The organism is Mesorhizobium sp. M2A.F.Ca.ET.046.03.2.1, from assembly GCF_003952425.1.
Classification (GTDB): Bacteria; Pseudomonadota; Alphaproteobacteria; order Rhizobiales; family Rhizobiaceae; genus Mesorhizobium.
This window is the reverse complement of the sequence record NZ_CP034449.1, coordinates 5,126,965-5,582,555: the sequence shown is the minus strand read 5'-3', so window position 1 is coordinate 5,582,555 and position 455,591 is coordinate 5,126,965. Positions and strand designations below refer to the sequence as shown.

Here is a 455,591-nt window from a genome sequence, read left to right as displayed (position 1 = left end):
GGTTGAGCACGCCGGCGAGGAATTTCTCGGCGACCGGCGTCAACCGGTTCGGGCCGGCCGCGAAGGCAGGCTTGCCGTCCTGCCACAGGCTGACATGGTGGTGCGCGCCGCAGGCGCTTTCCTTGCCGGGCGGCTGGAAGCGCGTCATGAAGGTGGCGACCAGCCCACGCTCGGCGCACAGCTCGCGCAGATGCAGCTTGGCGCGCATCGCGGCATCCGCCGCCGCCAGGGCGCTCTTCGGCGTCAGCGCATATTCATACATGCCGTAGCCATATTCGGTGACCAGCGATGCGACGCCGATGTCGATGCTCTTCATGCGCGTGATGAACTCGGCGGCGAAATCCTGGTACTCGCCGCTGCGCACGAGGTCGTAGTTGATCAGTGAATGGCCCCACGGCTTCAGCTCGCGATAGCGGCCGGCGCGCATCAGATCGTGGTCGGCGTGGAAAATGCCGAACTCGTATTCGAGGGCGAATTTCGGCTCGTAGCCGAGCGCCCGCGCGCGCTCCTCGACACGGGCGAGGACGTTGCGCGGATCGTAGGCGCAAGGCGCGCCGTCGAGCATGTAGGAGCGCGTGATGGCGGAAGCGAATTTCGGCTTCCAGCCATGCTGCACCACCGTGTCCGGGTCGATGATGCCCTTGATGTTGGGAAAGCCGTTCTCCTCATTGGCGCTTGGCGACGCGAAGGCGACGTCGCCCATCGGCTGGCCGTCGCCATGGGTGACGCAATAGAGGATGGCATTGATCGATTCGCCCGAGGTCGAGAGCTTCAGCGGCGCGATCTTGGAGCGCACTACGCCCGACGTATCGACCGTATGCACCTCGACGAACTCGACGCCGCGCGATGCGAGCTCGGCCTGCAACGCTTCGAGCTTCGGCGCATACGCCGCCACCCTGTCCTCAAATTCCACGTTCAACCCTCCACCAGGAAATGACGACGCTATCTGTCATTGCGCCGGAAAAGAAGCGACACAAGCTCATCGAGCTCATGCCGGCCGCTGATGCCGCTTGGCCGGAACGCCATGCAAAGCACGATGACCACGCCGAGCGCCACGCCCGACAGTCCAAGCAGCTGCGGCATTTGGATACCCGCGACGCTCACGCCGGACTCGATGCTGCGGATGAATTCCAGCCCGATCGAAAGCACGATGACGCCGGTCACCGCCCCGGTCACCGTCGCCATGCCGCCAAGGATCAGCATCGCCAGCGTGTTGAAGATCATCTGGAAGTAGAAAAGTTTCGGGCTGATCGTGCCGGCGAAATAGGCATAGAGCACGCCGGCAAGGCCGCAGATCAGCGCCGACAGCACCCATGACATCAGCCGCAGCTTTTTCGCATCGATGCCGAGTGCCGCGGCAGCCTGCGGGCTCTGCGCGCTGGCTCGCAGCTGCAGGCCCCAGCGGCTGTCCTTGAACAGCCGCGCCGCCACGATCGCCAGCACCGCGAAGACCAGCATCCAGGGCAGGCCGACGACTTTCGGAATGCCGAAGAAAGCCTGGTTGCCCTTGAACAGGTCGGTCCAGTTGAGGAACACCGAATGGACGATGATCAGCAGCGCCAGGCTGACAATGGTCGCGGCGACCCCCGACAGCCGGCTGATCACCTTGCCGCTGACCAGCGCCACGATGCCGACGACCAAAAGCGCGATGAGCGCCGACGAAACCGGGTCGAGCTCCAGCGTCGCAAAACCGAACGGCGCGTTGGGGATCGACAGCTTCTTCATGGCAAGCGGCGTCGACAGGATGGCGACGCCATAGGCGCCGAGCCCGACAAAGGCGCTGTGGCCGAGATTGGCGATGTTGGAATTGCCCATGAACACCTGCAGCCCGACCACCACGATCAGGTTCACGAAGGCGCCGAGCGCCAGGAAGGTGTAGTAGGTCGGCGCGAAATTCAGCACCAGGAGGCCGATCAACAGCACCGGCAGCGCGGTAACCAGCCCGCCGACCAGCGAGCGGACAACCGCATTGCCGGGCTGCGCTGTGCCCACCGGAGCCGCCATCTGTTCGACTGCTTGCGACAATTCAGAGCCTGCCATGTCAGATTTCCTTGTCGCCGAGTTCGATACGCTGGCCGAGCAGGCCTTCCGGGCGGTAGACGAGCAACGCGACGATGATCGCGTAGGTGAGCGCATCCCTGAAGCCCGCATATTCCTGCGGCAGCGCGACAAGCAGGCCGACTTCGATGAAGCCGAGCAGCATGCCGCCGACCGCCGCACCCGGCAGCGAGCCGAAGCCCCCGATGACGCAGGCAACGAAGGCCTTCAGCACCAGGCCGAAGCCGAGATCAGGCGAGACGCTGCCGCGCCGCGCCAGGATGAAGACGGCGGCGATGCCCGCCAGCGCGCCGGAAATCGCAAACGCCGTGGCAATCACTCGGTTTGCCTTGATCCCCATCAGCCGCACCGTGGCGAAGTCGCGCGAGGCGGCGCGGATGGCGAGGCCAAGCGTCGAGCGGTTGAGGAAGAGCACCAGCGCCAGGATGGTCAGACCCGACACGATCAGCTCCATCACCTGCAGCGAGGAGACAGCGAAGGGCCCGAAGAACCACATCTGGTTCAAGCCGTTGAGGACCGAGACCGACTGCGGCTTGGGAGAGATCAGAAGCATGAAAAGGTTCTGCACCACGATCGAGACACCGAAGGCGGTGAGCAGCCCGGTCGTGGTCGGCGCGTAGCGCACCGGCCGGAAGGCAAAGCGCTCGAACACGACCGCCGCTAGCGCCGCCATGCCGACGGCGAGCAGCACCGCGACGAAGGGCGAGGTCAGACCGAGCGCGGCAGCCAGGAACACGCTGTAGGCCGAGACGCCGATGATCTCGCCATGCGCGAAATTGACCAGCCCCATGATCGAGAAGACGACGGCGAGCCCCAGCGCCACCAGCGAATATTCCGCGCCGAAGGCGAGCGCATTGAGGAGTTGCTGCAAGGCGTAATCCATCGCCGCCTACCCGCCGATATAAAGGTTGAAGAGGCCGTGCTCGTCGGCGAGCCTGGCCGGCGGTCCGTCATAGCGCAGCGTGCCCGAGCTCACGACATAGACGCGGTCGGCAAAGCGCAGCGCCTGCCTGGCGTTCTGCTCGACCACCAGCAGCGTCAGCCCTTGCGCCTTGAGCTCACCGATAAAATCGAAGATGCGCGCCACGATTTTGGGCGCAAGCCCCAGCGACGGCTCGTCGAGCAGCAACAGCTTCGGCCGCGACATCAGCGACCGGGCGATCGCCAGCATCTGCTGCTCGCCGCCCGAAAGCGTGCCCGCCGCCTGGCCGTAGCGCTCGGAAAGCACCGGGAACAGCGACAGGAACCGCTCGATGTCCTGGCGCACCCCGGCAGGGTCGCGCCGTGTCGCCGCCCCCAGCCGCAGGTTCTCGCCGACGCTGAGATTGGCAAAGATGTGCCGGCCTTCCGGCGTCGAGGTCAGGCCGGCGCGGATGCGGTCCTCGGTGCGGACATGCGAGATGTCCTTGCCGTCAAGCACGATACGCCCCGAAGCCGGCGTGACCAGCCCGGTCAGCGCGTTGATGGTCGAGCTCTTGCCGGCGCCGTTGGGTCCGAGCAGGGCGACCAGCTCGCCCTGCCCGACTTCCAACGACAGCTCGCGCACCGCCATGACGGCGCCATAGCGCACGACAAGCTTCTCGACCTTTAGCACGTCCTCCCGCCCCGCTTAGTTCAGTGCCGGAACGAAGGTCGGCGGCGTGTCGGTGATCAGCACCCGCTTGCCGTCGGCAAAGCCCATCACCGGAACGGCCTTCACCGGATAGCCCTTCTTCTCGGCAAAGGAGATCGTCGGCGCTGTGGTGCCCGGATAACCGCCGGGAGCGCGGATCGCTTCGCGCAAGGCGGCGGGGTCGACGGTGCCGGCCTTCTTCGCCGCTTCATAGCTGATCTGCACCATGTCGGCGCCGAGCGCGTCGAAGATGCCGTTGATCTTGTAGCCATCGGCCTTGCACTGGGCGAGGAATTTGTCGATCGGGCCGTCGACGCCGGTCGCGCCATGGGTCGCGAACATCACCTTTTCCAGCGACTTCGGATCGCCGACGGTGCCTTCCAGCGACTTGTCGTCGAAAGCGTCGCAGCCGGCCACCCAGCCATCATAGCCGTTGGCGCGCAATTGCCGGATCAGGATGCCGACATCGGGCAGCACGGCGCAGATATGGATGGCGTCCGGCTTCTGCGGCAGCGCCTTGATCGAGGCGATCTGCGGCGACCAGTCGGTGGTGCCGTAGGAATAGTTGAACTTGCCGACCACCTTGCCGCCGAGATGCTCGAACACCTCGCCGAACCACTCCGGCAGCTTCTCCGAGTAGGAACCGGCATCGGGCGACACCATCAGCGCCACGGTCCGCGCGCCCTTGCCGTAAAGCGCGTTGGCGGTGGCTGAGGCGTTGATCGGATCGGGCACCGCCCCGGCGATGAAATTGTCGAGCCCGGCCTGCTGCATTTCGAGCTGCGTGTTCGGCGCCGAGAACACGGTGGCGCCATAGGGCTGAGCGGTCTGCGCCATCGGGATCAGCGCATCCGGGAACGGCACGCCGGTGATGACCTGCGCGCCGGCATCGAGGAATTTCTGGCCGAGCGAGACCGAAAGCTGCGGATCGGACCGGTTGTCCTCGATCATCAGCTCGACCTTGGGCTCGTTGGCGCCCGCAGCCTTGTTCAGCCTGTCGGCCATGCAGTGCGCGCCTTCCGCCTCGCTATAGGGCGCGTAGGCGCCGGTCATGGCGACCGCAAGGCCGATCTTGAGATCCGCCGCGCCCGCATGCCCTGCCTGCAGCAGCCCAGCGGTCAGCACCGCTGCTCCCAGCAAAATCTTTTCCATTCTACCCCTCCTTCCTCTCATTGTGGTTGTTCTTCCGGCCCTCAGGCCGTCTCCGACTGCCCGACATAGACCTCGATGACGCGCGGATCGCGCCACACATCTTCCGTCTCGCCCGAGGCGATCACCTGTCCCTGGTCCATCACGCACAGCCGGTCGCAGAGCCGGTTGATGAAGCGCAGATCGTGATCGATGACGATGGTCGCGCAGCCGATATCGCGGCGAATGGCCTCGATCGCCATCGCCAGCGTCTCCGACTCGGCCTCGTTGAGGCCGGCGGCCGGCTCATCGAGCAGAAGGAGCGACGGCCCCAGCGCCAGTGCGCGGGCGATCTCGAGCCGGCGCTGGCTGCCATAGGGCAGCGTGCCGGCCGGACTGTCGGCGAAACTTGCCAGCTCATATTGCTGCAGCAGCTGATCGACGCCGATCTGCTTGGCGGCATCGGGGCGTACGGCGCGGCAGGTGATACGCGCGACCTCGACGTTCTGGCGAACGGTCAGATCCTTGAACAGCCTGATGGTCTGGAAGGTGCGGCCTACCCCTGCCCGCGCGCAATGCTCCGGGCCGCGGCCAGTGATCTCCTCGCCCGCCAGGCGCACGCTGCCGCTGTCCGGCTTGAGCACGCCGGAGATGGCGTTGACGAGCGTCGACTTGCCTGCGCCGTTCGGACCGATGAGGCCGAGGATCTCGCCGGCCTCGCAGGTCAGCGAGGCGTTGCGCAACGCCTGCACGCCGCCGAATGTCTTGCTGACTGCCTCAACCGACAGCATCGGTCATTTCTCCCATTCCGGCCGCTGGCTGTTCTCCTGTCGGCCGGTCAAAAGGATGCTAGTCTCCCGACTTTTCCAGAACAAGTATTTTTTTCCATTTTAGAAAAATTCTTGAGTGGGGGCCGGGACCGTCGGTCAGGCGCCTGTTCCCGGCGGCAGCCCGTCGCGCGGCACCGTATTCGACATCAGCATGATGACGGGCTCGTCGCCAAGCGCGACATAAGCGTGCTGCATCTCGCCGTCGAACAGGATGCTGTCGCCTGGCTGCAGCACCGTCGGGTCGTAATGGAGCGTGTGCAGCTGCAGGCTGCCGCTCAGCACATGGATGAACTCCTCACCCGAATGGCTGCGCCAGCCGCCGTTTTCCTCAAAACTTCTGGCGCGCAGCGTGACGCGCCAGAAAATGTTGGTCTTATCGCGGAAATCGCTGCACAAGACCTCGAATTCCATGGCGTTGCCTTCATGCAGAATGCCGCTGCCGGCGCGCGTGATCGAGCGGCGCGCCTGCGGTCCGGGCTTCGGGCTGAACAGGAAGGAGGCCACCGGCACGTGCAGCACGCCGGCGATCATCAGCGCGATGTCGACGGTCAGCCTGGCCTTGCCGTTCTCCAGCTTCGAGAGCTGCGAAACGGAAAGGCCGGAGCGCTCGCTGAGGTCGCGCAAGGTGATGTTCTGCTGCTTGCGCGCGTCCCGGATCTTGCTGCCCACATTGCCTTGCATCGTCCACGCCCTTGGCCGTCGTTTCCAATTTGACAAGCTCTAGAGCAATTCCAGGAAAAGTGTGAGCGGTTTTCCGTCCGGAATTGCGTAAAAACAATGAGATAGAGCGGTTCGCCGTTTCCGTGAAACGGTGAAACGCTCTAGCGGCCCGCCATTTGAGCGTCCAGCCTTTAGACGGCTACGGCTGATTGCGGCCACAGGGACATCGCGACGGTGGCAAAGGCATTTTCAAGAAGGCGGCTGACGCGTTCGAACGTTTCCGGATCGGCAAGCAGGTCGTTGCGGACCTCGAGATAGAGGCAGGGCCGGCCCTGCTGCAGCCCATGCCAGTTCAGCGTGTAGCCCACGGCCTGGCGCCAATCATAGGGTTCGTTGTCACCAATCCTGAAGCTTGCTTCCGCGCCCTGTGCGCCCAGCGTTTTCAGCACTGAATTGACGAAGGGCGACTGTTCCCGCCACAGCACGCCGATATCGACATTGCGCTTCACCCCGCCCATCACCGGCGTGAAGGAGTGCACCGAGATCAGCGCGCGCCTGCCGGCGGCGACTTCGATGATCGCCCGTTCGACCGGCGCCCAGGCGACAAGCTTGCGCAGCCTTGCATCAGTGGCATCGACCGCCAGATTGCCCGGCACCGGGATGCCACCGAGGTCCGGCCGCATGAAATCCCACTCATCGGCGGGGCGGTTATAGTCGAGGAACAGCCGCGAATAGCGCGCGATCACGGCCGGCGCGCGCAACGTTCGCGAGAGCCGCCGCGTCAGCGCATCGACACCGATATCGACCGCGAAATGCGTGCCCAGATAGGGCTCCGCCAAGCCAAGGTCGCGCCACGGCGCCGGCACGACATTGCCGGCATGCTCGGCGATCAGGAGATAGGGGCTGGTCGCGTCCGGCAGCAACCGTTCCACGCCGGCCGCTGCAAGCGCCGCGACGGCCGCATCGCCCAGCTTTTCAAGGTCCCGCACGACCGGATGTCCTTGGCGCTCAGGCGATGACGGAGCGGACATGGTACGCCTTCGCCGCCGTCGCCTCGATCAGGCCGGCGCGTCCATTGGTGCGTCCGAGACCGGAATTCTTGATGCCGCCCCAGGGCAGATAGAGGTCCGCGTGGTCGCAGCGGTTGAGATAGACCGTGCCGGCCTCGACCTCGTCGAGCAAGGCCACGCCGCGCTCGACATCGCGCGTCCAGATAGAGGCGCTAAGGCCGTAGTCGCTGTCGTTCATCAGCCGGATCGCCTCGTCGTCGCCGCCGACCGCCTGGACGCAGGCCACCGGCCCGAACAGTTCGTCGCGCATGATCTGCATGCTGTGATCGACGCCGGTCAGCACCTCCGGCGCGACATAGGCGGTTCCGAGGCTTGCCGCCTTGAGGGCGCCATCCCGCGGCATCAGGCGCTTCGCCCCTGCTCGCACCGCGCTTTCGGTGAGGCCGCGGATGGTGTCGGCGGCAACCCCACGCACCACCGGGCCGACCATCGGCTTTTCGCCGATTGGATGGCCGATCGACCATTTCGCCGTCTCGGCGACCAGCGCCTCGACGAAACGGTCATGAATCAGGCGATCGACATAGATGCGCTCGACCGAGCAGCAGGACTGGCCGGCGTTGGAATAAGTACCTTCGGCGATCAGCGGAACAGCCGCTTCGAGGTCGGCGTCGGAGCGCACATAGGTCGGATCCTTGCCGCCGAGTTCCAGATGCACCTGGGTGAAGGTGCCGGCCGCTGCCGCATGCACGCGCCGGCCGCCATTGACCGAGCCGATGAAATTGACGGCGTTGAAGACGCCGGAAGCGATCAGCCGCTCGGCGTCCGGATGGTCAAGATGCAGGCTCTGGAACACGCCTTCTGGTCCGCCGGCCGCGCGGAAAGCCTCCTCGGCAAGCTCCGCGATCAACGGCGTCTGCGGCGAATGCTTGAAGATCACCACATTGCCTGCCGCAAGAGGCGACGTGACCAGGTAGCCGAGCATGGCGGTCGGATAGTTCCAGGCGCAGATCGACAGATGCAGACCGCCGGCCATCGGCTTGGCGTAGCGGCGGATGTTCTCATCCGAGGGATACGGCATGTCGGCCAAGGTCTCCGGGGCAGCGCCTGCAAGCAGTTCGCCGATCAGGGCCAAGCGGGGCGTCTCGTCGGCCTGCCACAAGGGCCTGCCGATCTGCCACGCCACCGCTTCGGCAAGCGGGGCGGCGCGCGCCTTCATCTCCTCGCCGAAGCGCAGAAGGATCGCCAGGCGCTCGGCCAGCGGCGTGCGCCGCCAGCCCGGCAACGCTGCGCGAGCCCGGGCGACCGCGGCCTCGATCACGGCGCCGTCGGCATAGTTTCGCGTGGCGTAGATCGAGCCGTCGACAGGAGAGGTCACCGAGAAGGTCCGCGCGCCGGAATGCAGGTTCATGGTCTTGGAATCCACTCAAAAGGAAAGCCGTCAATCGCGGCACGATATCGCGATTTTCCATTTTGGCAAATTTTTTCGAATACGGCTTGATGGAATTTTTATCCGCCCCTATTGTCCCGCCATCGCGCCTTGGCGCCAACATCAAGAGGGGTGACGGATGGTCGTCTTTGATTTCACCGGCAGGCATGCGGTGGTGGCCGGCGCGGGCGGAGGCATGGGCGAGGCTATCGCGCTTGCGTTGCTCGATGCCGGCGCTTCCGTCACCGCCATCGACGTGAAAACACGTCCGGCCTCGCTTGCCGGTTATGACGATCGCCTGACCTTCGCGAAGGGCGACCTGACCGACGCCGCCTTCGTCGAACAGATCATCGGCGCCGCCGGCCGCGAGCGCGGCGGCATCGATTATCTGGCCAATGTCGCCGGCGTGCTGTGGTTCGGCCGCGACAAGTCGGCGCTCGACATGGATCTCGGCGTCTGGGACGACGTCTTCAACATCAACCTGAAGTCCTTCGTGCACACGGCGCGCGCCGTCGTTCCCCACATGCGCGCCGGCGGGCGCGGCGGCGCCATGGTGCATTTCTCGACCATCCAGTGGTATCGCGGCGACCCCAACCCGCAGGACGCCTACCAGGCCTCGAAGGCCGGCGTGTGCGCGCTGTCCAAGTCGCTCGCCATGCAGCTTGCGAGCGAGCGCATCCGTTCGAATGCCATCTGCCCCGGCATGGCGCTGACGCCGCTGCAGGCGCGCTGGGACACCGAGGAAAAACGCGCCGCCGTTGCGAACTATGCGCCGCTTGGCCGCATCGGCACGCCGCAGGACATGGCCAATGCCGCGCTCTTCCTGCTCTCCGACGCCGCGAGCTACATCACCGGCATCGAACTCGCCGTCGATGGCGGCCTGCTGATGCGGATGTAAGCGCCTGGCGACCGTCGAATGGCGGCGTCAGGCAGCAACGGCCGTCCCCTGGATCGCCCTGCCCCAGTCGAGCAGCGGCTTGGCGCGAAGCGTGAAGTCGACGAGATCGTCGACCAGCGCCGGCGAATGGATCGTCGCCGGATCGATGTCGTGCCGGACCACGAAATGCCGGTTGCGCACCGCTTGGGTGAGATCCTCGTCGCCAACGTCTTCGAAGCCGCGCGGCGCCCGCTTCAGGCGGTCTTCCGCATCGAGTTCCAGCCCGGCCTTCTTGAGCGATGAAACCATGGCGCGGAACGCGGACGGCTTGGTGACGATCGCCTTGCGCATCGCCTGCAGCAGTTCAGGCGCTGGCTGCCACCAGGCAACGCCGGCGAAGCAGCGCTCGAGCCCGATATGCACATAGAAGACGCCCTGCTCCATCTTGGTGCCGTCGGGCGACAGGATCGCTGAGAGATGCCGGTTATAGGGCCGCTTGTCCTTTGAGAAGCGCACGTCGCGATTGATGCGGAACAGCGACCTCTTGCGGTCACCGCGCAGCCCGAGCTTGGCTGCTTCGAAGCGCGTGGTGAGCGTCTCGACCAGATCGCAGAACGGTCCGTGCAGCTCGCTGTCGAAGAGGTCGCGGTTCTCCTGGAACCATTCGCGGCTCTGATGGAAATCGAGCGCCTTGAGGAACGGGATGGCCTTCGGCCCAAATCCCTTGAACGCGCCAGTCATCAGCCAGCCCTGCCGATGCGCTGCAGCCAGGTGTCCTCGTCGATCACCTCGATGCCGAGCTCGCTTGCAACTTTCAGCTTCGAGCCGGCGCCGGGCCCCGCCACCACCAGGTCGGTCTTGGCCGAAACCGAGCCAGCCACCTTGGCGCCGAGCCGCTCGGCCATCGCCTTGGCCTCGGAGCGCGTCATCTTTTCCAGCGTGCCGGTGAACACCACCGTCTTGCCGGAGACTTCGCTGCCGGCCGAGATTTCCATGACATAAGGCTTGGGGTGGACCTGCGCGAGCAAGGCATCCAGCACGTCGTCGTTGCGCTCATTGCCGAAAAAGTCGCGCAACGCGTTGATCACCGTGTCGCCGATGCCGTTGATCGACGGGAAGACGCTGTGCGGATCCTCCGCCTTTGCCGTCTCCTTGCCGACGCGGATCAGCTCCTCGATGGTCGAGAACTGGCGGGCAAGCACGGCCGCCGTCGTCTCGCCGATATGGCGGATGCCGAGCGCGAAGATGAAGCGGTCGAGCTCGGGCTCGCGGCGAGCGTCGATGGCGGCGAAGAGCTTGTCGAGGCCTTCATAGTTGCGCTCCTCGACGCTGCGCACATTCTTGCGCGTCTTGCCCGAGGCTTCCTCGCGCAGCCGCGCCTGCTCCTCGCGCCGCTCGGCCAGCGCCTTGGTGACGGCCGGGCGGCGACCCTTCAGCGTGAAGATGTCAGCCGCCGTCTTCACCAGTCCCGCATTGAAGAAGAGGTCGATGTTTTCCGCGCCGAGGCCCTCAATATCCATAGCGCCGCGCGATACGAAATGGCGAAGCCCTTCCACGGCCTGGGCGGCGCAGATCAGCTCACCGGTGCAGCGCCGGCGCGAATCCTCCTTGCCGGTCTTTTCGTTGATCTCGCGCGTCGCCGGCGAGCCGCAGACCGGGCAGGTATGCGGAAATTCGTAAGGCACAGCATTGGCCGGCCGCTTGTCGATGACGACGCTGACGATCTGCGGGATGACGTCCCCTGCCCGCTGGATGACCACCGTGTCGCCGATGCGCACGTCGATGCCGTCGCGGATCGGCTGGCCGTTGCTGTCGAAGCCCTTGATGTAGTCTTCATTGTGCAGCGTGACGTTCTCGACCACCACGCCGCCGACGGTCACCGGCGCCAGCCGTGCCACGGGCGCCAGCGTGCCGGTGCGGCCGACCTGGATGTCGATCTTCTCGACCGTCGTCATCGCCTGCTCGGCCGGGAACTTGTGGGCGACGGCCCAGCGCGGCTCGCCGGTGACGAAGCCCCAGCGGCGCTGCAACTCAAGCTGGTCGACCTTATAGACCACGCCGTCAATGTCGTAGCCGAGCGAGGAACGCTGCTCCTCGATCCGGTGGTAATGCGCAATGAGCTCGTCGATCGACCTCGCCCGCACCATCAGCGGGCTGACCTTGAATCCCCACTCCTTGAACTTCTGCACGGAATCGTACTGCGTCGGAGCCGGATCTGCTGTCGTATAGCCCCAGGCATAGGCGAAGAATTTGAGGTTGCGGCTGGCGGTGATCGACGGGTCCTTCTGGCGCAGCGATCCGGCCGCCGTGTTGCGCGGATTGACGTAATCCTGGCCGCCTGTAGCCGCCGAGCGCTGCTTCAGCGCCTCGAATTCGGCATAGGTCATATAAACCTCGCCGCGGATTTCGATGACCTCCGGCCAGCCCGAGCCCTGCAGCTTCTTCGGGATGTCGGCAATGGTCTTCAGATTGGCGGTGATGTCCTCGCCGACCGCGCCGTCGCCCCGAGTCGCGCCCTGCACGAACACGCCGTTCTCGTAGCGCAGCGAGGCCGACAGGCCGTCGATCTTCGGCTCGGCGGTGAAGGCGATGTCGAGGTCCTTGTCGCGGTCGAAGAAGCGCCTTCCGCGTTCGATGAAATCGGCGACATCCTGGTCGGTATAGGCCTTGGCAAGGCTGAGCATCGGCACCGCGTGACGAACCTTGGCAAAGCCCTCCGCCGGTGGCGCGCCGACCCGGCGCGACGGCGAATCCTCGCGCACCAGATCGGGAAAGCGCTCTTCGATGGCGAGGTTGCGCCGTGCCAGCGCGTCATATTCGGCGTCCGAGATCGTCGGCGCGTCCTCGGCGTGATAGCGCCGGTCGTGCTCGGCGATCTCCGCCGCGAGCCGCTTCAGCTCCTCCGTGGCCTCGCCCTCGCTCAGCGATTCGACTGGTTTTTCCGACATGAAACGCGGTCCTCGAATTATGGCGGGCCACTATAAATCAGGATTCGCCGCGAGGGAGTCGGATTGCGCAAAAATCATTGCTGAACAGCAAGATGCAGCCATCTGCTGACTCAACCTGCAGGCTGGGGGAACCCAGCTCCAAGGATGTGTTGAGATTCAGGTCAGGCCGAGTCGAGAAGGGGTGGCTTCCCGAGAAACGGAGCGGAGCGTACTTGAAGTACGCACCGGAAGCGCAGGAAACCGCCGTTCGCAGACCGGCCTCACCTGAATATCAGCACAGCCTAGGCCGCGGCCGTATTCTCGCGCAGCAACCTCTCCGCAGCGGCGCGCGCTTCGTCGGTGATGACGGCGCCGGCCAGCATGCGCGCGATCTCCTCCTGGCGCGCGGCGCGGTCCATTTCGGCGATGCCGGTGGCGACACGGTCCTTGCCGCCGGATTTGGAGATCAGGAAATGCGTCGCGGCGCGTGCCGCAACCTGCGGCGCATGCGTGACCGAAAGCACTTGCACGCGCTTCGACAGCCGCGCCAGCCGCTGGCCGATGGCATCGGCCACGGCGCCGCCGACGCCGGTGTCGATTTCGTCGAAAACCAGGGTGGGCGCCGAGCCGCGATCAGCGAGCGCCACCTTCAGTGCCAAAAGAAACCGCGAGAGCTCGCCGCCGGAGGCGACCTTCATCATCGGCCCCGGCCTGGTGCCTGGATTGGTCCGCACCCAGAACTCGACCTGGTCGATGCCTTCTTCCATGCGGCTTTCGGCATCGCTTCCCATCTCGACGATGAACTCGGCCCGTTCGAGCTTCAGCGCCGGCAGTTCCGCCATCACCGCCTTGGTCAGGCCCGATGCCGCCGCCTGGCGCAGCGAGGAAAGCTGCGCCGCCGAAATATCGTAGGCCTCGCGCGCCGCGGCGGCCTGCTTTTCCAGCGCATGCAACCGCTCCTCGCCGGCATCGAGATCGGCAAGATCGGCCACCATCGTGTCGCGCAGTTGCGCCAGATCGTCCACCGCGACATTGTGCTTGCGCGAGGCGGCGCGCAGCGCGAAAAGCCGCTCCTCCGCCTTCTCCAGGCGTTGCGGATCATATTCGGTGGCGCGAAGCGCAGCTTCCACGCCGGATTGCGCGGCATCGAGCGAGATCATCGCCTCGTCCAGCGATTTCACCACGTCGTCGAGCAGGCCCGGCGCTTCGCCCGCCTTGCGCTGCAGCCGGCGCAATAGGCTGGCAAGCTGCGGTAAGGGCGAGGATGGTCCCGACAACACATCCTGCGCGTCGTGGATTTCGGCGGCGATCTTCTCGACCCGCATCATCTGCGCGCGCAGTTCGGCAAGCTCCGTCTCCTCGCCCGGCTGCGGATCGAGTTTCGCGAGCTCGGCCACGGAAGCGCGCAGATAATCGGCCTCGCGCGCCGCCGCCTCGACCTTGGCGCGATGCCGCGAAAGCTCCTGCTCGCAGTTTCGCCAGTAGCGCCAGGCTTCGCCCGTGCCGTGCACGGCGCCCAGATGGCCGCCGAAACTGTCGAGCAATTCGCGATGCGCGCCGGGATCGACCAGCGCGCGCTCGTCATGCTGGCCATGAATCTCGACCAGCGCGCGGCCGACATCGCGCATCAGCGTGACGCTGGACGGCTGGTCGTTGACGAAGACGCGGGTGCGGCCGTCGCCGGTCTGCACGCGGCGCAGGATGATATCGCCGTCATCCTCGATGTCGTTTTCGGCTAGCAGCGCGCGCGCCGGATGGTTGCGCGGCACGTCGAACACCGCGATGACCTGGCCTTGCGCGGCGCCATGGCGCACGAGCGAGGCGTCGCCTCGCGCGCCGAGCGCCAGCGACAAGGCATCGAGCAGGATGGATTTGCCGGCGCCGGTTTCGCCCGTCAGCACCGAAAGCCCAGGCAGGAAGTCGATGTCCAGCTTCTCGATCAGGACGATATCGCGGATCGACAGTCTGGACAGCATCGCAAGCTTCAGGCGCCGGTGATCAGCTTCCCGGCCTTAGAGATCCACGATCCGGCATTCTCGCGCGGCTCAAGCCCGTTGCTCTGCAGGAGCTTGTAGGAATCCTTGTACCACTGGCTGTCCGGATAGTTGGTGCCGAGCACCGCCGCGGCCGTCTGCGCTTCCGAGGTCAAGCCCATGGCATAATAGGACTCGGTCAGGCGCGCGAGCGCCTCCTCGACATGGCGGGTGTTGGAATAGGTCTCGACCACGGTGCGGAAGCGCTTCACGGCGGCGATGTATTCGCGGCGTTCGAGATAATAGCGGCCGACCTGCATCTCCTTGCCGGCAAGCTGGTCGTTGGCGAAACGGATCTTGTCCTTGGCGTCGGGGACATATTCGGAATTCGGCCAGCGCGTCACCAGATCCTGCATGGTCTGGATGGTCTGACGCGCCTCCTTCTGATCCTGGGTGACGTCCTTGATCTGCCGGTAATAGCTCAGGCCGATGATGTACTGCGCGTAAGCGGCGTCGTCGGTAGACGGATAAAGCGTCAGGTAGCGCTTCGCGGTGCCGATCGCCTCGTCATAATTGCCGGCGCGATAGTCGGCGAAAGCCCCCATCACCATCGATTTGCGAGCGAATTCCGAATAGGGATGCTGGCGGTCGACCGCATCGAACTTCTTGCTCGCCTCGTCGAGGCGGCCGGCATTCATATTGGCCAGGCCCTGGTTGTAGAGGACGTCGGCCGGCTCGGTCTGATCGACATAGGTCGCCAGGTTGACGTCCTTCTCGGAGGACATGCAGGCCGAAAGAATAAGCGCGGGAGCAACCACCGACAGCGCCAGCAAAACACGCCGACGCGGCGTTACCGATTGACCAACTCGCGAAAAAAACATGTTTGGATTCCGCCCCTTCGGCGTCGTTTCGGTCCGGGCCGAAGCCATAAACCATTATCCCCTTGCCCGGCAACGCTATGTCCGGCCAATCGCACATTTTTGTGGCGGCCTGGCTCAGCGACCGAGGTTGTGCAATTTCAGCGATTCGTGATGCAATCGCGCAACACAACCTGACTACAACGCCAGAAAACGGTTAAAAATCAGATCACCCAGGGTGCGTAGACCGGCCGGCTGACGGCAATCATCTCGGCGACGCGGCCGCGCTCGCGGCGCCGGGTCTCGACGATCTCGAAGGCCGTGTGGTCGGAAAGCAGCCGGCGCAACGCGGACGCGTTCATCCGGTGGCCGCCGCGATAGGAGCGGAAACAGCCGATGAAGCGCGCGCCGGCCAGCGCCAGATCGCCCATGGCATCGAGCGTCTTGTGGCGGGCGAACTCATTGGGATAGCGCAACCCGCCGACATTGATGACGCGGTTGTCGTCGCCGATAACCAGCGAGTTTTCGAGCGACGAGCCGAGCGCGTAGCCGGCGGCCCAAAGCCTCTCGACATCCTTCATGAAGCCGAAGGTGCGGGCACGCGCGATGTCGCGGCGGAAGATGTCGGGGTTGATATCGGAGGCGAATTGCTGGCGGCCGATGGCCGGGCTTTCGAAATCGATCTCGACCTCGAACCGCGTGCCGTCATAGGGGCGGAATTCCGCCCAGGACGCGCCGGCTTCCACGCGCACCGGCTTGACGACGCGGATATAGCGGCGCTTCACTGCCAGCGTCTCGATACCCGCCTGGTCGAAGGCTTCGACGAACGCCATGGCGCTGCCGTCGAGTATCGGAACTTCCGAGCCGTCGATCTCGATGATGAGATTGTCGATGCCGAGGCCGAACACCGTCGCCATCAGATGCTCGACGGTGCCGATATGTGCGCCGGCCGGATCGCCAAGCATGGTGCAAAGATCGGTGGCCCCGACTTCCGCAACCAGGGCGCGGAGCTCACGGGTTTCGCCGCCGTTCGAAAGATGGAAGACAATACCCGTATCGGCGTCGGCCGGCAGGAAATGAACGGTGACGGTCTTGCCGCTATGGACGCCGATGCCAGTCAGCGTCGCGCGCGATTTCACTGTGGTCTGATAGTCGTGCAAGAGTAACCCCATACGCCCAAATGCCTGCGTCCGCTCCATCGGCCTTGGGTATCTTGCAGCCAGTTGAACGGTCTGGCGCTCGCATCGAATGCGGCAAAATAAGCAAGAGCTGCGGCTCTGTGTGATCGGCAGGCAGGGCTACTCCCCGAATCCCGGCAAACCGACTTTAGTCCGAGCGGAAGATAATGGCCCGCCCTGGAGACTCCAAATCACGGTTTCTTACCCCGTGTAACCACGGGATCGTGTTAAAAATAGATCGTAAGCGATTGTTTTTAATATATTTTGCAAAAGCAACGGGCAGACGATTTCTCGTCTGCCTGTTAACAACCGTTATATATCGTTACGATCGGCGGTGCGCCGTATCGCTCAGTTGGCCTGGCGGCGCAGGAAGGCCGGGATTTCCAGCTGATCATCTTCCTGGACCGTGCGGGCCTGCGGTGTCAGCCGGCCCTGGTCGTCGAGCTGGCCGCGGCGCGGCGCGTAGAGCGCAGGATCCTGGCTGGCGAGGCGGCGCATCTCGGGCGCTGCCTGGCGCAGCTTCGGTTCGCGCGGCTGCGCCGGCTGGAGCCGGGCCGGCTCTTCCTCGCGGCGGGTCAGGCCGTTGGTCAGCCGCTTGATCAGCCCCATCGGACCGCTGTTCTCATGGTCCGCCGGGCGGGTCTTGGCTTCGACCTCAGCCCTCACCACCGGCGGGAAATCCTCCACGCGCGGCATACGCTGCGGAGCGGCGGCCACCGGCTGCGGCATCTCGCGCTGCGGCGCGGGCTGCTGCATGACCTGCGGCTGCATCACCGGCTGAGGCTGCGGTTGCGGCTGGGCTGGCGGAGCCTGGAAGATCTTGCTCTGCGGCCGGAAGTCGTCGATCGGCGCGGGGCGCGGCTGCGCCATGGCGGCTGCGTTTGCCTCGGCAAGCTGGATCGCCTCGGCGACCGGGTCGACCGCGCGCGGCTCGTAGGCCTGCGGCTGGACCGGAGCGGGGCGGATTTCGGCGACCGGAGCCGCCGCCGGGCGAGCGGCCGGCTTCTGCGGCGCGCGGATCGAGATCGGCGCCGCGGCGATTTCGGCGGCCGACTTGTCGATGCCGGTGGCGACGACCGACACGCGGATCACGCCTTCCAGCTCCTCGTCGAAGGTGGCGCCCAGGATAATGTTGGCGTCCTGGTCGACCTCCTCGCGGATGCGGGTCGCGGCCTCGTCCACCTCGAACAGCGTGAGGTCGCGGCCGCCGGTGATCGAGATCAGCAGGCCCTTGGCGCCCTTCATTGAGGTCTCGTCGAGCAGCGGGTTGGCGATCGCGGCTTCGGCAGCGGCCATCGCGCGCCCTTCGCCCGAAGCTTCGCCGGTGCCCATCATCGCCTTACCCATCTCGCGCATCACCGAACGGACGTCGGCGAAGTCGAGATTGATCAGGCCTTCCTTGACCATCAGGTCGGTGATGCAGGCGACGCCCGAGTAGAGCACCTGGTCGGCCATGGCGAAGGCATCGGCGAAGGTGGTCTTGTCATTGGCCAGCCGGAACAGGTTCTGGTTGGGGATGACGATCAGGGTATCGACGCATTTCTGCAGCTCCTCGATGCCCATGTCGGCCGTCTTCATGCGGCGCTGGCCCTCGAAGTGGAACGGCTTGGTGACGACGCCGACGGTGAGGATGCCCTTCTCGCGCGCCGCGCGGGCAACGACGGGAGCGGCGCCCGTGCCGGTGCCGCCGCCCATGCCGGCGGTGACGAAGCACATATGCGTGTTGGACAGATGATCGATGATCTCGTCGATGCACTCTTCCGCCGCCGCGCGGCCGACTTCCGGCTGAGAGCCGGCGCCGAGGCCCTCGGTGACATGCGCGCCAAGTTGGATCAGCCGCTCAGCCTTCGACATGGTCAGCGCCTGTGCGTCGGTGTTGGCCACCACGAACTCGACGCCGCGCAAGCCGGCGGTGATCATATTGTTGACGGCATTGCCGCCGCCGCCGCCGACACCGAACACGGTGATGCGGGGCTTGAGCTCGGTGATGTCCGGCTTTTGCAGATTGATGGTCATTGTCTCCGTCCTTTGCCTTTCCCGCCGCCTCGCCGCTGCGGCCGCCTATGGGGCTGTCCCCGTCAAATTAAAAACTGTCTCTCAACCACTGACTCATGCGATGCAGTCTTCCGCCCGTTCCGGTCATCCTGAAACCGGAAAGTCCTTTCGCCGAATGGCTCTCGAAGCTCGCCATCTGCGGGTAGATCATCAATCCGACCGGGGTCGAGAACGCCGGTCCCTTGGCCGCCTCCGGCAGGCCCGCCACGCCGAGCGGACGGCCGATGCGCACATTGCGCCCGAGAATGCGGCGCGCCGCTTCCGGCAGGCCGGCGAGCTGGCTGGCGCCTCCGGTGAGCACGACGCGTTTTCCCACGGCATTGCCGTAGCCGGACTTGTTCAGCCGGTCGCGCAAAAGCTCGAGCGTCTCGTCGATGCGCGCACGGATGATGCGCGTCATCACCGAGCGCGGTATCTGCGACGGCACATCGCCCTCCTCGCCGATCGGCTGGATCGAGACGAGGTCGCGGTCGTCGGCGCTTCCGGGCAGCGCCGAGCCATGCATCACCTTCAGCCGCTCCGCGGCGTCGAGCGAAGTCGACAGGCCCTTGGCCATGTCGAGCGTCACATGGTTGCCGCCGATGGCGATGGCGTCGCCATGGATGAACTTGCCTTCCGAGAAGACCGAGATGGTCGTCGTGCCGCCGCCCATATCGATGCAGGCGGCGCCCATTTCGAGTTCGTCGTCGACCAGCGAGGCAAGCCCGCTGGCATAGGGCGTCGCCACCATGCGCTCGACCGACAGATGCGAGCGGTTGATGCAAAGCTCGAGATTGCGCATCGGCGCCGCATCGCCCGTCAGCACATGCATGTCGACGCCGAGCGCATCGCCGACCATGCCGCGCGGGTCGCGCATGCCGCGCTCGCCGTCGAGCGAGAAGCCGACGGGCAGCGAATGGATCACTTCGCGCTCGGCCCTCAGCGCCTGCTTGGCGCCGGCGGCGAGCACGCGCTTGATGTCGACTTCCTCGACCTGATGACCACCGAGATTGATCGTCGCCGAAAAGGCTTCGCTCTTCAGCCGGCCCGCCGTCATGTTGACGATGAGGGAATCGACCGTGAGCCCGGCCATGCGCTCGGCGGCGTCGACGGCAAGCCGGATGGCATGCTCGGCGCGATCGAGGTCCACCACGACGCCGGACTTCACGCCCTGCGATTTCTGGTGGCCGATGCCGATCACCTGGATACGATGCGAGCGTCCGCGCAGAAGCTTGCCGTCCTCGTTCGGCTTGAGCTTCGCAACCACGCAGCAAACCTTGCTGGAACCGACGTCGAGCACCGTGAGTATGCCCGACCGGCGCGAAGAAGCGTCACCGCCGCCGCCAAGCCAGCTCATATCTTCGTCCCCGTCTTGCGCTTGGCCGGGTTCTTCGGCTTGTCGCTGAGCGCGGCTTCGCGCTGCGTGGCCGCCTCCGGCGAAAGCTCCACGACCAGCCGGTCGGGGAGCCGCATGTCGACGGCGGCGATGTCGCGCGTCAAAAGCCCGTTGTCGTGGTCGATCTTGACGAGTTCGGCGATCGCCCGGTCCTCGTCGTCTTCCGGCAGCTTGATCGTGATGCCGTTCTCAAGCCTCATGTCCCAGCGGCGCTCGCCGACACGGATATAACCTTTGACCCGCGCCGCAAGCTCGGGATAGCGCTTGATCTTGTCGAGGAAGGCCGGCGCCATGGCCGGCGCGCCGCTACCGATGATCAGCGGCAGCAGCGCCTGCTTGCCGCCCGAGAACGGCGCGATCACCTCGCCGGACCGCTCGATCACCGAAACCGATGTACCCTGCTGCCAGAGCGCAAAGGGCTCGCGCTCCTCGATGCGCACTTCCAGCGTATGAGGGTAGATCTTGCGGACCGCCGCGCCCTCGACCCAAGGCAGCGTCGCGATGCGCTCGCGCGCGGCCTCGGCATCGAAGCCGATCAGCGATGTCCAGCCGTCGAGGCCGAGCCGGTCGAGCACGTCGATCTCGGACGTCTGACGATTGCCGACCACCTTGATCTGGTCGACGGCAAAGCCGGTGCGGGCAGTGATGCCCTGCACGACGCTGTCGGAGTAGCCGCCAAGAAAAGCGCCATAGGCGCTGCTCGACGCGATGAGCGCGGCGGAAAGGATCGCCGCCGAAAAGCGCGGCGCCTCATACTCGCCGCCGCACAGGCGCGCCAGCACGCGCACCGGCCGGCGAAGCTGGCGCGGCAAGACGAAACGGTCGAATGACAGCGGCACGCCGAACAGCGCGGGACCAGCCGCGTTGCCGCCATTACCCTGTCCCCACCTCAACGCAGACACGAAGCGTCCTCCACCATCCAACTCAACAAATCGCCGAACGAGTGTCCCGCTTGCGCGGCGATTTCGGGCACCAGAGACGTCGGCGTCATGCCCGGCTGAGTGTTGACCTCGAGCCAGACAACCTCGCCGTTTTCGGAGTGACGGTCGTCGTAACGGAAATCCGATCGGGAGACGCCCCGGCAACCAATGGCAAGATGAGCCTTGAGGGCCAGTGTCTGTATTTTTTGGTAAATATTCGGTGAAATTTTAGCAGGGATTTCGTGTTTTGATCCGCCCGGCACGTATTTTGAGTCGTAGTCGTAGAAGGAATGCCCGGTCGGAATGATCTCGCAGACGCCGAGCGCCACGTCGCCCATCACCGCGCAGGTCAATTCGCGCCCATGGATGTAGCGCTCGACCATGACGGTCTCGCCATATTGCCACTCGGTCGAGCCGATCACCTGCGGCGGATGCGACTGCCCTTCATGCACGATGACGACGCCGAAGCTCGATCCCTCATTGACCGGCTTGACCACGTAAGGCGGCTTCATCGGATGCGCATCCTTGACGGCGAAGCGATTGACCACCTTGGATTCCGCGACCGGAATGCCGGCCGCCTTGGCAACCTTCTTGGCCTGCTCCTTGTTCATGGCCAGCGCCGAAGCGAGCACGCCCGAATGAGTGTAGGGAATTGCGAGATATTCGAGAATTCCCTGGATGGTGCCGTCCTCGCCGAACGGGCCATGCAGCGCGTTGAAGGCGACGTCGGGCTTGAGCTCGGCAAGCACCGATCCAACATCGCGCGAAACATCGACGCGGGTGACCTGATAGCCTTCAGTCTCGAGCGCATCAGCACACGCCTTCCCCGAGGACAGAGACACGGGCCGCTCCGAGGAGAATCCACCGAGGAGAACAGCCACATGCTTCTTCTTCATTTCCCGTCATCCCCTCTCACGCCGGGCCTGCAACCGATATTCCCGCACCGCATTCCCGAGCATTGAGTCCGAGTCTTCCGGCAGGTTGCCCCCCCAGACGGAAAACGCGGCTGAACGCGTCGAACGACTCAAATCAGGAAACGCTTCAGGGCAGAGAATCAGAGAGTTGATTCGCTGGCAAGTGCCTATGATTCCGAGAGATTCACTTTCCGCGAAAACAGCCGAGAAAAGTGTGTTGTTGAGTCTTTGCAGCAACGGTTGAGGCCGCCGCGAAGCACCGAAGTTCAAGTAGTACTTGAACTTAACGAGTTCGCTGAGGTGCGTTGAGATTCAGGTCAGGCCGAGCCGGAGTCGAAGACGGGCGCGAAGCGACCAAACAAGGTGGCATCCGAGAACCGGAGCGGAGCGTACTAAAGTACGCGCAGGAAGCCGCCGTTTGCAGGCCGGCCTCACCTGAATATCAACGCACCTCAAAGGAGTTGCCCGAGAAACTCCTGCACCTCATGACCGGGCCGGAAATTGCCGAGGCGCTTGATCTCCCAGTGCAGCCGGATGCCGGAATTCTCGAGCACGCGCGCGCGCACCGTCTCGCCAAGATATTCGAGGTCATAGCCGGTCGCGGTGCCGGTGTTGATCATGAAGTTGCAATGCATCGGCGACATCTGCGCGCCGCCGATCATCAGCCCGCGGCAGCCGGCCTTGTCGATCTCCTTCCAGGCCGAGGTGCCTTCCGGATTCTTGAAGGTAGAGCCGCCGGTTTTCTCGCGGATCGGCTGCACCGTATCGCGATGGTTCTGCACGGCATCCATCGCCGCCTTGATCGCCGCCTTGTCTTCCGGAAACCCTTCGAAGATGGCTGAGGTGAAGATCAGTCCGGCGGGCGCGGACGAGTGGCGGTAGGCATAACCCATATCGGCATTGCTGAGCGTGTGGAGATTGCCCTTGCGATCCAGCGCCGTCACCTCCACCACGCGCTCCCGCGTCTCCACACCGTTGGCGCCCGCATTCATCCTGAGCGCGCCGCCAATGGCGCCGGGGATGCCATGGTAGAAATGGAAGCCGCCGATGCCGGCTTCACACGCCACGGCGGCGACACGCTTGTCAGGGGTTGCAGCACCCGCCTTGATCGTGGTCGGTCCGGTGGCCTCGGCCTCGCCAAAGCCCTTGGCCGAGAGCCTGACGACGAAACCGGGAATGCCGCCGTCGCGCACCAGGAGATTCGAGCCGACGCCGACCACCATGACCGGCACCTCTTCCGGCACGGCGCGCAGGAAGGCGGCGAGATCTTCCTCGTCGGCCGGCTGGAACAGCGCCTCCGCCAGGCCGCCGGCGCGGAACCAGGTGATCTTGTCCATCTCGGCGTTCGGCGTGATGCGGCCGCGCAGGCCCGAAAGCTTGTCGCCGAGCTTGTCGATGAGATCCTGGCCGCGCATCATGAGGGCGTCCCGCCAAGTTCCTTGGGCAGCGCGTAAGCCCATTGCGTTATGTTGCCGGCGCCGAGGAAGACGACGAAATCGCCGGGCTTGGCGAGCTCGCGAATGGCTGGGGCGATCGCCGCCGGGCCATCGATATAGCGCGCGTCGCGATGGCCGCCAGAACGGATGCGCGCAACCAGCGCATCCGAGGTCACGCCTTCGATAGGCTCCTCGCCTGCCGCATAGACCGGCGCGACCATCACCGTATCCGCGTCGTTGAAGCAGACGGAGAATTCGTTGAACAGATCGTGCAGCCTGGTGAAGCGATGCGGTTGCGCGATGGCAATCACGCGCCCTTTGGTGGCGCTGCGCGCAGCCTTCAGCACTGCCGCGATCTCCACCGGATGATGGCCGTAATCGTCGAACACCTCGACACCGTTCCACGAGCCGGTGTGTGTGAAGCGCCGCTTGACGCCGGCGAAGGACGACAGACCTTTCTTGATCGCGTCATCCGACAGGCCGAGCTCGTGCGCGACCGCGATCGCCGCCGTCGCGTTGGAGACGTTGTGCTTGCCGGGCATAGGCAGGCGCAGGCCGGTTATCGTCGCGGTGCCGCGCCCCTTGCGGTCGCGGATCAAGACGTCGAACTCCGAGATCGCGCCCAGCATGCGATGGTTGGTGAAGCGAACATCGGCCTGCGCGTTCTCGCCATAGGTGATGACGCGGCGGTCCTCGATGCGGCCGACCAGCGCCTGCACCTCCGGATGATCGGTGCACATCACGCCGAAGCCGTAGAACGGCACGTTCTCGACGAACTGGCGGAAGGCCTCGCGCACCTTGTCGAAGCTGCCATAATGGTCGAGATGCTCAGGATCGATATTGGTGACGACGGCGATGTCGGCCGGCAGTTTCAGGAAGGTGCCGTCGCTCTCATCCGCCTCGACCACCATCCACTCGCCGTCGCCCATGCGCGCATTGGTGCCGTAGGCGTTGATGATGCCGCCGTTGATGACGGTCGGATCGAGCCCGCCGGCCTCGAGCAGCGTCGCCACCATCGAGGTGGTCGTCGTCTTGCCATGCGTGCCGCCGATGGCGACCGCCTGGCGAAAGCGCATCAATTCGGCCAGCATCTCGGCCCGGCGCACGATCGGAAGCAACTTCTCCCGCGCAGCCCTCAGTTCCGGGTTGGATTTCTTGATCGCGGTCGAAACGACGACGACTTCGGCATCGCCGAGATTCTCGGCCTTGTGGCCGACGAAGCATTCGATGCCCTTGTCGCGCAACCGCTGCACATTGGCGCCGTCGGCCTGGTCGGAACCCTGCACCTTATAGCCGAGATTGTGCAGCACCTCGGCGATGCCACTCATGCCGATGCCGCCGATGCCGATGAAATGCACAAGGCCGATCGTCTGCGGCATCTTCATGCGCGCGTCCTCCTATAGTCCGAAACCGTTTTGCCGGACGCAATAGCCTCTGTCAGATCGGCGAGCAACCGCGCCGCGTTCGGTTTCCCGGCCGAACGGGCTGCGGCGGCCATGGCCGCCAGCCGGTCCGGGTCCTGCATCAGCCCGCCGATCAGCTGCGCAATCCGTTCGGCCGACAGCGTCGACTGCGGATGGAGCTCGGCGCCGCCGGCTGCGGCAAGGGCCGCGGCATTCGCCGCCTGATCGTGGTCGAGCGCGTGCGGATAAGGAACCAGCAGCGCCGGCCGGCCGATGACCGCGATCTCCGAAACCGTGGAGGCGCCGGAGCGCGACATCACCAGATGCGCCGCCGCCATGCGCGCCGCCATGTCGGTAAAGAAGGGCGAGACCTGGACGTCGACGCCGAGCTCGGCATAAGCCGCCTTCACCCGCGCCACATCCTCCGCGCGCGCCTGCTGCGTGATCACCAGGCGCTTGCGCAGGTCTTGCGGCAACAGCGCGACCGCCGCCGGAACCGCATCGGAAAAGAACTGCGCGCCCTGGCTGCCGCCGAACACCAGCAGGCGGAACGGCTCGCCTTCGTTCGATGCCGCATAGGGCGTCTTCGCTGCCTCGAGCACCTGCGGCCTCACCGGATTGCCGGTGGTCACCGTCTTTGCGCCGTCGGCGCTCGCGCCTTCCGGCAGGAAGCCGCCGGCAATCGCGTCGACGCGGCCGGCAAGCGCCTTGTTGGCACGACCCATGACGGCGTTCTGCTCGTGGATCAGCGTCGGCACCTTGCGCCTTGTCGCCGCATAGAGCGGCGGCAGCGTCGGATAGCCGCCGAAGCCGACGACCGCCTCCGGCTTGATCCGGGCGATGATCCGGCTTGCTTCGCGCACGCCCTGCCAGATCTTCCAGAACGCCGAGACCACGGCGACCGGATTTTTCGAGCCCAGCGTCGCCGACGGGACCGCATGGATGTCGGCGGCGGGAAACTGTCCGGAATAGCGCTCGGCGCGCCGGTCGGTGGCAAGATGCACCTTCCAGCCGCGTTCGATCAGCTCATGCGCGAGCGCCTCGGCCGGAAACAGGTGTCCGCCCGTTCCGCCGGCTGCAAGCAGGATGACTCCCTTCGCCATCCCGCCTCATTCCGCCGGGATTGCGCGCTGCGCGAGGACGAAGCCCATCTGCTTGCGCTTTTCCGGACGCTTGCGCGTCAATGCCAGCACCATGCCCATCGAGACGGCGATGGCGATCTGCGAGGAGCCGCCATAGGAGATGAAGGGCAGCGTCATGCCCTTGGCGGGCATCAGCTGCAGGTTGACGCACATGTTGATTGCCGACTGCAAGCCGAAGATGGTGACGAGACCGCCCACCGCGTAGCGGGTGAAATCGTCATGCTCCTTGAGCGCGATGCTCAGGCCGCGCAGCACGATGAAGGCGAAGATCGACATGATGAAGAAGCACATGATCAGGCCGAATTCCTCGCCCGCGACCGAGAACACGAAGTCGGTATGAGCATCCGGAACAATGCGCTTGACGGTTCCCTCACCCGGCCCAACGCCGAACCAGCTGCCGTTAATCAGCGCCTCGCGGCCCATATCGACCTGAAACGTATCGCCCTCGCCGGTCAGGAACTTGTTGATGCGCAAGGCAACGTGCGGGAACACCGTATAAGCGGCGAACAGGCCACTCGCACCGGTGATGCCGAGGGCTATGATCCACAGCCACGGCAGGCCGGCCATGAAGAACATAACGCCCCAGGTGCCGGTGACCAGCATGGTCTGGCCAAGATCGGGCTGGGCGACCAGAAGAGAAACCACGAGGACCAGAAGCAGGAGGGCGAACAGATTGCCGGGGATGTCGAGCTGGCGCTTATGCTCGGCAAACAGCCAGGCGCAGATGATGACGAAGGCCGGCTTCAGGAACTCGGACGGCTGGATGGACAGGCCGGCCAGCGACACCCAACGCCGCGCGCCCTTCACCTCGACACCGACGTAGAGCACTGCCACCATCAGCACCAGCATGACACAGATCAGCACCAGCGACATGCGCCTTATCTGCCTCGCCTGCAGGAAGGAGACCGCCAGCATCACGGCGAGCGCCGGGATGGTGAAGATGATCTGCCTGGTGGCGAAGTGAAAGCTGCTGAGGCCGATGCGTTCGGCCACCGCTGGGCTGGCGGCAAAGGACAACACGATACCCAGTCCCATCAGCGACAGGAACGCCGCCAGGAACCAGCGATCGATGGTCCACCACCAGGTGGCGACAGGACTTTTGTCGAGACGGCTTTGCATCAAAGTGGCCCTCCGATGGGTTTGACACCATCAATAGCAGTCGCAGCTTGCCTGAAGGCTTCGCCGCGAACTTCGAAATTCTTGAACTGGTCGAAACTGGCGCAGGCCGGCGAAAGCAGCACCACGGCCTCGCCGCCGGCGTCGCTCGCCGCGTCATGGGCGGCATGCTCGACCGCCGCCGCCAGCGTTCCCGATATCTCGTAGGGCACGGCTTCGCCGAGCGTCGCCGCGAAGGCGGGCGCCGCCTCGCCGATCAGATAGGCCTTGGCGATGCGCGGGAAGAAGCCGCGCAACGGCTCGATGCCGCCTTCCTTGGGCAGGCCGCCGGCAATCCAGTAGATGCGGCTGGGGAAGCTTGACAGCGCGGGAGCAGCCGCGTCGGCATTGGTCGCCTTGGAATCGTTGACGAACAGCACATGGCCCTTGCGGCCGACCTGTTCCATGCGGTGCGCCAGCCCGGGAAAGCTTTCGAGCCCTGCCTGGATTTCGCCGAGCTCGAGCCCGACCTTGAGGCAGGCAACGACGGCGGCCAGCGCATTCTGCGCATTATGCTGGCCACGCAGCGAGCCGATGCCCTCGAGGAAGGCGACGCGGCTGTAGCGGCCATGCACGGCTTCCATCAGATTGGTGCCGTCGGCGAAATAGCCGTCGGTCAAAGGCAGGCGCTTGGAAATGCGGGTGACCTGCCGCCCTGCCCGCTCCAGCCGGTCGGCGATCTGGGCGCCCCAGGAATCGTCGACGCCGACGATCGCGGTGTCTGAGCCGGCGACCAGCCTTTCCTTGATCGAGGCGTAATGCGCCATCGTGCCGTGCCGGTCGAGATGATCGGGCGTCAGGTTGAGCAGGATGCCGGCGGTGGGGTTGATCGAGGGCGCGAGGTCGATCTGGTAGGAGGAGCACTCCACCACATAGTGCCGCTTCGGTTCGGGCGGATCGAGCGTCATGATGGCGCGGCCGATATTACCGCCCATCTGCGTGTCGCGTCCCGCCGACTTCAATATATGCGCCGTCAGCGCCGTCGTCGTCGATTTGCCGTTGGTGCCGGTGATCGCGATGAAGGGTGCCGCCGGCGCGCGGGCGATGCGCTCGCGGCAGAACAGCTCGATATCGCCGATCACCTCGACGCCGGCGCCGCGCGCCAGCTCCACCGTCCAATGCGGCTTCGGATGCGTCAGCGGCACCCCTGGCGACAGCACGAAGGCGGCGAAGCGCGGCCAATCGGCGGCGCGCAGATCGCCCGTCGCGATGCCCGCGGCCGCTGCCTTGGCGACACTTTCAGGATTGTCGTCCCAGGCCAGCACCTCGGCACCGCCCGCGATCAGCGCATGCGCGGTGGCAATCCCCGAGCCGCCGAGCCCGAAGAGCGAAACGCGTTTGCCTGAGAAGGAAGCGGCGGGGATCAAGCGGGCTGGTCCTATCTGAGCTTGAGGGTGGAGAGGCCGACCAGCGCCAGGATGACGGCGATGATCCAGAAGCGGATCACCACCTGGCTTTCGGTCCAGCCGAGCTTTTCGAAATGGTGATGGATCGGCGCCATCAGGAAGACGCGCTTGCCGGTCATCTTGAAATAGCCGACCTGGATGATGACCGAGAAGATCTCGACCACGAACAGGCCGCCGACAATGACCAGCACGATCTCGTGCTTGGTGGCGACGGCGATGGTGCCGATCAGGCCGCCCATCGCCAGCGAGCCGGTGTCGCCCATGAAGATCGCGGCCGGCGGGGCATTGAACCAGAGGAAGCCGAGGCCGGCGCCGATCACCGCGCCGAGCACGACGGCGAGCTCGCCGGTGCCGGGAACGAAATGGATCTGCAGATATTCGGCGAAGACCGCGTTGCCCGAGAGATAGGCGATGACGCCGAAAGACGCCGCCGCGATCATGATCGGCACGATCGCCAGGCCGTCGAGACCGTCGGTCAGATTGACCGCATTGCCGGCGCCGACGATGACGAAGCAGGAGAACGGCACGAAGAACCAGCCGAGGTTGATCAGGAACTCCTTGGCGAAAGGGAAGGTCAGGGACGACGAGAAAGGCGCCTGGCCATTATGCATGATCACCCAGGCGGCGATGGCCGCGATGACGAATTCGATCGCCAGCCTCGCCTTGCCGGAGAAGCCCAGATGCGACTGCTTGGTGACCTTGAGATAGTCGTCGTAGAAGCCGATCGAGCCGAAGCCGACGGTGACCAGCAGCACAACCCAGACATAGATCGAGGATAGATTCGCCCATAAGAGCGACGAGCCGATGATGCCGGACAGGGTCATCAGCCCGCCCATGGTCGGTGTTCCAGCCTTCTTGAAATGCGTCTGCGGGCCGTCGGCGCGGATCGGCTGGCCCTTGCCTTGCCGCAGGCGCAGCGAATTGATGATCGTCGGCCCGAAGATGAAGACGATCAGCGCCGAGGTGATCAGCGCGCCGCCGGTGCGGAAGGTGATGTAGCGGAAGACGTTGAAGAACGAGATCTTGTCCGCGAAATCGACGAGCAGTGTGAACATGGTCCTTCCGTCCCCCGGAGCCGACCTCAAGTCGGTTCAATGTTTGTGGCTTCCGCCGGAAATTTGCCGAGCAATGCCTCGACCAGCTTTGAAAAGCCGATGCCTTTCGACGATTTGACCATCACCACGTCGCCGGGCCTGAGCGCAGCGATCACGATCGGCTTCAGTTCCTCGACGCCTGCCCGGTGCTCGGTCTGGACATCGGCCGGCAAAACCTCGGCCAGCGCCTGCATTTCCGGCCCGCCGAGAAAGACATTGCGCGTGCCTGTGCCGACGATCAGTTCGGCCAGCGCCGCATGGAGCTTCGCCGAATGGCCGCCAAGCTCCAGCATGTCACCCAGCACCGCGATGCGCCGGCCCTCCCCCGAGACGGGCGTAGCGTTGAGCAGCGCCATCGCCGCCGCCATCGACGCCGGATTGGCGTTGTAGCTCTCGTCGATCAGCGTGATCGGTCCATTTGGATGGCGCAGGACATGGCGCCGGCCACGCCCGCGTTCGGGCGACAGGTCGGCAAGCGCCGCCGCAACCTTGTCGAGATCGGCGCCGACGAGCTTGGCAGCACCCAGCACGGCCAATACATTCTGCACCATGTGGCGACCGGGAGCCCCGACACGCGCTGCAACATCCTGCTTGCCGATTTTGGCGGTGATGTCTGAGTGATCGGCGTAGAGCTCGCAGCCGGTCAGCCGGAAGGTTGAACGGGCATTCTCGCCGAAGCCGAAGACGTGCTCGACGCCGGCCTCCTTCGCCATCTTCTCAAGCAGCTTCCAGCGCTGGTCGTCACGATTGAGCAGCGCGGCGCCGTCGGGCTCCAAGCCCTCGAAGATCTCCGCCTTCGCCCTGGCGATCTCGTCCAGATTCTTGAAGAAGCCGAGATGGGCGGCGGCAATCATCGTCACGATGGCGACATGCGGCCTGACCATCCTGACCAGCGGCCTGATCTCGCCGGAATGGTTCATGCCGATCTCGAAGATCGCGAAGTCGCAGTCCTGCGGCATACGCGCCAGCGTCAGCGGCACGCCCCAATGATTGTTGAACGACTGCGCCGAGGCGTGCACCTTGCCGACCGCCGACAGCACATGGCGCAGCGCTTCTTTGGTGGTTGTCTTGCCGGCCGAGCCGGTGACCGCGATGATCCGGGCCTTCGAGCGGGCGCGGGCCGCCACACCGAGCTTCTCAAGGGCCGCAAGCACGTCCTGCACGACGATCATCGGCGCCGTCAGCCGGCCGAGCGAGGGCAGCTTGCCCTCGGCGACGACCAGCACGGCCGCTCCGGCCTTGACCGCGGCTGTCGCGAAATCATGGCCGTCCATCGCCTCGCCCTTGATGGCGAAGAAGGCGTTTCCCGGCTCCAGGCTGCGGCTGTCGATCGAAATACCGGTGATGCCCTCCGGCAGCGAGCCGATGGGCCTGCCTTCCATGGCTTCGACCAGCGCTTCCGACGTCCACAGCAGGTTCATGCGGCGCGCTCCTTCAGCGCATCGCGCACTTCCTCGTGGTCGGAGAAGTGGAAGGTCTGAGCGCCGATGGTCTGGCCTTCCTCATGCCCCTTGCCGGCGACGATAAGCGTATCGCCGGCGCGCAGCATCGCCACCGCCTCATGGATCGCCTTGCGGCGGTCGCCGATCTCGATGGCGCCGGGCGCCGCGGCGAGGATGGCCGCGCGGATGGTCTCGGGCACTTCCGTGCGCGGATTGTCGTCGGTGACGATGACGATGTCGGCGAGCCGCGTCGCGATCTCGCCCATGATCGGCCTTTTTCCCCGATCGCGGTCACCGCCGCAGCCGAACACCACGATGACGCGGCCCGTGGTGAAAGGTCGGACCGAGGTCAGCACGTTCTCCAGCGCGTCGGGCTTGTGGGCATAGTCGACATAGACAGGAGCGCCAGCGGCGGTGGCGCCGACGAGGTCGAGCCGGCCAGGCGCACCCTTCAATTTTTCCAGGGCGGCCAAAGCTTTATCCACCGGCGTTCCAGTCGCGATGGCAAGCCCCGCCGAGACCAGCGCGTTGGCGATCTGGAAATCGCCGGCCAAAGGCAGGTCGATCTCGTAGAGCACGGCGTCGGCCACGACCTCGGCGCGCTGGCGATGGCGCTCATGCTCCACCCGCTTCAGCGTCAGGAAATCGCCATGGCGGCCGACGGTCAGGACATTGAGACCCGCCGCCTTTGCGGCTTTGATCGTCGGCTCCGACCACGGGTCGTCGGCAAAGACGATCGCGGGCGCGCCCTTCGGCAGCAGCGTGTCGAACAGGCGCAGCTTGGCGCGGTGATAATCATCGACCGTCGGATGGTAGTCCATGTGGTCGCGACCGAGATTGGTGAAGGCGCCGGCCGCGAGCTTCACGCCGTCGAGACGACGCTGGTCGAGGCCGTGGCTCGAGGCTTCCATCGAGGCATGGGTCACGCCGGCATCCGCCAGTTCCTTGAGCAACCGGTGCAGCGCCACCGGGTCGGGCGTGGTCAGCGAGCCATATTCGTTGCGGCCGGGCGCCACCACACCGGTCGTGCCGATCGAGGCGGCGGCAAAGCCAGCCTGCTCCCAGATCTGGCGGGTGAAGGCGGCGACGGATGTCTTGCCGGCGGTGCCGGTGACGGCGACCATGTTCTCAGGCTGGCGGCCGAAGAAGCGGGCGGCGGCGAGCGCCAGCGCATGGCGCGGATCATCGACGGCAAGAACCGGGATCGACAGGCCGGAAACCGCCGCGCCCTTGCCTGTGACGATTGCGGCGGCACCCCGGCTGGCGGCATCGGCGGCATAGGCAGAGCCATCGGCCTTGCTGCCGGCAAGCGCAAAGAAGACGACGCCGGTCTTGACCGCGCGGGAATCGGAGGAAAGTCCGGTAACCTCCAGATCGCGGGAAGCTGTTCCCTCGACAGGCAGGATACCGGCTAGATCTTTTAGATGCATTGAGTCCCGTTCACTGCAACAAAATAGCGCGCAGTTGCCGGCGCGCCCCAAGAATCACTGATAGGAAACCAGCGTTGCACCATTTTCATGGCTGAAATCTGGCTTCACGCCAAGCATGGCCGCCGAGCGCCTGATAATATTGCCGGCGATAACCCCAGCATTGTTGGCGGCGACGTCCGTCATCCCGGGCTTTTCCGGATGCGGAGCGTCGGCGATCGTGAACACCAGAAATTGCGGATCGTCCATCGGGAAGGCGGCGACGAAGGTGTTGAAATTCAACTCCTTGGAGTAGCGGCCGTTGATGACCTTCTCGGCCGTTCCGGTCTTGCCGCCAACCCGGTAGCCGGGGGCCCTGGCGTTCCTGGCCGAGCCCTTCTCGGCATTGAGCGTATAGAGATAGCGCATGCCTTCGACCGTCTTGTCGCTGACCACTTTCTTGGCCACCGCCATCGCCTCCTGTTCGCTGCGGACCAGGAATGTCGGCTGGATCAGATAGCCCTGCATCAGCGCCGCGCAGCCGACGGCGGCTTGCAGCGGCGTCGTCGACACGCCATGGCCGAAGGCGATGGTGAACGAGTTGACCTGTTTCCAGACCTTGGGCTCGGTCGGGCGCGCGACCTCCGGCAGCTCGGTCTGCATCCTGTCGAGAATGCCGAGGCGGTGCAGGAATTCGCGGTGCCCCTCGATGCCGACAAGCTCTGCCTCCCTGGCCGAGCCGATGTTGGACGAATAGAGGAACACCTCCGGCAGCGACAGCACGCGGTTCTTGCCGTGGAAATCGTGAATGGCCTGATGGCCGACCCGGATCGGATGCGACGCGTCGAAGCGGCTGTTCATCGTCGCCTTGCCGGAATCGAGCGCCATCGCCGAGGTGAAGCTCTTGAAGGTCGAGCCCATCTCGTAGAGGCCCGCCGACATGCGGTTCAGCCGGTCCTTGTCCTGGGCATTGTACGGATTGTTCGGGTCGAAGTCCGGCACCGAGGCCATCGCCATCACTTCGCCCGTCTTGATGTTCAGCACGACGGCGCCGGCGCCCATGGCGCGATAGCGCTCCAGCCCGGCGGCGATCTCGTCGCGCACCACATGCTGGACGCGCAGATCAATCGAAAGCCTGACCGGCTTGAGGTCCTTGGCTATGGCAAGGCCCGACGCCTGCAGGTCGCTCAGCCCCTGCTCGTCGATATACTTCTCCATGCCGGAGATGCCCTGGTTGTCGATATTGGTCAGGCCGACGATATAGGACGAGGTCTCGCCGCTCGGATAGAAGCGGCGCTTTTCGGTGCGGAAGCCGAGGCCGGGAACGCCCAGCGCCATGATGTCGGCCTGCTGCTTCGGCGTCAGCTGGCGCTGCAGCCAGACGAAGCCGGCGCCGCTCTTGAGCTTGCGGTAGGTCTGCTCGTAGTCGATCTCCGGCAGCACGGTCGACAATTTCTCGATCGCTTCGTCGGCATCGACGATGCGCCGCGGCTCGGCAAACAGCGACGCGGTCTTGATGTCGGTCGCCAGCACTTCGCCGTTGCGGTCGACGATATCGGGACGCGACGCGGTGACCCTGCTCTGCGGGCCGTCGGACAGGTCCGGATTCTGCAGGCCGAGATAGACAAGCCTGCCGGCAATCGTGGAATAGAGGGTGAAGAACACCGCCATCGTCATGACGATGCGGGTCCTGGCCTTGCCGCCCGTTGCCTTGCGCGCGGCGTCGACGACGATTGAGCCGTCCTCGACGGTCTTCTTCCGGCGTTTCAGCAGGTCGCCGATCCTTGGAAGCCCGCTGATCATTGCACCGTGCTCCCCGTGACGACGGGGTCCTTGTCGTCCCCAGGTCCATTGCCGGAACTGTCGGCCATGCCGCCAAGCCGCTGAGAGGAAAGGTCCTCGATGGTCAGCGGTTTCACCGGAATGTCGTCAAGGCCACCGATCTGGCGTGCGCCGACCGGTTCGAGGCCCAGCTGGCTCTTGTAGACGTCGGCAAGCTTCTGCAGCCGCGACGGCTGGGTAAGCAGGCTCCAATCCGCCTTGAGAAGATCGATCGTGTCTTCCTCGTAGCGGATCTGCGCCTGGATCTTCTGCACGGACGCCAGTTGCTCCTCGGCCTCGCGCTTGGTCTTGTAGGTCAGGGCCGCGGCCGAGACCATGACGGCGATCAGGACTATGTCGCTGGTACGAAACACGTGCTCACCTCTCTCCCGGCCGTTCGACGGCGGGAAGCTTTGGAAGGCCGAAAATCGAAAAATCGCCCGCACGCGCCGGGGCATCTGTGCGGATCGCAGCGCGCAGCCTGGCCGAGCGCGCTCGCGGGTTGGCCGCTATCTCGGCCTCCCCCGGCGTCACGCCGCCGCCAGCTTTACGGAAAGTCGCGGCGCGCTGCGGCGCGTCGGGCATGTGTCGCGAGCCGCTGGCGGCTTCGGAACGGTCGGCGATGAAGCGCTTGACGATACGGTCTTCCAGGGAATGGAAGGTCACCACGGCAAGTCGGCCGCCTGGCTTCAGCGCCCGCTCGGCCGCCAGCAGCGCCCTTGCAAGCTCGCCAAGCTCGTCATTGACGAAGATGCGCAACGCCTGGAAGACGCGCGTGGCCGGATGGATCTTGTCCTTGGGTCCGCGTCCGATATGCGTTTCGATGGCGTCGGCGAGATCGAGCGTGCGCTCGAACAGTCTCTTCTCGCGCCGGCTCTCGATCATGCGTGCGATGCGGCCTGCATGGCGCTCCTCGCCGAGAAAGCCGAAGATGCGGGCAAGATCGCCGGCCTTGAAGGTGTTGACGACGTCGGCGGCGGAAAGCCCCGACTGCGCCATGCGCATGTCGAGCGGCCCATCGGCGCGAAAGGAAAAGCCGCGCTCCGCCTGGTCGAGCTGCATGGAGGAAACACCGATGTCGAGCACCACGCCGTCGGCGTCCTCGACATGTTCGTCCAGCGTCGAGAACGGCGCCTGGACAAGCCTCAGCCGGCCGCCGGCCTGCCGCTCCAGCGCCTTGCCCGCCGCGATTGCGTCCGGGTCGCGGTCGATGGCAATGACGGAGGCGCCGCGATCGAGGATGGCGCTGGTGTAGCCGCCGGCACCGAATGTCCCGTCGACGATCGTCTCGCCGGCCTGCGGTGCAAGCGCGTCGAGCACCTCGGCAAGGAGGACCGGAATGTGGCGGGCCGGTCCGCCAACGGCGTGAGGATCATCGCCGTGGCCAGCCATCATTCCGATCGCTCCCCGGGATTCGTCCCCTGCCGAAGCTGCAAAAGCCTGGCGCGCGCCTGCGCCCCATAGGCGGAAAGCCGTCCCGGCTCCCAGATCTGAAAGAAATTGCCGCGGCCGACAAAGGCCACCTCGTTCGAGATGCCCGTATGCTCGCGGATGAAGTCGCTCATGGTGATGCGGCCATCCTGATCGAGCTTCAGGAACGTCCCGTCGCCATGGCAGAAGAACGACATATCGTCCGCCGTCTGCAGAAAGGGATCCTCCAGCGCGATCCGCTGCTCGTAGCGGTCGAGCAGGTCGAGTCCGCCGACATCCATGGCCGCCAGGTCCAGGCAGCGCAGCGCGTAAAGCTCCGAATAGCCGCGTTTCTGAACCACCGCACGGAAATGCGCCGGAACGGAGACCCGCCCCTTCGCATCGATCCTGTTTACCGCGTTTGACAGAAATCGGTCCAATGAACGCTACAGCCGCTTCCGCCGCCGCACCCCTTCCCATGTTGTTCTCCGCGCCCTCGCCGCACTCGCGGCAAATCGCTTCATTCACCGGGGCGAAAACCGGCAAACGCGCAGCCGCCGCGGCTGCCCGATTGGCGTACGCTTCACCCTGACGCGGAACGAAAGCTTGATGATGTGAACGGGATATCATGGGGTACTATGGGCGTCAACGGGAACAGGCATCACAAACACGCGCATCACAACCACAAAGCGCAGGCTGAAGGCACGTCTCGTCTTTATCCTCCATTAAGCCTAACGAAGCGTTTAGAGCCCTCTGGCCAAAAGGACGCTGCTTGCCGCAAACAGCCGGCACGCATAGCGTCTCTGGCAATTTCTATTCAGCCGAAGGGATGAAGCCTGATGTCCAAGAAAGCGAAGTCCCGCGCCGCGGCGCTTGCCCATTTGCGCAGCCGCGATTTCGCCAAGGGCGACCCGATCCCGCTGCCGCTGACCATGGCATCGATCTTCCACACGCCGGGCGCAGAGGTCGGCTTCGATCAGTATGGCCGCTACGACAATCCGACCTGGCGCGCCGTCGAGCACGCGCTTGGCCACCTCGAAGGCGCGCAGTGCGTCGCCTTCCCGTCCGGAATGGGCGCAATCTCGTCGGTGTTTTTCGCGCTGCTGAAATCAGGCGACCGCGTGCTTCTGCCGTCAGACGGCTATCACGCCACGCGCGCCATGGCCGAGCGCTTTCTCAATCCCCTCGGCATTGCCTGCGACACCAGGCCGACGCCAACCTTCCTCGACGGCGGCTTCGATGGTTACCGGCTGGTTTTTGCCGAGACGCCGTCCAATCCCCGGCTGGACATCTGCGATATCACAGCGGTGGCCGAAGCCGTTCACAGGCAGGATGGGCTGCTGGTCGTCGACAACACGACGATGACGTCCTTCGGCCAGCGTCCGCTGGACCTCGGCGCCGACATCGTCGTCTCCGCCGACACAAAGGCGGTGAACGGTCATTCCGATGTGCTTTTCGGCCATGTCGCGAGCCGCGATGCCGACATCATCGCCAAGGTGACCGACTGGCGCAGCCTGGTCGGCGGCATCCCCGGTCCCTTCGAGGCCTGGCTTGTGCATCGCGGGCTGGAAACGCTGGAGGTGCGTTTCGACCGGATGTGCTCCTCGGCCGAAACGATCGCAATGAAGATGAGAACCCATCGCGCGGTCGGCGGCCTGCGCTATCCCGGCCTCGAGGGCGATGCCTCGCACAATCTGGCGCGCGCCCAGATGGATCGCTTTGGCTTCCTGATCTCGTTCGAACTGGCCTCGGAACAGAAGGCCGAGGCGTTCATCGACAATTGCGCGCTGATTGAATCGGCGACTTCCTTCGGTGGCGTGCACACCTCGGCCGAACGGCGCTCGAAGCGCGGCGACGCCGTGCCGCCCGGCTTCGTGCGCCTGTCGATCGGCTGCGAGCCGGTCGAGGAGCTTTGGCAGGCGATCGAGGCGTCGTTGGACAAAGTCGCCAGTTGAGCGGACAACGACACGCATCAAAACAAAGACTTAAGCGCGTCGCCTGAATCAGTTTCAACGCGACGCGCTTTAGGGTCCCATATCCTCTGTCTCGATCCTTCGCCGGCCATGCAACACGCGCAGGATTTCGATCGCATCGTCGCCAATTCGATAGAACGTAAGGTACTGCCCGACAACAAGGTGGCGAATGCCCGGCAGGATGTCGTCGCGCGGTGCGCCGATCGGGGATGGAGGGTTAGCAAGTCCCATCGCCGCTGAAGAGTTTCCACAAAACGGATTGCGGCATTAGGATTGTAGGCGGCGATATAGTCGCCGATAGCTTCGAGGTCGACCAGTGCCTGTGGAAGCAGGCGGTACTTCACTCGTCAGCGCCTTTGGCTTCCGCCATCTTCGAATATCTGGCGCGCAATCGCTCCATTAAGGGGGGACCGTCCAGCGCCGGTCCGCTATCGATCCCCTCCTGCACCAATTCCCGCAACTCCTCCACGGTGTAGCCGAGCAGGTCGCGGCGCTCCTTCCACTGCCTGAGCGCATCGCGGATCACCTCGCTCGCGGAAGCATATTCGCCCGCGGCGACCACATCGTCGACTGCCTGCGCCAGTTCCGGCGAAAGCGTGATGCTACGTTTATCGACCTGGCCCATGACGTGCTCCTGTCCTTTCTTGGAAGGTACGATTTAATCGCACCGGCTTCAAGAACACGTTTGGCAGCATTGGGAGGTTGTATTGCAGGACCCTTGAATCAGAAGACCCGCTCATCGGCCTAACCTTCTGATCCCGTTCAGCTATCGTTACGAGAAAAAATGCCAGCTGGCCTGTAAGCCGGGTTCTGTATGGCCCTCGCCTTGCGACGAGAACGTGGCGGCCATTCATCTCGGGCGCATGTTGCCATGCGCCTCACGCAACCAACCCGGACGGTGGGCCGGAAACAGCCCTCGAAGGTTTCCCCTCGCACCGCCCCTATTCGGTTTTGCTCCCGGTGGGGTTTGCCCTGCCGCTCCTGTTGCCAGTCGCGCGGTGGGCTCTTACCCCACCCTTTCACCCTTGCCGCGGCAATGCCGCGGCGGTTTGCTTTCTGTGGCACTTTCCCTGGGGTCGCCCCCGCCGGCCGTTAGCCGGCACCGTGTCTCCATGGAGCCCGGACTTTCCTCACCCGCAACCTTTCGGCTCCCGCGGGTGCGGCCGCCCGGCCAGCTGGCAAGCGCGTATAAAGGGATTCCCGGCTGAAAACGCAAACGAAAAAGCGCCTCGCCCCAAATGCGCGGCGGTTTGGGGCAACGACGTGCATAAAGCGCGCGTTGCACAAATCCGCCGCGCTGCATAGCGTCAGGCCGGCGAGCCCAGCGCCACCATCTGCACCTTCACCTTGCTGCAATAGGCGGCGGAGACCGGGTTCATCCGCGTCGCTCCGTGGCCGGCATTGTATTTCAGGATCGTGCCGCAGGTGGTGCCGCCGCCAAGGTCCCGCGCCATGGCGAGATACTTCATGCCGTATTTGATGTTGGTGTCGGGATCGAACAATCCCTTGGCCGAACCGGTATAACCCATCATGCGGGCCGTCGCCGGCTTGATCTGCATCAGGCCGATCTCGCCGGCGCCGCCGACCATGTTCGGCCGATAGTTGCTTTCGATCTTGATGACGGCCTTGGCTAGCGACACCGGCACGCCATAGCTCGCGGCATAGCGGGCGATGATCGCCGAATACTGGCCTTCGCCGGCGGCAGCGGGCGTCGCCACGGCGATCTTGCCGGGTTTAATCGAGGCCGTCGTGGTGAGATCGACAGCCTTTCTGCCGCGCTTGGCGCGTTTGGCCGTCGATTTTGTCACCCGGGTTGCGGCGGCCTTCTGAACCCTTGCCGGAGCAGCCCGCGCGGTTTTTGCCGTCTTGATGCTCGAGCCTGCCTTTGGCGTTACGGCTGCGAGGCCGTTGTCCGCCCTGGGGCTCAGCGGGGCACTGTTGGCCTGGTTGAAGGCAAAACTTATCACTCCGGCAGCAACGGCTGCCGCTACAACGGTCAATTTTTGCATGTAGTCCTGTTCTGTTAGAGCTGCACGAAGAACTTCGCACAGTTAGGTCAACTCAACATCGGGTGCCTGGGGGGATAGACGCCCGACAACTTGCGGAAGGGGCATTTGCAGGCGGAATTGGCGGCAATGAAGGCGGCGCAATTCACTTTGAGTGACAGATTGTAATTTAAGGATCCCGACGCGACTTTTTGACGGGAGTTGCCTTTACGGAAGCCAGGAGCCTCTGCAGTGTGCGGATCGTCGAATTGTCCGCCACGCCGTCGACCAGCCGCCGGCGGAAATGTAACTGGAAGGCCGCCACCACGATTTCCGTCCGCCGGTCATAGTCACCCGATATCTCGACACCGTAGCCATAGAGCGCCAGCATCGATTGCAGTGCTTCAACGTCGGCGCCGGCATCGCCGGCCTTCAGTGCAGCGCCCGCCTTTATCGGCGCCGCCGGCACGAGATGTCCGATACCGGCCGCGAACAGCGTCTTCCAGGGAAATTTCTCGCCCGGATCGACCTTGCGGCCCGGCGCCACGTCCGAATGGGCGAGCACCCTTGCCGCGGGAATGGAATGGCGTTCCGCGATACCCGCGCACAACTCGATCACGGCGCCGATCTGCCGCCGCGGGAAGGCCTTGTAGCCCAGCATGTGCCCGGGATTGACGATCTCGATGCCGACCGAGCAGGAGTTGATGTCGGTTCGCCCGAGCCAGGAACTCTGGCCGGCATGCCAGGCGCGATCGCTCTCGCGCACCATTTGCACGATACGACCGTCCTCATGAACGAGGTAGTGCGAAGACACCTCGCTCGCCGGGTCGCACAGCCACGCCTCGGCGCCGGCGCCGCTTGCCATACCGGTATAGTGCAGCACGATCATGTCGGGCCGAAGCGTCTCGCGGCGCGGGCCGAAATTGGGCGAGACCCGAACCTCCGCCTCTGGATGGTCGGGCAGAAAACCGCTCATGCGTGCCTGAGGCCCCGCTCGATCCTCTCATAGGCGGCGTTGATCGCGGCGACCCTGGTCGTGGCGATCTTGATGAATTCCTGCGGCAAGCCGCGCGCGATAAGCCGGTCGGGATGATTGTCCGAGATCAGCTTGCGATAGCGTTTCCTGATCTCCTCGAACGGCCTGCCCCGCTCGATCCCCAGGACGACATAGGGATCGGCGGCGCCAAGATCGACGTGCCTGGACAGGATCGCCTCGTAATGCGCCTCGTCGATCTGAAAAATCTCCGCGATCCGATGCAGGAATTGCCCTTCCTGCTCGTGGATGAGGCCATCCGCCTTGGCGATGTGGAACAACCCGTCGAGTATGTCTTCCAGCATCATGCAGTTTGCATGGCCGGAGCCGCAAAGCTGCGCCATGCGCTGGGCATAGGTCTCGAATCCGGCGACATCCTGCTTGGCGATATCGTAAAGCCGCGCCACGTTGCGTGTCTCGCTCGGCGGCACCTCGAAGATTTCCTGGAAGGCGCGCACCTCGTCCTGGGTGACGATGCCGTCTGCCTTGGCCATCTTGGCGGAGAGCGCGATCATGGCCACCGAGAAGGCAACGCGCCGGCGCAGGTCCGGATCGCCGGAAAACACGGTACGCACGGCTTCGACGACATCCGCGACGCCCGAGGACGCCGACGACGAAACACGAGCGATGAAGTCGCCAAGGCGGTCCCAAATCGACATGCCGGCTTCATAGAGCGAACCGGGCGGTTCTATCAAGCCTGGACAATGCCGCAGGTGATGGGCGACCTTCGGGATCGGTGGAGCAAAAGGAAAGCCGGCATTGCCGGCCTTCCTTGAATTTATGTGGTCGGATCTTACTGCGCAGGCGCGGCAGGAGCCGGATTTGTTGCCGGAGCCGGTTCAGCGGGCTTCGAAGCGTCGGGCGAAGCAGGCTTCATCGGCTGCTCGTTGGCCGGCGGATTGGTGCTCTGGGTGGTGGTATTGTCGGTGCCACTGTCGCTGCAAGCCGCGACCCCCAGCAGGGCGAGCGCCGAAACAGACGCCAAGATGAGCTTCTTCATGGTATGTCTCCTTCAACAGACGCTCACGTTTCGGTGAGCGGTCGCAGGGGAAATGCATCAGCAGGCTCGACGGTTTCGTAACGTTGCATTTCGATATGTAACATCAACTTGCAATTGCTGGCGGGGAAATCCCGAACTAACAGAACATGCGCACGAAGACATGAGTGGACAAGCAGAATGCCGGCAGCCGCGGAAACACGGAAATGGGATTTTTGGATCGACCGCGGCGGCACCTTCACCGACATCATCGGCCGTGATCCGCAGGGCCGGCTGCACCCTCGAAAACTCCTGTCCGAGAATCCCGAGGCTTATGCGGACGCAGCCATCCAGGGCATCCGCGACCTGTTGGGTCTGAAGGCCGGCGCCGCCATTTCCGCCGACGCGATCGGCGACGTCAAAATGGGCACCACCGTTGCCACCAATGCGCTGCTCGAGCGCAAGGGCGACCGTGTGCTGCTGCTCATCAGCAAGGGTTTTCGCGACGCTTTGCGCATCGCTTACCAGGCAAGGCCGGATATCTTCGCCAAGGAGATCATCCTGCCCGAGCAGCTCTACGAGCGGGTGATCGAGGTCGACGAACGCGTGCGCGCCGATGGCTGCGTCGAGCGTCTGCTCGACATCGCCGCCTGCCGCCCGGCGATCGAGCAGGCCAGGGCCGATGGCATCGACGCGGTCGCCATCGTCTTCATGCATGCCTGGAAATACCCGGATCACGAAAAAGCCGTGGCAAAAGTCTGCCGCAAGATCGGCTTCAGCCAGATTTCAGTCAGCCACGAGGTCTCGCCGCTGATCAAGCTGGTCGGCCGCGGCGACACCACCGTGGTCGACGCCTACCTGTCGCCGATCCTGTCGCGCTATGTGCAGCGTGTAGCGGGCGAGTTGGGCGCCGGGCCGCGGCTGATGTTCATGATGTCGTCGGGCGGCCTCACCGCCGCCGATATGTTCCAGGGCAAGGACGCGCTGCTTTCCGGCCCGGCCGGCGGGGTCGTCGGCATGGTCGAGACGGCGAAGCTCGCTGGCTTCGAAAAAGTCATCGGCTTCGATATGGGCGGCACCTCGACCGACGTTGCCCATTATGACGGCGAATATGAGCGCGCCTTCGATACCGAGGTCGCCGGCGTGCGCATCCGCGCGCCGATGATGCGCATCCACACGGTCGCCGCCGGCGGCGGCTCGATCCTGCATTACGAGGCGGGACGCTTCCGCGTCGGCCCGGATTCGGCCGGCGCCAATCCCGGCCCCGCCGCCTACCGGCGCGGCGGCCCGCTCGCCGTCACCGACGCCAATGTCATGCTCGGCAAATTGCAGCCCGATTTCTTCCCGGCGATCTTTGGTGCCGGCCAGGACCAGCCGCTCGACGCCGGCGCGGTTCGCGAGAATTTCGTGGCACTTGCCGCCCAGATCGGCGACGGCCGTTCGCCCGAGGCGGTCGCCGAAGGCTTTGTCACCATCGCCGTCGAGAACATGGCCAACGCCATCAAGAAGATCTCGGTGCAGCGCGGCTACGATGTCACGGAATATCTCTTGAACTGCTTTGGCGGCGCCGGCGGCCAGCACGCCTGCCTTGTCGCCGACGCGCTCGGCATGGAAGCGGTGCTGATCCATCCCTTTTCCGGCCTGCTTTCCGCTTACGGCATCGGCCTCTCGTCGGTCTTCGCCTCGCGCCAGCAGGGCCTGCTGCAGCCGCTTGCCGAGGAATCGCGCACCGCAATCGAGGCGCTCATCGCAGCCTTGCGCAGCGAGGTCGTCGCCGAACTCGGCGAACAGGGCATTGCCGAGGAGGCGCTTTCGACGAGGCCCGTGCTGCATGTCCGCTACGACGGCACCGACACGGCCCTGCCGGTGAATTTCGAGCATGGCTCGATCTTCCGCGCCAGAAGCGATTTCGGGGCCGCGCACAGGGCGCAGTTCGGGTTCATCTATGACGACAAGCCGATCGTCGTAGAAACCGTCGCCGTCGAAGGCATGGAGGCCGCTCGACAGGACAAGGCTGAAACCTCCGCCCCTGACGGAGCGGCAGGAGTCGAGCCCAAGCCTTCGGAAAGCCGGCGCATCTATACCGAGGGCCGCTGGCACGAGGCCGGCGTCTATCGCCGTGAAAACCTGAGGCCATCCAACACGGTCGCCGGCCCCGCGCTGATCATCGAGCCGAACCAGACCATCGTCGTCGAGCCCGGCTGGCGGGCCGAAATCACCGGTCTCAACCACGTCGTGATCCGCCGCACGGAACGGAAAGCGCGTGCCGCGGCGCTCGGCACCGAGGCCGATCCTGTGATGCTGGAGGTGTTCAACAACCTCTTCATGTCGATCGCCGAGCAAATGGGCGTGACGCTGCAGAACACCGCCTATTCGGTGAACATCAAGGAGCGGCTCGATTTTTCCTGCGCCGTGTTCGACCGCCATGGCGCGCTGGTCGCCAACGCGCCGCACATGCCGGTGCATCTGGGCTCGATGGACCGTTCCGTCGAAACCGTCATCCGCCTGAATTCCGGCGACATCCATCCCGGCGACGTCTTCGCGCTCAACGCGCCGTACAATGGCGGCACGCATCTGCCCGACATCACGGTGGTGACGCCTGTCTTCGACGATGCCCAGAGCGAGATCCTGTTCTGGGCGGCCTCTCGCGGCCATCACGCCGATGTCGGCGGCACCGCACCCGGCTCGATGACGCCGCTCGCGACAACGGTCGATGAGGAAGGCGTGCTGTTCGACAATTTCCGCATCGTCGATCGCGGCCGCTTCCGCGAGACGGAGCTGGAGGCACTGCTGACCGACCATCCCTACCCCGCGCGCAATCCTGCCCAGAACATCGCCGATCTCAAGGCGCAGATCGCCGCCAACGAAAAGGGTGTGGCGGAACTGCGCAAGATGGTCGCGCATTTCGGCCTCGATGTCGTCGAGGCCTATATGGGCCATGTCCAGGACAATGCCGCCGAGAGCGTGCGCCGCGTGATCGAGCGGCTTCCCGACAGCGCCGCTTACGAATACCCGACCGACAGCGGCCAAGTGATCAGGGTGAAGATCACCGTCGACCGGAAAAAGCGCGAGGCGACCGTCGATTTCACCGGCACCTCGCCTGTCATGGAGAACAATTTCAACGCGCCGGAGCCGGTGGCGCGCGCAGCCGTACTCTATGCCTTCCGCGTCATGGTCGAGGACATGATCCCGATGAATGCCGGGTGCCTCAGGCCGATCAACATCGTCATCCCCGACGGCTCGATGTTGAAGCCAGCCTACCCCGCCGCCGTCGTCGCCGGCAATGTCGAGACCTCGCAGCATGTCACCAACGCGCTGTTCGGCGCGATAGGCGCCATGGCCAATGCGCAAGGCACGATGAACAACCTCACCTTCGGCAACAAGAAATACCAGTATTACGAGACGATCTGCTCCGGCTCACCGGCCGGCCGGATGAATTCGGGCCGCGGTTTTGCCGGCACCTCCGGCGTTCACACCCACATGACCAACTCGCGCCTCACCGATCCGGAAGTGCTGGAACTGCGCTTCCCCGTCGTGTTGGAAGACTTCCACATCCGCGAGGGTTCCGGCGGCAAGGGCAAGTGGAATGCCGGCGACGGCACCAGGCGCACAATCCGTTTTCTCGAGAAGATGGAATGCGCGATCCTGTCCTCGCATCGAAGCCGGCCGCCCCAGGGTCTCGACGGCGGCGGCGACGGCGAGTCGGGCTCGACCAAGGTCAGGCGCAATGACGGCTCGGTCGACATCCTCAAGGCCTGCGACCAGACCACGCTCGATGCCGGCGAAGCCGTCATCGTCACCACGCCGACACCTGGAGGCTTCGGAAGCGCGTAAGAATTCGTGACAGCCTGCCGTCAACAGGCTGTCACCTGCCTGTCATGACGCTGCGCTACCCGCTTGCGCCAACGCAAACGGGGAATCACCTTTCCATGTCGGACGTATCCGGAGAACTCGTTTATCGTCGAGGCAAGGAAGTCGGAAAGGCCGTCTACCAGAACCGCGCATTGTCGAAGGACGGCATTTCCGAGCGGCTCTTCGCCTTCCTGTTCTCCGGTCTGGTCTATCCGCAGATCTGGGAAGACCCGGATGTCGACATGGACGCCATGCAGCTCGGCGCCGGTCATCGCGTCGTCACTATCGCCTCGGGCGGCTGTAACATTCTGGCCTACCTGACCCGGTCGCCGGCCAAGATCGACGCCGTCGATCTCAATGCCGCGCACATCGCGCTCAACCGCATGAAGCTGGAAGCGGTGCGCCATCTGCCGTCGCAAGGCGACCTGTTCCGCTTCTTCGGCGCAGCCGACACCAGCCACAATTCCGATGCCTATGATCGCTTCATCGCACCGCATCTCGATGCGGTCAGCCGCCACTACTGGGAGCGCCGCAACTGGCGCGGCCGCCGCCGCATCTCGGTCTTCGACCGCAACTTCTACCAGACCGGCCTGCTCGGGCTCTTTATCGCCATGGGCCATCGCGTCGGCAAGCTGTTTGGTGTCGACCCGACCGGCATCATGAAGGCGCAGAATATCGGCGAGCAGCGCCGCTTCTTCAACGAGGAACTGGCGCCCGTCTTCGACAAGAGGCTGCTGCGCTGGGCGACCTCGCGTAAGGCTTCGCTGTTCGGCCTCGGCATCCCGCCGGCGCAGTACGATTCGCTGATCACCTCCGGCGACGGCTCGATGGCGAGCGTCTTGAAGGCTCGGCTCGAAAAGCTCGCCTGCGATTTCCCGCTGAAGAACAACTACTTCGCCTGGCAGGCCTTTGCCCGCCGCTATCCGCAGCCCGGCGAGGCGGCACTGCCTGCCTATCTGGAACAGCGCAATTACAAAACGATCCGCGACAACATCGATCGCGTCGCCATCCACCACGCCAACCTGATCAAGTTCCTGGCCGCCAAGGACGCCGGCAGCGTCGATCGCTTCGTCCTGCTCGACGCGCAGGACTGGATGACCGACGACCTGCTCAACGCGCTGTGGACTGAGATCACCCGTAGCGCTTCGGTTGGCGCCCGTGTCATCTTCCGAACCGCGGCAGAACCCAGCCTGCTGCCCGGCCGCGTCTCCAGCTCGCTGCTAGACCAATGGACCTACGAGGCCGACGCCTCGCGCGAATTCTCGGCAAAAGACCGCTCGGCGATCTATGGCGGCTTCCACCTTTACGTGAAGCGCGCAGCATGAGCACGACGGAGCTGCCGGCCAGCCATGCCGAACTGATGGACGGCGTCTACCGCTGGCAGCGCCACATCTACGACCTGACCCGCAAATACTACCTGCTCGGCCGCGACCGGCTGATCGACGGGCTGGACGTGCCGCAAGGCGGCACCGTGCTGGAGCTCGGCTGCGGCACTGGCCGCAACATCGCGCTGGCCGCCCGCCGCTATCCCGACACTCGCTTCTTCGGCCTCGACATCTCGGCCGAGATGTTGGAGACGGCCAATGCCGCCATCGCTCGCGAAGGTCTCTCCGGCAAGGTCAAACTGGCGCGCGGCGACGCCACCGATTTCGACGCCAAGGCGTTGTTCGACGTCGAGCAATTCGACCGCGTCTTCGTGTCCTATTCGCTGTCGATGATCCCCGGCTGGGAGAAGACGATATCGGCAGCGCTGGCCGCGCTCGCGCCTGGCGGCTCGCTGCATGTCGTCGATTTTGGCCAGCAGGAGGGCCTGCCGCGCTGGTTCCGAACGATGCTGCGCGGCTGGCTGCGGAAATTCCATGTTTCGCCGCGCGCCTCGCTGCGCGACGTGCTTGAATCGGAATCGCAGCGCACCGGCGCAACCTTCCGTTTCAGAACGCTTTATCGCGGCTATGCCTGGCTCGCCATGATCGGATCCTCCAAATAGCAAGTGCTACTGGAGCAATTCCAGGAAAAGTGTGAGCGGTTTTCCGTCCGAAATTGCGTAAAAACAAACAGATAGGGCGTTTCGCCGTTTCTATGAAACGGTGAAACGCACTAGTGCAGCGCCTTCACCAGCGCTCCCACCATGGTCTGCGGCCGGTAGCCTAGCTTGGCCGGCGTCAGCCCAAGCCGCACCACCACCAGCTGCTCCGACGGAATGATCGCGACCGTCTGGCCGTCATGGCCTTCCATCCAGTAGGTGTCCTTGGGCAGACCGGCGGCAGCACCGGCGCCGGGCTTGTCTTCGTCGCCCGGGCCTTCGATCCAGAGCTGGCCTTTGCCGTAGACCTTCGACGCCGGCGCCGGCTCGCGCATCCAGTCGACGAAACCGGCAGGCAGGATCTGGTTGCCGTTCCAGGTTCCGCCCTGCAGCAGGAACTGGCCGAAGCGCGCCCAGTCATGCGCGGTGGCGTAGAGATAGGACGAACCGACGAAGGTGCCCTGCTCGTCGGTCTCCAGCACCGCGCTGTGCATGCCGAGCGGCTCGAACAGCGCCGTGCGCGGCCAGGCCAGCGCCTTGGCCTTGTCGCCGATCGCGTCCTGCCACAGCCGCGACAGCATCACCGCCGTGCCGCTCGAATAGGAAAACACCTTTCCGACCTCGCCGGTTAGCTGCTTGGCCTCGGCGAAGCCGGCCATGTCCGGCTCGAGATAGAGCATGCGCGTCACGTCGGCGACATCGCCATAATCCTCGTTGAATTCCAGCCCGCTCGACATCGCCATCATGTCGGCAACGCTGATGGCGGCGCGGCCATCGGCCTTCCACGCCTTGACCAGACCCTTGTTGTCGATCGCCATTTTGCCGTCCTTGACCAGCGTGCCGACGATCGCGGCATTGACCGTCTTGGTCATTGACCAGCCGAGCAGCGGCGTCTTGGCCGAGAAGCCGTCGCCATAACGCTCGGCGACGACGCGGCCGTTCTTCACCACCACGATGGCGCGCATGCCGGGTCCGGCCATGGCCGAGTCGTCGACGATTTTCGCGACCTCGGGATTTTGTGACGCATCCACGCGCTCGCCATCGGGCCAAAGCGCGTCCGCCTGCGCCGGTGCGGAAGCTGCCGCGCGCCGCGACGTCTGTCGCGCCTTCCCGGTGTCACCGTCGGGAACCGAGGCGCAGCCGACGCCGTCGCGTTCCACGGCGACGCTCTTGCCCAGCACCCACAGCAGGCCGGCGGAGACAAGTCCCCTTTCCTTGTCGACGGAGATTTTCATCAGCCTGAGCAGCGGATGGCCCGGCGCCTGCACGTCGACGGCCAGAACCTGGTTAGCGTCGCGGCCGGCAATGAAGACGTTCGAGCAGACGATCTTGGCCGAATAGCCGGCGCCGACCCGGATCAGTTCCGGCGGCGCGAAATAGAGCCAGGCGAAGAGCGCGACCACCGCCAGGATCACCAGGCCAAGCAGACACTTGATGAACTTCGCGACAGCCTGCATCTTTCCCCGCCTCTTTGGATTCGCCGGCACGATTTATGTCATCGATTTGCCGCCATTGCTTCCGCAAAATCACCGGCGTAGTCGAGCGCCGTCAATGGATTATCAACCATGTTCGGCGATCAACTTGTCCATGTCGCCCAAAATTGCACAGCGGTTTTGGGACAACGACATGGACGGACAAATAAGGCGGACGATCTCGTGGGGCGATCGTCCGGCAGGGGGACGCGAGGTTAGCGACCACCATCAGTAAAGGACCCATCAGCGGCCGGCTGAACCCGGCTCGGGGAATATCATGCGCCGTCTCGCGGCCATCCTGATGCTGACGCTGCTCTGCGCCTGCTCAACCGTCGACGACCTTTCGCCGTTGTCGCCATCCTTGCAGACGGTCACCGTGCGCGCGCCCAAATTCGAGGATTCCAAGCCGCATGAGTGGGACAGCGGCGCGCCATGGACCTACGCCATCCACGGCACCGATGTCTCCAAATACCAGACCTCGGTCGACTGGCCCACCGCCAGGGCCAGCGGCATCTCCTTCGCCTTCATCAAGGCGACCGAAGGCGGCGACCGCTTCGACGAGAATTTCAACGAGCACTGGGCACGCACCAGGGCAGCCGGAATCCCGCGCGCGGCCTATCATTTCTTCTATTTCTGCACGCCGGCGGAAGCCCAGGCGCGCTGGTTCATCGCCAATGTCCCAAATGACCCGTCAGCCATGCCGCCGGTGCTCGACATGGAATGGAACCCGAAATCGCCGACCTGCAGGCTGCGCCCCGATGCGGCCACCGTCCGCAGTGAGATGACCGTCTTTCTACAGATGGTCGAGCGTCACTACGGCAAGAAGCCGATCATCTACACCTCGGTCGACTTCTTCGACGACAACCAATTGGCGACGTTCCGCGGCTACCCCTACTGGCTGCGCTCGGTCGCAGGGCACCCGCGTGAGAAATACGGCAGCCATCCCTTCACCTTCTGGCAGTACACCGGCACCGGCATCGTGCCCGGCATGACCGGCAAGTCCGACATCAACGTCTTCAACGGCTCGGAAGCCGCCTGGAAGAAGTGGCTGCGGCAGAACACCCGTTGACATCGGCCCTCCCGCCTGCTTTTCGACACGGCGGGCGGCGAAACATGCAACCGCTGGTAATCCGGAGCGGCGCACTCGCGCGAGTGCATGGCGCGGCTCCTGGGCTTTGAAATCCTCGCATGCGCCTGTGCGGTCCCGACCCGGGATCACGATCAGGTCATGCGCCGGTCTCGAAAGGAAAGCGATGCGATTGCGCGTTGAAATCCTGGCGGCGCTTTTTGTCGGCGCGTTCGCACTGCCCGCGGCGGCGCAGGAATGCGGCGGCGACTTCGAGACCTGGAAGCAGGGTGTTGCGGCCGAAGCCAAGGCGGCCGGCGTCGGCGAAACCGGGCTCGATGCGCTGGAGGACGCCACCATCGACGAGCGAGCGCTGGCGCGCGACCGCGCGCAGGGCGTCTTCACCCAGACTTTCACCGAGTTCTCCAACCGCATGATTTCGGCCTACCGCCTGAAGCAGGGCGCGGCCAATCTGAAGAAATATGCCGAAATCTTCGACCGCGCCGACAAGCAGTTCGGCGTCCAGCCGGCCATCATCGCCGCCTTCTGGGGGCTGGAGACCGACTTCGGCGCCGTGCAGGGCGACTTCCAGACGCTGAATGCGCTGGTAACGCTTTCCCATGACTGCCGCCGGCCCCAGCTCTTCCGCCAGCAATTGGTGCCGCTTTTGACGCTCATCGATCGCGGCGTGCTGCCGGCCGACGTCAACGGCGCCTGGGCCGGGGAGATCGGCCAGACGCAGATCCTGCCGACCGACTATCTTGCCGAGGGTGTCGACGGCGATGGCGACGGCAAGGTCGATCTCAGGAACAGCGTGCCGGACGTCATCATGACGACCGCCAACAAGATCATGTCGCGCGGCTGGAAGCGCGACCAGCCCTGGGTCCAGGAAGTGCGCGTTCCCGACGACATGCCATGGGACCAGACCGGCCGCACCAACAAGCTACCGCTGTCGCAGTGGGCTCAGTGGGGCGTGACCGAGCCCAACGGCAACCCGCTTGTCGACAATGGCCTGAAAGCCGGCCTGGCGCTACCGATGGGCCGCAAGGGTCCCGCTTTCCTGACCTATGACAATTTCGATGTCTATCTCGAGTGGAACCAGTCCTTCACCTATGCGCTGACCGCGGCCGTTATGGCGACGCGGTTTGCCGGCGCGCCGCAATTCGATCCACGCACGCCCGAGCAGGGCCTGAGCGGCGACCAGATGAAGGCGCTGCAGACCAAGCTCGAAGCCAAGGGTTACGATGTCGGCACTGTCGACGGCATCCTGGGCACCAACACGCGCGAAGCAATCCGCAAGGAGCAGACGCGGCTTGGCCTGCCCGTGGATGGCTGGCCGACGCCGGAGTTGTTGGCGAAATTGTAGGCAGTAGGCAGTAGGCAGTAGGCAGTAGGCAGTAGGCAGTAGGCGAAAATCCATTTGGGACCACAGGCTGTAAAGTCCTATTCACTACTGCCTACTGCCTAATCCGCCATCGTCTCCAGGCTCGCGAACCCCTGCGGCGCGTCGCCTTCGTCGAACGGCGTCGTCACCTCCACGAATGTGTCGGGGTAAAAGCCGTTGAAGCGGGTCCTCAGCGACAGCGAGTAGGCGCCGATATGGCCGATCTCGATCCAGTCGCCGGTGTCGACCGTTTCCGGCAGCCAGAACGGCCTGGACAGGATGTCGACGGAATCGCAGGTCGCGCCGCAGACCTTGAACGGCACGATGTTTTTCTCGTCGCCATTACGCGTGCGGATCGCCGGATCGGGGATGAAGCGGGCCGGCAGGGTGATCTTGCCGGTCCATGAATCCGACAGCGACGCCCAGATGCCGTCATTGATGTAGAGCCGCTTGCCCTTGCGCAGCAGCACCCGCACGATCAGGGACAGGCAGCGCGCCACGATCACGCGTCCGGGCTCGGCCACCAGCGGCATCTGGTCGAACTGATACTCCGTCAGGTCGCCGGCAAGCCGCGACATCAGCTGGCCGAGCGAAGGCATCTCGACCTGCTTGCGGTTTGGATCGTGGCCGTATTCGGCGGGGAAACCGCCGCCGACATCGAGCCCGGCAATGTCGAAGGTCAGGCGATTGCGCACCCAGTCGGCCGAGGCCAGCGCCCGCTCATAGGTGTCGGGATCCTCGATCTGGCTGCCGACATGGAAGCAGAGGCCAACCTTGTAGCCGGTCCGGTTCAGCCGCTCGGCAAGCTCGACCGCATTGGCCGGCCCGGCGCCGAATTTCTTCGACAATTCGTAAGCCGCATGGCCCTTGGTCTGGATGCGCACGAAGACGGTGATGGCGCCCGGGTCGATATCGAGCGCCCGCACGACGCGCGTCAGCTTGGTGATCTCGTCCTCATGGTCGAGCGAGATCACCCGGATGCCGTATTTCTCCAGCGCCAGCTTGATATCCGACTGCGCCTTGACCGGGTGCATGTAGAGCATCTCGGCATCCGCCGAGACGGCGCGCACGGCCGCGAATTCTCCCGGCGAAGCGACGTCGAAGGTGCTGACGCCGGATTCCACCAATGTCTTCAGCACGATCTGCTCACCATTGGTCTTCACCGCATAGGCGGTCTTGCCGGGAAACATGCCCATGAACTGCAGGGCATCCGCCTTCAGCACCTGCGGGCGGAAACAGTAGACCGGATCGTCGGGACGAAGCGCCAGTGCCGCATCGCGGGCATTTTCGAATCGCTGCATGGACGAATCCTCGGGGCTGGAGCGCGCACAATTAATCCTAGCTAGCCGCCAAAGAAAACAGTTCTGTGTCTGGCGACCCGACGCGGCCGGTTGCACATTTTGCCAAAGCTAAACCACCAGTCAGGTTTCGGGTGGCCCTTGCCGGCGAGCGCATTTATCGGTTGGTGAGGTGTGAAGCCGAGATTGCGATCGGCCTGGGGAGGAACAGGACATGTCGATTACGGCCGCCGCCGCGCCGACGCGCGGACCGATGACACTCAAGGATTGGGGGCAGCTTCTTCTGCTCGGCGCAATCTGGGGCGGCTCGTTCTTCTTTGCCCGCATTGCAGTGTCCGAGATCCACCCGCTTGCGCTGGTGCTGTTCCGCGTCGCCATCGCCGCCATCGCACTTCAGCTCTATCTGGCGGTCCGCGGCCCCTCGTTCCGGCTCGCCTTCCCGCATGCCGGCCTGTTCTTCCTGCTGGCGCTCACCAACAATGTCGTGCCCTTCTCGCTGATCTTCGCCGGCCAGACTAAGCTCGGCGCCGGCGTCGCCTCGGTGCTCAACGCCACCACGCCGTTCTGGACGCTGATCCTGGCCAATGCGCTCACCACCGATGAGAAACTGTCCTGGAACAAGCTGGCCGGCATCGCGCTCGGTGTCGCCGGCACCGCGGTGATGATCGGTCCGGGCCTTGTTGCCGGACTCGGCGGGCCGGTCTGGGCCAAATTCGCGCTGATCGGCGCTTCGGTATCCTATGCGATCGCCTTGATGATCGCGCGCCGCTTCAAGGGCGTGCCATCGCCAGTCATCGCCACCGGGCAGCTGACCGCCTCGACCATCATCATGATCCCCATCGTGCTCATTGCCTATGGGCCGACGGGCTCGTTGTCGGCCTCGCAGCCGGTCTGGGCCGCGGTGCTGGGCCTGGCGCTTTTGTCTACCGCCTTCGCCTATATCCTCTATTTCAACCTCGTCGCCTCGGCCGGCGCCACCAATGCCTCGCTGGTCACCTTGATCGTCCCGGCCAGCGCGGTGTTGCTCGGTTTCCTCTTCCTCGGCGAGCGGCTGGCGCTGTTCGAGATCGGCGGCATGACGCTGATCGGATTGGGCCTCATCACCATCGACGGACGGCTGTTCGGCAAATGGTAGCGCTGTCATGCCACACCGCCGCCACAATTTATTCACAACGGCGAAGCCGGCTTTTGCCGAAGAGTTTCAACGGCTAACGGCAAATCCCGGGTCGCAAATTCCACAATCATGTCGCATTGCAGCACGTTTTCCGCTTGCCTGTGGCCCAAATGCCCCTAGACTCCTGCCATAGCTCTGAAGAGGAGGCTATGGCATGGGACTGACGAGGCCGATCAACGCTTTGATGATTTGTGCCGCATTCGCATTCATCGGTGCCCTGATCATAGGTGTTCTTCCCTGACCCGCCAAAGAGGGAAGACCAAGCACCGAGAATAGTCCAACAGTTCGAAAAGGCCGGGTTTCCACCCGGCCTTTTCCATTTCCGCCGACCTCAGGCCGCGGCCGACCCGGTCGCCTCCGCCTCATGCGAGCGGATGCCGATCATGTGGCAGACGGCAAAGACGAGGTCGGCACGGTTCATCGTGTAGAAATGGAAATCGCCGACGCCGCGCTCGACGAGGTCGAGCACCTGCTCGGCCGCCACGGCCGAGGCCACCAGCGCATGCGTCTGCGGGTCGTTCTCCAGCCCTTCGAAGCGCTCGGCGAGCCATGCCGGCACCAGCGCGCCGCAGCGCGAGGAGAAATTGGCGACCTGGGTGAAATTATGCACCGGCAGGATGCCCGGCACGATCGGGATATAGATGCCGGCGCGGCGCGCCCGCTCGACATAGCGCTCGTAAAGATCGTTGTCGAAGAAGAACTGGGTGATCGCCCGCGTCGCGCCATTGTCGACCTTGCGCTTCAGCATGTCGATGTCGGTGGCGAAATCCGGGCTCTCCGGATGCTTTTCCGGATAGGCCGAGACCGAGATGTCGAAATCGCCGACGCTCTTCAGCGCCCCTACCAGTTCGGCGCCATTGGCGTAGCCGTCCGGATGCGGGCGATAAGAGGTTCCGACGCCTGCGGCCGGATCGCCGCGCAGCGCAACGAAACGGGTGACGCCGAAGTCGACGAACTCGCGGATGACCGTGTCGACCTGATCGCGCGCGGCGTCGACGCAGGTCATATGCGCCGCCGGCGTCAGCGTCGTCTCGTTGAGGATGCGCTTGACCGTGCGCGCCGTGCGCTCGCGGGTCGAGCCGCCCGCGCCGTAGGTCACCGAGACGAATTCCGGCTTGAGCGGCTCCAGCCTTGTGACCGTATCCCACAACCTTGCTTCCATCTCGTCGGTCTTCGGTGGAAAGAACTCGAACGAGACGCTGACCTTCTCGCCTATGTCGGGGCGACGGGAAAAGCGGAACTGGTTCATCAGGCTGTTTCCCTCACTGGCAAGGAATCGTTGGACGGGTCTGCGATCTGCAGGCGGCGGTCGCGGCCGAGCCAGAGCTTGACGGTGAGCCTTGCCTCGTTGCCGCCGCGCGGCTCGAATTCCTGGCTGTCCTCGAGGTCGAGGCCGGCCTCCGCGAACCAATCGGACATCTGCCGGTCGGAGAAGCCCAGCCGCATATGCGCATGCTGGTCGCGCAGGAATTCGAGATTATGCGGCGCGAAGTCGACGACGATCAGCCGGCCCGATGGCCTGAGCAGCCGCGCCGCTTCGGCGATGGCGCGGGCGGGATCGTCGAGATAATGCAGCACCTGGTGGATGGTGACGAGATCGAAGGCGTTGCGCTCGACCGGCGGCGAGAAGATATCGCCCTGACGCACCTGCGCATTGGCAATGCCGGCCTTGTCGAGATTGGCGCGCGCGACCGTCAGCATCTCGCGCGACATGTCGATGCCGACACCGCGCCGATAGAGCGGCGCGAAGATTTCGAGCAGCCGGCCCGTGCCGGTGCCGAGGTCGAGCATCGACTGGAACGGCCGCTTGCCGACAAGCTTGATGAGCGCCGCTTCGACCGCGCGGTCCGGCACATGCAGCGAGCGGATATGATCCCAGCTCGCGGCGTTCTCGGAGAAATACTCGGCGGCCCGGTCCTGCCGCTTGCGCTTCACCGCCGCCAGCCGCTCCAGATCGCGCACCACCTGCGGATCGGCCTCGCTGATGCCGGAGACCAGACGCTGCACGAAATCGCGCGAATTATCCGTATCGGTCAGCCGGAAGAAGGCCCAGGACCCTTCCTGGTAGCGGCCGATCAGCCCGGCATCGAGCAGCAGCTTCAGATGGCGCGAGACGCGGGGCTGCGACTGTCCGAGTATCTCGGTGAGGTCGGAGACGGTGAGATCGCCGCGCGAAAGCAGCACCAGGATGCGCAGCCGGCTGGATTCGGCCGCCGCCTTCAATGTATCTACCATTGTGTCGAGCGAGACATGCATGAGCGGGCTCTCGTTGAAAGATATAAAGATATGTTTATGTCGATTTCGAAACCTTGGCAAGCGCTATGTCGCTTCCGGACAAGAAAATGGCGCAGCCGTGATCCGCGCCTGGCAGACGGTTCTTGCGCGGAGTGAAGAGCATGTTCGAGACGCGTGAAGGTGAAACGCTTCTTGCGGCCGATCCGGCGGAGTTGCGGCCGGACGGCCATGTCGTCTTTATCGGACGCATCGTCTCGCCCTGGACGAGGCGCGAGGATTGCCCCAAGAACATGCGCGCCGCCCGCGAATCCGGGCGGGCCGCGACAGTCCTGATCGACGAGCCCTATCGCCCGGGGCTGCGAAACCTGGAACGCGCCAGCCACATGGTCATCCTGTCCTGGCTCCATCACGCGCCGCGAAATCTGATCGTGCAGAAACCGCGCCATGCGGCTGAATCGAAAGGCGTTTTCTCGCTGCGCTCCCCTGCCCGGCCGAATCCTCTCGGCCTGCATGTGGCGAAGCTCGTCACGCTCGACATCGAGGGCGGACGGATCGGGATCGACGCCATCGACGTGCTCGACGGCACGCCGGTCATCGACATCAAGCCCTATTACGCTTCAACCGATGCCTTTCCCGAAGCGACCATCGCCGGACGCAACGACAAATGAGCGCCCCCACCGGCCGCCGCCGCGCCATCGCCAAGGCGCTGACAGCGCTTCTTCCGCTCGCGCCTTATGCCGACATGGAAAAGATCCGCGTCGATGCCGGTTCGGTGCACATGAAGACCTTGCCGCCAACGATCGCGGTGTGGCTGGCCACCATCGCCCATGTCCGCCATGCCCACACCGATTACGAGAAGCTGCTCGCCGAAGGCTATGACCGGGATTCGGCGCGTTTCTTCGTTATCGATGAGACCAATGCGGTGCTCACCCGCTGGCGCGCGACAAGGCTGCTCGAGGAAGACGACGAGGATGAGTGAGGCCAAGCGGCGCCTTCTGCCTGGCTCTACTTCATCCGCAACCGGACGCTAGTCTGCCTTGCCGACGATCGAGGGAGGAATGAAATGAGCCAGGCAGCCGCCACGCCAGCCAACCGGTTACCCTTTCTCTCCCCACGCCACATCGACCCGCATGCCTATCCCGACGGCGTCGCCTTCCTCGACGGGCAATATCTGCCGATGTCCCAGGCCAAAATCTCGGTGCTGGACTGGGGATTTCTGCATTCCGACGCCACCTACGACACGGTCCATGTCTGGGACGGCCGCTTCTTCCGCCTCGACCTGCATCTCGACCGATTCTTCGGCGGGCTGGAGAAGCTGCGCATGACGATCCCGTTCGATCGCGACGGCGTTGCGGAGATCCTGCACAATTGCGTCGCGCTGTCGGGCCATCGCGCGGCTTATGTCGAGATGCTGTGCACGCGCGGCGCCTCGCCGACCTTCAGCCGCGACCCGCGCCAGGCGATCAACCGGTTCATGGCCTTCGCCGTCCCCTTCGGCTCGGTCGCCAATGCCGAGCAGTTGCGGAGCGGCCTTCATGTCGCGATCAGCGACAAGGTGCGCATTCCGCCGGCCTCGATCGACCCCTCGATCAAGAACTACCATTGGCTCGATCTGGTTCGTGGCCTTTACGATGCCTATGACCGTGGCGCCGACACCGCGCTGATCCTCGACTTCAACGGCAATGTCGCCGAAGGCCCAGGCTTCAACGTCTTTTGCGTCACGGACGGCAGGCTCACGACGCCGGCCGTCGGCGTGTTGCCCGGCATCACGCGCCGCACCGTGTTTGACCTGTGCGCTGAAATCGGTCTCGCCGTCACAGCCGAAGCGGTCAGCGTCGCCGCTCTCAAAGGCGCCGACGAGGTCTTCATCACCTCGACCGCCGGCGGCATCATGCCGGTCACCACGATCGACGGCGCGCCGGTCGCCGGCGGCAAGGTCGGTCCGATCACCGAGCGGTTGATGGCGCTCTACTGGAAAAGGCATGAGGATCCCGCCTGGTCAAGTGCGGTGCGTTATCCCTGACCCACGGATTATTTCTCGGAACGCATCTGGAAAAACGCCGGCAGCGCCGTACATGCCGTAAGCGGAGATTCCTCCGCTTATCCTCCGAGAGAATTCACGGCCCTCCAAGGGCAAGGAATACACATCATGACAAGCAAGGTTTGGTTCATCACCGGATCGTCGAAGGGCTTTGGCCGCGTCTGGGCCGAGGCCGCGCTCGCCCGCGGCGATCGCGTCGCCGCCACAGCCCGCGATGCCGGCACGCTCGCCGATCTCGTCGAGAAATATGGCGACAACATCGCCGCCCTGAAGCTCGACGTCACCGACAAACGGGCGGTCGACGCCGCGATCGCCGAAGCGCACAAGCGCTTCGGCCGGCTCGACGTCGTCATCAACAATGCCGGCTACGGCCATTTCGGCGCCGTCGAGGAGGTCACCGAGCAGGAGGCGCGCGACCAGATCGAGACCAACGTCTTCGGCGCGCTCTGGGTCACCCAGGCGGCGCTGCCCATCATGCGCGCGCAGCGTTCCGGCCACATCATCCAGATTTCGTCGATCGGCGGCGTCAACGCCTTCGCCTCGATCGGCCTCTACCACGCCTCGAAATGGGCGCTGGAAGCCTTCAGCCAGTCGCTCAGCCAGGAGGTCGCCCAGTTCGGTATCCACGTGACCCTGGTCGAGCCGGGCGGCTTCTCCACGGACTGGGCCGGACCGTCGGCCAAGGTTTCCAAGCCGATGGACATCTATCAGCCGGTCCGCGCGGCGATGGCCGAGCGCCGCAGCCGTTCCGTCGCCGGCGATCCGCAAGCGACCGGCCCGGCAATGCTGGCGATCGTCGATGCCGCCGAGCCGCCGCTCAGGGTCTTCTTCGGCGATGGCGGCCTGCCGATGATCCGGCAGGAATACGCCAACCGCATCGCCATGTGGGAAAAATGGGACCATGTCTCGGTGATGGCGCAAGGCGCCAACAAGAACCGGAAAGGCTAAAACTCTTTCGGCCGGGCCTAAACCGGCCGAGGTATGCTGAGATTCAGGTCAGGGCGAGTTGAGAACGGTGGGTTCCGAGAACCGGAGCGGAGCGTACTTTTGGGTACGTGAGCACCGGAAGCACAGGAAACCGCCGTTCGCAGGCCGGCCTCACCTGAATATCAGCATGCCTCAGCGGTAGATCCACTGCTCGGGCACCCGCACCGAGATCTCCTCGCCGGCCCTGATGACGCCCGGCTTCTCGACCCAGGCGACGAGGCCGCGCAGCCGTTTCGCCTCCTTGGGAAAGAGCAGCGCGGTGGCATCGGTATCCGCGGCGCCGACATGCTCGGCGATCGACTGTCCGGCAAAGCGGCACGGCTTGTTCTGGCCATCGACCTTGAGCGTCACGCCACCCTTGAAGAACATCAGCGAACCGGCCGGCAGCATTGACAGATGCGGCACGCCTTCGACCACGAGATTGGCGCCGATCCACTCCGACTTGATCTCCGCGAGGCCCATGCGCCGCGCGACAATGGCAAGTTCATCGGCGGCGGCCAGCGACAATTGCCGCTCGTTGCGCATCTCGGTGCCGCGCGGATACCAGGGCTCGCGCCCGCCCGAACGCCGCGTTGCCCCGGCATGGAAGTCGCCTGCGATACCGTCGAAGCCAAGCCGCAGTTCCTCGACCGCCCTCGTCTCGAAATGATCGTGCGGAGCTGCATAGAGCGCCGCTGCTTTGGCAGCGAGCTTGCGGCCCGGCACGATGTCAACCATCGGTTCTGCCATGGGAAAAAGTTCCAGGTTCGTTTCCTGCATGCCGCTGGTCTAAAGGTGCCGAAGAATGCGGTCCAGTCGAAAGCGCTGATGATCCGATCACGCCGCTTGATGGCGATCACGACGTTATTACCAAAAAACGCTGCCACCGCCGCACCACACGTCGCATTGCCGCCGCGACGCCCCCATAAATGATGGCGCAATCGGGAGGAGGCTCGATCATGCAGGTTGGACACGCAATCGCGGCACTCTGGCTGTTCTGGGTGGTATCCTGGGTCCTTGCCGCTGCCTGGGCAGATCCCGCGCAAAAGCGCGCCGATCTCAAGTCGGAGGCGCGCTATCGTGTCCTTTGGCTGGCCGGCGCCGTGCTGATGTTCGTGCCGGCGCATGGCTATGTCGGCAGGCTGCGGCTCTGGACGCCGACGCTCACCGAGGCTTGGATCTGCGTTGCGCTGATCGCTATCGGCATCGCCTTCGCCTGGTGGGCGCGCCTTCATCTCGGCCGGCTGTGGTCGGCCAACGTCACCGCCAAGGCCGATCATCGCGTGGTCGATACCGGCCCCTATGGCCTCGTCCGCCACCCGATCTACACCGGCCTGCTGCTGTCGATCCTCGCCACGGCGGCCGTCAAAGGCACGATATGGGGTATCGCGGGCGCGGCGCTGTTGCTTGTCGGCGTCGTTGTCAAGGCGAGGCTGGAAGAAAGCTTCCTGCGCGGCGAACTCGGCCCGGCCTATGACGACTACGCCAGGCGCGTGCCGATGCTGGTGCCGTTCGCGCCGGCGTAACGCGGCGGGATGGCTTTACAGCATTCTGAGCAGCGCGCCCCCAATCGAATAGCCGGCGCCGAAGGCGCAGATCAGGCCGAAATCGCCAGCCTTCATGTCGGCATGGTTCTCGGACAGCGCCACGATTGCGCCGGCGCCGGCGGTGTTGCCGAGCCGCTCCAGCACCATGGGCGCGCGGTCATGGTCGACGTCATGGCCGAAGGACAATTTCAGGATCATCGCATTCATGCGCGCATTGGCCTGGTGCAGCCAGAAGCGGCGGATGCCCCCCGGTGTCAGCCCGTGCTCGGCCAGGAATTCGACGATGAACTTCTGCCCGGCAACCGTGACTTCCTTGAACACCTTGTTGCCGACTTGCTTGATGAGATTGCCTTCCAGGTTGATCATGTAGGGATCCTCCTGGGCAGTGCGCGTGTAATAGCCGAGATTGGTGCGGATGTTGTTCGACATCTGCGTCCAGGTGCGTGTGTCGAGCACCTCGAAACGCCCCGGCCGCTTCTCGCCTTGCGCCAGTCCCTCGACGACCATGGCGACCGAGGCGTCGCCGAAGATGAAATGCGTCTGCCGATCGCGGAAGTTGAGATGGCCGGTGATGATTTCCGGCGTCGACACCAGGACACGTTTGTGCGCCCCTGCCCTCACCAGGTTGACGGCGACATGCAGCGCGGCTGCCGCCGAAGAGCAGCCCAGCCCCATGTCGAAGCCGGCCCCCTTAGTGCCCAGCGCCTCCTGCATCTCGATGGCGATGGCCGGATAGGGCCGCTGATGGTGCGAGGCCGAGCAGATCACCAGGTCGATGTCTGACCCATCGACGCCTGCATGGGCAAGCGCCTTCCTGGCCGAGGCGATGCCGAACTCCGCCTCCAATGACAGCGCGTCGTCCGGCCGCGCCGGAATGCGCGGCGACATGCGAGTCGGATCGAGGATTCCCTCGCGCTCGATAACATGACGGCTCTTGACCCCCGAGGCATGCACGATGAAATCGCTGTCCGATTTCTGTAAAAGCGGCTCGCCGGTGTCGGCGCGCCGCGCATTCTCGGTGTCGACCCAACTGTTGAAGCTTGCGACCAGCTCCTCATTGGTTATGACGGGTTCAGGGATTTCGGCGCCGATGCCGCTGATGATGACGCGATGCATGTCCAATCCGTCCGAGGGGAGGCAAGTGGTGCCGAGGCGAGGCGCTACACTTGTCGCATTTGCCCGGTTTATTCCAGCTTAATTCGACAACCATCGCTGGCATTCAGGTGGTGGATGCTCAAGCGCGTTTGGCGACGATGAAGATACGCGGGAAGCGCAACAGCACCTTGCCGTTCGCGGTTTTCGGATAGGCCTTGGCGATCTTGGCGGTATAGCTGTCGAGGAACACTTTCTTCTGATCCGGATCGAGCGGATCGAGGAAGGGCTTCAGCCCCGTCGACTTGACCCATTCGACGATCGCTTCGGCGTCGGCCAGCGGATGGTTGTAGATCGTGTGCCAGATGTCGAGCCGGTCGGCGAGCGGCGACAACAGATCGTAGTAGAAGGACACCGGCGGCAGAGGTCCGCGCGCGGCGCCCTTGAGCCTGGCCGCAAACGGCACTTCCGCCGCGGTCTCGCGCATCAGCTGGTGCGAGGGCTCGCCGAGATTGTCCGGCATCTGCACGGCCAGGGCGCCGCCCGGCGCCAGAAGTCCAATCAGCCGCTGGAACACCGCCGGGTGCTCCGGCAGCCACTGGAAGACGGCATTGGCGAAGATCACGTCGACGGGATGCTCGGGCTGCCATTTGGCGGCGTCCGCCAGCTCGAAATTGACATTGGGCAGCCGCGCCCTCGCCTTTTCGAGCATATCGGGCGAGGTGTCAAAACCGCTGACCCGAGCGTCCGGCCAGCGCTCGACCAGAAGTTCGGTCGAGTTGCCCGGACCGCAGCCGATGTCGACGACGCGGCGCGGAAAATCGACCGGCACCTGCGCCACGAGATCGCGCGCGGGCCGCGTGCGCTCATCCTCGAACTTCAGATATTGGGCGGCGGACCAGTCAGCCATTTGAGACCCTCGCTCTGTTCGCCGCCCCTTCGGACCGATGCTACCTTGTCAGCCGCTTGTGCGTCATGCGGTGTGGCGCCGCCGCTTCCGCACCGAGGCGGCGCAGCTTGTCCTTCTCATACTCCTCGAAATTGCCTTCGAACCATTCGACGTGCGCGTCGCCCTCGAAGGCGAGCATGTGCGTGGCCATGCGGTCGAGGAACATGCGGTCGTGGCTGATGATGACCGCGCAGCCGGCATAGGCTTCGAGCGCATCTTCCAGCGCGGCCAGCGTTTCGGTGTCGAGGTCGTTGGTCGGTTCGTCGAGCAGCAGCACATTGCCGCCGCCCTTCAGCATCTTGGCCAGATGGACGCGGTTGCGCTGGCCGCCCGAAAGGTTGCCGACCTTCTGCTGCTGGTCGCCGCCGCGGAAGTTGAAGGACGAGCAATAGGCGCGGCTGTTGACCTCGTGCTTGCCGAGCTTGATGACCTCGGCGCCGCCGGAGATCTCTTCCCACACCGTCTTGTTCGGGTCGAGCGCGTCGCGGCTCTGGTCGACATAGCCGAGCTTGACGGTCTCGCCCTTGCGGATCGAGCCAGCATCCGGCGTCTCCTGACCGGTGATCATCTTGAACAGCGTCGTCTTGCCGGCGCCGTTCGGGCCGATCACGCCGACGATGCCGCCCGGCGGCAGCTTGAACGACAGGTTCTCGATCAGCAGCTCGTCGCCAAAGCCCTTGTTGAGGCCTTCGACCTCGATGACGACATTGCCGAGGCGCTCGCTCGTCGGGATGACGATCTGCGTGTCGGTCGGCTTGCGGTTCTGCGACTGCTCGACCAATTCCTCATAGGCCTTGATGCGCGCCTTCGACTTGGTCTGGCGCGCCTTGGGCGAGGACTGGATCCACTCGCGTTCGCGCCAGATCGACTTCTGACGGGCGTCGTCCTCGCGCCCTTCCTGGATCAGGCGCTTGGCCTTGGCGTCGAGATATTTGGTGTAGTTACCCTCGTAAGGAATGCCGCGGCCGCGATCGAGCTCGAGGATCCAGCCGGTGACGTTGTCGAGGAAGTAGCGGTCGTGGGTGATGATCAGCACCGAGCCCGGATAGTCGCGCAGATGCTTTTCCAGCCACTGCGTGGTCTCGGCGTCGAGATGGTTGGTCGGTTCGTCGAGCAGCAAGAGGTCGGGCTGTTCGAGCAGCAGGCGGCAAAGCGCCACGCGGCGACGCTCACCGCCCGACAGGTTGGTCACGTCGGCCTCCGGCGGCGGACACTGCAGCGCGTCCATCGCCATCTCGACCTGCTGTTCGAGATCCCACAGATTGAGGCGGTCCATCTCGTCCTGGAGCTTGGCCGACTCGTCGGCCGTCTCGTCGGAATAGTTCATCATCAGCTCGTTGTAGCGCTCGATGATGGCGGTCTTCCTGGCGACGCCGTCCATGACGTTTTCACGCACGGTCTTGGTGTTGTCGAGCTGCGGCTCCTGCGCCAGGTAACCGACGGTCGCGCCTTCTGCCAGCCACGCCTCGCCCTGGAATTCCTTGTCGAGCCCGGCCATGATGCGCAGAATCGTCGACTTGCCCGAACCGTTGGGGCCGAGGATGCCGATCTTGGCGTCCGGATAGAAGGACAGGTGAACATTATCGAGCACCTTCTTGGTGCCATAGGCCTTCGACAGGCCTGACATGTGATAGATGAACTGGCGAGCCACGCGCGCTTTCCCTGGAAACTGAAGTGTCAAAGTGAATGGGGGTTGCGCGCTATGTAGGCGATGAAGCGCTGCACGGCAATCGCTTTCGGCGCGCAGGCCGTCAAACGGCGCGCATTCGCCGGTTTTGCGGTCCCACTCCGTCCATAGCTTTTCACCGCCGCCGGCCATGGCCTGAAATCAGCGGTTAACCATTCGCCTTCAAAACGCTAATAGGTTGGCAAATTGGCGGCCATGCCGCGGTTTCGGGGAAAGATCGGATCGACGACGTGCTGAACGGTGCCCTGCTCCTTGCCGAAGCGGTTCTGTATTTCGGCGCCATGGTCACGCTTTTCCGCTTCCGGCGACGCATCGGGCTTGGCGTGTTCATCTGCGCGCTCGGCGTCATGCACTTCCTCGAAACCTACCTCGCCAGCGTCTTTTATGTCGCGCTGCCGTTCGGGCTGGTATCGCCGGGCTCCGCCGTGCTGTTCTCCGGCAAGCTGGTGATGATCCTTCTGCTCTACATGAAGGAGGATGCGGCGACCGTGCGCCAACCGATCTACGGTCTTTTGCTCGGCAACGCCCTGATGATCGGCCTGGTGCTGATCCTGCGGCTGCACGCCGTTTCGCCGCTTCCCGACGGCAGGATGCCCGACATCGCCTTCATCGACGAGATGGGCTGGCTGATGGTCTGGGGCACCTCGCTGCTCTTCATCGACGCCATCCTGATCATCCTGCTCTACGAGAAGCTCGGCGCCTATCTGCGCGCCAGGCCGTTCATGCGCATCCTAGCATCGGTCGCCTGCGTGCTCACCTTCGATCAGGCCGGCTTCTTCACCGCGCTGCATTTCGTCGCCGGCGCGCCGATCGAGGTCTTCTTGGGGGCTGGCTCGCCAAGATGGGCGCCGCGCTTGCCTATAGCGGCATGCTCATAGCCTATCTCAAATGGATCGAGGACAATGATGTCGCCGTACCGCGCGGCCTCTCCGACATCTTCGACACCCTCACCTAACGCGAACGCTATGAGGCCCTGGTCAAATATGTCGGCCGCGACGGTCTTACCGGCCTGCTGCATCGCGGCAGCTTCGATGCCGACGGCGAATCCGCGGTCACGGCCGCCATCAGGATGGGCAAGCCGCTTAGCCTTCTCATCGTCGACGTCGACCATTTCAAGTCGATCAATGACCGCTTCGGCCACGCCGAGGGCGACAAGGTGTTGAAATCGATGGCCGCGCTGCTGGCCGAGACGATCGGCGGCAACGATCAGGTGTTCCGGATCGGCGGCGAGGAATTCGCCATACTGACGCAACAGTCGCACGCGCCCGCCAGGCTGCTCGGGGAGACCATCAGGAACGCCACCAAGACCTCGGGGCATACTGCCCGCTTCAACATCACGGTGAGCGCCGGCGTCTCCACCGTCAGCGAGACGACGCGCTCCCTTGCCGACATTTTCGCGCTAGCCGATCAGCGTCTCTACAAGGCCAAATTCAGCGGCCGCGACCGCGTGGTCGGGGAGCCAGGCAGCGAGCCGATCATCATCCAGGCGACGCCCAGATCGGCCTGACCAAGAACGGCCTGCTCAATCAATCCCGCCTACTGGAAACCGATCGCGTCGACCGTCCCCTTCGGACAGCCGGCCTTGGCTGTCGGCGCGGACGCCATGAGGAGGTCGGCGAGCTTGCTGTCGGGCCCGATCGGGCCTGACAGGCCGAGCGTGATCTCGCCGATCAGACGCCGGCCGCTCGACGGGTCGACCAGACAGGAGACGCGCACGCGGTCCCCGGCGCCGGCGCCGAAGGCCGCGTTGAAGGCGCCGCGGATCTGGTCGGAGGTCAATTGCTTGCCGATGTTCTTGGTGAAGAAATCGCGCACCTGGGAAGCGTTCACCGCCCGCATCAGATTGAGCGCATCGGAGAAATACTCCTGCTGGCTCTTGCCGTAGCAAGTGCCGTGCTTGATCCATTCATGCCGCTCCAGCTTGGAGGCGGTGCCTGGCATCACTTGGTCGAGCTCGGCGCGCGTGTTCGCGTCGAGCTTTACCGGCGGCAAATCTCCCCAATGCGCCGGATTGTCATTGGCTTTGTCGGCCGCCGGCACCTGGCAATAGAAATTGCCGTTCGGCTGCGGCCACAATCCATGCAGCGTGAAATGCGAGGCATCGAACTCGGTGGGATTCTGCGCCTTGCATTCGGGCTTGCTTGCCTTGGTCTCGCAGAAGGCCGGCTCCCAGCTCAGCGCAAAGACATATTCGGGTTTTCCGGAGGCCGACGGCTTGGTCTGGCCGGACGGCGCCGAGGTGGTCGCCGCGCTGCCGCCGCTGACATGGCCGCAGCTGATCTTCACCCAGCGCCGCTCGGGGTCGGCGCCCGGCACCTGGATGAGATAATGGGTCGGCTCGTCCTTGTTGCCGGCAAGAAGATCGTAGGACTTGCCTGCTTCGGTCGAGATGTTGCCGGGGTTCTTACCGTTCTTGATCGCCTGCGTCGCCGGACAGGCGCTGTCGGCCACGAAAGTTCCGCTCATCTTCACGTCGGCATGCGCCGCGCCGGCGCCGACCAGAGCCAGCACCATTGAACCCCACAATGCCCAAACCCGCATTCCCGCTCTCCGGCGATCATTGATCCGTATTGGATTCGTCACACTAGAACAGCCGACGTGTCAGAATTGCGATCTTTTTTCACCGTGCGAAAAAACAATCCCCAGCTGAGCGCTCCATCGGCGTGTTCGCAAGCGCGCCCGTCCACTTGACGTACGTGGCGCCCTTGCCCAACAGTCACCAAGGGAGCGAGACATGCCATTCGACAAGCAAACCAGGCTGGCCTCACCGACCGGGGCCGAGCTCAACCTCTATGTGAAACACGCTGAGGCGAAGCCACGCGCCGTGGTGCAGATCAACCATGGTCTGGCCGAGCATGCTGCGCGCTACGCCCGCTTTGCCGATTACCTCGCGCCGCACGGATTCCACGTCTACGCCCATGACCATCGCGGCCATGGCGCGACGAAGGCGCCCGACGCGCAGCTCGGCAAGTTCGCGGACAGCAACGGCATCGCCAAGGTGATCACCGATGTTGACGCCGTTCACGACCTGATCGCGAAAGAGCATCCGGGACTGCCGGTGATCGTTTTCGGGCATTCGTTGGGCGCCTCGATAGCCCTCAACTTCGTGCTGCGTCATTCCGAACGCGTGCATGCTGCCGCGATCTGGAACGGCAATTTCTCGCAAGGGCTTCTTGGCCAATTGGCACTGCTCATCCTCGGCTGGGAACGCATGCGGCTGGGCTCCGACGTGCCATCGCGCCTCCTGCCCAAGCTCACCTTCCAGGCCTGGGGCAAGGCGGTGCCCAACCACCGCACCCTATTCGACTGGCTCTCGCGCGACGCGATCGAGGTCGACAAATATGTCGCCGACCCGCTCTGCGGCTGGGACGCCTCGATCTCGATGTGGCGCGATGTCGTCAACATGGCGCAGCACGCCGGCAAGGATTCCAGCTTTGCCGGCGTTCGGCGCGACCTCTTCGTCAACCTTCTCGGCGGCGAGAAGGATCCTGCGTCAGACTACGGCAAGGCCGTGCATCATTTGGCAAAGCGCATGCAGGCGATGGGCTTTTCGAATCTGGTTTCAAAGGTTTACGCCGACACCCGCCACGAAAGCTTGAACGAGATCAACCGCGACACCGTCATGAACGATTTCGCCGCCTGGGCCGACAGCGTGCTGAAACCCTGATCCGGCTTGGCCTACTGCATGGGGTCGTGACACGACCGGTGCGGGTTGCTAGAGGCTGCCTTTCGTTAGAACACGGTGATCCATGGCCGAACCCCCGCTGAAAGGCATCCGCGTTATCGAACTTGCCCGCATCCTGGCCGGCCCCTGGGCCGGCCAATTGCTGGCCGACCTCGGCGCCGACGTCATCAAGGTCGAGAGCCCGGACGGCGGCGACGATACCCGCAAATGGGGCCCGCCCTTCGTCATGAGCCATGACGGCGAGAACCTCTCGGCCGCTTATTACCACTCCTGCAATCGCGGCAAGCGTTCAATCGCCATCGATTTCTCCCAGCCCGAAGGCGCCGAGACGCTGCGCAAGCTGGTCGCCACCGTCGATGTGCTGATCGAGAACTTCAAGCTCGGCGGCCTCAAGAAATACGGCCTCGATTATGAAAGCCTGAAGGCGATCAATCCGCGCCTCGTCTATTGCTCGATCACCGGCTTCGGCCAGGACGGTCCCTATGCGCCCCGCGCCGGCTACGATTTCATCATCCAGGCCATGGCCGGCATGATGTCGATTACCGGCGAGCCGGGCCGCGAGCCGCAGAAGGCCGGCGTCGCCATCTCCGACCTCTTTACCGGCCTCTATTCGGTGATCGCCATCCAGGCCGCACTTCGCCATGCCGAAAGGACCGGCGAGGGCCAGCACATCGACATGGCTCTTTATGACAGCCAGATCTCGGCGCTCGGCAACCAGAACCTCAACTATCTGGTCTCCGGCAAGTCGCCGGTGCAGATGGGCAATGCGCATATGAACATCGCGCCCTATGAAGTGCTGCCGGTGAAGGATGGCCACATTATCCTGGCTGTCGGCAATGACGGCCAGTTCGGCAAGTTCTGCGCCGTGGTCGGTCTCGCCGATCTGCCCGCTAATCCGGATTTCGCCACCAACCCCGCGCGGGTCGCCAACCGCGCAAGGTTGCGTGAGACGATTATCGAGAGGCTGGCTACATTCGACCGCGATTCGCTGCTGGCGAAGCTGGAGGCCGCCGGAGTGCCGGCGAGCCCGATCAACACGATCGGCCAGATGTTCGCCGACCCGCAGACCATCGCGCGCGGGATGCGGCTCGACCTTGACGACGGCCATGGCAACCGCCTGCCCTCGGTGCGCGCGCCGATGGTGATGTCGGGCACACCGCTCGTCTATGAGCGCTCCTCGCCGCGCCTTGGCGAGCACACCGCGGAAATCCTTGCCGAATTGGAGAAAGCAAAATGAAGACCGGCGGACAACTGATCGTCGAGGCGCTCGAGGCGAACGGCACCGACCGCATCTTCTGCGTTCCGGGCGAATCCTATCTCGCAGTGCTCGACGCCCTGCATGACTCCTCGATCCGCACCATCGTCTGCCGCCAGGAGGGCGGTGCCGCGATGATGGCCGACTGCCAGGGACGGTTGACCGGCAAGCCCGGCATCTGCTTCGTCACCCGCGGCCCAGGCGCCACCAACGCCTCGGCCGGCGTCCATATCGCCATGCAGGATTCGGTGCCCATGATCCTGTTTATCGGCCAGGTCGCCAGCCACGCCAAGGAACGCGAGGCCTTCCAGGAGGTCGACTACAAGCGTTTCTTCGGCGACATCGCCAAATGGGTGGTCGAGATCGACGATGCCGCGCGCATTCCCGAATTCGTCACCCGCGCTTTCTCGGTCGCGACGTCAGGACGCCCCGGCCCTGTGGTCATCTCGCTGCCCGAGGACATGCTGACCAGCGAGGTCGAGGCTCCGGCAGCCCTTCCGCACACGCCGGTCGAGACGCGTCCCGGCGAAGCCGAGCTCGATGCGGCGCAAATGCTGCTCGCCAACGCCAAGCGTCCCTTCGTCATCCTCGGCGGCACGCGCTGGAACGAGGAAGCCGTGGCGCAGATGCGCGTGATCGCCGAGACGTGGTCGCTGCCGGTCGGCTGCTCATTCCGCCGTCAGATGCTGTTCGACCATCTCCATCCGAATTACGCCGGCGATGTCGGCATCGGCATAAATCCCAAGCTCGCGGAGCGGATCAAGCAGGCCGACGTCGTGCTTTTGATCGGCGGCCGCCTGGGCGAGATGCCGTCTTCCGACTACACGCTGTTGAAAAGCCCCTACCCCGACCAGGCGCTGGTGCATGTCCATGCCGACGCCGGCGAGCTCGGCCGCGTCTACCGGCCGACGATTGCGATCAATGCCTCGCCCGCCGCTTTCGTCGAGGCCTTCGCCAAATGCAAGCCCGCCGCTAGTCCTTCCTGGGCGGCCGAGGTGGAAAAGGCGCATGCCGCGTATCTCGAATGGTCGACGCCCCCTCAGACCGGCCCAGGCGCCGTGCAGATGGGCCCGATTATTGAGCATCTTGGAAAGGTCCTGCCGGAAGACGCCATCCTCACCAACGGCGCCGGCAACTACGCCACCTGGGTGCATCGCTTCTACCGCACCCGCCGCTTCGGCACGCAGGCGGCGCCTACTTCCGGCTCGATGGGCTACGGCACGCCCGCGGCCGTCGCCGCCAAGTCACTGTTCCCGGATCGCACCGTGATAGCCTTCGCCGGCGACGGCTGCTTCCTGATGAACGGCCAGGAGTTCGCGACCGCTGTTCAGTACGACCTTCCGATCATCGTCATCGTCGTCAACAACGGCATTTACGGCACGATCCGCATGCATCAGGAGCGGGAATATCCGAGCCGCGTCGTCGCCACCGAACTCAAGAACCCGAATTTCGCGGCGCTCGCCCGCGCCTATGGCGGCCATGGCGAGACGGTGGAAAAGACCGCCGACTTCGCGCCGGCCTTCGAACGCGCGCTGGCCAGCGGCAAGCCGGCGATCGTCGAGATCAAGCTCGATCCCGAAGCGATCACTCCGACCCGCACGCTGACGCAGATCCGCAACAAGAGCTGAGTGCCTGCAAGGTATAGGCAGCGATCCTTCGCGCCCCCCTCTGGCCTGCCGGCCATCTCCCCCACAAGGGGGGAGATTAGCAGTTCCATCGCCCCGCCCTTTTGAAACGCTGGTGATTGGCGAAAGCCGGCGTGACATCTGATCTCCCCCTTGTGGGGGAGATGGCCGGCAGGACAGAGGGGGGCGCTGTCCCGCCAGCCTTCAAAGGCCAATGCAATTCGCCGTGCTACATCGCCTTCTCGATCTGGCCGCGGATCTCGCCGTCCTTGTTCTTGGCGGTGTGGACGTTGACATAATATTTGCCGGCCTCGAGATCGGCCGCCTGTGCGTCCGTCAGCGTCGCCGATCCCTTGATTGGGCTCTTCAGCTTCTTGAACGGGATGACCGGGTCCGCGTTCGCGCCCATGTCCGCCGGACCGTGGATGTGGGCAGCCACGGCAGGCCCGCTGAGGCCGGAATATTTGACGTTCCAGCTGAGCTTCTTGCTTGTCGTGTCAAAGGTCAGTGTGGCGGTCCCCTTGCCCTTGGTGGTGACTGGCGGGCTCTGCTGGCCGCCATCGAGCGTCGCCTTGAACTTCATCGTCTCGGCCATGGCCGGCGATGCGAGAAGGAAGGCGGTCGAGACGGCCAAGGCCGAAAGCATCGGCACGGATAGGATGCGCATGAAGAACCTCCGTTGATTGCAGCATCCTCCACGGCTCCCCGACGTGCGGATGCGCCAATCAACGGTTGGGTCGCCGGATGTATCCCGGCACACGATTATTTTACCGCAACACGAAAAAGGGGCGGTCGCCCGCCCCTTTCCACCTTCCGCGTTGAGCGCGGAGCTTACTTGATCGCCTTATCGGTGATCGCGGTCGTGTAAGCGCCGCTTGCCTCCTTGCTGATGATCTTCTGGTCGAGCAGCGCCTTGGCGGTGCGCTCGTAAGCGGCCGGGATCAGCTTGCCGTCGGCGTTGTAGACCAACTTGGCCACTTCCTTCATCATGAACTTCTGGTGGTTCTCGTCCTGGCCGCCGGCGTCGACGACGATTTCCGCCGCCTCGTCGGTGTTCTCGGTGGCGTATTTCCAACCCTTCATCGAGGCGCGCACGAAGCGCACCATCTTGTCCTCGAAGGCCGGATCCTTGAGCTTGTCCTCGAGCGTGTAGAGCCCGTCTTCCAACAGGTCGTTGCCCATGGCCGAGTAGTTGAAGACGATCAGGTCTTCCGGCTTGTAGCCGGCATCCAGCACCTGGCCGTATTCGTTGTAGGTCATGACCGAGATGCAGTCGGCCTGCTTCTGGATCAGCGGCTGCACGTCAAAGCTCTGCTTGAGCACGGTGACGCCGTCCGGGCCGCCATCTGTCTTGAGACCGATCTTGTTCATCCAGGCGTAGAAGGGATATTCGTTGCCGAAGAACCAGACGCCGAGGGTGTGGCCCTTGAAGTCGGCTTCCGTCTTGATCGGTCCGGCCTTGGGGCAGACCAGTTCCATGCCGGCCTTCTTGAAGGGCTGGGCGATGTTGACGAGCCCCACGCCCTTGTCGCGGGCGGCGAGCGCGCCGCCCATCCAGTCGACGATGACATCAGCGCCGCCGCCGGCGATCACCTGCTCGGGCGCGATATCCGGGCCGCCCGGCTTGATGTCGACGTCGAGGCCTTCGGCGTCATAGAAGCCCTTGGCCTTGGCGACATAATAGCCGGCGAACTGGGCCTGCGTGACCCATTTCAATTGCAGTGTAACCTTGTCGGCGGCCATCGCCTGGAAGGCGGCCAGCGACATGGCGCCGGCCAAAGCGGAAATCAGCAGTCTTTTCATGTTTTTACCCTCTGAAGTTAGTGCCCAAACCCACCGCCCCTATCCACCTCGGACAGAGGGATGCCAAAACGTGACGGCTCTCTCGATGAGAGCGACCACGCCATAAAAGACCGAACCCGCCAGTGCTGCAACTGCGATTTCGGCCCACACCATGTCGATGTTCATCCGCCCGACTTCCGTCGAGATGCGGAATCCCATGCCGACCACTGGCGTGCCGAAGAACTCCGCGACGATGGCGCCGATCAGGGCCAGAGTCGAGTTGATCTTCAGCGCATTGAAGATGAAAGGCATTGCCGCCGGCAGCCTGAGCTTGACCAGCGTCGGCCAATAGCCGGAAGCATAAGTGCGCATCAGGTCGCGCTCCATATGCCCGGAAGCGGCCAGCCCCGCGACCGTGTTCACCAGCATCGGGAAGAAGGTCATGATGATCACGACCGCGGCCTTAGACGGCCAGTCGAAGCCGAACCACATGACCATGATCGGCGCCACGCCGATGATCGGCAGCGCCGAGACCATATTGCCGATCGGCAGCAGCCCGCGCCTTAGGAACGGCACGCGGTCGGCGAGGATCGCGATGGCGAAGCCGGCGAGGTTGCCAACGACATAACCGATCAGCACCGCCTTGAAGATCGTCTGCCGCACATCCGAGCCCAGGATCGGCAGCGAGTTGGCGATGCGTGCGCCGATGGCGCTTGGCGGCGGCAACAGGATGAAGGGGATGCCTGCGCCGCGCGTCACCGCTTCCCAGATAATCAGGATCCACGCGCCGAAGATCGCCGGGATGATCAGGCGCAAGGCGTTCCTCGCGACGCTTTGGTTGGGACGCAACGAAGACAACAGCGCAACGCAACGCCAGGCGAGCAGCCAGGCGGCGGCAAGCAGCAGGAAATACGGCGCCAGCGCCGTGCCCTCGAAACCGGCTATGCCCTTGATCAGCAGCCAGGCTGCGGCATGGGCGCCGACGAACAACACGATCGCCTCAAAGATCGGGGTGAGCTTGACCATCGAGACAAGCGCCGCAAGGAGCAGCAGCCCGATGATCAACCCCTTTGCGCCCATATAGGGATAGGCAACGGTTGCGGTCGGATCCGCCAGCGCGGCTGCCTCCGGCTTCGTCATCGCGCCAAGCGCAAAGGCGGTGAGGCAAAGCAGGATTGCCAGCACTGATTGCCAGGATGGCTTCAGCCAAGTCATGCCGGCCTCCCGCCCATGGCGCGGTCGACGAGGCGCCCGGCAATGCCGACCACCATCACCAGCAGCGCCGCGACGATGGAGCCTGCGACCAGGGCCGACCAGATATCGATGGTCTGGCTGTAATAGGCGCCCGCGAGCAGCTTGGCGCCGATGCCGGCGACGGCGCCCGTCGGCAACTCGCCGACGATGGCGCCGACCAGGCTCGCCGCCACCGCCACCTTCATCGAGGTGAACAGGAACGGCACCGAGGTCGGCACGCGCAGTTTCCAGAAGGTCTGCGACGCACTGGCATTGTACGTATGCATCAAATCGAGATGCATGAGCTCGGGCGAGCGCAGGCCTTTCACCATGCCGACCGCGACCGGAAAGAACGACAGATAGGTCGAGATCAGCGCCTTGGGGATCAGTCCGGTGATGCCGATCGCCGCCAGCACCACGATGATCATCGGCGCCACCGCCAGGATCGGAATGGTCTGCGAGGCGATGATCCACGGCATCAGGCTGCGGTCGAATGTCGCCACATGCACGATGCCCACGGCAATGAGGATGCCGAGCGCGGTGCCGAAGGCGAAGCCGAGCAGCGTCGAGGACAATGTCACCCAGGCGTTGTAGACGAGGCTGCGGTTCGAGGTGACGGACCGCAGAAAAGTGTTCTCAAAGAAATTCACCGCCACCTGGTGCGGCGCCGGCAGCGTCGGCTTCGGCTGCGACAGCGTTTTGCCGATGAACTCGACCGTGCCGGGCGTCTCATTGCCTCGTTGATCGAGATCGCGCTGGAACGGCGCGTTGAGGATGACGGCAAAGACGTACCAGAGCACCACCACGCCGGCGAGGATGGTGGTGACGGGGATGATTTTCGAGCGGAAGCTATCCATCTAGCGCCGCCCTTCTCCTCTCCCCTGCGGGGAGAGGGTGGCCTGAGCGAAGCGAAGGCAGGGCAGCTTGAACTGGGGTGCCGTGGCGCACCCGCTCTTCGTCATCCTAGGGCGGAGCAAGGAGCGAAGCGACGCAGCGCAGACCCTAGGATCCATGCCGTTACTTCGACGCTCCGCATCGGTCCAGAATAAGACTCCCTGCGTTCTGCGGCGGTTAGCGACCATTCTGCACCGTTTGGACCCTTCGGCCGACGTCACGGCATGGATCCTAGGGTCTGCGCTCCGCTTCGCGTCGCTCCGCCCTAGGATGACGAAGGCGTGGCGGCGGCGTCCGCACTCATTCGCCCTCCCGTCAATCATCATAGCTGTGCCCAGCCCTCAACCCATCCCGCACGCGCGCTGCGATCGCCAGGAATTCCGGCGTCTCGCGGATGTCGAGCGGCCGCTCCTTCGGCAGCGTCGATTCGATGATGTCGGTGACGCGGCCTGGCCGCGGCGACATCACCACGATGCGTGTCGACAGATACACCGCCTCGGGGATCGAATGGGTGACGAAGCAGATCGTCTTGTTGGTCCGCGCCCAGAGGTCGAGAAGCTGCTCGTTCAGATGATCGCGCACGATCTCGTCCAGCGCGCCGAACGGCTCGTCCATCAACAAAAGGTCCGCGTCGAAGGCGAGAGCGCGCGCGATCGAGGCGCGCTGCTGCATGCCGCCGGAAAGCTGCCAGGGATATTTCTTCTCGAAGCCAGAAAGATTGACCAGCGCCAGCGTACGCTTGATGCGCTCCGCCTGCTCGGCTTGGGAGAGGCCGATGATCTCCAGCGGCAATCCCACATTGCGCTCGATGGTGCGCCACGGGAACAGGGCCGCCGCCTGGAAGACATAGCCGTAGGCGCGCTTCTCGCGCGCCTGCTCAGGCGTCATGCCGTTGACGGAGATCGTTCCGGATGTCGCCCTTTCCAGATCGGCGATGACGCGCAGCAAGGTTGTCTTGCCGCAACCGGACGGGCCGATGAAGGAAACGAACTCGCCCTTGCCAATGGTCAGATCGACATTGGACAGCGCCTGCACCGGACCGTCATTGGTCTGGAAGGTGAGGCCGAGCTTGCTTGCCGAAACGACGGCTGGCGGCTGTTCGCTCATTGGCTGCAGCCTGCCTTTCGCAGCCGCTGCCGCGCCGTCCGCAATCCGGTTGATTTTATGATAGCGTTGCTTTCCACTCGTCCTGTCCCACCCGATCGACGCTGCCCGGAGGCTTGCCGATGTCGCCTAAACCCACCTGTCATCTCGTTCGCCCCGAAAGCACCTATCAGGGCAAGCAGGGGCTGAGCTATTTCGCCGGCATCGCCGCCGAGACCGTCGGCTCCTCCGGCATCTGCATGCATCTTCTCACCATGCCGCCCGGCGCCCGCGCCAAGGCGCATATGCATGAAAGCCACGAGACGGCCATTTACGTGCTTTCGGGCGAGGTCCACACCTGGTACGGCGACCGGCTCGAGCACCACATCGTCGTCAAGGCCGGCGATCTCTTCTACATTCCGGCCGGCGTGCCGCATCTGCCCGCCAATCTGAGCGGGGCGCCGTCCTCGGCGGTCATCGCCCGCACCGATCCCAACGAACAGGAAAGCGTCGTTCTGCTGCCGGAACTGGATGGGCTGGTTGCCTGAGATGGAGGAAAAACCTCTCGTCGTTATTTGCACCGGGAGACTTCGCCCATCACATTGCCCTCTTCATCGGCCACCACCAGCTTCTTCGCGTTCTTCGCACTGCGCTTGATGGTGAACTTGGTCGGCGCCTGCCCCTCTTCGCCCTCCACCTCGCATTTTGCCGTCACCACCAGCGATCCGTCGGCCTGGGGCTGCTTGTCGCTGAAGGTGCAGGCGCTTGCCGCCGTGATCAGTTCCTTGTCGGTCAAGAGCAGCATCTTGTCGGCGGCGACCTCTTGGCCGTTTTTGTTGATGCAGCCATATTTGTCGCCATAAGGTTTTGAGAGATCGATGCTGGCGGCCGATGCATGGCCAGCGGCCAGCATTGCTGTCGCCGTCAGCACGAGATGAAGAGCCCGCATGGTCAGACCCCCGTGGCCGGAATGCCGGTACGCTCCACCTTGCGTGGCGCGGAAATCTCCTTCCAGGTCGACAGCGCCCGGTTGACCGCGGCGTTCGGCTCACGCGCGACGAACTCGCCATGGCCAACCTTGGCCTTGACGTCCGCCTCCTCGATCGAAAGCTCGCCGCGTGAAAAGACGAAGCGCGGCAGGCCGGTCACCTCAAAACCTTCGAAGACATTGTAGTCGATCACCGACTGCTGCTTCTTGGCCGAGATCGTCTTCTTGCGCTTCGGGTCCCACACGATGATGTCGGCGTCGGCGCCTTCGACGATCGCGCCCTTCTTCGGATACATGTTGAGGATCTTGGCGATGTTGGTCGAGGTCACCGCGACGAACTCGTTCATTGTCAGGCGGCCGGTATTGACGCCGGCCGTCCACAGCACTGGCAGGCGGTCCTCGAGGCCGCCGGTGCCGTTCGGGATTTTTGTGAAGTCGCCGATGCCGTTGCGTTTCTGCTTGGTGGTAAAGGAGCAGTGGTCGGTCGCAACCACCTGCAGCGAGCCGGCCTGCAGGCCCGCCCACAGCGAATCCTGGTGCCACTTGCTGCGGAAGGGCGGGCTCATCACCCGGCGCGCCGCATGGTCCCAGTCCTTGTTATAATATTCGGTCTCGTCGAGTGTCAGATGCTGGATCAGCGGCTCGCCATAAACGCGCATTCCTTTCTGCCGGGCGCGGCGGATGGCCTCGTGACTCTGCTCGCAGGAGACATGCACGACATAGAGCGGCACGCCGGCCATGTCGGCAATCATGATGGCCCGATTTGTCGCCTCGCCTTCCACCTCCGGCGGACGCGAATAGGCATGCCCCTCAGGCCCGTTGTTGCCGGCGGCTAAAAGCTTTTGCGACAGTGCCGCGACCACATCGCCATTCTCGGCATGGACGAGCGGCAGCGCGCCGAGGTCGGCGCAGCGCTGGAACGACGCATACATCTCGTCGTCATCGACCATCAGCGCGCCTTTGTAGGCCATGAAGTGCTTGAACGAGGTGATGCCCCTGTCGACCACCGTCGCCATCTCGTCGAACACCTGCTTGCCCCACCAGGTGATCGCCATGTGGAAGGAATAGTCGCAGGCCGCCTTCGAGGTCTTGTTGTCCCACATCTGCAGCGCCTCAAGCAGCGACTGCTGCGGCGCCGGCAGGCAGAAATCGACCACCATTGTCGTGCCCCCGGACAGTGCCGCGCGCGTGCCGGATTCGAAATCGTCGGCCGAATAGGTGCCCATGAACGGCATTTCGAGATGGGTATGCGGATCGATGCCGCCCGGCATGACATAGCAGCCGGTGGCGTCGAACTCATGATCGCCATGCAGGTTGGAGCCGATGGCGACGATCTTGCCGTGCTGCATCAGCACGTCGGCCTTCCACGTGCGGTCGGCCGTCACGATGGTGCCGTTTCGGATGACTTTGGTCATATCTGTTCCCCTGTTCTTTCGCGCTTCTTTGCGAGCGGCGTTGCGAGGTGATTGGTCCGAAGCAATTTCAGGAAAAGTGTGAAGCGGTTTTCCGTCCGAAATTGCGTTAAAACAAAGACACTAGAGCATTCCACCGTTTCCGTGAAACGGTGGAATGCTCTAGTCGGTCATTCGACGATTCCCGCCGTTTCGACCACCGCATGGAACAGCACGTCGGCTCCAGCCGCAGCCCATTCCTTGGAGATTTCCTCGGCCTCGTTGTGGCTGAGACCGCCTACGCAGGGACACATGACCATGGTCGCTGGCGCGACCTTGGCCGCCCAGCAGGCGTCGTGTCCGGCGCCCGAGATGATGTTCATGTGGCTGTAGCCCAGCTTTTCGGCGGCGGTGCGCACGCGGCCGACCAGCGTCGGATCGAAGGTTATCGGATCGAAATGGCCGACTGCCTCGACCGAGCATTTGACCCCGAGCGCCTCACAGATTTTCGGCGCTTCCTTCTCGATGCGGGCGCGCATGCCGTCGAGCTTTGCCTGGTCCGGCGAGCGGATGTCGACGGTGAAGACGACGGTGCCCGGCAAAACGTTGCGCGAATTGGGTGTAAACTTGACCTGTCCGACCCCGCCGACGGCGCCCGGCTGGTTCTCAATGGCCACCGTCTGCACCATCTCCAGGATACGGGCCATGGCAAGGCCGGCATTGACGCGCATGTTCATCGGCGTCGAGCCGGTATGCGCCTCCTTGCCGGTCAGCGTGAATTCCAGCCACCACAGGCCTTGGCAATGCGTCACCACGCCGATCTGCTTGTTCTGCGCCTCCAGGATCGGTCCCTGCTCGATGTGATACTCGAAATAGGCGTGCATCTTGCGCGCGCCGACCTTCTCGTCGCCGACCCAGCCGATCCGCTTCAGCTCGTCGCCGAAGGTCAGGCCGTCGAGATCCTTGCGGGCATAGGCGTAGTCCTGTGTATGCACGCCGGCGAACACGCCGGAGGCAAGCATGGCCGGGGCGAAACGCGCGCCCTCCTCATTGGTCCAGTTGGTGACGACGATCGGATGCTTCGTCTTGATGCCGAGATCGTTGAGCGAACGCACAACCTCTAGGCCCGAGAGCACGCCGAGCACACCGTCATATTTGCCGCCGGTGGGCTGGGTATCGAGGTGGGAACCGACATAGACCGGCAGCGCGTCCGGATCGGTGCCGGCGCGCGTCATGAACATGGTGCCCATCTGGTCGACACCCATCGAGAGCCCGGCCGCATCGCACCAGGACTTGAAAAGCGCGCGGCCCTCCTTGTCGGAATCGGTGAGCGTCTGGCGATTGTTGCCGCCGGCGATGCCGGGGCCAATCTTCGCCATCTCCATCAGGGAGTCCCACAAGCGGTCTGAATTGATTCGCAGATTTTCGCCGGGTGCGGCCATTTGCGGTTCCCATTTTCACCAGGGGTCTTGTCGCCCCTTGAGTGGTTTGCATCCTGACCGTATGGTCAGCTTTCAGACTACACAAGCTGACCAAGCGGTCAACGAGAATCTTGGGGGAGACATGACCGAATCCACCCGTCCGATGCGGCGCCAGGACATAAGGCGGGAGAATGAAAAGGCCATTCTGCTCGCCGCCGAAAAGGTGTTCGCGGAAGCCGGGTTCGGCGGCGCCACGATGCAGCTGATCGCCGATCTGGCCGGGCTGCCAAAGGCAAATCTCCACTATTATTTCGCCACCAAAGAAGAACTCTACCGGTCCGTCGTTCAGAACATTTTCGAGATCTGGCTGCAGGCCGCCAACTGCTTCGATGCGGCGCGCGGGCCGATAGAGGGCATCAGCGCCTATATCGACGCCAAGATGGAAATATCGCGCCGCCATCCCGATGGCTCGAAGGTCTGGGCCTCGGAAGTGATGCACGGCGCGCCGGTGCTTCAGGACTATATGGAATCGACTTTGCGCGAATGGACCGACGGCCGCGTAGCGATCATCAAGCGCTGGATCGAGGAGGGCAAGATGGACCCGGTCGACCCGCGCCATCTCCTCTACATGCTGTGGGCCACGACCCAGCATTACGCCGATTTTGGCCACCAGATCGAGACGCTGAACGGCGGCAAGCCGCTCTCCGACCGGCAATGGCGGGAAGCCAAGGAAAACATCAAGCGGGTGATCCTGACCGGCATCGGCGCGCAGCCAGCCTGAACTACACGACCATCGAGGTCGGCGCTTCTTAGCCGACCTCGCCCAGCCCGCTTCACGGACACCCTCCCCTTGACGGGAAGGATGTCCGCGCCGGCTTCTTAGTCGATCGACCTCAGCACATCGCGGACATGGTCGATCAGTTCGTTGATCTGGCCCTTGGTGATGATCAGCGGCGGCGACAGCGCGATGATGTCGCCGGTGGTGCGGATCAACGCGCCGCGCTCGAAGGCCTTGACGAAAGCCGAGAACGCCCGCTTGGTCGGGTTGCCGGCGATCGGCGCCAGCTCGATCGCGCCGATCAGGCCGATGTTGCGGATGTCGATGACATGCGGTTCGCCCTTGAGCGAATGCAGCGCGTCTTCCCAGTAAGGAGCCAGTTCCTCGCCGCGGGTCAAAAGGCCCTCTTCCTTGTAGGTGTCCAACGTGCCGAGCGCCGCGGCGCACGCGATCGGATTGCCCGAATAGGTATAGCCGTGGAAGAACTCGATCATATGTTCCGGGCCGGTCATGAAGGCGTCGTGGATCTCCTTCTTGACGAACACCGCGCCCATCGGGATGACGCCGTTGGAAACGCCCTTGGCTGTCGTCATGATATCCGGCGTGACGCCGAAATAGTCGGCCGCGAACGGCGCGCCGAGGCGGCCGAAACCGGTGATCACTTCATCGAAAATCAACAATATGCCGTGCTTCGTGCAGATTTCCCGAAGCTTCTGCAGATAGCCCTTCGGCGGCAGGATGACGCCGGTGGACCCGGCGACCGGCTCGACGATGACGGCCGCGATGGTCGAGGCGTCATGCAGCGCGATCAGCCGCTCGAGATCGTTCGCGAGCTCCGCGCCATGCTCCGGCACGCCCTTCGAGAAGGCGTTCTTCTCCGGCAGGTGCGTGTGCGGCAGATGGTCGACGCCGCCGAGCAGCGTGCCGAACATCTTGCGGTTGGAGACGATGCCGCCCACCGAGATGCCGCCGAAATTGACGCCGTGATAGCCGCGCTCGCGGCCGATCAGACGGGTGCGCGAGCCCTCGCCCCTGACACGGTGATAGGCGATCGCTATCTTCAGCGCGGTCTCGACCGATTCCGAACCCGAATTGGTGAAGAAGACATGGTCCATGCCCTTCGGCGCGATATCGACGAGCCGGTTCGCCAGCTCGAACACGATGGGATGGCCCATCTGGAAAGCCGGCGCATAGTCGAGCTCGGCCGCCTGGTGCTGGATCGCCTCGGTGATCTTCGGCCGGCAGTGGCCGGCGTTCACGCACCACAGGCCAGCGGTGCCGTCGAGCACCTTGCGGCCGTCGCTGGTGGTGTAATGCATGTCCTTGGCGGACACGAACATGCGCGGCGCCTGCTTGAACTGCCGGTTTGCCGTGAACGGCATCCAGAATGCGCTGAGATCGTTCGGCGTGACTTTCAGCCGGTTGGACATGACCAGGACTTCCCCTTGTAACCTGTTTCGGTGCGGCCAACGCTTGGTCTTTGCTGCGTTTTCATGCTACGCAAATTTTTGACCGGTTGGACAAACGTTAGCGCCGCCTGTCGGCGGTCAAGGGATTACTAGCGGAAATGCGGCATAAAAAGCGCGCTCCACAGCCCAAGGAAAAACTGGTCCAGAGAATTGGTCCAGATGGGCGCCGCGGCGGATTGCAAGGATGACGGACACGATGGAAGGCTCCGCTCCCCGCCGCACCCGCATCCAGCAGGAAAAGCGCGAGCTGATCCTGGAAGCGGCGCTCGAAGTCTTCTCCGCCAACGGTTTTCGCGGCTCGACCATCGACCAGATCGCTGAAGCCGCCGGAATGTCGAAGCCCAACCTTCTCTATTACTTTCGCCGCAAGGAAGACATTCACGGGACATTGATGCAGCGCTTGCTCGACACCTGGCTGGCGCCGCTGCGCGAGCTGGACGACATCGGCGACCCGCTGACGGAACTCAGGAGCTATATCCGCAGGAAGCTGGAGATGGCACGCGACTTCCCGCGTGAAAGCCGGCTCTTCGCCAACGAGATCCTGCAGGGTGCGCCACGCATCAAGCCGATGCTGGAGGGCGAGTTGAAGACGCTGGTCGACGAGAAAGCCGCCGTCATCAAAGGCTGGATGCGCGCCGGAAAAATCGCCCGCACCGATCCCTGGCACCTGATCTTCTCGATCTGGGCGACGACGCAGCATTATGCCGATTTCGATGTCCAGGTCCGCGCCGTGCTCGGCGCCGATCGCGGCGGCGACGGCCGCTTCGAGGACGCGGCGCGGTTTCTGGAGCAGCTGTTCCTGGATGGGTTGAAGCCGAAGGGCTAGCGTCGACAAGATGGCTTAGCGGGTGCGACCCGTCTCCGTCATCTGCTTGTTGCCGACCTTGGAGACTGGCGAGGCGTCGTCACTTCGTCATCCACGGGCGAAGCGGACGCGGAGACCCGAGGATCCATTCCGTTATCTTGATCGAAGGGCGCAGCGGAGCAGAATTCTGCACCGCAGAAGCGCATTGAAGTCACGGAATGGATCCTCGGGTCTGCGCTGCGTCGCTACGCTCCTTGCTCCGCCCGTGGATGACGAAGTGATGGGCTTGCCGCTGCCTTTCTCGGACGGCTCCGCCTTCCAGCAATCGACCTCACGCGCTGCGCCGCTCGGTCGGAAGCTCCTCGAGCAGCTTCCGCAACTTCGCTACCGAGTTCTGCTCGGCAAGCGGCGTATAGACGATCAGCCTCATATCCGAACCGTCGTCGATCGAGAGGCTCATATGCTCGAACGTCATCGCGCCGGCGATCGGATGCCGCAGGTGCTTCAGGCCGGAAAGCCTGTGCACGACATCGCGCTGCGGCCACCATTCGCGGAACTCCGGACTTGAGCGCATCATCAGCGCGATCAGCCGCTCGAAATCCGGATCGCCGGTGTATTTCGCGCTCTCGGCGCGGAACGCGGCAAGGGTCGCGCGCGCCAGCTGCTCCCAGTCCACCAAAAGGTGCCGCCGGTGCGGATCGGTGAAGACGCCGTGGAGGATGTTGCGGGCATCGCCCTCCAGCTGGCCGTAATCGCCGAAAATGGCGACCGCCGCGTCATTCCAGGCCAGCACGTCCCAGCGCGGGCCGACGACATAGGCGGGCTGCAGCACCAGGCTCTGCAGCATGTGCAGCAAGGGTCCTTCGACCTTGCTCTGCACGATGCGCCGCCGCTCCGGCTGCTGGCGCCCGGCGAGCGTGAACAGATGGCGCTGCTCGGCGCCGTCGAGCCGCAGCGCCTGGCAAAGCGCCGACAGCACCTCGACCGAGGGCCGCACGTCCCTGCCCTGCTCCAGCCAGGTGTACCAGGTCGTGCCGACGCCGGCGATCATCGCCACTTCCTCGCGCCTTAAGCCCGGCGTGCGCCGCCGCGCGCCGCAAGCGATGCCGGCGGCATCAGGCGAAAGCCGTTCGCGCCGCGAACGCAGGAAGGCGCCGAGCTCGCGCCGGCGGTGATCTTCGGGGGAATGAGCGACGGCATCCATGCGCGTATTATAGCAGTACTGATACCAGGATAAAGTTTGAACTGTTTGGGATGCGCGCGGTGTCCCATCTTTCCGTTCAGAGCAGCGCAAGGAGGCTCTGGACATGGAACTCAAGGACAAAACCATTCTCGTCACCGGCTCGACCGACGGCGTCGGCCGTGTGGTCGCCGAAAGGCTCGGCGCCGCCGGAGCCCGCGTGCTGGTGCATGGCCGCGACACAGGTCGCGGCAAGGCGACGGTCGCCGCGATCGAGGTCAAGGGCGGCAAGGCGGAATTCCTCGCCGCCGACCTCGCTTCGCTTGCCGAAGTACGCCGCCTCGCCGAAGCCGTGCGCGCAAGGACCGACAGGCTGGACATCCTGATCAACAATGCCGGTGTCGGCACCGGCGGCCAAGGCGCCAAGCGGCAGGTCAGCGCCGACGGCTACGAGCTGCGCTTCGCCGTCAACTATCTCGCCGGCTTCCTGCTGACGTCCGAGCTCTTGCCGCTTCTCAAGGCAAGCGCGCCGGCGCGCATCGTCAATGTCGCCTCGGCCGGCCAGCAGGCGATCGATTTCGACGACGTCATGCTGACGCATGGCTATAGCGGCGTGCGCGCCTACTGCCAGAGCAAGCTGGCGCAGATCCTGTTCACCGTCGATCTGGCTCAGCAGCTCGAGGGCACCGGCATCACCGTCAACGCCTTACATCCGGCAAGCTACATGGACACGACTATGGTCCGGCAGGCGGGCGTCACGCCATGGAGCTCGGTCGAAACCGGCGCCGACGCCATCCTCAACCTCGCGACGTCGCCGGCGCTCGAAGGGCGCAGCGGTCGCTATTTCGACGGCCAGCGGGAATCGCGCGCCGATGCGCAGGCTTATGACGAAAAGGCGCGCCGCCGGCTGCGGGCGCTGAGCCTAGAATTGACCGGACAATCTTCTGCAACATCCAAGGAACAACACCCATGAGCGAGACCATCGAACATTGCGTCATCATAGGCGGCTCATCCGGCATCGGCCTCGCGACGGCCAAAAAGCTGGTCAGCCCCGCCATGAAAGTCACGATCACCGGCCGCAATGAGGAAAAACTCAAGGCTGCGTGGAAGAGCCTGGGCGGCTCAGCCGACAAGGCTGCGTTCGATGCCGGCAATCCTGATGAGGTGCAGCGGTTTTTCAAAGACCTAGGGCCGTTCGATCACCTGGTTCTCGCCGCGAGCGGCGGCAAGGGGCTGGGACCGTTCGCGACGCTCGACCTCGCCGATATCGGCAGCGGCGTCGACGAAAAGATCCGGCCGCAATTGTCCTGTCTGCAGGCAGCCCTGCCGACGCTGAACAAGACCGGATCGGTCACCTTCATCTCGGCTGTCTCGGCGCAGATCGCGGCGCCGGGCGTCGCCGGCATCGGCGCCATCAACGGCATGCTCTTGACCGTCGCGCCGATCCTCGCTGTCGAGCTGAAGCCGCTGCGCGTCAACGTCGTGGCCCCCGGCGTCATCGACACCCCATGGTGGGACTTTCTGCCGGACGATCAGCGGCAAGCGGTGTTTGCCGAATATGCCGGCAAGACGCCGGTCGGCCGCATCGGCCGCGCCGAGGATGTCGCCGAGGCGATTGCCTTCCTGGTCTCCAACGGCTTCATGACCGGCCAGGTGCTGACCTGCGACGGCGGCTTGAGGTTCGCGGCCTAGAGGATGCGCGCGGACTCCCATCCGCGCGCCCTAGGATCAGGCAGCCTTGGCAGCCGGCATCGGATGGATGGCGTGGAAGGGAATGCACAACCGGTTCCACGTGTTGATCATGCCTAGTGCGACCGAGAGCTTGACCAGTTCCTCTTCCGAGAAATGCTCGAGCGTGCTGGCGTAGAGCTCGTCCGACACGCCATTGTCGGCGATCAGCGTCACGGCCTCGGTCCATGCGAGAGCGGCACGCTCGCGCTCGGAAAACAGCGGCGATTCCTTCCAGGCGGCGACGAGATAGAGCCGGGTTTCGGTCTCGCCGTCGCGCCTCGCCTCGCGGCTGTGCATCTCGACGCAGTATGAGCAGCCATTGATCTGCGAAGCGCGGAGCTTGACCAGGTGCAACAGGCTCACTTCCAGCCCGCATTCGTCGACGGCCTTGTTGAGCGCCGACACCGCCTTCATGATCTCGGGGGCCTTGGCAAAGAACTGCAATCTCTGTTTCATCGTCTTTCCTTCCAGTTTTTTGGGTGGGTTAGGGGTTTAAGTCTGCTTGGATGAAGCGGATTTCTGCGGCCGCTGGTGGCGCTCGACGAAGGCGCAGCTCGCGGCATAGGAGCGCGGGTCGCCTTCGGCCGCGTACTCCGCCACGAGATCGGACAGCTTTACGTCGGCAAGCGCCGCCCGATAGGCGCGCTCGGCCCTGAGCATCGCGGCGTTGATGCCGCAGGGCTTCACATAGGCCGAGGCGTCGATCTTGACCGGGCCGCGCTGGCGGATTTCGCCGCAGCGGAAGGCAGGCTCCCTGCCCTCGACCGCCAGCACGATATCGAGCAGCGTGATACGTTCCGCCGCCCGCGCCAGCCTGTAGCCGCCCGCCGGCCCCGGCACCGATTCAAGGATGCGCGCCGCCGTGAGCTGGTTGAGATGCTTCAACAGATAGCTCGGCGACAGCCCGAAACACTCCGCCAGCGCCGCGCCCGGCATGGTGCTGTTGCCGTCCACACTGGCCAGCGTCGCCGCGCAGTGGATGGCCGCCTCAACGCCATCGCCCAGTTTCATCGTGCCGATCTCCAATTCGTGGATATAACTTATCGTGGATAATTTTTATCTGCAATAGGAAAATGCAAATTGCTCTGCCATTCATCAAGGCAATGTGAGAGAACGGCGCTTCGCAGGACCTGGGTTCCTCGCACCCCGCAAAGCGGGGGAGAGGTGGCCCGGCGAAGCCAGGACGGAGAGGGGGACCACCCTCTGCGAAGCCAGAAACCGGTCAAGGACGAGGCGCAGGGAAAAAAGGCAATCAAGGCCGTCGGCGGTCCAGCCGCCGCGAAGGGCCCTCTCCGTCCCGGCTTCGCCGGGCCACCTCTCCCCACTGTCGTGGCGCGAGGAACCCGAGCTTATTCCGCCGCTACCTTGGCCATCGGATTGTTCGGATGCGTCGTCCAGTTGGCGTAGATCGGCGACACCGGCTTGCCAGTGCGTTGATCCACGACGCCGGCAGCCAGCGGCTCCATGGTGATGCAGCCTTCGACCGGGCAGACATTGACGCACAGATTGCAGCCGACGCATTCAGCCTCGATAACCTCGAAATGCCTCACACCATCCACCATGTTGGTGATCGCCTGGTGCGAGGTGTCCTCGCAGGCGATGTGGCAGCGGCCGCATTTGATGCAGGCGTCCTGGTCGATATGCGCCTTGGCGACATAGTTGAGGTTGAGATACTGCCAGTCGGTGACGTTGGGCGTGGCGCGGCCGATGATATCGGAGAGCGAGGCGTGGCCCTTCTCGTCCATCCAGTTTTCCAGGCCGGCGATCATCTCCTGCACGATCTTGAAGCCGTAGGTCATCGCCGCCGTGCAGACCTGCACATTGCCGGCGCCGAGCGCCATGAACTCGGCGGCGTCGCGCCAGGTGGTGATGCCGCCGATGCCCGAGATCGGCAGGCCGCGGGTTTCGGGATCGCGCGCGATCTCGGCCACCATATTCATGGCGATCGGCTTCACCGCCGGGCCGCAATAGCCGCCATGCGAGCCCTTGCCGTCGATGGTCGGCTGTGGCGCAAAGGAGTCGAGATCGACGCCGGTGATCGAGTTGATCGTATTGATCAGCGACACGGCGTCGGTGCCGCCGGCATGCGCGGCTCTCGCCGGCTTACGGATGTCGGTGATGTTGGGCGTCAGCTTGGTGATGACGGGCATGCGCGTGTACTGCTTGCACCAGCGCACCACCATCTCGATATATTCCGGCACCTGGCCGACCGCCGAGCCCATGCCGCGCTCGCTCATGCCGTGCGGGCAGCCGAAATTGAGCTCGATGCCGTCGGCGCCGGTCTCCTCGACCAAGGGCAGGATCGCTTTCCAGCTTTCCTCCACGCAAGGCACCATGATCGAGGCGATGAGCGCCCGGTCCGGCCAGTTTATCTTCACCTGCTTCATCTCGCGCAGGTTGGTCTGCAGGTCGCGGTCGGTGATCAACTCGATGTTGTTCAAGCCAAGCAGCCGGCGGTCGGCGCCCCAGATCGCGCCATAGCGCGGACCGTTGACATTGACGACCGGCGGCCCCTCTTCGCCGAGCGTCTTCCACACCACGCCGCCCCAGCCGGCCTTGAAGGCGCGCTCGACATTGTAGGCCTTGTCGGTGGGCGGCGCAGACGCCAGCCAGAACGGATTTGGCGACTTGATGCCGATGAAGTTGTTGCGGATGTCTGCCATGCTCATGCCCTCCCGTTAGAGGTCAGTGCCCGGTGGATGCTCTCGGCCGCGTCGCGCCCTTGCGCCACCGCCGATACGGTCAAATCGTCGCCGCCGAAGATGCAATCGCCGCCCGCCCAGACCTTTGCCAGCGACGTGCGTCCTTCGGCGTCGACCTTGATGCGGCCGCCTTCGAGCTCGATCGCCTCTGCGCTGCCGTTGAGATGCGCCGGCACAAAACTCTGGCCGATCGCCTTGAACACCTGGTCGGCGACGAGCGTGAGCCGCTCACCGGTGCCGACAAGCTTGTCGCCGCTCATAGCGGTGTATTCGAGCTCGATGGCCGAGACCTTGCCGTTCTCGCCAATGACGCGCTTGGGCTTCAGCCAGTGGCGGATGGTGACGCCGTTGGCGGCGGCCAGATCCTGCTCGAACTCCGAAGCGTTCATATGCTCCTGGCCGCGCCGGTAGCAGATCGTCACCTCTTCGGCGCCGAGCAGCTTCGACTGCACCGCGGCATCGACCGCCGTCATGCCGCCGCCGATGACGACCACGCGCCGGCCGACCGGCAGGCTGGAGAGGTCGCTCGCCTGGCGCAGTTCGGCGATGAACTCGACCGCGTTGGTGACGCCGTCGGCGTCTTCGCCCTCGGCGCGCAGCGCATTGACGCCGCCGAGCCCCATGCCGAGGAACACCGCATCATAGTTGCGCATCAGGTCGGCCAGTTGGAAGTCGCGGCCGAGCGCCTTGCCGTTCTGGATGTCGATGCCGCCGATCGCGGTGACATAGTCGACCTCAGCCTGGGCGAAATCGTCGACGCTCTTATAGGCGGCAATGCCATATTCATTGAGGCCGCCGGACTTCAGCCGTGCCTCCAGGATCGTCACCTCATGGCCATGGCGGGCAAGGCGATGCGCCGCCGCCAGCCCGGCCGGACCGGCGCCGACCACGGCGATGCTTTTCCCGGTCGGCTCGGCGCGCTTGTAGAACTGCTTGCCCTCGCTCATCGCGACATCGGTGGCGTAACGCTGCAGCCGGCCGATCTGCACCGGCTTGCCTTCGGCCACTTCGCGCACGCAGACCTCTTCGCACAGCGTCTCGGTCGGGCAGACGCGGGCGCACATGCCGCCAAGGATATTCTGGTCGAAGATCGTCTTGGCCGAGCCCAGCGGATTGCCGGTCGCGATCTGGCGAATGAACAGCGGGATGTCGATCGACGTCGGGCATGCATTCATGCAGGGCGCGTCGTAGCAGAAATAGCAGCGGTCGGATTCGACCAGCGCTTCGTGGTGATCGAGCGGCGGGTGCAGGTCGGAAAAATTGTCGGCATATTGCTCGGAAGACAGCCGGCCGCCGGCAATGCCCTCGATGAAATGACCAGTCGCCATTCCAGTTCCCCTTGTTGTCGTTTTGGGGAAGGCTAGCACGTTTTATTTTTTTATCAATTGGTCAATTTTCGGCCAAACCCCTGAAAAGGTTGAGTAAAAACATGACAAATTAAATCATGTTATAGCCGCCTCATTGATCTCTGCCGCGTCATGATTTGTGACCCGGTGGCCATGGATCGACCGGATCTCGTCCGCCACCAATTCCTGCAGCCGCCGCAGATTGCGGTCATGGATGCCGAAGGTCTCAAGATGGCTGACGGTGTTGTAGAGATATTCAGCACCCGAGCCGACATGGCCGCACGCGCGCGCCAGCACCCAAGCCACCTTCTCCAGCGGCTGCCCGAGCGACGTCCCCCTGCCCGTCACACCGACCCAGAAGCCCAGCGCCCGCACCCGACCTTGCGCCGTCCGCACCGGAACCCATCTGACGGAGGCGACGCTCTCGTGGTCGTCGATCTCGCGTCGCAGCAGCCTCTCGATCTGGGCGGTCTTGTCGTCGTCCGGCAGGCGGTAGATGACGCCGTCGCAACGTCCGCCGCGTTCAAGCGCCATCATCAGTCCGGGCTGCTCAGCGCTGCCTCTCCAGCGCACGAGATCCAGGCAGAAGGAGCGATGCCAGCCATGCGCCGAGGCGCGCTGCTGCTCGACCGACTCGAAGGCCGGTTTCCAGATCAGCGAGCCATAGGCGAACACCCAAAGCGGTCCCTCATCGGCTTCGTCGGCAAGACGCGTGGCGAGCGCGCCGAAATCGTCGTCGCTGAGCTGCGTCCACTCCCCGCTCGGACCGGGATCGATCTCCTCGCGATGGCAAAGAGCCACAAGCTCGGGCGTGAGCGACATCTGGCGCATGGAAGGCAAACCCCTCTTTGCCGGCAGCAAAGTCGAAAAGAGTGGGCTATGCAAGATCAGGAGCAAAGCGCCTTGCCGACCGGGATTTTCGGCCCATGTCGGATTTCTGTCGCCAGGATCGTCCTAGGATGGATCGAACCGCGATCGCTGCCTGAACCGGTGAGGAGACCGACCATGCCGAAATCCCCGCAACCTTTCTTCTGGTACGAACTGATGACCACCGACCTCGACGCCGCCGAGGCCTTCTACACCGCCGTTGTCGGCTGGAAGGCCGAGCCCTTCGACAACGCCCCCGGCATGCCCCGCTACATCGTGGTGAATTCCGCCGAGCGCGGCGTCGGCGGATTGATGACCATGCCGGAAGAACCCGCCAAGAGGGGCATGCCGCCAACCTGGCTGGGCTACATCTACACCAAGGATGTTGACGCCTCCACCCAGGCGCTCAAGGACGCCGGCGGCGCCGTGCACCGAGCGCCCGACGGTATTCCGGGCGTCGGCCGGTTCGCGGTCGTCGCCGACCCGCAGGGTGCGGCCTTCATGTTCCTGCAGCCCAATCAGCCTGACCAGCCGCCGGTGCCGGCAACCACGCTCGGTCATGTCGGCTGGCATGAGCTCTACACCTCGGACTGGAAAGCCGCCTTCAATTTCTATTCCACCCAGTTCGGTTGGACGAGCGCCGGCGAGTTCGACATGGGCGAGATGGGCATCTACAAAACCTTCGGCGCCGGTCCGGAATCCGGCGGCGGCATGATGAACAAGCCGCCGCAGATCCCGGTCCCCGTCTGGCAGTTCTATTTCAACGTCGACGCCATCGACGCCGCCGTCAAGCGCGTCACCGACAATGGCGGCAAGGTCATCATGGGGCCGATGGATGTGCCGAGCGGTCAATGGATCATCCAGTGCCAGGACCCGCAAGGCGCGCATTTCGCCTTGCTGGCACCGGTGAGGTAGAATTCTCTCTCCCTCGGAGCGGCCAATCGCATAAGGCGCTCCCACTCTCCGTCTCGGCTTCGCCGAGCCACCTCTCCCCCATTTCATGGGGGCGAGGAAACGCTAACGCGGATGTCGCAGCCTTGAAAGCTCGGGTTCCTCGCCCCCATGAAATGGGGGAGAGGTGTCCGCGCAGCGGACGGAGAGGGGGCAGCGCTGCCGTCTGCGATTGCGCTTCCCTCTTGGGAGAGGTGCGATCAACCCTCCGCAATTGCTGCGAAGGACGGGCAAGACTTATCCGGCTGGCGCCGCTCTCTTAAATTAGTCACTCCGGCGTCAGCACCGCCAGCTTCAGATCGGACTTCTTCGCGCCGCTGAGCTGGATGATCGCTGCGCCGCCGGCGAGCTTGAAGCGGATGCTCTTGCGGATGCCAGGGCAGGTCTTCACGCCGCTGAAGGCTGCCGATTTTACGGTCTTGCCATCCTGCACCACATCGATCCAGGCCTCGTCGGACAGGCTGAGCTGCAGCTCGCCATCAGGCGGCACCGTCACATTTGCTGTCGCGCCGAACGTGCCGGCTTTCGGTGCCCGCTCCGGCGGCACTTCGAAGCTGACGGTATCCACAGCCTCAAGCGAGAAATCCGCCGCTTGCCCGACCGTGAGGGTAGCGCCGGACTGCGCGGCGGGCGCCGCCGGAAACAGCGCCTGCTCGCGCTCGACCGGCCATTTGAAGGTCTCGCAGCCGGTATCGGCGGCCATGGCGAAGCTGGTGCCTGCAAGGATTGCGAAGAGGCCGATGATGACTTTTCTCATGATCAAGGAGACTCGCTTGGTTTGATCCATCACCCCTCTAGTACAACCATAGGGATATATATGCAACCATCGCGAGAAGAAACATGGGGACTCAAGCCATTTCGGCTCACCGATTGTTGATGGTTGGCCAAGGGAAGTGAGTGGTCCACTGCCGGGCGATAATCTAAGGCCCGAGCGGGGGTAAATGGAGTTTCGGATGAAGCTTTTCGAAAGCCTTGCTCAGTTCCGCCCGCAAGCGCTGGGCGTGTTGCGCATCATGACCGCCTTGCAGTTCATCGAACATGGCTCGCAAAAACTGTTCAACTTCCCGGTAAGCGCCCAGCCGCACGCCCTCACCGGCCTGACGACGGCTGCAGGTATCCTCGAATTCGCCGGCGGCATCCTCTTGGCGCTCGGTCTCTTCACCCGCCCGGTGGCGTTCCTCCTGGCCGGCGAAATGGCCATCGCCTATTTCATGGCGCACTTCCCGCGCGACTTCTTCCCGGCCAACAACGGCGGCGACGCAGCCATCCTGTTCTGCTTCGTCTTCCTCTACCTGTTCTTTGCCGGTTCGGGCGCCTTCGCGCTGGACAATCGCGACAGCGCCAGAGCCTGATGGCAGGATGCGCGCCAGGAGGCTTTTTGTTTTGACGCAATTCCGGACGGAAAACCGCTTCGCACTTTTCCTGGAATTGCTCTAGCCGCGCATCCGCTCGAAATTGGCGTCGAACAGCGGCGCCGCCTGGATGCGCGCCGCGTGACGCTGGCCGAGGATCTCGATCTCGAAACCGTCCGGTCTGTCGGCAATTTCCTTCGGCACATAGCCCATCGCAACCGATTTCTTGGAATTATGCGCGTAGCCGCCCGACGTGACCCAGCCGCGCACTACACCGTCATGCCAGATCGCCTCGTCGCCGATCACATCGGCATCGGCGGCATCGACGATGAAGGCGCGCAGCCGAAGCTTGCCGCCCTCTCGCCGCTCGGCGAGCGCCGCTTCCTTGCCGATGAAATCGGCGTCCTTGCCATAGGCGACGAAGCGGTCGAGCCCGGCCTCGACCGGCCCGTAGATCGGCCGGTATTCGCGCGCCCATGAGCCGTAGTTCTTCTCCAGCCTCAGCGCATTGAGCGCGCGCGAGCCGAACAGGCCGATGCCGAGTTCCTCTCCCGCAGCGAGCAGCGCCTGGTAGGCGGCGCGCTGGTATTCCGGCGCCACCCAGATCTCATAGCCGAGATCGCCGGTGTAGCTGACGCGGCCGACAAAACATGGCGCCAAGCCGATATCCATCCTGGCGACCGCCATGAAGGGGAAGCCCGCGTTGGAAACATCGGCGCGGGTGACCTTGGCGAGCACCTCCCTCGCCTTCGGACCGGCAATCGCAAGGCCGGTGAGCTTCTGGCCCAGCGCCTCGATCCGCACCGAGCCATCCTTGGGCAGATGCGCCTCGAACCAGCGCATGTGATACTGCTCGGCGATGCCTGAGCCGGCGACGAACCACTCTGCGTCGTCGATATTGGCCAAAGTGAAATCGCCGATCAGTCTGCCGTCGTCCTTCAGCATCGGCGCCAGCGTCATGCTGCCGCGCTTGGGCAGCTTGCAGGCGAAGATGCGGTCGAGCCATCCAGCCGCGCCCTCGCCCGTCACCCTGTATTTTGCGAAGTTGGAAATCTCCGAAAGCCCGACGCCGTTGCGTACCGCCGCGACTTCCTTGGCGACATGGTCGAAGTCGGTCGAACGCCGCCACGAGAACTCGTCCTTGACGCCGTCCGGCGCATACCAGAGCGGCACTTCGAGCCCGTAGGACACGCCCCATTGCGCGCCCCTGGCGGCCAGCGTGTCGTAGAGAGGCGTCGTCTTCAGAGGACGCCCGGCCGGCAGCTCCTCGTTCGGGAAGCGGATCGAGAAGCGGCGCGAGTAATTCTCGCGCACCTTGGCGTTGGTATAAGCCATCGTCGCCCAGTCGCCATAGCGCGCCACGTCCATGGCCCAGATGTCGGCGCCCGGATCGCCCTCGATCATCCAGTTGGACAGCGCGAGGCCAACGCCGCCGCCCTGGCTGAAGCCGGCCATCACGCCGCAGGCGACCCAGAAGCCCGGCAGGCCGCGCACCGGGCCGACCAGCGGATTGCCGTCCGCGGCGAAGGTAAAGGGGCCGTTGATGATCTGCTTGATGCCGGTCTTCTGGAAAGCGGGGAAATGGCGGAAGCCGACTTCCAGCGACGGCGCGATGCGGTCGATGTCCGGCTCCAGCAGCTCATGGCCGAAATTCCACGGCGTCTCGAATTCGGACCAGACCTTGTTGGCCTTCTCATAGGTGCCCATGAGCATGCCGCCGCGCTCCTGGCGCAGGTAGAGCTCGCCGTCGAAATCGACCGCGTGGATGATCTCGGTGCCGGTCTTCTTGTTCCAGTCGGCGACCTCCGGCATGTCCTCGGTGATCAGGTACATATGCTCCATCGCCAGCACCGGCAGTTCCAGTCCGACCATGCGGCCGACCTCGCGCGCCCACAGGCCGCCGGCATTGACGACATGCTCGGCGATGACATCCCCCTTGTTGGTGATGATGCGCCACAACCCGTCGGGACGGCGCACGATGTCCTCGACCTTGGTGAAGCGCTCGACCTCCGCGCCCAGTTTCCGCGCCGCCTTGGCATAGGCATGCGTCACGCCAGACGGGTCGAGATGGCCGTCCTCCTTGTTGCGCACCGCGCCGACGAACTGGCTGGGATCAATGAGCGGCATCAGTTCCGCCGCTTCCTTGGCCGAGATCACCTCGAGGTCGATGCCGAGATAGCGGCCCTTGGACACCACGCCGCGCAGCCAGTCGAGCCGCGCCTCGGTTGCTGCCAGAAGCACGCCGCCGGTCAGGTGCACGCCGGTCGCCTGGCCCGAAAGCTCCTCGATCTCCTTGTAGAGCGAGATCGTGTATTTCTGCAGCTTGGCGACGTTGGGATCGCCATTGATCGTGTGCATGCCGCCGGCCGCATGCCATGTCGAGCCGGAAGTCAGCTCGTCGCGCTCCAGAAGCACGACATCGGTCCAGCCATGGCGGGCGAGATGGAACAGCACCGAGCATCCGACGACACCGCCGCCGATGACCACGACCTTTGCATGCGACTTCATGGGTTCTTCTCGTTGGTTCAGTGAGTTGAGAGGTTGAAATGATTCAAGATGGAAAGCCGTTCCCTCACGGCTCGCCTTGCCCGATCGCTTGCTTCCGGCGCGCCATATAGGCTTCGAGCGCTTCGCGCATGGCGGGGTCCATGGCCGGCTGGACATATTCCTCCAGCGCCTTCTTCCACAGCCTGGTCGCGCGCGCCGTCGTGTCGAGCGCGCCGGCTTCCTGCCAGGCCTCGTAATTCTGCCAGTTGGAGAGCATCGGCTGGTAGAAGGCGGTGGCGTAGCGCTCCAGCGTGTGCGGTTCGCCGAAGAAATGACCCCCGGTCGACACCGCGCCCAGCGCCTCGACGGCGAGCTCCGCCTCGTCGACCATGATCGGCCGCAGGAATTCCATCATGTGCTGGATCATCTCGACATCGATGATGAGCTTTTCGAACGAAGCCGTCAGTCCGCCCTCCTGCCAGCCGGCCGCATGATAGACGAGATTGCCGTGGCCGAGCACCGCGCCCCACAGCGCCATCATCGTCTCATAGGCGCCCTGCGCATCGGCGGCGTTGGAGGCCGAGCCCGGCGTGGTGCGGTACGGCAAATTGTAGTGCCGCGCCAACTGCCCGGAGGCGATGTTGGCCTTGGTGTTCTCCGGCGTGCCGAAGGCCGGCGCGCCCGACTTCATGTCGACATTGGAGGTGAAGGCGCCATACATCACCGGTGCGCCGGGACGCACCAGTTGCGTCAGCACGATGCCGAACAGTGCCTCGGCATTCTGCTGCGCCAAAGCACCTGCGAGCGTCACCGGGCTCATCGCGCCCATCAGCGTGAACGGGGTGACGGCAACCGACTGGCCGTATTCGGCCATCGTCATCAGCCCCTCCGCCATCATCTCGTCGAAGCGGCGCGGCGAGTTGACCGAAATGATGGTGGTGACGGCGGGGTCCCGCGCCATCTCATCCAGCGTCAGTCCGCGCGCGATCGCCATCATCTCGATGCCGTCCAGCGCCCTGCCCCGCCCGATCGCCGAGACGTGGAAACATTTGTCAGTCAGCGTCAGATTGGCGAAATAGGTGTCCATATGCCTTGTGTTCGCCGGCAGCTCGATCGGCGCGCAGACCTGGTTGCCGAGCATATGGATGCAGTTGAAATGCTGCGCCAGCCGGACGAAGTCCTGATAATCTTGCATGTTGCCGGCGCGGCGGCCGCGCTCCATGTCGTGCACATTGGGCGGTCCGGCCACCAGCGTGAAGTTGATGGTGCTGCCGCCGAGATGGATGGCTCGAGCCGGATTGCGCGGGGTAAGCGTGTAGCTGCTGCGCGTCGACCGCAGCGCTTCCTCGACCATGCCGCGGTCGACCCGCACATTCATCGACCCGTGATCGACCTTGGCGCCGGCGCGCTCGAACAGCGACAGCGCCCGCGGGCTCATCACCTCGACGCCGAAATTCTCCAGGAGGTGCATCGATGCCTGGTGGATCGCCTCGATCTGGTCGGCCGACAACAGCGCCATCGGCGGATAGGGATTCTCCACCCGCCGCAGCGGCAGTTGCGGGATGGCGGCGGGTCCTCGGTTGCTGGTGCGCTCGGCGCCGCGCTTGCGTCTTGGTTCGCTCATGCGCGCATCAGAGCGCCGGTATCACAGGCGAGCTGTCAGGAATTCGCCATTTGCCGGCGCGATTTTAGCCAAGGCGGCATTTTTGGAAATCGACGAAGAGAATAGCGACGCAGTTGGTCGGAATATCGATACTGGATTTTTCGCGCTTCCCGCGTCAGCGTTAAGGAACCGCGCAAGACTCCTTTTATGATTTCGGCCTATTCGTCTTCCAATGCGTAGGTCGAGTTTTAGTAAAATTGTCGCTGTTTGCGTGCTGCTGGCGCTGTCGGCCTGCGCGACAGCGCCCAGCCACATCAACAATGTCTGCGCCGTGTTCGACCAGAATGACGGCTGGTTCGACAACTGGCAGTCCGCCGCCGAGCGGACCGAGCAGAAATACGGCATTCCCATTCCCGTGCTGATGGCGACGGTGCGCAAGGAATCCGGCTTCAAGAGCAATGCCCGCCCGCCGCGCACAAAGCTGCTCGGCTTCATCCCGTGGACTCATGTCTCGAGCGCCACGGGCTATTCGCAGGCGCTCGACGGCACCTGGTCGCAATATCAAAGCGAGACCGGCAACTGGGCGGCGCGCCGCACACGCTTCGCCGACGCCATCGATTTCGTCGGCTGGTACCACTCCAAGACCGCCGACACTTTCGGTGTCGCGCGCAACGACACCTACAATCTCTATCTCGCCTATTATCTCGGCTGGACCGCCTATGGCCGCGGCAACCGCGGCGACGCCGGCGTTCAAAGCTACGCACGCGCCACCGACCAGATGGCGCGCGATTATCAGGCGCAGCTACGGCAATGCGGCAGCTGACATCCGTAACGGGTTAGTGCCGCCTTGTCGTGTCCTTCGGCCTTGGGACACCGGTTTCCGAATCCTCGTCGCGCACTTCGTGGCGACGAGCTTTGAGCACAGCGTCGTTCTCCTCGACGCCCTCTCCGATCGCGTCGGCTTCCGCGCTGGCGTTTTTGCCGTCCGGACGCTGCGGCGGCGCACCGGCAAAGCCCGGCCCCACGCCATGCGGCGCATCATCCGGCACGCCTTCATGCGCGGCATGCTCCTTGTCGAACTTGATGACCGGCTCCATCTTGGCGAGCACGTCGTCCGAAAGCCAGCATAGGCTCGTATGGCCGCCGCCGAGATTTTTCACCGGCGGCACCTTCGTCTCGCACAGATTGTCCGGCACCAGCTTCTTGTAGCCGCAGCGCGTCTGGAACGGGCAGCCGGTCGGCGGGTTCATGGCCGACGGGATGTCGCCTTCGAGCACGATGTGCTTCTTGATGACGCTGGTGTCGGCGATCGGGATCGCGGACAGCAGCGCCTCGGTATAGGGATGGTAGGGCGGCGAGAAGATCTGGTCGGTCGTGCCCTGCTCGACGATGTAGCCCAGATACATGACCACGACGCGGTCGGCGATGTAGCGCACCACCGACAGATCGTGGCTGATGAACAGCATCGTCGTCTTGTTCTTGCGCTGGATGTCCATCAAAAGTTCGGTCACCGCCGCCTGCACCGAGACGTCCAGCGCCGAGACCGGCTCGTCGGCCACCACCACCTTGGCGTCGCCGGCAAAGGCGCGCGCGACGCCGATGCGCTGCTTCTGGCCGCCCGACAGCTGGCGCGGCTTGCGGGTCTCGAAGGCCCTGGGCAGCTTCACCAGGTCGAGCAGCTCCAGCATGCGCTGGCGTCGCTCGGCGACCGTCTTGCCGACATTGAACTTCTCCAGCGTGCGGATGATCTGTGAGCCGACCGTGTGGCTGGGGTTCAGCGTGTCGAAGGGGTTCTGGAACACCATCTGGATCGACGAGACGGTGTCGACGCCGCGGCTCTCGATGCCCGTCGACTGGATCTCCTTGTTGGCCAAGGTCACCGTGCCGGAGCTGGCGGTCTCGAGGCCGAGCAACACCTTGGCCAGCGTCGACTTTCCGCAGCCGGACTCGCCGACGATCGCCACCGTCTCGGATTCGCGCGCGGTGAACGAGATCGTCTCGTTGGCCTTGACGACGCGGCCTTCGCTGGAGCCGAACACCTCGCTGCCGCCGACCTTGTAGTATTTCTTGAGGTCCTGGATCTTCAGCACCGGCGCGCCGGGCTCGACCTTTTCGTTGACCTTCTTGGCGCCGGGCGGCAGCGCCTCCCAGTCGATCTCGTTGAAGCGCACGCAGCGCGAGAAATGCCCCTCATGGCCCTCAACCGGGACCATCGGGATTTCCGCAGCGTTGCAGACGCCCTCGACGAAATGGTGGCAGCGCGGCCCGAAATTGCAGCCCTTCGGCCGCTCATGCGGCAGCGGCAACTGTCCGGGAATGGAGATCAACGGCCGCGAGTTCTTGTCGGCGCCAGGCAGCGGGATCGAGCGGAACAGCCCTTGCGTATAGGGATGGCGCATCCGGTCGAACACGTCCTCGATCTTGCCGGTCTCGACCGCCTCGCCGGAATACATCACCGTGATACGGTCGCAGGTCTCGAGGATCAGGCCGAGATTGTGCGACACGAAGATCATCGAGGTGCCGAACTTCTCGCCCAGACCCTTGACCAGCTCGACGATGCCCGCCTCGACGGTGACGTCGAGCGCGGTGGTCGGCTCGTCGAGCAGAAGCAGCGCCGGCTTGGACAACAGCGCCATGGCAATCACGATGCGCTGCTGCTGGCCGCCGGAAAGCTGGTGCGGATAGGAGCGCATCATGCGCTCCGGGTCGGGCAGCCTCACCGCCCGCACCATCTCCAGCGCCCTGTTGTAGGCCTCCTCCTTCGACACCTTGTCGTGGATCAGCGGCACTTCCATCAGCTGCTGGCCGATCTTCATCGCGGGGTTGAGGCTCGCCATCGGCTCCTGGTAGATCATGGCGATCTTGTTGCCGCGGATGGCGCGCAGCTCCTCCTCGGAGAGCTCGCCCATGTCCTTGCCCTGGAACTTGATGCGCCCGCCGACGATCTTCCCGATGTTGGAGAGGTCGCGCATGATGCCGAGCGACACCGTCGACTTGCCGCAGCCGGATTCGCCGACGATGCCCATCGCCTCGCCGGGCATCACCGTGCAGGAGAAATCCATCACGGCCGGGATCTCGCCCTTGCGGGTGAAGAAGGAGATCGAGAGATTCTCGATCTCGATGATGGGTTGAGCCGGATCTCGAACCGCTTCGTTCATGGGTCGCTCCAATCCTAAATTGTTCCAGCAGGTAGGGCCTGAGCCCTCGCCATCAATCCTTCATCGACTGTTCGCGCAGCGAGTCCGCCAAAAGGTTGAGCCCCAGCACGAACGACATCAGGGCGATCGTCGGCGGCAGCGCCGGGTGGATGAAGGAACGCAGCAGCCGGCTGGCGTCCTTGATCGCGGTGCCCCAGTCGGGGCTTTCCGGCGCCAGCCCCAGGCCGAAATAGCCGAGCGTTCCGAGCAGGATCGTCGTGTAGCCGATGCGCAGGCACGCATCGACGATCAGCGGCCCGCGCGCATTGGGCAATATCTCCCAAAGCATGATGTACCAGGGCGATTCACCGCGCGTCTGCGCCGCCGCCACATAGTCGCGCGTCTTGATGTCCATGGTCAGCCCGCGCACGATGCGGAACACGCCGGGGCTGGAAGCGAACACCACCGCCACGAAGATGTTGAGCTGGTTGGGATCGATGTGGACAATGTGCAGCGGATCCTTGTCGAAGACCAGGCCGACATAAATCCAGCCACCGAGGATAAGCGTGATACCGAGCAGGATATAGAGCCGGTCCGGCCGGTTCTTGAAACGCGTCCAGAACAGGACGCTGAAGAAGATGATCGGGAACAAGAAGAACAGACCCGCCATCGCATAGGGGATCGGCGTGTCCATGATGCCCGGTGTCACCAGGAGGTAGAACAACAGGATCACCGGGAAAGCCAGCACCAGATTGGCGAGGAAGGACAGCAGCGTGTCAATCCTGCCGCCGTAATAGCCGGCCGGCAGGCCGAGCGTGATGCCGACCATGAGCGCGAAGCCGGTGGCGGCCGGCGCGATGATCAGCACGATCTGGCTGCCGTAGACCATGCGCGAGAACACGTCGCGGGCGAGCTTATCGCCGCCGAAATAATAGACCAGCTTCGACGCCGGCTCGATCGCGCCGGGCAGCGCGTCCTTCATCACCGAGACCTGCGCCAGGGGATCGAAGGGCGAGATGGTCGAAGCGAAGATCGCCGTGAACAGCCAGAACAGGCAGATGAAGACGCCGGCGATGCCGACGCCGCTGTCAAAGAGCTGGCCGTAAAGGCCAAGCCGCTTCTTATAGGCAAAGCTGACGCCCATCACCAGGATCAACGCGATCCACACCGGCCAGAAACGCCAGAGCACGCCGACAACGATGTCGAAGGCATTGATATACTCGGTCTGCATCGGCCCTGCCCCTTATTGAACCCTGATGCGCGGATTGAGGAACGCGTAGCCGACATCGGAGATGAGCTGCGTGATCAAGACGATGAACACCGAAACCAGCGAGCAGCCGAGCAGCAGGTCGATGTCGTTGTTGCCCGCAGCCTCGACCAGCGTATAGCCGAACCCCTGGTAGCGGAACATCACCTCGACGATGACGACGCCGGTGAGCAGCCAGGGAAACTGCAGCATGATGACGGTAAACGGCGCGATCAAAGCGTTGCGCAGCGCATGCTTGACGACCACGCTGCCGAAGGACAGACCCTTGAGGCGGGCAGTTCGGATGTATTGCTGCGTCATCACCTCCACCATCGAGGCGCGCGTCATGCGCGCGATGTAGCCGATGCCGTAGATGGCAAGTGTCATCACCGGCAGGGTGAAATTGTAGAAGGTGAGGCCCTGGCTGGCGGACGCAGCCGAGCCGTTCAGCCAGCCCAGCCAGGATGCGAAGATGACGGTGAAGATGACGCCCGAGACATATTCAGGCGTCGCCGTCGAGGCGATCGAAGCGACAGACAGCGTGCGGTCGGTGCGCGAGCCCTCGCGCATGCCGGCAAGGATGCCGATGAGCAGCGAGATCGGCACCATCACCACCAGCACCCAGAACATCAAAAGCCCCGTTGCGCCGAGCGCCGGAAAGAGCTTCGCCGCGACGGTCGTCTTGAATTTGGTCGAGCAGCCGAAGTCGCCCTGCAGCACGCCGGAGAATGTCGGCGCGACCGGGTCGTTGCAGAAGGAGAAGCGCTGCGCCGGTTTTCCAGTCGCCGGGTCGGTGATCGGCTGTTTGGGGAGAACCCCCAGCCACTGGCCGTAGCGCAGGAAGAAGTTCTGGCGGTAGCCATGGTTGGCCAGCCAGCTTTCCAGCTGTTCGGCGGAGGTGTGCATTTCTGTCTGGCTGATCGCCAGCTTCTTCAGATTGGGACCGAGATTGATCAGGAAAAAAACGACCAAGGTCAGGCACAGCATCGTCAGCGCCATGGTGCCGAGACGTCTCAGGATGAAAGAAAGCATGGCGGACCCCTGCCGATGGGTTGGGGGAGCCTGATTGCGCGACCACTCCGACGCGATGCGGGGCAAGCCGGCAAACTGACCTTCGAATGCAATCAACCCAGTTTATTGCATGACCCCATTCGACGAGTCCGCAACTTTTTCGTTGCAACGGCTCTCCGGTCCCGGGTCACGCGAGGAAGGGGACAAAGGGGCCGAGCGCCCCTTTGTCCGTTCGTTCCGATCAGGCCTGTTCCAGCCAGACCTTGCCGTAGTCGTGCTCGTAGGTCGGGTGCATTTTGAAGTTCTGCACCGCCTTGGTCGAGTGGCTGTAGAGCTTGCGCCAGTACGGCTGGATGATGATGCCGGAATCCTGCAGGATCTGCTCGATGTCCTTCATCATTTCCTTGCGCTTGGCCGCGTCGGCGACGGCAAGCGCGGCGTTGAGCTTGGTATCCCAGTCGGAATTCGACCAAGCAGTCTCGTTCCAGGCTTCACCGGTGCGATAGCCGATCGCCAGAACCTGCACGCCGAGCGGGCGCATGTTCCAGTTGGTCATCGACAGCGGATACTTCGTCCAGTCGTTCCAGAAGGTCGAGCCCGGCAGCACCGTGCGCTTCACCTTGATGCCGGCGTCGCGCAGCTGGGCTGCGATCGCGTCGCCGGTGTTCTTGTGCCAGTCCTCGTCGACCGTGATCAGCTCGTGCTCGAAGTCGGCCTGGCCTGCCTCCGCCATCAGGGCCTTGGCCTTGGCGGCGTCGCGCTTGATCTTCGGCAGCTCGAAATATTCCGGATGGATCGGGCTGACGTGATGGTTCTCAGCGGGCGTGCCGGCATTGCCGTAGCCGAGCTGCAGGACGACCGCGTTGTCGACGCCGAGCTGCAGCGCCTGACGAACCTTCTGGTTGTCGTACGGCTTGTGGTTGACATTGGTGCGGCAGACGATGGTCGCAGCCGTCACCACCTCGGATTTCACCAGGTCCATGCCGTCGAGGATCGAGACATAGTCGGCCGAGGTCTCGAAATTGGTGTGCACTTCACCAGCCTCGAAGGCGCTGACCATGGCGCCAGGATCGGTGCCGTAGTCGATGAACTCGATGCCGTCGAGGAACACCTCGCCGTCCCACCACTTGTTGTCTGCGCGGCGCTTGTAGACGACCTTCTGGCCGACGTCGTAGGAAACGAGCTCGAACGGGCCGGTGCCGATCGGGCAGGCTTTGAAATCGCCGCCCTTCTCGTCGAAGCTCTTGTGGACGATCAGGCCCGGATAATCGCACATGTTCGGGATCAGCGCGATGTCCGGCTTGCCGAGTTTCAGCTTGACGGTCATGTCGTCGACCTTGGTCACGGCGCTCTCGTCGAGCTTGTCGTCCTTGACAAGCGTGCCAAGGCGGCCGGGCATCGAGTTGCCTTCGGCCTTCTTGTCGGCCCAGCGCTTGAGATTGAAGATGACATCGTCGGCGGTGAAAGCATCGCCGTTCGACCAGGTCACGCCCTTGCGTACATGCAGCGTGTACTCGGTCGCGTCATCGTTCACGTCCCAGCTTTCCAGGAGATAGGGGCGGAATGTGTACTCGGTGGTGTACTTAACCAGCGGCTCAAGCGCCTGGCGCTCGGCATTGGCGATTTCCGACCAGTCGGCCTTGCGTGGATCCTTCGGATCCTTGACCCACTGCGCGACCTTCAGCGTGCCGCCCTTCTTGCCCTGTACGTCGTCGGCTTTCGCCGGGGTCGGATCGGCCAGACCGATCAGGCCGTAGGCCATCGCCGTGGACGCTCCGAAAACGCTGGCGAGCGCCAGGAATTCGCGACGATCGACCTTTCCCGCCTTGGCTTCTTCGGCCAACGCCAAGATATGATCAGGAACCTGATCACCATTGCTCTTATAGATTGCCATGACTTGCTCCCATTGTTGGCTTTCCGCCTTTTAACATTCCGCATCCGGACCGCGTTGTCAAAAAGACGGTATGGAGGAGGAACATGCCAGGGAATGTGCATCTTTGGCTGCAACCCGGTTCGCGTGATAGCGACAGTCTTGACGCAAATTTGTTATCGCGACGCGGATTCCCTAAAAAATTCCCGCGGGCCATTAAATCAATACATTTTATAAGGATAGCAGCCCCGTACCGGCGGTCGCCCCCGGTTCGCCTTGGCCAATCCGGCCCGGCACAACCTCAATATTCGCGTTCGTAAAAGACGCCGCCCTTGGCCTCGCCGGCGTCATTGGCTTCGCCGCGCAGCTTAACCCCGCGACCGACATTGAGGTCGATCGTCACCTTGCCGGAGCCTGGCTTGTCGCCCTTCTGTATCGTCACATAGGTGCGATCGTTGAGGTACTTGCCGGCCGAAACCGCGGTGCCGCCCTTCTCATCCGTCGTCACGTCGAGATCATCGACGCCGATGGCGCTTTGCAGGTTCTCGAGCAACGAGGTCGAACCGCCGATGCCGGCCAGTTGCGCGGCGGCGCTCGCAAGTTGCGCGATCTGCAGCGGCGACAGCTTGGACATGGATTGACCGAAGATGAGTTGTGCCAGGATCTCGTCCTGGGGCAGCGCCGGCACGGAGGAGAACGTGAACTTCGGATTGGTCGCCTCGCCTGAGACGACGACCGTGACTGTGGCGGTGCTCGTCGTGGTGGTCGCCGTCAAGTTGAGATAGGGCACCAGCGACCCCTGGAACCCGATCGTGCCATCGGTGAAGGTCAGTCGCTTGGAAAGGATGATCAGCCGTCCACGCTGCAGGGTGAAGGTGCCGATCGCCCTGGGCGCCGAAGCCGGGCCTGTCAGCTTCAGCGAGCCGCCGAGTTCGGCATCGACGCCCCTGCCCTGGATGAAGATCTGGTTCGGCGCGTTGACAGTCACGTCAAGCGTCAGGCCGCTGCCGCTGTTGCTGCTGCCGCCGGACGTCGCCGGGCGCAGTGCCTTGTCCTGCGCCCGCACGGACGCCGGAGCGTTCTTGTGCTTCACATCCAGCGCCGAGAGCGACCCCGGCAGCTTTTCCGGGACGGTGATGACCGTCCTCGCCAGGTTGATCGTGCCAGCCACCACCGGCGCCGAGACGAGCGGCCCCTTGACGGTCAGGTCGCCGCCGAGATTGGCGGTCACCACCCGGCCGTCAGTGTAGCGGCCGTCGGTGAGCTTGATCGACAGGTCGGCCGGGAAGCCCTGCGCCGGATTGATGCCCACGGTGCCGCTCGCCGACAGGCTGCCGCGCGTCGACAGTGTGCCGGTCAGGCGGTTGATCCTGGCCACCCCGCCGCCGATCGAGACTTCGGCGGCGATGTCGTTCACCGCCAGGCCGGAGCGCGCATCGATGAGGCGCGCGCCGGATGTCGTGACTTTGCCGCTGATAACCGGCGCGGATGCAGGACCACGCACTTGCACATCGACATTGGCGATGCCGTTGAGCGCCAGCCCTTGCGCGGCGAGCTTTGCGGCCAGGAAGGAGAACGGCACCTTGCCGTTGAAATCGAGCGCCAAGGTTGGCGTGCCCGCCGTCGTCACCGAGCCGCCGCCCTTGAGGCCGAGGCCGGCGCCGTCGCTGATGTTGGCGTCGAAGGCGAGCTTGTTGCCGGCAAAAGTGCCGGATGACGACACATTCATGCCGCCAAGGCCGGCGCCACGCGTCTGCGAGGTCTGCACGCCGGCGGCATCGATCTTGAAGGCGACCGAGGGGGTCGAAGGCTGGCCGGTCACCTTGACCGTGCCCGAGATCGAGCCGGCCGCGTCGAGACCCGGCGAGAAACTGTTGGCGAGCGAAATCGGCACCCGGGCGAGGTTGGCGTTGATGTCGAGCGCCTGCGCGACCTTGCCCGTCACCGTTGCCGTGCCGCCGCCGAGGTTGAGCACCAGCCGGTCGAGCGTGGTCACGCCATTGGCGACGGTCACCGTCGAGGCCTGCGCGATCGCGGCCTTGATGCCCTGCACGGTCGCCTGGCCGGAGGCGAGCTCGATGGTCGTGGTTCCGTTCGCCACTTTCACGCGCCCGGCGGCTTTGGCCGGGATGTTCTTGACGGTGGCCCCGCCGGAAAAACCGGTCCAGTCGCCGTCGCGCTTGAGATCGACATCGATGCCGGTGATGGCGGTGCCGCCGGAAGTCACGCTCTCCGCCCGCACCGTGCCGGCGATCACCGGTGCTGCCAGATAGTTCGCGATCTGCGCGTCGATGGCGACATTCCTGGCCGAGAGATCGCCGCGCTTGATCTCCGAGGTGTTCGCTTTGACCGCGACATTCGGCCCGTTGGCCGCCTTGGTAAAGGCGATCGTGCCGCGCACATTGCCTTCGGCCTTTTCCAGGGCCAGCGCAGCGAGCGGTCCGATATCTGGCAGGTCGAGCGAAACGGTGCCCACCGGCACGAAAGCATCGTCGAGCACGAGATCGCCGGAAAACTTGTTCGGTCCGAGGGACAGCAAAAGCCCGTTGATCGCGCGGCTGCCATTGGTGGTGGCGAGCGCGGCGCTGCCTTGCAAATTCTGCCCGGCGACATTGCCAGTGAGCTGCACATTGGCTGCCGGATTGGCGGCATCGGCTTTGCCGGTGGCCGTCAGCTTCAGTCCGGTGATCTCGCGCGCCGCCACGAGGAGCCGGTCGCTGTCCACCGTCATCGACAGGTCGGGCGCGGCGACCGGGCCTTGCGCGTTGAGGGCGAAAGCGATGGCGCCCTTGGCGTCCTTCGAGAGCCCCGAAACATCGCTCAACGCGCCTCTGATCCCGGCGGCCAGCTTGCCGTCGGCAAGGCTCGCCTGGCCATCGGCGCTAAGCGCGCCTGAATTGAGCTTGAGGCCGTCGATATTGACATTGCCATCGGCATCGCGCTTCAGCGCGGCGCTCAACTGCGCCGTCTCGCCCAGCATGCCGCGCACCGCTGCCGGCAAGGCCGAAGACGCGACCTCGGCCTTCATATTAAAGTCGACGGCGCCGTCGCCCAGCGATACCCGGCCGGCAACCTGGCTGTTGAGCGCATCGCTGGTCAGCGAGCCGCTGTCGACGGCGACCGAATCTGGAGCCAGCCGGCCATTGACCTTGGCGACCACCTTGCCGGCGATCAGCGGTGCGATCAACGGATTGTCGAGGCCGATCCTGTCCAGCGAGACCGTGCCGGAGACCGGGCCTGCCCGTCCCTTGAGGTCGAAGGCATCCGAATGCAGCGCCAGGGTGAGACCATCCACCTTCCCCTGGCTGGCGACGATGGACGGCAGGATGGCGGACACATCGAGCCGCGCTTGCGTGCTTTCGCCCGCCATCTTTGCCGACAAGGACTGGACTTCGATCTTGACCGGGCTGTCTGCGCGGCCGAGCGTCAACGGCAGGCTAGGCCCCGATGATAAAAGGTCGAGGGAGAAGTCGCTGGCGCCGTTGGGATTGAGGGTGCCGGCGGCCTTGCCTGAAATCTTGTCGCCCGAAAGCGTGGCGTGGTCCAGGGCGACGCCGCCCGCCAGCGTGTAGCTGCCAGCAGCATTGAGATCCAGCGGCCCGAGCCCCGCCTGCCGGGTCTGGCTGGTCTCGGCGCCCGCCACCTTGGCGTTGAACTGAACGTCGGGGTTGGACGATGGACCCGTGACGTGCGCGGTGCCCTCAAGCGTTCCGGCCCCGTCGAGGCCGGGCACGAAATCATTGCCGAGCGCCACCGGCAGGTTGGCGAGATTGGCCGTCAGGTCCAGGGTCTCACCGGCGCTGCCGGAAACCGTCGCCGAGCCGCCGCCGAGGTTGAGCGCGAGCTTCTCGATTGTCGTCACGCCATTGGCGATGGAAAGGCGGGATGGCTCGGCGATGGCCGCCTTGATGCCGCGCACCGTCGCCTCGCCGGACGTGATTTCCACGCTTGTCGTGCCGTCGGCGATCTTTACCCGCCCGGTGGCGGTGGCCGGAATGCCGGACGCCGTGGCGCCGCCGGTAAAGTTGGTCCAGTCGCCATCGCGCTTCAAATCGATGCCGATGCCGCTGATGACCGTGCCGCCGGAGGTCACATTGTCGGCCTTGATCGTGCCCGAGATCGCCGGCCCCTTGAGATAGTTTGCGATCAGCGCGTTGACGGTGATGGCTTTCGCCGCCAGGTCGCCCCGCGCGATCGAGGTGCTGGCCGCATTGATAGTGACGGTCGGCGCCTCGCCCTCCTTGGCAAAGACGATCGTGCCGTTGATGTCGCCTGTGGCGGTCTGGTTTGCCAGCGCGGCGAGCGGCCCGATATCGGGCACGGCAAGCGTCAGCGTGCCGAGCGGCAGGAACTTGTCGTCGAGCGCGAGATCACCCGACACCTTGTTGTCGCCGAGCGCCAGGCTGAGCCCTTTGATCGAACGCTTGCCGTCGGCGGTCACCAGCGAAGCCTCGATGTCGAGCGCCTGCCCCTCGGCATTGCCGGTCAGCGAGATATCGGCGGTCGGATTGGCGACATCGGCCTTGCCCTTGGCCGAGAGCTTGATGTCCTTCACGGTGCGGCCCGCCGCCGTCAGGCTGGTGCTGTCTGCCGACACGGTGAAATCCGGCGCCAGACGCGGACCGCTTGCGCTCAGAGCGAAGTTGACCCCGCCCGCAAGCGGTGTGCCGGCAAGCGACGACAGCGGCGAGACGTCGCCCAACGTGCCCTTGACGCTGGCCTGGAGGTCCGATCCCTGCATGCTGCCGGTGCCGCTGGCGCTGAGCGAGCCGGAGCTGATCTCCAGCGAGTTGGCGGCGAACGCGCCTTGCGGATCGCGCGTGGCGCTGGCCGAGAATTTCACCCGCTCGCCGAGCAGCGAGCTGATCTGCGGCGGCAATGCCTTGGAATCGGCGTCGGCATTCATCTTCAGCGTCATCGACAGGTCGGCGAGCGCCACATTTGCCGTCAGCCCGGCATTGAGCGCATCGCTGCGCAAGGTGCCCTTGTCGATGGCCACGGACTCGCGGCTGATCGTGCCGGAAAGATCGGCGGCGAGCTTCCCGGTCACCAGCGGCGCCAGCGTGGCGACGTCGGTCTTCAGCCCGGCGGCGGCAAGCTTGATGCTGACCGGTCCGCTGCGGTTTTCGATGTCGAAGCCGTCGGAATGGATCGCGCCGGTGATATTGTTGAGTTGGGTGCCGCCGACGGCGACCGAGGTGAGCGACGTGCCGATATCGACCATCGGCGCCTTGCCGTCGCCGAAGGCGCGCACCGTGGCCTTCTCGACGGCGACCAGGATCGGCACGGCGCTATTGCCGACATCGATGGTGACGGGCTTGTCCTTGGCGGCAAGCTCGACGGCCAGGTCGCTGGCGCCCTTCGGATCGACGTTGCCGGTTGCGGTGCCATGCACGGAGTCGCTCTCGATGATGGCCTGCTCGATATCGATCCCACCCGCCGTGGTCGCCGTGCCGGCGACGTCGAAGCTCGTCTTGCCGGCAAACAGCGACTTTATCTTCTCCGGCAGGAACGCTTCGAACTGGCCGTCGCCCTTGGCCTCGATGCGGTGGCCCTTGTCGGTGAGCTGGTGCCGGCCGGTCAGTTGGCTGATGATCTGGCCATCGACCATGAAGGTGCCGACACCGCTCCAATTGGCCAAGGGCCCGCTGCCGGAAACGACGATGTTGACGGGCGGCGCATCCGGCAGCTTGAGCAGATTGGCGATGATGCCGCCGGCCGGCTCCGACGCCTTGAGATCGAGGTCGAGCTTGTTGTCGGCCGGCGCGAAATGGATCTTGGCGTCGACATTGCCTTGTTTGCCGTCATGGCGGGAGACATTGAGCACGCTCTCGATCGCCAGCGGCGAGGGATCGGCCCTGAGCGAGCCTTTGGCGGCCAGTTCGGCGATGCCGCTGCCGGCAAGCTCCTGTCCGAGCGCGATCTCCGGCAGGTCGATCTGCCTCACGTCGATCGACACCGGCAGGCTGGACGAGCCGCCCTGCGATGGCTGCTGGCTCGGCTGCGGCAGCCGCGCCAGTTCGATCCGCTCGGCGGCGAAGCGGTCAGCATTGAAATTCCGGGAGAGCAGCGCCGTCGGCGACCAGTCGAGCGCCACGTTGCGTGCGACCATCCAGGGGCCGGCGCGGTCCTCCAGCACGACATGATCGACCCTGAGCGCCCCCGACCAGATGCCTTCGATGCCAGCGACCGTAATCTTCCGGTCCTCGCTCGAGGCCATCTTCGAGATCAGGCCGGCGAGGTTCTGGCGGCCGCCTTCGGTGCCGGTCAGGACGACGAGAGCGCCGATAGCCACCACCAGCAGGACGAGCAGCGTGTAGATAATAATGCGGAGGATGCGCCAGAAAATCTTCATCGTCAGAACGCTTGGCCGATGCCGGCATAGATGCCGAAATGCGGATCGCCCGGATCGCGGTTGAGCGGCACCGCCGCGTCGATGCGAAGCGGCCCGAACGGGGTAATATAGCGCAGGCCGACGCCCGCGCCGACCTTAACACCCGAGAAATCCGGGAAGGATTTGATCGAGACCGTGCCGGCATCGACGAACGGAACAATGCCGACCGTGTCGGTGACGCCGATACGCATCTCCACCGAGGTTTCGAAGAAGGACAAGCCGCCGATCGGCTGGCCGTCAATATCCTTCGGGCCGATGCCCTGGTAGGAATAACCGCGCACCGAGCCGCCGCCGCCGGAATAGAAGCGCCGGTCGGCGGGCACGTTCTGCAGGCCGGTGCCGACGATCGAGCCCAGCGTTGCGCGTTCGGCCAGCACGAATCGGCTTGCCGTGTCCAGCGACTGATAGGTGTAGCCCTCGCCCTTCAGCTTCAGGAAGGTCGCGCCGTTCAATATGTCATAGCTCGGCTCGGCATAGGCGAGGAAGCGGAACCCCCTGGTCGGGTTCAGCTTGTTGTCGCGGTTGTCAAAGACATATTGCAGCGGCACGCTGGCGATCAGGTAGGTATGCTTGCCGAAAGCGTCGGTGATCCGCGAATAGTCGAGGTCGAATTCGGCCGAGACCCGCTGCTGCTTGTCGAGGTCGTAGGAAACGCCGACGTCGCCCTTGACCGAGAAATGGTCATAGGCATCGGGGTGCTCGAACACAGTCTTGACGCCGGTGAAGAATTTCGACGTCGGCCCGAGCACGCCCGGCTTCTCGAACATGACGCCGGCATTGTAGTTGAGCGCCGAAAGGCTGTTGCTGCCGATGCCGCTGATGGACCCGTCGATACGCAGCTTCTCGGCCTGGCCGAACAGGTTGCGGTGTCCCCAATAGCCTTCCAGCCCGAGCCCTTCGGTATTCGAAAACGTGCCGCCGAGGCCGAAAAAGCGCGGCTTGCGCTCGCTGACCTGGACGTCGATCGGGATATTGCCGTTGGCGTCGAGGCTGTCGCCTTCCTTGATGGTCACGCTGTTGAAGACCTCGAGGCCGAGCAGCCGGTCGCGGGCATCGTCGATCTCCTGCGGCGAATATTGCTGGCCCCGCTTCAGCCCGGTCATGTATTCGGTGAAGTCGCGATCGACCTTTTCCGTGCCCTCGACTGTCGTGTCGCCATAAGCGGCGACCGGGCCGGCGGCCACCGTGAGCGTGACGTCCAGCGTCGAGCTTGCATGCTCGGCGACTATCTCGCGGTCTGTGATCTTTGCAAGCGGCCTGCCCTCGTCCTTCAGCGCCCGCACAATCAGGGCCTCGGCCTTGAGCACGGCGCCGGAGCCGGCATCGCCGCCGGCGATCAGCCCGAAATCGGCGCTCGCCAGCCCCGCGGCATCGCCCTTCAGCCGGATATTGCCCAATGTGAATTTCGCCCCGGGCGCGACGCTGATGACGACCGGAATGGGCTGCGGCCCCTTGAATTCGGCGTCCGGCGGCAATTCGTCGATCGATTTGCCTTCGATCGTTATCGTGACCACGCCTTCATACCGGGCATCGGCGTAGAGCGCGGCGACCAGTTGTTCGCGGTCGCCGCGCGCCTTGGCCATCAGGCCGAGCGATCCCGACACCGGATGGTCCTCGTCATTCTTCAGCGCCGAGGCGTTTTCGAGCCTTTTCACCAGATCCTTGTCGGCATCAGGCGCATTGAGCGTCACGGAATAGCGAAGCGGATCGACGATGTCGGCATCCTCGTCCTTGGACGAGCCCCAGAGCTTGATGCCGAAAATCTCGAAAGCCGCCGCCGGACGCGCCTCGCCCGCCAGAATTGCAGCGCAAAACAGCGCGAAAAGCAGGGCGCGCGGAAGCCCGCGCCCTGGCGCGACCCCTCCTGACATCTGCGTTTCATGCGCCGGCATTAAGACAACCTAGTCGACAAAACTAAAATTGGAATGAAGTTCCGAAACGTTCGTAAAGGGGCCACAATCCAATTGTCTGAAATAGACCGGGCTTGGAATTCACACCTTTTGCGATTCCGCAAGAAAGTGTGATCCGTCTCACAGAGGTTCTGTCGAAATACCGGCCTTTGGCCGGCATGGAAACCGTTCGCAGGTGAAAAACCCGCGGCGCTCCGGCGTTGACAAGCCTGCACGAAGCTTGATCATGCCCGGACGCTGGCGATGTCTGGAGGGTGGTATGGCAATGCGCGCGGCTCGTGGTTTCTCTTTCCTTCTTCTCGTCTTTTTCGCCCTGGGCGGGGCGGCCCTTGCGGCCGAAGCCCGGCGAATCGTGACGACCGACAATTCCGACTATTTCGGTTTCGACCTCAGGTCGGAGCAGAATGTCAGCCTCGACCAATGCAAGACCACGTGCCTTGGCGATACCGCCTGCCGCGCCTTCACCTACAACACCAAGGCAAAGTGGTGCTTTCTCAAATCCGACTATAACCAGTTGAAATCCTTCACCGGCGCCGTTGCCGGCAAGGTCGCGAATGTCGATGGCGACCCAGATATCGGCGCTCCGCCGGCTCTGGCCTTTTTCCCGAACTGGATGGCCGACCAGGCCCAGCAGTTCCGCAACAAGCTGACCGATCCGGCCTATGACAAGCCGACCGAGGGCCTTGCTGCCCTGCAGGCCGCCGCCGAGCAGGCCTCGCTAACCGGCGATCATCGCCTTGCCATGCAGAAATACCAGGCCGCGATCTCCGTTCTGCCCGATGACGGCGCGCTCTGGCTGGCGCTGGCGCGCGAGATACTGGCCGTGGAGCCGGCGTCGAACACCAACGAACCCGCGACTTTCCCGATGAACGCCACGTCGGCGGCCTTCAACGCCTACAAGCTGGTGCGCACGGCAAAGACCCGCGCCGAGGCGCTGGCGCTGCTTGGCGCCGGTCTCGACAAGCGCGATCTCTACCGGCCGTCGCTGCAGGCCTATGAGGCGAGCCTTGCGCTGGTGAGCTCGCCGGCCGTCCAGGCCGACTATGCCGACCTCAAGGCGCGCAAGGGTTTCCGCGTCGTCGAGCACACCGTCGACGCCGATTCTTCCTCGCCGCGCATCTGCGCCCAGTTTTCCGAGGACCTGGTCAAGACCGGCGTCGACTATGCGCAGTTCGTGACCGTCGACAACGCCGCGCCCAAGGCCGTCGAGGCCAAGGACAAGCAGATTTGCGTCGAGGGCCTGGAACACGGCCAGCATTATGACGTGACCTTCCGCGCCGGCTTGCCGGCGGCGATCGGTGAAACGATCGCCGCGCCCGTCGTGCTGTCGATCTATGTCCAGGACCGCGCTCCGTCCGCCCGCTTCACCGGCGACAGCTTCGTGCTGCCGGCCGGCGCCCGTCGCGGCATTCCAGTCGTGACGGTCAACATGAACGCCGCCAAGATGACGCTCTACCGCATCGGTGATCGTTCGCTGGCGCAACTTCTGTCCGGCTATCAGTTCCTGCATCAGCTCGACGGCTACGATATTTCCACCATTTCCGACCAGATGGGCGAGCCCGTCTGGTCGGGCACGCTCGACATCGCCAACGATCTCAACAAGGAGGTGACCACCTCTTTCCCGGTTGACGAGGCGATCCCGCAGCGCAAGCCCGGCGTCTATGTGCTGACCGCGCAGCCGGTCGACGACAAGAGCGACGATTACGGCTCGCGCGCCACGCAGTGGTTCGTGGTCTCCGACATCGGCCTTTCCACCTATACCGGCCAGGACGGTCTCAACGTCTTTGCCCGTTCGCTGGGCTCGGCCAAGCCGATTTCCGGCGCCGAACTGACGCTGCTTGCCAGGAACAACGAGATCCTCGGCACGGCGACCACCGACGCCGAAGGCCACGCCGTCTTCAATCCAGGCCTCACCCGCGGCGAAAACGGCATGGTGCCGGCCGTGCTGATGGCCAAGCAGGGCGACAACGACTTCGTCTTCCTCGACATGGGCAAAGCCGGATTCGACCTGTCGGATCGCGGCGTCGAAGGGCGCGCCTCGCCCGGCGCGCTCGACGTCTATGCCTGGACGGAGCGCGGCATCTACCGCGCAGGCGAGGATGTTCACGTCGCGGCGCTTGCCCGCGACGGCGCGGCAAAAGCGGTCGAGAACCTGCCGCTGACCTTCATCTTCACCCGTCCCGACGGCGTCGAGAACCGGCGCATCGTCAGCAATGGCGAGTCCGCCGGCGGCCATGCCGTCGACCTGCCGCTCGAGGCCAACGCCATGCGCGGCACCTGGACGGTGTCGATCTACACCGATCCCAAGCAGTCGCCGGTCGCCAGCCAGATGTTCCTGGTCGAGGACTTCGTGCCGGATCGCATCGAATTCGACCTGACGGCCGACAAGAAGGAGATCGCCCAGGGCGAGACCGCCAATGCCACCGTCGACGGCCGCTTCCTCTATGGCGCGCCGGCCGCGGGCCTGGCGCTGGAAGGCGAGATGACGCTGTCGACCACGAGCAACTGGGACAGCTTCAAGGACTTCACCTTCGGCCTCGCCGACGAGCAGTCGAGCGAGCCGACCGTGACGCCCCTCGCCAATCTTCCGATCGTCGGCGACGACGGCAAGGCGACCTTCCCGATCACCATCGACCAGTTGCCGTCGACCACCAAGCTGGTCAACGCCAAGGTCACGGTGCGCATGCGCGAAGCCGGCGGCCGCGCCGTCGAGCGCTCGCTCGACATCGGCGTTCGGCCGCAGCGCGATGTCATCGGCATTCGCCCGGATTTCGAAGGCGATGAAGTGCCGCAAGGCGGAACGGCCAAATTCAGCATCATCGCCGTCGATCCGAACGGCAAGCGCGAGGACCTGAAAGGCGCCCAGTGGTCGCTGGTCAAGGTCGAGCGGAACTATCAGTGGTACCGTTCCAACAATTCCTGGAACTACGAGGCAGTGAACCTCACCAAGGCCGTCGCCAATGGCTCGGTCGATCTGAAGGCCGATGGCGAGGCGACCGTGTCGCTGCCCGTCGACTGGGGCCGCTACCGTCTCGAGGTCGAGACGGCTGACCCGGATGGTCCGGCGACCAGCTATGAATTCGACGCCGGCTGGTACGTCGCCTCGACCACCACCGAGACACCCGATGGGCTGGAGATCGCCCTCGACAAGGACAGCTACGCCACCGGCGAAGTCGCCAAGCTGAAGATCTCGCCGCATTTTGCCGGCGAACTTCTGGTCACGATCGGCGCCGAGAAGCTGTTGAAGACCGTCACCGCTTCGGTGCCGGCCGGCGGCAGCACTGTCGACATTCCGGTCGGCGAAAACTGGGGCGCCGGTGCCTATGTCACGGCGACCTTGTTCCGGCCCGGCGACGCGCAGGAATCGCGCATGCCGGCCCGCGCCATCGGCATCCAGTGGCTGTCGGTCGACCCGGGTTCGAAGAAGCTCGCAGTTTCGCTGACGCCGCCGGAAAAGACCCTGCCGCGCCAGCAGCTGTCAATCCCGGTCGCGGTGAACGGCGCTCAGCCGGGCACAAACGCCTATGTGATGGTGGCTGCCGTCGACGTCGGCATCCTCAACCTCACCAACTACAAGGCGCCCGATCCGGAGGACTGGTTCTTTGGCCAACGCATGCTGGGGCTGGAGATCCGCGATCTCTATGGCCGCCTGATCGACGGCTCGCTCGGCACGATGGGCAAGATACGCACCGGTGGCGACGGCGCCAACATGCAGGCGCAAGGCAGCCCGCCGACCGAAAAGCTGGTCGCCTTCTTCTCCGGCCCGGTCGAGCTCGACGCCAACGGCAAGGCGCGGATCGACTTCGACATCCCGCAATTCAACGGCACCGTGCGCGTCATGGCGGTCGCCTGGACCAAGGAAGCCGTCGGCCATGCCCAGACCGACGTCATCGTGCGCGATCCTGTGGTGATCACCGCCGGCCTGCCGCGCTTCCTGGCGCCGGGCGATGTGGCGACCATGCGCCTCGACATAGCCGACACCGATGGCCCGGCCGGCGACTACGCGCTGTCCGTCACCACCACCGGCGACCTTTCGACCGGCGACAAGCCGTTGCCGGAAAAACTGACGCTCGCCCAGGGCAAGCGCCAGTCGCTCACCTTCCCGCTGGTCGCGAAGACCGCGGGCGACGCCTCCATCACCATCAAGCTCGCCCATGCCGACGGCACGCAGGTCGAGCAGACGCTCTATCTGCCGGTGCGGCCGGCGCAGCTTCCGGTCACTAACCGCATGGTTGTCGACCTGAAGCCGCATGGCGGCTCGCTGCGGGTCGACAAGGAGCTGCTTGCCGCCAGCGTGCTCGACGGCGCTTCGGTCAGCGTCGGCGTCTCGCAGTCGTCCGCGCTCGACGTGCCGTCGCTGCTGATGAGCCTTGATCGCTACCCTTATGGCTGCGCCGAGCAGACCACCAGCCGCGCCATGCCGCTGCTCTATGTCAACGACATGGCCAAGAGCATCGGCATGGAGAGCGACCCTGACCTGCATCAACGCATCCAGGACGCCATCTACAAGGTGCTCTCCTATCAGTCGTCGAGCGGCAGCTTCGGCCTCTGGGGGCCGGGCTCCGGCGATCTGTGGCTCGATGCCTATGTCAGCGAGTTCCTGACCCGCGCGCGCGAGGAAAAGTACGATGTGCCGGCGCTGGCGATGAACCAGGCGCTGAACAATCTGCAGAACTCGCTAGGCTACGACCAGGACGTCCAGGACAAGGGCAGCGATATCGCTTACGCGCTCTATGTGCTCGCCCGCAACAAGGAGGCCTCGATAGGCGACCTGCGCTACTACGCCGACACGCAGCTCGAAGCTTTCTCCAGCCCGATGGCGGTCGCGCAACTTGCGGCGAGCCTGGCGCTCTACGGCGACACGCAGCGTTCGGAATCGACCTTCCAGACGGCGCTCCGGCTGGCGCAGTCTGAAACCGACTACGACTGGTACCGCTCCGACTATGGCTCGCGGCTGCGTGACGGCGCGGCGATACTGGCGCTGGCGGCGGAATCGAAGCCGGTGCCCAGCATCATGCCGCAACTGATCAAGCTGGTCGGCGTGGCGCGCGCCGATGCCCGCTGGACGAGCACGCAGGACGAATCCTGGATGCTGCTTGCCGCGCGGGCGCTGAAGGAAGGCAATGATTCCATCACGCTTTCCGTCAATGGCGCGCCGCATTCGGGCGGCTATTCCGACCAGGTCGCCGGCGGTGACCTGGTCGACAGCCCGCTTACCATCGCCAACACCGGCGCGACGTCGCTGCAGGCGGTGGTGACCGCGGTCGCCGCGCCGGTCGATCCACTGCCCGCCGGCGGCGACGGCTTCACCATTGATCGCACCTACTACAAGCTCGACGGCACCGAGGCCAACGTCACCGAAGCCAGGCAGAATGAGCGCTATGTGGTCGTGCTCAAGATCTACGAGCAGAACAAGTGGCCGTCGCGGCTGCTGATCACCGATCTGTTGCCGGCCGGCTTCGAGATCGACAATCCGAGCCTGGTTTCCAGCGCGCAATTGTCCAACTTCTCCTGGCTGGCGCAGACCGACGCCGCGCATCTGGAGTTCCGCGACGACCGCTTCGTCGCCGCCTTCAATCCCAATGAAGGCGACGGCGACCGCAACATCACGCTGGCCTATGTCGTGCGCGCCGTGACACCCGGCACCTACGCCCATCCGGCGGCGACGGTGGAGGACATGTACCGGCCGCAATATTCGGCCCGCACCGCCACCGGCGTGATGGAGGTGAAGGCGGAATAGCGAGGTCGCCGGTCTATCCTTCTCCCCGTCCCTATACGGGGAGAAGGTGCCGGCAGGCGGATGAGGGGCAGCGCCATGCTCTCCAGGAAATTTCTCAGACGCACCGCGATCGCAGGCATCTCGCTTGCCGGCCTCGCGGCACTTTCCCTCGCCGCGCTCTGGGAACTCGACCGCGCCTTCCCGCCGCCGCTGCCGGCAAAGCTGACGGTCTCCACCGAAGTCCAGGACCGCGACGGCCAACTGCTGCGCGCCTTCGCCACGCCCGACGGCTACTGGCGGCTCGAGACCCGGCTCGACCAGGTCGACAAGCAATTCGTCGACATGCTGGTCACCTATGAAGACAAACGTTTCTGGGACCACCGCGGCGTCGACCTTCTGGCGCTGTGCCGCGCCGCCGGCCAGCTCGTCACCAGCGGCCATATCGTCTCCGGCGGCTCGACCTTGTCGATGCAGCTCGCCCGGCTGATCGAGCCGCGCGACAGCCGCAGCCTCGGCTCCAAGCTCAAGCAGATGCTGCGCGCCATCCAGATCGAGCGGCGGCTTTCCAAGCAGGAAATCCTCGAACGCTATCTGACGCTGGCGCCCTATGGCGGCAATCTCGAGGGCGTGCGCGCCGCCTCGCTCGCCTATTTCGGCAAGGAGCCGAAGCGCCTCACAGTCTCGGAAGCCGCCCTCCTCGTCGCGCTGCCGCAATTGCCGGAAAAGCGCCGGCCCGACCGCAATCTCGGCATCGCGCACGCCGCGCGCGACCGCGTGCTGACCCGCATGGTCTCGGCCGGCCTGCTCGGCGAACGCGAAGCGCAGCGCGCGGCGCTAGACGACGTCTCCGGCCTGCGCAGAAAACTGCCGGCGCTGGCCGCGCACGCCTCCTACGCCATGCTGCCCAAGGCCGTGCCCGGCAGGCCGCTGCAACTCACCATCCGCCGGAGTGTGCAGCAAGGGCTGGAGCAGGTCGCAAGGGATGCCGCCAGGAAGCTTGGCCCGAAACTTTCCATCGCCATGGTGATGGCCGATGCGCGCACCGGCGACATCCTCGGCGAGGTCGGTTCGGCCGATTTCTTCGACGCCAGCCGCTCCGGCTGGATCGACATGACCAGGGTGGTGCGCTCACCCGGCTCGACGCTGAAGCCTTTCATCTACGGCTTGGCCTTCGAGCAGGGGCTGGTGGCGCAGGAGACGATCATCGAGGACAGCCCGGCCGATTTCGGAGGCTACCGGCCGAAGAATTTCGACATGGGCTACCAGGGCGACGTCTCTATCCGCCAGGCGCTGCAATTGTCGCTCAACGTGCCGGCGATCCGGGTGCTCGACGCCGTCGGCCCGGCGCGGCTGACGGCACGCTTCCGCCAGGCCGGCGTCAACCCGATCCTGCCGCCCAACGAAGCGCCGGGCCTGGCGATCGGCCTTGGCGGCGTCGGCGTGACCTTGCGCGACCTGGTGCAGCTCTATACCGGGCTCGCCAATGGCGGGAAGATGCACACGCTGCATGACGGCACCGAGCCGGCCAATACCGAGCGCACCACAGCCACCATCCTCGACGACCAGGCGGCCTGGCAGATCAACGACATCCTGTCCGGCGTGAAGCCGCCAGAAGGCGCCATGCAGCACGGCATCGCCTACAAGACCGGCACCTCCTATGGCTATCGCGATGCCTGGTCCGTCGGCTTCGACGGCCGCTACGTGCTGGGCGTCTGGGTCGGCCGCGCCGATGCCAGCCCCGTCCCCGGCCTGTCGGGCTATGTCTCCGCCGCACCCATCCTATTCGAAGGCTTCGTCCGTTCCGGCCTCGCCAGCGTGCCGCTGCCCGGCCGGCCGCCGGGTGTCTTCAATCCCAAGCGCGAGGAATTGCCGGTGACGCTCGCCCGCTTCGGCGCCGGCGCCGACGGCCTGGTGCAGGCCACCGCCACCGAGCCGGCGCCGACCATCATCTTCCCGCCCAATGGCGCCCGCGTAGACCTCGGCACCAACTCAGCCGACGCAACGCCGCTGGTGCTGAAGCTGCAGGGCGGCCGCGCGCCGTTCCGTTGGCTCGCCAACGGCAGGCCGCTCGCCGGCATCGACCGCCGCCGCACCGCGACCTGGCAGCCCGACGGCACCGGCTATTCGACGCTGACGGTAATCGACGCCGCCGGCCGGGCGGCGAGCGTGAAGGTTTTCGTTGAATAGGATGCGGCAAGCGATTCTGCGGGGTGCGCTTCTTAAGCCTTCGGCGCGGGGAGTTTCTCCCTTGATGTTTGGCGCGAGGCCCCCCTCTCTGCCCTGCCGGCTATCTCCCCCTCGAGGGGGGAGATTATTCGCTCGGCGGCTTTCGCTAATCTTCAACACAGGAAAGATGGGCGCAGCGCCGACACCGCCAATCTCCCCCCTTGAGGGGGAGATGCGCGGCAGGGCAGAGAGGGGGGCCTCGCGCCATACCTTTGCATTAGGAGCTGCTCTAACCGCAACGCTGCCTCTCCTATCCGCAACCCCCACCCCGGCCCGCGCCGCCTCCCTCCCCGTCGGCTTCGTCAGGCTCGCCGATGTCGACTCGACCATCCGCCAGGACATCCGCTACGCCGGCCGCGAAAACTTCCTGCGCCGCAAGGTCGACGGCTATAACGCGCCCGTCTGCGTACTGACCACGCAAGCGGCGAAGGCGCTGTCCAGCGTCCAGAAAACCATGACCGCCAAAGGCCTGACGCTGATCGTCTTCGACTGCTACCGGCCCGCCCGCGCCGTTGCCGACATGGTCAGATGGACAAGAGAAGCCGGCCCGCCGGATCCGCAGTGGTATCCGACCGTCCGGCGTGGCGATCTTATCGCCAAGGGCTATATCGGCGAGCTGTCCAGCCATTCGCGCGGCTCGACCGTCGACCTCGCTATCGCCGACGCCACCAGCGCGGTTCACCCGGCCTGCGGCGCGCCTGACGGCACCACGCTCGACTTCGGCACCGGTTTCGACTGCTTCGATCCGATGAGCGAGACGGCGCACCGCCCGCTCCCCGCCAAGGCGGCGGCGAACCGCAAGATGCTGCTTGCCGCCATGCACGCCGCTGGCTTCCGCAACTACGCGCGCGAATGGTGGCACTTCACCCTCGCCAAAGAGCCTTTTCCAAAACAGCGCTTCGATTTTCCGGTCACAGCGCCTTAACCGGGAACCATCCAGCCTTGCCCAAACCGTCGCCGGTTCTAATTAGGCGGGCTGGCAAGGATTCATGGTGTCGCCGGCTTGAGGAAGATATTTCTTCGATCGACGGACATACGGCGAAAAATTGCTTCTAGGAGGCGAAAAAGGCAACATTCAATGCATCTAAATTCTATAAACTCGCTAGGGTTCGCAGCAGTTCAACGGAGGCGGGAATGACCAAACCTCATTTCAGGAAACTGCTCGGCGCGCTGGTCGCCACATCTGTCCAGTTCGGCACGCTCGGTTTCGCGTTTGCCGATACGACCATTTTGAACGTGTCCTACGATCCGACACGTGAGCTTTACAAGGCCTATGACGAGGCCTTCGCCGCGCACTGGAAAGCCGAGACCGGCGAGACGGTCACCATCCAGCAGTCGCATGGCGGGTCGGGCGCCCAGGCCCGCGCGGTGATCGACGGCCTCAACGCCGATGTGGTGACGCTGGCGCTCGAAGGCGACATCAACGCCATCGTCTCGAAGTCGAAGAAGATCAATCCCGACTGGCGCAAGAAATTCGAAAACAATTCAGCACCTTACACTTCGACCATCATCTTCCTGGTGCGCAAGGGCAACCCCAAGGGCATCCACGACTGGAGCGATCTGGTCAAGGACGGCGTCCAGGTGATCACGCCGAACCCGAAGACCTCCGGCGGTGCGCGCTGGAACTACCTGGCGGCCTGGGCCTACGCCAACGCGCATGACGGCAACGACGAGGCCAAGACCAAGGAATTCGTCGCCAAGCTCTATGCCAACGCCCCGGTGCTCGACAGCGGCGCGCGCGGTTCGACAGTCACCTTTGCTCAGAAGGGCCTGGGCGACGTCCTGATCGGCTGGGAGAACGACGCCTATCTGGCGCTCGACGAATTCGGCGCCGACAATTTCGACATCGTCTACCCGCCGACCTCGATCCTGGCCGAGCCGCCCGTCGCTGTGGTCGACGCCAATGTCGACGCCAAAGGCACGCGCAAGGTGGCCGAGGCCTATCTTTCCTGGCTCTATTCGAAGGAAGGCCAGACCATCATCGCCAAGAACCACTATCGTCCGTCCAAGCCCGAACTGGTTCCGGCCGAGGACCTCGCCAAACTGCCTGCTATCAAGCTCGTCACCATCGACGACCCGCAATTCGGCGGCTGGAAGAAGGCGCAGCCTTACCATTTCGGCGACGGTGGTATATTCGACCAGATCTACAAGCCGGCGCAGTGAGAGGCCGGGCCTCGAAAACTGGCGACTGCAATCTGGTTGAGTAAGAAGGGACGATCCAGAACAGCATGACCACAGCACCCGCTCACGCGGGGTGGCGATTCAGACAGCCGAGTGTCATTCCGGGTTTCGGACTGACGCTCGGCTTCTCGCTTGCCTACCTCACGCTCATCATCCTTATCCCGCTCTCGGGGCTGATCTGGCGTTCGGCCGCGCTCGGCTGGACCGATTTCTGGGCCTTGGCCACCGACCGGCGCACCCTCAAGGCGCTCGAAATCAGCTTCGGCACGGCCTTCATCGCGGCCGCCGTCAATGTCGTGTTCGGCACGCTCGTGGCCTGGGTGCTGGTCCGCTACCGTTTCCCCGGCCGCCGCGTCGTCGACGCCATGGTCGACCTGCCCTTCGCGCTGCCCACCGCGGTCGCCGGCATCGCGCTGACCACGCTCTATGCACCGACCGGCTGGCTCGGCAAATTGCTGATGCCGCTCGGCCTCAAGGTCGCCTACACGCCGCTCGGCATCATCGTGGCGCTGGTGTTCATCGGCCTGCCCTTCGTCGTGCGCACTGTACAGCCGATCATGGAAGAGCTCGACAAGGAGGTCGAGGAGGCCGCCGCCACGCTCGGCGCCAGCCGCTTCCAGATCATCACCCGTGTGCTGCTGCCCAGCTTGGCGCCGGCCATCATCACCGGCTTCTCGCTCGCCTTCGCGCGTGGCGTCGGTGAATACGGCTCGGTCATCTTCATCGCCGGCAACCTGCCCTACAAATCCGAGATCGCGCCGCTTCTGATCGTCATCCGGTTGGAGGAGTACAACTATCCGGCCGCGACCGCGATCGCCGCGATCATGCTGGCGCTGTCCTTCGCCATGCTGCTCCTCATCAACCTCGTGCAGACATGGAGCCGCAAGCGCTATGGCTGATCCCGAGATCAAGTCCTATGAACCGCACCACGAGAGCCAGTCGGCCGCGGTCACGGAAAGCCGTCCCGTCCGCATCACGCTGACGACCGTCACGCTGGTCTTTCTCGGCATCTTCCTGCTGTTGCCGCTGATCATCGTGTTCAAGGAGGCTTTCGCCAAGGGCGTCGGCGCCTATTTCCAATCGCTCAGCGATGCCGACACGCGTTCCGCCATCCGCCTGACATTGCTGGTGGCGGCGATCTCGGTGCCGCTCAATCTCGTCTTCGGCCTTTCGGCTGCCTGGGCCATCGCCAAGTTCGAGTTCAAGGGGAAAGCGTTCCTGACTACGCTCATCGACCTGCCCTTCTCGGTCTCGCCGGTCATTTCCGGCCTGGTCTATGTGCTTCTGTTCGGCGCTCAAGGACTGCTCGGCGAATGGCTGAAGGCGCATGGCATCCAGATCCTGTTCGCCGTGCCAGGCATCGTTCTGGCAACCGTCTTCGTCACCTTCCCCTTCGTCGCGCGCGAGTTGATCCCGCTGATGCAGGAACAAGGCAATGGCGACGAGGAGGCGGCGCTCTCGCTCGGCGCCAGCGGCTGGCAGGCCTTCTGGTATGTGACGCTGCCCAACGTCAAATGGGGGCTGCTCTATGGCGTTCTGCTCTGCAATGCGCGCGCCATGGGCGAGTTCGGCGCGGTCTCGGTGGTGTCGGGCCACATACGCGGCCTAACCAACACCATGCCGCTGCATGTCGAGATCCTCTACAACGAGTACAATGCCGTCGGCGCCTTTGCGGTCGCTTCGCTGCTCGCCGGCCTCGCTCTGGTGACGCTGGTCTTGAAAACACTTCTCGAGATGCGCTACGGCGCCGAGATCGCCGCGACACGCGGACACTAGATGCATGTCACCCAGAAGTGTGTAGCGGTTTTGGGATAATGACATGCATCAACTAACAGAGGTCATTCTATGGAAGTTCGCGTCGTCAACGTGCGCAAGGAGTTTGAGCGGTTTCCGGCGCTCCACGACGTGTCGCTCGACATCAAGTCCGGCGAGCTCATCGCGCTGCTGGGCCCATCGGGCTCCGGCAAGACGACGCTGCTGCGCCTGATCGCCGGGCTGGAGCGGCCGACCAAGGGGGCGATCTTCTTCGGCGAGGAAGACGCTTCGCAGAAGTCGATCCAGGAACGCAACGTCGGCTTCGTCTTCCAGCATTACGCGCTGTTCCGTCACATGACGGTTGCCGACAATATCGGCTTCGGCCTGAAGGTCCGGCACGGCGCCGCCAGGCCGCGGGCGCAGGAAATCCGCCGCCGGGCGCTGGAACTGCTCGACCTCGTCCAGCTGTCAGGCCTGGAAAAGCGCTATCCGGCGCAGCTTTCCGGCGGCCAGCGCCAGCGCGTGGCTTTGGCCCGCGCCATGGCGATCGAGCCCAAGGTGCTTCTGCTCGACGAACCCTTCGGCGCGCTCGACGCGCAGGTTCGCCGCGAGCTGCGGCGCTGGCTGCGCGAGATCCACGACCGCACCGGTCACACCACCGTCTTCGTCACGCACGACCAGGAAGAGGCGCTGGAACTCGCCGACCGCGTTGTCGTCATGAGCCAGGGACGCATCGAGCAGGTCGGCACCGCCGACGACATCTATGACACGCCGAACTCGCCCTTCGTCTACTCCTTCATCGGCGAATCCAGCTCGCTGCCGGTCAAGGTCGAGAACGGCGAGGTCTGGATCGCCGACCGGCCGATCGGCCTTGAGGCGCCGCATGCGCCCTCCGGCGATGCAATCCTCTACTTCCGCCCACATGATGTCGATCTGCTCGACGGCTGCAGCGGCTGCATAGCCGGCACGGTCGCCGCCAGCCGCCGCGTCGCAGGCACAAGGCGCGTCGAGCTGGAGATCGGCGGCGAGCGCCAGCGCGTCGAGATCGAGCTTCCGGTCGACCATCCCGCCGCGCAGAAGAGCCGCGTCGCCTTCAGGCCGCGGCGCTGGAAGCTTTTCCCCACCGCCTGAGCTACCTTTGGCCCTGACTCCTGCTCCAGCGCCCCAGTCTGGCGCTGTTCAAGAGTCAGCTTGGAAGAAAATCCTAGCAAAGAGCTGTTTCGGCGAGATATTTTCTAGACCCTCCCCCGCCTGTCGGAGCGCGTGCCTCGTCGCTTCAGGCATTCCCGACTATGGTCTCGCTATAGCTTCATTCATTTCCAAGGAGCCTGTTTTCATGAAGCGTCTATTGCTCGGCATCGCAGCTGTTGCCGGTCTCGTCCTCGCGTCCTCCCAAGCCTGGTCGGCCGACAAACTTTTGAATGCATCCTATGATGTCGGCCGCGAGTTGTTCGTCGACATCAACAAGGCCTTCATCGCCAAGCATCCCGGCGTCACCATCGATCAGTCGCATGCCGGCACCTCGGCGCAGGCGCGCGCCATCGCCGAAGGTCTTGCCGCCGATGTCGTCACCTTCAACCAGGTCACCGACGTCGACTTCCTGGTCAAGAAGGGCCTCGTCTCGGCCGATTGGCAGAAGGATTTTCCGGACAACGCGTCGCCCTTCTTTTCCCTGCCCTCCTTCCTGGTGCGCGCCGGCAACCCGAAACACATCAAGGACTGGAACGATCTGGTGCGTGACGACGTGCAGGTGATCTTCCCAAACCCGAAGACATCGGGCAATGCACGCTACACCTATCTCGCCGCCACCGCTTACGCCAAGGAGGCCTTCAAGGGTGACGATGCCAAGGTGAAGGAGTTCATCACCAAGCTCTTCAACAACGTTCCGATCTTCGACACCGGCGGCCGCGCCGCCACCACCACCTTCGTCCAGCGTGAGATCGGCGACGTGCTGATCACCTTCGAGTCCGAGACGCGCGGCATCCGCAAGGAATATGGCGACGACAAGTTCGAACAGGTCACCCCTTCGGTCAGCCTGCTGGCCGAGTTCCCGGTGGCGATCGTCGACAAGGTCGCCGACGATCATGGCAGCCGCGATCTCGCCAAGTCCTATCTCGACTTCCTCTACACGCCGGATGGCCAGGAGATTGCCGCCGAGAACGGCTTGCGGGCTCGCGATGCGACGGTCGCCGCCAAGCACAAGGCCGACTTCCCGGACGTCCGCCTGCTGACGGTGGATGAGGTATTCGGTGGTTGGGACAAGGTTCAGAAAGAGCATTTTGCCGCAGGCGGGCTGCTCGATCAGGCCTATGGCGCCCGCTGAAAGGGCTCCACAATCAGGAAGCGCAAGGAGGCCGGCTTTGCCGGCTTTCTTCTTGTAAGCGGGGCTGCATGAGTTCGCGGGGGAAATCGCGGCCCCAACGTGAAAAACGTTACGAAGAATCAACGCGTTTGTGCCTAAGCTGCACCGGCAAATTGTTGGGCCAGAGGGCGTTCGACGGTCAAACTGTCATGATTTGCACACAAACAACCGCCAGATGCAGGGCGATTGGGGTTTGATGAATTGAATCGGGCATGCTGACCAAAAAAGGCAAATACGGCCTCAAGGCCCTTGTGCATCTTGCCAGCCTGCCGGCTGGCCAGCTTGCATTCGTCAACGACATTGCGGTCGCCAACAACATCCCGAAGAAATTCCTGGATGCGATCCTGGGCGAGCTGCGCAATGCCGGCTTCGTCCAGAGCCGCAAGGGCAAGGAAGGCGGCTATCGCCTCGCCCGGCCCGCTTCCGAGATCAAGATCGGCCATGTCGTGCGCGTGCTCGACGGACCGCTGGCGCCGATCCCTTGCGCCAGCCGCACCCAATACCAGCGTTGCGAGGATTGCGACGAGGCGACATGCCAGGTCCGCCACATGATGCTGGAAGTGCGCCAGGCAATCGCCGAGGTGCTGGACAACCGCAGCCTCGCTGCCATGCGCGACGCCGACAACGACGATTTCCCGGCAGAGCTCACTTCGCAGATCTGAAACGGCTCGCCCTCGACAGAGGCCCCTTGCTTGCTTGTCTGCTTTCGACGCAGTAAAGCGGAGCACGATCCGGAAAAGTGGGTACCGGTTTTCGGACAAGATCATGCTCCATCTAAAAAGTGGAACGGGGCTCTGACGCATGAGGCTGCCTTGGCTTGGCAATTCCCGCAGGGCCAGCCGGCAGCCAACGTCGAACGACATCTATCGCACCGAGATCATCGCCGACGTGCCGGTGCCGGAGCGCAACGAAACCGTTCGCTTCTTCAGCCGCAAGGTAATCCGCCCCGGAAAACTGCGCCGCTTCGCTAATCGGGACCTGCGCGAGAGCCTGCTGTCCTGTTTCTATCTTGGCGTCGCGGCGCTGCTGCCGGTCTCGTCGTGGGAACCCATCTGCGGCCGGGTGTCGGGGCTCCGGCGCAAGCGGCATTTCCGCAAGGAGTTCGCCCGCTACGACATAGCGGTGAAGGCGGTGCTCGGCGACACTGTCGACACGCGAAGAATGTTCGAAGCGCAGCTTGCCGCCGTTCACCGCCGGCGGCTGACGCTTGCTGCGCATCTCGTTGCCGGCTGGCGCTGGTCGCCGGCGATCCGCCTCGAAGGCCTCGAGGCTCTACACCAAGCCCTGCGCAACGGGCGCGGCGTCATCATATGGTGCGACCAGTTCACGGCGCAGACGATCATGGGCAAGCGCGCCTTGCATGAGGCCGGCGTCGATGCCCATCAGGTAAGCGCGCGGTACCACGGTCTTTCGCCAAGCGAATTCGGCTTGCGCGTCATCAATCCGCCATTGGTCAAGGTCGAGAACCGTTTCCTGAAAAGCCGAATCGTCTTTGAGCGCACCGACGCATACCAGGTCACCACGCGCATCCAGAAGGTCCTGAAAGCAAATGGCGTGGTGCTGATGACCAACACCATCTATGCCGGCTCCGCCTTCGCCGAGGCCGCCATGGGCGAACGTGGCTGGACCCACCTCGCCTCGGCGCCGGCAAACTTCGCCGCACGCGCGGGTGCTGCGCTGTTTCATATGGCGACGATCGAGACGATCCCTTTCCGCCAGTACCGGGCTATCGTCAGCGAGCTGAGCGCAGGCACGCAAGCGCCCGCATTGCCGGCGGGGGACACAGCGGCGAAGAACCTTGCGGTCCAGGCGGGATACATCCTGTCGAAGCGCGACCATATGCTGGAAACGCTCAAACTCTGTCCGGAGCAGATGATGGCCTGGTCGAGCGCCACGCGGCTGACCGAGCGGCCAACCGAGGCCGCAATCGGCAATGACGGCGCATGAATACCAACCGATCTAGCGGATGATCTCTTTTACGATCCCGGCGACACTTCGCGTCCCGTCGGCCGTCACCGCCCGCTCGTCCGCGGCAGGCTCTTCCAGCGTGGCGAACTGGCTGTCGACCAGGTTTGCGGGCATGAAATGACCCTTGCGATTGGCGACCCGTCGCCAGGCGGTCTCGCGATCGATCTTGAGGTAAAGGAAGACGACCTCCGGACAAAAGCGGCTCAGCCTGTCGCGATACGTCCGCTTCAGCGCCGAGCACGCCGCCACCGCATTCCGCCCTTCGGCAACGGAACTCGCGATGCGCGCGCCGATGGCGTTGAGCCAGCCCTCGCGCAGCGCATCCGTCAGCGGCTCGCCGCGCGCCATGCGCGCCACATTCTCCGGCGGATGCAGCCGGTCGCCTTCGATGAAGTCGGCGCCAAGAGCCCCGGCAAGCGCTTCGCCGACGGCCGTCTTGCCGCAACCGGCAACGCCCATCACGACGATGGCCGGCGCCGTCCGAAGATCGGTCATGCGAAGCTGCGGTCTTGCGCTTGCCTCATCCACGGTCAGCGGCTTGCCGGCGCGCGCCCGTAGAGCAGAAGCATGGCGACGATGACGACGCCATAGATGATCTGCCGCCCCGCCTCGGGCATCTGCATGACTGAGAGGATGGATTGCAGGAGCGTGATCAGGATCACGCCCGCAACCGTGCCCAGATAGGAGCCGCGCCCGCCGAGGATCGACGTGCCGCCCAGCACGACGGCGGCTATCGACGGCAGCAGATAGGCGTCGCCCATCGACTGCGCCGCCTTTGAAGCATAGCCGGCCAGAAGCACGCCGCCAAAAGCCGATAGGCCGCCGGAGACGGCGAAGGCGATCAGCACGATACGGCGCGTGTCGATGCCGGAAAGATAGGCGGCGCGCTCGCGATTGCCGATGCCGTAGACGGCGCGGCCGAAGCTGGTGCGGGTCAGCACGAAGACCATCGCGGCGCCGATCAGCGCCCAGATGATGACGGCGTTGGGAACGCCCGGGATGGTGAAACCGGTTGCCAGATAGCGCATCGCCGCCGTCGCCGAATCCTGTGGCGAGAAACCGCCCGTATAGACAACCATCAGCCCTTGCGCCACGGCATTGGTGGCCAAGGTGATGATCATCGAGGGAATGCGCAGATAGGCGACGCCGATGCCGTTGACGAGGCCGATCGCGACGCCGCACAGGACCCCGAAAGGAATGGCCAACGCGACGCCGAGCGATCCGTAGGCGGCGGCCGCGCAGGCCATCATCGCGCCTGTGGCCACGGACCACGGCACGGACAGATCGATCTGGCCGAGCAGGATGACCAGCATCATGCCGGTGGCGATGACACCGAGGAAGGACGCGACCTTCAACTGTTGCAGCAGATATTCCGGCGAAAGGAAGCTGCGCGAATAGAGGCTGCCGAGCAGGAGCAGGATCACAATGCAGGCGAAGGAGGTGACAACAGCCGGATCGGCGCGTCGCAGAAATTTGGGCATGCGGCCGGCGATGCCGCCGATGGTCGTTTCGCTCACAGGAACCACTCCAGCCGGTTGCGCACCCGAAACAGCGCGAAAGCGCCGAGGCTGACCGCGATCAATAGGATAACGCCCTGGAACAGCGGCTGCCAGAGCGGATCGAAGTCGAAGACGAACAAGAGGTCGCCGATGGTGCGGAAGGCGAGCGCGCCGAAGATCGCGCCGATGGCGCTGCCCTTGCCGCCGAACAGCGAAACACCACCGAGCACGACGGCGGCGATCGAGAACAGCGTGTAGGCGTTGCCGCTCGCATAGGCCGCCTCGCCCGTATAGGTGAAGAAGGTCAGGAACAGGCCGCCGATGGCCGCAAGCAGGCCGGCAAGCGTGTATGCCAGGAACTTGCCCCTGCGGATCGGCACGCCCGACATGTAAGCCGCCGTCTCCGATGAACCGGCCGCATAAGCGGCGCGCCCGAATTCGGAGCGGCTGAACGGCACCCAGACGACGAGCACGATGACCAGCAGCGCCACGAGGCTCGCCGGCACGACGCCGAAGAAACGCCCGGTCAGGAAATCCGCAAGGTCCTCATTGACCGAACCGCCGGGAACCGGTCGCAAAAGCAGCGCCAAGCCGAAAAAGACGGCGCCCGTGGCTATGGTGGCGACAATCGGCTGCAGCCGACCGTAGATGACGATCGCGCCGTTGACGGCGCCGCAGATGAGCCCGGTGCCGAGCACAGCCAGCACGCCAAACGCCGTCTCCAGGCCGGTGCCGATCACCAGCCATGAAGCCATGCAGTTGGTGAGCGCGAAGATCATGCCGACCGACAGGTCGATGCCTGCGGTGATCACCACCAATGTCTGAGCCATGGCGACGAAGGCCAGCAGCACGCCCTTGTTGGCCGCCGTCTGCACGACATTGGCGGTGAAGCCGGCCGGATGGTTGCCGCTGTAGATGGCGAACATGACGATGAAGATGCCGAATGCCAGCAGCGTCCCGCGCTGCTCGGCCAGCCAGTAGCGCCAGTCCTTCACGCGCCCACTCCCTGCTTCGGCCCGGCACCTTCGCCATGGATGTTGAGCGCGCTGGCGATCAGCGCGTGCTCGGTGATCTCGGCGCCGACCAGCTCGCGCTTGACCGCGCCGTCATAGAGCACCAGCACGCGGTCGCAGCAGCCGATCAGCTCGTCATAGTCGGTCGAATAGAACAGAATCGCGGCGCCCGCGTCGGCCAGCTTGCGCATCAGCTGGTAGAGCTCCTGCTTGGTGCCGACATCGATGCCGCGCGTCGGATCGTTGAGCAGGATGATGCGCGGCTGCCGCATCAGCCATTTGGCGATCACCACCTTCTGCTGGTTGCCGCCGGAGAGCGCGCCGACAGGGATGTCGAGACCCGCTGTCTTGATGGCCAAGAGCCCGACCATGTCGTCGATCAGCCGCTGCTCGGCGACGCGATCGATGATGCCGCCTTTCGAAAGCCTGTCGAGCGCCGCGAAGGACAGGTTCTCACGCACCGTCATCGGCAGCATCAGCCCTTCGGTCTTGCGATCCTCGGGGATCAGCGCCATGCCGATGCGGCCGTGGCTTGCCGCGGTCGGGCTGGCGATCGAAACCGGCTTGCCGTCTATCAGGATCTCGCCTGAAAGGCCGCGCAGCACGCCGAAAAAAGCAAGCAGCAATTCGCGCTGCCCCTGTCCATCGAGACCGCCGAGACCCACGACTTCCCCTGCCCTGACGCTCAACGAGATATTGTCCAGCCGGTCGGCCCAGGAGAGGCTGCGCGCTTCGAGAACCGTCGTCGCGGCCGCAGTTGGACCGGGTTTCGGCGGGAAGATATGGCTGTATTCGCGGCCGATCATCAGCTCGACCACTTCATTGTCGCTCTTCGAGCCGGCGGGGTAGCTGGCGACGTTGCGGCCGTTGCGGAACACCGTGCAGTGGTCGGCGAGCTCGGCGATCTCGTTCATGCGGTGCGAGATGTAGAGCAGCGCCAGTCCTTCTGACCGCAGCCGCTTCAGCACCTCGAAGACCTTGGCGACATCCGCCGCCGTCAGCGCCGAGGTCGCCTCGTCGAGGATCAGGATGCGCGGTTTCCGGGCCAGCGCCTTGGCGATCTCCACCATCTGCCGGCGCGACAGCGGCAGATCCTTGACCAGGGCACAGGGATGGATGTCGGAAGCCCCGGCGCGTGCCAGCGCTTCCTCCGCAATGCGCCGCTGCGCCTTGCGGTCGATCATGCCGAAGCGTTTCGGCGGATCGGAAATGACGATGTTGTCGGCGACGCTCAATTCTGGGATGAGCGACAGTTCCTGGAAGATGCAGACGATGCCGGCCTGATTGGCTGCTGCCGGCGAGGCGAAGCTCACTTCGCGGCCATCGAGCGTCATCGTGCCTTCGTCGGGCGCCACGACGCCGGCCATGACCTTGATCAGCGTCGATTTGCCGGCGCCGTTCTCGCCCAGAATGGCGTGGATGCCGCCGGCAGTGACCGTCAGGTCGGCCTTTTCAAGGGCCCGCACGCCGCCATAACGCTTGGAGATGCCTTCCATGCGGAAGAGCGGAGCCGCGCCGTCCATCAGCCCTCCCTGGCCGTTTCGAGTTGAGAACAGGAGGACGGTGCCGCGAGCTCGCCGCGGCACCGTCCGGTCAGACTATTTGTTTTCCTTGGTCTGGCCCATGATTTCCTGCGCGGTGAAATTGATGCCGCAGGTCGGGAAGGAATTGCCGACGAAGAAATTGTCGGACTGGTCCGGGAAGTAGTCCTGGCCGGCCTTGAAGTTCGGGTCCTCCACGATAGCCAAAGGCAACTTGACCGATTGCGGCACGACATTGCCTTCGAGCGCCGAGATCGCGGTCTTGATGGCAACCGCCACCTGTGCGGGGCCGGTGCCGGCGGACGAGCATTTCAGTCCATCGGCAGCGTGCGCGGCGCAGAATTTGCGGAAGCCGTTTTCCGTCTCGCCGCCGAAGGGCACGAAGGGATGCTTGGCGTCGATCATCGCCTGCACGATGCCGGTGTCGCCGCCTTGCCCGGTGACGCCGTCGAACGGCCCGCTGGTGGCGATGGCATCGGCCGTGGCCTTTTGCGCCACGCCGTCATCCCACTTGCCGACGACCTCGGTGACGTCCCACTTCTTGCCCGACCCATCGAGCACCTCGTGGATGCCGTTGTGGCGATCGGTGTCGACCGAGGTGCCGGCAACGCCGCGCACTTCGAGCACCTTGCCGCCATTCGGCACATGCGCGACCAGCCATTTGCCCCAGAGCTCGCCCAGGCCCTTCTGGTCGACATTGACGTTGATGGCATCCTTGGTGTCGAGGATGTTGTCGAAGGCAACGAGCACGACGCCGGCTTCCTTGGCACGCTTGATGACTGGCCCGAAGGCGGTCGGATTCTGTGCGTTGACGACGATCGCGTCGAAGCCGGAATCGATGAAGTTGTTGATCGCCGAAATCTGCGCCGGCACATCCTCGCCGGTCGACACGACCTTGAATTCCTTGAGCTTCTTGGCGACATCCGGCTGCGCCGCATAGGCCTTGGCCGTCTGGATCATCTGGATGCGCCAGGTGTTGGCGATGTAGCCGTTGGCAAGCGCGATGCGGTAAGGACCGTCTTTTTTCGGAAATTTGAAAAACTGCGTGTCGGCCGCCCATGGCGCAAAGCAGTCCGGCTCTGCCGCGGGTCCCTTGACCACTTCAGGTCCGGCGATCGCCGACGAACCCAGCATGACGAATGCAGTGGCGGCAATGACGCCGCCAACGAGTGACTTGATCATCGATATTCCTCCCAGTTGCAGTTCTGCTTGTGATGAATCCTGGCGCTCACGGTCGGCACCCTCCGCCCACCAAACACGCCCACAGGGACGACCCACGTCGCCCTGATCCTCCTCTCCCCCTCAGTGTTCCTGGCAATTTAGAAAACTATCATATTATACATAATAAACAAGCAAGGACTGTTGCTTATGTATAATAAACAGCCTCCAATCCCGCCAAATGTCGATTTTACAGACAAATGGTAGCGCTACCATGATTGGCTGTAAAGCGGTGCCTTCAACATTTTTCCAGGCTCTTCAACGCGCGGTGCTCTCGCGCCGCATGAGCTCGAAACCGAGATCGACGATCCGCTGTTGCGGCCGGTTTCCGGCGATCGCCGCAAGCGCCATGGCGACGGATCGTGTGCCGATTTCATAGCGGTGCGTGCGCACGCTGGTGATCGAGGGAAACGAAACCTGCATCATGTCGAGATCATTGAAGCCGACAATGCCGATCTGTTTTGGCACGTCGATAGAAGCGCGACGGCATTCGAACAGAACGCCGAGCGCGATATCGTCATTGTTGCAGAACACGCCGTCCAGCGTCGGCATCTTGGCCAGTGCGTCACGGAACAGCTCGCGCCCGAGGCTCACGCTTGACGGCACCGGCGTCGTGGTGACCAGCCGCGGATCGAACAGCCCGGCAGCCTCCATGGCGGCGCGGTAGCCGGCAAGGCGCCGCTGCGAACGCGGATCCATCCTGGCGCCGATGAAGCCGATCTTGCGATAGCCGGCCTGCAGAAGGTGCTCGGTGGCCGTCCTGCCGCCGTCGAGATGCGAGAAGCCGACCATCATGTCGACCGGGTCCGGCCCGGTCTCCATCACCTGCACCACAGGGCAGCCGGCATTCTCCAGCAGTCGTCGCGCGCCGGGGGTCTGGTCGATGCCGGCCACGATCAGCGCCGCCGGACGTTGCGATCCGAAGACCTGCAGCAGCCGCTCTTCCTCCAGGCCGGAATAATGCGTGTTGCCGATCTGGATGCGGAACGGGCTGTCGGAGAGACTGTCATAGATGCCGCGCACGACTTCGGCGAAGACGTTGTTGGTGAGCGAAGGCACCAGTACGCCGAACACCTCGGCGCGCGCCGAGGCAAGCGCGCGCGCGTTCGGGTCGGGCACGTAGCCGAGTTCGTCGACCGCTGCCTGTATCTGCCGGCGAAGGTCCTCCGACACCCGTCCGGGCTCGCGCAGCGCGCGCGACACCGTGATCGCGCCGACACCCGCCTTGCGCGCGACATCGGCAATGGTCGGACGGCCGCCGCCGCGGCGGGAGCGCGGCTTGCTCAAGGGCAAGCCCCGTGCGGCAAATCCCGCCCGCTGCGCGCCCGCAATGCCATTGATCTTGGTGTCGCCATCTCGCAGGCCCGTACCGCGTTCATTTGGCTTGGCGTCGCGCAGCCGCGATTTGTTGTCAAGCCGAGGCGTCTTCCTGCAAAAGCGCCGGCACCAGCCCGTCAGGCCACGACGATGACGCTGCGTCTTGCCTTCCAGAACACCAGAAGCATCACCAGGATGTTGAGCAGGTTCCAGGCAATCCCGTTCAGGAAGGCGGCCGAATAGGAACCGGTGAGGTCGTAGATCCAGCCCGACATCCAGCCACCGATAGCCATGCCGAAAATGGTCGCCATGATGACGATGCCCACGCGTTGGCCAGCCTCCTTGGCGGGCATGTATTCCCGCACGATGATCGCGTAGCAAGGCACGATGCCGCCTTGCGACAAGCCGAACACCAGCGAGACGATGTAGAGCGAGGCGAGCCCGTCGAAGGGAATGTAAAAGAACAACGACAGGCATTGCAGAACCGAACCGATCAGCAAGGTCCTCACCCCGCCGATCCGATCGGCGACGAAGCCGGAAGCGAGGCGGCTGACGACGCCGGCGGCCATCATGATCGAGAGCATGTCGGCGCCATGCGCGACGCCATAGCCGAGGTCCAGGCAATAGGCGACGATATGCACCTGCGGCATCGACATCGCCACGCAGCAGCCGAGACCAGCTATCACCAGCAGCATCTGAAGTGCAGCCGGCGACAATGCGATCGGCTGGACCAGGCGCGTGCCTGGCGAGCCTGCGACGACCACCGGAGCACGCCGGCGCAACATCAGAACCAGCGGCACCATCGTCGCCAGGCACGCGATGCCGATTACCAGATAGGTGAAGCGCCAGCCCTCCGCCCGCATCAGCGGCGGTATGATCGCCGGCCAGACCGTTCCGGCGAGATAGCTGCCGGACGCAGCCGCGGCCACCGCAACGCCGCGCCGGCGATTGAACCAGTGCGAGATGTCGGCGATCAGCGGTCCGAAAATCGCCGATGTCCCCAACCCGATCAACAAGCCTTGGGCGAAGGTGAACTGCAGGATTGAATCGGAGAGCGACGCCAGCAGGAAGCCGGCAGCCAGCGCCGTTGAGGAAACAAGCGCCGGGATCCAGTAACCGACACGATCGATGGCGCGCCCGACCAGCACATTGCCGGCCGCGAAGCCAACCATGGTCGCGGTGTAAGGCATCGACGCCGCCGCGCGATCGACGCCAAACTCGGCCTGGACCGCCGGCAGAACGACGACCACCGCCCACATGCCGACACCCCCAATGGTCGCTAGCAACACGGAAATGGCCAGCCTCGTCCAGGCATAAGCGCTGTCTATGCCCGGGGGCGCTGCATTGCTGGAGATCGTCGTCAAGGCGTTCCTGTCCGCTGTTCTCGGAAGTCCGCGGTTCGGCCTCCACTATCGGCGCATTTGCCGGGCCGAGCAGCGCCACGACCGGCCAATCCGTGGCACCAGAACCGGGAACCCGTCTCATTTCCTGGAGTTTTGCCTCAGAGCAATTCCAGGAAAAGTGTCTAACGGTTTTCCGTCCGGAATTGCTGGAAACAAAGAGATGGAGCGGTTCAGCGGCAAACCGGTGAACCGCTCTGGCAAGGAGTTTCGCCATGACCGCAAAGAAGAAATGGTCAGCCGACGTGACCGAGCACAGCGATGCGCTGGATCTCGAGGAGCACGTCTTTGAATCCGACGACGCCAGGAAGATCGCCGCCTCGCTGAAGCGCTCGGCCGAGCACAGCGACCGTCGCAAGGCGGAGCCGTTCCAATCCGCCATGTCGATGTTGAATTTCTACATCAACCGCGCCGGCAAGAACCTGCCTGATGAGCGCAAGAAGGTGCTGGAAAAGGCGAAGGATGAGTTGCGCGTCGCCTTCGGCCGAGAGAAGCAGGATCAGCATTAAATCTGCCAGGTCGGGGCAGACCCTAACGCGATTGGATCACTTCGTCGGTGTTGGCCAACAACTTGCGGACCGCGTTGCGCGCCGCGTCCGGTCTCTTCAGGCGGATATTCCTCTCAATCGCCTCATGCAGCTTCTGGACATGCTGCAGATCGTCCAACTCGCGCGTCGTGTATGCGAAAAGATGGTCGAAGGCGGATTCGATCAGCACGCCCAGCGGCACCAGGAGGTCGTTGCCCGAGGCCCTGAGGATTGCGAGATGGAAGCGCGTGTCGGCGCGGGTTCGCTCCTGCAGGTTGGTGGCCTCGCCCATCTCGCGGCAGGCCTGGCTGATCTCGGCCATCTGCTCGTCAGTGCGCCGCATCGCCGCGAAGGCCGTCGCCTCTGGCTCTATGATATGGCGGAATTCCTGCACTGTCCTCAGGAACACCTCGCGATCCGGCGACGTCGCGTACCAAGCGAGCACGTCGCGGTCGAGAAGGTTCCAGCGTTCCTTCGGCTCGACCCAACTGCCGATCTTGGGTCGCGACGCCAGGAGGCTCTTCGCCATCAGCATCTTGATCGCCTCGCGCACCGCCGAGCGGCTGACGTCGAAGGTCTCCGACCATTTCGCTTCATTGGGCAGGATGGTGCCCGGCGGATAATCGCCGCGCACGATGCGAAGCCCGATCTCGCTGGCCAGAGAGGTGTGCACGCTGGCGCCGGGGATGCGTGGCGCGTCGGCCCGGCGGAAGCCGGCTGGACGCTCCGCGGCCGCCGTCTTCATCGGCTTTTTTTCGTTGTTCGGCTTCGCGTCCCGCATAGGTTCAGAAAATCCCGTTTTCAGGGGCTGTCAAGCACGGCAGGCCCGCTTAGCTACAACCTGCTGAGATGTGCACAGATCAACCGGCATTTGGCCTCGCCTCAGGCGGTTTTGACGTATTTGCGCCAGCTGTGCTCAGGCCGGAAGCCGAGCACGTCGCGCGCCTTCCGGTTGGATAGCAGCGTCTCATATTCGCCGAGTTCAGCGTTGACCGGCACGCCTGGATAAAAGCGCTTCAACAATTCCGCCGTCGGCAGGTCCGACGAGGTATCGTCATTGGCCGCGTTGAACACCTGGTAGCCCAGGCCGTCCTTCTCGATGGCGCGCAGGGTGATCTGGCCGAGGTCGCGCGCGTCGATGTAGCTCCAGGCGATGCGCTTGCGGAAGCCGGGATCGGCGAACCATTTCGGGAAGAGCGAATATTCATGCGGCTCGATGACGTTGCCGATGCGCAGCGCATAGATGTCGGCGCCGCTGCGCAGCGCGAAAGCTCGCGCCGTCTTCTCGTTGACGATCTTCGACAGCGCGTAGGAGTCCATCGGGTCGACGTCATAGTCCTCGTCGAGCGGAAAATGCGTGGGATTGCGCGGCTCGTTGGCAAAGACCAGCCCGTAGGTGGTCTCCGAAGAGGCGATGACGACCTTGCGGATGCCGAGCTTCACCGCCGCTTCGATGACGTTGTAGGTGCCCATCGCGTTGATGCGGAACACCTCGTTGTCCGGCGTGATCATGATGCGCGGGATCGCCGCGAAATGCACCACGGCGTCGACCGGTTGGGCCCTCAGTGAGGGATCGAATTCGTGCAGGCCCATATAGCTCGACAGCGCATTGAACACCTGCCCGCTGTCGGTGATGTCGGTGATAAGCGTGCGCACCTTCGGATTGTCGAGCGGCCTGGTGTCGATATTGAGCACCTGGCAGCCATGTTCGACCAGATACTGAACGACATGCCGGCCGGCCTTGCCGCTGCCGCCGGTGAACATGATCCGCTTCGTCATTTTGCTCTCCACAAGGCTCAGGAATTATGTGTATTGTCAGACAATAAGGTATTCCGCAATCGCTTGCCAACCGCGATCCGCGGAAACCTGCTCGACAAACGCCCGCCGCGCGGGCGCCCATCACCACGAAAGACAGGGAAGAGACGACATGAGCACCACCGCTGCCCGCGAGAATATCGGTTTCATCGGCCTAGGCCTGATGGGGCACGGCATCGCTAAGAACATCGTCGACAAGGGCTATCCGCTGACCTTCCTTGGCCGCAAGAACCGCAAGCCCGCGGAAGACCTTTTGGGACGCGGCGCCAGGGAAGTGGCCACCTCCAAGGAGGTGGCGGCGGCTTCCGACATCGTCTTCATCTGCGTCACCGGCTCGCGCGAGGTGGAGGCGATCATCCGCGGCCCCGGCGGGCTGAAGGAAGGCCTGAAGCAAGGCTCGGTGGTCGTCGACTGCTCGACCTCCGACCCGGTCTCAACCGTGGCGCTCGCCGCCGAGCTCAAGGCGCTCGGCATCGATTATGTCGACGCGCCGCTCAGCCGCACGCCGAAGGAAGCCTGGGAAGGCATGCTCGACGCCATGGTCGGCGCGCCGGACGCGGTGTTCGCCAGGCTGAAGCCGGTGATCGAGACCTGGGCCGGCCGCATCGTCCATATCGGCGACACCGGCGACGGCCATCGCATGAAGCTGCTCAACAACTTCGTCTCGCTGGGCTATGCGGCGATCTATTCCGAGGCCCTGGCGCTGGCGCAGAAGGTCGGCATCTCGCCAGCGCGCTTCGACAGCGTCATCCGCAACGGCCGCATGGATTGCGGCTTCTACCAGACCTTCATGCGCTGGACCTTGGAGGGCGACCGCGACGCGCACAAGTTCACCATCGCCAACGCCTTCAAGGACCTGACCTATCTGGAATCGATGGCTGGCGCGGCCGGCATCGCCAACCCGCTCGGCAACGCAACCAAGAATTCCTTTGCGACGGCGCATGCCGCCGGCCCCGCCGAACAATATGTACCGATGCTCGCCACCCATATCGGCAAGCTCAACGGCGTCGACCTGATGCCTTCGAGGGACGGCGTGAAGCAGAAGATCTAAGAGCAATTCCAGGAAAAGTGCGGGGGCGCCTTGTGGGCGCCCCCTGTTTTTTCGACGGTTTCGATGCAGCCTACTTCTGGATACAGGTGTCGGCCGTTTCCTTGGTGCACTCGTCGAGCCCGGTGAAGACCGGATCGTCGACCTTCTTGCCGCCGATGAGGTCGAGCATCACCGAAGGCGCCTTATAGCCCATTTCGAACGGCCGCTGGCCGACCAGCGCCGTCACCAGGCCTTCCTTGGCGATCGCCACCTCGTCGCCGATCGTGTCGGCGGCGCCGATGACGAACTCGTTCTTGGCGATCTTGTCGGCCATCGGCTTGAACAGGTCGCGATAGGGCTGCGGGGCGCCGAACAGCGGCCAGCCGCCCATGATGCCAAAGGCGTCGAGCTTCGGATTGGCTGCAAGGATGTCGGTCATCGCCTGCACGCCCTTGGCGCCGTCGTCATTGGTGAACACCGGGCAGCCGGGGGCTTCGGTCCAGCCGCCTTCGCCGGCAAGTGCCGCGAGGCCTTCCTTGCCCGTCAGCGCGTCGCGCATGCCTTGCGCGCGGCGCAGAATGTTGTCGGCCGCCGGATTGCCCTCGATGGTGCAGACCGTGCCGCCATTCGGCTTGGCCTTCTTGATGTACTCGCCGATCTTCTTGCCCATAAGGTAGTTGTCGGTGCCGAGATAGGTCTTGCGAAGGGCGGCGTCTTCCTTGGCAAGGTCGGCGTCGACCGTCATGATCGGGATCGACGGATTGGCGCTCTTGATCGTCTGCGCGATCAGCGGCGCGTTGGACGGCGAGATCGCCATCGCGACCGTGTCGGGCTTGCTCAGCATGTCCTGCACGATCTGCGCTTCACCGGCCTCGTCCGAGGTCGATGCCGGGCCGGTATAGAAGCACTCATATTCCGAGCTGGCGTTCTCTTTGTTCCATTTCTCGCAGCCCTGATGGATGGCTTCGAAGAACGGGTTGTCGAGCCCCTTCACGACGATGACGAGCTGTTTCTTGGCCAAAGCCGGCCCGGCGCCCAACGCCATGGCGGCGACGGCGGCAAGCAAAAGTGTTTTCCTCATGTCAGTCCTCCCTTGAAACAGACGGACACCGCGTGCCCGCCACACCGATCAGACCGGATGCGCAAGAACGATGTTGAGCATCTTCCCAATGCTCGTGTTCCGGGCCGGACTGATAAGCATTTGCCGATCCGTTGAGCCAATACTGGCGCAGCCGAATCCTTGATCGTCAAGCCATTTGCCCCTTCCGCCCTATGCGCGCTCGGTGGGCAAATTATTCCTCCGAGGCTAGCTAATATCGGCTTTTCGCCAACGGTCAATTCCTATTTGTCCTACAAAACCGATTTTTTGTCGAGTCTCGAAATTAATCGTCAGACAATTGATTGACGGCTTTGCCGGCTTTTGCCTAAATGCATGTATCGCGCCGTTCGTGAGGAGATGGACGGGCGGAACGCAAGCGCTGCTGGCAAGCCGGCAAACTGCTGCGTCAACATGGGGAGGCTTAAGGCTGGTGTCGGTTCTCGAACTCGCCAACATCTCGAAACATTTCGGCGCCATCCAGGCGGTCAACGACGTCTCGTTCTCGCTGGAGGCCGGCGAGGTCGTCGGCCTGATGGGCGACAACGGCGCCGGCAAGTCGACGCTGGTCAAGATGATCGCCGGCAATTTCCGCCCAAGCCATGGCACCATGCATCTGGAGGGCAAGGAGATTGTCATGCACAAGCCGGCGGAGGCCCGCCAGCACGGCATCGAGATCGTCCACCAGGACCTTGCGCTGTGCAACAATCTGACGGCCGCGGCAAACGTCTATCTCGGCCGCGAGCTGCGCCGCGGCATCGGCCCGTTCCGCATCCTCGACTATGCGGCGATGTACAGGCGCGCCGGCCAGCTCTTTGCCGAGCTGAAATCCGAGACGCGGCCGCGCGATCTCGTCAAGCAGATGTCGGGCGGCCAGCGCCAAGCGGTGGCGATCGCTCGCACCATGCTGTCGCAGGCCAAAATCGTGCTGATGGATGAGCCGACGGCGGCGATCTCGGTCCGGCAGGTGGCCGAGGTGCTCAACCTTATCCGCCATCTGCGCGACCAGGGCATCGCGGTTGTGCTGATCAGTCACCGCATGCCCGACGTGTTCGACGTCGCCGACCGCGTCATCGTCATGCGGCGCGGCCGCAAGGTGGCAGACAAGAAGATCGCTTCGAGCTCGCCCGAGGAAGTCACCGGGCTGATCACCGGCGCCATCGAACAGGTGGCATGACTCACGGATTTGAACGGGTGGCGTGACGCGCGGTGTTCCGCGTCCCACCTCAGGAAAGGTCGACAATGGCAGTCACCCTTGACCAGACGATCGCGCAGAAGCAGCACACTTTCCTGTCGCGGCTCCTCGCCAACCAGACATTCTGGGTGGTGATCGCGGTCATTCTCGCCTGCCTGTTCCTGTCCTTCGCGACCGATTCCTTCGCCACCTCGAAGAACCTCTTCAACATCACCCGCAACGTCACCTTCGTCGCCATCGTCGCGCTCGGCATGACTTTCGTTATCATCACCGGCGGCATCGACCTGTCGGTCGGCTCGGTGCTTTGCCTGTGCTCCATGGTGCTCGCCGTCACCATGCATGCCGGCTATTCGATCGAGATCGGCATCCTCGCCACGATCGTCACCGCGCTCGCCATCGGCGCCTTCAACGGCGTGCTCATCGCCTATGTCGGCTTTCCGCCTTTCGTGGTGACGCTCGGCATGCTCTCGGTGGCGCGCAGCCTTGCCATGGTCGCCTCCAACAACACCGTGGTCTTCCAGTTCGGGCCGGACCACCAGAAGCTCCTGGCGTTGGGCGGCGGCGCCTGGGTCTTCGGCATCGCCAATCCGGTTCTCTACATGATCATCCTGGCGCTGATCACCGGCTTCATCCTGCGCTGGACCAAGTTCGGCCGGCACATCTTCGCCATCGGCGGCAATGAGCACGCGGCGACGCTGACAGGCGTTCCGGTCAAGCAGATCAAGGTCGCCGTCTACATGATCTCGGCTCTGTCCGCCGGGCTCGCCGGCATCATCCAGACCGGCTGGCTGGGTGCGGTCACCACCAATCTCGGCACCGGCATGGAGCTGCAGGTCATCGCCGCCACCGTCATCGGCGGCGCCAATCTTGCCGGCGGTGTCGGCACCGCGCTCGGCGCCATCGTCGGCGCTGCCTTGATCGAGGTGATCCGCAACAGCCTCGGCCTGCTTGGCATCAACGCCTTCTGGCAAGGCACCTTCATCGGCGGCGCGATCATCCTGGCGGTGCTGTTCGACCGTATCCGCAACTTCCGCAGGAGCGACTAGCGCCTCTTTCTTCCTTCTCCCCGAGGAGGGTTTTGCATGGGAGTCGATATTTAGCGCACGAGGCGGATGGGCGTTTTTTGAAAGGCGCTCTGGCCGCTTTGGCGGGTTATTTTGCCTCGCTCTTGGGGCCTCAGGCCGCCTTGGCAGTGGATTTTGGGCGGACTGCGCCTCATGCCGGCTTCCTCTTCGGGAAAAGGACTGCGGCCGCTCGCTGCAGATTGTAGCCGCAGCCGGCAAGCATGCACTGCGTCCTGTTGGTGGCAAGGTTGAAGAAGCGCAGTCGCCGCATGCCGTAGCGCTGTTTGAACACTGCAAACGGCCGCTCCACTGCCGCCCGCACCTTCGAGATCAGCCGGTTGCGCTGCTTCTGACGCGGCGTCAGCGGATGGTGCTTGTTGGCTCTGTGCATCAGCCGGTCCTTGATGCCGGCCTGCTTCAGCCGGGCATGGCGGGCATGGGTGTAGTAGGCTTGGTCGCCATAGGCCGCCTTCTCGTCCCCGATGATCAGGCCGTCGGCCGGCTCGGTATCGGTGACCGATGCATCCGTGAAGTCCATGCGCCGGATCAGCGTATGAGCATCGTCGACGCCGTTGTGCACCTTATAGCCGAACACGGTCTTGGTGCCCTTGCGTCCCCAACGTGCCTCGCCATCAGCCGATGGCCGCGCCGTCGCCTCCTCACCCTTCTTCGGCTTCGCCGGCGGGCGCGCGGCGGCCTGCATGAAGGAGGCATCAATCAACGTGCCGCGCTTGACGATCAGCCCCTTCTGCTCAAGCTGCCGCGTGATCTCATAAAACACCCGGTCGATCAGCCCATCGCACTTCAGCTCCTCGCGGAAACGCCACAACGTCGAATGGTCCGGCGTGGGGTCCGACAGGCTGAAACCGGCAAAGCGGCGGAACGACAGCCGGTCGCGCAGTTGTGCCTCCAGCGAAGGATCGCTGAGATTGTTCCACACGCCAAGCAGCAGACAGCGCAGCAAGGCCTCGGCCGGATAGCTAATATTGCCCCGTCCTGGTCCGCTGCGCTGACCAAGAAGCGCCTTGATCGGCACCCAGTCGATCACTCGCGAGATCTGGTCAAGCTCCGTCACATCCGACCACACCAGCCCATCCGCAAGGCTCAGTTGTCCAAGCACGCGATCGACCATCCGAATCATCTCCCCTTCATGCCGGACATACGGAATCACCAACTCAGTTCCGTGCAAAGCCCTCCTTGTGGGAGAAGGGGTCGCCACCCCTATCGCTCAGTCTGAAAATCCGTCCGCTTGCCGCCCCCCAAAGCGTCCGTCATCTTTGCCCGCCTTGACGCCACCGCAAACTCAGCCGCACTATCCTTGGGCAGGCGAAGGGAGGCCAGTCGCCTGCGGGAGGAACGATACCCATGACGGACGCGATCAGGCTCTATTGGGGCCGGTTCGGGCATGTTTCCGTGCTGAATGTCGCCAACGACTTCGTCACCCATGCCCATGGCGAGGCACATCTCATCATCTGGCTGGAAGGCACGGCAGGCGAAATGACCATCGGCCGGGAAACGGTGCGGCTTGGGCCGTTCACGGCAGCGGGCATCAACTCATTCCAGCCGCACAGCCACGCGCTGTCGCATGACGGCAGGCCCGGCCTGTTCCTGGCCTTCTACATCGACCCGGATTGGGCGCGCCGGCGCCGCGACCTGCCCTCCTCGGCGCCGCTGTTCACGCAGGCCGCGATCACGCTGGAGCCCTGGCTGCACCAGGCGGCGGCCAACCTGCTCGATCATCTCACCGACAATGAGAGCATCGACGACGTCGCCAATTACGAGATCGAGCGTTTCATCGACTCAGTGCTCGACGCAGCGGACGCTTCGTCGCCGCAGATAGCCCGTGCGCGCATCAACACGATGCTCGACTTCCGTGTCCGCAAGGCGATCCAGCTGATGAAGGCCAATGTCTGCGAGCGCATCTCCTTCGACGATGTCGCCCGTTCGGTCGGGCTCTCCCGACCGCATTTCTTTGCGCTCTTCAAGGAACAGACCAGCCTGACCCCGAACGTCTACTGGAACACGCTGCGCATGGAGGAAGCCGTGCGCCAGCTGCAGTGGTCGCAGGAACCGCTGATCTCCGTCGCCTGCAATCTCGGCTTCACCACCCAGGGCAATTTCTCACGCTTCTTCCGCGACCATGTCGGCGTGCCGCCGACGCTCTATCGTGAAGCCGCTCGGGCGACGTCCTGAGGCGCCTGTTTTTCCGACTGGTTGATACGCCTTCAAGACGCATTGATAAGCGCAAGCTGACCGACAGCCTTAGCCTTCTCCCGATCTTTGCAAGGGAACGAGTCTATGGCGAAAGTCACCATTTCCAGCGTCATCGACGCGCCGGTCGAGCAGGTCTGGGCGCGCATCCGCGACTTCAACGGTTTGCCCGGTTGGCATCCTCGCATGGTGGAAAGCCTCATCGAGGACGGCAAGGACGCAACTACGATCGGCTGCGTGCGCAATTTCAAACTGGTCAGCGGCGCGACCCTGCGTGAAAAGCTGCTCGACTTCTCGGACGAGAATTTCCTGGTCAGCTATTCCATCCTCGAAACGCCGCAGCCGCTCACCAATCACAAGGCGACGCTGCAATTGCGCCGCGTCACCGACGGCAACCGCACCTATGCGGAATGGACGGCGAGCTTCGACGCAGCGCCGGAGGAGGCCGACAAGTTGGCCGAGGGCATGGGCGCCAACGTCTTCCAGGGCGGCTTCAACGCCCTGAAGGCCCATTTCGCCGTCAACAGTTGAACCGGGGAGCGCGCCATGTCGCTTGCGCTGCAGACTTTTTCGACCGTGAAGGACGCCAATGCCGCACTGCAAGCCGCCGGCACGCGCTATCTCGGCGGCGGTACGCTTGTCGTCCGCGCGGCCAATGAAGGCGATGTGTCCACATCCAGCCTGGTCCGCGTCACCGATCCTGGCCTCTCGCAAATCGCTGTTGCGGGCGGCAACGTAGGGCTCGGCGCCTCCGTCACCATGGCCGCCATTGCCAGCCATCCCGAGCTTGCCGCACTCGCGCCGGCCGCGTGCGCCGTCGGCGGGCCGGCGATCCGCAACATGGCGACCGTCGGCGGCAATCTGTTCGCCCCTGCCCCTTACGGCGATTTCGCCGTGGCACTGCTGGCGCTGGGCGCGACCGTCGTCAACGAAGACGGCGAGACGCCGATCGAGACCTTCCTGGCCAATCGCGACACCAGTCGCGCCATCGTCACCACTGTCGGCTTTGCATTGCCCGGGGCGGAGAGCTTCCGCTTCCTGAAAGTGTCGCGCGTCAAACCCAAGGGTGTGTCGGTGCTGAGCATCGCCGCGCTTCTGGAACTTGCGGCCGACGGCACGGTGGTCTCGGCGCGGATCGCGCTGGGCTGCATGGCCGATCGCCCGATCCGCGCCACGGCGGCGGAGAAGGCGCTGCTCGGCTGCAAGCTCACGCCGCGGGAAATCGCGCCGGCGCTTGCCGCCGCGGGCGAAGGCATTGCGCCGATCACCGACCCGATCGCCAGTGCCTGGTATCGCACCGAGGTCCTGCCGGTTCATCTCGGCCGGCTGTTGTCGAATTAATCCGTGGGGGATTCGCGTCTGTTCGGTTCATCCGGGCAGGCGCGCAGGGAGGAAAAATGGCGAAGGTCCCGGTTCAATTCACGCTCAATGGCTCCGAAAAGGCTGAATTCATCGAGAGCGGCACGACGCTGCTCCACGCGCTCAGGGACAAGATCGGCGACACCTCGCCCAAGGGCGGCTGTCATCAGGGCACCTGCGGCGCCTGCTCCGTCATCATTGACGGTGAACTGAGGCTATCCTGCCTGACGCTGGCCGAGACCTGCAACGGCGCCGACATCAAGACGACGGCCGGCCTTGCCGAGGGTGGCGTGCTGCATCCGCTGCAGCGCGCCTTCCTCGATGCCTTCGCCACGCAATGCGGTTTCTGCACGCCGGGCATGATCATGGCGGCAAAAGTGCTTCTCGACCGCACGCCGAACCCCAGCCGCGACGACGTGGTCGAGGCGCTGTCCGGCAACATCTGCCGCTGCACCGGCTACGAGCCGATCATCCAGGCGGTGCTGGTTGCCGCGCGCGCCAACTCGCAGAACGCCGCCTGAGGGAACGAGCCATGGAACTGCGCAAGGACTATTTCGCCGATGTCCGCAAGGACGGTCTCAACGAGATCGGCCAGCCGCGGCCGCGGCTCGATTCGCCGGGACACGTCACCGGCAAGACCGCCTATTTCGCCGACCGGAACTTCCCGGGCATGCTGCATCTGAAGATGGTGCGCAGCCCGCATCACCATGCCCGTGTCCGCTCGATCGATACGTCGGAAGCGGAGAAGCATCCGGGCGTCGTGCGCGTGCTGACCGCCAAGGACGTGCCGCACAATGTCTACACCATCCTGATCCTGATCCAGGTGGGTCCCGAGGACGAGACAGTGCTTGCCGACGGCAAGGTGCGCTGGAAGGGCGAGGCCGTGGTGGCAGTGCTGGCCGAGACCGAGCGCGCGGCGCAGGAAGCCGCCGCCAAGGTCAAGGTCGATTACGAGGTGCTCCCGGCGGTCTTCGACATGGAGGAGGCGCTGAAGCCCGGCGCCCCCTTGGTCAACGAGTATCACGGCCAGAACTATTATCTCTATGACAGCGGCGAATGCCGCAAGGTGCGCTTCGGCGATGTCGAAGCGGGCTTTGCCCAGGCCGACCACATCCTCGAACAGTCCTATCAGTCCTCGCCGATCGAGCACGCGCCGACCGAGACGACGGGCTGCGTTGTGGCGCCCGAAGGCAATGACCGGTTCACCTGCTACACCAACACGCAGGCGATGTTCTTCACCCTCGATAACGCCTCGATCATCCTGCAGATGCCGGGCTCGAAGCTGCATTTCGTCGGCGGCACGGTCGGCGGCGGTTTCGGCGGCAAGGTCGACGTCATCGTCGAGCCGATCGCCATTCTCGGCGCCAAGCTCACCGGACGCCCGGTTTCCTTCGTCTACAGCCGCGAGGAGGAGATGCAGATCTCCTCGCCGCGCGCGGCCGAGAAGATCGTCATCAAGGACGGCGTGATGAAGGACGGCCGCATCGTCGCGCGCAAGGTGACCGGCTACACCGACGCCGGCGCCTATTCGCGCCACTCGCCCTACGGCGCGCAGAAGGGCGCCGCGCACTATCCCGGGCCCTACACGATCCCGAATGTCTGGATCGACACCTATTGCGTCTACACCAACCGCACCCCCTCCTCCGCCATGCGCGGCTTCGGCGTCACCATCAGCGACTTCGCACTGGAAGTGCAGATGGACAAGCTGGCGCGGCTGATCGGCATGGACCCGCTCGAATTCCGCTTCATCAACGCCTATCGCGACGGCGACATGAAGGCGCATCGCCAGCCGACCGAGGGTGCGGCGCTGATCGAATGCATGCAGGAAGCCTCGCGCGCCGCCAACTGGCCGGTGGCGGAAAAATACATGGCGATGTCCTCCTACAGGAAGGGAGCCTGAGATGGCGATTCGGCGTGGACGCGGCGTCGCCGCGATCAACTATCCGACCGGCATGAACCTCGGCGGCGACCCGACCCAGGCGCTGGTGCATTCGACGCCTACGGGCAATTTCATGGTCACGCTTTCCAGCGTCGATCTGGGACAGGGCATGAAGCAGATCATGGCGCAGATCTGCGCCGAGACGATCGGCGTGCCGACCGACCGCGTCGTCGTCGACACCGCCGACACCGACACCGGCCCGCACTGCATGGGCACCTTCGCCTCGCGCGGCACGCACCGTGCCGGCAATGCCGTCATCCAGGCAGCCAAGGAAGCCCGCCAGGTGATGCTGGAAGTCGCGGCCGAAGAACTCGAGGTGAACGCCTCCGACCTCGATACCGACGGCCAGGGCAACATCCAGGTGAAGGGTGCGCCGCAGAAATCGATCTCGATCTTCGATGTCGCGCTGTCGGCGCATTTCAAGCGCGGCCGCTCGATCTCGGGCCGCGGCATGTTCCTGATCCCGCGCTCCTATCCGGAGAAGGAGACCGGCGCGATGAAGCCGTCGACCTGCTATGCCCATGCCTGCACCGTGGCCGAGGTCGAGGTCGACGACGAGACCGGCGAAGTGACGGTCCTCACCGTGAAAAATGTCTTCGAGATCGGCCGCGCGCTCAACCCGAAGATGGTCGAGCAGCAGCTGGTCGGCGGCTCCTGGATGGGCATCAGCCATGCGCTCTACGAGACGACCGAGCCTTATTATCCGAACCGCGACCATGGCGGCACCGACTTCAACCAGTATCTGATGCCGGGGCCGGGCGACCTCGCCGAGACAGAGATTATCGTGCTGGAGCGACCTTCCGCCGACGGACCGTTCGGCGCCAAGGGTCCAGGCGAGATGTGCGCCAACCCGCAGATCCCGGCCGTCGCCAACGCCGTCTTCGACGCTGTCGGCGTGCGCATCGACACGCTGCCGATCACGCCCGAACGCATCCTGCGCGCGCTGAAGGCGCGGGCCGCGAGCTGAGGGGACAATGCCCAGCGCCGACGTCGTTGAGATCGCGGCTTCGCCGGAGGCGATCGCCGCGCGCCTTGCCGCCTCGCGCTATCTGGCCGACGACAGCCTCGCCACCGCTATCTTCCTGGCGATCCGGCTCAGCAAGCCGCTGCTGCTCGAAGGCGCGCCGGGCGTCGGCAAGACCGAGGCCGCGAAGGCGGTCGCCGAATTGCTCGGCCGCGAACTGGTGCGGCTGCAATGCTACGAAGGCATCGACGCCGGGCATGCGCTTTACGAATGGAACTACCAGCGCCAGCTGCTCGCCATCCGCCATGCCGGCGAGCACGAGATCGACATCTATGACGACCGTTTCCTGATCGCCCGGCCGCTGCTGCAGGTGCTGCGCGCGCCGGTCGAGCGTGTATTGCTTGTCGACGAGATCGACCGCTCGGACCACGAGTTCGAAGCACTGCTTCTGGAATTCCTCTCCGACTTTCAGATCAGCATCCCCGAGCGCGGCACCATCCGCGCAGCGACGCAGCCGATCGTCATCCTGACTTCGAACCGCACCCGCGAGCTGGCCGAGGCGCTGCGCAGGCGCTGCGTCTACCACTGGATCGGCTATCCCGACGCCCGGCGCGAGGCCGAGATTATCATGCTGCGCTCGGGCGACGTTGCCGAGGCGACGGCGCGCGCAGTGTCGAATGCCGTGCAGGAGATCCGCGCGCGGCCTCTCGCAAAGCCGCCGGGCATCGCTGAAGCGGTGGAATGGGCGAATGCCGCGACCATCCTCGAAAAGGGCGGCAGCCCGTGGCCGGAGGCCTTTCGGCGGGCCATCGGCGTGCTGATCAAGGATGAGGAGGATTTGTCGGCGATCACGCCGGAACTGGGGAGGATTGTCGAGGAGGCGCTGGCGTGATGGGCGACCGCAGCGCGCTAGGCTCATCTTCCCGGGCTAGTGAGCTACGCTGGCGGGACCGCGCCCCCCTCTGTCCTGCCGGACATCTCCCCCACTTAGGGGGAGATCAGATGTCGCGTCGGCTTTCGCCAATCGCCGACGTCGCAGGATCGAGCGGCGCGCCCAAGCTGCCAATCTCCCCCCTTGTGGGGGAGATGCCCGGAGAGGGGGGCGCGAAGGAATGAGGCGCCCGCAAAATCTGCGCCCTGCCGCCGCGCCTTTCCTCGGCTTCGCCCGTTTGCTCCGTGATCACGCCTTCGCCATCGCCCCGGAACAGATCTCCAGCTTTATGCAGGCGGTAACCCTGCTCGGCCCCCGCTCGATGAACGACATCCGCGAGGCGGCTCTTTCGACACTCGCGCCCTCGCCCGATCGCCGCGGCGAATTCGAGGCGCATTTCCGCGCCTATTTCTACGGCGACGCCAAGCCTTCGATCGAAGCCGAGGAGGACGACGAGACCCGCGTCAAGGACGATCGCGGCGCGCGCGAGGAAGAGAACCAGGTCGCTCGCCAGGAAAAAGGCGGCGAGCTCTCCTCAGAGCTGGAACAACTGAGCAGCCGCGATTTCCAGCACGACGACGATGGCCTGGGCCAGTTCCGCCGCAAGCTCGTATCCGCCCTGCCCGCCCGCCGCTCCTTCCGCACGATCCGCACCCGCTCGCGCGGCACGCTCGACCTCAGGCGTTCGCTCAAGGAAATCGTCAGCGCCGATGGCGACATACCCTCGCCGCTGCTGCGCCGCCGGCGGGCCGTGCCGCGCAAACTGCTCCTGCTCATCGATGTCTCCGGCTCGATGAAGCTGCACACGGCCGATTACCTCAAGCTCGCGCACGCCGCCGTGCAGGGCGCGGACCGCGCCGAAGTCTTCACCATTGGCACTCGGCTCACCCGTATCACCTCGGCGCTGCGCATCCGCGACCGCGGGCAGGCGCTCGCCCGCGCCGCGGCGCTTGTCGACGATTGGGACGGCGGCACTCGCATGGGCCCGACGCTGCTCGCTTTCCTGTCGGTGCCGCGCTTTTCCGCCTTCGCGCGCGGCGCCTGCGTCGTCGTGCTGTCCGATGGGCTGGAACGCGGCAGCCATGCCGAACTGGAGATCGCCATGCGCCGCCTCGGCGCCCGCGCCTTCCGGCTTTCGCTGGCGACGCCGCTCGCCGGCGACGCGCGTTTTCGCCCGGCGACATCGGCGCTGCGGGCAATCCTGCCGGTGCTTGACGATCTGGTCGACGGCTCGTCGATCGGGAGTCTGACCGATTTCATCCTGTCGCTCGCCCGCCCCGCCCCGGCGGCCGATTCCATCTGGAAGAGGGTATCGTGATGCAGAAAGCCGTCGACGCGCATTTCCACATCTGGCGCCAAAAGGATCAGCCCTGGCTGGTCGGGCCGATGGTGCCGCGCATCTTCGGCCCCTACGAGCCGATCCGCCGCGATTACGCGATCACGGAGTTCCTCGAGGACCAGAAAGGCTCGGGCGTCGAGAAGGCCGTCTATGTCCAGACCAACTGGGCCAAGGAGGATTTCGAGAAGGAAGTCGCCTTCCTGCAGAAGACGGCGCAAGAAACCGGTTGGCCACACGCCATCGTCGGCTATGCCGATATGACGGTCGATGACGTGCGCCCGCAGATCGACCGATTGATGAAATACAAGCTGCTGCGCGCCGTGCGCATGCAGCTGCACTGGCACGAGACTCCCGCCTTCCGCTTTGCCGCCTCGGCCGATCAGGTGATCGACCCGAAAGTGCGGAAGAACGTGGCGCGGCTGAAGGATTACGGCCTCTCCTTCGACCTGCAGCTTTTTCCCGCGCAGATGAAGGATGGCCTGGCATTGGTCGGCGAGAACCCTGAGACGAATTTCATCCTCACCCATGCCGGCATGCTCACCAGCATGGAGCCGGAAACCACCGAAGCGTGGAAGGCCGGCCTGCGCACGCTTTCGGCGGCGCCCAATTTCTACGCCAAGCTGTCGGGGCTCGGCACCTTCGTCCACCGCAACGACCCGGAGCTCATCGCCTACATCGTCGACAATGCGATCGACATCCTCGGCAGCGACCGCCTGATGTTCGGCTCGAACTTCCCGATCGAGAAGCTCTGGACCAGCCACGCCGAGCTGATCAAGGCGCACCGCGCGGCGGTGGCGAGGCATGGTGCAAAGGCCGAGGCGGACATCTTCTGGAACACGGCGGAGAAAGTGTATCGGCCGGCGTAATGCTGCCTCTTCCTTCCCCCCTTGTGGGGGAAGGTGGATCGGCGCGCAGCGCCGAGACGGATGAGGGGTGCTCCAGCGGAGTGAGACGTTAAAAAGTAAGTGCTTTCAGCATCTTAGATCTTTTCACGTCTCACTCCGCTGGAACACCCCTCATCCGTCCGAGCTTCGCTCGGCCACCTTCTCCCACAAGGCAGGGCTGTCCGGGGAAAGGTTCGGGTGAATCGAAATGCCGCATGTGCATGCCCCGTAAGACGGGGATTTTCCGTCTACCTTCTGGTTGTCGAGACTCAGAAAGGGAACGGGGCATGCGCTTTACGCCTAGCATTCTTGGCAAGCTGGTTGAACCGATCAATCGTCGCCGCTTCCAGACGATTGTGGATAGCCATGACGGGGATGCGTATGACAAGTCGTTCAAGAGCTGGGACCATCTCGTGGTGTTGATCTATGCTCAGCTCAGCGGCGCGACGAGCCTTCGCAGCCTGCAAGCCGGCTGGAACGCCAACTGCCAGCACCATTACCACCTCGGCAGCGACCTGTTGCGGCGCTCGACCTTGTCGGACGCCAACCGGCGCCGCCCTGTAGCCGTCTTCGCCGAGACGTTCGCCCTGCTTGCAGGCCAACTCGACCGGCAGATGCGTCGCGAAGGCAGTGCCATGCTGCGGCTGATCGATTCCACGCCCATCCCGCTCGGCAAGCTTTGCGACTGGGCCAAGTCGAACGGCCGCATCCGCGGCATGAAGCTGCATATCGTCTATGATCCAGACAGCGACTGTCCGCGCGTCCTCGACATCACCGATGCCAACGTCAACGACGCCCAGATCGGCCGCACCATCTCTATCGAAGACGGTGCGACCTACGTGTTCGACAAGGGTTACTGCCACTACGGCTGGTGGACGGCGATCGCGGCGGCGCAAGCCTTCTTCGTCACCCGGCCCAAAACCAACATGGGGCTCAAGCTGGTGTGCGATCGTCCCCTCGCAGCCATGCACGGCGATGGCTTCACCGTGCTTGAGGATGCCGAGGTGAGCTTTGCCAGCAAAGGCGATTCCAAACTGCCGATCCGCTTGCGTCGCATCATCGTGAAGCGAGACGAAGGCGACACCATCACGCTGCTGACCAACGATCTCGAGCGCTCGGCCGCCGACATAGCAGCCCTCTACAAGGGGCGCTGGCAGATTGAGCTCCTGTTCCGCTGGATCAAGCAGCACCTCAAGATCCGTAAGTTCCTCGGCAACAATGACAACGCCATCCGCCTGCAGCTCTTCGCCGCCATGATCGCCTATGCGCTGTTGCGCATTGCAGCGCGCGCATATCGCGTTGCACTGCCGATCCTGCGCTTCACCGACCTGGTGACACGATGCCTGTTCGAGCGGCGCCACATCGCCGCCATCGACAAACCGCCGCCCGTCAATCCAAGTCGAAGGTACCCCCGCTGCTCTCCCGATCAGATGAGCCTCGACTATGTCTAACTTTCCCCGGACAGCCCTGCACAAGGGGAGAAGGGAAAGTCGGCGTCTCACTTCACCTCGAATTGCGGGTCGACCGGTATCTGCATGGCCGTCACCAGATGGTTAGTCTGCCCGGCGAGCCCGATGATCGACACCAGCTCGCCATGCTGCACGTCGGTCATGCCTTTGGCCCGCGCGGCGGCGGTGTGCGAATGGATGCAGTAGGAACAGCCATTGGCGGTCGAGACGGCGATATAGATCATTTCCTTTGTCAGCGGATCGATGGCACTGTCGGCGACCATCACCGCCTTGAGCTGCTTCCAAACCCGCTTCAGCGCCGCCGGATCATTGGCCAGCCCGCGCCAGAAATTGTTGACGAAATCGGATTTCCGCGTCGCCCGGATATCGTCGAACACGGCCTTCACCGCCGGGATCTTTTCGACCTCGGCGTCGGTAAAAAGCTTTGTGGTGGCCATGAGCGTTTTCCTTTCAGTTTTAGATGCTGGGATTGAATCCGGATGCTTAATAGCCTCCGATAGTCCATTCACTTGATTGGCACTTGCGCCTTTCGGCGTGGCAGGCGGCACCGGTGGGGTGTGTCCAGATTCAGGTCAGGCCGAGTCGAAAATGGTGGGCTCCGAGAACCGGAGCGGAGCGTACTTTCGTACGTGAGCACCGGAAGCGGAGGAGCTCGCCATTTGCAGGCCGGCCTCACCTGAATATCGGCACACCCTAGTGCACCGCCGCATACATAATCTTCTCCTCCGTAGCCTCCGCCGGAGAGAACTCCTCCACGATGCGGCCCTGGCGGCAGACAAGGATGCGGTCCGACAGGTTTATGATCTCCGGCAGGTAGGACGAGATGACGACGACGGCGAGACCTTCGTCGGCCAGCCGGTTGATGATCTGGTGGATCTCTGCGATGGCGCCGACGTCGACGCCGCGCGTCGGCTCGTCGAAGATGACGATGCGCGGCTGCTGCACCAGCCCCTTGCCGATCACCACTTTCTGCTGGTTGCCGCCGGAGAGCTCGACCACGCGCGCATTGTCGTTGATCGCCTTGATGTTGAGCGTCTTGGTCCATTCGGCCGAGAGCTGGCGCATCTCCTGCTGGTTGATCACCCAGGCCTTTTCGCGGCCGGCGGCGAGCAGGCCGCCGAACAGGTTCTCCGCAATGCCCATCGTCTCGAAGATGCCTTCGCTCTTGCGGTCCTCGGTGACATAGACGATGCCGTCGGCCACCGCCTCGCTCGGCACGAGGTAGCGTACCGGTCTGTCGTCCAATTCAATCGCGCCACCGCGCAAAAAGTCGCGCTTGTAGATGCCTGAGACGATCTTGAAAGTCTCGGTGCGGCCGGAGCCGATCAGCCCGAACACGCCGGTGATCTGGCCCTCGAAGATCGAGAAGGAATTGTTGCGCACGATGTTGCTCATCGAGATGTCCTGCACCGAGAGCACCTTCTTGCCGGCCTTGCGCAATTTCGTCTCGTCGCGCTGGCGGTAGATCTGGCCCGTCAGCGAGCGCCCGACCATGGCGGCGACGATCCTGTCGCGGTCGAAGGCGGAGGTGTCGTCGGTGATCACCAGTTCGCCGTCGCGCAAAATGGTGATGCGGTCGGCGATCATCAGCGCTTCTTCCAGCGCGTGGCTGATGAAGACGATAGAGACACCGCGCGCCTTCAGCCTCCGGATCAGCGCGAAGAAATGGCGCTTCTCCTCGGGCGTCAGCGTCGCCGTGGGCTCGTCGAATATGATGATCTCGGCATTGTGGTGGACGGCGCGCGCGATCTCGACCATCTGACGCTTGGCAGCGCCAAGCGTCGCCACCATGGCATTGGGGTCGACCGGAAAATTCAGCGACTGCAGGAATTGCTGCGCCGAGATATAGGTGCCGCGCAGCCGGTTGAGGAATTTCTCGGTACCGAGATAGAGGTTCTGCGCCACCGTCATCGACGGCACCAGGCTGGTCTCCTGGAACACCATGGCGATGCCGGCTTCCAGTGCGGCGTGTGGCGAGGCATACGCCGTCTCGACGCCCTTGTGGAACATCTTGCCCGACGTCGCGTCGACGACGCCGGCGATGATCTTGGTCAGCGTCGACTTGCCGGCGCCGTTCTCGCCGAGCAGCGCGTGGATCTCGCCCTTCCTCAGATCGAAGCTGACATTCTTCACCGCCGGCACGCCGCGATAGGTCTTGGTGACGTTTTCCAGTCGGATGATCGGTTCCATCAGAAACCTCCCGTATCGAGCGCCAGCACACAATCGCCGCCTTTCGCGGCGACGTACAGGCGGCCATCCCGTTCGGCCACGCTGCAGACGCCGTGGCGCGTGCCATTGGCGCGGCTGTGCAGGCTGAATTGCGGCTGCAGGGCCGGGTCCAGCTTCACGACGAGCCCGTAAGAGCGGCTGGGCGACCACGGCTTGTGGATGCCCATGGTGCGGATGCCGCCGCATTGCAGCGGCTCGAGGAAGCTGCGGCTGGAGGCGAGCGCGGGAGCGATCCAGTAGGCCGGCGGCACCTGATCGATCATGTCCTGGCGATAATGCGTTTCCTGCAGCACGAATTCGATCAGCCGGTTGCGTGGCGCAAACAGCGTCAGCCAGGCGCCACCATCGCCGGCCGGCGAAAGCCGCGCGGGATAGCCGGGCAGATGCGTCAGCACCGTCGAGCGGTTGCCGTTCGATCCGTCGAAGCGAACAAGCTGGTGACGCCAGCTTTCGCTCACCAGCACGTCGGCGCCGATCGGATGCAGCCCATAAGGAAAGGCGATGTCACCGGCGATCCTCTGGAAACTGATGCCCCCTGCCCCGCGCCGCCACAGCGAGCCGGACGCGCCCTTCTTCATCAGGTCGGCCGCCCATTGCGAAGGCAGGTGCTGGGCCGAACCATTGGCCAGCCACAGCGTGCCGTCATCGGCATAGGCAAGCGCGGTGATGCACCTTAATTCGGCCGGCAGCGAAACCTCCTTGCCGGCAATCAGCAGCTTGCCGTTTTCCAATCCGGCAGTCAGGTCCCCCTCTGGCGACAGTGCCAGCGCGGTGACTGGCGACTGAAATGTCTCGACCACGACAGCCTCGGCACCGGCCGCGATCGCAAGGACGGCATTGCCGCTGGAGACGAGCAGCCGGCCGACCGCCGACAGCAGATTGTCCGGCTCGCTCAATTCGGCGAAGGCAGGCAGGTCATCCAGCCGCGTGTTGGGGCGGAAGGCGCCGTCGAGTGGCGGAATGGTGACCGCCCTGCCGCGAAAGACATCCAGGATCGGATCGAGGATCATGGTCTTGCTCCCCAATAGGAAGCGGGGCTGGTCCAGTTCGGGTCGGCGCCCGAAATCTTGTAGCGGCCAATGCGGTTGTTGAGGATGCCGCCGACGAACAGATAGCCCTTGTGCTCGCGCATCGACGTCACCATCGGATGCGCGTTGCCGGAAAGATCGCCGAGCGTCTCAACGATGCCGCCCTTCTCGTTGAACTTCACCACGCCGCCGGTGTTGATGTTGGGAAACAGCCATTCGTCCTGCGGCAGGCGCCGCGTCATGCGCTTGCGCATATCTGGGTGGCGTAGCGACAGGTCGAAGCTCGGCGTGCGCATGCCGAGCCAGGCCATCCAGTAATTGCCGTCCGACGCGCGATTGATGTTATCGGGATAGCCTGGCATGTCGCGGATGACGCATTCGGCGGTGCCGGCCTTCGGCCCTTCCAGCCAGTAGCGATGCACGCGGCAGGCCCAGCTTTCGGCGAAGAACAGCGACTTGCCGTCATGCGCCATGCAGACCCCGTTGGTGTAGCGATAACCGTCGAGCAGCGTCTTCGTCGAGCCGTCCTTCGGATCATAGACCAGCAGGCGTCCGGTGGCGCGGTTCTCGATCGAGTCCAGCGCCCAGTCATGCGCGTCATAGCGCTTGGTGGAATCCGTGAAATAGATGCGGCCGTCCGGCGCGATGTCGCAGTCGTTCGGGTCGCGCAGGCGCGCATCATCGACGATCGAGGTCCAGGAGCGCGACGTTTCGGCCGAAAGGCGCTTCACCTCGCGCTCCGGCGAGACCGAATAGAGCCCCATGGCGCCGACGCAGCTGATCAGATTGCCTTGCTTGTCGAAAGCAAGGCCCAGCGGAAAGCCGCCGATATGGGCAAACACTTCCGACTTCACATAGTCCGGCGCGAAGAAGCGAACGATCTCGCCGTGGCGTGTGCCGCAATAGAGATGGTCGTCACGATCGAGGATAACATCTTCCGGTCCCTCCAGCTCGCCGAGCCCGATATGGTCCGCTGCCGACAGCCGGTTGTCGAGCTCGTAGGGCGTGCCGGAGCCGGGCGCGGCCGATTGCGTCTCGCCCATCTTGAGATAGACCGGCGCGACATAGACCTCGTTCAGCACCTTGTGTCGGTTCTTCAGCCAGCGGATGTCGATGGTGACGGCGACCGCGAGCAGGATGCCGAGCACCATCTGGTTGGTGCCGGTGCCGTAGCCGAGCCGGATCAGGCCGTTGGTCATGGTGAGCACGATGATGGCGCCCATCAGGCCCTTGACCACAGAGCCTCGCCCGCCGCCGAGGCTTACGCCCCCGACCACCGCCGCCGTCAGCGCCATGATTTCCAGGTTGAGGCCGGTGCCCGGGCCCGCCCCGCTCAGACGGCAGGCGATGAGGAACCCGCCGATCGATGAGCAGAAGCCGGAAAAGACATAGGTCATGAAGACGGTGCGGCGCACGCGGATGCCGGCATTGTGCGCCGAGCGCCGCGAGCCGCCCACCGCCAGCACGTGCCAACCCGGCCGCGAGCGCGTCAGCGCGATATGCGTGACGATGGCGAGGATGACGGCCAGCCAGACCGAAATCGACAGGCCCCAGAATGTCCCGTCGCCGATGAAATCGAGCACGTCGGACGAGGCCTGGGAAAGCTGCACATCGGCGGCATAGGTGCTGACCAATATGTCGAACAGCGCCCGCCCGAAGATGAAGGTGACCAGCGTGGTGAGAAAGGCGCGCAGCCTGAGATACCCTACGAGGTAGCCGTTGATGGCGCCGAAGATGAGCCCGGTGGCGAGCGCCGCGGCCAGGGCCAGCCAGATCGACTGCTCGAGGATGAAGAAGACATAGACGGCGGAAAAGCAGGACAGCGCGAAGATCGAGCCGACCGAGAGGTCGATGCCGCCGCCCAGCATCACCACCGTCATGCCGATGACCACCAACGAGAACTCGCCGAGCTGGCGCGTCGATTCCTGCAGCGAAGTGAGCTTGAAGAAACCCGGAATGATCGAGCCGAACACGCCGAGCGTCGCCACCAGCGCCAGGAAAGGTATGGCGTTGTCGGTCCAGCGCTTGGTCAGGATCTCCCCGACCAGATGGTCGGGCACGAGATTGTAGCGCCAGGCCTGGAGGCGTTCACGAAAAGTCATCGGCGGCTGCTGTCATCAACGGGAAAAGAGGTGGCCGGAACGATCCGACCACCTCGTGGATGCGTTCGGGCGGCGCGCCTTATTTCGCCGCGGCTTCGGCCTGCAGCGCCTTCAGGTCCCAACAGCTGTCGGGCTTGAGATCCGCCTTGGTCGTCGCCTTCTCTAGCGTGTAGATATAGGTGTGCGAGGTGCCGGCCGGCTGGCCGCTCTGCAGCAGGAACTTGATGATGGCGTTCATGTCGCCCGACTGGCGGGCAAGATCGGTCATCACCACGGCGCCATAGGTGCCGTCGTTCAGCTTGTCGCAATCGGCTGCCTTCTCGCCGCCGCCGGTGGTGACCAGGAACACCTTGCCGTCGAGCTTGGCGTCGCGGATCGCAGCCGAGGCGCCGGTGGCGTCGCCGTCCCAGAAGTCGATGATCGAGCAGATGTCGGGGTGCTGCTGCAGCATCGTCGTCGTCACGTTGCGCGAGGTGGTCGCGTCCCAATTGGAATCCGGCTTGGCGACGACCTGGAAGTCGGGATGCTTCTCCAGCACCTTCATGATGCCGGCATACTGGTAGAGGCTGGACGAGTTCGCCTGGTCGCCCTGCACAAGACCGATCTTCTTGGACGAATTCTCGCCGCAGCCCTTGATGGCCGCTTCCGCTTCGAGCTGGCCGAGCTTGTCCCAGTCGCTGCCGACGAAGGCATCGGCCGGGAAGTTGGCCGGATTGTCGACCAGGATCACATAGGTGCCGGCGGCCTGCGCCTTCTTCATCAGCTTCGAATAGGAGTTGAGGTCCGGCGCGTGGATGATCAGAACATCCGGCCTTGTGTCGGAAGCGATGGCGTCGGTGATCGCCTGCGCGCCGGCATCGACCACCCAGTTCGGATCGCGGGTCTCGAAGGTGCCACCCCAGGCCTCGACTTCCTTCTTCAGGTAATGCGCCCAGCCTTGCGCCAGGTCGAAACCCATCGCCAGCGGCACCAGCATGACGCGCTTGCCGTTGAGCGCCTTGGCATAGGCGGCGGGACCTGGATCGTCGGCGGCGAAGCTCGGCGCCGCGAAGGCGGTAACGGCGAGCGCCGTGGCGGCGGCCATCAATGTTCTAAGTAGTCTCATGTCACACCTCTGGTTCGGTTTTCATTGCCGGGCGATCGTCACGATCGCTCCGGGTACCCCAGAGCAGGATGGGCTGGCCCATCTGCTCTAAATATCGCCCTGTTGCGCGGTCTGCTCGTCGCGCGGGTTGATGATGCCATCGACGATGATGGCTCCGAGCAGGATCGCCGCCTTGATCAGGTTCTGGTAGAGCAGCGGAATGTCGATGATGGTCATGGCGTTGAGCAGGATGCCGATCAGCGCCGCCCCCACCAGCACGTTGCGCACCCCGCCCCTGCCGCCGGACAGGCCGATGCCGCCGATCACCGCCACCAGCACGATGTCGTAGAGCAGGGTCGAATTGACGACGCGCGTGTTGATTGAATGCAGGCTGGCCGCTGTGAGCAGGCCGGCGATCAGCGCCACCACCGCCGAAAGCGCGTAGCGCAGCACCAGCATGGGGCGCACCGGAATGCCGATGTTGCGCGCCGCGACCGGGTTGTCGCCGGCGAAATAGATGAAGCGGCCCCATTTGGTGTAGCGCAGGAACAGGAAGACCAGGAACGCCAGTCCGGCAAAGACGAAGACCTCGACCGGTATGTCGAGGAAGCGCACGCCGCCGAGCAGCTCCACCCAATGGCCTTGCGGCACCGGAACGGCATCCTGCGTGATCAGTTGCGAGCGCACATAGCCGAACACGAAGGAGCCGGTAGCCAAAGTGACGAAGATCGCCGGAACGTCCGCATAGGCGACCAGAAAGCCGTTGAGCAGGCCGATGGCTAAAACGCCCGCCAGCACATAGGCGAAGGCGAGCCCATCCGAGGTGCCGGTGTTGAGCAGTTGCAGATACCAGGCGACCGACATCGCCATGATCGCCACCGCCGACAAATCGATGCCGCGGCCGATGATGACGACCGCCATGCCGAGCGCAAGGATGCCGAGCACGGACACCGACCGTACGATTGCCACCAGATTGTCGGCGGTCAGGAACCCGGGCAAACTGAGCGCTGCAGCAGCGAACAGAAGGATGGCGATGGCAAAGACAATGCCTTCCTGATTAAGGCGCCTCCAGTTCGGCCAGCCGATCGCGTTCATCGCTTTGTCTTTCGCCCCGATGGCAAGGCCCTGCAAGCCGCCATCCCGCACGAAAGCTAATCGGCCCGACAGCGGCTCGTCAAATGAATCCGCGTTCAAGGACCGCGCCTCTCCGACTATTTTCCGAGTGGACGCATCGATTGCCGTAACTGGCGCAATAGGCGGAAACTCTTGGGCTTTTTGGCGGCTCGTTGCCCCGATCACGCGGCTCGCGGAAGAACCCGTTCGAGGGCGACGCGGCCGGCGGAATTTGAGTCCGCGAAATCCCCCCGGCCCGACCTCAATTGTTCGTCGAATGCCCCGAAACCTCGGCGCCGGCATTCGCCGGCAGCACCAGGAAACGCGTCGCCGCGGCAAGACCAAGCAGGCCGATCGCGACGAAGGTGATTCTGAAGTCGACGAGGTCGGGCAAGGCTTCGCCCCTGAAGATCTGCGACAAGTTGAGGATCGCCGCCGCGATCGCCACGCCGAACAGCATCGAGATCTGCTGCAGCATGCTCGAGAGCGTCGCCGCCGAGCTTCGCTGCGGCGCGCCGATATCGGCGAAGGCCAGCGTGTTCAGCGCCGTGAACTGCATTGAGCGCGTAAGACCGGCGACCAGCATCAGCGCCGCCACCAGCACCTGCGGCGTCTGCGGCGAGATCGCGCCGCAAGCCATCATCGCCAGCGATGCGATCGCCCCGTTCACCACCATCACGGTGCGGAAGCCGAAGCGCCTGAGCGTCGGCGTCGTGACCGTCTTCATGCCGAGATTGCCGAGGAAATAGGCCAGCACCAACAGGCCGGCATCGACCGGACGCAGACCGAAGCCGACCTGAAACAGCAGCGGCAAAAGGAATGGCGTGGCGTTGATCGCGACACGGAAGACGGTGCCCGCGGCAAGCGTTGAGATCGCGAAGGTCAGCACCTTGAAGGCCGAAAGGTCGAGCAGCGGATGGCGGGCCAGCAAGAGATGGCGAACGGCGAACCAGCCGATCACGATGCCGATGCCGATGGAGCCTATCGTCGGCAGCAGGCCGTCCTCGGGATGCGCCAGGCGTTCGAGCCCGTAAAGCATCACCGCAAGGCCGAGCGAGGTGAGGAAAAAGCCAGGCCAATCGAATGGCTTCGCCTCGGAATCGCGGTCGCCCGGCACGAAGCGGGCAACCAGCGCAAGCCCGGCCAGCCCCAGCGGCGCGTTGATGAAGAAATTCCAATGCCAGGAGAGATAGGTGGTGATGAAGCCGCCAAGCACCGGCCCGACCACCGGCGCGAACAAAGCCGGCCAGGTGATCAACGCCGTCGCGGCGATCAGCTCGGATTTCTCGGCGTTGCGCAGCACCAGGATGCGGCCAACCGGCGTCATCAGCGCGCTGCCCAGGCCCTGCACGATGCGAGCGGCGACGAACTCCGTCAGGCTCTGCGAAAAGCCACAGGCAACCGAAGCCAGCGTGAACAGCGCGATCGCCAGGAGGAAAATATTGCGCGCGCCAAAACGGTCGGCAAGCCAGGCCGACAGCGGCACGAACACCGCCATGGTCAGCATATAGGCGGTGATGCCGATGCTCATCGCCACCGCCGGCACGCCGAAGGAATGGCCCATCTGCGGCAGCGACGTCGAGATGATCGTCGAATCGAGCAGCTGCATGAAGAAGGCGACCGCCACGATCAGCGCGACACGACGCGCCTGGCCTGCGGAATCTCCGGACGGGGACACGGCTGCGTTGTCGGGGATGCTGGTCATGACGCGCTGGTTGAACAGCATAAGCCCCGTCCAGTCCAGAGCTTATCCAACAAACTTTCGTGTCGCCTCTCCGCCTGTTATGGAAGAGCGCGGGCCGGCCGAGGGAAACGCATGAAGCCTATCTACATCGACTACCTCAACGCTCTCGACATCGAAGCGCTTGCCATGACCGACGCCGAGATCATTGGCGCCGTCGAGGCCGGGCTCGTCGCGCAGGGCAAGGGCCAGATCGTTATCGAGCCGCGCGTCCATCTCGAGCCGGATCCCTCCTTCCACGGCCACTTCAACGTGCTGCGCGGCTATGTGGCGCCGCTCGACGCCGCCGGCGTGAAGATCGTCGGCGACTATGTCGACAATTACATGCACGGCCTGCCGTCGGAATTCGGCATCCTCAATCTTTTCGATCCGCGCACCGGTACGCCGCGCGCCATCCTCGACGCCACCGTCATCACCGACATGCGCACGGGCGCGGTCACCGCCATCGGCGCCAAGCATCTGGCGAAGAAGTCGTCCAAGGTGCTCGCCCATGTCGGCGCGCGCGGCACCGCCTATTGGAACGTACGGCTGCTCGACCACCTCTTCGACTTCGACGAGATCCGCGTCCATTCGCGCCGGCCCGAAAGCCGTGACGCCTTCGCCGCGAAGCTCGCCGCCGACCTCGGCAAGCCGGTGCTGGCGGTGGCCAACTGGAAAAGCTGCGTCGAAGGCGCCGACATCGTCGTCGAGGCCTCGCGGCTGCCGGAGCCGCAGCCGCTGCTCAAGACCGAATGGATCAAGCGCGGCGCGCTGGTCGTGCCCTATGGCACGATGAGCGCGGTCGAGCTGTCGCTGACCGACATCATGCAGAAGATCGTCGTCGACGACTGGGGCCAGTGCAAGGGCGGCAAGTTCGGCTCGTTGCGCGCCCATGTCGAGACGGGACGGCTGAGCGAGGCGACTTTGCACGCCGAACTCGGCCAGATCGCGGCCGGCCTGAAGCCGGGCCGGCAAAGCGATGGCGAGACGATCCTGTTCTGGCATCGCGGCCTCTCGCTCTCCGACATCGCGCTCGGCAAAGCGATGCTCGCCAAGGCCGGCGAAAACGGCATCGGCCAGAGGCTGCGCTTCGCATGAGCCCGCTCGTTCTCACCGGCGCCGGCGTCAGCATCGAGGATGTTGCCGCCGTCGCGCGCAATTCCGACAAGGTCGAAGTCACGCCGCTGGTCATCGAGAAGCTCGGCAAGGCGCGGAAAGTCCTCGACGAGGCCGCGGCCGGCGGGCAGCAGATCTATGGTCTGAACACCGGGCTCGGCGCCAATCTCGGCACAGCGGTGGAAGGTGATGCCAGTGCCTTCCAGCGTCAGCTTCTCGACGGGCGTGGCGCCGCAGTCGGGGAAGCTTTGCCGATACAGACCGTGCGAGCGGTGATGTTTGCTCGCATCGCCATGCTTTCGGCCGGTGGCTCCGGTCTCTCGCAGCATGTATTCACGGCACTCGTCGAAGCCCTCAATGCCGGCGTCCATCCGGTCATGCCGTCGCTGGGCTCGATCGGCGCCGGTGACCTGGTGATGATGACGGCGATCGCGCACACGCTGATCGGTGAAGGCGACGCCAACTACCAGAGCCGTCGCATGCCCTCTGCCAAGGCGCTGATGATGGCGCGTCTGGCGCCGGTCAGTCTGGCGCCGAAGGACGGTCTATCGCTGATCAATGCCTCGGCGGTCTCGGCTGGCGCCGGCGCGCTGGCGCTTGTCGACGTCCTGTCGGCGATGGAACAGCAGCAACAGGCCGGCGCGCTGACCATGGAGGCGCTCGGCGCGAACCGCACCATTCTGGACCCGCGCCTGCATGTGGCCCGCCCTGCGGCATGCCAGGCGCTGGCCGCAAAGACGCTGCGCGAGCTGCTCGCGCGCGACCATGAACCGGCGCCGACCACCATTCAGGATCCGCTCTCGATCCGCTGTATGCCCTCGATTCACGGCGCGCTGATCCAGGCGATCGATCACGCCAGGCTGGCGGTCGAGATCGAGTTGAACGCGGCCGCCGACAACCCGCTGGTGCTTGCGGAGGACGCGCTCGTGCTGTCGACCGGCAATTTCCATACCTCGTCGCTGGCGCTCGCTTTCGAGACGCTTGGCCTAGCGATTGCGCAATGCGCGGCAGCCTGCGCCGCCCGTTTCATCCAGCTCACCGGCTCCAGCCGCCACGGCCTGCCAAAATATCTGTCGCCGATCGGCGGCGCATCAGCCGGCTTCGTGCCGTTGCAGAAAACGGTCACGGCAATCCTCGCCGGCATCCGCCAGAAGGCCAATCCAGCAATGCTCGACTTCCTGCCGGTGTCAGAGGGCGTCGAGGATCACGCCACCCAGACACCGCTCACCATCGCCAAATGTGCCGAGATGATCGTGCTGTGGCGGCGTCTGATCGCCTTGGAGCTGATGGCGGCGGCCCAGGCCGTGGATCTGCGCGAAGGGTTTGTGCTGGCGCCGGCAACCGGAGTGATCCACGCAGCGGTCCGCTCTCATGTCGCGACGCTCAAGGAAGACCGGTCGCTGGGGACCAGTGCCAACACACTCTACGCTGCGCTCGCCGACGGAACGTGGCGAGCCTAAAGCATGTCTCCCGACAAGTGCGCCCGGTTTCGCGATAAAGACATGCTTAGAATTGGAAACTTAAAGCAGCACCTATCGCCGCCCGTTCAGGGTTTTGCCTCAACCTTCTTCATGAAAAGGGTGAGCTCGTCCGGATCCATATGCACGATGTGCCTGTCTTCCGGATAGGCGCCGCTGTTGACGTCGGCGACATATTCGGAAAACGCCGCGATGCGCTCCTGCTGCAGCCGGTCATATTCGGCGGCGAAGTTGCGATAGACTTTCGAGTGGCGCGGCATGTGACCGCGATTGGCGCCGAGGATATCCTCGGCAAACAGATATTGCGCGTCGCAGCCGGTGCCCGCGCCCATCGACAGCATGATCAGCGAAGTACGCTCGGAGATCGCCCTCGCCACCTCCACCGGCACGACCTCGATCTCGGCGCCGATGGCGCCGGCGGCTTCCAGCTGCTTCACCGCCTCGAACACCTGCATGGCCGTATCGCCGGTCTTGCCGACAGCCTTGAAGCCGCCGGTCCAGGTCGCGCGGGAGGGAATGAGGCCGACATGGCCGATGACGGGGATGGCGTCGTCGGCCATGCGCTTGATCGTGGCGTAGCCGGCGCTGCAATAGACGGCGTCGGCGCCGGCCTTGTAGAGCCTGAAAGCCCAACGCAGGAAATCGTCGGCCGTGCCGATCTCGAAGAAGTTCTCGCCGGGCATGGTGAAGAGGCTGGGCGCCGCATCGCGATATTGCGGATTGAGCACCAGTTCCGGCGTCACCGAGACGATGTCCACCCCTGCCAGCTCGGCGGCCTCGGCCTCTTCCAGCGTCAGAACGCGCAGCATGGTCAATTGCCGCCTGCCCTTTATCGCGCGCAGATCGGCGACGGTCGGTCTCTTTCGGCTCATCGGACTTCGGTTCCCTCTATGTGTTGCGGCGATTTGCTGTCAGCCGATATCGATCATCACCTTACCGGCCTCGACCTTGACGGGATAGGTCTTGAGGTTGACGCAGACCGGCGCCCCTTTGGCCTGGCCGGTCTTGTAGTTGAAGCGGCCGTTATGCTTGGGGCATTCGATGATGTCGTCCATCACCAGCCCGTCGGCGAGATGCGCCTTCTCATGCGTACAGAACCCGTCGGTGGCAAAGAACTCGTCCTCCGGCGAGCGGTAGATCGCGAAGCTGCGGCCGCCATGGTCGAAGCGGATCACATCCTCCTCGTCCACGTCGTCCACAGCACATGCTTCGACCCACTCCGCCATCGTATATCTCCGAATTGCCGTAGCGCCTATTCGGCGGCCGCGGCCGTTATGTCGAGATCATGGAACTTGCCGCGGTAGGGCTTCGCCGTCGGCGGCAATTCGCGCTTGAGGTAAAAATCCTCATATTTCAGCTGCCGGAGCAGCACCGGCCAGACCTCGCGATAGGCGTGCCACATCGATGGGTTCGCCACCGGCAGATCATGCTTGATCAGCTCATGCAGCTTCGGCAGCGCGTGGTAGGGCACCATCGGGAACATGTGGTGCTCGACATGATAGTTCATGTTCCAGTAGATGAACCGGCTGACTGGGTTCATGTAAACCGTGCGCGTGTTGAGCCGATGGTCGGTGACGTTGTCGGCGAGCCCAATATGCTGCAACAGCCCCGTCAGCACCATGTGCCAGGTGCCGTAGAGGCGCGGCAGACCGATCAGCACCAGCGGTATCCATGATCCAAGCGCGATCGCGACAGCGATCGTCGCTGCGTAAACCACCATGTGCCAGCGCGCCGCGATCACCGCTTTGTGCTGCTCCATCTGCGGGATGTAGCTCTTCTCGTCCCCCGACAATATGCCGAAGGCTTGGCGCACCAGCGTCGGCAGCGAATAGCGGAAGTCGAGGATGCCGGTGAAGGCCAAAGCCGCCTTGATGAGGTCCGGCGGCCGCATCACCGCGATCTCGGCATCGCGGCCGACGATGATGGTGTCGGTGTGATGGCGCGCATGGCTCCAGCGCCACTGCACCGGATTGCGCATCAGCATGAAGGAAGCGATGTGGTAGACGACATCGTTCATCCAGCGCGTGCGGAAGGCGGTGCCGTGGCCGCATTCGTGCCAGCGCGAGTCGCTCGACGAGCCGTAGAGCACGCCATAGACGAACAGGAACGGCACGACCCACCACGTGCCCCAGAACCAGACGATGCCGACTGCCGAGCCCAGGATCGCGGCGATCCAGATGATGGTATCGCGGATCGCCGGCCCGTCCGAGCGCTGCATCAATTCCTTCATGGTCTTGCGCGGTACATCCGTGTGGTACCACTCGGCCGAGGCGAGCCCGGTCTCGATCGCCCGGCGCGTGCTTTCGCCGACAAGGCTGTAGTCGCGCTTGGTGCTGGAGGCCGTCGTCATCGTCCCTCCCCGCAATCAAAGCCCGTTCGCACGGAATTTGCCGTCGAGGAATGTCTTGGCGCGCGGCACGTCATCCTCGGTCAGATGCTCGATGATCACCGGGATGTTCGGATGCTTCTCGCTGAGCCGCTTGAGATAGAGATCGTAGTTCAGCGCGCCCAGCCCCGGCGCCGGTAGCTCGATCTCGCCGACGCCGCGGAAGGTCAGTCCCTCATGCGCGTCCGCGTCGCCAATATCGGCATGCTTTTCGCTCTTGTCGCCGCCCGAACGCTTCACGTCCTTGGCATGCGCGATTTTGATCTTGTCGGTCAGCGTGTTGAACACCTGGTTCAGCACCTGGTCCATGCGGTCGATGTTGTGCGCCTCGAAATAGTTGGTCGGATCCATCAGCAGGCCAAGTCCGGGATGATCGACCTGCGCGAACATTTTCACCGTCTCCTCGACCGAGCCGACGACATTGTTGACATAGGTCTCGAGCAGGAACACCGCGCCGTGGTCGTAAGCCGTCCGGGCGAGGTCGGAGATCACCTTGCGGCATTCCTCGAAGCCTTCTTCGGTCTTGTTCCTGGGGTGATGCACCCAGTCGGACTCGGTGTTGTAGGTGCCGGTCTCGGAAATCACATAGGGAGAACCGAAGTCGCGCGCGTTGCGGATGATCTCCTTGAGATAGGCAAGCCGCCTTTCCCGTTCTCCCTTCTCCGGATGGATGATGTTGGTGTAGCCGGACACGCAGCAGACCGGCAGGTTATGGTCGCGAAACGTGTCGCGCACCGTCCTCGCCTTGTCCTTGGTGATCTGCCCGGCCGACAGGTCGATATCCTTGAAATGCAGGTCGAGCTGCACGGTGTTGAAACCGAGCGCCCGGATGCGCCTTGCCGATTCCTCCAACTCGTAGGGAAAATAGCCTGTGAAGATACCTGCCTGCATCATGAGGTGAAGTCCTCCGGGTAAGCGATTCAGTTGCCGCGTCTTTCGACTGCCTCAGTCGACGCGGATTTCGGACAGCTTGACGGTACGGCCCTCGGCCATGGACCGGTAGCCGGCCTCGACCAGCGCCATGGTTCTGACGTTGTCGGCAACCGACAGCGCCGGCGACGTGCCGGTCTTCAAGGCATATTTCAGTTGCTCCATGACGCCAATGAAGGCGTGCGGGAACCACATCGTCTCCCAGCTTGGGCTGACCCATTTCCCGCCCGTCGTCTCGGTCGAGGCATAGGTCAGCGTCGAGGCGACGACCTTCGGCCAGCCGATCGTGCCCTTGGCAACGCCCTTGGTGCCGTCGACGCGCCAGGCGATGTGCTGGTCGTCGTCGTAGCCTTCCTGGCGCGGACCGGACCAGACATCCTCCAGCGATACAGCGAGCACGCCGGAAGGAAAGCGCAACGTCGACACCGTGATCCCGTCGGAATGGTCGAATTTCGTGCGCGGGTCCTTGCGCGTCAGCGTGGTGATCTCGTCCGGATCGCCAAACAGGAAACGCAGCACGTCGAGATGATGCACGCTCATATTGGCGAGCGTCAGCCGGTCGTAACCGGCCAGGAAGGTCTGCCAATGCGGGATCGCGTGCATGTCGATCTCGGCAAAGACGATCTCGCCAAGCGCGCCGCTGTCGATGATCTGCTTCAGAACGCGCATCGACTGGTCGTAGCGCATGTTCTGGTTGACAGAGAGGATCTTGCCGGAGGCAGCCGCCTCGTCGCGCAGCCTCACCGCTTCCTCGACCGAAAGCGCCAGCGGCTTCTGCGCCAGGATCGCCTTGATATGCGGCTGCTTGAGCGCATGGCGGATCAGCGCCGGCTGCTGGTCGGGAGGAAAAGCGAGGTCGACGATCTCGACTTGGCTGTCCTCGATCAATTGCTCCGGCGTGTCGTGGACGGTCGGGATATGCCAGCGATCCGCCACCTTCGCGGCATTCGCCTTGGTCCGGGAAGCGATCGCCACCACCGGAAAGCCGGCCTGCGCATAGGCGGCGAGATGGCATTCGGCCATGATCATGCCGGCGCCGATGCAGCCGATCCGGTAGTCCTTGACCCGGACCTTTACGTCCGGCTCGAAACCCGTGCTCGCCATCCATTCCTCCCATCGAGGACTGGATATAACGCGATGGTCCGGGCGTCAGCCAAGGCCAGCGCCATCATTTCCCATCAGCGCTATCAAGCGGCCGCGATCAGCACCGCGCTGTCCGGCGACCAGCTAAGCACGACCGGCTGACCTTCAGCCAACCTTTCGGCGCCGGTGTTCTGGACGATCACCTTCAGCGTCTGGCCATCGCGGTCGACGAAATAGGTGCTGTTGTTGCCGGCGAAGATGCGCTTCGAGACCTGCCCAGTGAGCATGTTGGCACCGACTGGATCGGGCTTTGCCGCACCGGTCGAAATCCGGATGCGTTCCGGCCGGACCGCGCAGCTCGCCTTGGCGCCGGCCGGCACCGAGGCGCCTGTCGAAGCCGCGATCGTCGTGCCGTCGGGCAGCTTGATCCCGGAGCCGGTGGCATTGCCGCGAAAGATGTTGGCGTCGCCGAGGAAGGTCGCGGCGAACTCGCTTTGCGGCCTGTCGTAGATCTCTTCCGGCGGTCCTTCCTGCACCAGCCGGCCGTCACGCAATATGCCGATGCGGTCGCTCATCGTCAGCGCCTCTTCCTGGTCGTGGGTGACGAAGATGGTGGTGATGCCGATCTCGCGCTGAATGCGCTTCAGCTCGATCTGCATGTCGACGCGCAGCGCCTTGTCGAGCGCGCCGAGCGGCTCGTCGAGCAGGAGCACGCGCGGCTTGGTGACGATGGCCCGCGCCAGCGCCACGCGTTGGCGCTGGCCGCCGGAGAGTTGGTGCGGCTTGCGCCCGCCGAGCTTGCCGAGCTGCACGAGATCGAGCGCGCGCTGCACTTCCTTAGCGATCGTCGCCTTCGGCTCGCCGCGCACCGAGAGGCCGAACGCGACATTGTCGGCGACGCTCATATTCGGGAACAGCGCATAGTTCTGGAACACCATGCCGATGCGGCGCTTCTCGACCGGCACCCGCTCGACGCTTTCGCCACCGATGGCGATGCGGCCGGAATCGGGAAAATCGAAGCCGGCGATCTGGCGCAGCAGCGTGGTCTTGCCGCTGCCGGACGGTCCGAGCAGCGCATAGAAGCCGCCATCGGCGAAATCGATCGAGACATCGTCCAGCGCCTTGTGCGCGCCAAAACTGCGGGAGACATTCGCGACCTGGACGCCAGCCATTATTTCTCTCCGCCGAATTTGAAGAAGCGCGCCGTGAGCAGCATCAGCGCCATCGACACGACGATGATGATGGTCGAGACCGCGTTGATCTCGGGGGTAAAACCCTTGCGGATCGCGGCATAGATTTCGACCGGCAGCGTCGTCTGGCCAGGCGTCGACAGGAAATATGAAACCACGAACTGGTCGAAGGAGACGGCGAAGGCGAACAGCCCGCCGGCGATCACGCCCGGCATGATCCAGGGCAAGGTCACGCGCATGGTCACCTGCCACTGATTGGCGCCGAGCGAGCGCGCCGCCTCCTCCAGCTCCGGCGCGAAGGTCTGCAGCCGGGCCGAGACGACGACAATGACATAAGGCAGCGCCAGCGCGACATGGCCGAGCAGGATGGCCACCAGCCCGCGGCCGATGCCGACGCCGAAGAAGAAGATCAGCATCGCCGTGCCGGTGATCAGCCATGGAATGGCGATCGGCGGGAAGAGCAGCGCCTGCAGGACTTTCTTGCCGTGGAACTCGTAGCGGTAGAGCGCCAGCGAGGCCATCGAGCCGAGCACCGTCGAGATCAAAGTGGTGATGACCGCGATCTCGATGCTGTTCCAGGTCGCCGCGATCAGCTGATCGTTCTGCCACAGCGATTGATACCAGTCCGTCGTCCATTCGAACGGCAATTGGTAGAAGGGCGAAGCGTTGAACGACATCGCCGCCATGATGACGATCGGCAGATAGAGGAAGGCGAGCAGCAGCACGATATACAAGCGCCCGAGCCATTCGAGGATGCGCGTCGTTGCCATCACGCAGCCCTCCGCAGGACGGGTGCGGCCAGCGCCAGGATGATCAGCACGACGGCGAGCAGGATGAAGGAAAGTGCCGCGCCCAGCGGCCAGTTGAAGACGGCGACGAACTGGTCCTCGATGACGGTGCCGTAGAAGGTGCCGGTGCGGCCGCCGAGGATGCGCGGCTCCATGAAGGAGCCGACCACCGGCACGAAGATCAGCGCCGCTCCCGCGATCAGCCCCGGCATCGACAGCGGGATGATGACGCGCCACAACACCTGCCGCCGCGACGCGCCGAGCGAGCGGCCCGCCTCGAGCAGCGAGTCGTCGATGGCCTGCAGCGTGAGATAGCAGGTGAGCACCATGTAGGGCACATAGGAATGCACCAGGCCGATGATGACGGCCGGATAGGAATACATCAGATCGATGTTGATCTTGAACGGCAGCACGGCGTTGAGCGCCGTGTCGAGGATGCCGCCTTCGCGCAGCACCATCGCCCAGGAGAAGATGCGCACAAGGCCGTTCGACCAGAAGGGCAGGATGACGAGCAGGAAGATCGCCTCGCGGCCGCGCCCCTTCAGCACCTTGGCCAGCACATAGGCCGCCGGATAGCCGATGACGACGCACCACAGCGTCACCTCGAGGCCGAGCCGCAGGGAGGCGAAGAGCAGCGTCGAGTAGAGGCTCTGCGAGAAGAAGGCGGCGTAGTTGCCGAGCGTGAACGACCATTCCTTTCCGGCCAGCGGCAGGTCGGTCATGAAGGAGAAGAAGACCATGGCGGACAGCGGCAGGAAGATCGCAACCGTCAGCCACAGATAGGCGGGTAGGAGAAGCGGCAGGGCCGGCTTCAGTCCGCGGCGCGAACCGATCGCAAGCTGGTCAGCCATCCTGCCTCTCCTCCCCGAAAGACCTCGATTACTTCACGTTGACCTTCAGCTCCTGCCACAGCGCCAGATATTTCTCGCGCTGCTCGTCGGTGACCGGCGCCTGGAACTGGATGCGCTTGGCGACATCCGGGCTGCCCATGACCTTGCGGTTGAACGCATCCTCCGGCAGCGCGTCGACCGCCTTGGTGTTGGCCGAAACCGGCGCGCCGACCTTGGTGACCCATTCGACGTAGAACTTCGGATCGATCATGTAGTTGATGAAGGCCTCGGCGCCGGCGACGTTTTTCGAGCCGACGGGAATCGAGAAGGCGTCGAGCCAGGCGACGGCGCCCTCTTGCGGGATGACGAGGGAGACCGGCAGCTTGAAATGCGTCTTGGCACGGTCGGCCGAGCCGCTCCAATAGGTGCCGATGTCGATCTGGTTGGAGGCGACCATCTGGTTCCAGTCGTTCTCCGAGCTCCAGAAGGTCTTGATTTGGGGCATCAGCGAGGTGAGCTTCGCCTTGACCGCGTCCATATCCTTGATGTCGTTGATGTTCTGACCCGACGCGATCGCGCCGAACTGCACCGCCTCGACGGCGTCGTCGCGGATGATGACGCGGCCCTTATGCGCCGGGTCCCACATTTCGGCGATGCTTGTCGGCGGCTTTTCGAAGGACTTTTCGTTGATGGCCAGAGCCGTCAGGCCCCACACCCACGGCACGCCATAGACCTTGCCGTCATGGTTGAGCATCGGCGAGCCGGCCTTGTCCTTGGCGATGTCGGCATAGTTGGAGAGTTTCGAGACGTCGATCGGCTGGATCAGCTTGCCGGCCATCGCCTGGTCGTTGAAAGCGGCGTTGATCATGACGACGTCATAGAGGCCGGGATTGGTGCGGATCTTGGTCAGCATCTCCTGTTCGGAGTTGAAGAAGTCATTGACCACCTTGAAGCCGGTCGCCTTCTCGAAATTGGCGACCGCCCACGGCTCGTCGGCGCCGTAACCTTTCCAGTTGAGCACATGCACTTCCTCGGCGGCCTGTGCTGCCAGCGTGAAAGCGGAGACGAAGACGGCGGTGGCCGTCAGAAAAGCGGTCAGTCTGGGCATGCGCATGTTCTTTTCCTCTCATTGTTTGCCCGGTTGACGGGCTTGTTAAGTTGCAGTCGCTTCCGCCCGGCCAGGCGCGGTCATCGCTTCGCCGCGCTCGGTCAGGAACTCCTGGATCTCCATGTCGGTCGGCGCCGAGGACCCGCCATGGCGGGTGACCGAAAGCGCGGCGGCGGCATTCGCGTAGCGAGCCGCCTCGCGAGGGGACATGCCGCGCGAAAGGCCACTGACGAAGGCGCCGATATGCGTGTCGCCGGCCCCGTTGGTGTCGACGGCTTCCACCTCGAAACCCGGCACCGCGCGGGTGCCGCCATCGGCCATGCGCACCAGGCAGCCATGCGCGCCGGCGCGGATGACGACACCCTCGGCTTTGGGGCAATGCTCGGCGAGCAACCGGAGGGCGACGGTCTGCGCATCGCCGGCGCCGGCAATCTCGGCGGCCTCATTGGTGTTGCAGCTCAGCCAGGTCGCGCGCGCCAGCACCCTGTCCAGGATCGGGCGCGGAATATCGGCGATCACCGGCGTCGGATCGAAGACGAAAGGAACGCCGGCCGGCAGCGCCTCGATCCAGTCGACAAGCGCATCGCGGCTGCCGGGATAGCTCAGTGTGTAGCCCGAGGTGAAAACCCAGTCGCCCGAAAGGACTTGGACCGGCTTCATCATGTCGAACGTCAGCCGGCTCTCGGCGCCCGGCCAGGAGACGAAAGTGCGCTCCGCATCGCCGCTGATCATGGCCACGCAATTGCCGCTGTCCATCGAGGTCGACGGCGGCGTCAGCGTCTCGATGCCTTCGGCGGCGAAGGAGGCGCGCAGGAAGTCTCCGTCCGGCCCGGTGCCGAGCTGGCCGCCAAACACCACCTTCATGCCGGTGCGGCTTGCGGCGACCATCATGTTGAAACCGCCGCCGGCGACGCGGGCGTAAGCTGACGCGGTCTTTTCCGTGCCGGCCGCCGGCAACGCGTCGATGCGGTAGACGTAGTCCACCACCGCGCTGCCGACATGGACGAGCCGACCGCTCACGCCGCATCCTCCTTGCCTGGACCGGTCTTGGCCGTCCGGGCCGCGACCAGATCCGCAGCCAGCGCGCAGACCTCCGCGATGTCGATGCCATGCAGTTCGGCGATGCGGTCCTGCGGCAGCTTCGACAGACCGGCGCAGGCGCCGGCCATGCCGGCGGCAATCGCCCCGATCGTGTCGGTGTCGCCGCCGAGATTGGCGGCGATCACGGCAGCCCGCCAGGCGTCGCCTTGCGCGACCTCCAGCACCGCGAAGGCGGCCGGCACCGATTCCTGGCTGGCAACGCCGGTACCGATCAGGTCGACGATCTGCTTGATGGCTTCCTTCTCCGCCTTGCCGCGGACAAGCTCCTGCGCCCAGACAATGCGCACGGCGATGTCGCCGCCGGTGACCCAATGGCCAAGCGTAGCGCCAAGCCTTGCTGCCGCGACCGCATGGCCGGAAGCGGCGCGCCAATCGCCGCCCGAAATGCCAAGGCTGACTGCAGCGGCAACGGCACTGGCGGAAGCTATTGCGATGGATGTGTTGTGCGTGGCCCGGCAGGTTTCGGCCACCTTGGCGACCAGCGCGCCAAGCGGCTCCGACGGCATCATGATGCCGACCGGCGCGATGCGCATCGCCGCGCCATTGGTGTCGCCAGCGCGCCCGGCCTCTTCGGCCGGCACGCCGCTGTTGATGGCGTCGATGGCGCGCTTGGTCGATGGTCCGAGCAGGTCGTAGCTGCCGCGCGCCTTGACGTCGCGTTCCCAGCCGAGCAGCGCGTTCACCCAGCGCGCATGGTCGAAACGCTCGCCGGACTCGACCAGAATGTGGCCAAGCAGCAGTGCCTGCTCGGTGTCGTCGGTGATCGCGCCGGCCGGCAGCCCTTTCGACACCGGGTGATCGGCGGCGGGCGCGACGAAATCCTCGACATGGCCGTAAAGCTCGGCGATGCGGCCCGGCGACAGAAGCTGCGTCGGCATGCCTAGCGCGTCGCCCAGCGCCCCGCCGATCAGCGCGCCCATCGCCCGATCGATCGCATCCCCTGCCATGCTCAGAACTCCAGATGCAGCGCGAAATGCGCGGGGTTGAGCAGGCTGGTGACGAATTCGATGGCGCGCCCGTCGGCGGCGCGCGTCAGCCGGCGCGTGCGCAGGAACGGCGTGCCGGGCGCGCAGGCGAGAATGGCGGCGTCGGCAGCGCTCAGCATCTCGATGTCGACCCATTCCTCGCCATGGTCGGGCACGAGCCCTGCGCCACGCAGCGTCTGGTGCAGCGTGCCTTCGCGCAAGCCCCGCAGGGGTATGTCTTCCAACTCGGGCGACAGCGGCAGCCGGCTGCGCTCGATCGAGATGGCATGGCCGTCATCGGCATTGGTGCGTGCGCGGTCGACGGCGATGAAGGATGGGCTCTCGACGCCGAGCCTGGCCGCCAGTTCCGCGTCCTCGATGATCTCGAGCCGCAAGGTGCGGGTCTCGGCATTGGCGCCGGCATTGGCCAGCGCGCGCGACCAGCCGATCGCGTCGTCGACCGGCATGCCGTCGAAGGTGACGAAGGAACCGATGCCGACCTTGGTGGTGATCAGCCCGCGGCTCGACAGTTCCTCAAGCCCCTTGCGGACCGTGTTGCGGCTGACCGAGAAGCGCTGCACGAGCTCGTTTTCGCTCTGCAGCCGGTCGCCGAAGCCGAGCAGGCCGGAGCGTATCTCATGCTCCAGAACCGTCGCGATCTGCTCGGGCTTGCCCGTGCCGGGAGAGAGCTGCATAGCGCGACGGGCCATATGGATACCTGTTCAATGAACCTGTATAATCCTGTTCATTAGCGGATATGAAATGACGCGTCAACGGCTAGGTCCTTCTTCCGGTCACTATACCGGGGCAATCGCGTATGGGCTTATCGGCGACGACCAACGCCTCATCCTCGGGCTTGTCCCGAGGATCCGCATCGTGCCACGTCGTCAGGTTGCGCAGCGGCAGGAGGCTCCGCCGGTCGATCGTCCGCCCGCGACCGCCACAACCGCCCCGCCGGCTTTCCCCGCGCTGTCGTCCTCGGTACCGGCCGCTCCCGCGCCACAGGCGTCTTCTGCCTCGCTGTCGAATGCGATGCCGACGTGGTAGGAGCTCGTTCTCGACCGATTGGAGGAGTTCAAGCGTTATCCGGCTCTTGCACAGTACCGCCGCCAGCAAGGCGTATCCTATGTTCGCTTCACGATGGATCGCAGCGGTAGGTGCTCGTGGCGAGGATCGAGCAGACCTCCGGGCCATGACCTCCTCGACGAAGAGACTTTGGCGTTGATCCAGCGCGCCCAGCCCCTGCCCAAACCGCCTGCAGAGGTGCCTGGCGACCGTCTCGAACTGGTGGTGCCGATCGAGTTCTTCCTACATGGGCAGAACTAAGCCAGCCAACTCATCCGGGGGCAAAGGCGGATCATCAGGCGCTCGTCGGTTGCCGGCTGCTTCGCCCCGCACCCGTCACACCTGAGCCATGCCGCCGTCGACGTATAGCTCGGCGCCGGTTATGAAGCTTGCTTCGTCGCTGAGTAGAAACCACGCCGCCGCCGCGGCTTCTTCCACGCGGCCCATGCGGGCCAGCGGTATCTGGCTGACGATCCCGTCGCGCATTTCGTCTGGGATCGATGCCATCATGGCGGTGTCCGTTGGGCCGGCGCTCAGGATGTTCACGTGTATGCCGCGCGGCGCGAGTTCGCCAGTCCAGCTGCGCACATAGGAGCGCAGAGCCGCCTTGGTTGCGGCATATGTTCCATAGGGCGTCGCCCCTTTGACGTCGGCGACCGACCCCAAGAACAGCGCCGAGCCCCCGGCAGCCATGCGCGGCGCCGCTGCCCGCATGGTGAGAAGGGCGCCGCGCACGTTCACCGCGAAGTGGCGGTCGAAATGCTCCGGTATGCTCTCTTCCAGGTCCGCCGGTTCCATGATGCCGGCGTTGTAGACCAGCGCATCGATTTGACCGCCCTGCGCCCCGACTGTCGCGATGACCCGTTCAATATCCGCGGGGTTGCTCGCGTCGGCCACCACACTGCGCGCGGCGGGGCCAATTTGGGCGACTGCGGCTTCGACATCAACAACGCGACGGCCGGTCAGGAAGACCAAGGCGCCCTCCTTCGCCAACCGCTCGGCGATGGCCAGGCCGATGCCACTCGCGCCGCCCATCACCAGAGCCACTTTCTTCGTCATAGCTGGCATTAATTCAGCCCCCGCTGGTATTCGCTGTGCAAACGAGCTGCGGTCGGGGAGTCGAACAAGTTATCGAGACAAGCGCGTGCGGCCATCTGGCGAAACGTACCGTTTTGCGTTGGATCGCCAGCGTCATGCATCGTATCGGTCATCCAGGCACTGAACTCCTGGTACTTCCAGATGTGCGGCAGGACCGTGCTTGAGTAGGCGTCCAGCGCCGCTCTGTCGTGATCGCGCGCCGCACGCACCAGCGCCTGGGCGAGCACATCCACATCGTATAGAGCCAGATTCATTCCCTTGGCGCCCGTGGGCGGCAAGAGGTGGGCGGCATCGCCGACGAGGAAAAGATTCCGATATTGCATCGGCGCATAGACCACCGATCGCATAGGTACGAAGTCCTTGTCATGGACCACGGCATTTTCGATCGTGTTGTCGCAGAGACGCAGCCGGATTTCATCCCAGATCCGCGTATCCGGCCAGTCTGCCGGACCATCGCTAAGCGCGCATTGCAGGTAATACCGGCTCCGGTGGGGGCCGCGAGGAAGCTGCGCGACAAAGCCGTGGTCGCTGACGCCCATGATCGGATGGCCGGTAACAGGCGCCTCAACGAGCGCCGCCAACCACGCATAACCGAAGTCATGGCTGTACTTCGTCAAGACACCATCTGGGATCGATGCCCGGCTGACACCGTGCTCGGCGTCGCACCCAATGATGTAATCGCAGACGAACTCGTGAGCGCCCGCGGCATCTGAATAGCTGACCCGTGGACGCCGGTCCTCGTCATTTTGGATCGACACGTCGGTGACGCTGAAGCGGATGTCACCCGCCATGACATCGATCAGTTCGCGCAACAGGTTATTGACGAGCATTTGCTGGGTGCAGAATCGACCCGGGCTGCCGTCGTCTTCGATGGTCTCGAAAATGCGACCAACGCCGTTGACGCGATAATCAATGGTCTGGGCAAGCGGGCCGGCGAGGAGCTTGTCCGCTAATCCCCATTGCTCGAACATGCGCACGGCGCGTGCATCAACGACGCCGGCACGCTGCCGGACTTCGACGCGGGCCCGATCGATCCGCTCCAGGACAACGCAGGCCACGCCGGAGGTCCGCAGGAAGGACGCCAACGTCAGACCGGACACACCGGCTCCAACAATGATAACTGTGGTCTCTTCGGAAGTTGAAGTCATGTTTATCTTTCAGCTAAGCTTTATTTGTTTAGTCTAGGCAGGATCAAAAGCAGCCGTTTGCGACTGCGATGCTTTCTATCCGCTCGACGTCGTCGGCGAACGGAACCGAGAGGTAGCCATTGGCTGGTTCGCGAACGTAAGCTTCGTAATCCGGGCAGTAAGTCGTGTTGTCCGCGACGATGAGCGAGCCTGGGACGAGCCTGCTTTCAAGCAGGCTAGAGGTGTGTCGATGAGCCCACGGGCTCACGGCATTTCGTTCATCTCAGCGTCCCCTTCAGCATCCATCGCCACCGCGTCGGACATTATCTGAGGGTAAGGTTGACGGAAACGCGAAACTTGGCCAATATGTATTGATATTGTGCCAATTTCCTGGAGCGCGACCCTTTGCCGATCCTGCGTCAATGGAATGACTTGGCTGAGCTCATGCCCACGGTCGAAGAGGCGCGCCGAGACGTCGTCACGGTCGGCGTCGAGATGGTCACCGAGGGCTTAGAGCTGGACCATCACTCCCACCGGAAGTCGGAGCTGCTCTTGGGACTCTCTGGCGTCTTTCGTTGTGAAGTCGAGGGCGGCATCTGGATCGTGCCCCCGCAGTGCGCGCTTTGGGTTCCGGGCGGGATGGTGCATCGGATCGCAGCCTCCGGGAACATCGACAGCTATGCGGCCTTCGTCCAGCCGGCGGCAGGCGCGAAGCTGCCCACGACGTGCTGCACGATTACCGTCAGTCCGCTGTTGCGCGAGCTAATTGTCCGAAGCGCGCAGTTCCCAGCAGATCATGAGGCGGACGGAGTAGAATCGGGAGTTGCGGCCTTGCTGCTGCATGAGGTTTCGACAGCGCCGCTCGGCAACCTTCACCTGCCAATGCCAACCGATCCTCGGCTTCGTTCGATCTTCCAGGACATGATAACGGATCCAGCTGACCGCGGAACTCTCGAATCGTGGGCAAAACGTTCTGGACTCAGTGTTCGCTCGCTCGAGCGCGTAATCGCCGCCGAGACCGGCATGAGCTTCGGTCGTTGGCGACAGCAGTTGAGCATTATCCTCTCGGTGCAGTGGTTGGCGAGCGGCGCGTCGGTGAAACAGGTTGCTGGCGACCTTGGGTACGAGAACGTCAGCAGCTTTGTCACAATGTTTCGAAAGGCGCTCGGCGTCTCGCCAGCCCGTTATATGGCGGAACGCTCAAGCAGACATTGAGCACTCACCGATCGTCGGAGAACCATCGTCGCGGATGAGCGGGCAGCGCTCACTTCGGGCGGTTGCCGTTGCTGCTCAAACGAAGAAGAACTCCTCCACCCGCTGCTTGGCCGTCCGCAACACCGGCAAGATGTCGCGCTCCATCGCCTCGACCGAGAAACGCGCCGACTGCGTCGAGACATTGATGGCGGCCACGGTGCGGCCGGCGCGGTCGACGATCGGAACAGCGATCGAGCGCAGGCCGAGCTCCAGCTCCTCGTCGACGATGGCGAAGCCATCGACCCTCGCTCTGTCAATGGCCTTGCCGAGCGCGGCGCGGCCGGTGATCGTCTTCGGCGTGCGCCGTTCGATGGTCGCGTCAGCGAGGAAGGCCTTCAACTCATCCGCCGGCAGGCCGGAAAGCAGCACGCGCCCCATCGACGTACAATAGGCCGGCAACCTCGTGCCGACATCGAGCGCGACGCTCAGGATTCGCCGTCCGGGGATGCGCGCGACATAGACGACGTCCTCGCCCGACAGCACTGCCGCGTTGCAGGCCTCGCCGAATTTCCCCGCTACCTCGCGCATGACCGGCGCCGCGAAGGTCCAGAGCGATGCGCCGCCGAGCCAGGTCCGCGCGACGGTCAAGAGACGCGGCGACAGCGAGAACAGCCGGCCGGACTGGGTCGCATAGCCCGTCGCGACCAATGTCAGCAGGAAGCGGCGGGCCCCCGCGCGGGTGAGATCCGCCTCCTCGGCCATCTCCGTCAGCGTCATGCCGGCCGGATGGCGCGCGAGGATTTCCATCACCGCCAAGCCGCGTTCCAGCGAGCCGACATGGTCGCGTGAAATGGATTCCTCTTCCACGAACCTCTCCAGGCCAGCGTTGACTCCAGGCAAACTTTGGAGCTAAAAGTATCTCATATAAAACATATGTTCGCAATGCGAACTTTTCAATCACGGAGCCTGGAGATGGTCAAGTTCCTGCCGCTGAAAGAGGCGGTCGCGGATAACCTGCACGACGGCGACACCGTCGCCTTCGAGGGCTTCACCCATCTGATCCCCACCGCCGCCGCGCATGAAGCGATCCGCCAGGGCTTTCGCGACCTGACGCTGATCCGCATGACGCCCGACCTGATCTATGACCAGATGATCGGCATGGGCATGGCGAGGAAGATCGTCTTTTCCTATGTCGGCAATCCCGGCGTCGGCCTGTTGCGACGCGCCCGCGATGCCATCGAGAACGGCTTTCCGCGCGCCATCGAAGTCGAGGAGCACAGCCATGCCGGCATGGCCAACGCCTATGAGGCGGGCGCCGCCGGCCTGCCCTGCGCGGTGTTCCGCGGCTATCGCGGCGCCGGCCTCGCTTCGGTCAACCCCAACATTAGATCGGTCACCTGCCCCTTCACCGGGGAGGCGCTGGCCGCCGTCCCGGCGATAAGGCCGGACGTCACCTTCATCCATGCGCAAAAGGCGGACCGCAAGGGCAATGTGCTGGTCGAAGGTATCATCGGCATCCAGAAGGAGGCGGTCCTAGCGGCCAAGCGCGCGGTCGTGACGGTCGAGGAAATGGTCGACAATTTCGATGACCTGCATCCCAACCTCACCGTGCTGCCAAGCTGGACGATCGCGGCGATTTCCGTTGTGCCGGGCGGCTCGCATCCCTCCTACACGCATGGCTATTACGAGCGCGACAACGCCGCCTATCTCGAATGGGACGAGATCGCCGCCGACCGCGACCGCTTCCAGGCGTGGATGCAGAAGAACGTTATCGAGAGCAGCGCCGACGACTTTGCCGGCCGCGTCGAGCATCTGAGGAAAGCCGCATGAGCGACGCTGACAATCTGGGTTTCACCCCCAACGAGATGATGACGATCGCCGCCAGCCGCGCCTTGAAAAGTGACGATGTCTGCTTCGTAGGCATTGGCGCGCCGTCGGCCGCCTGCAACGTCGCGCGGCTGACCCATGCGCCCGACATCACGCTGATCTATGAGAGCGGCACCATCGGCACCGCGCCCGACGTGCTGCCGCTGTCGATCGGCGACGGCGAATTGTGCGAGACGGCGGTCACCACCGTCGCGGTGCCGGAGATGTTCCGCTACTGGCTGCAGGGCGGCCGCATCTCGATCGGCTTCCTCGGCGCCGCCCAGCTCGACAAATTCGGCAACATCAACACAACTGTCATCGGCGACTATGCGCATCCCAAGACCCGCCTGCCCGGCGGCGGCGGCGCGCCGGAGATCGCCACCTCGTCAAAGCAAGTCTACATCACCATGGCGCAGTCGAAGCGCGGCATGGTCGAGAAGATCGACTTCTTCACCTCCTTCGGCCATGGCGAAGGCGGCGACCACCGCAAGCGCCTCGGCATCGACACCGCCGGCCCGACGCTTCTGATCACCGACCTCGCCATCTGGAGGCCGGACCCGGTGACGAAGGAGTTCACCGTCGTCTCGTTGCATCCGGGCATCAGCCGCGAGCAGGTGCAGGAAACTTGTGGCTGGACGGTCAAGTTCGCGGAGGCCCTTGACGAGACGCCGGCGCCGACGGAACTCGAGCTGAAGACATTGCGCGACCTGCAGGCCCGCACCAAGGCGGCGCATCAAGGGACCGCCAAAGGGAAAGCTGCTTAAATGGCTGAAGCCTTCATCTGCGATTACATCCGCACGCCCATCGGCCGCTTCGGCGGCGCGTTGTCCTCCGTGCGAGCCGACGATCTCGGCGCCATCCCGTTGCGGGCGCTCGTTGAGCGCAACATGGGTCTCGACTGGGCCGCCACCGACGATGTTGTCTATGGCTGCGCCAACCAGGCCGGCGAGGACAACCGCAATGTCGCGCGCATGGCGCTGCTGCTTGCCGGCTTGCCCCAGGACATTCCCGGTTCGACGGTCAATCGCCTCTGCGGTTCGGGCATGGATGCCGTCACCATCGCCGCGCGCGCCATCAAGGCTGGCGAGGCCGAGCTGATGGTCGCCGGCGGCGTCGAGTCGATGAGCCGAGCCCCCTTCGTCATGCCGAAGGCCGATGCAGCTTTCTCACGCAATGCCGAAATCTACGACACCACCATCGGCTGGCGCTTCGTCAACCCGCTGATGAAGAGGCAATATGGCGTCGATTCCATGCCGGAGACCGGCGAGAACGTCGCCGAGGACTTTTCCGTCTCTCGGGCCGACCAGGACGCTTTCGCCGTGCGCAGCCAGGACAAGGCGGTGGCCGCGCAGGCCAGTGGCCGGCTGGCGAAGGAGATCACGCCGGTGACCATCCCGCAAAGGAGAGGCGATGCAATCGTCGTCGCGAAAGACGAACATCCCCGCGCCGGCACGACCATCGAAACGCTGGCCAAATTGCCGACGCCGTTCCGCCAAGGCGGCACGGTCACCGCCGGCAACGCTTCCGGCGTCAATGACGGCGCGGCCGCCCTCATCATCGCGTCCGAGGCAGCGGCGAAGAAGTATGGGCTGACGCCGATCGCCCGTATCCTCGGCGGTGCCGTCGCCGGTGTGGCGCCGCGCATCATGGGCATCGGACCGGCCCCGGCCACGAAGAAGCTGTGCGCCCGCCTCGGCCTGACGCCCGAACAGTTCGACGTCTTCGAGTTGAACGAGGCCTTCGCCTCCCAAGGCATTGCCGTGCTCCGCCAACTCGGCATCGCCGAGGACGCTGCGCACGTCAACCCGAACGGCGGCGCGATCGCGCTCGGTCATCCGCTCGGCATGTCCGGCGCGCGCATCACCGGGACGGCGGCACTCGAACTCAGCGAGCGCGGCGGCAAGCTGGCCTTGGCCACCATGTGTATCGGCGTCGGCCAGGGTATCGCGATCGCGCTGGAGCGGGTTTGACCGCTCAGGCAGATCAATAAGGCAACCCGACGTAATTCTCGGCAAGCGCCGTCGATGCCGCTCTGGAATGCACCAGGTAATCGAGCTCGGCTTCCTGGATGCGCTGGCCGAACTCCCCCGTCTCGGGGAAGCGATGCAGGATCGTCGTCATCCACCAGGAAAAGCGCACCGCTTTCCACACGCGCGCCAAAGCCTTGGCCGAATAGGCGTCGAGCCCGGCCTCCGACCTCTCGCGGTAGAATTCACGAAGCCCGGCAAACAGATAGCCCACGTCGCTGGCAGCGAGGTTCAGGCCCTTCGCGCCGGTCGGCGGCACGATATGCGCAGCATCGCCGACCAGGAACAGTTTTCCGAAGCGCATCGGCTCGGCGACGAAGGAACGCAGCGGCGCGATCGACTTCTCGAAGGACGGCCCGGTGGTGACCGCGGCCGCAATCTGCGCCGGCAGGCGGCTGCGCAGCTCATCCCAGAAGCGGTCGTCCGACCAGTCCTCGACGCGCTCACCGGCGGGAACTTGCACATAGTAGCGGCTGCGCTGCGGCGACCGCATCGAGCAGAGCGCGAACCCTCGCTCGTGATTGGCATAGACCAGTTCGCGATCGGCCGGCGGCACCTCGGCCAGCACGCCCAGCCAACCGAACGGATACTGGCGCTCGAACGTCTTCAGCGCGCCGTCCGGCACTGACCTGCGGCTGACACCGTGATAGCCGTCGCACCCGGCAATGAAGTCGCAATCGATGCGATGCGTCGCGCCATCCTTCTCGTAGGTGACGAAGGCCGACGTGCCATCGAAATGATGCAGCGCGACATTCGACGTTTCGAACACGGTCTGGAGCCCCGACGCTTCGCGCTTCTGCATCAGATCGAGCGTCACCTCGGTCTGGCCATAGACGGTGACATGCTTGCCGCCGGTGAGCGCGCTCATGTCGATGCGATGCGCGCGGCCGTCGAAGGCGAGCGAGATGCCTTCATGCGGCAGGCCCTGGGCATGCAGCCTGTCCGCGGCGCCCGCCTCGCCGAGCAGGTCGACCGTGCCCTGTTCGAGCACGCCGGCGCGCACACGTCCGAGCACATGCTCGCGGCTGGATCGCTCGAGGATGATCGTCTCGACACCAACGGTGGCGAGCAACTGGCCGAGCAGCAGGCCGGACGGCCCGGAGCCAACGATGACCACCTGCGTGCGCATCAGTGACCCAGGCTCTCGATCTGCGCGGTCAGCTCGGCTGCGAGCCTGAGCGCGGCGGCGGTCGCCACCACCATTTGCGGCAGGATCAGCCACTCCAGTGTCCAGGCCGCACCCGAGCGCTCCTGCTCATGCACCAGCGCCTGATGCATGCCGGAGAGCTGAACGGCATTGAAGCGCGCCAGCGCCACCAGCGCTTCCGCCTTCACCGGATTCTGCTTGTGCGGCATGGCCGATGAGCCACCCCCGCCGGAAAGCTTGATGTCGGAGCCAACCTCCGCCATCAGCGCGACATCCTGCCCGAATTTGCCGAGGCTGCCGGTAACGAGCGAAAGCCAGGATGCGAACTCGGCGAGCGCGTCGCGCTGGCTGTGCCATTGCGGCGTATCGGCAAGACCGAGCTTCGCGGCAAGCGCGGCGCGAACGGCCGTGGCCTTGTCGCCGAGTTTTTCCAGCGTGCCGGCGGCGCCGCCGAACTGCAGCGCCAGCAGACCGCCGGATATTTCGGCAAGGCGCTGCTGGTGACGCTCGAGCGGCGCCCTCCAGGAAGCAGTCCGATTGGTCACCGTGATCGGGATCGCCGGCTGCATGCGCGTCGTCGCCATGAACTGACGTTCTCCGAACTCGAGCTCGAGGCCGGTGAGGCGCACAACATTCTCGCCAAGCAGCAGGCCGATATGGTCGACGGCCTGCCGCAGGCGCAGCATCAGCGAGGTGTCGACGACATCCTGGCTGGTGGCGCCGAAATGCACATATGCGTCGTGCGGAGCGCCGACTGCAGCTTTGACTTGCCCAACCAATTCCGGCACCACCACGCCGTCCCTGGCGACGCCGGCCCTCAGCTTGGCCGTGTCCGGCCGGAACGACGCCAGCGCCTTCACGATCGCGACCGCGACATCGCGTGGGATGACGCCGTGTTCAGCCTCGGCTTCAGCCAGTGCCCGCTCGAAGGTGAGCATCGCATCGAGGTCCGCTTCCAGGGAGAAATGCCGCGCCGCCTCCTCGTCGCCGAGCAGGCCGGAAAGCAGCGGATGATCGAAGGGCGAAACGGTCATGGCGGCCACGGTCAGCTGTCGAAGAAGACCGTCTCCTTTTCGCCCTGCAAGTGGATGTCGAAGACGTAAGTATCGCCCTGGCGTTCGGCGATCAGCGTCGGCACGCGCAAGCGATGCTCGATGCGGGCAAGGATCGGATCCTCGGCATTTGCCTTTTCCTCGTCCGCAAAATAGAGCCGGGTGTGCAGGCCGGTATTGATGCCGCGCGCCACGATCCACAGCGTGATGTGCGGCGCCATCAGCCGGCCGTCGCGAAACGGCACGCGGCCCGGTTTGATTGTCTGGAACCGGCAGATACCTGTTTCCATGTCGGTCGGCTGCCGGCCCCAGCCAAGGAAATTCGGGTCGGCCGCGCCGCGCATCTCCGCGGGCGAGTTGTAAAGCCCGCTGGCATCCGCCTGCCAGATCTCGATCAGCGCATCCTTGAGAGGCGTGCCGGTACCGTCGAGCACTCGGATTCGGAGATCGATGCGCTCGCCCTTGGTCTCATCGTTGAGCATCGTCGAGCCGAGGTCGCTCGCATAGACGCCGCCGATGCCGCAGAAATTCGGCGTCAGCCCGATATGCACATAAGGGCCGGCGGTCTGCGAAGGGCTCTCCTTCAGTTGGTCGAGCGACTGCGCCATCAATTGCCCTCCGGCCTGTTCTCGAACAGCGTCGAGCGGCGCCCGCGCAGCACGATGTCGAACTTGTAGGCGAGCGCATCCATCGGGATGGTCGACTGCGTGTCGAGCGCGGCGATCAGCGCCTCGACCGCGGCCTTGTTGGAAATGCCGCCGACGATCGGGCAACGCCAGATCAGCGGATCGCCTTCGAAATACATCTGCGTGATCAGCCGCTGCGCGAAGCCGTGGCCGAACACTGAAAAATGGATATGCGCCGGCCGCCAGTCGTTCGGACCGTTCGGCCACGGATAGGGTCCGGGCCTGACGGTGCGAAAGGCATAGCCGCCATCCTCGCCGGTGATCGTGCGGCCGCAGCCGCCGAAATTCGGATCGAGCGGCGCGAGATAGCCGTCCTTCTTGTGACGGTAGCGGCCGCCCGCATTGGCCTGCCAGAATTCGAGCAGCACGCCGGGCACGCTCTTGCCGCGCTCGTCGAGAACGCGTCCATGGACGATGATGCGCTCGCCGATGGCGCTCTCGCCGGGCCTGGCGAAATTGTGGATCAGGTCGCTGTCGAGCTCGCCCAGCATCGCGTGCCCGAACACCGGGCCGGTCAGTTCCGACAGCGTGTTGTCGAACGATAGCAGCGCTTTCTGCGGCGAGCGCAGCACCGAGCTCTTGTAGTTCGGCGTGAAGGCCGGCGGGTGCCACTGGCGGTCGCGCTGGAAGAAGGCGCCGGTTTCCGGCGCGCGGTTGGAGCCGGACTCAGCCATGGGCGGCCTTGGCTCCGTCCATCTGCGCGAACACTTCCTTGGCGATCTTGAAGGCGCGATTGGCGGCCGGCACGCCGGCATAGATCGCGACATGCAGGAAGGCCTCGCAGATGTCGTCTCGCGTGGCGCCTGTATTGGCGGTGGCGCGCACATGCATGGCGACTTCCTCGTCATGGCCGAGTGCCGCAAGCAGCGCCAGCGTCACGATCGAGCGCTCGCGCTTTGACCAGTTGGGCCGTGCCCACACCGTTCCCCAGGCAGCTTCGGTGATCAGTTGCTGGAACGGCCGGTCGAAATCCGTGGCGGTATCCTCGGCGCGGTCGACATGGGGATCGCCGAGCACGGAGCGCCGGACCTCGAGACCGGTCCGGTAGCGGTTCTTCGTGACATCATCCATGAGCAGACTTTCCCTCCGGCAACGAGGCGACGAAATCGCGGATCAAGGTGACGAGCGCTTCGGGCTGCTCGATGCACGGGATATGCGCGGCATCGCGGATCACCTCGAAACGCGCGCCGGGGATCAGGCCGGCTAATGAGCGGACGAGGTCGGGTGGCGTCGAGCCGTCCTGATCGCCGACAATGCAAAGCGTCGGCGCCGCGATACGCCGCGCCGCGTCGGTGAGATCGGCGTCGCGCACGGCCATGCAGGTGCCGATATAGCCGGGCAGCGCCTGCCGGGTCAGCATGTTGCGGCAGCCGGCAAGTTCGGCCGAGCGCTTCGCATGGAACTCCGGTGTGAACCACACTTTCATGATGCCGTCGGCGATCACCTCGATGCCGTCGCGCTCGACGGTGGCGATGCGCGTGTTCCAGCTCTCTGCGGTGCCTATTTTATGCGCGGTGTCGCTGAGGATCAGCGCCTCCACACATTTGGGATGGCGGTTATAGAGCCTCTGCGCGATCAGGCCGCCGACCGACAGGCCGTAGAGCACCACCTTTCCGAAGCCGAAATGATCGATAAGGCCCAACAGGTCGTCGACATGGTCGTTAATCGATCGCACGCCGCTGCCGATATCGGAAAGCCCGTGACCGCGCTTGTCGTAGACCAGCATAGGCATTTCCCCGGCAAGCCGCGCGACGACATCGTCCCATATCCGGAAGTCGGTGCCGAGCGAATTGATGAAGATGATCGGACGCGACGAGCCGGCCGCCTCGATATGGCGGTGATGCAGCGCGACGCCGCCTATGCTGACGAATGGCACGATTTCGATCCTCCGAACCCACATTGCACCAGCAATTTGGTTCGGTAAATCGAAACCATCCGAGGTTGCTTCGGCCGGCTCCTGATGCGGGCCCTGCCGCCTACCCCAGCGTCAGTCCTGCCTTCCTCGCTTCCTCGCGCAGGAACGGCAGCCCGACCTCGATGACGTCGCGCGGGTCTTCCGCCACCGGCCGCCACACCGCGAGCCCGCCGGCGATGTCGACATCGACATGGTTCATGCTTTCAAGCGTGATCGCGCCCTGATAGCCGATGTCGGCGATCGCCTTCATGCAGGCGGCCCAGTTGAGCATGCCGCGCCCCGGCACGCCGCGATTAGCTTCCGACACATGCACATAGCCGAGATAGGGCGCCGCCGCCTCGAAGCCGGACGCAAAACTCTCTTCCTCGATATGCATGTGGTAGGTGTCGAGATGGATGAAGATGTTGTCGGCGCCGACCCGCTCGATAATCCGCGCCGCGTCGATGCCGCGGTTGATCAGATGCGTCTCATAGCGGTTGCAGGGCTCGATGCCGAGCTTGAGGCTGCGGGACTTCGCCGACTTCGCCGCACGTTCGAGGAAGCGGCACATGCCGTCGATCTCCTTTTGCGTCGGCGCCCGTCCGGTGGTCTTGCCGATCGTGCCGTATGTGACGCCGCCCAGCGCCTCGGCGCCCACCTCGTTGCAGACCTTGAAGGCCGGCTGCAGGAAATCGAGCGCCTCGTCGGGCCGCTCGACCACATCGAGCGCGCGCGGCAGGCCGAGCGACGGGATAAGCTCGACGCCATAGTAATTGGCAAAGCCGCGCGTGCGCTTGGTGTCGATCTCCTCGGGGCGCAGCAGCGGTATCTCCATCAGCCCGATGCCGAGTTCCTTCAGCCGATCCATCTGCGGCTCGATGCGGGCGAGGTCCCAGACCGGTGCGATGGCAAAAGTGTGCAGTCCGAAGGTATTCATGTCAGCCTCGTTGCTCATGCGCCGCCGCGGCGGCAATGTCGCCGCCGCCGACGATGCGGCTGACGACTTCGTTCATATTGGTGTTGGCGGTGACGAGATCGGCGTCCGCCCTGCCGTGCCGCAGCACGACGATGCGGTCGGTGACCGACAGCACGTCGTTCAGCCGGTGCGAGATCAGGATGACGGCGATGCCTTCCGACCTGAGCCGCCGGATGAGGTCGAGCACGCTCTGCACCTCGCGCACGGCAAGCGCCGCCGTCGGCTCATCCATGATGACGAGTTTTGGGTCGAAGGTGAGCGCCCGCGCGATCGCCACCGTCTGCTGCTGGCCGCCCGAGAACGAACCGACGGAACGGTTGATCGACGGCAGATGCGCGCCCAAGCGCTCGATCATCTTCGACGCCTGGCGGTCCATCTCGCCTTTGTCGACGAAGCCGGGGAACAGGCCGAACAGCCGCTTCGTCGGTTCGCGCCCTAGGAAGATGTTCGAAGCCACGTCCTGCTGCTTGGCCAGCGAAAGATCCTGGTAGATCATCTCGATGCCGAGTTGGCGGCGATGTCCAGGGTCGAGCGCAAGGATGTCCTTGCCGTCGAATTCGATCGAGCCCGAGTCGGCGCGGTAGATGCCGGTGATGGTCTTCATCAGCGTCGACTTGCCGGCGCCGTTGTCCCCGACCAGCCCGACCACCTCGCCGGCCGCGACGGACAGATCAACGCCATGCAAGACGTCGACCGCGCCGAAGCTCTTGCGGATGCCGCGAAGCGAAAGCAGGGTCATACGCGTGACTCCTTCCGCACCTGGTATTGGTCGATGAACACGGCGAGGATCAGCACCGCGCCGATCGCCATCTGCTGGTAGTAGGATTGCACCGCAAGCAGCGTCAGTCCGTTCTGCAACACGCCCATGATCAGCGCGCCGATCATGGTGCCCAGGATCGAGGCGCGGCCGCCGAACAGGTTGGTGCCGCCGATGATCGCCGCCGTGATCGCGGTAAGCTCGTAGTTGATGCCGGCCGTCGGGTCGCCTGCGTTGACGCGCGCGGTGAAGAGCAGGCCAGCGAGGCCGGCAAGCGCGCCGGAGAGCGTATAGATGATGCGGCGGTGATGCTCGACGCGGATGCCTGCGGCGCGCGCCGCGCCTTCGCTGTCGCCCAGCGCCAGCGTGTGGCGGCCGAAGCGTGTATAGGCGAGCACCGCATGCGCGACGATCGCCGTCAGCACGAAGATGATGACCGGCATCGGAATGCCGAAGGGTCGGCCCTGCCCGATAAAGACGATCTCGGGCGGCAGGCCGTAGATCGCCCTGCCCTGCGAGATGACCAGCGCCAGCCCGCGCGCGAGACCCAGCATGCCGAGGGTGACGATGAAGGCCGGCACGAAGGCGCGGGTGACCAGTTGGCCGTTGATGTAGCCGGCGATCGCGCCGGCCAGGATGCAGGCGATCACCGCCAGAACTGACGGCCAGCCGAGATTGACGGCGACGAAGGCCCCCGCGACACCGGCGAGCCCCATCACCGAGCCGAGCGATAGGTCGAGCCCGCCCGAGCCGATGACGAAGGTGGCGGCGATCGCCAGCACGCCGATCGTCGAGGTCGCGAGCAGGATGTTGAGGAAGTTGCTGAGCGATAGGAAATAGGGCGACAAGAGCGCCATCGCCGTGCTCAGCGCCAGAAGCACCACCAGCGACTCCAGCCTGATGTGGAGCCTTTCGACGGATGCGCGCTGCACCCGCGCCCAGAAACCGGGCTGTTCAGAAGCCATGTCTTTGCACTCTTCGGGTAGGGGAGTAGGGGAGTAAGGCAGTAGGGCAGCAGGGAGTAGAGGAGCCAGGCCTGAGAAGCGCAACTTTTGCCTTCCCTTACTGCCCTACTCCCTTACTGCCCTATTCCCGTTCTCCATCCTACTTCACATACTGCAGCATCGGCTCCTTGCCGGCGTCGATCACGTCCTTGGTCAGCACCAGCGTAGGCACCGCGATGCTGTCCTCGACCTTGTCGCCCGCCAAGGCCTTCTTGACGTTCTCCACCGCCTGCTTGCCGACGAGGTAGGGAAGCTGCGCCACCGAGGCATTGAGGCGGCCTTCCTTGATCGACTTCACCGCGTCCGAATTGCCGTCGACGCCGATGATCGTCACCTGCGGGCCCTTGCCAGCGGCGTAAACCGACTCCACCGCGCCGAGCGCCATGCCGTCATTGGCGCAGAAGATGGCGACGAGGTCGGGATGCGCGGTCAGCGTGTCGGTGGCGATCGAGGCGGCCTTGCCGCGGTCCCAGTCGCCCGGCAGCGAGGCGACGATCTCCAGCCCGGGCGCCAGCTCTTTCAGCTTGTCGGCAAAGCCCTTGGCGCGCTTCTCGCCGGTGATGTTGCCGGAGAGGCCTTCGATGACCAGCACCGGCCCCTTGGCGTCCTTACCGAGCTTGCTTGCAAGATATTCGGCGCCCTGCGCGCCGGCAGCGATGTTGTCGGAGCCGATATGGAAGGTCACCTTGACGCCTTCCTTGTCGAGCACCGCCTGGTCGAGATTGTTGTCGAGGTCGACGATCTTGATGCCGGCGTCCTGCGCCGACTTAAGGCAAGGCAGAAGATTGGTCGAGTTGATGGCGGCGGTGATCATCGCCACCGGCTTGCGCTCCAGCATGGTGTTGCAGAGGTTGAGCTGCGGCTCGGCCGCCTGGTCGCTCTCTGCCGCTTGCTGGAAATATTTCACCCCGGCTTGTTTGGCGCCGTCCTCGACGCCCTGCGCCATCGCGCCCCAGAACGGATTGGCCAGCGTCTTCATCAGCACGCCATATTCGCCGTCTTCGGCCTTGGCGACGCCGATGGCGGAAAACGCAAGCGCGGCGCCGACGGCAAGCGTAAATCGATTTATCTTCAAGAAATGCGATGTCATTCGATCCTCCATTCGATCTTTGGCGCCGGATGCCTTGGCCAGGGCCGGCGCATGTTTCCGTTCACGACAATGGGGGCTATTGTCGGTCTCCTCCCCCGGAATGCGGGCCGTTGCCTGGCGAGCCAACGGATTCCCGCTCCAACACCTGGCAGGGTTCGAGCCGCGCCGTGGGTGGTCCCACCGCGCCTTCGACCCTGCGAAACAAAAGGTTCATCGCCCCGCTGGCGATCTGGCGCACCGGCTGCACCACGGCGGCGATCGCCGGCCATGTCACCTGCATCCATTCGGCGTCGTCGAAGCCGACCAGCGAGATGTCGTTCGGGCAATGCCAACCGCGCCGGCGGAATTCGGACAGCGCCACAAGCGTGCCCTTGAGCAGCAGCGAATAGACAGCGGTCGGCCGCTCGCCCCGACCGAAATAATCGCGCAGCGACGATCGCAGCGGCTCGACGCTGACCTCCGACGTGATCACGTCGATGCGGATGGACGGGTCGAGCGCCAGCGCCTGGGTGCGAAAACCTTCCAGGCGAGCGCGCACGGTTGCCGCGCCTTCGGCGAGACCGATGATCAGGATGTGCTTGTGGCCCTTGCCCACCAGCATCCGCGCAACCTCGGCGCTGGCGGCGGCGCTGTCGGCCGAAACGGTATCGAAAGCGTCGTCGGACAAGACGCGGTCGATCAGCACGCCGGTCATGCCGTTGGCTTTCATGAAGGAAGCCGCCGGCCCGTGCTCGTTGCGCACCGGCGCCAGCACCACGCCGGCAACGCGCCAGTCATGCATGCGGCCCAAGATCTCCTTTTCGCGCGCTTCCGATTCACGGCTCGACGCCGCGACCAGCGTGTAACCGCGCTGTTCGGCAAGGCCCTCCAGCTCGGTGACCATCTGGCCGAAGAACTCGCTTTCAAACTCGGGCATGATGGCGCCGATGATGCGGCGCTTGGCCCTGCGCATGTCGGAAGCTAGTGGATCGACGCGATAGGCCAGACGCTCGACGGCATCGAGGACGCGCTGCGCATTTTCGGGCTTCACCGTTGTGACACCGGCCAGCACCTTGGAAACGGTGGCCGCGGACACGCCGGCATGGCTTGCCACGTCGTGGATCGACGGACGCCTTTGCCGGGCTTCCTGTTGTGCCATTGACCTCCTCCCGAGGGTAGGCAGTCGATTTCCTGCCTTGCTATTCTAATCGATAAATCGATTTTTCGTTCTTGTAAATCGTTTCATCGTGGATAAGACTCGAAGATGTGATTGACGCGATCCAATCGTGTCCGGGAGGAAAATCATGTCCGACAAGACCTTGCCGCTGGTGATCAGCGCGCCCGAACCGCGCACGCTAGACCTTATCTTCACGCCGCCGCAACTGGCGCGCCTGCGCAGCCATTATCGCATTGTCGAGACCACGCCGGAAGGTGTTTCCGCCCTACCCGCCGAGACGCTGGCCGAGGCGCGTTACATCATAGGCCAGCCGCCGATTTCAGCAGAGACGCTGGAGAAACTGACGGCGCTGCGCTGCATCTTCAATGTCGAGACCAACCTCCTCAACAACATGCCCTATGAGACGCTGTTCGCGCGCGGCATCCATGTCGTCACCACTGGTCTTGTCTTTGCCGAACCGGTGGCCGAGCTCGGCCTCGCCATGGCGCTCAATCTCGCGCGCAACATCGTCGACGCCGATCTCGCCTTTCGCGAGGGCAAGGAACTCTGGGGCGGCGACGGCAACCAGACCGCGCGGCTTCTCTCCGGCGCAGATGTCGGCATCATCGGCTTCGGCGACCTCGGCCGTGCGCTCAACCGCCTGCTGACCGGCTTCCGCACCCGCACCAAGGTCTACGATCCGTGGCTGCCGCCGTCGATCCTGGTCGACAATGGCGTCGAGCCGGCCTCGCTGGACGAGGTGCTGTCGCAAAGCGATTTCGTCTTCGTCGTCGCTTCCGTCACCAGCGAGAACCAGGGTTTTCTCGGCGCCGACTCTTTTGCCAAAATGCGCCAGGGTGCCGCCTTCATCCTGCTCAGCCGCGCCGGCGTCGTCGATTTCCAGGCGTTGATGCAAGCCGTGAAGAGCGGCCACATCGTCGCCGCAAGTGACGTGTTCCCGGAAGAGCCGCTGCCCAAGGACCATCCCGTCCGAGCCGTCCCCGGCTTCCTGCGCTCCGCGCACCGCGCCGGCGCGCTGGACGTCGCCTTCAAGCGCATGGGCGACATGGTGCTGGAAGATATGGACCTCGTCGATCACGGCTTGCCGCCGCTGCGCTCCAAGCGGGCGGAGCGTGAGACGGTGTCGAGGATGCGCTCCAAGCCGGTCGACAGGAACTGAGGCTGGCTCGACTCGCTGACCACCCAGCACGCGCGTGTTCGGGACCGGCTTGATCGCTCGCTTCCGCCGGCCGAACTATGAGCAATCCTGATTTCGCCGGCGTTGCCCGGTCGGTGCAGCAGCTGGCGCCCCAGTAACTCACCCCTTCCGATTGCCGTCTCCGACAATGCGACGTGATCGTTGACAACACGTCGTTTCACCAATAAGTTCGGTGACAGAACGAATTAATCGAGGCGCATGTGAGCGACCTGCCGCGTATCTCCCGCCAGTTCTCCCAGCGCTCCGTCATGGAGGCGATCGTCCAGGGCGGACCGATCTCGCGGGCCTCGATCTCGAAGCTCACCGGCCTGTCGAAGCAGACGATCTCGGAGATCGTGCGCGGGCTCGAGCAGGAAGGCTGGGTGCAGGAGACCGGCCGCACCAGCGGCCATGTCGGCCGCACCGCCGTCACCTATGAGCTCGTCCACGACGCCGCCTACATCGTCGCCGTCGACCTGGGCGGCACCAAGGTGCGCGTGGCGCTGACCGATCTCGCCTGCCAGATCTTCGCCGAGGCGGCGACGCCGACCGATCCGCGCGGCGGCCAGTTCGTCATCGACCAGATCGCGGCGCTTGCCTTCCAGGCTGCTGCCCGGGAGCGCATCCCGCGCAAGAAGATCCGCCTTGCCGTCATCGGCGCGCCGGGCGCGCCCGACCCCGCGACGGGCCGCATCCTGCTCGCGCCCAACATTGCCGGCTTCGACGCCACGAATGTCCTCGACGCCTTCGAAAAGGCGCTCGGTGTCGCGGTGATGATCGAGAACGACGTCAATCTCGCCGTGCTCGGCGAGAATTGGCTTGGCCAAGGCCAGGGCATCGACAATCTTGCCTATATCGCGCTGGGCACCGGCGTCGGCAGCGGCCTGATGCTGGGCGGGCATCTGGTGCGCGGCGCCACCCATGCGGCGGGCGAGATCGGATTCATGCCGATCGGCGCCGATCCGTTCGCGGCTGAATCGCTGCGCACCGGCGCTTTCGAGCGAGCGGTGGCGACGCACGCGATGACCGAACGCTACAGGTCCCTGACCGGCGCCCAGGTCGCGGTTCCGGCGATCTTCGAGAATGCGGCGACGGGCGACAAGGCGGCGCTTACCGTGCTCGACGAAACGGCGCGTTACCTGGCGCAAGGCATTGCGGCGATCGCCGCCGTCGCCAATCCCGAGAAGGTCATACTGGGAGGTTCGATCGGCCTCAGGCCGGAGATCCTCTCGCGCGTCAAGGACTTGATGCCGCTGTGCTTCCCCTACCCCGTCACCGTCGAGGCCGGCGAGCTGGGCGCGCGCGCCGCGCTGATCGGCGCGGCCGCCATCGGTCTCGGCCAGTTGCACAATACGCTGTTCGGCGTCGACGCGCCGGACGGCCGGATCTCTCTCCCCACCGCCCAGGCGGCTGCCTTGAAGGAGGTCGTGCTTTGACCGCAGATATCCTGACCAGGCTGCGTGCCGCTCTCGATCCCGACCAGGCGCTGGCGCTGTTCAGGAGCGCGATCGGCCGCGAAAGCATCACCGGCAACGAAGCGAATTTCGTCGGCTTCCTTGAGGCGAAAATGCGCGAGCTGGGGCTGAACGGCCTGAGCCGGGCGGATTTCCTGCCCGGCAGGCCGAACATCTGGGGCGAACGCAAGGGTGCCGGCGATGGCAAGCGCCTGCTCTTCATCGGCCACACCGACACCGTTCATGTCGACGGCTGGCGGGAGCATTGGGCCGGCACCGAGCGCGAGGACCCGTTCGGCGCGCCCATCATTGACGGGGCGGTCTGGGGCCGCGGCTCCGGCGATCTGAAGGCCGGCATCACCGCTTCGCTGGCGGCGCTCTCGTTACTCGACAAGGCCGGCATCCGCCTCAAGGGTGATGTGGCCTTCGCTTTCGTCGGCGACGAGGAGAGCGGCCAGCCCGGCACCGGCGTCTCCGCCGGCATCAAGCATTTCGTCGGCCGCATCGAGGCCCGCGAGGTCGCGGCGCCCGACTTCACCGTCTATGTCGAGCCGACGCGGCTTGCCGTCAACGCCGCGCAGATTGGCTTCTTCATCACCGACATCACGATCACCGGCAAGTCGGCCTATTTCGGCGTGCCGGAGCTCGGCAAGGATGCGTTGCGCGCCGCTCATGCCGCCATGACGGCGCTGTGGAGACACTCGGACGAGGTAGCGGCCCGGGCCGAGCACAAGCTCACCGGGCGCGGCTTCTTGCTGATCACCGGCCTCACCGGCGGCGGCTATATCGCCGTGCCTGAGCGATGCACACTGTCGCTGATCCGCAAGCTCCTGCCGGGCGAATCCCTCGACACGGCCGCCGCCGAGATCGAGGCCGCCGTGCGCGGCGCCATCACCGATCCCGAGATCACCGTGGAGTTCGCCTATCCGGCCGGACGCGATCACAGGCTGGGCGGCACCTCCGCCGAGATCGACGAGACGCGCGCCGAAGTCGCCATGCTGTCGCAATCGATGGCAGGCGCCATGGGCGGCCGCGGCGTGATCGAGGGTGCGCCCTTCTGGTCGGAATCGTCGTTCTTCGTCAACCGGTTGGGCATCCCCGCCGTCTATTGCGCGCCGGGCGACATCCGCAACTGCCACACCTTCGAGGAGCACGTCGACGTCGAGGAATACCTCGCCGGCATCGTCGGCTTCGCAGCCTTCATGGCCCGCTATTGCGGCGTGGCCGATTGAACGACCAACGAAGCAGAATGGGAGACTAAAAACATGCTGATGAAGAAATGGATTGCCGCATTGGCCGGCGGATTGATGCTCGCCAGCGCCGCCGCTCACGCGCAGACGGTCGGTCCGCAGGGCGAGACCGCCACGCCGAGCTCCAGCCTGACGCTGAGCGATGCCGACATCGCGGCGCTGAAGGACAAGGGCTACAAGGCTGCCCTTCTGTGGCACACCTCTTCCGACTTCACCAATGCTGTGACAGCCGGCGCCACCGACGAGTTCGCCCGCGCCGGCATCTCGATCGCGGTCAAGACCGACGCGCAGTTCGACGCCGCCCGCCAGCGCAGCGACATCGAGACCGCTTTAGCCGCCAAGCCGAACGTTATCCTGGCATTGCCGCTCGACCCGGTCACCTCCGCCGAAGCATTCCGCCAGGCGGTCAAGGACGGCGTCAAGCTGGTGTTCCTGTCGAACCTGCCCAAGGACTACAAGCAAGGCACGGACTATGCCTCGATCGTCACCGACGATCTCTACCAGATGGGCAAGCAGGCGGCCGACGCCATGGCCAAGGCCATCGGTGGCAAGGGCAAGGTCGGCTATATCTTCCACGATGCCAACTATTACGTCACCAACCAGCGCGACCAGTCCTTCAAGAAAACCATCGAGAAGGACTATCCCGACATCAAGATCGTCGCCGAACAGGGCATCTCAGACCCGGCCCGGGCCGAGGAACTGGCCAATGCCATGCTGCTGCAGCATCCCGATCTCGACGGCATCTATGTGACCTGGGCCGAGCCTGCCGACGGCGTGCTTTCGGCGCTGCGCGGCGCCGGCAACACCCACACCAAGATCGTCACGCTGGATCTTGCCGAGCCGGTCGCGCTCGACATGGTCAAGGGCGGCAATGTTGCCGCGCTTGTCGCCGACAAGGCCTATGAGCTCGGCCGCGCCATGGCCGCCTCCGGCATGAAGTCGCTGCTTGCCCAGCAGACACCCGCCTTCGTCGTCGCGCCGGCGCTGACCGTGACCAAGGAGAACGTCTCCCAAGGCTGGAAGGACTCGCTCAACCGCGACGCGCCGCAGTCGGTGCTCGACGCGGCGAAGTGAGCCGACGCTCCGGCTCGGCCTGCCGGGCCGGAGCTGTCTTCCTGAACAAGAAGGGGAACGGATATGCGCAAAGCATTTGGTATCATGACTGTATTGGCGAGCCTGTTCGCCGCCCACGCCTTCGCCGCCGAAGGCGTCACCACCGGGCCGAACGGCGAGAAGCCGGTTCCGGCGGCCTCGCTGACGCTGACGGCGGCGCAGGAGCAGCAGATCAAGGACGGCAAGTTTACCGCGGCCCTCGTCTGGCACGAGATGAGCGAGTACACCAACGCAGTCAACGCCGGGGCGCGCGACGAGTTCAAGCGTCTCGGCATCGAGGTGGTGGCGCAGACTGATGCCGGCTTCGACGCCGCGCGCCAGAAGGCCGATGTCGAGACGGTGATGGCCAAGAAGCCGTCGATCATCCTGTCGCTGCCGGTCGACCCGGCGACCGCGGCCTCTGTCTACGATCCGGCCCGCCAGGCCGGCGTCAAGCTCGGCTTCGTAGACAATAGACCGGCCGGCTACAAGCAGGGCACGGATTACGTCACCATCGTCTCCGACGACCTCTTCCAGATGGGCAACAAGGCCGGCATCGCCCTGGCAGAGGCCCTCGGCAAGAAGGGCAAGGTCGGCTACATAAGCAGGACTATCCCGACATGCAGATCGCCGCCGAGGCCGGCATGGCCGATCCGGCGCGCTCAGAGGACATCGCGCAGGCGATGATCACCCAGCATCCCGACCTCGACGGCATTTATGTCACCTGGTCTGAGCCGGCGCTGAGCGTTCTCTCCGCCCTTCGCGCCGCCGGCAACACGCACACCAAGATCGTCACGCTCGACCTCAACGAACCGGCCGCGCTCGACATGGTCAAAGGTGGTAACATCGCAGCCCTTGTCGCCGACGAGGCCTATTCGATCGGCGTGACGCTGGCGCGAGCCTCCGCAGGCTCGCTGGTCGGCCTGAAGGCCGAGCCATTCTACGCGGTCGATTCCATCGCCGTCACCAAGGACACGGTGAAGGACGGCTGGAAGAAGTCGCTCAACAAGGACCTGCCCGCGACCATCGCGGACGCCATGAAATAGACGGCGTGGCAGGCTGCGAAGCACGCACCATCGGAGATCGAACATGACCAGCGCCAACACCGGCACCGAGATGGGCAGCTTCGCCAGCCGCTTCAATCTGCAGCAATATGTCGTCTATCTCGGCTTCCTGGCGATCTTCCTGTTCTTCGCCTTCATGCTGAGGGACAGCGGCTTCCTCACCGTCCGCAACCTCTCCAACATCGTGCTGCAGACAGCGCCGGTGACGATCATGGCGATCGGCCTCGTCTTCGTCATGTCGGCCGGCGAGATCGACCTTTCGATCGGCTCGATCGTGGCGGTATCGGCGCTCGCCACTGCCGTCACCATCGCCTCCTACGGCATGGCGGCGGGCATCGTCGCCGGCCTGGGCGCCGGAATCCTGATCGGCCTCATCAACGGCGCGCTGGTCGCCTATGTCAGGCTGCCGTCCTTCCTGGTGACGCTGGCGACGATGGGCCTGTTCGCCGGCGTCTCGCGCTCTATGACTGATCTGCGTTCGATATCGGTCACCAACGAGGCCTTCACCGGCTTCTTCGGCTCGGGCTCGCTGCTCGGCGTGCCCTCGCTGATCTGGTGGACGGTGATCGCCATTGCCGTCGGCCACCTCGTCTACCGCGAGACGCGTTTCGGCGCGCATGTGCTGGCGACCGGCGACAACGCCCGCGCTGCAAGCGTTTCGGGCATCAGCGTGCCGAAGATCAGGCTCGCCGTGCTCACCATCAGCGGCGGGCTCGCGGGGCTCGCCGGATTGCTTTACGCCGGCCGCCTGCAGGCGGCGAAATACACGCTCGGCGAGACCGATCTGATGACGGTCATCGCCGCCGTCATCGTCGGCGGCACGCTGCTCAATGGCGGCAAGGGCTCGATCGTCGGCGCTCTCGTTGGCTCGCTGATGATGGGCATGCTGAACAACGGCCTTATCCTGATGGGCCTCTCGGTCTCCGACCAGATGATCGTGCGCGGCCTGATCATTCTCACCGCGGTCGCAGTGTCGCTGCGCGACAAATCCCGCTAAAGGAACCTTTTCCATGTTTCTCGACGTTCTGCGCCGCCGCAACCCCGCCTTCATCGAAGCGGCGATCGGCCTTCACCAGCAGGGCAAGCTGCCGGCCAACGCCTATGTGCTCGATCTCGACGCGGTCGAGCGCAATGCAAAGGTCCTCAAGCAGGAAGCGGATCGGCTCGGTCTGAACATCTTCGCCATGACCAAGCAGGTCGGCCGCTCGAGCTCCTTCTGCAAGGCGGTGATGCGCGGCGGCATCGAACGCGCTGTCGCGGTCGACATGGCCTGCGCGCGCGCCACGCATAAGGCCGGCATGAAGCTCGGCCATCTCGGCCATCTGCAGCAGATCGCGAAATTCGAGGCGGACGCGGCGGCAAGGACCTTCAAGCCGGACTATTGGACCGCCTTCAACGACACCAAGGCCGAGGAAGCAGGCAAAGGCGCCAAGGCGGCCGGCTACGTCCAGGACCTGCTCGCCCGCATCGCGGCCGAAGGTGACATTTTCTACCGCGGCCATGAAGGCGGCTTCGACGCCGGCGAAATTGTCGCCGTCGCCGACCGGCTCGATGCCGTTCCGGGCGGCCGCTTCGCCGGCATCACCACCTTCCCTGCCCTGCTCTTCGACCATGCCGCGCGTAAAGTGCTGCCGACGCCCAATCTGGCGACGCTGAGCAAGGCAGCCGAGGCGCTCGCCAAGGCGGGCCGCAAGGGCGTCGAAATCAACGCGCCGGGCACCACGTCGAGCGTCATGCTGGCCGCGCTGGCTGAAGCCGGCGCCACGCAATGCGAACCCGGCAACGGCCTGCACGGCACCACGGCGCTGCACGTCATGGAAGACCTGCCGGAACTGCCTGCCGTGCTCTATCTCACCGAAGTGTCGCATCTGTCAGGCGGCAAGGCCTACTGCTTCGGCGGCGGCTTCTACATCGACCCGATCTTCCCGGACTATGACGTCAAGGCGATCGTCTCGGCCGAGCCGACCACCGCCACGTCGGCGCTCAGAAGCGTCGAAGTGCCGCCGCCTTCGGCGATCGACTACTACGCCATGATCGACGCCGCCGGCGATAATGCGCCGAGGCCCGGCGACAGCGCCGTCTTCGGCTTCCGCGGCCAGGCCTTCGTCACCCGCGCCTATGTCGTCGGCGTCTCCGGCGTTTCGAAGGGCAAGCCCGTAGTTGAAACGATCGAGAACGGTTTTGGCGAGCCCTATGCCTGGCCCGTCTAGGAGAAAACCATGAATGCGAGCGCCCCCATCCTTCAGCTTCAGGACATCCGCAAGCATTTCGGCGGCCTGACCGCGATCGAGAACTTCTCGCTCGAGGTCTTTCCCGGCGAGATCGTCGCGCTTGTCGGCGACAACGGCGCCGGCAAGTCGACGCTGGTCAAGATCATCTCCGGCGTGCATCCGCCCTCCTCCGGCACGATCACGATCGAGGGCAAGCCGGTGACGATGTCGAACGCGACGATGGGGCGCGCGCATGGCATCGAGGTTGTCTACCAGGATCTCGCTTTGGCCGACCAGCAGACGGTCTATATGAACATGTTCCTCGGCCGCGAGCCGCTGAACCGCTTCGGCCTGCTCGACCGCCGCCGCATGATCGACGAGACGGAAAAACTGGTGAAGGAGCTCGACGTGCGCATCCCTTCCGCGCACGCCACCATCCGCGATCTTTCCGGCGGCCAGCGGCAGGGCGTCGCGATCGCCAGGGCGACGCACTGGGCAAGCAAGCTGATCCTGCTCGACGAGCCGACGGCCGCGCTCGGCGTCGCCGAGACCGCCAGGGTGGAGGCGATCGTTCAGTCGCTCAAGCAGCGCAATGTCGGCATCCTGATCATCAGCCACAGCCTCGATCAGGTGTTCAAGCTGTCGGACCGCATCTGCGTCCTGAGGCGCGGCAAGCAGATCGGCGTGCGCGAGACCAGGAAGACCGACAAGAACGAGATCATCGCGATGATCACGGGCCTGCAGCAGCAGTAGCTGCGGAGCACCTGGCCGGTTTAGGCAACGAGATTGCGGCTGGACGCCTGCGCGGCAGGCTCCGCAAAATTGGCTTCGAGCCAAGCGATGGCGCCAGCCACGTCTTCGATGGCGAAGCGGGCGGCCGTCTCGCCCTGCGGCTTCACGCGGATCGAGATTCCGCCCGCGGCATTGACCGTCTCGAAGCCGTTCTCGTCGGATGTGTCGTCGCCGAGGAACACCGGACGCCGGCCGGTGAAAGGTTCGAGCTGCATGAAGCGGCGGATCGCGGCGCCCTTGGCGGCTTCGAGCGGCATCAGCTCGACGCCGGCATTGCCGGCGATCACGCGGTAGCCCTTGGGCAGGCGCTCAAGCGCTGCCTCGACCAGCTCCGTCGCCCGCGCCAGAAGCTGCGGCGCGGCTCTCGTATGTATGGCGAGCACCGGCCCCTTGCGTTCGACATAGACGGCCTGGCTTGCCAGCTCGAGTTCAATCTCGTCGGCGAGCGCCGCCATATCCGCCGGTTCGTCCGCGGCCTCGATCGGTCCGTCCGGGAGAAGCCTGTGCTCCAGCCCGTAGAGGCCGGCGATCCTGAGCTTCAACGGATCGAACAGATGGTCCACGGCCGCGATCGAGCGGCCGGTGATGAAGGCGAGCGCGCCGTCCAGGCGCGGCTCGATCGTCTGCAGAAGAACCCGCAACTCCTCGCTGACCGAGACGGCGTCGGGATGCGCAGCGTGCTCCAGCAAGGTGCCGTCGATGTCGAGGAAAAGCGCCCACCGTCCCGCGGGAAGCGGCGGGGTAAGGTCTGCCTGGATGTTCATCTAAATCCCACTGCCTGTTTGCGTTCGAACATGGAAACGACATTGTCGCCGGTGGGGCCTGCCGGCCGCTCGTAAAAGGCCGTGACCCGATCCAGGTCGCCGCGCTTCCTCAGCCGCGCCGCGTCGAGCAGCATGCTGCCGGCCCAGCGATAGACATTGTTGTCGCGCACGATGTCGCGCATGCGCCGCATGCGCTCATGCTGCTCGTCCGGCCCCATGGTCAGCGCCTGCAGCATCGCCTCGCTCATCATCGCCGCGTCGTAAGGATTGACGATCAGCGCCTCCAGCAGCTCGCGCGAGGCGCCGGCGAAGGTGCTGAGCAAAAGCACGCCCTGCTCGTCGTCGCGCGACGCGACGAACTCCTTGGCGACCAGGTTCATGCCGTCATGCAGGCTGGTGACAAGGCAGATGTCGGCGGCGCGATAGAGTTCATAGACCGCCGCTTGCGAATGGTGCTCGGCCACCATGACGACCGGCCGGTAGGATTCGCTGCCGAAGCGCTGATTGATCTCCTCCGCGTAGCGCAGGCATTCCTCATGCAGATGCTTGTAGGCCGGCAGCGTGCCGCGGCTCGGCGCCGCGATCTGCAGGAATGCAACATTGCCTACCATTTCGGGATGGCGAATAAACAGCTCCTCCAGTGCATGGAAGCGATCGAGAATACCCTTGGTGTAGTCGAGCCGCTCGACGCCGACGCACAGCTTGGCGCCGGCTGGAATTCTGAACCGCTTGCGGACGCGCGCCCGGCTTTCCTCGACGCTGGGCAGGGCTTTCAGGAGCTCGACCGGCCATTCGATCGAAATCGGATAGGAATGCACCAGCGTCACCTGGCCGCCATAGGAAATGGCGGCATCGGCTCGCTCGATGCGGCTTTCCATGAAGCGGTCGACGCTCTCGGTGAAATTGTTGGCGTGGAACTGGGTGTGGAAGCCCACGATCGAACTGCCGAGCAGGCCGTCCAGGATGCGTTCGCGCCAGGGGCAGATGCTGAACACCTCCGAGTTCGGCCAGGGAATGTGCCAGAAGGTGATGACGATCGCCTCCGGCAACCGCTCGCGGATCATGCGGGGCAAAAGCGCGAAGTGATAGTCCTGGACCAGCACGATCGGCCGCTCGTTGCGCGCCTCGGCAACCACCGTTTCGGCGAATTTGCGGTTGACGGCTTCATAGGCTTCCCAGTCCGACTCGCGAAAAATCGGCCGCGTGAAGGCGATATGGCAGAGCGGCCACAGGCCTTCATTGGCGAAGCCGAGATAGTAGCCCTGATATTCGTCGTCGCTCAGCCATACCCGCCGCAGCGTATAGGACGGATTACCGGGCGGGACCTGAACCCGGTCGCCCTTGTCGACCATCCGGCGATCTGCGCTGCCGCCGCCATAGGCGATCCAGGTGCCGGCGCAGGCGCGCGTGATCGGCTCCAGCGCCGAGACCAGACCGCTTGCTGGGACAACGAGCTCGACGCCGCCGTCTCTGGTCTCGTTGTGGATATACGGTTCGCGATTGGAGACGACGATCACCTGCGCTTCCGGCAATTCGTCGGCAAGGATCTTGCGCAGGGTATCGGGCGACCACGAGACCAGAGCCGCATCGACCGACTGCCCGTTCTTCTCGAATTCGCGCAGCACCTTGCGCGCGGCTTCGGTGGCGGAGTCGTCACCGGAACCCGGCACGGCCGATGCAATCGGGTTATTGCGACGGTGTCGGGAGATCGAAATGATGATCGCTAATGCGGACAATCCGAGGCTTGCGAGAATGAGGACCAGTAGCAGGTCGGCGCCGTATTGTGTCATTGAAATGCCAGGTTGCCTCCGGCCGTCCGTTCATTGTTTTCGTTCGTGCCGGCCGCGGACGGGCAGACCGGCTTAGGTCTGCAACGCATGAACCAGCGATCAGTTCCGACACTTTTCGATTGTTGGACGCGGGGTTGCGGTGCTTTATTTACGTGCGCACTATGAGCGGTACCTGACCTTCATGCCGGTCAGGCAAGAAGGCCGCAACGCGGTCGCCGACCCTTTGGAAGGTGAGGTCGACCGCTTTGTCGCCGACCGTCAGATGCCGGAGCGTGAGCGTGTCGATGCCGATCGGGAGCCTAGGCCGCGTGACATGCAATTCGCCCTCCCAGCCATCGATTTCGAGCCCAAGGCACGCCTGCATCAACATGAAGGTGGAACCGGCCGACCAAGCCTGTGGCAGGCAGGCCACGGGATAGGCGATGGGCGCCTCACCCGGAGCCCTGGCGAAGCCGCAGAACAGTTCCGGCAGCCGCATGTTGAAATGCACGGCGGACTCGAACGTGCCGCTCATCAGCCGCACCACGCTGTCGCGTTCGCCGTAACGGGCGAGACCTACGCCGCAAAGTGCTGTGTCATGCGGCCAGATCGAGCCGTTGTGGTAGGACATCGGGTTGAAGAATACCGCGTCGTCGGCAAGCGTCCTCAGCCCCCAGCCGGAATGGAAGGACGCCGACAGCAATTGGTCGGCGACCAGCCTGGCCCGCTCCGGTTGCGGCAGCCCGACGAACAGCAGGTGCCCGGCATTCGACGTTCGGACCTTGCAGGGCTGGCCCTCGCCATCAATGGCCAGGGCGTAGAAATTCATGTCGTCCTGCCAGAAATCGCGTTCCACGGCGACTCGCATTTCCTCGGCGCGGTTCTCCCAGTGCTCGGCATCGGCGAATTCGCCGCGGCGGCGCGCCAGCGCCGCCAGGCCCCGGAAGGCGGCGAAGACGTAGCCCTGTACCTCGACGAGCGCGATCGGCCCTTTTGGAATGCGGCCGTCGGCATGGAAGACCGAATCGAAACTGTCCTTCCAGCCCTGGTTGGCGAGACCCGACTCGGCGGCGCGCTGATAGGTGACGAAGCCGGTGGCGCGGCTCGCCTCCTCCGTCCATTCGGCGGCGGCCTTGAGCGAAGGCCACAATTTGTCGATGAAGGCCATGTCGCCGGTGCGGTCGGCATAGGCGGAAGCCAGATGGATATAAAGCGGCGTGGTGTCGACACCGCCATAGTAGCGCCCGAAAGGAAGCTCGCGCAGCGCCGCCATCTCGCCCTTGCGCGTCTCATGCATGATCTTGCCCGGCTGGGAATCCGAGAAGGGCGAGGTTTCGGTCGCCTGGTGCTCGGCCAGAAATGCCAGAACACCGCGCGCCAGGCCCGGATTGAGCCAAAGCATCTGCAGGCTCGAGATCACCCCGTCGCGGCCGAACGCCGTCGAGAACCACGGGATGCCGGCATAGGGATAAGGCCCCGTCGGCAGCTCAGTGGTGAGCAGCGCTACGTCGGCGCGGGCACGCTCGACCCAGTCGTTGAAGACGCGGCCCGAACTGTGCACCGTTGCGCCATGACGCCGCTTGGCACGCATGCCGAAGCGGGCCCGTGCCGCCGCGGCGCGGAAACGGTCGCGACTGGGAGCCTCGGATACTTCCGGTCCGACTTCGACATAAAGCACTTTCTGGCTGCGCTTGGTCACCGCGATCAGGAAGTCGGCGCGGTTGTCGCTTAATTTGTCGGGGGCCTGCGAAAAGGAGATCGCCGATAGCCGTGGGAGCCCGTCGAGGCCGTCATAGCCGAGCATGACGGACTCCTTTTCGGTCTTGGCGACATGTGTCGTGCCGCGCTTCACCCGCGTCGAGCCGCGCACCTCGAACATGTCGCGGAAGTCTGCGGCGAAATGCAGCGAGACGGTGATGGTCGAATGCTCGCGGCTGTAGTTGGACAGCGTGATGCGCTCGAACAACCGGTCCTGCCAGATCAGCCTGACCCGTTCGATATGGATCGCGCCCTGCGGGATGTCACGGCCGGCGGCGCTTTGGATCGGCAGGTTGGTCAGGTTGGACGTGAACAGCACATTGTCCTGGCTGAGCGAAGCGCCGAGCAGCGACATCTGCCTGCCGCCGATGGTCAGCCGGAATTCGGAAAGCACGCGCGTGTCGTCGCGGAAGAACCCGTCGCCCGAGCCCCTGATGTCGCCATAGGCGTCGGCGACAGCGAAGCAGTCGCCCTGCTTGAGGGCGAAAAGCCGGTGCGGTTCCCGCGGCGCGGTCTCGTCGAGTGAAGAAAGGGCTACGGCAGGATCGAGCTTGCGCTCGTCGAGCTCCATCATTCGTCACCTCTTCGTTTGCCCCGCCCTAGAGCATGATGCCGAAAAGTGTGAAGCGGCTTTCGGACGACATTATGCTCTATCTCTTTGATTTAGAGCCGGATTGAGATTTCAGGCCGAACAGACCTGAAATCATCCGGCTCAAGGGATGAAGGTCAGGAGGCCTTGGCCTCCGGCATGCCGGTCAGACGCATATAGGCAGCAAGATAGTCGCTTGCCATTCTTGTCGCCGAGAACCTTTTCTCGAACACCGCCCTCACCTGCCGCCGGTCGAGATCGAGAAGCGCCGGCATTGACGCGACCGCGGCGTCGACGCTGTCCACGACGAAGCCGGTGATGCCGTCGTCGACGATCTCCGGCAAGGCGCCTTGGTTCCAGGCGATCACCGGCGTGCCGCAGGCCATTGCCTCGATTGCGACGAGGCCGAACGGCTCCGGCCAGTCGATGGGAAACAGCAGGCCCGCCGCGTTGCCGAGAAATTCGGCCTTCTCGTCCTCGGTGATCTCGCCGACATAGTCGATCCGGTCGCCATCGATCAGCGCCTCGATATTGGCGCGGAAGTAGGCGCGGTCGTCGTCGCCGATCTTGGCCGCCAGCTTCAACCTCAACCCGGACCGTCGCGCGATCTCGATGGCGCGGTCCGGCCGTTTGTCGCGCGACAGGCGCCCGAGGAAGGCGAGATATGGTTCTTCCGCCCGCGGCTCATAGGTCGGTTGGTAGGCATCGAGCGGCAATCCGTGATGGATCGTGGCGAGCCAGTTCGCGTCGGGCAGACCGCGCTTCTGGCTGTGCGAAATCGAAATCATCGGGAAACGCGGGAAGCGCTTATAGGCCGGCGCCAGGTCGACATAGTCGAGCCGGCCATGCGGCGTCGTCACCGTTCGCCCCGCAATGTTCTCGAAGAACGGAAAATGCAGGAAGTGGCTGAGATGGAAATGGATGACGTCGAACTCGCCGGCGCGCGCGCGCACATCGGCGAGCATGGCGAGATGCGCGGCGATCTCCGATTTCTTCGGGCGCGGGTCGAGGCGTATCGCCTGGTCACGCGCGGGCACCAGCCTGGCCGACGTCTCGCTGTCGCCACTCGCGAACAGCGTGACATCGTGGCCGAGCTCGACCAGCGCTTCGGTGATGTAGAAGACGATCCGCTCGGTCCCGCCATAGAGTTTCGGCGGCACCGATTCATAGAGCGGCGCGACATGGGCAATGCGCATCGGATCCCTCGGCTGTTGACGCGAAGCAAAATGCGTCAGCCGCCAGATCGTTCCTGCCCAATTGGTCGAGGTGCGTTAGCCGCCGATTTTGCCGCGCCGCGCTTTGCCCAGGGTCTCCGCGCCAGAAGCCACAGTCTCCTGCGCGGGATACCACTGTTTCCAGCCGGATTATCGCGTCTCTACGACATCCGTTCAATTGATCGGCCAGGCCGGGCGGCAGTGTCGAAGGATGCCTTCCCTCACGTCGATCCTGGCGCCGCCGCGGTGACACGCCACACCGTGTTGCCGACATCGTCGGCAATCAGCAGCGCGCCGGATTTATCGACGGCAACGCCGACCGGACGGCCCCTTGCCTCGCCCTTGTCGTTGAGGAAGCCGGTGACGACGTCCTGCGCCATGCCGTTCGGATGCCCGCCGCTGAACGGCACGAAGACCACCTTGTAGCCATTGAACTGGGAGCGGTCCCAGCTGCCGTGCTCGCCGACAAAGGCGCCGCCGCGATAGGATTGCGGCAGGTTGCTTGCGGTATAGAACGCAAGCCCGAGCGGCGCGACATGCGAGCTGAGCGCGTAGTCCGGCGGGATGGCCTTGGCCACCATGTCCGGCCGCTGCGGCATCACGCGCGGATCGACATGCTGGCCGTAGTAGCTGTAGGGCCAGCCATAGAAGGCGCCGTCCTTCACCGACGTCATATAGTCCGGCACGAGGTTCGGGCCGAGCTCGTCGCGCTCGTTGACCACCGTCCACAGCGCCTTGCTCTCAGGCTCGAACGACAGGCCGTTAGGATTACGCAGCCCGCTGGCGAAGATGCGCGAGCGGCCGGTGACGCGATCGACCTCCCAGATCGCGGCGCGATCTTTTTCGGCTTGGATGCCGTTCTCGGTGATGTTGCTGTTCGAGCCGACGCCGACATAGAGCAATGAGCCGTCCGGGCTCGCCACCAGGCTCTTCGTCCAGTGGTGATCGATCGGCCCGCCCGGCAGTTCCGTCAGCACCTTGCCCGGCGCCGTGATCTTCGTATCGCCCGGCAGGTATGGATAGCGCATGATCGCGTCGGTGTTGGCGACATAGAGGTCGTTGCCGACCAGCGCCACGCCGAAGGGCGAGTTGAGATGGTCGAGGAACACGCCCTGGTAATCCGGCTTGCCGTCGCCATTGGTGTCGCGCAGCAGCGTGATGCGGTTGCTCGGCCCGGTATCGCCGCCGGAGGTGACCCAGCTCTCGACCCAGCCCATAACGATGTCCTTGGGCCGCTTGACCGATGCTTCATCCGGTGCCTTGGACTCCACCACCAGTATGTCCCGATTGGGCAGCACGTAAAGCGAGCGCGGATGCTGAAGTCCCTTGGCCAGCGCCGCGATTTGCAGGCCCTGCGCGACGGCCGGCTTTTCATCATTTTTCCAGCCGACCACCGAGGCCAGATGCATTGGCGGGAACAGGTATTGATTTATCTCCGGCAGTTTCGGGTTCGGGCCGATCTGCGCGTTCGGATCGGTGTTGTCGTCGCTGCAGCCGGCAACGCCCAGCGCCGTTGCGCAACAGAGCGCGGCGACCATCCATTTGATGGGGCCGTCAAATCGTCTCATCGGCCACTCCTACGTGATGGCGATAGACCAGCGCCCAGCCGAGCCAGCCCGTGAAGATCAGGATGATCACCACCAGCGCCGACAAGATCAGCCCGGCCGGCACGACGGATGTCCAGGCATCGCGCGTGTGGATGAGCATGTTGAAGAAGGACAGCACCAGCACGACCAGGTTGCCGGCCATATGCAGCCATGCCGTCGGCTGGGCGCGTATCCTGCGGCTGCCAAGAAAGTCGGTAAGCCCCGCTATGGCAGCCAGGATGCCGACGATGACACCGACGGTTACAAGCCAGGTTGAGAAGTAGGCCCAGGTCATTTCGGCCGTCCGCCAATAGGCGATATCCGTGAGCAAGGTCCCGACGAAACAGGCGATCGGGATGGTGACGAGCATGGGATGGATGGGATGGCCGGCTATGCTTGCCGTGGATCGCGGATTGTCCATGCGCAAGCTCCTTTCCGCGCTGCTGCTGGCTTAACAGCGCGAAAAGCGGAATGTTCCGCCGGAAAGACGCGCGCTCACCGGAAGGTGAACGCCGATATCCCTTCAGTCAGGCTGACCCGGAATAGACCGTTCGATTGCGGCGGGCGCGCATTCCGCAAATGTCACTTGAGGCGGCTGGCATGCCACTTCAGATGGTCGTCCATGAAGGTCGAGATGAAATTGTAGGAATGGTCGTAGTCTTCCTGCATGCGCAGGGTGAGGTCGATGCCTGCCTTCTTGCAGGCTTCTCCCAGCAGCCATGGGCGAAGGCCATCCTGCAGGAAACCATCCGCCGTGCCCTGATCGACGAGGATTTCCGGGAAGCGCTTGCCGTTCTCGATCAGCAGCGTCGCATCATAGGCGCGCCAGCTCTTTTCGTCCGTTCCGAGATACTTCTCGAAAGCGGGGCGCGACCAGCCGGCCGTCGAGGGCTGCACGATCGGCGCGAAGGCCGAGCAGCTCCGATAGCGCTCCGGGTTCTTCAGCGCGATCGTCAGTGCGCCATGCCCGCCCATCGAATGGCCGAAAATGCCTTGGCGCGAGATGTCGACCGGAAAATTGGCGGCGACCAGCGCAGGCAATTCCTCGGTGATGTAGGAGTACATCCGGTAGTTCTTCGCATAAGGCTGCTCGGTCGCGTCGAGATAGAAACCGGCGCCGCAGCCGAACTGCCAATTGTCCTTCTCGTCTGGAACGTCGGTGCCGCGCGGGCTGGTGTCGGGACACACGATGACGAGCCCGAGTTCGGATGCCAGGCGACGGTACTCGCCCTTGTCCATGACGTTGGCATGGGTGCAGGTCAGGCCCGACAGATACCAGAGGACCGGAAGCCGCCCGTCCTTGGCCTCGGGCGGCACGAACACCGCAAAGGTCATGTCGCAGGCGCAGACCTCCGAAGCATGCGAATAGACGCCCTGGATGCCGCCATGCGATTTGGAGGTGGAAACGACCTTCATCGGTTGCCTCTCGTTGGGAAATCCTGGCCCGGCATAACCGCCGGCCATGATCGGCGCAACCTGGCGCCCTCGGCAAACCACAGGTGTGGCGCGACCAAGGTTTCGTTCGGTTAGCCCGCCGGCGCAATCAGGTCTGGGCCGACTTGCTGAAAACCGGGCACCCCGGAAAGCTTCAGGCCGGTGGCGATTTCCTCGAGCAAGATATCCAGCACACGCTCGACCCCGGCCCGTCCTGCCACCGCGCCGATCAGGGCGGCGCGGCCGATGGCCGAGGCGGCCGAGCCGCGCGCTTTCGCCTTGATGACGTCCATGCCCGTGCGGATACCAGAATCGATCAGGATCGGAGCTCGGTCGCCAACGGCCGCATGCACGGCTCCGATGGCGTCGATGCTCGCGACCGCGCCGTCGAGCTGGCGGCCACCGTGATTGGACACCCAGATCCCGTCCGCGCCTTCCGCGATCAATCTCACGGCATCGTCCGGGTGCAGGACGCCCTTGACGATCAGCGGGCCCTTCCACCAGTCGCGGATCGTGCGGAAATCGTCCCAGTCGAAACCCGCGTGGAGATTGCAGCCGACGCGCGCCGCGATCGTCAGCCCCGCGCTGGTGTCACCGAGGTAACCGCGGACATTCGCGAACTGAGGCAGGCCGCCGCGAAGCAGGCGAAACGACCAGCCCGGATGCGCGATCCCTTCGATCACGTGCCGCAGGGAGGGCCTGAGCGGAATCGAAATCCCGTTCCTCAGATCCTTCTCGCGCTTGCCGCCCGTCTGCAGGTCGACAGTGACGACCAGCGCCGAATAGCCGAACTCTTCAGCCTGCCGCACCAGCCGGCGATTGAAATCGAAACCCTTCAGCACGTAGAGCTGGAACCAGAGCGGGCCCTGGACCGCCCTTGCCATCCGCTCGATGCCGGTCGTCGCCATGGTCGACAGCGTGTAGGGAATGCCGCGCGCCGCGGCCGCTGAAGCAATGGCGATGTCAGCGCCGGGGCGCACCAGCGCGCAGGACCCCATCGGGCTGATCACCAGCGGCGTCGGATAGGTCCTCGACCACAAGGTGGTGGTGAGGTCGGGCCGGGATACGTCGGTCAGAACACGCGGCAGCAGGCGGATGCGTTCGAAGCCGGCGCGGTTTTCGCGCAGGGTCAGCTCCTGGCCCGCCCCGCCATCGACGAACTCGAAGACCGATTTCGGCAGCCGGCGACGCGCCAGCTGGCGGAAATCCTCCACCGATACGCAACGATCGAGCCGCCCCATCTCCTTAGGCCGCGAGCCGGTCGCACACGTTCCCGGTGATTTCGGCGGTCGATGACTTTCCCTTCAGATCTGCGCTGAGCAGCCCGCCCGCCAGGCACGTTTCCGTCACGCTGCGGATCTGTTTAGCGGCCCGCAGCAGCCTTTCATCGCCATGTCCGCGCCCAAGCCAGTCGAGCATGGCCGCTGCCGACAGGATCGTCCCGTAGGGAATGGCGATGCCCTTGCCGGCAATGTCGGGTGCGGAGCCGTGCGCCGCCTGGAAGAAGCCGTTCTTGTCGCCGACCTCGGCCGACGGCGCCATGCCCATTCCGCCGACCGTCGCCGCGGCAAGGTCGGAGAGGATGTCGCCGAACATGTTCTCGCTGACGATGACGTTGAAATGGCCGGGCTTCAGCACGAGATGCATGGCCATGGCGTCTACCAGCGCATGTTCCGTCTCGATGTCGGGATACTCCTTCGCCACCTCGTCAAAGACCAAACGGAAGAAGGCGTAGCTGCGCAGCACATTCGCCTTGTCGCAGCAGGTCACCCGGCGAACGCCGTCGCGCGGCGCGCCGTTCGACTGGCGCGCCAGCTCGAAGGCCTTGCGCACGATGCGCTCGATACCGGCGCGCGTCTGCACGAGCGTGTCGACCGCCACTTGGCCGCGCAGCAACGCCCCTGCCCCGCGCGCGGCGTAAAGCCCTTCGCTGTTCTCGCGCAGGATGACGTAGTCGATGTCGCCGGCCTTCACCCCGGCGAGCGGGCTCGTCACCCCTTCGAAGAGCCTGATCGGGCGGATATTGGCGTAGAGATCGAGCTCGAAACGAAGTCTCAGCGTGAAGTCGAGGCCGGCTTCCGTGCCGTCCGGATAGACCACGCCGGGCAGGCCGCCGGCGCCGTGCAGGATCGCGTCAGCCGCCCGGCACGCCGCGAAGGTTGGCTGGGGAAAGCTCTGCCCCGTCTTCAGGAAATGCTCCGCGCCAGCCGGATATTCGGTGAAACGCAAGGGGCAGTCCGGCCCGAGTGCCGCATTCACCACCTCGACGGCCGCGGCGCACACCTCGGGGCCGATGCAGTCGCCATGCACGACCGCGATCTGGTAGACATCCTTCATCGCCAATCCCTCAGGAACCGCAAATATTCAGATGCATTTGCCGCCGTCGACATTCAGGTCGACGCCGGTGATCATGCTGGCTTCGTCGGAGCACAGGAACGCCGCGGCGTTGCCCATGTCCTGCGGCGTCGACAGCCGGCCGATCGGGATGGTGGCGACGACGCGGGCGCGGTTTTCCTCGCCGGAGCCGATGAAGGTGGACAGAAGCGGCGTATCGCCGGCGACCGGGTTGATCGCGTTGACGCGGATACCGAACGGCGCGAGTTCCACCGCCATGGCGCGGGTAGCGGCGATCGCCCAGCCCTTGGAAGCGTTGTACCAGGTGAGGTTCGGACGCGGCGAGACGCCGCCGGTCGAAGCGACGTTGAGGATGGCGCCGGACTTGATTGATTTGAAATGCGGCACCACGGCGCGGGCGCCGTTGTAGATCGAGCGCATGTTGACGTTGGCGATGCGGTCGAACAGGCCTTCGGCCATCGTCTCAAGCGGCAATGGCGGCTGCGCCACGCCGGCGTTATTGACGAGTATGTCGAGCCCGCCGAAGGCCGAGAGCGCCAGGTCGGCGGCCGCCGTAAAACTCTCCAGCGTCGAGACGTCGCCCGTGATTGGCCGCACCTTGTCGCCGGCTTCGCCAGCAACGCGCGAAGCCGCGGCTTCGTCGCGATCCATCAGCACGAAAGACGCGCCTTCCTCGACGAATTTTTTGACGATGCCTTCGCCAAACCCCGACCCGCCACCGGTGACGATGGCGACCTTGCCAGCAAGTCTCATATCTGTTCCTCCGTTGCCGGCACCATCGGGGAAGACGCGCGCGTTGCACAGTCCGATTATCTGAACGCCCTTTTAGCTTTCCTTGTTTGAGGTCGCCCGAAGCGGGAGTAATAGTCGCCTCGGAATTCGTGAGGAGGAGACGATGACGCTGAACTTCGACCCGAGGGCGAAGGCCACCACGCTCTACCATGGCGAATTCCGGCCGATGTTCATCGGCGGCAAGTGGGTCGCGGCGCAGTCCGGCGAGGTGATGCAGGCGCTAAACCCGGCGACCGGCGAGGTGCTGGCGACGGTGCCGCGCGGCGGAGCCGCGGATATCGACGCGGCGGTGGCCGCCGCGCGGGCCGCCTTCGAAGGCCCTTGGTCGAAATTCTCGCCCTACGAGCGGCAATGCGTGCTGCTCAGGATCGCCGACCTCTTCGAAAAACATTGGGAAGAGCTCAGCGTCTCGGACACGCTCGACATGGGGCTGCCGATCACCCGCACGCTGGCCAACCGCCGCCGGGTCATCGGCATGCTGCGCTTCTATGGCGGCATGGCGACCGCGCTGCATGGCGAGGCGATCGACAATTCGATCCCCGGCGAGATCGTCACCTTCACCCGGCGCGAGCCGGTCGGCGTCGTCAGCGCGATCATCCCCTGGAATGCCCCGACCGCCGCCTCGATCTGGAAGATCGCGCCGGCTCTCGCCACCGGCTGCACCATCGTGCTGAAGCCGTCTGAGGATGCGTCGCTGACGCCGCTCCTGATCGCGAAGCTGATGCAGGAAGCCGGCGTGCCCGACGGCGTCGTCAACATCGTCACCGGAACGGGCGCCGAGGCCGGCGCGCGGCTGGCCGAGCACCCGGACGTCAACAAGATCGTCTTCACCGGCTCGACGCTGACCGGCCAGGCGATCGCCCGCGCCGGCGTCACCAACCTCAAGCGCGTTTCGCTGGAGCTCGGCGGCAAGTCGCCGATCATCGTCTGCCGCGACGCCGATATCGACAAGGCCGTGCCGGTCGCGGCAATGGCGGTGTTCGTGCATTCCGGCCAGATCTGCATTGCCGGCTCACGCCTGTTCGTGGCGCGCGAGATCCACGACGAGTTCGTGCGCCGGGTCGCGGAGTTCGCCGGCAAGCTGCGCATCGGCCACGGCATCGAGGCTGAGACCGAGATCGGGCCGCTGATCAACGCAAGGCAGGCCGGCAAGGTCGAAGGCTACATCAAGGCCGGCAGCGACGAAGGCGCCAGGCTGGTCGCCGGCGGGTCGCGGCTGACGGGCGAGCTCTATGACGGCGGCAACTTCATCGCGCCGACCGTCTTCGGCGCGGTGTCCGACAAGATGACGATCGCACGGGAAGAGATCTTCGGTCCGGTCATTTCGGCCATGCCCTTCGACACGCTGGACGAGGCCGTTGCGCGCGCCAACGCGACGCCTTACGGCCTGGCGGCCGGCATCTTCACCACCAACCTCGGCACCGCGCACAAGCTCGCCCGCCGCGTCAAGGCCGGCTCGGTCTGGGTCAACATGTACCACGCCATCGATCCGGCCGTGCCGTTCGGCGGCATGAAGATGTCCGGCTACGGCCGCGAAGGCGGCATCGAGCACCTGCACGAATATCTGGAGACGAAGGCGGTCTGGATCCAGACAGATTGATATTCAGGTGAGGCCGGCCTGCGAAAGGCGGGTACGCAAATGCCTTCGTCATCCTAGGGCGAAGCAAGGAGCGAAGCGACGCGCGCAGACCCTAGGATCCATGCCTGAACTTGCGAGCGCTGCTGGGGTGAGGAATAGTCACCAGCCGATCCCGAGAAATAGCTCGGACCAAGTCGGATTGGTCTTCTCGATCAGTTCGACCTTCCATTGCCTTTGCCAGCGTTTCAGCGATTTCTCGCGCTGAATGGCGTCGGCGATATCGAAAAACTCCTCGTACCAGACCAAACGCTGTACGTTGTAGCGGCTGGTGAAGCGTGAACCCTGGCCAGTTTTGTGCTCTGGAATTCGGCGAGCGAGGTCATTGGTGACACCGATGTAGATCGTGCCGCCTTTCTGGCTCGCGGTCATGTAGACGTATCCGGTCATGTGGAGGATCCTAATCGGTGCTGCTGTCAACGACCATCCTGCACCGTGGCACTCTACGGTCGAGATTCCGGCATGGATCCTAGGGTCTTCGCGCGTCGCTTCGCTCCTTGCTGCGCCCTAGGATGACGAACGGAGTGGCTTTCTGCACTAATCTCTAAAACGCCGTACTCAGTGAGCCAGCTCGCGCAGATTGGTGCGGATCAGGTTCATCAGCTGTTCGGAAAAGGAATGGTGCACGTAGCCGCGCGCGGTGATGATGCCGACGGCGCGATGGGCGTCGCGATGGTCGATCGGCACCACCCGCATGCGCTCGTCATTGCGCGAGATGGCGATGCCCGGCACCACGCAGACGCCCAATCCCGACGACACCAGCGCCACCGCTGTCTGGGCGCTTTCGACCTCGTATTGCGGCTTGAGCTCGATGCCTTCTGCCGCGGTCAGCCGGTCGAGCAGACCGCGCACCGCCGTCTTGCGGTTGAGTAGGATCAGCGGGAAGCGCTTGAGGTCGGACAGATTGAGCTTCTTCTCGCCGCCATAGGTCTCCACCGGGATGCAGGCCATCAGCGGATCGTCCAGGATCGACTCGAACTGGAAGTCGTCGAGGTTCGGCACTTCCGGGCCGAGATAGAACTCGACCTCCTGTTGCTGCAACAGCGCAAGCGCGGCCTGCGGCGGGGTTTCGATGACCTCGACGATCGAGCGCGGATAGCGCAATTTGAATGTCGCCAATATGTCGCCCAGCCGGCTCGCCGCCAGCGTCGGCGCGCAGGCGATCTGCACCTTGCCCTTGCGCCGCGCGGCGATCTCGGTCAGCCGGTCGAGGCTGGTCTGCACCTGCGACATCGCATTGGCGATCTCCTCGAACAGAACCTGGCCTTCCGGCGTCAGGCTGGCGCGCTGCGCCGTGCGGATGAATAGCGAGATGCCTATCTGCTCCTCGAGGTCGCGTATCTGCATGGAAACGGCCGAAGGGGAACGGTTGCTCTCTTCGGCCGCGCGCCGGAAGCTGCCGTTTTCGGCGGCGAGCAGGAACGTCTGCAGAAGTTTGAGGTTGATGCTGGACATGTCCGCTCGGGCAGGTGATCTGGCCTCCTGACCTATTCAGACGCGGAAGCGATTGCAAGGCAATAGGGCCGTTCCAGGCCTTAGCCAGCAAATCTGTTCCAGTTCAATGAACGGCGGCGAACATCACGCGTTCTTCGGTCGCGTCCGACAGCATCATCTCCTCGACCACGCGGCCGCGCTTCACGACCAGGATGCGGTCGGAGACCGCAAGGATTTCCGGCAGATAGGAGGAGATGACGACGACGGCCATGCCTTGATCGGCAAGGTCGCTGATGAGCTGGTGGATCTCGACGATGGCGCCGACATCGACGCCGCGCGTCGGCTCGTCGAAGATCACCAGCTTGGGCTGCTGTATCAGCGATTTGGCGATCACGACCTTTTGCTGGTTGCCGCCCGAAAGCTCGATCATCCTGGCGCGCTCGCTGATCTGCTTCAGCCTGAGCCGCTCGCCCCATTGCTTGGCGAGTTCCCTGGCGCGCGCCAGGGACACGATCGACACCGGGTTGGATTTGTCCGTCAGTTCGCCGATCTGCAGGTTCTCGCCCGCCGTCATCGTCTCGAAGAAGCCGTCGAACTTTCGGTCCTCCGTCACATAGACGATGCCGTCGCGCACCGCCGGCCTGGGCACGCGATAGCGCACCGACTTGCCGAGCAGGCGGATTTCGCCGCCATGGAAGATGTTGCGCTTCAACAGCCCGGCAACGACCTTGGCCATCTCGGTGCGGCCGGCGCCGACCAGTCCGAACATGCCGGTGACCTGCCCCGAAAAGACGGAGAAGGACGAGTTGCGCACCAGGCCGGCGCAGGAGAGGTTCTCGACCGAAAGCACCTTGTCGCCATAGGGGCGCGCGGTGCGCTTGACCTCGCCATGCAGCGTTTCGGTGAGCGTCCGGCCGACCATGGCCTGCACGATCGAGGCGCGGGTGAAACCCTTGGCCTCGCCCGAAGCCACGATCTCGCCGTCGCGCATCACGGTGATGCGGTTGGCGACGGCGAGCGCCTCTTCCAGCGCGTGGGTAATGAAGATGATGGCGATGCCTTCCTTCACCAGCCGCTGCAGCAGGTTGAAGAAATGGCGTTTCTCCTCCGGCGTCAGCGTCGCGGTCGGCTCGTCGAAGATGATCACGCGGGCCTTGTGGTGGACGGCGCGGGCTATCTCCACCATCTGCTTGTGGGCGGCGCCCAGCGTGCTCACCTGCGCGGTCGGGTCTACCTGGAACCCCATGCCGGCAAGGAATTGCCGCGCCTGGATGTAGAGGCCGCGCAGCCGGTTGAACATCTTCTCCTCGCCGAGATAGAGGTTCTGCGCCACCGTCATGGCCGGCACCAGATTGGTCTCCTGGAACACCATGGCGATGCCGGCGCGCAGCGCTTCGGCGGGCGTTGCGAAAGACGCCTCCTTGCCGTCGAAGAAGAGCTTGCCCTCGGTCAGCTTGAACACGCCGGCCATGACCTTGGTCAGCGTCGATTTGCCGGCGCCGTTTTCGCCGAGCAGCGCGTGGATCTCGCCCTTGCGCAGGTCGAAATTGACGTTCTTGAAGGCCGGGATGCGCGAGAACGCCTTGGTCGCGTCCTTGAGCTCGATGATGTTATCCGACATCGCTTAACCCCGCTTGCCGCTGGCGGCCTTGGCCACGCGCACGATCCGCGACCCGCCGCGCGAGGCGACGAGCAGGTCGTCGTCGACCTCGCAGGCGCTGATCGTGCCGTGCACCGTGCCGTCGGCCCGCGAATGGAAGCTCGACAGCGGCTTCATGTTCTGGTCGCAATGCACCACCAGCCCGTAGGACCTGGTGACCGCGTAAGGCTTCAGCACGTTCATCTGCTTGAGCTGGCTGCCCTGCATCGGCTCGCGGTAGTCGCGCCACGAGCTGAGCGACGGCGCCATCCAGTAGGCTTCCGGTATCTCAACCAGCATGCGCTTGCGAAAAGTCTCCTCGCGCAGGATGAACTCCACCAGCTGATTGCGCACGGAATAGAAGGTCAACCAGTAGCCGGCGTTGAAGGCGGGCGCGATGCGCGCCGGATAGGCCGGCAGATGTTCCAGCACCGGCGCCGTCGCCTTGCCGGCGAGATCGATCGCCAGCACGCGATGGCGCCAGGCCTCGGTGACGTAGACGCGGTTTGACCCGGTGGTGGCGATGCCGGCCGGCCAGGCGAGGCCGTCGCGGATCAGCTCCAGCCGGCCGCTTTTCAGGTCGAGGCGCCAGACCGAGCCTGAAGCGTTCTTCTGCATCAGGTCGCGGCGCCAGGCGCTCGCCGGCAGCGTGGCCGAGCCGTTGGCGACCAGCAACGTGTTGCTGTCGAGGAAAGTCAGCGCGGTAACGCAGGACAGCCTGTGGGCCTCGTCGCCCGTCGCCTGCCGCCCGTCATGCAGGCCGCCGCGGATGACGACGCCCTTGCCGCCGGTGGCCAGGGCGGTCATGCCGCGTGCATGGGCGAGCGCGGTGATCTCGCCCGGAAATTCCTGCAGGACCTCGGCCTTGCCGTCGGCATCGAACCGCATCAGCCGGTTCGCGCTGCTCGCCAGCATGCCCTTTTCGGTCCGCACCAGATTGTCGGCCGCAGCGAGGCCTGCGAAGAGCTCCGCCTCCTCAAGGTCCTGGTTGGGCAGCAGCGGCCCGTCGAGCGTCGGAACGGTCACCGCCCAGTCGCCACGGCCGAGAAAGCGATCGAAAAGCCGGCTCACGGCGCTCATGGCTTTTTGCCCCAGTAGGAATCCGAGCTGAACCAGTTGGGATCGGAGCCCTTCAGCGGCAGGGTTCCCATGCGGTTGTTGAAGATGCCGCAGAGATAGAGGATGCCCTTGTGCTCGCGCATCGAAGTGATCATCGGATGTTTCTCGCCGGCCTGGTCCCAAAGGCTTTCCAGGATTTGGCCCTTCTCGTCGAAGCGCAGCACGCAGCCGGTATTGAGGTTGGGCATCAGCCAGGCATCCTCGGACACGCGCCGCGCCATGCGGCGGCGGAAGCCGGGCATTTCCAGCGACAGGTCGAGCGCCGGCGTGCGCATGCCCATCAGCGCCAGCCAATAGGTGCCGTCGGAGGCGCGGTTGATGTTGTCGGGATAGCCGGGCAGTCCCTCGATGACCCGCTCCACCCTGCCCTTCTTCGGACCGTCGAAATAGTAGCGGCTGATGCGGCAGGCCCAGCTTTCCGCGAACAGCACCGACTGGCCGTCGAAGGCGGTGCAGATGCCATTGGGGAAGACGAGGTTCGAGAGCAGCGTGCGGGTCGAACCGGTGCGCGGATCGTGGACGATGATGCGCCCGTTGCCGCGGCTCTCCAGCGCGTCCGCATACCAGTCGTGCATCTCGAAACGCACCGTGGCTTCGGAAAAGACGATGCGGCCGTCTGGGAGAATGTCGCAGTCGTCGGCGAGCTTCATGGTCGAGTCGTCGACCACCGATGTCAGCGAGCGATTGGTCTCGGCGGTGAGCAGCTTCACCTCGCCCGCCGGCGAGACCTGGTAGAGGCCCATGCCGGCGACGCAGATGACCAGATTGTCGTCGCGGTCGAAGGCCATGCCGAGCGGCGAGCCGCCGATATGGGCGAAGACTTCGCTCTCCGTGTAGTGCGGCGGCTGGAAGCGCAATATGTCGCCCTGGCGGCTGCCGGTGTAGAGGCGGTCCTGCCGGTCGAAGATCACATCCTCGGAGCCGTCGAGGAAGCCGAGGCCGATGACGCCGACATCTTTCAGCCTGTCGTTCACCGCCATCGGCACGCCGGGCTCGGTCGAGATCGCCTGCGGCATCTTGGCGAAGGTCGGCGAGATATAGACGCTGCGCAGGATCTTGTGGCGGTTCTTCACCCAGCGCACATCGAGCATGACCGAGAGCAGCAGCACGAGGCCGAGGATCAGGTAGTTGACTGGGCCGGGCACGGCGAGCGCGAGCAGGCTGTTCGACAGGACGAGCACGAAGAGCGTGCCCATCAGCGCCTTGGCGACCGAGCCGCGTCCGCCACCGAGCGAGATGCCGCCGAGCACTGTCGCGGTCAGCACCTGCAGCTCGAGGCCGGTGCCGATATCGGAGGCGGCACTGCCGATGCGGGCCGAGAAGAAGAAGCCGGAGAGCGCCACCAGCACCGAGCAGAGCACATAGGCGCTGAACAGAGTGAAGCGCACATTGATGCCGGCATTGTAGGCGGAGCGGCGCGCGCCGCCGACCGCGAACAGCCGCCAGCCATAGCGGGCGCGCGACAGCACCAGGTGGATCACGATGGCAATGACCATGAAGACCGCGAAGGAGGTCGGCACGCCCCAGATCGTGCCGAAGCCCAGAAAATCATAGGTCGGCGAATCCGGGCCGCTGGTGACGATCGCCGTCGAGACATGCGGGAAGATGATGTCGAAGGTGGATCGGTAGATGATGAGCGTGACCAGCGTGGTCAGAAACGCCCGCATGCGCAGGAAGCCGACCAGGAAGCCGTTGATGGCGCCGCAGACGACACCGAGGCCGAGGCAGGCCAGCAGGCCGGTCCCAAAACTCCACTGCTCGACGTTCATGCCGTAGAGCGTGACCAGCACGGCCAACGCGAAGGTCGAGCCGACCGAGAGATCGATGCCGCCGGACACCATGACAATGGTCATGCCGAGCACGACAAGGCCGAGCTCGGCGGTCTGGCCGCTGAGATTGGTCAGCGTCGCCACATCGAAGAAGCCCGGCACGATCACGCCGAAGATCGCGCACAGGATGACCAGCGCCGTGAAGGGAATGACGCTGTCGATCCATTTCTTGGTCAGGATCTCCCCGACCACATGGTGGGGGAGCAGACGGTAGCGCCAGCGCACAAGGCTTTCGGCCATGCTCATCGGAAAGTCCGTTTACTTGATGTCTTCGGGCTTCCAGCAGTTCCGGCCGGTCGCGTTGGTCTTGTCGACGCGGGTGATCGGGCCGAAGAAGATGGTCTTCTCGCTGCCGGCCTTGCGGTCAGGATGCTGCAGCAGCTCGGAGATCTGCTGCGCGGCGATTTCGCCCTGGACCGGCGCGTTGAAGTTGAAGATCACGTCGAGCAGCCCGTTCTTGATGCTCTCGCAGCCCGTGGCGGCACCCGCGCCATTGGTGACGATGGTGACCTGGTCCTGCTTGCCGGCTGCCGCGACGGCAGCGCCGGCGCCGACTTCGGCATTGTCCCAGATGCCCATGATGCCGCAGAGATCGGGATGCTGCTGCAGTACCGTCTCGGTGATCTGGCGGGCCTTTTCGCTGATGTAGTCGGCCGGCTGGTCGGAGACGAGCTGCAGCTCGGGATTGGCCTTCAGCACCTTGTCGATGCCGGTGCGCATATAGATGTTGGCGGCGCCCGTCTGGACGCCGGCGAGCCACACCACCTTGTGCGAGACGGCGTTCGGCCCGGTGCAATGCTTGGCCAGCTCGCCCATCTCCAGGCGGCCCATCTCGATCCAGTCATTGCCGACATAGGAGTCGGTCTGGGTCGCCGACTGCATGTTGACCTGCAGCACCTTGATGCCTGCGGCCTGCGCCTGCTTCAAGAGCCGCGCATAGGTCTGCACGTCCGGGTTCTGCACGATGATCAGGTCGGGCTTCTCGGCGATCGCGCCCTGCATGGCGCGGATGCCGGCATTGGTGTCGCCGTTCGGATCGCGCACCTCGAGCGTGAAGCCGTAGCGGGCGGCGTGACGCTGCCACACCATCACCCAGGCCTGGTTGAGGTCCATACCCTGCGAGATCGGCACGAAGATGACCTTCTTGCCCTTGACGCCGTCGAGATAGGCAGCCCGGCCGACCTGATCGGTTTCCTGCGCGCTTGCGACCTGTGCGACACCTAGCAGCGCAAGCGCGGCCATGCCCGCCAACAGGCATTTCTTGAATATCTTCATAGGTTTCCTCCCCAATTTGATGGTTCGAGTTCTTGTTTCAGATGTCGCCGCTCTGCGAGGTCTGCTCGTCGCGCGGATTGATGATGGCGTCGATGGCAAGGGCGCCGAGCAGGATCACGCTCTTGATCAAATTCTGGCTGGTGTAGGAGAAGTTGAGGATCGTCATGCCGTTGGTCAGGATGCCGACCAGAATGGTGCCGGCGATGACATTGCGCACGCCGCCCTGGCCGCCCGACAGGCCGATGCCGCCCAGCACGACCACCAGCAGCACGTCGTAGATCAGGCTCGAATTGTAGAGGCGCGTGTCGATGCCGGTGACGAGACCGGTCATGATGATGCCGGCGGTGAACGCGATGAGCGCGCTGATGACATATTGCGTCACGATGATCGGGCGTGTCGGCAGGCCGGTGGTGCGGGCCGCGTTCGGATTGTCGCCAGTTGCGTAGACCAGCCGGCCAAAGCGCGTCTTCCTCAGAAAGAGACCCATGAGAGCCGCCACCGCGCCGAAGATGACGACGGACATCGGTATCCCGAGCACGCTGCCATTGCCGACGAATTTCAGCCAGGCGATGTCCGGCGGGGCATAGAGCACGTCCGAGGCAAAGACGATGCGCCCCGAGCCGTAGACCGAGGAGGCGATGGCCAAGGTAGCGAAGATCGGCGGAACTTCCGCGACCGCCACCATGACGCCGGTGAACAGGCCGATGGCCGCGACCAGTATGGCGCCGCAGATCACGGCAAGCGTGAAATCGATGCCCCAGGTAGAAATCCAGATGCTGAAGGCGACGCCGACGACCATCACCGCCACCATGGTGAGGTCGATGCCGCGGCCGACGACGACGAAGCCCATGCCGACGGCCAGCGTGCCGAGGATCGACACGTTCTTGAGGATGGCGATGATGTTGCCTTGGCTCAGGAAATTGTTGAGCGTCGCCGAGAAGACGAGGAACATCACGACCGAGATCGCGACGACGACGACTTCCTGCGACGCCTTGAAGCCAAGGCGCCTGTCGTCCGATTTGCCCGAACCAGGCATTTTCCTCCTCCCAGGCAGCCTATGATTGGCGCCTTCCTCAGGCGACCAGCTGAATCGGAATCCTCCCAAGGCTCCGAGCCGTTTGCCTGTACGGGACAATTACGACTGGAGCGTCGGCGGACAATTTCGTTTTTCTGATACGCTGTGCAGTTTGCCCCCGCGCCGAAGCGTAAGCTTCGTGAAGCTTTCATCCCAGGGGCAGCCTTCTCAGGCCTGCGGCGGCTCGCCGGCATAGGCGCGCGCGATAAGGGCCCGGATCGGTTCCCGCTCCAGCGCCCGCGGGTTCCAGTAGGGATTGGCCAGCGCACGGTCCGTCGCAATGTCGATCCCCTCGGACGGCATGCCGATCTCGGACAGCGCGCGTTTTGCGCCGATGCGGCCGGCGAGGTCGTAGAGCGCGATGGCAGGATCATCCGTCTTCAGCACGGCCCGCAGGGTTTGCATGACGGCCGGAACGGCGGGGGCGTTGTAGGCCAGCGCATGCGGCAGCACGATCGTATGGGTCTCCGCATGCGGCAGATCGAAACTGCCGCCGAGCGTATGGCAAAGCTTGTGGTGCAGCGCCATGCCGACCGAGCCGAGGCAGATGCCGCAGAGCCAGGCGCCGTAAAGCGCCTCGGAACGCGCGTCGCGGTCATGCGGGTTCCCGGCAATGACCGGCAAGGCGCTCACCAACGCGCCGATGGCTTCGGTGGCCATCAGATTTATCACCGGGTTGCTTTCCCTGGCATAGAGCGCCTCGACCGCATGGGCGATGGCGTTCATGCCGCTTGTTCCCGACAACGAAGCGGGAAGCGTCATCGTCAGGTCGACGTCGTAGATCACCACTTCCGGCAGCACCTTCGGGCTCGATTGGGTGACCTTCACGCCATCTTTCGTCTCGCCGAGGATCGGCGTCATTTCCGAGCCGGCATAGGTCGTCGGCATCACAATCTGCGGCAGGTCGGTGCGCAAGGCGATCGCCTTCGCGAGACCCGTCGTGGAGCCGCCGCCGACCGCGACCAGCCCGTCGGCCTGGAGTTCCGCCGCGACCCGCAGCGCGTCCTCGGTGACGGACACCGGCGTATGCATCGTCGCTTTGGCATAGACGCCGGCTGCCCTGTCGCCGAGGAACTCGGCATGGCGCCGGGCATCGGCCTCCCGCGGCGGCGTGGCCAGGACCAGCACACGTTTCAGCCCGAGCCGGTCGATCTCCTCCGGGAGCCTTGCGATCGTGCCTGATCCGAAGACGACGCGTGCTGGCTGGGCGTTGTAGACGAAGCTTTTCATGTGAGCCTCTCCCGTCAGCCGCGACTGTATGCCGTGGCATGAAAGTTAGCGACGAAGAGGCGCGCGTGTAAGTGCGCAGGCTGTCGAAATCTGGCGGCCAGGGATCTATTCGCCGTCGGAAGCTGGCATCAGCCTATTTGCGCCGCGCCATCGGCGCGCTCGAGAATCGCGGTGGGTCAGGCGATCCTCTGCTCGAACTGCATCACGCTCGCGCTCTTGCGCAGTCCCGTCGCGACGACCGACACACGGAACTTCCCGGCCAGGGACTGGTCGAAGATGGCGCCGACGATGATGTCGGCATCGGCGTCGACCTCCTCGCGTATCCTCGTCGCGGCCTCATCGACCTCGAACAGCGTCATGTCCATACCGCCGCTGATCGACACCAGCAGCCCCCTGGCGCCCGTCATGGAGGCTTCGTCCAGCAGCGGATTGGCTATCGCCGCCTCGGCTGCCGTTCTTGCGCGTCCCTCTCCGGAGGCCTCGCCCGTTCCCATCATTGCCGGGCCCATGTCCCGCATCACCGATTTCACGTCGGCGAAATCGAGATTGATCAGGCCTTCCTTGACGATGAGATCCGTGATGCAGCCGACGCCCGCGTAGAGGACGCGATCGGCCATGGCGAAAGCGTCGGCGAAGGTGGTCCTGGCGTCGGCGACCCGAAACAGGTTCTGGTTCGGGATGACGATCACGGTGTCGGCGCTTTCGCGCAGGCGTTCTATGCCTTCCTCGGCCGCCTGGGTCCGGCGCTTGCCTTCGAACGTGAAAGGCTTGGTGACGACGGCCACTGTCAAAATGCCGGCATCGCGCGCGGCGCGCGCAATCACGGGCGCGGCACCCGTCCCGGTGCCGCCACCCATGCCGGCGGTGATGAAGCACATATGCGTTCCCGCCAGATGATCCATGATCTCATCGATGGATTCCTCCGCGGCCGCACTTCCGACCTGGGGCAAGGACCCGGCGCCCAGGCCCTCGGTGACATGCGCGCCCAATTGGATCAGCCGCGACGACTTTGACATGGTGAGCGCCTGGGCGTCGGTGTTGGCGACGACGAACTCGACGCCCTGCAGACCTTCGGCGATCATGTTGTTGACGGCGTTGCCGCCGGCACCGCCGACCCCGACGACGGTAATCTTGGGTCTCATCTCCAGGATTTCCGGCTTGGCGGTCATTTTTTCATCTTTCTACCGAAAGCGCCCGCTGCTCCGCCGCACGACGATGCGGAACCGGAGCAACGAGCACACGAATCAGGTGATCCCCACCAAGCGCAGGGAATCAGAGCGGGCGCCTCCCTGCAAGTCCGCCGAGCATATGCAAGCGCAATGCCCCTGCGTTTGAACAAAAAGGCTCCGGGTGCCCGAGCTCCAAGGCGACGCCGTTGCAAGAAGTTCTATTGCGTCACCGAGGTCGAGGTGCCCCAGGTGTCCGACAGCACATAGCCTTGCGGATAGGGATCTGTCGGATCGAGATAGTAGTTGTGCTCGCCGGTGATCCAGGCACGGCCGGTGATCTCGGGAACGATCGCCTTGCGTCCGGCGATTTCGGTCAAGCCGACAATTCTGCCGGTGAAGCGCGAGCCGATGATCGATTCATGGATCAACACCTCCCCTTCCTTCATCTGGCCCCGCGCGTGCAGCACGGCCATGCGGGCCGAGGTGCCGGTCCCGGTCGGGCTGCGGTCGGAACGGCCGGGCGAGACGATGCAGGTGTTGCGCGTGACCTTGCCCGGCCCCTGGAACGGCATGGCGAACTGCACGATCGAGACACCGCGCACATTGTCGAATTCAGGATGGACGACATCGAGCTGCTCGCGCGCGGCGCGGCGAACCTTCTCGCCGGCCACGGCCAGTTCGCGCGCCTCGTCGGGCGTAACCGATAAACCTAGCGCGGGTGCATCGACGATGGCGTAGAACATGCCGCCGTAAGCGATGTCCACCTTCAGCGTTCCCAGCCCCTCGACCTCGATATTCGCGTCGAGGCGTTCGGCGAAGGCGGGGGCGTTGCGGAAGGTGATCGACAGGCATTTGCCGTCGCGGCATTCGGCGTTGACCTCGATGACGCCGCCCGGCATATCGAGCTTGAAGCGTGTCTCCGGCTCCTGCATCGGCACCATTCCGGTCTCGAGCAGCACCGTGGCGACGCAGATCGTGTTGGAGCCCGACATCGGCGGGTATTCGGTCGGCTCCATGATGATGGCGCCCGCGGCGCAATCCTCGCGCGTCGAGGGCACCAGGAGATTGACGTGGCGGGCGACGCTGCCGCGCGGCTCGCAGATCAGCATGCGCCTGATATGATCGTGATCGCGCTCCATCGCGATCATCTTTTCCATCATCGTGCGGCCTGCCGGCGGCAGCACGCCGCCGACGATGACGTCGCCGATCTCACCCTCGGCATGGCAGCTGACGACGCGGATGCTGGTCCTGCTACGCATTGTTCGTTTCTCCCTGTCGGCCGCCACTATCCGCTTGGCAAGCGGTGCTGCTTCGGGACAAACTGATCAATCTGCGTGCCAGCCTCAAGGAGAATCCCAAATGACCGCCAACGTTTTTTCCGGCTGCATGCCGGCGCTGATGACGCCCTGCACCGATGACCGGCTTCCCGACTTCGACGCCCTGGTGCGCAAGGGACGCGAATTGATCGCTGCCGGCATGTCTGCGGTCGTCTATTGCGGCTCCATGGGCGACTGGCCGCTGCTGAGCGACGAGCAGCGCATGCAGGGCGTCGAGCGCCTGGTGAAGGCCGGCGTGCCGGTGATCGTCGGTACCGGCGCCGTCAACACGGCCAGCGCCGTGGCTCATGCTGCGCATGCGCAGAAGGTCGGCGCCCGCGGCCTGATGGTGATCCCGCGCGTTCTGTCGCGCGGTCCGTCGGTCACCGCGCAGCGCCATCATTTCAAGGCGATCCTCTCAGCCGCCCCCGACCTGCCGGCGGTCATCTACAACAGCCCCTATTACGGTTTTGCCACGCGCGCCGACCTCTTCTTCGCGCTGCGCGCCGAACATCCGAACCTTGTCGGCTTCAAGGAGTTCGGCGGCCCGTCGGATCTGCGCTACGCGGCGGAGAACATCACCAGCCGCGACGATGAGGTCGCGCTGATGATCGGCGTCGACACCGCCGTCTTCCACGGTTTCGTCAACTGCGGAGCCTCCGGCGCGATCACCGGCATCGGCAACGTGCTGCCGAAGGAAGTGCTGCATCTGGCGGGCCTCAGCCAGGCCGCGGCGAAGGGCGACGCCGAAGCGCGCCGGCTTGCGCAGGAGCTCGATGCCGCGCTCGCCGTGCTGTCTTCGTTCGACGAAGGCCCGGACTTGGTGCTTTATTTCAAGCACATGATGGTGCTGAAGGGTAATCCCGAATACAGGCTGCACTTCAACGAGACCGATGCGCTGACCGACAGCCAGCGCGGCTTTGCCGAAGCACAGCTCAAGCTCTTCGACACTTGGTACGCCCAGTGGTCGAGGCAGCCCGCAATGGCACGTTACGCGGCCTGAGCGGACCTGAGACCGGGCGACCTCGCCTTCACAAGATGAAAGACCGCTGTCGGCGGGTCCACCACGCGGTTGCGAAAGCTATGTTTTTGTTCGATCGGCCGGCAGGAGCTCCTCTCCGGCACGCCGAAAGCATTGTATTTCTTTGCTTTACGGCGTTGAAAATGGCGCAGCTGGCGTGGAACGTTCAAACGCCACACCAGCTTTCGAAAGTTCATCTTTCCTTTTTGCTGGTTTTCTTGGTTTCGCGGCGCTGGCCCGCGCCGCAGACTGAAATCCAGGCAAATGGGAAGCCGCAAATGGGGAAGCCCAAGTGACGACAGCCTTCATCACCGGGGCGACGAGCGGGATAGGACGCGCGATCGCGATCGCCTTGAGCGATGCCGGCTATGAGGTCTACGCGGTCGGCCGCAGCAAGGCGGCGCTGAAAGAACTGCAGGCCGAGCGGCCGGGCATCGTGCCGATTGCCGTCGACGTCACCGACCGCGAGGCGCTGGAATCGGTGCTGGCGGATCTCACCATCGATGTGCTGATCAACAATGCCGGCATCATGCCGCCGCTCGGCAATTTCGCGGACATGAAGATCGCCGACATCGACGCAACGCTGGAGGTGAACCTCAGCGCCGCTATCCTGCTCACCCGCCTCGTCGTGCCGCAGATGCGCGAGCGGCAGTCGGGCCATATCCTGTTCACCGGCTCCGTCGCCGGCCACACGGCATTTTCCAACATCGCCGTCTACGCAGCCACCAAGGCGGCGATCTCCGGCTTTGCCGGTGCGCTGCGCGCCGACCTGTCGCCCTCCGGCATACGCGTCACCGAGATCGTCGCCGGCCGCGTCGAGACGCAGCTCTACCAGGATATCCTCGACGCCAAGGCGCGCGCCGCCATGTACGCCAGCAAGGTGGTGCAGCCCGATGACGTGGCCAGGATGGTCGTCGCCGTGCTCGCGCTGCCGGCATGGGCCGACGTCACCCGTTTCGACATTATGCCGACATGGCCGACCTCGCCGAGCGGCACCAAGTAAGGGATAGTGGAATGAAGGATCTTTCCGTTCTGATCGTTGGCGGCGGCGCCGGCCTCGGCGCCCTCCTGGTCAAGATGGCTGTCGAGGCCGGGGCGGCCAAGATCGGCATCATCGACATCAACCAGGAAGCGGCGGAGAGCGCGCTCGATCCGGCAAGGGCCAAGGGCCTGCCTGTCGCCACCGCGACGTGCGACATCCAGATCGGCCCGCGATGCCATGCCGCCTTCGATGCCATCGTGGCCAAGCTCGGTCGCGTCGACACGCTGATCAACTGCGCCGCGATCTATCCGCGCCGCCCGCTGCTCGAGATCACCGACGCCGATTGGGACGCCTCCAACGGCATCAACATCAAGGGCACCTACCACATGATGGTGGCAGCGGTTCGCCACATGCAGACGCAGGAGCCGAAAGCCGAGGTGCGCGGCCGCATCGTCAATCTGACCTCGGTTGACGCCTTCAAGGCGCATCCCCAGAACGCCCATTATGCGGCGACCAAGGCAGCCGTCGTCAGCCTGACGCGCTCCTTTGCCCATCACGTCGCCAAGGACGGCATCCTGGTGAACTCCGTGGCGCCGGCCGGCATGGCCACCGAGAAGGCGAAGGCCCTCGGCTTCCTGGAAGAACTGGCCAAGGCAAGCCCGCTCGGGCGCGGCGCCGAGCCGACCGAGATTGCCGAATGGGTGTTGATGACCGGAGGTCCGAAGAACACCTACATGACCGGCGAAAACGTCATTGTTTCAGGTGGTTACATCTACGCTTAGAATCATTTCGATAGCCAGCGGCTGTTGAGGTTCGGCGGTGCATGATACGGGTCTCGAACGGAAGGAGGCGGACTTACGATGAGCGGCAAGCTTCGCCTTCCTTCGCTCAATGCGCTTCGCGTCTTCCACGCCGTCGCGCAGCACAAGAGCTTTAGGCAGGCTGCCGACGAGCTTCTGGTCACGCCGCAGGCCGTCGGCCAGCAGATCAAGCTGTTGGAAGACACGCTGCAGGTGACGCTGTTCGAGCGCAAGGGCCGCTCGATCGAACTGACCGAGTCGGCGATCCTTCTTTCGCATTACGTGAAGGCCGGCTTCGAGGAGTTTTCCGAAGGCGTTCGTCGCGTCACCAAGTCGAACCACCGGGACCGCATCAACCTCAACGCCAGTCCATACTTCGCCACGCACTACCTGCTGCCGAGGCTGTCGCTGTTCCGCGAGATACTGCCTGGCGCCGACCTGCGCCTGACGACGATGGTCGACCTGCCCGACTTCGGTCGCGACGACATCGACATGGCGGTGCAGTGGGGCTACGGCAACTGGCCGGACTATGAGGTGACGCTCCTGGTGCCGGACCCGAAGATCATCTGCTGCACGCCGGCGATCGGCGAGAAGATCAAGTCGCCGCAGGACCTGACGAAGTTCACGTTGCTCGACACGGTCAAGTCGAAGCGACTGTGGCCGGACATATTGCGGCACCTGGGCGTGGCGCTGACCGACGGCGACCGCAGCGTCAGCTTCGACGATGCGGCGACGATGCGCCGGGCGACCCTGCAAGGCATCGGTGTGGGCCTGGTCTCCGTGATCGACGCCGAGGAGGACTTCCGCTCCGGCGCGCTGGTCGCGCCGATCGGCCGCGAGGCCATTGCCGATATGCGGCCGGAAGAAGTTCCCGGGTTCTATCTCGTCGTTCCGCGCGGGCATCTGCGCGTCAAGCCCGTGGCCGCGCTTCATCGATGGCTGGCCCAGCAAGACTGGCGCAGCGACCTCAAGGTTTCCCTGCCGAAACCGACTCCGCTTTCGGACTGACAAGTGCCGCGAGACCAACGTTCCGGCGCGGGAGACAGGAAAGAAGAACTTTCGAATGAGCTGCATTTCTTGATTTCGCATCGGCCCGCTGGAGTTCAGGTATAAGCCGAAAGGCAAGCCCGGTTCGCTTGCCGCTAAGTGTGTGACGCAGCATTCTCTTCCCTGAGGCCATGGCATGACCTCCCGAGCAGACGACATCCGCCTTGGCGCGGACATTGGCGGCACTTTCACCGACATCGCGCTCGATGTCAGGGGAGAGATGTTTTCAACCAAGGTGCTGACCAATTATGCGGCGCCCGAGCAGGCGATACTTGACGGCATCGACATGGTCATCCGCGATGCCGGCATTTCGGCGGCCGAGATCGGCATCATCATCCACGGCACCACGCTTGCCACCAACGCGCTGATCGAGCGACGCGGGGCGAAAACCGCTCTGGTCACGACCGAAGGTTTTCGCGATGTGATCGAGATGCGGACGGAAAACCGCTTCGAGCAATATGATCTCAACCTGCAACTGCCGACGCCGCTGATCCCGCGCGAGCACCGCTTTACCGTCAAGGGCCGCATCGGCGCCGAGGGCCAGGAACTGCAGCCGCTCGACGAAGCCACCCTCGAATCGATCGCCGACCGGATCGCGGCCGGCAATTTCGGCTCGGTGGCGATCGGTTTCATCCATGCCTACGCCAATCCGGACCACGAGCGCCGGGCGCGCGAGATCCTCTCCAGGAAGCTGACTATTCCGATTTCGATCAGCGCCGAAGTCTCGCCGCAGATGCGCGAGTTCGAGCGTTTCAACACGGTCTCAGCCAACGCCTATGTGCGGCCGCAGATGGCCGACTATCTCGCGCGCCTGCAGACACGGCTGAAAGACATGGGCGCCGAGTGCCCCGTCTTCATGATCCATTCGGGCGGCGGCCTGATCTCGGTGGAGACCGCTTCGGAATTCCCGGTACGGCTGGTCGAGTCCGGCCCGGCGGGTGGCGCGATTTTCGCCGCCGATATCGCCCGTCGCTTCGGCCTGGAAAAGGTCGTCTCCTACGACATGGGCGGCACCACCGCAAAAATCTGCCTGATCGAGGATTTTGCGCCGCGCACGGCGCGAACCTTCGAGGTGGCGCGCACCTATCGCTTCTCAAAAGGCTCGGGCATGCCGATCTCCATCCCGGTCATCGAGATGATCGAGATCGGCGCCGGCGGCGGCTCCATCGCCTGGGTCGACGCAATGGGCCGCATTCAGACCGGGCCGGAAAGCGCCGGCTCTGAGCCCGGCCCTGCCTGCTACGGCCGCGGCGGCAAACGTCCCGCAATCACCGACGCCGACCTGGTGCTCGGCAAACTCGACCCCGACAATTTCGCCGGCGGCGCGATCAAGCTCGACACGGCAGCGTCCGAACGGGCGATCCTGCGCGATGTCGGCGAGCGCCTGTCGCTGAATGCCTTGGCGACGGCCTTCGGCATCTGCGAGGTCGTGGACGAGAACATGGCGAACGCCGCTCGCGTCCACGCCGTCGAGAACGGCAAGAACATCTCCGACAATCTGATGATCGCCTTCGGCGGCGCGGCACCCCTGCACGCGGCGAGGCTCTGCGAAAAGCTCGGCATCGACCAGTGCATCGTGCCGCGCGGCGCCGGCGTCGGCTCGGCGATCGGCTTCCTGAAAGCGCCGTTCGGCTATGAGGCGCTGGCGTCCAGGCTGACGCGCCTGTCGCGCTTCAAGCCGGCCGAGGTCAACGCCCTGCTCGCCGACCTCAAGGCCTCCGCAGAGGGGTTTGTGCGCAGCGGCGCCAGCGGCAGGATCGTCTGCGAGATCACCGCCTTCATGCGCTATGCTGGCCAGGGCTGGGAAATCCCCGTGCCGTTGGTCGACGAACCGTTCGGCGAGGATGCAGTCGCCAAGCTCAAGGATCTGTTCGAGACCAGCTATCAGCGCTTCTTCGGCCGGGCCATCGAAGGGCTCGACGGGCTGGAGATCGAGATCGTCACCTGGTCGGTCAAGGCGACGGACGTTCGTCCGGCCGTGACGCGGCATGAACTCACCACCGGCAGGAAGAAGAGCGAACCGATAACGACCCGGGCCGTGTTCGAACCGGCGACCGGCGCGCCACAGACCTATGGCATCGTCGAGCGCGACAAGCTCTGCGTCGGCGACCGCCTGGCGGGGCCCGCCGTCATCGTCGAGCGCGAGACGTCGACCGTCGTCACCACCAGCTTTGACGCCGTCATCCAAAGCGACGGAGCGATCCTCCTGACCCGCAAAGGCAGTCAGTCATGAGCGATATCAGCGCAATCCGCATGCAGGTCATGTGGAACCGGTTGATCTCGGTGGTCGAGGAGCAGGCGCTGACCTTGCTGCGCACCGCCTTCTCCACCTCTGTGCGCGAAGCCGGCGACCTGTCAGCGGGCGTGTTCGACCCGCGCGGTCAGATGCTGGCCCAGGCGGTCACCGGCACGCCCGGCCACGTCAACACCATGGCCGAGGCCGTGCTGCATTTCATGCACGCGATCCCGCGCGATCAGATGTTCGAGGGCGACACCTATGTCACCAACGACCCATGGCTCGGCACCGGCCACCTGCATGACATCACCATGGTGTCGCCGTCCTTCCTGAACGGCGAGCTCGTCGCCTTCTTCGCCTGCACGGCGCATGTCGTCGATGTCGGCGGCCGCGGCTTCGGCGCCGACGGCAAGTCGGTCTATGAGGAAGGTATCCAGATCCCGATCATGAAGTTCGCGGAAAAGGGCAAGGTCAACCTCGACGTCGTCCGCATCCTGCGCGCCAATGTCCGCGAGCCGAACCAGGTGGTCGGCGATTTCTATTCGCTTGCGGCCTGCAACGAGGTCGGTCATCGCCGCCTCGTCGACATGATGAAGGAGACCGGCCTTGCCTCGCTCGACGGGCTCCGCGACTTCATCTTCTCGCGCACCCGCGAGGCCATGCTGGAGCGCATCAAGGCGCTGCCCAAGGGAAGCTGGTCGAACGAGCTGGTGACCGACGGCTATGACGCGCCGGTGAAGCTGTCGGCCACGGTCTCGGTCCGCGACGACAATGTCGAGGTCGATTTCACCGGCAGCGATCCGATGAGCCGCTGGGGCATCAACTGCCCGATCATCTACAGCAAGGCCTATGCCTGCTATGCGCTGAAATGCGTGGTCGCTCCGGATATTCCGAACAATGCCGCCTCGCTCGCCTTCTTCACCGTGTCGTCGCCCATTAACATCCTGAACGCAGTGCGGCCGGCGCCGGTGGCGCTCAGGCACATCTTCGGCCACATGGTTCCCGATCTCGTGCTGGGCGCGTTCTCCAAGGCGTTGCCCGGAAAAATCCTCGCCGAAGGCGCCGGGGCGCTCTGGAACATCCACATTTCCGTGCGACCCGTCGCCGGCGGTTCCGGCCGCCGCGCCGAAGTGCTGATGTTCAACTCCGGCGGCATGGGCGCCCGCCCCGAACTGGACGGCTTGTCGGCGACGGCCTTCCCGTCCGGCGTGCACACGATGCCGATTGAGGCGACCGAGCATACCGGCCCGATCGTCATCTGGCGCAAGGAACTGCGGCCGGACTCCGGCGGCGACGGCGAATTCCGCGGCGGTCTCGGACAGGTCATCGAGATCGAGGCGACCGAAGGCCACGAATTCGATTTCTCGGCGATGTTCGACCGCGTCAACCATCCGGCCCAGGGTCGCGAAGGCGGCAAGCCCGGCGTCGCGGGCGTCGTCAAGCTCGATAACGGCACAAAGATGCGCCCCAAGGGCTGGCAGCATGTGCCGGCTGGACGCAGGCTGATCCTGGAACTGCCGGGCGGCGGCGGCTATGGCGATCCGGCCAGGCGCAGCGTGGCCGCGCGGGCCAATGACCGTTCCAAGGGTTACATTACGGAGAACGACCAATGAGCTATGTTGCCTCGCGCCTGTCGACCGAGGCGATCGCGCGGGTCAAAGCCGCCGTCGCGCAAGTGGAGTAAACGATGCCGCATTATGAACGTATCCTGATCACCGGCGCCGCCGGCCGGCTCGGCTCGCAGTTGCGCAAGGGGCTGGTGCCGCTCGCCAGGACCATCCGCCTCGCGGGCCGCGAGCCCTTCGGCGATCTTGCGCCCCACGAAGAGGAAGCAGTCTTCGATCTCGCCGACATGGAAGCCACGATCGCAGCGACCAAGGACTGCGACGCGATCGTGCATTTCGGCGGCGCGCCCCTCGAATGCGAATGGCAGACCATCTTGGATTCCAGCATCCGCGGCTCCTACCACATCTATGAAGGCGCCCGGAAACATGGGGTGAAGCGCGTCATCTACGCCTCCTCGGTGCATGCCATCGGCTATCACGAGATCGAGGCGCATATCAGCGTCGACGCGCCCGTGCGCCCCGACAGCCTCTATGGCGTTTCGAAGAATTTCGTCGAGAGCCTGAGCAGGCTCTATTGGGACAAGTTCGGCATCGAGACGGTGTGCCTGCGCATCTTCTCGTCTTTCCCCGAACCGGCCGATCGCCGCATGCTGTGGTCTTATCTCTCCTTCGCCGACTGCGTGCGCCTGGTCGAGGCGTCGCTCACCGCGCCGCGCGTCGGACACACCATCTCCTTCGGCATATCCGACAACAAGCTGAAGATGGTCGACAACAGCGGCGCCGGCCATCTCGGCTTCATCCCGCAGGACAGCGCCGAGCCGTACCGCGCCGCCGTCGAGGCGAAGACGCCTATTCCCGATCCGAAGAGACCCTCGGTGAAATATCTCGGCGGCTGGTTCTGCGAGCTTGGCCACCCGGACGACAAGCCGGCAGAATAGCGCGGCATTCAGCCAGCGGAAGGCAGGCTGTCCCGGATGAAGCGATTCCAGGCGCCGCCGAGCACAAAGGATGTTCCCGTCTCGTCGAAGCCCGCCGCGAGTAGGCCCTGCGAAAGCCCGGGAAAATCGAGGTTCGATCCGAACCAGGACGGCTGAGTCGGGAAGCTTGCAGCGGCTTGGACCTCGCGGGTCCAGCGACCCTCGCGCATCCAGCGCAGGATGCTGTCGGGCTGGTCCTGGCAGAGATCCGAGCCGATGCCGAGATGCTCCGCTCCCATGATTTCAGCCGCTTCCCCGGCCATCTTGCCAAATTGATCGAGTGTCGTGTCCGAGCCGTTCGGAAGATGCAGTGAATAGAGCGAGAGGCCGAGCAGCCCTTCCCTTTCGCGCAATGCCTGCAATACCTCCTTGGACACACTGCGATTGCTGTCGCGGAGCCAGCGCGGGTTGGCGTGGCTGATGACCACCGGACGCTCAGAGAGCGCGATCGCCTCCAGCGTCGTCCGCTCGCCCGCATGCGACAGATCGATGATCATGCCGAGCCGGTTCATCTCGGCGATCGCCTCGCGCCCCATCCGCGTCACGCCGCTGTCTTCCTTCTCCATCCAGCCGCAGCCGAGCAGCGACTGGTTGTTGTAGGTGAGCTGCATGAAACGGATGCCGAGATCGAAGAGCATTTCCATCAGGCCGATGTCGTCCTCGATCGGCATCGGGTTTTGCAGCCCGAGGAAAATAGCCGTCCGGTTCGAGGCTCGCGCCCGCTCGATGTCGCCGGCGTCGCGCGCCAGAAGGATGAGATCCTCATTGTCGCGGAAGCGTGTGCGCCAATCCACCAGATGGCGCACCGTCTCGCGAAAACCTTCGTGATAGCCGACCGTGGCATGGACCGCGGTCAGCCCGCCCCGGCGCATCTCCTGGAAAATTTCGCGCGACCAGTTGCAATATTGCAGCCCGTCGATGAGCACTTGCGGCGCGTCGCCGGTCATTCGCCCGCGCCCGCATGGATGTAGGACGTCTTGACCTGGGTGTAGAACTCGACCGCCGAACGTCCCTGCTCACGCGGGCCGTAGCTCGAGGCGCGAACGCCGCCGAACGGCACGTGATAGTCAGTGCCGGCGGTCGCCAGGTTGACCATGACGCAGCCCGAGCGCGAGGCGTGGCGGAATTTCGTCGCGCGCGCCAGGGAGCGCGTGGCGATGCCGGCCGTCAGCCCATAGGGCGTGTCGTTGGCGAGGAAGATCGCCTCGTCGAGATCGTCGGCCGTCATCACGCAGGTGATCGGCGCGAACATCTCCTCCTGGTTGATGCGCATGCGCGAGCGCCCGTTGAGGAAGACGGCCGGCGCCATGTAGTGCCCGTTATGTGCCAGGTCGAGCGCCTCGCCGCCGGTAGCAAGCTCGGCGCCCTCGCTGATGCCGAGCGTCACATAATCGAGATTGGCCGAGAGCTGCTCTGCGCTGACGACAGGTCCCATCTGGACGCCCGCCTCAAGCGCATGGCCGACCTTCAAGGCCCTGGTTTTCGCCAGCAATTTCTCGACAAAGGCGTCATGGATCGGCCGCTGCACGATCAGGCGCGACGAGGCAGTGCATTTCTGGCCTGTCCCGCCAAAGGCGCCGTTCACGGCAAGGTCGACCGCGCGATCGAGGTCTGCGTCGTCCATGATCACGAAGGGATTCTTCGATCCCATTTCGAGCTGCAGCTTCACGAACCGCGCCGCCGCGAGCGCGGCTATGCCGGAGCCGACGGCGCCCGAACCGGTGAAGCTCAGCCCTTGAATGTCGGCATTGGCGGCAAGCTCGCGGCCGATCGTCGATCCTGACCCCATCACCAGGTTGAACAGGCCTTCCGGGATCGCCTGCCGGCTGATGATCTCGGTCAGCGCCCAGGCGCTGGCGGGGGTAATGCTGGCCGGTTTCCAGACCACCGCATTGCCGAAGGCCAGCGCCGGCGCAATCTTCCAGGACGCGGTGGCGACAGGGAAATTCCAAGGGGAAATGATCGCGACGACGCCGAGCGGCTCGCGCTCGATCAGGACATCCACGCCGGCCCGGACCGAGTCGGTGGAGGCGCCGAGATTGCGCAGCGCCTCGGCTGCGAAATAGGTGAAGAACTGCCCGGCGCGATAGACCTCGCCGATCCCTTCGGGCAGGGTCTTGCCCTCCTCGCGCGAAAGCAACTCGCCAAGCTCCTTCGAGCGCGCCATCAACTCGCGTCCGATGGCGTCGAGAACGGCGGCCCGCGCCTCCAGCCCCGCCGCCGCCCATTCGCGCTGCGCGCCTTGCGCCGCCGCAACGGCGTCATGGATGTCGGACGGTCGCGCCTGGGCAAAGCGCCCGACGATGTCGGTCACATCCGATGGATTGAGGTCCTCGACCCAGTCGGCGCCGTCACGCCATTCGCCGGCGACGAAGTTCCGACCGTTCAGCATCCTGTTCGACCTGCATCAATTCGGTTGACAACAACCTAAGCAATGCTGTGAACTTCAATCAAGCTCAATTTTTGGCACAAACGTTCAGGCAAGCTTAACAGTGACCAAAACCATCAGCCTGACCGGCATGCGCAGCTTCGTCGCGGTCTGCGAGACCGGCGGCGTGCGCGCCGCTGCCGATCAGATCGGCCGTACGCCGTCCGCCGTGTCGATGACCTTGAAGCAACTGGAAGACGATATCGGCGCGCCACTGTTCGAGAGCGAGCGCAAGGGCGCGCTCTCGCCGGTCGGCCGCATCGTGCTCGACGAGGCGCGCGCCATGATCGCCCATTACGATCGCGCCTGCCTGGCGATGACCAGCTACGCCGCGGACCTGCAGGGACGCTGCGACGTGGCAAGCGTGCCTTCGGTCGCCGTGACGTTGCTGCCGCGCGCGATCGCCCAGCTTCGCGCCGAGGGCAGCAGTTTCGACATCCATGTCCGCGACAGCGATTCCAGTGCCATCGTCGAGGCGGTGGAAAACGGCATGGTCGAGGTTGGCCTTTGCGTGCTTGCCAGCAAGCGGCCGCAGCTCAGTTTCGAGCCTCTGTTCCAAGAGCCGCTCGATTTCGTCTGTCCGGTCGATCATCCGCTGGCGACATCGAAGCGCCCGTTGAAATGGGCGCAGCTTGAAGGCGAGAGCTTCATCCGCAATGGCGCGGCCGAAGCACTCGGGCTTGCCGAGACCGAGGCGCTTGCCGCCGGCTCGAAACTCACCGCGACCAATGTGAGCTCCAACCTGGCGATGGTGGAGGCCGGGCTCGGCGTCACCATCCTGCCCAGGCTCTGCCGCTGGAAATGCAGCCATGCCGTGCGCTTCGTCCCGCTTGCCGATCCACGCTCGAGCCGGAGGGTCGGCTGGATCGCCAGGGAAGGCCGGAACCTGCAGCCCGCGTCTCTGCGCTTCATCGAATGCATTCGCCAGCAGACCCAGGCGGGCGAGAAAGAGTTCGGCTATGCCGCGGCATGATTGGTGGATGACTGGATGACACGCCTGACAGAAGTCCGCATCGAAACGCTCGCCCGAGAAGCGCTGACCCGACACGGCGCAAGCGAGCGGCAGGCCGAGGCGTTGGCCGCCGGCATCGCGGCGGCGGAACGCGACGGCTTGAAGTCGCACGGGCTGATGTATCTGCCGACCTATTGCGAGCACTTGACCTGCGGCAAGGTGCTGGGACTGGCCGAGCCGCGCCTGACCCGGCCTGCCCCGGCCGTTGTCGCCGTCGATGCCGGCAACGGCTTTGCCCACGCGGCAATCGCCCTCGGCCTGCCGCCGCTGATCGAAGCGGCGCGCTCCCAAGGTGTCGCCGCGCTCGCCATCCGTAATTCCTACAATTGCGGCGCGCTCGGCTATCACACCGAACGGATCGCTCAAGCCGGCCTGGTCGGGCTGGGTTTCACCAACGCGCCGGCCTCGATCGCGCCCTGGGGCGGCCGCAAGGCAGCCGTGGGCACAAATCCCTTGTCGCTCGCCGTCCCGGACGGACAAGGCGGCGCGCGCTTCGTCATCGACCAGAGCGCAAGCGTCGTCGCCAAGAGCGAGGTCATCAAGCGCGCTCGCGCCGGCGAACCGATCCCGCCCGGCTGGGCCTTCGATGCGAGCGGCGAGACGACGACCGACGCAGGCGAAGCGTTGAAGGGCACCATGGCGCCGGCGGGCGGCTACAAGGGCGTCGGCACCGCATTACTGGTGGAGATCTTTGCCGCATGCCTGACCGGGGCAAATCCAGGGCTTGTCGCCAGCCCCTTCTCCGGCACGGCCGGAGGGCCACCCGGAACCGGCCAGTTCTTCCTGGCGGTCTCGCCCGAGGCCACGTCGGGCGGCGCGTTCGCCGGCAATCTGGAAACCGTCGCCGGCGCCTTCATCGGCGAAGCGCGGCTTCCCGGCACGAGGCGCTTCGGCGCGCGCGAGAGCAATGCCCAAGGCATCGAGGTGGCGGCCGAAACGCTCGCCACGCTGGAAAAACTCGCAGGGATCGCCGCATGACGGCGATCGCGCTGCGCCCGCCGGAGGTCGTCATGCGCCTTAAGCGGCTTGGCGCGGCGCATCCGACGCGGCTCAGCTTCCTGCGCCAGTTGATCCGCCGCGCCGCCAGGGAGAAATGGCGTGTCCGCAAGCACCTGTTCGACCTCGACGACAATGGGTTCGGGCGCGCGGTCTATGCGGTCGAGACGCCGGCAAGGATATACAGCCTGGTCGCGTTCTCCACGCCGCTCGACGACGAGAAGCGCTCGGACCGCGTGATCGCGCAGGCCTGGGACACGAGCTACGTGCTCTATGACGGATTGCCGGACGCCGCCGACATCGCCCGGCTGGAGGCAAATGCGCCGCTGCAGGAGGCGGGCCGCTACACCAGCCGCGAACTGGTGCTGGCGCGCGCGAACAAGAGTGTCAGGCTCTTCGAGGACGTCGCCGCGGCGCTGGCGCAGGGACAACAGCCGGATGAGGAGCAGTTGCTCGGCGTCGGCTATCTGCTTCGCACCACGGCGGTCTACGGCAACGGCAAGTTCGGCATCGTGGATCGCGACGAGATATCCTCACGGCCGGAGCTTGCCGGATCCTTCCAGGCTGAAATGCTCACCGTCTGGCTGATCCGGTCCTTCACTTTCGACCTTGTCGATCACATTGCCCGTCGCCGCAATCCGGCCGGCGCGGCAAAGCTGGCGCCGGACCTGCGCCGGGCGCTCGGTGTGGGCAACGCGACCGGACTCGGCATGGCGCCCTTCCTCGTGCGCCATCCGCTGTTGACGCATAGCTGGTTCCTCGCCCGCGAAACCGCGCTGGCGCGGGTGCGCGCCGAACCACATGCCGGCGCGGCGGAACGAGACGCCTTCTCGAACGCGCTCGCCGATCTGCGCCGGCGCGTTGCCCGCTGGCACAGCGACGATAGCCGCCAGGCCACGGCAACCCGAATATTGGCCGCCGATCTCGGCGCGCTGTCGGAAAACCTCGATCAGCTTCTGGCGAAGCCGCGGCCTTGGGATGCGCTCTATCGCTTCGCTGAAGAGAATTTCTCGCTGGAAGGGCAGGAAGCCTGCGTCTCCCTCATCCTCGAACCGCACGGCACCTTGATCGACGACCTCGGCGACACGATGAAGGCCGACGAGACGCCCGGCCATGCCATAGAAGGCGGCATGGGTTGCGCTTTGCTTCGCCGGGCACTTCTCGATTCCTATTCCTGGGCGATGGCAATCGACTTCGCCGAGCCAGCCGCCAGCGCGCGCTTCTGGTATGTGTCGGCAGAAAAGCTAGAGCCCCGGCTTGGCGAACGCTTCGAGGAGGATGGCGCCGAGCTCGAACAGCCCCTGGCCACCGCGCGCGACGCGCTCGGCCTGGCGGCCGCGCTGGCAAAGGAGCCGGCCTCGGCCAGTGTAGCCGACTTCCTGCTGCGCTGGCCCGAATGGCGCCATGCGGTGCGACGCGCCCAGATCGTCGCGCAATTTCCCTATGCCGAGATCCACGACAATCTGATCGGCGCTGAATTGCGGCCCGTCGACATATTGCGCGCCAAGCTGGCGTTCTTCGGCGCGCAGAGCTTCGATCCGCGCTCCGACCGCTGGCTGCGCATCGCGCTGTTCAGCGGCGAGCCGCTGATCGAGGATGTCGCCACGATGGCAGGAGGGGCCGCGTGATCGACCTTTCGTTCAACGAGGTGGAAACGCTGAGCGCCAAGGCGGCGCGGGGCGCCGGATTTTCATGGGGATTGGCCGAGGATGTCGGCCGCGCGGCGCGCCGGATCGCGGCCGAGGACGACAACTGGGGCAAGGCCATGCTGAGCCTTGCCGAACAAGCACAATCCTTCGAGCCTCCCAGCCTTGCCCGCGCGGCGCGCTGGCGGAGCGGCGAGACTGACGCCGCGACTGGAGGGCCGCTCTGTCCCATCCAGACGGCGGCCCTGCTGCTCGACGAACCGCCTCCAGCGAACGTTATGCCGCTGACGATCCTGGATGTCGGCCTGCCGGTCTGGTTCGACGCCATGCTGCGCCGCTCACCCATGCGCGTAGCGCGGCCCGTGGGGCTGGCGACGCGCGCCGATGTCGTCATCGAACGCCGCGCCGAAACCGAGCAGCCAGCCACAGGCCGGCGCGGCGCGATCGACGAGCGGACACTTGCGGCGCTCAATTCCTTCGCCGCCAGAACCTATGTGCCGGAAAGCGAAAGATCGCGCGTGCGTGGTGCCGGTGGCGGCCGGGTGGACGATGAATAACAAGGGGAGAACAAAATGAGTGCAGCCGACGGCCAGAAGATCGCCATGCGTGGCGCAGGCTACTATTCGGCCAATACCGTCGGCGCCAAATACGTCATCGACAAGGTCGGCGATCTCGTCATCGAGGCTGTCGCCAGGATGCCCCGACTGGCCGACGGCCTGCCCTTCGCCATCGCCGATTTCGGCGCCGCCGATGGGGGCACTTCCATGGACATGATGCGACGGCTGATCGGCGCCGTTCGGGAGAGGGAACCGAACCGGGCGATATCGATCACCTATACCGACCTGCCCCATAACGATTTCTCGACCTTGTTCCGGCTCAGCCAGGGCCTTCTTGGAACCTCCACCGAAGCGCCGCTGGCCGAGACGCCCGGGCTTTACATCTTCGGTAGCGGCACCAGCTTCTACCGCCAGATCCTGCCGGACAATTCGCTCTCCTTCGGCTTTTCCGCGACGGCGATGCACTGGATCAGCAAGCGGCCGTGCATGATCGCCGACCACGTCCAGGCGGTCGGTGCAAGCAATGCCGAGCGCGAGCAGTTCCGCGCCCAGGCGCTGCGCGATTGGGAGACGATCCTGCTTGCCAGGGCGCGCGAATTGCGATCAGGCGGGCGGCTTGCGCTGGCCAATTTCTGCATCGACGAGGAAGGCCGCTATCTCGGACATACGACGGGCGCCGACATGTTCGACAGCTTCGCCCGCCATTGGCGCGACCTGCTGCGGACCGGGCGGATCAACGAGGCGGAATATGTCAACGCGACGTTCCAGCAGTTCTACAAGACACCTGAGGAGTTCGCCGCGCCGTTCCGCGATCCCGCTTCGCCGGTGTCGCAAGCCGGGCTGAAGTTGGAGACGATGTTCACCATGGTGACGCCTTGCCCATATGCCGAGGCGTTCCGCACCCATCGCAATGCGGGGGATTTCGCCCGGGCCTATGTGCCGACGCTGCGCTCCTGGTCCGAGACCGTTTTCGCCAACGCGCTCGATCCCGCGCGACCGCCAAGCGAACGCTCCGCGATCATCGACGATTTCTACGGCGCCTATGAAGCCGACGTCGCGCAAGCTCCCGAAGGCCATCGCATGGACTACGTCCACTGCGTAACGGAGATCGTCAAGTCTTGACGGAGCGGCAAGCGCCGCGCCGCCCGCTCGAGGTCTTGACGAAAACAGGTGCGCCTGTTTGAGACTCGGCGAGCAAGGGGACATTCGCTCCCGAGGAGATGAGCAGGCGGTGGGCAAGCTTTGAAGCGCGTTTTTCGATTGCTTGCTGCTGCGATCATGGCGTCCGGTGTGACCGGCTGCACCAGCATTTCCTACTACGCGCAGTCGCTGGAGGGCCATGTCGAGATCATGGCCGCGCGGAAAAATGTTGGAAAACTGATCCGCGATCCCTCTACGCCCAAGGCGCTGCGCGCCAAGCTGACATCGGCCACCGCCATCCGCCGCTTTGCCACGGAAGAACTGGCGCTGCCCGACAACAGCAGCTACCGCAGCTATGTCGATGTCGGCCGCAACGATGTGACCTTGGCGGTCTTTGCCGCGCCGCAATTCTCGCTCGCGCCGGTAACATGGTGCTTTCCGGTGTTCGGCTGCGTTCCCTACAAGGGCTACTTTTCGCGCAAGGACGCGTTCGAAAATGCCGCCGCGCTGCAGCGGCGGGGGCTGGACGTCTATGTGACGGGTATCACGGCCTATTCCACGCTGGGCTGGTTCAGCGACCCGCTGCTCAGCACCATGCTGCGCCAGAACGACACCTATCTCGCCAGCCTTGTCTTCCATGAGCTGGCGCACCAGAAAGTCTATGTGAACGGCGACTCCGCGTTCAACGAGGCCTTCGCGGTTTCCGTCGAAACCACCGGCACGAGGAAATGGCTGCGCGCCACCGGCAATCGCGCCGGATTGCGCAGCTACGAAGCCGATCGCAAGCGCAAGGCGGATTTCCTCGGATTGATCTCGAAGACCCGGGACGAGCTGAAACAGGTCTATGGAAGTCCCCGCGGCCCGGAGCAGATGGCGGCCGCCAAGGCAGCCGCGATCGACAGGCTGCGGATGCGCTACCGGCAGATGCGCGACAAGCGCTGGGCTGGATACCGCGGATATGACGCCTGGTTCGACAGCCCGATCAACAACGCGAAGTTCGCCGCCACTGCCGTCTACGGCGAACAGGTCCCGGCCTTCCTTCGCCTGTTCGACTTGTGCTCCGGCAACTATCCGAGATTCTACGCCTCTGTTCGACGTATAGGCGCCTTGCCCGCGCCCTCTCGTGCCGAAGCGCTCAAGGCCGCGACGACGTGTGATTGAGCTGAGCCGGCGTTAATTCTCCGCCAGCGCCGTCACCTCACGCCGGAAGGGCAAGGCATCGCCGATATCGGCCTCGTCCAGTTCCCGGGCGAAGCGGTGGCCGGCATAGGTAGCCCAGGCGATCGGCCCCGGCGCCTCGGCATCGCCGATGACCTTGATCGAACGTATGCCGTTGTCGGCCCATTCGTTTTCCCGGGCTTTCAGTTCGCGCCAGACGGTGTCGTCCTGATTGCGCGACGTGACCAGAACGACGGCATCGGCCGCCAGCTCCTGCCGCGCTCCGGTATAGACGCAGGCCGTGATGACGCCGCCCGACACGATGCTCGTGACGGTCCGGTTGAGGACGATATCGACACCCAGCTCCGCCAGGCGGCGGTGGATGGCGCCCTGCTCCAGCGTGTTGCGGGTCCAGTCCGACACATAGGCCGATGGCGTCACCAGGGTCACCTTGGCGCCCCGCCGCGCCATCAGTTCGGCAAGAACTCCGCCCATATAATAGTGGTCGTCGTCGAACAGCACGACATTGCCGGCCGGCACCTTGCCGTCCATCAGATCGTCCGGCGTGTAGACCGGCATGGCGGCGTCGATCGGCATCGGCACGACATGCGCGCGTGCCACGCCGTCGCGCCGCCAGGTCGACCCGGTGGCGATGGCGACATTCTGGAAGCCGAAGGACAGGAGGTCGTCCGCCGACAGCCGGCTCTGAAAATAGATGTCGACATTGGGCATCTGGCTGATCTGGTATTGGCGATAGTCGCGCACCCTGCCCCAGGCGGACAGGCCCGGCAGCAGGCACTCGCGCGCCACGCGCCCGCCGAGTTCGGTGCCCGCTTCCGCCAAGGCCACCTGATAGCCGCGCAGGCCGAGCGCGCGGGCGGCCTCCAGCCCGGCGGGCCCAGCGCCGACGATCAGCACGCTGTCGCTGTCACCCTTGGCCTGCATGCGCTCCGGATGCCAGCCCTTGCGCCATTCCTCCATGAAGGTCGGATTCTGCGTGCAGCGCGAGATGGACATGGTCATGTCTCCGGTGATGCAGATGTTGCAGCCGATGCATTCGCGTATGTCCTCGATGCGGCCCTCCTCGACCTTCTTCGGCAGGAAGGGATCGGCGATCGACGGGCGGGCGCAGCCGATGAAGTCGAGCGTGCCGGACTTGATCATCCTCACCATCACATCCGGCGAGGTGAAGCGGCCGACGCCGACGACCGGCTTCGAGGTCAGTTTCTTGATGCCGGAGACGAGGCTCTCCTGCGCTGCCTCTTCCTTGAAGCGCGAGGGTCCCGAGCAATCCTCCCAGGCGCCGTGGGCGAGGTCCCAGAGATCAGGCAGCTCGGCATGCATCTCGATCATGTCGCGGACTTCGGAATTGGCGAAGCCAAGCTCGCCGATCATCTCGTCCAGCGACAGCCTGAGCGTCAGGCCGCAGGTATCGCCGATCGCGTCCCGCCCTTCCTCGATCAGCTCGCGCATCAGCCGCGAACGGTTCTCCAGCGAGCCGCCATATTCGTCGCTGCGCTGGTTGGTGGCGGTGGACAGGAAATGCTGGATGATGCCGAAACCATGCGCGCCGTAGAGGCACACAAGGTCGAAACCCGCCTGCCTGGCGCGCTTGAAAGCGTTGCGGTGCCAGCGGCGCAGGTCGCGTATATCCTGCTTGTCCATGGCGCGCGCCTGCACCGGATCGTTGGTGAAGGTGCGGATCGGCAAAGCCGACGGCCCGCGCGGAACCTCCTTGGTGTAGAGGTTGGGGCCATTGATGCCGGAATAGGCGAGCTGGATGCCGGCCAGCGCGCCATATTCGTGCATGGCTTTCGCCATCTTGGCCAAAGCCGGAATGTCGGCGTCGTCCCACAGGCGGAGCTCGATGAAGGGCGTGATCTCCGAGGTGTGGTGCATCTCCGTCTGTTCGGTGAAGATGACGCCCCATCCGCCTTCGGACTTCATGCGGCGCATCTCGGCCGCGGCCGACGGATCGCGATAGCCGCCGCCATTGCAGTGCGGAACCTGGTAGAAGCGGTTCTTGGCGGTCACCGGACCGATCTTCATCGGCTCGAACAGAATGTCGTAGCGTGGGTCGCGCATGGTACTTCCCTTCTCGTCGGCTGGCGCTGCCGATGCTCCGGAGACTACTCATAAGTTGGCGCCGGCGCGGGAAAACTACGGAATTCTTCTGCGCGGGTTAGGACATGCCTAATCTCGCGTCGCCGGGATTAGGCTGCAATGAATCGAAGCTGAGCCAAATGCGACTTCAGGGCGGTCATCGCCCGATGTAGACAGCCGGTTGCGGCAACGGGACAAGGCACATGGGCAGCATCGATATCCTCGAACGGCTGATAGCCTTCCCGACAGTGAGCCGCGAGTCGAACCTCGACCTCGTCAGTTATGTGGCTGACTTGCTCGAAACGAGCGGCATAGCCAGCCAGCTCATCCACAGCGCCGACGGCCACAAAGCCAACCTCTTTGCCACCATCGGCCCGTCCGACAGGCCCGGCATCATGCTGTCTGGCCATACCGACGTCGTTCCTGTCGACGGCCAGAACTGGACGCTGCCGCCATTCTCCATGACCGAACGCGACGGCAGGCTCTACGGGCGCGGCGCCGCGGACATGAAGGGCTTCGTCGCCTCAGCGCTCGCGGCCTGCCTCAAGGCAGCGAAGATGCCGCTGCGCACGCCCTTGCATCTGGCGCTCTCCTATGACGAGGAGGTCGGCTGCCTCGGCGTGCGCGACCTGATCGACATGCTGAGCGCCGCACCGCAACGCCCGCTGCTCTGTATTATCGGCGAGCCGACCAACATGCAGGTGGCCACGGGGCACAAGGGCAAGCTCGCGGCGCGCGCCGTCTGCAGGGGACGCGAAGGCCATTCGGCTCTTGCTCCGCTGGCGCTCAACGCCATCCATCTCGGCTGCGATTTCGTGCGCGCCTTGCGCGAGGAACAGGACCGGCTTGCCCGCGACGGCGCGCGCGACGGCGACTACGACATTCCCTACACGACGGTGCATGTCGGCAAGATCAATGCCGGCGTGGCGCTCAACATCGTCCCCAACCTCTGCGTGGTCGATTTTGAGATTCGCAACGTCGCCGCCGACGATGCCACGGGCATCCTCGACAGGCTGCGCAGTGCGGCCGCACGCATTGCCGCGGATGCCGCTTCGATCGCCCCCGAAGCGGCAATCGACATCGAGATCACCAACACCTATCCGGGCCTCGACACGCCGGCAGCTTCGGAAGCGGTCGCGTTCGTAAAATCGCTGACCGGCGCCAACGACACCATGAAGGTCGCCTTCGGCACGGAAGGCGGATTGTTCAGCCGCGATCTCGGCACGCCTTCCGTCGTCTGCGGTCCGGGCTCGATGGCGCAAGGACACAAGCCGGACGAATATGTCAGCGTCGAGCAATTGCGGCGCTGCGACGAGATGCTGGAGCGACTGCTGTCGCGGCTCACCGACGGCTGGCCGTAACCTCACTTGACGATGCGCTCCGTCCCGAAGACGCCTTGTTCGACGACGAAGCGGCGGCAATGGTCGATGAAGGCTTGCACCGTCAGCGTGCGGTGCTCGGCGTTGGGCAGCGCAATGCCCATGGTCAGCGGCCTGATGTCGCCCAGCAGGGGAACGAAGACCAGCAGCTTGCCGTCCGGCGACATGGCGTTGAGCGGCCGCATATTGGCGATGCCGTAGCCGAAGCCGTTGGCCACCATCGAGCGCATCACGGCGATGTCGCCGGTGCGCTCGGCGATCCTGGGCCGCAGGCCTTGGAACGCCGAGAGGAAGTATTCTCGGCTGTAGGGCAGATCGAGCAGCACCATCGGCTCGTCGACCAGTTCCTCGGGCGTGATGCCCGCCCTCCCCGCCAGGCGATGCGCGGCCGGCAGCATCACATAGGCCGGCAGTTGCATCAGCGGCTCGAACGTCATGTCCTGCGACAGTTCCAGATCGTAGGTGAGCGCGGCGTCGATTTCGCCACGCTGCAGCATCTCGAACAATTGCCCCTGGTTGCGCTCGAATTGCCGGACGCGCACATCCGGATAGGCGTCCTCGAACTTTTTGCGCAGCGCCGGCAGCACGATCTGCGCGAAAGTGAGCAGGCAGCCGACGGCCAGCGGCCCGCGCACCTTTTCGGCGATATCGCCGGCAATGTCGTGCAGCGCATCGGCATCGTTGAGCAGGCGCGCGGCTTCCTTGAGGAAGAGGCGCCCTCCCGCCGTCAGCGCCAGCGCATGCGAGTGCTTGCGCACGAAGAGCTGAACGCCGAATTCGGCCTCGAGTTGCGCGATCGAGGCCGAGATCGACGGCGGCGAGACGTTCACCTGCTCGGCCGCCTTGGCGATCGAGCCGGCTTCGCCAACGGCGACGAAATATTCGAGCTGTCTGAGCGTGAAACGGAGCGGCATGGTCCTATGTTGCCGGTTTGCACCCGGCGATCAAGTCGCGGCCGCTCGGTACTTGATTCAGGCGGTCTTCAGAACGCACGACGTTCGCGGCACGCCGCGCATCGACCATCGCACCTATTCTGGATGCCGGGTCGAGCGGGTCGCCGGGTTTCGTATGCCGACTCCGGAACTGGTCGGACTACTCGTCACCGGGCACGCCGTAGCTCGGCGCATCGGACGGATTGAGGGCGCGGGTGACGTAGGCATCGAGCTGCGGTTTGTAGATCTCCCACAGCGTTGCCAGCTGCTCGATCGGGCAATCCTCCGTCCAGTCGCAGCGCAAATCGGCGACCGGCCAGGACACATCGCGCACCAGCTTCATGCCGGCGGAGCGGACAGGCCCCGCTTCGCCACCCGCCTTGAGCGCGGCGCGCATCGTGGCGATCAGCCGGTCGCCGAGATGGCCCTCGGAAGCGAGGAAGGCATAGACCATGGCTTGCGGGACACCGTCATTCGCGAGCAAATTGCCGCCGCAGGCGACGTCCTCGCCGCGTGCCTCAGCCCAGATACCCAGCGCCTTCGGCCCGGAATGGATCGCGCTGCCGCCGGCCGCGTCGACCGCCAGCACCTGCCGGTATTCGCTGAAGGCGGCCGTGCGCTTGATAATCGCGACCGCCTCGGCAGCGGAGGCGTCCCGCGCCATCAGCTCCAGCGCCTTTGGCCCGAGCGTAGGGTCGGTGACGTTCTGGCTGGCGACCGCCCCGACGCCCGCCTGCGCATAGGCGCAGCGCGCCGCGACCGCGGGAGACGACGAGGACACCGCCACACCGAACATGCCTGTGCGCCGGCATCGCGCGACGATGGAGAAGGTCATGGCGCTCAGTCAGGGATGACGGCGGTGCCGTCGATCTCGACCAGCCATTCCGGCCGCGCCAACGCCGACACGACCAGCCCGGTCGAAACCGGATGCACGCCCTTGATGTATTCACCCATCGTCCGGTAGACGGCCTCGCGATGGCGGACGTCGGTGATGTAGACCACCACCTTCACCAGATGCTCCATCGTGCCGCCGCACTCCTCGATGAGCTGCTTTATATTCTGCATGACCTTGTGCGTCTGCTCGGCCGGATCATGGCTGTCGATATTCTTGGCCGTATCCAGGTCCTGCGGGCACTGTCCGCGCAGATAGACGGTGCGGCCGCCGCGCGTGACGACCGCCTGGCAGAGATCGTTGTCAAGCTTCTGCTCGGGATAGGTTTCCTTGGTGTTGAATTTGCGAATTCGCGTATGCGCCATCTTGGTCTCCAATTGGGTCGGGCTCGCAGCTTTGTCAGGCGTCCACGGGCTCGCGTTTCGCGGCGGCATGGTAGGCGAGATATTTGCGCTGCGTCGAGATACGGTCGGCGACATGCTTGGCATCGTGCCAGACGCCCCAGATGAAGCTCGACCCCCTGCGCGACTGCCAGGGCAGTCCCAGGAAATAGATCCCGGGTTCGGTTGACACGCCGCGATGGTGCCTTGGCCGGCCGTTCTCGTCGAAGGCATCGACCTTCAGCCAACTGTAGTCAACGGCGAAGCCCGTCGCCCAGATGATCGTCGCGATCTCGGCCTTGGCCAGATCGAGCTCGAGGACCGGATTGGTCACGCAGTCCGGATCGGGGTCGATCTTGCGGAGAGCGGGTTCTTCCGGAAGGTCGAGACCGTTGCGCGCGACATAGGCATCGGCTTCGTCCAGCAGCGACATCAAATTGGCGTCGCCTCGCGCAATGTTCTTCGCAAGATCCGGCGCGAAACTCATCACGCCGTCCTGGTATGCCTTCGTCATGCCGACGAGGGTGAGCCCCTGCGCGGCCAGGCGGCGGAAGTCGATCGTCTCGCCGCCGCGCGCGCCGCTCACAGCGATGGTGACATGTTCCGTGCCAGGCCCTGGCGTTTCGAGGTCCCATTTGCCGAGCACGCCCAACCACCAGCAGAAGTCGCGCCCGCGATAGGAACGTGGCGGACGATCGTGCGGGCCGACCGAGAGATAAACGCGCCTCCCGGCGCGCTGCAGCTCATCGGCAATCTGCACGCCCGAAGATCCCGCGCCGACCACCAGCAGCGCGCCCTTCGGCAACTGTGCCGGATTGCGGTAGGCGCTGGAGTGGATTTGCAGGAGGCCGGCACCGGCAGGAACGAGAGAGGGGATGACAGGAACCTGGAAAGGTCCGGTCGCGGCGACGACACTGTTGGCTTCGATCACGCCATCCGACGTCTCGACGCGGAATCCCGGACGGCCGATATTCCTCTGCACGAGCTTGACCTCGACGCCGCAGCGGATCGGCGCGTTGATCTGCTTTGCGTAGGTGACGAAATAGTCGGCGACCTCCTCCTTGGGCGGGAAGCCGTCGGGACCTGTCACGGGAAACTCCATGCCCGGGAACCGGTCGTGCCAGGCCGGGCCGTTGGCGACCAAGGAGTCCCAGCGCTGCGAGCGCCAGCGCTCGGCAATCCGGCCGCGCTCAAGGACGAGATGGGGCACCCCGCATTTGCTCAGGTGCTCGCTCATGGCCACCCCCGCCTGGCCGCCGCCAACGACAAGCGTGTCTACCGTCTCAACCGACATGCTCAGTCCTTTTTTGATTAACCGACAGCTTCCGCCGCGCGGGATGAAACCGACTTGGGCCATGGTGGATGCAGACAGGCTGCGCCATCCGACCGCTTCTGGCGCTCACAAGTAGCAGCACGTACCAGCGCGGGCCCATAACGAATCTCCGAAGTCACGCGTAACCATTTCCGAATTTCTCGCACCGAGAGACGCACCTAGAGTTCCGGAATTCTCGAGGGGCTGGGATGCAGACTGAGAGCTTTGACTACATCGTCGTCGGCGCCGGTTCGGCCGGTTGCGTGGTCGCCAATCGGCTGAGCGCCGATCCAGTAGTCAAAGTATGCCTGATCGAGGCCGGAGGCAGCGACAACAGCCTGCGGGTCAAAGTGCCGGCAGGCATCCTTTCGCTCTATGGTAACCCGAACTACGACTATTGTTTCGTCGGCGTGCCGCAGGCGCACCTCAACAACCGCAGCATTCCGGTCAACCGCGGCAAGGCGCTGGGCGGATCGAGCTCGATCAACTCGATGGTTTATATTCGCGGCGCCGCCGAGGACTATGACGAGTGGGCGGGACTCGGCTGCGCCGGCTGGTCCTATCGCGACGTGCTGCCCGTGTTCAGGAAGCTTGAGCGCAACCTGCTCGGCCAGGACCCGCGCTATCACGGCACCAGCGGCGAACTGCTGGTCGACAATCCGCGCGATCCGAACGTGCTTTCCAGCATTTTCGTCAAGGCCGGCAAGAACGCCGACCTGCCCGCCAACACCGACTTCAATGCCGAAAGCCAGTTCGGCCTCGGCATCTACAATGTCACCCAGGATCGCGGCCAGCGCTTCAGCAGCTTCAGCGCCTTCATGCGCCCGGTGCTCGACCGCAGGAACCTGACATTGCTCAGCCAATGCGAGGTGATCGATCTGGTCATCGCCGAGGGTCGCGCCACTGGGCTGCGCGTGCAGCATCAGGGCCAGCAGAAGACGTTCTCGGCCGACCGCGAAATCGTGCTTTCGGCCGGCGCCATCAATTCGCCTAGGATCCTCCTGGCCTCCGGCATCGGACCGGCGGCTGAGCTGCAGCAGATCGGCATCACGCCGGTGCTCGACCTTCCGGGCGTCGGCAAGAACCTGCAGGATCATGTCGACGGCATGATCACGGTGCGCTCCAAAAGCACCAGGACGCTCGGCCTGTCGCTCGCCAACCTGCCGCGAATGGCGGCGGCGCCTTTCCAGTATTTCGCGCGCCGCAAGGGCATGCTCACCACCAACTATGTCGAGGCCGGCGGCTTCGCCAAAACCAGGTACGCCAACGGCCTTCCCGACATCCAGTTCCACTTCGTGCCCGGATATCGCAGCCATCGCGGCAGGCTGATCGAATACGGTCACGGCTACGCCATTCATACTTGCGTGCTGAGGCCGAAAAGCGTGGGCGAGATCAGGCTATCGCGCGACAGTTCCCGCCGCGACGTCCTTATCGACCACCGCTTCTTCACGCATGAGGACGACGCCATGGTGCTGGTCGAAGGCATCAAGATCGCACGCCGGATTTTTGCCTCGTCCGAATTCGACGCGGTGCGCGGCAAGGAGATGCTTCCGGGCAAGGATATAAGCAGCGACGACGAGATCCTCGCCTATCTGCGCCGAGGCGCTGACCGTCTATCACCCGGTCGGGACCTGCAAGATGGGAACGGACGACATGGCCGTCGTCGATCCCTTTACGCTGAAGGTTCGCGGCGTGGACGGGCTTCGAGTTGCGGATGCCTCCGTCATGCCGAAGCTGATCGGCGGCAACACCAACGCGCCAAGCATGATGATCGGGCAGAAGGCTTCGGAGATGATCCTTGGTAGGGGCGCGTAACGGCGAACGGTAAAGATCGCCTCGCCTTCGAAATTGGGCCGTTCGGCATTTCGCTGAGCTGCCCGATTGTTGCCCAGAACCGGGGAGCGCCCTTGCAACCCGTAGCGGCCGCGAATGCGGTGATGCGCCAATTTTTCCGGCGAGACCCCCGACCGAGGCGGTCACGAAGCCGTGACGGCCGTAACGAAGGTTCCGCAGGTTGCGAAGACTGGGCGTAGACGCCGCGCGAAGCACTTCCAGCGCGGCTCGGCCAAGCATCGGCCGCCCCCGCAAATCTCTCAAGGAACCCACGATTATGATGAATCGGCGCACTTTCTCCACCACGCTTGCCGCCGGAATGGCCACGAGCCTCCTTGCCAGCTCACCCACGGCGCGAGCGCAGACGAACCCGAAGCTGCGCAATGTAGTGATGGTTCATGGCGCCTATGCGGATGGTTCGTGCTGGTCGGACGTGGTCGGCATCCTGCAGCAGGCCGGCTTCAGGCCAACCGTCGTCCAGCACCCGCTGACCACGCTGGAGGCAGGCGTCGAGGCAACGCGCCGCGCGATCGCTCTCCAAGGATGGACCGACGGTGCTTGTTGGACATTCCTTTGCTGGCATGATCGTCACGGAAGCGGGGATGGACCCGAAGGTCTCCTCGCTCGTCTATGTCGCGGCGCGCGCGCCGGACGCCGGCGAAGATTACACGGCGCTCGCCAAGACCTTTGCGGCGCCACCGGCTTCCGCCGGCCTCGTCTGGTCCGAAGGCTACGGCAAGCTCAGTGAGGAGGCTTTCCTGCGGGATTTCGCAGGCGGTATTCCGCACACGAAGGCGCGTATCCTCTATGCCGTCCAGGGGCCGATCTCGGACAAGCTTTTCACCGGAAAGACGACGCAGGCGGCCTGGCGCTCGAAGCCAAGCTGGTATGCCGTATCGACGGAGGATCGCACGATCAACCCTGATCTCGAGCGCTTCATGGCAAAGCGGATGAACGCAAGAACCATCGAGGTGAAGGCAAGCCATTTGTCGCTCATCTCTCACCCGCACGAGATCGCCCGGCTTATCTCGCAAGCCGCCGGACAGCTGAGCTGACAGGCTGATCGGGTCCGGGGCGGCAGACGTCCGCCGCCTCGGGTTCGGGCGTTCGATGCTCCCGACTATTTGCCCTCAGTGATCCTCGTCGATCTCATCGTGCAGGAGGCCGAGGATGCGGCGCTTGAGCGCGATGAAGTCGGGTTCGAGGATCACGTCCATCGAACGCGGCCGCGGGATGTCGACCTTGATCTCGGCCTTGATCTTGCCGGGCCGGGCCGTCATCACCAGGACTCGGTCGCCCAGCACCAGCGCCTCATCGATATCGTGGGTGACGAAGAGCACCGTCTTCTGCTGCCGCTCCCAGACGCGCAGCAGCAGCTTCTGCATGGTGCCGCGCGTCTGGCTGTCGAGCGCGCCGAACGGTTCGTCCATCAGCAGCACGGCCGGGTCGTTGGCAAGGGCGCGCGCGATCGCCACGCGCTGCTTCATGCCGCCTGAGAGTTGCGCCGGATAATGATCGGCGAAGGGCGCAAGGCCGACCTCGTTGAGATACTGGTCGACGATCTGCCTGCGCTGCTCCGCCGGCAGACCCTTGCGTTTCGGTCCATATTCGATGTTGGCGCGCACCGTGAGCCAGGGAAACAAGGTATAGCTCTGGAACACCATGCCCCTGTCGGGACCTGGCTCGATCACTTCCCTGCCGTCGACCTTGATGCTGCCCGAGGTGGCGTCATTGAGCCCGGCGGCCAGATAGAGCAGGCTGGATTTGCCGCATCCTGACGGACCGACGATGACGCAGAATTCGTTCTTGGCGACCTGCAGCGACACATCGTCCAGCGCCAGCACGCCATTGGCGTCGCCATAGCGCAATGTCACGTCCTCGATGCCCATGGTGGTGCCGGCCGAACGCTGATCGCCGGCTGCATGGGCCGTGCCAGCCGGGTTGTTCGCATTGATGGTTTCGGTCATCACTACCCTTGATCCGGCTGCGGTTTGCGAGGAGGCGTTCATAGTCAGGCTGCCCATGGCGCGACCCTCGCCCGGAGAATGCGGAATGCCGTGTCAGTGATGAGGCCAAGAAGCCCGATCGCAGCGATCGCCATGAAGATCACATCGACCTGGAAGCCGCGCATCGCTTTGAGGCTGATATAGCCGAGGCCGCTCGACGCCGCGACCAATTCCGCCACGACCAGGTAGGTCCAGGCCCAGCCCATGGTGACGCGAAGCGTGTCGAGGATCGCCGGAAGCGCTGCCGGAAAGATGACGTGCCACACCGCTTCGCTACGCTTGGTGCCCAAAGTGTAGGAGGCGTTGACCAGGTCCCGGGAGACGCTGCGCGCGCAGTCGGAGATCATCACAAGCTGCTGGAAGAAGGTACCGAAGAAGATCACCGCTATGCGCTGCTCGATGCCGATTCCGATCCACAGGATGAACAGCGGCACGAAAGAGGTCACAGGCAGGTAGCGGATGAAATTGACCAGCGGCTCCAGCGGCGCCTGCACCGCCCGGTAGGTACCCATCCACAGCCCTAGCGGCACCGCGATCGCCGAGGACACGATGAAGCCAAGGATCACCACCTTGGCGCTGGTGAAAGTGTGATAGAAAAGACTGCCGTCGAGCGACATGCGATAGGCCGTCTGCAGCACGGTTCCGGGCGTCGGCAGGAACATGTTCGGCACGACGCGGCCGTAGGACAGAAGAGCCCAGCCGCCGATCACGGCTATCCACATTGCCAATGCGAGCGTGGTTGCGGTGCTGGCGGGAATGTTGGCGAATGGGGTCGTCAGGCGTGTCCACGCCGTCCGCCTCTGTGCCATAGGATGGCCTCCGTAGATTTAGGCGCGAAACTGAAGCTTTCGAGAAAAAGCGGGGTCAGCCTGTCAAGCGGACCCCGACGGATTTCGAAGGCTTACTGTTCCTTGATGAAATCGGTGTCGAGAATGGTCTTCGCGTCGATCGTCATCTTGAGCTTGCCGGCCTTGCCCCAGATATCCTGGGCGAAGTTCACCAGGTCGGACGCCTCGCTCTTTTCCGGAGTGCCGAAGAATTCCAGGTTGCGGGCGCGGTCGTAGTAGCGCACGCCCTGGGCGCCGGCCGCGAAATCCTCGGGCTTCTCGAGATAGCCGCCAATGCCCTTGGCCATGATCTCGTAGGCCTTGTCCGGATTGGTCTTGATGTAATCGACCGCCTTGTAATAGCCCTTGATCAAAGCCTTCACATCCTCGGGATGCTTCTCGATCAGGTCGCATTTGAGCGCGATCACGTCGACGATCAGGCCGGGCGTCGTCGCGGAGTCGATCAGCACCTTGCCCTTGCCGCCCTTGCGGACTTCGGTCAGGTGCGGCTCCCAGGTCACCGCGGCGGGAACCTGGCCGGCGATGAAGGCGGTCGCGGCGTCATCGGCGGTCATGTTGGTGATGCTGACATCGTCCTCGGTCATGCCTTCCTTCTTCAGGAGCACGTTGAACCAGAATTCGGAAACGGAGCCCTCGTTCAGGGCGACGGGCTGGCCCTTCAGATCCTTGAGCGACTTGACGTCCGCGTGCGTGACGACGCCGTCGCCGCCATGGCTGTCGTCGAGCGCCACGACATATTTGAAGCAGAGGTCGTCGGAGCGGTACTTCATCAGTTCGTCGACTGTGGATGCCGCGCCATCGAGATCGCCGCCGGCGACCGCCGCCATATAGAGCGCCGATTCTTCGATTACTTTCAGGTCGACGTCGACGCCGGCTTCCTTGAAGTAGCCGAGGTCGCGGGCAAGAAACAGCGGCCCGTAGCCGACCCAGGTGGTCATGCCCAGGCGGATGGCGCCGGCGTCAGCGGGGGCGGCAAGCCCCAAGCCCAGCAGGCCTGCGCTGACCGCGGTCATCAGGCAATTGCGGAATGTCTTCATTGTCGTGGTTCCCCATGGCTGTTGCTGGCACCGACCTCATTCGAGTGGCGTATGCCAGGCTGTCGTTTCGGCAGCCGCTCTCTTGTTATGCGTCGCCCTCCCAGGCGGGCCTTCTTCTAGGTTCCGCAAGAGAGCATCCGGGCCGGGTCGCCTAAAGAAGTCTTTTTCTGTCCTTTGCTTCGCCGAAACCGAAGCAGCGGCCCTTTCCTTGTCGACGAACTCGAATCGAGGGCGCCGCGCGATTGCGGTTCCGGCGGATGTGCCAATGGCCACGGGCCGGTGCCGCCCTGGAAGACGCAAAACGGCGACCGGGATCGGTCTGCTCGGCATTTCCGCCGCGCAAACGGTGGTCGGCATATGGCTCAAGGACACCACGGAGGCGGTTGTCGCCGTATTCACCGGCGGTATCCAAACACTCGACCTGAGCAGTTGAAGCTACGTCGTCGGAAAATTTCGGTCTCAGCGGCTAATGCCTGACCATCCCGGCGTCGACGTTCAGCGTCTGGCCGGTGATCCAGCGGGCGTCCTCGCTCGCCAGGAACGATACGACGTCGGCGATATGCTCGGGCTGGCCCTTGCCTTTCATCGCCTGCAGCATCTCGACGAAGCCGAACGCCTCGTTGTGCGGGCTCGCCTTGACGCCGTCGCTCTCGATCAGGCCGGGCGTCACCGCATTCGCCGTGATGTTGTATTTGCCAAGTTCCGTGGCCAGCGCACGGGTGAAGCCAATGACGCCGCCCTTGGCCGCGACATAGGCCGCCATGTTGGGTGTGCCGGCAAAGAAGGTGTTGGACGCGATGCTGATGACCCGTCCTGCCTTGTTCGCCGCCCGCATCTGGTCAGTGGCCGCGCGGGTGACGATGAACGTGCCCGTCAAATTGACGTCGATGATTTTGCGCCAATGGTCGAGATCGACATCGTCCCAGGCGATGAACGGCACGATGCTGGCGTTGTTGACCAGTATGTCCACGCCACCGGTCAGCGCCTGGATTTCAGCAAAAAGCGCTTTGACGGACGCTGGATCGGAGATATCGGCGGCGACAGCCTTCGCTTTCCCGCCGATCGACGCGGCGGCCGTCTTTGCGCCCTCGGCGTTGATGTCACTGACGATGACGGTCGCGCCATCGGCCGCCAGCCGCGCCGCGATCGCCTTGCCGATACCCTGCGCCGCGCCCGTCACCAGGGCCGCCTTTCCCGCAAGCCGTCCAGTCATGAAATTTCTCCCTCGATCCGTGATCCGATGATGTCCGTTCAGGCGTCGGCGTCGATGACGGCCAATGCCGCATCGATGCCTTTGCCGATTGCCAGTTTCTGGCCGGCCGCGTTCATGGCGCCGCCAAGCGCCGTCAGCGCCGCGATGGCGTAGATCGGCTGGGCGGTCGGCCCCATGTGGCCGATGCGCGTCAGCTTCCCCAGCGTTTCGCTGCGACCAGATGAAAACACCACGCCGTAGCGGGCGCGCGCGGCCTGGCGAAGCGCCTTCTCGTCGACACCCTTGGGGGTGCGAACCGTGGTGGTGGTCGGCGACGCGATCCCGTCGCTGGCTGCCCAGATCGACAAGCCCATCGCTGCGACGCCCGCGCGCGTGGCCCTGGCTGTAAGCGCGTGTCGCGCCCACACCGCCTCCGGCCCCTCGTTGAGATAGAGGTCGAGCGCGACATCGAGCCCGTTGATCTCCGAGACCGAAGGCGTGAACGGAAACGGCTTGTCGCTCGACCAGGCATCTTCCCAGTCGACGATGCTCAGCATCGATGCGCGCGGCGCAAGCGGATTGGCCTTCATCTTGGCCCAAGCCCGCTCGCTGACGCCCATCATGGTGAGGCCGGGAGGGGCGCCCAGGCATTTGTTGGGACCGGTGACATAGATATCGGCCTTGCAATCCTCGGGATGGGTCTTCATGCCGCCAAAGGAAGAAACGGCGTCGACGATAAGGTAGGCGCCATGCGCCGAGACCAGCGCGCCGATGGCGTCGATCGGATTGATGGTGCCGGATGGCGTGTCGTGGTGACAGACGGAAACGACGGTGATTTCCGGATGCGCCTTCAGCATTGCCGCGACCGCCTGCGGGTCGATCGCCTCATTATAGGGCACTTCGATTTCGAGCAGATGCGGCGAATAGCGTTTCGCCCAATAGCCGAACCCCTTGCCGTAAACTCCGGAGGCAAGGTTGAGCACGACGTCGTCGGGCGCGATCAGGGAAGCCGCCGCGGCCTCGAGGCCGAGCACCGGCTCGCCATGCAGGATGACCGGCTTGTTCGACAGCCGCATCGCTTTCTGCGCCTTGTCGGTCACCTTTTCGTAGAAGAGCTGGAACGCCGGATCATAATCGTAGAGCACGGTGCGGCCGAGGCCACGCAGCACCTCTGCATAGGCGTTGACAGGCCCGGCGGTCAGGGTAATGACCGGATCGGCATGATCGGAATAGCGCATGGGAGTGGTCTCCGGATTGGCGGCGTTCAGCCGTAGAACTGGGTGCCGGTCTTGTAGGTCTTGAAGTTTTCCATGTCGTGCGAGTACATCAGCTCGGCACCGTGGTCCTCGGCCAGCTTCTTCACCTTGCGCATCGAATTGACGCCCGCGACCGGGTCGATGTGGAAGGCTGCCTGGCAGAGCGTTTCCAGGCTCTTCTGCGTGTAGGCGGCGTCGATGGTGAACATGATCGGCTTGCGCTTGGGAAACTCGACCAGCAGGCTGTAGTGGCCGATCGAATGGCCGGGCGTCGAGATCAGCTTTACGCCCCTGGCCAAATCGACGTCGCCCTCGATGCCTTCGAAGGTCGAATTGGCGCGCGTCGTGCCCTCCAGCAGCTGCGCGGTGGCGCCACGCGCCTCCGCCGCCTCGGCCGAGAAGCTCAGGTCGGAATAGCCGAGATGCTCGAAAGGTTGCGGATTGCAGGCCTGTGGCACCTCGGAGCGATGGCAGATCTTCTTTGCGTGTGGAAAATACTTGTTGCCGCCGCAATGGTCGAAATGGAAATGCGAGTTGACGACGACGTCGATGTCCTTCGGCTCCAGCCCGAGCAGCGCCAGCGCGCCGGGAATGGTCTGGTGCTTTTCCTGGATCGGCTTCTCGAAAGGCAGCACTTTCATGACGTGGTCGTAATCATAGCCGGTGTCGATGAGGAACCGGCCCTCGGCATGCTCGATCAGGATCGAATAGACGGGAAAGCGCACTTCGCCGCCGGGGCCGCGATTCCAGAACACATGATAACCGTCGAGAACGAGCGAGCCGCCGTCGAGCAGGTAGACCTTGGTATCCGACATTTGTCGTCTCCTATCTTGGCGCGGATCCCATCCGCGCATCTGGTTTCTGTCAGCGCGCGCCGCGCTCATATGGAATGCCGAGCGCCGCAGGCAGGCTGGCGCGCCGCCCGAACAGTACAAGCATGATCATCACCGCCAGGAACGGCAGCATCTGGATGATGTCGGTCGGGATGTTGATGCCCGCCACCTGCATGGCCGTGGTCAGCGACAGGCACACGCCGAACAGCAGAGCGCCGAACAGCACCCAGACCGGACGGCCGCGCGCCAGCATGGCCAGCACGATGCCGAGGAAGCCGGCGCCATTGGTGATGAAGGGAATGAACAGGCCCGCCCCGACATTGGCGAGATAGGCGCCGCCCAGCCCTGCCAGCGCGCCGGTCGTCAGCACCGCGATGGTGCGGGTCCTGATGACGTCGATGCCGGCGACATCGAGCGCGGCCGGCTTGTCGCCGGCGGCCTGCAGGTTGAGGCCGAGCTGTGTGCGCCGGTAGAGGTAGCTCATGGCGAACACCAGCGCAACGGCCAGATAGACGATCAGGTGATGCCTGAAGAAGGCCGGCCCGATAACGGGAATGTCGGACAGCAGCGGAATGACGGTGGCGTCCGCCGCCGGCAGGCGGGGATAGCTGCGCGAGAACTGGAAATGATGGAGCAGCGCCGTCAGCCCTTCCAGCCCGAGCGTCAGCGCGATGCCATTGACGATCTGGTTCAGCCCGATGCGCACGCAAAGCAGCGCCATGATCAGCGCCACCGCGATGCCGCCCGCGGCGCCGGTGAGGAAGCCGAGCCAAAGTGATCCCGAATAGAAGGCGCCGACAAAGCCCAGATAGGCGCCGGCCAGCATCATGCCTTCGATGCCGATGTTGAGCACGCCGGCCTTTTCCGACATCTGCTCGCCGAGCCCGGCAAGCAGCAGCGGGACGGCCGCGGTGACGGCGCCGAACAACAGCGCGCCAAGAAAAACCTCGCTGAACAGCCCGGTCATGTCTCAGGCCTTTCTCGATTGGTTGTAGCGGTGGTCGACATACTCGGCGAGGGCGAGCACGATCAGCACGATCGAGACCAGCACCAGCGTGAAATGATTGGGCACGCCAAGCCGCCTCGCCGCGCTCTCGCCGCCGATCGAAAGCACCGAAAGCAGAAACACGAAGCCAATCGCGGCAAAGCCGTTCATGCGCGCGAGGAACACCGCCGGAATGACCGCCAGGCCGTAGGCGGGGTTCCAGTCGGCGCGGACATTGCCTTGCACGCCGATGATGTCGACGGCGCCGGCAAGGCCTGCAAGGCCGGCCGAAATGGCAAAGACGGCAACGGTCAGGCCAGGCACGCCGAGCCCGGCATGGACCGCCGCGCGCGGATTGGCGCCGACGATCCTCAATTTCAGTCCGAACGCTGTCCGCGTCATCACCAGATGCACGATGATGATCGCCGCAAGTCCGAGCACGAGGCCGCTGGTGATGGTCGTGTCGAAGAGCCGCGGCAGCCTGTCTTCGACCGACAAGGTACGCGTCTGCGGCACGGTCGTGCCGGGGTCGCGGAACACGAGCTTGACCAGCACGTTGGCGAGCGAGGTGCCGAGGAACGTCATCATCAGCGTGGTGATGATCTCGTTCACGCCCTGATAGGCGCGCAGCAGCGCGGGCAGCAGCGACCACGCCATGGCCACCACCATGGAAATCAGGAACGAACAGATCAGCGCCAGCCAGGCCGGCATAACCTGCACCAGGACGGGAGCGCTGGCGGCCGCCGTGACCGCCCCGAGCAGGAACTGGCCGTCGCCGCCCAGATTCCACATGCCGGCGCGAAAGGCCACGATCAGGCCGGCGGCGAGGAACAAGAGCGGCGCCATGCGCGTCAGCGTCTGCTGGATGCCCAGCGGCGAGAACAGCCCTTTCTCCAGCACGTAGCCGTAATAGGCGAGCGGGTCGACGCCGACGGCAAGCAGTATGCAGCCGGCGATGATAAGAGCGGCAAGGATGGGCCCGAGCGTCATCAGCAGCCGGTGCAGTATATCGCGGCGGGTGGCGACGCCGCTCGTGGCATCGAGCGCGTTGGCGTTGGCGCCGGGTGCGGTATCGATGCTCATGCGGCCAGTCCAATCATCAGGCGGCCGACCTTGGTGCGCGCGTCGTCGGCATTGGCGACTGTGCCGACCAGCGAGCCGTTGGCGATGACGGCAATGCGGTCGCACATGCTGAGCAATTCCTCGAGGTCGGTGGAGATCAGCAGCACGGCAAGGCCGCGCGCCGCCGTGTCGCGGATGCGCTGACGCGAGGCAAGCGTGTTGGCGAGATCGAGTCCATAAGTCGGCTTGTTGAAGATCACCGCCCTGGCGCCTTCAGCCAGTTCGCGCGCCAGGAGCACCTTCTGGATATTGCCCCCCGAAAGCCGGGCGACAGGCGTCTTCAGGCTCGGCGTGCGAACATCGTATTCGCGCATCAGCTGCGCCGCGCGCCTGTCGATCTCGGCGCGTTGCTCGACGCCGCCGCGCCAGAAGGGCGAGGCGCCGACCTGCTTGAGGAAGAAGTTGATGGAGACCGGGAAACTGCCGACCGTGCCTTCGCCGAGCCGGTCGTCAGTCAGGTAGCGAAGGCCGCGCTGGCGGCGTTCGCCCACGCTCAGCGCCTCGATGGCGGCGCCTTCCAGCAGCACCGAACCGCCGGTCGCCGCACGCTGGCCGGCCAAGGCCTCCGCCAGTTGTTTCTGGCCGTTGCCGTCGATGCCGGCGATACCCAGGATCTCACCCGGGCGGATGTCGAAGGAGATCGACGACAGCCCCGGCGCGTTTTCGGTCGGCGCGACCGCGAGGTCGGCGACCTGAAGCAGCGGCGCGGCATCGGCATGGACCGTGCGGGTGGGCCGCTCGGCCGCCTCCGGATCGTCCTTCTGCTTGCCGAACATCAGCTCCACGATCTCGGAGATGATCTCCTGCTCGCCGAGCGTGCGAAAACGCTCGGGTGGAATCTCGCCGACCTTGCGGCCGAGCTTCAGCACCGAGATGCGGTCACCGAAGGCCGCCGCCTCTTTGAGCTTGTGCGTGATGAAGACGATCGCCAGCCCCTGTCCGACGAGGCGGCGCATCAAGGCGCCGAGTTCCTCGATGCCTTTCGGCGTTAGCATCGAGGTGGATTCGTCGAGGATCAGCAGCCGGCTGTTGCGCACCATCGCGCGCAGGATCTCGACTTGCTGCTGTTCGCCGAGCGAAAGCTCCGACACCTTTGCGTGCAGCTTGACGCTGATGCCGAGGCTGCGGGTAATCTCGGCGACGCGCGCCTCCAGCTCCTCGGTCCTGGGCCGCTGCCACCAGGGCCCGCCGAGCAACAGGTTTTCCGCCACCGTCAGCGTCGGCACCAGCATCATGTGCTGGAACACCGTGCCGATGCCCAGCGCCAGCGCATGGCGCGGCGAAGTGATCGGCGTCGGCTTGCCGTCGACCAGGATGCGCCCCTCATCCGGCTGCTGCAGTCCCGACAGCATGCCGATCAAGGTGGATTTTCCCGCGCCGTTCTCGCCGAGCAGCACATGCACCTCGCCGGGACGGATCGACAGGTCGATGCCGTCATTGGCGACGATGCCGGGAAAGCGTTTGGTCACGCCTTCGAGCGCGACGATGCCGCGCTTGTCGGCAGGCGGTGAAGACAGACTGCTCATGAAAGTCCAGCACTGGAAAAACGGGAAATGTCCGGAGGGGAACCGATCGCCCCTCCGGAAGCCGACAGGTCGCCGCCTTACTGGGCGACGCTCGTCATCAGCGCCCTGACGGCGGCGGCGTCATAGACCGGATCGACCTTGATCTTGCCGGAGATGACGTCGTCGCGCACCGCCTGGATTTCGGACCATACCTTGTCCGGGATCGCGGCGGTCTTCAAAAGCTTCACCGAATCGTCCTGGAGGCCGATCGAATAGTGCTTGGTGCCGAACGTGTCCGCCTTGATATCGGCGATCATCGCGGCGTAGACCGGCTCGATGTTCCACACCACCGACGACAGCAGGAAGCCCTTGTCGATGGGCGACTTGTCGCCGATGACGTCGATGAAATAGACCTTCCCGCCGTCCGTGGCCTTGGTCGTCTCGACCGCCTGCAACATGCCGAAGCTGGAGCCGTTGCCCTGGCCGAAGATGATGTCGGCGCCGGAGGCGATCACGCTTTCGGTCACGCGCTTGCCACCCGCCGCGTCGCTGTAGGCGGCCGGGCCGATCACCGCATAGGTGATCTTGACGTCGGGGTTCTCGGCCTTCACGCCCTGCGCGAACGCCGCCGACTGCGAATTCCACGAAGGCGGTTCGCCGGACACGACGATGCCGACCGACTTCGAGCGCGACATCTTGGCGGCAAGACGGCCGGCGAGATAAGCGCCCTGGTGGCCGCTCAGCGTGTAGTCGGCGACGAGACCTTTCTCCAAGCCATTCGGCGTGTCGACGATCGCCACCGGAACCTTCAACTCCTTGGCGATTTCAGGCGCAGAAGTGTTGTAGCCGCTGGCATGCGCGATCAGCAGGCTGGCGCCGTCTGACGCGAGTTCGCGCAGCGTCGGACGAACGTCGCCATAGCCGAGGCCCTGGGCCACGACCACTTCGACGCCGGCTGCCTTGCCCGCCGCCTTGGCGGCATCGATGCCCTGCTGGTTCCAGCCGTAATCGGTGCCTTCTTCAGGCGTCAGGATGGCGATCGACTTGACTTCGCCAGCAAGCGCCCCGCCGAGCAAGACGCCGCTCAGTATAATTGCACTCACACTGCACTTAAGAAGCTTTAACATGTTACCCTCTCTGTTTGATTCACCAATCAATATTCTTGTTGTTATTGCGCAGAAGCGAGATAGACTGCCTGAGAAAAATTTACCCATGGAGCTCAGGCAAAGTGAAGATTCGTTATGTCCTCCCGGCGATGCTGGCGTTCACATCCTTCGCCAGCGCGGTCGAGTTGCACCATGTCATCGTCCGCAACGGCACCGATGGGCTCGACATGGTGCCGTTGACGATCTCGAATGCGGGCAATGAACGACTGTCGTGCAATGCCGACTTCGCCCACTGGTATTCGGCCGGGATTACGACGGTCGAGCCGGGCAAGAGCGCCCGTGTCGAGCTCTGGTTCGACCCGAAGACGGGCACGTTCACCATCCTCAATGACAAGCGCGAGAACCTGCCCATCGAACGGCTGTGGTGCGGCCTGTCGGGCCGTGCATATGCCACGCGGTCACAGATCACGCTCGACCGTGCCGACGCGGCCGAAGGGAAGCGCGCCGTGTCCTGCCGCATGGAGCAGGACAGGCTCGCGTGCCGGTAGGCGCCCATCGATCCGTCGGCCCGCGACATGGCGCGCCCTATTCCTTCGCCAGGAACTTGTCGGTGAAGACGTCGTCCGCCGACAGGGCCGCCTTGAGCACGCCCTGATCGGTGAGCGTCTTCAGCGTTTCCTCCCACTGCGTCTTCGTCATCCAGCCGAGGCCGTGTTCCTTGGTGTCGGGGCTGGTGAAGGTCGACGCGATGTCGGCGTTGATCTGCGCCAGCAGCACATCCTTCTTGTCCGCATAGCCTGGAGCCGCCTTGGCCGTGATCTCGGCGGCCTCTTCCGGATGGGCGACGACATAGTCGAAGGCTTCCCGGTAGGCTTTGACGAAGCGGGCAACGACATCCGGCTTGTCCTTGATCATCTTCTCGGAGGTGAACAGACCGGAGCCGTAGGCCTTCCAGCCATGGTCCGCGCCCATCATGATGCTGAGCGAGCCGGGACCGCCGGCCTTGGCCTCCAGCTCGGGAACCTCGGCGTCGACATAGCCGACCACAGTCTGGACCCGGCCGAGGAGAAGATAGCTCTCATAGGGCGGCGAGACGCTGTTCAGCGTCATGTCCTTCTCGGTCAGGCCATTGGCCGCGAGGAAGCCCTGGAAGAAGATGTAGGTCGAGCCGGCCGGATGAATGCCGATGGTGAGCCCCTTGAGATCGGCCGGCTGGGTGAGCTTCATCGTCTTGGCCAGCGAGATGATCGCCAGCGGCGAATGCTGGTTGACGGCGGCCACCGCGACCACCGGGACATTCTGCGACCGGGCCACGGCGAGCGTGGGAAGATCGCCGAAGCCGAAATCCGCGTTCTCATTGCCGACCAGCCGCATGGCGTCGGGTGAGCCTGAGCCCTTGCGGATTTCGGCGACGTCGATGTCGTTCTTGGCGAAGAAGCCTTTTTCCTTGCCGACGAAGAACATGGCGTGGTTGCCGCGCACCACCCAGTCGAGCTGGACGTTGACCTTGTCGGCCGCAAAGGCCGCGCCCGAGAAGCCGAGTGTCCCGACACACGCCGCAAGCGCGGCTGCCTTGATGAGTGAGCGTCTGAGCATTTTTGTTCCCTTTTTCATTGGTTTGAGAGCGGACCTACGACTGGCTGAATTTCGGCGCCCACGGCACCACGATGCGTTCGAGAATCTCGGCCGCGTAGTAGAAGGCGATGCCCAGCACCGACACGAGCAGCAGCGCCGCGAAGACCAGCGCGGTGTCGAGCTGTGTCGAGGCGAACTGGATGACGTAACCGAGCCCGTCCGAGGCGCCGGCGAATTCGCCGACGATGGCGCCGATGACGCTCAGCGTGGCGGCTATCTTGGTCCCGGCCATCAGGTTCGGCAGCGAATGCGGAACGCGTATCCTGAACAGGATCTGCGTCGGGCTCGCGCCGACCGAATTCATCAGCGACAGCAGCGAGCGGTCGACCGCCTGCATTCCCGCCAGCATCGACAACGTCACCGGGAAGAAGGCGATGACCAGGATCAGACCGATCTTGGGCGCGAGCCCGTAACCGAACCAGAGGATGAAGATTGGCGCCAGCGCCACCTTGGGCACGTTCTGAAACAGCACCACCAGCGGGTATAGCGCCCGCCCCAGCCAGTCGAAGCGCACGATGACCAACGCGATGGCGATGCCCACCACGACGGAGACAAGGAAGCCGAACAGGATCTCGCCCGCCGTCACCAGCGTCGCCTGCATCAGCGTTGCCCATTGCGCGACCAGCGATTGCGCGATCTCGGTCGGAGCAGGAATGATGAAGGCTGAGATGGCGAAAACTCGCACCACGGCTTCCCACACCACGATCGTCGCCAGCAGAAGGATGACCGCTGGAAGCCAGCTGCCTGTCGCCTGACTCCAGCTTGAGGCAACCCGCGACTCCGAGAGATTGGTGATGGGTTGATCGCTCATGACGCGCCTCCCGGTTGATGGCTGGCGCGCAGCATGGTGCGCAGTTGAACCACCAGCCTGACGAACTCGGGATCTTCCGTCACCGACAGATCGCGCGGATAGGCCAGCCCGATGTCGAGGCTTTCGGTGATCCGCCCCGGCTTGATGCCCAGCACGTGGACATGGCGGGACAGATGAATGGCCTCGTCGATGGAGTGGGTGACGAGCACGATCGTCTTGCCGGTACGCTGCCATATCTCCAGGAGCGACTGGCCCATCTGGTCGCGGGTAATGGCGTCGAGGGCGCCGAACGGCTCATCCATCAGCAGCACCGCCGGATCGAGCGCGAGCGCCCGCGCGATGGCGACCCGCTGGCGCATGCCGCCGGACAATTCATTGGGTCGCTTGTGGGCGCTGTCCCCCAACCCCACCAGTTCCAGCATCTCCTGGCCGCGTGCCCGCAACTCCGCACGCGAGAGCGACTTGTCTGCAATGCCGAGCAGCATCGATGCGTTGTCGACGGCATTCTTCCAGGGAAGCAGGTTGGCCTCCTGGAAGACGAGGCCGATCATGCGCTTGCGCGCCGCCTCGACTGGCGAAACCCCAGCGATCGAAACGCTGCCGCTTGTCGGATCGACGAGCCCGGCCAGAATCTTGAGCAAGGTGCTCTTGCCGCAACCGGAAGGGCCGATGAGGGAGACAAACGATCCCTTCGGTACCGAAAGATTGATGTTTTGCAGAACCAGTTGCTTGGCCAGCGTCACCGAAACGCCTTGGGCGGAGATCAGGTCGTCATGGTGGCGGATAGGGGCTGGCCGGCCGCCTGCTGGTCGAATGGGTTCAATGCGCATGGCTTGCCCCTCCATGCGGCGCCCAAACCCGACCGGCCTCGTGAGCATGATGGGCCATCGGCTACTCCCGTCCTTCCAAGATGCGCCGCACCGCGACGAGCTTGCGCGCCCGTTCGCCTTGCAGCGCCTTGATCTGCTCGGGCGTGTAGGAGAACATCCCCTCGCCCGACTTGATGCCGAACTTCGACGCGTTGGTCTTTTCCAGCACCATCGGCGCGACATCGTCGCGGTTGGAAAGATCGGCGTTGAGGAAGGACGAGACGGACTTGTAGATATCGAGGCCCGCCATATCGAGCAGCGCCATCGGCCCGACCACGGCGATCTTGTAGCCGATGCCCCAGGACACGCAGGTGTCGAGGTCTTCCGGCTCGATGACGCCGCGCTCGACAAGGTCGACCGCCTCGCGCAGCAGCGCATAGAGCACGCGGTTCTCGACGAAACCCGGAACGTCCTTCTTCACCACCACCGGAAGCAGGCCGATCGAGCGGATCAGGTCGCGGATCGTCGCCACGGTTTGCGGCGCGGTCTTCTCGCCGGCGATCACCTCGATCATCGGGATGATGTGCGGCGGGTTCGACCAGTGCATGCCCACCATCCGCTCCGGATGCGAGATATTCGCCTGCAGCTTGGTGATCGGGATACCCGACGTGTCGGACGCCACGATCGTGTCCGCCGCTATCAGCCCATCGATGGCGCGATAGACATCGGCCTTGATCGAAATGTTCTCGGGAACGTTCTCGATGACCAGGTCGGCGCCCGATACCGCATCGGCTATGTCATCGGTGAAGCGAACCGTTCCGGCGCCGGCCGGGGGCGGCGCGATGCCCAGGGAATCGAGCACGGCTTCGGCCACGCCCAGCATGGTTCCAGCCCGCTCGACCGCCGCCGGAGCGACATCGTAGGCCACGACCTGAAGGCCGCCTCTGGCGAGCCGCGCGGCCATGCCGGGCCCCATCGTGCCCAGACCAATGATGGCGATACGTTGGATCATCACGCTGCCCTGCTTTCGGTTGCTGCTTTTGTTTCCGCGACAAGGTCGGCGGCCTTCTCGGCAATCATGATCACTGCCGCGTTGATGTTTCCGCAGACGAGGTCGGGCATGACGGAAGCATCCACCACGCGCAGGCCATCGACGCCGCGAACTCGCAGTTGCGGATCTACGACCGAGGCCGCGTCCGCGCCCATCCGGCAGGTGCCGGCCGGATGATGCACGGTGATGGAGGTCTTGCGGATATGCTCATCGATATCGTCGTCGCTCTGGCACTTGGGACCGGGGAAGAACTCCGCCTCGATGAAGGGCTGCATGGAAGGTTGCGCCGCGAGATCCCTTGCCACCCGGAAGCCGGCCCGCAGCGATTGCCAGTCCTTCGGCGAGGCCAGGAAATTCTGGTGGATCAGGGGCGCCGCGGAAGGATCGGCCGAGGCGAGTTTCACCGCGCCGCGACTCTCGGGCTGCGTGGCCACCACGCGCGTTGCGAAACCATCGGGAAACGGTTCCTTGAATGGCCTGAAATAGGGCCATGCGGCGAGTGGAGCCGCAGTGAAGAGCAGTTGCACATCCGGCAACGGCCGCTCCGGACCGCTTTTCAGGAAGGCGACGACCCCGCCGGGCACATCGCCCGAAAAACCGCGCCCCGTAAGGTAGGTCTTGGCGAAATCCAGCCCGATGCGATCGGCGCGCATGTTGTGCAGGAACGGCCCTGGGCCGCGGCGTCGGTACATGAGAATGACCGAGACGTGATCCTGCAGGTTCTTGCCGACCGCGGGCAGGTTGACGCGTGTCTGGATGCCATGCGCCGCAAGCTCGTCCGGCGCCCCGATGCCGGACAGCATCAGCAGTTGCGGCGTGTTGATCACCCCGCCGGAGAGCAGCACTTCCCTGCGTGCGATGACTGTTCGCTCGCTGCCGCGATGGTTTATCGCCACGCCGGTGGCGCGCGTGCCTTCCAGGATGATCTTGGTCGCCGTCGCTTCGGTGAGGACGGTGAGATTGGGCCGCCGCAGGACCGGCCGCAGATAGGCCGACGCGGTCGAGCTGCGCCGCCCCTTGGAGATCGTCATCTGCAGGCGGCCGAAGCCTTCCTGCCGCTCGCCATTGTAGTCGTCGGTCTGCGGGTAGCCTGCCTGCACGCTGGCCTGCGCAAACGCCTCGATCAGCGTGTCCTTGTAGCGGCAGAACTGGGTATTCACCGGACCGGACCCGCCGCGAAAGCGACTCTCGCCCCCTTCCCAGCTTTCCTGTTTCCGGAAATAGGGCAGGACCTTGTCATACGACCAGTCGCTTAGCCCGCTGGCGGCCCAGCGGTCGTAGTCGCCGCGATTTCCGCGCACATAGGCCATGGCGTTGGTCGACGACGATCCGCCGATGACCTTGCCGCGCGCGCACTCGACCCTGCGCCCGCCGACATTGTCCTCCGGCTCGCAGAAATACATCCAGTCGTGCCGGCGCTCGGTCAGGATCTTGCCCCATCCAAGCGGTATGTGGATCATGGGGTCGCGGTCCCAGCCGCCGGCCTCGAGCAACAGCACCGAGCATCCCGGATCGGCGCTCAGCCGGTTGGCGAGCACGCAACCGGCCGATCCGGCCCCAACGATGACATAGTCGTAACTTTGCGCGTGCTGCATGATGCGTTTCATTGCCTTCGTCCGGCGCCCGGGGGCCAGTGAACTGTTGAAACCGAGCCTGGAAATCCCGGCACGGGCCGGGATCGCCTAGTCATTCCACAAGGCGGCCGGCACTAGAGCAGGCCAGCCTCTCTCAGGCGCTGCGACCAGTGGTTCCACCCGCGGTCGATCTGGGCGCCGACGAGCTTTCCCGCCGTCTTGATCTCGCCCGGCGACAGATACTTGATCGTGCCGATCTGCAGGCCGGCCGTGAGCGCCTTCGCTTCCTGCTCGAGATAGAAGGCGCGGAAGACGACCTCGCGCACGGAGTTGCCGACATTGACGACGCCATGACGCGCCATCAGGACCACGGTGCTGCCGCCGAGGCTTTCGGCAATGTCCGCGCAGACATCGGGGCTGCCGCCGAAGAGGTCCGTTTCGTCGCCGTGCTTGTCGCGGATCTCGTACACCGGGACGGACTCGCCGATGAAGGCCCCCATGTGGGTGACCGGCCGCAGCGGCGTGTCGACGAAGCAATAGGGCAAGACGGCCGGCGAGTGGGTGTGGAGCACGCACTGGACGTCCGGCCGCGCCTTGTAGATTTCGCTGTGAATATAGCGCTCCAGATAGGAGGGCCGGTTATCCGGCGTCTCGCCGTCGAGATTGAAACGCTGGATGTCGTCGACGGTTATCAGGCTCGGCGCGAGCTTCTGAGCCAGAAAGAAGCTTTCGGGGTCCTCGGGGTCGCGGGCGCTGATATGCCCGAACGTGTCCATGATGCCTTCGTGCAGAAGTATCTTCGTCGCCGTGACCAGCTCTTCGAAGACCTTCTGGCGCACCGGGTTGTTGTCTTTCATTCCAATTCTCCCATTACGCGGCGATGGCGGCCATTTTTATTCTTGTTGTCGGCCGCCCGCGCCACGGTTTCACTTGTTCTCGTAGATGCCGACGATCCGGTTCTGCTCGATGATGTTCCCGGCATATTTCTGCAGGAACTCTTCCCTGGCGGGGGTGCCTTCGACCTTCGTGTCGAGCGCATAGATCCAGAAGTAGTAGTGATGCTTGCCATGGCCAGCGGGCGGCTGCGGCCCGTAATACTGCTTGTCGCCCGCGCCGTTGGGTCCGACGCGAAATTTTTCCTGCGCGTCCGAAAGATCGGTGGTCGAGGGATCGATGCCGTAGACGACCCAATGCGTGAAACCATTGGCCAGGGGCGCGTCCGGATCATGACAGATCAGCGCCAGTTCCTTTGTTCCTGCAGGAACGCCGCTGATGCTGAGCCTGGGCACCACGTTGCCCTTGTCGCCCGCGTGCTCGTCGCGCAATCTTCCGAGCGGCTGGAAATCCGCCGACGTAATCTTGAGGTCCTTGATGTTCAGGGGCATTTAATCTCGTCCTTCAGCAATTCGAGCGAACTAGACGCCGGCCTTGAGGTCGGCGACGGATTTGCCGCCGACGCGCTGATGCACGCGCGGGCCCGATGCGACCGCAACGCAGATCAAAAGCTCGTCCGGGCGCGGCGCGTCCGGCACCGAAAAAGTGACGGCGTCATAGTGGGAGCGGATGTAGAGCTCGTCCTTGTGGGCAAGCGGAATATCGATGGTGGTGCCGGCAACGGCGACCTTGCTGACCGACGAGATCCAGGCTTTGCCGCCGCCGACCTGCTGGCGCAGCGGATCGCCAAATACGGTGGTGATGCAGGCGACCACATGCTCCTGCTCTCCGGCCGTGCCCGCGATACCGCCCTTGCCATAGCTCTCGACCGGCCTGTTGCCGAGCAGCGCCACGGCACGTTCGCCGAGCGCATGGCCGATAGCCGAACTCGGATTGGTCAGATCGGACAATTCGGCGACGTACTTTCCGGCGAACGGATTGCGTATGACGACGCCAGTCGCGACCTTGACGAGGGTCTCGCCAGGCGTGCCGCCGTCATGCCGGCTTTCTTGGACCGAGGCGTACCATCCCCTGACATCGTAATCCCGCTCGACTTCACTGGAATAATTCATCTCTATCTCCTGAAGGGAGCGCGCATCTTTCGCGCGCCCCGATTAATTCTTGGACCAGTCCGCCCGAGCCCTATTGCGGCCACGAGTAGACACGGCGCAGCGGGTCGAAGCGCGCGGCTTCGAGCGCGGCCGGCGTGAACATGTTTCCCTTGGAAAGCGAGCGGTTCGCCGCATAGTCGCCGGAAAGGGCCTGGCAGCGATCGGTGATCGGGCGAATACGCGTCTCCCAGGCGACGAGCGCATCCTCGACCGAAGCGCCCTCCTCCAGGTCCTGCGACAGGCTGAAGGCGTTGACCATCGCGCAGCCGGCGCCCTGGGCAAGAGCCGGGCACATCGCATGCGCGGCGTCGCCCACCAGCGCCACCTTGCCTCTGGTCCAGCTGTCCAGCTTGTTCGTCTGATACGTGTCGTACCGCGCAGTCTCGAGCTTCGCGGCTTCGACCAGGCATGGCTCGAGGAAAGGGAACATCTCGACCCAGACCTCGAGGTCGAGCGGAACTTTCGACCCACGCGGATCGGCGGCCGGCGCCATCAGACCCAGATACAATTCGTTCTCGTTGCAGGGCGAATAAAGGATACGCTGGACGCGCGGCCAGAAGTTCCACATGTCGATGGTGTTGTCCCACTCGCCGTGGCCGAGTTCCTTTTTCTTGCGCGGGACGATCAGCCGGATAATTCCATCCTTCGACGTCCAGCGGTCCTGCTTGAACCCTATGGAGTCCCTGACCTTGGAGCCCACGCCGTCCGCTCCGACGATCAGGTCGGCTTCCAGAACCTCGCCGGTCTGGAGGGTCAGGCGGCCTTCCGGGTCGGCCGCGACCGCCTCGGAATCGACGCGAATATCGACCCCCAGGGCACGAGCGCGGCTGACGAGAGCATCGTGCAAATGGCTGCGCGTCATGATGCGCCAGGGAAGGCCGTTGAACGTCTCCCTGGAGATCGACTTGTTATGCATCCAGGTTTCGTAGGTCGGAGGCGTATGCGACCCCTGGAGAACATCGTCCAAGGCGCCCAGCCCTTCGAGCACGCGAAGGCCATTGTGCCAGAGATAGATGCCCGCGCCGAATGCCCGCAGTTCGGAGCTTTTTTCGTGCAACCTGACGTCCCAGCCGTTCTGCTTGAGAGCGATGGCGGCCGTCAGGCCGGCGAAGCCCCCACCGGCGACCTCCGCGCGACGCGTCTTGCCCGGAGTTTTGTTTACATTGGCCATTTTCTATCCTGATGCTGCGTACAAGAAGACGGCGCGACGGGCCGTCAGGCGTCGATGAAATTGGTGATGGCTTTCAGCGTGACCTCGGGACACACTTCGTTGACGTAGTGGTCGGCTCCCGGGACGACCACCACGGGCAGATCGGGCCGCAACCGACTGGTCTTTGCCAGCGCCGCCGCCGAAACCAGCTTGCTCTCTTCGCCGCGGACGATGAGGACGGGCTTCGCCACGTCGCGGTAAGCCTGCGTCAGGTCCGCGCGAAGGCCCTTGGCGGTCTGAGCCATCGCCGAGGGCGACGCCAGCGGACGCAGACCGCCTTCGACCCGCCGATAGCCGCTCTCCGCTCTGATCCTGATGGCATCGGCGGGAATATTCGGATAGCGGCCCGCGAGATATTCCTGGACGGCCTCGACATCCCTGAAAATTCGGTCTCCGGCGTTCACCCGACTCTCCAGGGCATCGAGCGCTTCGGTCTCGATATAGGGGGTGAAGTCGATCGCGATCACGGACCGCACCAGCTCCGGATTTCTCGCCGCCGCGGTGACGGAGTTCCTGGCGCCGAGTGAATGTCCGACGAGGATGGCAGGCCCCTGGCCGAAGGCGCGTATCAGGCTGGCGATGTCATCCGCGTAGTCATTCGCCTCGTAGCCGCTTTCGGGCTTGTCGCTGAGGCCATGCCCTCTCTGGTCGACAGCTACAGTCGTGAAGCGGGCCGAAAGCTGCGCCATCAACGGCGCGAACACCGCGGAGTTAGACGTTATGCCGTGGAAAAACAGCATCAGCGGGCCGGTGCCGCTCTCGCGCACATTCAAGGCGATGCGATTGGTGTCCACACGTCGCGAACCAACCTGACTGGAAAGTACGTCTGCCACCACGTTTACGATCCCCGGCGCTGCTGCTTCCTTGCGTAAAAGGATCATACAACCACGAGGGCGTCAACCTGGATTGTCTGACATTCTTGCAATCTTAAAAGTTGACAATCTACCTGTTCCCGCTGTCCAATATGCGTGGCCTCGCATATGATGCGCGAGATTCCGACCCTGAGCCCACGAGACGCAACCGATGCCGCCCGAACTGAATTTGCGGATTTCGCCACGAACAGTGCAGCAAGAGACTGTCGACAAGCTGCGGCTCGCAATCCTGTCGGGGCTGTTTCAGCCGGGGAACCGTCTTATTGAAAGCCAGTTGTGCGCACAGCTCGGCGTCAGTCGCCCCTCGCTGAGGGAGGCATTGCGCAGCCTTGAGGCCGAACGCCTGATCGAGATCGTGCCCAATCGCGGGCCGTCGATACCGGCGCTTTCGTGGAGCGAGGCAACCGCAATCTACGAGGTTCGAGAGCTGCTGGAAGTGGAGGCGGCCGGACGATGCGCGTCAAGAATCACCACGGAACAGTTGCGTGAGCTCGAGAAATCGCTTGCCGCCTTCGAAGAAGCCGCCTCGAGCAATGACAGCCTGGCCCAGGTCATGACCGCGGCCGACTTCTATTCAATCATACTTGCGAATTGCGGCAATCCCATCCTCGAGGAAGTCCATCGCGGTCTGGTGGCCAGGATCAGCTTTTTCCGGGGACGCTCGATGTCTTTGGAGGGCAGAGCGCAAAGTAGCCTGGCGGAGATGCGGCAGATATACGAATCCATTGCCGCCGGCGACGAGAAGGCCGCCCGCAAAGCCTCGAAACGGCACCTTTTGAAGGCAAAAGCGGCGGCAAAGATGTCCATGAACAGCGAGAGTTGAGGTCTCCGAGGCAACGCTCGGCCGAAATCTTGAAATCCTCTGTTTCGGATCGCGCGTCTGCGGCACCGCTGGGCGCGCAACCGTCGAGGTGGTGCGTTAATACGGAACTTGGGAGTGGAGATGACCAAGGGGATTGGCGGGCGCAACCCGGATGCCGATGTCGTCATCGTCGGCGGTGGCTCGGCAGGCGCGTTGCTTGCGGCGCGGCTGAGCGAGGAGCCGGCCCGTCGCGTTCTGCTGATCGAGGCAGGCGAGGAGGCGACCGACCCCGACATCTGGAATCCGGCTGCCTGGCCCGCGCTTCAGGGCCGCAGCTACGACTGGGACTATCGCACGGAGCCGCAAGCCGGCACGGCGGGCCGCGTGCATCATTGGGCGCGGGGGCGGCTGATCGGCGGCTCGAGTTGCCTCCACGCCATGGGCTACATGCGCGGCCATCCCTGCGACTTCCAGGCCTGGGCCGACGCGACCGACGATCACCGATGGAGCTGGAATGAACTGCTGCCGGTTTTCCAGGCCATCGAAAACCACCCGCTTGGCGGCGATGGCATCCACGGCAAGGGCGGGCCGTTGCCGATCTATCTGCCGACGGACGAAGTAAGTCCGCTTGCCCGTGCCTTCATCGAGGCAGGCGCGTCGTTGGGCCTGCCTCGCCTTAAGGGTCACAACAGCGGGGAGATGATCGGCGTCACCCCGAACTCTCTGAACATTCGAGATGGACGGCGGGTTACGGTCGCCGACGCCTGGCTCACGCCGGCTGTCCGAAGCCGCGGAAATCTGACCATCCTGACGGGATCCCGGGTGCGACGGCTGATCTTGGACGGCAATCGCATGCGCAGTCTCGAAGTTGTGGGACGACACGGCAGCCTTTTGGAGGTCTTTGCGGATCAGGTTGTGCTCTGCGCCGGCGCGCTGGAAAGTCCGGCTTTGCTGATGCGCTCAGGCATTGGCCCGCACGATATACTCCAGGCCGCCGGCGTTGGCTGTTTGATCGATATGCCGGAAATCGGTCGAAACCTTCAGGACCATCTGCTTGGTGCCGGCAATCTTTATGCGGCCCGCAAGCCGGTTCCGCCGTCGCGCCTCCAGCATTCCGAATCGATGGCCTATATGCGGGCTGCCGGGTTCGCCGGTATCGGGCAGCCCGAAATTGTCGTTGGCTGCGGCGTGGCGCCGATCGTGTCCGAACGCTTTCAGGCGCCTGCCGCCGGCACGGCCTATTCGTTGCTGTTCGGAATAACGCATCCCACGAGCCGCGGCGGCGTGCGGGTAAGCGGGCCGGAACTCGATGACCGGTTGATCATCGACCCCGCATATCTGCAAACCAGCCAGGATCGAAAACTGTTCCGACAGGCTCTGGCGGCGGCACGAGAGATCGGCCATCGAGACGAACTCGCCGATTGGCGAGAGCGCGAGCTTCTGCCAGGTGCTCTGAATGGTGAGGCGGAGATCGACAATTTCATCGCGCAGTCGGTCATCACGCACCATCATCCCTGCGGCACCTGCAGGATGGGCAAGGACGTGGACGCCGTCGTCGATGCGAACCTACGGCTCAAGGCGCTTGACAACCTTTTTGTCGTGGACGCGTCGGTTATGCCCAATCTCACCGCGGGACCGATTCATGCTGCGGTCCTCGCGATCGCCGAGACTTTCGCGCGATGGCACCGGGCACCGCTATGACCATCGCGGTGGACGCAAGGACTGGCGCGAGCGGGACAGCGGCCGGCCCGCCGCGAATGATGTTCGCCCGGTGGAACGGCGCGATCAGCTCCAGGCGTGCAGCGGCGGGTTCTCGCCATTGAGGAAATACTTGCCGAGGATCGAATATTTCCAGCGCACCGGATCGTGCAGCGTGTGGGTGCGCGCATTGCGCCAGTGGCGGTCGAGATTGTGCTCGGCGAGCGTCGAGCGAGTGCCGGCCAGCTCGAACAGTTTGTTGGTCGCCGCGATGGCGATCTCGGTCGACAGGATCTTCGCTTCCGCGGTGACGATCTGCGCATGCGCCACCGTCTCGGCGGTCGGCTCGGCGACTGCCCGATCGATGGCGTGGCCGGCCTTTTCGAGCAGCGCCTGCGCGGCGTGCAGGCGAAGCGTCAGGTCGCCGATGGCCTGGATCGTGTAGGGATCGTCCCAGGCATTGGCGACGCCGCTGTCGATCCAGGCGCGGCTCCTGGTCCTGACGAAATGGACCGTTTCGTTGATCGCGGCCTGCGCGATGCCGGTGTCCACCGCCACCTGGATGATCTGGAAAATGGCGCCGTCTGCGGTCGGCTTGTCATAACCCTTATAGCCGGGCACGAGATGCGTCTTCGGCACCTTGACGTTGTCGATGATGACGGTGCCCGACAGCGTCGTGCGCTGGCCGAAGCTCGACCAGTCGTCGATCACGGTCAGGCCAGGCGCGCCGCGATCGGCGATCGCGTACCAGGCCCGGCCCTCGTCGTCGAGGGCCACGATCGGCACCAGATGGGCAAGCAGCGCGCCCGATGAATAGAATTTTTGGCCGTTGACGATGACATGGTCGCCGGCGTCGGTGAACTTCGTCTCGAAATCGGCGGCGCGCTTGGAGCCGAATTCGGAAAAGGCGTTGCCGAACCGCGTTCCCTTCAGCACTTCGGCAAACAGCAGCGCCTGCTGGTCCTTGTCGGAGACGGTGCGGATGGCCGCGACGACGCCGAGGTGATTCTGCGCGATCTGGCCGATCGAGGAATCGGCGGCCGAGATGATCTCGATCACCTTGGCCAATGTGGCGTAGGACACTTCCGGTCCGCCGAACGCCTTCGGCACGTTGATCGACCATAGGCCGCTCTGCGAGAACTGGTCGAGCTCGGCCACCGGCCAGATCCGCTCGCGGTCGCGCCTGGAGGACTCCTTGACGAACTCGGCCGCGAGACGATGGGCGACCGCGATCGCTTCGGCATCATCCTTGATGATATGCGCGGCGGTGGCCGGGCGCAGCACCGGCGGCACGGCGGCCGCGGCTTTGTCGGTCTTGACGTTGGACACAGTCATTTCATGGCTCCTTGGGATTTCGATTCACACGACGGCGTGGAGATGGGTTGGTTGGGCGGCGGATGAAGGCTGTTGTCCGAGATAGAAGGCGCGCACATCCTCGCGCTGGCGCAGGCTGGCGGCGGCGCCGGAGAGAACCGAGACCCCGTTCTCGAGCACCGTCGCATGGTCGGCATAGCCAAGCGCGACCGCCGAATTCTGCTCGGCGACCAGGATCGACAGGCCGCTCTCGCGGTTCAGCTTCCTGAGCGTCTGGAAGATGTCCTGGACGATGAGCGGGGCAAGCCCCATCGACGGCTCGTCGAGGACGAGCAGCCGCGGTCGCGACATCAGCGCCCGGCCGATCGCCGTCATCTGCTGTTCGCCGCCCGAGGTCAGCCCCGACAAGGTCCGGCGCTTTTCCCGCAGGCGGGGGAAATAGGCGTAGATCCGTTCCAGATCCCGATTGATCTCGGCCCGGCTGCCGCTGCGGCCGATGCCGCCCGAAACCAGGTTCTCCTCGACGCTGAGGCTCTTGAAGCAGTGGCGGCCTTCCAGCACCTGGACGAGCCCGGCGCGCACCAGGTCGCCCGGCTGTCGCCGCGAGACGTCTCCGCCATCGAACCTGATCGAACCGGCGGTGATCTGGCCGCGCTCGGCCGGCAGCAGGTTGGAGACGGCTTTCAGCGTGGTGGTCTTGCCGGCACCGTTGGCGCCGAGCAGCGCCAGCATCTCGCCCTGCCTGATCTCGAAGCTGACGCCGTGCAACGCCGTGATGGCGTGATTGTAGGTGGCGTGGATATTGTCCACGGCGAGGATGACGTCATTGCCCGGCATCGGCGCTTCCCTGGTGTCTGCGAAAGTGGATGACCGGGCGTCGGAGAAAGAGGCCGGCGCCCGGTCCGTTGGATCAGTTAGTGGCGGCTACCGCGTCGGCATCGGCGGCGGTGCGCAGCTTGATGCCCTTCTCGGCCGCGTAGGCTTCAGCCGACTTTTCGATGATCGGCCGCAGCAGCGTCCAGTCAGGGGCGATCCAGTCGGAGACGACGTTCCACTTCTTTCCGTCCCACTGCTGGAAGGTCACGTAGCCTTCGCCTTCGTGGTTGTCCCAGCTAACATTGATGGAGTGGAACAGGTCCTTGGCGCCGAGCGCCTCGACCTTGGCCGGATCGAGCTTGAGGTGCTCGAAGCCCCAGCGCACCTCATCGCCGGTCAGCGTGCGGTGGCCGAACTTCTCCTGCGCGATGCGGATTGCCTCGACATTGAGGATGCCGTTGACGATGCCGAGATTGTGGTAGACCGAGCCGATGCGCGACTTGTCCTCGAGGTTGCCCTTGCCGGCGCCGTAGACGGTCTTCACGATCTCCTGCACCACCGGATAGGTGTTGCCCGAGGCCTGGGTGGTGATGGCGGTGTAGCCCTTGGCGGCGTCGCCGGCCGGGATGACGTCTTCTTCCGAGTTCGACCAGACATTGCCGATGATGTGGTCGACCGGATAGCCGACCTTGACCGCCGTCTTCAGCGCCACCGGGTTCATCACGCCCCAGCCGCGCAACACGACGAAGTCCGGCTTGGCGCGGCGGATCGTCAGCCACTGCGACTGCTGCTCGTTGCCGGGGTGCGGCACCTCGATCTGCTGCACGGTGAAGCCGTATTTCTGCGCCAGGAGCTCATAGATAGGGATCGTCTCCTTGCCGTAGGGCGAGCCGTGATAGAGCACGACGATCTTCTTGCCCTTCAGCTTGTCGATGCCGCCTTCTTTGGCGGCGATGTAGTTCACGATGCCGGAGGTCTCGCTGTAGGGGTTGAGCAGCAGCGGGAAGACATAGGGGAAGACCCGCCCGTCGGTGGAGTCAGTGCGGCCGTGATTGACCGTGATCAGCGGCACCTTGTCGGCGGTGATGCGGTCGATCATGGCGTAGGCGATGCCGACCGACAGCGGATTCCAGGCGGCGGCACCCGCGTGGCTCTTCTGACGCTCGTAGCATTCGACGCCGCGCTCGACCTCGTATTGGGTCTCGCACTCGTCCCAGGTCAGCTTGACGCCGTTGACGCCGCCGTCCCGGATGTTGATCAGGTTGAGGTAGTCGATGAAGCCGCCGAAGAAGCCGGTGCCGCCGGCCGCGTAGGGCCCGACGCGATAGCTCTGCAGCGGGAAATACTGCTCGTCCGCGTGGGCGGCCGGCAGGGCCACCGACACGGCCAGCGCCGCCGAGATGGCAATCGCCTTGACTGTGCTGAGAAAGGTCATGGTTCGAGGTTCTCCAGTATGGACCTTGGTTTGGCCCGGTTCATTTTCTGAATGCTTGCAGTGTTGGAGCGCGGAGCTGCCAAATGGTCTCAGCTCGATTGCCAGGCGAGCGAGAGCCGTCTTCGGACCCTGTCCCACAGGGCCACCAGCCCGTCCGGTTCCAGCATCAGAAAGAGGATGATGAGCGCGCCGAGCACGATGCGCTGGCTCATGTCGAGCACGCCGGAATCGAACAGGTCGCCGAGCAGGAAACCGCCGAGGCGCGACAGCACCAGCGGGAAGACGACGATGAGCGCAGCGCCCAGGAACGCGCCGCGTATCGAGGCGAGCCCGCCGATGATGATGATGAACAGGATCTGGAACGAGCGGTCGAGGTCGAAGCCCGCCGGCTCCACTGTCCTCAGATAGGCGAACGCCCAGATGACACCGGCGACGCCGATGATGAAGGACGAGATGGCGAAGGCGAGCAGCTTCGTCTTCAGCACCGGAATGCCGATGATGCGCGCCGCCGTGTCGTTGTCGCGGATGGCGATGAAGTTGCGCCCGGTCTGCGAGTTGACCAGACGGTGGGCGAGAAACGTGAGGACGACGACCACGGTAAGCGCGAAGAGGTAGCGGCCGACCGCGCCGTCGAACTCGAAACCCGCGATGGAGAGTTTCGGAGCATCGATGACGCCGGACGCGGAGTCATTGGAGAACCAGCTGAACTTGGTCAGCGCCCATTGCACGAAGAACTGCGCGGCAAGCGTCGAGACCGCCAGGTAGAAGCCTTTCAGCCGCAGGCTGGGCAAGCCGAAGACGATGCCGATCGCGGCGGCCACGAGGCCGGAAAGGACGATGCTGGCGACGAGCGGCAGGCCTTCGACGCGCAGGTTGAAATTATAGGCGGCGAAAGCGCCGGCCGCCATGAAGGCGGCACTGCCGAGCGACACCTGGCCGGCATAGCCGGTGAGGATGTTCAGTCCCAGGCCCGCCAGGCTGAGCGCCAGGAAAGGCAGCAGGATCGCCTCGAACAAATACGAACTGCCGATCAGCGGGACGACGACATAGGCGAAGGCGATGAGGAGCAGCGGCGCCAGCCATTTCGGCAGGGCGGCGACCGGAGACAATTGCGTGGCGACGGCGCTCATCGTCAGACCCTTTCGACAAGCTTCTGGCCGAACAGGCCTGATGGGCGGATGAGCAGGAAGACGAGCGCCACGACATAGGCGAACCAGCTTTCTATGCCGCCGCCGAAATAGTCGCCGATATAGACCTCGGCGAGTTTCTCGCTGGCGCCGATCAAAAGCCCGCCGACAATCGCGCCGAGGATGGAATCGAAGCCACCCAGCACCAGCACCGGCAGCGCCTTGAGCACCACCAGCGACAGCGAGAACTGGACGCCGAGACGCGCGCCCCAGAGCAGTCCGGCCACCAGCGCGACGAGACCTGCCGCGGCCCATACGCTCGCCCAAATCAGCGGCAGCCGTAGCCCGACGGCTAGAGCCGCGAACTGGTCGTCGGCGACGGCGCGGAAGCTCAAGCCGATGCGGGTGTAGCGGAAGAACAGCGACAACAAGAGCACCATGACCGCGGCCACCGCGGCGGCGAAGATGTCGAACTGGCTGATCAGCACGCCGCCGACTTCCAGCGGCACGTCCTCGATGCCGAGCTCGAGGCCGTGCACCTGCGTGCCCCAGATGAGCTGGGCGGCGCCTTCGATGATGTAGGAAAGGCCGAGCGTCGCCATGAACAGGGTGATGGGCGGCTTATTGGTGAGCGGCCTCAGCACTGTGCGCTCGATGCCGATGCCGAGCGCCACCATGATGGCGAAGGTGACGGCCAAGGCCAGCGCGAACGGCACGCCGCGCTCGACGAGACTGACGAAGGTCAGCGCCGCGAACAGGAGCAGCGCGCCTTGCGCGAAGTTGAGCACGCCGGACGTCTTGTAGATCAGCACGAAGCCGATCGCGACCAGCGAGTACATGACGCCGGAGAGCAGACCGCCGGTCAGCACTTCGAGGAAGAACTGGTAGTCGAAGTCGCCGATCATATCCCTGCCCCGTCCTCATTGTCGGACGCGACGCCCAGATAGGCGTCGATGACGCGCTGATCATTCCTGACCTCATCCGGCGTGCCGTCAGCGATCTTGCGCCCGTAATCGAGCACGGCGATGCGGTCCGACAGGCCCATGACGACGCCGACATCGTGCTCGATCAGCACGACGGTGGTGGCGAAGCGGTCGCGCGCGGCGCGCACATAGGCCGCCATCTCGCTCTTCTCGCCCGCCGTCATGCCGGCCATGGGTTCGTCGAGCAAAAGCAGCCGCGGTTCGGCGACCAGCGCCCGGGCAAGCTCGGCACGCTTCTGCAGGCCATAAGGCAGCGTGCCGGCCAGCCGGTCGCGAACATCGGTCAGGTGCAGGAATTCGAGAACCTGATCGGCGCGCCCGCGCTGCTCCTGCTGCTCGCGGCGTGCGCGGCCGATGCCGAGGATCTGTCCGGCGAAGTTGGACCTTGTCCTGTAGGCAAGGCCGGACGCGACATTGTCGAGGACGCTGAGCCCCTTGAACAGAGCGAGGTTCTGAAAGGTGCGGGCGACGCCGAGATGTGCCAGCCGGTGCGTCGGGACCTGGGCATAGCGCGCGCCATCGAGACGGACATGGCCGCGATCAGGCCGGTAGACGCCGCTGATGACATTGATCAGCGAGCTCTTGCCGGCGCCGTTCGGGCCGATGATGGCGCGTATCTCGCCGGACCGAACCGACAGATCCACATCCGCCAGCGCCACCACGCCGCCGAAAGACAGGCCTATGCCCTCGAGAGCGAGAAGCGGCGCGGCGTCTTCCGCCGCAGCCTGTCGAGACCTGTCGCCGTGAGCCTGCCGCTGAGCGGGCGGCAGCCCTTGCGCGAAGATCTCCGGCGCATAGACCGAAGCCTCGACCGCCCCGAAGGCATGGTTTGATATCGGCATTCCATCGTCCCCAACTGTAGCGAAGGCACGCACGGTCCCTGCCGCGCGCCCGATCGGGCGTGCGGTTCATGATCGTCGGCTGGCCGGACGAGTTCCGGCCGGCGGCTGGCGTTGTTATTCGGCGGCGAGCGCCGCCGCGGCTTCCGCGTTTTCCAGCTCGCGCACGAGCGGAATGACGTGCTTGCCGAAATACTCGACCTCTTCCTGGAAATGCAGGAAGCCGAGCAGGATGAGATCGGCGCCGGCGCGCTTCAGATCGACGATACGCTCCGCCACCTGTTTCGGTGTGCCGATCAGGTTCGAGCGGAAACCGTCATTGTATTGCACCAGATCGTCGAAGGACGACTTCGCCCAGTTGCCCTCGCCTTCCGGCGAGGCCTTGCCGGCATTCTTGACCTCGTGGCCAAAGGCACTGACAGCCTCCGGATTGGCCTTGGCGATGATCTCGGCCAGCACCGCCTTTGCCTCTTCCTCGGTCTCGCGCACGATGGCGAAAGCGTTGACGCCGACCTTGACCGAGTGGTTGTTGGCTTTGGCCTTTGCCTGGATGTCGTCGACCTGCTTGGCGATCTCGGCGGGCGTGTTGCCATTGGTGAAATACCAGTCCGAGACACGCGAGGCCATGTCGCGGGCCGCGCGCGACGAACCTCCCTGGAAGATCTCCGGCAGCGGCTGCGGCGGCTTCGGCTTCAGCGAATACTGGTTGAAACGGTAGAAGTCGCCGCGGAAGGTGAAGCTGTCCTCGGTCCAGATGCCGCGCAGCGCGCGGATGAATTCTTCCGACCGCCGGTAACGCTCGTCATGGTCGAGCCAATGCTCGCCGATGGCGTGGAATTCGCCGCGGAACCAGCCGGAGACGAGATTGATGGCGACCCGGCCATTGGTGAGATAGCTGATGGTGGCGAGCTGCTTTGCCGCCAGCGCCGGGTTCCACGGCCCGGGCAGGATCGCGGCGATCACCTTCAGCGTCTTGGTGGCCGCGAGCAGGTCGTGGCTGAACGATACCGACTCATGCTGCTCGTCGGCGCCGTAGCCTGCCGTGAAGCGGATCTGGCTGAGCGCATAATCGAAGCCCGCCTGCTCGGCGATCTGCGCCAGCTTGCGGTTGTACTCGGCCGAATGATTGGTCCTCTGCTCGATGTTCGAGATGACAAGGCCACCCGAGACGTTCGGCACCCAATAAGCGAATTTGACTGCATCGCGATCATTCTGCGGCATGGAAGTCTCCCGGTTTGACCTGTCCCAACGATTGATCCGGACATGGCGGATTTCGTCGTCAATTATTAGTCTACTGAGTCTATATACAAAGCAGGATTTTCCGTTTTGACAGCCCTGCCCGGACGGAAATACCAATTCGCTTGCCTGCACCGTCGTGGATTTTCAGCGCCCACTAACGATCGACGACAGGGCGCCGAGCCGGCTTTCGATCTCCGAGGCGACCGCCTGCGCGTGACGCGCCACTTCCGGCAGGCCCATCAGCTCGCCGAAGGTGCCGCGTGCCAATGGCCCGGCAATGAAAAGGCCAGGCACAGGCTCGCCATCCGGACCGACGGCGCGGCTGTCGCGCCCGGTTGCAATGCCGAGCCCGTGGCTGTCGATCCGGATCAAGCCGGCATCGCCAAGCGAGCGCAGCGCCGGATTGGTCCGCAGCGTTTTGCCATGCGCCGGCCCCGTTGTGTTGATCACCGCGTCGAAATGCATCGTCTCGAATTGCCTTTGGCCGCGCCGGCGCAAAGTGACGGCCAGGCCGTCTCCGTCGTCGTTCGAGGCCACAAGACTCGCGGCGATATTATCGAACGTGCCTTCGGCGTGGCGACGATCGAGCACCGCCTGGACCTGCGGCGCGATGCGGAAGCGATGCACGTCCCAGAACGCGCGCAGCCGTCGCACCAGCCGGGTGCGCTCATCTTTCTTGAGAGCGGACCAGATCGCCGGTCCCTGCAGCCGCAGCTGATCGAAGACCGACTGCCAATTGACGCCGCCGGCATCGGCCGCTGCCAGCGTCGAGCGGATATCTTCGAGCAATCCGAGCGCGGTCGTGGCCGGCGCGGCAGTGAAATCGCCAAAAGGTTCGCCACGTACCTGCGGGTGCCCGCGCGAACGCAATCCATGGCGTGACACGGCCAGGATGCGCCCGCGATGGCCGCGGCGATCGAGTTCGGCGACGGTGTCGGCCGAGGTCAGCCCCGAGCCGACGATCAGCACCGACGCTTCGGGAGCGATCGAACCGAGCGCATCGCCAGAGTAGACATCGGCAACGAAACCATCCGCATCGGCGATCGGCTCCAGCGCGACCGGAACATCGGGCGACGGGTGCGTCATGGCGAGCACGACCATGTCGGCGGCGATCAGTTGACCGGAGGCAGTCACGATCCAACCGTCGCCGTTGCGCCTCACATCGCTGGCACGATCGCGAACATGGCGGACCGCTCCGCTGGCGACATGCGGCGCCAGTTGCTCGGCAACGTAGCGGCCGAAGACCCGTCGCTGCGGGAAGATATCGCCATCGCGCCAGACTGAGTCTGGGTCGCGCTCGGCCTCGCCGTCATGCGCCAGCCAGCGCAAAAAATGCTCCGGCTCGTCCGGCGACAGGCTCATCCTGGACGCCGGCACGTTGACGCGATGCGACGGCTCTTCGCTGGAATAGGCCAGCCCGCCGCCCAGGAACGGGCGCGGCTCGACGACGGTGATGGAGGGGCCTCCAGGCCGGCGCGCGAGATGCCAAGCCACGGCTCCGCCGGTAAAGCCGCCGCCGAGGATGACGACATGGCTTCGCGGCCGAGGCAGCAGCGCGTTCACGACGCGCTGGCGAGCGAATTCGGACGATGGTCGCCTGCGATCGTTTCGCCGAAAGGACCGGTGTTGACGAACGAGCCGGGCGCCTTGACCGGATGCTCGGTCGGCAAATGCGGCAGCACCAGCTCGCCGAAGCGATACGCTTCTTCGAGATGCGGATAGCCCGAGAGGATGAAGGTGTCGATGCCGAGCCGCCTGTATTCGTCGATGCGCTCGGCGATCGTGGCCGGATCGCCGACCAGCGCGGTGCCGGCGCCGCCGCGCACCAGGCCGACGCCGGCCCACAGGTTCGGCGCGATCTCCAGCTTGGACCGGTCGCCGCCATGCAGCGCGCTCATCCGCGCCTGGCCGACCGAGTCCATGCGCGCGAAAACCTTCTGCGCCGAAGCGATGGTCGCGTCGTCGAGCCGGCTGATCAGCCTATCGGCGGCGGCCCAGGCTTCCTCGGTGGTTTCGCGGGCGATGACGTGCAGGCGGATGCCGAAGGAGAGCTTGCGACCCGCTTTTTCGGCGAGCGCGCGCACGCCGTCGAGCTTGCGCGCGACATCGGCGGGCGGCTCGCCCCAGGTCAGATATTTGTCGATCTCCTGCGCCGCCACGGTCGAGCCCGCATCGGAAGACCCGCCGAAATAGAGCGGCGGATAGGGCGTCTGCACCGGCGGGAACAGGAGGCGGCCATCCTCGATGCGGAAATGCTTGCCCTGATGCTCGACCGTCTCGCCGCTCAGCACGCGCTTGTAGACCTGCAGGAATTCCTGCGTCACCTCGTAGCGCTCGGCATGCGACTGAAAGATGCCGTCGCCCTTGTTCTCCAGCGGATCGCCGCCGGTGACGACATTGATCAGCAGCCGTCCGTTGGAGATGCGGTCGAGCGTTGCCGTCATGCGCGCCGCGAGCGTCGGCGACTGCAGGCCGGGCCGCACCGCGACCAAGAAACGCAACCGCTCTGTCAGCGGCGCCAGAGCCGATGCGATAACCCAGGAATCTTCGCAGGACCTGCCCGTCGGCAGGAGCACGCCGTAATAGCCAAGCGTGTCGGCCGCCTGCGCCACTTGCGTCAGATAAGGCAGATCGACCGCCCGGCCCCCTTCCGAGGTGCCAAGATAGCGGCTGTCGCCATGGGTCGGCAGGAACCACAGGACTTTGATGCGGTCGGGGGTTTCGTGAACCATTCCTGTCTGTTCCTATGGCGTCAAACTGCCTCGACGTGGCCGTGAAGCATCGCGCTATAGGGTATTATTCCCCTAAGTCTGTAGAGATAGATTATTCCAATTCGACCGCCAGCTTCGGAATTTTTTCTCGGCAAGCAAACCGCGCCATCGCTCTAGCCTGAAGAGTCACGCAGCAGCAGGCGCGAACCGACATCGACGATCGATCTGATCGCGGGGAGCAGTTCCTGCCCCAATGACGTCAGCTCATATTCCACCGTCGGAGGCGACGTCGGCATGACGTGGCGGGTCAGGACGCCACGCTGCTCAAGGTCACGCAGCCGGCTCGTCATGACCTTCGCGGAGATGAAGGGGTTATCGCGGCGCAATTCGGAGAACCGGCGCGGCCCTTCACTCAATGACCAGAGCACCTCCGGCGTCCAGCAACCGCCGAGCAGATCCATGCACTTCGACATCGGGCAACCGGGGAGCGTCGCCACTTTCTTCCTTACCTTGAGAACCATCGCACATCCCTTTGCGGGGCAGTTTCCAGTTGGTTACCGGAAAACGATGGTAACCCCAAGATACGTGGTTTCCCGTGGTAACGATCGTCGCTATTTAGGGGCTATTCATCCGACAAACACGAAATGGACTGAACAATGTACGCAGTAACTGGAGCAACAGGACAACTGGGCCGCCTCGTGATCGAGGCGCTGCTGAAGACCATTCCCGCTGACCGGATCGTCGCGGCGGTTCGCGACCCTGCAAAGGCCAGCGATCTGACCGAACGCGGCGTGTCGTGCGCGAGGCTGACTACAGCCGGCCCGACACGCTCCGTTCGGCCCTGGCCGGCGTCGAGAAACTGTTGTTGATTTCCTCGACCCAAGTCAGTGGCCGCCTTCCGCGGCATCGTACCGTGATCGACGCAGCAACAGCGGCCGGCGTTTCGCTGATCGCCTATACGAGCATGCTGCACGCCGACACGTCGCCCGCGATGCTCGCGATCGAGCATCGGCAGACGGAGGAGGTCATCGCTGCCTCGGGCCTGCCCGCCGTGATCCTGCGCAATGGTTGGTACACCGAAAACCATCTCATGGCGCTCCCGGCAGCGCTTGAGCACGGCGCCTTCGTCGGCGCTGCGAAGGACGGGCGCTTCTCATCCGCGGCGCGGCGGGACTATGCCGAGGCCGCAGCCGCGGTGCTGACGGCCAGCGACCAGGCGGGGAGGACCTATGAGCTCGCCGCAGACCATGCCTTCACATTTGCCAAGCTTGCGGCGGAGGTCTCGCGGCAATCGGGCAAGACGATCATCTACAACGACCTGTCCGAGGCTGACTACAGGGATGTGATGACGGGCGCCGGCCTGCCTGCCGATCTCGCTGCACTTCTGGCCGATGCCGACGCCGCGGCCTCGCGCGGGGCGCTGTTCGATGACGGTGGCGCGCTGGGGCGGCTGATCGGTCGTCCGACCACCTCGATGCAGAGCCTCGTCGCGGCCTCCTTGCACGGCTGAGCCAGGCGCTCAGCCGATGTCACGTTGACAGAACCGGGCGTGCAACACGCGTTGCGCTGACACCAACGGCCGTCACCATGGCGGCTGCGGTGTTGAGCGTGTTGCGCCACCCGGAGTTTTCCCACTTGCTCCGCTTGTCTTGTTCGCCGTTTTGCTCGCCGCGGGTGGGTTCGTAGGAACGGTGGCCGAATTGCTCAGTCCGCGACATAGGCTGCCAATTCATCAGCCGTCCCCTGCGGAAAGGCTTCCTTCAAGTAGTCGAGGAACGCTGACACGCGGGGGCTGAGCAAACGCCTCGAGGGATAAAGGGCCCAAAGCGCCGTCTCGGGCCCTGACACATCCCCCCAATGCACCAGTGTGCCGGCAGCCAGATCGCCACTGGCAAGCGACAACGGCAGGCGCGCGGCGCCGAGCCCCATGCGCACCGCATCTCGGACCATGACGAATGACGCCAGGCTGAGCACTGGCTTGGCGTTGATCGTCGACTTGCCGGACGAGGTCATGACTTGCCAGGCTTCGGACTCGTTCAACGAGCCTCGACTGATCGCGGGAACAGGGTGCCCAGAGGCTGGGGCCGTCAGGTGCGGACTGGCCACCACCACCAGCCGATCGCGCAGGAACACTCGCCCGACAAGGCTGGCATCCGGCTGCGGGTTCACCCGGATGACGAGGTCGTAGGCTTCTTCGATCATATCCACGGCCCTGTCTTCCGTGGTGATCTCCAACCGAACCTCCGGGTATCTAAGGACGAAGCCGGCCGCGAGCTTTCCGACCGCGGTCTGAGAAAAGAGCAGTGGCGCGCTAATGCGTAGGCGGCCACGCGGGCTATGGCCGCCCGAAGCGATCGCCTTCGCCGTCTCATCCAGTTCTGTGAGCAGAAAGCCCGTTCGTTCAAACAGGGCCCGTCCCTCCTCCGTGAGCTTGAGCGTCCGCGAACCACGTTCGAACAGGCGCAGATCAAGACTTGCCTCGAGATCGGCCACGCGTCTGGAAAGAGTAGCCTTTGGCCGGCCGGCTGCGCGCGAGGCCTTTCCGAACCCGCCGTGGCGGGCCACCAGGTTGAAGTCGGCAAGAGCGAGAAGATCCACGATTTTGTTCATTTCTGTTCCACCAGTGAGACGACCCGTCCAAACATACCATCTATCGGGATGCATGTGGATCACTCATTTTGAGCGTGCCTTTTAACTCAAACAGAAAGTGAACCCCAATGACCATCCTCGTTACAGGTGCCACCGGCCGCGTCGGCCGCCATGTCGTCGATCAACTCCTCCAGCGCGGCGCAACCGTGCGTGTGCTGACCCGCGACCCTGCGAAAGCCAGCTTTCCGACCGGTGTCGACGTCGCCAAGGGCGATCTCCTCGACATCGATGCACTGCGCAGCGCCTTCAAAGACGTGAGCACGCTCTTCCTGCTCAATGCCGTCACGGGTGACGAATTTGCCCAGGCGATCATCACGCTTAACGTTGCTCGCGAAGCGGGCGTCGACCGTGTCGTCTATCTCTCCGTGTTCGAAGCCGATCGGGCGGTGAACGTCCCGCATTTCGCCGTGAAGTTCGGCGCCGAGCGCATGCTGGTGCAGATGGACTTCAGCGCCACGATCTTGCGTCCGACCTACTTCATCGACAACGAGTGGATGGTAAAGGACGTCATTATGGAGCACGGCGTCTATCCGATGCCGATTGGCAGCAAGGGCGTAGCCATGGTCGACGCTCGTGACATCGCCGAAGTAGCCGCGATCGAGCTGATCCGCCGCGACTCCGCGCCCGGCAAGCTGCCGGTCGAGACCATCAACGTGGTGGGGCCCGACACGCTGACCGGCCCCGACGTGGCCAGGATCTGGTCGGACCTTCTGGGTCGCCCGGTGGTCTATGGGGGCGACGATCCCGGCGCGTTCGAGCAGAACATGGCGAGCTTCATGCCGAAATGGACGGCCTACGAGATGCGCTTGATGGCCGAACGCTATGTCTGCGACGGCATGATCCCGGAGGCCGATGACGTTGTACGGCTGGTCAGTATTTTGGGCCGCCCCCTGCACACCTATCGCGACTTTGCGGCCGGGATCGCGAGCGCGGCCTGAGGGCCGCGCCATCCGCGCGCGGCGGGACTATGCCGAGGCCGCAGCCGCGGTGCTCACGGCCAGCGATCAGGTGGGGAGGACCTACGAGCTCGCCGCAGACCATGCCTTCACATTTGCCGAGCTTGCGATGGAGGTTTCGCGGCAATCAGGCAAGACGATCATCCACAACGATCTGTCCGAGGCTGACTACAGGGATCTGTTGACGGGTGCCGGCCTGCCAGCCGATCTCGCTGCACTTCTGGCCGATGCCGACGTCGCGGCCTCGCGCGGGGCGCTGTTCGACGACGGTGGCGCGCTGGGTCGGCTGATCGGTCGTCCTACCACCTCGATGCAGAGCCTCGTCGCGGCCTCTTTGCACGGCTGACCAGGGCGCTCGGCCGTGTCACGTCGCTGACGTGCAGGCCCACGCGTCAGCTCCTGCGGAAATCCGCACGACAGGCTTGAGGGATCGTTCATCGCACGATGCGTGGCTTCGGCTACATCCTACCGCGTGTCGACGAGATCAAAGCTGCCCTGGAGGGAGGCAGCTGAAGTATTTCGGTGGACATCCCACAACGCGTGCGAACGCCGTGCTGAATGCGCTCGACGATTGAAAGCCGATCGCCAGGGCGATCTCCCCAACGCTCCGCGTTCCGCGGCGCAGCTCATCCTTGGCCACGGCCATCCTCCACTGCAGCAGGTATTCGATAGGACCTGTTCCCACGACCTTGCGGAATCTGGTAGCAAATGATGACCGGGAAACACCGCAAAGCCGAGCTAGATCCGCAACGGTCCAGTTGTGGGCAACGTCTTTGTGCATTGCAGAGAGCGCGCGCGAGGTTACCGGATCGGCAAGGCCGGCGAGCAGACCTGCATGCTCTTCATCCACTTGCGGCACTTTTGTCCGCAATATCTCCACAAGGATCAATTCAACCAAGCGTGCGATGATAAATTCGCTGCCGGGTCCAGGATATCTGGATTCTGTCTCGTTCATCGACAACAGCGAGCGCACGCGGCCCGAGGATGTGTCATCGGCCAGTATATGGACGAAGGATGGCATCAGACCGGCCAAAAGATTCTCATTGGCCGTATCGAAGCCGAACCGGCCCGCATGCAAGGTAACGGGGGAGTCCGTGCCCTCACCGAGCCGCAGACGAGGATTCTTTGTCGCAGCGACCGCCGCTTCACTGTCCACCGGCTCTATCGACGGGTCCGACGTGAGAGTGAATGGCGCGGAAGTCCGGATCAGGACGAAATCCTCGCGTTGCAATAGCACGGGTGAATGAGCGGACCGGACCAGTTGACACTCGCCTTGCTCGACCCAGCAAAACAGAAGATCGTCTCTCTTTCGAAACGACAGAGCCCATCGGCCTGAGGCTTCAAGACCTCCCCATAATGTTGCGCGCGGCCGAAGCAAGCCAATGAGATCGAGGAATGGATCCATGCGGATTGGACGATACGTAAACGGTTTTGGGCTTTCGATTATCGACCGTACGGCCCCGTAGACATATATTCCCTGAGCACGTTGAAGGTCAATTGCGCGTTTCACTCCCATGCTTGGGGCAAACACGAAAATATCCGAGGATTTGATTATGGCTATCGATAGTCTTGAACGACGGTGGGACGCCTATCTCGCCGCCTACGGCCCAATCGTCGCAGCCGAACGCGAGCGCCTTCTCAAGCAGAGCGTTTCCGACGACGTCGTGTTCACGAACCCGGGTGGAGAAGGCAAAACGCGCAACGGCCTCATCGCGCATATCGAGGACTTCCAGAAGAAGATGCCGGGAACGTACTTCAAGACCGACAAGGTCTTTGTTCACCACGGCGAATTGCTGGCCATATGGTCTATGTACAAGAGCGACGATACTAAGGTCGCAACCGGTTACAATTTTGTCCGCCCTGATAAAGATTACCGTTTCAGCTATATGGCCGGCTTTTTTTGAAACCATCTTCCGCACGGCCAAACGCGCGCTCTCAAGGCCGAGCTCAGCTGGCTTCCATGACACGGCGGCTCCGGGCGAGAAATGCAGCTGAACCGGCGGCTCCTCGCTGCTTAGGGCCGAAGTTCTGCGCGAGGCGAGACGGACGTGTCTTCGCCTCGAACGATGAGCGGTAGCGGCAGTTACGCGGACCTCGCCTCTACGAGCCGGCCGCGCAGGGCCTGAAGAACCCGCGCACCTCTTCAGCGAGCAGGTCCGGCTGCTCCAGAGCGGCGAAATGCCGGCCCACGGTCATGGTCTTTGCGGCCGGGATCGCGAGCGCGGCCTGAGGGCCGCGCCATCCGCCTGTCGAAAACGACACGCAGCTGTGTCGCGGTTTACGGAGCAATGCACGCTATCGCGGAGGTAAAACGGAATCTGCGCTTGGCCGCTTGTGGGCCCGAGCGCCTCTTCGCGCCTACTCTTCCATCTTCTTGCCTTTGGCCAGCGCCATCACCCGGTCGATATAGGCCAGCATCAGCGCCGAAAGCACGAAGGCCAGATGCATGATGGTCAGCCACATCAGTTGCTCCGCCGTGTAAGAAGAGTGGTTGAGGAAGATCTGCAGCAGATGGATCGACGAGATCGCGACGATGGTCGAGGCGACCTTGACCTTCAGCGAGCCGACATCGATCGTGCCCAGCCAATGGACCTCGCCGTCCTGATCGTCGAAGCGGCTGACGAAATTCTCGTAGCCCGAGATGATCACCATCACCACCAGTGAGGCGACAAGCGCGGCGTCGATCAGGCCGAGCATCTTCAGGATCGTGTCCGTGTCGCCGAGCGTGAAGACGCTCGTCACGAACTCGTAGAGCTTCTTGCCGAAGGAGAGCGCGTAGATCGCGAGCGCGACGCCGAGCCCGAGATAAAAGGCGACCAGCAGCCAGCGCGAGGCGAGGATGACGGATTCGATGGCGAGTTCGAGACGCTTCATGAAGGGTTCCGGTCAGATTGCGATAGAGGGTATTTCGGCCAGACAGGGCCGGTTTTCAAGACAAAAAACCCCGCCGGAGAGGGGGACCGGCGGGGCTCAGTCGTGTCCCGCTGGAGTCGGGACAGGGCAGGGAACGCCCTGTCTGGAATCTGGGTGTCGCAATGCGGCAATTCAATGAGTTAGCTCCAGTCGACAGGACAAATCTTCTTGAGCCAGGAAAGGAAAAGGCCCGTCCGACGCGGACGGGCCTTCATCTCAAGCTCTGAATCCAAAAATCCGATCAGACCTTGAGATCAAAGGCTAAACCGCGTCGCGCTGAACGAATTCAGCGCGACGCGGTCTATGTCTTTGTCTAATGCATGTCGTTTGCCCCAAAACCGCTGCACACTTTGGGCGACATGCATCCATTACTGCTCGCTGTTGCTCGCGACCGGCGCCACCAGCGAGGTGATGCGGCGGATGGCGACACGGCGGTTCTCACGGTTCGGCCCAGGCGTGTTGACCTTGAGATATTCCTCGCCATAGCCCTGCGTGGTGAGGTTCTCGGCCGGGATGCCAAAGGCATTGGTGAGCGCCTCGGCAACGGCTTCGGCACGACGATCCGAGAGGGCAAGATTTGCCTCCGGCGTGCCGACGGCGTCGGTGTGGCCTTCGATCAGGAAGGTCTCGGCCGGGTTCTTCTTGAGCAGTTTTTCCATGGCGCTGGCAACGCCATCGAGCTTCTGCACTTCGGTGTCGGAGATCGTCGCCGAGCCGAAGTCGAAGTTCAGCGTATCGAGATCGATACGCCGAGCGATATCGCGCACGCGGGCCGACCGCTTCACCTCGTCGATCGAGTAGAGACGCTGCACCCTCTCCACCGGCGGCTGCTCGAGGAAGGTATAATACTCGTCGGGATCCTCGACTTCCTCCGAATCCAGTATGTAGTCCCGTCGCGGGATGGTGAGCCGCATCGGCGGCAGTTCGTCGCCGGGATCGCGCCACTCGTCGACATCGTTGTAGTAGCGCTCGTCGACATAGGTCAGCACATATTCGCGGCCATCCGGCGTAATGCGCGATCGCCGGATGACGTCGCCATTACGATTGCGGATGGTGATGATCCTGACGCCGTTGTCGCGCTCGACGATTTCGCGGGTGCGGCCGCCGGAGAGATCCTCGTAGTAGACATCCCTGGCGCCGCGGGTGATGCGAGGCGCCTCGTTGCTTTCCACGAACGTCTGGTTGTTGAACTGCAGGATCACGCGGTCGCCGAACTGCTTGACGACATCCGCGCCCTGCGGCCGGCGACGCTCGCGCACGATCTGTTCCGGCGTAAGCTCGATGCGCTTGCCTTTCTCCTGGTCGACCGGGACGATCCTCTCGGGCTTGATCGCCTGCTGCGCCGACTTGTCGTCCGAGGGCGGCGGGCCCTGATCGACCGGAGCCGGCTGCTGCGCCTGCTCGCCGCCTTGCTGTCCGGCCTGGTTGGCGTTCTGGCCATTGCCGGCTTGGCCGTTGTCGTTCTGGGCGCCACCATTCTGGCCACCGCGACGCTTGCGGAAGGCATCTTTCTGGCTGTCCAGAACCGGCGCTTCGTTGGGATTGGCGGTTTCACCCTGCGCGGCATTGCCGCCGGCGGCCGGTTGGTTGTTGTTCGCGGGCTGATTGCCGGTGACCGGCTGTTCACCGGTGACAGGCTGCTGCTCGCCGGTCGTGGGCTGGCCGGTCTTGGTTTGTTCGCCGGTCGCGGGCTGCTCACCCGTCGCCGGCTGTTCGGCCGTCGGTTTCTTGCCGCGCTTCTTCCTGTCCTGGGCCTGTTCGCCCTGGACCGGCTGCTCGCCATTCTGCAGTGGCTCGGCCTGCGGCACAGGCTCACCCGCCGGCGCCAGCTTTTTGGCCGGCTCGTTGGTCTGCGTCTGCTCGGCCGGGGCGGTCTCGCCCTGCTGGTTCTGCTTGTGCCTCTTCTTGAACTGGTTGCCGCCTTGCTGATTGTCGTTGGCGGGGGCGGCCTGGTCGGTCGGCGCGACCTGATCGCCGGCCTGGCCGGCGGGCTCGCTCTGCTGCTGATTGTGCTTGCGCTTTTTGCGGCCCTGGTTGCCTTGCTGCTTGTCACCGGCAGCCGGCGCCACCTGTTCCGTGGGCTGCTGGTCGGCCGGCGCAGCCTCGATCTGCTGCTGCTGATCGCGTTTCTTCTTGCGCGGCTGCAGTTGCTCGGTCGCGGGTGCGCCACCCTGGTCGGCCGGCGCGGCCTCGATCTGCTGTTGCTGGTCGCGCTTCTTGCGGGGCTTGAACTGCTGCTCGTCGGTCGCGGGCTGGCCGCCTTGATCGGCGGGTGCTGCCTCAATCTGCTGCTGGTCGCGTTTCTTGCGCGGCTTGAACTGCTGCTCGGCCGGGGCTGCCCCGGACTGGGCATTGTCCATCTGCTGCTGCTCATGCCGCTTCTTGCGCGGCTGTTGCTCGGTCTCGGCAGGTGCTGCCTGCTCGGCTGCCGGCGCCGATTCGCTTTGCTGCTGCTCGCGCTTCCTCTTCTTCGGCTGTTCGGCTCCGCCCTGCGCGCATTCCTCGGCCGACTGGCCTTCGGCGCAAGCGGCCTGAGCCAATATCAACGGTGCGCCGTGCAGGCCGCCGGAAGCGACACCCCCCTGCAGCGGGTACGCGCCCAACGGCGCGGATGCCATAAGCAGACCGATTGCCGTGCCCGCCAGAATCCGTGGTTGGCGTTTCATATCATTTTCTCCTAATGGGGTCCCATCCCTGCCCAAACTTTCATCAGCCGCAATTGGTTCCGTTACAGGGCATTGACGCCAGCCAAGGATGTTCGGCCGGCCTTTTGAAGGCAATTTCGTGTCTTTCTAATGTTGATACCGGGTCACTGGGTCAGCAGCGCTTGACCGGGAGGCCGCGGAGGGCCAAATCCACCCCCATGACCGCGCCATTCTGGAAAACCAAGACGCTTGAGGCGATGACCCCGGCCGAGTGGGAATCGCTTTGCGACGGCTGCGGCAAATGCTGCCTGTCGAAGCTCGAGGACGAGGATACGGGCGAGATCTTCTGGACAAGCGTTGGCTGCCGGCTGTTCGACGCCGAAAGCTGCCGTTGCTCCGACTATGCAAACCGGCTGACAAGGGTGCCCGACTGCGTCGGGTTGACGCCGCAGAACGTGCGCACCATCACCTGGCTGCCCAAGACCTGCGCCTACCGGCTGATCGCCGAGGGCCATGATCTCTATTGGTGGCACAGGCTCGTTTCGGGAAGTGCTGCGACCGTGCATGAAGCCGGCATTTCGATCCAGGGCCGGGTGAAGGCCAAGGAAACCGATCTGGCCGAGCCGGACGACTATTTTGATTATATATTGGACGATGAACCGTAGCCGGTTCGCATCCTGATGACGACCGCTGAGGGGCACTTGTGGCGAGGAACGACGCCCTGCGGGTTCGCGTTTAGAACCCTGAACGGCACTTTTCACGGGGAGCGACGAACCCTGGCGGGTTCGCGTTTAGAACTCCTGGGGTGGCGTTTTTGAGTGCGAGCGACGAACCCTGGCGGGTTCGCGCTTATATGAACCGGACATGAACGGCCGGTTCGCGGAAAGTTCAGGTGCAAAAAGGCATTTTCCAATGATCGGTTCTACGGGCGAAAGCCCACAACAAGGAGAGAAGACAATGTTCAACCAGATCAAGACGGCAGCCCTTTCGGCTATTGTCGGGCTTGGCACCTTGGCCGCCATCCCGGCGCATGCGGACAGCCTCTATCTCGGTTTCGGCAACAACCAGGATCCGCGCTTCGGCGTCTATACGGGCGACGACGACGGCTACTACCGCCGCGATTGGCGCCGTGACCGCGGCTGGCGCGGCTGCTCGCCGGACCGCGCGCTCGACAAGGCCGAGCGCATGGGCCTCCACCGCGTCCGCATCGTCGACGTCAGCCGCCGCACGGTGAAGGTCGTCGGCCGCCAGTATGGCGACCGCGTCGTGGTTGTGTTCGCCAACGAGCGCGGCTGCCCAATCATCTATCGCTGAGGTTGAGAGGGCGATCTGCGAGGATCGCCTATCAGCCTCTCACGATGAGGCGTGGCTCGAAAAAGCCCCGGAGGAAACGATCCCCCGGGGTTTTTTGCATGGTGGCGGCGCGCCTGCGGCGTGCCGGCCGATCGTTACTTCAGCTCGAAGGTGACCGTGACCTGGACGTTGTAGGAATTCTCGCCAGCCTGCACCGGGACGGCCGAACGGGCCGCGTCGAATGATTTGGCCGCCATCGGCATCGGCGCCGGCGCGATATTCTGGTCGGTGATCTCGAGCACCTTGCCCAGGCTGACGCCGGCCGCTTCGGCGAGTGTCTTGGCCTTCGCCATCGCATCGGCGACAGCCTTCTTGCGCGCCTCGGTGATCGTCGCCTTCGGATCGTCATTGGTGAAGGCGATGCCGCCGCCCCGGTTGACGCCGAGCGATACCGCCTTGTCGAGGATCTCGCCAGTCTTATCGACGTCGCGCACGCGCACCGACAGCGTGTTGGTCACCTGATAGGCGACGAGCTCGGCCTCCTGGCTGCCGTCGGCCTTGTTGGTATAGTTGTAGCGTGGGTTGATCTGGATGCCCGCCGTCTGCAGGTCGCGCTCGGCAATGCCGGCGGATTTCATCGCCGCAATGACCGCCGCCATGGCGTCGTTGTTGGCGTCGAGCGCTTCGCGCGCGCTCTTTGCCTCGCGCATGACGCTCAGCGAAAGGATCGCCATGTCGGGCGCCACCGTCGCTTCGCCTTCGCCGGACACGATAATGCGGGGTGGGGGCTGCGTGTCGGCGGCGCTTGCCAGCGCCGGGAATGCGACTGCGGCAGCGAGCGCGATAGGCAAAAGATGTCTGGTCATGAAAACTCCTCGAGGTCTGCGATCCGACGCTCCGCGCCGCATCTGCCTCGACCCCGCAAAAGCGTCGATACCCGGCAGCGCGGCGCAAGGGCCGGACCTGTTTCGCGCCATAAGGCGCAGGCCGCTCTACGGCTCGAATATGGGCTGATTTTGGCATTTTGCGCCAGCGCTTTCGAAAGCCCTGTGCGAAGACAAGAAAAACACTAAGCCAGCCCGCGCGGGGCCTGTAGCTGATGGTTAGAGCCGGTGGCTCATAACCGCATGGTTGGGGCTCGAATCCCTCCGGCCGGGCGTTACCTTACGCGGTTCGCCAGAGATGAGGCCGACGGCTATCGGCTTCTTATTGGTTCATTGTGGAACATCCTTGGGGATCGCTTGTTAGCCAAGCAGCAGGTTTCACCTCTGGCCGTGGTGCTCGCACGGCCATGTGCTCTTGACGATGGTGTTCGATGGCCAATGACATCCCAGGAAAGAAAGCGCGCCAGGGTGGCCGCGGACTTCCGGTTCTTGCCGTTTTGATCTGCGCACTGGTGCTGGCAGCGATCGCATGCGGCGTTGCCGAGATTTATGGTGAGGCGGCAAAGACGCCTGCGACCGAGGAGAAGCCAGCGCCACAGGAGAATAGTCAGGCGCCCTCATCCTCCAGCCCGAACCCCGCGGAAACCGATCCTGCAAAGTCCAAAGCTGACAATATGAACGTGGCCCCCGTTGATCGAAATCCAGAGGTGGACAGGGACCCAACACCTCGATCCAGCACGGGCGGTGATCAGCCGGGCAAGCAACCTTCACAGCCCGCCTTGCAGTAAGCCGCTCCGCCTTGGGTCCGCCCGAGAGCCGCAGTCATGGGCAGTTGGCACCGCTCTGGGTCCAGAGTGGGCGCTTGTTTTTCTGTGCCAGAGACGAGGCAGGCGCGGTTCTCTACCTGCTATACTGTTTCCGCAGCATGGACGAGCCAAGCCGGTGGGCCGCTCACGAAGTGCGTATATAGTCTTTTTGACGGATGACTACCAATAAAACAGGGCGCCTGGTAACCCATGTTGCGTCACCAACAAGATCGGGGAGCCGTGACACGGCCCGCTGCCTTGTCGGAGGTGCAGACTTCGCCGGCGGTGGGCCGATCGCATCTCAGGCAGCAGGGAAGGCGCGCCATAGCCAGCCAGTAATGTCGACAGATAAGTTACGTGACGGCACCTGTTAGACGGCGTAGCTGGCGCCGCTCTCGTCTTCTGCGACAGCCTCTATCCAATATTGATTGTTGGGCTCGGCCCGCAGAAGCCTGAACATCCCCGTTTGTCCGTCCACTACGAGGTCAAGGAAGGCGTTGGCGGTCTCGACCATGCCGATCGTACGGGCGGCTTGCAGATCCAACGTGGCGATGCCGGGAAACCGACAGCGAAGATTGGTTAGAGCTGACAGCGATCCTCGCGAGGACCGACCTGCGTCGTCAATACTTATCGCGGCCCAGGAATTCGTCTGCGCCAGCTCTTGCGTGAGCTTGTCCGGCGGCGTTGGGCGAACCGCTAATCGACGCATGTGGCAACACTCCTCGATGACGGACGCCATTCGGCCAAAACCTGCCAGAAGCATTGACCGTGCTGGCTTTGTCGGTGGGCACTCCGTTCGCCACCAACCGGGCCGATCGAGCGCGGGATGATCGAATGCACCTTCCTTCGCGATTTGGCTCACAGCGCTCGCGATGATAGTCTTTCTCGGGCTCGCGTCCCGCACGTCGAAGGCTCCGCTCTCGTAATAGCCCTTTTGATGCGCCAGCATCGAGTTCCAGTCGGTGGCCCCGAACAGTGACCAGGCAGTGATGGCGCGTATGTCGGCTCCGTCGTGCCTCGCCGCCTTGGCTTCCTGCCATCCCTCGATCAGCCACCGCAACTGTTCCTCACGCGTGCATCCGTTGTGCAACTCGGTGACGGCGATTGGCCTGCGGTAGCGATCCCAAATTTCCTTTAGCCGGAATCGTAAACGTGCGTGGTCGCGCATCTGAGATCGCACCGCCGCGATGTCGACATAGGCGTCGATGCCATTCCCCCCAGTCTGCTCGTCTGGATACCGCCGGAGATCGTCGTCGAGCAGGCGGTCGCTCGTCAGGTAGTAATCGATCCCAATGACATTGGGGGGGCAAGGGTCCGCGCTCAGCTCGTCGAGATGACGGCGGTCCACGCCCGCGTCAAGTAAGCGCCCGTGGAATGGATGGTCGTCGTCAACCAGGCCGCTCAGCAGATCAAGCGCCAGCCATCGCCGCTCGTTTTCATAGTCGGCCTGGTAGCGGAGGCGGGGCGTGGAGAACACCCGCCCAAAATCTTCGGTCTGGACAAGTTGCGCACCAGGTATGTGTTCTCGGATTGCCTTCATGGCCAGCGCGGTTGCGCGACACTGCGCGACGGTCAATCGGAAGCAGGTTGCCTCGCAGGTGCCATGCGGATGCCAAAGTCCATAGAGGCCGCTTATGCGCGCCGTCGTCAGTGGCTCGTTGATCGGCGTGAACATCTCCAGCCAGGGATAACGTTGCGCCACTTGCCCGGCATACCTGGCCAGCAATTCGGGGAAGTCCGGATCAAGCACATGGGTCGATTTCGGTCCGCTGCCATGATGGACCAGCCCCGCGATCGGCCTCACGCCAAGCCTTCGCAATTCGTTGAGACGCGCGTCCGGCCACCGCCAGTCGCTCGAACCATCGCCCTCGACCAGTTCCCAGAGCACGGGGTATCGCAAGGTCTTGATACCCATCTCGGCTATGAGGCTGAGATCGCCGGCACGGTCGAAATGGCCGGTCTCGCGGAGTTGATCCCGGGTCCGCTCGCGCAGGCGCACGACGCTGCATTCAACGCCGCCCCAGATTTCGAGACTATCGCTCAACTTGCAGCTCCGGGTCCGGCATCATGGCGGTTCGTTGTGTGCGCAACATTAAGCATCGCTGCGCAGACGGCATCTAGACGGGCATCGCGAGTGCCGATTGCGGTGCGCGATCTGAGGCTGGGATAGTCTTCTGAATACGGGCAAAAGTGGCCAGGGCCTGCCCTACAACCTGGTCCATGTTGTAGTAGCGGTACGTCGCCAGACGGCCGACGAACCACACGTCAGGGCAATTGTCAGCGAGCGCTTCATATTGTTTGTAGAGAGCCTCGTTTTTCGGCCGCGGCACGGGGTAATATGGGTCGCCGATATCTGTCGGGTATTCGTAGGTGAGGCTGGTCCGGATATTCCTCTGGCCCGTCAAATGCTTATACTCGGTGATGCGGGTATAGGCTTCCGTCTGCGGATAGTTCACCACGGCTACCGGCTGAAATTGCTCGCATTCGAGGGTGACATGCTCGAAGCGCAATGATCGATAGGGCAGGCGGCCCAGCTTCCAGTCAAAGAATTCATCAATCGGCCCGGTGTAGATCAGCCGCCGGAAGGGAATTCGCTCTCGGACCTCGCGATAATCGGTCTGCAGCATGATCTTGACGTTGGGATGGTCCAACATCCGTTCGAACATGCGCGTGTAGCCGCCGGCCGGCATCTGCTGGAAGCTGTCGCCGAAATAGCGATCGTCGCGGTTCGTTCTTGTTGGAACGCGAGCCGTCACGGACTTGCTCAACTGGCTGGGATCGACCCCCCACTGCTTTCTAGTGTAGCCGCGGAAGAATTTCTCATAGAGCTCCCTACCGACGGTGCTGACAACCACATCCTCGGCGGTACGGATTTCGCCAACGGTTTCACGACGCGACGCGAAGAACTCTTCCAGCTCTGCCGGGCTTAGCTCGAGACCATATAGATGGTTGATCGTGTCGAGGTTTATAGGAATCGGCAGAAGCTTGCCGTCCACGAAAGCGAGCACACGGTGCTCGTAAGGGCGCCAGCTTGTGAACTGCGACAGATAGTCGACGATCGACTGGGCGTTCGTATGGAATATATGCGGTCCGTAACGATGGATGAGAATTCCGGCTTCGTTGTAGCAGTCATACGCGTTTCCGCCGATGTGACTCCGACGGTCTATGAGGAGAACGCTTTCGCTTCGTTGCGAAGCGATCCGTTCCGCGAGAACGCTGCCGGCAAAGCCTGCCCCGACAATCAGCCAGTCGAACATGGTCACGCGCTCCTGCGGAAGGGCACGACCTTCTTGCTTGCACTGGCTTTCTTGATGTGGGCGGCCATGGCATCCCATGTTCGCTGCCAGGACATGTTGGCCAAATAGGCATCAACCGCTGGCAGGCGCATTTCGCGCGGTTGCGCCAGCGCGGAGCGCAGTTTGGCCTCGATGTCTTCGGGGTCCGCGATATCGACGAGGCCGGCGGCAGCGTAGCTTCGCACCACATCGACAATCGCAGTCGACACCACGGGCAGGCCGGCGGCAAGGAATTCGGGAGTTTTCGTGGGGCTGATGAAGCGTGTCGCTTCGTTGAGCGCGAACGGCATCCACCCGACATCCCAATGCCGGAGGTAGTCGGGCAGATCCTTGTAGGCTTTGCTGCCGAGCCAGTGCAGGTTGTTTGCCCTCGGCAGGATGTCCGGATCGATCTTGACGACCGGACCAAGCATCACGAAGTGCACGTCTGGCATCGTGCTGGAAGCCTGCGCCACGAGATCGATATCGAGGCGCTCGTCGATAACACCGAAGAAGCCAACCCGAGGATGCGGGATTGTGAGTTGATCCGCCGGCTCCTCGCCGGGCGCCCTCGCCTTGTGAAAGTGGTTGACGTCAATGCTGCTGGGGAAGGGATAGATCGCCCGATGTTGGCAACGCTTCGCTTCGAACAGGCTTAAGCCGCCCGTGAAGACCACATCGGCGCATTCGAAGAGCGCCCGTTCCAGCAACGCAAGCTGGGCCGGCGCATTCTTGAACGCCGCAAGCTCGTCCATGCAGTCATAGACGCGCACGTCGAAGTTGACATGCGCGCTGAAGCGCAGCGCCATCGGGGTATAATACCAGGCAGTCAATTGGGCGTGCGGCGTCGACGCGATGATCCGGTCCAGATATCTGCGCTGGATCGCATCGGCTCTGGCGGGGCTGGTGCCGATCGGGAGCAAAGGGGTCGCTACCCGAATGCCCGGCGCAGCGTCGCAAAACCGAATGGACGAGTGGGAGCATTCTTCAAAAACGGGCTCCTCGAAGTAAACGATTTGGTGCTCTCTCGAGGCATGCGTGAGAATGTGCTGCGGACGTTGATAGACGAAATTCCATCGCAAATGGGAGAAGCATATCAATAAATCTTGCTCTTTTCTGGTTTTGATTTTGGCTGGTATTCTTATCGCCGCGTCCATATAAGCTTTTCCCTGGTGACATTGCGGTTTATACTGCGAATAACATTTGTTAATCGCGAGATGCAGGAAGCTATTCCTGCCGCATGTCTAACTGTCGGCTGATTAACTTGTTCCAGCCAGCGAGCGATATGCAGGCGGAGTGCCGGCCAGAGCGTCTGGCATCTCAGGCTGCAGCTTTCTGGGGACGGCCGCTCGGGTGCCGCATTTTCGTTGAATGAGCAGCTAGAATATTCGGTGGCTTAAATTGATTCGTCGGACCGACGCCAAGGGCGTTTAGCGGCCGACAATCGCTGGGGCAGACAGATGAAGATCGAGTTCGAGACGAATGTGTTCCCGTTGTTTCACCCGCAAGCGGTGGACGATCTCAAGGACCCGTGCCCGGTTTATGACGGCCGGCTTTGGCATGTATTCGGATCGAGCGGCACGGTGACAAGCGAGACTTGGAAGATTCTTCACGCCACGGCGCCGGAGTTGCACGGACCGTGGACGGAGCACGCGCCGATCGAGCTTCCGGTCACCGGCTCGGGCGTCGCGGCGCCGGGTGTAGTCCACGAAGACGGCGTCTTCCACATGTTCATCCAAACCGAGTTCATGAAATCCGGCGGTCGCTGTGAACACGCGGTGTCAAATGACGGGTTCAACTGGGTTGTGCTCAATCCGGCAATTCTGTCCGTGCCGGACACGGATGAAGACGGCATCTACGACCCGCACCCCGCTCTCATCGGCGGAAAGCGCTACCTCGTTTATTCCGGCATGCCGAAATTCACCCGCGTGCCGCAACCGGACATCTATCTGTCCCGGAGCCAGTCCGATTCATGGTTCGGGCCTTGGAAGCGCTTGGGCAAAATCCTGGACCACAATGACATTCCCCATCACAACACGCGGGACGACCCCGACTACGAATGGGGGATTGAAGGTGCCCAGTTGGTGGAACTTCCAGACGGCCGCGTGCTCCTCAACGCCACCTGCTTCCTTCCGAACGGACAGCGGGGCAGTCGGCAGCGGGTGTTTTTCGCCATCGCCAACACCATTGCCGGACCTTACTCCTCGATCGGGCCGGTGCTCGATCCGGGCGGGCCTGGAGAAAACGGCCATTCGACTGTGATGATCGAGGGCGACAGGCTGACCCTTTTCTACCAGAGTCGCGTGTCGGCGACCAACCATCGCTGGCGCTACGGGTTGGCGAGTTTCGACGTGTCCCAGCTTTCCAAGGCGGCTTGACCCGCTCGTCGCGAGCCTTCCTCGACCACCCTTCCTACACGGCGAAGCAACTGATGTGGCTGACCATCATGCATCTGGCGTTCGTGCTTTCGGCGCTGATGCTGGCCCATATCGACCGGGTCATGGCGTTGGCGAAAGGCAAGAAGGCCGCGGCGGACTAAGGCCGTCTGCGCGCCTTCAGTAGATTCTTCTGACCTTCGTCTGCGAGTTCGCAAACACCTCGTCGGGAACGAAGAAGTCGCCCGCGAGCTGATCGGCGGCGCCGGGCGCGTATACCGAAAAATCCGTCACGCCTTCGGCGCGCAGCACCTCTTCGTCGATGTAGAAATTGCCGGTCGCCTCACGCGACGGGCGCATGAAGATCGCATATGCGGCGTCGGCCATGATGTCGGGCGAGCGGCTCATCGCCGCCACCGTCGCCCCGCCCAGAAGGTTGCGCACCGCGGCCGTGTCGATGGTCGAGATCGGCCAAAGTGAATTCACCGCGATGCCGTCCTTGGCGAACTCGGCGCTCATGCCAAGCGTGCACATCGACATGCCGAATTTCGCCATCGTGTAGGCGACATGGTTCTTGAACCATTTGGCCTTCATGTCGAGCGGCGGCGCCAGATTCAGGATGTGAGGGTTCTTGGCCAACTTCAGGTGCGGAATGCACATTTTGGAGACCAGGAACGTGCCGCGCGTGTTGATCTGATGCATCAGGTCGTAGCGCTTCATATCGGTCTCCAGCGTGCCGGTGAGCTGGATGGCGCTGGCATTGTTGACGCAGATGTCGATGCCGCCGAACCGCTCCACGGTTTTCGCCACCGCCTCGGCGACCTGCGCTTCGTCGCGGATGTCGCAAAGCACCGGCAGCGCCTTGCCGCCGGCCCGCTCGATTTCTTGCGCCGCGGTGTAGATGGTGCCCGGCAGCTTCGGATGCGGCTCGGCGGTCTTGGCAGCGATCGTCACATTGGCGCCGTCGCGCGCTGCCCTGAGCGCGATCGCCAGCCCGATGCCGCGCGATCCGCCCGAGATGAACAGCGTCTTTCCGTTGAGCGACATCCTTTTGCCCCCTGTTCAATAAGGGAGGCAACTTGCGCGGCAGATAGCCGTGGCGCAAGGGGCAAGACGGATTACGCAGCGTCGTGCCGGAAGGCCTAGACCAGCACCAGGCCCTGCCGCATGGCAATCGCGATCGCGTCCGTCCGGTTGGCGGCGCCGAGCTTGATCAGGATGGCGGCGACATGGAACTTCGCCGTGTGGACCGAAATGTTGAGCCGGCGGGCGATCACCTTGTTCGGGGCGCCTTCGGCGAGCAGCGCCAGCACCTCCGCCTCGCGCGGCGACAAGGCCGGACGCGCCGGATTGTCATCCGTCACGTCCTCTTCAGCGAGCCCGTCATGGAAATCGCCATGCGCGACCTCCGATGGCCCTGCCCTGTCGATGCGATAGCCGGAAGCTGCGAGCCGCGCCGCCGCGGCGATCAACAGGCTATCGGCCAACGACGGCAGCACGGCGACCACATTGCCGCGAAGCCGCTCGTGTCCGCTGCGGCGGGACAGCAGCACAACAGGCATCGTCGAGCCTATGGCCCGGCTTTCCAAGGCCGCATCGTCTGTCACCGCGACATCCGCTGGCTGGCCTGTGCTGCTCCCGGCCAATGTCGGCAGCAGATCGTCACTCGCGGCAAGCGCATCGGCAAGCTGCTCGGCCCGCTCGGCATCGCCGAGCGCCACCAGCACCGTCAGCCGGTGGGCTGACGGTTCCGGTCGTGCGATCACTTATGCCGCGCTGCTTGCCATCAATCCTCTCAGCTCAGCGGCTTCTCGCCGATGGTGATCGAAACGTCGCGCTCAGCGCCGCCGCTCGAAACACCAAGCGTCACGGTGGTACCCGCGCTGTCCGGCCCGAGCTTGCGGATCAGCTCGCGCGGGCCATGCACTGCTTCGCCGTTCCAGGCGACGACGATGTCGCCGACATGCAGGCCGGCGGCCTTGGCCGGGCCGTTGTCGTCCAGGCTCATGACCATGGCGCCTTTGGTGTCGCCGTTGCGGATCGGATGCAGCCCGGCGCCGAGGTAGCCGCGCGCGACATGACCCTTCTCGCGCAGCGTGGCAATCGCGCGCTCGATCGTCTCGTAAGGCATGACCAGCGCCCGCCGGCGCGGTCCGAACAACAGCATGCCGATCAGCCCGCCCCTGGCGTCGAGCACCGGACCGCCCTCGAAGCGACCGCCGGTGTTGATGGCGAGGTTGATACGCTGGTCGATCGTGCCGCCGCGCATCGAGCGCCACGCCGGCCCGACCTCGCCGACCGTGCCGAACACGGCAAGCGCTGCGCCATCACTGTTGCCCACGGCGATCGCCAGATTGCCGGGACGCACCGCATCGGCCTGCGCCAATTGCGGCAAACCGGCAGCGCCGGAAGCGGGCTTCAGCAGCGCAACGCCCGTCGACGGATCGCGGCCGGCCAGCTCTGCCTTCACGGTTTCGCCGGAGGCCAGCGTCAATTCGATCTCCTCGCCGGCTTCGACCACTTCCTCGGCGGTGACGAAATAGCCGTCGCGCCAGTGGAAGGCGCTGGCGGTGCGGTGGTGATGCGTGACGAAACTCGCCAGCGCGGGCGCAGCTGTGGCCGCGACATCGGCAATCGCGTCGGAAAAGGCACTGAGGTTGAAATCGCTCATAAGACTGTCTCCTGGGTTCGGTGACCCAGATATCGCTCGCTAGCGCAGCCGCGGGTACTCGCCTGACGGCTAGTCGGCCGGCGGACTGGCCATGTGGTCAGGTCGCGGCGCCCCTGGCTGCTCCGCACATATAGTCATCATTCTACGAGGGAACACGCCCATGGCTTTCGCAGCCGAAAAACTTCCATCCGATGACAGTTTGCTCGACGCCTACTCGGCATCCGTGGCTGACGCTGTCGACCGTATCGGTCCGGCCGTGTGCCGCATCGAGCGCATTGGCGCCGGCGGTCACGGCTCCGGCTTCGTCATCGCGCAGGATGGCCTGGTCGTCACCAACTTCCATGTCGTCGGCGACGCGCGCGCCGTGCGCGTCACCATGCCGGATGGCGCCTCGCGCGAAGGCCACGTGCTTGGCCGCGATCCCGACACCGACATCGCGCTGGTGCGCGCCGACGGCAGTTTCGCCGATGTCGCGCCGCTCGGCGACTCCAAGCGCCTGCGCCGCGGCCAGATCGCGATCGCGATCGGCAATCCGCTCGGCTTCGAATGGACCGTCACCGCCGGCGTCGTCTCCGCGCTCGGCCGCTCGATGCGCGCCTCGACCGGCCGGCTGATCGACGACGTCATCCAGACCGATGCCGCGCTCAATCCCGGCAATTCCGGGGGGCCGCTGGTGTCGTCGGCGGGCGAGGTGATCGGCGTCAACACCGCCATGATCCACGGCGCACAAGGCATCGCCTTCGCTGTCGCCTCCAACACCGCCAATTTCGTCATCTCCGAAATCATCCGCTTCGGCCGCGTGCGCCGCGCCTTCATTGGCGTCTCTGCCGACACGACCAACCTGCCGCGCCGGGTGGCCCTGTTGTCGCAAGTCACCACGAACACGGCGGTGCGCCTGCGCAGCGTCGAGAAGAACGGCCCCGCCGCCAAGGCCGGCCTGAAGGAAGGCGACATCATCGCGGCAATAGACGGCCGGCCGGTCACCGGCGTCGACGACCTCGTGCGCATGCTCGACGCCGAGCGCATCGGCCGCGAGACGCTCTGCACTGTCGTGCGCCGCACCGGCGTCAGCCAGGTGGCGGTGACGCCGGTAGCGCGGACGAGCTAAGCCTCGCTGGCTTAGCTTCCCGCCATCCCCTCGGCATATTGCGCCAAGAATTCCTCGCTTGGCGGGATCGGCTTGATGACGTCGATCAGCACGCCGTTGGGGTCCCTGGTGATGAAGTGCCGCTGGCCGAACGGCTCGTCACGCAAGCTGCGCAGGATCGGCAGGCCGGCGGCGATGGCGCGCTCATAGACGGAGTCGGGATCGCGCACCTCGAAATTGATCAGCAGGCCTGACGTTCGTCCGCGCCCCTCCTGCGGGATCGTCTCATGATCCCCTTGCACGATGCCAAGATTGACGCGTCTATCCTCCGCCGACTGCAGATGCACATACCAGTCGCTTTTGAAGAGCGGCTTGAAGCGGAAATGCTCGACATAAAAAGCCGCCGTGCCTTCGACATCGTCCGTCATCAGCACCGGATAATAGCTGGTCGTCTTCATCTTTCCTTCTCCTCTCACCCAACATACAGTCTGTATGTAAATGCAAATAACATACAGGCTGCATGTATGCAACAAGAGTCCGGACGCCGCTCCAACCACGACCGCACCGAGGCGACGCGCGCCGATCTGATCCGCGCGGCGCGAAAGCTGTTCACGGAAAAATCCTATGCCGAGACCGGCACGCCGGAGATCGTTGCCGAAGCCGGCGTGACGCGCGGGGCGCTCTATCATCATTTCGCCGACAAGCAGGCCCTGTTCGCCGCGGTCGTCGAACAGGAAGCAGCGACCGTGGCCGCCGAGATCGATCATGCCTCGCCGCCGTCGCCCTCCGCGCGCGAAGCCTTGATCGCCGGATCGGATGCCTATCTCAAGGCAATGCGGGTGCCCGGCCGCACGCGGCTTCTGCTGCTCGACGGGCCGGCCGTGCTCGGCCGCGCAGCCATGGACGAGATCGACAACCGCCACGGCAACCGCTCGCTGCGCGAAGGCCTGGTCGCCGCGATGCGGGCGCAGGCGATGACCAGATTGCCAGCCGAGGCGCTGACCGCCCTGCTCGCCGCCGCCTTCGACCGGGCGGTTCTGGCCATCGAGGTCGGCGCGCCCGCCGAGGACTATCGCGCGGTGCTGATCGCCCTCATGGACGGCTTGACTCCGGTCCGTCCTCCGCCCACAGGCCTGGCTCCATCTCGTTGAAGCAGCCGAGTTGCCGCCTGAACTCGTCGATCAGCCAGGTCGCCGCCGGCTTGGGGCTGCGGTCATTGCGGTGCATGGCATACATCGGCGAGCGGACTTCGCGGTAAGGCTCGAGATCGAGCTCGACCAGCCTGCCGCTGGCAAGGTCGTCGGCGATCAGCCAGCGCGGCAGGCCACCCCAGCCGAGACCTTCGCGCATCAGCGCATGCTTGGTGCGCATATCGGTCAGCCGCCAGGTGCGATAGGCAAAGACACCATAGTCTCGCCCGCGCGTCCGCTCCGACTGGTCGGTGACGACAAGCTGGATGTGCTCGCGCAGGTCCTCGACACCGACCGGCTTCGGCAGTTTGGCCAATGGATGGTCGGGCGCCGCCGCAGGCACCAGGGAGGTGAAGCCGATGCGCAGCAGATTGACGTCGGCATCGCCTTGCAGGCCGCCGAAGCCGAGATCCACCTGGCCGTTAACGACCTGGTCGACGATCAGGCCGAGCGAGCCGATATAAAGCCGCAGCATGACCGCCGGGAACTGCGCCTCAAAGGCCTTGAGCACGCGCACCAGCGCCGGCGAAGGCAGCGTCACGTCGACCGATATCGCCACTTCCGCTTCCAGCCCTTGCCGGTAGCCGTCGGCGCGCGAGCGGATGCGCTGCAGCACGCCGATCATGCGCCGTGCATCCTCCAGCATCGCCTTGCCGACTTCGGTCAGCTGCGGCTCGCGCACGCCTTCGCGCTCGAACAGCTTCAGCCCAAGCTGCGCTTCGAGATTGGCGATGCCGTAGCTCACCACCGACTGCGCCCGGTTGAGCTTGCGCCCTGCTGCCGAGAAGCTGCCGGTATCGGCGACTGCCACCAGAATCTGGAGCTGGTCCAATGTCGGGTTCGGCTGCATGGCAACGCCATCCATTTTGTTGATGGATTGTATACATATTATACCAGTTATCCTGATGGAGCAGCAATCCCATATTGGCGTGGAAAGTTTCAATCCAACCCCAAGGGGACACCGCCATGTCTATTCTTCTCGTCACCTCCAGCCCGCGCGGCGCCGCTTCGCACTCGACCCGCGTCGCCACCGATCTCGCCCGGAAGCTTGTTGCCGCCGATCCGTCCAACACGCTTGTCGTGCGCGATCTCGTCGCCAATCCGCTGCCGCATATCGACCCCGACTACGCCACCGGCATCTACACGCCGGCCGAAGCGCGCACGCCGCGCCAGGCCGAAGTCGTCGGCGTTTCCGACGCCGTGCTCGATGAGGTCTTCGCCGCCGACACGATCATCCTCGCCACCGGCTTCATCAACTTCAACATCTCCTCGACGTTGAAGTCCTGGGTCGACCACGTCGCCCGCTCCGGCAAGACCTTCGCTTACGGCGAGAACGGTCCGAAGGGCCTCGTCGCCGGCAAGAAGGTCTACATCGTGCTCGCTTCCGGCGGCATCTATTCGGAAGGCGCCGCGGTGCAGATGGACCATGCCGTCCCGTATCTGCGCAGCGTGCTCGGCTTCCTCGGCATGACCGACGTTGAAGTGATCCGCGTCGAGGGCGTCGGCATGGGTGCCGATGCCGTGACCGCCGCGCTCGCCAAGGCCACCGCCAAGGTCGACGCGATCGCCGCCGCCAACGCCAACCAGGCCGCCGCGGCTGCCTGATCACCTATGCTGGAGATGAAAGAGGCAGGCGCCCGCCAGCGCCTGCCTCTTTCTGCATTTCGCCGGTAGCCGGCCACCCTACAGCGGCGGCAGCACCACGGCCGGATGGCGGTCCTCGCGCAAGATCAGCCCAAGGCTGTAATCCAGCGCCAGCTTCATGGCGCCGAGCGCAGTTCCGACATCTTCCAGCGTGCTGACCGCGATTGGCGTCGGCCAGGCCAATTCGCCGGCCACCCGCTCGACCTCCGCCGTCATCAACGCGTTGCGGCCGACGCCGCCGCCAAGCACGATCAGGCCCGGGTCGAGCATGCCGATGCAGCCGGCCGCGAGCCGGCCGATATCGGCGGCATGGCGCGAGACAGCCTCGGCGGCCGGCCGCGACCCCGCCAGTGCCAGCGCGAACAATTCCTTGGCCGAATTCGGCGGGGTCCCCTCTTCCGCCGGCCAGGTCTGTCGGCTGCGCTCGACAAGCGCCCGCGAGCCGAGATAGTGCTCAAGCCCCTCGCGAAAAGGCACTTCGCTGGCCGACCACGGAAACGGCATGCGGCCGACTTCGCCGGCAGCGCCGCCGGCGCCGCGATAAAGCCGGCCTTCATTGATCAGGCCCAGGCCGACGCGAACGCCGACCTGCAGGAAGGCAAAGGTCTCGTGACCCTGCGCGGCGCCGAAATGCCTTTCGGCGATCGCCGCGCAGTTGACGTTGTTTTCGAGGATAATCGGCACATCGATCTTGCGGCGAAGGGCGTGGAGCACCGCGTCCGGGCCGTTGCCCTGGCCATTGCCGAGGCGGCTGTGCGAGACGATGCGCGGCACCGCAACCGCGATGCTGCGTAAGGTGCGAAAAGCCTTGCCGACCTTGGCCGGGATCGATTTGGCTACCGCAAGAATGAACGCCCCGGTCTCGTCGACGGTCGCTCCGTCCGGAATGCTCTCTTCCACCGTCGCCAGGGGCTGGGCATCCATCGAATAGGCGACGGCGCGCACCTGTGCCGCGCCGACATCGATGCCGATCACATAGCCGGCGCCTGGGCCGATGCCATAGATGGTGGCGGTCCGCCCGATGGCGCCGCGTTCCGTCCCACGCGACGAGACAAGGCCAAGCGCGCTGAGCTCGGAAACGGCGGCCGACATGGTCGGCTTGGAGAGTTCCAGCATCGAGCCGAGCTTCGGCCGGGTCACTGGCCCCTGCGAGGCCAGCAGGCGCAGCACGGCGCGGGCGCTTTCCGTCAGGCTGGGGATTTCGGATGGAGCCATCTGCGACGTTGTTCCGCCTTCATCCTCTCGGCGCTCGGCCGATCGCGCCGGCTCGCATATCACGAATCAACCGCGACCATTACCATTGTGCTGCGTTTCGGCGGATTGCGCGAATGCGCCCTACTGAGCGAACAAGCTTGGCGTCCCGAAGAACTAAAGCGCCGTCGGCGACCAGGGCTTGAGCTTGGTATCGGTTTGCCGGTAGCGGAAGGTAATGTCGGTCAATCCGGCCGCGTCCTGCATGTTCGCGACGACCATCTGCAGCGCAACGATCTCCAGGATGCCGTCCGCGATCGCATTGCCCAGCGCCGGGATAACGATCACGGCGAGCTTCTCCCTGGCAGCGATATCGGTCCGTTGCGTGATCAGCGCCGAGGGGCAGCCGAAGCCGGCGACGTCCTGCGCGATCTTGACCTCGCGGTCCTCGCCAAAGGCGATCAGGCCGGTGGCGGCGTCCTGCGATTCCATCGGGCCATGCAGATAGTTCAGCGTGTCCCAGCCGGAGGCGGGAATCCGGACCGCCTCGCGAATCAGCATCGCTGCCTCGCCCGCATTGGCAAAGCCAATGCCGGCACCCACGATGTCGATGGCGGCGCGACCGCCAAGCAGCCTTGCCGCCCGACCGGTGCTCTCCCAACCATCGGCCAACAGCCGCTCGACCGCCTCCGGCAGTTGCGCCCAGTCGAAGGAGCCGCCGGCGATCTTGTCGACCAGCATGCCGAGCGCGAGCAGAGTTCCGGTGTAGCCGGTCGAACTGGCGCCATTGTCGGCGCCCGATGCCATGGCGATCACCGCGCCGGTGATGTCGGCCAGCGGATTGTCGGCGCCGCGGCAGATGGCGAGGCGCGGATAGGCCTTCGCCTCCCGCATCACATCGGCGATTTCGCGGCTCTGGCCGGAGGCCGACAGGGCGACAAAGGCATCCGCCGCCGCATCCGTCCGGCCATAGAGTTCGGTCGGCACGAAGGCGAAACCCCGCCGACCGAACTGGCGCAGATAGAAGGCGCCCGCGAGGGCCGCCTGATAGCTGGCGCCAATGCCGGCAAAGCCGATCGTGCCGTCGGCAAAGCCAGACAGGTCGACCGTGTCGAGCGCCCTTGCCACGGCCTGCCTTCCGATTTCCAGGCTTTCGGCCTGGCGCAACACCGCGGGGCGGTAACCGATACGCTTCATGTCAATGCTCCTCGATCCGCCCTCAGCCGTCGCCACGCTTCTTGCCCGCGAATAGACGTCCGGCCAAAGCCACCGCGCCGATCACCGGCGGCTCGCGCAGCAGGACCACGCGGCTTGCCGGCGACACGGACGCCATCGCCTTGACGAAAGCTTCCAACAGCATCGGCTGCTCGGCAATGACGCCGCCGCCGGCGACGACCAGCGACGGATCGGCGCCGCGTTCGATCAGCAGTTGCACAAGCGCCGCGAGCCCCTCCCCGCCTTCCTCGATGACGCGCGAAGCGAGCGGCGAACCGGCGTTCGCGGCATCGAAGACAGCGTTGGCATAGCGGCCCCAGGCAGCGGCGCCGCGTGTCTCGTTGAGCAAGATGCCGAGCTTGGTCTGGTCGTCGGTTCCGATCTCGCGCATAAGCATCGCAATCAGCGGATCGCCCTCCTGGCCGCGATCGAGAGCGCGGCGGATCGCCTTGGCGGCCTCGCGCACCAGCGCCGCCGCGCTTCCTTCATCGCCCAGGATCCAGCCCCAGCCGCCGGCGGCAAGCATCTTGCCCTCGGCCGTGCGCGCGACCGCGATCGAACCGGTTCCGGCCACAACGCCGATGCCTTCGACAAAGCCGGCGGCAGGCACCATCAGCTCGGCATCGTTGACCACCTGCACGCTGGTTTTCAGATTGGCCGACAGCAGCGCTTGGAAGCGCCGGCACTGCTCGTCGGTATCGCAGCCATGCGCGCCGACCGCAACCGCGGCAGGCGCTGAACCGCCGCAAAGATCCATGGCGATGGCCGACAGCTTCGCCGCATCGGCCTCCATCTGGCGGATCCGCCATTCGTCGGTGATAACCGTCTTGTCGAACAACACGGTGTCGCCGCGACGCCCCATGATGCGCGTCTTGGTGCCGCCTATGTCCACGCCCACCAGCAGGTTCCGATCCACGCACATTCCCTTCGCCAGCCGCGCCGCCCAAGCTTCGCGCGAACACTGCAACCACGTTAGTTAGGAAACTTTACAAACTATCTTTCCAGACGGCAAGAACTATGATTTGATCAACCCCGTCGAAGCGCATGAAGCGCTGAATGGGAGATCAGGAAGATGAGCAGGAGAAGGATCGGCCTGGCCCTCGCGGCCGCCTCTTTCGCATGGGGATTTGCAACAAGTCTGGCGCACGCGACCGACATCTCGTTCTGGACCTGGCGCCAGGAAGACAAGGCCGCCTATAACGAGCTCTTCGCCGACTTCACCAAGGCGAACCCGGACATCCACGTGAAGTTCGAGTCCTTCCCGGACGAGAACTACCCGACCATCGTCTCGACGGCATTGGCGGGCGGCAAGGGCGGCGACGTCATTCACACGCACGCCTATGGTTGGCTCGAGCAGTTCGTGAAGGCCGGCTATTTCGAGCCGCTCGACATGGCGACCGTACCCTCGCTCGCCAACCAGCCGGCGGATGCGCTGGTGTCCGGCACCTACCGCGCCGACAAGAAGGTCTATTCGCTGCCCTTCGCCTCGCAGACGCTTGGCCTGTTCATCAACAAGGACGTCTTCGCCAAGGCGGGGCTGACGCCGCCGACCACCTGGGACGAGTTCATCACCGTCAGCAAGGCGCTGAAGGAGAAGGGCATCTATCCTTTGGCTAACGGCATGGGCACCAGCTGGTTCAACGAAATGTTCGTGGCCATCTTCACCAACCCGTTCCTTGGGCCCGACTTCGTCAGCGACCTGACCAGCGGCAAGACCACCTTCAAGGATCCGCGCTATGTCGCGGCACTCGGCAAGCTGCTCGAGCTGCGCCCCTATATGCCCGACGGCTTCGAAGGCATCGACTATGAGACGGCCGGCCAGCTGTTCCTGAGCGGCAAGGCGGCGATGCTCGCCGGCGGCAGCTTCGACATCGCCACCTACCGGTCGCAGAACCCCGCCATCAACATGGACTTCGTCGCCCCGCCTTTGGCCAAGGCCGGCGACACGCCGCAAGTCACGAAATTCTTCGACGGCGGCTACGCGGTCAATTCGAAGTCGGCCAACAAGGAAGCGGCGCTCAAGCTGGTCAACTGGATGGGCACCAAGGAGTTCGGCGACAAGTTCTCGGCGCTTCTCGGCAACATCTCGCCGATCAAGGGCGTCGTCATCAAGGACGAGCTTCTGTCACACGTCGCCAAGTTGAACGAGACGGCGATGCCGCATATCAATGTCGTCTATTTCCGCTTCGAAAAGCCGACGGCATCGGAATTGCTGCAGGGCGACATCACCAAGATGATGTCGGGGTCGATCACGCCGGACCAGCTTGCCGCCGACCTCACCGACGGCCTCGCCAAATGGTACAAGCCGTTCCAGGGCAAATGAGATGGCAGACGGCTGGCGCCACACAGCGAAACCTTTTGCATGGCGCCGGTCGCTCTGGATTGCCGCGCTGCTGACGCCGGCGCTGCTGGTCATGGTGCTGTTCGTGCTATGGCCGCTTTTGTCGGCCTTCCGCTTCGCCTTCTATGAGTTCAACGGGCTCAGGCCATCCGGCTTCATCGGGCTCGAAAACTTCCGCCAAGTCCTGTTCGAAAAGCCCTATAGCGACTGGACCTGGAATGCGTTCAAGCACAATGTCATCGCCTTCCTGGCGCTGATGGTCTTCGAGAACGGCACCGCCTTTCTGATCGCCTTCGCGCTGCTCAAGGCCTTGCCGGGCCATCGCGTCCATCAGGTCATCGTCTTCCTGCCGGTGGTGCTGTCGGCGGTGATCGTCGGCTTTCTGTGGAAGCTGTTCCTGCATCCGCTGTTCGGGCTGGTGAACCAGCTGCTCGGCCTGGTCGGCATCGGCGTCATTCCGTGGCTCGGCAACGAAAATACCGCGCTCGGCAGCATCCTCTTCGCCAACATCTGGCACTGGCTGGGCTTCCCGACGCTGGTGCTGCTTGCCGGTATGCAGCGCATCAGCAAGGACGTGCTGGAAGCCGCTCGCCTCGACGGCGCCGGCGACTACGCGCTGATGACCAACATCGTCTGGCCGTTGATCGCGCCCAGCGTCACCATCGTCACCATCCTGACCTTCATCGGCAGCTTCAACTGGTTCGAGATCCCCTATGTCATGGCCGGCCTGACCGGTTCGCCGGGCGGCTCGACCGACGTGCTCGGCCTCTATTTTTACCGCACGGCCTTCGGCAGCACGACCACCGGCATCCAGGATTTCGGCCAGGGCAGCGCGCTGGCGGTTCTGATGTTCATCTTCGTCGCCGGCGTCACGGCAATCGCCCTGCGCTACCTGCGCCGCCGCGAGATCGAGCAGTGAGGGATCGCGGCGAGACGATCAGGAACGGCGCCATCCAGCTCTTGCTGGCGGTCAATGCCGTCATCATGATCTATCCGCTGTTCGTCATGGTGGCCTCGTCGTTCAAGACCAACGCCGAGATCTTTTCCTCGCCGCTTTCGCTGCCGACGCATTTCTCGACCGCCAATCTGGAGAAGGTCTGGACCGAGACCAATTTCGTCCGCTATCTGGCGAACTCGGTCGGCATCACCGCCGCCTCGGTCGCGCTGATCCTGATGTTCAGCACACTCGCCGGCTACGCCATCGCCCGCTACCGGTTCCGGCTGAGCTCGCTGGTGCTGATGTTCTTCCTGAGCGGCATGACTGTGCCGCTGAAGCTGGCGATCATTCCGCTGTTCATCCAGCTCGACACGCTCGGCCTCGTCGACAGCTATTTCGGGCTGGTGCTGGTCTATGTGGCGATGGGCATCCCTTCGGCCGTCTTCATCATGACCGGCTTCCTGCGCACTCTGCCGCGCGAGCTGGAAGAATCCGCCCGCATGGACGGCGCCAGCGAGCTTCGCATCATGTGGTCGATCATGCTGCCGCTGGCGCGGCCGGCGCTGGTCATCGTGGCGATCCAGAACGCGGTGCCGATCTGGAACGACTTCTTCTTTCCGCTGGTCCTGATCACCTCCGACAATTTGAAGACACTGCCGCAAGGGCTGACCGTGTTCGTCGGCGAATTCACCACCGACTGGGGGGTGCTGTTCACCGGGCTGACACTGGCGGCGCTGCCGATTACCGTGCTCTATATCGTGCTGTCGAAGCAGTTCATTTCCGGCATCACGCAAGGCGCGGTCAAATAGGCGAGGTCAAAGAGCGAAGAGATTGAGGCATCAAAAGTGGCGAACCGGAACAAGATCATCATCACCTGCGCGGTCACGGGCTCGATCCATACGCCATCGATGTCGCCGCATCTGCCGGTGACGGCCGAAGAGATCGCCACCGCTGCGATAGAGGCGGCCGAGGCGGGTGCGGCGATCGTCCATCTCCATGCGCGCAATCCGGTGGACGGCCGCCCCGACCAATCGACCGAGGCCTTCGCGCCTTTCCTGCAGGTCATCAAGCAGCGCTCCAACTGCGTCGTCAACATCACCACCGGCGGTGCCGCGACGATGAGCGTGGAGGAGCGTGTGAGGCCGGCGAAGGTCTTTGCGCCCGAGGTCGCCTCGCTCAACATGGGCTCGATGAATTTCGCGCTGTTCCCGATGCTGGAGCGGTTCAAGACCTTCGAGCATGATTGGGAGCGGCCCTATCTCGAATCCTCGCGCGACCGCATCTTCCGCAACACTTTCGGCGACATCGAGCACATATTGCGAACCTGCGCCGACAACGGCACGCGTTTCGAGATCGAATGCTACGATATCGGCCACCTCTACACGCTGGCGCATTTCGTCGAGCGCGGCCTGGTCAAGGCGCCGTTCTTCGTCCAGAGCGTGTTCGGCATCCTCGGCGGCATCGGCACGCATCCGGAAGACGTCGCGCACATGAAGCGCACGGCCGACCGCCTGTTCGGCAACGACTATCACTGGTCGGTGCTGGGCGCCGGCCGCCATCAACTGCCGATCGCCACGCAGGCGATTGCGCTCGGCGGCAATGTGCGGGTCGGCCTGGAGGACTCGCTGTGGATCGGCAAGGGCAAGCTCGCCCGCTCCAGCGCCGAGCAGGTGACCAAGGTGCGCCAGATCATCGAAGGCCTCGGCGCCTCGATCGCCACGCCCGACGAAGCGCGGCAGATCCTGCAGCTCAAGGGCGGGGATAAGGTCGCGTTCTGACCGAGTTCGCACTCGCAAGACAGCGTCGAAGGTAACCAACACTTCGAGTTGCTCTGAAAAGGAATGGAAATAACTTGCCGCCGCCATTGGTTATTCCGATCGGCTGCGTTATCGCTTGTGCATGTTTTTCTCTATTGCCACCACGCATCGTCCAGCCACGGATCTTGGTTTCCTGCTGCACAAGCACCCGGACCGCCTGCATGAGGCCGAGCTGTCCTTCGGCAAGGCATGGCTGTTCTATCCGGAGGCCAGTGACGAGCGTTGCGAGGCAGCGCTCCTGCTCGACGTCGATCCGATCGGGCTGGTCAGAGGCAAGGGTCAGGCGGATGGGCTGCTCGACCAGTATGTGAACGACCGGCCCTATGCAGCATCGTCCTTCCTGTCCGTAGCGCTCAACAAGATGCTCCGGACGGCAATGACCGGCATCTCCAAGGAACGCCAGCAATTGGCCGACACCGATCTGCCGCTGGAGGCTGTCGTGGCGCCCTTGCCGTTGCGCGGCGGCGAGGCGTTGGTGCGGCAGCTGTTCGAGCCGCTGGGCTGGACCGTCGACCTGACCCCGATCGAGGCCGCCGGCGCCAGCAACGGAGGGCTGCGCTACGGCCATCTGAAATTGTCGGGGCTCGGCCGGCTGAGCCACCTGCTCAACCACCTCTATGTGCTCATTCCGGTGATGGACGACGCCAAGCATTACTGGGTCGGCGACGACGAGGTCGACAAGCTGCTATCCAGGGGTGCCGGATGGCTGGAGCACCACCCGGCCAAGGAACTGATCGCTCGCCGCTATTTGCGCAACCGATCGGTTTTGGCCCGGGCGGCCCTGGCGCGCCTCGTCCCCGAAGCCACGGCCTCGGAGGCGCCAGCCGAAACCCGCCGCTCCCCTGAGGAGACGCTCGAGGCGCCAGTCCGACTGCACGACCGGCGCTTGGACGCGGTCGTCGAGGCCATCCGCGCGAGCGGCGGCAAGGTTGTCGCCGATCTGGGATGCGGCGAAGGCAAGCTGCTCGACCGGCTGGTGCGCGAGCGGTGGGTCCAAAAACTGTTCGGCTTGGACCCTGCGGTCCGCGAGCTCGAGTGGGCGGCAAGGCGATTGAGGCTGAATGAAGCCGGCGGCCCGCCGGAAGGGCGCGTCACGCTGCTGCATGGCTCGCTGACCTATCGCGACAATCGCTGGGCCGAAGCCGACGTCGCTGTATTGGTCGAGGTCATCGAGCACTCGACCAGGACAGGCTGCCTCTGGTCGAGCGGATCGTCTTCGGCGAAGCCGCGCCGAAGACGGTGATTGTGACAACGCCGAACGCCGATCACAACGCGCTTTTCAGCGGTCTGGAAGCAGGCGCCTTCCGTCACCCCGACCATCGCTTCGAGTGGAGCCGTGCCGAGTTCGAAGCCTGGGCGGCCAAAATCGCGGAGACCTACAGCTATGTCCCCGCGATCAGCGGCATCGGCGATGTTGATCCCAGCTTCGGCGCGCCGACACAGATGGCGGTGTTCACCCGATGAGGGACATCAACAAGACAGATCTGGAGATCCCGGATTTCGCCCTGGTCGTGCTGATAGGCTCGACCGGGTCCGGCAAGTCGACTTTCGCCGCCAGACATTTCCTGCCGACCGAGATCGTCTCGTCCGACCGATGCCGAGAGCTGGTCTGTGACGACGAGACCAATCAGGATGTGTCGGCCGACGCTTTCGAATTGATGCGCGACATCATCGGCAAGCGGCTGAAGCACCGCAAGCTGGCTGTCGTCGACGCCACCAATGTGCGGGCGGCCGACCGCAAGGCCTGGATCGAGCTAGCGCGCAGGTGGCATGCCCTGCCCGTCGCGATAGTGCTCGATCCCGGCGTCGATGTCTGCGTTGCGCGTAACGCGAAGCGGCCGGACCGTCCATTCGGCGCTGGAGTGGCCCAACGCATGACGATGGAGATCCGCAAAGGTCTCGGCGGGCTGCAGCGGGAAGGCTTTCGCCAGGTGTGGAAACTTGGCAGTGAGGCCAGCATCGACGCGGCGAACGTCTCGCGCCAGCCGCTTTGGACCGACAAGCGTCACGACGCCGGCCCCTTCGACATCATCGGCGACGTGCATGGCTGCGCCGAAGAGCTTCAAGTCTTGCTGGGCAAACTCGGATACAGCCTTACATGGTCTGAGCATCGCGGCGAACGTAGTGTCGTTGTGTCGCCTCCGGAAGGCCGCAAGGCAGTCTTTGTCGGCGATCTTGTCGATCGCGGCCCCAACACACCCGACGTGCTGCGCATTGCGATGAGCATGGTCGCCGCCGGCACCGCCTACTGCGTCCAGGGCAATCACGAACGCAAGCTTGGCCGCTGGCTGGAAGGCCGCAAGGTAGTGATCGCTCACGGCCTCCAGCAAACGATCGACCAGCTGGAGACCCAGGATCGCGGACTTAAGGAGGCGCTGCCGGCCTTCCTCGACAGTCTGCGCAGCCATGTCTGGCTGGACGGCGGCCGGCTGGCGGTCGCCCATGCCGGCCTCAAGGAGGACATGGTCGGACGCGGCTCGGGCGCCGTGCGCGAATTCGCGCTCTATGGCGAGACGACCGGCGAGATCGATGAATTCGGCCTGCCGGTGCGGGCCGATTGGGCGGCCGCCTATCGCGGCAAGACGGCGGTCATCTACGGCCACACGCCGATGCTGTCGGCCGAGTGGGTCAACAATACGCTGTGCATCGACACCGGCTGTGTGTTCGGCGGCAAGCTGACCGCGCTTCGCTGGCCGGAACACGAGCTGGTCGAGGTGTCGGCAATCCGCACCTGGTCGGAGCCTGTGCGTCCTCTTGGCCCGTCAAACCGGGGAAAATCGGCTCAGGCAGACGCTGACGGCGTGCTCGACATCCAGGACGTCTCCGGCCGGCGCTGGATCGAGACCGAGCTGAAAGGTCGGATCGTCGTGGCCGAGGAAAATGCCTCGGCCGCGCTCGAGGTGATGAGCCGCTTCGCGGTGGCGCCGCAATGGCTGGTATACCTGCCGCCGACGATGTCGCCGTCCGAGACAAGCGGTCATGCCGGCTGGCTTGAACGCCCGGAAGAGGCTTTTGCTTACTTTCGCGAGCGCGGCGTCGCCGAGATCGTGTGCGAGGAAAAGCACATGGGTTCGCGGGCGATTGTCGCGCTCTGCCGGACCGTGCAGGCAGCGCGCAGCCGCTTCGGCGTGTCAGGCGACGAGACAGGCGCGATATGGACCCGGACGGGGCGCTCCTTCCTCAGCGACAATGCCATGACGGAGGGCCTGCTCGACCGGCTTCGCGCAAGCGTCGACGCCGCCGGCCTGTGGGAGGAACTGCAAACCGACTGGCTGCTGCTCGATGCCGAAATCATGCCCTGGTCGGCCAAGGCAAGCAGCCTGATTGAAAGTCAGTACGGACCGGTGGCGGCGTCGTCCGCGGCCGGCCTGCGGCTCGGTCGCGATGCCTCGGAGAGAGCGAAGGCGCGGGGTGTCGATGTGGCCGATCTTAACGCGCGGTTTGCCGATCGCGCCGAGCGGGCAGGCAAATACGCCGCCGCTTGGTCGCCCTATGTCTGGCCGGTTTCGAATGTCGATGATCTCAGCGTGGCGCCGTTCCATCTGCTGGCCAGCGAGGGCCGCGTCTGGTTCGACCATGACCACATCTGGCATATGTCGCTGGCCGATCGCCTCGCCAGGGGAGGTGTCGTGGTGGACACCAGATGGCGCAGTTTCGACCTGGCCGATGCCGGCGCCTGCGCGGAGGCCGTCGCCTGGTGGGAGACGCTGATCGCTCGGGCGGCGAAGGCATGGTGGTCAAGCCGCGCGACTTCGTCACCCGCGGCAAGAAGGGACTCATCCAGCCGGCGCTCAAGGTCCGCGGGCGCGAGTATCTGCGCATCATCTACGGTCCCGAATACGATGCGCCCGACAATCTTGTCCGGCTGCGCGAGCGGCATCTAGGCGGCAAGCGCAACCTGGCGCTCAGTGAGTTCGCCCTGGGACACGAGGCGTTGAAACGATTTGTCGCGAGGCAACCGCTGCGACGGGTCCACGAATGCGTCTTTGCCGTGCTGGCGCTGGAGAGCGAGCCGATCGATCCTCGACTATGATCACATTCAGCCGAACATCTTCTCGCCCTGCTCGTCGACCAGCTGGATGCCTTTCTTGATCGAGATGTCGACGGCGTCGTCCAGCCCGGCGAAGCGGTCGGCGCGGATGAAGCGGTGCTCTTTCAGCACGCCGTCCACTTCCTTCGAGACGACGCCGCAGGTCTGGTATTGGCCCTCGGCCTTGTAGGGCGTCGCGCTGATCAGGAATCCCTTGTGCTCGACCTGCTTGGCCGGCTTGGCGCTGCCGGTCTCCGGTGCCTCACTGCTGCCGCCGCCGAAAAGCTTTTTCAGAAAAGACATTTTTTGAAACTCCATTTTACGCGGGCGTCGAAGATCCGCAGCGCCCTGTTTAATCAGACTTTGTCTCAGCATGCGCGAATGCGCCGCCATGTTCCAGTCCCTTGACGAAAACGCCGACCAGCAGCTCGATCTGATTCCAGATCTCCTCGGCCTGCCGGCTGTTGGAATTGGCCACATAGCCGCTGGTCACGATGCCATGCACGCTTGACCACAAGGTCCGGGCCGCAAGCGCGCGGCGGTTGTCGTCTAGGCCGAAATCGCCTGCTTTGAGCACGCTGGCGACGATGTCGAAGAGCGCGTCGAGCAGCGCGTCATAGGCATCGGGGCCCGGCTGCGTCGCGCGCCGGCGGTTGAAGGCAAGCACCGCCGGCCAACTGCCGGAATGCGCCTCGACGAAGCGCACATAGGCCGCCGCCATCGCCAGGATGCGGTGCTGGACATCGGTCACCCCTTGCCTTTCGAGATCGGCCATGGCCGCGAGGCCTGTCGCGCCGAGCCGGTCGAGCAGCCGCATGTTGACGGCCCGGTGCACCTCGTCGAGATCGGCAAAGAGGTTGTAGACCGATCCAACCGAAATGCCGGCCTGCTCGGCTATGGTGCGCGCTTTCAGGTTCTCGGCGCCGCCCTCATTGAGCAGTGCCTCGGCGATGGCGAGCACCTTCTCGCTCATTTCTTCCTTGTCCAGCGCCATGCTCTTTCCTGTCGCTCTGTGAGGTGGCCGGCCTGCCACGTTCAGCCTGTCTGCCCGCGTTTACCATGTCCCACGGCCCATGAACAGCGTTCACATTGTTCTTGAACAATGTTCATTTCCTGTTATGTTGACTTCGTGAACAACGTTCACATCAACAGGGAGAAGACCCAATGCTTAGCCTGATCAAGACATTGCTGGACGGCGCCAGCGCCCGGGCCGAGGACAATCTGAAGGACCGTTTCGCCATCGACCTTCTGGCGCAGCGCATCCGCGACGCGGAGGCGGGCCTCGCCGCCGCCAAGCAGACGCTTGCCTCGCTGATCGTGCGCCAGCGTGCCGAGCAGACCAGCCTCGAACAGCTCGACAGCCGCATCGCCGATCTGGAAACCCGCACGCTGAGCGCGCTTTCGGCCAACAACCAGGCGCTTGCCGAAGGTGGCGCCTCCGCGATCGCCGAGCTCGAGAATGAGCGCGAGGTCCGCCGCGCCACCGTGAAGAGCCTCGGCGAGAAGACCTGGCGGATGCGCCTGTCCGTCGAACAGGCGCATCGCCGCATCATCGGCCTCAACCAGGGCATGATCTCGGCCCGGGCGATCGATGCCGAACGCAAGGCGCAGTCGCGCCTCAACCGCTCGATCGGCCGCACGGCGAGCATCAACGAGGCGGAGCAACTGCTGGCCCGCATCAAGGACAGCCCCGACCCGTTTGAGGAGGCCGGCATACTCGATGAGATCGACGGCGAGCTGCGCCACGAGGCGATCCGTGAACGCCTCGCCGAAGCAGGCCATGGACCGGCCACCAAGGTGCGCGCCGAGGACGTCCTCGCGCGCCTCAAATCCCTGAACTGAACCCGCTTTCCGAAAAACAGATCAAATTCCAAGGAGCAATCCAATGAACGGCAATCAGACCTATATCCTGTTCAACACCGTGTCGGTGGGCGCCGCCTATTTCATGCTCGGCCTGTCGCTGTGGCTAGCGCCGGTCGACCTCTCGACTAAGGGCTACTGGGCAATGGGCATCCTCCTGCTCACCGGCAGCCTGGTGAACCTGGTCAAGTACCGCACCGACGAGCGCATCGCGGCCGAGACCACCGCCAAGATCGAGAAGGCGCGCAACGACAAGCTGATCAGCGAATATGTCGGCAAGGAATAGTCCTTGCCCTGTCGATCGCTGACTGAATGCAAAAAGCCCGGATCGCTCCGGGCTTTTTGGCTGCTCTTATGAAAATGGCTTAGCGCCGCGCCAGCGCCTCGATCGCCTCGGCGGCGTCTTCCAGGATGCTGATCGCCTCGGCCTGCTTGTCTTCCGGCGCCTCGGCGATGTCGCCGAGCGCGGCGCGCAGACGATGTCGCAGCGCGCGGAACTGGTCGCGCTTTTCCGAACGGCCACGGCGCCCCTCATCCTTATCGTCGCCCCAGCCGAACCATTCGCGCGCCGCGGCCATCTTGCGGCCGAAGCGCTCGAGATGGTCGAGCACGCCGTCGATCATCTCGCGGTTCTCATCGAGATGCGCCCTGCCGGCCTCGGTGATCGAAAACACCTTCTTGTTGCCTTCGCTGGACGACACCGCATAACCCGCCTCCTCCAGGAAGGTCAGCGTCGGATAGACCACGCCCGGGCTCGGGCTGTAGACGCCGCTGGTGCGCTCTTCCAGCGCCTTGATGATGTCGTAGCCATGGCGCGGCGCATCGGCCAGCAGCGACAGCGTGATCAGCTTGAGATCGCCGTCGGCGAGCATCCGGCCGGCGCGGAACATATCACCCGGGCCGCCGCGCCCGCCGCCCCTGCCCCCAAACGGACCGAAGCCGCCGCCGCTGCCTCTGCCACCGAATTTGCCGGCCATGCGCATGAACATGCGCTCGCCGAAATGATTGTGCCCGAAATGGTCGTGTCTGTGCATGGATTGCTCCTTGAGTTATATCTTACGATACATCTTAAGTAAGGCGCACCGCTTGTCAAGTCAAGATATATCTTACGATGTATCGCAGGATGCGCCAGGGCCTCTGGCCTTGCCGCCTACCAGCGGCCCTGGCGCCGGTTCCAGGCGTAGAGAAGGTCCGCGAAACGGTCGTAGGCGATGCACGTCAAAGGCAGCGCGACGGCGTTGCCGAAGAGGGTCGCCAGCCACCCCTCGCCCGGCGTGAGCCGCCAGACCGCGATCGCCACGTCGGCGCCGACCAGCAGCCGGCCTTCGCTATCTGTCGCGTGCAGCCGTCGCCGGATATCCTCGAGCGAAGCGCCGAAGGCCGAGAGCGCTTCAGGTTCGAAATTGATGTCGCGGAATGCGACGCGGCCTGCCTTGACCGCCTCGATCAGCCGCCTCTTCTGGCGGCTGATGCCGGCATCGCACACCGGACAGCGCGTGTTGTACCAGACGGTCAGCAAAGGCTTGGGCATGGTGCGACTATCGGCAATGCGGCGCGGCTTCGCAACAGCCGCGCCGGTCCCGGCTTCAGCCCGCCTCCTACCCCAGCGAACTGATGATCTCGCGATAGGCGAATTCCGGGAACGCCTTCATCGTCCGCGTCTTGACGTTACCGCCAGACGACAGCAGCAGCGCGAAGCGGGCGAGCACCGCATCGTCCGGGGCTTCGACGATGGCGACCATGTCGCATTCGCCCATCGTCAGGTAGAAAGACTTGAACGATCCGCCCATTTCGCCCAGCAGCTTCTTGGCGGCATCGAGCCGCTTTGGCGACTCCCGCACATTCCTGGCGCCCAGCTCGGTCCAGTTGATAAGCACGATGTAGGTTGTCATGGCATACCTCCCACCGGGAGCCACGGAGCGCGACGCCGTACGACCGGCGCCGGGGCGGGCATCCGGCTTGTCGCCCACAAATGCATCCGGCAACGGAATTATCCTCCTGTCGGGCAGGTGCGGCAAGGCGGCATGAGGGGCCGGAAACGCCAAAGGGCGCCCGAGGCGCCCTTTGGATTTGCTTGTCTGACCTGCGGATCAGCTGTCGAGGAAACTTCTGAGCTTCCGCGACCGGCTCGGATGCTTGAGCTTGCGCAGCGCCTTGGCTTCGATCTGGCGGATGCGCTCGCGCGTCACCGAGAACTGCTGGCCGACTTCCTCCAGCGTGTGGTCGGTGTTCATGCCGATGCCGAAGCGCATGCGCAACACGCGTTCCTCGCGCGGCGTCAGCGAGGCAAGCACCCGCGTCGTCGTCTCGCGCAGATTGGCCTGGATCGCGGCGTCGATCGGCAGGATCGCCATCTTGTCCTCGATGAAGTCGCCGAGATGCGAATCCTCCTCGTCGCCCACAGGCGTTTCGAGCGAGATCGGCTCCTTGGCGATCTTCAAGACCTTGCGCACCTTTTCCAGCGGCATGGCTAGCTTTTCCGCCAGTTCCTCCGGCGTCGGCTCGCGGCCGATCTCGTGCAGCATCTGGCGCGAGGTGCGAACGATCTTGTTGATCGTCTCGATCATGTGCACCGGAATGCGGATGGTGCGCGCCTGGTCGGCGATCGAGCGGGTGATGGCCTGCCGGATCCACCAGGTGGCGTAGGTCGAGAACTTGTAGCCGCGACGATATTCGAACTTATCGACCGCCTTCATCAGGCCGATATTGCCTTCCTGGATGAGGTCCAGGAACTGCAGGCCGCGGTTGGTGTATTTCTTGGCGATGGAGATGACGAGGCGCAGGTTCGCCTCGACCATTTCCTTCTTGGCGATCGCAGCCTCGCGCTCGCCCTTCTGCACCTGGTTCACGATCTTGCGGAATTCCAGGATCGAGATCGCCGTTTCGGTGGCGAGGTTCTGGATCTCGGCGCGCAGCTCCTTGATCGTGTCCTTCTCGTTCTTGGTGAATTCCTTCCAACCGCGCGAAGTCAAATTGGCGATCGAGCGGGTCCAGTTCGGATCGAGCTCCGAGCCCTGATATTCCTTGAGGAATTCCTCGCGGCGCACGCCATAGCTCTCGGCGAGCCGCAGAAGCTTGCCCTCGTTCTGCACCAGGCGCTTGTTGATGTCGTAGAGCTGCTCGACCAGCGCCTCGATGCGCGCCGCGTTGAGCGACAGCGACTTCACCGCCTTGATCAGCTGGTCCTTCAGCTCCTTGAGCCTGCGGTCCTGGCTGGGCGACAGCGTGCCGGCGGCGGCGAGACGATTCTCGACCTGCTGGTCCTGCAGCTTGCGCAGCTTCTTGTAGGTGTCCGCGATGACGTCGAGCGTCTCCATCACCTGCGGGCGCAGTTCCGCTTCCATCGCGGCCAGCGACAGGCTGGCCTCGTCCTCGTCGTCTTCCTCTTCCTCCAGCCCGCGCGTGTCTCCGCCGACATTGGTGATGTCGTCTTCTTCCTCGCGTGCCGCCGCGCGGCCGCGCGGCTTCTCGTCCGGCTTGGGCGATTCCTCGACACGTTCGACCACCGGTGCCTGCTTGGCCTCCGGGCCGGCATAGGTCGCCTCGAGGTCGATGATCTCGCGCAGCAGGATCTTCGATTCGTTGAGCTCGTCGCGCCAGATGATGATGGCCTGGAAGGTCAGCGGGCTTTCGCACAGACCCGCGATCATCGTTTCGCGGCCGGCCTCGATACGCTTGGCAATGGCGATTTCGCCCTCGCGCGACAGAAGCTCGACCGAGCCCATCTCGCGCAGGTACATGCGCACCGGATCGTCGGTGCGATCGGTCGGCTCTTTCTTGGTGGTCGTGGCGGCAACGGCGGTGCCGGTCTGCTCGGCAAGCTCGTTGGCGTCTTCCTCGCTGTCGCCGGCGGGCTCGGCCTCGGCCTCTTCGCCCTGCTCGTCATCCTCAACGACGTTGATGCCCATGTCGCTGAGCATCGCATTGATGTCTTCGATGCGGTCCGGATCCGTCTCTTCCGAGGGCAGCACCGCGTTCAATTCGTCGAGCGTGACATAGCCGCGTTTCTTCGCGGCCTTGATCATCTTCTTGACAGCATCGTCGGAAAGGTCGAGCAGAGGGCCATCGGTGGCGCCTTCGCGTTCGGTCTCGACCTCTTCCTTTTCCTTTGTCGCCATTCTTTGTCGTCTCCAAGCGGCCCAATATCGAGGCCGCGTAAACTGTCGGACCGGTTACGCCGGATGTGCTCGTACCGGAATGCTTTTTACCGGCCCGGCAACCGCGTCATCTCTTTTGTTTTGTGCATCTCGTTTGCCCCAAACCGGTTTTCACTTTTGGGCGACATGCATTAAGTCCAGATTAACCCTGATATCTGGAGCAGGCGTTTTGCCTGTCCAGCCGTCACCGGCACCTCACATCGCTCAAATTTCCCGCCGACGCCGGGGCACGGTTAACGTTTCGAATCGTCCTGATTCCGCCAATCTGCCAGAAGGTCAAGCGCCTCTGGCATGATTCGCATGAAAAAAGCGAATCAATTACCCGCTTAGAGGCGTCGATTCGACGCGCTGCGCATTTCCACTCACTTCCAATGGGTGGTGTTCGGCCCTAAACGCGGCCAACCCTGCCCGATGAAACGCCGAACCCTTCGATCAGCGCTTCCGTTGCCTGCACATCGTTGAATTGCGCTTGAATCTCGACGAGATGCCGGAAGTTTTCGTCCGAAGGGTCTGCATCGAGCGCCGCCTGCGCCTGTTTCAGCTCTCTATGTAAGGTGCGGGCGCTGCGCTGCAAGTGCATCGCCTGGTTGAAGGCGTCGCGGGCATCGTCGAGCGCGGCGGTTTCGAGTGCCGGCCATTGCCGCGCCCGCTTGATCAGTTCCACCGCCCGCTCCCAGATGCCGCCGCAGCCGGCGCGCTCGATGGTGGCGATGACCGCGCCGCGCTCGTCGGCCGCGTCATGCGCCATGGCGTCGAGGATGGCCGCGTGCAGTTTGCGCAAATCCGAATTGGCGAGGTCGAGGAATTCGACATGGGCGAAATTCTCGTCGATCAGCGCCGGGTGGTTGACCAGAGCCACGATGATCGTGGCCTCGCGCACCGACATCCCCTCGCCAGCGCGTTTGACCAGCGCCGAGCGGCCCAGGCTCTCGGTGATCGCGGCGCGCCCGCCGACAAAGCCCCGGCCAAACGCCCCGCCTGGCGCCGAACCCCTGCCGCGCTCGCCCGGCCGGCCGTCGGAGCGTCCGCCATGGCCCTGCCGCACCGCGCGTTGCGAGCCGAAGAAGCTCCGCACCCGCTCGCGCATTTCCTGCTGATATTGGTAGCGCGTGCTTTCGTCGCGGATACGGCCGGCGAGTTCTCCCACCGTCTTTTCCAGCCCCGCGCGCCGCTCCGGTGTGTCGAAAACACCGCCGGCCGTCTCGCGCATCCACAAAAGGTCGACAAGCGGCCGCGCCTCCGAAAGCACGGCGCGGAACGCATCCGGCCCATCGGCCCTGACCAGATCGTCCGGGTCCTTGCCATCGGGCAGCAGCGCAAAGCGCACGCGACGTTCCGGCTGGACCGAAGGCAGCGCCATGTCGGCCGCCCGCCACGCCGCCTTCAGCCCGGCCTGGTCGCCGTCGAAGCAAAGCACCGGCTCGGGCGCCATGCGCCACAACAGCTCGAGCTGGTTTTCGGTGAGCGCGGTGCCGAGCGGCGCCACGGCATTCTCGAACCCGGCCTGCGCCAGCGCGATGACGTCCATATAGCCTTCGACCGCGATCACCGTGCCGCCCTTGGCGAGTGCCTTGCGGGCGCGGGCGAAATTGTAGAGCACGTTGCCCTTGTGGAAGAGCTCGGTGTCGGGCGAGTTCATGTATTTGGCCAAGGCATCGGGCGCCAGCGCCCGCCCGCCGAAGGCGATGATCTTGCCGCGCGAATCCGGGATGGGGAACATGATGCGGTCGCGGAACCAGTCATAGGAAACCGGAATGTCTTCGCCGTGCCGCACCAGGCCGCAAGCCTCGATATCGGCCTTCGGCACGCCCTTGGCGGCGAGATGCTCTTTCAAGGCGTTGCGGCTGTCGGGCGCATAGCCCAGCCGGAACGATTGCTGCGTCGCCGACGTCAGTCCGCGCTCCCTGAGATACGCACGGGCTTTAGCACCGTCGGCGCTCTGCAGTCGCTCCTGGAAGAAGGCGGTCGCCATCTCCATCACCTCAGTCAGGCTGGCGCGCTCCTTCTCGCGCCGTTCTTCCCGTTCATCGCGCACCGGCATCGGCACGCCGGCCATTTCGGCGATCTTCTCGACCGCCTCGGGGAAGCTCATGCCGTCTAGCTCGGTGAGGAACTTGAAATGATCGCCCGAAACCGAGCAGCCGAAGCAGTGATAACGGCCCTTCTTGTCCTCGCAGTGGAAGGACGGGCTTTTCTCGCCGTGGAACGGGCAGCAGGCCCAATAGTCGCCGCGCGACGCGTTGGTCTTCTTCCTGTCCCACGCGACACGCGTGCCGATCACCGATGAAATCGGCACGCGGTCGCGTATCTCGTCGAGGAAGGCGGGCGGAAAGCGCATCTAAGAAAGCTCGTTTGCCCTCCATATAATCAAGCCGGCCGGGCGCTGCGACTCTGTCGGGCCCATCGTACCCGCTTTTCACAGACCAAAAGAAGACGGCCGGATGGCCGCCTTCTGAATTTCCGGATTGCCGGGATTAGCGCGCGGCGATGGCGCCGAAGATGATGCCGGAAAGGATGCTGACCAGCACATAATCGTTGCCGACGCGGATCCACTCCTGGCCGGGGCCCGGGCGGCGCAGGCCGTAGCGGTGCCAGTCGCGGATCGACTGGTGGCGCCTCCAGTTGGAATACTTCTGGCCATTGCGCCAGTGGCTGCGCCTAACTACGACCTTCTTCTTCAAGACGACCCGCTTGTCGACATGCCGGCCGGGCTTCTGCCAGTCGACCTGCGTGTAATTCGACTGCGGCGCGCTCGGCTGGGCGAGCGGCGCGGCCTGGCCGGAGAAGGCCGAGGCGGCCAGCATCGAGGCGGTGACGGCGGAAAGTATGAGACGCTTCATGGTCGGTACTCCTTGTTGTCGATAGACGCAGGAGTAACCGCCAGCGGATGAACCGAAACTGAACGTTAGAATTACAATTCTGTAATGATTTCCGATGCTTGCTCAAGCCGCTTCAACAACGCTGCGGATTTCCCGGGCCACGCCGCCAAGCGTTGGGCAGCATGAAGCGAAGCGCAGCCGCCAGGCGCATGCAACCAATGCCTTTTCCGTTCATTTCCGACATGCGCCGTCGAGCGGAGACGATCCCCGCATTACAAAATCTATTATCCGGCTAATCTTAATTGGTGTATTTCCAGGCCTCGAGATGGCTAAGATTCGTACCTCTCTCCGCGCTGCCAGAGCTACCCCGCGGGGTTGGCTGTGAGCGGCTCCGTCGTCCTCCTGCACCTTGCCGGCGCGGTGGCGCTGATGCTGTTCGCCACCCGCATGGTGAAGACAGGGGTCGAGCGCGCCTATGGTGACGTGCTGCGCCACAGGCTGCGCGCCACCATGCGCAATCCGGTCATGGCGGTGCTCACAGGCTGCGGCCTGGCGGTCGCGCTGCAGAGCTCAACCGCGGTGACGCTGCTGGTCGGCTCCTTCGCCGGCGCCGGCATCGTTTCGGGCGCCGCCGGACAACTGGCGGTGCGCGGCGCCGAGATCGGTTCGGCGCTGGTGGCCAAGCTGCTCACCTTCGATCTGACGCTTTTGGTGCCGCTCTGCCTGATCGCTGGCACGGTCATGTTCATGGCCACCGAGCGGCGGGATTGGCGGCAGACGGGCCGCATCCTGATCGGCGTCGGCCTGCTGATCCTGTCTCTGGAGATGATCGGCCAGGCGTCGGAGCCGCTGCGCAACAGCCAGCTGATGCCGCTGATCATCAATTATTTCTCCGGCGACTCCATCACCACCTATCTGTTAGCCGCGCTGGTCACCTGGCTGTTCCAGTCGAGCATCGCCGCGGTGCTTTTGATGGCGACACTGGCGGGCCGCGGGCTGATCACGCCGGAACTGGGCGTCGTGCTGGTGCTGGGCGTCAATCTCGGCTCGTCGCTGATTGCGCCGATGCTGACGCGGTCGGCGCCGCCCGAGGTGCGCATCGTGCCGGTCGGCAATCTTTTGATGCGCGGCCTCGGCTCGCTGATCATGCTGGTCCTGATCATGACCTTCAAGCCGGATGTCGGCTTCCTCGGCAGAAGCGCGCCCGATCAGATCGTCAACGCCCACATCCTGTTCAATGTGCTGATCCTGCTGGCCGGACTGCCGCTGGCCGGCCTCGTCTACCGCGCTTCCGAAAAGATCGTGGCGCTGGGCAGCACGCCGCAGCCGGCCGCCACGCTCGAGGTCGTGGAGCTGTCGGCGCTGAATGAGAGCGCCCTCGATACGCCGAACCAGGCGTTGGCCAACGCGACGCGCGAGGTGGTGCGGGTTTGCGAGACGGTCGAGATCATGCTGAAGCGCATCATCGAGCTTTATGAGGATGCCGACCCCGCCAAGATCAAGGCGCTTGCCGCGCTCGACGACCGCGTCGACCGGAAGCACGCCGCGATCAAGCTCTACTTAGCCAAAGTCACTCGGAACCCGCTGACCGAGGACGAGGCGTTGCGCTGCCAGGAGCTGATCGGCGCCTGCGTCAAGCTGGAGCAGGTCGGCGACATCATCGTGCGCAACATGCTGGTGCATGTCAGGAAGAAGCTGGAGCGCGGCCTGGAATTCACGCCGGAAGGCTGGCAGGAGCTTTGCGCCTTCCACTCTTCCGTGCTTGCAAATGCGCGGCTCGCCTTCAACGTGCTCGTCTCGCGCGACCCGGAAACCGCCAGGCAATTGGTTCTGGAGAAGGACCTGTTGCGCGAGCGCGAGAAGGAAACCAGCGCCAGCCATTTCCTGCGCCTGCGCGAAGGCACCGCCAAGAGCATCGAGACCAGCTCGATCCACCTCGACACCATCCGCGACCTGAAGCAGATCAACTCGCTGTTGGCCTCGATCGCCTATCCGGTGCTCGAGGAGCGCGGCCTGCTCGGCGGCTCGCGGCTGAGGGCCAGCTGACGGAACTCAAGAAAAGCTAAAGCGGTATCGACAATTTCTCCATTGCCGCGCCCGCCCAGGCGTGGTTTGAGGCCATGCATTCCTCGCATATGTTTTGAACCATGCTGCCGCTGATTGCTCTTTTCCTTGCCGCCTTCGCCTTTGGCACCACCGAATTCGTCATAGCCGGTGTGCTGCCGGAGGTGGCGCAAGGTCTCGGCGTTTCGGTGCCGACCGCCGGATATCTCGTCTCCGGCTATGCCTGCGGCATTGCCATCGGCGGCCCGCTGCTGGCGCTCATGACCAGCAAAGTCTCGCGCAAGACGCTGCTGATCGGACTGACGATCGCTTTCACCCTCGGCCAGGTGGCCTGCGCGCTGGCGCCCGATTTCACCTCGATGCTTCTGCTGCGCATTGCGACTGCCGTGGCGCATGGTTGCTATTTCGGCGTCGCCATGGTGGTTGCGGTCAGCCTGGTGCGGGAGGACCAGCGCGGCCGGGCGGTCGCGGTGATCCTCTCGGGGCTGACGGTTTCCAACGTCATCGGCGTGCCCGCCGGCACCGCGATCGGCAGTCTGTGGGGTTGGCGCGCGACCTTCTGGGTGATGGGCGTGCTCGGCATCATCGCGATCGTCGCGATGCTGGCGCTGTTGCCGCGAACGGCGGGCGCCGCCAGCCGGCCCGCCGGGCTGGCGCGCGAAGTTCGCGTGCTTGGCCGCCAGCAGGTCTGGACCTCGCTGATCCTTATGCTGATGCTGATGATTGGCCAGTTTGCGCCGTTCACCTACATCACGCCGATGCTGCTCGAAGTGACAGGCCTCGACGAGAGCCTGATCCCTTGGGTGCTTTTGCTCAACGGCGTCGGCGCCACGATCGGCGTCCTGGTCGGCGGCAAGCTCGCCGACTGGAAGCTGATGCCCTCGCTGATCGTCATGCTCGCCCTGCAGGCGGTGGCGCTCGGCGTTATCCATCTGGTGAGCCCCTACCCGGTGCCGATGATCGTCGCCATCGTCATCTGGGGCGGTCTGAATTTCGCCATCGGCGCGCCGATCCAGACGCGCATCCTGGCCTGGACGGCCGATGCCTCCAACCTCGCTTCCGCGCTGATCCCATCCGGCTTCAATGTCGGCATCGCGCTCGCTGCGTCGCTGGGTGCTGCGATGCTCAATGCCGGCTACGGCTATCGCAGCCTGCCGCTCGCCGGCGCCCTGGCCATGCTGGTGGCGGTGGTGGTGGCTGTCGGCTCGCTAGCCTGGGAATGGCGCAGCCGCGCGACGCCGCCGCTGCCGGCGGCGGCCGAGTAACGGGCCGCGCCAAGCCACGGTTTGCTGCTTCAGACCTTCGGTCGCGAGGAGCCCGGCACTCCCGAAAGGATGGAAGCGAGGCTTTCAAGACCTTCCTTCAGCCGTTCGCGGTTGGAGGTGGCGCCCAGCGCCAAGCGGAAGCCATTGGCGAAGTCCCGCCCGACGGCAAACTCTTCCGCGGGGCTGATGGCCAGCCCGCGACGGCGGGCAACGTCGGCGAGTTCGCCCGAGCGCAGCCGGCTCTCCAGCGGATACCACAGATGCAGGCTGGCCTCCGATGCCGCAAAGCCCTTGGGCAGGATGTTGCGCGCGATTTCCTGCCTGGCCTTGGCCTCAGTCCGCACGGCGGCGGTGATCTCACCGGCAAGGCCGCTGCGCAACCACTCGCAGGCAAGGCCCGCCATCAGCGGCGGCGCCATCATGGTGGTGCCGCGTATTGCTGCCGAGATCCGCTCGGCGGCCTGCTGATCAGGGGCCGCCAGAAAGGCCGTGCGCAGGAAAGGCGAGATGCATTTTGCCAATGTCGCGACATGGAAGGTTCGTTCGGGCGCCAGGGTCAGAAAGGCCGGCGGCGCTGTGGCGAGCAACCTTCTGTAGGGATCGTCCTCGACGATGGTCAGCCCGAGCTTGTCGGCCATGCGGGCGAGTTCGCGCCGCCTGCTTTCGGGCATGACAGATGCGGTTGGATTTTGCAGCGTCGGGTTGAGGTAGAGAGCGCGGGCGCCGTGCCGCCGCACCGCCTCTTCTAGATCGTCCGGCAGCATGCCGTCACTGTCGTTTAGGACAGCGGCGAGCTTGCGCCGCGTGGTCCCGGCCAGCGCAATCAGCCCGGGATAGGTCAGCGCGTCGGCAAGGATCGTGTCGCCCTCGCGCGTCTCTGCCAGCACGACGGCCGTGAGCAGCGCCTGCGCGCCCGAGCCGACAACGACCCTGTCGACCGGCAGCCTGTCTCCCGCCGCGGCGAGCCAGGACGAGCCGGCGGCGCGCTCCGCGGGCGAGCCTGGGCCGGGATGATAGGAAAGCAGCGCTTCCGCGCTGGAGCGCTTGAGCAATGCCTCGATGCCCGTCCGGATCAGTGCCGGCAGGTTGAGGCCGGCCGGCGCCGGCGGGATGTTCATGCTGAGATCGAGGACAGGTTCTTCCGGCTCGCCCGGCGTGACGAAGGTGCCCCGGCCCGCCGTCGCGTCGATCAGGTTCCTGCGACGGGCTTCGGAAAACGCCCGCGTCACGGTCGTGAGATCGACCCCGAGCAGCCGGGCGAGTTCCCTTTGCGGCGGCAACCTGTCGCCTGGCTGCAAGCGGCCGCCCGAGCGGGCATCCGCGAGCGCGTCGACGATCTTCAGATAGACCGGTCGCGGTCCCGCCTCCAGAACCGGAAGCCAGCCCATGTCATTTTCTCGAGTCACTTATTCGCAATCCATACATCTTGTCGCATTGTCTGCATACAAGAATGATATATGTATGCATCAACGATCTCAAGGCCCGTCCAGCCTCACGCGACATCGACCGGAGAAACCATCATGCAAGACCTTGCGCATTATCCACCCCTGGCACCTTGGCAGGTGGGAATCCGCGGCCGCTGCCCGCGTTGCGGAGAGGGCCACCTGTTCGACGGATTCCTGAAACTGGCGCCGAAATGCGAGGTCTGCGGGCTCGACTATTCCTTTGCTGATCCCGCCGACGGCCCGGCCTTTTTCGTCATCTGCTTTGCCTGTGTGCCCTCGGTGCTGTTCGCCGTCTGGGCGCAGGTGACTTTCGAGCCCTCCATGTGGTTCCACGCCTTCGTTTCGATCCCGATCGTTCTCGCGACCTGCATCCCGCCGCTCAGGCCGCTCAAAGGCTGGCTCGTGGCAAGCCAGTTCTACCACAAGGCGGAAGAAGGAAGGCTGGCCAGGCCCGGCGAGTGACCTTGACTCGGTTTCGATCAAGGTTTCGTCTCGCGGCCCCGGACCTGTCGAAATCAAGGTCGAGGTCGAGACCGCCATGACCCCCCACGCGGATCGCTCTCAAGTCGCCCGGAACCGGATTTCGCCTTTGTTCAGGAAACAGGCCTTGTCGAACAGCGACAGGTCAAGCGGGTTCGGCAGCCGGATATCGCCTATATCCGGAAACGGCCTCCTGGCGGGATCGTATGATCTGTCGATCTGCGAGATGAACACCAACACCAGTTCACGTTCCCGGGCGAACGACCTGAGCGCGCGTATCTGCACCATGAGTTCGGGATTGTCCCGCTTCTGGTCGAGCAGCTGCAGATAGTCGATCACCGCCAGCGTGCCGGGCGGCGCCGACCGCAACGCCTCGATGATGTAAGCGGCGCTGATGGCGTCGGAATTGTCGAACTCGAACAGATGGTCGAAATCCGCAGGGTCGGCGCCGATGTCCCGGAACCGGTCGAGAATGTCGGCATGCATATATTCCAGGGTAAAGAATACGGCGCGACTGCCCCGCTTCATGGCCGCCACGGCGAGCTCGAGGCTCATCAGCGTCTTGCCCTGCCCCGGCCGTGCCGCCACGAGGACCATGTCGCCGGGCATAAGCCGCTCCAGCAGCCTGTCGCCAGGCTCGGCTTCGGCGGCTTTTGCCGCAAGCAGGCTCCAGCTACAAAAGCCTTCCTTGGCGGCAACGCGGTCGAGCGCCTCGTGAAGGGGGACATTTTCCCGGCGAGACAAGAGCCTCGCCTGGCGTTTCAGATGATAGACGGGTGCGGAAAGCCGCATCGAAAAACCTCCTGCCGCGAGCAGTCTTGGCAACCCCTCCTTATGCCTGGCGCTCGAACAGTTGGTTGGTGATGGACTGCCCTGCATGAACGATGCTTCCCGATGGAGGGAGGAGGCGTGGGCGCGCCGGAATCAGATCATAGCGCAATCGAAGCAGGCCGGAAATCCGACCTCCAAAAGGCGTCGCTAAACTAGAAGTGTTTCGCCGATGCGTGGGGACCTTCTATGATTGGTCCGGGTGATTCACAGGTACGAGACGTTTCGACAGGAGGGGCAAAACGGTGCGGTTGAGATCTGTTCCGCTTGGCGCGGCTATCTTTTGCCTTGTCGCAATCCTGGCCGCTCTGACGGCATCGGTCAGCTCATTTGCCGCCTTGCGACCGTCGACCATTCCCGACTGGTTGCAGCGCCATGTCGGCGATGGCGACGGCCAGATCTCTGAAGTCGTGCTGGAGCGGGCACGCGCGCTCTACCAGAAGAAAGTCAGCGACGGCTCGGTCAATAACCCCTGCTACTTCGCCATGGATGCCACGCGTCCCGGCGACCTCGGCAACAGCGTGCTCGGCCAGCGCTACTACATCATCTGCGAAGCCAAGCAGCTCTTCCGCGCGGTTTCCTCGGGCCATGGCGGCGGCCGCAACCTGAAAGGCGTCGCCGATTTCTCCAACGGCAGGCGCTGCGCGAAGAATTTCGGCAATGCGATGGATTCCGAGTTGACGGCCGGCGGCGCCTATATGACCGCCGAAACCAAGACGTCCTTCAAGGGATACTATCGCGTCGGCGCGCAGAACGCGGTTTTCATGCGCAGCTTCATCCAGTTCGACGGCGAAGGGGAAGCGGCGAACGCCAGGCAGCGTGTCATCGGGGGGCATCCGGCGGCCATCCTGAAGGGCTTGTGCATGCGCAAGAACCCGCAAAGCTCTTACGCCAACCGTGACGGCTTTGTGCCCTACGGCAAGCTGGTGAATTACGCCGGCGGCCGCAGCAATGGCTGCACCAGCTGGTCGCCAGCCGATGCCGAGCAGATCATCCCCCTGGTGAAGAACAGCCCGACGACGCTCTACATCTATCCGGAATCGCGCGACATCGCCGCCGTTGCGCGCGCCAAGGCCGGCGGCCAGGCGCTCTCGGCAGCGGGTGTCTATTGGAACGCCTCCTGCCTGAAGGAGATCGGCACCCCGAAATTCTGGCCGAAGAAGACGCTGGAGCCAATCATCGCGCAATACAAGAAGGACCATCCGGCGCCCCCGCCGCAGCCGGTGCCGATCTGCCAGGACTGAAGCAATTCCAGGAAAAGTGTGTAACGGTTTTCCGTCCGAAATTGCGAAAAAAACAAGGGGATAGCGGTTAGCCGGTTCCCTGAAACGGCGAAACGCTCGGCAGCCGCCCCTACTGCAGCAGTCCCTTGATGATGGCGCTCGCCTTGGCGAAGTCCATCTGGCCGGCATATTTCTGCTTCAGCGCGCCGATTACCTTGCCCATGTCCTTCTGGCTGGCGGCGCCGGTCGCCGCGATCACCTCGCGCGCCGCGGCCGTGATCGCCGCCTCGTCGAGCTGCGTCGGCAGGAATTCGCGGATGATCTCCATCTCGCCGCGCTCCTGCGCCGCCAGTTCCGGCCGCTTGCCGTCCTCGAACGCCTTGGCCGATTCCTCGCGCTGCTTCACCATCTTGGCGAGGATCTGCAGGATCTCCTCCTCGCTAGCCGGCGGCTTGCCGGCGCCGCGATTGGCGATGTCGCGGTCGTGGATGGCGGCCTGGATCAGCCGCAGCGTCGGCAGGCGGTGCTTGTCCTGCGCCTTCATCGCGCTCTTCATGGAATCGGCGATTTTCTCGCGCATTGTGGTTCTCCTTCGAATTCGGCGGACAATAGCTTCGCCGAACGGGCAACGCAAATTCCGACAAGCCGCTGATATTGCTGGACGAATGGAAATCAGAGCTGGCTGGCGGTGTCCGCATTGACCGTTCGGGTGCCTTCGCCTATGTACTCGGTCCTGCATGAGACAATGAGTTGACGCGCGGAGGCTGGGAAATCCTGCTTCGCGCGCTTTGCTGCGCGAGTGGTCCCGTTGACCAGTCGCAGCGCCTGACAGGAGTGCCGCCATGGCCACGACCACCGCCCCCTGGGCCACCGAAAAGCCGACCGCCCTTCTGGTGCTCGCCGACGGCACGGTGATCGAGGGCCGCGGTCTCGGCGCCACCGGATCGGCCGTCGCCGAGGTGTGCTTCAACACGGCGCTGACCGGCTACGAGGAGATCCTCACCGATCCGTCCTACGCTGGCCAGATCGTCACCTTCACCTTCCCGCATATCGGCAATGTCGGCACCAATGACGAGGACATCGAGGACTTGCATCCGGCGGCCCGCGCCGGCGCTGTCGGCGCCATCTTCAAGGCCAATGTCACCGATCCGTCCAACTATCGCGCGGCCAGCCATCTCGACCAGTGGCTGAAGCGGCGCGGCATCGTCGCGCTGTCCGGCATCGACACCCGCGCGCTGACCGTGTTGATCCGCGAGAAGGGCATGCCCAATGCCGTTATCGCGCATGCGCCCGACGGTGTTTTCGACATCGAGGACCTGAAGCGGCAGGCGGCTGCCTGGTCGGGCCTGATCGGCCTCGATCTCGCCAAGGAGGTCACATCGGGCCAGTCCTCGGTCTGGCGCGAGACGCCCTGGGTGTGGAACGAAGGCTATGGCGAGCAGGACGCGCCGTCGATGCATGTCGTGGCCATCGACTACGGCGTCAAGCGCAACATCCTGCGCCTGCTTGCGGGCCTGGGCGCCAAGGTCACCGTCGTGCCGGCCAAGACCGTTGCGGAGGAGATCCTCGCAATGCAGCCGGACGGCATCTTCCTGTCCAATGGCCCCGGCGACCCGGAAGCGACCGGCGAATATGCCGTGCCGGTGATCCAGAACCTCTTGAAGACCGACATTCCGGTGTTCGGCATCTGCCTCGGCCATCAGATGCTGGCGCTGGCGCTCGGCGGCAAGACCGAGAAGATGCATCAGGGCCACCACGGCGCCAACCATCCGGTCAAGGACCACACCACCGGCAAAGTCGAGATCGTCTCGATGAACCACGGTTTCGCCGTCGACGCCGACTCGCTGCCCGAAGGCGTCGAGGAAACCCATGTCTCGCTCTTCGACGGTTCGAACTGCGGCATCGCGCTGACGGGCCGGCCGGTCTTCTCGGTCCAGCATCATCCCGAGGCCTCGCCCGGCCCGCAGGATTCGCATTACCTCTTCCGCCGCTTCGTCAACCTGATCCGCGAGCGGCGCGGCGAGGAAGCGCTGGCAGAGCGCGCCTAGCTCAACGCCGCCTAGACAGTGTTCGTCACGGCCTCCTGGGTGTGCATGCGCTCGACTTCCTTCGGCGTCGGCCTGGCCACTTTCGTCACGAAGACGATGACCGCCAGCGTCAGGAAAATCGCGCCGAGCACATAGGGCGCGCCGCCGAACACGACCGGCGCGGTCGGGCTCGTGAACCAGGAAAAGATCGCCGTGTAGAGCAACGGTGTGATGATCGAGGTGATCGAGAAGATCGAGGTCATCGCGCCCTGCAATTCGCCTTGCGCCGACGGCGGCACCTTGGCGGCGGCGAGGCTCCTCAGCGGCGGATCGGCCAGCGCCTCCAGGCAGCCGGCCACGATCACCGCATAGACCATCCAGCCTTGCGTCGCGAAGGCGTAGCCGAAGGCGCCGAGCGCAGTGATGGTCAGCCCGATCGCCGCCGTCTTCCACTCGCCGAGTTTCGGAATGATCCGCGGCAGCACCGTCGCCATGATGATCGCGCCGCACAGGCCGAAGGCGCCGAGCGAGAAGCCGATCTGCTGCTGGTTCCAGCCATAGCGGTAGTTGGAGACGAACGCCCAGACCGCCGGATACATCATATGGCCGAGCGTCATCAGGAAGAACACCAGCCCGATCCAGCCGATGCCCGGATAATTGCGCATCTGCAACAGCGTGCCGACCGGATTGGCGCGCTTCCACTCGAAGGGCCGGCGGTGTTTTTCGTCCAGCGTCTCGGGCAGAAATACCATCGCGATCAGGAAATTCACGAAGGCAAGCGCTGCCGCGAAATAGAACGGCACACGCGGCCCGAACGTGCCGAGCACCCCGCCCAGCACCGGGCCGATGACGAAGCCGACGCCGAAGGCGATGCCGAGCAGGCCGAAATTCTTAGCCCGGTTCTCATCATTCGAGATGTCGGCGATGAAGGCCGATGTCGTCGAGTAGCTGGCGCCGGAAATGCCGGCGAGCACGCGGCCGATGAACAGCATCGGATAGGACCAGGCGATGGCGCAGATCAGATTGTCGATCGAGAAGGTCAGCACCGAGGCAAGCAGGACCGGCCGTCGCCCGAAACGGTCGCTCAGGCCGCCGATGATCGGCGCGAAGAAGAACTGCATCGCCGCATAGACGAAAAACAGCCAGCCGCCCTCGATGGCGGCCTCGCTGACGCTGACGCCGCTCAGTTCCTCCAGATAGGCCGGCAGCACCGGCATGATGATGCCGAAGCCGATGATGTCGAGCAAAAGCGTCGTGAAAACGAGCGCAAGGCCCCGCTTGGCGGTTTTCGGGTCGATCATGGTGACAAGCTCCTCATCCGCCCTGGGGCACGGGCGGGACGGACCTTATAGGCGAGGTCAGCGGCCGGAACAATCCGCGAACGAACGCAAATGCCTTATGCTGACACCACTTGCCAGCGGGCGCCGATCACGGATCGTCACTCGAAAAGAGGGGGAAACGCCGCCTCAGATCGGACCGCTCATCGTGTTGCAGTCGGACAGCTTGCCGCTCTTGAAGCCCCGCGCCAGCCAGGTCTGCCGCTGCTGCGAAGTGCCATGGTTGAAGCTTTCCGGCACGACATAGCCCTGCATCTTTTTCTGCAGCGTGTCGTCGCCGATCTGCTTGGCCGCGTTCAACGCGCTTTCGATGTCGCCCTGCTCCAAAATGCCCTTCTGCTGGGTGAAATGCGCCCAGACACCGGCGAAGCAATCGGCCTGAAGCTCGATGCGCACCGACAACTGATTGGCGTCGGCCTCGCTCATGCCCTGCCGCATCTGGTTGAACTTGCCCATGATGCCGGTGAGGTTCTGCACGTGATGACCGATCTCGTGCGCCACCACATAGGCGCGCGCGAACTCGCCAGAAGCGCCGAACTGCTGGTCGAGCTGCTGGAAGAAGGTCATGTCCAGATAGACCTTGCGATCGCCAGGGCAGTAGAACGGCCCGGCCGCCGCCGAGGCGAAGCCGCAAGCCGAGCGAACCTGGCCGCTGAACAGCACCAGCCTGGGGTCCTCGTAGGTCAACCCCTGGGATTTGAAAATGCCGGTCCAGGTGTCCTCGGTATCGGCAAGCACGGTCGCGACGAACTGCTTCATCTCGTCATTGGCGGGCGCGTTGCCATTGTCCTGTGTCTCGGTGATCTGGCCGCCGCCCCCCGGCAGCAAGCCGCCGTCGCCGCCACCCAGGATCTGCGACGGGTCGAAGCCGAAATACCATCCCGCCAGCACAACCAGGATGACCAGGAGGATGCTGCCGCCACCCCCGGTGCGGCCGCCGATAGGGACACGGAACTGACCGCCGCCACCCAATCCGCCGCCACCGCCGCTGTCGCTGCGCTCGTCCTCGATGTTGTCGCTCTGACGACGGCCTCTCCAAAGCATGGCAACTCCTCGCAATGCGAATGTCCTGGAGGGGCTGGCCGGCGACCGCCCCGTGCTGACAACTATCGCAACGGCCAGCCCAAGTCACAGAATTTTTCGCGCCCAAAAAATGCGCGGGCCGGAGGAAACTCCGATCGGCCGGTTATTTCCACTCCCGATAAACCGGCTGAAAAACTCAGCTTTTCTGCTTGGCGCCGGCGCTTTTGCCGTCCGAGCTTTTCGACCGTTCCTCGAAACGCGCCGCGCCCTTCTTCAGCGGATGGCCGGTCTCTGCCTCGGTCTTGCCTTCGTCGCCGGCGGCCGCCTGCCGCAATCCCCTGGCTGCCTGCTCTCCCTTGGCGGTCGGTGCCTGTTCGATGCCCATTGCTTCCTCCCTAAGCGCGATAATCGCGCGATGTGGGAGGTAATGCGGCCGGGGTGCGTAGGTTCCGCGTCAACACGCGCGATGGGAACCGGGGAGCTAAGCCTGGCGGTGAGTCATCGCTCGGCGGAAAGCATCCAGCGTTTCGGCGCTGACATGGTGCTCGATGCCTTCGGCGTCGATGCGCGCCGTCTCAGCGCTGACGCCCAGCGAGCGCAGGAAGGCTTCCACCGTCTGGTGGCGGATGCGGCTTTCCTCCGCGACCTTGCGGCCGGTCTCGGTCAGGAACACGCCGCGATAGGGCTTTCGCGAGACCAGCCCGTCGGCGCAGAGCCTGGTCAGCATCTTGGCAACCGTCGGCTGCGCGACGCCGAGCCTTGCCGCGATATCCACCTGCCGCGCCTCGTTGCCATCCTCGATCAGATCGGCGATCAGCTCGACATAGTCTTCGACCAGCGCGCTGCGGCGCGCCTGGCGCTGCTGCCGGAATCCTTCCGAATGGATTTCGGCATCGGGAAGCGGCTCCTCGCGTCGAACTGGTTTGTTCCTAAGCGCCAATATGCGCTCCTCCTGAATCGGGATCGCATCCATAGCACGAAACCCCTGATGGCCCGGCCGTTTATTTGCATTCCCGCGCGGGCGCAACCGGCGTTTCCGCCGCCCGCCCTGGAACTTGCTCCCGCGATCACGAAAGCATGATCAATGAAATATAGCATATTGCATAATGTTGAGCTGTGGCATAGATAGGAGGCACGTTCGATAATTCTAGCGGAAATCCCATGTCCGATGCCGATGCAGTAACCGTAGCCCGACCCGCATGGCGATTCGACAGGCCGGACGACGAGCAGCCCAGCCTGCGCGAGGTGAACGCCTCGATCGCGGTGCCGCGGACCGGCGTCTGGTTCCGCCGCCTGTTCGCTTTCATGGGTCCTGGCTACATGGTTTCGGTCGGCTATATGGACCCGGGCAACTGGGCGACGGACCTCGCCGGTGGCGCCCAGTTCGGGTACACGCTGCTTTTCGTCATAATGCTGTCGAACCTGATGGCGATCCTGCTGCAGGCGCTGGCCGCGCGCCTCGGCATCGCCGCCGGCCGCGACCTCGCCCAGGCTTGCCGCGCCTATTATCCGCGCCCCGTCAATCTGATGCTCTGGATCGCCTGCGAGCTGGCGATCATCGCCTGCGACCTCGCCGAGGTCATCGGCACGGCGATCGCGCTGCAGCTTCTGTTCGGAATTCCGTTGATCGGCGGCGCCATCCTCACCGCGCTCGACGCCTTTCTGGTGCTGCTGCTGATGAACAGGGGCTTCCGCTATCTCGAGGCCTTCGTCGTCGCGCTGCTGATCATCATCTTCGGCTGCTTTGCCATCCAGATCTTCGTCGCCGCACCGCCGGCCGGCACGATCCTGCATTCGATGTTCGTGCCGTCGTCTGAGATCGTCACCAATCCGGCGATGCTCTACATCGCCATCGGCATCATCGGCGCCACGGTCATGCCACATAACCTCTATCTGCATTCCTCGATCGTGCAGACCCGCGCCTATGAGCGCACCGAGACCGGCAAGCGTGACGCCATCAAATGGGCGACGACGGATTCGACCATCGCGCTGATCCTGGCGCTGTTCGTCAACGCTTCGATCCTGATCGTCGCGGCAGTCGCCTTCCACAACACCGGGCATCAGGACGTTGCCGAGATCGGCCAGGCCTTCGAGCTGCTGTCGCCGCTGCTGGGCCTCAGCATCGCCTCGATCCTGTTCGCCGTCGCGCTGCTCGCCTCCGGCCTCAACTCGACGGTCACCGCGACACTTGCCGGCCAGATCGTGATGGAAGGTTTTCTGCGCTTGCGCATTCCGCAATGGGCGCGGCGCCTGTTGACGCGCGGCATCGCCATCGTCCCCGTCGTTGTCGTCACCGCGCTCTATGGCGAAAAGGGCACGGCCGAGTTGCTGGTCTTCAGCCAGGTGGTGCTCTCGATGCAACTGCCCTTCGCGGTCATCCCGCTGGTGCAGTTCGTGTCGGACAGGAAGAAGATGGGCAGTTTCGCCATACCGCGCGGCCTTGCGGCGCTGGCCTGGGTGGTGGCGGCCGTCATCCTCGTTCTCAACTTCAAGCTGCTCTACGATACCTTCGCCGGCTGATCGCGACATTCCAGCCGGACGCGCTATCTTGGCGCTATGGTCAAACCGGACGAAGCTCGCAGATTCTACGCCAGGCTAATGGCCGCGCAGGCCCGCTCGGCCGATCCGCGCATCGAGGAGGTGTTCGCCTCGGTGCCGCGCGAGGCCTTTCTCGGCCCGGGACCGTGGACCGTCTTTGCCGGAGAAGGCCGGTTCGAGACGCCGAGCGCCGACCCAAGCTATATCTATCAGAACGTGCTCGTCGTGCTCGATGCCGACAAGGGCATTAACAATGGCGAGCCGCTGCTGCATGCCATGTGGCTCGGCAAGGTCGAGCCGAAGCCTGGCGAGGCCGTCACCCATATCGGCGCCGGCACCGGATATTATACGGCGCTGCTGTCTAAGCTGGTCGAGCCGGGCGGCAGCGTCACCGCCTTCGAGATCGAGGCCGATCTTGCCGCGCGCGCCAACGCGAACCTTGCGGCTTACGACAATGTCGAAATCGTCCAGGCCGACGCCGTCGCCAATCCGCTGCCGCTATCCGACATCATCTATGTCAATGCCGGCGTCGTCGCCCCGCCCGCCGCATGGTTGGGAGCGCTGAAGCCTGGCGGCCGCATGATCTTCCCCTGGCGCCCGTCCGAAACCGTCGGCCTCGCGGTCCTCATAACCCGCCTGGAAAATGGCTTCGCGTGCCGGCCCTTCATGGGCTCCTGGTTCATTCCTTGCGTCGGCGCCTCCGCCGTCGAGCCAGGCGCGAAAATACCGACCCGCGAGCGCGCCGCGCGCACCCGCTCGATCTGGGTTAGGGAAGACAAGGCGCCCGACCGCACCGCCACCGCCGTTTTCGGCGATGTCTGGTTCTCGTCACGCACCATTCGCGCTGACAACGCGCGGTAGAAATTCGCGGGGCCGTGTCGGAAAGCGGCCTTGCCGTTCGTCCTTAGCTCGAAATCCCGCCGTGACGGGCGCGGACCAGCCAAAAGGAGAAAGACTATGCGCAAGATCATCGCCGCCACCTTCGTCAGCCTCGACGGTATCATGCAGGCGCCGGGCGGACCGGAAGAGGACCCGGTCGGCGGCTTCGAATTCGGCGGCTGGACGTTCCACTACTTCGACGAGGTCGCGGGCACGGCAATGGAGGAACTGTTCTCCAAACCCTTCGACCTGCTGCTCGGCCGCAGAACCTACGACATCTTCGCCGCCTACTGGCCGTATCAGAAAGATTCGATCGCGGATGTTTTCAACCCGACGACCAAATATGTGGCGACGCATCGGCCCGATTCTCTGACTTGGGAGAACACCCAGTCGCTCGGGCCCGATATCGTTGCCAGCGTTAAGGAGATCAAGCAGGAAGACGGGCCCGACCTGCTCATCCAGGGCTCCGGCGATCTGATCCAGACCTTGCTCGCCAACGGGCTGATCGACGAGATCCGGCTGATGATCTTCCCGTTGCTGCTGGGCAAGGGCAAGCGGCTGTTTGGCGACAACGCGATGCCGGCCGCCTTCAAGCTCGTCAAATCGCAGGCTACGACCACCGGCGTCATCATGGCGACCTATGAGCGCGCGGGCGAAATCCGCACAGGATCGTTTGCCCAGCAGGAGCCTTCGCAAGCCGAGCTCGAGCGGCGCAGGACCTGGAAGTAGCAATGGATGCGGGCGGGGCCGGCCTCGCCGCCGCCTCGCCCGCGACCGATGCCTTTTCCAGAGCCACGAGCCATTCGACGCCATCACAAGGGGCCTGCCGATGATACCCACCATTACCGCCTTCCAACGATCGCCCGATGGCGGCAGGGGGCTGGCGCGCGACATGCAAGTCCGCTGGGCACTCGAGGAAGTCGGACAAGCTTACGACGTTCGTCTCGTCTCATTCACCGCGATGAAGCAGCCGGCGCATCTCGCGCTCAACCCTTTCGGCAGTATCCCGACCTACGAAGAAGGCAATCTCGCTCTGTTCGAGTCAGGCGCGATCGTCCTCCACATCGCGGTGCGTCACGCGGGCCTGTTGCCCGACGACGCGAACGCCCGGGCGCGCGCGGTCGCCTGGATGTTTGCCGCGTACAGCACGGTGGAGCCGCCGATCCTCGAGCGCGCAACCGCCGTGATCCTGGAGCACGATGCGTCGTGGCACGATGAGCGCCTGCCACTGGTCGACGACCGGATCCGCAAGCGGCTGGGCGAACTCTCCCGCCATCTCGGCGATTGCGACTGGCTCGACGGCGCCTTCAGCGCCGGCGACCTTGTCATGGTGGCCGTGCTGCGCCGGCTGCAGAGATCGGGACTGCTGAACGAATTCCCGAACCTTGCCGCCTATGTCGCCCGCGGCGAGGCGCGGCCGGCCTTCAAGCGCGCATTCGACGCCCAATTGGCGGTCGCCCTGGCTGCGTCGAACAACTGAACGGCGCTCGCGTCACGCCGCCTGGCGATAGCGCGAAAGACCCTCGCGGATATGGCTGGCGAAAGCCTGCGCGGCCGGCTGGGTGGCATGTTTCGGCAGATGCAGGTTGACGGAGAAATTCGGCAGCGCCGGAAGGCCGGCATCGGACAGGATGTCGAGATCGGCCGGCACCGTCGAGGCAAGCCAAGTGGTCACGGCGAGGTCGGAGCGCACCGTCGCGGTCGTCGCATCGATGTTGCCGTTCTCGAACACGGTGCGCCAGTCGAGCCCGTGCTCGGCAAGCGCCGCCAGCACCGCCGGCCGGAAGGCGCAGGTGTCGGCGACGATGGAAACCGGCAGCGGCCGCTTCAGGCGCGCCGAGCCGCCTCTGGCGCCGACCCAGACCAGCCGGTCGACGAGCAGGCATTCGCCGGCGCTGGGGCCGACACGCTCCTCGATGACGGCAAGGTCGATCGTGCCCGCAGCCAGGGCCGCCGCGAGTTCCGGCGACGAGGCGCAGACCAGCGATATCTCCACCTGCGGATAGGCTTCGGCATAGGCTTTCAGCACCGGCGCGAGCAGCGTGCCGACGAGATCGTAAGGCACGCCGATCCGCACCTGTCCGGCAACCGCCCCGCCCCTGATTTCGGCGAGGATCTCGTCATTGAGCTGCAGCAGGCGCCTGGCCTTGTCGAGCAGCCGCTCGCCGGAACGGGTCAGCTTCAGACCGCGGCGGTCGCGCTCGAACAGGCGTTGCCCCAGCACATCTTCCAGCCGTTTGACCTGCTGGCTGACGGCGCCTTGCGTCAGGTGGAGCGCATTGGCCGCCGCCGTCATGCTGGCCTTGTCGGCCGTCATGACGAAGGTGCGGATGAGGCTCGTGTCGAGATCGCGGATCATGGCTTCCATTATATTCTATAATGCAAACCATGTCAAACATTGCATTTACTGATGCCGCCAAGCGCATAAGCATGCCGGCTCCTCGACTGGGAAGCCCGCATGTCCGAAACCATCATCCCGCTGGTCCTGTTCGCGCTGATCTCGACCTCGACGCCCGGCATCGCCACGACATTGTCGACCGCCTCCGGCGCGCAATTCGGCTTTCGCCGTTCGGTGCCGCTGATGGCCGGCAGCGCGGCGGGGCTGGCGACCGTGGCGGCCGCCGGCGCGGCCGGCCTTGCCGGCCTGCTCGCCGCGGTGCCCTCCCTGCAGCTCGCCATGAAGATAGCGGGCTCGCTCTATCTGATATGGCTGGCGATCAAGATCGGCCGCAGCGGTCCGCCCAACCTCGACATCAGCATGGCCAGGCCGAACAGCTTTTTCGGCGGCGCCGGCATCCAATGGATAAACCCGAAGGGCTGGGCGATGGGGCTGGGCGCCGCCGCGTCCTTCGCGGCCCTGGCGGATGGTCCGTTGCAACTCGCGCTGCTGCTCGGCGCCGTGTTCGGCCTGGCCGCGGCTTTGTCGCTGTCGTTGTGGTGCGTGGCAGGAACCCTGCTTGCCCGCCTGCTCAAGACGGAGCGCCAATGGCGCGCGCTGAACATCGTGCTCGGCCTGCTGCTGGCCGCCTCGATCCTGCAGATTTGGCGGCCGGTGTAGCGCCGTTCCTCGCCCCCACCAAGGTGGGGGAGAGGTGGCTCGGCGAAGCCGAGACGGAGAGGGGGACTGGCGCCGCCCTAACCAAGTATCTTGCGACAAACTCGCCCTACGAAAGCCCCCCCTCCAGCCGCCTCGCGGCCACCTCTCCCCCGCTTTGCGGGGGCGACGAAAACCAGCGCTGCCGCAATCTTCAGACGGCGTAGCGCGCCGCCGGCTTGCCGGAGAACAGGCTGCCGAAGAACTGGTCCCTGGCGCCGAGATAGGTCGTCAGCCCGGCCGCGTCGGCAAGGCCGGGCGCGGTGACGGTCTCGCCCTGGGCGAAGCCGGCAAGCGCCGCGTCGACCAGATCCTCGGCGCTCATGATCCAGTCCGGATTGATCCTGTCGAGGCTGATTCCGGAGACGTCCCACAACTCGGTGCGGATCGGCCCGGGCACCACCGACTGGACCTTCACATTGGTGCCGGCGACTTCCTTCTGCAGCGCTTCCGTGAAGTTGGCGACATAGGCCTTGGTGCCGCTGTAGATGCCGCCGACGGCGATGCCATAGGCGACGACCGACGCGATGTTGATGATCCCGCCGCGATTGCGCGCAAGCAAGCCCGGCAACACCGCGTGGGTCAGCCTGGTCAGCGCAATGACATTGACCTTGATCATGCGCTCCGCCGTGTCTGCGTCGGCGTCTGCGACCGTCTCCAGGCCGGCCACGCCGGCATTGTTGATCAACAGCGTCACGCTGTCATCCGTCGCGACCGCCTGCTCGACGCGGCGCAGATCGGCATCGACGGAGAGGTCGGCGACGATCGTATCGACCTTGCGGCCATAGGCATAGGAGAGCCTGTCCGCCACCTCCTGCAGCCGGTCGGCGCGGCGCGCCACCAGCACCAGATCGTAGCCCTGCCCTGCCAGCCGGTCCGCATAGACCGCGCCGATGCCTGAGGATGCGCCGGTGATGACCGCCGTGCCCTTGTTGTCCTTCGTGCTCATTGTCCTGTTCCTTTTGTCCGCTTCGCTGGTTCGGCGCCGATGGTCAGTTCATCCGCCGAGCCTCTGATTTCGATTAGTGGCATATGCCACTTTTGCCGAAGTAGGTATATGCCACTATCTTGTCAACGGCAGCGGCAAAAACTATTTCTGCGGCAGGCTGGCGCGTCTTTGCGCCGGCAAGGAGTGATCATGACCGAAGCTCGCAAGCCTGGATTCAGCGACTGCAACAACGCCACGCTGCGCCGCGCCGCGCGTAGCCTAGGCCGCTTCTATGATGACGCGCTGGCGCCGTCAGGCCTGAAGGGCACGCAGTTCGGCCTGCTCTTTCAGATCCACATCAGCGACGAGCCGGCGATGGGCGCCATCGCCGAGGCGCTGATCATGGACCTGTCGGCGCTCGGCCACACGCTGAAACCGCTGATCCGCGACGGTTATGTCGAGACCTTTCCCGACAAGGACGACCGCCGCGTCAAGCGCGTGCGGCTGACGCCACGGGGCCAAGCCAAGCTCGACGAGGCGCTCAAGCTCTGGTGCATCGCCCAGCGGCAATTCGAGGACAAGGTCGGCACGGAGCAGGCGGCGAAGCTGCGTGCGGCGCTGGATGCTGTGGCCGATCTCGATCTGGAAATGCCGGCGGCCGCTCCTTCGAATTGAAGAAGCGGCCGTCCGTCACGCTTTCAAGCAGCTTATTCCGCCGGCATCGCGACCGGGCGCGCAAAAACACGGCCCGCCAGCACGATACCCAGGCCCACGATCGGAAACACCGCGGCGATCAGGCCGAGATCGGCCGGCGCGCCGAAGCGCAGCACGGCGGCGCCGACCACAGCGCCCAAAGCGACGCCGAAATAGAGCGCCGAGGCATTGAGCGACAAGACAATGGGCGCGGCGTCGGGCGCGATCTTGAGGATGCGGCTCGCCTGCGCCGGCGGGAAGGCCCAGCCGACAATGCCCCAAGGCACCATCATACCCATCAGCGCCGGTCCGGCGATCGAATGCGGCAGGAAGGCCGGGATCAGCGAGAAGGTGGCGAGCGTCGCGGCCGACAGCGTCAGCGACCAGGCGACGGTGCGGGTCGCGCCGAAGCGGTCGGCGGCCTGGCCGCCGGCGATATTGCCGATGACGGCGCCGACGCCGAAGGCGAGCAGCATGCCGGGCAGCGCGATCGGCGAGAGCCCGCCACCCTGAAGGGCCAAGGGCGCGATGAAGGCGAAGACGGTGAAGGCGCCGACCAGCGCAAGCGTCGTCGTCAGCAGGATCGGCATTACGCCGGGGCGAACAGCCGCCGCCAGCCTGCGCTTCAGTGGCAGCCTGGTGCCGATGATGCCGCGCGGCAGCCGCCACCACAGGATCGCGCCGGACAGCGCGCCGAGCGCGGCGATGGCGAAGAACGTGCCGCGCCAGCCGGCGACAGCTGCGACCAGGGCGCCGAGCGGCGCGCCGACGGCGACGGCCACCGTGGTGCCACCGACGACAACGGCAATGGCGCGGGCCCGGTGATGGTCATCGACCAGCGCCACGGCCGTCCCCTGCGCTGTCGCGGCGAACAGGCCGGACGAAAGCGCCATGACGATGCGGGCGATCAAAAGCAGTTCGAAGGACGAGCTCAGCGCGGCGACGATGTTGCCGATGACGAAGAATACCAGCGTCCACAGGATGACGCGCCGCCGGTCCCATTCGCCGGTCAGCGTCGCCAGCACGGGTGCGCCGATGGCGTAGGCGAGCGCGAAGGCGGTGATCAGCGAGCCGGCGAGCGGCACGGATATGCCGGCATCGGATGCAATGTCGGGAAGAAGGCTTGAGATGACGAAGCCTTCGGTCGAGATCGCAAACGATCCGAGCGCCAGCCAGAAGATCCGCTTGTCCATGGGATTTGTCCTTAGTTCAAAAGTTATTGAACAATTGGACATAACAGGGCATAATGTCAACCGAGCCGGGAGAAAATAGCTGAACCCTGCTGACAGCCCTGTGACAGGACGCGGCCGAAAGAAGAGCCTATGTCGGTCGGCAGAAAGAGGAGCCGCGTTGAAGTTCGTGCCGTTTGTGCTTAATTCTGGGTCATGAGCCTGCCCCATCCAACCGCCGACCAGATCAGCCTGCCGATCGTGCTTGCCGTGCTCGGCGACCCGACCCGGCTTTCCATCGTGCGCTATCTGGCTCGCAAGGAAGGCGTGCCGATGAACTGCAGCAAGTTTCTCGACCTCGCCTCCAAGACCAATCTCAGCTACCACCTCGCCAAGCTGCGCGAGGCGGGTGTCACGCGCAGCGAAGCGGTCGGCACCAGCCGGCTGATCACGCTGCGCCGCGACGACCTCGACAAGCGTTTCCCCGGCCTGCTCGACAGCGTGATCGCCGCGGCTGACGGCGACAAGGATCTGCCGGCGGTCGGCACCGCCGAAGTCGAGGTTTCGGCCTGAACCGCATGCGCATCGCTGTTATCGCTGACATCATGGCAACCTCCTGGCATTGGATGCCGTGCTCGACGATCTGGACCGGCGCGGCGGCGCCGACATCATCGTCGATCTCGGCGACTGCGTCTCCGGCCCGCTCTGGCCGCGCGAGACGATGGAACGGTTGCAGGCGCTGAACCTGCCAACGGTACGCGGCAACCACGACCGCCGCGTCGCGCAGGACACGGCCGACGAAACCATGTGGCCCTCCGATCGCTATGCCCAGGAACGGCTGACTCCGGCGCAGCGCCAGGCGCTACTGGCCTTGCCGCTGACATTGGAGATCGCGCCCGGTGTCACCGCCTTCCACGCCCGGCCGGACCATGACGAGAAATATCTCGCCGACGCCATTGTCGATGGCCAGCTGGTGCGCGCCCCGCTGGCCGCGATCAGGCGCCGGCTGAACCCGCTCGATCCGGCCTGTCGCCTGGTGCTGTGTGGCCACAGCCACCGCAACGAGCTGATCCAAATTCCCGGCGGTCCGGTCATCTTCAATCCCGGCAGCGTCGGCTGCCCGGCCTATGACGACGACACGCCGCCGGCGCATGTCTCGGAGCAAGGCTCACCGCACGCCCGCTATGGTATCGTCGAGCTCGGCAAGGACGGCAGTCCCAGCCGCTTCGAGAGCATCGCCGTCGACTACGACCATGAAGCCGCCGCAAAGCAGGCCGAACAAGCGGGAAGGCCGGAATGGGCGCATGCGCTGCGGACCGGTTTTATGAAGGATTGAGCGCAGCTCGTATCCAGGATTGAGCGCCACGATTGAAGTGCATTGCTTATGGCCGAGGGATGAAGCGCAAAGTCACGCTCCGATCGTCGCTGCTGATCGCCGCTCCTTTGTGCCTGGCCGCTCTCCCGGCCTTGGCTCAGGATGCGCCAGGCACAATCATCTCGATCATCGGTGGTCTCGCGCCGGACGATCTGCTCAATATTCGCGCTACCGCTTCGTCAGGCGGAAAGATCGAAGCGCGCCTGCCCAACGGCTCGGCCGTCAAGAATTACGGCTGCAAGACCGTCAACAATTATCCTTGGTGCAAAGTCGAGGACACGCAGGACGCCCACATAACCGGCTGGGCGCCCGCACGCTATCTCAGCCCCAACAACCCGGCGTCTCCCCCTGAAGACGCCGCCGCGCCGGCCGCCGCTTCTGCCGCGCCTCAATCGCGTCCCGACGAGCCGCAGCCCGACATAGCGGCGCGCTTGGGCGGAGGCGAGCCGGCCGACCCGCCTTCCGCCGCCGAGATCGGCAGGACCGCCATGCAGGACGCCTATGGTCTTGCCTTCGCGGCAGCGACGAACGCCCCGTCCGAAGCCCCCAACGCCGGCATCCCCTGCGCTCGCCATGTCGGCCAACCGATGACCCGTTGCGAGATAGAAGTGGCGCGCACAGGCGGCGACAGCACCGTGGCGGTGACCTGGCCGGACGGCGGCACGCGCGTCATCAATTTCCATGACGGCAAGCCCGCCGGCTCCGACTCGCCGGACGAATTCCGCTTTACCCGCGAGGGCAACCTCAACATGATCCGCATCGGCCCATCCGAACGCTTCGAGATCACGGACCAGCTGGCAGCAGGGGAGTAAGGCAGTACGGCAATAAGGCAGTAGGGGAAGAAAGCACCTACTGCCCTACTGCCCTACTGCCCTACTGCCCTACTGCCCTACTGCCCTACTGCCCTTCATTTTCGGGGTTACATCCCGCAAAACTCTTCCCTATAAGGCCCTCCTAGCCTGATACCAGAATCGCAAGCACAACCGGCCGGGTCCTCCCCCGCCCGGTTTTTCGTGCAAGCCGCTCGCCGAACGGATTTTTCGACTATGCCAAGACGCACCGACATCAAGTCGATCCTGATCATCGGGGCCGGCCCCATCGTCATCGGCCAGGCCTGCGAGTTCGACTATTCCGGCACCCAGGCCTGCAAGGCGCTGAAGGAAGAGGGCTTCCGCGTCATCCTAGTCAACTCCAATCCGGCCACCATCATGACCGATCCGGAGCTGGCCGACGCCACCTATATCGAGCCGATCACGCCCGAGGTGGTGGCCAAGATCATCGCCAAGGAGCGCCCGGACGCGCTGCTGCCGACCATGGGCGGCCAGACGGCGCTCAACACGGCGCTCTCGCTACGCCGCATGGGCGTGCTGGAGCGCTATCAAGTAGAGATGATCGGCGCCGACGCCCATGCCATCGACAAGGCCGAGGACCGCGCGCTGTTCCGCCAGGCAATGAGCAAGATCGGGCTGGAGACGCCGCGCTCGATGCTGGCCAACGCCACCGACGTCAAGAACGCCGACCGCAAGACCCATGAGGCCGAGCGCGCGGCGCTCAAGGCAGAGAACCCGGAAAATCTCGACGCCGCGCTCGACGCGCTGGAAACCCGCTGGAACCTCGGCGAAGGCGACCGCAAGCAGCGCTATATCAGCCATGCCATGGCGATCGCCGCCCAGGCGCTCGACCATGTCGGCCTGCCGGCGATCATCCGGCCCTCCTTCACCATGGGCGGCACCGGCGGCGGCATCGCCTACAACCGCGCCGAATTCTACGACATCGTCCAGTCCGGCCTCGACGCCTCGCCCACCACCGAGGTGCTGATCGAGGAAAGCGTGCTCGGCTGGAAGGAGTATGAGATGGAGGTCGTCCGCGACAAGGCGGACAATTGCATCATTGTCTGCTCGATCGAGAACCTCGATCCGATGGGCGTGCACACCGGCGACTCGATCACCGTCGCCCCTGCCCTGACGCTCACGGACAAAGAATATCAGATGATGCGCAACGCCTCGATCGCGGTGCTGCGCGAGATCGGCGTCGAGACCGGCGGCTCGAACGTACAGTTCGCCGTCAACCCGGCCGACGGCCGCCTTGTCGTCATCGAGATGAACCCGCGCGTCTCGCGCTCCTCGGCCCTGGCCTCGAAGGCCACGGGCTTCCCGATCGCCAAGGTCGCCGCGAAACTCGCCGTCGGCTACACGCTGGACGAGTTGGAGAACGACATCACCGGCGGCGCGACGCCGGCCTCCTTCGAGCCGACCATCGACTACGTGGTCACCAAGATCCCGCGCTTTGCCTTCGAGAAATTCCCTGGCGCCGAGCCCGTGCTGACCACCGCCATGAAGTCGGTGGGCGAAGTGATGGCCATCGGCCGCACCTTCCAGGAATCGCTGCATAAGGCCTTGCGTGGATTGGAAACCGGCCTGACCGGATTGGACGAGATCGAGATTCCCGGCCTCGGCCATGGCAGCGCGCCCGCCAGCCACACCGACGACCGCAACGCGATCCGCGCCGCGCTCGGCACGCCGACGCCGGACCGGCTGCGCATGGTGGCGCAGGCGATCCGCATGGGCACCTCGCTTGAAGACGTGCACGCCATGTGCAAGATCGACCCGTGGTTCCTCGAGCAGATCGCCGGCATCATCGCCATGGAGGAACGCATCCGCGAACATGGCCTGCCGCAGGACGCCGTCAACCTGCGCATGCTGAAGGCGATGGGCTTTTCCGACGCCCGCCTCGCCTCGCTGACCAGGACCGATGCTGAAGTCGTCCAGAAGAACCGCGAAAAGCTCGACGTTCATCCGGTCTACAAGCGCATCGACACCTGCGCCGCCGAGTTCGCTTCGCCGACCGCCTACATGTATTCGACCTATGAAGTGCCTTTCGTCGGCGAACCCGCCAACGAGGCGCGCGTGTCAGCGCGGAAAAAAGTCGTCATCCTCGGCGGCGGCCCGAACCGCATCGGCCAGGGCATCGAGTTCGACTATTGCTGCTGCCATGCCGCCTTCGCGCTGCGCGACGCCGGCTATGAAGCGATCATGGTCAACTGCAACCCGGAGACGGTCTCGACCGACTACGACACCTCCGACCGCCTCTATTTCGATCCGCTGACGGCGGAGGACGTGCTGGAGATCCTGCGCGCCGAGCAGGCCTCGGGCGAGCTGGTCGGCGTCATCGTCCAGTTCGGCGGCCAGACGCCGTTGAAGCTGGCTGACGCGCTGGAGAAGGCCGGCATCCCGATCCTCGGCACCTCGCCCGACATGATCGACCTGGCGGAAGACCGCGACCGCTTCCAGAAGCTCTTGCACAAGCTCAACCTCACCCAGCCGAAGAACGGCATCGCCTATTCGGTCGAGCAGGCCCGCCTCGTCGCCGGCGAGCTAGGCTTCCCGCTGGTGGTGCGCCCGTCCTATGTGCTCGGCGGCCGCGCCATGCAGATCATCCATGACGAAAGCACGCTGCAGACCTACCTGCTCGACACCGTGCCCGGCCTTGTGCCGGAGGACATCAAGCAGAAATATCCCAACGACAAGACCGGCCAGATCAACACGCTGCTGGGCAAGAACCCGCTTCTGTTCGACACCTATCTCTCGGGCGCCATCGAGGTCGATGTCGACTGCCTCTGCGACGGCAAGGAGACCTTCGTCTCGGGCATCCTGGAGCATATCGAGGAGGCCGGCATCCATTCGGGAGATAGCGCCTGCTCGCTGCCGACGCATTCACTGCACCCGGACCTCGTCGACGAGCTGGAGCGCCAGACGGCAGCGCTCGCCCGCGCGCTCAACGTCGGCGGCCTGATGAATGTGCAATACGCCATCCAGGACGGCACGGTCTATGTGCTGGAGGTCAACCCGCGCGCCTCGCGCACCGTGCCCTTCGTCGCCAAGACCATCGGAAGACCTATCGCGAAAATTGCTGCCCGCATCATGGCCGGCGAGACGCTGGAAAACGCCTTCGCCCATTACGGCGCCATGCCCGACCCACGCAATCCCGGCCACATCGCGGTCAAGGAAGCCGTCTTCCCCTTCGCCCGCTTCCCCGGTGTCGACATCCTGCTCGGACCCGAAATGCGCTCGACCGGCGAGGTCATGGGCCTCGACCGCGACTTTGCGCTGGCCTTCGCCAAGAGCCAGCTCGGCGCCAATGTCGACCTGCCCCGCTCCGGCACGCTGTTCGTCTCGGTCCGCGACGAGGACAAGAAAGGCATCCTGCCGGCGGTCAAGCGTTTGGCGGAACAGGGCTTCAAGGTGCTCGCCACCTCCGGCACCGCACGCTTCCTCGCCGAGAACGGCGTGGTTGCCGAAAAGATCAACAAGGTGCTCGAAGGCCGTCCCCACATCGAGGACGCCATCCGCAACCGCCAGGTCCAGATCGTCTTCAACACCACGGACGGCCAGAAGGCGGTGTCGGACTCGAAGTCGCTGCGTCGCGCGACGCTGATGCAGAAGGTGCCCTATTACACGACGCTGTCGGGCGCCGCGGCGGTGGCGGAGGCGATCGCGGCGCTAAGGGCCGGGAACTTGGAGGTGCGGCCGTTGCAGGAGTATTTTGGCTAGGCCCAAGGCTTCTCCACACTGCGAACCAACCTACCATCGGAACGAACCGCGCTGGACTCACCTTAACGGTGACTGCCATCGTCTACATTGTTTCCGGCTGCTACAAAGCTCTTAGCTGCCTATTGAACGAGGCGCTCCCACCTTGCCTTCCGTCGGCGTTGTGACAGGATGCGAGGGCGTACGGCTAATAGATTCCCGTTGCCCAAGGTGGATAATTTCTCGGTTTTTGGCTGCATTGCACCTAGGATCAATAAGCATTCAAAATGACCCAAACGTCTGTTGTAGCATTCGTTGATTGGACTGCCCAGATTCATATTGCCGGCGGGACCGGTATTCGCAATCCTCGCACACGCGCCACCGTGACTCTCGAGAACGTTTCAAAGATAATATCATCTACTCTGAAAAAATTATCAGCAAACACCAACGTTAGATTTCGGGTAACTCTTCGGTTATATCATGGGTGGCACCGCGGACTAAACCCGACGGAAAATAGAATAGCAGTTATGGATGTAGTTAACGACCCTGATTTTGTCTTTTCGGTAAACTCTAAAGATATTCACATTGAAAACCAAATTGGATACGGGGAAACCCTTCTAAATTCGCTTCCGCATCGATTTGTGCAGCAGTCGGGGAAGTCAATGCCGAAAATAAATCTTCCAGACACGTTCAGAAGACCTCTAAACGATAATATCCCCAGAGAAAAAATGGTGGATACATCACTTGCCTGCGATATACTAACTCACGCTCGATCCGATTCCAGAGATTGGCGTTTAGTGCTGGCGGAAGATGATGATCTCGTCCCGGCACTATTTGTAGCAGAAGCATGGTCAAAAAGTCGCGGAGGCAGGACGGTGCTCGTAAGACGTCGAAAGAATAACAATTACCTTTCCTTGGACGGCCTCTTGCAGGAGATCGACTAATGGTAAATAACATAGATATCATAAAGGACGAGCTTGCAGTTTTTGCGGACATTGGCACTGGCACGCCACATCATCAGGAAGAAGAAACAGGAACAATATTTCGTTTCGTTCGACTGGGGCATGAAGTTACAGTCAAATTCCTAAAGAGCGGAAAGATAGAGTACAACAAGGAAGGACTTTCTGCCGAGACATTTATTAACTATAAATCTCTATTATCGTCAACCGACTTTGCAAATTTGAAACTTTGGGCCACGTCCCAGTCAATAGCTCTCCAGGACTTGATCAAGGAGAAGAATATAATTGAAACAGTCGGCAGACTAAGCTCGAAAGCTCGGAATATAGACGCCAAGATTGGGGCAATCGAGAAGTTTCTGGTTGAAGAAAGAGCGCCGGGTCAGTCTGTTCGCGTTTTATTAATTGACGGCCCGGCGGGTATTGGGAAGACTCATTTCGTCGAACAGATAGCATCCCTTCGAGCCAGAGACTTTGTAAAAACGCAACGCCCCTTGATACTGCATGTCAAAAGCAGGGGTAGGATATTGACCTTTATTCAAGATCTGATGGCTTTCAGCCTTCAGTCTTTAAGGCTCCAGGTAACATACGATCAGATTCCGATTCTTGTCAGGCATGGGCTGGTTCAACTTGCTATCGATGGTTTCGACGAACTGGGCGATCCCAATGGTTACGAAACCGCATGGGGACAGGTTCGAGAGCTCGTCGAAGATATCGAGGGCGAGGGAACCATAATTCTAGCGGGCAGAGAAACGTTTATCGGAAGGGAACGACTACTCAAGGCCGTCCCTAGACTTGACGAAGAACACCACGAAGTCGGCGTGTTCAGCATCCTGCCCACCACACCCAATGCAGCGAAAAGCTGGCTAAAGAATAAAGTGCCTGATGCGCGGGTCGATGAAGCCAGTGAGCTAGGCCTCTTTGACGAGGGCTCTTATGCGCTGCGACCGTTCTTCCTCTCCCAAATCGCCGAGTTGTTATCTAAGGACATCGATCTTGAGTCAGCGCCGCCTTTGGTCTCTCTTACCAAGCTTATGATCGAGCGCGAAGCAACTAAATTTCCCAATGCCCTCATTGAGCTCATGGAACTAAGTGGTCTGCGCAGGTTCGTACTCGACGTTTTAACCGAAATTGCACGCGACATGGCGGAAAACCAAGTCGATTCAATTGATGATGATACGCTATTTTGGATCGCCGAAACTGCTGCGGGAGACGACTTCGATGCAGATTCGCTTCGGTTAATAAAAAATAGGATACAGGCCATAGCTTTTCTGGAAAATGACGAACGGCGGGGGCGCCGCAGATTCGCTCATTCCGAATTTTTTAACTACTTCCTAAGCCATTCGGCAATTTCCGCAATATCACAAAATGAGACGCCAAAGTTTATCCGCAGAAACATTTTGGTCCAGATTTTCTCATAACTTTCGGTTTGTTTTCTCTGTCGGCTGATAACAACGAGCTAAAAAGTTTCGCAAAGATTGCTGCCGCCATGATATCTGTACCGTCAGAATTGGATCGATCTGATCGAAATATCGCCGCGTTGCTACTGACCTGTTTGCCATTTGCAGGCTCTGTCGGCATCACCGATATAGAAAATATACATGTCGATGATAGCGTCATCAGGGGTGTGTCGGATTTTTGTAGAATATCAAATTCCTCCTTTAATCAGATCGACCTACGCGAGTGCGACATTTCAAACGTGACGTTTGAGAATGTGGAAGTAGCTACAGTGATCGCCAATGAAATAACCCGGTTGTCGCCAACTTTTCCTGATCCAGGAATGATACAACTGGAGGTGGAAGGGCGGCAAGAGCTTTTGGCCGGAGCAGAGGCCACTCAGTGGATAAACGCACATGGTCGAGCTAGAGATAATGAGAGTTCGGAAACTCTAGTTTCGGAAGGACTAAGAGAACATGAATTATACCGACTTCTTCAGAAGTCATGCCGAGTTATGCTGAGGCAACATTGGATAAGAAGTGACGGTGACGACTATCTAATTAAGATAGTAAAAAGTGAATTCTGGCAGACCTTAGTTGATATCCTTAGGAAGAACGATCTACTTGCCGAACGGCACGGAAAACCTGCATCAGGCCCTCCGTCAATTTTCTATCACATTCCGCATGCGCGAGAAATATTACAAGAGGACCGATCGAACGAACTGGTAACGTCCCTCTTTGCTGACCTGGAGGAAAAGGTAGCCGAATTGCGCAATTGATAAACGCGTTTCCGCACGACTCGCTCTAGACCCGACCCGTTTGACATAACGCTGGGTGCCGGTCTCGTTGGCGAAATGCAGCTGCCTGTCTATAAAGCGAAGGCGCCGTGGATCAGCGTCTTTTCGAAGAGAGAGGCCCTCACGCCACCGCCACGCACTCAATCTCGATGTCGAATTCCATCGGCCACGAAGCCACCGGCACGAAACTCCGCGCCGGTGGGTTGGTGGCAAAATACCTCGCGTAGACCCGGTTGATGGCGTTGTAGAAGCCGGAATTGACGGCGTAGATGCGCACCATCACCACCTTGTTCAGCGAGGTGCCGGCCGCTTCCAGGCAGTGTTTGAGCGCCTTCAGCGACGCCTCAGCCTGGGTCTCGATGTCGCCGCGCACCATCTCGCCGGTCACCATGTCGACCGGCGGCGTCGCCGAGATGAACACGAAGCCGTTGGCCCGCACCGCCGTCGAGCACGGCAGGCCGAGCGCGCGCACCTTCGCCGACATCACCGGCACTTCGATGACTTCCTTGTCCATGGTGGTCCTCCCTGATTTGCGAGGGAGCTTATCGCGGCGGCGAGGGAACGCCAGCCTTGCCTTCCCCCCTTGTGGGCGGGCGGTTCGGCATTTGCCGGTGGAAAGTGCGCAGCGTAGCGTTCCTTCGCCCCCCTCTCTGTCCTGCCGGACATCTCCCCCTCAAGGGGGAGATTGGCAGCTTCGGCGCCTCGCCCTTCCTGCAACGTTGGAGATTGGCGAAAGCCGGCGTGACGGCTGATCTCCCCCCTTGAGGGGGTTGAGGAGCGGTCCGCGCAGCGGACGGAAAGCCAATTGCTTGGCTTTCCGAGCGACGAAAGCCCTGAGCGACAGCGAAGGGCCGGACAGTCCGGCAGGACAGAGAGGGGGGCCTCGCACCGGCGCTGGCCGATTGGCTCCACCCAAAGCCCCTCACTGATGTGCGACCGCCAGGTCCTTCACGTGCTTCTCGTGCATCTTCAGCACCGGCAGCGTCTTCTTGGCGAATTCCTTCAGCGCCGGGTCGTCGCCGGAATTGGCGTAGGTGGAAAACAGCGCCACGGCATCCTTATGCGCGTCGGTCTGCATCTTGATGTATTTGGCGTCGAAATCCTTGCCGCTCGCGCCCTTCAACTCGTCGAGCATCTGCTGCTCCTTCGGCTGCAGCGCCGGGCCGGAGGGCTTGATCGACGCGGTGGTCTGGCCCTGGCTGAGCGCGGCCTTGAAGTCCTCGCCGGCCTTGGTGTGGTCCTTGATCATATCGGCGGCGAAAGCCTTGACGTCGGCCGACGCCGACTTCTCCTCAGCCAGCCTGCTCGACTCGATCTCGAATATGTTGGCATTCGGCACGGTCGTGACGAAGGTCTGGGTGTCGACCTTGTTGTCGGTCACCATGGGTCCCACGGCATCCGTATTGGTGTCGTTCGATTGGGCGAACGCGGCGGGCGCGCCGGCAAGAAGCGCGACGGCGACCAGGGGCAGCAGCGTTTTCATCTCAAAACTCCGATCCGAACAGCCCCTCTGCCTTCTCCAACGCGGCATGGGCGCCAGGGTTGCTTGAAAGGCCGCCTCGAAAAGACACGGCGGAACCAGCCCCGCTTTGCCGCATTGCTTCGCGTCAGCTAAAACCACGCGGGAACGGGGAGCAAAAATGACCGACAGCGACGAGATCGACCTGCGCTGCCCGCAGGTCGTTGCCGACAACGCCGCCAAGGGCCTCAGGCTGCGCCAGCAGTTCGGCCGCGGCGGCACCGAGATCGGCGTCGCGCGAGCCACCGAGCTCAAGAGCCGCAGGAACCTGTCGCCCTCGACCATCAGGCGCATGGTCAGCTATTTCGCCCGCCACGAGGTCGACAAGAAGGGCAGGAACTACGGCAATGAGGACAATCCCTCCGCCGGCTATATCGCCTGGCTTCTGTGGGGCGGCGACGAAGGGTGCGCCTGGGCGCTGGAGATGAAGAAGAAGGTCGGTAACGCGCCCGACATCTGAACTAGCCCTTTACCCCGCCGGCGGTGAGCCCGGAGACGATCCTGCGCTGGAAGGTCAGCACCAGCGCCACCAGCGGCACGGTGACGATCACCGAGGCGGCCATGATGTTGCCCCAGGGGATCTCGAACTGCGAGTTGCCCGACAGCAGCGCGATCGCCACCGGCACGGTGCGCTGCGTGTTGGTGGAGGTGAAGGTCAGCGCGAACAGGAACTCGTTCCAGGCGCTGATGAAGGCGAGCAGCCCGGTGGTGGCGAGCGCCGGCCACATCAGCGGCAGGAAGATGCGCGTCAGGATGGTCCACGGTCCGGCGCCGTCGAGGATCGCCGCTTCCTCGATCTCGACCGGCAGGTCGCGCACAAAGGTGGTGAGCACCCAGACGGTGAACGGCAGCGTGAAGATCATGTAGGACAGGATGAGCGCCAGGAGCGAATTGTAGAGATGCAGCGCCCGGATGATCTCGAACAATCCGGCCAATGCCGCGACCTGCGGAAACATCGAGACCGACAAGATGGCGAGCATCAGCGCCGAGCGCCCGCGGAAACGGATGCGCGCCAGCGCATAGGCCGCGGTGACGCCGAGGAGCAGCGAGATCGCGACGACCGCGCCCGAGACGATCAGCGAATTGACGAGATTGCGCAGGAAGGGCCCTTCGGTCAGCACGTTGCGGTAGTTGGCAAGGCTGAACGATTGCGGCCAGAGGCTCGCCTGGAACAGTTCGGTCCCCGATTTCAGGCTGGTGACGATGGCGTAGTAGAACGGAAACACCGCGACGAAGACGATCGCGAGAAGCAGAAGATAGAAGGCGGCGCGCTTCAGCATTTTCACCTCAGCGCCCTCCCTCGAAAGTCAGCCGCCCTATCCGGATATAGGCGATGGTGAGCAGGCCGATGATGAGGAAAAGCAGCGTCGAGGCGGCCGAGCCATAAGCGAACTTGTCGAACTCGAACAGGTTCTCGCGCGCGAAGATCGACATCGACTTGGTCTGCACGTTGTTGGGCGTCAGCACATAGATCAGGTCGAAGATTCGCAGCGCATCGAGGGCGCGAAAAATCACCGCCACCATCACCGCCGGGCGGATCAGCGGCAGCGTCACGCGCCAGAAGATCTGCCATGGGCTGGCGCCGTCGAGCTTCGCCACTTCGAGGATCTCGCGCGGCAGCATCTGCAGCGCCGCCAGGATGAGCAGCGCCATGAACGGCGTCGACTTCCAGATATCGACGATCAGCACCGCGACCATCGCGGTGTCGGCGCTCGCTGTCCAGGCGATCTTGCTATCGATCAGGCCGAGATTGAGCAGAACGACATTGATGATGCCGAACTGGTCGTTGAGCATCCACTGCCACATCTTGGCCGAGACGATGGTCGGGATCGCCCAGGGGACGAGGATCGCCGCCCGCACGATGCCGCGTCCCGGGAAGTCTGCGTTGAGCGCCAGCGCCACGACCATGCCGAGCACCGTCTCGCAGGCCACCGAGATAATTGCAAAGCGCACCGTGTTCCACACCGCCCGCCACCAGACCGGATCGACCAGCAGCCCGTCATAGAGCACCCGGCCGCTCGGCAGGGTGAGCACCGAGAAATAATTGTCGAAGCCCACCCATTGCCGCGCGTCGAGATCGGCGAGCGAAGCATCGGTGAAGCTGTAATAGACCGTGCGCAGGAACGGCCAGCCAGCGACGACGGCGAGCACGAAAAGCATCGGCGCCAGGAAGAGCCAGGCCGTGCGAACGCGCCGGCGCGCCAGCGGCGATGGCCCGGCCGCGCTCACCAGCCCTTGCCCTTCAGCCTGGTCAGCCGCGCTTCGAGATCGGCGAGATTGTCGGCGGCAGTGCCGTTCCCGGAGATCGTGTTGTGCACCGCGGTCCAGAACTGGCTGGACGCCTCGTTGTATTTGATCCTGACGGTTGCCGAGGGCCTGGGCTGCGCGTTGAGGAATATCTCTTTCCAGCGCGGCACGATCGGCTGCTGCCTGGCAATGTCGGGGTCGTCATAGAGCGCCGCGATGGTCGGCAGGTTGGCCGTCTTGAGCGTCCGGTATTTCTGCATCTCGGGCGAGGCGATGAACTTGACCAGGTCGATCGCGGCATTTGGATGTTTCGAATATTTGGAGACGGCAAGGTTCCAGCCGCCCAATGTCGCGACCGGATGCCCGCCTTCGCCGGCCGGCAGCGGCGCCACGTCGAACTTGCCCCTGATCGGCGAATTCTCGCTGTTGCCGAGCGCATAGGCATAGGGCCAATTGCGCATGAAAACCGCATTGCCGATCTGCCAGACGCCGCGCGCTTCCTCCTCCTGATAGCCGAGCGCGCCCGGCGGCGCGATCGTGCCGATCCAGCCCTTGGCCCTGTCGAGCGCCGCGGCTGCCTTTGGATTGTTGATGGAGATTTCGCCGTCCGGCTCGATGATGCCGCCACCGCCATTCGACATCATCCATTCGAGCGCGTTGCAGGTCAGCCCCTCATAGGCATTGCCCTGGAAGACGTATCCCCAGATGTCCTTGTTGCCGGCCGCCCGCTCCCTGTCCATGACGAGCTTCGCGGTGTCCTGCAATTGCTGCCAGGTGGTCGGCACCTTGGCGCCATATTTGTCGAGCAGATCCTTGCGGTAATAGAGCGCCGGCGCGTCGGTGAAGATCGGCAGCGCGACCAGCCTGCCGTTGACCGTCTGCGATTGGATGATGGAGGGAAAATGCGCGCCCGCCAAGTCCCTCGTCGCTTCCGTCAGGTCGACCAGTTGGCTGGCCAGCTGCGGTGCCCAGATGACGTCGGTCTGGTAGACGTCGATATCGCTGCTGCCGGCGGCAAGCCACAGCCGGTACTGGCCGAACTGGTCGGTGGTCGAAGGCGGGATGACGACGATGTCGACCTTGTTGCCGCTCTTTTTCTCATAGAGGTCGAGGATCTCGCGCAGCACCTTGATGCCGTTGCCGGTGTCGCCCGACACGATCGACAGTTCCACGGCTCGCGCCTGGACAGCGCCCAGCAGTATGCCGGCGGCCAACGCCAGGTACGCGCAAACAAATTTCACGGGATTGCGGGCCTCCCTCAGCGGCCGACGGTGCCCTCTCGGCGTCGCGGCTCATCCAGGCCCCTGCGATGAATGCACAATGCCGCTTAGGGTTCCATGCGCTCATGCGCCGGTTCGGGCTGAGAGGTCGGGTGAAGCCGTCTCGGTCGGCTCGACCGCGTCGGCGTCCTGCTTTCCTTCACCCGCTTTCACGAAAGCGGACGGGCTCCGAAACCCCCGCCCCGGAGCCCGTCTGGGAGTGGCTGACGCATGCCGGCACAGCCGCCTCCGACGCCTTGCCCGCGTCGATCCGCCGATCGGCCGCCCGGCACGACGACGCATTAGCATGCCCTAACGTCAGCCTATGTGAAGGAGTTCACAATGCCGGGACGCCATTAACCTTCCCAGTCGACCGGGATCATGCCGAGCCGCTCGTAGAGCCTGAAGGCCGCGGTGTTCTTCACACTGTTGGTCTTGAGATCGACATGCGTCGCCCCGCGCTCGCGAAAAATCAGGAACACGTGCCGCATAAGCGCGTCGCCGATGCCCTGCCTTCTGGACTCCGGATGGACGGCGAGGTCCTTGACGAAACCGGATGTCCAGCAGAGCGCCGCGCCCGCAAGCAGGCCCTTGCCGTCGATGACCAGGAAACAGAGAGCGGGATCGAACTCGGCGTTGCCGGCAATGCGCGGCCACCAGTCGTCGAACGGCCCGTCGGCGCCGTCGTCGAACACCTCTTCCAGCAGCGCGTGGAGCGCGTGCGCGTCCCGGTGCTCGAACGCGCGCATAACGAAGCCCTCCGGCCAATGCGGCGCGGCGAGCGTGTCATCGAGGACCTTGCGCAGGCGGATGTCGTTGGGCGCCGGTGGACGAGGCGTCGTGTTCTCATGCATGGCGCTGTCTCGAGACGCCGCGCGGACCGTCCGCTCAGGCGTCGGGCGGCAGGCGATGCCGCTTGCGGTCGACGCCAAGTCCCGTCGCCTCGAGCAGGCCCCTGCGCTTGGCGTCGTAATAATAGCCGCTCTGGTAGAGCGTGTCGGCGCGCTTGGCGTTGCCGCCCGAGACCAGCCAGGCGCCACGCAGATATTTCACGGCATATTTGAGATTGGTCTCGGCGTCGAACAGGCCGGTCGCCGGGCCGTCATAGCCCATGCCGCGCGCCGTCGCGTGCTTGATCTGCATCAGTCCCCAATGGCCGTGATTATAGGCTTTCGGGTTGAAGGTGCTCTCGCGGTTGACGACATGGCGCACCAGCTCGACCGGCACTTCATAGAGCGCCGAATATTTCTCGATCAGCCGCTCGATCTCGCCGCGCGGGCCGCTGGCGTGCTGTTCGGGCTGGCCAGGCGCCGCCAGCAGAGCGGGGTTGTCCGGCGCCACGTAAGCAACCTGCTGGACACCGGGCATCGGGGCGATTTTTGCCGACTGGCCGGTGACCGGCATGGCGACGCCCGCGGTCGTATAGACCGCCGCCTGCTTGATGGATCCCGCCTGTTTGATGGATCCTGGGCCGGTCGGCGAGCCGCCGGCCGTCAGCACAGGCGGCGGCGGAAACTGGCCGGCCATCGGCGTTGCTCCGGCGAAGGCCGCGGGCTGCGCCAGCGCCGCGCCGGGCTGGACAGGCGGCGGCAAAAGCGCGCCCTGCGTCGCCAGCGCGCTTTGCGTCGCAAGCGCGCCAGGCGTCGCCGGCGCGCCGGGCATCGTCGACATGGCGAGGGCATCTCCGGTAAGCGCGGCGGTCTGCACCTGCGCGAGGCCGGAAGGCTCCGGCAGCACGGCCACTGTTTCAGGCAGCGCGACCGTCGGCGTGTCGTCGGCCACGACAGGCGTCGAGGCTTCCGCAAGCGCGGGCGCGGCCTTCATTTGCGAGGTCGAGGTGCAACCGCTCAGACCAGCAGCGGCAACGAGCACGCCGATCGCGGTGATTATGACTTTTGCTGGCAAGCCGTGAGGGTCCGGTTTGTCTGTTATTAAGGAGTCCTTACACCAGCGATTCACACCCGGCAATCGGGGCCACCAGGCGGTTTTCGGGTGGCGGGAACAGGGCGGAAATGCCATATTGTTCTGGATATGTACTCGTTTTTCGCTGTTTTGCCGAAGGAAAACGCCATGAAACCCACATCTGAGATCACGGCCGGCCACGCAGTGTTAGAAACAGTGATCGGCTTCATGGGCATCGCCTGGAATGAGAAGGGCCTGATCCGGCTCTGCCTGCCCGAACGCAGCCGCGGGGCGGTCGAGCGCCGGCTGTTTCGTCACGCCGGTGTTTCGAAATCGACCGACCAGCCGCAATGGGTGGTCGAGCTGATCGCCTCGATCCAGGCCTATGCGGCCGGTGAGGACGTCGATTTCTCCGACGTGCCGGTCGATCTCGACGGCGTCGATGACTTTCGCCTCGCCATCTACGATGCCGCGCGCAAGCTCGGCTTCGGCGAGACCACCACCTATGGCGAGTTGGCCAGGCGCGCCGGCCATGCCGGGCTCGCCCGCGAGACGGGTGCTGCGCTCGGCGCCAACCCGGTGCCGCTGGTCATCCCCTGCCACCGCATCCTGGCGGCCGGCGGCAAGATTGGCGGCTTCTCCGCGCCGGGCGGCTCGGCCACCAAGGAAAGGATGCTGGCCATGGAAGGCGTTCGCGTCGGCCCGCCGCCCGTCGCGCAGGCCTCGTTCGAGTTCTGAGGGGCGCTACCCGGCCCTTCACCCGCTGTCAGTCGTTGTGCAGGAACCGGCGACGGAAACGCCGATCGAAGTCCGGCCGCTTGCAGACATAGACCATGCAGGACCTGGTGTCGGCGCTCGGAACATAGGCGCGCGACCTCACCTCGCCCGCGTTGCAGAAGCGCTCGTCGCGCACGTAGCGATCATAGAGCGGAAGCCCCGGCACCCGCGTCGACTGATAGCGCAGGATGACGGCGCCCTGTCTGGCGATCGTCGCCTGCACCCGGTCGCAGCTCATGCGCGTCGGATCATAGCGCGACACCGCCTGCGCCTCGGCGGCCAGCAGCAGCAGGCAGGCCGCAAGCAGAATGGTTTTCATGGTTCTCCTCCAGGAACGGCGAGCATTTCATCTCTCCACAACGTGTGACCGGTGTCAAAACTTCCGTGCGCCGCTTCCAAACGCCTGAGGCTGCACGCCGGCAGCGCGCAAGCGAACGTCTTGTTTTCTTGCAAAAACTATCCTATATCCGGTGCATTGAATTTGGCCGATCGATCGGGCCGCGATCTTCGCGTTTGCTGACGTCTATCTCCAAAGTTTCGATACCGCCGGCCGGACGTTGGTCCGGTCAAACAAAAGCAAATGTGAAGGACTTTCTATATGGCAACTGGTACGGTCAAGTGGTTCAACGCCACCAAGGGCTACGGCTTCATCCAGCCTGACAATGGCGGCGCGGACGTTTTCGTCCACATCTCCGCTGTCGAGCGCGCTGGCATGACGAGCCTGGCTGAAGGCCAGAAAATCAACTTCGAGATCGAGCAGGACCGCCGCACCGGCAAGTCCGCAGCTGGGTCTCTGAGCAAGGCAGCCTGATTTGGCTTAAGCATTTTGCCGCGAGGCTTAACCGCCGAGCGCCGCGAAATGCGAGTAAGTAAGGCGCGCGCCGGACGAAGGTTCGGGGCGCGCGGCAAGTCACGGATGTACTGACGGTCGCGCGATAAGCGCGCCGGAGCGGAAAGACCGACAAGCTGGAACAGCAGATAGCTGCCAGCCCGGACCGGACGTTCCCGATCAGGCTACCGGCACAGGAAGGCGGGCAATGCCCGCCTTTTTTGTTGTCTGGATTTTGGAGCAGCTTTCTTCTCCCCGTTCACGGGGAGAAGTGCCCGGCAGGGCGATGAGGGGCAGCGCCGACATTTCAGAACTGCCCATTTTGACCAGCTTAGAAAAGATGGCGCCGCCCCTCATCTGGCTGCCGCCATCTTCTCCCCGTGAACGGGGAGAAGGACGCTGTCACTCACGCTTTCGCCAATCGCCGGCTTCAGTGGGGCAGCCACTCGATCGGCACATGCCCCTTGTCCGCCTCGACCCGTTTCAGCCAGGCGGCGACGGCCGGATAGGCCTCGATCTGGAACCCGCCCTTCTCGGCGGTGTGGGTATAGGCGTAGAGCGCGATATCGGCGACGCTATAGGCATTGCCGGCGAAGAATGCGTTCTGCTCAAGATGCTGGTTCATGACGCCCAGCGCCTTGTTGCCGCGCTCCAGCGTTAGCGCCAGCCGCTCCGGCGTGGCGTCCTTCGCCCGTTCCGGAAAGGTCAAAAGCGCCTTGCGCACCGCGATATAGGGCTCATGGCTGTATTGTTCGAAGAACAGCCATTGGTAAGCCAGCGCGCGTTCGTATTTGTCCGCCGGCAGGAAGCGCGTTCCCTCGGCGAGATAAAGCAGGATGGCGTTGCTCTCGGCGATGCGCCTGCCGTCGTCGAGTTCCAGCATCGGCACCATCGCGTTCGGATTCTTGGCAACGTAGTCGGGCTTGCGCGTCTCGCCGGTATGCGAGCTCACCTCGACCCGGGTAAAGGGGATGCCGAGCTTTGCCATCAACAGCCGCGGCTTGTAGCAATTGCCGCTGTCGGCCATGTCGTAAAGGATCATGCCTCGTGCCCTCTCGAATCTCCTGGAACGCTCTAACGCGCGCGGCCAGGTCGCATCCAGTGATTTGTTTTTGCGAAAAACCATCAGCGACGCTGATAGGTTTTCTTTGGCATCAGCGTTGCTGGTGGGTTTTCTTGGCATCAGCGTTGCTGATGCAGGGGCACAACCTTGTTGCCGGCGTCGAGCAGGGCATCGACGGAAAGCGGCTCTTCCTTGAAGATCGTACCTGCGAGCGCCGGGCGGGCGAGATGGAAACCCTGCAGCAGGTCGGCGCCGCCCTCGAGCGCGACGCGCAGGTGCTGGGCATTCTCGATGCCCTCGACCAGCACTTTTGCGCCCCGCTCCTGCAACATGCCCACCAAGGGCCGGAAGAAGCGCTCGGCGGCGGCGTGGCGGCAGAGCGCGCCGAACCAGGCGCCGTCGATCTTGACGATGTCGGGCGCAAGCAGCTTGATGCGCGCCTCGGTGGAATGCCCGGTGCCGAAATCGTCAATGGCGATACGGATGCCGTCGCGCCGCATTTCACGCACCAGGCTGGCAAGAACGTGATCGTCCGCCGCCTGTTCGGTGATCTCGCAAACCAGCAGGGCCGGCTCCAGCTCGAAATCGCCGAGATGCCTGGTCATCAGCCGGATTTCGGCCAGCGCCCGCCCGAGATGATCGTTGATCATCGGATTGTAGTTGAAGAACAGCGTGAGTCCCTCGAGGCCGATGTTGCGGTAATTGCCGAGATGCAGCATCCGGCACATCGTTTCGACGAACAGCCGGTCGGATGCGGGAACGCCGCCGAAGAAGATCGACGGAGCCACCGGCTCGGCGATGCGGCGCGGCTCGATCAGCCCCTCGACGGCGACCGCCCTGAGCATCCTGTCCTCCGGCGCGAAGATCGGCTGATAGGCGCTCCACAGCCGGAAATCGCCGTAAATGCCGAACTGAAGGCCGATCTCGTCGGCGAAGATCGCCTTGGCGACGTTGCGCCGCCTCTCCTGGCTTTCGTTCATGGCGCGACCTTGCGCCCGAATACCCTTGCCGGCCGCGACCGCTTCGCCGGAGCCGCAGGGCTTGCGGCAGCCGACACCGTGCTCTGTTCAGCCGGAGGCTGCGCGAAGACGCGAAAGCTGGTGGGAGCAAGTTCGGGCCGGGCAAGCACATAGCCTTGCACCATGGAAGCGCCGGCTTTCTCGGCAAGCTCCAGTTGCCAGCCTTCCTCGAGACCTTCGAAGACGGTGTGGATGCCCTGGGTTTCGAAGCCCCGAACCATCGCCGTCAGCAACGCGAAGCCGGCGCCGGACTCCATCAGATGCGTGATCCATAGGGCATCAAACTTGACGATGTCGGGCTTCAGTTCCTGGATCCGGTGGATGTCGGATTCATCGGCGCCATAGTCGTCCACCGCGATGCGGAAGCCATTGGCCCTCAGCGCCTCGACAAAATCGTAGAGCGCTTCCTGCGAGGCCGACTTCTGCTCGGTAACCTCGCAGACGATGCGGCGCGGATCGATACCGGCCTCGTGCAGCACCAGCCGCATATCGCGCAATGCCTTGTCGGCAATGCCGCGATCGGTGAAGACCGACGGGTCGAAATTGATGAAGATCGACGCCTCCTGCGGCAGGCAGGCGCCGGCGTTCAGAAGATGCAGCGTGCGCGTCAGCGACTCGATATGCAGCCGGTCGGCCGCCGGGCAGGTGCCGAAGAACGCCGCCGGCGACTGCGGCTCGCCGTCGCGGAACGGCCGGATCAGCCCTTCGAAGGCGGCGACTGAAAGCTTGCCCTCCTTGAAGGCGAAGATCGGCTGGAACGCGCTTTGCAGCGTATAGATGCCCCAGACACCGGTCGAGGTGCCGTCGTCATGACGGATGATGTGGGCAAGCCCGATGCTGCGCGACAAGGTTTCTCGCTCCGCGAATTGGCGCAATCCGATCTGCGATCCTGCCAGTCAAGGGTTTACCGGCCGTTGATGAATTTAGCGTTGCTGCGCACGCAGGCTGACTTTGGTCACGCCTCCTTGACCTCTGGCTCATCGCACAATGCTTGCGCTCCGCGCCATCATGCGACATGAGAGGCGCCGCGGCCGCTCCTGGCCGCTTCCCTAGGAGACTTTTTGTCATGGCCTTTCTCGCCGACGCCCTTTCCCGCGTTAAGCCTTCCGCGACCATCGCGGTGACGCAGAAAGCGCGCGAGCTGAAAAATGCCGGCCGTGACGTGATCGGCCTCGGTGCCGGCGAGCCGGACTTCGATACGCCCGACAACATCAAGAACGCGGCGATCGAGGCGATCCGCCGTGGCGAGACCAAATACCCGCCGGTGTCGGGCATCGTGCCGCTGCGCGAGGCAATCGCGAAAAAATTCAAGCGCGAGAACAATCTCGATTACCGGCCGGAGCAGACCATCGTCGGCACCGGCGGCAAGCAGATCCTGTTCAATGCCTTCATGGCGACGCTGAACCCCGGCGACGAGGTCATCATCCCGCGTCCCTACTGGGTGAGCTACCCCGAAATGGTGGCGATCTGCGGCGGCACGTCGGTCTTCGCCGACACCTCGATCGACAACGGCTTCAAGCTCACGGCCGAGGTGCTGGAAAAGGCAATCACGCCGAAGACCAAATGGCTGCTGATGAACTCGCCGTCCAACCCGTCGGGCGCCGCATACACGGAGGCAGAGCTCAGGGCGCTGGCCGATGTCCTGCTCAAGCATCCGCATGTCTGGACGCTGACCGACGACATGTATGAGCATCTGACCTATGGCGACTTCGTCTTCAAGACCATCGCCGAGGTCGAGCCGAATCTTTACGAGCGGACGCTGACGATGAACGGCGTGTCGAAAGCCTATGCCATGACCGGTTGGCGCATCGGCTACGCCGCCGGCCCCGTGCCGCTGATCAAGGCGATGGACATGATCCAGGGCCAGCAGACCTCGGGTGCCTGCACCATCGCGCAATGGGCCTCCGTCGAGGCGCTCAACGGCCCGCAGGATTTCATCGCGAAGAACAAGGCGATCTTCCAGGGCCGCCGCGACCTCGTCGTCTCGATGCTCAACCAGGCGCGCGGCATCTCCTGCCCCTCGCCCGAAGGCGCCTTCTACGTCTATCCGTCTTGCGCTGAGCTGATCGGCAAGAAGACGAAGTCGGGCAAGGTGATCGACACCGACGAAGCCTTCTGCTCGGAACTGCTCGACGCCGAAGGTGTGGCGGTGGTGTTCGGCTCGGCCTTCGGCCTCGGTCCGAATTTCCGCATCTCCTACGCGACCTCGGAAACCTTGCTGGAGGAAGCCTGCACGCGCATCCAGCGCTTCACCGCGTCGCTGACCTAAACGGCCGAGAAGCTCCGAACGCGAAGAACCCGGCGTCACGCCGGGTTTTTTGTCAGAGGCTTGTCTCAGCCGCCATATTGCTCCGGTGTCACCGCTTCCAGCCACTCCGCATGGACGCCGTCCATCGCCTCCTGCATGGCGATATGGGTCATGGCGGTTTTCCATCCGGCGCCATGCCAGTGCTTCTCGCCCGGCGCGAAGGAGATGACGTCCCCTGCCCTGATCGTCTGGACCGGCTCGCCCCAGGTCTGGGCAAGTCCGGCGCCGGCCGTGACATAGAGCGTCTGCCCAAGCGGATGCGTGTGCCAGTAAGTGCGCGCGCCGGGCTCGAAACTGACCAGCGTCGCCCTCAGCCGCGCCGGCGTTTCTTTCTCGATAATCGGCGTCTGCAGCACCCGCCCGGTGAAATAGGCCTCCGGCGCGATGATCGTCGGCACGCTGCCGCACGCAATGATCTTCATCGTTCAGATCCTCGAACTCGTTGGTTGAACAAGGGGCCGCGCTCGGCCTCTCGTGGAGCAGTCTCCTCCTGCGGAGAGGCCATTGCAACGGCTTTGGGATGTTGCCGGCGCGGCAGCTCCGGTTGCGCGCTCAGGCACTAGCATTTTCTATTTTAGAATGTCTCAATACCGTCATAAGTCATTGCTTTTTAACCATAAAATCGCCGCCTCGATCCAGCCGCCAGAGAACAGGTCAAGACGATCGCCGCGCTCAGCGTTTGTTAACGGCTGAGGTTCTAGCGATGGCGCGTGCTGTGGGGGCGCGGACATGAGTATCTTGGCGACAATCAAGGATCATAGCGGCCGTATCTATCGCGGCATCCAGGCTCTGCTCGTGATGAGCATCGCAGCCACCGGGCTCGCGGCTTTCGCGCTGACGGAGAACGCTTCCCGCGCCGGCGCGCTGACGATGTCGGCAGCATCGACCCTGATGGCGCTTCTGGTCTTGATGTATATGCGCTCGAGCGTCGTCCAGCGCCTGCAATCGGCGGAGGATGCCGAAGCCGAGAAGCACCGCTTTCTCACCATCGATGCCATGACCGGCGCCATGACCCGGCGCTATTTCATCGAAGCGCTGCGCGACCGGCTGGGCGGCTTGCGCAACCGTCGCCAGGCAAGCCTGCTTCTGATCGACCTCGATCATTTCAAGCAGCTCAACGACACGTTCGGCCATCAGTTCGGCGACCTGGCGCTGGCGCATCTTGTCAGCGAAACGCAGCGCATCTTCGAGGACGGCGCCATCGGCCGGCTCGGCGGCGACGAGTTCGGCGTCATGGTTCCGCATGGCGACGTCGCCGTCATCAACAAGGACGTGCGCCGGCTGCTCGATGCGATGCGGGCCGGCAAAAGACATGAAGGCAAGATCATTCCGCTGTCGATCTCGGTGGGGGTCGCGCTTGCGCCGCTGCATGCCTCGAACGGTGCTGAGTTGATGCTGCTGGCCGACCTTGCGCTCTACGAAAGCAAGGCAGGCGGCCGCGGCCGCGTCACCGTCTTCGACGAGGAGATGCTGTCGGACAAACGCTATCGCCGGCTGGTGGAACGCGAGCTGCGCGCCGCGATCTATCTCGGCGAGCTGGAACTGCACTACCAGCCGATCGTCGATCCCGACGGCTCGGTCGACGCGCTGGAGGGATTGATCCGCTGGCGCCATCCCGTGCGCGGCTTGATCTCGCCGGCGGAATTCATCCCGATCGCCGAGCGCTCGACGCTGATCGACATGATCGGCGAATGGGTCTTCAAGCGCGCCTGTACCGATATCGGGCATTTTCCCGGACGGCGCATCTCGATCAACGTCTCCGGCGAGCAGCTGAAGCGCGACGAGATCGTGACGATGTGCGATAGGATCCTGCGCGAAACCGGCCGGTCCGCCTCGCAATTCATCATCGAGATCACCGAGACGGTGGCGACGGCCGCGACGCCGGAGGTGCTGAGGCGCCTGGAGGCGCTGCGCGGCCTCGGCTTCCCATCGCGCTCGACGACTTCGGCACTGGACATTGCGGTTTTAACTATCTGAAGTCGCTGCCCATCGACAGCGTCAAGATCGACCGCTCCTATATCCGCAGCCTCGCCCATGACCAGGTGGCGCAGATCTTCGTCTCGGCGCTTGCCCAGATCGCTCGCATCCAGGAGATCGCCATCGTCGCGGAAGGCGTCGAGACCGAGCAGGAATTCAGCCTCGCCCGAACGGCCGGATGCAGCCGCTTCCAGGGCTATTTCTTCGGCAAGCCAGCGCCACGCGACAAGGCAAGCGCCTTGTGTGTCGCCGGCCGCGAGCCGCTCGCCCTCACGGCCTGACAAACCCAAGCCGGCGAAAATCCTATTTTTCTTGCCCTCCCGGCGAACCCGTGTGACGATGGCCTTGGGAAGGGGTGGATAAAACCCACCCGCGACGGCCGAACAGGCCGGCCGCCGCTCTGCACAGGGTGCGATCGGAGCAAAAACCGGTTTCCACTTTTGCTGATCGCTCTCTTGGGAAACGCCTGAGTGGAGGTCAGCCATGGGTACTCGCGCCGGAGGACGACGCACGGGACCGAAATGCATCGCCATAGTCGGTCCCTTTGCAAGCGGTAAGACGACACTTCTCGAAGCAATCCTCGCCCGCACGGGCGCGATACCCCGCCAATCACCCGTTTCATCGGGCAACACCGTCTCCGATCATTCGCCCGAAGCCCGCGCCCACGCCATGAGCGTCGAGGCCACCTTCGCCACCACCGATTTCATGGGCGAGCAGATCACCTTCGTCGATTGCCCCGGCTCCATCGAATTCGCCTTCGAGGCCGAACCCGTGCTTGCCGCTTGCGACCTTGCGGTCGTCGTCGCCGAGGCCGACGAGAAGAAGATCCCGGCACTGCAGCTGATCATGCGCAAGCTCGACGATCTCGCCATTCCGCGCATCCTGTTCCTGAACAAGGTCGACAAGGCGATTGCGGGCGTGCGCGAGACGCTGAAGATGTTGCAGCCGGCAAGTTCGGTACCGCTGCTCTTACGCCAGATTCCGGTGCGCAAGGACGGCATCGTCATCGGCTCGATCGATCTGGCGCTGGAGCGCGCCTACATCTATCGCGAATACGCCGAAAGCCAGGTCGCCGAGATCCCGAACGACGACAAGGCGCGCGAGCTGGAAGCGCGTTTCTCCATGCTGGAAACATTAGCCGATCACGACGATCACCTGATGGAGCAATTGCTGGAGGAGATCGAGCCGCCGAAGGACGCGATCTTCGACGATCTCTCGGCTGACCTGCGCGCCGGCGCGGTGACGCCGGTGCTGATCGGCACGGCCGAGAAAGGCAACGGCGTGCTGCGCCTGTTGAAAGCCATTCGCCACGACGCCCCGGATATCGAGGCGACGAGGAAGCGCCTCGGCGCGCCGGAAGGCCAGACGGTGGTGCAGGTGATGAAGACCATCCACACCGCGCATGGCGGCAAGCTTTCGGTGTCGCGCGTGCTTTCAGGCCAGTTGGCCGACGCGGCCGAGCTTTTCCTGTCCAACGGCGACACGACGAAGGTCTCCGGCCTCTACAGGATGCTCGGCAAGGACCAGATCAAGCAGACATCCGCCAAGGCAGGCGACACCGTCGCGCTCGGCAAGCTCGACAACGTCAAGACCGGCCAGACGCTGAGTTCGGCCAAGGGCGGCATCCGGCCACTGGTCACGCTCGAGCCGCCGCAGCCCGTCTTCGCCTTCGCGCTTCGCCCCAAGGAGCGCAAGGACGAGGTCAAGATGTCGGCCGCGATCCAGCGGTTGGCCGAGGAGGACCCTTCGCTCAGCCTGCGTCACAATCAGGATTCGGCCGAGACCGTGCTGTCGGGCCACGGCGAGATGCATCTGCGCGTTGTGCGCGAGCGCCTTGAGGGCAAGAACCAGATTCCGATCGAGGGCCATGCCCCGGCGGTGCCCTACCGCGAGACGATCCGCAAATCGGCGCAGCAGCGCGGCCGCCACAAGAAGCAGTCCGGCGGCCACGGCCAGTTCGGCGATGTGGTGATCGAGATCAAGCCGCTGCCGCGCGGCTCCGGCTTCCAGTTCTCCGACACCATCACCGGCGGAGTGGTGCCGAAGACATACATCCAGTCGGTCGAGACCGGCATTCGTGACTATCTGAAGACCGGCCCGCTCGGCTTTCCGGTCGTCGACGTCGCCGTCAACCTGTCGGACGGCTCTTACCATGCGGTTGACTCTTCGGACATGGCCTTCCAGATGGCGGCCAAGCTCGCGATGAAGGAAGGCATGGCCGCCTGCTCGCCCGTCCTGCTGGAGCCGGTGATGAAGGTCGAGATCGTCACGCCTTCCGACGCGACGTCGAAGATCATCGCGCTGATCCCGCAGCGGCGCGGCCAAATCCTCGGCTATGACGCGCGGCCCGACTGGCCGGGCTGGGACGTCGTCGAGGCGACCATGCCGCAGGCCGAAATCGGTGACCTGATCATCGAGCTGCGCTCGGCGACCGCTGGCGTCGCCAGCTACAGGGCCGCTTTCGACCACATGGCCGAGCTCACCGGCCGGCTCGCCGACGAGGCGATGAACGCCAACGGCAAAGCCGCCTGAACAGGTCGGAGTGCCTGACGGGCTGTCCGCTGAAGATATGAAAACGGCGTCCGGTTCGCCCGGACGCCGTTTCAATTGCGGACCGTCTTCCTGGGAGGCAACGGCTGGTCCGCCGCACCCGGACAAATGGTTCGGACGCGGTAGCTGCCTGAGCCCGGCCATTTCGAGTGATGCCCCCATCTCTCGAACCGACCAACCGCGTCCTATGCTCTAGTTAAACCATAGACTGCGTCCGCGACATGTTACCCGATGTTACATGTCACTGTTACGTGTCGGATTCGGCCGTGTTTTTGCCGGCCCGAAGGCATGCGGGCAACAAAAAAGCCGGATCAATAAAGATCCGGCTGAGTTTGATTGGAAGTGCCGATTAGGGCTAACCTCCAGAGGGGAACACTCGAGGGCGCTAATGGGAGGAGAACGCGCCCTAGAGATGCCACTATATATGTGCTCATCATGCCCAAGAAACAAGCATCTATTTTGCAACACACGCATGCAAAAAGACGCAGGCTGTGGTCCAACCCATTCCAGAAAGCCATAGGACCAGGAAAATCGCGGGTTTCAAGCTGCTTCCTGATCTAAAGTGACTGCTTAAATGCCAAATCAAGCCGATTTTGCTCCGAAATACAGGCGACTCGGCAAATGATGCCGATTTCGGCATGCCGAGATTATTTTTGCGGCAGGAGATCGATGATGCGGACTTTTTCAGCAATCGCCGGCAGCGCCCTGTTTCTGGTCGTCGCGCCGGGCGTTGTCGCCGGACTGATGCCCTGGCTGCTGACCGACCATTATCGCAAACCTCTGGCGACTGCGCCGGGCTTCGTGGCCGCGGGCTCCATTTTCGTGATCGGAGCAGCTGCGATCCTGCTGCACGCCTTCGCCCGTTTTGCCCTCGAAGGGCTGGGCACGCCCGCCCCTGTGGCGCCGACGGAGAAACTGGTCGTGGGCGGCATCTACCGCCACGTCCGCAACCCGATGTACGTGGCTGTGCTGGCGATCATCCTCGGCCAGGTTCTGATCTTTTCAAGCTGGCCGGTGCTTCTCTATGGCATGATCACCGCGGCTGCGATGATCTCGTTCGTCAATATCTATGAAGAGCCGACGCTCGCCCAGCGCTATGGCGAAGAATATGAAGTCTACCGACGCGCCGTGCCCGGCTGGCTGCCCCGCCTCACACCCTGGCGCGGGCAGTAGTCTCGGCCGGGCATTCAGTAAGACCAGCTGCGCGCCTTGGCGATAACGAAATCGCGAAAAACGTGCAGCTTCGCCTGGTTCTTCATCGCATCGGGATAGGCGAAATAGGTGTCGAAGGACGGCACCTCGGTCTCCGGCAGCAGCTGCACCAGGTTCGAGTCCTTGTTGATCACATAGTCCGGCAGCATGGCGATGCCCGCGCCGCCCTGCACCGCCCGCTTGATCGACAGGATGTCGTTGATCTGCAGCGTCGGCACCCGCTGCGCGCCTTCGAAATCGCCGACTGTCTCCAGCCAGTTCAGCTCCGACAGATGCGAAGGCACCGGCACGCCGAAGGTGACGATGCGATGGTTCCTGAGCTCAGCGATCGAGGCCGGCCTGCCGAACTTGGCGATGTAGGACGGCGCCGCGTAGAGGTGGAAATGCACCGTGAACAGCCGCCGCTGGATAAGGTCGGGCTGCTGCGGCTGGCGCAGCCGGATCGCGCAATCGGCCTGGCGCATGGTGAGGTCTAGCTCCTCATTGGCCAGGATCAGCTGCAGGCTGATCTCGGGATAGAGCTCGATGAATTCCTGCACGCGCTCGGTCAGCCAGCCGGCGCCCAGCCCCACCGTGGTCGTCACGCGGAGCACGCCCGACGGCCGGTCCTTGGTCTCGGTCAGCCGCGTCTTGATGGTTTCCAGCTTCATCAGCACGTCATGCGCCGTGCGGAACAGCATCTCGCCCTGCTCGGTCAGCACCAGGCCACGCGCATGACGGTGGAAGAGTGCGACGCCGACATCATGCTCGAGCGCGCTGACCTGCCGCGAAATGGCCGATTGCGACAGATGCAGCGTCTCGGCGGCATGGGTGAACGACCCAGCCTCCGCCGCTGCGTGAAATACGCGTAGCTTGTCCCAGTCCAGCGCCATGATTCCCCTCGCGTTGCATTTGGCGTCTGAATGAAAAATCAGGCTTTTAAACGGCTTTTTTCAGCCGATTTGTCACTCCGCCGCTTCGCGGTGAACCTCGATGCCGGCCAGATATTTTTCCGCCTCGAGTGCCGCCATGCAACCAAGCCCCGCGGCCGTCACCGCCTGGCGGTAGACATCATCGGTGACATCGCCGGCGGCGAACACGCCGGGCACGTCGGTGCGAGTCGAATCGGGTGCCGTCCACAGGTAGCCGTTCGGCTTCTGCTTCAGCTTGCCGACGAACAGCTCGACCGCCGGCGCATGGCCGATCGCGACGAACACACCGTCGACCGGCAGCTTCGATTCCTGGCCGGTCACGACATTGCGCAGCGTCAGGCCTTCGACGGAAGGCGGCAGCGGCGCCTTACCCGGACGTCCGGTGATCTCGTGCACCACCGTGTCCCAGATGACGCGGACATTGTCCTTCGCAAGCAGCCGCTCGCGCAGGATGCGCTCGGCACGGAAATCGTTGCGCCGATGGATGACGGTGACGCTTTTCGCGAGGTTCGACAGATAGAGCGCTTCCTCGACCGCGGAATTGCCGCCGCCGACCACCGCCACGTCCTTGCCGCGGTAGAAGAAGCCGTCGCAGGTGGCGCAGGCCGAAACGCCGAAGCCCATGAAGGTCTGCTCGGATGGAATGCCCAGCCACTTGGCCTGCGCGCCGGTGGCGATGATCAGCGCGTCCGCCGTGTAGACGGTGCCGGAATCGCCGGTGGCGCGGAACGGCCGCACATTGAGGTCGACCTCGGTGATGATGTCGTTGACGATATCGGTGCCGACATGCTCGGCCTGCGCCAGCATCTGGCTCATCAGCCAAGGTCCTTGGATCGGATCGGCGAAGCCCGGATAATTCTCGACGTCGGTGGTGATCATCAACTGGCCGCCCTGCTGCAGGCCGGCGACCAGCATCGGCTTCAGCATGGCGCGGGCGGCATAGATCGCCGCCGTGTAGCCGGCCGGGCCGGAACCGATAATGAGAACGGGCGCATGTTTGGTGTTCATGAAAGTCCCCTGCGGCGCAAAGCCGTGGTTTTGTCGAGGTTAATGTAAGGGTTGCAAACCATGGCAGCAAGACGAACGGACCGTCGTCCCCGGAAAGCTGCCGTCAGCCGGATATTCGCAAAATCGCAGCTTTTGTTACCTCTAAAAATCGCGTCGGTGAGGGGCTGGCGCGGACACAAAAGTCGTTTAATTACAAATTCGCGAAAGATTCTTGCGCAAGAGCCGAGACAGCCATGCCGCTCAAAGCCGACCTCGACGCCATCGACTGGAAGATCCTGCGTGAATTGCAGAGCGACGGGCGCATGACCAATGTCGAATTGTCGAGCCGGGTCGGCATCTCGGCGCCGCCCTGCCTGCGCCGCGTCAGGCGGCTGGAAGAAGCCGGCATCATCCGCGGTTACCGCGCGCTTCTCAACGCGCCGGCGCTCGGCATGGATGTCGTCGCCTTCTGCCTGATCGGCCTGCACCATCAGGCCGATGCCGAGTTGAAGACCTTCGCCGAACGCACGCGCGGCTGGCCGATCGTGCGCGACGCCTGGATGGTGTCGGGCGAATCCGATTTCCTGCTGCACTGCGTGGCAAGCGACCTTGGCACCTTCCAGACCTTCGTCATCGAGGAACTGGCTTCGGCCCCGAATGTGGACACGGTGCGCACCGCCTTGACCATCCGCCGCGTCAAGGATGAGGGGCTGGTGGCCTTTCAAACTTGATGTGCCGTTTCCGGAAATTCCGCTGCAGAACAACAGGCTTAACTTCAGGTCTTGAATCAACCTGCGATCAAAGCGATCGTATCGCAGTGAGCAGTCCACCAAGGTCCGTTGCGTCGCGCAACGGCAACACCGAAAGCCCGCCCATCATCGAGCCTTCGCCGTCGACAAGCCAGCCACACGTGAGGCCGGCGCGCTGGCCGGCTTCCATATCCGCCAGCTTGTCGCCGACGATCAGTGATCGTTTCAAGTCCAGGCCGAGCTGCCGGCCCGCCTCCAGCAGCATGCCTGGATTGGGCTTGCGCATCGGATGATCGGCCATCGCCAGTAGACCGGTGCCGGTCTCGTGGTAGGCGCAAGCCAGCACCATGTCGACAAACGCGTTCTGTTCAGCCAGCAGGTCGAGCACGCGCCCGTTGACCCGGGCGAAAGCGTCCCAGCCGAAATAGCCGCGCGCGATGCCGGACTGGTTGGTGACGACAACGACCGGAATGCCGCGCTGGTTCGCGGTCGCGATGACCGGCGCGATGCCATCGCGCAGCGCCATGGTCGCCGGATCGTCGGGATAGCCGGTATCCAGATTGATCGTGCCGTCGCGATCGAGGAACAGCGCCGGCCGGCCGGCCGGAAAGCTCCGGTCACCAACCCGCTCGACCCAAAGGCCTGGCCCGGCCAGCGGAAAGCCTTCGCTCTCAGCCATTGCTGAGACGCGCTTCGACCGCCTCGCACAGATGGTGGTAGAGGCAGAGATGCCCCTGCTGGATGATCGGCGTCGAGGTCGATGGCACATTGAGCAGGATGTCGGCCAGCGGCGCGAGCTTGCCGCCGGTATCGCCGGTAAGGCTGATCACCGTCATGCCCATCATGCGCGCCTGCTCGGCGGCGGCAAGGATGCTTGGCGAATTGCCGCTGGTCGAGATGGCAAGCAGCACCGCGCCTTCCGATCCATGCGCCTCGACCTGGCGCGAGAAGACGGTGTCGAAGCCGTAATCGTTGCCCCAGGCGGTCAGCACCGCGGCGTTGGCCGGCAGCGCGATGACATTGTAGGCCTTGCGCTCCTTCAGGAAGCGGCCGACCAACTCGCCGGCGATGTGGATGGCATCGCTGGCCGAGCCGCCATTGCCGCAGATCAGCAGCGCCTTGCCTTGCGAAAGCGCGGTCACGACCGTGCTCACGGCGCGCTCCATCTCACCGGTCAGGTCGCGCTCGACCATCGCCGAGATCGCCGCCGCGGAGCGGACCAGGTAGTCGTTCAAATCGGACATGAGACCCTCAGTTTGCGGCACGCAGCTTGCCGATCGTGTTCGTCGTGCTCTTGCCTGCGACGAGGTCGACCAGCACCACGCGCCCGCCCGCCTTCTGCACCACATCGGCGCCGACCACGGTCTCGATCGTATAGTCCGCGCCCTTGACCAGGACGTCGGGCAAGAGCGCCTCGATCAGCTTGAGCGGCGTATCCTCCTCGAAGACGACGACGGCGTCGACCGAGGCAAGCGCTGCCAGCACGCAGGCGCGGTCATGCTGGTTGTTGACCGGGCGCCCCGGCCCTTTCAGCCGGCGCACCGAGTCGTCGCTGTTGAGGCCGAGCACCAGCCGGTCGCACTGGCTGCGGGCGGCATGCAGCAGGCTGACATGGCCGGCGTGCAGGATGTCGAAACAGCCATTGGTGAAGCCGACCGTGAGGCCCTCTTCCTTCCAGGCGGCGACCATCCTGGCCGCCGCATTGGCGTCAAGAATGGCATCCGTATGAGCCGTCGGCCCATGCGAGCGGAACAGCGCGCCGGACAGTTCCTCGACATTCAGCCGAGCGGTGCCGCGTTTTCCCACCACGACGCCGCCGGCCGCATTGGCGATGACCGCGGCATGCACCCGGTCGGCGCCGGCGGCGAGCGAAAGCGCGAAGCTCGCAATGACCGTGTCGCCGGCACCGGAAACGTCGAACACTTCGCTGGCCTGGGTGGAAATGTGGCGGGCATCCTCGGCGGAGACCACGCTCATGCCCTTCTCGCTGCGCGTGGCGACGATATACTCGAAGTCATGCGCGGCGATCAGGTCGCGTGCGGCGGCCACGATCTCGTCATCGCCGAACACCTTGCGCCCGACCGCCTCGCCAAGCTCCTTGCGGTTCGGCGTCACTGCCGTGGCGCCGGCATAGCGCGCGTAATCGCGCCCCTTCGGATCGACCAGCACCGGCTTGCCGGCATCGCGGCAGATCGCGATCAGCTCGCCGGCGACGCCGTCGAGCAGAATGCCCTTGCCGTAATCGGAAAGGATCACGATGTCGGCGCGGCCAAGCGCGGCCTGGAAATGATCGATGAGCTTCGCCCGCTCGGCGGAAGTGAGCGGCTTGATCTCTTCCTCGTCGAAGCGCAGCACCTGCTGGTTGAGCGCGCTGAAGCGGCTTTTCGACGAGGTCATGCGGTCCGCCCGCTGCAGAAGCCCGTCCGTGTCGACACCGATCTCGCTCAGCATGCGCATCAGATTGTTGCCGGCCTGGTCGGCGCCGATCACCGAGACGGGTATGGCGGCCCCGCCTAGCGAAACGATGTTGGAGACGACATTGCCGGCGCCGCCCATGTTCAGCATTTCGCCCCGTCCATGCAGCACGGGGATCGGAGCCTCCGGCGAGATGCGTTCGATCACGCCGCTGACGAAACGGTCGAGAATGAAATCGCCGACCACCAGCACGGTGACCTCGCCGAACCGGGCGATGGTGCGATGCAAAGGTTCCGGAGAGGGCGGATTGTGCTTGATCATCTCACTCGACATATGCCTGAAAAAGGCAGGACTTGATTAGGTTTCAGCGCCGGAATTGTGGCGCACCTCGCTCAACGCGATGCGGATATACCGCAATTGCGGCGAGCGCAACGGCAGGCCCGATTGACTGCGGCCGAAGTCGGCTGTGCAATCAGCTTCTCTGCAGGGCCACGTGGACGCCGAGGCCGACAAGCACGGCGCCGCCTGCACGCTGCATCAGCCGCTGCGCCCGCCCTGAACGCCGCAGCCGGTCGATCATCGCGCCGGCAAGGAATACGCAAACAATATCGGCGGAGGAAAACATCAGATTGACGATGGTTCCAAGCACGACGAACTGCAGCCAGACGGGAACGCCGCCGAGGCATCGATGAATTGCGGCAGGAACGCCATGAAGAAGATCGCCGTCTTCGGATTGAGCACCTCGACGGTGATGCTTTCGAAAAAGGCGCGCCGCGCCGATTTCCGCTCGATGGCCGGCAGAGCCGTATCGCCGCCTGTCCGTTTGCGGATCATTGAGACGCCGAGCCAGATCAGATAGAGCGCGCCGCCGAGCTTGACCGCCAGATAGAGCGGCGGCACGGCGTGGAACAGGACGGACAGTCCCGCGGCGGCCGCGAAGACATGCACATAACCGCCAAGATGAATGCCGAGAGCCGCCGTCAGCCCCGACCAGCGGCCCCGCGCCATCGTCTGCGCCGCGGCTAAAGCATGGCGGGTCCGGGGATGTAGGCGAAGATCGCAGTGGTGGCGAAGAATGCGATGAGCAGTTCGGTCGACGGCATTCTTGGTCCCTTACGCTGCGCCAGCTGGCTAAGGCCGACTGGAGCGGTAGCTTTGCGGCCTCACTGTGGCAAGGAACCTGTCTGCCGGGATTTGGTCAAGACACGCGCCATGAACTTGTCATGGTCGATCACGGCGCGCTCGTGGAAACCTTCCCCGATCGGTCCGCCCTCGTCACTGCACGACACCTTGAAGCGCAGCTTTCTTCCTTCCACGGCGATAAGCTCGACATCTGCCGTGACCATCATGCCGACAGGCGTGGCGGCGACATGGGAAACATCGACATGGGTGCCGACGGTCCTCTCATGGCTTCCGAGGAACGGGCGCAATGCCTCGATGCACGCCCATTCGATGAAGCCGACCATGAAGGCGGTAGCGAATACCGGCGGCATGTCGCCGAATCCCGCAAAGGCCGGCGTCATGGCAGGCACCGTCAGGGTATCGTCCACCCGCAGGGTTTGAAGATGGCGAAGGCCAGGCTTTAGATCGGACGTCATGATTGCACCACGGGCATGTATCCGCACCGCGGCGCCCTCGCCCCGGTGCTTGCAAGCAGCTTATCCCGAAAGCCCTTCCGCCGATCCATCCCTACATTCGTCGTAGCCGCGGCCGGCGAGCTTTATCGACAGCCCAGCCCACCTCCCCTATAAGAGCCCGGATCGCAAACAGACAGAGGCCTTCATGATCATCGTCACGGGCGGCGCCGGCATGATCGGCTCCAACATCGTCGCCGCACTCAACGCCGAGGGGCATGACGACATCGTCGTGGTCGACGATCTCACCGACGGCCACAAGATCGCCAACCTCGCCGACCTTCGCGTCGCCGACTATCTCGACAAGGACGATTTTCTCGCCCAGCTCGAGAATGGCGCGCTCGGCCGCATCGAGGTCGTCTTCCATCAGGGCGCCTGCTCGACCACCACCGAGTGGAACGGCAAGTTCATGATGCACGTGAACTACACCTATTCGAAGCGGCTCCTGCATGCCTGCCTCGACCTGCGCGTGCCCTTCCTTTATGCCTCCTCCGCATCCGTCTATGGCGGGGGCAGCGAGTTCCGCGAGGAGCCCGAGTTCGAGCGCCCGCTCAATGTCTATGCCTATTCGAAGAAACTGTTCGACGACTATGTCCGCCGCAATGTCGACGCCGATCATTCGCAGGTGACGGGGCTGCGCTACTTCAACGTCTACGGACCGCGCGAGGCGCACAAGGGCGCCATGGCGTCCGTCGCCTTCCATCTGTTCAACCAGGTCGAGCGCGGCGAAAATCCGAAACTCTTCGGCGCCTATGGCGACTTCGGCCCCGGCGAGCAGAGCCGCGACTTCATCCATGTCGGCGATGTCGCCGACGTCAATCTGTGGCTTTGGAAAAAGGGCCAGAGCGGCATCTTCAACTGCGGCACCGGTCGCGCCCAGCCGTTCCGCGCCGTCGCCGAAACGGTGATCGACACGCTGGGCAAGGGCGAGATCGAGTTCATCCCCTTTCCCGACCATCTCAAGGGCAGCTACCAGAGTTTTACGCAGGCTGATATGTCCCGCTTGCGCGCGGCCGGCTACAATGGCCAATTCCGCACAGTCGAAACCGGCGTCAGGGACTATGTCGAATGGCTGAAGGCCCAACGATCCTCGTGATCGGTCCACGCTGGGTGGGCGACATGGTCATGGCGCAGTGCCTGTTTGCGGCGCTGAAGGAAAAACATCCGAACGCGGCGATCGATGTGCTGGCGCCGGCCTGGGCCGCGCCTTTGGTCAAGCGCATGCCCGAGATACGCAGCCAGATCGACTTCCCGCTGATGCCGGGCGCGCTCGAATTCCGCAGCCGCAGGCGCTTCGGCCGCCTGCTGCGCGGCCGCTACGACATGGCCTATGTGCTGCCGGGAAGCTGGAAATCGGCACTGATCCCGTTCTTTGCCCGCATCCCCCATCGTGTCGGCAATTTGCGCGAAATGCGCTATGGCCTGCTGACCGACATCGTGCCGCTGCCCGAAGCGCTGAAGCGGCGCACGGCGCGCGCCTATTTCGGCCTCGCGCGCGGCGGCACGTTTCGCGCGCCGAAGCTTACCGTCGACAAGGCCAACCAAGCCGATCTGCTGGCGCGGTTCGGGCTGACGGGAAGGAAATTTGTGGCGCTCATGCCCGGCGCCGAGTTCGGCCCGGCAAAACGCTGGCCGAGCGATCACTATGCCGGGCTTGCCCGGAACATGATGGCAAAGGGTCTGGGCGTCGTGCTGCTCGGCTCGAAGAACGATGCCGGCGTGACCGGCGAGATCGCGACGCTCGCGCCCGGCGCCATCGACCTTGCCGGCAAGACGCGGCTGGAGGACGCCATCGACCTGATCGCCGCGGCAAAGCTTGCGGTCTCGAACGACAGCGGGCTGATGCATGTCGCGGCCGCCGTAAACACGCCGATCGTGGCCGTCTATGGTTCGACGTCGCCGGAAAACACGCCGCCGCTCAGCGAGCGCTCCGAACTGATCTGGCTGCATCTGTCCTGCTCGCCCTGTCACAAGAAAGTCTGCCCGCTCGGGCATCTCAACTGCCTCAAGACCCTTGATGTCGCCCGTGTCACTGCCGCGGCCGACCGCCTGCTCAAGGTTCCGGCGGCCGCATGAAAGTGCTGATCGTCAAGACATCGTCGATGGGCGATGTCATTCACACCTTTCCGGCCGTCGAGGACGCGGTGCGCAATCGTCCGGATATCAGCTTCGACTGGTGCGTGGAGGAGCCGTTTGCCGGCATCGTGGCGCTGCATCCGGCGATTGGAGTGATCCACAAGGTGGCGGTCCGGCGCTGGCGCAAGAGGCTTTTCGACGGCGGAACGTGGCGTGAGATGGCCGGGCTGCGCCGAGCACTCCGTGCCTCCCGCTACGATCTTGTCGTCGACGCGCAAGGCTTGTTGAAGTCTGCCCTGGTCGCCATCCAGGCCGACGCGCCGATTGCCGGCTTCGACCGCGCCAGCGCCCGTGAGCCTTCGGCGACGCTGTTCTATCAGCGCAAATACGCCGTGCCGCGCGATCTGCATGCCATCGAGCGCACCAGGCGGCTGTTCGGCCTGGCGCTGGGCTACCAGCCTGACCTGTCGGCGCTCGAGTCCGGCATCGTGCCGCCAGCGGGCGCGCTACCCGGCGTTGAAGGCAAAACCGCTTTCCTGCTCCACGGCACCAGCCGCGAGGACAAGAAATGGCCGGCCGAGGACTGGATCGGAACCGCGCGCGAGCTGGCCGACCGGCAATTCACGCCAGTGGTCACATGGTCGAATGAGGCGGAAAAGAAGGTGGCGGAGGCCATCGCCGGTGCCGTGCCAAAGACGTTGCTGGTTGCGAAATCGCCGCTCGCGGACGTCGCCGCGATCCTCGGCCGCTCGACGCTCGTCATCGGCGCCGACACCGGCCTCACCCACCTCGCCAGCGCCTTCGGCCTCCCGACCGTCGCCATCTTCCTGGCGACGGAGCCCGGTCTCACCGGCCCGCGCGGAAAGTTTGCATCGACCTTGCTTGCGCCGCCCGGCGGCAAGATCACGCCGGCTGAGGTGATGGCCGAGGCTGAGCGGCTGCTGGTGCTCAGATCAAACGCGCCAGCTTAGACCGCGGCTGCTTCGTCATCCACGGGCGGAGCAAGGAGCGAAGCGACGCGGCGCAGACCCGAGGATGACGACGTCACGGAGGCTTCAGCCAATTCCGAACGTTTGCAATGGATCCGCAGCGAGCCGTGGTAGCTCAGAAATCGACGCCAGGACATGATCTCGAAAAGTGAGAACCGAAAGATCATGTTCCAACAAAGAGTTGGATCAGGATGACAATTCAATGAAACGTCATCCCAATCTGGCGAAGCGCACTAAATAAATTGCACCTGGACGATCTCATATCCCCGGGCGCCGCCGGGAGCGTTCACCTCGATGGCGTCGCCGACTTCCTTGCCGATCAGCGCACGCGCGATCGGCGAGGAGATCGAGATGCGGCCGGACTTCACGTCGGCTTCCTGGTCGCCGACGATCTGGTAGGTCTTCTTTTCCTCGGTGTCCTCGTCGACGAGCACGACGGTCGCGCCGAACTTCACCTTGTCGCCGGAAAGCTTGGAGACGTCGATGACCTCGGCGCGCGCGATCAGATCCTCGAGCTCGTTGATGCGGCCTTCATTGTGGCTCTGCGACTCCTTGGCCGCGTGATATTCGGCATTTTCGGACAGGTCGCCATGCGAGCGCGCTTCGGAGATCGCCTCGATGATACGCGGACGCTCCTCTTGCTGGCGCCAACGCAGTTCTTCCTTCAATGACGCGAACCCCTCGCCTGTCATCGGGACCTTGATCATATGCCTGACCTTTCCTGCCGCCACCCCCGCTTGTCGGGAGCAGCCTTGTCAAATGGGTACAAAAAGAAAACGGTCCGGCAGCCTCGGGCTAACGGAACCGTTTCACCACAATTTCCCTGAATATAGCGATCTTGGCGCGATTTTCACGTGCAAAAATGAAGTTCGGCGAAATGATCACCGCTTTCGCGGATGCCGGTTGATGGCGAACAACAAAAAGCCGGCTACGATTGCTCGCAGCCGGCCCGAAGAGCTTGAAGCCCTGTTCAGCTCCGCAGGAAATGATCGATCTGCTCGGACAGCATGCCGTATTCGCGCGAGCCCGTGCCGGTCCGCTTTTCGATTTCCTTGAGCTGTTCCTGAGCGCCGGCGAGATCGCCGATCTGAAGATGCGCTTCGCCGAGATATTCGCGCACAAGCGTGTAGTTCGGGTCGATGCGCAGCGCTTCCTCGTAATAGCCGAGGCCGACCGTGACGCGGCCAGAATGGCGATGCGAATAGCCGAGATAGTTGAGGATGCGCGGATCCTGCTTGTTGGCGGCGAGCGTCAGCACCGAGATCGCCTCGTCATAGCGCCCGGCCATCGCCAGATCGTGGCCGGCCTCGTAGATGCTGTCGTCATCCAGCATGCCATATTGCGGCTTCACGCACTTGTTCTTCTTCTTGTCCCAGACTTCGCCCTTCTTGCACTGGGTAGTGGTTTGGCCGCTTCCGCCACCTTCACCGGCCGCAAAAGCCGGGGCGACGAACAGCGGCAGCGCCGCAATAGCCATGACCTGAACAAGCAATCGTCTGCGCATCGATGCCTCCGTGAGCGTGACAATGGCAGACTAACGCCGGCCCGATCCGCTTTCATCCCGAAAAGCCGTCATCGGCCGAACTATTTTGGACGGCCCGAAGGAGAGCCTTGCCTCCGGGCGTGACGCGCGCTGCAAATCCGCTATCATCGGGCCACGCGCATCACGTGGAGAAGGACCGTGCAGCAGCGCCTCGAGAAAGAATGGGAGCTTTCCATCGACCCGGACACGGTGCGCCTGTTCATCCTCAAGGCCAAGGCGCTGAGCGCCGCCGTCAACGAGGACTATGACGACGGCGCCGAGCACGAGGTCGAGTTCGACGGCGACGCGCATGCCAGCCATCACCATGACGGCCTTGTCGAGGAAGCCTCGGAAGACCTCACCGAGGAAGAATTCCGCGAGCTGATCAACGATCTCAACATCGACGAAGCGGCCGAGCTGATCGCGCTCGCCTGGGTCGGGCGCGGCGACTATGACGCATCCGAATGGGCTGACGCGGTGGCAGCCGCCAGGGAGCGTCCAAGGAAGCGCACGGCCAAATACCTGCTCGGCCTGCCGATGCTTGCCGACTGGTTGGAGGAAGGCCTTGAAGCCATAGGCGCGTAACGCGCCGGTAACCGATTGTGATCGGCAAGGCCGGCGGTACAGGCAACTTCGCGACGCGATTGCCGTTTCGGGGCGATGGCAACGCTGAGCATTTCCGGATTGTGCAGATTGGCGTTGCCTTTGGCGGCGGCAGCCCTGCTGATAACGCCGGCCACGGCCGCCAAGCATCATCACCGGCACAAGAGACACCTGCCGCCAGCCAGCGAGAGCGCCGCTCCGGTACCGGAGACGCCGCAAACGACACCGGCGCCAGGGGCACGTCCTCAGGATATGGAAAACCGCGCCCAGAAGTCCGGGCAAGGCAAAAGCCGCCTCGACAGCGACGACGACTTCCTGAACCAGGAGAAGTCGCATCCGAAATGGGACGCCCATCCGCCGCGCTCGAAGGGCGCTCAGTCCGGGGCACGGGCGGAGCCCGATCCGCAAACGCCGGAGATTGTCCCCACGCCGACCGAAAAACCCGCCGAACTGGAGCCGGAGCCGCCGGAAACCGCGCCGCAACCGCCGGAAAAACCGGCCGATGCCGGCGAGGAAAAGATGCTTCCCGATCCCCGCTCGGCCGATGTGCCGGCCGACGAGATGCCGGCCGAGGAAACCGCGTGTCGCGAGCGGCTAAGGACGCTTGGCGTCGAGTTCGAGGAGCACAAGGCCGAGCACGACGCGCAAATCGGCTGCTCTATCCCCTATCCGATAGTTTTGAAGACGCTCGGCAAGTCCATCAGTGTCAGTCCCGGCACCGAGCTCAATTGCCCGATGGCCGAGGCAACGGCGCGCTTCATGGCCGATGTCGTCCAGCCCACGGCAAAGGCCGAACGCGGCGCCGATTTGAAGGCGGTCAACCAGGCCTCGGCCTTCGTCTGCCGCCCGCGCAACGGCACCCGCAAACTGTCGGAACACGCCTTTGGCAACGCGGTCGATATTGCGAGCTTCAACTTGTCGGACGGAAGCAGGATCGAGGTCGGGCCGGCGCCTCCTGAAAAAGATGCGAAGTTCCTCGACGCAGTGCGCAAGGCTGCCTGCGGACCGTTCAAGACGGTGCTTGGGCCGGGCGCCGACGCCGACCACGCGCTGCATTTCCATCTCGACCTGGAACCGCGACGTCACGGCGGCACCTTCTGCCAATAGCCACAATTCCGGAAGTTTCGGTCACGTCCCGGCAAGAACAGCGCCGCAATTCCGCCCCAGGCATGAATGCCGGCGCTGATCTTTCCTTTACTGTTGAGGGTTAACCTTGTGCCATTCGGGGACAAGGACGCCTTTCAATGGCTCGAAGACTTGGCGCTGCGCTGATGGCGGCGCAACGAAACAAGTGCGCGCGAATCGCGATCGCCGGGCTGGCCGCCGGCGCCATCGCGACGATATCGGCCTGTACCACGGGCGACGTCTTTGCGCTGCAGCCCGCCGTCGATGTCGGCAGCCAGACGGCGGCCGTGCCACAGCCCGACGCGCCGCAATATTCCGGCATGCAGCGCCTCGTTCCCTCCAACCCCTATATGACCCAGGCCGCCTATCCGCGCATGGACGAGCCGATGTCGCCTCTCGAGCAGATGCCGGCCAGCGAGATCGACTGCCGCAACGAGCTGAAGCGGATGGGCGTCGTCTATCAGGACGTCCAGCCGATCCATGAGGGACAGTGCGGCATCGATTTCCCGGTAAAAGTCTCGGCGATCGGCAGCGTCGCCATGAAGCCGGCCGCGACACTGACCTGCAGCATGGCCGCCACCTTCGCCGCCTGGACCAAGCACGAGCTGCAGCCGGCCGCCCGCTGGCGCTATTTCTCCGGCGTCAAGGCGATCCACCAGGGCTCGAGCTATTCCTGCCGCAACATCGCCGGCGAAGGTGTGTTGTCGGAGCACGGCAAGGGCAACGCCCTCGACGTCATGAGCATCGAACTCAACAATGGCGACGACATCGACGTCCGCAAGCCCGGACTGTTCGCCTTCCGCACCCGTGGCTTCCTCAACAATGTGCGCGCCGACGGCTGCGAATATTTCACCACGGTGCTTGGCCCGGGCTACAATTACGACCACCGCAACCATTTCCATTTCGACATCAAGAACCGCAAAAGCGGCTACCGCGCCTGCCGCTGAGGCGGCTCTACCCGAAAACGGCCAACACCGCATAAAATGATCGCGCAAGGATTTGGGAGCGGTTGGTCGTGGGTAAGCGAAGCCTGAGGCGGCGAGCGGCGATCTGGCTTGCGGCTATTTGCGCCTTCTATCTCGCGCTCGCCTATGTCGCCGCGCCGGAATTCTGGACTTGGCGGGAGCGCGGTTTTCGTACCCGGCCCTTCGAGATGGTGACGCATACGCCGCAGGGCATTCCCGGCGACCCAATCAATGTCGGCCTTGTCGGCACCGAGAAGGAGGTGGTCCACGCCTTCGCGGTCGCGGGTTGGGATACGGCCGATGCGGTCACGCTCAGGACCGCGATCGATATCGGTGAAAGTGTGCTGTTTTCCCGCCCCTACCCCGATGCGCCGATGAGCCGCCTGTTGTTCGAAGGCCGCGCCCAGGACCTGGCCTTCGAGAAACCGCTCGAAACGACCGAGCTTCTTGATATCGATATGGATCATCTCGCCAGGATGCTCGCGCTCGTAGCGTCGGATCGGCTCGGCCGGTTCGATATCCCGCAACCGCGACAGTCCGGCACGCTTGAGAACGGTCGGCGACAGCGCCGACCGGCGCCACCATGTCCGCTTCTGGGTGACGGACGCGGTCGGCGACGACGGCCGCCCGCTCTGGCTGGGCGCCGCGAGCTTCGATCGCGGAGTCGGCCTCAGCCACGACACGGGCGCCGTTACGCACCATATCGGTCCGGACATCGACGCCGAGCGCGACTTCCTGATCGGCGACCTGAAGGCCGCCGGTCTGCTTACCTCAACCAGCGAGATACCGGGAATCGGCGCCACCAAGACGGGACGCAATGGCGGCGGCGATCCCTATTTCACCGACGGCATGGCCGTGGTCGGCGTGTTGAAGACGCTGCAGTGATCTCGCCACGCGCCATCAGCTCGTGGCGATCACGATCTTGCCGAACGGTCCCTTTTCTAGATGCTGGAGCGCTTGGGGCACCTCGTCGAAGCCGTAGACCTTGTCGATGACCGGCCTGATGCCGAGCGCCTCTATTGCCTGGTTCATGCGCTCGAACGCGCGTCGATGGCCAATGGAAATGCCCTGGACCACGATGCGGTTGCGCATGAACGGAACGATCGGAAAGCTGATCTCCATCGCGCCGAGCACGCCGATGACGGATAGCCGGCCATCGGCGGCAAGGGCGTTGAGCGACCGGCGCGCATTGTCGCCGCCGACCATTTCCAGCACATGGTTCACGCCAAGCCCGTCCGTCATGGCGCGAGCGGCCTCGTCCCATGCCGGCTGGGTGCGGTGGTTGATCGTCTGCCACGCGCCGAGGTCCCTGGCGCGCTTCAGCTTCTCGTCGCTGCTCGACGTGACGATCGCGCGCAAGCCGAAGGCGGCGGCGAATTGCAGCGCAAACAGCGACACGCCGCCCGTGCCCTGGATAAGGATGGTCTGGCCTGGCACCGGCCTTGTCGCCTCCGCCATCGCGAACCAGGCGGTCAGCGCCGCGATCGGCAGCGTTGCGGCCTCGACATCGCTCAGCGAGACCGGCGCCGGCACCGCCGCGTCCTCGCGGAAGACGACATGCTGGGACAGCACGCCTGGAAGCGAGGAGCCCAGCGTGTGCTGGTGGAGCACGGCCGGCGCGTCGCCATCCGGCCAGTCGGCGATCACCTGTCCCAGCACCCGCTGTCCGACCTTGAAGCGGCTCACGGCGCCGCCGACCGCCACGACCTCGCCCACGGCGTCCGAGGTCGGCACGAATGGGAAGGACAGGTCGGGGATGAGCACGCCGTCCACGATCATCTTGTCCTTGTAATTCAGCGAGACGGCTTTCGTCCGCACCAGAAGCTCGTGCGGACCTGGATCGGGGATCTTGCCTTCCACCGGCCGCAGATTCGAAAGGCCGAACCCGCTCATCTGCCAGGATCTGTTGCTGTCGGTGCTCATGCGTCACGCCTTGGTTGATGGTGCGCGAGAGATTTATGCGATCCGACTATGGAAAATAGTGCTCCGATGCGGGATATTCGGCAACAAATTGAAGAGCTGAAATCTACAATAGGGAATTCGATATGGACCCGGCTGACCTCCAGGGCGTCGTCGCATTCGTCAACACCGTCGAAGCCGGCAGCTTCACCGGCGCCGGCGCGCGGCTGCATGTGACGAAGTCGACGATCGGCAAGTCGGTCGCGCAACTGGAGCAGCGGCTGGGTGTGCGCCTGCTCAACCGCACCACGCGCAGCCTCAGCCCGACCAGCGAAGGCATGAGCTACTACGAATCCTGCGCGCGGGCGCTTGCCGAGATCGAGGCCGGCCAAGCCTTGCTCGCCTCGCGCCGGCAGGTCCCGTCGGGCAAGCTTCGGGTCGATATACCGCTCGCCTTCGGCCGACGCTGCGTCGCGCCGGTGCTGTTCGACATCTCCAATCGGTTCCCGGACCTGATGATCGAGATCTCCTTCAACGACCGGCGCGTCGACCTGATCGAGGAAGGCATCGACCTGGCCGTGCGGATGGGCGACCTCGACGATTCATCGTCGCTTGCGGCGCGCCGCATCTATGCCCAGCGCTCGGCGATCTGCGCGTCCCCAGCCTATCTCGAGCGGCATGGCCGGCCGCAATCCATCGAAGACCTCGCCCGGCACAGCGTCATCGGCTATGGACGCGAAGGCGTCGTCCGACCCTTGGCCATCCGCGACAGCGCCGGCCGTCTCGCCGCCTTCGTGCCCAAGGCGCGGCTTGTGCTCGGCCACGGCGAGCCGATGCTGGACGCCGCGCTCGCCGGCTGCGGCATCGCCTTCCTGCCGACCTGGCTTGCCGGCCAGAGCCTGCGGCGCGGCGCGCTCGAAATGGTCCTGCCCGACCATTTGGTGGAGCGCATCGTCGTCCATGCCGTGTGGCCCCTCACGCGCGCGCTGACGCCGAAGGTTCGCGTGGTCATCGACGCGCTTGTCGGGCATTTCGCGGCGCCGCTTTGGGATGCCGCCTGAACATTGCGCCTGTCATCTTCCAAAAATACCGGCAGGCTATTTTCGAATGCGCTGCAGCAATGCTATTGACCGCCCATGCTTTACGTTGAAATCGCCGTCGTTGCCGTCCTCATCTTGGTGAACGGCCTTTTGTCGATGTCGGAGCTTGCCATCGTCTCGTCGCGGCCCGCCCGCCTCAAGGCGATGATCGACCGCAACATCAAGGGTGCCGGCCGCGCGCTGGCGCTGGGCTCGAACCCCGGCAAGTTCCTGTCCTCGGTGCAGATCGGCATCACCCTGGTGGGCGTTCTCTCAGGCGCGTTCTCGGGCGCGACGCTTGGTGAGCGGCTGGCGCAATATCTGGCGTCGACCGGCATCCGCGAAAACATCGCCGACCCCGTCGGTGTCGGCATCGTCGTCGCCTTGATCACCTATGCCTCGCTGATCGTCGGCGAGCTGGTGCCGAAGCAGATCGCGCTCAAGGACCCGGAACGCGTCGCGGTCAGGGCCGCGCCGGCAATGACGATCCTCGCCACCGTCTCGGCGCCGCTGGTCTTCCTGCTCGACCTCTCCGGCCGCGCCGTGCTGTGGCTGCTCGGCCAGGCCGGCGAAGCGGAAGAGAAGGTCACTGACGAGGAGATCAAGATGCTGGTCGCCGAGGCCGAGCACCATGGCACCATCGAATCCGACGAGCGCCGCATGATCGCCGGCGTGATGCGGCTCGGCGACCGCGCCGTGCGCGCCGTGATGACGCCGCGCACGGAGGTCGACTGGCTCAACCTGCAATCCGACGAGACGGTGACCCGAAAGCTTCTGATGGAAACGCAGCACTCGCGATTGCCGGTCGGCGACGGCAATGTCGACGCCACGGTCGGCGTCATCCAGACGCGCGACGTGCTGGCCGCCCTTCTCGCCGGCAGGGTGCTGGATCCGCGCCAGCACGTGCGCGCCGCACCCATCGTGCATGACCAGGCCGACGCGCTCGACGTGCTGCAGAAGCTCCGGGAATCGGATGTGCCGATGGCACTGGTGCATGATGAGTACGGCCATTTCGAAGGCATCGTCACGCCGGCCGACATCCTCGAAGCGATCACCGGCGTGTTCCGCTCCGACCTCGAGGCCGGCGAGGAGGAGAACGCCGTCAAGCGCGACGACGGCTCCTGGCTGCTCGCGGGCTACATGCAGGCCGACGAGATGGCCGAGGTGCTGGGCATCGACCTGCCGGAGAACCGCGACTACGAGACCGTCGCCGGCTATGTGCTGTCGCATCTCCACCACCTGCCGACGACCGGCGAGTGCGTCGACGCGCAAGGCTGGCGTTTCGAGGTGGTCGACCTCGACGGCCGGCGCATCGACAAGCTGATCGCCACCCGCCTGCCCGACGGGCATCGGCCCGTGGCGCGCTGAGCGGAACCTTAGCGTCGACTTGCGGTTTCGGGTCATGGGGAAAAATCCATGGCCGAGAGCAAGCACGAACGCGACGAGCGATTGAAGGCGGAGAAGGAATTCCGGGTCCGCTTTCTCATGAAGGAAACCGGCATCACCGAGGCCCAGGCCCGCGACCTCGTCGACTTGATCGGCATCGACGCCAGTTCGCTTCTTCGGGAGGCGCGGCTACTGAAGAAGAATAGGTAATGTCTCAGTTTGAAATTCGACCCAGCTCGGAACACAAGGCGACCCGGCCCGCTTATCAAGGTGACACAGGATTTGCGGGCCGGGCCGTTGGCCCCGAAGAGCCAACTAAAGCATGTCTCCCGAAAGTGGGAACCGGTTTCGGGATAAGGACATGCGTAAAATCAAAAACCTAAAGCGCATGGAGCGAATCCGAACGATCGCGACGCGCTTTAGATGCGCGCGATCCTCTCAATTCCCAAGCGAATGCGCTGCCCCTCCGCGTAGCTGAGCGCATATGCCTCGAGTTCGAAATTGGTGATTGTATCTTTGCCGTTTTCGATGACGTGGACGAACCATTCGCCACAGGCCTCGACCACTTCCACGGCGTTCTGCTTCGCTTCGTTGCACGGCACGTTATCCATCGCAGCTCTCTCCAGAGAAGCCATGGGAAACGTCAATTTTTATAAGGCTCCGAAGGCTCGTTTTTCAAGGCCAATTTTCAAGCTGGTGAGGCGCGCTTTTTGTCGGGTCCACGCTTGCCGGGCTTCGGTGCAACGCGTTCCAGGCGCGTCTTGCCGGCAATGCGCATGACGCGGACTGCGTTGCCGATCACATCGTGGGTCGCTTCTGGCCGTTAGGTCCTGTCGGCATTGCGGAGTTCGTTCTTCAATCTATCCCTGTCGGCGACGTGCATCCCCTGCATCTCCTCAAGCTGCTCCAAAAACGCAGTCGCTTCCTTAGTATCATGACCATCGCGTTCGAGTTTGGCGATTAGTTCGCGCTGGCGGATAAGGTGCTTCTCGCCTTCAGCCACATGCTGCTCCGCTTGTGCCAGGTGCCGCTTTATCATTTGAGGATCCATAGCGCTAAGCATAGGCACTTTTGGCGTGGCGTTCAAACGCGGTCGGAATTTTCCGAAATTCAAACCGAGACACTACCCAGCATGCGGTGTGGCGGATTCCGCCGGAGCTCGACGTTCTCATAAAAGTCTTGAACGACTACTGCGCAAGGCAGCACGTTGCCGACGAGGATGAACGCGAACGCATCGCGGTCAAGGTGATGGCGCTTTTCGGCCGCGGCGTCTCCGACCCTGTCCTGTTGTCGGCGGAGCTTGAACGCGGTTCCGTTTGATTGGCCTCGGCGCGTGGCCCGCAAGCGCCGCCCACCCTCCGCTCCAGTCATATTAAAGTAAAAGCTTATATTTATGCTTCTTACATTCCAAATACCTAATGTTGCCTTTAAGTAACGGTGCTCAATATATCGATAATCGACAATTCAACTTCGGGACAGGAATCAAACGCCAAGTTAACCTCTCGGCGATTTGGTCGGTGCGCCGTGCGGGCGATCCGGCGTGGCGGGCAACGGATTCAGGGGCACGGTTCAATGAGGGCGGGCGGCAGCGTTCATGGTATTCCGTCTGGCGGAAAGGCAGGCGCAGCTGCGCTTCGTGCCGGTGTTTCGCTCGCAGCACTTATCGCCGTGGCACTCGGCACGGCGCCTGCCCTGGCTGATGGCGGCAACGGCAAAAACACGACCGGGGGATTTGGCGTTGGCGGCGCCGATGGGTCGCTTGCAGGAGCGACGGGACAGGACGCGGATTCTTCCGCTACCAGCAGCGGCGGCGGCGGTGGCGGGGTGGATCTTACCACCGGCAACGGTGCGCCGGGTGGGGCGAGTGTGACCGTTGCCGGCAGACCAAGAGGCACTACCGGCATCACCGGTGCTACTGGTCAGTCTGTTACAACTATCACCACCATATCCGGCACCGTCACTGGTGGGACAGGCGGACTAGGTCAAGCGGGTGCAACCACCACACCCGGTGGGCACGGCGGCGGCGGTGTGGGCATCTCGGCCACAGCCGATGTCACCGTCGCGGGTGCCGGAATGGTAACTGGCGGCACCGGAGGAGGTCCCGGTAACACTGGGACTCCCTCAAGAAGCGGCGGCGCGGGCGGCGGCGGCGTCGGCATATTTTCAAACGCCGACGTGACCGTGGATGTCGGCGGCCATGTTACCGGCGGCGCGGGCGGTATCACCGTCATCGGCGGTGGCGGTGGCGGCGCAGCGGCAATCGTGCTGACCGTAGGCGGCACGGTTACCAACAGCGGCACCCTGACCGGCGGCGTCGGCGGTAACAGTTTTGGTACTTCCGGAGGCGCCGGCGGCGATGGCGGTGCCGGCGTGCAATTGCTTTCTGGCGGAACCGTCATCAATGAAGCGGACGGGACAATCGCCGGCGGTGCCGGGGGCACGGGGCTCTTGGCGCCGGGCGACGGAGGTGCCGGCATCAAGGGCGCGGGGATCGCGGTCATCAATGGCGGCACCATCACCGGTGGCGCAGGGGGATCAGGTGGCGGCCTCGCTGGTCAGGCAATTCAGTTTACCGGCGGGGTCAACTCGCTCGAGATCTGGTCGACCTCGAACATTGCTGGCAACGTGAAAGCTTTCAGTGCCGCCGATACGTTCAACCTCGGTGGCAGCGCTGACGGCTCATTCGACGTTTCTCAACTCGGCCCCGGCGCCAAATATGACGGGTTCGGACTCTATCAGAAGACCGGCACCGGCACTTGGACTTTGACGGGAACGACATCCGCGGTCACGCCGTGGACACTGAGCGATGGCACGCTGTCGGTCTCCGCCGACACCAATCTCGGCGCCGCTTCCGGCGGCCTGACCTTCAATGGCGGCACGCTGCAGACGACGTCCGCCTTCACCAGCAGCCGCAATGTCGCCCTGACCGACAATGGCACGGTCCAGACTGATGCCAACCTTGGCTTGACGGGTACCATCAGCGGCAGCGGCCTTCTCACCAAGACCGGCGCCGGCACGCTGACCTTATCGGGCAACAACAGCTATACCGGCGGCACGCGGATTCTGGGCGGGACCCTCGAGGCCAAGGGCGGCAACGCCATCGGCGACCAGTCTGCGGTGATTGCGCAAGCCGGTGTGTTCCGCGTCCTCGACGACGAGACCATCGGCACACTGTCTGGCGATGCCGGCACGGTGGAGCTTGTCGGCGACCTCACCACCAGCACGAATTTCGCCAACACGATCGCGCTGTTCTACGGCGGCATCAGCGGAACCGGCGGCTTCGTCAAGAACGGCGCCTACCGACAGGTTCTGGCCGGCAACAACAGCTACCAGGGCGCGACACAAATCCTGGGCGGCACGCTCTATGCGGTCGGTACGGGCATCGACTCCATTCCCGACGCCTCGGCCGTGACAGTGGCGGCCGGCGCCACGCTGTCGCTCGCGCGGCCCTCCATCTCCTCTGGCATCACGGGCATTGACAGCGATGACGAGACGATCGGGTCCTTGTCGGGCGCCGGCAATGTCGCTCTCGGCGACAGGAAACTGGCGATCGGGGGCGACGCCAGCACCGCGTTCTCCGGCTCGATCTCAGGCGCCGGCGGCTCTCTTGCCAAGCTGGGCACCGGCACGCTCACGCTCTCCGGTACGAACACCTATACCGGCGCGACGACGGTCGACGCAGGCAGGCTGCGCGTCGATGGCTCGCTTGGAAATACCGCCGTCAGCGTCGGCAGTTCCGGCACCCTGTCGGGCGTGGGAACCATCGCGGGGCCGGTGACGGTAGATGGCACCATCGCGCCGGGCGACAGCCCCGGCACGCTCACGGTCGGCTCGCTGACGCTCAACGCAAGCGCGAAACTCGACTACGAGCTCGGCACTCCCGGGACGGTCGGCAGCGGCGTCAACGACTTGATCGTGGTCAACGGTGATCTCACCCTCGACGGCACGCTGAACATCACCGATGTCGGCGGCTTCGGCCCCGGCGTCTACCGGCTCATGAATTACGGCGGTGCGTTGACGGACAACGGGCTTGAGTTCGGGACCACGCCCGTCTCCGCGAGCGATCTCTTCATCCAGACCAGCATCGCCGGTGAGGTGAACCTGATCTCCAGCGCCGGCGTGACGCTGGGCTTCTGGGATGGCGGCAATACGGGGCTGCACGACAACGGCGTGATCGACGGCGGTGACGGCGTGTGGGATGCGACGAACCGCAACTGGACGGAAGCCGACGGCGCGATCAAAGGCAAGTGGGGTCAGGATTTCGCGGTGTTCGCCGGTCAGGCCGGCACCGTCACGGTGGATGATTCCGCCGGCACGGTCGGCTTCACCGGCATGCAGTTCATGACCAACGGCTATGTGATCGACGGCGACACGCTCACCACCAACACCGCCGCCACGATGATCAGGACCGACGCCGGCGTGACGGCGACCATCGCCGCTGCGATCGCCGGAACCGGCGGCCTGGTGAAGACCGATACCGGCACGCTCGTGCTTTCCGGCACGAACACCTACAGCGGCGGCACGACGATCTCGACCGGCACGCTGATCGGCCAGGCAACGAGCTTCGGCACCGGCGATATCCTTGACAACGCGGCCCTGGTCTTCAACCAGCCGGCCGATGCGATCTTCTCCGGCGTTATCTCCGGCACCGGCACGCTGGCCAAGACGGGGAGCGGCAACCTCAACCTCACCGGCATCAACACGCTGAGCGGCGCAACCACGATCGGGGCCGGCAAGCTCTCGGTCAACGGCTCGCTTGCCAACTCCGCGGTGACCATCCTCAATGGCGGCGCTCTCGGCGGCAACGGCACGGTGGGGTCGACGACGCTGCAGACCGGCGGCGTCATCGCGCCCGGCAACTCGATCGGCCAATTGACCATCCAGGGCAATTTCGTTGGCGCCGGCGGCACAGTCGAGATCGAAGCGATCCTCGACGGCGATGCATCTTCCACCGACAAGCTCATCATCACCGGCAACACTTCCGGAACCGCCAACGTCAAGGTGATCGGCCTTGGCGGCGCCGGCGCGCAGACCGTCAACGGCATCAAGATCGTCGATGTCGGCGGCGTCTCCGCCGGCACCTTCAACCTGCAGGGCGACTACGTCTTCCAGGGCGACCAGGCGGTGGTCGCCGGCGCCTATGCCTATCGGCTCTACCATAACGGCGTCAGCACGCCGGCCGACGGCGACTGGTATCTGCGCTCGGCGCTGATCAATCCCGTCGATCCGGGCGGCCCGACCTCGCCGCTCTATTCACCCGCCGTGCCGGTCTACGAGGCCTATGCCGGCGTGCTGCAGAGCTTCACCCAGCTCGGCACGCTGCAGCAGCGCATCGGCAACCGCTCGTGGGGCGGCGAGGCGCAATCGGCGGCAGGCACCCAGCGCGGCAACCCGATCTGGGGGCGCATCGAGGCCTCGCACAGCGAATTCGAGCCGGGCACGAGCACCACCGGCACCGATTATGACGCCGATCTGTGGCGGCTGCAGGCTGGTCTCGACATGCTGCTTTCCGAGACTGCCTCCGGCATGCTGGTCGGCGGTCTCACCGTCCACTACGGCACGGTAAAATCGGACGTCTCCTCGTCCTTCGGCACCGGCTCGATCGACGCAACCGGCTACGGCTTCGGCGGCACGCTGACCTGGTACGGCAAGAACGGTTTTTATGTCGACACCCAGGCCGAGCTCACCTGGTTCGACAGCGATCTGTCCTCCGCGACGCTCGGCAGGAAGCTCGCCGACGGCAACAACGGCTTCGGCTACGGCCTCGGCATCGAGGCCGGGCAGAAGATCGCGCTTCATGGCAACTGGTCGCTGACGCCGCAGGCCCAGCTCTCCTATGCCTCGGTCGCCTTCGACAGTTTCACCGATCCTTACGGCGCGCTGGTCTCCAACGGCAGCAGCGACAGCCTGATCGGCCGCCTCGGCCTCTCCGCCGACTATGAAAGCGAGTGGAAGGGCAGCGCGGGCCAGACCAGCCGCTCACATGTCTATGGCATCGCCAATCTCTATTATGACTTCCTCGACGGCACCGATGTCGACGTCTCGGGCACCAGGCTGACCAGCAAGCCGCAGCAGCTTTGGGGCGGCCTCGGCGTCGGCGGCTCGCTGAGCTGGGCCGACGATCACTATTCCGTCCATGGCGAGCTGCTGGCGCGCACCAGCCTGGAGGATTTCGGCGACAGTCATGCCTTCGGCGGCTCGGTAGGCTTCAGCGTGAAGTGGTAGGCTGGCGGCAATAGGCCGAAAAAGGCAACCAGCGGTCGCTGGAAACTTTCCGACGCGTATAGGAATTTAATCCTTGGTGGGGCGATTCTCGCAGGAGGTCGCGGTGGTTCGTCGCAACAAGGCAAAGCAATTATCGGAGTCGGAGCTTGAGCGGTTCCTGATGGCGGCGGGAGAGCTGCATCGCAGTATTGTGGCCCCGTTGATATCGACGCAATGCGATCACTACCGCTCCATGCAAACCCTGCACGAGGCGTTGCTGAAAGCGGTGAAGGACATCACCGGCAAGGATGCTGCCTTTATCCGCTGGTTTGGGGCGGGGTCGCGGTAAACTGCGTCGCCGCGAACCGCGCACCCCTCAATGCGCATCCGGCGGCGGCGCCTTCGGCGTCACGTTGCGCAGGAACGGCACCAGCGCCGTGGCGATGACGAACGCCACCATGATGACCAGGAACGCGTCCGCATAGGCCATGGTGGAAGCCTCGCGATAAGCGAGCTGCCAGAGCTGCTTCAGCGCCGCGGCATGGCCGTCGTCGACGGCGCCGGGCAGCTGTCCATAGCGCTGCGCGACGTTGTCGACGAGGCGCATGGCCGCTTCGTTCTGCGGCGTCAGATGCGAAGCGATCGTCAGGAAATGGAAGTTGGTGCGGTTGTTGAGGATCGCGCCGCAAATCGCGATGCCGACCGCGCCACCCAGATTGCGCATGGTGTTGAACAGGCCGCTGGCATATTTCAGCCGTTCCGGTGGCAGGCTGCCGAGCCCGAGATTGACGCTGGGCGCGACGGCGAAGACCTGTGGGAAACCGCGAAAGATCTGCGGCAGGAGAAGCTCGGCCGAGCCCCACTGGCTGGTGATGGCGGAAAAACTCCACATCGAGGCGCCGAAGGAGGCCAGCCCGAACATCACCAGCCAGCGCGTGTCGAAGCGCTTGGCGAGGAAGATGTATACCGGAACGCCTACCATCGAGGCAACGCCGGTGGAGAACACCGCCAGCCCCGTCTCGAACGCGTTGTAGCCCCGCACATAACCGAGAAACAGCGGCGTAAGATAGATCGTGGCGAAGATGCCGATGCCGGTGATGAAGGACAAAAAGCAGCCGATGGCGAAATTGCGGTTGCCGAAGGCGCGGAAGTCGACCACCGGCTGCGAATAGGTCAGGCTGCGGACGACGAACAGGATGAGCGTGACCACGGCGACGACGGCGCCGTTGCGGATCGTGGCGTCGTCGAACCAGTTCCAGCGCGAGCCTTCCTCCAGCACATATTCCGCCGTGCCAAGGCTGACCGCCATCAGCGCCATGCCGATATAGTCCGCGCCCTTCAGCAACGACAGATCACCCTTGTCAATCTTGACCAGCAGCGCGACGAGCACGGTGATGACCGCCCCGGGGATGACATTGACGTAGAACAGCCAGTGCCAGTTCAACGTGTCGGTGATCCAGCCGCCGATGACTGGCCCTAGCGTCGGCGCGATCGAGGCGATGCTGCCGACGACGGCGGCGGCATAGAGGCGCCTCGGGCCCTGGAAATAGTGGAAGGACGAGGTGAACACCGTCGGGATCATCGAGGCGCCGAGCAGCCCCTGCAGCGCCCGGAACACGATCATGCTTTCGATGTTCCAGGCAAAGCCGCACAGCATGCTGGCAAGCGTGAAGCCGGCCGCTGAGATGGTGAAAAGCCAGCGCGTTGAAAACACCCGCGTCAGCCAGCCCGACAGCGGGATGACGATGATCTCCGCCACCAGATAGGAGGTCTGGACCCAGCCGATCTGGTCCTGCGCGGCCGACAGGCCGCCGCCGATATCCTGCAGCGAGGAGGCGACGATCTGGATGTCGAGCAGCGCGATGAACATCCCCACGCACATCACCATGAATGGCAGGATGCTGGCGAGGAAGGATTGCGGGGCGGCCGGCGCTGACATGGCGCCCTCAATGCGATCCGGTATCGACGGTGACGACGGTGGACAGGCCTGGCCGCAGCGCCACCTTGCCCGCCTGGTCGGCATCGATCGCGATCCTCACCGGCACCCGCTGCACGATCTTGGTGAAATTGCCGGTCGCGTTCTGCGGCGGGATGACGCTGAAGATCGCCCCCGTGGCCGGCCCCAGGCTGGTGACATGGCCCTTGAGCGGCTGGTCGGGAGCGATATCGGCATAGACGGTAGCGGCCTGCCCGTCGGCCATCGCCCGCAACTGGTCTTCCTTGAAATTGGCGTCGACCCATAGGCCCGAGGCGGGAACGATGGTCAGCAGATAGCTGCCCGGCGAGACATAGGTGCCGACCTGCGCCAGCCTGTTGCCGACGATGCCGTCGATCGGCGAGCGGATTTCCGTGAAGCCGAGGTCGAGCCGGGCGGTGTCGAGATCCGCCTTGGCCGCCGCGACTTCCGCCGTCGCTTCCGAAATCTGGGTGTTGAGGACGTCGAGTTGTTGCCTCGACGCCGCAAGCGCGGCCCGCGCGGCGGCGACGGAGGCCTGCGCCTGGCCGTCGGCCGCGGCGCTCTTCTGGGCATCCTGCTGCGAGCCGGTCCTGGCGCTGGCGAGCACCGCGTAGCGCTTGGCATCCTGCGCCGTGAAGAGAGCGGCGGCGCTCTTCGCCTCGAGATCGGCGCTGGCCTGCTCGATCAGCGAGTTCTGCAGTGAGATTTGAGCACGCAGATTGTCGAGCGCCGACTGCTTCTGCTGCACCGATGCCTGCGCGCGTTCCAGCGCCGCCTTGAACGGCCTGTCGTCGATGCGGATGACCGGCTGGCCGGCGCTGACATGCTGATTGTCCTCGACGAGCACCTGGTCGATATGGCCGGCGACGCGCGGCGCCAGCGGCGTGACATTGCCGCCCACATAGCCGTCGTCGGTCGTTACCATGAAGCGGTTGGCCTGCCACCACTCGGCGCCAAACCAACCGGCGGCAGCGATAGCGATCAGGGCTGCCCCGAGCAGCAGCGGCTTGCGCCGCTTCCTCGCCGGCTTCGGGGCTTCAACGACGGAGGCCTGCAACTCGGCCGGGGAAAGAGCCTTGTTCATCTGCTTCGCGCCTCTTCCTGGCCGCCGTTCTCGATCAGCGGGAGGCCCGGCCCTTGGCTGCTGAAGCGATAGTGCCGCCGCATGCGATCACTGGCCCTCGGCCCGGTGGCCAAGGCGAAGCCGCCGCTGTCGAGTTGCCTGCCGGTCTCCTTGTCGACCAGGACCGGATCGGCCCAGCGCCCGTCCGCCGTGTCGACCACGACAAGGCTCGGGCCCTCGGGCGCCAGGTGCCGGTTGCCCCAGGCAAGCAGCGTAAGCAGCACCGGCCGGAAATCGCGGCCCTTGGCCGTCAGCACATATTCATGGCGCAGCGGCCGCTCGCAGTAGGCGCGCTTCTCGAACAGCCCGCGCTCGACCAGGCTATTCAGCCGCCGCGTCAGCATGTTGGGCGCGATATCAAGGCTCTTCTGGAACTGGTCGAAGCGGGTAAGGCCCTGGAAGGCGTCGCGCAGCAACAGGATGCTCCACCACTCGCCGACCTCGTCGAGGCTGCGCGCGATGGGGCATGGGCGCGTTTCGAAGCTCGTCCTGGCAACCATTCTCGTGACTCACTTTCAAAATGAAAGTTAGATATAGCCAAGTCGATTGCATTATGCAAGTCAGTATGATCGGACGCGCCGGCGCTGCATATCGAGCCGGCGCGAACGAACTTGCACGAGCCGTTGCTGCAAACAAAAAGGGCGACGCAAGCGCCGCCCTTCGGGAGGATGATTTTTCGCAGGCGCTTTAAGCGGCCTGGGCTTCGCCGGCGATCGCATCGGCGGCGCGGGCCGCCTTCAGCACCTTGGCCCACCAGGCGACGTCGTTGACCAGCGCGGCGGCGGCCTGGTTCAGATGCTCGATGTCCTCGAGCTTCTTCTCGCCCTGGCGCACCGCAAGGAAATCGCCCCAGGCGATATGGACGGCCGACTTGACCGGCGCCATCTGCAGCTCGACGGCGATCAGGCGGAGCTGTTCGACCGCGCGCGCGCCGCCGACCGAGCCGTAGCCGACAAAGCCGGCCGGCTTCTTGTTCCATTCATTGGCGGCGTAGTCGATGGCGTTCTTCAAGACACCGGTCGGAGCGTGATTGTATTCGGCGGCGGTGAAGATGAAGCCGTCGAACTCGGCGACCTTCTTCTGCCAGCGCTGCGCCACTTCGTTCTGCGACGGCGCCCAGGCGGAGGATGCGACCTCGTCGAAGAAGGGCAGCGGCCAGTCGCGCAGATCGACGATCTCGACGTCGATGTCGGCATGAGCCTTGGCGATCTTGGCGATCCACTGCGTCGGCACGTCGGCGAAGCGGGCGGCGCGCGTCGAACCGACGACGATGGCGATTTTGGGCTTGGACATAAGGGGCTCTCCTTGCGGGAATTTCTGGTATCGTTTGGATACCGGCGCTATATGTGATACTGACAAACCAGCGCGCAAGGGGGCACGTTTATGTTACTGAGGCACCCGCATATCACCGAAGACTGCCGTGCCGTGTCGGAAATCCTGCAGCGGGTCGGCGATAAATGGACCGTGCTCGTGGTCGGCAAGCTGGGTGACGGCGCGATGCGCTTCAACGAATTGCGCGCCGCCGTCGGCGGCATTTCGCAAAAAATGCTGACCACCACCTTGCGCGGTCTGGAACGCGATGGGTTCGTGACGCGAAAAGTGTTTCCGACCATTCCGCCGCGTGTCGATTACGAGCTGACCGAGCTCGGTCATGAGCTGCTCGTGCCGGTCGGCGCTCTGGGCGAATGGGCGCGCAAGAACACAAATCGGGTCCGCGAAGCGAGAGCGAAATTCGACAGCCAGCAAGCCTGAACCCCTTTTTGGTTCAAAGGTTTGCGAACCATTGAACAACCCGTGTCGCTCGGCGCCGGGCCTGTCGTGCCTCCGGCTTTGATCGGATTTGCTGCGGCTCTCCAGCTAGCCTCGCAGTTGTGTCCGCGTAACCGTCTCGACAAGGATGACTGTCTTTAGGCGGCCACCGATCAGGCGCTTGCAGCGGTAGTGGTGCAGCATGGTGTCGAGCAGTTCTCGTGCTGCGCGTCCTTCTTGTCGATCGCCTTCGGGTCCCTCACGCAGGCAACGCGTGGAAGGTCTTTGCTGATCTCCACATAGGCTGTAACGCCGAGCAGGCAGACCAGAGCAATAAGGGCGGCCACGAGCCAGCCGTTCAGCATGTGTTGACGCATTGTTTTCCCCTCGCGCGACCACTAACTGGGGCGCGAAGGCAACCATTGGATGTCGCGGAGCGCATCTGCCGCGCGGGCGTCGTTACAAAACGGCAAGCCTGGGGAGAATCGGAGACCCGTCAGCTCTCGGCCGGAACCGGCTTCGGCTTGCCTTCGCCGTCGAGCGCCACCATGACGAAATCGGCATGGGTGACCTTCTCCATCAGGTCGGAAAGGTAGCGCTGCGCCCAGGCCTCGACCTTGAGCACCATCGAGGTGCGGCCGACGCGCTCGACATGGGTGTAGATGCATAGCGTGTCGCCGATCTTCATCGGCTTGGCGAAGGACATCTCCTTGACCGCGGCGGTGACCACCCGGCCCTTGGCGCGCTCGGCGGCGCGGATGCCGCAGGCAAGGTCCATCTGCGCCATCACCCAGCCGCCGAAGATGTCGCCGGCGGCATTGGCGTCGGACGGCATGGCGAGCGTGCGCAGCGTGAGATCGCCAAGAGGTTTTCCGTCCGCGTAATGCACCATAGGAAACTCCTTCAGCCGCTGCTTTCCTGAACCCGTACCAATGCGATTGCGATGTCGCAAGCTCTGCTGAAAGCGAAAACTGCGCCGCCGGAGCAGTCGCTTTTTTCACAAGCCATGCCGGAAGGTCCGGCGACGACGTGAACCGGCAATGTCTAGGCTAGGCCGCGAATTTCGGAGCGCGCCCGCCTATCATGCAGACTTATGATTTCATCATCGTCGGCTCCGGCTCAGCCGGTTCGGTCGTGGCCGACAAATTGTCGGCTTCGGGCCGCTTCTCGGTGCTGGTGCTGGAGGCCGGCGGGACCGATCAAAGGTTCTACGTCCAGATGCCGCTCGGCTACGGCAAGACCTTCTTCGACCCGGCCGTCAACTGGAACTACAAGGCCGAGCCGGATCCCGGTCTCGCCGGAAATGCCGACCACTGGCCGCGCGGCAAGCTGCTCGGCGGCTCGAGCTCGATCAACGCCATGGTCTTCATCCGCGGCGCGCGCGAGGATTTCGACGCCTGGGCGGCCGCCGGCAATCCGGGCTGGGGCTATGACGATCTGCTGCCCTCCTTCAAGGCGATGGAGGACAATGCGGCCGGCGCCGACCAATGGCGCGGCGTCGGCGGACCGCTGCATATCACCGATTGTTCGCGCGCGGTGCACCCGCTGACCAAGCGCTATCTCGCCGCCGCCGAGCAGGCCGGGCTGCCCTTCAATCCGGACTTCAACGGCGCCTTCCAGGAAGGCGTCGGCGTCTACCAGATCACGACCAGGAACGGCCGCCGCATGTCTGCCGCCCGCGCCTTCCTGCGCCCGGCGATGACACGCTCCAACGTTCGCGTCGAGACCAACGCACTGGCGACAAGAATCCTGTTCGAGGGCAAGCGCGCCGTCGGCGTCGAATATGAACAGAACGGCACGAAGAAAACCGCGAGCGCCGGCCGCGAGGTGATCCTCTCGGGCGGCTCGATCAACTCGCCGCAGTTGCTGCAGCTGTCCGGCGTCGGCCCCGAGGCGCTGCTTGGCAATCTGGGGATCCCGGTTGTCCACGCCAACGACAATGTCGGCGCCAACCTGCAGGACCATGTCGGCATCAACTACACGTTCAAAGGCAAGCTGCCGACGCTGAACCAGATCCTGCGGCCCTGGTGGGGCAAGCTGCTCGTCGGCATGCAATACATCCTCTTGCGCTCCGGTCCGCTGTCGCTGTCGATGAACAATGCCGGCGGCTTCTTCCGCACCGATCCGTCGATGGCGCGGCCGAACATGCAGCTTTATTTCCAGGCCTTCTCGACCGTCATCCCGAAGAGCGGCGAACGTCCGATCCTGACGCCCGACCCCTGGCCGGGTTTCTCGATCGGCCTGTCCAACTGCCGCCCGTCGAGCCGCGGCGAGATCATGATCCGCTCAAACAATCCGCGCGACTATCCGAGGATCACGGCCAACGCCTATTCGACCAATGCCGATGTCGACGAGATGCTGGCCGCGGTGAAGTTCGTGCGCAGGATCGCCGCGATGCCGGCCATGGCCGAGATCATCGAGGAAGAGGTGCTGCCTGGTCCCTCGATCCAATCGGACGCCGACCTCATCCAGGATTTCAGGAAGCGCTCGGGCACGGTCTACCACCCGGTCTCGACCTGCAGCATGGGGCCGGACGCCGCGCGCGCCGTCGTCGATCCACGGCTTCGGGTGCACGGGCTCGAGGGCCTGCGCGTCATCGACGCTTCGATTTTCCCCGACAACATCACGGGCAACACCAACGCCGCCTCGATCCTGACCGGATGGAAAGGCGCCGAGCTGGTTCTGGAGGATCAGAAATGAAAATCACCGACGTCAAGACCTGGGTTGTCGGCAACCCGCCGCCCGGCATCGGCGGCAAGTATTTCATCTTCGTCAAGCTCACCACCGATGGCGGCGTCGTCGGCTATGGCGAAGCCTACAACGCCACCTTCTCGGCGCATGTCACCGCCAGGATGATCGAGGACATGGCCGAACGCTACCTCGTCGGCCGCGACCCGCACGATCTCGAAAACCTGTTCCGCCGCGTCTACTCGTCCGGCTTCACCCAGCGCCCGGACGTCTCTGGCATGGGCTGCTTCTCGGCGCTCGAAATGGCCTGCTGGGATATCATCGGCAAGGAGGCGGACAAGCCGGTCTACAAGCTGCTTGGCGGCCAGGTGCATGAGACGCTGCGCTCCTACACCTATCTCTATCCGCACACCGGCAGCGTCCATTCGGAAGATGCGCGGGGCAAGAACGTCTATAACGACCCAGACATGGCCGCCGCCTGCGCGCTCGAATATGTCGAGCAGGGCTTCAACGCCGTGAAGCTCGACCCGGCCGGCCCCTACACTGCCTATGACGGCCACCAGCCGCGCTTGATCGACATCGACCTGTCGGCGCGCATGATCAAGGCGATCCGTGAGGCCGTCGGTAACAGGGCGGACATCCTGTTCGGCACGCATGGCCAGTTCACCGCTTCGGGCGCGCTGCGCCTGGCGCGCGCCATCGAGCCTTACGATCCGCTCTGGTTCGAGGAGCCGGTGCCGCCGGATATGCCCGAGGTGATGGCGCAGGTAGCCCGCGGCACCTCGATTCCGATCGCCACGGGCGAGCGGCTGACGACGAAATTCGAGTTCGCCCGCGTCATCGAAAACCGCGCCGCGACCATCCTGCAGCCCGACCTCGGCCGCTCCGGCGGCATCCTCGAAACCAAGAAGATCGCCGCCATGGCCGAGGCCTACCACATCCAGGTGGCGCCGCACTGCTATTGCGGCCCGATCGTCGGCGCCGCCAACATCCAGCTCGCGGTGACGCTGCCCAATTTCCTCATCCTGGAATCGCTGAAACAGTGGGACGGTTTTCACGCCACCCTGCTCAAGAAGAAGATCGGATGGCAGGACGGCAACGTCATCCCGTCGAAGGAGCCGGGCCTCGGCGTCGAGCTAGACGAGGCGGTCTGCGACGCGCACCCCTATAGCGGCTTGGACCTGCATCTGCAGATGATGCAGACGCCGCTGATGCCGTGACCCTCGCTTACGCCTTCATCGGTCTGGGCCATCTCGGCGGCAACCTTGCCGCCAGCCTGCTGCGCAAAGGCTTCGCCGTCACGGTCTTCGATCGCGACCCGGCGGCGGTCGAGTGCCTCGTCGCGCTCGGCGCCATTGCGGCGGCGGGCCCGGCCGAGGCCGCTGCCCGCGCCGGCAACGCGATCACCTGCCTGCCCTCGCCCAGGGTCAGCGAAGCAGTGCTCGCCGGCCCGGACGGATTGCTCCAGGGCCTACCTAAGGGTGGCACCTGGATCGAGATGTCGACCAACGGCCGTGACGAGATTTTGCGGCTCGCCGCGCTTGCTTCGGCAAAGGGCATCGAGACGCTGGAATGTCCGGTCACCGGCGGCGTGCATCTGGCCGCAGTGGGCAGGATCACGGCGCTCGTCGGCGGCGACGCCGCGCTCTACGAACGCCATCGCCCGGCCATCGAGGCGATGTGCGCAAGATCCTTCCTGATGCACCAGTCGGCTCGGCGGCGGTGATCAAGGTGATCACAAACATGCTGGCCTTCATCCATCTCGTCGCCGCGGGCGAGGCGCTGATGCTGGCCAAGCAAGGCCGTCTCGACCTCGCCCAGGCCTATCACGCGATCGCGGCCTCTTCCGGCAACAGCTTCGTCCACGAGACCGAAAGCCAGCTCGTGCTCAACGGCTCCTACGACATCGGTTTCACCATGGACCTGGCGCTGAAGGATCTCGGCTTCGCGCTCGCCATGGGCAGGGATTTCGGCGCGCCGCTCGATCTGGCGACACGCGTCAACGCGATCTTCGAGCAAGGCAAGCGCGCCTATGGCGGCGACGCCTGGTCGACGCAGATCGTCAAGCTGCTCGAGGATGCGGTCGGCGTTGAGCTGCGCGCGCCGGGCTTCCCGGCCAAGCTTGGACTGTAGTCTGGTAGAAATTTAGCTAGTTATTTCAATGGGCTGGCCTTACCTGCTGAATCAAGCCCTCAGCCAGTTGATTCAACCTCTTAAGGTCAGGGCGCCGGGCAGGATCTCGAACGTCGCCGGAATCCGGCCCGGCGACTCGCCGTCTATATCGACCAGCGCGCCATTTTTCTCGGCATCGCCCAACGGCTCGACCAGCACCTTGCGGCCGCGCAGGATGGTGATCGCCGGATGGTTGCGGTGCCGCCCGCCATAGAGCAGGCGGATGTCCCTTATCAGCCCGAGCTTGCCGGCAGCGCGCAGGATGACGATGTCGAACTGGCCGTCGGCGAGCTCGGCGTCCGGCGCGATCATCATGCCGCCGCCGAAGAATTTGCCGTTGGCCACCGCCACCAGCGCCATTCGCGCCTCGACCGGCTCGCCGTCGTCGATGGTGATCCGGACGTCCTGGAAGCGGTAGCGGACGAACTCCAGCACCGTGCGCCAGAAGAACAGCGCCTTGGACGAGACCCTGCCCTTGCGCTTGTCGGCATTGATGGCGCGATCCGTCGCGCCGGACAGGCCGAGGCTGGCGATGTTGATGAAGTGGCGGCTGGCCAGCTTGCCATGATCGTCGATGTAGCAGACCCGCCCGGCGTCGACTTTTCGCGCCTTGGTATCAGCGATCCGTTTCAGCGTGGCATCGATGCCGCGCGGCATGCCGAGCCCACGCGCGAAGTCGATGCCGGTACCGCAGGGCAAAAGCCCGAGCTCGCTCGTCCTTCCGATCTCGTCCTGCGCCTGCAGCAGCCCGTCGGCCACTTCGCTGGCGGTGCCGTCGCCGCCGGCCGCGATCACCAGGTCGCATCCGCCGGCGGCGAGGTCGATCGCCAGCCGCTCGGCGTCGCCGGCGGCTTGCGTCTCGCGCAGGTCGAAATCGCCGAAATTTGTCTTGAGCGATGCCGCCACCTCCGCCCAGTGCCGCTTGAGCCTGCCGCCTCCAGCAATCGGATTGAGAACCACCCCGACCTTCAATCCGACCTCCCCCGAGGCACATCGCGCGAAATGCGCGGCGGAGTCCGCGCTGGCGCCCGAAGTCTTTTGCCGACCCAAACTCTTTTGCCGACATTCAAACGCGGACCGGGCGGCGCGACAAGGCTCCAATATCGAAGGTCGCTAAAAAAGCGGGGCAGGGTTCGGCCGCCGAATTCCGAGGCTTTTGCCCTCGGTCCCCGATAATCCCGCTATCCACAGGCGAGTGGGCATTCCGCAATCCGCTTACCCGGCGTACATTCAACCCATCTCAGGCGGCCACTGAACGCCCCAGCCGAAAGGCAAAAGCGCAAGGCGGATTTCCTGAGGCCCGTACGGCCCAGAACGAGAGCAGGTTCGCCTGTTGGAGGGACGGATGCCGAGACCTACGGGTGCCGCGGAAAGCGTGCCAACGCCGACGGCGGACCGATGCTGCCATGAAGGCCGGGAAAAACCTTCGATGGCACGCTGGGCGAAGCCCGTAAGGGTGGAGATCGGCGTGGTCTGGAACGGGCGCTGCCTTCGGGCGGCGACTGGCAGGACCGTCAAAATCAAGGCCGGCCTGGCGCGACGACTTTACGGAAGTTGCTGCCTCAACCGGTTCCTGATCTGACAGGGAGGCGCTGGGAGAAATCCCAGCGCCGACTGTCTTTTTGGGCTAGCCAAGCCTGCCTGAGGCATTTTGGTCACAGTCGCCACCTGAGCAATCTTCCGAAACCTCCCGTCATCCACATTTTCACAATCGCGGCCAAATCCCGCCTTGTTCGGCATGGATTGATGCAAGTGGGGAATGGGAGCGATTTCGAAGGGACAAGACCGTGATCAAGACCGCCCTTGTCGCAATGACCATTGTCGGCTGCGACTGCGACGCGAAGCTCTGCGAATATATCGGCGAGACGCCGGCCAAATGGGCGACGATCGCCGACTGCGAAGCGGCGATGAAGAGCCAGATGCTGCACCAGCGCAATTTCAACTATCCGCTGGTTTCAGGCATCTGCCGCGTCAAGGGCTCGGCCTCTTCCTCCGAGCTTGCCGCGAAAGCCTCCAGGCCGGATCTGAAGCCCAGGAACCGCGTGGTCGAAACCATCGCCCCGCTGCCGCCCGAGCTCGACCATCGCCCAAGCGTTCCAGTGGGCGGAACCGTGACGGCCAGCGAAACGGAAGCCGCGAAGCCTGTCGCCTTCGATGGGTCGGTCGATGGCGGCCGCGCCGTGCTTTACCGCACCAAGGCAGGCTATGCCGTGGTCAAGACCGATCTCAGCCGCGCCGCCGGCGCGACGGTGGACGCGGCGAAGCGCTCGGCAAGCTGGTTGGCCGGATTGACTGGGCTGTAAGCCCATCCAATTCAGGTCAAGCCGCCTCACCTGAATATCGGCACGCCTTACAGCTTGACCTTGAGAGTCTCCCAGAATTTGTCGATCAGCGGCTGTTCGGTTTCGCCGATGCGCGTGATGAAGAGCAGCCCCTGATCGGCTATGCCGAAGCCGACGATCTCGAAATCCGCCCTGTCGGTGCGCGTCTTCACAGTGGCCTTGAGGCCTGTCAGCTCCTTGCCGTCGGCGAGTTTGCGGGTCGTCGGCTGCTGTGTCAGCTGCCCGCCTGCCTGGACCGTCTCCCTGGTCATCTCCTGCAGCATCAGCTGGTTGAGGGAGACCGGGTTCATCTTGTCATACTTCTGCACCACGACGAGGGTGCCGAGTGCCGAAGCCATGAGGTACTGGGCGATGCCGTCGCCGAGATCGGTCTTGGTGACCGAATAATTGCTGGGATGCACGAAGGAGAATGTGCCGCCGGAGAAGGTGGCGAAGTCATTGTGCTCGAGCCTCACCTTGCTGGTCTTGCCGTTGCCGAGCTTCACATCGATATCCTCGCCAGGATCGATGTCGACGGTCACGCCGTCGATGGTTAGCTTGAAGGCCTTCGGGTCCTCGGCACGGGCAGCCCCGGCGCAAAGCATGATCGCGCCGAACGCCCCAGCCGCCAGTCTCAGTCGCATGTCGTGTCCTCTCCGCGCGGTTCCGACGTAGCGCTTATCATTTTTTGATGACGGTTGGCGTGGGTCACTTTGCAACACCCGGTTGATCACATCCCCGCGATGCGGAAAGATAGCGGCCTTTCGAAAATGGGGGGCCCTTCGATGACCTTGGTTGTTCGCGCCGCGTTGTGTCTTGTCTGTCTATTGGCGCCGGCGACGGCCGACGCGCAGGCTACCGATCCGAATGACGACCGCGTGACTATATTCGCTCCGGGCGATCCGGAAATGGCAGCCGCGACAAAGCAGGCGCTTTCCAGCCTCGACGAGTTCCTCGCGCTCGCCGATAGCCCTCCGGCCGGCACGTCGCGCTTCAAGCTGAAGGTGAAGGTAAAGGACGGCAATATCACCGAGCATTTCTGGGTCGTGCCCTTTCGCCGCACCGAAGCCGGATTTGTCGGAATCCTGTCGAACCAGCCCGCCGAGGTGCATAACGTCGTGCTCGGCCAGAACATCGAATTCACCAGGGACGATATTTCCGACTGGGGCTACACCAGGAACGGCCATCAGGTCGGCAGCTTCACCGCCTGCGTGATGTTCAAAAGGATGTCGAAGGAAGAAGCCGACGACATGCGCACCAGGTTCGGCTTCGACTGCTGAGCTTAATCCAGCGCTTCGTCTCTCGCGCCGATCTTGCGCACCAGCGCAGCGGTGGCCAGCATGGCGCCGAGATCGGCGATCATCGGCGCGATATGAATGTTGTAGTCGATCGGCTGTGCAATATCCGGCAGCTCGAAGAAGTTCTTCGATCGCGGCATCAGCAGAAAGCCGTCGCTGTCGCTGAGCGCCACCCGTGCCTGGTCGTAGGGCCATGTCTCGCGCAGCCAGGTCAGCGCCTGCGCCATCCGGCCGGTCACCAGAGGCCGCGCCGCCTCGACATTGTCGGTGCGGAATTCATAGGTGTCATCGAGGTCTTCGACGCCGGATGACAGCTCCTGCATCTTGGAGGCGAACATGCCGCGGAAGAAATGCGCCACCTTGCCGGCCTTGCGCGCCGCGACCAGCGTTCCCGGGAACGGCTCGATGGTCTCAAAGGCGACAATGACGCCCTTGAAGGCGGTCGTCTCGCTTTTGGCGGAGCCTTCCCAGAGCTTCGCCTCGTAGAGCTCGAAGGGAAAATCCTCATAACGCCCGGAAATGACGTCGTCGAAGCTCTGCCGGTTGAAAGCGGCGACGGTTTCGCGCGGCATCCTGTCGAAGGAGTTCGGCCGCACGCCATGCTGATAGCGCACATCACGCACGAAGCCGAAGATCATCGGCAGCAGCGTATCGCGGAAGGACTGCTGCAGCCGGGTCGCCGGCCTCAGCGCCTGGAAATAGAGCAGCACCGCGACGATCATGCCGCCGAGATAGAGAAAGACATGCGGCGTCGAGAGCCATTGCTCGTGCGGATCGGCGGCGGCGTTGAACAGCCAGGCTATCAGCGCGACGAAGACGGCGACCAGGCCGACGAACACCGGTACCCGCCAGCGGACCTGTCTCTGGGCCGACGCCCGTTTCGCCTCATACTCCTCGATGCCGCGCCTGATGCCCGCGATCACCGCCTCGTTCGGCATGAAATCCGCTGCTTCCATGGCCATCCCCGGTCGGCGCTAAGATCGGCTTATGATAGCGGCTTTTGCGCGAAAGTCGCCTGTGCCCGCGGTGATCGGCGACTAGTCCCCGGGAGCAGGAAAAATCGCCTGCAGCCGGGCCGCAACCCGCCGCTTGAGCGCGCCGCCCAGAGCCTCCACCGGCACCAGCCGCTCGTGGTTGCCTGCTCGCAGTCGCATGAAGAAATGCTGCCGGTAGGCGGCGATCCTACCGTGCGTGGCCGGATCGGCGCTGACGTCGACCACGAATATCGAGCCGATGCGTGCGGGCCATGGCGTGCTGGCCAAGGCAGTGCCGAGGAAATCGCCGAGCCCATAAGCGGTGACCCCGCGACCGATGCGCTCGATTGGCTGCACGACATGGGCATGATGGCCGACGATCAGCCCGGCGCCCTTATCCGCCAGCAGCCTCGCCAGCGCCCGCGTCGCCTTGCGCGGAAAATGCCGGAACTCCCAGTCCCAGTGCGGCACCGCGCAGGTAAGGTCGACGCCGGACATGGCGTCGCGGGGCCATTCGGCGGTCTGCATCGAAATCCGTTCCTCAAACGGCGCGGTGTCGGTGTTGCGCCAGAGCGTAAAGGCCGCGAAGCCGATGGTCAGCGATCCGGCGGCATGACTCTGGACAGGTCCGCCGGCAACCGTGCCGATCGTCCGGATCCCGAGCCGGTCGAGCGCCGCAAGCGTTTCCACGAAACCGGCTATGCCCTGATCGAGCACGTGGTTGTTGGCCAGGGACAGAACGAGCCTGTCGCGCGCGATGCCGGCAGCTGCGAGCGCGTCCGCGAGAAAGCGCTCGCTCATCGCGTGATGCGTGCCGAGCCATGTGCCCATCGCCGCGCGTGACCGTTCGACGATCGGGCTTTCGCAATTGCCGACCACGAGGTCGGCGGATGAAAGCAGCCCAGCAATCGTCGGATCGCATTCCGGCGCATTACGGTTGGCGACCGCCGAGATGTCGCCGACAAACGCCAGCCGCACCGTCCGCATGGGCGGCGGATCGATCAACCTCGCCGCCGGCGCCACAAAACCGCTTCGGTCGCCACCGAGAGACGGTCTCAGCAGGCGTGGCAGCCAGGACAGCTTGTAGGAAAGCGGATAATTCGACACGGGCAGGTCCAGTTTTGCTTTCTCTAGACTGTCTGCCCGGCCGATTGAAGCCGGCCGCCAATCGGCGTGGGCTAGGCGACGCCACGAGCCAAATGCGTGTATGCTTGCGACGTGACGCATATGGAGGGCGATGACGATGCGTATAATGGTCCTTGCAGCAGCCTTGTTAGCATTCCTGCCGGCGTCCTTCGCCTGGGCGGAGATGCCGGACGCAGCCAAGTCCCTGTTCGAGGCGAAGAGCGTGGCAGAGCGGAACACGGCGCTGTCGACGCTGGAGGCGTCAGCGGCGAAGGACCCGGCAGCGGCCTATGCGGCCGGCGCCAGCGAGTTCTTCACCGCGCTCGAGCTCCTCGCCGGCGGCCTGCATCGCCACGGCTTCGATAGCCCGAAATCCTTCATGCTGCCGCTGATGCAGCTGCCCGTGCCCGACAATCCCAACCCGCAGCCGCTGACCTACGAAGAATTCCGCGCCATCCTGGTCTCCTTCCGCGACCGGCTGGAAAAATCCGCCGCAACGCTGGGTTCCGTCCCGGCCAACGCCGACGTCGGCATGGTCGTCGACCTCACCCGCGCTGGTATCGATCTCAACGAAGACGGCGCCATCGCGCCCGACGAAAGCTTCGCCGCGATCATGGCTTCGCTCGCGCATGGCAGCATCGACACGAGCGCTGCCGCGCCTTCGCTCACCTTCCGCTTTGATCGCGCCGACGGTTTCTGGCTGCAGGGCTATGCCGAATTCCTGATGGCGCAGGCCGATTTCTGGCTGGCCCATGATTTCAGAGCCATGTTCGACGGCTCATTCCACATGCTGTTCCCGCGGGCCAAACTGCCGCTGCAGGACGCGCTGGTGCCGCTGGACGGCGGCATGAGCGGCAACATGTTCGCCTCGGAATGGCGCTTCGCCGACTTCATCTCGCTGGTGCATCTCGTCAACTGGCCGGTGATCGAGCCGGAACGCCGGCAGGCCTCGCGGCGCCATCTGCTGGAGATGATCCGGCTGTCGCGCGAGGACTGGAAATCGATCCTGGCCGAGACCGACAATGACCGCGAATGGCTGCCCGGGCCGCAGCAGAAAGGCGCCAATCCCCTCACCGGCCTCGACGTCGGCCAGGAGCAGGTAACCGCTTGGCTCGCCACGCTCACGATGGCCGAGGATCTTCTCGAAGGCCGCGTGCTGCTGCCGCATTTCCGCATCGCCGGCAAGGGCATCAACATGAAGCGCTTCTTCGACGAGCCGAAACCCTTCGACCTCGTTCTGTCGATCACCGGCCCCGGCATCGCGCCCTATCTCGAAAGCGGCAAGATCCTCACCAGCGACGATTTCGACCAGATCCAGCGCGAGTTCGCCGGCGCCGGCTTTTTAACGTTTGCGCTGTGGTTCAATTAAGTCTTGGGTTCCTCGCGTGGCTAGGGGATGCACACATTTCCAAGCGGCTGGCCTTTGGCGATAGCGTACATGGCAGCTGGCGGATGCATTGTCTTATGGTGCGCCGGTCGACCCCCACTCCGTCTCGGCTTCGCCGAGCCACCTCTCCCCCGATCGACGGGGTAGAGGAAGGCGCCAAGCTTTTTGCCGTCAACGCTTGTCCAGCAGCGCTCCCTTCCTTTCCCTCCGGAGGGGGAAAGGTGGCGCTGCGAAGCAGCGACGGATTGGGGGAACCACGTGGCAATCAAGCCTCGGCCTTATCAGTCACGCCAGCCACGAAAGATGTGTGCATGGCGTAGCCGGACGTGGGGGAGAGGTGGCTCGGCGAAGCCGGGACGGAGAGGGCAGCGCCGGTTCGGGTGGCGAAAGCGCCTCGAAGAGAAGGGCTTCCGCCTTACGAAGCCCCCTCTCCGTCCGTTTCGCGGACACCTCTCCCCGCCTCTGGCGGAGGCGAGCACCCTGAGTCGGCGTTAGCCTGCCCCATCGGATCATGACGCCTCTCCTGACAGCCTTCTGTCAGCAGCGTCCGCGCCTGACCGGCGCCGTTTCACTCGCCTCTTTCCATTTCGGCCGAGTCCACCCATATTCGGCCCATGGCCAGACATCCTGACAAGAAGACGCCTTCGCAAGACGGCGCGCCGAAGCGGCGCAGCCCGCTGACCGACTTCCTCGACGCCGCCGAGCCGCTGAAACCCGGCGGCTTCGCCGAGGCGCCGCAGGCCGACTTCACCGGCGCGCCGCTGACCGGCTCGATCTCCGATTGGGCCGGGCAGATCGAGCGCGAGGCGGAAAAGCAGCCGAAGGCGAAAGCCCCGAAGAAGATCCCCGAACGCTCCTCGGCGCCCGGGCGGACGGCGCGCGGCACCTCGATGGGCGGAGCGGCCTCGGCCAAGGAGCGCGCCGCCGCCGGCCTCAACCCGGTGGCCGGACTCGACATCAGCCTGGAGGATGCAGAGCAGGTTTCGTCCAGCGGGGTTACCGCGACCGTAGCCGCGCTGTCGGCGCTGATCGAATCCGGCAATCCGCTGCACAAGGACGGCCAGCTCTGGACGCCGCACCGTCCCGCCCGGCCGGAAAAGTCGGAAGGCGGCATCGCCATCAAGATGGTGTCGGATTTCGAGCCCGCCGGCGACCAGCCGACCGCGATCAAGGATCTCGTCGAAGGCGTCGACCGGAACGACCGCACCCAGGTGCTGCTCGGCGTCACCGGCTCGGGCAAGACCTTCACCATGGCCAAGGTGATCGAGGAGACGCAGCGTCCTGCCCTGATCCTGGCGCCCAACAAGACACTGGCCGCGCAGCTCTATGCCGAGTTCAAGAAGTTCTTCCCCGAGAACGCGGTCGAGTATTTCGTCTCCTACTACGACTATTACCAGCCGGAAGCGTATGTGCCCCGGACCGACACCTATATCGAGAAGGAATCTTCGATCAACGAGCAGATCGACCGAATGCGCCACTCGGCGACGCGCTCGCTGCTGGAGCGCGACGACGTCATCATCGTCGCTTCGGTGTCCTGCATCTACGGTATCGGCTCGGTCGAGACCTACACGGCGATGACCTTCCAGATGCAGGTCGGCAACCGGCTCGACCAGCGCTCGCTTCTCGCCGACCTCGTCGCCCAGCAATACAAGCGCCAAGACATCAACTTCGTGCGCGGCTCGTTCCGCGTGCGCGGCGACACGATCGAGATCTTTCCCGCCCACCTGGAAGACCGCGCCTGGCGCATCTCGATGTTCGGCGATGAGATCGAGTCCATCACGGAATTCGATCCGCTGACCGGGCAGAAGACCGGCGAGCTGAAGAGCGTCAAGATCTACGCCAACTCGCACTATGTGACGCCGCGCCCGACCTTGAATCAAGCCATCAAGTCGATCAAGGAAGAGCTCAAGTACCGCCTGCAAGAGCTTGAAAAGGCTGGGCGTCTCTTGGAGGCGCAGCGGCTGGAACAGCGCACGCGCTTCGACCTGGAGATGCTGGAGGCGACCGGCTCCTGCGCTGGTATCGAGAACTATTCGCGCTACCTCACCGGCCGCGCCCCGGGCGAGCCGCCGCCGACTTTGTTCGAATATGTGCCCGACAATGCGTTGATCTTCATCGATGAGAGCCATGTCACCGTGCCGCAGATCGGCGGCATGTATCGCGGCGACTTCCGCCGCAAGGCGACGCTGGCGGAGTACGGCTTCCGCCTGCCCTCCTGCATGGACAACCGGCCGCTGCGTTTCGAGGAATGGGACGCCATGCGTCCGCTGTCGGTGGCGGTTTCGGCGACGCCCGGCGGTTGGGAGCTCGAGCAGTCCGGCGGCGTCTTCGCCGAGCAGGTCATCCGCCCGACCGGGCTGATCGATCCGCCGGTCGAGGTGCGCCCGGCCAAGAGCCAGGTCGACGATGTCGTCGGCGAGATCCGCGAGACGACAAGGCTCGGCTACCGCACGCTGGTGACCGTGCTGACCAAGCGCATGGCCGAGGACCTCACCGAATATCTGCATGAGAACGGCATTCGCGTCCGCTACATGCATTCCGACATCGACACGCTGGAACGCATCGAGATCCTGCGCGATCTCCGCCTCGGCGCCTTTGACGTGCTGGTCGGCATCAACCTCCTGCGCGAAGGCCTCGACATTCCGGAGTGCGGCTTCGTCGCCATCCTCGATGCCGACAAGGAAGGTTTCCTGCGTTCGGAAACCTCGCTGATCCAGACCATCGGCCGCGCTGCCCGTAACGTCGACGGCAAAGTCATCCTCTATGCCGACCAGATCACCGGCTCGATGGAGCGGGCGATGGCGGAGACCAACCGCCGCCGCGAGAAGCAGATGGAGTGGAACGCCGCCAACGGCATCACGCCGGAATCCGTCAAGTCGCGCATCGCCGACATCCTCGACTCGGTCTACGAGAAGGACCACGTCCGCGCAGACATCTCGCAGTTCACCGACGACGCCGGCGCGATGATCGGCAACAATTTGAAGACCCATCTCGAGGCGCTGGACAAGCAGATGCGCGATGCCGCCGCCAATCTCGATTTCGAGAAGGCGGCGCGCGTCCGCGACGAGATCAAGCGACTGCGCGAGATGGAGCTCGCCATCTCCGACGATCCGCTGGCGCGCGAGGTGGAAAGCCAAAGTCCTGCCTCGGGCCGCGAGAAGGGCAAGCACAACAAGGGCGTCGCCAGGCATCGCACGGCCGAGGAGCAGGAGCGTTTCCGCAGGCTCGACGAAGCCCGCGCCGCCGAAGAGGCGGCAAAGGCTGCCCGACCCAATATGTTCCGCAAGCCGCATCTCGACGAGATGGGCGCCGACGGCGCCGTGCCGTTGAAGAAGCCGCTCTTCGCCAAGCCCTGGCTCGACGACATGGGCCCCGGCACGGATATGACGACGCCGGCCGGTGCCGTATCGCGCTCGCTGTTCAAGAAGCAGACGGCGCAGGAAGCGCACGGCTCCGACTTCGGCATTCCCGGCGACCGCACCAAGCCGTTGTTCCGCAAGAACTCACTCGACGAGATGACGGTGCGGCGGACGGAAAAGCCCGTCGAGGGAAAAGTGCCGGCGAAGCCAAAGCCGATCTCCCCCCTTGTGGGGGAGATGTCCGGCAGGACAGAAGGGGGCGCGAAGGAACGCGACGATCCCAGCAAACCCATCGTCCGCCAGCGTTCGGGCATCGGCTCCTACGAGGACCCGGCCGACGAGCGCCGCCAGAAGCGTCGCCCGGGCAAGACGGGACGGCCAGGGCATTGATTTCCGAAGGTCGGTTCAAGACACGTTGAGATGCTGGCGGGACAGCGCCCCTCTCTGTCCTGCCGGACATCTCCCCCACGAGGGGGGAGATTGGCGGCTGAAGCGCCGGCTTCCATCTTGCAACGCTGGCGATTGGCGAGGCGCCTATGACAGCTAATCTCCCCCCTTGTGGGGGAGATGGCCGGCAGGCCAGAGGGGGGCGCGAAGGAACGCGGCGACTCCGTTGCAGCTGTGAACTTCGCCGCCCCTTGCCATTCGCCCCCTCCCCGGTGTACCCAACCCCAACTCGAACTCTGGAAAGGAGGGCTGCGTGTCTATCGATCACCATCGTCAGCGTGGCCCGATTTGCGCCCTGCGAGCTTGCTTGCAGGGCTGACCGGACGGTCCGGGTTTTTCCCGTTTCGATTTTTGGTCTGCCCTTCGTGGTGCCGCTAAGCTGATCCGTTGATCAGCCGGCGCACCGTCAAAGTGCATCAGCCGGACTTTCCGGCAAGACCAGAGAAATCGAATGGCCCTGATCAGCCTCAAATCTGTCGGCGTCACCATGAGTGCGCCGCTCTTCTCCAACCTCGACCTCACCATCGGCGCCGGCGACCGGCTGGGCATCGTCGCAGCCAATGGCCGTGGGAAGTCCACCTTGCTCAAATGCCTGGCCGGTGAATTCGAACCCACCTCCGGCGACATCACCCGGTCACGCGGCCTGCGCGTCGGCCATGTCGAGCAATCCGTTCCCGGCGCATTGCTCAACCGCAGCTTCCATGACGTCGTCGCCGACGCCTTGCCGGTCGAGCAGCGCGACAGCGAGTTGTGGCGCGTCGACGTGGTTCTCGACTCGCTCGACGTGCCGGAAGACATGCGCGGCCGGCCGATGCGCGCGCTGAGCGGCGGCTGGCAGCGGCTGGCGCTGATCGCGCGTGTCTGGGTCACCGATCCCGACGTGCTTCTGCTCGACGAGCCGACCAATCATCTCGACCTCGCCAGGATCGGCCAGCTGGAGGACTGGCTGAATGCGCTGCCGCCCGACGTGCCTGTGATCGTCGCCAGCCATGACCGCGCTTTCCTCGACGCTGTCACCAACCGCACGCTGTTCCTGCGTCCCGAAGAGTCGCCGGTGTTCGCTCTGCCCTATTCACGCGCCAGGCATGCGCTCGACGAGCTCGACGCCTCGATGGCGCGCAAGTTCGAGCGCGACATGAAGATCGCCCAGCAGCTGCGCAAGCCAAGCCGCCAAGCTGAACAACATCGGCATCAATTCAGGCAGCGACCTTTTGACGGTGAAGACCAAGCAGTTGAAGGAGCGGGCAGAGAAGCTGGAGGATGCCGCCGTACAAGCGCATCGCGAGCGCTCGGCCGGCGCGATCAGGCTGGCGAACCGCGGCACCCACGCCAAGGTGCTGATCACGCTGGAGGACGCGGCGGTCGAAACGCCTGATGGCACACTGCTATTCAGGACCGGGAAGCGCCATATCTGCCAGGACGATCGCATCGTGCTGCTCGGCCGCAACGGCGTCGGCAAGACGCGCTTCATCGCCATGATCCGCAACGCCATTGCCGAACCCGGCTCGATTGCGAACATCAAGGTGACGCCGTCGACCGTGCTCGGCTACAGCGACCAGGCGCTGTCGGGCATCAATGGCGAAGACACGCCGCTGGCAATGGTCTCGCGCCGGTTCGAGATCGGCGAGCAGCGGGCGCGTTCGCTCCTTGCCGGCGCCGGCGTCGTCATCGAGATGCAGGACAAAAAGATCGGCGCCTTGTCGGGCGGGCAGCGGTCGAGACTGATGATGCTGGTATTGCGGCTGACCAACCCCAATTTCTATCTGCTCGACGAGCCGACCAACCATCTCGACATCGATGGCCAGGAAGCATTGGAGGACGAGTTGCTGAAGCATCAGGCAAGCTGTCTGCTTGCCTCGCACGACCGCTCCTTCATCCGCGCCGTCGGCAACCGCTTCTGGCTGATCGAGAAGCGGCGGCTGACCGAGGTCGACGACCCGGAAGCGTTCTTCCGCTCCGTCGCCGAAACGCCGAACTGAGAGACGATACACCCGCCGGGCCGTCGCCGCCGGCCCGGCAATACTTTTCCATCTGCTAAAAAAAGCGCATGCTGAATTGCTCAACCATGGAGGGGACGGGCCATGCGTGCAGTGGAAATCGTCAGCAATCTCTACAAAGCCTATGCGGACCGCGACATCGAGGGTGCCCTGGCGCGGTGCGCGGAGGATGTCGTGTTCCGCTGGATTGCCGATCCCCGGCAATCGCGTCATGCCGGCACCGCGCACGGCAAACAGGAATTCCTCTCCAGGCTCCTGGCGCTCGACGATGACTTCGAATACCGCCACTTCGTCCCGGTCGAGATTATCGACGGCGGCGACAAGGTTGCCGCGCAGGTCGAGATCCATATGACGCGCCGTACCACCGGCGAGGAGCTCATCATGCGCACCGCCAATTTCTGGACGGTCCGCGACGGCGAGATCATCGAGATGGTGGAGTATTACGACACCGCGCTGGCGGCATCGGTGTTCTGAAAAAGATTTGGAGCGATCTGTCGGATCGCCTGTTGCCGCCTCGTCCTTGGGATGCCGACACGATGATGCCGGCATCAACCAGGGAGAATTGTCATGTCGGTACTGTCGTCCATCGGCCGCCTCGCCAACCGGTATGCCGAGGCGCGTGCCCGTCACCGCAGCGAGCGCATCCTGCTGTCGCTGCCCGCAGAGCTGCGCAAGGACATCGGCTTTCCGGAGATTTTCGAAACGCGCGAAAGCCGCCGCGCCAGCACCTTCTCGGCGAAGGTCATATAAAATGATGCTTTCAATGCGATTGTCCCGCGGCCGCGCGCCTTCAAGGCAAGGCGCTTAAGAAGAATTTCTGGAGGCATGTAGGATCGCCGCCGCTTCGTCCGTCCTTGGGCCGCAAGCCACGTCAAACCCGTGAAGAGGAACACGAATATGAACGACCAGACCCCGCCCCGCGCCAAGGTCCTTGGCGGACTGACCCCCTACCTGCAGGTCGACGGCGCCATCAAGGCCGCCGAATTCTACAAGAAGGCTTTTGGCGCGGAGGAAGTGTTCGCCTATCCGCCGGACGACAAGGGCCGCACCATGCATATCCATCTCTACGTCAACGGCTCGACGCTGATGCTGGGCGACGCCTATCCGGAACACGGCCATCCGCACCAGGCGGCGCAGGGCTATACGCTGCAGCTCCATCTCGGCAGCGACGACATCGACGCCTGGTGGAAGCGGGCGGTCGATGCCGGCTGCGAGGTCGTCACCCCGCTGCAGGTGATGTTCTGGGGCGACCGCTGGGGCCAGGTGAAAGACCCCTTCGGCATCGCCTGGGCGATGAACGCGCCGGTGAAGTGAGCCGTCCACCTCTCCTCCTGTCTGTGGGAGAGGTCGGATTGCCCCGATTTGCCCTTCGCAAATCGGCTGGCAATCCGGGTGAGGGGTAGCTTGGCGCCAGGCTGAAGCACCCTTCATCCAAGTCGGCGTTGCGCGCCGATCCACCTTCTCCCGCAAAGGGAGGAGGGAAAGCCGGGCCCAACCAAGGAGTTTCACCATGTCCTATGTCGACGGTTTCGTGATTGCCGTGCCGAAGGCAAATCTCGACGACTACAAGAAGCTGGCCAACACCGCGGGCCCGATTTGGATGGAGCACGGCGCGCTCTCCTATGTCGAATGCATCGGTGACGACGTGCCCTATGGCGAGCTGACCTCGTTTCCGCGTGCCGTACAGGCGAAGGACGACGAGATCGTCATCTTCGCCTGGGTCGTCTACGAATCCAGACGGAGCCGCGACGCGGTCATGGCCAAGGTGATGGCCGATGAACGTCTCAAGATGGACTGGTCCGCCATGCCCTTCGATGGCAAGCGCATGATCTTCGGCGGCTTCCAGCCGTTCATCGAGCTTTGATCACAGCCTATCGGTCGTCATCCACGGGCGGAGCAGGAGCGGAGCTCCTGCGCAGACCCGAGGATCCATGCCGTGACTTGGAAGCGCCGCGGCGGTCCAGAATTCTGCACCGTTGCACGTTTCGATCGAGGTAACGGCATGGATTCCAGGGTCTGCGCGCGTCGCTTCGCTCCTTGCTCCGCCCTGGAATGACGAGGTCGCGAGGTAGCGGCTAATCGCGGACCCCTGCGATGACTCAGAGCAAGCGGCCTGCCGGTTCAATGCTTGCTCTATCCGTTCTGCAGCTTGTCCAGCAGCGGCTTCAGTCGATCCCCATACCGCTTCCACAGATCGACCGAGCCCTGATACATCGGCTGGCGCACCTGCGCGGCGGAAGCGGTGCGCACCGGCCGGTCCGTCTCGTGGAAGGACAGAACCTTGTCGTCCCAGGGCAGGCCGAGATGCGCCATCAGCGCCCGCGTCTGCCCTTCCTGGTCGGCGACGAAATCCTCATAGCGCACATCGTGCACGACGCCTGGCAGCACCTTGTGCCAATGCGCCATGATGTCGGTGTAGAGGTTATGGAAATCCGCGAGCTCGCCTAGGTCGTAGCCGTAACGATGGCTGTCGCCGCGGAAATGCACCTTGAAGATCGACAGGCACGTCGCCGCCGCGTCGCGCGCGCAATGGACGATCTTGGCCTTCGGCAGCATCATGTGCAGGAAGCCGACCAGCATGAAGTTCCCCGGCATCTTGTCGGTGACATGGCGGTAGCCCGGATAGCGGCTATGCAGCATGTCGAGATAGGCCTGACCCGCCTCGGCGAAGGCCTTGTCGGGCGTGTCGGCGATCCCGGCGGGGAATCCACCCGGCATGCTCATCGGAAACTGCTTTCCGACGGCCGTCTTCAAGATGTTCAACTCGCCGGCGCCATAGACCTGCGGATGGCTGGCGATGATCTGCTCGACCAGCGTGGTGCCGGAACGCGGCATGCCGACAACGAAGATCGGCGTGTCGGCTGAAATATCGCTTGTCCGGTGCTTCTCGAAGAAGGTCTTGTCGAAGGCCGCTTTCATCGCCTCGAATTCGCCGCGCGTGCGGACCGGATCGTAGTCGATGCCCTGGCGGCGGATGGCATTGCCCTCGGCGAAATAGTCGAAAGCGCGGCCATAGTCCTTGAGGTCGTCATTGACCTTGCCGAGACCGAAGGAAAGCTGCATGCGCGCCAGGCTGCCCTGTGGCGCCTTGGCATGCTCGGCCTCCATGCCGGCAAGCTCCTTGTCGCGTTCGGTCTGACGCTTGACCTGGGTCAAAAGCAGCCAGGCCTTGGCCATGCCCGGAACAACGGCCACCGCCTGTCGGGCAAGATCGGCGGCTTCGTCGAGCTTGCCCTTCTCCATCATGGCCACGCCCAGGCCGTAGAGCAGCTCGGCGTCCTTCGGCCGGATCGACAAGGACTCGCGGAACAGCTTGATCGCCTCATCCAGCCGCCCGGCCTCCTGCAGCGTTTCCGCAAGCCCGATGCGGGCGCGGACATGGAACGGGTTGCGGCCGATCGTGCCGCGAAAGATCTCCTCGGCGGCGTCGAACTGGCCGAGCTGCTTCAGCGACGAGCCGAGATTGTCGCGCGCGGCCAGTTGGTCCGGCTTGATATCCACCGCGCCGCGAAAGAAATCGACCGCGGCGGCGACCCGGCCGAGGTCGCGCATGACGGTGCCCATATTGTTGAGGAAGTCGGCATTCCTGGGCTGCAGCGTCACCGACTGCTCGATGAGCTCGAGCCCCTCCTCGCTGCGGCCGGTCTGGTGCAGCAGCAGTCCGAGGAATTGCAAGGCGGCGGCATGGTTCGGCTGCTGCCCCAGAACCTGCCGATAGAGCGCCTCGGCTTCCTGACGGCGCCCGGCCTGGTGCAGCTGCAGCGCCCGCTGCACATAGGGATCGAGCGGGCTGGCCGTTCCCGGCTTGCCGCCCGCATTCGCCGCTCTTCTTTGATCTCTGTTAATGGGAAACCTGCCGTGTTTGTTGGTCCGCCGGACCTAAGCCATGCGGGCAAGAGATTCAAGGCTAAGCAACACCACGCGCATTGCGGTGTCCATACCCGCCTGTTGAGCCGGACACCGCGTTGCTTTTCAGCACGGCCCGTCGCCGACGACGCGGTAATCCGCCGCGCGGGCCTCGCATGCGTTCGGGAAAGTGCGCACTTGCCCATGGCGCCTGGCGCAGACCGGGGCGTATTCGCGTGTGCAGAATGTCGGCTCGCCGCCACCACCGCCGTCGCGGCAAGGACCGTCGCGCAGGATGCGATACCCTTCCCGTTCGGCCAGGCAGGCATTGGCGAAGGTCTGGCGGTCGCCGCCGCGCCGGGCGCAGACCGGTTGGTATTGCATGGTGCAGAGCTGCGGATGCGGCCTGGGCGGGCGCGGCCGGGGCCCATCGTCGACGACCACCGTACAGGCCGCCAGCAGCGCGGACAGGATGAAAATGACAGCGGCCTGACGCGAGATCGCAAGAAACCGCATCTGTCCCTCCTTCATCCCGACCCGGTGATGCCAACTCGCGACATCCTCGCATTCCCCGCGGCAAACGCAACCACCGTTTGTGGCGCCCCCAGGCCCTTGGCCGACAGCCCCGCTCTGGCCCATGCTTGGCCCCTCTCTGGCCGATGACCCGTGCCGGCACGGGGTCTACTCGAAGCCCAGCGTTGGACGCGCCGCGGGCCGCCCGCGACCGTCGTCTTGCAACCATCACGTTTCCGTGTAATAAATTTCCCCGTTCGGGCATTTGCGACCCGGAGAGCGGAACGTTTTGGACGACCTTTCCCCGATAAGTGTGAATCTCTGACAACCCCGTTTTTCGGCGGGGGGTTTGACCATGCGCGAATGCATGACCGCCGAAGCAACCACAGGGATTTGCCCAAGGCGCGAGGCAGCGGGCAAACCACAAGACTGACACGGGTGAAGGAGTTTCCCCAATGGCCCAGACCGGTACCGTAAAGTTCTTCAACGCCACCAAAGGCTTCGGCTTCATCACGCCGGATGGCGGCGCCAAGGACGTGTTCGTCCATATTTCCGCGATCGAGGCATCCGGCCTGCGCACGCTGGTCGACGGCCAGAAGGTCACCTTCGACGTCGAGCCGGACCGCATGGGCAAAGGCCCGAAGGCGGTCAACCTGCGCGCCGCCTGATCGGCGCAATCGCCTGTCCTTTGCGGATGCAATGATGCGGCAGGATCCTGAACGGGCTTTTGGACAGGCTCGAAATTGCGAAGGCGCGACGGAACCGTCGCGCCTTTTTCGCGCGCAAATGCTTGGATCGGCAGGCGAAAACTTTCTCTTGCCGATGACGCTAAAATAAAGGACAAATTTCCTCTCGGGCAATTTGCCGGCCCGAGACTTGACTTGATGGGATCAAAGGAGTTTCCCATGCCGCAGACCGGCACCGTCAAATTCTTCAACCATGCCAAGGGCTTCGGCTTCATCACGCCCGACGATGGCGCAAAGGATGTCTTCGTCCACATCTCGGCCGTGCAGGCGTCGGGCCTTCCCGGTCTTGAGGATGGGCAGAAAGTGACATTCGACACCGAGCCGGACAAGCGCGGTAAGGGTCCGAAGGCCGTCAATCTGTCGATCGGCTGAGCCGGCTCACGACGGATCCGACGGAGGCTATGTCAGGCGGGGCGCTCCCGCCCGGTATCGGGCTGTGCCCAAGCCTCGAAAAACCGCTAGGCCACGAAAAATCGTTTACGCCGATTTCCGTTCAGCCTCCGTTCAGCCACGGTCTTCTATTAACCTTTTCTAAAGCCGGTCCGTATCCCCAAAAAAATGCGCGGGCCGGCGCGAAGGAGACCGAAGATGAACCGTTTTCTCAAGACCGCCATCCTGAGCGTTGGCATTGCCGCGACCACCCTGGCCACCTTCTCGGCGGCCAATGCTGACGACTGGCGCTGGCACCATCATCGCCATCATAACGGCGACGCTCTTGCCGCTGGCGTTGTCGGCCTCGCGGCCGGCGCCCTGATCGGCAGCGTGCTCAGCAACCCCGGACCACGCTATTACGAACCGGCCTATGGTGACGACTACTATGTCGATCGGACGGTGCGCCGCTACTACGTGCAGCAGCCGCGTGTCGTCTATGCCGACCGCTATGCCGAGCCGTGGACCCGCGGCTGGTATGAGTATTGCTCGGACCGCTACCGCACCTTCAACTCGCGTACCGGCACGTTCACCGGCAATGATGGCGAGCAGCATTTCTGCGTCGCCAACTAGGCGGAGCTTTTGAGCACCGCCTGGGTTCCCTGCCCAGAAAAGCGCCGCCTCCAGCGGCGCTTTTTCTTTGCATGCGGGTCAGGTGAGAAAGGGATTGGTCCGCCGTTCGTCGCCGAAACGGCTGCCCGGTCCATGGCCGCAGATGAAGCCGATATCGTCGCCAAGCGGCAGAAGCTTGTCCTTGATCGAGGCGATCAGCGCGGCCTGGTCGCCGCCAGGCAGATCGGTGCGGCCGATCGAGCCGCGGAACAGCACGTCACCGACATGCGCGAACTTGGCCGCGCGGTTGTAGTAGACGACATGGCCCGGCGCGTGCCCCGGGCAATGCAGCACTTCGAACACGTGATCGCCGAAGGACACCGTCTCGCCTTCGGTGAGGAAGCGGTCCGGCACGCAGTTACGCACCGGATCGGTCAGGCCGAAGCGCTTGGCCTGGTTCTCGAGATTGGCAAGCAGCGGCTTGTCGGCTTCGTGCGGGCCGATAATGTCGATGCCCAGCGCATCCTTCAACTCCATCGCGCCGCCGGCATGGTCGATATGGCCATGCGTGATCCAGATCGCGCCGGCCTTGATGGCATTGTCCTTCAGCACCTTGAGCACCTGGTCAATATCGCCGCCGGGATCGACGACGACGCCGTTCTTGTCGTCCATGTCGAACAGGATGGTGCAGTTCTGCTGGAACGGCGTGACCGGCACGATGCCGGCATTGAGCTGACCCATGGCTTTCCTTTCTCGAGCAATTCCAGGAAAAGTCCGAACCGCTCCGGTTGTCGCCCTGATGTAGACAGGCCGGCAAACGCCGTCCACTGCCGGCCGGCATAAATATCCCGGCAACGAAAATGGGCGGCCGAAGCCGCCCATTTGGAAGCCTGAAGCGGCAGGCCTTACTTCTTCATCGCACCCATGACCGCGCCGATGATGGCGGTCAGGATCGCGCCGCCGCCGGCGCCGCCGACGATGTTCTGCACGTTGAGCGCGCTGCCAAGTCCGCCTGCCGCTGCCGCGGCCGCCGCCGGATCGACCGTGCCGCCGCCGAGAAGGCTGCCGAGAATGGCCGCGCCGCCGACGCCGCCGATGGCACCGCCGAGGATTTTGGGAAGCTGACCCAACGCCGCCTGCTTGAGCGCCGCGCCGACCGCTTGGCCACCGATGATACCCGTAATCACCTGTATAACGATCGCAACGAGCGTGTTCGTATCCATGTAACTAGTCCCTCCATAGCCGCCTGCCTCCAAGGGCCGACACCATCATGAGACGCCGAACCGTCCGAAAGTCAAATGCATGAAAGCTTAAATAAAAAGGGCGGCCCGAAAACCGCCCCTATTGCACAAAAAAACTGTGACTTTCGCTATTCTGCGGCGATCGCGTGCTTTGGTTGCACCGCAGCAGAATAGTCGTTCATCAAGGTCTTGGCGATCTCGCCAACCTCGAATCGGTATGGACCGATCTCCGAAACCGGTGTTACCTCGGCCGCGGTACCGGTCAGGAAGCATTGCTCGAAACCTTCGAGTTCTTCCGGCATGATGGCGCGCTCGATCACTTCGAAACCACGGTCCTTGGCCAGGCCGATCACCGTGCGGCGGGTGATGCCGTCGAGGAAGCAGTCCGGCGTCGGCGTATGGATCTTGCCGTCCTTGACGAAGAAGATATTGGCGCCGGTGGCTTCCGCCACCTGGCCGCGCCAGTCGAGCATCATGGCGTCGGCATAGCCCTTGGCCTCGGCAGCATGTTTGGACAGCGTGCAGATCATGTAGAGGCCGGCGGCCTTGGACTTGGACGGCGCGGTGCGCGGGTCGGGCCGTCGCCATTCGGCGACATCGAGGCGGATGCCCTTGAGCTTCTGCGCGGGATCGAAATAGCTCGGCCATTGCCAGATGGCGATGGCGCAATTGATGCGGTTGTTCTGCGCCGAGACGCCCATCTGCTCGCTGCCGCGCCAGGCGATCGGGCGCACATAGGCGTCCTGAAAACCCTGCTTCTTCAAAAGCGTCCGGCAGGCCTCGTCGATCTCGGCGACCGGATAGGGAATCTTGAAGCCCAAGAGGCGTGCCGATTCATGCAGACGCTCATTGTGCTCGGTCAGCTTGAAGATCTGGCCGCCGTAGGCGCGCTCGCCCTCGAAGATGGCGCTGGCATAGTGCAGGCCATGGGTCAGCACATGGATCTTGGCGTCGGCCCATTTGACGAACTCGCCGTTCATCCAGATGAAGCCGTCCAGTTGATCGAAGGGAACGGATGCCATGGAAACCTCCCGCGGGCGGGTGCCCGCAAATCGTTATGTTTTTTATAGCCTTCGTGCCGGCCCCATCACAGGATCCGAACAGGATCCGAAACGCTGGCCAGTGCTTGGAAGCGTAGGCGGATATTCAATTCGTGGCAAACTCAGGAAGTTCCGGAAAAACGGCTTCCGCTTGCCTTTTCGTTCGCAATCCGCCGAAAAGCTTGTCAAAAATTATCATTGCCGGGGAATTACGTCAATAGTACTGACATAATTCCCGCCTCGCATGGAGAAATGATGACGAGCCCCGCAGCCGGAAAACCGATCAGGACGGCGATCGCCGATGAGGACGGCATCGACTTCGCCATCATCGAACTGTTCTTTTTCGCCTATCGCGATTTCACCTCCGACCCGGACCAGATCCTCGCGGACTATGGCTTCGGCCGCGCCCATCACCGTGTGCTGCACTTCGTCAACCGCAGGCCGGGCCTCACCGTCGCCGAGCTGCTCGATGTGCTGAAGATCACCAAGCAGAGCCTTGCGCGGGTTTTGAAGCAGCTGATCGACACCGATCATATCGTCCAGGTGCAGGGCCCGCGCGACCGCCGGCAGCGCGAGCTCTACCCGACCGCCAAGGGCCGCGCGCTGGCCTTGGCGCTGGCGCGGCCACAGTCGCGCCGCATCCGTGCGGCATTGGAGGATTCCGGAGCCACCGAACGCGCCACGATCGAGCGATTCCTGGAAGCGATGGTCAATCCGGAACTAAGAGCGCAGATCGACATTGTGCCTGCGCAAACATCGGGGAAGAACCATGGAGACCATTGAGAAGGTCGATCATCCGGCCGCGCCCGACGATGACGCGCCGCATCTTCTGGTCGTTGACGACGACACGCGTATCCGCAACCTGCTTAAGCAGTATCTGTCCGAGAATGGCTTTCGCGTCACTGTCGCCGGCAATTCCGGCGAAGCCAGGCGCAAGCTCGCCGGCCTCGACTTCGACCTTCTGGTGCTCGATGTCATGATGCCGGGCGAAACCGGCGTCGATCTCACCAAGGCGCTGCGGGCCGAGAAGAACGTACCGATCCTGATGCTGACGGCGCTGTCCGAGACCGACAGCCGCATCAGCGGGCTGGAAGCCGGCGCCGATGATTACCTGCCGAAACCGTTCGATCCGCGCGAGCTGATCCTGCGCATCAATAACATCCTGCGCCGTGGCGGCCCGGCCGCAACGCCGAAGGTGGAACAGCTGGTGTTCGGGCCCTACACGTTCCAGATCGCCAAGCGCGAATTGAAGCGCGGCGGCGAGGCGCTTAAGCTGACCGACCGCGAGCAGGAGATCCTCGCGATCTTCGCCGCGCGGGCGGGCGAGACCATACCGCGCCATGAGCTGGTGGGCGATGAATCGGATGTCGGCGAGCGCACCATCGACGTGCAGATCAACCGGCTGCGCCGCAAGATCGAGCGCGATCCGTCCAATCCGGTGTGGCTGCAGACGGTGCGCGGTATTGGGTATCGGCTCAGCGTCGAATAGACTACCGTCGAAGGCCCTTTGCTGAACAGGCCATCGACGAGCGGAAGGCGAATGGCGACCACGCAACTGGAACAGCCGAAAGGGAGCGGCCCCGGCGACCTCGCGCTGCGGACGCTGAGGGCGATGCCGCGCGCCTGGAACCGGTTCTGGCGCTTGATCGCGCTCTACATGCCGAAGCGGCTCTACGCCCGCTCGCTGATCATCGTCATCGCGCCGATGATCCTGCTGCAGTCGGTGATCGCCTTCGTCTTCATGGAACGCCACTGGCAGACGGTCACCCAGCGCCTGTCGCAGGCGACGATCTCGGACATTGCTGCCGTCATCGACATGATGGAGACCTATCCGCACGACGCTGACTACGCCAACATCATCCGCATCGCCCAGGACCGCATGCAGTTGAAAGTGGATCTGCTGCCGCCAGATCCGTTGCCGCCGCCCGGCCCGAAGCCGTTCTTCTCGATCCTCGACGAGGCGCTGTCGTCGGAGATCACGAGACAGATCAACCGTCCGTTCTGGATCGACACGGTCGGCAACTCGAACGTCGTCGAGGTCCGCGTCCAGCTCGAAGGCAAAGTGCTGCGCGTCTTCGTGCGGCGCAGCCAGGCTTATGCCTCGAATACGCATATCTTCCTGATCTGGATGGTCGGCACCTCGCTGGTTCTGCTGATGATCGCCATTCCCTTCCTGCGCAATCAGATCAGGCCGATCCTGACGCTCGCCGAGGCCGCCGAGAGTTTCGGCAAGGGCCGGCCGATGCCGCGCGATTTCCGCCCGCGCGGCGCCGAGGAGGTTCGCCGCGCCGGCTTCGCCTTCATCCAGATGCGTGAGCGTATCGAGCGCCAGATCGAGCAGCGCACCGCCATGCTGACCGGCGTCAGCCACGACCTCAGGACCATCCTCACCCGCTTCAAGCTGCAGCTGGCCCTGGCCGGCGGCAAAGCGGAGACCAAGGCCGCGCTGAACCAGGACATCGACGACATGCAGTCGATGCTGGAAGGCTATCTCGCCTTTGCCCGTGGCGAGTCCGCGGAGGACACCGGACGCTTCGACCTCAACGCCTATTTCCAGAAGCTCGGCGAGGAAGCGCAATTGCGTCGCTGCAAGCTCACGACGACGCTGGCCGGCGATCCGGCCGTGCATGTGCGGCCGAACGCCTTTGCCCGTTTGCTTTCGAACGTCATCGGCAATGCGTTCCGCTATGCCAAGGCCGTCGAGGTCCACGCCAACCACAGCCATGGCTCGCTCACCGTCACCATCGACGACAATGGGCCGGGCATCGCGCCCGACAAGCGTGAAGAGGTGTTCAAGCCATTCCTGCGACTGGACGAGGCGCGCAACCTGGACGCCAGCGGCACCGGACTTGGCCTGTCGATCGCCCGCGACATCGCCCGCAGCCACGGCGGCGACATCAGCCTCGAGGACAGTCCGCTCGGCGGCCTGCGCGCCGTCATCAAGGTGCCTGCGTAAGCAGAGCCAAGACAGGCTTCATCCGCCCGTCATGAAATCATGGTGAAGAGCGCGCATGAAGCGCGCGACCCTTGTTGATTCGGCTCTGCCGCCCCGCTTCGATCCCGCCCCTGCCCGGGTGCGCTGGAGCGAGGCGCGAGCTGCCGCGTGGCTGCCGTTGCGGCACCGCGCCGGCGCGTCCGGGAGTTATCGCGGCGATGGACCGTCATACGTAGCGGGATCTCCATGCGCATCCTGATGGTCACCGACGCTTGGCAGCCGCAGGTCAATGGCGTGGTGCACACGCTCGAACGCCTCACCGAGGCGCTGAAGCCCTTCGACGTCGAGCTCGATTTCCTGACGCCGAACCTCTTTCGCACCTTGCCGATGCCGACCTATCCCGACATCCGGCTCGCGCTGACGACGCCGGGCCATGTGGCGCGCCGGATCGATGCCGCCAAGGCCGACCACATCCACATCGTCACCGAGGGTCCGCTCGGCATCATGGCGCGCCGCTACTGCCGCAAGGCCAGCCGCCCCTTCACCACCAGCTACCACACGCGCTTTCCCGAATATCTCAGCGCCCGCCTGCCGGTGCCGGAAAGCTGGGCCTACAACTGGCTGCGTGACTTCCACAATTCCGGACAGGGCACGCTTGTCGCCACGCAATCGCTGGCGGACGATCTCGCGGCGCGTGGCTTCAACAAGCTGAGGCCCTGGACGCGCGGCGTCGACACCGACCATTTCCGGCCCGACAAGCGCAAGGAAACCGGATTTCCGCGCCCGGTCTTCCTGTGCGTCGGCCGCGTCGCGATCGAAAAGAACCTGACCGCCTTCCTCGATCTCGACCTGCCCGGCAGCAAGGTGATCGTCGGCGAAGGACCGGAACTGGCAAAACTCAAGGCGCGCTATCCCAACGCGCATTTCCTCGGCCATCGCCCGAACGACGAGCTGGCCGAGATCTACGCCTCGGCCGATGTGTTCGTGTTTCCGAGCCGCACCGACACCTTCGGCAACGTCATCATCGAAGCGCTGGCCAGCGGAACGCCGGTGGCCGCCTATCCGGTGACCGGACCGATCGACATTGTCGGCGACGGTGTCGGCGGAGCCGTGTCGAACGACCTGGGCGAGGCGGCGATGAAGGCGCTCAACGTCGATCGCGCCGAAGCGCGTCAGCGCGCCATGCGCTACAGCTGGACGGCCTGCGCCGAGATGTTCCTCGACGCGGTCGACGAAGCGCTGGGGATGCCAAGTAAGCGCGCCGATCAGGACAGGGTGGCTCCGGGTCGCCCTAGGCTCGTCCTAGAATAGGCGCCCGCCGTCCGGCACCCTACGCTCGATGGCGCCGAGCACCACCGCGCCCTCTTCATCGGGAAAGCCGAGCGTCAGGACCTCCGACATGAAGGGACCGATCTGGCGCGGCGGGAAATTGACCACCGCGAAGACCTGCCGGCCGACCAACGTTTCCGGCGCGTAGTATTTGGTGATCTGCGCTGACGACTTCTTCACACCGATCGCCGGGCCGAAATCGATCTTCAGCTTGATTGCCGGTTTGCGCGCTTCCGGAAACGGCTCGGCCTCGACGATCGTGCCGGCACGGATATCGACACGGTCGAAATCGGCAAAGCTGATCTCGGGCTTGCGCTCGCTGCTGGAACTCATCGGCGATATCGGTTTGGTTCAGGCGTTTCCGTGGGTCTCGAAGAGCACGCTGGAGAGCGCGTCCTTGGCCGATGTACCCGACCAGACGACGAACTGGAAGGCCTGGAAATAGCATTCGCAGGCCTCGAGCGCCGACGATAGAAGCACCTCGACCTGTTGGCTCGACGGCTCGACCCCGCCGGCAAGCAACAGCGATTGGCGGAACATGATCGCGCCTTCCTGCTCCCACAGGTCGAAATGCCCGAACAGCATCTGCTCGTTGATCAGCGACAACAGTCGCATCACTTCCAGCGCGCGCGTCTCCGGCACCTTGATGTCGAAAGCGCAGGCCAGATGCAGCGCCTCGAAATCCTCCATCCAGGAAAAGGAGACGTGATAGTCGGTCCAGCTGCCGGCCACCGAAATCGAAATCTCGTCGTCGCCGGCGCGCTCGAAGGACCAGTCATTGTTGTGGGCCACCTGCTCGATGACGTCCACCGGGTGGATTTCGCGGGAGAATTCGAGTTCGAGGAGTTCCATGAATGCTTCCTGTGTTCAGGGGAGCGCCACACGCTCCGCGGGGCACACACAACGAACAATCTTGTCTAGAACTCGGACGGTCAGGACTTTCCAACGCAAAGACCCAACCGGACCCCACCGCCCGGCGCATGACCCTGCTTCGAATCATGCAACAAATTCAGTCTATTGATCGGGAGTCGCGTGAACAGCCCAATTTTTCGCGCCGCGTCATCCGCATGTGGAAAGGTGGCTGTCACAAAGATTCATGCAATGCCGGTAAGCGATTCACGGCAAAGCGATTTTTCGGATCGCGCTATGTGGAAAAGTTTAACGATTATTTTTTTGCGCGGGGCTTCGCGGCACCCGCAGGTGCGGCCTGTCCGGTCAATTCGGCGAGCTTGGCCTCGAGCGCCTCGACGCGCGTCGCCAGTTGGATGTTGTCTTCCCGCGCCTTGACCGCCATCTCGCGCACCGCCTCGAATTCTTCGCGCTGCACCACATCCATGGAATTCAGCATGCGCTCGGCCTGCGCCCGGAACGCCGTCTCCACCTCGCGACGAACGCCCTGCGCGGCACCCGCGGCGTCGGTCATGATCTTTGCGAATTCGTCGAGAATGCGGTTCGGTCCGGTCGCCATGGCAGATCCTCGCTTTGTCGTTTTGACGTAGTGGCGCGCGGCGCGGAATGCAAGCGCATTGCGGCGTGCTCACGTGGTTACGATTTGATCTCACCGTGTCCGTCGTTGTCGTTATTATCTGATAGGATGTTTCGAACGGGAGCGTGGGATGCCCAACACTGGGGGTTCGGAAAAGCGCATTGCCGCACTAGACGCAGCGCTCGCCAAGGGCATCAGCGACGTCGAAGCAAAGCGGACAATGCATGCCGAAGAGGTGTTTGACCGCTTGGAAGCCAAATACAGGGAATTGGCCCAAGGCCAAAAGCCAAAGCCGCCACGTAACGGCGATTAGCTGCGTCCCAAATTCAGATTTGCCGCGCTGCCGTTGCCTTGACCCCGCCAAAACCCTGCCGCATGGTCCGCGCCCGAACATGACCGCGCCCTGGAGACCCTGTTGAGCGAATATTTCCTGCTGCCGCTGGCCTCCCTGCCCTTCCCCAACATCGATCCGGTCATCGTCAATATCGGGCCGCTGGCTGTGCACTGGTACGGCGTCGGCTACATCGTCGGCATCCTCTTTGCCTGGTGGTATGCCAAGCGGCTGGTCACCAACGCACGCCTCTGGCCCGACGGCCACCTGCCGATGAAGCCCGAGGACCTAGACGACTTCATCGTCTGGGCGGCGATCGGCGTCGTGCTCGGCGGGCGCACCGGCTACGTGCTGTTCTACGACTTGAAGCGCTACATTGCGCACCCGCTCGACATTTTCGCCGTCTGGCAGGGCGGCATGTCATTCCATGGCGGCCTGCTCGGTGTCATCCTCGCCATGACGCTTTTTTCGCTCAAGCGTGGCATCTACACCTGGACATTGTTCGACGTGGTGTCAGCCGGCGTGCCGGTCGGCCTTGGGCTGGTGCGCGTCTGCAACTTCATCAATGCCGAGCTTTGGGGCAGGCCAACCGACATGCCCTGGGGCGTCGTCTTCTGCAACGATCGCCTCCAGCAGGCGCTGGGGCAATGTCCCGCCGGCCTCGACCCTCGCCATCCGAGCCAGCTTTACGAGGCGCTGCTCGAAGGCCTGGTGCTGTTCCTGGTGCTGCGCTTCCTCACTCATTCGCGGCTCAAACTGAAGACGCCTCGCTTCGTCGGCGGCGCCTTCATCTGCGGCTACGGCCTGTCGCGCATCTTCATCGAGTTCTTCCGCGAGCCCGACCACCAGCTCGGGTATTTGCTCTATACCAACTGGCTGACCATGGGCATGATCCTGTCCACGCCGATGGTGCTCGCCGGCATCTGGGCCATGGCCACGGCAAAGCCGACGCCACAGCCGCAGGCGGCATGAGCACACTGAAGCAGCGCATCATTGGCCTGATCGGCGCGGCGGGGCCGATCCCGGTCAGTGAATATATGGCGCTCTGCCTGTTCGATCCCGAGGAGGGTTATTACACGACGCGCGAGCCCTTCGGCGCCGCCGGCGACTTCATCACCGCGCCCGAGATCAGCCAGATGTTCGGCGAGCTCGTCGCCGTCTGGCTCTATCAGGCCTGGCAGGGCGCCGGCCGGCCCCTGCCCCCGACCTTCGCCGAGATCGGTCCCGGCCGCGGCACGCTGATGAAGGACATGCTGCGCACCTGGTCACGGCTCGACCCGGCGCTGGTGGCCGGCGCCTCCTTTGCCATGGTCGAGACCAGCACGCGCCTGGCCGAGATACAGAAGCAGACGCTTGCGGGGCAGAACGTTGCGCTTGGCTGGCACCAGAGCCTCGACACGCTGCCGCCGCAGCCGCTCTTCATCGTCGGCAACGAATTGTTCGACGCGGTGCCGATCCGGCAGTTCGTCTATGTCGGCGCGGGCTGGCGCGAGCGCGTGGTCGGCCTCGACGGCGCCGATGAGCTGCACTTCTTCGCCGGCGCGGGATCCGTCGACCCGGCGCTGCTGCCCCCTGGCGCCGCCGATGCGCCGCAAGGCGCCATCGTCGAAGTGGCGCCTGCCCGTTCGGCGCTGATGGCGCAGATCGCCGAACGCATAGCCGGCCAGGGCGGCGCCGGCCTCTTCATCGACTACGGCCATCTGCAGCCGGGGATCGGCGACACATTCCAGGCGCTGCGCCGGCACGAGCGCGAGGACGTTCTGGCCAATCCAGGCGAAGCCGACCTCACCGCCCATGTCGATTTCGCCGCTCTCGCCGACATCGCGCGGGCGCACGGTCACGATGTTCAATTGTCGACCCAGGGCGAATTCCTGCTCGGCATGGGCCTGCTCGAACGTGCCGGAACGCTCGGCGCCGATGCCGATGCCGAAACACGTCAGGTCATATCGGACGCGGTCGAACGCCTGGCCGGCCCCGACGCCATGGGCGAGTTGTTCAAGGTGATGAAGGTCCTGCCGAAGGCGAAAGGCGGCTGAGATCGGCGCGCGGCCTCGGTGGCTGGCCCGCTCGTCTCCGAACTTCGCCTTGACGAACCCGCCTTGCACGGACGACAAACCCAACCATGCTGAATCAGACCAGACCCGATCCAGTACGCTCGCCGCTGCTTGAAAAGGCGCAAGGCATGCGCCACGGCTACTTCACCCGCATCGGCGGCGTCTCCGACGGCATCTATCGGGGCCTCAACATCGGCACGGGCTCCAGCGACGACCAGACATTGGTCGCCGAGAACCGGCGGCGCGTCGCCGATTGGATGGGTGTGCCCGCGGACCATCTGCTGACCGCGCACCAGATCCACTCGCCGGATGTCGTTGTCGCCAGGGAACCCTTCGCCGCCCCTCGCCCGAAAGCCGACGCCATCGTCACCGATCGTCCGGGCATCGCCATCGGCGCATCGACCGCCGATTGCGGGCCGGTGTTGTTTGCCGATGACGAGGCGCGCGTCATCGGCGCCGCCCATGCCGGCTGGAAGGGCGCCTTCACCGGCGTGCTCGAGAACACCGTCGCGGCGATGGAGGGCCTCGGCGCCCGCCGCGACCGCATCGTCGCCGTGCTTGGCCCCTCGATCGGGCCCGACAATTACGAGGTCGGGCCGGAATTTGTCGCCCGCTTCGTCGAGGCCGACGCCGGCAATGAACGCTATTTCAGCCCATCCAGGACTGTCGGCCACTCGATGTTCGACCTCAACCAATATACGGTCGACCGGCTGCGCAAGGCCGGCGTGACCGCCGAGGGGCTTGGCCGCTGCACCTACGCGGAAGAAGACCTTTTCTATTCCTACCGGCGCACCACACACCGCAAGGAAGCGGATTACGGGCGCCAGGTTTCGGCAATCGTTCTGGAGAAAGAGTAATGGCGCTGCATTTCGAACGTTCGGAATTCGACGCGCGGCGTGACCGGCTGCTGATCGAGATGGCCGAAAAGAAGCTCGACGCCGTGCTCCTGTTCGCGCAGGAGAGCATGTACTGGCTGACCGGCTACGACACGTTCGGCTTCTGCTTCTTCCAGTGCCTGGTGGTGAAGGCCGACGGCTCGATGGTGCTGCTCACCCGCTCGGCTGATCTGAGGCAAGCGCGCCATACCTCGACCATCGAGAACATCGTGCTGTGGACCGATCGTCAGGGCGCCAACCCGGCAATCGACCTGCGCAACCTGCTCAACGACCTCGATCTGCTCGGCGCCCGCATCGGCGTCGAATACGACACCCATGGCCTGACCGCCTATAACGGCCGCCGCCTAGACGAGCAGTTGCAGACCTTCGGCCAGATCGCCGATGCCTCCGGCATCGTCGGCCGGCTGCGCCTGTTCAAGAGCCCGGCCGAGATCGCCAAGGCGGAAAAGGCCGCCAATCTTTCCGACGACGCGCTCGATGCCGCCCTGCCGCTGATCAAGCAGGGTGGTGACGAAGGGCTGATCCTCGCCGCCATGCAGGGCGCTGTCTTTGCCGGCGGCGGCGACTATCCGGCCAACGAATACATCATCGGCTCAGGCGCCGATGCCCTGCTCTGCCGCTACAAGGCCGGCCGCCGCAAGCTTACCAAGAACGACCAGCTGACGCTTGAATGGGCCGGCGTGTTCCACCACTATCATGCCCCAATGATGCGCACCATTTTGACGGGCAAGGTGTCGAAGCGCCATCAGGAATTGTTCGACGCTTCCCGAGCCGCGCTGCTCGCGGTCGAAAAGGCGCTGACGCCGGGCAACACCTTCGGCGATGTCTTCGACGCGCATGCCCGCACGCTCGAAGCGCACAATCTGACCAAGCACCGGCTGAACGCCTGCGGCTACTCGGTCGGCGCCCGCTTCACGCCATCCTGGATGGACATGCCGATGTTCTACCAAGGCAATCCGGAGCCGATCGCGCCCAATATGACGCTATTCGCGCATATGATCATCATGGACTCCGAGACCGAGACGGCCATGACGCTCGGCCGCACCTACCTCACCACGGAATCGGCGCCGAAGCCGCTGTCGCGCCATGATCTCGACTTGATCGTGCAGTGAATCCATAATGGTTGGTTCACGCGGGGGCGTTCGCCACTAGGGAGTTTTCAAGCAAATGAGACGATCGCGGATGACGACCGTGTCATTGCTTGCAGCGCTGGCGCTCGGCGCCTGCACCAACGCCAAGGACGTGCTCGAACCTTCGGCCATCACTCCGCCGGCGAGCTCGGCCCAGTCCTCGGCCGCCCCGCAGGGCACATCGACGACGGCCACAACCCCGACCACGACCGCGCCTGCCCCTTCTCCCGCGCCTTCCATCACAGCGTCACCCAGGACATCGGCCCAGACCGCTGCCCTGGCCAAGACACGGTTGCAGGTGGCGCCGATCGTCGGCGCATCGGTGGACGCGGCGGCACCGTTGACGGCGGAACTGCAGACCCGCGCCAAGCAACGCGGCTTGACGCTTGTCGGCAGCACCGACCAGACGGCGACGCATGTGCTGAAAGGCTATTTCTCGACGATGTCCGAGGGCAAGGACACCACCGTCATCTATGTCTGGGACATTTACGACCCCTCGGGGAACCGCCTGCATCGCATCAACGGCCAGCAGAAAGCGCCCACGGTCGGCAGCGGCGAGGGCTGGCCCGCGGTGGCACCCGCGACCATGCACGCCATCGCCGACCAGACGATCGACCAGTTCGCCGCGTGGCTCGGCAGCGGCGGCGCCGGTTGACCGTACGGTAGCCGGCCGAACTGTTGCCGGCCAAACTGTTGCCGGCTTGCGATGTTTTGCTTGTTTGTTGCAGTCGCCGAAGGGATTCCCGATAACGAGGCTTGCAATACCGGCGCGGGCCGCTAAAAGCCCGCTTAAAAGGCTCGTTGAGAGTCTCTCGGGTCTCTCCATCCTTCACCAGGAACGGTGCATGAAGCTTTTCGCGGGCAATTCCAACCGGGTGCTGGCCGAAGCGGTCGCTCGCTATCTCAACGTCCCGCTAGGGAAGGCCAGCGTCAGGCGCTTCGCCGACCAGGAAATCTTCGTCGAGATCCAGGAAAACGTGCGCGGCGAGGATGTCTTCATCCTGCAGTCCACCTCTTATCCGACCAACGACCATCTGATGGAACTGCTCATCATGATGGACGCCTTCATGCGGTCCTCGGCGCGACGCATCACGGCGGTCATCCCCTATTTCGGCTATGCAAGGCAGGACCGACGCGCCTCCGGCCGCACGCCGATCTCGGCCAAGCTGGTCGCCAACATGATCACCCGCGCCGGCGCCGACCGCGTGCTGACGCTCGATCTGCATGCCGGCCAGATCCAGGGTTTCTTCGACATCCCGACCGACAATCTGTTCTCGGTGCCGGTGATGGCCCGCGACGTGAAGGCCAAGTACAAGCAGCTCGGCAATGTCGTGGTCGTGTCGCCCGACATCGGCGGCGTGGTGCGGGCGCGCGCGCTGGCCAAGCGTTTCGACGCGCAGCTGGCCATCGTCGACAAGCGCCGCGAGCGCCCCGGTGAATCGGAAGTCATGAACATCATCGGCGCGGTCGCCGGCAAGGATTGCCTGCTGATCGACGATATCGTCGATTCCGGCGGCACGCTTTGCAACGCGGCCGACGCGCTGCTCGCCAACGGCGCGACGTCCGTCACCGCCTACATCACCCATGGCGTGCTGTCGGGCGGCGCCGTCGCCCGCATCGCCGGCTCGAAGCTGCAGGAGCTGGTGATCACCGATTCCATCCAGCCGACGCAGGGCGTGCTCGACGCACCGAACATCCGCGTCATCTCGATCGCTGACCTGATGGGCGAGGCGATCTCACGCACGGCGACGGAAGAGTCGGTCTCGAGCCTGTTCGACTAGAGCGTTTCACCGTTTTACGGAAACGGCGAACCGCTCTATCTCTTTGTTTTTGCGCAATTCCGGACGGAAAACCGCTCACACTTTTCCTGGAATTGCTCTAGTCGATTGCGATGGGCGCGTAACGCAGCAGCGTCACGCCTTGTGCAAGGCGCTCCGTGCCGAGCGGCTTCAACGCCAGCGACAGGCCGGACTGGAAATACGGCTTGCCGCCGCCGAGCACGACTGGATGCATATAGAGCCGGTATTCGTCGATCAGCCCCGCGCGCGCAAGGTGCCCGGCAAGCTCGGCGCCGGAAACGGAAATCTCGCCGTCCATGTCCGCCTTGAGCGACCTTGCCACCGCCTCGGCATGCTCCTTCACCAGACGGGCATTTGGCCCGACTTCCTGAAGCGTGGTCGAAAACACGATCTTCGGCGTTTCACGCCAGGCGTGGGCAAAATCCCGCTCGACCTCCTCGGCGGCGATCTCACGCTCCGGGCTGTCCCAGAAGCGCATGGTCTCATACATCCGGCGTCCGCAGAGCGCGATCGACGTCCGCCGCATCTCGTCGTTGAAATGCTGATGAAGTTCCTCTTCGGGGACCGGCAGGTCGATGTCTCCGCTCGAGCCGGCGATGTAACCATCGAGCGATGTCAGCATGGCATAGACGATCGTCGCCATAGCGTTCCTCCGATTTCGCGCCCCCGCAAAGAATCATATCTGATTGCAACTTGCAACCAGAAGTCTGGGTGGAACCACCAAGAGATGCGATGCCTCGAGCCGATGCCGCGGCTCGGTTTCACGCAGCAAGCGGGCCGCCTGCGCGGCGCGGGTTTTCACCGGCATCGCGCGCGCCGCGCATATAGCCGCGCGGCGAAGCGCCGAGCATGCGCTTGAACATGGTGGTGAAGGCCGGCACGCTGTCATAGCCGAGATCGAGCGCCACCCTGGTGATCGGCTCGCCATCGGCGAGCCTTGGCAGCGCGGCGAACAGGCAGGCCTGCTGGCGCCAGGTCGAAAGCGACAGCCCGGTCTGGCGCTGGAAAGCGCGGGTGAAAGTGCGCCGGCTCATGCCTGCGGCATCCGCCCACTCGTCGATCGTAGCGTGCGGCGAAGGAGCCGCCACGAAGCGCCTGCAAAGCGCCGCGAGCTTCGGATCGGACGGGAAAGGCAACCCAAGCGGGCGTTCTGGCAGGTTCGGGATTTCGTGCAGCAGCAGTCCCATGACCAGCGCTGCCCGCCCTTCGATCTCGCCGCCTTGCGGCAGTTTCTCCGATTCAACGATCAGGCTGTGCATCAGCTCGGTGATGCCGACGACGCGCAATCCCTCCGGCAGACCGGCAATGGCATCAGGCATCACATAGACCGAGCGCATCGAGACGTCGCCCAGCATCTCGACCGAATGCTCGGTGCCGGCCGGTATCCACATCGCATGGTCGGGCGGCACCATCCAGCGCCCGTGCTTCGTCGTCACCAACACCACCCCCACCAGAGCATGCAAAAGCTGGCTGCGGCTGTGGCGGTGTTGCGGCACGTGATAGCCGTCTGGATATTCGGTCGGCAGCGCCACCGCCGGCCCGACGGCCTCCTCCAGCCACTGCCAGCGGCTTTCATGCAGCCGGCCCAGCTCGGTGGCGTCGCCCCTGAAGATTTCCCGGCCATGCGGCATCGGATGTGGCCCACTTGCGAAACTATTGGACCAAACCACGAAAGAAGTCGCCATTCAAGCCGATTATAAGGCAAGCGTCCTATCCCATGAGACTGCTGCGGTTCGCCGCCAAAAAGACTACGGAGCATTGCCTTGACTGATACGACCGCCACATCCGTCGCCACGCCGGCGACGGCAAGCAGCGCCTCGGCGCAAGCGACGGTCTTTGCCGTCATCCTTTCGGTGAGCTTCTGCCACGGCATCAATGACATCATGCAGTCACTGCTGCCGGCGATCTATCCGCTTCTTAAAGAGAACTACGGTCTCGATTTCTGGCAGATCGGCCTTCTGACCTTCACCTTCCAGGTCACGGCCTCGCTGCTGCAACCGGTGATCGGCATGATCACCGACAAGCGGCCAATGCCCTATTCCTTGCCTTGGGGCATGGCTTCGTCGCTGGTCGGCCTGATCGTGCTGGCCTATGCCGGCCACTATGTGCTGCTTCTGGTCGGCGCCTCGCTGATCGGCATCGGCTCGGCGATCTTCCATCCGGAATCCTCGCGCATCGCCCGCTTCGCCTCGGGCGGCCGCTTCGGCCTTGCGCAGTCGCTGTTCCAGGTCGGCGGCAATTTCGGCCAGTCGATGGGTCCGCTGCTTGCCGCCTTCATCGTCGTGCCCTTCGGCCAGACCAGCATCTCCTGGTTCGCCATCGGCTCGCTGATCGGCATCTTCGTGCTGTGGCAGGTCGGCGGCTGGTACAGCCGCATGCGCGCCTCGCAGGCCACCCGCAAGCAAGTCGCCCAGGTGTCGCCCTTTCCGCGCAAGAATGTGATGGGCGCGCTCGCCGTGCTGACGCTGCTGGTGCTGACCAAGAACGCCTATATCGCCTCGCTGTCCAGCTACTACACCTTCTATTCCATCCACAAGTTCGGCGTCTCGGTGCAGACGAGTCAGATCATGCTTTTCCTGTTCCTCGGCGCATCGGCGCTGGGCATCCTGCTTGGCGGTCCGTTCGGCGACCGTTATGGCCAGAAGGCGATGATCTGGTTCTCGATCGTCGGCGTGCTGCCCTTCACGCTGGCGCTGCCCTACGCCAATCTGGAATGGACGATGGTGCTCACCGTGCTGATCGGCCTGATCCTGTCGTCGGCCTTCTCCAACATCGTGGTGTTCGCGCAGGAGCTGGTTCCGGGCCGCGTCGGCACGATCGCCGGCATCTTCTTCGGCTTCGCCTTCGGCATAGGCGGCATCGCCGCCGCGGTGCTCGGCGTCATCGCCGACGTGAAGGGCATCGATTTCGTCTTCCAGGTCTGCTCGTATCTGCCCTTCCTCGGTCTGCTGACGGTGTTCCTGCCCAATATGAAGGAAGCGCGAAGGGCCTGATTGCCCGGGTACTCCGAACGGCCTCCGAAGATCGAAGCACCCGCCGCCTGGCGGGTGCTTCGTGTTTGGCAACCTGCTTCAAGCCTTGAAGAAGGCCAGCAGGTCGGCGTTGATGACATCCGCATGGGTCGTCGCCATGCCGTGCGGGAAGCCCTTGTAGACCTTGAGCTCGCCCTTCTTGAGCAGCTTGACCGAAAGCAGAGCGGAGTCCGCGATCGGGACGATCTGATCGTCGTCGCCATGCATGACCAGCACTGGCACGTCGATCTTCTTCAAATCCTCGGTGAAGTCGGTTTCCGAGAAGGCCTTGATGCAATCGTAATGCGCCTTGGTACCGCCCATCATGCCCTGGCGCCACCAATTGTCGACAACGCCTTGCGAGACCACCGCGCCCGGACGGTTGAAGCCATAGAACGGCCCGGCCGGCACATCGCGGAAGAACTGGGCGCGGTTGGCTGCCTGGGCGGAACGGAAG

At 64.1% G+C, this 455,591-nt stretch carries 417 protein-coding genes, 1 other RNA gene and 12 pseudogenes (2 of these 430 only partly in view); 177 read left to right on the top strand and 253 right to left on the bottom strand.

The genetic code is table 11. The annotated features are described in order from the left end of the window. The 9 genes from EJ072_RS26535 to EJ072_RS26495 form a co-directional block, all read right to left on the bottom strand. Positions 1–913 carry the 5' portion of a glutamine synthetase family protein gene (locus tag EJ072_RS26535; protein WP_126082015.1) on the bottom strand. The gene continues 482 nt to the left of window position 1, outside the view, so 913 of the gene's 1,395 nt are visible here — the first part of the coding sequence; the start codon lies at positions 911–913; its stop codon lies off the left edge, out of view. 29 nt (positions 914–942) lie between these two features. Further along, entirely contained in the window at positions 943–2,040 is a 1,098-nt protein-coding gene (locus EJ072_RS26530) for a branched-chain amino acid ABC transporter permease (RefSeq protein WP_245463334.1), read from the bottom strand. A gap of 1 nt (position 2,041) precedes the next feature. Further along, positions 2,042–2,941 (bottom strand): branched-chain amino acid ABC transporter permease, encoded by a 900-nt coding sequence (locus tag EJ072_RS26525; protein WP_126082014.1) that lies wholly within the window; start codon positions 2,939–2,941, stop codon positions 2,042–2,044. Positions 2,942–2,947: 6 nt separating this feature from the next. Next, positions 2,948–3,652: an ABC transporter ATP-binding protein gene (locus EJ072_RS26520; RefSeq protein WP_126082013.1), complete on the bottom strand. Its 705-nt coding sequence runs from the start codon at positions 3,650–3,652 to the stop codon at positions 2,948–2,950. A 15-nt stretch (positions 3,653–3,667) separates the two neighbouring features. Beyond that, positions 3,668–4,822 (bottom strand): ABC transporter substrate-binding protein, encoded by a 1,155-nt coding sequence (locus tag EJ072_RS26515; RefSeq protein WP_189343101.1) that lies wholly within the window; start codon positions 4,820–4,822, stop codon positions 3,668–3,670. 41 nt (positions 4,823–4,863) lie between these two features. Beyond that, entirely contained in the window at positions 4,864–5,589 is a 726-nt protein-coding gene (locus tag EJ072_RS26510; RefSeq protein ID WP_126082011.1) for an ABC transporter ATP-binding protein, read from the bottom strand. Between the two features lie 135 nt (positions 5,590–5,724). Continuing rightward, on the bottom strand, positions 5,725–6,309 hold the full coding sequence (locus tag EJ072_RS26505; RefSeq protein ID WP_126082010.1) for an XRE family transcriptional regulator: 585 nt from the start codon (positions 6,307–6,309) through the stop codon (positions 5,725–5,727). Between the two features lie 170 nt (positions 6,310–6,479). After that, complete coding sequence (locus EJ072_RS26500) at positions 6,480–7,277, bottom strand: N-formylglutamate amidohydrolase (protein WP_189343100.1); 798 nt, start codon at positions 7,275–7,277, stop codon at positions 6,480–6,482. A 19-nt stretch (positions 7,278–7,296) separates the two neighbouring features. Then, positions 7,297–8,706 (bottom strand): aldehyde dehydrogenase family protein, encoded by a 1,410-nt coding sequence (locus tag EJ072_RS26495; RefSeq protein WP_126082008.1) that lies wholly within the window; start codon positions 8,704–8,706, stop codon positions 7,297–7,299. 157 nt (positions 8,707–8,863) lie between these two features. Between EJ072_RS26495 and EJ072_RS26490 the strand changes: the two genes are divergently transcribed. Then, positions 8,864–9,622 (top strand): SDR family oxidoreductase, encoded by a 759-nt coding sequence (locus EJ072_RS26490; RefSeq protein ID WP_126082007.1) that lies wholly within the window; start codon positions 8,864–8,866, stop codon positions 9,620–9,622. 27 nt (positions 9,623–9,649) lie between these two features. Here the strand turns inward: EJ072_RS26490 and EJ072_RS26485 are convergent, their stop codons facing one another. The 21 genes from EJ072_RS26485 to mraZ form a co-directional block, all read right to left on the bottom strand. After that, a complete protein-coding gene (locus EJ072_RS26485; RefSeq protein ID WP_126082006.1) occupies positions 9,650–10,342 on the bottom strand; it encodes a TIGR02453 family protein in 693 nt (230 codons plus the stop codon). After that, on the bottom strand, positions 10,342–12,549 hold the full coding sequence (gene ligA, locus EJ072_RS26480) for an NAD-dependent DNA ligase LigA (RefSeq protein WP_126082005.1): 2,208 nt from the start codon (positions 12,547–12,549) through the stop codon (positions 10,342–10,344). The genes EJ072_RS26485 and ligA overlap by 1 nt, the downstream gene beginning before the upstream one ends. Positions 12,550–12,830: 281 nt before the next feature. Further along, on the bottom strand, positions 12,831–14,504 hold the full coding sequence (recN, locus tag EJ072_RS26475) for a DNA repair protein RecN (RefSeq protein WP_126082004.1): 1,674 nt from the start codon (positions 14,502–14,504) through the stop codon (positions 12,831–12,833). 8 nt (positions 14,505–14,512) lie between these two features. Further along, complete coding sequence (locus tag EJ072_RS26470; RefSeq protein ID WP_126082003.1) at positions 14,513–15,382, bottom strand: outer membrane protein assembly factor BamD; 870 nt, start codon at positions 15,380–15,382, stop codon at positions 14,513–14,515. A 200-nt stretch (positions 15,383–15,582) separates the two neighbouring features. Further along, entirely contained in the window at positions 15,583–16,530 is a 948-nt protein-coding gene (gene lpxC, locus EJ072_RS26465) for a UDP-3-O-acyl-N-acetylglucosamine deacetylase (protein ID WP_126082002.1), read from the bottom strand. A gap of 354 nt (positions 16,531–16,884) precedes the next feature. Next, the gene (gene ftsZ / locus EJ072_RS26460; RefSeq protein WP_126082001.1) at positions 16,885–18,552 is read right to left on the bottom strand and encodes a cell division protein FtsZ; all 1,668 of its coding nucleotides are present in this window, start codon (positions 18,550–18,552) and stop codon (positions 16,885–16,887) included. 67 nt (positions 18,553–18,619) lie between these two features. Continuing rightward, positions 18,620–19,927 (bottom strand): cell division protein FtsA, encoded by a 1,308-nt coding sequence (ftsA, locus tag EJ072_RS26455; RefSeq protein WP_042637743.1) that lies wholly within the window; start codon positions 19,925–19,927, stop codon positions 18,620–18,622. Beyond that, positions 19,924–20,868 carry a cell division protein FtsQ/DivIB gene (locus EJ072_RS26450; RefSeq protein WP_126082000.1) on the bottom strand — a complete coding sequence of 315 codons (945 nt, stop codon included), beginning with the start codon at positions 20,866–20,868 and terminating at the stop codon, positions 19,924–19,926. The genes ftsA and EJ072_RS26450 overlap by 4 nt, the downstream gene beginning before the upstream one ends. Beyond that, positions 20,856–21,782, bottom strand: coding sequence for a D-alanine--D-alanine ligase (locus EJ072_RS26445; RefSeq protein ID WP_126081999.1), 927 nt, complete (start codon positions 21,780–21,782; stop codon positions 20,856–20,858). The genes EJ072_RS26450 and EJ072_RS26445 overlap by 13 nt, the downstream gene beginning before the upstream one ends. A gap of 470 nt (positions 21,783–22,252) precedes the next feature. Continuing rightward, on the bottom strand, positions 22,253–23,218 hold the full coding sequence (gene murB / locus EJ072_RS26440) for a UDP-N-acetylmuramate dehydrogenase (protein ID WP_126081998.1): 966 nt from the start codon (positions 23,216–23,218) through the stop codon (positions 22,253–22,255). Next, positions 23,215–24,621, bottom strand: coding sequence for a UDP-N-acetylmuramate--L-alanine ligase (murC, locus tag EJ072_RS26435; RefSeq protein ID WP_126081997.1), 1,407 nt, complete (start codon positions 24,619–24,621; stop codon positions 23,215–23,217). The genes murB and murC overlap by 4 nt, the downstream gene beginning before the upstream one ends. After that, the gene (gene murG, locus EJ072_RS26430; protein WP_126081996.1) at positions 24,618–25,742 is read right to left on the bottom strand and encodes an undecaprenyldiphospho-muramoylpentapeptide beta-N-acetylglucosaminyltransferase; all 1,125 of its coding nucleotides are present in this window, start codon (positions 25,740–25,742) and stop codon (positions 24,618–24,620) included. Before murG ends, murC begins: the two co-directional genes overlap by 4 nt. A 6-nt stretch (positions 25,743–25,748) precedes the next feature. Next, complete coding sequence (gene ftsW / locus EJ072_RS26425) at positions 25,749–26,900, bottom strand: putative lipid II flippase FtsW (RefSeq protein ID WP_126081995.1); 1,152 nt, start codon at positions 26,898–26,900, stop codon at positions 25,749–25,751. Next, a complete protein-coding gene (gene murD, locus EJ072_RS26420; RefSeq protein WP_126081994.1) occupies positions 26,900–28,303 on the bottom strand; it encodes a UDP-N-acetylmuramoyl-L-alanine--D-glutamate ligase in 1,404 nt (467 codons plus the stop codon). Before murD ends, ftsW begins: the two co-directional genes overlap by 1 nt. A gap of 11 nt (positions 28,304–28,314) precedes the next feature. Continuing rightward, positions 28,315–29,397, bottom strand: coding sequence for a phospho-N-acetylmuramoyl-pentapeptide-transferase (gene mraY, locus EJ072_RS26415; RefSeq protein WP_126081993.1), 1,083 nt, complete (start codon positions 29,395–29,397; stop codon positions 28,315–28,317). A 26-nt stretch (positions 29,398–29,423) separates the two neighbouring features. Next, on the bottom strand, positions 29,424–30,857 hold the full coding sequence (locus EJ072_RS26410) for a UDP-N-acetylmuramoylalanyl-D-glutamyl-2,6-diaminopimelate--D-alanyl-D-alanine ligase (protein ID WP_126081992.1): 1,434 nt from the start codon (positions 30,855–30,857) through the stop codon (positions 29,424–29,426). Further along, the gene (locus EJ072_RS26405; protein WP_126081991.1) at positions 30,854–32,308 is read right to left on the bottom strand and encodes a UDP-N-acetylmuramoyl-L-alanyl-D-glutamate--2,6-diaminopimelate ligase; all 1,455 of its coding nucleotides are present in this window, start codon (positions 32,306–32,308) and stop codon (positions 30,854–30,856) included. Before EJ072_RS26405 ends, EJ072_RS26410 begins: the two co-directional genes overlap by 4 nt. Before the next feature lie 54 nt (positions 32,309–32,362). Next, positions 32,363–34,087, bottom strand: a complete 1,725-nt coding sequence (locus tag EJ072_RS26400) for a penicillin-binding protein 2 (RefSeq protein ID WP_126081990.1) — start codon at positions 34,085–34,087, stop codon at positions 32,363–32,365. After that, positions 34,084–34,479, bottom strand: coding sequence for a hypothetical protein (locus EJ072_RS26395; protein WP_126081989.1), 396 nt, complete (start codon positions 34,477–34,479; stop codon positions 34,084–34,086). Before EJ072_RS26395 ends, EJ072_RS26400 begins: the two co-directional genes overlap by 4 nt. 4 nt (positions 34,480–34,483) lie before the next feature. Then, the gene (gene rsmH, locus EJ072_RS26390) at positions 34,484–35,500 is read right to left on the bottom strand and encodes a 16S rRNA (cytosine(1402)-N(4))-methyltransferase RsmH (protein WP_126081988.1); all 1,017 of its coding nucleotides are present in this window, start codon (positions 35,498–35,500) and stop codon (positions 34,484–34,486) included. After that, positions 35,497–35,955, bottom strand: a complete 459-nt coding sequence (mraZ, locus tag EJ072_RS26385; protein WP_126081987.1) for a division/cell wall cluster transcriptional repressor MraZ — start codon at positions 35,953–35,955, stop codon at positions 35,497–35,499. The genes rsmH and mraZ overlap by 4 nt, the downstream gene beginning before the upstream one ends. Before the next feature lie 399 nt (positions 35,956–36,354). Between mraZ and EJ072_RS26380 the strand changes: the two genes are divergently transcribed. Continuing rightward, on the top strand, positions 36,355–37,470 hold the full coding sequence (locus EJ072_RS26380) for a cystathionine gamma-lyase (protein WP_126081986.1): 1,116 nt from the start codon (positions 36,355–36,357) through the stop codon (positions 37,468–37,470). 17 nt (positions 37,471–37,487) lie between these two features. Here the strand turns inward: EJ072_RS26380 and EJ072_RS26375 are convergent, their stop codons facing one another. From EJ072_RS26375 to EJ072_RS26345, 7 genes are all read right to left on the bottom strand, one after another. Further along, entirely contained in the window at positions 37,488–37,832 is a 345-nt protein-coding gene (locus tag EJ072_RS26375) for a type II toxin-antitoxin system RelE/ParE family toxin (RefSeq protein ID WP_245466994.1), read from the bottom strand. Further along, on the bottom strand, positions 37,829–38,113 hold the full coding sequence (locus tag EJ072_RS26370; protein ID WP_126060079.1) for a type II toxin-antitoxin system ParD family antitoxin: 285 nt from the start codon (positions 38,111–38,113) through the stop codon (positions 37,829–37,831). The genes EJ072_RS26375 and EJ072_RS26370 overlap by 4 nt, the downstream gene beginning before the upstream one ends. A gap of 158 nt (positions 38,114–38,271) precedes the next feature. After that, an RNA gene (rnpB, locus tag EJ072_RS26365) (RNase P RNA component class A) lies at positions 38,272–38,667 on the bottom strand. Between the two features lie 128 nt (positions 38,668–38,795). Further along, positions 38,796–39,497, bottom strand: a complete 702-nt coding sequence (locus EJ072_RS26360; protein ID WP_126081985.1) for a transglycosylase SLT domain-containing protein — start codon at positions 39,495–39,497, stop codon at positions 38,796–38,798. Between the two features lie 166 nt (positions 39,498–39,663). Continuing rightward, positions 39,664–40,449 carry an N-acetylmuramoyl-L-alanine amidase gene (locus EJ072_RS26355; protein WP_126081984.1) on the bottom strand — a complete coding sequence of 262 codons (786 nt, stop codon included), beginning with the start codon at positions 40,447–40,449 and terminating at the stop codon, positions 39,664–39,666. Then, complete coding sequence (locus EJ072_RS26350; protein WP_126081983.1) at positions 40,446–41,165, bottom strand: DnaJ family molecular chaperone; 720 nt, start codon at positions 41,163–41,165, stop codon at positions 40,446–40,448. Before EJ072_RS26350 ends, EJ072_RS26355 begins: the two co-directional genes overlap by 4 nt. Before the next feature lie 134 nt (positions 41,166–41,299). Further along, a complete protein-coding gene (locus EJ072_RS26345; RefSeq protein ID WP_082056158.1) occupies positions 41,300–41,506 on the bottom strand; it encodes a hypothetical protein in 207 nt (68 codons plus the stop codon). A gap of 177 nt (positions 41,507–41,683) precedes the next feature. On the opposite strand from EJ072_RS26345, the gene EJ072_RS26340 reads away from it, so the two are divergent. The 3 genes from EJ072_RS26340 to EJ072_RS26330 are packed head-to-tail and all read left to right on the top strand — an operon-like array spanning position 41,684 to position 47,321. Further along, positions 41,684–45,316 (top strand): hydantoinase B/oxoprolinase family protein, encoded by a 3,633-nt coding sequence (locus EJ072_RS26340; RefSeq protein ID WP_126081982.1) that lies wholly within the window; start codon positions 41,684–41,686, stop codon positions 45,314–45,316. 44 nt (positions 45,317–45,360) lie between these two features. Then, positions 45,361–46,659, top strand: a complete 1,299-nt coding sequence (locus EJ072_RS26335; protein WP_126081981.1) for a DUF3419 family protein — start codon at positions 45,361–45,363, stop codon at positions 46,657–46,659. Further along, positions 46,656–47,321: a class I SAM-dependent methyltransferase gene (locus EJ072_RS26330; RefSeq protein ID WP_126081980.1), complete on the top strand. Its 666-nt coding sequence runs from the start codon at positions 46,656–46,658 to the stop codon at positions 47,319–47,321. Before EJ072_RS26335 ends, EJ072_RS26330 begins: the two co-directional genes overlap by 4 nt. A 110-nt stretch (positions 47,322–47,431) precedes the next feature. On the opposite strand, the gene EJ072_RS26325 is transcribed toward EJ072_RS26330, so the two are convergent. Next, a complete protein-coding gene (locus EJ072_RS26325; protein WP_126081979.1) occupies positions 47,432–48,814 on the bottom strand; it encodes a serine hydrolase in 1,383 nt (460 codons plus the stop codon). A 292-nt stretch (positions 48,815–49,106) separates the two neighbouring features. Between EJ072_RS26325 and EJ072_RS26320 the strand changes: the two genes are divergently transcribed. Next, a complete protein-coding gene (locus tag EJ072_RS26320) occupies positions 49,107–49,898 on the top strand; it encodes a GH25 family lysozyme (protein ID WP_126081978.1) in 792 nt (263 codons plus the stop codon). Positions 49,899–50,082: 184 nt separating this feature from the next. Continuing rightward, complete coding sequence (locus EJ072_RS26315; protein WP_126081977.1) at positions 50,083–51,261, top strand: lytic murein transglycosylase; 1,179 nt, start codon at positions 50,083–50,085, stop codon at positions 51,259–51,261. Between the two features lie 98 nt (positions 51,262–51,359). Here EJ072_RS26315 and EJ072_RS26310 read toward each other — a convergent pair whose 3' ends face one another. After that, positions 51,360–52,580 carry an alanine racemase gene (locus tag EJ072_RS26310; protein ID WP_126081976.1) on the bottom strand — a complete coding sequence of 407 codons (1,221 nt, stop codon included), beginning with the start codon at positions 52,578–52,580 and terminating at the stop codon, positions 51,360–51,362. A 211-nt stretch (positions 52,581–52,791) separates the two neighbouring features. Between EJ072_RS26310 and EJ072_RS26305 the strand changes: the two genes are divergently transcribed. Then, a complete protein-coding gene (locus EJ072_RS26305) occupies positions 52,792–53,712 on the top strand; it encodes a DMT family transporter (RefSeq protein ID WP_126081975.1) in 921 nt (306 codons plus the stop codon). Positions 53,713–54,082: 370 nt separating this feature from the next. Here the strand turns inward: EJ072_RS26305 and metF are convergent, their stop codons facing one another. Beyond that, positions 54,083–55,000, bottom strand: a complete 918-nt coding sequence (gene metF / locus EJ072_RS26300) for a methylenetetrahydrofolate reductase [NAD(P)H] (protein WP_126060063.1) — start codon at positions 54,998–55,000, stop codon at positions 54,083–54,085. Further along, positions 55,000–56,007: a metalloregulator ArsR/SmtB family transcription factor gene (locus EJ072_RS26295; RefSeq protein ID WP_126060062.1), complete on the bottom strand. Its 1,008-nt coding sequence runs from the start codon at positions 56,005–56,007 to the stop codon at positions 55,000–55,002. The genes metF and EJ072_RS26295 overlap by 1 nt, the downstream gene beginning before the upstream one ends. 140 nt (positions 56,008–56,147) lie before the next feature. On the opposite strand from EJ072_RS26295, the gene tsaA reads away from it, so the two are divergent. From tsaA to EJ072_RS26275, 4 genes are all read left to right on the top strand, one after another. After that, entirely contained in the window at positions 56,148–56,654 is a 507-nt protein-coding gene (tsaA, locus tag EJ072_RS26290; RefSeq protein WP_126081974.1) for a tRNA (N6-threonylcarbamoyladenosine(37)-N6)-methyltransferase TrmO, read from the top strand. Beyond that, the gene (locus tag EJ072_RS26285; protein ID WP_126081973.1) at positions 56,651–56,965 is read left to right on the top strand and encodes a DUF2293 domain-containing protein; all 315 of its coding nucleotides are present in this window, start codon (positions 56,651–56,653) and stop codon (positions 56,963–56,965) included. The genes tsaA and EJ072_RS26285 overlap by 4 nt, the downstream gene beginning before the upstream one ends. An 84-nt stretch (positions 56,966–57,049) precedes the next feature. Beyond that, on the top strand, positions 57,050–58,009 hold the full coding sequence (locus EJ072_RS26280; RefSeq protein WP_126081972.1) for a D-amino acid aminotransferase: 960 nt from the start codon (positions 57,050–57,052) through the stop codon (positions 58,007–58,009). Between the two features lie 126 nt (positions 58,010–58,135). Further along, positions 58,136–58,975, top strand: a complete 840-nt coding sequence (locus tag EJ072_RS26275) for an SDR family oxidoreductase (protein WP_126081971.1) — start codon at positions 58,136–58,138, stop codon at positions 58,973–58,975. A gap of 171 nt (positions 58,976–59,146) precedes the next feature. Here the strand turns inward: EJ072_RS26275 and EJ072_RS26270 are convergent, their stop codons facing one another. Continuing rightward, a complete protein-coding gene (locus tag EJ072_RS26270) occupies positions 59,147–59,773 on the bottom strand; it encodes an MOSC domain-containing protein (protein ID WP_126081970.1) in 627 nt (208 codons plus the stop codon). Between the two features lie 179 nt (positions 59,774–59,952). On the opposite strand from EJ072_RS26270, the gene EJ072_RS26265 reads away from it, so the two are divergent. Beyond that, the gene (locus EJ072_RS26265) at positions 59,953–60,519 is read left to right on the top strand and encodes an isoprenylcysteine carboxylmethyltransferase family protein (RefSeq protein WP_126081969.1); all 567 of its coding nucleotides are present in this window, start codon (positions 59,953–59,955) and stop codon (positions 60,517–60,519) included. Positions 60,520–60,534: 15 nt separating this feature from the next. Here EJ072_RS26265 and EJ072_RS26260 read toward each other — a convergent pair whose 3' ends face one another. The 3 genes from EJ072_RS26260 to ettA form a co-directional block, all read right to left on the bottom strand. Continuing rightward, the gene (locus EJ072_RS26260) at positions 60,535–61,656 is read right to left on the bottom strand and encodes a beta-ketoacyl-ACP synthase III (protein ID WP_126081968.1); all 1,122 of its coding nucleotides are present in this window, start codon (positions 61,654–61,656) and stop codon (positions 60,535–60,537) included. A 118-nt stretch (positions 61,657–61,774) separates the two neighbouring features. Further along, positions 61,775–62,542, bottom strand: a complete 768-nt coding sequence (gene tam, locus EJ072_RS26255; protein WP_126081967.1) for a trans-aconitate 2-methyltransferase — start codon at positions 62,540–62,542, stop codon at positions 61,775–61,777. 40 nt (positions 62,543–62,582) lie between these two features. Continuing rightward, on the bottom strand, positions 62,583–64,232 hold the full coding sequence (gene ettA, locus EJ072_RS26250; protein ID WP_126081966.1) for an energy-dependent translational throttle protein EttA: 1,650 nt from the start codon (positions 64,230–64,232) through the stop codon (positions 62,583–62,585). Positions 64,233–64,498: 266 nt separating this feature from the next. Here ettA and EJ072_RS26245 point away from each other — a divergent pair. Then, positions 64,499–65,775: pseudogene (locus tag EJ072_RS26245) on the top strand (GGDEF domain-containing protein). A 29-nt stretch (positions 65,776–65,804) separates the two neighbouring features. Here EJ072_RS26245 and EJ072_RS26240 read toward each other — a convergent pair. Further along, entirely contained in the window at positions 65,805–66,809 is a 1,005-nt protein-coding gene (locus tag EJ072_RS26240) for a ribonuclease (protein ID WP_126081965.1), read from the bottom strand. Between the two features lie 193 nt (positions 66,810–67,002). Here EJ072_RS26240 and EJ072_RS26235 point away from each other — a divergent pair, with 193 nt between their 5' ends. From EJ072_RS26235 to EJ072_RS26225, 3 genes are all read left to right on the top strand, one after another. Further along, a complete protein-coding gene (locus EJ072_RS26235; RefSeq protein ID WP_126081964.1) occupies positions 67,003–67,935 on the top strand; it encodes an alpha/beta hydrolase in 933 nt (310 codons plus the stop codon). Between the two features lie 82 nt (positions 67,936–68,017). After that, positions 68,018–69,190, top strand: coding sequence for a CaiB/BaiF CoA-transferase family protein (locus EJ072_RS26230; protein WP_126081963.1), 1,173 nt, complete (start codon positions 68,018–68,020; stop codon positions 69,188–69,190). Further along, the gene (locus EJ072_RS26225) at positions 69,187–70,836 is read left to right on the top strand and encodes a thiamine pyrophosphate-binding protein (protein ID WP_126081962.1); all 1,650 of its coding nucleotides are present in this window, start codon (positions 69,187–69,189) and stop codon (positions 70,834–70,836) included. Before EJ072_RS26230 ends, EJ072_RS26225 begins: the two co-directional genes overlap by 4 nt. A 226-nt stretch (positions 70,837–71,062) precedes the next feature. Here EJ072_RS26225 and EJ072_RS26215 read toward each other — a convergent pair whose 3' ends face one another. The 5 genes from EJ072_RS26215 to EJ072_RS26190 all read right to left on the bottom strand — a co-directional run bounded on the left by EJ072_RS26215 (position 71,063) and on the right by EJ072_RS26190 (position 75,849). Beyond that, positions 71,063–71,500 (bottom strand): CHRD domain-containing protein, encoded by a 438-nt coding sequence (locus EJ072_RS26215; RefSeq protein ID WP_126081961.1) that lies wholly within the window; start codon positions 71,498–71,500, stop codon positions 71,063–71,065. 164 nt (positions 71,501–71,664) lie between these two features. After that, positions 71,665–72,636, bottom strand: a complete 972-nt coding sequence (locus EJ072_RS26210) for an ABC transporter substrate-binding protein (protein WP_126081960.1) — start codon at positions 72,634–72,636, stop codon at positions 71,665–71,667. A 39-nt stretch (positions 72,637–72,675) separates the two neighbouring features. After that, positions 72,676–73,830: an ABC transporter permease gene (locus EJ072_RS26205; protein WP_126081959.1), complete on the bottom strand. Its 1,155-nt coding sequence runs from the start codon at positions 73,828–73,830 to the stop codon at positions 72,676–72,678. After that, a complete protein-coding gene (locus tag EJ072_RS26200; RefSeq protein WP_126081958.1) occupies positions 73,827–74,705 on the bottom strand; it encodes an ABC transporter permease in 879 nt (292 codons plus the stop codon). The genes EJ072_RS26205 and EJ072_RS26200 overlap by 4 nt, the downstream gene beginning before the upstream one ends. Positions 74,706–75,057: 352 nt before the next feature. After that, complete coding sequence (locus tag EJ072_RS26190) at positions 75,058–75,849, bottom strand: ABC transporter ATP-binding protein (protein WP_126081957.1); 792 nt, start codon at positions 75,847–75,849, stop codon at positions 75,058–75,060. 113 nt (positions 75,850–75,962) lie between these two features. Between EJ072_RS26190 and EJ072_RS26185 the strand changes: the two genes are divergently transcribed. Further along, complete coding sequence (locus EJ072_RS26185) at positions 75,963–76,373, top strand: cupin domain-containing protein (protein ID WP_176479989.1); 411 nt, start codon at positions 75,963–75,965, stop codon at positions 76,371–76,373. A gap of 23 nt (positions 76,374–76,396) precedes the next feature. Here the strand turns inward: EJ072_RS26185 and EJ072_RS26180 are convergent, their stop codons facing one another. The 3 genes from EJ072_RS26180 to EJ072_RS26170 form a co-directional block, all read right to left on the bottom strand. Further along, positions 76,397–76,774, bottom strand: coding sequence for a hypothetical protein (locus EJ072_RS26180; RefSeq protein WP_126081956.1), 378 nt, complete (start codon positions 76,772–76,774; stop codon positions 76,397–76,399). Between the two features lie 2 nt (positions 76,775–76,776). After that, positions 76,777–78,228 carry a dihydropyrimidinase gene (gene hydA, locus EJ072_RS26175; RefSeq protein ID WP_126081955.1) on the bottom strand — a complete coding sequence of 484 codons (1,452 nt, stop codon included), beginning with the start codon at positions 78,226–78,228 and terminating at the stop codon, positions 76,777–76,779. A gap of 167 nt (positions 78,229–78,395) precedes the next feature. Then, positions 78,396–79,646 carry a Zn-dependent hydrolase gene (locus EJ072_RS26170; RefSeq protein ID WP_126081954.1) on the bottom strand — a complete coding sequence of 417 codons (1,251 nt, stop codon included), beginning with the start codon at positions 79,644–79,646 and terminating at the stop codon, positions 78,396–78,398. Positions 79,647–79,767: 121 nt separating this feature from the next. On the opposite strand from EJ072_RS26170, the gene EJ072_RS26165 reads away from it, so the two are divergent. Next, on the top strand, positions 79,768–80,406 hold the full coding sequence (locus EJ072_RS26165) for a TetR/AcrR family transcriptional regulator (protein WP_126081953.1): 639 nt from the start codon (positions 79,768–79,770) through the stop codon (positions 80,404–80,406). Positions 80,407–80,504: 98 nt separating this feature from the next. Here the strand turns inward: EJ072_RS26165 and EJ072_RS26160 are convergent, their stop codons facing one another. Continuing rightward, positions 80,505–81,833, bottom strand: coding sequence for an aspartate aminotransferase family protein (locus EJ072_RS26160; protein WP_126081952.1), 1,329 nt, complete (start codon positions 81,831–81,833; stop codon positions 80,505–80,507). 235 nt (positions 81,834–82,068) lie between these two features. Here EJ072_RS26160 and EJ072_RS26155 point away from each other — a divergent pair, with 235 nt between their 5' ends. Continuing rightward, positions 82,069–82,698 (top strand): TetR family transcriptional regulator C-terminal domain-containing protein, encoded by a 630-nt coding sequence (locus EJ072_RS26155; RefSeq protein WP_126083753.1) that lies wholly within the window; start codon positions 82,069–82,071, stop codon positions 82,696–82,698. 310 nt (positions 82,699–83,008) lie between these two features. Here the strand turns inward: EJ072_RS26155 and EJ072_RS26150 are convergent, their stop codons facing one another. Continuing rightward, the gene (locus EJ072_RS26150; protein WP_126081951.1) at positions 83,009–83,881 is read right to left on the bottom strand and encodes a helix-turn-helix transcriptional regulator; all 873 of its coding nucleotides are present in this window, start codon (positions 83,879–83,881) and stop codon (positions 83,009–83,011) included. A gap of 103 nt (positions 83,882–83,984) precedes the next feature. Between EJ072_RS26150 and EJ072_RS26145 the strand changes: the two genes are divergently transcribed. After that, positions 83,985–84,830 carry an SDR family oxidoreductase gene (locus EJ072_RS26145; protein WP_126081950.1) on the top strand — a complete coding sequence of 282 codons (846 nt, stop codon included), beginning with the start codon at positions 83,985–83,987 and terminating at the stop codon, positions 84,828–84,830. Beyond that, positions 84,827–85,549, top strand: a complete 723-nt coding sequence (locus EJ072_RS26140; protein ID WP_126081949.1) for an SDR family oxidoreductase — start codon at positions 84,827–84,829, stop codon at positions 85,547–85,549. Before EJ072_RS26145 ends, EJ072_RS26140 begins: the two co-directional genes overlap by 4 nt. 36 nt (positions 85,550–85,585) lie before the next feature. Here the strand turns inward: EJ072_RS26140 and EJ072_RS26135 are convergent, their stop codons facing one another. The 5 genes from EJ072_RS26135 to EJ072_RS26115 all read right to left on the bottom strand — a co-directional run bounded on the left by EJ072_RS26135 (position 85,586) and on the right by EJ072_RS26115 (position 90,467). Continuing rightward, positions 85,586–86,044, bottom strand: a complete 459-nt coding sequence (locus EJ072_RS26135; protein WP_126081948.1) for a carboxymuconolactone decarboxylase family protein — start codon at positions 86,042–86,044, stop codon at positions 85,586–85,588. A 36-nt stretch (positions 86,045–86,080) separates the two neighbouring features. Then, positions 86,081–86,599 carry an Rrf2 family transcriptional regulator gene (locus tag EJ072_RS26130; RefSeq protein ID WP_126081947.1) on the bottom strand — a complete coding sequence of 173 codons (519 nt, stop codon included), beginning with the start codon at positions 86,597–86,599 and terminating at the stop codon, positions 86,081–86,083. 338 nt (positions 86,600–86,937) lie between these two features. Then, positions 86,938–88,251, bottom strand: coding sequence for an NAD-dependent dihydropyrimidine dehydrogenase subunit PreA (gene preA / locus EJ072_RS26125; RefSeq protein ID WP_126081946.1), 1,314 nt, complete (start codon positions 88,249–88,251; stop codon positions 86,938–86,940). A gap of 2 nt (positions 88,252–88,253) precedes the next feature. Next, complete coding sequence (locus EJ072_RS26120; protein WP_126081945.1) at positions 88,254–89,618, bottom strand: NAD(P)-dependent oxidoreductase; 1,365 nt, start codon at positions 89,616–89,618, stop codon at positions 88,254–88,256. 114 nt (positions 89,619–89,732) lie between these two features. Continuing rightward, positions 89,733–90,467 (bottom strand): gamma-glutamylcyclotransferase, encoded by a 735-nt coding sequence (locus EJ072_RS26115; protein WP_126081944.1) that lies wholly within the window; start codon positions 90,465–90,467, stop codon positions 89,733–89,735. Between the two features lie 174 nt (positions 90,468–90,641). On the opposite strand from EJ072_RS26115, the gene EJ072_RS26110 reads away from it, so the two are divergent. Continuing rightward, on the top strand, positions 90,642–91,418 hold the full coding sequence (locus tag EJ072_RS26110) for a VOC family protein (RefSeq protein ID WP_126081943.1): 777 nt from the start codon (positions 90,642–90,644) through the stop codon (positions 91,416–91,418). A gap of 304 nt (positions 91,419–91,722) precedes the next feature. Here the strand turns inward: EJ072_RS26110 and EJ072_RS26105 are convergent, their stop codons facing one another. Next, a complete protein-coding gene (locus tag EJ072_RS26105; RefSeq protein WP_126081942.1) occupies positions 91,723–92,211 on the bottom strand; it encodes a hypothetical protein in 489 nt (162 codons plus the stop codon). Positions 92,212–92,407: 196 nt separating this feature from the next. On the opposite strand from EJ072_RS26105, the gene EJ072_RS26100 reads away from it, so the two are divergent. Next, positions 92,408–92,806: a DoxX family protein gene (locus EJ072_RS26100; RefSeq protein ID WP_126081941.1), complete on the top strand. Its 399-nt coding sequence runs from the start codon at positions 92,408–92,410 to the stop codon at positions 92,804–92,806. 81 nt (positions 92,807–92,887) lie between these two features. Here EJ072_RS26100 and EJ072_RS26095 read toward each other — a convergent pair whose 3' ends face one another. Further along, a complete protein-coding gene (locus EJ072_RS26095) occupies positions 92,888–95,314 on the bottom strand; it encodes an FAD-dependent oxidoreductase (RefSeq protein WP_126081940.1) in 2,427 nt (808 codons plus the stop codon). A gap of 64 nt (positions 95,315–95,378) precedes the next feature. Then, positions 95,379–96,917 (bottom strand): trimethylamine methyltransferase family protein, encoded by a 1,539-nt coding sequence (locus tag EJ072_RS26090; RefSeq protein ID WP_126081939.1) that lies wholly within the window; start codon positions 96,915–96,917, stop codon positions 95,379–95,381. A gap of 211 nt (positions 96,918–97,128) precedes the next feature. On the opposite strand from EJ072_RS26090, the gene EJ072_RS26085 reads away from it, so the two are divergent. Continuing rightward, positions 97,129–97,719: a hypothetical protein gene (locus EJ072_RS26085; RefSeq protein WP_126081938.1), complete on the top strand. Its 591-nt coding sequence runs from the start codon at positions 97,129–97,131 to the stop codon at positions 97,717–97,719. Between the two features lie 13 nt (positions 97,720–97,732). Here the strand turns inward: EJ072_RS26085 and EJ072_RS26080 are convergent, their stop codons facing one another. From EJ072_RS26080 to EJ072_RS26055, 6 genes are all read right to left on the bottom strand, one after another. Next, entirely contained in the window at positions 97,733–100,054 is a 2,322-nt protein-coding gene (locus tag EJ072_RS26080; protein WP_126081937.1) for an ABC transporter ATP-binding protein, read from the bottom strand. 52 nt (positions 100,055–100,106) lie between these two features. Continuing rightward, positions 100,107–101,264, bottom strand: a complete 1,158-nt coding sequence (locus EJ072_RS26075; RefSeq protein WP_126081936.1) for an ABC transporter permease — start codon at positions 101,262–101,264, stop codon at positions 100,107–100,109. 12 nt (positions 101,265–101,276) lie between these two features. Then, the gene (locus tag EJ072_RS26070; protein ID WP_126081935.1) at positions 101,277–102,311 is read right to left on the bottom strand and encodes an ABC transporter permease; all 1,035 of its coding nucleotides are present in this window, start codon (positions 102,309–102,311) and stop codon (positions 101,277–101,279) included. Between the two features lie 220 nt (positions 102,312–102,531). Next, on the bottom strand, positions 102,532–104,184 hold the full coding sequence (locus EJ072_RS26065) for an ABC transporter substrate-binding protein (protein ID WP_126081934.1): 1,653 nt from the start codon (positions 104,182–104,184) through the stop codon (positions 102,532–102,534). A 277-nt stretch (positions 104,185–104,461) separates the two neighbouring features. Then, positions 104,462–110,515, bottom strand: a complete 6,054-nt coding sequence (locus EJ072_RS26060; protein WP_126081933.1) for a translocation/assembly module TamB domain-containing protein — start codon at positions 110,513–110,515, stop codon at positions 104,462–104,464. Positions 110,516–110,517: 2 nt separating this feature from the next. After that, entirely contained in the window at positions 110,518–112,446 is a 1,929-nt protein-coding gene (locus EJ072_RS26055; RefSeq protein ID WP_126081932.1) for an autotransporter assembly complex family protein, read from the bottom strand. Positions 112,447–112,723: 277 nt separating this feature from the next. Here EJ072_RS26055 and EJ072_RS26050 point away from each other — a divergent pair, with 277 nt between their 5' ends. The 10 genes from EJ072_RS26050 to EJ072_RS26005 all read left to right on the top strand — a co-directional run bounded on the left by EJ072_RS26050 (position 112,724) and on the right by EJ072_RS26005 (position 128,654). Beyond that, positions 112,724–118,204 carry an alpha-2-macroglobulin family protein gene (locus tag EJ072_RS26050; RefSeq protein ID WP_126081931.1) on the top strand — a complete coding sequence of 1,827 codons (5,481 nt, stop codon included), beginning with the start codon at positions 112,724–112,726 and terminating at the stop codon, positions 118,202–118,204. Positions 118,205–118,279: 75 nt separating this feature from the next. Continuing rightward, a complete protein-coding gene (pbpC, locus tag EJ072_RS26045) occupies positions 118,280–120,370 on the top strand; it encodes a penicillin-binding protein 1C (protein ID WP_126081930.1) in 2,091 nt (696 codons plus the stop codon). Positions 120,371–120,581: 211 nt separating this feature from the next. Next, positions 120,582–121,334: a M15 family metallopeptidase gene (locus EJ072_RS26040; RefSeq protein WP_245466993.1), complete on the top strand. Its 753-nt coding sequence runs from the start codon at positions 120,582–120,584 to the stop codon at positions 121,332–121,334. A 209-nt stretch (positions 121,335–121,543) separates the two neighbouring features. Further along, positions 121,544–122,572, top strand: a complete 1,029-nt coding sequence (locus EJ072_RS26035; RefSeq protein WP_126081928.1) for a sulfate ABC transporter substrate-binding protein — start codon at positions 121,544–121,546, stop codon at positions 122,570–122,572. A 65-nt stretch (positions 122,573–122,637) separates the two neighbouring features. Continuing rightward, positions 122,638–123,489 (top strand): sulfate ABC transporter permease subunit CysT, encoded by an 852-nt coding sequence (cysT, locus tag EJ072_RS26030; RefSeq protein WP_126081927.1) that lies wholly within the window; start codon positions 122,638–122,640, stop codon positions 123,487–123,489. Beyond that, on the top strand, positions 123,482–124,366 hold the full coding sequence (gene cysW, locus EJ072_RS26025) for a sulfate ABC transporter permease subunit CysW (RefSeq protein WP_126081926.1): 885 nt from the start codon (positions 123,482–123,484) through the stop codon (positions 124,364–124,366). Before cysT ends, cysW begins: the two co-directional genes overlap by 8 nt. Positions 124,367–124,435: 69 nt before the next feature. Continuing rightward, on the top strand, positions 124,436–125,476 hold the full coding sequence (locus tag EJ072_RS26020; protein ID WP_126081925.1) for a sulfate/molybdate ABC transporter ATP-binding protein: 1,041 nt from the start codon (positions 124,436–124,438) through the stop codon (positions 125,474–125,476). A gap of 205 nt (positions 125,477–125,681) precedes the next feature. Continuing rightward, complete coding sequence (locus EJ072_RS26015; RefSeq protein WP_126081924.1) at positions 125,682–126,668, top strand: sulfate ABC transporter substrate-binding protein; 987 nt, start codon at positions 125,682–125,684, stop codon at positions 126,666–126,668. Positions 126,669–126,919: 251 nt separating this feature from the next. Then, positions 126,920–127,369 carry an Rrf2 family transcriptional regulator gene (locus EJ072_RS26010; protein WP_040970141.1) on the top strand — a complete coding sequence of 150 codons (450 nt, stop codon included), beginning with the start codon at positions 126,920–126,922 and terminating at the stop codon, positions 127,367–127,369. A 139-nt stretch (positions 127,370–127,508) separates the two neighbouring features. Continuing rightward, positions 127,509–128,654 (top strand): hypothetical protein, encoded by a 1,146-nt coding sequence (locus tag EJ072_RS26005; RefSeq protein WP_126081923.1) that lies wholly within the window; start codon positions 127,509–127,511, stop codon positions 128,652–128,654. Positions 128,655–128,666: 12 nt separating this feature from the next. Here the strand turns inward: EJ072_RS26005 and EJ072_RS26000 are convergent, their stop codons facing one another. The 7 genes from EJ072_RS26000 to EJ072_RS25970 all read right to left on the bottom strand — a co-directional run bounded on the left by EJ072_RS26000 (position 128,667) and on the right by EJ072_RS25970 (position 136,627). Continuing rightward, on the bottom strand, positions 128,667–129,170 hold the full coding sequence (locus tag EJ072_RS26000) for a gluconokinase (protein WP_245466992.1): 504 nt from the start codon (positions 129,168–129,170) through the stop codon (positions 128,667–128,669). A 35-nt stretch (positions 129,171–129,205) separates the two neighbouring features. After that, the gene (locus tag EJ072_RS25995; RefSeq protein WP_126081921.1) at positions 129,206–130,192 is read right to left on the bottom strand and encodes an ABC transporter permease; all 987 of its coding nucleotides are present in this window, start codon (positions 130,190–130,192) and stop codon (positions 129,206–129,208) included. After that, positions 130,189–131,169, bottom strand: coding sequence for an ABC transporter permease (locus EJ072_RS25990; RefSeq protein WP_126081920.1), 981 nt, complete (start codon positions 131,167–131,169; stop codon positions 130,189–130,191). Before EJ072_RS25990 ends, EJ072_RS25995 begins: the two co-directional genes overlap by 4 nt. Further along, the gene (locus EJ072_RS25985) at positions 131,166–132,710 is read right to left on the bottom strand and encodes a sugar ABC transporter ATP-binding protein (RefSeq protein WP_126081919.1); all 1,545 of its coding nucleotides are present in this window, start codon (positions 132,708–132,710) and stop codon (positions 131,166–131,168) included. Before EJ072_RS25985 ends, EJ072_RS25990 begins: the two co-directional genes overlap by 4 nt. A 75-nt stretch (positions 132,711–132,785) precedes the next feature. Then, positions 132,786–133,910, bottom strand: coding sequence for a sugar ABC transporter substrate-binding protein (locus EJ072_RS25980; protein WP_126081918.1), 1,125 nt, complete (start codon positions 133,908–133,910; stop codon positions 132,786–132,788). A gap of 294 nt (positions 133,911–134,204) precedes the next feature. Then, positions 134,205–135,233, bottom strand: a complete 1,029-nt coding sequence (locus tag EJ072_RS25975) for a LacI family DNA-binding transcriptional regulator (protein WP_126081917.1) — start codon at positions 135,231–135,233, stop codon at positions 134,205–134,207. Positions 135,234–135,400: 167 nt separating this feature from the next. Then, positions 135,401–136,627, bottom strand: a complete 1,227-nt coding sequence (locus EJ072_RS25970; RefSeq protein WP_126081916.1) for an MFS transporter — start codon at positions 136,625–136,627, stop codon at positions 135,401–135,403. Between the two features lie 251 nt (positions 136,628–136,878). On the opposite strand from EJ072_RS25970, the gene EJ072_RS25965 reads away from it, so the two are divergent. Continuing rightward, the gene (locus EJ072_RS25965; protein ID WP_126081915.1) at positions 136,879–137,172 is read left to right on the top strand and encodes a DUF3175 domain-containing protein; all 294 of its coding nucleotides are present in this window, start codon (positions 136,879–136,881) and stop codon (positions 137,170–137,172) included. A gap of 22 nt (positions 137,173–137,194) precedes the next feature. Here the strand turns inward: EJ072_RS25965 and EJ072_RS25960 are convergent, their stop codons facing one another. Both EJ072_RS25960 and EJ072_RS25955 read right to left on the bottom strand, forming a co-directional pair. Beyond that, positions 137,195–137,935, bottom strand: coding sequence for a FadR/GntR family transcriptional regulator (locus tag EJ072_RS25960; protein ID WP_245463336.1), 741 nt, complete (start codon positions 137,933–137,935; stop codon positions 137,195–137,197). A gap of 137 nt (positions 137,936–138,072) precedes the next feature. Next, entirely contained in the window at positions 138,073–138,969 is an 897-nt protein-coding gene (locus EJ072_RS25955; protein WP_126081913.1) for an NAD(P)-dependent oxidoreductase, read from the bottom strand. On the opposite strand from EJ072_RS25955, the gene EJ072_RS25950 reads away from it, so the two are divergent. After that, the gene (locus tag EJ072_RS25950) at positions 138,953–140,056 is read left to right on the top strand and encodes an NAD(P)-dependent oxidoreductase (protein ID WP_281059494.1); all 1,104 of its coding nucleotides are present in this window, start codon (positions 138,953–138,955) and stop codon (positions 140,054–140,056) included. The genes EJ072_RS25955 and EJ072_RS25950 overlap by 17 nt on opposite strands. Positions 140,057–140,126: 70 nt before the next feature. On the opposite strand, the gene EJ072_RS25945 is transcribed toward EJ072_RS25950, so the two are convergent. After that, on the bottom strand, positions 140,127–141,116 hold the full coding sequence (locus tag EJ072_RS25945; RefSeq protein WP_126081911.1) for a sugar-binding protein: 990 nt from the start codon (positions 141,114–141,116) through the stop codon (positions 140,127–140,129). A gap of 397 nt (positions 141,117–141,513) precedes the next feature. On the opposite strand from EJ072_RS25945, the gene EJ072_RS25940 reads away from it, so the two are divergent. Further along, positions 141,514–142,308, top strand: a complete 795-nt coding sequence (locus EJ072_RS25940; protein ID WP_245467380.1) for an ATP-binding cassette domain-containing protein — start codon at positions 141,514–141,516, stop codon at positions 142,306–142,308. Between the two features lie 65 nt (positions 142,309–142,373). Further along, positions 142,374–143,372: an ABC transporter permease gene (locus tag EJ072_RS25935; protein ID WP_042637227.1), complete on the top strand. Its 999-nt coding sequence runs from the start codon at positions 142,374–142,376 to the stop codon at positions 143,370–143,372. Between the two features lie 169 nt (positions 143,373–143,541). Here EJ072_RS25935 and EJ072_RS25930 read toward each other — a convergent pair whose 3' ends face one another. Beyond that, on the bottom strand, positions 143,542–144,522 hold the full coding sequence (locus EJ072_RS25930) for an IS5 family transposase (protein WP_189343098.1): 981 nt from the start codon (positions 144,520–144,522) through the stop codon (positions 143,542–143,544). Positions 144,523–144,755: 233 nt separating this feature from the next. Between EJ072_RS25930 and EJ072_RS25925 the strand changes: the two genes are divergently transcribed. From EJ072_RS25925 to EJ072_RS25875, 10 genes are all read left to right on the top strand, one after another. Continuing rightward, the gene (locus EJ072_RS25925; RefSeq protein ID WP_126081910.1) at positions 144,756–145,583 is read left to right on the top strand and encodes an AraC family transcriptional regulator; all 828 of its coding nucleotides are present in this window, start codon (positions 144,756–144,758) and stop codon (positions 145,581–145,583) included. A gap of 105 nt (positions 145,584–145,688) precedes the next feature. Beyond that, positions 145,689–146,132: an SRPBCC family protein gene (locus EJ072_RS25920; RefSeq protein WP_126081909.1), complete on the top strand. Its 444-nt coding sequence runs from the start codon at positions 145,689–145,691 to the stop codon at positions 146,130–146,132. 15 nt (positions 146,133–146,147) lie between these two features. After that, entirely contained in the window at positions 146,148–146,942 is a 795-nt protein-coding gene (locus tag EJ072_RS25915; RefSeq protein WP_126081908.1) for an FAD binding domain-containing protein, read from the top strand. Between the two features lie 56 nt (positions 146,943–146,998). Further along, positions 146,999–147,481, top strand: coding sequence for a (2Fe-2S)-binding protein (locus EJ072_RS25910; RefSeq protein WP_126081907.1), 483 nt, complete (start codon positions 146,999–147,001; stop codon positions 147,479–147,481). A gap of 11 nt (positions 147,482–147,492) precedes the next feature. Beyond that, entirely contained in the window at positions 147,493–148,860 is a 1,368-nt protein-coding gene (locus tag EJ072_RS37375) for a xanthine dehydrogenase family protein molybdopterin-binding subunit (protein WP_126081906.1), read from the top strand. 1 nt (position 148,861) lies between these two features. Then, positions 148,862–149,866 (top strand): molybdopterin cofactor-binding domain-containing protein, encoded by a 1,005-nt coding sequence (locus tag EJ072_RS37370; protein WP_126081905.1) that lies wholly within the window; start codon positions 148,862–148,864, stop codon positions 149,864–149,866. 7 nt (positions 149,867–149,873) lie between these two features. After that, positions 149,874–150,755, top strand: coding sequence for a MoxR family ATPase (locus EJ072_RS25895; RefSeq protein WP_126081904.1), 882 nt, complete (start codon positions 149,874–149,876; stop codon positions 150,753–150,755). 220 nt (positions 150,756–150,975) lie between these two features. Next, positions 150,976–152,112 carry a VWA domain-containing protein gene (locus EJ072_RS25885; protein WP_126081902.1) on the top strand — a complete coding sequence of 379 codons (1,137 nt, stop codon included), beginning with the start codon at positions 150,976–150,978 and terminating at the stop codon, positions 152,110–152,112. Continuing rightward, entirely contained in the window at positions 152,112–152,999 is an 888-nt protein-coding gene (locus EJ072_RS25880) for an amidohydrolase (RefSeq protein WP_189343374.1), read from the top strand. The genes EJ072_RS25885 and EJ072_RS25880 overlap by 1 nt, the downstream gene beginning before the upstream one ends. A 305-nt stretch (positions 153,000–153,304) precedes the next feature. Further along, positions 153,305–154,468: an IS4 family transposase gene (locus EJ072_RS25875; protein ID WP_126078352.1), complete on the top strand. Its 1,164-nt coding sequence runs from the start codon at positions 153,305–153,307 to the stop codon at positions 154,466–154,468. A 47-nt stretch (positions 154,469–154,515) separates the two neighbouring features. Here EJ072_RS25875 and EJ072_RS25870 read toward each other — a convergent pair whose 3' ends face one another. The 7 genes from EJ072_RS25870 to EJ072_RS25840 form a co-directional block, all read right to left on the bottom strand. Beyond that, positions 154,516–154,923, bottom strand: a complete 408-nt coding sequence (locus EJ072_RS25870) for a carboxymuconolactone decarboxylase family protein (protein WP_126081900.1) — start codon at positions 154,921–154,923, stop codon at positions 154,516–154,518. A gap of 256 nt (positions 154,924–155,179) precedes the next feature. Continuing rightward, complete coding sequence (locus EJ072_RS25865) at positions 155,180–156,676, bottom strand: sugar ABC transporter ATP-binding protein (RefSeq protein ID WP_126081899.1); 1,497 nt, start codon at positions 156,674–156,676, stop codon at positions 155,180–155,182. Continuing rightward, positions 156,676–157,725: a hypothetical protein gene (locus tag EJ072_RS25860; protein ID WP_126081898.1), complete on the bottom strand. Its 1,050-nt coding sequence runs from the start codon at positions 157,723–157,725 to the stop codon at positions 156,676–156,678. Before EJ072_RS25860 ends, EJ072_RS25865 begins: the two co-directional genes overlap by 1 nt. Next, a complete protein-coding gene (locus tag EJ072_RS25855) occupies positions 157,722–159,845 on the bottom strand; it encodes an SMP-30/gluconolactonase/LRE family protein (protein ID WP_126081897.1) in 2,124 nt (707 codons plus the stop codon). The genes EJ072_RS25860 and EJ072_RS25855 overlap by 4 nt, the downstream gene beginning before the upstream one ends. A 79-nt stretch (positions 159,846–159,924) precedes the next feature. Continuing rightward, a complete protein-coding gene (locus EJ072_RS25850; protein ID WP_042647576.1) occupies positions 159,925–160,950 on the bottom strand; it encodes a sugar ABC transporter substrate-binding protein in 1,026 nt (341 codons plus the stop codon). 87 nt (positions 160,951–161,037) lie between these two features. Beyond that, complete coding sequence (locus tag EJ072_RS25845; RefSeq protein WP_126083752.1) at positions 161,038–162,024, bottom strand: ABC transporter permease; 987 nt, start codon at positions 162,022–162,024, stop codon at positions 161,038–161,040. A gap of 280 nt (positions 162,025–162,304) precedes the next feature. Beyond that, complete coding sequence (locus tag EJ072_RS25840; protein WP_126083751.1) at positions 162,305–163,747, bottom strand: DHA2 family efflux MFS transporter permease subunit; 1,443 nt, start codon at positions 163,745–163,747, stop codon at positions 162,305–162,307. A 111-nt stretch (positions 163,748–163,858) separates the two neighbouring features. Between EJ072_RS25840 and EJ072_RS25835 the strand changes: the two genes are divergently transcribed. Both EJ072_RS25835 and hutH read left to right on the top strand, forming a co-directional pair. Next, positions 163,859–164,860: an ornithine cyclodeaminase family protein gene (locus tag EJ072_RS25835; protein ID WP_126081896.1), complete on the top strand. Its 1,002-nt coding sequence runs from the start codon at positions 163,859–163,861 to the stop codon at positions 164,858–164,860. Then, positions 164,857–166,338, top strand: a complete 1,482-nt coding sequence (gene hutH, locus EJ072_RS25830; protein ID WP_126081895.1) for a histidine ammonia-lyase — start codon at positions 164,857–164,859, stop codon at positions 166,336–166,338. The genes EJ072_RS25835 and hutH overlap by 4 nt, the downstream gene beginning before the upstream one ends. Before the next feature lie 86 nt (positions 166,339–166,424). Here hutH and EJ072_RS25825 read toward each other — a convergent pair whose 3' ends face one another. From EJ072_RS25825 to EJ072_RS25755, 14 genes are all read right to left on the bottom strand, one after another. Beyond that, positions 166,425–167,228, bottom strand: coding sequence for a 3-methyl-2-oxobutanoate hydroxymethyltransferase (locus tag EJ072_RS25825; protein ID WP_126081894.1), 804 nt, complete (start codon positions 167,226–167,228; stop codon positions 166,425–166,427). A 39-nt stretch (positions 167,229–167,267) separates the two neighbouring features. Then, entirely contained in the window at positions 167,268–167,582 is a 315-nt protein-coding gene (locus tag EJ072_RS25820; protein WP_126081893.1) for a MocE family 2Fe-2S type ferredoxin, read from the bottom strand. A 26-nt stretch (positions 167,583–167,608) separates the two neighbouring features. Then, complete coding sequence (locus EJ072_RS25815; protein ID WP_126081892.1) at positions 167,609–168,706, bottom strand: fatty acid desaturase family protein; 1,098 nt, start codon at positions 168,704–168,706, stop codon at positions 167,609–167,611. A gap of 15 nt (positions 168,707–168,721) precedes the next feature. After that, on the bottom strand, positions 168,722–169,636 hold the full coding sequence (locus tag EJ072_RS25810; RefSeq protein WP_126081891.1) for a sugar phosphate isomerase/epimerase: 915 nt from the start codon (positions 169,634–169,636) through the stop codon (positions 168,722–168,724). Positions 169,637–169,687: 51 nt separating this feature from the next. After that, positions 169,688–170,776, bottom strand: a complete 1,089-nt coding sequence (locus EJ072_RS25805) for a Gfo/Idh/MocA family oxidoreductase (protein ID WP_126081890.1) — start codon at positions 170,774–170,776, stop codon at positions 169,688–169,690. A gap of 83 nt (positions 170,777–170,859) precedes the next feature. Next, entirely contained in the window at positions 170,860–171,927 is a 1,068-nt protein-coding gene (locus tag EJ072_RS25800) for an ABC transporter ATP-binding protein (RefSeq protein WP_126081889.1), read from the bottom strand. Then, positions 171,927–172,715, bottom strand: a complete 789-nt coding sequence (locus tag EJ072_RS25795) for an ABC transporter permease (RefSeq protein ID WP_126081888.1) — start codon at positions 172,713–172,715, stop codon at positions 171,927–171,929. Before EJ072_RS25795 ends, EJ072_RS25800 begins: the two co-directional genes overlap by 1 nt. Then, complete coding sequence (locus tag EJ072_RS25790) at positions 172,715–173,584, bottom strand: ABC transporter permease (protein ID WP_126081887.1); 870 nt, start codon at positions 173,582–173,584, stop codon at positions 172,715–172,717. The genes EJ072_RS25795 and EJ072_RS25790 overlap by 1 nt, the downstream gene beginning before the upstream one ends. A gap of 28 nt (positions 173,585–173,612) precedes the next feature. Continuing rightward, a complete protein-coding gene (locus tag EJ072_RS25785; protein ID WP_126081886.1) occupies positions 173,613–174,677 on the bottom strand; it encodes an ABC transporter substrate-binding protein in 1,065 nt (354 codons plus the stop codon). Positions 174,678–174,716: 39 nt separating this feature from the next. Next, on the bottom strand, positions 174,717–175,691 hold the full coding sequence (locus tag EJ072_RS25780) for a PfkB family carbohydrate kinase (protein ID WP_126081885.1): 975 nt from the start codon (positions 175,689–175,691) through the stop codon (positions 174,717–174,719). Then, positions 175,688–176,719, bottom strand: a complete 1,032-nt coding sequence (locus EJ072_RS25775) for an ADP-ribosylglycohydrolase family protein (RefSeq protein WP_126081884.1) — start codon at positions 176,717–176,719, stop codon at positions 175,688–175,690. Before EJ072_RS25775 ends, EJ072_RS25780 begins: the two co-directional genes overlap by 4 nt. Before the next feature lie 2 nt (positions 176,720–176,721). Continuing rightward, positions 176,722–177,447 carry a GntR family transcriptional regulator gene (locus tag EJ072_RS25770; protein WP_126081883.1) on the bottom strand — a complete coding sequence of 242 codons (726 nt, stop codon included), beginning with the start codon at positions 177,445–177,447 and terminating at the stop codon, positions 176,722–176,724. Positions 177,448–178,138: 691 nt separating this feature from the next. Then, complete coding sequence (locus EJ072_RS25760) at positions 178,139–178,870, bottom strand: SDR family oxidoreductase (RefSeq protein ID WP_126081881.1); 732 nt, start codon at positions 178,868–178,870, stop codon at positions 178,139–178,141. Next, complete coding sequence (locus EJ072_RS25755; protein ID WP_126081880.1) at positions 178,870–180,048, bottom strand: 4-hydroxybenzoate 3-monooxygenase; 1,179 nt, start codon at positions 180,046–180,048, stop codon at positions 178,870–178,872. The genes EJ072_RS25760 and EJ072_RS25755 overlap by 1 nt, the downstream gene beginning before the upstream one ends. A gap of 384 nt (positions 180,049–180,432) precedes the next feature. On the opposite strand from EJ072_RS25755, the gene EJ072_RS25745 reads away from it, so the two are divergent. Continuing rightward, positions 180,433–181,242, top strand: coding sequence for a helix-turn-helix transcriptional regulator (locus EJ072_RS25745; protein ID WP_245466991.1), 810 nt, complete (start codon positions 180,433–180,435; stop codon positions 181,240–181,242). A 75-nt stretch (positions 181,243–181,317) separates the two neighbouring features. On the opposite strand, the gene EJ072_RS25740 is transcribed toward EJ072_RS25745, so the two are convergent. Continuing rightward, positions 181,318–182,088 (bottom strand): IclR family transcriptional regulator C-terminal domain-containing protein, encoded by a 771-nt coding sequence (locus EJ072_RS25740; protein WP_126081878.1) that lies wholly within the window; start codon positions 182,086–182,088, stop codon positions 181,318–181,320. 105 nt (positions 182,089–182,193) lie between these two features. Between EJ072_RS25740 and EJ072_RS25735 the strand changes: the two genes are divergently transcribed. Genes EJ072_RS25735 through pcaF form a run of 3 tightly spaced genes read left to right on the top strand, consistent with a single transcriptional unit; the run spans position 182,194 to position 185,057 of the window. Beyond that, positions 182,194–183,051 (top strand): CoA transferase subunit A, encoded by an 858-nt coding sequence (locus EJ072_RS25735; protein ID WP_126081877.1) that lies wholly within the window; start codon positions 182,194–182,196, stop codon positions 183,049–183,051. Continuing rightward, positions 183,048–183,851 carry a CoA-transferase subunit beta gene (locus EJ072_RS25730; protein WP_126081876.1) on the top strand — a complete coding sequence of 268 codons (804 nt, stop codon included), beginning with the start codon at positions 183,048–183,050 and terminating at the stop codon, positions 183,849–183,851. The genes EJ072_RS25735 and EJ072_RS25730 overlap by 4 nt, the downstream gene beginning before the upstream one ends. Continuing rightward, positions 183,852–185,057, top strand: coding sequence for a 3-oxoadipyl-CoA thiolase (gene pcaF, locus EJ072_RS25725; RefSeq protein ID WP_126081875.1), 1,206 nt, complete (start codon positions 183,852–183,854; stop codon positions 185,055–185,057). Positions 185,058–185,070: 13 nt separating this feature from the next. On the opposite strand, the gene pobA is transcribed toward pcaF, so the two are convergent. From pobA to EJ072_RS25670, 11 genes are all read right to left on the bottom strand, one after another. Further along, positions 185,071–186,243: a 4-hydroxybenzoate 3-monooxygenase gene (gene pobA / locus EJ072_RS25720; protein ID WP_126081874.1), complete on the bottom strand. Its 1,173-nt coding sequence runs from the start codon at positions 186,241–186,243 to the stop codon at positions 185,071–185,073. Next, positions 186,243–187,295: a 3-carboxy-cis,cis-muconate cycloisomerase gene (locus tag EJ072_RS25715; protein ID WP_126083749.1), complete on the bottom strand. Its 1,053-nt coding sequence runs from the start codon at positions 187,293–187,295 to the stop codon at positions 186,243–186,245. The genes pobA and EJ072_RS25715 overlap by 1 nt, the downstream gene beginning before the upstream one ends. Before the next feature lie 11 nt (positions 187,296–187,306). Then, positions 187,307–187,921 carry a protocatechuate 3,4-dioxygenase subunit alpha gene (gene pcaG, locus EJ072_RS25710; protein ID WP_126081873.1) on the bottom strand — a complete coding sequence of 205 codons (615 nt, stop codon included), beginning with the start codon at positions 187,919–187,921 and terminating at the stop codon, positions 187,307–187,309. After that, entirely contained in the window at positions 187,921–188,673 is a 753-nt protein-coding gene (pcaH, locus tag EJ072_RS25705) for a protocatechuate 3,4-dioxygenase subunit beta (protein WP_126081872.1), read from the bottom strand. The genes pcaG and pcaH overlap by 1 nt, the downstream gene beginning before the upstream one ends. Beyond that, positions 188,666–189,070, bottom strand: coding sequence for a 4-carboxymuconolactone decarboxylase (gene pcaC, locus EJ072_RS25700; RefSeq protein ID WP_126081871.1), 405 nt, complete (start codon positions 189,068–189,070; stop codon positions 188,666–188,668). The genes pcaH and pcaC overlap by 8 nt, the downstream gene beginning before the upstream one ends. Beyond that, positions 189,063–189,875 carry a 3-oxoadipate enol-lactonase gene (gene pcaD / locus EJ072_RS25695; protein WP_126081870.1) on the bottom strand — a complete coding sequence of 271 codons (813 nt, stop codon included), beginning with the start codon at positions 189,873–189,875 and terminating at the stop codon, positions 189,063–189,065. The genes pcaC and pcaD overlap by 8 nt, the downstream gene beginning before the upstream one ends. Positions 189,876–189,975: 100 nt before the next feature. Continuing rightward, positions 189,976–190,830 (bottom strand): sugar phosphate isomerase/epimerase family protein, encoded by an 855-nt coding sequence (locus EJ072_RS25690; protein WP_126081869.1) that lies wholly within the window; start codon positions 190,828–190,830, stop codon positions 189,976–189,978. Position 190,831: 1 nt separating this feature from the next. After that, the gene (locus EJ072_RS25685; protein WP_126081868.1) at positions 190,832–191,608 is read right to left on the bottom strand and encodes an ATP-binding cassette domain-containing protein; all 777 of its coding nucleotides are present in this window, start codon (positions 191,606–191,608) and stop codon (positions 190,832–190,834) included. Next, positions 191,605–192,591, bottom strand: a complete 987-nt coding sequence (locus tag EJ072_RS25680) for an ABC transporter permease (RefSeq protein ID WP_126081867.1) — start codon at positions 192,589–192,591, stop codon at positions 191,605–191,607. The genes EJ072_RS25685 and EJ072_RS25680 overlap by 4 nt, the downstream gene beginning before the upstream one ends. 139 nt (positions 192,592–192,730) lie before the next feature. Next, positions 192,731–193,720, bottom strand: a complete 990-nt coding sequence (locus EJ072_RS25675) for a substrate-binding domain-containing protein (RefSeq protein WP_245466990.1) — start codon at positions 193,718–193,720, stop codon at positions 192,731–192,733. 76 nt (positions 193,721–193,796) lie between these two features. Further along, positions 193,797–194,858, bottom strand: coding sequence for a LacI family DNA-binding transcriptional regulator (locus tag EJ072_RS25670; RefSeq protein WP_126081865.1), 1,062 nt, complete (start codon positions 194,856–194,858; stop codon positions 193,797–193,799). A 145-nt stretch (positions 194,859–195,003) separates the two neighbouring features. On the opposite strand from EJ072_RS25670, the gene EJ072_RS25665 reads away from it, so the two are divergent. The 8 genes and pseudogenes from EJ072_RS25665 (at position 195,004) to EJ072_RS25630 (ending at position 203,876) form a co-directional block, all read left to right on the top strand. Further along, positions 195,004–196,035, top strand: coding sequence for a hydroxyacid dehydrogenase (locus tag EJ072_RS25665; RefSeq protein WP_126081864.1), 1,032 nt, complete (start codon positions 195,004–195,006; stop codon positions 196,033–196,035). A gap of 239 nt (positions 196,036–196,274) precedes the next feature. After that, on the top strand, positions 196,275–197,489 hold the full coding sequence (locus tag EJ072_RS25660; RefSeq protein WP_126081863.1) for an ROK family transcriptional regulator: 1,215 nt from the start codon (positions 196,275–196,277) through the stop codon (positions 197,487–197,489). Beyond that, positions 197,486–198,739, top strand: a complete 1,254-nt coding sequence (locus EJ072_RS25655; protein WP_126081862.1) for a M20 family metallopeptidase — start codon at positions 197,486–197,488, stop codon at positions 198,737–198,739. The genes EJ072_RS25660 and EJ072_RS25655 overlap by 4 nt, the downstream gene beginning before the upstream one ends. Positions 198,740–198,772: 33 nt before the next feature. Then, entirely contained in the window at positions 198,773–199,831 is a 1,059-nt protein-coding gene (locus EJ072_RS25650; RefSeq protein WP_126081861.1) for a substrate-binding domain-containing protein, read from the top strand. A gap of 63 nt (positions 199,832–199,894) precedes the next feature. Then, positions 199,895–200,895 (top strand): annotated as a pseudogene (locus EJ072_RS25645) (substrate-binding domain-containing protein). A 43-nt stretch (positions 200,896–200,938) separates the two neighbouring features. Then, complete coding sequence (locus tag EJ072_RS25640) at positions 200,939–201,910, top strand: ABC transporter permease (RefSeq protein ID WP_126081860.1); 972 nt, start codon at positions 200,939–200,941, stop codon at positions 201,908–201,910. Positions 201,911–201,923: 13 nt separating this feature from the next. Then, a complete protein-coding gene (locus EJ072_RS25635) occupies positions 201,924–203,123 on the top strand; it encodes an alanine racemase (protein WP_126081859.1) in 1,200 nt (399 codons plus the stop codon). Positions 203,124–203,132: 9 nt separating this feature from the next. Further along, positions 203,133–203,876, top strand: a complete 744-nt coding sequence (locus EJ072_RS25630) for an ATP-binding cassette domain-containing protein (RefSeq protein ID WP_126081858.1) — start codon at positions 203,133–203,135, stop codon at positions 203,874–203,876. A 20-nt stretch (positions 203,877–203,896) separates the two neighbouring features. On the opposite strand, the gene otsB is transcribed toward EJ072_RS25630, so the two are convergent. The 10 genes from otsB to EJ072_RS25580 all read right to left on the bottom strand — a co-directional run bounded on the left by otsB (position 203,897) and on the right by EJ072_RS25580 (position 216,137). Next, entirely contained in the window at positions 203,897–204,679 is a 783-nt protein-coding gene (gene otsB, locus EJ072_RS25625; protein WP_126081857.1) for a trehalose-phosphatase, read from the bottom strand. Then, the gene (locus EJ072_RS25620; RefSeq protein ID WP_126081856.1) at positions 204,676–206,469 is read right to left on the bottom strand and encodes a trehalose-6-phosphate synthase; all 1,794 of its coding nucleotides are present in this window, start codon (positions 206,467–206,469) and stop codon (positions 204,676–204,678) included. The genes otsB and EJ072_RS25620 overlap by 4 nt, the downstream gene beginning before the upstream one ends. Positions 206,470–206,617: 148 nt before the next feature. Further along, entirely contained in the window at positions 206,618–208,780 is a 2,163-nt protein-coding gene (locus tag EJ072_RS25615; protein WP_126081855.1) for an amylo-alpha-1,6-glucosidase, read from the bottom strand. 152 nt (positions 208,781–208,932) lie between these two features. Further along, the gene (locus tag EJ072_RS25610) at positions 208,933–209,991 is read right to left on the bottom strand and encodes a glycosyltransferase family 4 protein (protein ID WP_126081854.1); all 1,059 of its coding nucleotides are present in this window, start codon (positions 209,989–209,991) and stop codon (positions 208,933–208,935) included. Between the two features lie 239 nt (positions 209,992–210,230). Next, the gene (locus EJ072_RS25605; RefSeq protein WP_189343373.1) at positions 210,231–211,547 is read right to left on the bottom strand and encodes a sorbosone dehydrogenase family protein; all 1,317 of its coding nucleotides are present in this window, start codon (positions 211,545–211,547) and stop codon (positions 210,231–210,233) included. 16 nt (positions 211,548–211,563) lie between these two features. Continuing rightward, positions 211,564–212,016 carry a DUF2231 domain-containing protein gene (locus tag EJ072_RS25600; protein ID WP_126081852.1) on the bottom strand — a complete coding sequence of 151 codons (453 nt, stop codon included), beginning with the start codon at positions 212,014–212,016 and terminating at the stop codon, positions 211,564–211,566. Positions 212,017–212,177: 161 nt separating this feature from the next. Further along, positions 212,178–213,011 carry an S-formylglutathione hydrolase gene (gene fghA / locus EJ072_RS25595; RefSeq protein ID WP_126081851.1) on the bottom strand — a complete coding sequence of 278 codons (834 nt, stop codon included), beginning with the start codon at positions 213,009–213,011 and terminating at the stop codon, positions 212,178–212,180. A 110-nt stretch (positions 213,012–213,121) separates the two neighbouring features. After that, the gene (locus EJ072_RS25590) at positions 213,122–214,270 is read right to left on the bottom strand and encodes an alpha-hydroxy acid oxidase (RefSeq protein ID WP_126081850.1); all 1,149 of its coding nucleotides are present in this window, start codon (positions 214,268–214,270) and stop codon (positions 213,122–213,124) included. A 4-nt stretch (positions 214,271–214,274) separates the two neighbouring features. Next, positions 214,275–215,366 carry an isocitrate/isopropylmalate dehydrogenase family protein gene (locus tag EJ072_RS25585; protein WP_126081849.1) on the bottom strand — a complete coding sequence of 364 codons (1,092 nt, stop codon included), beginning with the start codon at positions 215,364–215,366 and terminating at the stop codon, positions 214,275–214,277. Positions 215,367–215,393: 27 nt separating this feature from the next. Then, positions 215,394–216,137 carry a glucose 1-dehydrogenase gene (locus tag EJ072_RS25580; RefSeq protein ID WP_126081848.1) on the bottom strand — a complete coding sequence of 248 codons (744 nt, stop codon included), beginning with the start codon at positions 216,135–216,137 and terminating at the stop codon, positions 215,394–215,396. Between the two features lie 142 nt (positions 216,138–216,279). Here EJ072_RS25580 and EJ072_RS25575 point away from each other — a divergent pair, with 142 nt between their 5' ends. Then, complete coding sequence (locus EJ072_RS25575; protein ID WP_126081847.1) at positions 216,280–217,776, top strand: aldehyde dehydrogenase family protein; 1,497 nt, start codon at positions 216,280–216,282, stop codon at positions 217,774–217,776. Positions 217,777–217,914: 138 nt separating this feature from the next. Here the strand turns inward: EJ072_RS25575 and EJ072_RS25570 are convergent, their stop codons facing one another. From EJ072_RS25570 to EJ072_RS25525, 10 genes are all read right to left on the bottom strand, one after another. Continuing rightward, a complete protein-coding gene (locus EJ072_RS25570) occupies positions 217,915–218,202 on the bottom strand; it encodes a GIY-YIG nuclease family protein (protein ID WP_126081846.1) in 288 nt (95 codons plus the stop codon). 168 nt (positions 218,203–218,370) lie between these two features. Beyond that, entirely contained in the window at positions 218,371–219,267 is an 897-nt protein-coding gene (locus EJ072_RS25565) for a LysR family transcriptional regulator (RefSeq protein ID WP_126081845.1), read from the bottom strand. Between the two features lie 103 nt (positions 219,268–219,370). Continuing rightward, a complete protein-coding gene (locus EJ072_RS25560; RefSeq protein WP_126081844.1) occupies positions 219,371–220,867 on the bottom strand; it encodes a sugar ABC transporter ATP-binding protein in 1,497 nt (498 codons plus the stop codon). Between the two features lie 3 nt (positions 220,868–220,870). After that, the gene (locus tag EJ072_RS25555) at positions 220,871–221,965 is read right to left on the bottom strand and encodes an SMP-30/gluconolactonase/LRE family protein (RefSeq protein WP_126081843.1); all 1,095 of its coding nucleotides are present in this window, start codon (positions 221,963–221,965) and stop codon (positions 220,871–220,873) included. Next, on the bottom strand, positions 221,962–224,079 hold the full coding sequence (locus tag EJ072_RS25550; protein WP_126081842.1) for an SMP-30/gluconolactonase/LRE family protein: 2,118 nt from the start codon (positions 224,077–224,079) through the stop codon (positions 221,962–221,964). Before EJ072_RS25550 ends, EJ072_RS25555 begins: the two co-directional genes overlap by 4 nt. Before the next feature lie 12 nt (positions 224,080–224,091). Then, the gene (locus EJ072_RS25545; RefSeq protein ID WP_126081841.1) at positions 224,092–225,108 is read right to left on the bottom strand and encodes a sugar ABC transporter substrate-binding protein; all 1,017 of its coding nucleotides are present in this window, start codon (positions 225,106–225,108) and stop codon (positions 224,092–224,094) included. Positions 225,109–225,145: 37 nt separating this feature from the next. Beyond that, complete coding sequence (locus tag EJ072_RS25540) at positions 225,146–226,144, bottom strand: ABC transporter permease (RefSeq protein ID WP_126081840.1); 999 nt, start codon at positions 226,142–226,144, stop codon at positions 225,146–225,148. A 207-nt stretch (positions 226,145–226,351) separates the two neighbouring features. After that, positions 226,352–227,413, bottom strand: coding sequence for a maleylacetate reductase (locus EJ072_RS25535; protein ID WP_126081839.1), 1,062 nt, complete (start codon positions 227,411–227,413; stop codon positions 226,352–226,354). A 176-nt stretch (positions 227,414–227,589) separates the two neighbouring features. Further along, positions 227,590–228,582, bottom strand: a complete 993-nt coding sequence (gene ftsZ, locus EJ072_RS25530; protein WP_042647517.1) for a cell division protein FtsZ — start codon at positions 228,580–228,582, stop codon at positions 227,590–227,592. 218 nt (positions 228,583–228,800) lie between these two features. Continuing rightward, positions 228,801–229,841, bottom strand: coding sequence for a proline racemase family protein (locus EJ072_RS25525; RefSeq protein ID WP_126081838.1), 1,041 nt, complete (start codon positions 229,839–229,841; stop codon positions 228,801–228,803). Positions 229,842–229,941: 100 nt separating this feature from the next. On the opposite strand from EJ072_RS25525, the gene EJ072_RS25520 reads away from it, so the two are divergent. From EJ072_RS25520 to EJ072_RS25490, 7 genes are all read left to right on the top strand, one after another. Then, positions 229,942–230,901: a dihydrodipicolinate synthase family protein gene (locus tag EJ072_RS25520; protein ID WP_126081837.1), complete on the top strand. Its 960-nt coding sequence runs from the start codon at positions 229,942–229,944 to the stop codon at positions 230,899–230,901. A 310-nt stretch (positions 230,902–231,211) separates the two neighbouring features. Further along, positions 231,212–231,922 (top strand): SDR family oxidoreductase, encoded by a 711-nt coding sequence (locus tag EJ072_RS25515; RefSeq protein WP_126081836.1) that lies wholly within the window; start codon positions 231,212–231,214, stop codon positions 231,920–231,922. 11 nt (positions 231,923–231,933) lie between these two features. Then, a complete protein-coding gene (locus EJ072_RS25510) occupies positions 231,934–232,683 on the top strand; it encodes an SDR family oxidoreductase (RefSeq protein ID WP_126081835.1) in 750 nt (249 codons plus the stop codon). A gap of 78 nt (positions 232,684–232,761) precedes the next feature. Next, positions 232,762–233,709 (top strand): LysR substrate-binding domain-containing protein, encoded by a 948-nt coding sequence (locus EJ072_RS25505; protein WP_126081834.1) that lies wholly within the window; start codon positions 232,762–232,764, stop codon positions 233,707–233,709. 175 nt (positions 233,710–233,884) lie between these two features. Then, complete coding sequence (locus EJ072_RS25500) at positions 233,885–235,981, top strand: hydantoinase/oxoprolinase family protein (protein ID WP_126081833.1); 2,097 nt, start codon at positions 233,885–233,887, stop codon at positions 235,979–235,981. Beyond that, complete coding sequence (locus EJ072_RS25495) at positions 235,978–237,597, top strand: hydantoinase B/oxoprolinase family protein (RefSeq protein ID WP_126081832.1); 1,620 nt, start codon at positions 235,978–235,980, stop codon at positions 237,595–237,597. Before EJ072_RS25500 ends, EJ072_RS25495 begins: the two co-directional genes overlap by 4 nt. A 74-nt stretch (positions 237,598–237,671) precedes the next feature. Then, positions 237,672–238,487, top strand: a complete 816-nt coding sequence (locus EJ072_RS25490; protein WP_126081831.1) for an NAD(P)-dependent oxidoreductase — start codon at positions 237,672–237,674, stop codon at positions 238,485–238,487. Between the two features lie 8 nt (positions 238,488–238,495). On the opposite strand, the gene EJ072_RS25485 is transcribed toward EJ072_RS25490, so the two are convergent. Then, positions 238,496–239,473 (bottom strand): membrane dipeptidase, encoded by a 978-nt coding sequence (locus EJ072_RS25485; RefSeq protein WP_126081830.1) that lies wholly within the window; start codon positions 239,471–239,473, stop codon positions 238,496–238,498. Beyond that, the gene (locus tag EJ072_RS25480) at positions 239,470–240,918 is read right to left on the bottom strand and encodes an aldehyde dehydrogenase family protein (protein WP_126081829.1); all 1,449 of its coding nucleotides are present in this window, start codon (positions 240,916–240,918) and stop codon (positions 239,470–239,472) included. Before EJ072_RS25480 ends, EJ072_RS25485 begins: the two co-directional genes overlap by 4 nt. A 100-nt stretch (positions 240,919–241,018) precedes the next feature. Here EJ072_RS25480 and EJ072_RS25475 point away from each other — a divergent pair, with 100 nt between their 5' ends. The 6 genes from EJ072_RS25475 (at position 241,019) to EJ072_RS25450 (ending at position 247,466) form a co-directional block, all read left to right on the top strand. Further along, on the top strand, positions 241,019–241,927 hold the full coding sequence (locus EJ072_RS25475; protein ID WP_126081828.1) for a LysR family transcriptional regulator: 909 nt from the start codon (positions 241,019–241,021) through the stop codon (positions 241,925–241,927). A gap of 15 nt (positions 241,928–241,942) precedes the next feature. Beyond that, positions 241,943–242,944, top strand: coding sequence for an Ldh family oxidoreductase (locus EJ072_RS25470; RefSeq protein WP_126081827.1), 1,002 nt, complete (start codon positions 241,943–241,945; stop codon positions 242,942–242,944). Continuing rightward, positions 242,941–244,590 (top strand): hypothetical protein, encoded by a 1,650-nt coding sequence (locus EJ072_RS25465; protein WP_126081826.1) that lies wholly within the window; start codon positions 242,941–242,943, stop codon positions 244,588–244,590. The genes EJ072_RS25470 and EJ072_RS25465 overlap by 4 nt, the downstream gene beginning before the upstream one ends. Then, a complete protein-coding gene (locus EJ072_RS25460) occupies positions 244,587–245,165 on the top strand; it encodes a DUF3726 domain-containing protein (protein WP_189343097.1) in 579 nt (192 codons plus the stop codon). Before EJ072_RS25465 ends, EJ072_RS25460 begins: the two co-directional genes overlap by 4 nt. A gap of 15 nt (positions 245,166–245,180) precedes the next feature. Then, positions 245,181–246,287 carry an SAM-dependent methyltransferase gene (locus EJ072_RS25455; RefSeq protein WP_126081824.1) on the top strand — a complete coding sequence of 369 codons (1,107 nt, stop codon included), beginning with the start codon at positions 245,181–245,183 and terminating at the stop codon, positions 246,285–246,287. Positions 246,288–246,443: 156 nt separating this feature from the next. Beyond that, positions 246,444–247,466: an aminopeptidase gene (locus tag EJ072_RS25450; protein ID WP_126083748.1), complete on the top strand. Its 1,023-nt coding sequence runs from the start codon at positions 246,444–246,446 to the stop codon at positions 247,464–247,466. Positions 247,467–247,478: 12 nt separating this feature from the next. Here EJ072_RS25450 and EJ072_RS25445 read toward each other — a convergent pair whose 3' ends face one another. Then, a complete protein-coding gene (locus EJ072_RS25445; protein ID WP_126081823.1) occupies positions 247,479–249,548 on the bottom strand; it encodes an FAD-dependent oxidoreductase in 2,070 nt (689 codons plus the stop codon). Between the two features lie 221 nt (positions 249,549–249,769). On the opposite strand from EJ072_RS25445, the gene argE reads away from it, so the two are divergent. Further along, positions 249,770–250,927 (top strand): acetylornithine deacetylase, encoded by a 1,158-nt coding sequence (argE, locus tag EJ072_RS25440; RefSeq protein ID WP_126081822.1) that lies wholly within the window; start codon positions 249,770–249,772, stop codon positions 250,925–250,927. 2 nt (positions 250,928–250,929) lie between these two features. Here the strand turns inward: argE and EJ072_RS25435 are convergent, their stop codons facing one another. The 4 genes from EJ072_RS25435 to EJ072_RS25420 all read right to left on the bottom strand — a co-directional run bounded on the left by EJ072_RS25435 (position 250,930) and on the right by EJ072_RS25420 (position 254,443). Further along, complete coding sequence (locus EJ072_RS25435) at positions 250,930–251,859, bottom strand: LysR family transcriptional regulator (protein ID WP_042647500.1); 930 nt, start codon at positions 251,857–251,859, stop codon at positions 250,930–250,932. A gap of 178 nt (positions 251,860–252,037) precedes the next feature. Beyond that, positions 252,038–252,712 (bottom strand): DUF1028 domain-containing protein, encoded by a 675-nt coding sequence (locus tag EJ072_RS25430; RefSeq protein ID WP_126081821.1) that lies wholly within the window; start codon positions 252,710–252,712, stop codon positions 252,038–252,040. A 5-nt stretch (positions 252,713–252,717) separates the two neighbouring features. Beyond that, positions 252,718–253,134 (bottom strand): RidA family protein, encoded by a 417-nt coding sequence (locus EJ072_RS25425; RefSeq protein WP_126081820.1) that lies wholly within the window; start codon positions 253,132–253,134, stop codon positions 252,718–252,720. A 34-nt stretch (positions 253,135–253,168) separates the two neighbouring features. After that, complete coding sequence (locus EJ072_RS25420) at positions 253,169–254,443, bottom strand: NAD(P)/FAD-dependent oxidoreductase (protein ID WP_126081819.1); 1,275 nt, start codon at positions 254,441–254,443, stop codon at positions 253,169–253,171. Positions 254,444–254,670: 227 nt separating this feature from the next. Between EJ072_RS25420 and EJ072_RS25415 the strand changes: the two are divergent. The 3 genes and pseudogenes from EJ072_RS25415 to EJ072_RS25410 form a co-directional block, all read left to right on the top strand. Then, positions 254,671–256,002 (top strand): annotated as a pseudogene (locus tag EJ072_RS25415) (GMC family oxidoreductase N-terminal domain-containing protein); the annotation flags it as partial. A gap of 97 nt (positions 256,003–256,099) precedes the next feature. Next, complete coding sequence (locus EJ072_RS37020) at positions 256,100–256,276, top strand: GMC oxidoreductase (protein ID WP_245466989.1); 177 nt, start codon at positions 256,100–256,102, stop codon at positions 256,274–256,276. A gap of 292 nt (positions 256,277–256,568) precedes the next feature. Then, positions 256,569–257,349 (top strand): annotated as a pseudogene (locus EJ072_RS25410) (alpha/beta hydrolase). Between the two features lie 75 nt (positions 257,350–257,424). Here the strand turns inward: EJ072_RS25410 and EJ072_RS25405 are convergent. The 3 genes from EJ072_RS25405 to EJ072_RS25395 all read right to left on the bottom strand — a co-directional run bounded on the left by EJ072_RS25405 (position 257,425) and on the right by EJ072_RS25395 (position 260,185). Then, a complete protein-coding gene (locus EJ072_RS25405) occupies positions 257,425–258,183 on the bottom strand; it encodes an ABC transporter ATP-binding protein (RefSeq protein WP_210211660.1) in 759 nt (252 codons plus the stop codon). A 122-nt stretch (positions 258,184–258,305) separates the two neighbouring features. Then, the gene (locus EJ072_RS25400; protein WP_126081817.1) at positions 258,306–259,109 is read right to left on the bottom strand and encodes an ABC transporter permease; all 804 of its coding nucleotides are present in this window, start codon (positions 259,107–259,109) and stop codon (positions 258,306–258,308) included. Between the two features lie 92 nt (positions 259,110–259,201). After that, positions 259,202–260,185 carry an ABC transporter substrate-binding protein gene (locus EJ072_RS25395; RefSeq protein WP_126081816.1) on the bottom strand — a complete coding sequence of 328 codons (984 nt, stop codon included), beginning with the start codon at positions 260,183–260,185 and terminating at the stop codon, positions 259,202–259,204. 265 nt (positions 260,186–260,450) lie between these two features. Between EJ072_RS25395 and EJ072_RS36140 the strand changes: the two genes are divergently transcribed. Beyond that, positions 260,451–260,618, top strand: a complete 168-nt coding sequence (locus EJ072_RS36140) for a hypothetical protein (RefSeq protein ID WP_189343096.1) — start codon at positions 260,451–260,453, stop codon at positions 260,616–260,618. Between the two features lie 33 nt (positions 260,619–260,651). Here the strand turns inward: EJ072_RS36140 and EJ072_RS25390 are convergent, their stop codons facing one another. The 7 genes from EJ072_RS25390 to EJ072_RS25360 form a co-directional block, all read right to left on the bottom strand. Then, positions 260,652–261,398 carry an SDR family NAD(P)-dependent oxidoreductase gene (locus EJ072_RS25390; RefSeq protein WP_126081815.1) on the bottom strand — a complete coding sequence of 249 codons (747 nt, stop codon included), beginning with the start codon at positions 261,396–261,398 and terminating at the stop codon, positions 260,652–260,654. A 38-nt stretch (positions 261,399–261,436) separates the two neighbouring features. Then, entirely contained in the window at positions 261,437–262,615 is a 1,179-nt protein-coding gene (locus tag EJ072_RS25385) for an alanine--glyoxylate aminotransferase family protein (RefSeq protein WP_126081814.1), read from the bottom strand. A 26-nt stretch (positions 262,616–262,641) separates the two neighbouring features. Beyond that, positions 262,642–263,448 (bottom strand): 4-pyridoxolactonase, encoded by an 807-nt coding sequence (locus tag EJ072_RS25380; RefSeq protein ID WP_126081813.1) that lies wholly within the window; start codon positions 263,446–263,448, stop codon positions 262,642–262,644. A gap of 49 nt (positions 263,449–263,497) precedes the next feature. Next, positions 263,498–264,433, bottom strand: coding sequence for an ABC transporter permease (locus EJ072_RS25375; protein ID WP_126081812.1), 936 nt, complete (start codon positions 264,431–264,433; stop codon positions 263,498–263,500). A gap of 3 nt (positions 264,434–264,436) precedes the next feature. Then, complete coding sequence (locus EJ072_RS25370; RefSeq protein WP_126081811.1) at positions 264,437–265,534, bottom strand: ABC transporter permease; 1,098 nt, start codon at positions 265,532–265,534, stop codon at positions 264,437–264,439. Further along, entirely contained in the window at positions 265,531–267,099 is a 1,569-nt protein-coding gene (locus EJ072_RS25365; protein ID WP_126081810.1) for an ABC transporter ATP-binding protein, read from the bottom strand. The genes EJ072_RS25370 and EJ072_RS25365 overlap by 4 nt, the downstream gene beginning before the upstream one ends. A 77-nt stretch (positions 267,100–267,176) precedes the next feature. Next, a complete protein-coding gene (locus EJ072_RS25360; protein ID WP_126081809.1) occupies positions 267,177–268,205 on the bottom strand; it encodes a BMP family protein in 1,029 nt (342 codons plus the stop codon). A 101-nt stretch (positions 268,206–268,306) separates the two neighbouring features. Here EJ072_RS25360 and EJ072_RS25355 point away from each other — a divergent pair, with 101 nt between their 5' ends. Then, the gene (locus tag EJ072_RS25355) at positions 268,307–268,732 is read left to right on the top strand and encodes a hypothetical protein (protein ID WP_126081808.1); all 426 of its coding nucleotides are present in this window, start codon (positions 268,307–268,309) and stop codon (positions 268,730–268,732) included. 37 nt (positions 268,733–268,769) lie between these two features. Here EJ072_RS25355 and EJ072_RS25350 read toward each other — a convergent pair whose 3' ends face one another. The 10 genes from EJ072_RS25350 to EJ072_RS25305 form a co-directional block, all read right to left on the bottom strand. Then, on the bottom strand, positions 268,770–269,780 hold the full coding sequence (locus tag EJ072_RS25350; RefSeq protein WP_126081807.1) for an ABC transporter substrate-binding protein: 1,011 nt from the start codon (positions 269,778–269,780) through the stop codon (positions 268,770–268,772). A 34-nt stretch (positions 269,781–269,814) separates the two neighbouring features. After that, positions 269,815–270,630, bottom strand: coding sequence for an ABC transporter permease (locus tag EJ072_RS25345; protein ID WP_126081806.1), 816 nt, complete (start codon positions 270,628–270,630; stop codon positions 269,815–269,817). Then, positions 270,627–271,373: an ABC transporter ATP-binding protein gene (locus tag EJ072_RS25340; RefSeq protein WP_245466988.1), complete on the bottom strand. Its 747-nt coding sequence runs from the start codon at positions 271,371–271,373 to the stop codon at positions 270,627–270,629. Before EJ072_RS25340 ends, EJ072_RS25345 begins: the two co-directional genes overlap by 4 nt. A 148-nt stretch (positions 271,374–271,521) precedes the next feature. Beyond that, on the bottom strand, positions 271,522–272,451 hold the full coding sequence (gene fhmpcd1 / locus EJ072_RS25335; RefSeq protein ID WP_126083747.1) for a 5-formyl-3-hydroxy-2-methylpyridine 4-carboxylate 5-dehydrogenase: 930 nt from the start codon (positions 272,449–272,451) through the stop codon (positions 271,522–271,524). Beyond that, positions 272,451–274,085: a choline dehydrogenase gene (locus EJ072_RS25330; RefSeq protein WP_126083746.1), complete on the bottom strand. Its 1,635-nt coding sequence runs from the start codon at positions 274,083–274,085 to the stop codon at positions 272,451–272,453. Before EJ072_RS25330 ends, fhmpcd1 begins: the two co-directional genes overlap by 1 nt. Positions 274,086–274,198: 113 nt before the next feature. After that, a complete protein-coding gene (locus EJ072_RS25325) occupies positions 274,199–274,921 on the bottom strand; it encodes a class II aldolase/adducin family protein (protein ID WP_126081804.1) in 723 nt (240 codons plus the stop codon). A gap of 69 nt (positions 274,922–274,990) precedes the next feature. Continuing rightward, positions 274,991–275,449 (bottom strand): YbhB/YbcL family Raf kinase inhibitor-like protein, encoded by a 459-nt coding sequence (locus tag EJ072_RS25320; RefSeq protein WP_126081803.1) that lies wholly within the window; start codon positions 275,447–275,449, stop codon positions 274,991–274,993. Between the two features lie 30 nt (positions 275,450–275,479). After that, complete coding sequence (locus tag EJ072_RS25315; RefSeq protein ID WP_126081802.1) at positions 275,480–276,070, bottom strand: amino acid synthesis family protein; 591 nt, start codon at positions 276,068–276,070, stop codon at positions 275,480–275,482. A 70-nt stretch (positions 276,071–276,140) separates the two neighbouring features. Further along, positions 276,141–277,280 carry an NAD(P)/FAD-dependent oxidoreductase gene (locus EJ072_RS25310; protein WP_126081801.1) on the bottom strand — a complete coding sequence of 380 codons (1,140 nt, stop codon included), beginning with the start codon at positions 277,278–277,280 and terminating at the stop codon, positions 276,141–276,143. 44 nt (positions 277,281–277,324) lie between these two features. Beyond that, complete coding sequence (locus EJ072_RS25305; RefSeq protein ID WP_126081800.1) at positions 277,325–278,200, bottom strand: alpha/beta hydrolase; 876 nt, start codon at positions 278,198–278,200, stop codon at positions 277,325–277,327. Between the two features lie 142 nt (positions 278,201–278,342). Here EJ072_RS25305 and EJ072_RS25300 point away from each other — a divergent pair, with 142 nt between their 5' ends. Both EJ072_RS25300 and EJ072_RS25295 read left to right on the top strand, forming a co-directional pair. After that, positions 278,343–279,014, top strand: coding sequence for a GntR family transcriptional regulator (locus tag EJ072_RS25300; protein WP_126081799.1), 672 nt, complete (start codon positions 278,343–278,345; stop codon positions 279,012–279,014). 120 nt (positions 279,015–279,134) lie between these two features. Further along, positions 279,135–280,694, top strand: a complete 1,560-nt coding sequence (locus tag EJ072_RS25295) for a GMC family oxidoreductase (protein ID WP_126081798.1) — start codon at positions 279,135–279,137, stop codon at positions 280,692–280,694. An 84-nt stretch (positions 280,695–280,778) separates the two neighbouring features. Here EJ072_RS25295 and EJ072_RS25290 read toward each other — a convergent pair whose 3' ends face one another. From EJ072_RS25290 to EJ072_RS25245, 10 genes are all read right to left on the bottom strand, one after another. Further along, positions 280,779–282,026 (bottom strand): SfnB family sulfur acquisition oxidoreductase, encoded by a 1,248-nt coding sequence (locus tag EJ072_RS25290; RefSeq protein ID WP_126081797.1) that lies wholly within the window; start codon positions 282,024–282,026, stop codon positions 280,779–280,781. A gap of 24 nt (positions 282,027–282,050) precedes the next feature. Beyond that, positions 282,051–282,842, bottom strand: a complete 792-nt coding sequence (locus EJ072_RS25285) for an ABC transporter ATP-binding protein (RefSeq protein ID WP_126081796.1) — start codon at positions 282,840–282,842, stop codon at positions 282,051–282,053. Between the two features lie 73 nt (positions 282,843–282,915). Further along, positions 282,916–284,256, bottom strand: a complete 1,341-nt coding sequence (locus EJ072_RS25280) for an ABC transporter substrate-binding protein (RefSeq protein ID WP_126081795.1) — start codon at positions 284,254–284,256, stop codon at positions 282,916–282,918. 89 nt (positions 284,257–284,345) lie between these two features. Beyond that, positions 284,346–285,386 (bottom strand): branched-chain amino acid ABC transporter permease, encoded by a 1,041-nt coding sequence (locus EJ072_RS25275; RefSeq protein WP_126081794.1) that lies wholly within the window; start codon positions 285,384–285,386, stop codon positions 284,346–284,348. Positions 285,387–285,388: 2 nt separating this feature from the next. Then, a complete protein-coding gene (locus EJ072_RS25270) occupies positions 285,389–286,285 on the bottom strand; it encodes a branched-chain amino acid ABC transporter permease (protein WP_189343372.1) in 897 nt (298 codons plus the stop codon). Then, on the bottom strand, positions 286,285–287,208 hold the full coding sequence (locus EJ072_RS25265) for an ABC transporter ATP-binding protein (protein WP_126081792.1): 924 nt from the start codon (positions 287,206–287,208) through the stop codon (positions 286,285–286,287). Before EJ072_RS25265 ends, EJ072_RS25270 begins: the two co-directional genes overlap by 1 nt. 114 nt (positions 287,209–287,322) lie before the next feature. Then, complete coding sequence (gene sfnG / locus EJ072_RS25260; RefSeq protein ID WP_126081791.1) at positions 287,323–288,426, bottom strand: dimethylsulfone monooxygenase SfnG; 1,104 nt, start codon at positions 288,424–288,426, stop codon at positions 287,323–287,325. Positions 288,427–288,588: 162 nt separating this feature from the next. Beyond that, entirely contained in the window at positions 288,589–290,007 is a 1,419-nt protein-coding gene (locus EJ072_RS25255; protein WP_126081790.1) for an FAD/NAD(P)-binding protein, read from the bottom strand. Further along, a complete protein-coding gene (ssuD, locus tag EJ072_RS25250; RefSeq protein ID WP_126081789.1) occupies positions 290,004–291,176 on the bottom strand; it encodes an FMNH2-dependent alkanesulfonate monooxygenase in 1,173 nt (390 codons plus the stop codon). The genes EJ072_RS25255 and ssuD overlap by 4 nt, the downstream gene beginning before the upstream one ends. A 152-nt stretch (positions 291,177–291,328) precedes the next feature. Next, positions 291,329–291,676 carry a helix-turn-helix domain-containing protein gene (locus EJ072_RS25245; protein WP_126081788.1) on the bottom strand — a complete coding sequence of 116 codons (348 nt, stop codon included), beginning with the start codon at positions 291,674–291,676 and terminating at the stop codon, positions 291,329–291,331. A gap of 135 nt (positions 291,677–291,811) precedes the next feature. Between EJ072_RS25245 and EJ072_RS37575 the strand changes: the two genes are divergently transcribed. After that, on the top strand, positions 291,812–292,024 hold the full coding sequence (locus EJ072_RS37575) for an SDR family oxidoreductase (RefSeq protein WP_348526750.1): 213 nt from the start codon (positions 291,812–291,814) through the stop codon (positions 292,022–292,024). Continuing rightward, positions 291,952–292,665, top strand: a complete 714-nt coding sequence (locus EJ072_RS25240) for an NAD(P)H-binding protein (RefSeq protein ID WP_348526749.1) — start codon at positions 291,952–291,954, stop codon at positions 292,663–292,665. The genes EJ072_RS37575 and EJ072_RS25240 overlap by 73 nt, the downstream gene beginning before the upstream one ends. Before the next feature lie 194 nt (positions 292,666–292,859). On the opposite strand, the gene EJ072_RS25235 is transcribed toward EJ072_RS25240, so the two are convergent. Then, positions 292,860–293,753, bottom strand: coding sequence for a LysR substrate-binding domain-containing protein (locus EJ072_RS25235; RefSeq protein WP_126083745.1), 894 nt, complete (start codon positions 293,751–293,753; stop codon positions 292,860–292,862). Between the two features lie 119 nt (positions 293,754–293,872). Here EJ072_RS25235 and EJ072_RS25230 point away from each other — a divergent pair, with 119 nt between their 5' ends. Continuing rightward, entirely contained in the window at positions 293,873–294,742 is an 870-nt protein-coding gene (locus EJ072_RS25230; protein WP_126081787.1) for an NmrA/HSCARG family protein, read from the top strand. 49 nt (positions 294,743–294,791) lie between these two features. Beyond that, the gene (locus EJ072_RS25225; RefSeq protein WP_189343095.1) at positions 294,792–295,106 is read left to right on the top strand and encodes a hypothetical protein; all 315 of its coding nucleotides are present in this window, start codon (positions 294,792–294,794) and stop codon (positions 295,104–295,106) included. Positions 295,107–295,244: 138 nt separating this feature from the next. On the opposite strand, the gene EJ072_RS25220 is transcribed toward EJ072_RS25225, so the two are convergent. After that, positions 295,245–296,165 carry an AraC family transcriptional regulator gene (locus EJ072_RS25220; protein ID WP_126081786.1) on the bottom strand — a complete coding sequence of 307 codons (921 nt, stop codon included), beginning with the start codon at positions 296,163–296,165 and terminating at the stop codon, positions 295,245–295,247. Between the two features lie 148 nt (positions 296,166–296,313). Between EJ072_RS25220 and EJ072_RS25215 the strand changes: the two genes are divergently transcribed. After that, positions 296,314–296,664 carry a nuclear transport factor 2 family protein gene (locus EJ072_RS25215; RefSeq protein WP_189343094.1) on the top strand — a complete coding sequence of 117 codons (351 nt, stop codon included), beginning with the start codon at positions 296,314–296,316 and terminating at the stop codon, positions 296,662–296,664. A gap of 196 nt (positions 296,665–296,860) precedes the next feature. On the opposite strand, the gene EJ072_RS36135 is transcribed toward EJ072_RS25215, so the two are convergent. From EJ072_RS36135 to EJ072_RS25205, 3 genes are all read right to left on the bottom strand, one after another. Further along, positions 296,861–297,022, bottom strand: a complete 162-nt coding sequence (locus EJ072_RS36135; RefSeq protein ID WP_189343093.1) for a hypothetical protein — start codon at positions 297,020–297,022, stop codon at positions 296,861–296,863. A 96-nt stretch (positions 297,023–297,118) separates the two neighbouring features. After that, complete coding sequence (locus EJ072_RS25210) at positions 297,119–297,634, bottom strand: TIGR00645 family protein (protein ID WP_126081784.1); 516 nt, start codon at positions 297,632–297,634, stop codon at positions 297,119–297,121. Positions 297,635–298,041: 407 nt separating this feature from the next. Then, positions 298,042–300,339, bottom strand: a complete 2,298-nt coding sequence (locus tag EJ072_RS25205) for an OmpA family protein (RefSeq protein WP_126081783.1) — start codon at positions 300,337–300,339, stop codon at positions 298,042–298,044. A 197-nt stretch (positions 300,340–300,536) separates the two neighbouring features. On the opposite strand from EJ072_RS25205, the gene EJ072_RS25200 reads away from it, so the two are divergent. Both EJ072_RS25200 and EJ072_RS25195 read left to right on the top strand, forming a co-directional pair. After that, the gene (locus tag EJ072_RS25200; RefSeq protein ID WP_095817408.1) at positions 300,537–300,983 is read left to right on the top strand and encodes a YcgN family cysteine cluster protein; all 447 of its coding nucleotides are present in this window, start codon (positions 300,537–300,539) and stop codon (positions 300,981–300,983) included. Positions 300,984–301,275: 292 nt separating this feature from the next. Next, positions 301,276–301,632 carry a hypothetical protein gene (locus EJ072_RS25195; RefSeq protein WP_126081782.1) on the top strand — a complete coding sequence of 119 codons (357 nt, stop codon included), beginning with the start codon at positions 301,276–301,278 and terminating at the stop codon, positions 301,630–301,632. A 134-nt stretch (positions 301,633–301,766) separates the two neighbouring features. Here the strand turns inward: EJ072_RS25195 and EJ072_RS25190 are convergent, their stop codons facing one another. Further along, positions 301,767–302,477, bottom strand: coding sequence for an SIMPL domain-containing protein (locus EJ072_RS25190; RefSeq protein ID WP_126081781.1), 711 nt, complete (start codon positions 302,475–302,477; stop codon positions 301,767–301,769). 449 nt (positions 302,478–302,926) lie between these two features. On the opposite strand from EJ072_RS25190, the gene EJ072_RS25185 reads away from it, so the two are divergent. Further along, positions 302,927–303,283, top strand: a complete 357-nt coding sequence (locus EJ072_RS25185; protein WP_126081780.1) for a hypothetical protein — start codon at positions 302,927–302,929, stop codon at positions 303,281–303,283. A 388-nt stretch (positions 303,284–303,671) separates the two neighbouring features. Here the strand turns inward: EJ072_RS25185 and EJ072_RS25180 are convergent, their stop codons facing one another. From EJ072_RS25180 to EJ072_RS25170, 3 genes are all read right to left on the bottom strand, one after another. Next, on the bottom strand, positions 303,672–305,345 hold the full coding sequence (locus EJ072_RS25180) for a family 1 glycosylhydrolase (RefSeq protein WP_126081779.1): 1,674 nt from the start codon (positions 305,343–305,345) through the stop codon (positions 303,672–303,674). A gap of 73 nt (positions 305,346–305,418) precedes the next feature. Beyond that, entirely contained in the window at positions 305,419–306,558 is a 1,140-nt protein-coding gene (glf, locus tag EJ072_RS25175; RefSeq protein WP_126081778.1) for a UDP-galactopyranose mutase, read from the bottom strand. A gap of 2 nt (positions 306,559–306,560) precedes the next feature. Further along, positions 306,561–307,733, bottom strand: coding sequence for a glycosyltransferase (locus tag EJ072_RS25170; RefSeq protein ID WP_126081777.1), 1,173 nt, complete (start codon positions 307,731–307,733; stop codon positions 306,561–306,563). 303 nt (positions 307,734–308,036) lie between these two features. On the opposite strand from EJ072_RS25170, the gene EJ072_RS25165 reads away from it, so the two are divergent. Together EJ072_RS25165 and EJ072_RS36130 are read left to right on the top strand one after the other, a co-directional pair. Next, positions 308,037–308,954, top strand: coding sequence for a hypothetical protein (locus EJ072_RS25165; protein WP_126081776.1), 918 nt, complete (start codon positions 308,037–308,039; stop codon positions 308,952–308,954). Further along, positions 308,951–309,115, top strand: coding sequence for a hypothetical protein (locus EJ072_RS36130; RefSeq protein WP_189343092.1), 165 nt, complete (start codon positions 308,951–308,953; stop codon positions 309,113–309,115). The genes EJ072_RS25165 and EJ072_RS36130 overlap by 4 nt, the downstream gene beginning before the upstream one ends. Before the next feature lie 16 nt (positions 309,116–309,131). Here the strand turns inward: EJ072_RS36130 and EJ072_RS25160 are convergent, their stop codons facing one another. The 3 genes from EJ072_RS25160 to EJ072_RS25150 all read right to left on the bottom strand — a co-directional run bounded on the left by EJ072_RS25160 (position 309,132) and on the right by EJ072_RS25150 (position 311,622). Beyond that, positions 309,132–309,998 (bottom strand): NAD(P)-dependent oxidoreductase, encoded by an 867-nt coding sequence (locus EJ072_RS25160; protein ID WP_126081775.1) that lies wholly within the window; start codon positions 309,996–309,998, stop codon positions 309,132–309,134. Positions 309,999–310,093: 95 nt separating this feature from the next. Next, positions 310,094–310,717: a helix-turn-helix transcriptional regulator gene (locus tag EJ072_RS25155; RefSeq protein ID WP_189343091.1), complete on the bottom strand. Its 624-nt coding sequence runs from the start codon at positions 310,715–310,717 to the stop codon at positions 310,094–310,096. A gap of 29 nt (positions 310,718–310,746) precedes the next feature. After that, positions 310,747–311,622: a S1C family serine protease gene (locus tag EJ072_RS25150; protein ID WP_126081774.1), complete on the bottom strand. Its 876-nt coding sequence runs from the start codon at positions 311,620–311,622 to the stop codon at positions 310,747–310,749. A 160-nt stretch (positions 311,623–311,782) separates the two neighbouring features. Here EJ072_RS25150 and EJ072_RS25145 point away from each other — a divergent pair, with 160 nt between their 5' ends. Next, positions 311,783–312,730 carry a trypsin-like peptidase domain-containing protein gene (locus tag EJ072_RS25145; RefSeq protein ID WP_126081773.1) on the top strand — a complete coding sequence of 316 codons (948 nt, stop codon included), beginning with the start codon at positions 311,783–311,785 and terminating at the stop codon, positions 312,728–312,730. 11 nt (positions 312,731–312,741) lie between these two features. Here the strand turns inward: EJ072_RS25145 and EJ072_RS25140 are convergent, their stop codons facing one another. Beyond that, positions 312,742–313,167: a VOC family protein gene (locus EJ072_RS25140; RefSeq protein WP_126081772.1), complete on the bottom strand. Its 426-nt coding sequence runs from the start codon at positions 313,165–313,167 to the stop codon at positions 312,742–312,744. 66 nt (positions 313,168–313,233) lie between these two features. On the opposite strand from EJ072_RS25140, the gene EJ072_RS25135 reads away from it, so the two are divergent. After that, the gene (locus tag EJ072_RS25135) at positions 313,234–313,860 is read left to right on the top strand and encodes a TetR/AcrR family transcriptional regulator (protein ID WP_126081771.1); all 627 of its coding nucleotides are present in this window, start codon (positions 313,234–313,236) and stop codon (positions 313,858–313,860) included. Here the strand turns inward: EJ072_RS25135 and EJ072_RS25130 are convergent. Next, positions 313,802–314,749 carry a LysR family transcriptional regulator gene (locus EJ072_RS25130; RefSeq protein WP_126081770.1) on the bottom strand — a complete coding sequence of 316 codons (948 nt, stop codon included), beginning with the start codon at positions 314,747–314,749 and terminating at the stop codon, positions 313,802–313,804. The two genes, EJ072_RS25135 and EJ072_RS25130, sit on opposite strands and share 59 nt — an antisense overlap. Positions 314,750–314,865: 116 nt before the next feature. Between EJ072_RS25130 and EJ072_RS25125 the strand changes: the two genes are divergently transcribed. Next, positions 314,866–315,504 (top strand): FMN-dependent NADH-azoreductase, encoded by a 639-nt coding sequence (locus EJ072_RS25125; RefSeq protein ID WP_126081769.1) that lies wholly within the window; start codon positions 314,866–314,868, stop codon positions 315,502–315,504. A 78-nt stretch (positions 315,505–315,582) separates the two neighbouring features. Here the strand turns inward: EJ072_RS25125 and EJ072_RS25120 are convergent, their stop codons facing one another. The 3 genes from EJ072_RS25120 to EJ072_RS25110 form a co-directional block, all read right to left on the bottom strand. Further along, positions 315,583–316,758, bottom strand: coding sequence for an ROK family transcriptional regulator (locus EJ072_RS25120; protein ID WP_126081768.1), 1,176 nt, complete (start codon positions 316,756–316,758; stop codon positions 315,583–315,585). A 153-nt stretch (positions 316,759–316,911) separates the two neighbouring features. After that, on the bottom strand, positions 316,912–317,931 hold the full coding sequence (locus EJ072_RS25115) for an SIS domain-containing protein (protein ID WP_126081767.1): 1,020 nt from the start codon (positions 317,929–317,931) through the stop codon (positions 316,912–316,914). A gap of 22 nt (positions 317,932–317,953) precedes the next feature. After that, entirely contained in the window at positions 317,954–318,865 is a 912-nt protein-coding gene (locus EJ072_RS25110; protein ID WP_245466987.1) for a BadF/BadG/BcrA/BcrD ATPase family protein, read from the bottom strand. Between the two features lie 156 nt (positions 318,866–319,021). Between EJ072_RS25110 and EJ072_RS25105 the strand changes: the two genes are divergently transcribed. The 8 genes and pseudogenes from EJ072_RS25105 (at position 319,022) to EJ072_RS37010 (ending at position 327,077) form a co-directional block, all read left to right on the top strand. Beyond that, complete coding sequence (locus EJ072_RS25105; RefSeq protein WP_126081765.1) at positions 319,022–320,272, top strand: extracellular solute-binding protein; 1,251 nt, start codon at positions 319,022–319,024, stop codon at positions 320,270–320,272. A gap of 1 nt (position 320,273) precedes the next feature. Further along, positions 320,274–321,209 carry a sugar ABC transporter permease gene (locus EJ072_RS25100; RefSeq protein ID WP_126081764.1) on the top strand — a complete coding sequence of 312 codons (936 nt, stop codon included), beginning with the start codon at positions 320,274–320,276 and terminating at the stop codon, positions 321,207–321,209. Then, on the top strand, positions 321,206–322,036 hold the full coding sequence (locus EJ072_RS25095; protein WP_126081763.1) for a carbohydrate ABC transporter permease: 831 nt from the start codon (positions 321,206–321,208) through the stop codon (positions 322,034–322,036). The genes EJ072_RS25100 and EJ072_RS25095 overlap by 4 nt, the downstream gene beginning before the upstream one ends. 36 nt (positions 322,037–322,072) lie before the next feature. Further along, positions 322,073–323,005 carry a 3-keto-5-aminohexanoate cleavage protein gene (locus EJ072_RS25090; RefSeq protein WP_126059869.1) on the top strand — a complete coding sequence of 311 codons (933 nt, stop codon included), beginning with the start codon at positions 322,073–322,075 and terminating at the stop codon, positions 323,003–323,005. Positions 323,006–323,126: 121 nt separating this feature from the next. After that, on the top strand, positions 323,127–324,287 hold the full coding sequence (locus EJ072_RS25085; protein WP_245466986.1) for a 3' terminal RNA ribose 2'-O-methyltransferase Hen1: 1,161 nt from the start codon (positions 323,127–323,129) through the stop codon (positions 324,285–324,287). Between the two features lie 2 nt (positions 324,288–324,289). Next, positions 324,290–324,508, top strand: coding sequence for a hypothetical protein (locus EJ072_RS37015; RefSeq protein WP_245466984.1), 219 nt, complete (start codon positions 324,290–324,292; stop codon positions 324,506–324,508). Continuing rightward, positions 324,505–326,706 (top strand): annotated as a pseudogene (locus tag EJ072_RS25080) (polynucleotide kinase-phosphatase); the annotation flags it as partial. The gene EJ072_RS37015 and the pseudogene EJ072_RS25080, both read left to right, overlap by 4 nt. Next, positions 326,688–327,077, top strand: coding sequence for a hypothetical protein (locus EJ072_RS37010; RefSeq protein ID WP_348526301.1), 390 nt, complete (start codon positions 326,688–326,690; stop codon positions 327,075–327,077). The pseudogene EJ072_RS25080 and the gene EJ072_RS37010, both read left to right, overlap by 19 nt. A gap of 6 nt (positions 327,078–327,083) precedes the next feature. Here EJ072_RS37010 and EJ072_RS25075 read toward each other — a convergent pair whose 3' ends face one another. Further along, positions 327,084–327,377, bottom strand: a complete 294-nt coding sequence (locus EJ072_RS25075; RefSeq protein WP_126081762.1) for an HlyU family transcriptional regulator — start codon at positions 327,375–327,377, stop codon at positions 327,084–327,086. A gap of 49 nt (positions 327,378–327,426) precedes the next feature. Continuing rightward, positions 327,427–328,068: a TetR/AcrR family transcriptional regulator gene (locus tag EJ072_RS25070; protein ID WP_126081761.1), complete on the bottom strand. Its 642-nt coding sequence runs from the start codon at positions 328,066–328,068 to the stop codon at positions 327,427–327,429. Positions 328,069–328,238: 170 nt separating this feature from the next. Between EJ072_RS25070 and EJ072_RS25065 the strand changes: the two genes are divergently transcribed. Together EJ072_RS25065 and EJ072_RS25060 are read left to right on the top strand one after the other, a co-directional pair. Further along, positions 328,239–328,916: a PspA/IM30 family protein gene (locus EJ072_RS25065; RefSeq protein ID WP_126081760.1), complete on the top strand. Its 678-nt coding sequence runs from the start codon at positions 328,239–328,241 to the stop codon at positions 328,914–328,916. Positions 328,917–328,959: 43 nt separating this feature from the next. After that, positions 328,960–329,220 (top strand): YiaA/YiaB family inner membrane protein, encoded by a 261-nt coding sequence (locus tag EJ072_RS25060; protein WP_126081759.1) that lies wholly within the window; start codon positions 328,960–328,962, stop codon positions 329,218–329,220. A 79-nt stretch (positions 329,221–329,299) separates the two neighbouring features. Here EJ072_RS25060 and EJ072_RS25055 read toward each other — a convergent pair whose 3' ends face one another. The 6 genes from EJ072_RS25055 to EJ072_RS25030 all read right to left on the bottom strand — a co-directional run bounded on the left by EJ072_RS25055 (position 329,300) and on the right by EJ072_RS25030 (position 335,931). Beyond that, the gene (locus EJ072_RS25055) at positions 329,300–329,968 is read right to left on the bottom strand and encodes a PadR family transcriptional regulator (RefSeq protein ID WP_126081758.1); all 669 of its coding nucleotides are present in this window, start codon (positions 329,966–329,968) and stop codon (positions 329,300–329,302) included. 116 nt (positions 329,969–330,084) lie between these two features. After that, complete coding sequence (locus EJ072_RS25050) at positions 330,085–330,465, bottom strand: DCC1-like thiol-disulfide oxidoreductase family protein (RefSeq protein ID WP_245466980.1); 381 nt, start codon at positions 330,463–330,465, stop codon at positions 330,085–330,087. Positions 330,466–330,532: 67 nt separating this feature from the next. Further along, positions 330,533–330,826: a GYD domain-containing protein gene (locus EJ072_RS25045; protein WP_042646984.1), complete on the bottom strand. Its 294-nt coding sequence runs from the start codon at positions 330,824–330,826 to the stop codon at positions 330,533–330,535. A 198-nt stretch (positions 330,827–331,024) separates the two neighbouring features. After that, a complete protein-coding gene (gene rpoD / locus EJ072_RS25040) occupies positions 331,025–333,052 on the bottom strand; it encodes an RNA polymerase sigma factor RpoD (protein ID WP_126081757.1) in 2,028 nt (675 codons plus the stop codon). Between the two features lie 427 nt (positions 333,053–333,479). Continuing rightward, positions 333,480–335,429 carry a DNA primase gene (dnaG, locus tag EJ072_RS25035; RefSeq protein WP_126081756.1) on the bottom strand — a complete coding sequence of 650 codons (1,950 nt, stop codon included), beginning with the start codon at positions 335,427–335,429 and terminating at the stop codon, positions 333,480–333,482. Positions 335,430–335,565: 136 nt separating this feature from the next. After that, positions 335,566–335,931: an RcnB family protein gene (locus tag EJ072_RS25030; RefSeq protein WP_126081755.1), complete on the bottom strand. Its 366-nt coding sequence runs from the start codon at positions 335,929–335,931 to the stop codon at positions 335,566–335,568. A gap of 360 nt (positions 335,932–336,291) precedes the next feature. Between EJ072_RS25030 and EJ072_RS25025 the strand changes: the two genes are divergently transcribed. Continuing rightward, the gene (locus tag EJ072_RS25025; RefSeq protein WP_126081754.1) at positions 336,292–337,956 is read left to right on the top strand and encodes a Na/Pi cotransporter family protein; all 1,665 of its coding nucleotides are present in this window, start codon (positions 336,292–336,294) and stop codon (positions 337,954–337,956) included. 101 nt (positions 337,957–338,057) lie between these two features. Beyond that, entirely contained in the window at positions 338,058–339,239 is a 1,182-nt protein-coding gene (locus EJ072_RS25020; RefSeq protein WP_126081753.1) for an MFS transporter, read from the top strand. A 29-nt stretch (positions 339,240–339,268) separates the two neighbouring features. On the opposite strand, the gene EJ072_RS25015 is transcribed toward EJ072_RS25020, so the two are convergent. Further along, complete coding sequence (locus EJ072_RS25015; protein WP_126081752.1) at positions 339,269–340,627, bottom strand: PLP-dependent aminotransferase family protein; 1,359 nt, start codon at positions 340,625–340,627, stop codon at positions 339,269–339,271. Positions 340,628–340,759: 132 nt separating this feature from the next. Between EJ072_RS25015 and EJ072_RS25010 the strand changes: the two genes are divergently transcribed. Next, positions 340,760–341,146, top strand: a complete 387-nt coding sequence (locus EJ072_RS25010; RefSeq protein WP_126081751.1) for a DUF983 domain-containing protein — start codon at positions 340,760–340,762, stop codon at positions 341,144–341,146. 99 nt (positions 341,147–341,245) lie between these two features. Here EJ072_RS25010 and EJ072_RS25005 read toward each other — a convergent pair whose 3' ends face one another. Next, positions 341,246–341,956, bottom strand: coding sequence for a DNA helicase (locus tag EJ072_RS25005; protein WP_126081750.1), 711 nt, complete (start codon positions 341,954–341,956; stop codon positions 341,246–341,248). Positions 341,957–342,237: 281 nt separating this feature from the next. On the opposite strand from EJ072_RS25005, the gene EJ072_RS25000 reads away from it, so the two are divergent. Continuing rightward, entirely contained in the window at positions 342,238–343,236 is a 999-nt protein-coding gene (locus tag EJ072_RS25000) for a hypothetical protein (RefSeq protein ID WP_126081749.1), read from the top strand. A 109-nt stretch (positions 343,237–343,345) separates the two neighbouring features. Here EJ072_RS25000 and EJ072_RS24995 read toward each other — a convergent pair whose 3' ends face one another. Further along, positions 343,346–343,795: a GatB/YqeY domain-containing protein gene (locus EJ072_RS24995; protein WP_126081748.1), complete on the bottom strand. Its 450-nt coding sequence runs from the start codon at positions 343,793–343,795 to the stop codon at positions 343,346–343,348. A 262-nt stretch (positions 343,796–344,057) separates the two neighbouring features. Between EJ072_RS24995 and carA the strand changes: the two genes are divergently transcribed. Then, on the top strand, positions 344,058–345,263 hold the full coding sequence (gene carA, locus EJ072_RS24990; protein ID WP_126081747.1) for a glutamine-hydrolyzing carbamoyl-phosphate synthase small subunit: 1,206 nt from the start codon (positions 344,058–344,060) through the stop codon (positions 345,261–345,263). Positions 345,264–345,274: 11 nt separating this feature from the next. Here the strand turns inward: carA and EJ072_RS24985 are convergent, their stop codons facing one another. The 4 genes from EJ072_RS24985 to mntR form a co-directional block, all read right to left on the bottom strand. After that, the gene (locus EJ072_RS24985; RefSeq protein ID WP_126081746.1) at positions 345,275–346,543 is read right to left on the bottom strand and encodes a TCR/Tet family MFS transporter; all 1,269 of its coding nucleotides are present in this window, start codon (positions 346,541–346,543) and stop codon (positions 345,275–345,277) included. A 165-nt stretch (positions 346,544–346,708) separates the two neighbouring features. Beyond that, entirely contained in the window at positions 346,709–347,623 is a 915-nt protein-coding gene (locus tag EJ072_RS24980) for a neutral zinc metallopeptidase (protein WP_126081745.1), read from the bottom strand. Between the two features lie 175 nt (positions 347,624–347,798). Next, on the bottom strand, positions 347,799–347,987 hold the full coding sequence (locus EJ072_RS24975) for a hypothetical protein (protein WP_126081744.1): 189 nt from the start codon (positions 347,985–347,987) through the stop codon (positions 347,799–347,801). Between the two features lie 96 nt (positions 347,988–348,083). After that, complete coding sequence (gene mntR / locus EJ072_RS24970; RefSeq protein WP_042647014.1) at positions 348,084–348,542, bottom strand: manganese-binding transcriptional regulator MntR; 459 nt, start codon at positions 348,540–348,542, stop codon at positions 348,084–348,086. Positions 348,543–348,763: 221 nt separating this feature from the next. On the opposite strand from mntR, the gene EJ072_RS24965 reads away from it, so the two are divergent. The 4 genes from EJ072_RS24965 to EJ072_RS24950 all read left to right on the top strand — a co-directional run bounded on the left by EJ072_RS24965 (position 348,764) and on the right by EJ072_RS24950 (position 352,499). Continuing rightward, complete coding sequence (locus EJ072_RS24965; protein ID WP_126081743.1) at positions 348,764–350,122, top strand: Nramp family divalent metal transporter; 1,359 nt, start codon at positions 348,764–348,766, stop codon at positions 350,120–350,122. A gap of 36 nt (positions 350,123–350,158) precedes the next feature. After that, complete coding sequence (locus tag EJ072_RS24960; protein WP_126081742.1) at positions 350,159–351,001, top strand: rRNA adenine N-6-methyltransferase family protein; 843 nt, start codon at positions 350,159–350,161, stop codon at positions 350,999–351,001. Positions 351,002–351,097: 96 nt separating this feature from the next. After that, positions 351,098–351,748 carry a dihydrofolate reductase family protein gene (locus tag EJ072_RS24955; protein WP_126081741.1) on the top strand — a complete coding sequence of 217 codons (651 nt, stop codon included), beginning with the start codon at positions 351,098–351,100 and terminating at the stop codon, positions 351,746–351,748. Positions 351,749–351,848: 100 nt separating this feature from the next. Next, positions 351,849–352,499, top strand: a complete 651-nt coding sequence (locus tag EJ072_RS24950) for a glutathione S-transferase family protein (RefSeq protein WP_126081740.1) — start codon at positions 351,849–351,851, stop codon at positions 352,497–352,499. A 12-nt stretch (positions 352,500–352,511) separates the two neighbouring features. Here EJ072_RS24950 and EJ072_RS24945 read toward each other — a convergent pair whose 3' ends face one another. Then, the gene (locus tag EJ072_RS24945) at positions 352,512–353,378 is read right to left on the bottom strand and encodes a LysR substrate-binding domain-containing protein (protein WP_126083742.1); all 867 of its coding nucleotides are present in this window, start codon (positions 353,376–353,378) and stop codon (positions 352,512–352,514) included. Between the two features lie 99 nt (positions 353,379–353,477). Here EJ072_RS24945 and EJ072_RS24940 point away from each other — a divergent pair, with 99 nt between their 5' ends. Next, a complete protein-coding gene (locus EJ072_RS24940; RefSeq protein ID WP_126081739.1) occupies positions 353,478–354,077 on the top strand; it encodes a LysE family translocator in 600 nt (199 codons plus the stop codon). A gap of 190 nt (positions 354,078–354,267) precedes the next feature. Here the strand turns inward: EJ072_RS24940 and EJ072_RS24935 are convergent, their stop codons facing one another. Further along, the gene (locus EJ072_RS24935; RefSeq protein ID WP_126081738.1) at positions 354,268–355,062 is read right to left on the bottom strand and encodes an SDR family oxidoreductase; all 795 of its coding nucleotides are present in this window, start codon (positions 355,060–355,062) and stop codon (positions 354,268–354,270) included. Positions 355,063–355,251: 189 nt separating this feature from the next. Between EJ072_RS24935 and EJ072_RS24930 the strand changes: the two genes are divergently transcribed. Next, positions 355,252–355,716: a MarR family winged helix-turn-helix transcriptional regulator gene (locus EJ072_RS24930; RefSeq protein ID WP_126081737.1), complete on the top strand. Its 465-nt coding sequence runs from the start codon at positions 355,252–355,254 to the stop codon at positions 355,714–355,716. A gap of 32 nt (positions 355,717–355,748) precedes the next feature. Here the strand turns inward: EJ072_RS24930 and EJ072_RS24925 are convergent, their stop codons facing one another. Continuing rightward, a complete protein-coding gene (locus tag EJ072_RS24925) occupies positions 355,749–356,927 on the bottom strand; it encodes an MFS transporter (protein ID WP_126081736.1) in 1,179 nt (392 codons plus the stop codon). A gap of 192 nt (positions 356,928–357,119) precedes the next feature. On the opposite strand from EJ072_RS24925, the gene EJ072_RS24920 reads away from it, so the two are divergent. The 7 genes and pseudogenes from EJ072_RS24920 (at position 357,120) to EJ072_RS24890 (ending at position 365,975) form a co-directional block, all read left to right on the top strand. Then, entirely contained in the window at positions 357,120–357,476 is a 357-nt protein-coding gene (locus tag EJ072_RS24920) for a helix-turn-helix transcriptional regulator (protein WP_126081735.1), read from the top strand. Between the two features lie 5 nt (positions 357,477–357,481). Next, a pseudogene (locus EJ072_RS24915) lies at positions 357,482–358,239 on the top strand (metallophosphoesterase family protein). Positions 358,240–358,298: 59 nt separating this feature from the next. After that, positions 358,299–359,090, top strand: coding sequence for an SH3 domain-containing protein (locus EJ072_RS24910; protein WP_126081734.1), 792 nt, complete (start codon positions 358,299–358,301; stop codon positions 359,088–359,090). A gap of 234 nt (positions 359,091–359,324) precedes the next feature. Further along, positions 359,325–362,828 carry a carbamoyl-phosphate synthase large subunit gene (carB, locus tag EJ072_RS24905; RefSeq protein WP_126081733.1) on the top strand — a complete coding sequence of 1,168 codons (3,504 nt, stop codon included), beginning with the start codon at positions 359,325–359,327 and terminating at the stop codon, positions 362,826–362,828. A gap of 503 nt (positions 362,829–363,331) precedes the next feature. Then, positions 363,332–363,748: a hypothetical protein gene (locus EJ072_RS24900; protein WP_126081732.1), complete on the top strand. Its 417-nt coding sequence runs from the start codon at positions 363,332–363,334 to the stop codon at positions 363,746–363,748. Beyond that, positions 363,748–365,181 (top strand): NACHT domain-containing protein, encoded by a 1,434-nt coding sequence (locus EJ072_RS24895; RefSeq protein ID WP_126081731.1) that lies wholly within the window; start codon positions 363,748–363,750, stop codon positions 365,179–365,181. Before EJ072_RS24900 ends, EJ072_RS24895 begins: the two co-directional genes overlap by 1 nt. An 8-nt stretch (positions 365,182–365,189) precedes the next feature. Continuing rightward, positions 365,190–365,975: a hypothetical protein gene (locus EJ072_RS24890; protein ID WP_126081730.1), complete on the top strand. Its 786-nt coding sequence runs from the start codon at positions 365,190–365,192 to the stop codon at positions 365,973–365,975. Positions 365,976–366,114: 139 nt separating this feature from the next. Here EJ072_RS24890 and EJ072_RS24885 read toward each other — a convergent pair whose 3' ends face one another. Together EJ072_RS24885 and EJ072_RS24880 are read right to left on the bottom strand one after the other, a co-directional pair. After that, positions 366,115–366,507 (bottom strand): RidA family protein, encoded by a 393-nt coding sequence (locus EJ072_RS24885; RefSeq protein WP_126081729.1) that lies wholly within the window; start codon positions 366,505–366,507, stop codon positions 366,115–366,117. A 408-nt stretch (positions 366,508–366,915) separates the two neighbouring features. Next, positions 366,916–367,476, bottom strand: coding sequence for a DUF4142 domain-containing protein (locus EJ072_RS24880; protein ID WP_126081728.1), 561 nt, complete (start codon positions 367,474–367,476; stop codon positions 366,916–366,918). 157 nt (positions 367,477–367,633) lie between these two features. On the opposite strand from EJ072_RS24880, the gene EJ072_RS24875 reads away from it, so the two are divergent. Next, positions 367,634–367,972, top strand: coding sequence for a hypothetical protein (locus EJ072_RS24875; RefSeq protein WP_126081727.1), 339 nt, complete (start codon positions 367,634–367,636; stop codon positions 367,970–367,972). 1 nt (position 367,973) lies between these two features. Here the strand turns inward: EJ072_RS24875 and EJ072_RS24870 are convergent, their stop codons facing one another. From EJ072_RS24870 to EJ072_RS24850, 5 genes are all read right to left on the bottom strand, one after another. Next, entirely contained in the window at positions 367,974–368,792 is an 819-nt protein-coding gene (locus tag EJ072_RS24870) for a carbohydrate ABC transporter permease (protein WP_189343371.1), read from the bottom strand. A gap of 7 nt (positions 368,793–368,799) precedes the next feature. Continuing rightward, positions 368,800–369,672: a sugar ABC transporter permease gene (locus EJ072_RS24865; protein ID WP_126083741.1), complete on the bottom strand. Its 873-nt coding sequence runs from the start codon at positions 369,670–369,672 to the stop codon at positions 368,800–368,802. Positions 369,673–369,737: 65 nt separating this feature from the next. After that, entirely contained in the window at positions 369,738–371,000 is a 1,263-nt protein-coding gene (locus EJ072_RS24860) for an ABC transporter substrate-binding protein (RefSeq protein ID WP_126081725.1), read from the bottom strand. A gap of 374 nt (positions 371,001–371,374) precedes the next feature. Continuing rightward, the gene (locus tag EJ072_RS24855) at positions 371,375–371,872 is read right to left on the bottom strand and encodes an N-acetyltransferase (RefSeq protein ID WP_126081724.1); all 498 of its coding nucleotides are present in this window, start codon (positions 371,870–371,872) and stop codon (positions 371,375–371,377) included. Positions 371,873–371,906: 34 nt separating this feature from the next. Further along, on the bottom strand, positions 371,907–372,923 hold the full coding sequence (locus EJ072_RS24850) for a lytic transglycosylase domain-containing protein (RefSeq protein ID WP_126081723.1): 1,017 nt from the start codon (positions 372,921–372,923) through the stop codon (positions 371,907–371,909). Between the two features lie 165 nt (positions 372,924–373,088). On the opposite strand from EJ072_RS24850, the gene EJ072_RS24845 reads away from it, so the two are divergent. Next, positions 373,089–373,658 (top strand): methylated-DNA--[protein]-cysteine S-methyltransferase, encoded by a 570-nt coding sequence (locus tag EJ072_RS24845; RefSeq protein ID WP_126081722.1) that lies wholly within the window; start codon positions 373,089–373,091, stop codon positions 373,656–373,658. A 28-nt stretch (positions 373,659–373,686) separates the two neighbouring features. Here EJ072_RS24845 and EJ072_RS24840 read toward each other — a convergent pair whose 3' ends face one another. After that, entirely contained in the window at positions 373,687–374,016 is a 330-nt protein-coding gene (locus tag EJ072_RS24840; RefSeq protein WP_126081721.1) for a hypothetical protein, read from the bottom strand. Between the two features lie 279 nt (positions 374,017–374,295). Between EJ072_RS24840 and EJ072_RS24835 the strand changes: the two genes are divergently transcribed. After that, the gene (locus EJ072_RS24835; protein ID WP_027168154.1) at positions 374,296–374,508 is read left to right on the top strand and encodes a cold-shock protein; all 213 of its coding nucleotides are present in this window, start codon (positions 374,296–374,298) and stop codon (positions 374,506–374,508) included. A 198-nt stretch (positions 374,509–374,706) separates the two neighbouring features. On the opposite strand, the gene EJ072_RS36125 is transcribed toward EJ072_RS24835, so the two are convergent. The 4 genes from EJ072_RS36125 to EJ072_RS24820 form a co-directional block, all read right to left on the bottom strand. Continuing rightward, positions 374,707–374,883, bottom strand: coding sequence for a hypothetical protein (locus EJ072_RS36125; protein ID WP_189342122.1), 177 nt, complete (start codon positions 374,881–374,883; stop codon positions 374,707–374,709). A gap of 73 nt (positions 374,884–374,956) precedes the next feature. Beyond that, on the bottom strand, positions 374,957–375,568 hold the full coding sequence (locus tag EJ072_RS24830) for a glutathione S-transferase family protein (RefSeq protein WP_126081720.1): 612 nt from the start codon (positions 375,566–375,568) through the stop codon (positions 374,957–374,959). Between the two features lie 140 nt (positions 375,569–375,708). Further along, positions 375,709–376,569, bottom strand: a complete 861-nt coding sequence (locus EJ072_RS24825) for an EAL domain-containing protein (protein ID WP_126081719.1) — start codon at positions 376,567–376,569, stop codon at positions 375,709–375,711. After that, complete coding sequence (locus EJ072_RS24820; RefSeq protein ID WP_126081718.1) at positions 376,566–377,456, bottom strand: EAL domain-containing protein; 891 nt, start codon at positions 377,454–377,456, stop codon at positions 376,566–376,568. Before EJ072_RS24820 ends, EJ072_RS24825 begins: the two co-directional genes overlap by 4 nt. A 218-nt stretch (positions 377,457–377,674) precedes the next feature. Between EJ072_RS24820 and EJ072_RS24815 the strand changes: the two genes are divergently transcribed. Then, complete coding sequence (locus EJ072_RS24815) at positions 377,675–378,877, top strand: pyridoxal phosphate-dependent aminotransferase (RefSeq protein WP_126081717.1); 1,203 nt, start codon at positions 377,675–377,677, stop codon at positions 378,875–378,877. A gap of 65 nt (positions 378,878–378,942) precedes the next feature. On the opposite strand, the gene EJ072_RS24810 is transcribed toward EJ072_RS24815, so the two are convergent. Next, positions 378,943–379,338 carry a cupin domain-containing protein gene (locus EJ072_RS24810; RefSeq protein WP_126081716.1) on the bottom strand — a complete coding sequence of 132 codons (396 nt, stop codon included), beginning with the start codon at positions 379,336–379,338 and terminating at the stop codon, positions 378,943–378,945. 307 nt (positions 379,339–379,645) lie between these two features. Between EJ072_RS24810 and EJ072_RS24805 the strand changes: the two genes are divergently transcribed. From EJ072_RS24805 to EJ072_RS24795, 4 genes are all read left to right on the top strand, one after another. After that, entirely contained in the window at positions 379,646–380,893 is a 1,248-nt protein-coding gene (locus tag EJ072_RS24805; protein WP_281061010.1) for an EAL domain-containing protein, read from the top strand. After that, positions 380,845–381,174 (top strand): EAL domain-containing protein, encoded by a 330-nt coding sequence (locus EJ072_RS37365; RefSeq protein ID WP_348639288.1) that lies wholly within the window; start codon positions 380,845–380,847, stop codon positions 381,172–381,174. Before EJ072_RS24805 ends, EJ072_RS37365 begins: the two co-directional genes overlap by 49 nt. A 202-nt stretch (positions 381,175–381,376) precedes the next feature. Then, positions 381,377–383,425, top strand: coding sequence for an elongation factor G (locus EJ072_RS24800; RefSeq protein ID WP_126081715.1), 2,049 nt, complete (start codon positions 381,377–381,379; stop codon positions 383,423–383,425). Positions 383,426–384,115: 690 nt separating this feature from the next. Continuing rightward, positions 384,116–384,616 carry an isoprenylcysteine carboxylmethyltransferase family protein gene (locus EJ072_RS24795; protein WP_126081714.1) on the top strand — a complete coding sequence of 167 codons (501 nt, stop codon included), beginning with the start codon at positions 384,116–384,118 and terminating at the stop codon, positions 384,614–384,616. Positions 384,617–384,630: 14 nt separating this feature from the next. Here EJ072_RS24795 and EJ072_RS24790 read toward each other — a convergent pair whose 3' ends face one another. After that, on the bottom strand, positions 384,631–385,527 hold the full coding sequence (locus tag EJ072_RS24790; protein WP_042646207.1) for a LysR family transcriptional regulator: 897 nt from the start codon (positions 385,525–385,527) through the stop codon (positions 384,631–384,633). A gap of 72 nt (positions 385,528–385,599) precedes the next feature. Further along, positions 385,600–386,574, bottom strand: a complete 975-nt coding sequence (gene trxB, locus EJ072_RS24785) for a thioredoxin-disulfide reductase (RefSeq protein WP_126081713.1) — start codon at positions 386,572–386,574, stop codon at positions 385,600–385,602. Between the two features lie 233 nt (positions 386,575–386,807). On the opposite strand from trxB, the gene EJ072_RS24780 reads away from it, so the two are divergent. Beyond that, entirely contained in the window at positions 386,808–387,284 is a 477-nt protein-coding gene (locus EJ072_RS24780) for an Lrp/AsnC family transcriptional regulator (protein WP_126081712.1), read from the top strand. A gap of 67 nt (positions 387,285–387,351) precedes the next feature. Here EJ072_RS24780 and EJ072_RS24775 read toward each other — a convergent pair whose 3' ends face one another. From EJ072_RS24775 to EJ072_RS24755, 5 genes and pseudogenes are all read right to left on the bottom strand, one after another. Beyond that, the gene (locus tag EJ072_RS24775) at positions 387,352–387,981 is read right to left on the bottom strand and encodes an HAD family hydrolase (protein WP_126081711.1); all 630 of its coding nucleotides are present in this window, start codon (positions 387,979–387,981) and stop codon (positions 387,352–387,354) included. Then, positions 387,974–388,546, bottom strand: a complete 573-nt coding sequence (locus EJ072_RS24770) for an SIS domain-containing protein (RefSeq protein WP_126081710.1) — start codon at positions 388,544–388,546, stop codon at positions 387,974–387,976. Before EJ072_RS24770 ends, EJ072_RS24775 begins: the two co-directional genes overlap by 8 nt. Before the next feature lie 7 nt (positions 388,547–388,553). Further along, positions 388,554–390,038, bottom strand: a complete 1,485-nt coding sequence (gene rfaE1 / locus EJ072_RS24765; protein ID WP_126081709.1) for a D-glycero-beta-D-manno-heptose-7-phosphate kinase — start codon at positions 390,036–390,038, stop codon at positions 388,554–388,556. Positions 390,039–390,189: 151 nt separating this feature from the next. Next, positions 390,190–390,820 (bottom strand): annotated as a pseudogene (locus tag EJ072_RS24760) (LysE family translocator). 60 nt (positions 390,821–390,880) lie between these two features. After that, positions 390,881–391,315, bottom strand: a complete 435-nt coding sequence (locus EJ072_RS24755; RefSeq protein ID WP_126081708.1) for a thioesterase family protein — start codon at positions 391,313–391,315, stop codon at positions 390,881–390,883. A gap of 184 nt (positions 391,316–391,499) precedes the next feature. On the opposite strand from EJ072_RS24755, the gene rfaD reads away from it, so the two are divergent. From rfaD to waaC, 3 genes are read left to right on the top strand one after another with little or no spacing between them, the layout of a single operon-like run. Then, complete coding sequence (gene rfaD / locus EJ072_RS24750) at positions 391,500–392,447, top strand: ADP-glyceromanno-heptose 6-epimerase (protein WP_126081707.1); 948 nt, start codon at positions 391,500–391,502, stop codon at positions 392,445–392,447. After that, positions 392,420–393,427, top strand: a complete 1,008-nt coding sequence (waaF, locus tag EJ072_RS24745) for a lipopolysaccharide heptosyltransferase II (RefSeq protein WP_126081706.1) — start codon at positions 392,420–392,422, stop codon at positions 393,425–393,427. Before rfaD ends, waaF begins: the two co-directional genes overlap by 28 nt. Beyond that, positions 393,424–394,398 (top strand): lipopolysaccharide heptosyltransferase I, encoded by a 975-nt coding sequence (waaC, locus tag EJ072_RS24740; RefSeq protein ID WP_126081705.1) that lies wholly within the window; start codon positions 393,424–393,426, stop codon positions 394,396–394,398. The genes waaF and waaC overlap by 4 nt, the downstream gene beginning before the upstream one ends. 251 nt (positions 394,399–394,649) lie before the next feature. On the opposite strand, the gene greA is transcribed toward waaC, so the two are convergent. Both greA and EJ072_RS24730 read right to left on the bottom strand, forming a co-directional pair. Beyond that, positions 394,650–395,123 (bottom strand): transcription elongation factor GreA, encoded by a 474-nt coding sequence (gene greA, locus EJ072_RS24735; protein WP_027168132.1) that lies wholly within the window; start codon positions 395,121–395,123, stop codon positions 394,650–394,652. A 263-nt stretch (positions 395,124–395,386) separates the two neighbouring features. Further along, positions 395,387–395,920 (bottom strand): tetratricopeptide repeat protein, encoded by a 534-nt coding sequence (locus EJ072_RS24730; protein ID WP_126081704.1) that lies wholly within the window; start codon positions 395,918–395,920, stop codon positions 395,387–395,389. 177 nt (positions 395,921–396,097) lie between these two features. Between EJ072_RS24730 and EJ072_RS24725 the strand changes: the two genes are divergently transcribed. The 4 genes and pseudogenes from EJ072_RS24725 to EJ072_RS24710 form a co-directional block, all read left to right on the top strand. Then, positions 396,098–396,523: a DUF3775 domain-containing protein gene (locus EJ072_RS24725; protein ID WP_112126832.1), complete on the top strand. Its 426-nt coding sequence runs from the start codon at positions 396,098–396,100 to the stop codon at positions 396,521–396,523. 114 nt (positions 396,524–396,637) lie between these two features. After that, positions 396,638–397,648: an extensin family protein gene (locus EJ072_RS24720; RefSeq protein ID WP_127257479.1), complete on the top strand. Its 1,011-nt coding sequence runs from the start codon at positions 396,638–396,640 to the stop codon at positions 397,646–397,648. A gap of 137 nt (positions 397,649–397,785) precedes the next feature. Then, a complete protein-coding gene (locus EJ072_RS24715; protein ID WP_126081702.1) occupies positions 397,786–398,613 on the top strand; it encodes an extensin family protein in 828 nt (275 codons plus the stop codon). 68 nt (positions 398,614–398,681) lie between these two features. Next, a pseudogene (locus EJ072_RS24710) lies at positions 398,682–399,062 on the top strand (LssY C-terminal domain-containing protein); the annotation flags it as partial. Here the strand turns inward: EJ072_RS24710 and EJ072_RS24705 are convergent. Continuing rightward, a pseudogene (locus EJ072_RS24705) lies at positions 399,063–399,185 on the bottom strand (IS481 family transposase); the annotation flags it as partial. 1 nt (position 399,186) lies between these two features. Between EJ072_RS24705 and EJ072_RS24700 the strand changes: the two are divergent. Then, positions 399,187–399,516: pseudogene (locus EJ072_RS24700) on the top strand (LssY C-terminal domain-containing protein); the annotation flags it as partial. 15 nt (positions 399,517–399,531) lie between these two features. Here EJ072_RS24700 and EJ072_RS24695 read toward each other — a convergent pair. After that, positions 399,532–400,554 carry an NAD(P)-dependent alcohol dehydrogenase gene (locus EJ072_RS24695; RefSeq protein WP_126081701.1) on the bottom strand — a complete coding sequence of 341 codons (1,023 nt, stop codon included), beginning with the start codon at positions 400,552–400,554 and terminating at the stop codon, positions 399,532–399,534. Between the two features lie 122 nt (positions 400,555–400,676). On the opposite strand from EJ072_RS24695, the gene EJ072_RS24690 reads away from it, so the two are divergent. From EJ072_RS24690 to EJ072_RS24680, 3 genes are all read left to right on the top strand, one after another. Beyond that, entirely contained in the window at positions 400,677–401,591 is a 915-nt protein-coding gene (locus EJ072_RS24690; RefSeq protein WP_126081700.1) for a LysR family transcriptional regulator, read from the top strand. Positions 401,592–401,666: 75 nt separating this feature from the next. Then, complete coding sequence (locus EJ072_RS24685; protein WP_126081699.1) at positions 401,667–402,977, top strand: hemolysin family protein; 1,311 nt, start codon at positions 401,667–401,669, stop codon at positions 402,975–402,977. A gap of 48 nt (positions 402,978–403,025) precedes the next feature. Beyond that, positions 403,026–403,205, top strand: a complete 180-nt coding sequence (locus tag EJ072_RS24680; protein WP_126081698.1) for a hypothetical protein — start codon at positions 403,026–403,028, stop codon at positions 403,203–403,205. Between the two features lie 209 nt (positions 403,206–403,414). Here EJ072_RS24680 and EJ072_RS24675 read toward each other — a convergent pair whose 3' ends face one another. Beyond that, positions 403,415–403,606 carry a hypothetical protein gene (locus tag EJ072_RS24675; RefSeq protein ID WP_126081697.1) on the bottom strand — a complete coding sequence of 64 codons (192 nt, stop codon included), beginning with the start codon at positions 403,604–403,606 and terminating at the stop codon, positions 403,415–403,417. Positions 403,607–403,818: 212 nt separating this feature from the next. Next, on the bottom strand, positions 403,819–404,034 hold the full coding sequence (locus EJ072_RS24670; RefSeq protein WP_245463347.1) for a hypothetical protein: 216 nt from the start codon (positions 404,032–404,034) through the stop codon (positions 403,819–403,821). Positions 404,035–404,174: 140 nt separating this feature from the next. Here EJ072_RS24670 and EJ072_RS36120 point away from each other — a divergent pair, with 140 nt between their 5' ends. The 3 genes from EJ072_RS36120 to EJ072_RS24660 all read left to right on the top strand — a co-directional run bounded on the left by EJ072_RS36120 (position 404,175) and on the right by EJ072_RS24660 (position 409,548). Next, a complete protein-coding gene (locus EJ072_RS36120; RefSeq protein WP_189343090.1) occupies positions 404,175–404,315 on the top strand; it encodes a hypothetical protein in 141 nt (46 codons plus the stop codon). 855 nt (positions 404,316–405,170) lie between these two features. Beyond that, positions 405,171–409,220, top strand: a complete 4,050-nt coding sequence (locus EJ072_RS24665) for an autotransporter outer membrane beta-barrel domain-containing protein (RefSeq protein WP_189343089.1) — start codon at positions 405,171–405,173, stop codon at positions 409,218–409,220. A gap of 103 nt (positions 409,221–409,323) precedes the next feature. Further along, a complete protein-coding gene (locus tag EJ072_RS24660) occupies positions 409,324–409,548 on the top strand; it encodes a hypothetical protein (RefSeq protein ID WP_126081695.1) in 225 nt (74 codons plus the stop codon). A 27-nt stretch (positions 409,549–409,575) separates the two neighbouring features. Here EJ072_RS24660 and EJ072_RS24655 read toward each other — a convergent pair whose 3' ends face one another. From EJ072_RS24655 to EJ072_RS24640, 4 genes are all read right to left on the bottom strand, one after another. Then, positions 409,576–411,138, bottom strand: a complete 1,563-nt coding sequence (locus tag EJ072_RS24655) for a DHA2 family efflux MFS transporter permease subunit (protein WP_126081694.1) — start codon at positions 411,136–411,138, stop codon at positions 409,576–409,578. Between the two features lie 7 nt (positions 411,139–411,145). Next, positions 411,146–412,240 (bottom strand): HlyD family secretion protein, encoded by a 1,095-nt coding sequence (locus EJ072_RS24650; RefSeq protein ID WP_126081693.1) that lies wholly within the window; start codon positions 412,238–412,240, stop codon positions 411,146–411,148. After that, positions 412,237–412,779 (bottom strand): helix-turn-helix domain-containing protein, encoded by a 543-nt coding sequence (locus EJ072_RS24645; RefSeq protein ID WP_126081692.1) that lies wholly within the window; start codon positions 412,777–412,779, stop codon positions 412,237–412,239. The genes EJ072_RS24650 and EJ072_RS24645 overlap by 4 nt, the downstream gene beginning before the upstream one ends. A gap of 187 nt (positions 412,780–412,966) precedes the next feature. Continuing rightward, positions 412,967–413,572 (bottom strand): NADPH-dependent FMN reductase, encoded by a 606-nt coding sequence (locus EJ072_RS24640; protein ID WP_040989612.1) that lies wholly within the window; start codon positions 413,570–413,572, stop codon positions 412,967–412,969. 90 nt (positions 413,573–413,662) lie between these two features. Between EJ072_RS24640 and EJ072_RS24635 the strand changes: the two genes are divergently transcribed. After that, complete coding sequence (locus EJ072_RS24635) at positions 413,663–414,031, top strand: helix-turn-helix domain-containing protein (RefSeq protein WP_040989613.1); 369 nt, start codon at positions 413,663–413,665, stop codon at positions 414,029–414,031. A gap of 170 nt (positions 414,032–414,201) precedes the next feature. Here EJ072_RS24635 and EJ072_RS24630 read toward each other — a convergent pair whose 3' ends face one another. After that, positions 414,202–414,405: a hypothetical protein gene (locus tag EJ072_RS24630; RefSeq protein ID WP_126081691.1), complete on the bottom strand. Its 204-nt coding sequence runs from the start codon at positions 414,403–414,405 to the stop codon at positions 414,202–414,204. Between the two features lie 119 nt (positions 414,406–414,524). Further along, positions 414,525–414,920 carry an acyl-CoA thioesterase gene (locus tag EJ072_RS24625; RefSeq protein WP_042646168.1) on the bottom strand — a complete coding sequence of 132 codons (396 nt, stop codon included), beginning with the start codon at positions 414,918–414,920 and terminating at the stop codon, positions 414,525–414,527. A 191-nt stretch (positions 414,921–415,111) separates the two neighbouring features. Here EJ072_RS24625 and EJ072_RS24620 point away from each other — a divergent pair, with 191 nt between their 5' ends. The 3 genes and pseudogenes from EJ072_RS24620 (at position 415,112) to EJ072_RS24610 (ending at position 418,849) form a co-directional block, all read left to right on the top strand. After that, positions 415,112–416,728, top strand: a complete 1,617-nt coding sequence (locus EJ072_RS24620; RefSeq protein WP_126081690.1) for a GMC family oxidoreductase N-terminal domain-containing protein — start codon at positions 415,112–415,114, stop codon at positions 416,726–416,728. Next, positions 416,725–417,936: a mandelate racemase/muconate lactonizing enzyme family protein gene (locus EJ072_RS24615; RefSeq protein ID WP_126081689.1), complete on the top strand. Its 1,212-nt coding sequence runs from the start codon at positions 416,725–416,727 to the stop codon at positions 417,934–417,936. The genes EJ072_RS24620 and EJ072_RS24615 overlap by 4 nt, the downstream gene beginning before the upstream one ends. After that, positions 417,933–418,849: pseudogene (locus tag EJ072_RS24610) on the top strand (NAD(P)-dependent oxidoreductase). Before EJ072_RS24615 ends, EJ072_RS24610 begins: the two are co-directional and overlap by 4 nt. Before the next feature lie 72 nt (positions 418,850–418,921). Here EJ072_RS24610 and EJ072_RS24605 read toward each other — a convergent pair. Then, complete coding sequence (locus EJ072_RS24605) at positions 418,922–419,860, bottom strand: diacylglycerol kinase family protein (RefSeq protein WP_126081688.1); 939 nt, start codon at positions 419,858–419,860, stop codon at positions 418,922–418,924. Between the two features lie 815 nt (positions 419,861–420,675). On the opposite strand from EJ072_RS24605, the gene EJ072_RS24600 reads away from it, so the two are divergent. Beyond that, the gene (locus EJ072_RS24600; RefSeq protein WP_042646161.1) at positions 420,676–421,191 is read left to right on the top strand and encodes a hypothetical protein; all 516 of its coding nucleotides are present in this window, start codon (positions 420,676–420,678) and stop codon (positions 421,189–421,191) included. A gap of 47 nt (positions 421,192–421,238) precedes the next feature. Here the strand turns inward: EJ072_RS24600 and EJ072_RS24595 are convergent, their stop codons facing one another. Beyond that, positions 421,239–421,853 (bottom strand): hypothetical protein, encoded by a 615-nt coding sequence (locus tag EJ072_RS24595; protein WP_126081687.1) that lies wholly within the window; start codon positions 421,851–421,853, stop codon positions 421,239–421,241. 141 nt (positions 421,854–421,994) lie between these two features. On the opposite strand from EJ072_RS24595, the gene EJ072_RS24590 reads away from it, so the two are divergent. After that, positions 421,995–422,489, top strand: a complete 495-nt coding sequence (locus EJ072_RS24590; RefSeq protein ID WP_126081686.1) for a DUF2314 domain-containing protein — start codon at positions 421,995–421,997, stop codon at positions 422,487–422,489. A gap of 2 nt (positions 422,490–422,491) precedes the next feature. Here EJ072_RS24590 and EJ072_RS24585 read toward each other — a convergent pair whose 3' ends face one another. Together EJ072_RS24585 and EJ072_RS24580 are read right to left on the bottom strand one after the other, a co-directional pair. After that, positions 422,492–423,463 carry a DUF3137 domain-containing protein gene (locus tag EJ072_RS24585; protein WP_126081685.1) on the bottom strand — a complete coding sequence of 324 codons (972 nt, stop codon included), beginning with the start codon at positions 423,461–423,463 and terminating at the stop codon, positions 422,492–422,494. A gap of 81 nt (positions 423,464–423,544) precedes the next feature. Beyond that, positions 423,545–424,588, bottom strand: coding sequence for a CapA family protein (locus EJ072_RS24580; RefSeq protein ID WP_126081684.1), 1,044 nt, complete (start codon positions 424,586–424,588; stop codon positions 423,545–423,547). Positions 424,589–424,724: 136 nt separating this feature from the next. On the opposite strand from EJ072_RS24580, the gene EJ072_RS24575 reads away from it, so the two are divergent. The 7 genes and pseudogenes from EJ072_RS24575 (at position 424,725) to EJ072_RS24540 (ending at position 433,660) form a co-directional block, all read left to right on the top strand. Further along, positions 424,725–425,975, top strand: a complete 1,251-nt coding sequence (locus EJ072_RS24575) for a hypothetical protein (RefSeq protein ID WP_245466978.1) — start codon at positions 424,725–424,727, stop codon at positions 425,973–425,975. Positions 425,976–426,607: 632 nt separating this feature from the next. Further along, positions 426,608–429,742, top strand: a complete 3,135-nt coding sequence (gene uvrB / locus EJ072_RS24570; protein ID WP_126081682.1) for an excinuclease ABC subunit UvrB — start codon at positions 426,608–426,610, stop codon at positions 429,740–429,742. A gap of 508 nt (positions 429,743–430,250) precedes the next feature. Continuing rightward, positions 430,251–431,778 (top strand): annotated as a pseudogene (locus tag EJ072_RS24560) (ABC-F family ATP-binding cassette domain-containing protein). Between the two features lie 102 nt (positions 431,779–431,880). Continuing rightward, complete coding sequence (locus tag EJ072_RS24555) at positions 431,881–432,270, top strand: nuclear transport factor 2 family protein (protein WP_126081681.1); 390 nt, start codon at positions 431,881–431,883, stop codon at positions 432,268–432,270. A gap of 93 nt (positions 432,271–432,363) precedes the next feature. Beyond that, positions 432,364–432,546 (top strand): hypothetical protein, encoded by a 183-nt coding sequence (locus EJ072_RS24550; RefSeq protein ID WP_042645761.1) that lies wholly within the window; start codon positions 432,364–432,366, stop codon positions 432,544–432,546. A gap of 147 nt (positions 432,547–432,693) precedes the next feature. Further along, complete coding sequence (locus EJ072_RS24545) at positions 432,694–433,110, top strand: glyoxalase/bleomycin resistance/extradiol dioxygenase family protein (protein WP_126081680.1); 417 nt, start codon at positions 432,694–432,696, stop codon at positions 433,108–433,110. 196 nt (positions 433,111–433,306) lie between these two features. Then, entirely contained in the window at positions 433,307–433,660 is a 354-nt protein-coding gene (locus EJ072_RS24540) for a DUF1428 family protein (RefSeq protein ID WP_126081679.1), read from the top strand. A 269-nt stretch (positions 433,661–433,929) separates the two neighbouring features. Here the strand turns inward: EJ072_RS24540 and EJ072_RS24535 are convergent, their stop codons facing one another. Continuing rightward, on the bottom strand, positions 433,930–435,570 hold the full coding sequence (locus EJ072_RS24535) for a tetratricopeptide repeat-containing sulfotransferase family protein (RefSeq protein WP_126081678.1): 1,641 nt from the start codon (positions 435,568–435,570) through the stop codon (positions 433,930–433,932). A 198-nt stretch (positions 435,571–435,768) separates the two neighbouring features. Next, positions 435,769–436,158, bottom strand: a complete 390-nt coding sequence (locus EJ072_RS24530) for a Kazal-type serine protease inhibitor domain-containing protein (RefSeq protein ID WP_126081677.1) — start codon at positions 436,156–436,158, stop codon at positions 435,769–435,771. A gap of 452 nt (positions 436,159–436,610) precedes the next feature. Here EJ072_RS24530 and EJ072_RS24525 point away from each other — a divergent pair, with 452 nt between their 5' ends. From EJ072_RS24525 to EJ072_RS24515, 3 genes are all read left to right on the top strand, one after another. Further along, positions 436,611–436,823, top strand: coding sequence for a cold-shock protein (locus EJ072_RS24525; RefSeq protein ID WP_006202520.1), 213 nt, complete (start codon positions 436,611–436,613; stop codon positions 436,821–436,823). Positions 436,824–437,060: 237 nt separating this feature from the next. Next, positions 437,061–437,273, top strand: a complete 213-nt coding sequence (locus EJ072_RS24520) for a cold-shock protein (protein WP_006202521.1) — start codon at positions 437,061–437,063, stop codon at positions 437,271–437,273. A gap of 216 nt (positions 437,274–437,489) precedes the next feature. Beyond that, positions 437,490–437,903 carry a BA14K family protein gene (locus tag EJ072_RS24515; RefSeq protein ID WP_126081676.1) on the top strand — a complete coding sequence of 138 codons (414 nt, stop codon included), beginning with the start codon at positions 437,490–437,492 and terminating at the stop codon, positions 437,901–437,903. A 78-nt stretch (positions 437,904–437,981) separates the two neighbouring features. Here the strand turns inward: EJ072_RS24515 and EJ072_RS24510 are convergent, their stop codons facing one another. The 3 genes from EJ072_RS24510 to EJ072_RS24500 form a co-directional block, all read right to left on the bottom strand. Further along, complete coding sequence (locus EJ072_RS24510; protein WP_126081675.1) at positions 437,982–438,623, bottom strand: MBL fold metallo-hydrolase; 642 nt, start codon at positions 438,621–438,623, stop codon at positions 437,982–437,984. Between the two features lie 164 nt (positions 438,624–438,787). Beyond that, positions 438,788–439,105, bottom strand: coding sequence for a hypothetical protein (locus tag EJ072_RS24505; RefSeq protein WP_126081674.1), 318 nt, complete (start codon positions 439,103–439,105; stop codon positions 438,788–438,790). A gap of 146 nt (positions 439,106–439,251) precedes the next feature. After that, positions 439,252–440,145, bottom strand: a complete 894-nt coding sequence (locus EJ072_RS24500; protein WP_126081673.1) for a branched-chain amino acid aminotransferase — start codon at positions 440,143–440,145, stop codon at positions 439,252–439,254. Between the two features lie 273 nt (positions 440,146–440,418). Between EJ072_RS24500 and EJ072_RS24495 the strand changes: the two genes are divergently transcribed. From EJ072_RS24495 to EJ072_RS24480, 4 genes are all read left to right on the top strand, one after another. Then, the gene (locus EJ072_RS24495; protein ID WP_042647466.1) at positions 440,419–440,946 is read left to right on the top strand and encodes a MarR family transcriptional regulator; all 528 of its coding nucleotides are present in this window, start codon (positions 440,419–440,421) and stop codon (positions 440,944–440,946) included. Beyond that, positions 440,933–441,652: a response regulator transcription factor gene (locus EJ072_RS24490; protein WP_126081672.1), complete on the top strand. Its 720-nt coding sequence runs from the start codon at positions 440,933–440,935 to the stop codon at positions 441,650–441,652. The genes EJ072_RS24495 and EJ072_RS24490 overlap by 14 nt, the downstream gene beginning before the upstream one ends. Positions 441,653–441,703: 51 nt before the next feature. Continuing rightward, the gene (locus tag EJ072_RS24485) at positions 441,704–443,119 is read left to right on the top strand and encodes an ATP-binding protein (RefSeq protein WP_126081671.1); all 1,416 of its coding nucleotides are present in this window, start codon (positions 441,704–441,706) and stop codon (positions 443,117–443,119) included. A 225-nt stretch (positions 443,120–443,344) separates the two neighbouring features. After that, entirely contained in the window at positions 443,345–444,409 is a 1,065-nt protein-coding gene (locus EJ072_RS24480; RefSeq protein ID WP_245466977.1) for a glycosyltransferase family 1 protein, read from the top strand. Here the strand turns inward: EJ072_RS24480 and EJ072_RS24475 are convergent. The 3 genes from EJ072_RS24475 to EJ072_RS24465 all read right to left on the bottom strand — a co-directional run bounded on the left by EJ072_RS24475 (position 444,401) and on the right by EJ072_RS24465 (position 445,895). Next, on the bottom strand, positions 444,401–444,760 hold the full coding sequence (locus tag EJ072_RS24475; protein WP_126081670.1) for a tRNA-binding protein: 360 nt from the start codon (positions 444,758–444,760) through the stop codon (positions 444,401–444,403). The two genes, EJ072_RS24480 and EJ072_RS24475, sit on opposite strands and share 9 nt — an antisense overlap. 18 nt (positions 444,761–444,778) lie before the next feature. Next, entirely contained in the window at positions 444,779–445,279 is a 501-nt protein-coding gene (locus tag EJ072_RS24470; protein ID WP_040989643.1) for a YbjN domain-containing protein, read from the bottom strand. A 313-nt stretch (positions 445,280–445,592) separates the two neighbouring features. Then, the gene (locus EJ072_RS24465; protein WP_112126796.1) at positions 445,593–445,895 is read right to left on the bottom strand and encodes an accessory factor UbiK family protein; all 303 of its coding nucleotides are present in this window, start codon (positions 445,893–445,895) and stop codon (positions 445,593–445,595) included. A gap of 148 nt (positions 445,896–446,043) precedes the next feature. Between EJ072_RS24465 and EJ072_RS24460 the strand changes: the two genes are divergently transcribed. The 7 genes from EJ072_RS24460 (at position 446,044) to EJ072_RS24430 (ending at position 452,105) form a co-directional block, all read left to right on the top strand. Further along, positions 446,044–446,226: a hypothetical protein gene (locus tag EJ072_RS24460; RefSeq protein WP_126081669.1), complete on the top strand. Its 183-nt coding sequence runs from the start codon at positions 446,044–446,046 to the stop codon at positions 446,224–446,226. 102 nt (positions 446,227–446,328) lie between these two features. Next, positions 446,329–447,216 carry a prolipoprotein diacylglyceryl transferase gene (gene lgt, locus EJ072_RS24455; protein WP_126081668.1) on the top strand — a complete coding sequence of 296 codons (888 nt, stop codon included), beginning with the start codon at positions 446,329–446,331 and terminating at the stop codon, positions 447,214–447,216. Further along, complete coding sequence (locus EJ072_RS24450) at positions 447,213–448,280, top strand: class I SAM-dependent methyltransferase (RefSeq protein WP_126081667.1); 1,068 nt, start codon at positions 447,213–447,215, stop codon at positions 448,278–448,280. The genes lgt and EJ072_RS24450 overlap by 4 nt, the downstream gene beginning before the upstream one ends. Before the next feature lie 86 nt (positions 448,281–448,366). Continuing rightward, the gene (gene pgeF / locus EJ072_RS24445; RefSeq protein ID WP_126081666.1) at positions 448,367–449,155 is read left to right on the top strand and encodes a peptidoglycan editing factor PgeF; all 789 of its coding nucleotides are present in this window, start codon (positions 448,367–448,369) and stop codon (positions 449,153–449,155) included. Continuing rightward, a complete protein-coding gene (locus EJ072_RS24440) occupies positions 449,155–450,306 on the top strand; it encodes a Xaa-Pro peptidase family protein (RefSeq protein WP_126081665.1) in 1,152 nt (383 codons plus the stop codon). Before pgeF ends, EJ072_RS24440 begins: the two co-directional genes overlap by 1 nt. 55 nt (positions 450,307–450,361) lie before the next feature. Next, entirely contained in the window at positions 450,362–450,979 is a 618-nt protein-coding gene (locus EJ072_RS24435; RefSeq protein WP_126081664.1) for a hypothetical protein, read from the top strand. Positions 450,980–451,169: 190 nt separating this feature from the next. After that, positions 451,170–452,105, top strand: coding sequence for a ribose-phosphate pyrophosphokinase (locus EJ072_RS24430; protein WP_126081663.1), 936 nt, complete (start codon positions 451,170–451,172; stop codon positions 452,103–452,105). A 97-nt stretch (positions 452,106–452,202) separates the two neighbouring features. Here the strand turns inward: EJ072_RS24430 and EJ072_RS24425 are convergent, their stop codons facing one another. Both EJ072_RS24425 and EJ072_RS24420 read right to left on the bottom strand, forming a co-directional pair. Beyond that, the gene (locus tag EJ072_RS24425; protein WP_126081662.1) at positions 452,203–452,766 is read right to left on the bottom strand and encodes a dihydrofolate reductase family protein; all 564 of its coding nucleotides are present in this window, start codon (positions 452,764–452,766) and stop codon (positions 452,203–452,205) included. Positions 452,767–452,884: 118 nt separating this feature from the next. Next, on the bottom strand, positions 452,885–453,754 hold the full coding sequence (locus EJ072_RS24420) for a helix-turn-helix transcriptional regulator (protein WP_126081661.1): 870 nt from the start codon (positions 453,752–453,754) through the stop codon (positions 452,885–452,887). Between the two features lie 132 nt (positions 453,755–453,886). On the opposite strand from EJ072_RS24420, the gene EJ072_RS24415 reads away from it, so the two are divergent. After that, the gene (locus EJ072_RS24415; RefSeq protein ID WP_189343088.1) at positions 453,887–455,116 is read left to right on the top strand and encodes an MFS transporter; all 1,230 of its coding nucleotides are present in this window, start codon (positions 453,887–453,889) and stop codon (positions 455,114–455,116) included. Positions 455,117–455,194: 78 nt separating this feature from the next. Here the strand turns inward: EJ072_RS24415 and EJ072_RS24410 are convergent, their stop codons facing one another. Next, on the bottom strand, positions 455,195–455,591 hold the final stretch of the coding sequence (locus EJ072_RS24410; protein WP_126081659.1) for an alpha/beta hydrolase. The gene runs 461 nt beyond the window's last position; 397 of the gene's 858 nt are visible here — the last part of the coding sequence; its start codon lies off the right edge, out of view; the stop codon is at positions 455,195–455,197.

Excerpts from the sequence above, each read along its gene's own strand:
- EJ072_RS24670 (WP_245463347.1), bottom strand. The coding sequence starts at position 404,034 with ATGATAAAGCGGCACCTGGCACAAGCGGAGCAGCATGTGGCTGAAGGC.
- EJ072_RS24830 (WP_126081720.1), bottom strand. The coding sequence starts at position 375,568 with ATGATCCTTTACGACATGGCCGACAGCGGCAATTGCTACAAGCCGCGG.
- EJ072_RS25850 (WP_042647576.1), bottom strand. The coding sequence starts at position 160,950 with ATGAGACTACTTAGAACATTGATGGCCGCCGCCACGGCGCTCGCCGTT.
- EJ072_RS25135 (WP_126081771.1), top strand. The coding sequence starts at position 313,234 with ATGCAACAAGAGTCCGGACGCCGCTCCAACCACGACCGCACCGAGGCG.
- EJ072_RS25455 (WP_126081824.1), top strand. The coding sequence starts at position 245,181 with ATGAGTGCAGCCGACGGCCAGAAGATCGCCATGCGTGGCGCAGGCTAC.
- EJ072_RS36125 (WP_189342122.1), bottom strand. The coding sequence starts at position 374,883 with ATGAGGGGCGGCGCCATCTTTTCTAAGCTGGTCAAAATGGGCAGTTCT.
- EJ072_RS26240 (WP_126081965.1), bottom strand. The coding sequence starts at position 66,809 with ATGCGGGTTTGGGCATTGTGGGGTTCAATGGTGCTGGCTCTGGTCGGC.
- EJ072_RS24630 (WP_126081691.1), bottom strand. The coding sequence starts at position 414,405 with ATGCGTCAACACATGCTGAACGGCTGGCTCGTGGCCGCCCTTATTGCT.
- EJ072_RS24755 (WP_126081708.1), bottom strand. The coding sequence starts at position 391,315 with ATGACGTCCGATCTAAAGCCTGGCCTTCGCCATCTTCAAACCCTGCGG.
- EJ072_RS25365 (WP_126081810.1), bottom strand. The coding sequence starts at position 267,099 with ATGAGCAGTCTGTCTTCACCGCCTGCCGACAAGCGCGGCATCGTCGCG.
- EJ072_RS26295 (WP_126060062.1), bottom strand. The coding sequence starts at position 56,007 with ATGCATGTCTCGCTCGACACAATGGTAGATACATTGAAGGCGGCGGCC.
- EJ072_RS25795 (WP_126081888.1), bottom strand. The coding sequence starts at position 172,715 with ATGGCAACGACGCGCATCCTCGAATGGCTCGGGCGCTTGTATATCGTG.
- EJ072_RS24855 (WP_126081724.1), bottom strand. The coding sequence starts at position 371,872 with ATGCATGAGAACACGACGCCTCGTCCACCGGCGCCCAACGACATCCGC.
- hutH (WP_126081895.1), top strand. The coding sequence starts at position 164,857 with ATGAGCCCGCTCGTTCTCACCGGCGCCGGCGTCAGCATCGAGGATGTT.
- EJ072_RS26485 (WP_126082006.1), bottom strand. The coding sequence starts at position 10,342 with ATGACTGGCGCGTTCAAGGGATTTGGGCCGAAGGCCATCCCGTTCCTC.
- EJ072_RS25210 (WP_126081784.1), bottom strand. The coding sequence starts at position 297,634 with ATGAAGCGTCTCGAACTCGCCATCGAATCCGTCATCCTCGCCTCGCGC.
- EJ072_RS26215 (WP_126081961.1), bottom strand. The coding sequence starts at position 71,500 with ATGCGCATCCTATCCGTGCCGATGCTTTCGGCCTTGGCCGTCTCGACC.
- EJ072_RS25555 (WP_126081843.1), bottom strand. The coding sequence starts at position 221,965 with ATGAGCGCCGTGAGCCGGCTTTTCGATCGCTTTCTCGGCCGTGGCGAC.
- lpxC (WP_126082002.1), bottom strand. The coding sequence starts at position 16,530 with ATGGGGTTACTCTTGCACGACTATCAGACCACAGTGAAATCGCGCGCG.
- EJ072_RS25775 (WP_126081884.1), bottom strand. The coding sequence starts at position 176,719 with ATGGCAGGGGATGCGATCGATCGGGCGATGGGCGCGCTGATCGGCGGG.
- EJ072_RS26075 (WP_126081936.1), bottom strand. The coding sequence starts at position 101,264 with ATGCAGACCGAGTATATCAATGCCTTCGACATCGTTGTCGGCGTGCTC.
- EJ072_RS25855 (WP_126081897.1), bottom strand. The coding sequence starts at position 159,845 with ATGACTTTTCGTGAACGCCTCCAGGCCTGGCGCTACAATCTCGTGCCC.
- EJ072_RS24940 (WP_126081739.1), top strand. The coding sequence starts at position 353,478 with ATGTCCGAAACCATCATCCCGCTGGTCCTGTTCGCGCTGATCTCGACC.
- EJ072_RS24845 (WP_126081722.1), top strand. The coding sequence starts at position 373,089 with ATGAAACCCACATCTGAGATCACGGCCGGCCACGCAGTGTTAGAAACA.
- EJ072_RS24620 (WP_126081690.1), top strand. The coding sequence starts at position 415,112 with ATGCAGACTTATGATTTCATCATCGTCGGCTCCGGCTCAGCCGGTTCG.
- EJ072_RS24525 (WP_006202520.1), top strand. The coding sequence starts at position 436,611 with ATGGCCCAGACCGGTACCGTAAAGTTCTTCAACGCCACCAAAGGCTTC.
- EJ072_RS26515 (WP_189343101.1), bottom strand. The coding sequence starts at position 4,822 with ATGGAAAAGATTTTGCTGGGAGCAGCGGTGCTGACCGCTGGGCTGCTG.
- EJ072_RS25400 (WP_126081817.1), bottom strand. The coding sequence starts at position 259,109 with ATGGCACAGAGGCGGACGGCGTGGACACGCCTGACGACCCCATTCGCC.
- EJ072_RS25980 (WP_126081918.1), bottom strand. The coding sequence starts at position 133,910 with ATGATCAAGTCACTCGTTGGCGGCGTCATTGCCGCCACTGCATTCGTC.
- EJ072_RS24980 (WP_126081745.1), bottom strand. The coding sequence starts at position 347,623 with ATGCTTTGGAGAGGCCGTCGTCAGAGCGACAACATCGAGGACGAGCGC.
- EJ072_RS24550 (WP_042645761.1), top strand. The coding sequence starts at position 432,364 with ATGTCGGTACTGTCGTCCATCGGCCGCCTCGCCAACCGGTATGCCGAG.
- EJ072_RS25615 (WP_126081855.1), bottom strand. The coding sequence starts at position 208,780 with ATGATGGAGCTCGACGAGCGCAAGCTCGATCCTGCCGTAGCCCTTTCT.
- EJ072_RS24945 (WP_126083742.1), bottom strand. The coding sequence starts at position 353,378 with ATGATCCGCGATCTCGACACGAGCCTCATCCGCACCTTCGTCATGACG.
- EJ072_RS26230 (WP_126081963.1), top strand. The coding sequence starts at position 68,018 with ATGGCCGAACCCCCGCTGAAAGGCATCCGCGTTATCGAACTTGCCCGC.
- EJ072_RS25505 (WP_126081834.1), top strand. The coding sequence starts at position 232,762 with ATGAGCGGCAAGCTTCGCCTTCCTTCGCTCAATGCGCTTCGCGTCTTC.
- EJ072_RS24590 (WP_126081686.1), top strand. The coding sequence starts at position 421,995 with ATGACCTTGGTTGTTCGCGCCGCGTTGTGTCTTGTCTGTCTATTGGCG.
- rfaE1 (WP_126081709.1), bottom strand. The coding sequence starts at position 390,038 with ATGATCAAGCACAATCCGCCCTCTCCGGAACCTTTGCATCGCACCATC.
- EJ072_RS25230 (WP_126081787.1), top strand. The coding sequence starts at position 293,873 with ATGACCATCCTCGTTACAGGTGCCACCGGCCGCGTCGGCCGCCATGTC.
- EJ072_RS24465 (WP_112126796.1), bottom strand. The coding sequence starts at position 445,895 with ATGGCGACCGGACCGAACCGCATTCTCGACGAATTCGCAAAGATCATG.
- EJ072_RS25915 (WP_126081908.1), top strand. The coding sequence starts at position 146,148 with ATGTCGCTTGCGCTGCAGACTTTTTCGACCGTGAAGGACGCCAATGCC.
- EJ072_RS26040 (WP_245466993.1), top strand. The coding sequence starts at position 120,582 with ATGCGCGGCAGGGCAGAGAGGGGGGCCTCGCGCCATACCTTTGCATTA.
- EJ072_RS25245 (WP_126081788.1), bottom strand. The coding sequence starts at position 291,676 with ATGGTTCTCAAGGTAAGGAAGAAAGTGGCGACGCTCCCCGGTTGCCCG.
- EJ072_RS25585 (WP_126081849.1), bottom strand. The coding sequence starts at position 215,366 with ATGAAGGATGTCTACCAGATCGCGGTCGTGCATGGCGACTGCATCGGC.
- EJ072_RS25425 (WP_126081820.1), bottom strand. The coding sequence starts at position 253,134 with ATGGCGCATACGCGAATTCGCAAATTCAACACCAAGGAAACCTATCCC.
- rsmH (WP_126081988.1), bottom strand. The coding sequence starts at position 35,500 with ATGATGGCTGGCCACGGCGATGATCCTCACGCCGTTGGCGGACCGGCC.
- EJ072_RS26355 (WP_126081984.1), bottom strand. The coding sequence starts at position 40,449 with ATGAGCGGTTTTCTGCCCGACCATCCAGAGGCGGAGGTTCGGGTCTCG.
- EJ072_RS26325 (WP_126081979.1), bottom strand. The coding sequence starts at position 48,814 with ATGCAGGCTGTCGCGAAGTTCATCAAGTGTCTGCTTGGCCTGGTGATC.
- murG (WP_126081996.1), bottom strand. The coding sequence starts at position 25,742 with ATGGCGAAGGGAGTCATCCTGCTTGCAGCCGGCGGAACGGGCGGACAC.
- EJ072_RS25050 (WP_245466980.1), bottom strand. The coding sequence starts at position 330,465 with ATGCCCAAGCCTTTGCTGACCGTCTGGTACAACACGCGCTGTCCGGTG.
- EJ072_RS25825 (WP_126081894.1), bottom strand. The coding sequence starts at position 167,228 with ATGAGCCGAAAGAGACCGACCGTCGCCGATCTGCGCGCGATAAAGGGC.
- EJ072_RS25385 (WP_126081814.1), bottom strand. The coding sequence starts at position 262,615 with ATGCGCTATTCCGATCATGCCGATCCGGTCATTACCCTGACCGCCGGG.
- EJ072_RS24435 (WP_126081664.1), top strand. The coding sequence starts at position 450,362 with ATGAGACGATCGCGGATGACGACCGTGTCATTGCTTGCAGCGCTGGCG.
- EJ072_RS24500 (WP_126081673.1), bottom strand. The coding sequence starts at position 440,145 with ATGGCATCCGTTCCCTTCGATCAACTGGACGGCTTCATCTGGATGAAC.
- EJ072_RS26015 (WP_126081924.1), top strand. The coding sequence starts at position 125,682 with ATGAAGCGTCTATTGCTCGGCATCGCAGCTGTTGCCGGTCTCGTCCTC.
- EJ072_RS25845 (WP_126083752.1), bottom strand. The coding sequence starts at position 162,024 with ATGAACGCGATCGGCTGGCCGAACTGGAGGCGCCTTAATCAGGAAGGC.
- EJ072_RS25420 (WP_126081819.1), bottom strand. The coding sequence starts at position 254,443 with ATGTCGGTTGAGACGGTAGACACGCTTGTCGTTGGCGGCGGCCAGGCG.
- EJ072_RS25485 (WP_126081830.1), bottom strand. The coding sequence starts at position 239,473 with ATGACCGGCGACGCGCCGCAAGTGCTCATCGACGGGCTGCAATATTGC.
- EJ072_RS25635 (WP_126081859.1), top strand. The coding sequence starts at position 201,924 with ATGTTTCTCGACGTTCTGCGCCGCCGCAACCCCGCCTTCATCGAAGCG.
- EJ072_RS37375 (WP_126081906.1), top strand. The coding sequence starts at position 147,493 with ATGGAACTGCGCAAGGACTATTTCGCCGATGTCCGCAAGGACGGTCTC.
- EJ072_RS25275 (WP_126081794.1), bottom strand. The coding sequence starts at position 285,386 with ATGAGCGCCGTCGCCACGCAATTGTCTCCGGTCGCCGCCCTGCCGAAA.
- EJ072_RS24540 (WP_126081679.1), top strand. The coding sequence starts at position 433,307 with ATGTCCTATGTCGACGGTTTCGTGATTGCCGTGCCGAAGGCAAATCTC.
- EJ072_RS25730 (WP_126081876.1), top strand. The coding sequence starts at position 183,048 with ATGAGCGACGCTGACAATCTGGGTTTCACCCCCAACGAGATGATGACG.
- EJ072_RS25930 (WP_189343098.1), bottom strand. The coding sequence starts at position 144,522 with ATGGTCGATCGCGTGCTTGGACAACTGAGCCTTGCGGATGGGCTGGTG.
- pobA (WP_126081874.1), bottom strand. The coding sequence starts at position 186,243 with ATGCGCACGCAGGTGGTCATCGTTGGCTCCGGGCCGTCCGGCCTGCTG.
- EJ072_RS24810 (WP_126081716.1), bottom strand. The coding sequence starts at position 379,338 with ATGAAGATCATTGCGTGCGGCAGCGTGCCGACGATCATCGCGCCGGAG.
- EJ072_RS25105 (WP_126081765.1), top strand. The coding sequence starts at position 319,022 with ATGAGCAGGAGAAGGATCGGCCTGGCCCTCGCGGCCGCCTCTTTCGCA.
- EJ072_RS25680 (WP_126081867.1), bottom strand. The coding sequence starts at position 192,591 with ATGGCTTCTGAACAGCCCGGTTTCTGGGCGCGGGTGCAGCGCGCATCC.
- EJ072_RS24420 (WP_126081661.1), bottom strand. The coding sequence starts at position 453,754 with ATGCCGCATGGCCGGGAAATCTTCAGGGGCGACGCCACCGAGCTGGGC.
- EJ072_RS25580 (WP_126081848.1), bottom strand. The coding sequence starts at position 216,137 with ATGAGACTTGCTGGCAAGGTCGCCATCGTCACCGGTGGCGGGTCGGGG.
- EJ072_RS26285 (WP_126081973.1), top strand. The coding sequence starts at position 56,651 with ATGAGCGCCCCCACCGGCCGCCGCCGCGCCATCGCCAAGGCGCTGACA.
- EJ072_RS24775 (WP_126081711.1), bottom strand. The coding sequence starts at position 387,981 with ATGGCTGAGAGCGAAGGCTTTCCGCTGGCCGGGCCAGGCCTTTGGGTC.
- EJ072_RS25265 (WP_126081792.1), bottom strand. The coding sequence starts at position 287,208 with ATGCCGATATCAAACCATGCCTTCGGGGCGGTCGAGGCTTCGGTCTAT.
- EJ072_RS26160 (WP_126081952.1), bottom strand. The coding sequence starts at position 81,833 with ATGTCCAACCGGCTGAAAGTCACGCCGAACGATCTCAGCGCATTCTGG.
- EJ072_RS25215 (WP_189343094.1), top strand. The coding sequence starts at position 296,314 with ATGGCTATCGATAGTCTTGAACGACGGTGGGACGCCTATCTCGCCGCC.
- EJ072_RS25430 (WP_126081821.1), bottom strand. The coding sequence starts at position 252,712 with ATGACCTTCTCCATCGTCGCGCGATGCCGGCGCACAGGCATGTTCGGT.
- EJ072_RS24450 (WP_126081667.1), top strand. The coding sequence starts at position 447,213 with ATGAGCACACTGAAGCAGCGCATCATTGGCCTGATCGGCGCGGCGGGG.
- EJ072_RS26350 (WP_126081983.1), bottom strand. The coding sequence starts at position 41,165 with ATGTCGATTTGGGACCGCCTTGGCGACTTCATCGCTCGTGTTTCGTCG.
- EJ072_RS25525 (WP_126081838.1), bottom strand. The coding sequence starts at position 229,841 with ATGCGTAGCAGGACCAGCATCCGCGTCGTCAGCTGCCATGCCGAGGGT.
- EJ072_RS26145 (WP_126081950.1), top strand. The coding sequence starts at position 83,985 with ATGGAACTCAAGGACAAAACCATTCTCGTCACCGGCTCGACCGACGGC.
- EJ072_RS26265 (WP_126081969.1), top strand. The coding sequence starts at position 59,953 with ATGCAGGTTGGACACGCAATCGCGGCACTCTGGCTGTTCTGGGTGGTA.
- EJ072_RS24615 (WP_126081689.1), top strand. The coding sequence starts at position 416,725 with ATGAAAATCACCGACGTCAAGACCTGGGTTGTCGGCAACCCGCCGCCC.
- EJ072_RS25300 (WP_126081799.1), top strand. The coding sequence starts at position 278,343 with ATGCCGCCCGAACTGAATTTGCGGATTTCGCCACGAACAGTGCAGCAA.
- EJ072_RS25955 (WP_126081913.1), bottom strand. The coding sequence starts at position 138,969 with ATGACGAAGCGGATCATGTTCACCGGCGGCAGCGGCAAGGCCGGCCGG.
- EJ072_RS25315 (WP_126081802.1), bottom strand. The coding sequence starts at position 276,070 with ATGAATTATTCCAGTGAAGTCGAGCGGGATTACGATGTCAGGGGATGG.
- EJ072_RS25510 (WP_126081835.1), top strand. The coding sequence starts at position 231,934 with ATGAAGGATCTTTCCGTTCTGATCGTTGGCGGCGGCGCCGGCCTCGGC.
- EJ072_RS24485 (WP_126081671.1), top strand. The coding sequence starts at position 441,704 with ATGGCGACCACGCAACTGGAACAGCCGAAAGGGAGCGGCCCCGGCGAC.
- EJ072_RS37370 (WP_126081905.1), top strand. The coding sequence starts at position 148,862 with ATGGCGATTCGGCGTGGACGCGGCGTCGCCGCGATCAACTATCCGACC.
- EJ072_RS25030 (WP_126081755.1), bottom strand. The coding sequence starts at position 335,931 with ATGAAGCGTCTCATACTTTCCGCCGTCACCGCCTCGATGCTGGCCGCC.
- EJ072_RS25495 (WP_126081832.1), top strand. The coding sequence starts at position 235,978 with ATGAGCGATATCAGCGCAATCCGCATGCAGGTCATGTGGAACCGGTTG.
- EJ072_RS26115 (WP_126081944.1), bottom strand. The coding sequence starts at position 90,467 with ATGCGCCAGATGTCGCTCACGCCCGAGCTTGTGGCTCTTTGCCATCGC.
- EJ072_RS24950 (WP_126081740.1), top strand. The coding sequence starts at position 351,849 with ATGATACCCACCATTACCGCCTTCCAACGATCGCCCGATGGCGGCAGG.
- EJ072_RS24650 (WP_126081693.1), bottom strand. The coding sequence starts at position 412,240 with ATGAACAAGGCTCTTTCCCCGGCCGAGTTGCAGGCCTCCGTCGTTGAA.
- EJ072_RS24885 (WP_126081729.1), bottom strand. The coding sequence starts at position 366,507 with ATGGACAAGGAAGTCATCGAAGTGCCGGTGATGTCGGCGAAGGTGCGC.
- EJ072_RS26400 (WP_126081990.1), bottom strand. The coding sequence starts at position 34,087 with ATGATCAGCGGGCTTCCAAGGATCGGCGACCTGCTGAAACGCCGGAAG.
- EJ072_RS24675 (WP_126081697.1), bottom strand. The coding sequence starts at position 403,606 with ATGGATAACGTGCCGTGCAACGAAGCGAAGCAGAACGCCGTGGAAGTG.
- EJ072_RS25520 (WP_126081837.1), top strand. The coding sequence starts at position 229,942 with ATGACCGCCAACGTTTTTTCCGGCTGCATGCCGGCGCTGATGACGCCC.
- EJ072_RS25450 (WP_126083748.1), top strand. The coding sequence starts at position 246,444 with ATGGCGTCCGGTGTGACCGGCTGCACCAGCATTTCCTACTACGCGCAG.
- cysW (WP_126081926.1), top strand. The coding sequence starts at position 123,482 with ATGGCTGATCCCGAGATCAAGTCCTATGAACCGCACCACGAGAGCCAG.
- EJ072_RS25380 (WP_126081813.1), bottom strand. The coding sequence starts at position 263,448 with ATGTCGGATACCAAGGTCTACCTGCTCGACGGCGGCTCGCTCGTTCTC.
- EJ072_RS26190 (WP_126081957.1), bottom strand. The coding sequence starts at position 75,849 with ATGAGCGAACAGCCGCCAGCCGTCGTTTCGGCAAGCAAGCTCGGCCTC.
- EJ072_RS25320 (WP_126081803.1), bottom strand. The coding sequence starts at position 275,449 with ATGCCCCTGAACATCAAGGACCTCAAGATTACGTCGGCGGATTTCCAG.
- pcaC (WP_126081871.1), bottom strand. The coding sequence starts at position 189,070 with ATGGATGATGTCACGAAGAACCGCTACCGGACCGGTCTCGAGGTCCGG.
- EJ072_RS25945 (WP_126081911.1), bottom strand. The coding sequence starts at position 141,116 with ATGAGGAAAACACTTTTGCTTGCCGCCGTCGCCGCCATGGCGTTGGGC.
- pcaF (WP_126081875.1), top strand. The coding sequence starts at position 183,852 with ATGGCTGAAGCCTTCATCTGCGATTACATCCGCACGCCCATCGGCCGC.
- ssuD (WP_126081789.1), bottom strand. The coding sequence starts at position 291,176 with ATGGTTCACGAAACCCCCGACCGCATCAAAGTCCTGTGGTTCCTGCCG.
- EJ072_RS25835 (WP_126081896.1), top strand. The coding sequence starts at position 163,859 with ATGAAGCCTATCTACATCGACTACCTCAACGCTCTCGACATCGAAGCG.
- EJ072_RS24460 (WP_126081669.1), top strand. The coding sequence starts at position 446,044 with ATGCCCAACACTGGGGGTTCGGAAAAGCGCATTGCCGCACTAGACGCA.
- EJ072_RS25375 (WP_126081812.1), bottom strand. The coding sequence starts at position 264,433 with ATGACCGGGCTGTTCAGCGAGGTTTTTCTTGGCGCGCTGTTGTTCGGC.
- EJ072_RS25895 (WP_126081904.1), top strand. The coding sequence starts at position 149,874 with ATGCCCAGCGCCGACGTCGTTGAGATCGCGGCTTCGCCGGAGGCGATC.
- EJ072_RS37020 (WP_245466989.1), top strand. The coding sequence starts at position 256,100 with ATGGGAACGGACGACATGGCCGTCGTCGATCCCTTTACGCTGAAGGTT.
- EJ072_RS24730 (WP_126081704.1), bottom strand. The coding sequence starts at position 395,920 with ATGCGCAGACGATTGCTTGTTCAGGTCATGGCTATTGCGGCGCTGCCG.
- pcaH (WP_126081872.1), bottom strand. The coding sequence starts at position 188,673 with ATGGCTGAGTCCGGCTCCAACCGCGCGCCGGAAACCGGCGCCTTCTTC.
- EJ072_RS26320 (WP_126081978.1), top strand. The coding sequence starts at position 49,107 with ATGCGCCGTCTCGCGGCCATCCTGATGCTGACGCTGCTCTGCGCCTGC.
- EJ072_RS25445 (WP_126081823.1), bottom strand. The coding sequence starts at position 249,548 with ATGCGCGACCCACGCTACGACATTCTGTTCGAGCCGATGAAGATCGGT.
- carB (WP_126081733.1), top strand. The coding sequence starts at position 359,325 with ATGCCAAGACGCACCGACATCAAGTCGATCCTGATCATCGGGGCCGGC.
- EJ072_RS24690 (WP_126081700.1), top strand. The coding sequence starts at position 400,677 with ATGGACCCGGCTGACCTCCAGGGCGTCGTCGCATTCGTCAACACCGTC.
- EJ072_RS25885 (WP_126081902.1), top strand. The coding sequence starts at position 150,976 with ATGAGGCGCCCGCAAAATCTGCGCCCTGCCGCCGCGCCTTTCCTCGGC.
- preA (WP_126081946.1), bottom strand. The coding sequence starts at position 88,251 with ATGGCAGACATCCGCAACAACTTCATCGGCATCAAGTCGCCAAATCCG.
- EJ072_RS24880 (WP_126081728.1), bottom strand. The coding sequence starts at position 367,476 with ATGAAAACGCTGCTGCCCCTGGTCGCCGTCGCGCTTCTTGCCGGCGCG.
- EJ072_RS26490 (WP_126082007.1), top strand. The coding sequence starts at position 8,864 with ATGGTCGTCTTTGATTTCACCGGCAGGCATGCGGTGGTGGCCGGCGCG.
- EJ072_RS26380 (WP_126081986.1), top strand. The coding sequence starts at position 36,355 with ATGTCCAAGAAAGCGAAGTCCCGCGCCGCGGCGCTTGCCCATTTGCGC.
- EJ072_RS25760 (WP_126081881.1), bottom strand. The coding sequence starts at position 178,870 with ATGCCAGCTATGACGAAGAAAGTGGCTCTGGTGATGGGCGGCGCGAGT.
- EJ072_RS26165 (WP_126081953.1), top strand. The coding sequence starts at position 79,768 with ATGACCGAATCCACCCGTCCGATGCGGCGCCAGGACATAAGGCGGGAG.
- EJ072_RS25620 (WP_126081856.1), bottom strand. The coding sequence starts at position 206,469 with ATGACACAATACGGCGCCGACCTGCTACTGGTCCTCATTCTCGCAAGC.
- EJ072_RS25800 (WP_126081889.1), bottom strand. The coding sequence starts at position 171,927 with ATGGCTGGCGTCCAGGTCGCGAATGTCTCCCGCAGTTTTGGCGCGCAC.
- EJ072_RS24840 (WP_126081721.1), bottom strand. The coding sequence starts at position 374,016 with ATGAAAACCATTCTGCTTGCGGCCTGCCTGCTGCTGCTGGCCGCCGAG.
- EJ072_RS25770 (WP_126081883.1), bottom strand. The coding sequence starts at position 177,447 with ATGGCCCGTCGCGCTATGCAGCTCTCTCCCGGCACGGGCAAGCCCGAG.
- murB (WP_126081998.1), bottom strand. The coding sequence starts at position 23,218 with ATGATGCGCGGCCAGGATCTCATCGACAAGCTCGGCGACAAGCTTTCG.
- EJ072_RS24910 (WP_126081734.1), top strand. The coding sequence starts at position 358,299 with ATGAAGCGCAAAGTCACGCTCCGATCGTCGCTGCTGATCGCCGCTCCT.
- EJ072_RS24955 (WP_126081741.1), top strand. The coding sequence starts at position 351,098 with ATGCGCAAGATCATCGCCGCCACCTTCGTCAGCCTCGACGGTATCATG.
- EJ072_RS25630 (WP_126081858.1), top strand. The coding sequence starts at position 203,133 with ATGAATGCGAGCGCCCCCATCCTTCAGCTTCAGGACATCCGCAAGCAT.
- mraY (WP_126081993.1), bottom strand. The coding sequence starts at position 29,397 with ATGTTCACACTGCTCGTCGATTTCGCGGACAAGATCTCGTTCTTCAAC.
- EJ072_RS24875 (WP_126081727.1), top strand. The coding sequence starts at position 367,634 with ATGACCGACAGCGACGAGATCGACCTGCGCTGCCCGCAGGTCGTTGCC.
- EJ072_RS25650 (WP_126081861.1), top strand. The coding sequence starts at position 198,773 with ATGCTGATGAAGAAATGGATTGCCGCATTGGCCGGCGGATTGATGCTC.
- EJ072_RS25610 (WP_126081854.1), bottom strand. The coding sequence starts at position 209,991 with ATGCGCATTGCCCATGTCGCGCCGCTCTATGAATCGGTGCCGCCGAAA.
- EJ072_RS24925 (WP_126081736.1), bottom strand. The coding sequence starts at position 356,927 with ATGGACAAGCGGATCTTCTGGCTGGCGCTCGGATCGTTTGCGATCTCG.
- EJ072_RS25910 (WP_126081907.1), top strand. The coding sequence starts at position 146,999 with ATGGCGAAGGTCCCGGTTCAATTCACGCTCAATGGCTCCGAAAAGGCT.
- EJ072_RS26100 (WP_126081941.1), top strand. The coding sequence starts at position 92,408 with ATGAAGCTTTTCGAAAGCCTTGCTCAGTTCCGCCCGCAAGCGCTGGGC.
- EJ072_RS26110 (WP_126081943.1), top strand. The coding sequence starts at position 90,642 with ATGCCGAAATCCCCGCAACCTTTCTTCTGGTACGAACTGATGACCACC.
- EJ072_RS25115 (WP_126081767.1), bottom strand. The coding sequence starts at position 317,931 with ATGAAGCGTATCGGTTACCGCCCCGCGGTGTTGCGCCAGGCCGAAAGC.
- EJ072_RS25170 (WP_126081777.1), bottom strand. The coding sequence starts at position 307,733 with ATGGACGCGGCGATAAGAATACCAGCCAAAATCAAAACCAGAAAAGAG.
- EJ072_RS25860 (WP_126081898.1), bottom strand. The coding sequence starts at position 157,725 with ATGATCCTCGATCCGATCCTGGATGTCTTTCGCGGCAGGGCGGTCACC.
- EJ072_RS25820 (WP_126081893.1), bottom strand. The coding sequence starts at position 167,582 with ATGGCGGAGTGGGTCGAAGCATGTGCTGTGGACGACGTGGACGAGGAG.
- EJ072_RS25130 (WP_126081770.1), bottom strand. The coding sequence starts at position 314,749 with ATGCAGCCGAACCCGACATTGGACCAGCTCCAGATTCTGGTGGCAGTC.
- EJ072_RS26445 (WP_126081999.1), bottom strand. The coding sequence starts at position 21,782 with ATGAAGAAGAAGCATGTGGCTGTTCTCCTCGGTGGATTCTCCTCGGAG.
- EJ072_RS25690 (WP_126081869.1), bottom strand. The coding sequence starts at position 190,830 with ATGAATACCTTCGGACTGCACACTTTTGCCATCGCACCGGTCTGGGAC.
- EJ072_RS25480 (WP_126081829.1), bottom strand. The coding sequence starts at position 240,918 with ATGCTGAACGGTCGGAACTTCGTCGCCGGCGAATGGCGTGACGGCGCC.
- EJ072_RS25185 (WP_126081780.1), top strand. The coding sequence starts at position 302,927 with ATGGCCAATGACATCCCAGGAAAGAAAGCGCGCCAGGGTGGCCGCGGA.
- EJ072_RS25325 (WP_126081804.1), bottom strand. The coding sequence starts at position 274,921 with ATGAAAGACAACAACCCGGTGCGCCAGAAGGTCTTCGAAGAGCTGGTC.
- EJ072_RS25395 (WP_126081816.1), bottom strand. The coding sequence starts at position 260,185 with ATGAAGACATTCCGCAATTGCCTGATGACCGCGGTCAGCGCAGGCCTG.
- EJ072_RS24975 (WP_126081744.1), bottom strand. The coding sequence starts at position 347,987 with ATGGGCATCGAACAGGCACCGACCGCCAAGGGAGAGCAGGCAGCCAGG.
- EJ072_RS25815 (WP_126081892.1), bottom strand. The coding sequence starts at position 168,706 with ATGACGACGGCCTCCAGCACCAAGCGCGACTACAGCCTTGTCGGCGAA.
- EJ072_RS25755 (WP_126081880.1), bottom strand. The coding sequence starts at position 180,048 with ATGACTTCAACTTCCGAAGAGACCACAGTTATCATTGTTGGAGCCGGT.
- hydA (WP_126081955.1), bottom strand. The coding sequence starts at position 78,228 with ATGACCAAAGTCATCCGAAACGGCACCATCGTGACGGCCGACCGCACG.
- dnaG (WP_126081756.1), bottom strand. The coding sequence starts at position 335,429 with ATGCGCTTTCCGCCCGCCTTCCTCGACGAGATACGCGACCGCGTGCCG.
- EJ072_RS25810 (WP_126081891.1), bottom strand. The coding sequence starts at position 169,636 with ATGATGCAGGCAGGTATCTTCACAGGCTATTTTCCCTACGAGTTGGAG.
- EJ072_RS25140 (WP_126081772.1), bottom strand. The coding sequence starts at position 313,167 with ATGAAGACGACCAGCTATTATCCGGTGCTGATGACGGACGATGTCGAA.
- EJ072_RS25715 (WP_126083749.1), bottom strand. The coding sequence starts at position 187,295 with ATGACCGTTTCGCCCTTCGATCATCCGCTGCTTTCCGGCCTGCTCGGC.
- EJ072_RS25330 (WP_126083746.1), bottom strand. The coding sequence starts at position 274,085 with ATGCAGCACGCGCAAAGTTACGACTATGTCATCGTTGGGGCCGGATCG.
- EJ072_RS25205 (WP_126081783.1), bottom strand. The coding sequence starts at position 300,339 with ATGAAACGCCAACCACGGATTCTGGCGGGCACGGCAATCGGTCTGCTT.
- EJ072_RS26305 (WP_126081975.1), top strand. The coding sequence starts at position 52,792 with ATGTCGATTACGGCCGCCGCCGCGCCGACGCGCGGACCGATGACACTC.
- ftsZ (WP_126082001.1), bottom strand. The coding sequence starts at position 18,552 with ATGACCATCAATCTGCAAAAGCCGGACATCACCGAGCTCAAGCCCCGC.
- EJ072_RS25965 (WP_126081915.1), top strand. The coding sequence starts at position 136,879 with ATGACCGCAAAGAAGAAATGGTCAGCCGACGTGACCGAGCACAGCGAT.
- EJ072_RS25550 (WP_126081842.1), bottom strand. The coding sequence starts at position 224,079 with ATGAGCATGGCCGAAAGCCTTGTGCGCTGGCGCTACCGTCTGCTCCCC.
- pgeF (WP_126081666.1), top strand. The coding sequence starts at position 448,367 with ATGCTGAATCAGACCAGACCCGATCCAGTACGCTCGCCGCTGCTTGAA.
- EJ072_RS24790 (WP_042646207.1), bottom strand. The coding sequence starts at position 385,527 with ATGGCGCTGGACTGGGACAAGCTACGCGTATTTCACGCAGCGGCGGAG.
- EJ072_RS26020 (WP_126081925.1), top strand. The coding sequence starts at position 124,436 with ATGGAAGTTCGCGTCGTCAACGTGCGCAAGGAGTTTGAGCGGTTTCCG.
- ftsZ (WP_042647517.1), bottom strand. The coding sequence starts at position 228,582 with ATGACCGCCAAGCCGGAAATCCTGGAGATGAGACCCAAGATTACCGTC.
- EJ072_RS25675 (WP_245466990.1), bottom strand. The coding sequence starts at position 193,720 with ATGACATCGCATTTCTTGAAGATAAATCGATTTACGCTTGCCGTCGGC.
- EJ072_RS25065 (WP_126081760.1), top strand. The coding sequence starts at position 328,239 with ATGCTTAGCCTGATCAAGACATTGCTGGACGGCGCCAGCGCCCGGGCC.
- EJ072_RS26010 (WP_040970141.1), top strand. The coding sequence starts at position 126,920 with ATGCTGACCAAAAAAGGCAAATACGGCCTCAAGGCCCTTGTGCATCTT.
- EJ072_RS25935 (WP_042637227.1), top strand. The coding sequence starts at position 142,374 with ATGGCAGTCACCCTTGACCAGACGATCGCGCAGAAGCAGCACACTTTC.
- EJ072_RS26200 (WP_126081958.1), bottom strand. The coding sequence starts at position 74,705 with ATGGATAGCTTCCGCTCGAAAATCATCCCCGTCACCACCATCCTCGCC.
- EJ072_RS25500 (WP_126081833.1), top strand. The coding sequence starts at position 233,885 with ATGACCTCCCGAGCAGACGACATCCGCCTTGGCGCGGACATTGGCGGC.
- EJ072_RS26530 (WP_245463334.1), bottom strand. The coding sequence starts at position 2,040 with ATGGCAGGCTCTGAATTGTCGCAAGCAGTCGAACAGATGGCGGCTCCG.
- EJ072_RS26360 (WP_126081985.1), bottom strand. The coding sequence starts at position 39,497 with ATGCAAAAATTGACCGTTGTAGCGGCAGCCGTTGCTGCCGGAGTGATA.
- EJ072_RS25165 (WP_126081776.1), top strand. The coding sequence starts at position 308,037 with ATGAAGATCGAGTTCGAGACGAATGTGTTCCCGTTGTTTCACCCGCAA.
- EJ072_RS24425 (WP_126081662.1), bottom strand. The coding sequence starts at position 452,766 with ATGGCGACGATCGTCTATGCCATGCTGACATCGCTCGATGGTTACATC.
- waaC (WP_126081705.1), top strand. The coding sequence starts at position 393,424 with ATGAAAGTGCTGATCGTCAAGACATCGTCGATGGGCGATGTCATTCAC.
- EJ072_RS24530 (WP_126081677.1), bottom strand. The coding sequence starts at position 436,158 with ATGCGGTTTCTTGCGATCTCGCGTCAGGCCGCTGTCATTTTCATCCTG.
- EJ072_RS25085 (WP_245466986.1), top strand. The coding sequence starts at position 323,127 with ATGTTTTTCTCTATTGCCACCACGCATCGTCCAGCCACGGATCTTGGT.
- EJ072_RS25865 (WP_126081899.1), bottom strand. The coding sequence starts at position 156,676 with ATGGAACCGATCATCCGACTGGAAAACGTCACCAAGACCTATCGCGGC.
- rpoD (WP_126081757.1), bottom strand. The coding sequence starts at position 333,052 with ATGGCGACAAAGGAAAAGGAAGAGGTCGAGACCGAACGCGAAGGCGCC.
- EJ072_RS25960 (WP_245463336.1), bottom strand. The coding sequence starts at position 137,935 with ATGAAGACGGCGGCCGCGGAGCGTCCAGCCGGCTTCCGCCGGGCCGAC.
- EJ072_RS24490 (WP_126081672.1), top strand. The coding sequence starts at position 440,933 with ATGGAGACCATTGAGAAGGTCGATCATCCGGCCGCGCCCGACGATGAC.
- EJ072_RS25870 (WP_126081900.1), bottom strand. The coding sequence starts at position 154,923 with ATGGCCACCACAAAGCTTTTTACCGACGCCGAGGTCGAAAAGATCCCG.
- EJ072_RS26170 (WP_126081954.1), bottom strand. The coding sequence starts at position 79,646 with ATGGCCGCACCCGGCGAAAATCTGCGAATCAATTCAGACCGCTTGTGG.
- EJ072_RS25310 (WP_126081801.1), bottom strand. The coding sequence starts at position 277,280 with ATGGCCAATGTAAACAAAACTCCGGGCAAGACGCGTCGCGCGGAGGTC.
- EJ072_RS25190 (WP_126081781.1), bottom strand. The coding sequence starts at position 302,477 with ATGACCAGACATCTTTTGCCTATCGCGCTCGCTGCCGCAGTCGCATTC.
- EJ072_RS26105 (WP_126081942.1), bottom strand. The coding sequence starts at position 92,211 with ATGAGAAAAGTCATCATCGGCCTCTTCGCAATCCTTGCAGGCACCAGC.
- EJ072_RS24835 (WP_027168154.1), top strand. The coding sequence starts at position 374,296 with ATGGCAACTGGTACGGTCAAGTGGTTCAACGCCACCAAGGGCTACGGC.
- EJ072_RS24770 (WP_126081710.1), bottom strand. The coding sequence starts at position 388,546 with ATGTCCGATTTGAACGACTACCTGGTCCGCTCCGCGGCGGCGATCTCG.
- EJ072_RS24475 (WP_126081670.1), bottom strand. The coding sequence starts at position 444,760 with ATGAGTTCCAGCAGCGAGCGCAAGCCCGAGATCAGCTTTGCCGATTTC.
- tsaA (WP_126081974.1), top strand. The coding sequence starts at position 56,148 with ATGTTCGAGACGCGTGAAGGTGAAACGCTTCTTGCGGCCGATCCGGCG.
- EJ072_RS25220 (WP_126081786.1), bottom strand. The coding sequence starts at position 296,165 with ATGGATCCATTCCTCGATCTCATTGGCTTGCTTCGGCCGCGCGCAACA.
- EJ072_RS25005 (WP_126081750.1), bottom strand. The coding sequence starts at position 341,956 with ATGCGGCTTTCCGCACCCGTCTATCATCTGAAACGCCAGGCGAGGCTC.
- EJ072_RS24495 (WP_042647466.1), top strand. The coding sequence starts at position 440,419 with ATGACGAGCCCCGCAGCCGGAAAACCGATCAGGACGGCGATCGCCGAT.
- EJ072_RS26525 (WP_126082014.1), bottom strand. The coding sequence starts at position 2,941 with ATGGATTACGCCTTGCAGCAACTCCTCAATGCGCTCGCCTTCGGCGCG.
- EJ072_RS25345 (WP_126081806.1), bottom strand. The coding sequence starts at position 270,630 with ATGAGCGATCAACCCATCACCAATCTCTCGGAGTCGCGGGTTGCCTCA.
- EJ072_RS25535 (WP_126081839.1), bottom strand. The coding sequence starts at position 227,413 with ATGAAAAGCTTCGTCTACAACGCCCAGCCAGCACGCGTCGTCTTCGGA.
- EJ072_RS24695 (WP_126081701.1), bottom strand. The coding sequence starts at position 400,554 with ATGAGCACCGACAGCAACAGATCCTGGCAGATGAGCGGGTTCGGCCTT.
- EJ072_RS24635 (WP_040989613.1), top strand. The coding sequence starts at position 413,663 with ATGTTACTGAGGCACCCGCATATCACCGAAGACTGCCGTGCCGTGTCG.
- EJ072_RS25840 (WP_126083751.1), bottom strand. The coding sequence starts at position 163,747 with ATGACCAGCATCCCCGACAACGCAGCCGTGTCCCCGTCCGGAGATTCC.
- EJ072_RS25575 (WP_126081847.1), top strand. The coding sequence starts at position 216,280 with ATGACGCTGAACTTCGACCCGAGGGCGAAGGCCACCACGCTCTACCAT.
- sfnG (WP_126081791.1), bottom strand. The coding sequence starts at position 288,426 with ATGCCGCAGAATGATCGCGATGCAGTCAAATTCGCTTATTGGGTGCCG.
- EJ072_RS25020 (WP_126081753.1), top strand. The coding sequence starts at position 338,058 with ATGCTGCCGCTGATTGCTCTTTTCCTTGCCGCCTTCGCCTTTGGCACC.
- EJ072_RS25120 (WP_126081768.1), bottom strand. The coding sequence starts at position 316,758 with ATGGCTCCATCCGAAATCCCCAGCCTGACGGAAAGCGCCCGCGCCGTG.
- EJ072_RS25150 (WP_126081774.1), bottom strand. The coding sequence starts at position 311,622 with ATGAGCGATTTCAACCTCAGTGCCTTTTCCGACGCGATTGCCGATGTC.
- fhmpcd1 (WP_126083747.1), bottom strand. The coding sequence starts at position 272,451 with ATGATCCAACGTATCGCCATCATTGGTCTGGGCACGATGGGGCCCGGC.
- EJ072_RS24555 (WP_126081681.1), top strand. The coding sequence starts at position 431,881 with ATGCGTGCAGTGGAAATCGTCAGCAATCTCTACAAAGCCTATGCGGAC.
- EJ072_RS26235 (WP_126081964.1), top strand. The coding sequence starts at position 67,003 with ATGCCATTCGACAAGCAAACCAGGCTGGCCTCACCGACCGGGGCCGAG.
- otsB (WP_126081857.1), bottom strand. The coding sequence starts at position 204,679 with ATGAACATCCAGGCAGACCTTACCCCGCCGCTTCCCGCGGGACGGTGG.
- EJ072_RS25640 (WP_126081860.1), top strand. The coding sequence starts at position 200,939 with ATGACCAGCGCCAACACCGGCACCGAGATGGGCAGCTTCGCCAGCCGC.
- EJ072_RS26000 (WP_245466992.1), bottom strand. The coding sequence starts at position 129,170 with ATGACCGATCTTCGGACGGCGCCGGCCATCGTCGTGATGGGCGTTGCC.
- EJ072_RS26260 (WP_126081968.1), bottom strand. The coding sequence starts at position 61,656 with ATGCATCGCGTCATCATCAGCGGCATCGGCGCCGAAATCCCTGAACCC.
- EJ072_RS26130 (WP_126081947.1), bottom strand. The coding sequence starts at position 86,599 with ATGAAACTGGGCGATGGCGTTGAGGCGGCCATCCACTGCGCGGCGACG.
- EJ072_RS26140 (WP_126081949.1), top strand. The coding sequence starts at position 84,827 with ATGAGCGAGACCATCGAACATTGCGTCATCATAGGCGGCTCATCCGGC.
- EJ072_RS24685 (WP_126081699.1), top strand. The coding sequence starts at position 401,667 with ATGCTTTACGTTGAAATCGCCGTCGTTGCCGTCCTCATCTTGGTGAAC.
- EJ072_RS26180 (WP_126081956.1), bottom strand. The coding sequence starts at position 76,774 with ATGCGGGCTCTTCATCTCGTGCTGACGGCGACAGCAATGCTGGCCGCT.
- EJ072_RS24715 (WP_126081702.1), top strand. The coding sequence starts at position 397,786 with ATGGCTCGAAGACTTGGCGCTGCGCTGATGGCGGCGCAACGAAACAAG.
- EJ072_RS24795 (WP_126081714.1), top strand. The coding sequence starts at position 384,116 with ATGCGGACTTTTTCAGCAATCGCCGGCAGCGCCCTGTTTCTGGTCGTC.
- EJ072_RS37575 (WP_348526750.1), top strand. The coding sequence starts at position 291,812 with ATGTACGCAGTAACTGGAGCAACAGGACAACTGGGCCGCCTCGTGATC.
- EJ072_RS26050 (WP_126081931.1), top strand. The coding sequence starts at position 112,724 with ATGGCAATGCGCGCGGCTCGTGGTTTCTCTTTCCTTCTTCTCGTCTTT.
- tam (WP_126081967.1), bottom strand. The coding sequence starts at position 62,542 with ATGGCTGACTGGTCCGCCGCCCAATATCTGAAGTTCGAGGATGAGCGC.
- EJ072_RS26340 (WP_126081982.1), top strand. The coding sequence starts at position 41,684 with ATGCCGGCAGCCGCGGAAACACGGAAATGGGATTTTTGGATCGACCGC.
- EJ072_RS25200 (WP_095817408.1), top strand. The coding sequence starts at position 300,537 with ATGACCGCGCCATTCTGGAAAACCAAGACGCTTGAGGCGATGACCCCG.
- EJ072_RS24865 (WP_126083741.1), bottom strand. The coding sequence starts at position 369,672 with ATGCTTTTCGTGCTCGCCGTCGTCGCTGGCTGGCCGTTCCTGCGCACG.
- EJ072_RS24430 (WP_126081663.1), top strand. The coding sequence starts at position 451,170 with ATGAAGCTTTTCGCGGGCAATTCCAACCGGGTGCTGGCCGAAGCGGTC.
- EJ072_RS25195 (WP_126081782.1), top strand. The coding sequence starts at position 301,276 with ATGTTCAACCAGATCAAGACGGCAGCCCTTTCGGCTATTGTCGGGCTT.
- EJ072_RS24545 (WP_126081680.1), top strand. The coding sequence starts at position 432,694 with ATGAACGACCAGACCCCGCCCCGCGCCAAGGTCCTTGGCGGACTGACC.
- EJ072_RS25540 (WP_126081840.1), bottom strand. The coding sequence starts at position 226,144 with ATGCCTGGTTCGGGCAAATCGGACGACAGGCGCCTTGGCTTCAAGGCG.
- EJ072_RS25590 (WP_126081850.1), bottom strand. The coding sequence starts at position 214,270 with ATGGGGCGGCTCGATCGTTGCGTATCGGTGGAGGATTTCCGCCAGCTG.
- EJ072_RS25145 (WP_126081773.1), top strand. The coding sequence starts at position 311,783 with ATGGCTTTCGCAGCCGAAAAACTTCCATCCGATGACAGTTTGCTCGAC.
- EJ072_RS24480 (WP_245466977.1), top strand. The coding sequence starts at position 443,345 with ATGCGCATCCTGATGGTCACCGACGCTTGGCAGCCGCAGGTCAATGGC.
- EJ072_RS25570 (WP_126081846.1), bottom strand. The coding sequence starts at position 218,202 with ATGACCGGATACGTCTACATGACCGCGAGCCAGAAAGGCGGCACGATC.
- EJ072_RS26335 (WP_126081981.1), top strand. The coding sequence starts at position 45,361 with ATGACGCTGCGCTACCCGCTTGCGCCAACGCAAACGGGGAATCACCTT.
- EJ072_RS25790 (WP_126081887.1), bottom strand. The coding sequence starts at position 173,584 with ATGGCTGACCAGCTTGCGATCGGTTCGCGCCGCGGACTGAAGCCGGCC.
- EJ072_RS26315 (WP_126081977.1), top strand. The coding sequence starts at position 50,083 with ATGCGATTGCGCGTTGAAATCCTGGCGGCGCTTTTTGTCGGCGCGTTC.
- cysT (WP_126081927.1), top strand. The coding sequence starts at position 122,638 with ATGACCACAGCACCCGCTCACGCGGGGTGGCGATTCAGACAGCCGAGT.
- EJ072_RS25880 (WP_189343374.1), top strand. The coding sequence starts at position 152,112 with ATGCAGAAAGCCGTCGACGCGCATTTCCACATCTGGCGCCAAAAGGAT.
- metF (WP_126060063.1), bottom strand. The coding sequence starts at position 55,000 with ATGAACCAGTTCCGCTTTTCCCGTCGCCCCGACATAGGCGAGAAGGTC.
- EJ072_RS25060 (WP_126081759.1), top strand. The coding sequence starts at position 328,960 with ATGAACGGCAATCAGACCTATATCCTGTTCAACACCGTGTCGGTGGGC.
- EJ072_RS26270 (WP_126081970.1), bottom strand. The coding sequence starts at position 59,773 with ATGCAGGAAACGAACCTGGAACTTTTTCCCATGGCAGAACCGATGGTT.
- carA (WP_126081747.1), top strand. The coding sequence starts at position 344,058 with ATGGCCACGACCACCGCCCCCTGGGCCACCGAAAAGCCGACCGCCCTT.
- EJ072_RS25600 (WP_126081852.1), bottom strand. The coding sequence starts at position 212,016 with ATGGACAATCCGCGATCCACGGCAAGCATAGCCGGCCATCCCATCCAT.
- EJ072_RS25010 (WP_126081751.1), top strand. The coding sequence starts at position 340,760 with ATGCAAGACCTTGCGCATTATCCACCCCTGGCACCTTGGCAGGTGGGA.
- EJ072_RS24625 (WP_042646168.1), bottom strand. The coding sequence starts at position 414,920 with ATGGTGCATTACGCGGACGGAAAACCTCTTGGCGATCTCACGCTGCGC.
- EJ072_RS26070 (WP_126081935.1), bottom strand. The coding sequence starts at position 102,311 with ATGCTTTCTTTCATCCTGAGACGTCTCGGCACCATGGCGCTGACGATG.
- EJ072_RS26510 (WP_126082011.1), bottom strand. The coding sequence starts at position 5,589 with ATGCTGTCGGTTGAGGCAGTCAGCAAGACATTCGGCGGCGTGCAGGCG.
- EJ072_RS36140 (WP_189343096.1), top strand. The coding sequence starts at position 260,451 with ATGGCCACGGGCCGGTGCCGCCCTGGAAGACGCAAAACGGCGACCGGG.
- ftsW (WP_126081995.1), bottom strand. The coding sequence starts at position 26,900 with ATGCAAAGCCGTCTCGACAAAAGTCCTGTCGCCACCTGGTGGTGGACC.
- EJ072_RS24510 (WP_126081675.1), bottom strand. The coding sequence starts at position 438,623 with ATGGGTCAGCTCAATGCCGGCATCGTGCCGGTCACGCCGTTCCAGCAG.
- EJ072_RS24520 (WP_006202521.1), top strand. The coding sequence starts at position 437,061 with ATGCCGCAGACCGGCACCGTCAAATTCTTCAACCATGCCAAGGGCTTC.
- EJ072_RS26405 (WP_126081991.1), bottom strand. The coding sequence starts at position 32,308 with ATGCATCTAAAAGATCTAGCCGGTATCCTGCCTGTCGAGGGAACAGCT.
- murC (WP_126081997.1), bottom strand. The coding sequence starts at position 24,621 with ATGAAGATGCCGCAGACGATCGGCCTTGTGCATTTCATCGGCATCGGC.
- EJ072_RS26370 (WP_126060079.1), bottom strand. The coding sequence starts at position 38,113 with ATGGGCCAGGTCGATAAACGTAGCATCACGCTTTCGCCGGAACTGGCG.
- EJ072_RS25360 (WP_126081809.1), bottom strand. The coding sequence starts at position 268,205 with ATGTTAAAGCTTCTTAAGTGCAGTGTGAGTGCAATTATACTGAGCGGC.
- EJ072_RS24895 (WP_126081731.1), top strand. The coding sequence starts at position 363,748 with ATGGTAAATAACATAGATATCATAAAGGACGAGCTTGCAGTTTTTGCG.
- EJ072_RS25985 (WP_126081919.1), bottom strand. The coding sequence starts at position 132,710 with ATGGACGGCGCGGCTCCGCTCTTCCGCATGGAAGGCATCTCCAAGCGT.
- EJ072_RS24595 (WP_126081687.1), bottom strand. The coding sequence starts at position 421,853 with ATGCGACTGAGACTGGCGGCTGGGGCGTTCGGCGCGATCATGCTTTGC.
- EJ072_RS25070 (WP_126081761.1), bottom strand. The coding sequence starts at position 328,068 with ATGGCGCTGGACAAGGAAGAAATGAGCGAGAAGGTGCTCGCCATCGCC.
- recN (WP_126082004.1), bottom strand. The coding sequence starts at position 14,504 with ATGCTGTCCAGACTGTCGATCCGCGATATCGTCCTGATCGAGAAGCTG.
- uvrB (WP_126081682.1), top strand. The coding sequence starts at position 426,608 with ATGGCCAGACATCCTGACAAGAAGACGCCTTCGCAAGACGGCGCGCCG.
- EJ072_RS26225 (WP_126081962.1), top strand. The coding sequence starts at position 69,187 with ATGAAGACCGGCGGACAACTGATCGTCGAGGCGCTCGAGGCGAACGGC.
- EJ072_RS25055 (WP_126081758.1), bottom strand. The coding sequence starts at position 329,968 with ATGCACAGACACGACCATTTCGGGCACAATCATTTCGGCGAGCGCATG.
- EJ072_RS25075 (WP_126081762.1), bottom strand. The coding sequence starts at position 327,377 with ATGTCTTTTCTGAAAAAGCTTTTCGGCGGCGGCAGCAGTGAGGCACCG.
- EJ072_RS26280 (WP_126081972.1), top strand. The coding sequence starts at position 57,050 with ATGAGCCAGGCAGCCGCCACGCCAGCCAACCGGTTACCCTTTCTCTCC.
- trxB (WP_126081713.1), bottom strand. The coding sequence starts at position 386,574 with ATGAACACCAAACATGCGCCCGTTCTCATTATCGGTTCCGGCCCGGCC.
- EJ072_RS25785 (WP_126081886.1), bottom strand. The coding sequence starts at position 174,677 with ATGCGCATGCCCAGACTGACCGCTTTTCTGACGGCCACCGCCGTCTTC.
- EJ072_RS25285 (WP_126081796.1), bottom strand. The coding sequence starts at position 282,842 with ATGCCGGGCAATGACGTCATCCTCGCCGTGGACAATATCCACGCCACC.
- EJ072_RS26120 (WP_126081945.1), bottom strand. The coding sequence starts at position 89,618 with ATGGCGACTGGTCATTTCATCGAGGGCATTGCCGGCGGCCGGCTGTCT.
- EJ072_RS25160 (WP_126081775.1), bottom strand. The coding sequence starts at position 309,998 with ATGTCGCTCAACGGAAAGACGCTGTTCATCTCGGGCGGATCGCGCGGC.
- EJ072_RS25295 (WP_126081798.1), top strand. The coding sequence starts at position 279,135 with ATGACCAAGGGGATTGGCGGGCGCAACCCGGATGCCGATGTCGTCATC.
- EJ072_RS24960 (WP_126081742.1), top strand. The coding sequence starts at position 350,159 with ATGGTCAAACCGGACGAAGCTCGCAGATTCTACGCCAGGCTAATGGCC.
- EJ072_RS26090 (WP_126081939.1), bottom strand. The coding sequence starts at position 96,917 with ATGAGCGAACCAAGACGCAAGCGCGGCGCCGAGCGCACCAGCAACCGA.
- EJ072_RS26205 (WP_126081959.1), bottom strand. The coding sequence starts at position 73,830 with ATGACTTGGCTGAAGCCATCCTGGCAATCAGTGCTGGCAATCCTGCTT.
- EJ072_RS25350 (WP_126081807.1), bottom strand. The coding sequence starts at position 269,780 with ATGCTCAGACGCTCACTCATCAAGGCAGCCGCGCTTGCGGCGTGTGTC.
- EJ072_RS24505 (WP_126081674.1), bottom strand. The coding sequence starts at position 439,105 with ATGGATACGAACACGCTCGTTGCGATCGTTATACAGGTGATTACGGGT.
- waaF (WP_126081706.1), top strand. The coding sequence starts at position 392,420 with ATGGCTGAAGGCCCAACGATCCTCGTGATCGGTCCACGCTGGGTGGGC.
- EJ072_RS26055 (WP_126081932.1), bottom strand. The coding sequence starts at position 112,446 with ATGCCGGCGCATGAAACGCAGATGTCAGGAGGGGTCGCGCCAGGGCGC.
- EJ072_RS24985 (WP_126081746.1), bottom strand. The coding sequence starts at position 346,543 with ATGATCGACCCGAAAACCGCCAAGCGGGGCCTTGCGCTCGTTTTCACG.
- EJ072_RS26095 (WP_126081940.1), bottom strand. The coding sequence starts at position 95,314 with ATGAAGTCGCATGCAAAGGTCGTGGTCATCGGCGGCGGTGTCGTCGGA.
- EJ072_RS25470 (WP_126081827.1), top strand. The coding sequence starts at position 241,943 with ATGACACGCCTGACAGAAGTCCGCATCGAAACGCTCGCCCGAGAAGCG.
- EJ072_RS26470 (WP_126082003.1), bottom strand. The coding sequence starts at position 15,382 with ATGTTTTTTTCGCGAGTTGGTCAATCGGTAACGCCGCGTCGGCGTGTT.
- EJ072_RS25435 (WP_042647500.1), bottom strand. The coding sequence starts at position 251,859 with ATGCCGCTCCGTTTCACGCTCAGACAGCTCGAATATTTCGTCGCCGTT.
- EJ072_RS25605 (WP_189343373.1), bottom strand. The coding sequence starts at position 211,547 with ATGGTCGCCGCGCTCTGTTGCGCAACGGCGCTGGGCGTTGCCGGCTGC.
- EJ072_RS25290 (WP_126081797.1), bottom strand. The coding sequence starts at position 282,026 with ATGACTGTGTCCAACGTCAAGACCGACAAAGCCGCGGCCGCCGTGCCG.
- EJ072_RS26080 (WP_126081937.1), bottom strand. The coding sequence starts at position 100,054 with ATGAACGAAGCGGTTCGAGATCCGGCTCAACCCATCATCGAGATCGAG.
- EJ072_RS25465 (WP_126081826.1), top strand. The coding sequence starts at position 242,941 with ATGACGGCGATCGCGCTGCGCCCGCCGGAGGTCGTCATGCGCCTTAAG.
- EJ072_RS24470 (WP_040989643.1), bottom strand. The coding sequence starts at position 445,279 with ATGGAACTCCTCGAACTCGAATTCTCCCGCGAAATCCACCCGGTGGAC.
- EJ072_RS25305 (WP_126081800.1), bottom strand. The coding sequence starts at position 278,200 with ATGATCCTTTTACGCAAGGAAGCAGCAGCGCCGGGGATCGTAAACGTG.
- EJ072_RS25390 (WP_126081815.1), bottom strand. The coding sequence starts at position 261,398 with ATGACTGGACGGCTTGCGGGAAAGGCGGCCCTGGTGACGGGCGCGGCG.
- EJ072_RS37010 (WP_348526301.1), top strand. The coding sequence starts at position 326,688 with ATGGCGCAGTTTCGACCTGGCCGATGCCGGCGCCTGCGCGGAGGCCGT.
- EJ072_RS26310 (WP_126081976.1), bottom strand. The coding sequence starts at position 52,580 with ATGCAGCGATTCGAAAATGCCCGCGATGCGGCACTGGCGCTTCGTCCC.
- EJ072_RS24655 (WP_126081694.1), bottom strand. The coding sequence starts at position 411,138 with ATGTCAGCGCCGGCCGCCCCGCAATCCTTCCTCGCCAGCATCCTGCCA.
- EJ072_RS25925 (WP_126081910.1), top strand. The coding sequence starts at position 144,756 with ATGACGGACGCGATCAGGCTCTATTGGGGCCGGTTCGGGCATGTTTCC.
- EJ072_RS25100 (WP_126081764.1), top strand. The coding sequence starts at position 320,274 with ATGGCAGACGGCTGGCGCCACACAGCGAAACCTTTTGCATGGCGCCGG.
- EJ072_RS26005 (WP_126081923.1), top strand. The coding sequence starts at position 127,509 with ATGAGGCTGCCTTGGCTTGGCAATTCCCGCAGGGCCAGCCGGCAGCCA.
- EJ072_RS26150 (WP_126081951.1), bottom strand. The coding sequence starts at position 83,881 with ATGGATGCCGTCGCTCATTCCCCCGAAGATCACCGCCGGCGCGAGCTC.
- EJ072_RS24965 (WP_126081743.1), top strand. The coding sequence starts at position 348,764 with ATGTCCGATGCCGATGCAGTAACCGTAGCCCGACCCGCATGGCGATTC.
- EJ072_RS24780 (WP_126081712.1), top strand. The coding sequence starts at position 386,808 with ATGCCGCTCAAAGCCGACCTCGACGCCATCGACTGGAAGATCCTGCGT.
- EJ072_RS24645 (WP_126081692.1), bottom strand. The coding sequence starts at position 412,779 with ATGGTTGCCAGGACGAGCTTCGAAACGCGCCCATGCCCCATCGCGCGC.
- EJ072_RS25670 (WP_126081865.1), bottom strand. The coding sequence starts at position 194,858 with ATGGCACAACAGGAAGCCCGGCAAAGGCGTCCGTCGATCCACGACGTG.
- EJ072_RS25805 (WP_126081890.1), bottom strand. The coding sequence starts at position 170,776 with ATGGCGAGCACGGGTTTCGAGCCGGACGTAAAGGTCCGGGTCAAGGAC.
- EJ072_RS25920 (WP_126081909.1), top strand. The coding sequence starts at position 145,689 with ATGGCGAAAGTCACCATTTCCAGCGTCATCGACGCGCCGGTCGAGCAG.
- EJ072_RS24680 (WP_126081698.1), top strand. The coding sequence starts at position 403,026 with ATGGCCGAGAGCAAGCACGAACGCGACGAGCGATTGAAGGCGGAGAAG.
- EJ072_RS25875 (WP_126078352.1), top strand. The coding sequence starts at position 153,305 with ATGCGCTTTACGCCTAGCATTCTTGGCAAGCTGGTTGAACCGATCAAT.
- pcaG (WP_126081873.1), bottom strand. The coding sequence starts at position 187,921 with ATGGCGCAGTCGCTCGACCAACTGAAGGAGAGCCCTTCGCAGACCGCC.
- EJ072_RS25565 (WP_126081845.1), bottom strand. The coding sequence starts at position 219,267 with ATGTCCAGCATCAACCTCAAACTTCTGCAGACGTTCCTGCTCGCCGCC.
- EJ072_RS26155 (WP_126083753.1), top strand. The coding sequence starts at position 82,069 with ATGGAAGGCTCCGCTCCCCGCCGCACCCGCATCCAGCAGGAAAAGCGC.
- EJ072_RS24440 (WP_126081665.1), top strand. The coding sequence starts at position 449,155 with ATGGCGCTGCATTTCGAACGTTCGGAATTCGACGCGCGGCGTGACCGG.
- fghA (WP_126081851.1), bottom strand. The coding sequence starts at position 213,011 with ATGAAGGTCGTTTCCACCTCCAAATCGCATGGCGGCATCCAGGGCGTC.
- EJ072_RS26505 (WP_126082010.1), bottom strand. The coding sequence starts at position 6,309 with ATGCAAGGCAATGTGGGCAGCAAGATCCGGGACGCGCGCAAGCAGCAG.
- EJ072_RS26060 (WP_126081933.1), bottom strand. The coding sequence starts at position 110,515 with ATGAAGATTTTCTGGCGCATCCTCCGCATTATTATCTACACGCTGCTC.
- EJ072_RS24575 (WP_245466978.1), top strand. The coding sequence starts at position 424,725 with ATGCGTATAATGGTCCTTGCAGCAGCCTTGTTAGCATTCCTGCCGGCG.
- EJ072_RS24640 (WP_040989612.1), bottom strand. The coding sequence starts at position 413,572 with ATGTCCAAGCCCAAAATCGCCATCGTCGTCGGTTCGACGCGCGCCGCC.
- EJ072_RS26330 (WP_126081980.1), top strand. The coding sequence starts at position 46,656 with ATGAGCACGACGGAGCTGCCGGCCAGCCATGCCGAACTGATGGACGGC.
- EJ072_RS24935 (WP_126081738.1), bottom strand. The coding sequence starts at position 355,062 with ATGAGCACGAAGGACAACAAGGGCACGGCGGTCATCACCGGCGCATCC.
- EJ072_RS25560 (WP_126081844.1), bottom strand. The coding sequence starts at position 220,867 with ATGTCGGATAACATCATCGAGCTCAAGGACGCGACCAAGGCGTTCTCG.
- EJ072_RS24515 (WP_126081676.1), top strand. The coding sequence starts at position 437,490 with ATGAACCGTTTTCTCAAGACCGCCATCCTGAGCGTTGGCATTGCCGCG.
- EJ072_RS26410 (WP_126081992.1), bottom strand. The coding sequence starts at position 30,857 with ATGAACCTGCTGTGGACGTCGGAAGCGCTGGTCGAAGCCATGGAAGGC.
- EJ072_RS24870 (WP_189343371.1), bottom strand. The coding sequence starts at position 368,792 with ATGCTGAAGCGCGCCGCCTTCTATCTTCTGCTTCTCGCGATCGTCTTC.
- ligA (WP_126082005.1), bottom strand. The coding sequence starts at position 12,549 with ATGTCGGAAAAACCAGTCGAATCGCTGAGCGAGGGCGAGGCCACGGAG.
- EJ072_RS26065 (WP_126081934.1), bottom strand. The coding sequence starts at position 104,184 with ATGGCAATCTATAAGAGCAATGGTGATCAGGTTCCTGATCATATCTTG.
- ftsA (WP_042637743.1), bottom strand. The coding sequence starts at position 19,927 with ATGAGCTGGCTTGGCGGCGGCGGTGACGCTTCTTCGCGCCGGTCGGGC.
- argE (WP_126081822.1), top strand. The coding sequence starts at position 249,770 with ATGGGCAGCATCGATATCCTCGAACGGCTGATAGCCTTCCCGACAGTG.
- EJ072_RS24805 (WP_281061010.1), top strand. The coding sequence starts at position 379,646 with ATGAGTATCTTGGCGACAATCAAGGATCATAGCGGCCGTATCTATCGC.
- EJ072_RS24585 (WP_126081685.1), bottom strand. The coding sequence starts at position 423,463 with ATGGAAGCAGCGGATTTCATGCCGAACGAGGCGGTGATCGCGGGCATC.
- EJ072_RS26495 (WP_126082008.1), bottom strand. The coding sequence starts at position 8,706 with ATGAACCTGCATTCCGGCGCGCGGACCTTCTCGGTGACCTCTCCTGTC.
- EJ072_RS25280 (WP_126081795.1), bottom strand. The coding sequence starts at position 284,256 with ATGACCTTTCTCAGCACAGTCAAGGCGATTGCCATCTCGGCGGCGCTG.
- EJ072_RS25405 (WP_210211660.1), bottom strand. The coding sequence starts at position 258,183 with ATGGGCATCGAGGACGTGACATTGCGCTATGGCGACGCCAATGGCGTG.
- EJ072_RS25950 (WP_281059494.1), top strand. The coding sequence starts at position 138,953 with ATGATCCGCTTCGTCATTTTGCTCTCCACAAGGCTCAGGAATTATGTG.
- EJ072_RS26085 (WP_126081938.1), top strand. The coding sequence starts at position 97,129 with ATGCGTAGGTCGAGTTTTAGTAAAATTGTCGCTGTTTGCGTGCTGCTG.
- EJ072_RS25665 (WP_126081864.1), top strand. The coding sequence starts at position 195,004 with ATGTCCGACAAGACCTTGCCGCTGGTGATCAGCGCGCCCGAACCGCGC.
- EJ072_RS25735 (WP_126081877.1), top strand. The coding sequence starts at position 182,194 with ATGGTCAAGTTCCTGCCGCTGAAAGAGGCGGTCGCGGATAACCTGCAC.
- glf (WP_126081778.1), bottom strand. The coding sequence starts at position 306,558 with ATGTTCGACTGGCTGATTGTCGGGGCAGGCTTTGCCGGCAGCGTTCTC.
- EJ072_RS26345 (WP_082056158.1), bottom strand. The coding sequence starts at position 41,506 with ATGAAGAAGCTCATCTTGGCGTCTGTTTCGGCGCTCGCCCTGCTGGGG.
- EJ072_RS26135 (WP_126081948.1), bottom strand. The coding sequence starts at position 86,044 with ATGAAACAGAGATTGCAGTTCTTTGCCAAGGCCCCCGAGATCATGAAG.
- EJ072_RS24920 (WP_126081735.1), top strand. The coding sequence starts at position 357,120 with ATGAGCCTGCCCCATCCAACCGCCGACCAGATCAGCCTGCCGATCGTG.
- greA (WP_027168132.1), bottom strand. The coding sequence starts at position 395,123 with ATGATCAAGGTCCCGATGACAGGCGAGGGGTTCGCGTCATTGAAGGAA.
- EJ072_RS24825 (WP_126081719.1), bottom strand. The coding sequence starts at position 376,569 with ATGAACGAAAGCCAGGAGAGGCGGCGCAACGTCGCCAAGGCGATCTTC.
- EJ072_RS24800 (WP_126081715.1), top strand. The coding sequence starts at position 381,377 with ATGGGTACTCGCGCCGGAGGACGACGCACGGGACCGAAATGCATCGCC.
- EJ072_RS26275 (WP_126081971.1), top strand. The coding sequence starts at position 58,136 with ATGACAAGCAAGGTTTGGTTCATCACCGGATCGTCGAAGGGCTTTGGC.
- EJ072_RS26035 (WP_126081928.1), top strand. The coding sequence starts at position 121,544 with ATGACCAAACCTCATTTCAGGAAACTGCTCGGCGCGCTGGTCGCCACA.
- EJ072_RS26210 (WP_126081960.1), bottom strand. The coding sequence starts at position 72,636 with ATGAAAAGACTGCTGATTTCCGCTTTGGCCGGCGCCATGTCGCTGGCC.
- EJ072_RS25125 (WP_126081769.1), top strand. The coding sequence starts at position 314,866 with ATGTCTATTCTTCTCGTCACCTCCAGCCCGCGCGGCGCCGCTTCGCAC.
- rfaD (WP_126081707.1), top strand. The coding sequence starts at position 391,500 with ATGATCATCGTCACGGGCGGCGCCGGCATGATCGGCTCCAACATCGTC.
- EJ072_RS25045 (WP_042646984.1), bottom strand. The coding sequence starts at position 330,826 with ATGACAACCTACATCGTGCTTATCAACTGGACCGAGCTGGGCGCCAGG.
- EJ072_RS25490 (WP_126081831.1), top strand. The coding sequence starts at position 237,672 with ATGCCGCATTATGAACGTATCCTGATCACCGGCGCCGCCGGCCGGCTC.
- EJ072_RS25370 (WP_126081811.1), bottom strand. The coding sequence starts at position 265,534 with ATGAGCATCGATACCGCACCCGGCGCCAACGCCAACGCGCTCGATGCC.
- pbpC (WP_126081930.1), top strand. The coding sequence starts at position 118,280 with ATGCTCTCCAGGAAATTTCTCAGACGCACCGCGATCGCAGGCATCTCG.
- EJ072_RS25685 (WP_126081868.1), bottom strand. The coding sequence starts at position 191,608 with ATGACCCTGCTTTCGCTTCGCGGCATCCGCAAGAGCTTCGGCGCGGTC.
- EJ072_RS24995 (WP_126081748.1), bottom strand. The coding sequence starts at position 343,795 with ATGCGCGAGAAAATCGCCGATTCCATGAAGAGCGCGATGAAGGCGCAG.
- EJ072_RS24930 (WP_126081737.1), top strand. The coding sequence starts at position 355,252 with ATGACCGAAGCTCGCAAGCCTGGATTCAGCGACTGCAACAACGCCACG.
- EJ072_RS24900 (WP_126081732.1), top strand. The coding sequence starts at position 363,332 with ATGGATGTAGTTAACGACCCTGATTTTGTCTTTTCGGTAAACTCTAAA.
- EJ072_RS25015 (WP_126081752.1), bottom strand. The coding sequence starts at position 340,627 with ATGGGCTGGCTTCCGGTTCTGGAGGCGGGACCGCGACCGGTCTATCTG.
- EJ072_RS25545 (WP_126081841.1), bottom strand. The coding sequence starts at position 225,108 with ATGAAGATATTCAAGAAATGCCTGTTGGCGGGCATGGCCGCGCTTGCG.
- EJ072_RS24815 (WP_126081717.1), top strand. The coding sequence starts at position 377,675 with ATGGCCTTTCTCGCCGACGCCCTTTCCCGCGTTAAGCCTTCCGCGACC.